General features: G+C 70.5%; 347 protein-coding genes, 2 tRNA genes and 8 pseudogenes (1 of these 357 only partly in view). 148 read left to right on the top strand and 209 right to left on the bottom strand.

Annotated elements, in window-relative coordinates:
- Positions 1-153: 153 nt before the first annotated feature.
- The 4 genes from SMIR_RS43140 (at position 154) to SMIR_RS43125 (ending at position 1,806) form a co-directional block, all read left to right on the top strand.
- Positions 154-444, top strand: a complete 291-nt coding sequence (locus SMIR_RS43140; protein ID WP_212728892.1) for a hypothetical protein — start codon at positions 154-156, stop codon at positions 442-444.
- 289 nt (positions 445-733) lie between these two features.
- Positions 734-964, top strand: a complete 231-nt coding sequence (locus tag SMIR_RS43135) for a hypothetical protein (RefSeq protein ID WP_212728891.1) — start codon at positions 734-736, stop codon at positions 962-964.
- 152 nt (positions 965-1,116) lie between these two features.
- Entirely contained in the window at positions 1,117-1,392 is a 276-nt protein-coding gene (locus SMIR_RS43130; protein WP_212728890.1) for a hypothetical protein, read from the top strand.
- Between the two features lie 81 nt (positions 1,393-1,473).
- On the top strand, positions 1,474-1,806 hold the full coding sequence (locus SMIR_RS43125; protein WP_212728889.1) for a hypothetical protein: 333 nt from the start codon (positions 1,474-1,476) through the stop codon (positions 1,804-1,806).
- Here the strand turns inward: SMIR_RS43125 and SMIR_RS43120 are convergent.
- Positions 1,753-2,757 (bottom strand): transcriptional regulator, encoded by a 1,005-nt coding sequence (locus SMIR_RS43120; protein WP_249938730.1) that lies wholly within the window; start codon positions 2,755-2,757, stop codon positions 1,753-1,755. The genes SMIR_RS43125 and SMIR_RS43120 overlap by 54 nt on opposite strands.
- Before the next feature lie 769 nt (positions 2,758-3,526).
- On the opposite strand from SMIR_RS43120, the gene SMIR_RS43115 reads away from it, so the two are divergent.
- The 4 genes from SMIR_RS43115 to SMIR_RS43100 all read left to right on the top strand — a co-directional run bounded on the left by SMIR_RS43115 (position 3,527) and on the right by SMIR_RS43100 (position 6,528).
- A complete protein-coding gene (locus SMIR_RS43115) occupies positions 3,527-3,745 on the top strand; it encodes a hypothetical protein (protein WP_249938729.1) in 219 nt (72 codons plus the stop codon).
- Between the two features lie 533 nt (positions 3,746-4,278).
- Entirely contained in the window at positions 4,279-4,752 is a 474-nt protein-coding gene (locus SMIR_RS43110; protein WP_212728888.1) for a hypothetical protein, read from the top strand.
- Between the two features lie 43 nt (positions 4,753-4,795).
- A complete protein-coding gene (locus tag SMIR_RS43105; RefSeq protein ID WP_249938728.1) occupies positions 4,796-6,019 on the top strand; it encodes a DUF4262 domain-containing protein in 1,224 nt (407 codons plus the stop codon).
- A gap of 56 nt (positions 6,020-6,075) precedes the next feature.
- Positions 6,076-6,528 (top strand): hypothetical protein, encoded by a 453-nt coding sequence (locus SMIR_RS43100; protein ID WP_212728887.1) that lies wholly within the window; start codon positions 6,076-6,078, stop codon positions 6,526-6,528.
- 220 nt (positions 6,529-6,748) lie between these two features.
- Here the strand turns inward: SMIR_RS43100 and SMIR_RS43095 are convergent, their stop codons facing one another.
- Positions 6,749-7,588, bottom strand: coding sequence for a hypothetical protein (locus SMIR_RS43095; RefSeq protein ID WP_212728886.1), 840 nt, complete (start codon positions 7,586-7,588; stop codon positions 6,749-6,751).
- 344 nt (positions 7,589-7,932) lie between these two features.
- On the opposite strand from SMIR_RS43095, the gene SMIR_RS43090 reads away from it, so the two are divergent.
- Positions 7,933-9,285 (top strand): helix-turn-helix domain-containing protein, encoded by a 1,353-nt coding sequence (locus tag SMIR_RS43090; RefSeq protein WP_249938727.1) that lies wholly within the window; start codon positions 7,933-7,935, stop codon positions 9,283-9,285.
- A 37-nt stretch (positions 9,286-9,322) separates the two neighbouring features.
- Here the strand turns inward: SMIR_RS43090 and SMIR_RS43085 are convergent, their stop codons facing one another.
- Positions 9,323-10,126 (bottom strand): GNAT family N-acetyltransferase, encoded by an 804-nt coding sequence (locus tag SMIR_RS43085; protein ID WP_212728885.1) that lies wholly within the window; start codon positions 10,124-10,126, stop codon positions 9,323-9,325.
- Between the two features lie 246 nt (positions 10,127-10,372).
- On the opposite strand from SMIR_RS43085, the gene SMIR_RS43080 reads away from it, so the two are divergent.
- Positions 10,373-11,392, top strand: coding sequence for a hypothetical protein (locus SMIR_RS43080; protein ID WP_212728884.1), 1,020 nt, complete (start codon positions 10,373-10,375; stop codon positions 11,390-11,392).
- 254 nt (positions 11,393-11,646) lie between these two features.
- Positions 11,647-11,972, top strand: a pseudogene (locus tag SMIR_RS43075) (dTDP-4-dehydrorhamnose reductase); the annotation flags it as partial.
- A 46-nt stretch (positions 11,973-12,018) separates the two neighbouring features.
- Here the strand turns inward: SMIR_RS43075 and SMIR_RS43070 are convergent.
- The 3 genes from SMIR_RS43070 to SMIR_RS43060 all read right to left on the bottom strand — a co-directional run bounded on the left by SMIR_RS43070 (position 12,019) and on the right by SMIR_RS43060 (position 13,358).
- Positions 12,019-12,093: transfer RNA gene (locus SMIR_RS43070), tRNA-Trp, on the bottom strand.
- A gap of 71 nt (positions 12,094-12,164) precedes the next feature.
- Entirely contained in the window at positions 12,165-12,599 is a 435-nt protein-coding gene (locus SMIR_RS43065; protein ID WP_212728951.1) for a hypothetical protein, read from the bottom strand.
- A gap of 39 nt (positions 12,600-12,638) precedes the next feature.
- Positions 12,639-13,358, bottom strand: coding sequence for a DUF1889 family protein (locus SMIR_RS43060; RefSeq protein WP_212728883.1), 720 nt, complete (start codon positions 13,356-13,358; stop codon positions 12,639-12,641).
- Positions 13,359-13,615: 257 nt separating this feature from the next.
- On the opposite strand from SMIR_RS43060, the gene SMIR_RS43055 reads away from it, so the two are divergent.
- The 4 genes from SMIR_RS43055 to SMIR_RS43040 all read left to right on the top strand — a co-directional run bounded on the left by SMIR_RS43055 (position 13,616) and on the right by SMIR_RS43040 (position 18,905).
- Positions 13,616-14,284 carry a hypothetical protein gene (locus SMIR_RS43055; RefSeq protein ID WP_200726538.1) on the top strand — a complete coding sequence of 223 codons (669 nt, stop codon included), beginning with the start codon at positions 13,616-13,618 and terminating at the stop codon, positions 14,282-14,284.
- The gene (locus tag SMIR_RS43050; RefSeq protein WP_212728882.1) at positions 14,281-16,350 is read left to right on the top strand and encodes a hypothetical protein; all 2,070 of its coding nucleotides are present in this window, start codon (positions 14,281-14,283) and stop codon (positions 16,348-16,350) included. The genes SMIR_RS43055 and SMIR_RS43050 overlap by 4 nt, the downstream gene beginning before the upstream one ends.
- An 85-nt stretch (positions 16,351-16,435) precedes the next feature.
- The gene (locus tag SMIR_RS43045; RefSeq protein WP_212728881.1) at positions 16,436-18,466 is read left to right on the top strand and encodes a hypothetical protein; all 2,031 of its coding nucleotides are present in this window, start codon (positions 16,436-16,438) and stop codon (positions 18,464-18,466) included.
- A gap of 52 nt (positions 18,467-18,518) precedes the next feature.
- Positions 18,519-18,905: a hypothetical protein gene (locus SMIR_RS43040; protein WP_212728880.1), complete on the top strand. Its 387-nt coding sequence runs from the start codon at positions 18,519-18,521 to the stop codon at positions 18,903-18,905.
- 33 nt (positions 18,906-18,938) lie between these two features.
- Here SMIR_RS43040 and SMIR_RS43035 read toward each other — a convergent pair whose 3' ends face one another.
- The 5 genes from SMIR_RS43035 to SMIR_RS43015 form a co-directional block, all read right to left on the bottom strand.
- A complete protein-coding gene (locus SMIR_RS43035) occupies positions 18,939-19,865 on the bottom strand; it encodes an immunity 49 family protein (protein ID WP_200726542.1) in 927 nt (308 codons plus the stop codon).
- Between the two features lie 106 nt (positions 19,866-19,971).
- A complete protein-coding gene (locus SMIR_RS43030) occupies positions 19,972-20,298 on the bottom strand; it encodes a WhiB family transcriptional regulator (protein WP_212728879.1) in 327 nt (108 codons plus the stop codon).
- A 157-nt stretch (positions 20,299-20,455) separates the two neighbouring features.
- On the bottom strand, positions 20,456-21,463 hold the full coding sequence (locus SMIR_RS43025) for a hypothetical protein (RefSeq protein ID WP_212728878.1): 1,008 nt from the start codon (positions 21,461-21,463) through the stop codon (positions 20,456-20,458).
- 267 nt (positions 21,464-21,730) lie between these two features.
- Positions 21,731-22,072 carry a hypothetical protein gene (locus tag SMIR_RS43020; RefSeq protein WP_212728877.1) on the bottom strand — a complete coding sequence of 114 codons (342 nt, stop codon included), beginning with the start codon at positions 22,070-22,072 and terminating at the stop codon, positions 21,731-21,733.
- A 67-nt stretch (positions 22,073-22,139) separates the two neighbouring features.
- Positions 22,140-22,916 carry a winged helix-turn-helix domain-containing protein gene (locus SMIR_RS43015; RefSeq protein ID WP_212728876.1) on the bottom strand — a complete coding sequence of 259 codons (777 nt, stop codon included), beginning with the start codon at positions 22,914-22,916 and terminating at the stop codon, positions 22,140-22,142.
- Positions 22,917-23,066: 150 nt separating this feature from the next.
- Between SMIR_RS43015 and lexA the strand changes: the two genes are divergently transcribed.
- From lexA to SMIR_RS43000, 3 genes are all read left to right on the top strand, one after another.
- Complete coding sequence (gene lexA, locus SMIR_RS43010) at positions 23,067-23,768, top strand: transcriptional repressor LexA (protein ID WP_212728875.1); 702 nt, start codon at positions 23,067-23,069, stop codon at positions 23,766-23,768.
- Between the two features lie 64 nt (positions 23,769-23,832).
- The gene (locus tag SMIR_RS43005) at positions 23,833-24,153 is read left to right on the top strand and encodes a hypothetical protein (protein ID WP_212728874.1); all 321 of its coding nucleotides are present in this window, start codon (positions 23,833-23,835) and stop codon (positions 24,151-24,153) included.
- Positions 24,154-24,185: 32 nt separating this feature from the next.
- Entirely contained in the window at positions 24,186-25,568 is a 1,383-nt protein-coding gene (locus SMIR_RS43000; RefSeq protein ID WP_212728873.1) for a hypothetical protein, read from the top strand.
- A gap of 255 nt (positions 25,569-25,823) precedes the next feature.
- Here SMIR_RS43000 and SMIR_RS42995 read toward each other — a convergent pair whose 3' ends face one another.
- The 4 genes from SMIR_RS42995 to SMIR_RS42980 all read right to left on the bottom strand — a co-directional run bounded on the left by SMIR_RS42995 (position 25,824) and on the right by SMIR_RS42980 (position 31,643).
- Positions 25,824-26,702 carry a M48 family metalloprotease gene (locus SMIR_RS42995; protein WP_212728872.1) on the bottom strand — a complete coding sequence of 293 codons (879 nt, stop codon included), beginning with the start codon at positions 26,700-26,702 and terminating at the stop codon, positions 25,824-25,826.
- A 57-nt stretch (positions 26,703-26,759) separates the two neighbouring features.
- Positions 26,760-28,628 carry an ATP-dependent helicase gene (locus tag SMIR_RS42990; protein WP_212728871.1) on the bottom strand — a complete coding sequence of 623 codons (1,869 nt, stop codon included), beginning with the start codon at positions 28,626-28,628 and terminating at the stop codon, positions 26,760-26,762.
- Positions 28,615-30,606, bottom strand: coding sequence for an ATP-dependent nuclease (locus tag SMIR_RS42985; RefSeq protein WP_212728870.1), 1,992 nt, complete (start codon positions 30,604-30,606; stop codon positions 28,615-28,617). Before SMIR_RS42985 ends, SMIR_RS42990 begins: the two co-directional genes overlap by 14 nt.
- 134 nt (positions 30,607-30,740) lie before the next feature.
- Entirely contained in the window at positions 30,741-31,643 is a 903-nt protein-coding gene (locus SMIR_RS42980) for a hypothetical protein (RefSeq protein WP_212728869.1), read from the bottom strand.
- Positions 31,644-31,788: 145 nt separating this feature from the next.
- Between SMIR_RS42980 and SMIR_RS42975 the strand changes: the two genes are divergently transcribed.
- The 3 genes from SMIR_RS42975 to SMIR_RS42965 all read left to right on the top strand — a co-directional run bounded on the left by SMIR_RS42975 (position 31,789) and on the right by SMIR_RS42965 (position 33,356).
- On the top strand, positions 31,789-32,238 hold the full coding sequence (locus tag SMIR_RS42975) for a hypothetical protein (RefSeq protein WP_212728868.1): 450 nt from the start codon (positions 31,789-31,791) through the stop codon (positions 32,236-32,238).
- Between the two features lie 492 nt (positions 32,239-32,730).
- Positions 32,731-32,994, top strand: coding sequence for a hypothetical protein (locus SMIR_RS42970; protein ID WP_212728867.1), 264 nt, complete (start codon positions 32,731-32,733; stop codon positions 32,992-32,994).
- Entirely contained in the window at positions 32,991-33,356 is a 366-nt protein-coding gene (locus tag SMIR_RS42965; RefSeq protein WP_060880727.1) for a hypothetical protein, read from the top strand. Before SMIR_RS42970 ends, SMIR_RS42965 begins: the two co-directional genes overlap by 4 nt.
- 93 nt (positions 33,357-33,449) lie before the next feature.
- Here the strand turns inward: SMIR_RS42965 and SMIR_RS42960 are convergent, their stop codons facing one another.
- From SMIR_RS42960 to SMIR_RS42940, 5 genes are all read right to left on the bottom strand, one after another.
- The gene (locus tag SMIR_RS42960) at positions 33,450-34,031 is read right to left on the bottom strand and encodes a hypothetical protein (RefSeq protein ID WP_212728866.1); all 582 of its coding nucleotides are present in this window, start codon (positions 34,029-34,031) and stop codon (positions 33,450-33,452) included.
- Between the two features lie 94 nt (positions 34,032-34,125).
- Positions 34,126-34,293, bottom strand: coding sequence for a hypothetical protein (locus SMIR_RS42955; protein WP_212728865.1), 168 nt, complete (start codon positions 34,291-34,293; stop codon positions 34,126-34,128).
- A 38-nt stretch (positions 34,294-34,331) separates the two neighbouring features.
- Complete coding sequence (locus SMIR_RS42950; RefSeq protein ID WP_212728864.1) at positions 34,332-34,634, bottom strand: hypothetical protein; 303 nt, start codon at positions 34,632-34,634, stop codon at positions 34,332-34,334.
- Positions 34,635-34,685: 51 nt separating this feature from the next.
- Positions 34,686-35,873, bottom strand: coding sequence for a hypothetical protein (locus SMIR_RS42945; RefSeq protein ID WP_249938726.1), 1,188 nt, complete (start codon positions 35,871-35,873; stop codon positions 34,686-34,688).
- Positions 35,874-35,896: 23 nt separating this feature from the next.
- Positions 35,897-39,775, bottom strand: coding sequence for an SNF2-related protein (locus SMIR_RS42940; protein WP_249938725.1), 3,879 nt, complete (start codon positions 39,773-39,775; stop codon positions 35,897-35,899).
- Between the two features lie 264 nt (positions 39,776-40,039).
- Here SMIR_RS42940 and SMIR_RS42935 point away from each other — a divergent pair, with 264 nt between their 5' ends.
- Both SMIR_RS42935 and SMIR_RS42930 read left to right on the top strand, forming a co-directional pair.
- A complete protein-coding gene (locus SMIR_RS42935) occupies positions 40,040-40,672 on the top strand; it encodes a hypothetical protein (RefSeq protein ID WP_212728862.1) in 633 nt (210 codons plus the stop codon).
- A gap of 62 nt (positions 40,673-40,734) precedes the next feature.
- A complete protein-coding gene (locus tag SMIR_RS42930; protein WP_212728861.1) occupies positions 40,735-41,124 on the top strand; it encodes a hypothetical protein in 390 nt (129 codons plus the stop codon).
- A gap of 60 nt (positions 41,125-41,184) precedes the next feature.
- Here SMIR_RS42930 and SMIR_RS42925 read toward each other — a convergent pair whose 3' ends face one another.
- The 17 genes from SMIR_RS42925 to tap all read right to left on the bottom strand — a co-directional run bounded on the left by SMIR_RS42925 (position 41,185) and on the right by tap (position 61,041).
- A complete protein-coding gene (locus SMIR_RS42925) occupies positions 41,185-41,328 on the bottom strand; it encodes a hypothetical protein (protein WP_249938724.1) in 144 nt (47 codons plus the stop codon).
- A 295-nt stretch (positions 41,329-41,623) separates the two neighbouring features.
- Complete coding sequence (locus tag SMIR_RS42920; protein WP_212728859.1) at positions 41,624-42,103, bottom strand: hypothetical protein; 480 nt, start codon at positions 42,101-42,103, stop codon at positions 41,624-41,626.
- Between the two features lie 35 nt (positions 42,104-42,138).
- Positions 42,139-44,214: a hypothetical protein gene (locus SMIR_RS42915; protein WP_212728858.1), complete on the bottom strand. Its 2,076-nt coding sequence runs from the start codon at positions 44,212-44,214 to the stop codon at positions 42,139-42,141.
- 317 nt (positions 44,215-44,531) lie between these two features.
- The gene (locus tag SMIR_RS42910) at positions 44,532-45,116 is read right to left on the bottom strand and encodes a hypothetical protein (protein WP_212728857.1); all 585 of its coding nucleotides are present in this window, start codon (positions 45,114-45,116) and stop codon (positions 44,532-44,534) included.
- A gap of 69 nt (positions 45,117-45,185) precedes the next feature.
- Positions 45,186-46,865: a DUF4209 domain-containing protein gene (locus tag SMIR_RS42905; RefSeq protein ID WP_212728856.1), complete on the bottom strand. Its 1,680-nt coding sequence runs from the start codon at positions 46,863-46,865 to the stop codon at positions 45,186-45,188.
- Positions 46,866-46,936: 71 nt separating this feature from the next.
- Positions 46,937-48,223, bottom strand: a complete 1,287-nt coding sequence (locus SMIR_RS42900; RefSeq protein WP_212728950.1) for a competence protein CoiA family protein — start codon at positions 48,221-48,223, stop codon at positions 46,937-46,939.
- Positions 48,224-48,599: 376 nt separating this feature from the next.
- The gene (locus SMIR_RS42895; protein WP_212728855.1) at positions 48,600-50,165 is read right to left on the bottom strand and encodes a GIY-YIG nuclease family protein; all 1,566 of its coding nucleotides are present in this window, start codon (positions 50,163-50,165) and stop codon (positions 48,600-48,602) included.
- Between the two features lie 275 nt (positions 50,166-50,440).
- Positions 50,441-50,866 carry a DUF3592 domain-containing protein gene (locus tag SMIR_RS42890; RefSeq protein ID WP_190148877.1) on the bottom strand — a complete coding sequence of 142 codons (426 nt, stop codon included), beginning with the start codon at positions 50,864-50,866 and terminating at the stop codon, positions 50,441-50,443.
- A 171-nt stretch (positions 50,867-51,037) separates the two neighbouring features.
- The gene (locus tag SMIR_RS42885) at positions 51,038-52,579 is read right to left on the bottom strand and encodes a serine/threonine-protein kinase (protein ID WP_249938723.1); all 1,542 of its coding nucleotides are present in this window, start codon (positions 52,577-52,579) and stop codon (positions 51,038-51,040) included.
- A gap of 138 nt (positions 52,580-52,717) precedes the next feature.
- Positions 52,718-53,179 (bottom strand): hypothetical protein, encoded by a 462-nt coding sequence (locus SMIR_RS42880; protein WP_190148879.1) that lies wholly within the window; start codon positions 53,177-53,179, stop codon positions 52,718-52,720.
- Between the two features lie 206 nt (positions 53,180-53,385).
- Positions 53,386-53,459 (bottom strand) — tRNA-Met (locus SMIR_RS42875).
- Positions 53,460-53,515: 56 nt separating this feature from the next.
- Positions 53,516-53,719, bottom strand: coding sequence for a cold-shock protein (locus SMIR_RS42870; protein WP_060880712.1), 204 nt, complete (start codon positions 53,717-53,719; stop codon positions 53,516-53,518).
- Positions 53,720-53,908: 189 nt separating this feature from the next.
- Positions 53,909-54,190 (bottom strand): HU family DNA-binding protein, encoded by a 282-nt coding sequence (locus SMIR_RS42865; protein WP_060880711.1) that lies wholly within the window; start codon positions 54,188-54,190, stop codon positions 53,909-53,911.
- 343 nt (positions 54,191-54,533) lie between these two features.
- Complete coding sequence (locus SMIR_RS42860; protein ID WP_200728074.1) at positions 54,534-55,184, bottom strand: DCL family protein; 651 nt, start codon at positions 55,182-55,184, stop codon at positions 54,534-54,536.
- Between the two features lie 268 nt (positions 55,185-55,452).
- A complete protein-coding gene (locus SMIR_RS42855; protein ID WP_212728854.1) occupies positions 55,453-57,852 on the bottom strand; it encodes a DEAD/DEAH box helicase in 2,400 nt (799 codons plus the stop codon).
- Positions 57,853-57,890: 38 nt separating this feature from the next.
- Entirely contained in the window at positions 57,891-58,466 is a 576-nt protein-coding gene (gene tpg, locus SMIR_RS42850) for a telomere-protecting terminal protein Tpg (RefSeq protein ID WP_212728853.1), read from the bottom strand.
- A 22-nt stretch (positions 58,467-58,488) separates the two neighbouring features.
- Complete coding sequence (tap, locus tag SMIR_RS42845; RefSeq protein WP_249938722.1) at positions 58,489-61,041, bottom strand: telomere-associated protein Tap; 2,553 nt, start codon at positions 61,039-61,041, stop codon at positions 58,489-58,491.
- Positions 61,042-61,306: 265 nt separating this feature from the next.
- Between tap and SMIR_RS42840 the strand changes: the two genes are divergently transcribed.
- From SMIR_RS42840 to SMIR_RS42795, 10 genes are all read left to right on the top strand, one after another.
- Positions 61,307-61,954, top strand: a complete 648-nt coding sequence (locus tag SMIR_RS42840) for a hypothetical protein (protein WP_234482769.1) — start codon at positions 61,307-61,309, stop codon at positions 61,952-61,954.
- A 73-nt stretch (positions 61,955-62,027) separates the two neighbouring features.
- Positions 62,028-62,417 carry a DUF6354 family protein gene (locus SMIR_RS42835; RefSeq protein WP_212728852.1) on the top strand — a complete coding sequence of 130 codons (390 nt, stop codon included), beginning with the start codon at positions 62,028-62,030 and terminating at the stop codon, positions 62,415-62,417.
- Positions 62,418-62,547: 130 nt separating this feature from the next.
- The gene (locus SMIR_RS42830; protein WP_212728851.1) at positions 62,548-63,189 is read left to right on the top strand and encodes a hypothetical protein; all 642 of its coding nucleotides are present in this window, start codon (positions 62,548-62,550) and stop codon (positions 63,187-63,189) included.
- Between the two features lie 91 nt (positions 63,190-63,280).
- Positions 63,281-63,862 carry a hypothetical protein gene (locus SMIR_RS42825; protein WP_234482768.1) on the top strand — a complete coding sequence of 194 codons (582 nt, stop codon included), beginning with the start codon at positions 63,281-63,283 and terminating at the stop codon, positions 63,860-63,862.
- A gap of 340 nt (positions 63,863-64,202) precedes the next feature.
- Entirely contained in the window at positions 64,203-64,700 is a 498-nt protein-coding gene (locus SMIR_RS42820) for a hypothetical protein (protein WP_212728850.1), read from the top strand.
- Between the two features lie 67 nt (positions 64,701-64,767).
- A complete protein-coding gene (locus SMIR_RS42815; protein ID WP_212728849.1) occupies positions 64,768-65,028 on the top strand; it encodes a hypothetical protein in 261 nt (86 codons plus the stop codon).
- Between the two features lie 83 nt (positions 65,029-65,111).
- Positions 65,112-65,564, top strand: coding sequence for a hypothetical protein (locus SMIR_RS42810; protein ID WP_212728848.1), 453 nt, complete (start codon positions 65,112-65,114; stop codon positions 65,562-65,564).
- A gap of 25 nt (positions 65,565-65,589) precedes the next feature.
- Complete coding sequence (locus tag SMIR_RS42805; RefSeq protein WP_212728847.1) at positions 65,590-66,012, top strand: hypothetical protein; 423 nt, start codon at positions 65,590-65,592, stop codon at positions 66,010-66,012.
- Positions 66,009-66,533, top strand: coding sequence for a hypothetical protein (locus tag SMIR_RS42800; RefSeq protein WP_212728846.1), 525 nt, complete (start codon positions 66,009-66,011; stop codon positions 66,531-66,533). The genes SMIR_RS42805 and SMIR_RS42800 overlap by 4 nt, the downstream gene beginning before the upstream one ends.
- On the top strand, positions 66,530-67,216 hold the full coding sequence (locus tag SMIR_RS42795; protein ID WP_249938721.1) for a hypothetical protein: 687 nt from the start codon (positions 66,530-66,532) through the stop codon (positions 67,214-67,216). Before SMIR_RS42800 ends, SMIR_RS42795 begins: the two co-directional genes overlap by 4 nt.
- 299 nt (positions 67,217-67,515) lie before the next feature.
- On the opposite strand, the gene SMIR_RS42790 is transcribed toward SMIR_RS42795, so the two are convergent.
- Positions 67,516-71,262, bottom strand: coding sequence for a hypothetical protein (locus tag SMIR_RS42790; RefSeq protein WP_212728845.1), 3,747 nt, complete (start codon positions 71,260-71,262; stop codon positions 67,516-67,518).
- 1,315 nt (positions 71,263-72,577) lie between these two features.
- Here SMIR_RS42790 and SMIR_RS42785 point away from each other — a divergent pair.
- The 3 genes from SMIR_RS42785 (at position 72,578) to SMIR_RS42775 (ending at position 75,737) form a co-directional block, all read left to right on the top strand.
- Positions 72,578-73,492 (top strand): AAA family ATPase, encoded by a 915-nt coding sequence (locus tag SMIR_RS42785; protein WP_200723470.1) that lies wholly within the window; start codon positions 72,578-72,580, stop codon positions 73,490-73,492.
- Between the two features lie 719 nt (positions 73,493-74,211).
- Positions 74,212-74,706, top strand: coding sequence for a hypothetical protein (locus SMIR_RS42780; RefSeq protein ID WP_200723471.1), 495 nt, complete (start codon positions 74,212-74,214; stop codon positions 74,704-74,706).
- 557 nt (positions 74,707-75,263) lie between these two features.
- Entirely contained in the window at positions 75,264-75,737 is a 474-nt protein-coding gene (locus SMIR_RS42775) for a hypothetical protein (protein ID WP_200723472.1), read from the top strand.
- A 1,247-nt stretch (positions 75,738-76,984) separates the two neighbouring features.
- On the opposite strand, the gene SMIR_RS42770 is transcribed toward SMIR_RS42775, so the two are convergent.
- The gene (locus SMIR_RS42770; protein WP_212728844.1) at positions 76,985-77,368 is read right to left on the bottom strand and encodes a hypothetical protein; all 384 of its coding nucleotides are present in this window, start codon (positions 77,366-77,368) and stop codon (positions 76,985-76,987) included.
- Positions 77,369-77,869: 501 nt separating this feature from the next.
- Here SMIR_RS42770 and SMIR_RS42765 point away from each other — a divergent pair.
- From SMIR_RS42765 to SMIR_RS42745, 5 genes are all read left to right on the top strand, one after another.
- Positions 77,870-79,042 carry a hypothetical protein gene (locus SMIR_RS42765; protein WP_212728843.1) on the top strand — a complete coding sequence of 391 codons (1,173 nt, stop codon included), beginning with the start codon at positions 77,870-77,872 and terminating at the stop codon, positions 79,040-79,042.
- The gene (locus SMIR_RS42760; RefSeq protein WP_212728842.1) at positions 79,015-80,103 is read left to right on the top strand and encodes a bifunctional DNA primase/polymerase; all 1,089 of its coding nucleotides are present in this window, start codon (positions 79,015-79,017) and stop codon (positions 80,101-80,103) included. The genes SMIR_RS42765 and SMIR_RS42760 overlap by 28 nt, the downstream gene beginning before the upstream one ends.
- A complete protein-coding gene (locus tag SMIR_RS42755; protein ID WP_212728841.1) occupies positions 80,100-81,680 on the top strand; it encodes an AICE element replication initiation protein in 1,581 nt (526 codons plus the stop codon). The genes SMIR_RS42760 and SMIR_RS42755 overlap by 4 nt, the downstream gene beginning before the upstream one ends.
- A 574-nt stretch (positions 81,681-82,254) precedes the next feature.
- Positions 82,255-82,986, top strand: a complete 732-nt coding sequence (locus tag SMIR_RS42750; RefSeq protein WP_212728840.1) for a phosphotransferase family protein — start codon at positions 82,255-82,257, stop codon at positions 82,984-82,986.
- Between the two features lie 76 nt (positions 82,987-83,062).
- Entirely contained in the window at positions 83,063-83,899 is an 837-nt protein-coding gene (locus SMIR_RS42745; RefSeq protein ID WP_212728839.1) for an SDR family oxidoreductase, read from the top strand.
- Between the two features lie 136 nt (positions 83,900-84,035).
- Here the strand turns inward: SMIR_RS42745 and SMIR_RS42740 are convergent, their stop codons facing one another.
- On the bottom strand, positions 84,036-85,394 hold the full coding sequence (locus tag SMIR_RS42740) for a helix-turn-helix domain-containing protein (RefSeq protein ID WP_212728838.1): 1,359 nt from the start codon (positions 85,392-85,394) through the stop codon (positions 84,036-84,038).
- A gap of 240 nt (positions 85,395-85,634) precedes the next feature.
- On the opposite strand from SMIR_RS42740, the gene SMIR_RS42735 reads away from it, so the two are divergent.
- The 4 genes from SMIR_RS42735 to SMIR_RS42720 are packed head-to-tail and all read left to right on the top strand — an operon-like array spanning position 85,635 to position 89,833.
- Complete coding sequence (locus tag SMIR_RS42735) at positions 85,635-86,360, top strand: LbetaH domain-containing protein (RefSeq protein ID WP_212728837.1); 726 nt, start codon at positions 85,635-85,637, stop codon at positions 86,358-86,360.
- A 6-nt stretch (positions 86,361-86,366) separates the two neighbouring features.
- Positions 86,367-87,677, top strand: a complete 1,311-nt coding sequence (locus SMIR_RS42730) for a UDP-N-acetylglucosamine 1-carboxyvinyltransferase (RefSeq protein ID WP_212728836.1) — start codon at positions 86,367-86,369, stop codon at positions 87,675-87,677.
- The gene (locus tag SMIR_RS42725; protein WP_212728835.1) at positions 87,677-88,714 is read left to right on the top strand and encodes a serine hydrolase domain-containing protein; all 1,038 of its coding nucleotides are present in this window, start codon (positions 87,677-87,679) and stop codon (positions 88,712-88,714) included. The genes SMIR_RS42730 and SMIR_RS42725 overlap by 1 nt, the downstream gene beginning before the upstream one ends.
- A gap of 15 nt (positions 88,715-88,729) precedes the next feature.
- A complete protein-coding gene (locus SMIR_RS42720; protein ID WP_212728834.1) occupies positions 88,730-89,833 on the top strand; it encodes a UDP-N-acetylmuramate dehydrogenase in 1,104 nt (367 codons plus the stop codon).
- Between the two features lie 238 nt (positions 89,834-90,071).
- Here SMIR_RS42720 and SMIR_RS42715 read toward each other — a convergent pair whose 3' ends face one another.
- The 16 genes from SMIR_RS42715 to SMIR_RS42635 all read right to left on the bottom strand — a co-directional run bounded on the left by SMIR_RS42715 (position 90,072) and on the right by SMIR_RS42635 (position 109,594).
- Positions 90,072-91,166, bottom strand: a complete 1,095-nt coding sequence (locus SMIR_RS42715) for an NUDIX hydrolase (protein ID WP_212728833.1) — start codon at positions 91,164-91,166, stop codon at positions 90,072-90,074.
- Positions 91,167-91,225: 59 nt separating this feature from the next.
- Positions 91,226-91,984, bottom strand: a complete 759-nt coding sequence (locus tag SMIR_RS42710; protein WP_212728938.1) for a PIG-L deacetylase family protein — start codon at positions 91,982-91,984, stop codon at positions 91,226-91,228.
- Between the two features lie 40 nt (positions 91,985-92,024).
- The gene (gene fxlM / locus SMIR_RS42705) at positions 92,025-94,334 is read right to left on the bottom strand and encodes a methyltransferase, FxLD system (RefSeq protein WP_212728832.1); all 2,310 of its coding nucleotides are present in this window, start codon (positions 94,332-94,334) and stop codon (positions 92,025-92,027) included.
- Positions 94,335-94,368: 34 nt separating this feature from the next.
- On the bottom strand, positions 94,369-95,001 hold the full coding sequence (locus tag SMIR_RS42700; RefSeq protein ID WP_212728831.1) for a M15 family metallopeptidase: 633 nt from the start codon (positions 94,999-95,001) through the stop codon (positions 94,369-94,371).
- A gap of 20 nt (positions 95,002-95,021) precedes the next feature.
- Entirely contained in the window at positions 95,022-96,062 is a 1,041-nt protein-coding gene (locus tag SMIR_RS42695; protein WP_212728830.1) for a bifunctional GNAT family N-acetyltransferase/NUDIX hydrolase, read from the bottom strand.
- Positions 96,059-97,495 (bottom strand): phosphotransferase, encoded by a 1,437-nt coding sequence (locus tag SMIR_RS42690; protein WP_212728829.1) that lies wholly within the window; start codon positions 97,493-97,495, stop codon positions 96,059-96,061. The genes SMIR_RS42695 and SMIR_RS42690 overlap by 4 nt, the downstream gene beginning before the upstream one ends.
- A complete protein-coding gene (locus tag SMIR_RS42685) occupies positions 97,492-98,361 on the bottom strand; it encodes a class I SAM-dependent methyltransferase (protein WP_249938720.1) in 870 nt (289 codons plus the stop codon). The genes SMIR_RS42690 and SMIR_RS42685 overlap by 4 nt, the downstream gene beginning before the upstream one ends.
- The gene (locus SMIR_RS42680) at positions 98,358-99,533 is read right to left on the bottom strand and encodes a protein-L-isoaspartate O-methyltransferase family protein (protein WP_249938719.1); all 1,176 of its coding nucleotides are present in this window, start codon (positions 99,531-99,533) and stop codon (positions 98,358-98,360) included. The genes SMIR_RS42685 and SMIR_RS42680 overlap by 4 nt, the downstream gene beginning before the upstream one ends.
- A gap of 170 nt (positions 99,534-99,703) precedes the next feature.
- Complete coding sequence (locus SMIR_RS44220; protein ID WP_249938718.1) at positions 99,704-101,095, bottom strand: MFS transporter; 1,392 nt, start codon at positions 101,093-101,095, stop codon at positions 99,704-99,706.
- Entirely contained in the window at positions 101,079-102,113 is a 1,035-nt protein-coding gene (locus SMIR_RS42665) for a phosphotransferase enzyme family protein (RefSeq protein WP_024127160.1), read from the bottom strand. Before SMIR_RS42665 ends, SMIR_RS44220 begins: the two co-directional genes overlap by 17 nt.
- Complete coding sequence (locus tag SMIR_RS42660) at positions 102,110-102,556, bottom strand: HIT family protein (protein ID WP_181411833.1); 447 nt, start codon at positions 102,554-102,556, stop codon at positions 102,110-102,112. Before SMIR_RS42660 ends, SMIR_RS42665 begins: the two co-directional genes overlap by 4 nt.
- A gap of 81 nt (positions 102,557-102,637) precedes the next feature.
- A complete protein-coding gene (locus SMIR_RS42655; RefSeq protein ID WP_212728827.1) occupies positions 102,638-104,113 on the bottom strand; it encodes an NUDIX domain-containing protein in 1,476 nt (491 codons plus the stop codon).
- 107 nt (positions 104,114-104,220) lie between these two features.
- The gene (locus tag SMIR_RS42650) at positions 104,221-106,086 is read right to left on the bottom strand and encodes an ABC transporter ATP-binding protein (protein ID WP_044472955.1); all 1,866 of its coding nucleotides are present in this window, start codon (positions 106,084-106,086) and stop codon (positions 104,221-104,223) included.
- A gap of 541 nt (positions 106,087-106,627) precedes the next feature.
- Positions 106,628-107,764, bottom strand: a complete 1,137-nt coding sequence (locus tag SMIR_RS42645) for a YhaZ family DNA alkylation repair protein (protein WP_212728826.1) — start codon at positions 107,762-107,764, stop codon at positions 106,628-106,630.
- Between the two features lie 52 nt (positions 107,765-107,816).
- Positions 107,817-108,689 (bottom strand): TauD/TfdA dioxygenase family protein, encoded by an 873-nt coding sequence (locus SMIR_RS42640; RefSeq protein WP_006378998.1) that lies wholly within the window; start codon positions 108,687-108,689, stop codon positions 107,817-107,819.
- Positions 108,690-108,715: 26 nt separating this feature from the next.
- Complete coding sequence (locus SMIR_RS42635; protein ID WP_006379091.1) at positions 108,716-109,594, bottom strand: amino acid--tRNA ligase-related protein; 879 nt, start codon at positions 109,592-109,594, stop codon at positions 108,716-108,718.
- A gap of 515 nt (positions 109,595-110,109) precedes the next feature.
- On the opposite strand from SMIR_RS42635, the gene SMIR_RS42630 reads away from it, so the two are divergent.
- The 16 genes from SMIR_RS42630 (at position 110,110) to SMIR_RS42555 (ending at position 125,969) form a co-directional block, all read left to right on the top strand.
- Positions 110,110-110,388, top strand: a complete 279-nt coding sequence (locus SMIR_RS42630) for a hypothetical protein (RefSeq protein ID WP_212728825.1) — start codon at positions 110,110-110,112, stop codon at positions 110,386-110,388.
- 133 nt (positions 110,389-110,521) lie between these two features.
- Entirely contained in the window at positions 110,522-111,562 is a 1,041-nt protein-coding gene (locus SMIR_RS42625; RefSeq protein WP_006378956.1) for a fatty acid desaturase family protein, read from the top strand.
- A gap of 113 nt (positions 111,563-111,675) precedes the next feature.
- Positions 111,676-112,821, top strand: coding sequence for an inosamine-phosphate amidinotransferase 1 (locus SMIR_RS42620; RefSeq protein ID WP_212728824.1), 1,146 nt, complete (start codon positions 111,676-111,678; stop codon positions 112,819-112,821).
- Positions 112,822-112,882: 61 nt separating this feature from the next.
- Positions 112,883-114,205: a JmjC domain-containing protein gene (locus SMIR_RS42615; protein WP_212728823.1), complete on the top strand. Its 1,323-nt coding sequence runs from the start codon at positions 112,883-112,885 to the stop codon at positions 114,203-114,205.
- Positions 114,202-115,032, top strand: coding sequence for a DUF3865 domain-containing protein (locus tag SMIR_RS42610; RefSeq protein WP_006378897.1), 831 nt, complete (start codon positions 114,202-114,204; stop codon positions 115,030-115,032). The genes SMIR_RS42615 and SMIR_RS42610 overlap by 4 nt, the downstream gene beginning before the upstream one ends.
- Positions 115,032-115,157: a hypothetical protein gene (locus tag SMIR_RS44520; RefSeq protein ID WP_283959598.1), complete on the top strand. Its 126-nt coding sequence runs from the start codon at positions 115,032-115,034 to the stop codon at positions 115,155-115,157. The genes SMIR_RS42610 and SMIR_RS44520 overlap by 1 nt, the downstream gene beginning before the upstream one ends.
- Before the next feature lie 30 nt (positions 115,158-115,187).
- On the top strand, positions 115,188-116,657 hold the full coding sequence (locus SMIR_RS42600) for a site-specific integrase (protein WP_249938717.1): 1,470 nt from the start codon (positions 115,188-115,190) through the stop codon (positions 116,655-116,657).
- Positions 116,658-116,808: 151 nt separating this feature from the next.
- A complete protein-coding gene (locus SMIR_RS42595) occupies positions 116,809-117,843 on the top strand; it encodes a tyrosine-type recombinase/integrase (protein ID WP_422664549.1) in 1,035 nt (344 codons plus the stop codon).
- Positions 117,843-118,184, top strand: a complete 342-nt coding sequence (locus SMIR_RS42590; RefSeq protein WP_212728821.1) for a helix-turn-helix domain-containing protein — start codon at positions 117,843-117,845, stop codon at positions 118,182-118,184. The genes SMIR_RS42595 and SMIR_RS42590 overlap by 1 nt, the downstream gene beginning before the upstream one ends.
- A complete protein-coding gene (locus SMIR_RS42585) occupies positions 118,181-120,604 on the top strand; it encodes a site-specific integrase (RefSeq protein ID WP_212728820.1) in 2,424 nt (807 codons plus the stop codon). The genes SMIR_RS42590 and SMIR_RS42585 overlap by 4 nt, the downstream gene beginning before the upstream one ends.
- On the top strand, positions 120,601-121,236 hold the full coding sequence (locus tag SMIR_RS42580) for an HAD-IA family hydrolase (protein WP_212728819.1): 636 nt from the start codon (positions 120,601-120,603) through the stop codon (positions 121,234-121,236). Before SMIR_RS42585 ends, SMIR_RS42580 begins: the two co-directional genes overlap by 4 nt.
- A gap of 54 nt (positions 121,237-121,290) precedes the next feature.
- Complete coding sequence (locus tag SMIR_RS42575; protein ID WP_212728818.1) at positions 121,291-121,461, top strand: hypothetical protein; 171 nt, start codon at positions 121,291-121,293, stop codon at positions 121,459-121,461.
- Complete coding sequence (locus SMIR_RS42570) at positions 121,458-123,191, top strand: hypothetical protein (protein WP_212728817.1); 1,734 nt, start codon at positions 121,458-121,460, stop codon at positions 123,189-123,191. The genes SMIR_RS42575 and SMIR_RS42570 overlap by 4 nt, the downstream gene beginning before the upstream one ends.
- Complete coding sequence (locus tag SMIR_RS42565; RefSeq protein ID WP_212728816.1) at positions 123,188-125,329, top strand: integrase; 2,142 nt, start codon at positions 123,188-123,190, stop codon at positions 125,327-125,329. Before SMIR_RS42570 ends, SMIR_RS42565 begins: the two co-directional genes overlap by 4 nt.
- Complete coding sequence (locus SMIR_RS42560) at positions 125,326-125,733, top strand: hypothetical protein (protein WP_212728815.1); 408 nt, start codon at positions 125,326-125,328, stop codon at positions 125,731-125,733. The genes SMIR_RS42565 and SMIR_RS42560 overlap by 4 nt, the downstream gene beginning before the upstream one ends.
- 50 nt (positions 125,734-125,783) lie before the next feature.
- Positions 125,784-125,969 (top strand): hypothetical protein, encoded by a 186-nt coding sequence (locus tag SMIR_RS42555; RefSeq protein WP_212728814.1) that lies wholly within the window; start codon positions 125,784-125,786, stop codon positions 125,967-125,969.
- A gap of 9 nt (positions 125,970-125,978) precedes the next feature.
- Here SMIR_RS42555 and SMIR_RS42550 read toward each other — a convergent pair whose 3' ends face one another.
- The 6 genes from SMIR_RS42550 to SMIR_RS42525 all read right to left on the bottom strand — a co-directional run bounded on the left by SMIR_RS42550 (position 125,979) and on the right by SMIR_RS42525 (position 131,320).
- Positions 125,979-126,287 carry a sulfurtransferase TusA family protein gene (locus SMIR_RS42550; RefSeq protein ID WP_212728813.1) on the bottom strand — a complete coding sequence of 103 codons (309 nt, stop codon included), beginning with the start codon at positions 126,285-126,287 and terminating at the stop codon, positions 125,979-125,981.
- Entirely contained in the window at positions 126,284-127,546 is a 1,263-nt protein-coding gene (locus SMIR_RS42545) for an MFS transporter (RefSeq protein WP_212728812.1), read from the bottom strand. The genes SMIR_RS42550 and SMIR_RS42545 overlap by 4 nt, the downstream gene beginning before the upstream one ends.
- Positions 127,547-127,582: 36 nt before the next feature.
- On the bottom strand, positions 127,583-128,149 hold the full coding sequence (locus tag SMIR_RS42540) for a carboxymuconolactone decarboxylase family protein (protein WP_212728811.1): 567 nt from the start codon (positions 128,147-128,149) through the stop codon (positions 127,583-127,585).
- Between the two features lie 83 nt (positions 128,150-128,232).
- Entirely contained in the window at positions 128,233-129,417 is a 1,185-nt protein-coding gene (locus SMIR_RS42535; RefSeq protein WP_212728810.1) for a trans-sulfuration enzyme family protein, read from the bottom strand.
- A gap of 50 nt (positions 129,418-129,467) precedes the next feature.
- Positions 129,468-130,646 carry a cysteine desulfurase family protein gene (locus SMIR_RS42530; RefSeq protein ID WP_249938716.1) on the bottom strand — a complete coding sequence of 393 codons (1,179 nt, stop codon included), beginning with the start codon at positions 130,644-130,646 and terminating at the stop codon, positions 129,468-129,470.
- Positions 130,643-131,320 carry an ArsR/SmtB family transcription factor gene (locus tag SMIR_RS42525; RefSeq protein WP_212728809.1) on the bottom strand — a complete coding sequence of 226 codons (678 nt, stop codon included), beginning with the start codon at positions 131,318-131,320 and terminating at the stop codon, positions 130,643-130,645. Before SMIR_RS42525 ends, SMIR_RS42530 begins: the two co-directional genes overlap by 4 nt.
- 86 nt (positions 131,321-131,406) lie before the next feature.
- On the opposite strand from SMIR_RS42525, the gene SMIR_RS42520 reads away from it, so the two are divergent.
- Positions 131,407-132,786, top strand: a complete 1,380-nt coding sequence (locus SMIR_RS42520; RefSeq protein WP_212728808.1) for an MBL fold metallo-hydrolase — start codon at positions 131,407-131,409, stop codon at positions 132,784-132,786.
- Positions 132,783-134,063: an MFS transporter gene (locus SMIR_RS42515; RefSeq protein ID WP_212728807.1), complete on the top strand. Its 1,281-nt coding sequence runs from the start codon at positions 132,783-132,785 to the stop codon at positions 134,061-134,063. Before SMIR_RS42520 ends, SMIR_RS42515 begins: the two co-directional genes overlap by 4 nt.
- Before the next feature lie 22 nt (positions 134,064-134,085).
- Here SMIR_RS42515 and SMIR_RS42510 read toward each other — a convergent pair whose 3' ends face one another.
- On the bottom strand, positions 134,086-134,757 hold the full coding sequence (locus tag SMIR_RS42510; protein WP_212728806.1) for a class I SAM-dependent methyltransferase: 672 nt from the start codon (positions 134,755-134,757) through the stop codon (positions 134,086-134,088).
- The gene (locus SMIR_RS42505) at positions 134,754-135,452 is read right to left on the bottom strand and encodes a phosphatase PAP2 family protein (protein WP_212728805.1); all 699 of its coding nucleotides are present in this window, start codon (positions 135,450-135,452) and stop codon (positions 134,754-134,756) included. Before SMIR_RS42505 ends, SMIR_RS42510 begins: the two co-directional genes overlap by 4 nt.
- Before the next feature lie 199 nt (positions 135,453-135,651).
- Here SMIR_RS42505 and SMIR_RS42500 point away from each other — a divergent pair, with 199 nt between their 5' ends.
- A complete protein-coding gene (locus tag SMIR_RS42500) occupies positions 135,652-136,929 on the top strand; it encodes an APC family permease (RefSeq protein ID WP_212728804.1) in 1,278 nt (425 codons plus the stop codon).
- A 112-nt stretch (positions 136,930-137,041) separates the two neighbouring features.
- Positions 137,042-137,542: a DoxX family protein gene (locus SMIR_RS42495; RefSeq protein WP_212728803.1), complete on the top strand. Its 501-nt coding sequence runs from the start codon at positions 137,042-137,044 to the stop codon at positions 137,540-137,542.
- 14 nt (positions 137,543-137,556) lie between these two features.
- Here the strand turns inward: SMIR_RS42495 and SMIR_RS42490 are convergent, their stop codons facing one another.
- Entirely contained in the window at positions 137,557-137,865 is a 309-nt protein-coding gene (locus SMIR_RS42490; RefSeq protein ID WP_212728802.1) for an Rv3488 family transcriptional regulator, read from the bottom strand.
- Between the two features lie 267 nt (positions 137,866-138,132).
- Positions 138,133-139,410, bottom strand: a complete 1,278-nt coding sequence (locus SMIR_RS42485) for an FAD-dependent oxidoreductase (protein WP_212728801.1) — start codon at positions 139,408-139,410, stop codon at positions 138,133-138,135.
- Positions 139,411-139,630: 220 nt separating this feature from the next.
- Here SMIR_RS42485 and SMIR_RS42480 point away from each other — a divergent pair, with 220 nt between their 5' ends.
- Together SMIR_RS42480 and SMIR_RS42475 are read left to right on the top strand one after the other, a co-directional pair.
- The gene (locus SMIR_RS42480) at positions 139,631-140,365 is read left to right on the top strand and encodes a phosphatase PAP2 family protein (RefSeq protein WP_212728800.1); all 735 of its coding nucleotides are present in this window, start codon (positions 139,631-139,633) and stop codon (positions 140,363-140,365) included.
- 100 nt (positions 140,366-140,465) lie between these two features.
- A complete protein-coding gene (locus SMIR_RS42475; protein ID WP_212728935.1) occupies positions 140,466-141,065 on the top strand; it encodes a cadmium resistance transporter in 600 nt (199 codons plus the stop codon).
- Between the two features lie 117 nt (positions 141,066-141,182).
- On the opposite strand, the gene SMIR_RS42470 is transcribed toward SMIR_RS42475, so the two are convergent.
- Positions 141,183-141,818 (bottom strand): DUF305 domain-containing protein, encoded by a 636-nt coding sequence (locus tag SMIR_RS42470; RefSeq protein ID WP_212728799.1) that lies wholly within the window; start codon positions 141,816-141,818, stop codon positions 141,183-141,185.
- An 84-nt stretch (positions 141,819-141,902) separates the two neighbouring features.
- Positions 141,903-142,307 carry a DUF6153 family protein gene (locus SMIR_RS42465; RefSeq protein ID WP_249938715.1) on the bottom strand — a complete coding sequence of 135 codons (405 nt, stop codon included), beginning with the start codon at positions 142,305-142,307 and terminating at the stop codon, positions 141,903-141,905.
- A 94-nt stretch (positions 142,308-142,401) separates the two neighbouring features.
- Between SMIR_RS42465 and SMIR_RS42460 the strand changes: the two genes are divergently transcribed.
- The 3 genes from SMIR_RS42460 to SMIR_RS42450 all read left to right on the top strand — a co-directional run bounded on the left by SMIR_RS42460 (position 142,402) and on the right by SMIR_RS42450 (position 145,397).
- Positions 142,402-142,833, top strand: coding sequence for a hypothetical protein (locus SMIR_RS42460; protein ID WP_212728798.1), 432 nt, complete (start codon positions 142,402-142,404; stop codon positions 142,831-142,833).
- A 147-nt stretch (positions 142,834-142,980) separates the two neighbouring features.
- Positions 142,981-144,141, top strand: a complete 1,161-nt coding sequence (locus SMIR_RS42455; RefSeq protein ID WP_212728797.1) for a PLP-dependent cysteine synthase family protein — start codon at positions 142,981-142,983, stop codon at positions 144,139-144,141.
- Positions 144,138-145,397, top strand: coding sequence for an MFS transporter (locus tag SMIR_RS42450; RefSeq protein WP_212728796.1), 1,260 nt, complete (start codon positions 144,138-144,140; stop codon positions 145,395-145,397). The genes SMIR_RS42455 and SMIR_RS42450 overlap by 4 nt, the downstream gene beginning before the upstream one ends.
- Before the next feature lie 56 nt (positions 145,398-145,453).
- On the opposite strand, the gene SMIR_RS42445 is transcribed toward SMIR_RS42450, so the two are convergent.
- Both SMIR_RS42445 and SMIR_RS42440 read right to left on the bottom strand, forming a co-directional pair.
- Positions 145,454-146,455, bottom strand: a complete 1,002-nt coding sequence (locus SMIR_RS42445; protein ID WP_212728795.1) for a cation diffusion facilitator family transporter — start codon at positions 146,453-146,455, stop codon at positions 145,454-145,456.
- A gap of 135 nt (positions 146,456-146,590) precedes the next feature.
- Positions 146,591-147,700 (bottom strand): cation diffusion facilitator family transporter, encoded by a 1,110-nt coding sequence (locus SMIR_RS42440; protein ID WP_212728794.1) that lies wholly within the window; start codon positions 147,698-147,700, stop codon positions 146,591-146,593.
- 77 nt (positions 147,701-147,777) lie between these two features.
- Between SMIR_RS42440 and SMIR_RS42435 the strand changes: the two genes are divergently transcribed.
- The gene (locus SMIR_RS42435) at positions 147,778-148,134 is read left to right on the top strand and encodes an ArsR/SmtB family transcription factor (RefSeq protein ID WP_212728793.1); all 357 of its coding nucleotides are present in this window, start codon (positions 147,778-147,780) and stop codon (positions 148,132-148,134) included.
- A 131-nt stretch (positions 148,135-148,265) separates the two neighbouring features.
- On the opposite strand, the gene SMIR_RS42430 is transcribed toward SMIR_RS42435, so the two are convergent.
- On the bottom strand, positions 148,266-148,580 hold the full coding sequence (locus SMIR_RS42430) for a hypothetical protein (protein ID WP_212728792.1): 315 nt from the start codon (positions 148,578-148,580) through the stop codon (positions 148,266-148,268).
- Between the two features lie 93 nt (positions 148,581-148,673).
- Here SMIR_RS42430 and SMIR_RS42425 point away from each other — a divergent pair, with 93 nt between their 5' ends.
- The 3 genes from SMIR_RS42425 (at position 148,674) to SMIR_RS42415 (ending at position 150,592) form a co-directional block, all read left to right on the top strand.
- On the top strand, positions 148,674-149,009 hold the full coding sequence (locus SMIR_RS42425) for an ArsR/SmtB family transcription factor (protein WP_212728791.1): 336 nt from the start codon (positions 148,674-148,676) through the stop codon (positions 149,007-149,009).
- Position 149,010: 1 nt separating this feature from the next.
- Positions 149,011-149,730, top strand: a complete 720-nt coding sequence (locus SMIR_RS42420) for a cation efflux transmembrane domain-containing protein (RefSeq protein WP_212728790.1) — start codon at positions 149,011-149,013, stop codon at positions 149,728-149,730.
- A gap of 79 nt (positions 149,731-149,809) precedes the next feature.
- A complete protein-coding gene (locus SMIR_RS42415; RefSeq protein ID WP_212728789.1) occupies positions 149,810-150,592 on the top strand; it encodes a sulfite exporter TauE/SafE family protein in 783 nt (260 codons plus the stop codon).
- Positions 150,593-150,608: 16 nt separating this feature from the next.
- Here SMIR_RS42415 and SMIR_RS42410 read toward each other — a convergent pair whose 3' ends face one another.
- Both SMIR_RS42410 and SMIR_RS42405 read right to left on the bottom strand, forming a co-directional pair.
- A complete protein-coding gene (locus tag SMIR_RS42410) occupies positions 150,609-150,941 on the bottom strand; it encodes a YnfA family protein (RefSeq protein ID WP_212728788.1) in 333 nt (110 codons plus the stop codon).
- A 49-nt stretch (positions 150,942-150,990) separates the two neighbouring features.
- Positions 150,991-151,749: a MerR family transcriptional regulator gene (locus SMIR_RS42405; protein WP_212728933.1), complete on the bottom strand. Its 759-nt coding sequence runs from the start codon at positions 151,747-151,749 to the stop codon at positions 150,991-150,993.
- A gap of 439 nt (positions 151,750-152,188) precedes the next feature.
- On the opposite strand from SMIR_RS42405, the gene SMIR_RS42400 reads away from it, so the two are divergent.
- On the top strand, positions 152,189-152,626 hold the full coding sequence (locus tag SMIR_RS42400) for a GFA family protein (protein WP_212728787.1): 438 nt from the start codon (positions 152,189-152,191) through the stop codon (positions 152,624-152,626).
- Positions 152,627-152,979: 353 nt separating this feature from the next.
- Here SMIR_RS42400 and SMIR_RS42395 read toward each other — a convergent pair.
- The 3 genes and pseudogenes from SMIR_RS42395 to SMIR_RS42385 form a co-directional block, all read right to left on the bottom strand.
- Positions 152,980-153,671, bottom strand: a pseudogene (locus SMIR_RS42395) (cation efflux transmembrane domain-containing protein).
- The gene (locus tag SMIR_RS42390; protein WP_212728786.1) at positions 153,672-154,007 is read right to left on the bottom strand and encodes an ArsR/SmtB family transcription factor; all 336 of its coding nucleotides are present in this window, start codon (positions 154,005-154,007) and stop codon (positions 153,672-153,674) included.
- 45 nt (positions 154,008-154,052) lie between these two features.
- On the bottom strand, positions 154,053-154,466 hold the full coding sequence (locus SMIR_RS42385) for a heavy metal-responsive transcriptional regulator (RefSeq protein ID WP_212728785.1): 414 nt from the start codon (positions 154,464-154,466) through the stop codon (positions 154,053-154,055).
- Between the two features lie 77 nt (positions 154,467-154,543).
- Between SMIR_RS42385 and SMIR_RS42380 the strand changes: the two genes are divergently transcribed.
- Positions 154,544-155,251 carry a tRNA-dependent cyclodipeptide synthase gene (locus SMIR_RS42380; protein WP_249938714.1) on the top strand — a complete coding sequence of 236 codons (708 nt, stop codon included), beginning with the start codon at positions 154,544-154,546 and terminating at the stop codon, positions 155,249-155,251.
- Between the two features lie 20 nt (positions 155,252-155,271).
- Entirely contained in the window at positions 155,272-157,464 is a 2,193-nt protein-coding gene (locus SMIR_RS42375) for a heavy metal translocating P-type ATPase (protein ID WP_212728784.1), read from the top strand.
- Between the two features lie 71 nt (positions 157,465-157,535).
- Here the strand turns inward: SMIR_RS42375 and SMIR_RS42370 are convergent, their stop codons facing one another.
- The 4 genes from SMIR_RS42370 to SMIR_RS42355 all read right to left on the bottom strand — a co-directional run bounded on the left by SMIR_RS42370 (position 157,536) and on the right by SMIR_RS42355 (position 160,227).
- Positions 157,536-157,793 carry a heavy-metal-associated domain-containing protein gene (locus SMIR_RS42370; protein WP_249938713.1) on the bottom strand — a complete coding sequence of 86 codons (258 nt, stop codon included), beginning with the start codon at positions 157,791-157,793 and terminating at the stop codon, positions 157,536-157,538.
- Positions 157,790-158,881 (bottom strand): urease accessory protein UreH domain-containing protein, encoded by a 1,092-nt coding sequence (locus SMIR_RS42365; RefSeq protein WP_212728783.1) that lies wholly within the window; start codon positions 158,879-158,881, stop codon positions 157,790-157,792. The genes SMIR_RS42370 and SMIR_RS42365 overlap by 4 nt, the downstream gene beginning before the upstream one ends.
- Positions 158,882-158,990: 109 nt before the next feature.
- Positions 158,991-159,401, bottom strand: coding sequence for a hypothetical protein (locus SMIR_RS42360; protein ID WP_212728782.1), 411 nt, complete (start codon positions 159,399-159,401; stop codon positions 158,991-158,993).
- Positions 159,402-159,459: 58 nt separating this feature from the next.
- Positions 159,460-160,227, bottom strand: coding sequence for a cytochrome c biogenesis CcdA family protein (locus SMIR_RS42355; protein WP_249938739.1), 768 nt, complete (start codon positions 160,225-160,227; stop codon positions 159,460-159,462).
- A gap of 118 nt (positions 160,228-160,345) precedes the next feature.
- Between SMIR_RS42355 and SMIR_RS42350 the strand changes: the two genes are divergently transcribed.
- The 12 genes from SMIR_RS42350 (at position 160,346) to SMIR_RS42295 (ending at position 168,674) form a co-directional block, all read left to right on the top strand.
- Positions 160,346-160,987, top strand: a complete 642-nt coding sequence (locus SMIR_RS42350; RefSeq protein ID WP_212728780.1) for a class I SAM-dependent methyltransferase — start codon at positions 160,346-160,348, stop codon at positions 160,985-160,987.
- Between the two features lie 49 nt (positions 160,988-161,036).
- Positions 161,037-161,408, top strand: a complete 372-nt coding sequence (locus tag SMIR_RS42345) for a BlaI/MecI/CopY family transcriptional regulator (protein WP_212728779.1) — start codon at positions 161,037-161,039, stop codon at positions 161,406-161,408.
- Complete coding sequence (locus tag SMIR_RS42340; protein ID WP_212728778.1) at positions 161,405-162,382, top strand: M56 family metallopeptidase; 978 nt, start codon at positions 161,405-161,407, stop codon at positions 162,380-162,382. Before SMIR_RS42345 ends, SMIR_RS42340 begins: the two co-directional genes overlap by 4 nt.
- A gap of 92 nt (positions 162,383-162,474) precedes the next feature.
- Positions 162,475-163,443, top strand: a complete 969-nt coding sequence (locus SMIR_RS42335) for a cytochrome c biogenesis CcdA family protein (protein ID WP_212728777.1) — start codon at positions 162,475-162,477, stop codon at positions 163,441-163,443.
- Positions 163,440-164,120, top strand: coding sequence for a peroxiredoxin family protein (locus SMIR_RS42330; protein ID WP_212728776.1), 681 nt, complete (start codon positions 163,440-163,442; stop codon positions 164,118-164,120). Before SMIR_RS42335 ends, SMIR_RS42330 begins: the two co-directional genes overlap by 4 nt.
- Positions 164,117-164,368, top strand: a complete 252-nt coding sequence (locus SMIR_RS42325; RefSeq protein ID WP_212728775.1) for a glutaredoxin family protein — start codon at positions 164,117-164,119, stop codon at positions 164,366-164,368. The genes SMIR_RS42330 and SMIR_RS42325 overlap by 4 nt, the downstream gene beginning before the upstream one ends.
- 13 nt (positions 164,369-164,381) lie before the next feature.
- Positions 164,382-164,594: a hypothetical protein gene (locus SMIR_RS42320; protein ID WP_212728774.1), complete on the top strand. Its 213-nt coding sequence runs from the start codon at positions 164,382-164,384 to the stop codon at positions 164,592-164,594.
- Entirely contained in the window at positions 164,591-164,812 is a 222-nt protein-coding gene (locus tag SMIR_RS42315) for a hypothetical protein (RefSeq protein WP_212728773.1), read from the top strand. Before SMIR_RS42320 ends, SMIR_RS42315 begins: the two co-directional genes overlap by 4 nt.
- Complete coding sequence (locus tag SMIR_RS42310) at positions 164,809-166,746, top strand: copper resistance CopC/CopD family protein (protein ID WP_212728772.1); 1,938 nt, start codon at positions 164,809-164,811, stop codon at positions 166,744-166,746. Before SMIR_RS42315 ends, SMIR_RS42310 begins: the two co-directional genes overlap by 4 nt.
- Positions 166,747-166,799: 53 nt before the next feature.
- A complete protein-coding gene (locus SMIR_RS42305; protein WP_212728771.1) occupies positions 166,800-167,228 on the top strand; it encodes a hypothetical protein in 429 nt (142 codons plus the stop codon).
- Positions 167,229-167,328: 100 nt separating this feature from the next.
- Positions 167,329-167,985, top strand: a complete 657-nt coding sequence (locus SMIR_RS42300) for a thioredoxin-like domain-containing protein (protein WP_212728770.1) — start codon at positions 167,329-167,331, stop codon at positions 167,983-167,985.
- Complete coding sequence (locus SMIR_RS42295) at positions 167,982-168,674, top strand: DUF305 domain-containing protein (RefSeq protein ID WP_212728769.1); 693 nt, start codon at positions 167,982-167,984, stop codon at positions 168,672-168,674. Before SMIR_RS42300 ends, SMIR_RS42295 begins: the two co-directional genes overlap by 4 nt.
- Positions 168,675-168,738: 64 nt before the next feature.
- Here SMIR_RS42295 and SMIR_RS42290 read toward each other — a convergent pair whose 3' ends face one another.
- Positions 168,739-169,008 carry a hypothetical protein gene (locus tag SMIR_RS42290; protein WP_212728768.1) on the bottom strand — a complete coding sequence of 90 codons (270 nt, stop codon included), beginning with the start codon at positions 169,006-169,008 and terminating at the stop codon, positions 168,739-168,741.
- A gap of 830 nt (positions 169,009-169,838) precedes the next feature.
- Here SMIR_RS42290 and SMIR_RS42285 point away from each other — a divergent pair.
- The 5 genes from SMIR_RS42285 (at position 169,839) to SMIR_RS42265 (ending at position 174,238) form a co-directional block, all read left to right on the top strand.
- Positions 169,839-170,126 (top strand): GFA family protein, encoded by a 288-nt coding sequence (locus SMIR_RS42285; RefSeq protein WP_024127151.1) that lies wholly within the window; start codon positions 169,839-169,841, stop codon positions 170,124-170,126.
- A 129-nt stretch (positions 170,127-170,255) separates the two neighbouring features.
- Positions 170,256-171,122 carry a dimethylarginine dimethylaminohydrolase family protein gene (locus tag SMIR_RS42280; RefSeq protein ID WP_212728767.1) on the top strand — a complete coding sequence of 289 codons (867 nt, stop codon included), beginning with the start codon at positions 170,256-170,258 and terminating at the stop codon, positions 171,120-171,122.
- Positions 171,123-171,196: 74 nt separating this feature from the next.
- Positions 171,197-172,471 (top strand): cation:proton antiporter, encoded by a 1,275-nt coding sequence (locus tag SMIR_RS42275; protein WP_024127150.1) that lies wholly within the window; start codon positions 171,197-171,199, stop codon positions 172,469-172,471.
- Entirely contained in the window at positions 172,468-173,040 is a 573-nt protein-coding gene (locus SMIR_RS42270; RefSeq protein ID WP_006378663.1) for a nitroreductase family protein, read from the top strand. Before SMIR_RS42275 ends, SMIR_RS42270 begins: the two co-directional genes overlap by 4 nt.
- Positions 173,041-173,275: 235 nt before the next feature.
- Positions 173,276-174,238 carry an SAM-dependent methyltransferase gene (locus tag SMIR_RS42265; RefSeq protein WP_249938712.1) on the top strand — a complete coding sequence of 321 codons (963 nt, stop codon included), beginning with the start codon at positions 173,276-173,278 and terminating at the stop codon, positions 174,236-174,238.
- An 82-nt stretch (positions 174,239-174,320) separates the two neighbouring features.
- On the opposite strand, the gene SMIR_RS42260 is transcribed toward SMIR_RS42265, so the two are convergent.
- The 24 genes from SMIR_RS42260 to SMIR_RS42145 form a co-directional block, all read right to left on the bottom strand.
- Positions 174,321-175,625, bottom strand: coding sequence for an NsdA family TPR-like regulatory protein (locus tag SMIR_RS42260; RefSeq protein ID WP_024127148.1), 1,305 nt, complete (start codon positions 175,623-175,625; stop codon positions 174,321-174,323).
- 145 nt (positions 175,626-175,770) lie between these two features.
- Complete coding sequence (locus SMIR_RS42255; protein ID WP_024127147.1) at positions 175,771-176,337, bottom strand: DUF6302 family protein; 567 nt, start codon at positions 176,335-176,337, stop codon at positions 175,771-175,773.
- A gap of 32 nt (positions 176,338-176,369) precedes the next feature.
- A complete protein-coding gene (locus tag SMIR_RS42250) occupies positions 176,370-177,266 on the bottom strand; it encodes an exonuclease/endonuclease/phosphatase family protein (protein ID WP_212728765.1) in 897 nt (298 codons plus the stop codon).
- 26 nt (positions 177,267-177,292) lie between these two features.
- Positions 177,293-178,186, bottom strand: coding sequence for an endonuclease/exonuclease/phosphatase family protein (locus tag SMIR_RS42245; protein ID WP_212728764.1), 894 nt, complete (start codon positions 178,184-178,186; stop codon positions 177,293-177,295).
- A 54-nt stretch (positions 178,187-178,240) separates the two neighbouring features.
- A complete protein-coding gene (locus tag SMIR_RS42240; RefSeq protein WP_212728763.1) occupies positions 178,241-179,077 on the bottom strand; it encodes an endonuclease/exonuclease/phosphatase family protein in 837 nt (278 codons plus the stop codon).
- On the bottom strand, positions 179,074-180,003 hold the full coding sequence (locus SMIR_RS42235) for an endonuclease/exonuclease/phosphatase family protein (RefSeq protein ID WP_103546306.1): 930 nt from the start codon (positions 180,001-180,003) through the stop codon (positions 179,074-179,076). The genes SMIR_RS42240 and SMIR_RS42235 overlap by 4 nt, the downstream gene beginning before the upstream one ends.
- Complete coding sequence (locus SMIR_RS42230; protein ID WP_212728762.1) at positions 180,000-180,617, bottom strand: DUF6624 domain-containing protein; 618 nt, start codon at positions 180,615-180,617, stop codon at positions 180,000-180,002. Before SMIR_RS42230 ends, SMIR_RS42235 begins: the two co-directional genes overlap by 4 nt.
- 328 nt (positions 180,618-180,945) lie before the next feature.
- Positions 180,946-181,470: a hypothetical protein gene (locus SMIR_RS42225; RefSeq protein WP_249938711.1), complete on the bottom strand. Its 525-nt coding sequence runs from the start codon at positions 181,468-181,470 to the stop codon at positions 180,946-180,948.
- 152 nt (positions 181,471-181,622) lie between these two features.
- A complete protein-coding gene (locus SMIR_RS42220; RefSeq protein WP_024127140.1) occupies positions 181,623-182,078 on the bottom strand; it encodes a hypothetical protein in 456 nt (151 codons plus the stop codon).
- 95 nt (positions 182,079-182,173) lie between these two features.
- Complete coding sequence (locus SMIR_RS42215) at positions 182,174-182,812, bottom strand: hypothetical protein (protein WP_212728760.1); 639 nt, start codon at positions 182,810-182,812, stop codon at positions 182,174-182,176.
- Positions 182,809-183,300 carry a LuxR C-terminal-related transcriptional regulator gene (locus SMIR_RS42210; RefSeq protein WP_190148949.1) on the bottom strand — a complete coding sequence of 164 codons (492 nt, stop codon included), beginning with the start codon at positions 183,298-183,300 and terminating at the stop codon, positions 182,809-182,811. The genes SMIR_RS42215 and SMIR_RS42210 overlap by 4 nt, the downstream gene beginning before the upstream one ends.
- 105 nt (positions 183,301-183,405) lie before the next feature.
- Positions 183,406-184,641 carry a cytochrome P450 family protein gene (locus SMIR_RS42205; protein WP_212728759.1) on the bottom strand — a complete coding sequence of 412 codons (1,236 nt, stop codon included), beginning with the start codon at positions 184,639-184,641 and terminating at the stop codon, positions 183,406-183,408.
- Entirely contained in the window at positions 184,638-185,888 is a 1,251-nt protein-coding gene (locus tag SMIR_RS42200) for a cytochrome P450 family protein (protein WP_212728758.1), read from the bottom strand. Before SMIR_RS42200 ends, SMIR_RS42205 begins: the two co-directional genes overlap by 4 nt.
- Entirely contained in the window at positions 185,885-186,484 is a 600-nt protein-coding gene (locus tag SMIR_RS42195) for a GTP-binding protein (RefSeq protein WP_212728757.1), read from the bottom strand. The genes SMIR_RS42200 and SMIR_RS42195 overlap by 4 nt, the downstream gene beginning before the upstream one ends.
- Positions 186,465-186,791 carry a DUF742 domain-containing protein gene (locus SMIR_RS42190; protein ID WP_212728929.1) on the bottom strand — a complete coding sequence of 109 codons (327 nt, stop codon included), beginning with the start codon at positions 186,789-186,791 and terminating at the stop codon, positions 186,465-186,467. The genes SMIR_RS42195 and SMIR_RS42190 overlap by 20 nt, the downstream gene beginning before the upstream one ends.
- 26 nt (positions 186,792-186,817) lie before the next feature.
- Complete coding sequence (locus SMIR_RS42185; protein WP_249938710.1) at positions 186,818-187,255, bottom strand: roadblock/LC7 domain-containing protein; 438 nt, start codon at positions 187,253-187,255, stop codon at positions 186,818-186,820.
- Positions 187,248-188,582 (bottom strand): histidine kinase, encoded by a 1,335-nt coding sequence (locus SMIR_RS42180; RefSeq protein WP_212728756.1) that lies wholly within the window; start codon positions 188,580-188,582, stop codon positions 187,248-187,250. Before SMIR_RS42180 ends, SMIR_RS42185 begins: the two co-directional genes overlap by 8 nt.
- The gene (locus SMIR_RS42175; protein WP_212728755.1) at positions 188,564-189,058 is read right to left on the bottom strand and encodes a hypothetical protein; all 495 of its coding nucleotides are present in this window, start codon (positions 189,056-189,058) and stop codon (positions 188,564-188,566) included. Before SMIR_RS42175 ends, SMIR_RS42180 begins: the two co-directional genes overlap by 19 nt.
- A complete protein-coding gene (locus SMIR_RS42170) occupies positions 189,055-190,878 on the bottom strand; it encodes a glycoside hydrolase family 15 protein (RefSeq protein ID WP_212728754.1) in 1,824 nt (607 codons plus the stop codon). The genes SMIR_RS42175 and SMIR_RS42170 overlap by 4 nt, the downstream gene beginning before the upstream one ends.
- 171 nt (positions 190,879-191,049) lie before the next feature.
- On the bottom strand, positions 191,050-191,688 hold the full coding sequence (locus SMIR_RS42165; RefSeq protein ID WP_212728753.1) for a hypothetical protein: 639 nt from the start codon (positions 191,686-191,688) through the stop codon (positions 191,050-191,052).
- Positions 191,685-191,876: a DUF5999 family protein gene (locus SMIR_RS42160; RefSeq protein WP_006378574.1), complete on the bottom strand. Its 192-nt coding sequence runs from the start codon at positions 191,874-191,876 to the stop codon at positions 191,685-191,687. The genes SMIR_RS42165 and SMIR_RS42160 overlap by 4 nt, the downstream gene beginning before the upstream one ends.
- Positions 191,877-191,984: 108 nt before the next feature.
- On the bottom strand, positions 191,985-192,305 hold the full coding sequence (locus SMIR_RS42155; protein WP_212728752.1) for a hypothetical protein: 321 nt from the start codon (positions 192,303-192,305) through the stop codon (positions 191,985-191,987).
- A gap of 206 nt (positions 192,306-192,511) precedes the next feature.
- A complete protein-coding gene (locus SMIR_RS42150) occupies positions 192,512-192,811 on the bottom strand; it encodes a helix-turn-helix domain-containing protein (RefSeq protein ID WP_006378966.1) in 300 nt (99 codons plus the stop codon).
- A gap of 285 nt (positions 192,812-193,096) precedes the next feature.
- Positions 193,097-193,450, bottom strand: a complete 354-nt coding sequence (locus SMIR_RS42145; protein WP_229878022.1) for a hypothetical protein — start codon at positions 193,448-193,450, stop codon at positions 193,097-193,099.
- Positions 193,451-194,024: 574 nt separating this feature from the next.
- Between SMIR_RS42145 and SMIR_RS42140 the strand changes: the two genes are divergently transcribed.
- Both SMIR_RS42140 and SMIR_RS42135 read left to right on the top strand, forming a co-directional pair.
- Positions 194,025-194,477, top strand: a complete 453-nt coding sequence (locus tag SMIR_RS42140; RefSeq protein WP_190148959.1) for an ATP-binding protein — start codon at positions 194,025-194,027, stop codon at positions 194,475-194,477.
- On the top strand, positions 194,477-195,481 hold the full coding sequence (locus SMIR_RS42135; RefSeq protein WP_006379101.1) for an aldo/keto reductase: 1,005 nt from the start codon (positions 194,477-194,479) through the stop codon (positions 195,479-195,481). The genes SMIR_RS42140 and SMIR_RS42135 overlap by 1 nt, the downstream gene beginning before the upstream one ends.
- Before the next feature lie 46 nt (positions 195,482-195,527).
- Here the strand turns inward: SMIR_RS42135 and SMIR_RS42130 are convergent, their stop codons facing one another.
- The 5 genes from SMIR_RS42130 to SMIR_RS42110 form a co-directional block, all read right to left on the bottom strand.
- Entirely contained in the window at positions 195,528-196,265 is a 738-nt protein-coding gene (locus SMIR_RS42130) for a 2'-5' RNA ligase family protein (protein ID WP_006379247.1), read from the bottom strand.
- 16 nt (positions 196,266-196,281) lie between these two features.
- Positions 196,282-197,631, bottom strand: coding sequence for an NsdA family TPR-like regulatory protein (locus tag SMIR_RS42125; RefSeq protein WP_006378694.1), 1,350 nt, complete (start codon positions 197,629-197,631; stop codon positions 196,282-196,284).
- 85 nt (positions 197,632-197,716) lie between these two features.
- Entirely contained in the window at positions 197,717-198,181 is a 465-nt protein-coding gene (locus SMIR_RS42120; RefSeq protein ID WP_006378560.1) for a PPC domain-containing DNA-binding protein, read from the bottom strand.
- A gap of 27 nt (positions 198,182-198,208) precedes the next feature.
- Positions 198,209-199,213, bottom strand: coding sequence for an asparaginase (locus tag SMIR_RS42115; RefSeq protein ID WP_212728751.1), 1,005 nt, complete (start codon positions 199,211-199,213; stop codon positions 198,209-198,211).
- Between the two features lie 55 nt (positions 199,214-199,268).
- On the bottom strand, positions 199,269-200,765 hold the full coding sequence (locus SMIR_RS42110) for a transcriptional regulator, XRE family protein (protein WP_212728750.1): 1,497 nt from the start codon (positions 200,763-200,765) through the stop codon (positions 199,269-199,271).
- Positions 200,766-200,963: 198 nt separating this feature from the next.
- Here SMIR_RS42110 and SMIR_RS42105 point away from each other — a divergent pair, with 198 nt between their 5' ends.
- Together SMIR_RS42105 and SMIR_RS42100 are read left to right on the top strand one after the other, a co-directional pair.
- Entirely contained in the window at positions 200,964-201,869 is a 906-nt protein-coding gene (locus SMIR_RS42105; protein WP_006379119.1) for a helix-turn-helix domain-containing protein, read from the top strand.
- On the top strand, positions 201,869-202,105 hold the full coding sequence (locus SMIR_RS42100; protein WP_006379209.1) for a DUF397 domain-containing protein: 237 nt from the start codon (positions 201,869-201,871) through the stop codon (positions 202,103-202,105). Before SMIR_RS42105 ends, SMIR_RS42100 begins: the two co-directional genes overlap by 1 nt.
- Before the next feature lie 258 nt (positions 202,106-202,363).
- Here the strand turns inward: SMIR_RS42100 and SMIR_RS42095 are convergent, their stop codons facing one another.
- The 10 genes from SMIR_RS42095 to SMIR_RS42050 form a co-directional block, all read right to left on the bottom strand.
- A complete protein-coding gene (locus SMIR_RS42095) occupies positions 202,364-203,026 on the bottom strand; it encodes a GNAT family N-acetyltransferase (protein ID WP_024127122.1) in 663 nt (220 codons plus the stop codon).
- Positions 203,027-203,224: 198 nt separating this feature from the next.
- A complete protein-coding gene (gene trpA / locus SMIR_RS42090) occupies positions 203,225-203,728 on the bottom strand; it encodes a tryptophan synthase subunit alpha (protein WP_212728749.1) in 504 nt (167 codons plus the stop codon).
- Positions 203,729-204,230: 502 nt separating this feature from the next.
- The gene (locus SMIR_RS42085) at positions 204,231-205,163 is read right to left on the bottom strand and encodes a helix-turn-helix domain-containing protein (protein ID WP_212728748.1); all 933 of its coding nucleotides are present in this window, start codon (positions 205,161-205,163) and stop codon (positions 204,231-204,233) included.
- 508 nt (positions 205,164-205,671) lie between these two features.
- Complete coding sequence (locus tag SMIR_RS44215; RefSeq protein ID WP_249938708.1) at positions 205,672-205,824, bottom strand: winged helix-turn-helix domain-containing protein; 153 nt, start codon at positions 205,822-205,824, stop codon at positions 205,672-205,674.
- Positions 205,825-206,417: 593 nt separating this feature from the next.
- Positions 206,418-209,249, bottom strand: coding sequence for a Pls/PosA family non-ribosomal peptide synthetase (locus SMIR_RS42075; protein WP_212728747.1), 2,832 nt, complete (start codon positions 209,247-209,249; stop codon positions 206,418-206,420).
- Positions 209,246-209,647, bottom strand: coding sequence for a hypothetical protein (locus SMIR_RS42070; protein WP_212728746.1), 402 nt, complete (start codon positions 209,645-209,647; stop codon positions 209,246-209,248). Before SMIR_RS42070 ends, SMIR_RS42075 begins: the two co-directional genes overlap by 4 nt.
- 767 nt (positions 209,648-210,414) lie before the next feature.
- Complete coding sequence (locus tag SMIR_RS42065) at positions 210,415-211,035, bottom strand: histidine phosphatase family protein (RefSeq protein ID WP_212728745.1); 621 nt, start codon at positions 211,033-211,035, stop codon at positions 210,415-210,417.
- 17 nt (positions 211,036-211,052) lie between these two features.
- The gene (locus tag SMIR_RS42060) at positions 211,053-212,288 is read right to left on the bottom strand and encodes a DUF418 domain-containing protein (RefSeq protein ID WP_212728744.1); all 1,236 of its coding nucleotides are present in this window, start codon (positions 212,286-212,288) and stop codon (positions 211,053-211,055) included.
- A gap of 465 nt (positions 212,289-212,753) precedes the next feature.
- A complete protein-coding gene (locus tag SMIR_RS42055; RefSeq protein WP_212728743.1) occupies positions 212,754-213,023 on the bottom strand; it encodes a hypothetical protein in 270 nt (89 codons plus the stop codon).
- A gap of 80 nt (positions 213,024-213,103) precedes the next feature.
- The gene (locus SMIR_RS42050; RefSeq protein WP_212728742.1) at positions 213,104-213,703 is read right to left on the bottom strand and encodes a hypothetical protein; all 600 of its coding nucleotides are present in this window, start codon (positions 213,701-213,703) and stop codon (positions 213,104-213,106) included.
- 207 nt (positions 213,704-213,910) lie between these two features.
- Between SMIR_RS42050 and SMIR_RS42045 the strand changes: the two genes are divergently transcribed.
- Positions 213,911-214,561 (top strand): hypothetical protein, encoded by a 651-nt coding sequence (locus SMIR_RS42045; RefSeq protein WP_212728741.1) that lies wholly within the window; start codon positions 213,911-213,913, stop codon positions 214,559-214,561.
- A 55-nt stretch (positions 214,562-214,616) separates the two neighbouring features.
- Positions 214,617-215,333 (top strand): DUF1775 domain-containing protein, encoded by a 717-nt coding sequence (locus SMIR_RS42040; protein ID WP_212728740.1) that lies wholly within the window; start codon positions 214,617-214,619, stop codon positions 215,331-215,333.
- A 97-nt stretch (positions 215,334-215,430) separates the two neighbouring features.
- On the opposite strand, the gene SMIR_RS42035 is transcribed toward SMIR_RS42040, so the two are convergent.
- Positions 215,431-215,748, bottom strand: a complete 318-nt coding sequence (locus SMIR_RS42035; RefSeq protein ID WP_212728739.1) for a M48 family metalloprotease — start codon at positions 215,746-215,748, stop codon at positions 215,431-215,433.
- 50 nt (positions 215,749-215,798) lie between these two features.
- On the opposite strand from SMIR_RS42035, the gene SMIR_RS42030 reads away from it, so the two are divergent.
- A complete protein-coding gene (locus tag SMIR_RS42030) occupies positions 215,799-215,939 on the top strand; it encodes a hypothetical protein (protein ID WP_212728738.1) in 141 nt (46 codons plus the stop codon).
- A 19-nt stretch (positions 215,940-215,958) separates the two neighbouring features.
- On the opposite strand, the gene SMIR_RS42025 is transcribed toward SMIR_RS42030, so the two are convergent.
- Positions 215,959-216,318, bottom strand: coding sequence for an ArsR/SmtB family transcription factor (locus tag SMIR_RS42025; protein WP_212728737.1), 360 nt, complete (start codon positions 216,316-216,318; stop codon positions 215,959-215,961).
- A gap of 140 nt (positions 216,319-216,458) precedes the next feature.
- Here SMIR_RS42025 and SMIR_RS42020 point away from each other — a divergent pair, with 140 nt between their 5' ends.
- Complete coding sequence (locus tag SMIR_RS42020) at positions 216,459-217,805, top strand: MFS transporter (protein ID WP_212728736.1); 1,347 nt, start codon at positions 216,459-216,461, stop codon at positions 217,803-217,805.
- Between the two features lie 3 nt (positions 217,806-217,808).
- Here the strand turns inward: SMIR_RS42020 and SMIR_RS42015 are convergent, their stop codons facing one another.
- The gene (locus SMIR_RS42015; protein ID WP_212728735.1) at positions 217,809-218,216 is read right to left on the bottom strand and encodes a (2Fe-2S) ferredoxin domain-containing protein; all 408 of its coding nucleotides are present in this window, start codon (positions 218,214-218,216) and stop codon (positions 217,809-217,811) included.
- Entirely contained in the window at positions 218,213-220,201 is a 1,989-nt protein-coding gene (locus SMIR_RS42010) for a heavy metal translocating P-type ATPase (protein ID WP_212728734.1), read from the bottom strand. The genes SMIR_RS42015 and SMIR_RS42010 overlap by 4 nt, the downstream gene beginning before the upstream one ends.
- Positions 220,202-220,329: 128 nt before the next feature.
- On the opposite strand from SMIR_RS42010, the gene SMIR_RS42005 reads away from it, so the two are divergent.
- Entirely contained in the window at positions 220,330-220,713 is a 384-nt protein-coding gene (locus tag SMIR_RS42005) for an ArsR/SmtB family transcription factor (protein WP_212728733.1), read from the top strand.
- Between the two features lie 37 nt (positions 220,714-220,750).
- On the opposite strand, the gene SMIR_RS42000 is transcribed toward SMIR_RS42005, so the two are convergent.
- The 11 genes from SMIR_RS42000 to SMIR_RS41950 all read right to left on the bottom strand — a co-directional run bounded on the left by SMIR_RS42000 (position 220,751) and on the right by SMIR_RS41950 (position 231,491).
- Positions 220,751-222,010, bottom strand: a complete 1,260-nt coding sequence (locus tag SMIR_RS42000; RefSeq protein ID WP_212728732.1) for an MDR family MFS transporter — start codon at positions 222,008-222,010, stop codon at positions 220,751-220,753.
- Positions 222,007-223,137, bottom strand: coding sequence for a PLP-dependent cysteine synthase family protein (locus SMIR_RS41995; RefSeq protein ID WP_212728731.1), 1,131 nt, complete (start codon positions 223,135-223,137; stop codon positions 222,007-222,009). The genes SMIR_RS42000 and SMIR_RS41995 overlap by 4 nt, the downstream gene beginning before the upstream one ends.
- Positions 223,138-223,261: 124 nt before the next feature.
- On the bottom strand, positions 223,262-223,732 hold the full coding sequence (locus tag SMIR_RS41990; RefSeq protein ID WP_212728730.1) for a hypothetical protein: 471 nt from the start codon (positions 223,730-223,732) through the stop codon (positions 223,262-223,264).
- 99 nt (positions 223,733-223,831) lie between these two features.
- Entirely contained in the window at positions 223,832-225,007 is a 1,176-nt protein-coding gene (locus SMIR_RS41985) for an FAD-dependent oxidoreductase (protein ID WP_212728729.1), read from the bottom strand.
- Positions 225,008-225,104: 97 nt separating this feature from the next.
- Positions 225,105-225,722 (bottom strand): hypothetical protein, encoded by a 618-nt coding sequence (locus tag SMIR_RS41980; RefSeq protein WP_212728728.1) that lies wholly within the window; start codon positions 225,720-225,722, stop codon positions 225,105-225,107.
- Positions 225,723-225,794: 72 nt separating this feature from the next.
- Complete coding sequence (locus SMIR_RS41975; RefSeq protein ID WP_422664545.1) at positions 225,795-226,535, bottom strand: TIGR03943 family putative permease subunit; 741 nt, start codon at positions 226,533-226,535, stop codon at positions 225,795-225,797.
- Between the two features lie 17 nt (positions 226,536-226,552).
- A complete protein-coding gene (locus tag SMIR_RS41970; RefSeq protein WP_212728927.1) occupies positions 226,553-227,512 on the bottom strand; it encodes a permease in 960 nt (319 codons plus the stop codon).
- A 366-nt stretch (positions 227,513-227,878) separates the two neighbouring features.
- Positions 227,879-228,922: a YncE family protein gene (locus SMIR_RS41965; protein ID WP_249938707.1), complete on the bottom strand. Its 1,044-nt coding sequence runs from the start codon at positions 228,920-228,922 to the stop codon at positions 227,879-227,881.
- On the bottom strand, positions 228,919-229,710 hold the full coding sequence (locus SMIR_RS41960) for an ABC transporter permease (RefSeq protein ID WP_212728726.1): 792 nt from the start codon (positions 229,708-229,710) through the stop codon (positions 228,919-228,921). Before SMIR_RS41960 ends, SMIR_RS41965 begins: the two co-directional genes overlap by 4 nt.
- Positions 229,707-230,390, bottom strand: coding sequence for an ABC transporter ATP-binding protein (locus tag SMIR_RS41955; protein ID WP_212728725.1), 684 nt, complete (start codon positions 230,388-230,390; stop codon positions 229,707-229,709). The genes SMIR_RS41960 and SMIR_RS41955 overlap by 4 nt, the downstream gene beginning before the upstream one ends.
- A gap of 96 nt (positions 230,391-230,486) precedes the next feature.
- Positions 230,487-231,491 carry a DUF1259 domain-containing protein gene (locus tag SMIR_RS41950; protein WP_249938706.1) on the bottom strand — a complete coding sequence of 335 codons (1,005 nt, stop codon included), beginning with the start codon at positions 231,489-231,491 and terminating at the stop codon, positions 230,487-230,489.
- A gap of 279 nt (positions 231,492-231,770) precedes the next feature.
- Here SMIR_RS41950 and SMIR_RS41945 point away from each other — a divergent pair, with 279 nt between their 5' ends.
- From SMIR_RS41945 to SMIR_RS41920, 6 genes are all read left to right on the top strand, one after another.
- A complete protein-coding gene (locus tag SMIR_RS41945) occupies positions 231,771-232,499 on the top strand; it encodes a response regulator transcription factor (protein ID WP_212728724.1) in 729 nt (242 codons plus the stop codon).
- Positions 232,496-233,569, top strand: coding sequence for a sensor histidine kinase (locus SMIR_RS44515; RefSeq protein ID WP_212728723.1), 1,074 nt, complete (start codon positions 232,496-232,498; stop codon positions 233,567-233,569). Before SMIR_RS41945 ends, SMIR_RS44515 begins: the two co-directional genes overlap by 4 nt.
- 96 nt (positions 233,570-233,665) lie before the next feature.
- On the top strand, positions 233,666-234,244 hold the full coding sequence (locus SMIR_RS41935; protein WP_349636937.1) for a Chromate resistance protein ChrB: 579 nt from the start codon (positions 233,666-233,668) through the stop codon (positions 234,242-234,244).
- A complete protein-coding gene (locus tag SMIR_RS41930) occupies positions 234,241-234,672 on the top strand; it encodes a chromate resistance protein ChrB domain-containing protein (RefSeq protein WP_212728722.1) in 432 nt (143 codons plus the stop codon). Before SMIR_RS41935 ends, SMIR_RS41930 begins: the two co-directional genes overlap by 4 nt.
- The gene (gene chrA, locus SMIR_RS41925) at positions 234,669-235,928 is read left to right on the top strand and encodes a chromate efflux transporter (RefSeq protein WP_212728721.1); all 1,260 of its coding nucleotides are present in this window, start codon (positions 234,669-234,671) and stop codon (positions 235,926-235,928) included. The genes SMIR_RS41930 and chrA overlap by 4 nt, the downstream gene beginning before the upstream one ends.
- 22 nt (positions 235,929-235,950) lie before the next feature.
- Positions 235,951-236,322 (top strand): hypothetical protein, encoded by a 372-nt coding sequence (locus SMIR_RS41920; protein ID WP_212728720.1) that lies wholly within the window; start codon positions 235,951-235,953, stop codon positions 236,320-236,322.
- Positions 236,323-236,625: 303 nt separating this feature from the next.
- Here the strand turns inward: SMIR_RS41920 and SMIR_RS41915 are convergent, their stop codons facing one another.
- Positions 236,626-238,095 (bottom strand): UvrD-helicase domain-containing protein, encoded by a 1,470-nt coding sequence (locus tag SMIR_RS41915; RefSeq protein ID WP_212728719.1) that lies wholly within the window; start codon positions 238,093-238,095, stop codon positions 236,626-236,628.
- A gap of 93 nt (positions 238,096-238,188) precedes the next feature.
- Between SMIR_RS41915 and SMIR_RS41910 the strand changes: the two genes are divergently transcribed.
- Positions 238,189-238,431 (top strand): hypothetical protein, encoded by a 243-nt coding sequence (locus tag SMIR_RS41910; protein WP_212728718.1) that lies wholly within the window; start codon positions 238,189-238,191, stop codon positions 238,429-238,431.
- A gap of 218 nt (positions 238,432-238,649) precedes the next feature.
- On the opposite strand, the gene SMIR_RS44200 is transcribed toward SMIR_RS41910, so the two are convergent.
- The gene (locus SMIR_RS44200) at positions 238,650-239,534 is read right to left on the bottom strand and encodes a DUF6083 domain-containing protein (protein ID WP_249938705.1); all 885 of its coding nucleotides are present in this window, start codon (positions 239,532-239,534) and stop codon (positions 238,650-238,652) included.
- A 161-nt stretch (positions 239,535-239,695) separates the two neighbouring features.
- Positions 239,696-239,959, bottom strand: a complete 264-nt coding sequence (locus SMIR_RS41900; RefSeq protein ID WP_212728716.1) for a helix-turn-helix transcriptional regulator — start codon at positions 239,957-239,959, stop codon at positions 239,696-239,698.
- A gap of 1,029 nt (positions 239,960-240,988) precedes the next feature.
- On the opposite strand from SMIR_RS41900, the gene SMIR_RS44195 reads away from it, so the two are divergent.
- The gene (locus SMIR_RS44195; RefSeq protein ID WP_249938704.1) at positions 240,989-241,147 is read left to right on the top strand and encodes a hypothetical protein; all 159 of its coding nucleotides are present in this window, start codon (positions 240,989-240,991) and stop codon (positions 241,145-241,147) included.
- 99 nt (positions 241,148-241,246) lie between these two features.
- Here SMIR_RS44195 and SMIR_RS41890 read toward each other — a convergent pair.
- From SMIR_RS41890 to SMIR_RS41840, 11 genes and pseudogenes are all read right to left on the bottom strand, one after another.
- Positions 241,247-241,644: pseudogene (locus SMIR_RS41890) on the bottom strand (transposase); the annotation flags it as partial.
- Between the two features lie 230 nt (positions 241,645-241,874).
- Positions 241,875-242,303 carry a hypothetical protein gene (locus tag SMIR_RS41885; RefSeq protein WP_212728714.1) on the bottom strand — a complete coding sequence of 143 codons (429 nt, stop codon included), beginning with the start codon at positions 242,301-242,303 and terminating at the stop codon, positions 241,875-241,877.
- Positions 242,303-244,831, bottom strand: a complete 2,529-nt coding sequence (locus SMIR_RS41880; protein ID WP_212728713.1) for a hypothetical protein — start codon at positions 244,829-244,831, stop codon at positions 242,303-242,305. The genes SMIR_RS41885 and SMIR_RS41880 overlap by 1 nt, the downstream gene beginning before the upstream one ends.
- A complete protein-coding gene (locus tag SMIR_RS41875; RefSeq protein WP_212728712.1) occupies positions 244,828-246,789 on the bottom strand; it encodes a hypothetical protein in 1,962 nt (653 codons plus the stop codon). The genes SMIR_RS41880 and SMIR_RS41875 overlap by 4 nt, the downstream gene beginning before the upstream one ends.
- A complete protein-coding gene (locus SMIR_RS41870; RefSeq protein ID WP_212728711.1) occupies positions 246,789-248,246 on the bottom strand; it encodes a site-specific integrase in 1,458 nt (485 codons plus the stop codon). The genes SMIR_RS41875 and SMIR_RS41870 overlap by 1 nt, the downstream gene beginning before the upstream one ends.
- Before the next feature lie 81 nt (positions 248,247-248,327).
- Complete coding sequence (locus tag SMIR_RS41865; protein WP_212728710.1) at positions 248,328-248,720, bottom strand: tryptophan synthase subunit alpha; 393 nt, start codon at positions 248,718-248,720, stop codon at positions 248,328-248,330.
- Between the two features lie 238 nt (positions 248,721-248,958).
- Positions 248,959-249,318 (bottom strand): SH3 domain-containing protein, encoded by a 360-nt coding sequence (locus SMIR_RS44190; RefSeq protein WP_024127120.1) that lies wholly within the window; start codon positions 249,316-249,318, stop codon positions 248,959-248,961.
- Between the two features lie 298 nt (positions 249,319-249,616).
- Entirely contained in the window at positions 249,617-250,336 is a 720-nt protein-coding gene (locus SMIR_RS41855; RefSeq protein ID WP_200725445.1) for a prepilin peptidase, read from the bottom strand.
- Positions 250,337-250,489: 153 nt separating this feature from the next.
- The gene (locus SMIR_RS41850) at positions 250,490-250,972 is read right to left on the bottom strand and encodes a hypothetical protein (protein ID WP_249938703.1); all 483 of its coding nucleotides are present in this window, start codon (positions 250,970-250,972) and stop codon (positions 250,490-250,492) included.
- Positions 250,973-251,141: 169 nt separating this feature from the next.
- Positions 251,142-252,950 carry a hypothetical protein gene (locus SMIR_RS41845; RefSeq protein WP_212728709.1) on the bottom strand — a complete coding sequence of 603 codons (1,809 nt, stop codon included), beginning with the start codon at positions 252,948-252,950 and terminating at the stop codon, positions 251,142-251,144.
- 3 nt (positions 252,951-252,953) lie between these two features.
- Positions 252,954-253,439 carry a hypothetical protein gene (locus SMIR_RS41840; RefSeq protein ID WP_181411827.1) on the bottom strand — a complete coding sequence of 162 codons (486 nt, stop codon included), beginning with the start codon at positions 253,437-253,439 and terminating at the stop codon, positions 252,954-252,956.
- 245 nt (positions 253,440-253,684) lie between these two features.
- Here SMIR_RS41840 and SMIR_RS41835 point away from each other — a divergent pair, with 245 nt between their 5' ends.
- Together SMIR_RS41835 and SMIR_RS41830 are read left to right on the top strand one after the other, a co-directional pair.
- A complete protein-coding gene (locus SMIR_RS41835) occupies positions 253,685-255,199 on the top strand; it encodes a hypothetical protein (RefSeq protein WP_212728708.1) in 1,515 nt (504 codons plus the stop codon).
- Positions 255,200-255,352: 153 nt separating this feature from the next.
- The gene (locus SMIR_RS41830; RefSeq protein ID WP_212728707.1) at positions 255,353-256,477 is read left to right on the top strand and encodes a hypothetical protein; all 1,125 of its coding nucleotides are present in this window, start codon (positions 255,353-255,355) and stop codon (positions 256,475-256,477) included.
- 120 nt (positions 256,478-256,597) lie between these two features.
- Here SMIR_RS41830 and SMIR_RS41825 read toward each other — a convergent pair whose 3' ends face one another.
- Entirely contained in the window at positions 256,598-257,560 is a 963-nt protein-coding gene (locus tag SMIR_RS41825; RefSeq protein ID WP_212728706.1) for an ATP-dependent DNA ligase, read from the bottom strand.
- 90 nt (positions 257,561-257,650) lie between these two features.
- Complete coding sequence (locus tag SMIR_RS41820) at positions 257,651-257,959, bottom strand: hypothetical protein (RefSeq protein WP_212728705.1); 309 nt, start codon at positions 257,957-257,959, stop codon at positions 257,651-257,653.
- A 260-nt stretch (positions 257,960-258,219) separates the two neighbouring features.
- Here SMIR_RS41820 and SMIR_RS41815 point away from each other — a divergent pair, with 260 nt between their 5' ends.
- Both SMIR_RS41815 and SMIR_RS41810 read left to right on the top strand, forming a co-directional pair.
- Positions 258,220-261,666 carry a DNA polymerase III subunit alpha gene (locus SMIR_RS41815; protein WP_212728704.1) on the top strand — a complete coding sequence of 1,149 codons (3,447 nt, stop codon included), beginning with the start codon at positions 258,220-258,222 and terminating at the stop codon, positions 261,664-261,666.
- Positions 261,663-262,667: a DNA polymerase Y family protein gene (locus SMIR_RS41810; protein WP_212728703.1), complete on the top strand. Its 1,005-nt coding sequence runs from the start codon at positions 261,663-261,665 to the stop codon at positions 262,665-262,667. Before SMIR_RS41815 ends, SMIR_RS41810 begins: the two co-directional genes overlap by 4 nt.
- A 46-nt stretch (positions 262,668-262,713) precedes the next feature.
- On the opposite strand, the gene SMIR_RS41805 is transcribed toward SMIR_RS41810, so the two are convergent.
- The 17 genes from SMIR_RS41805 to SMIR_RS41725 form a co-directional block, all read right to left on the bottom strand.
- Positions 262,714-264,000, bottom strand: a complete 1,287-nt coding sequence (locus tag SMIR_RS41805) for a hypothetical protein (protein WP_212728949.1) — start codon at positions 263,998-264,000, stop codon at positions 262,714-262,716.
- Positions 264,001-264,111: 111 nt separating this feature from the next.
- Positions 264,112-265,752, bottom strand: a complete 1,641-nt coding sequence (locus tag SMIR_RS41800; RefSeq protein ID WP_212728702.1) for a DUF2637 domain-containing protein — start codon at positions 265,750-265,752, stop codon at positions 264,112-264,114.
- A gap of 190 nt (positions 265,753-265,942) precedes the next feature.
- Positions 265,943-269,785, bottom strand: a complete 3,843-nt coding sequence (locus SMIR_RS41795; RefSeq protein WP_249938702.1) for a LysM peptidoglycan-binding domain-containing protein — start codon at positions 269,783-269,785, stop codon at positions 265,943-265,945.
- Positions 269,786-269,790: 5 nt separating this feature from the next.
- A complete protein-coding gene (locus tag SMIR_RS41790; protein WP_024127104.1) occupies positions 269,791-270,228 on the bottom strand; it encodes a hypothetical protein in 438 nt (145 codons plus the stop codon).
- Positions 270,229-270,240: 12 nt separating this feature from the next.
- The gene (locus SMIR_RS41785) at positions 270,241-270,678 is read right to left on the bottom strand and encodes a TadE/TadG family type IV pilus assembly protein (protein WP_190148972.1); all 438 of its coding nucleotides are present in this window, start codon (positions 270,676-270,678) and stop codon (positions 270,241-270,243) included.
- Complete coding sequence (locus tag SMIR_RS41780) at positions 270,675-271,097, bottom strand: TadE family protein (protein ID WP_212728701.1); 423 nt, start codon at positions 271,095-271,097, stop codon at positions 270,675-270,677. Before SMIR_RS41780 ends, SMIR_RS41785 begins: the two co-directional genes overlap by 4 nt.
- Positions 271,094-271,291, bottom strand: coding sequence for a hypothetical protein (locus SMIR_RS41775; RefSeq protein ID WP_200725435.1), 198 nt, complete (start codon positions 271,289-271,291; stop codon positions 271,094-271,096). Before SMIR_RS41775 ends, SMIR_RS41780 begins: the two co-directional genes overlap by 4 nt.
- A gap of 27 nt (positions 271,292-271,318) precedes the next feature.
- On the bottom strand, positions 271,319-272,218 hold the full coding sequence (locus tag SMIR_RS41770; protein ID WP_024127100.1) for a type II secretion system F family protein: 900 nt from the start codon (positions 272,216-272,218) through the stop codon (positions 271,319-271,321).
- On the bottom strand, positions 272,215-273,144 hold the full coding sequence (locus tag SMIR_RS41765) for a type II secretion system F family protein (RefSeq protein WP_190148974.1): 930 nt from the start codon (positions 273,142-273,144) through the stop codon (positions 272,215-272,217). The genes SMIR_RS41770 and SMIR_RS41765 overlap by 4 nt, the downstream gene beginning before the upstream one ends.
- Positions 273,141-274,706, bottom strand: a complete 1,566-nt coding sequence (locus SMIR_RS41760; protein WP_190148975.1) for a TadA family conjugal transfer-associated ATPase — start codon at positions 274,704-274,706, stop codon at positions 273,141-273,143. Before SMIR_RS41760 ends, SMIR_RS41765 begins: the two co-directional genes overlap by 4 nt.
- Complete coding sequence (locus SMIR_RS41755; protein ID WP_190148976.1) at positions 274,703-275,524, bottom strand: CpaE/TadZ family protein; 822 nt, start codon at positions 275,522-275,524, stop codon at positions 274,703-274,705. Before SMIR_RS41755 ends, SMIR_RS41760 begins: the two co-directional genes overlap by 4 nt.
- A complete protein-coding gene (locus tag SMIR_RS41750; protein ID WP_024127096.1) occupies positions 275,524-276,210 on the bottom strand; it encodes a flagella basal body P-ring formation protein FlgA in 687 nt (228 codons plus the stop codon). Before SMIR_RS41750 ends, SMIR_RS41755 begins: the two co-directional genes overlap by 1 nt.
- 19 nt (positions 276,211-276,229) lie before the next feature.
- Positions 276,230-277,186, bottom strand: a complete 957-nt coding sequence (locus SMIR_RS41745) for an ATP-binding protein (protein WP_212728700.1) — start codon at positions 277,184-277,186, stop codon at positions 276,230-276,232.
- Positions 277,141-277,716, bottom strand: a complete 576-nt coding sequence (locus tag SMIR_RS41740) for a hypothetical protein (protein ID WP_212728699.1) — start codon at positions 277,714-277,716, stop codon at positions 277,141-277,143. The genes SMIR_RS41745 and SMIR_RS41740 overlap by 46 nt, the downstream gene beginning before the upstream one ends.
- 521 nt (positions 277,717-278,237) lie before the next feature.
- Positions 278,238-278,768 (bottom strand): hypothetical protein, encoded by a 531-nt coding sequence (locus SMIR_RS41735; RefSeq protein ID WP_024127093.1) that lies wholly within the window; start codon positions 278,766-278,768, stop codon positions 278,238-278,240.
- Positions 278,769-279,078: 310 nt separating this feature from the next.
- Positions 279,079-280,050: an MBL fold metallo-hydrolase gene (locus tag SMIR_RS41730; RefSeq protein WP_212728698.1), complete on the bottom strand. Its 972-nt coding sequence runs from the start codon at positions 280,048-280,050 to the stop codon at positions 279,079-279,081.
- Between the two features lie 69 nt (positions 280,051-280,119).
- On the bottom strand, positions 280,120-280,992 hold the full coding sequence (locus SMIR_RS41725) for an MmyB family transcriptional regulator (RefSeq protein WP_212728697.1): 873 nt from the start codon (positions 280,990-280,992) through the stop codon (positions 280,120-280,122).
- Between the two features lie 251 nt (positions 280,993-281,243).
- Here SMIR_RS41725 and SMIR_RS44185 point away from each other — a divergent pair.
- The 4 genes and pseudogenes from SMIR_RS44185 to SMIR_RS41710 form a co-directional block, all read left to right on the top strand.
- Positions 281,244-281,324 (top strand): annotated as a pseudogene (locus SMIR_RS44185) (helix-turn-helix domain-containing protein); the annotation flags it as partial.
- A gap of 306 nt (positions 281,325-281,630) precedes the next feature.
- Complete coding sequence (locus SMIR_RS44180; RefSeq protein WP_249938742.1) at positions 281,631-281,960, top strand: hypothetical protein; 330 nt, start codon at positions 281,631-281,633, stop codon at positions 281,958-281,960.
- Positions 281,961-282,004: 44 nt separating this feature from the next.
- The gene (locus SMIR_RS41715) at positions 282,005-282,709 is read left to right on the top strand and encodes a beta-ketoacyl-ACP reductase (RefSeq protein WP_212728696.1); all 705 of its coding nucleotides are present in this window, start codon (positions 282,005-282,007) and stop codon (positions 282,707-282,709) included.
- 282 nt (positions 282,710-282,991) lie between these two features.
- The gene (locus SMIR_RS41710; protein WP_212728695.1) at positions 282,992-284,236 is read left to right on the top strand and encodes a helix-turn-helix domain-containing protein; all 1,245 of its coding nucleotides are present in this window, start codon (positions 282,992-282,994) and stop codon (positions 284,234-284,236) included.
- Positions 284,237-284,343: 107 nt separating this feature from the next.
- Here SMIR_RS41710 and SMIR_RS41705 read toward each other — a convergent pair whose 3' ends face one another.
- The 15 genes from SMIR_RS41705 to SMIR_RS45125 form a co-directional block, all read right to left on the bottom strand.
- Positions 284,344-284,715: a hypothetical protein gene (locus SMIR_RS41705; RefSeq protein ID WP_249938701.1), complete on the bottom strand. Its 372-nt coding sequence runs from the start codon at positions 284,713-284,715 to the stop codon at positions 284,344-284,346.
- Positions 284,708-285,700 carry a hypothetical protein gene (locus tag SMIR_RS44175; protein WP_249938700.1) on the bottom strand — a complete coding sequence of 331 codons (993 nt, stop codon included), beginning with the start codon at positions 285,698-285,700 and terminating at the stop codon, positions 284,708-284,710. Before SMIR_RS44175 ends, SMIR_RS41705 begins: the two co-directional genes overlap by 8 nt.
- On the bottom strand, positions 285,697-286,410 hold the full coding sequence (locus SMIR_RS41700; protein ID WP_212728694.1) for an HNH endonuclease family protein: 714 nt from the start codon (positions 286,408-286,410) through the stop codon (positions 285,697-285,699). Before SMIR_RS41700 ends, SMIR_RS44175 begins: the two co-directional genes overlap by 4 nt.
- A 101-nt stretch (positions 286,411-286,511) precedes the next feature.
- Positions 286,512-287,489 carry a hypothetical protein gene (locus SMIR_RS41695; RefSeq protein ID WP_249938699.1) on the bottom strand — a complete coding sequence of 326 codons (978 nt, stop codon included), beginning with the start codon at positions 287,487-287,489 and terminating at the stop codon, positions 286,512-286,514.
- Between the two features lie 127 nt (positions 287,490-287,616).
- Positions 287,617-287,973, bottom strand: coding sequence for a hypothetical protein (locus SMIR_RS41690; RefSeq protein ID WP_212728693.1), 357 nt, complete (start codon positions 287,971-287,973; stop codon positions 287,617-287,619).
- 25 nt (positions 287,974-287,998) lie between these two features.
- Positions 287,999-288,397, bottom strand: coding sequence for a hypothetical protein (locus SMIR_RS41685; protein ID WP_212728692.1), 399 nt, complete (start codon positions 288,395-288,397; stop codon positions 287,999-288,001).
- Positions 288,398-288,515: 118 nt separating this feature from the next.
- Positions 288,516-288,905, bottom strand: a complete 390-nt coding sequence (locus tag SMIR_RS41680; RefSeq protein WP_212728691.1) for a hypothetical protein — start codon at positions 288,903-288,905, stop codon at positions 288,516-288,518.
- A 42-nt stretch (positions 288,906-288,947) separates the two neighbouring features.
- Positions 288,948-289,577 (bottom strand): TetR/AcrR family transcriptional regulator, encoded by a 630-nt coding sequence (locus SMIR_RS41675; RefSeq protein ID WP_212728690.1) that lies wholly within the window; start codon positions 289,575-289,577, stop codon positions 288,948-288,950.
- 128 nt (positions 289,578-289,705) lie between these two features.
- On the bottom strand, positions 289,706-290,110 hold the full coding sequence (locus tag SMIR_RS41670; RefSeq protein WP_212728689.1) for a hypothetical protein: 405 nt from the start codon (positions 290,108-290,110) through the stop codon (positions 289,706-289,708).
- 73 nt (positions 290,111-290,183) lie between these two features.
- On the bottom strand, positions 290,184-290,645 hold the full coding sequence (locus SMIR_RS41665; protein ID WP_212728688.1) for a hypothetical protein: 462 nt from the start codon (positions 290,643-290,645) through the stop codon (positions 290,184-290,186).
- A gap of 101 nt (positions 290,646-290,746) precedes the next feature.
- Positions 290,747-292,510: a hypothetical protein gene (locus SMIR_RS41660; protein WP_212728687.1), complete on the bottom strand. Its 1,764-nt coding sequence runs from the start codon at positions 292,508-292,510 to the stop codon at positions 290,747-290,749.
- A 181-nt stretch (positions 292,511-292,691) separates the two neighbouring features.
- Entirely contained in the window at positions 292,692-294,746 is a 2,055-nt protein-coding gene (gene ligA / locus SMIR_RS41655; protein WP_212728686.1) for an NAD-dependent DNA ligase LigA, read from the bottom strand.
- Between the two features lie 357 nt (positions 294,747-295,103).
- Positions 295,104-295,760, bottom strand: a complete 657-nt coding sequence (locus SMIR_RS41650) for a beta/alpha barrel domain-containing protein (protein ID WP_212728685.1) — start codon at positions 295,758-295,760, stop codon at positions 295,104-295,106.
- 74 nt (positions 295,761-295,834) lie between these two features.
- Positions 295,835-296,278 (bottom strand): hypothetical protein, encoded by a 444-nt coding sequence (locus tag SMIR_RS41645; protein ID WP_249938698.1) that lies wholly within the window; start codon positions 296,276-296,278, stop codon positions 295,835-295,837.
- Positions 296,279-296,352: 74 nt separating this feature from the next.
- On the bottom strand, positions 296,353-296,811 hold the full coding sequence (locus SMIR_RS45125; protein ID WP_212728684.1) for an Lsr2 family DNA-binding protein: 459 nt from the start codon (positions 296,809-296,811) through the stop codon (positions 296,353-296,355).
- A 78-nt stretch (positions 296,812-296,889) separates the two neighbouring features.
- Here SMIR_RS45125 and SMIR_RS41635 point away from each other — a divergent pair, with 78 nt between their 5' ends.
- The 7 genes from SMIR_RS41635 (at position 296,890) to SMIR_RS41605 (ending at position 302,105) form a co-directional block, all read left to right on the top strand.
- Positions 296,890-297,108 (top strand): hypothetical protein, encoded by a 219-nt coding sequence (locus SMIR_RS41635; protein ID WP_212728683.1) that lies wholly within the window; start codon positions 296,890-296,892, stop codon positions 297,106-297,108.
- A gap of 170 nt (positions 297,109-297,278) precedes the next feature.
- A complete protein-coding gene (locus SMIR_RS41630) occupies positions 297,279-297,515 on the top strand; it encodes a DUF2933 domain-containing protein (RefSeq protein WP_212728682.1) in 237 nt (78 codons plus the stop codon).
- Positions 297,516-297,594: 79 nt separating this feature from the next.
- The gene (locus SMIR_RS41625; RefSeq protein ID WP_249938697.1) at positions 297,595-297,939 is read left to right on the top strand and encodes a hypothetical protein; all 345 of its coding nucleotides are present in this window, start codon (positions 297,595-297,597) and stop codon (positions 297,937-297,939) included.
- Positions 297,939-298,679 carry a methyltransferase family protein gene (locus SMIR_RS41620; protein WP_212728681.1) on the top strand — a complete coding sequence of 247 codons (741 nt, stop codon included), beginning with the start codon at positions 297,939-297,941 and terminating at the stop codon, positions 298,677-298,679. The genes SMIR_RS41625 and SMIR_RS41620 overlap by 1 nt, the downstream gene beginning before the upstream one ends.
- 350 nt (positions 298,680-299,029) lie before the next feature.
- Positions 299,030-299,362, top strand: coding sequence for a hypothetical protein (locus SMIR_RS41615; RefSeq protein ID WP_212728680.1), 333 nt, complete (start codon positions 299,030-299,032; stop codon positions 299,360-299,362).
- A 186-nt stretch (positions 299,363-299,548) separates the two neighbouring features.
- A complete protein-coding gene (locus tag SMIR_RS41610) occupies positions 299,549-300,469 on the top strand; it encodes an ABC transporter ATP-binding protein (protein ID WP_212728679.1) in 921 nt (306 codons plus the stop codon).
- Positions 300,459-302,105, top strand: a complete 1,647-nt coding sequence (locus SMIR_RS41605) for an efflux permease Rv1217c-related protein (protein WP_212728678.1) — start codon at positions 300,459-300,461, stop codon at positions 302,103-302,105. Before SMIR_RS41610 ends, SMIR_RS41605 begins: the two co-directional genes overlap by 11 nt.
- Before the next feature lie 794 nt (positions 302,106-302,899).
- Here SMIR_RS41605 and SMIR_RS41600 read toward each other — a convergent pair.
- The gene (locus SMIR_RS41600) at positions 302,900-303,193 is read right to left on the bottom strand and encodes a hypothetical protein (RefSeq protein ID WP_212728677.1); all 294 of its coding nucleotides are present in this window, start codon (positions 303,191-303,193) and stop codon (positions 302,900-302,902) included.
- Positions 303,194-303,438: 245 nt separating this feature from the next.
- Positions 303,439-303,804, bottom strand: a complete 366-nt coding sequence (locus SMIR_RS41595; protein ID WP_212728676.1) for a helix-turn-helix domain-containing protein — start codon at positions 303,802-303,804, stop codon at positions 303,439-303,441.
- A 687-nt stretch (positions 303,805-304,491) separates the two neighbouring features.
- Between SMIR_RS41595 and SMIR_RS41590 the strand changes: the two genes are divergently transcribed.
- Together SMIR_RS41590 and SMIR_RS41585 are read left to right on the top strand one after the other, a co-directional pair.
- Positions 304,492-304,863, top strand: a complete 372-nt coding sequence (locus tag SMIR_RS41590; protein WP_212728675.1) for a BlaI/MecI/CopY family transcriptional regulator — start codon at positions 304,492-304,494, stop codon at positions 304,861-304,863.
- Complete coding sequence (locus SMIR_RS41585) at positions 304,860-305,774, top strand: M56 family metallopeptidase (RefSeq protein ID WP_212728674.1); 915 nt, start codon at positions 304,860-304,862, stop codon at positions 305,772-305,774. Before SMIR_RS41590 ends, SMIR_RS41585 begins: the two co-directional genes overlap by 4 nt.
- A 254-nt stretch (positions 305,775-306,028) precedes the next feature.
- Here SMIR_RS41585 and SMIR_RS41580 read toward each other — a convergent pair whose 3' ends face one another.
- From SMIR_RS41580 to resB, 4 genes are all read right to left on the bottom strand, one after another.
- A complete protein-coding gene (locus tag SMIR_RS41580; protein WP_212728673.1) occupies positions 306,029-307,669 on the bottom strand; it encodes a multicopper oxidase family protein in 1,641 nt (546 codons plus the stop codon).
- 102 nt (positions 307,670-307,771) lie between these two features.
- Complete coding sequence (locus SMIR_RS41575; RefSeq protein ID WP_212728672.1) at positions 307,772-308,218, bottom strand: hypothetical protein; 447 nt, start codon at positions 308,216-308,218, stop codon at positions 307,772-307,774.
- A 60-nt stretch (positions 308,219-308,278) separates the two neighbouring features.
- Entirely contained in the window at positions 308,279-309,355 is a 1,077-nt protein-coding gene (ccsB, locus tag SMIR_RS41570; RefSeq protein ID WP_249938696.1) for a c-type cytochrome biogenesis protein CcsB, read from the bottom strand.
- Entirely contained in the window at positions 309,352-311,076 is a 1,725-nt protein-coding gene (resB, locus tag SMIR_RS41565) for a cytochrome c biogenesis protein ResB (RefSeq protein WP_249938695.1), read from the bottom strand. Before resB ends, ccsB begins: the two co-directional genes overlap by 4 nt.
- Here resB and SMIR_RS44170 point away from each other — a divergent pair.
- Positions 311,060-311,338 (top strand): annotated as a pseudogene (locus SMIR_RS44170) (helix-turn-helix domain-containing protein); the annotation flags it as partial. The gene resB and the pseudogene SMIR_RS44170 sit on opposite strands and share 17 nt — an antisense overlap.
- An 82-nt stretch (positions 311,339-311,420) precedes the next feature.
- On the opposite strand, the gene SMIR_RS44165 reads toward SMIR_RS44170, so the two are convergent.
- Positions 311,421-311,678: a hypothetical protein gene (locus tag SMIR_RS44165; protein ID WP_249938741.1), complete on the bottom strand. Its 258-nt coding sequence runs from the start codon at positions 311,676-311,678 to the stop codon at positions 311,421-311,423.
- Between the two features lie 38 nt (positions 311,679-311,716).
- The gene (locus SMIR_RS41555) at positions 311,717-312,748 is read right to left on the bottom strand and encodes a C40 family peptidase (RefSeq protein ID WP_212728671.1); all 1,032 of its coding nucleotides are present in this window, start codon (positions 312,746-312,748) and stop codon (positions 311,717-311,719) included.
- Between the two features lie 479 nt (positions 312,749-313,227).
- On the opposite strand from SMIR_RS41555, the gene SMIR_RS41550 reads away from it, so the two are divergent.
- On the top strand, positions 313,228-313,902 hold the full coding sequence (locus SMIR_RS41550) for a TlpA family protein disulfide reductase (RefSeq protein ID WP_212728670.1): 675 nt from the start codon (positions 313,228-313,230) through the stop codon (positions 313,900-313,902).
- Positions 313,899-314,675, top strand: coding sequence for a cytochrome c biogenesis CcdA family protein (locus SMIR_RS41545; protein ID WP_212728669.1), 777 nt, complete (start codon positions 313,899-313,901; stop codon positions 314,673-314,675). Before SMIR_RS41550 ends, SMIR_RS41545 begins: the two co-directional genes overlap by 4 nt.
- Positions 314,676-314,825: 150 nt before the next feature.
- Here SMIR_RS41545 and SMIR_RS41540 read toward each other — a convergent pair whose 3' ends face one another.
- Together SMIR_RS41540 and SMIR_RS41535 are read right to left on the bottom strand one after the other, a co-directional pair.
- Entirely contained in the window at positions 314,826-315,425 is a 600-nt protein-coding gene (locus SMIR_RS41540; protein ID WP_212728668.1) for a hypothetical protein, read from the bottom strand.
- A gap of 150 nt (positions 315,426-315,575) precedes the next feature.
- Positions 315,576-316,820 carry a L,D-transpeptidase gene (locus SMIR_RS41535; protein ID WP_212728667.1) on the bottom strand — a complete coding sequence of 415 codons (1,245 nt, stop codon included), beginning with the start codon at positions 316,818-316,820 and terminating at the stop codon, positions 315,576-315,578.
- A 276-nt stretch (positions 316,821-317,096) separates the two neighbouring features.
- Here SMIR_RS41535 and SMIR_RS41530 point away from each other — a divergent pair, with 276 nt between their 5' ends.
- The 7 genes from SMIR_RS41530 to SMIR_RS44155 all read left to right on the top strand — a co-directional run bounded on the left by SMIR_RS41530 (position 317,097) and on the right by SMIR_RS44155 (position 323,751).
- Entirely contained in the window at positions 317,097-317,627 is a 531-nt protein-coding gene (locus tag SMIR_RS41530) for a hypothetical protein (RefSeq protein WP_212728666.1), read from the top strand.
- Positions 317,624-319,210 carry an apolipoprotein N-acyltransferase gene (gene lnt / locus SMIR_RS41525; RefSeq protein ID WP_212728665.1) on the top strand — a complete coding sequence of 529 codons (1,587 nt, stop codon included), beginning with the start codon at positions 317,624-317,626 and terminating at the stop codon, positions 319,208-319,210. Before SMIR_RS41530 ends, lnt begins: the two co-directional genes overlap by 4 nt.
- Before the next feature lie 85 nt (positions 319,211-319,295).
- Positions 319,296-320,159 (top strand): prolipoprotein diacylglyceryl transferase, encoded by an 864-nt coding sequence (gene lgt / locus SMIR_RS41520; RefSeq protein WP_212728664.1) that lies wholly within the window; start codon positions 319,296-319,298, stop codon positions 320,157-320,159.
- Complete coding sequence (locus SMIR_RS41515) at positions 320,156-320,404, top strand: hypothetical protein (RefSeq protein WP_212728663.1); 249 nt, start codon at positions 320,156-320,158, stop codon at positions 320,402-320,404. The genes lgt and SMIR_RS41515 overlap by 4 nt, the downstream gene beginning before the upstream one ends.
- Before the next feature lie 91 nt (positions 320,405-320,495).
- Positions 320,496-321,950, top strand: a complete 1,455-nt coding sequence (locus tag SMIR_RS44160; RefSeq protein WP_249938694.1) for a M23 family metallopeptidase — start codon at positions 320,496-320,498, stop codon at positions 321,948-321,950.
- A 124-nt stretch (positions 321,951-322,074) separates the two neighbouring features.
- The gene (locus SMIR_RS41505; RefSeq protein ID WP_422664544.1) at positions 322,075-323,130 is read left to right on the top strand and encodes a cytochrome c oxidase assembly protein; all 1,056 of its coding nucleotides are present in this window, start codon (positions 322,075-322,077) and stop codon (positions 323,128-323,130) included.
- 204 nt (positions 323,131-323,334) lie between these two features.
- Positions 323,335-323,751, top strand: a complete 417-nt coding sequence (locus SMIR_RS44155) for a hypothetical protein (protein ID WP_249938693.1) — start codon at positions 323,335-323,337, stop codon at positions 323,749-323,751.
- 609 nt (positions 323,752-324,360) lie between these two features.
- On the opposite strand, the gene mgtA is transcribed toward SMIR_RS44155, so the two are convergent.
- From mgtA to SMIR_RS44745, 7 genes and pseudogenes are all read right to left on the bottom strand, one after another.
- On the bottom strand, positions 324,361-327,045 hold the full coding sequence (gene mgtA / locus SMIR_RS41495) for a magnesium-translocating P-type ATPase (protein ID WP_212728662.1): 2,685 nt from the start codon (positions 327,043-327,045) through the stop codon (positions 324,361-324,363).
- A gap of 344 nt (positions 327,046-327,389) precedes the next feature.
- A pseudogene (locus SMIR_RS41490) lies at positions 327,390-328,240 on the bottom strand (slipin family protein).
- Between the two features lie 182 nt (positions 328,241-328,422).
- On the bottom strand, positions 328,423-329,328 hold the full coding sequence (gene htpX, locus SMIR_RS41485; RefSeq protein WP_212728915.1) for a zinc metalloprotease HtpX: 906 nt from the start codon (positions 329,326-329,328) through the stop codon (positions 328,423-328,425).
- Between the two features lie 5 nt (positions 329,329-329,333).
- Positions 329,334-329,612, bottom strand: a complete 279-nt coding sequence (pspAA, locus tag SMIR_RS41480; protein ID WP_212728661.1) for a PspA-associated protein PspAA — start codon at positions 329,610-329,612, stop codon at positions 329,334-329,336.
- The gene (locus SMIR_RS41475; protein WP_212728660.1) at positions 329,609-330,385 is read right to left on the bottom strand and encodes a PspA/IM30 family protein; all 777 of its coding nucleotides are present in this window, start codon (positions 330,383-330,385) and stop codon (positions 329,609-329,611) included. Before SMIR_RS41475 ends, pspAA begins: the two co-directional genes overlap by 4 nt.
- Before the next feature lie 342 nt (positions 330,386-330,727).
- Entirely contained in the window at positions 330,728-331,300 is a 573-nt protein-coding gene (locus SMIR_RS41470) for a universal stress protein (RefSeq protein WP_349636936.1), read from the bottom strand.
- Positions 331,301-331,362: 62 nt separating this feature from the next.
- Positions 331,363-331,599, bottom strand: coding sequence for a universal stress protein (locus SMIR_RS44745; RefSeq protein ID WP_349636935.1), 237 nt, complete (start codon positions 331,597-331,599; stop codon positions 331,363-331,365).
- A 247-nt stretch (positions 331,600-331,846) separates the two neighbouring features.
- On the opposite strand from SMIR_RS44745, the gene SMIR_RS41465 reads away from it, so the two are divergent.
- Positions 331,847-332,827, top strand: coding sequence for an Acg family FMN-binding oxidoreductase (locus SMIR_RS41465; RefSeq protein ID WP_212728659.1), 981 nt, complete (start codon positions 331,847-331,849; stop codon positions 332,825-332,827).
- 173 nt (positions 332,828-333,000) lie between these two features.
- Here the strand turns inward: SMIR_RS41465 and SMIR_RS41460 are convergent, their stop codons facing one another.
- The 6 genes and pseudogenes from SMIR_RS41460 to SMIR_RS41435 form a co-directional block, all read right to left on the bottom strand.
- The gene (locus tag SMIR_RS41460) at positions 333,001-333,354 is read right to left on the bottom strand and encodes a hypothetical protein (RefSeq protein WP_212728658.1); all 354 of its coding nucleotides are present in this window, start codon (positions 333,352-333,354) and stop codon (positions 333,001-333,003) included.
- 6 nt (positions 333,355-333,360) lie between these two features.
- A pseudogene (locus SMIR_RS41455) lies at positions 333,361-334,046 on the bottom strand (methyltransferase family protein).
- Entirely contained in the window at positions 334,046-334,288 is a 243-nt protein-coding gene (locus SMIR_RS41450; protein ID WP_212728657.1) for a hypothetical protein, read from the bottom strand. Before SMIR_RS41450 ends, SMIR_RS41455 begins: the two are co-directional and overlap by 1 nt.
- Positions 334,289-334,301: 13 nt before the next feature.
- Complete coding sequence (locus SMIR_RS41445; RefSeq protein ID WP_212728948.1) at positions 334,302-334,523, bottom strand: hypothetical protein; 222 nt, start codon at positions 334,521-334,523, stop codon at positions 334,302-334,304.
- Complete coding sequence (locus tag SMIR_RS41440; protein ID WP_212728656.1) at positions 334,520-334,789, bottom strand: YgaP family membrane protein; 270 nt, start codon at positions 334,787-334,789, stop codon at positions 334,520-334,522. The genes SMIR_RS41445 and SMIR_RS41440 overlap by 4 nt, the downstream gene beginning before the upstream one ends.
- A 51-nt stretch (positions 334,790-334,840) precedes the next feature.
- Complete coding sequence (locus tag SMIR_RS41435) at positions 334,841-335,116, bottom strand: SHOCT domain-containing protein (protein WP_212728914.1); 276 nt, start codon at positions 335,114-335,116, stop codon at positions 334,841-334,843.
- 207 nt (positions 335,117-335,323) lie between these two features.
- Here SMIR_RS41435 and SMIR_RS41430 point away from each other — a divergent pair, with 207 nt between their 5' ends.
- From SMIR_RS41430 to SMIR_RS41400, 8 genes and pseudogenes are all read left to right on the top strand, one after another.
- A complete protein-coding gene (locus tag SMIR_RS41430; protein ID WP_212728655.1) occupies positions 335,324-338,260 on the top strand; it encodes a heavy metal translocating P-type ATPase in 2,937 nt (978 codons plus the stop codon).
- Positions 338,261-338,267: 7 nt separating this feature from the next.
- Positions 338,268-339,458, top strand: coding sequence for a glycosyltransferase (locus SMIR_RS41425; protein WP_249938692.1), 1,191 nt, complete (start codon positions 338,268-338,270; stop codon positions 339,456-339,458).
- The gene (locus tag SMIR_RS44150; RefSeq protein ID WP_249938691.1) at positions 339,428-339,715 is read left to right on the top strand and encodes a YHS domain-containing protein; all 288 of its coding nucleotides are present in this window, start codon (positions 339,428-339,430) and stop codon (positions 339,713-339,715) included. Before SMIR_RS41425 ends, SMIR_RS44150 begins: the two co-directional genes overlap by 31 nt.
- A 45-nt stretch (positions 339,716-339,760) precedes the next feature.
- A pseudogene (galT, locus tag SMIR_RS41420) lies at positions 339,761-340,831 on the top strand (galactose-1-phosphate uridylyltransferase); the annotation flags it as partial.
- A complete protein-coding gene (locus SMIR_RS41415; RefSeq protein WP_212728653.1) occupies positions 340,828-341,142 on the top strand; it encodes a metal-sensitive transcriptional regulator in 315 nt (104 codons plus the stop codon). The pseudogene galT and the gene SMIR_RS41415, both read left to right, overlap by 4 nt.
- Before the next feature lie 268 nt (positions 341,143-341,410).
- Positions 341,411-343,795: a phosphoketolase family protein gene (locus tag SMIR_RS41410; protein ID WP_212728652.1), complete on the top strand. Its 2,385-nt coding sequence runs from the start codon at positions 341,411-341,413 to the stop codon at positions 343,793-343,795.
- A gap of 686 nt (positions 343,796-344,481) precedes the next feature.
- Positions 344,482-345,453, top strand: a complete 972-nt coding sequence (locus tag SMIR_RS41405) for a cytochrome b N-terminal domain-containing protein (protein WP_249938690.1) — start codon at positions 344,482-344,484, stop codon at positions 345,451-345,453.
- Positions 345,454-345,831: 378 nt separating this feature from the next.
- Entirely contained in the window at positions 345,832-346,641 is an 810-nt protein-coding gene (locus SMIR_RS41400; RefSeq protein WP_212728651.1) for a C40 family peptidase, read from the top strand.
- Positions 346,642-347,101: 460 nt separating this feature from the next.
- Here SMIR_RS41400 and SMIR_RS41395 read toward each other — a convergent pair whose 3' ends face one another.
- On the bottom strand, positions 347,102-348,343 hold the full coding sequence (locus SMIR_RS41395; protein ID WP_249938735.1) for an RNA-guided endonuclease InsQ/TnpB family protein: 1,242 nt from the start codon (positions 348,341-348,343) through the stop codon (positions 347,102-347,104).
- Positions 348,344-348,447: 104 nt separating this feature from the next.
- Here SMIR_RS41395 and tnpA point away from each other — a divergent pair, with 104 nt between their 5' ends.
- Entirely contained in the window at positions 348,448-348,879 is a 432-nt protein-coding gene (gene tnpA / locus SMIR_RS41390) for an IS200/IS605 family transposase (RefSeq protein WP_212728649.1), read from the top strand.
- Between the two features lie 283 nt (positions 348,880-349,162).
- Here tnpA and SMIR_RS41385 read toward each other — a convergent pair whose 3' ends face one another.
- On the bottom strand, positions 349,163-350,386 hold the full coding sequence (locus SMIR_RS41385) for an aminotransferase class V-fold PLP-dependent enzyme (RefSeq protein WP_249938689.1): 1,224 nt from the start codon (positions 350,384-350,386) through the stop codon (positions 349,163-349,165).
- On the bottom strand, positions 350,383-351,025 hold the 3' portion of the coding sequence (locus tag SMIR_RS41380; protein ID WP_212728647.1) for an amino acid ABC transporter ATP-binding protein. It continues 194 nt past the right edge of the window; the window shows 643 of its 837 coding nt (coding positions 195-837); its start codon lies off the right edge, out of view; its stop codon occupies positions 350,383-350,385. Before SMIR_RS41380 ends, SMIR_RS41385 begins: the two co-directional genes overlap by 4 nt.

Below are 351,025 nucleotides of genomic sequence, written 5' to 3'. Positions count from 1 at the left end.
CAACGGCTACAAGACCGCCTAACCCCCCAGGACACGGCCGGGCGACCCCAACCCCCCACAGGCCCCCACGGAGCCCGGGCCCAGCCCCTCCCACACCGAGCGCCTTAGCTAGGGCGCGGCGGCCCAGGGCGAGATCAAGAGCGAGAAACCTACATGGACTTCAGCGAGGCAGTGCGGGCCCCGGATCCGCGGCTCCAGGGCATCAAGGTCGGTGACCAGGTCGCCCAGTACGAGACGTGCCAGGTCCACTGGGGCTACACGATGGTCACCGTGGCCAAGATCGGCCGGGAGCTGATCCACACTTCGGACGGCCGAAAGTTCAAGATCAAGGACGGCATGGAGAACTACCGCTCCACCGTCAGCTACACCCGCATCGTCCGGCTCAGGGAGACCGGGATGCCGGAGCGTGCACCCGGGGCAGCAGCGGGTGGCGGGCCCACCTGAGCAAGAAGCTGAACGGCTACTAGGCCCCCACCCCCACCCACCACCGGCGGCCCGCAACACCCCCACCCGGGGCCGCCCGGGAACCCCCAGGGGCCACCGGATCAGTACGCGGCCCTCATCCGGCCGACGCCCCAAGGCCGCCGGCCTACGCGCCGTAGAGCCCGCGAGAACACCTAGACCAGGGCAGGACGGCGCCCACCCCCACGACCGTCCGCGCCCACCCCCGGCCCGGCCCCGGCCCTCCACAGGGGTCCCGGGCCGGACCCAACACCAAGGAGCAGCACCTGAGATGGGCACAACCCTTGCCGCCCTGTCGGCGGAGCACATCGGAATGTTGGTCGAGGTCGACGATTCGGTCATGGCCGACTCTCAGACCGTGCTCTACACCGCCACCCGACGTGTGCGACTCCTCGACTTTGAGCAGCGCAACGGCGCCACACGCCTCCTTGACGGACTCGTTCCGCAATGGCCGACCTGGATCGAGTGGGCCGACTGGCGCAAGTTCCGCGTACTGAACTGACCCGGCTGGCCTTCACCCCCCAGGAGCACCACCGCCCTCTAACCAAGGCAAAACTGCCTGACCTACCGGGCCCGACATCGGCTCCCGCACCCCTTCTAGCCGGGGCTGGACCGGGCCACTCACAGCACCACAAGGACCGAGAGGCCGCAGGAATGACATTCGACGAATGGGCCGAGCGCCTGGACCGGGTCTACATGGACGGGGCTCAGCACGACTGGCGCGACGAGGACAAGAGAGCGTGGGATGAGGCCATCCGCGAGATGTCGGTCGATTTTCCCCACCTCGCGATCACGTGGATGGATCCGAAGTGTGGCTGCTGCACCTTGGAAGACCCGGCGTTGCTCGCCTTCGACGATCCTCGGGGGCCGGGCTGGTTCGAGCTGCTCTACCCGACCTTTCGCCCGACACACACCTACTACCTGGGCTGACGACGCCCAGCACGCCGGGCTCGGCTTCCGGCTCGGAGTCCATGCGGACGTGGTGTCCGCAAGCGAATGAGAGGAGAACAGGTGTTCCAGGACAGCAGCACAGTGAATCGTCAGGAGTTCATGGACTCGCTGCGCGAACAGTGGGAGGCGCAGCCGACTGAGCAGTACGAGTTCCTCGGGCTGACTGGCATGGACTACAACGACTGGTTGGAACACCGCCACGGGTGGCCGGTCGATGCGGCTGGCAACTGCCGCGTCCATTCGGAACTGGAGGAGTTCCCGGCAACAGAGTGCACGGTGTGCTCGACCCTGATCAAGCTGTACGAGGAAGGGGCGGTGGGGATTCGGTCGGCGGAGCGGTCAGAGGGCGACGCGCAGGGCGGTGCGGCGGGCGAAGGCGGTGAGGCCCGGTAGGTCCGGCCGGCGCGCGGCGACCTCGGCAGTCAGCGCGCGCACCGAGGGGCGGCGGGCCTCCAGCGGTGCGGCACGCTCCACGAGTTGTAGCTGGACGAATGCGGATGGCACGTCGTCAGCGGCCAGCAGGGCGCGGGCGGTGTCGGTCGCCGCGCGGGCTCGGCGCTCCGGCGTGGGCAGCACGGCTGGCTCCAGGCCCGCGGCGTACGCCAGGGCGCGGTCGATGTCGCCGAGCTTCTGGTGGATCCCGACCCGGTACAGCATGCACTGCGTCGGCGACAGCTCCCCGTCCGCTGGCACTCGCCCCCGGTCGTGGAGGAGGCGGGCCGCGGTCTGTTCGGCCAGGGACGCGAACTGCTCGGCAGCGGAGGGCATGCGGGCCTGGGCGGCGGTGTACGCGGCGGTCAGGGCCACCATGCCGGATGCGTCCAGGACGACCGCGGACGGTCGGGGGCCGGCGTTCAGCTCATCGTGTGCTTCCTGGAGCAGCTGCAGGGCGCTATCCGGGCGGCCCGTTCGGCGCAGCGGTGTCGCCGCCGCGCGCGCGGCGGCCGCGAGGAGGACCGGGTGGCCCGAGCGGCGGGCCGCCGTTCCGGCTCGGGCTGCGAAGGCGGCCGCCGTGTCTACGTCGCCTTCCTTGACTGCTAGTTGAGAGGCGAGCACCCATACCCCTGCCGCCCGGCTGGCGCCGACCGGGCCCGTTCGTTCGCTCTCGCTCGCGCGGGTCACCATCCCAGGGAGCACCTGGTGCAGCCGGTCGTACCTGCCTGTGGCGAACAACCTGCGCGCGGCCGGGAGTTCCCTGTCCGCCAGGCGCTGGCTGAGTCCGCTGGCGAGTGCCGGTGTCGTGTCGCCCGCCCATAGTGCCGCCGCGCAAAGCCCGGCGCTCAGTACCCTCCTGCGCTCCATCACCATGCCACCGTCCTCCTCGACCGCTGTTCCGGGCGTCATGCCGGGGTCTTCGGCCGTTCTTGCGACGGTACGGGCCTGGCCGGGTCTCGGGCAGGGCGCACATCTGCCGGCTCCGCGCGCCCCTTTCTGCTCTGGCGCTCCGGTGTCTGGGCGGGCGGATGTGGGCGCGGAGGCCCGGCGCGCCGCATGGGTAACGGGCACTCGCGCGGCGCGGCATAGGGACGGCGGCGACCGGACGGTCCCTGATGCTCTCCGGCACATGCCCGGGGGGCCGGGTCCCGAGGCGGACGGCCCCCCGCTCTCGTTCAGGTTGAGGCTGGCCGTGCCTTGCATGGGGGTCGAGAATCTCGACTGTTGCGTTTTACCGTTTCCATGTGTATTGTGGTTCTCGCGGGGGCGGGGGAACCGCAGAACCCGCCGACAAGCCACCCGACCAACAGGCCGCCGCCCGCGGCCTCGTCGAGGAAGTCGACCCGACCGGGGTCACCGGCTGCATCTCCCCGTGACAGCCCCAAGTCACCGCAGGACAGCCCTTCCCGCAGGGGCAGTCCGCGCCCACCCACTCCGACGATCCTGAGAGCTCGCGTTGTTCTATTTGATGAAATGCCCCTGTTGCGGCCGCCCGACCATGTTTCACGAGCTGGAACGCCACACCGCCCCGAGCCTCTTGATCGACCCCGAGACGGGCTTGCCGCCCGGCGCCTCTCCTGACGGCCACCGTGCGACCCCTTCACCAGCGGCCACAGCCAGAGCCCGCAAGCAGCCCCTGTGCCAGTCGTGTCTCGATGACATACGGGCCGGGCGAGCGGTGACCTTCTCCGTACGCCTGAAGGGCGAGCAGACCGCGATGGCTGTCGCCCACGAGATGCCCCTCCTCGACGACGAGGGCCGGGTGATGGCCGTCCGCTGTCCGTCCGCGGGGTGCGGAGCGGTTGTCGACCTGATCAACGGCCGGCTGGACGGCCACATCGTGCGCGGCCAGGAGTGCCGCATGTCGGGCGTGCGGGTGGTGGTCAGTGAGGAGTGAAGCGTGAGCTGAACAGCCTCAGTCGCTGACCTTCCAACCCTCTCGGGCTGTGCCCGAATCCCTGAATCGCTGTCCCGACGACTGCCCCGACTGCGCCGGGAACGACCACGCGTGAGACATCGGGGCGAATGCGGAGTTGATCTCGACATGAGTACCCCCGTCCCGGGAACCGGGGCAAAGAAGCGTCCCGCGAGGCGTCGCAAGGTCAAGAACGCTCGGACCGGCTCCGTGGGAAGCAAGATCCTGCCGGGTCGGTACAGCGACGAGGGCGAAAAAGGGCCCTGGTTCCGGCGTCTGGTTCGCCGCGCTGAGACGCGCGACTGGCGGCGTGAGACATCGCGGCTCTGACGGCCACCGTCAACCGGTCTTCGCCGTCGCCTCGCGCCGCCGGTCTCTGCAGGTGCGAGGGCGATGGCCGAACAGCCGAAGGCCCTCTGCTTCACCTCTGCCGCTCCCGAAACACGCGGCCCTGCCCCTCCCCCCTCCCCCTTCTATGTGCGCGCCCGTCGTGGCGCTCGAACCTAGGACGAAACGTGTCTGCTGATCTGCAGCTCCGCATCCATTCGGCACCCGCTGGCGAACTCGTTCCGCTTCTCGACCTCATGCGGGAGCACGGCCTCCGCGGCGAGTACGAGCGTGGTCCTGCCGAGGTCCTCACGCTAGGGCAGGTCTACCGCTCCCGGGACGCCGCGCTGGGCCTCTGCGAAGAGGTCGCCGCGCGACTGGAGGAGGACGCCCCGAGCGCCGTGTTCGAGCTGTGGCAGGACCCTCACTGGAGCACAGACGGGCACTACCACGCGCACGTCCCGCAGTTCGGACATTTCGAGGCTGGCTGCGACGTCGAGGGCGTTCCGCATGTCGGCGTGCACGACCTCATCCAACGGCTGAGCAACAGCCCGGGAGCGACGCTCGGCGACTGGATGGCGGGCGAGGGGGCCGGCCTTCTCGGCATCGCGGTGCTCGCCGTGGTGGGCGAGTACCGGGCGCAGCAGTCGTCCGACTCCTGATCCGGGCTCTTCCCCCCTTCCCCCCGTCGGGGCCGGTTGGCCGGTGACGCATGCGGCGGCGCTGCGCCGCCGCTCCGCGATCGCCCGGATCAACGACGCGCACAACGGCAAGCCACTCCCCGGCCTCCACCACCCACGAACCACTGGAGAACTGATCATGGCGGACATCCGCATGCGCTTCCTCGGGCACCCCTGGGAGCGAACCACCGTTTCTGCCGATTCCGGGATCCCTGAGGAGGTGTTCATCGCCCTCTTCCTCCGGGCGATGGAGACCGTCCCCGAACTGCGCGCCTTGCCCGGCGACCTGGAGACGTACACGGTGCGCTGGGACGGCGACGAGGCCTCGATCTACCACCCGGATGTGGAGCAGGTCGTCTTCCGTGCCCAGCCCGCGCCCGAGCGTTCCGTGCAGGGGGGTGCTCCGGTCGGGACGCGGCCGCCTGAGGTGTGGCGCGGGGAGCGCGGCCACGACTTCTATCCGGCTCCGGCGGTGCTGGCCGAGATCCCGGGTCTGTGGGCAACGGTCTTGGAGCCGCATGGGCACAGGGTGGTCGGCCTCCGGTACTTCTCCGCCTGGGGCGAGTGGTACGTCGTGGAGGTCGATGACGCGAGCGGTGAGGCTTACGGGTGGTCGTGCCTGGGCGGTGACCTGTCGCAGGGCCGGTGGGGTTTGATCGATCTTCCGGCTCTGGAGTCGTTCCATCAGGAGGACGACCGGTCCCAGTTGGTTGTTCGCGATCTGGATTTCACACCCGATGTCGCGGCCAGTGTTTTGCCGGAGGGCCGACCTTACGATTCCTGCGGGGACGCGGATTGCCGTGTGTGTCTGCCCGATTTCATGACGGAGTACGTTGCTCGACTGCGTGAGATTATCGCGGAGCACGGGTTCGCCGTCCAGGCGGTTCTTGCTGATGAGGGTTCTGCCGCCTATTGCTACACCGTCGGTCTGCACGAGTCTTTGGGGCATGAGTTCGTGATGGCCGGCCTGGACGTCAGGGCGATGCAGGGCGTGCTCCATTCCGTCGTCGAGCGGTTCGCCGGATCGTCTGGTCCGGTCGCCGGTGAGGTCCTGGACGGGCTTCTCGCGAACGGATTCCGGCTGCTCATGCGCCCCGTGGAGTCCTTGGAGCCCTTCGCGATGCTACGGGCGGTGTATGGCCGGGATACCGCTGTGCCGTACTGGCAGGCCGTGTGGCCCGATCGTGACGGCGTCTTCCCGACTGATGCTTCTTGCTCGCTTTCGCCCGGAACGCAACCGCTTCTCTAGCCGGTTTCGGGGTTCTCAAATTCTTGCGTTGTCGTTTAGTTTTAGGGGGTATTTTCATGCGTCAGCCCGAACCGCTGGATGCTATTGAGGAGCTGCGGCTCTTTCTGGATTTCGCTGTTCCGCTGTGCGGCAGTGATATCGCGTACAAGCTCAGGCAATGGGGCCATTCTCGCGAGCAGGCCAAGAACTGGCTACGTGGTGAAGCCGAGCGCGCTGGCGGCAGCTTGGGCGAGAACGGTGACGTGCTGCAGTTCAGCGACGGTCGTCCTCGGTCGGGACGCGCGCAGAACCGTGTGGTCCGGACGGCGAGTGAGCTTGCTCGCGGCGTGGCAGCGGCAGCGCTGCTTGCTCAGCTGGAGGGGAAGAGCGGGGTCGAGGCTTTCGGTGGCTTCTACGGTGTCGCTGCTGGGCCCGCTGAGGCGGACACGGCCCGAGTCCAGGATGGGGAGAACGGTGCAGTCGGTGGCGCCGCTCGTGGTAGCTGTCCTGTACGGCGGCCGGCTGCATGAACACGCCAGGGGAGTCCCGGTGCCGCGCCGTTGCGCGGTACTTCGTCCCGGCCGGTGAGTCGAGCCCGCAGAGAGCCGTATTGGAGCTCTCGGCTCACCCATTAGTCTCGCTGTGGCCCGTGCCGGAATGGAGTGTGCGGGACAGGCCCCGGTCCCCGTGACGGGACGCAGTACGGCCGGGGCCGTCACTCCCGGGGCGGTTCGTACAGTCGCCGACGGCTCAGTCCAGGCGGGAGAAGTCGAGATCCACCAGGATCTCCTTCAGGTCGACCTTCTCGTCGAGGCAGAAGCCCCGAAGCTCGTCCCACATCTCGGAGACACCCTCCAGAGCGCCACCGAGCAGGGACAGTTGTCCGCGGTCCTCGTCGTATTCCTCGTCGTGGAGGTAGACCATCTCCGCCTTCTGGAGCTCGCGTACGACGCTGAGCAGCGTCGTACGGTCCGCCGAGAAGCGCCGCAACACCAGTTCGAAGTCCGTGGTCTCCTCGTGGACCACGAGGGCGAGGACCTGTCGGGCCATCCGCGTGAGGCCGCCGACACGCCCCGCGAAGCGGTTGACCAGTTCGAGGACGTCCTGTTCGTCCGACGGATCCTGGTCGGCGTCCTCCCAGGCGAAGAAGCGGCGCATGGTGGTGGCGGGCCGCACCAGGAAGCCGTTGACCGTGTCCCGGAACTCGGCCTCGATGTCGTCGACCGTGTACCGGTACGTGCCCTCATGCTTCTGTTTGACCGCGCGCAGGTACTCGACGGTGTAGTTGTCCCGGGTGACGCTGCTGTCGATCAGGTCGTGGTGCACCCCGCACAGCAGCATCAGGTTGTCGAAGTCCCTCAGCTGTTCGACGTCCCGGCCGTCCCATGCCTCGTGCCGGGCGCTGCCGGGCTCAGCGCCGATGATGTGGGCGATCTTGCCGACCCAGGCGCCCTCATCCGTGACCAGCCGCGTTGGGCAGTGCGGGTCGCCCCAGGCGCACTCGTTGCCGGAGAACGCCCACAGCCGGCGCGCGACGCCGGACATCGGCTCCTTGCGGTTCTTCTCGGGGCCGCTCGTCCGCTTGGCCACAGCCCGCCCTTCCTTCGCCCTGACGACAACGCGCAGCGTAGTCGAGTGTGTTGGGGTGCGGCATGCGTGCTGGTTGTCCGGCTGCTACGGCGCAGGGTCGGGCGGGCGCGGGGGCGAGTTCGGCCTGTTCGGCGACGGCGCCGAGGCGGTCGGCGGGCACCGCGTATGTGGCCGCGTAGCCAGCGGCTGTGCTGGGCCTGACGCTGGGCGCTGGTGGCCGGCCGAGAGGTGAGGCGGGTCTGCTCTGGTGTGGGTGAACTTCGGTCGTTGTCGCCCGAGTCCGTGTCGTAGTCGGGATGATGTGGCACGTGCGGGGCCGCGGCGGCCGCGGGAGGGGGGCCAGGGTGAGCAGGTGGGGGAAGCAGCAGGACCGGCTGGTGGTGCGGGCCGTCGACGTGCTGTCGGGTGTGCTGAACGGCGCGGTGCCGGAGCCTGCTCGTCGTGTCGTCGCCTCCCGGGCACTGCTGGCCGTCGAGGAGTTGGTGTTCCCGATGCACGAGGAGCTGGTGCTGGAGGAGAACGCGGACGCGGCGGCGCGTGAGGCTACCGGTGAGCAGTGGGCACACGACGCTGCGGTGCGCGGGTGGGTGATCGAGACGTTGGCCGAGCACGCCACGTCCTACAACGAGCTCCATGAGGTGTGGGAAGACGATCTGGAGTACGTCGAACCCCGTGGTGACCATCCGGTGTGGGCGCTGCTGGAGCTGGCTCCCTTCGCGCGACGCCTGCGGCTGCTGCAAGAGGCGGCCGCGAAGACAGCCGTCGGCCTGGGCGGCGACGTCGGCGTCGGCGCGCACCAGATCGGGCACTGGGCGGCGGGCCGGTCCCGGCCCGGAGAACGTGAGCGGGAGGCGCTGGCAGAGGCGCTGGGTGTCCACCGGGCGTGGCTGCACGCTTCGCGCGACGAGCAGCCCGATGTGCAGCTGTACCGGTTCGCGTCCTGCCCGTGCGAGAAGCCGACCGCCATGACGCGGCTAGGGCTGGGCCGGGAGGAGCCGGACTGGTACGACAGCCCCGCCGAGCAGGCTGCCGCCGTGCACTGGTGTGGCGGCTGCCGGCAGGGCTGGGTGAAGGACGCGGCCGGCTGGCTGCTGCCGCTGCCTCCCGGGGAGGAGCCGAAACCGTCCCACAGGGACTTGGCCGGCCTCGGCCGACCGTTCAGCAGCAGCCCCTCGGTAACCTTCGATGAGCCGTGGCCGCGGGCTCTGTGGCAGCTCCCGGCAGGCCGGAAAGGCCGCGCCCGCACCGCCTACCAGGTCCCCGAACTGCTCACCCGGGAGCCGCAGACCCTGCCCGTACGGCCGACAGCCGCGCGCATCGTCGTGCCAGAACCGGTGTGGGGGGCCGGTTCAGCGGAGCGGCTCGCCGCGAACGCGTCGTGGTGCCGCACCTGCCGGGCCCTGGCCAACGCGCCTGAGGGGGCGGCCGGCGGACCGTGGGTTCTGCTGCACCGCAGCGAGCCGCGACGCGGGCTGAGCACCTGGACCTACCCCACCGAGAAAGACGCTCTGCATCACGGCGCCCATCTGGCCATGACGTACCTGCAGCTGGACGACGGTCCCCTCGACCCTGTGGCGCTGGACCTGTTCGTCGGCCAGGCTCACCCCCAGGTCATCGCCCGCTTCCTCGAACTGCACCCGGAGACCACCCAGTTCGAGGTCGCCGAACTCGTCCCCATGCGCGCCAGCGAGTTCTGAGCGCCGACGCGCTCCTTGGCCGCGCCGGGGCGAGCGGTCAGGAAGCTCCAGCCGTTGTCAGCCAGGCGATCCACGCGCCGTCCTGCGCCCTGCCCAGGTGAAGGTCTGGCGTGTGATCGGCCCTGCGGGCGCAGACTCGGCCGTAGGCGCCGTGACGGGCGGGGCACAGCCGGGCCAACTCCTCGGGGGTGAGCACCGCGAGGTCGTCGGGGAGGTCCTGGCCGGCCGCGGTCGCGCGTGCCTGGGCACCTCGTCGGCGTTCGACGGCGTCCCGGTGCTCGGCGAGCAGACGGACCCAGCGCAGATCGCTGTCGTCCTGGTCGCCCGCGGGGGTGTAGAGGCACTGGCGCGCACCGTGCTCGTCGATCTCGTCCACGACGATCATGCCGATCGACTCCAGCATGCGGCACGAGGCCAGGTTGGCCTTCTGGGTGACCGCAACCAGCGGGCCACCGCCCGGGACGGCGTCCGTCCACCAGCTGACGGCCGCGGCGACGGCCTCCCTGCCCAGCCCTTCGCCCCAGGCGGAGGGGAGCAGCTGGTAGGAGATTTCGGCGCGGCCCTCGCGCCTGTGGTCGGCGCCGATGGTCACCAGGCCGATCGGTTGCTGGTCGGCGACGCGGACGACGGTCCACGCGCCGGCCGTCGTCGGGTAGGCGGCCTGCCGGGCGGCGACGCGCTCCTGCGTGACCGGACCGCCGAGGTGCGCGCGGACCCGGTCGTCGGTCAGCAGCTTGTGCACGAGGAGTCCGTCTTCGTGGGTGACCGGCCGCAGGAAGAGATGGTCGGTGCGCAGCTCGGCGGGCCAGAGGCGGTCCAGGGCGGTGTCGACGGATTCCATGAATGTCACCTTGGCAGCCGGCGGCTCGGAGCGGGCCGGCTTCGTACGGAGACGCACGGGCGGGTGACGGGAGTGAGCGGCTCCGGGGCTGGCCCCTGCGGTGGAGTCGGCCCAGCACAAGGAGCCGTACGAATGCTCGTGCTTTCGGTTCCCGTTCGGTTACCGGCGGCGGCGTTGTCGGTGGCGGCTGGCAGTCTGCCCGGGACAGAGGCAGTGCCGTTTCGGAGCAGCAGGAGAGGTCGCACCGTGGACCAGTTCAGGGGCTGGAAGAGGTACCCGCGCATCATCGAGGGCGCTCTCGCGCGCGCCGGCTACGCGGATGCAGAATTCGCGGTCCGCCGGGGAGAGGTGCGGGGTACGGCGGAGGCCCGGTGGGCGTGGACCGGCGGGGCTGCGGAGCTGACCGCCGAGGAGTGGCCGGACGGGCTGGAGCTGGTGTGGAACTCGTCCGCGGGCTGGGCGTACCAGGAGCGAGACGGTGACAAGCTCGTCGCGTTACCGATCCCAGTACTGGCGGCGCCGGCGGCGATCACCGCGCTGCTGCCGGCCCTCATGGACGGGCGCCGCGACCAGCTTCCTGCGTCCGAGGACCGGTGGGAGCACGCTGCGATCCTCGCGAGGTGGGCGGAGTCTGCCGCAGTCCTCGGCGACGCCAAGTACGACGCGGCCTACCAGCGCGCCGAGGAGGAAGCCGCGACATTCGAACGGTGGCAGGCCGAGCTGGGTGACGTTCTGCCCGTCACGGCGCCGCTTCCCGTGGAGGCCGACGGCACCGCCGGGGCCGCCGCCCTCGGGTCCGGTGACGCCGGCACGCCAGACGCGGCGGAGCGGGCCCGGCGCGCGCACGTGGACGTCATCCTGCAGTGGGCCCTCACGGCACGCGACGACCGCAGCCACCACCCGGACCCGGAGGCGTTCGGGGCCCTGTGCGACTTCTTCACCCGCGCCGTGGTCTTCCCCGGGCTGATGGACCCCGACGACGGGCAGCGCCAAACCAGCGACCCCTCTCGCGCCCTGGCCCACCTGCTCATCCAACACCTTGAGCAGTACGGCATGGACCTGGATGACCTGCCCGAGCTGGTGGCGCCCGATACGTCCGTCGCGCCCGTCGGTGACGCACTGGCCGAATGCGTCGCCCAGGCACTGCGCTCCAGCCGCTGGTTCAGTGACGCTGCGTCCAACAGCGGGCAGGTGGTGTTCCACACCGTGTTCGGCGCCCACGGAACTCTCCAAGTTGCCGACGAGGCGGGCGGTGACGGCGTGTAGGTGTAAGAGGCGAGGGACACGACCGATGACCGTAACCGCCGCCGACTCAGTCAGTCCTCGAAGTAGGCCTCGTACCAGGCGTCGATCTCATCGGCGGCGAGGGCAGTGGCGAAGATGGCGGTCAGGACCCGCTGAGGCACGGACCGAGGATCGCTGGCGGCCAGTTGCTCCAGGTTCGGCATTGCGCAGGGCCGCAGCGTCGGCGTGGGCGGCGAGGATCACGCCGTGGATGGTCAGGTCGGTCTGCTCATCGATTCACCGACGACGTCCGCTGCCCGGTGCACGTCGCCGATCTGGCCGCCGCCCTGCTGGAGTTGGCCTCGTGCGACGCGGCCGGCATGCACCATCTCGGCGGGCCCGACGCGCTGAGCCGTCACGACCTCGGCATCCTTATCGCCAAGCGGGACGGCCTCGACGACGCCCGGTTGCCCACGGGCCTGCGGGCCGGCAGCACCCTTCCCGGCGCCCTCGACGTACGCCTCGACAGCGGGCGGCCCAGCGCAATCTGCGCACCACACTGCGCGGTGCTCGGCAGTTCCTGCAGCGCACTGGCGTGACGCCCCAGTTCGTCGGCTCATGAGCGAGCGGCCAGGTCCCATGAGGACCTGGACGCGCTGCCGTTCGCGCAGGGGCGGCAGGATTCGAACCTGCGGCGCACGGGTTTGGAATCCGCTGCTCTGGCCGAGCTGAGCTACGCCCCTTCGGTGGCTGGAGCCTGGCACGGCCGTAGTTCCCTCAGCCACCGAATTTCGGGCCGAGCACCGACGAAGGATCAGGTGCGGGGCGGGGAGGGCCTGCTGATCAGCATCGGTATGAAGATCGCCATGGTGTACCCCACGCCCGCGAAGAGCGTGATGCCGATGCGCAGCCCGATGCCTTCACCGGCCGCGCCGGCTCCCCAGACGATGCCCAGCCCGACGAGGAGGCACAGGATCCACCAGCCCATCAGCACGTTCCAGGCTCGCAGGTCCTTGCGGAACTCGCGCTCCTTGGCCGCCCGCGCATCGGGGGTGTCGCTCAGGATCCGGGAGTGCCAGGAGAGGTAGCCCATGCGCCGGTCGTGATCCATCTGCTCCCAGTCGGCCGGCCTCAGCGGGATCCGTATGCCGTGGCGCTCGAGGTAGGCGTGGCGCTGTTCGCTGCTCAGCTCGCGCCAGCCGGTGGGCGGCTGCCAGGCCATAAGGTCCCTGCTGGTCCTCAGCGTCATGGCGCGACACGGTACCGCGCCAGACCTCACCGCGTGCAGCTAAGACGCCTGGTCCTGCCATCGCTGAACGGCACCGGGGGAGAAGGGGTCGGTCGGAAGCGGTCGGAACGTGGATCCCTCAAGCACCTTGGTGGCGTACTGCCGTAGACGGTCTTCCTCTGCGCCGGTGAAGCCATGACCCAGCGCCCAGCCGCACAGCTTGTCGACGTCCCACCGGTAGCCCGCCTCGTGCAGTTTCAGCAGCGTGTGCAAGGCGAACGCCTTGTCGATGTGGCTGGCGAGGGCGTTGGCGTGGTTCACGTGCTGCCCCAGCTCGGTCATCGCCGCCTCGACCACCGGCTCCAGCAGCGGTTCGTCCGCCTCGGGGTGTACGGAGCCGTCGACCACGCTCACCGCACGGCGTGCGCGCAGCCACGCGGTCAGGAGGGGATCGGTGCCCCATGGAATGACGCAGATGGCTGTCGCCCGGCCCCGGAGGTCACTGGCGAGATCGCCCACGATCTCCCGGGTTGGCCATGGTGCCAGTACCGGGCCGCGGTCCCACCCCGACAGGGCGCCGCGCTTGGCGACGACGGCGTTCCGTACGTGCTGGGCCATCGGGTGTTGCTGGTAGTTCTGCAGCTGGGGGACCAAGACCAGCTTCTGGCCCGGTTGTTCCATGAGCCATTCGGCGCCGCGGATGCCTGCCTGGTCGGTCGTCCAGCCGGGTTCCTCGGGGGACCACGGCACGTAGGACAAAGGCGCACTGCTGGCGTTCACCACGATCGGGCTCCGTCCCTCGGTCTGTCTACGTACGAGCTTGGCACCGGCACGTCGGTGTCCCGTCAACCAGTGCCCTACGCCATGAAGCGCATACGACACCACAGGCGACACCGCGGGGTTCACTCCTCCGGCCGATCGAGATTTCCGGGCCGATCGCGCCACACGGGGGTAATTCGGTGATGTTCGCTTGTATGGTGAGTGACCGATGATCAGCAATCAGTGAGGGTCCTGGACGTTCGGGCAGGTCCAAGGGGGTGGTCGCGGTCAGTCCTTCACCGACCACAGGCCAGACGGCGGTACGAGTCCTGTTCATCCTGGATCGGCTGGGTGAACCTTGCGCCGACTGGCCGCAGGTACCCGACACAGCCGTTCGGGCGATCCAGTCCCAGCGCAAGCTGCAGAAGCTGGACTTCCTCGTACGGAACCCGGACTACCTCGCAAACCTGATCATCACCAGGTGGCAGGACGGCAGCCTGCCGGCGGAGCGGCTCCTCGACGCCCGCGCCGTCTTCGAAGAACGCGAGCCGGAACTGCACACCTACCGGATGCTCCGCAACGACCACGGAGCCTACGAAGCTCTCGACAACGCCCTGAGCGTGCTGCGCCACCTGGGACTCATCGCGGTACGGCGCGCAGGCCGAGTGTCCGACGAACGAGTCCGCCGCAGGGACTACTTCCTCCTCCAGGCCGGCGCGGACCAAGCCCAACGGCTCCGCGAGAGCGAAGAGGTCCTCGCCTGGTACGACCAGCAGACCGGCTACGTGGCGGCCGCGGTCGAGGGGATGACCGGAGCCCAGCTGAAGGAACAGCAATACGGGCAGCCCGAGTACGCCACCACACCCGTGCGCCGGATGATCGGCGGTATCTCCGAGCGGGTCCGCGAGCGCCTGGACGAGGCGCTGGCCCAGGAGGGACTGGCATGACCACAGCGAGCAGCGGCCCGGGCCCGGTCGAGGTGTGGCTGGAGGAGATCGCGAAGGCGACCGGCCGAGAGCTGGACGACGTCAAGGCGGTCCTCGCCGAGCACGGCGTGCGTCCGCAGACCGCCCTGCCCAGGCCGCACTCGCTGAGCGTCACCGAGGTGGAGTTCGAGGGCGTGCGCCCCGCTCCGGCCGGTGACCACGATGGCGGCGACGACCAGGAGGGCGAGCCCTTTCACTTCCACTGGAAGATGGGGCCCGGAGTGTGGTGCCTGGCTTCGTCGGGCAAGAACGAGGCCGGCAAGTCCAGCGTGCTGGAGATCATCCTGTGGTGCCTGCGCGGCCGCAGTGCCCTCCAGCGCGACGTCCAGAGCTGGCTGCACCGGGTACGCACCGAGTTCGTCCTCGACGACGAGACCCTCGTCGTCGAGATGACCGTCAGCAACAGCAAGCCGTCGGGGACCGTGGCCTCCAAGGACACCGGAGCGGTGCTCCTGACCTTCGACAACGCCGCCACCTTCGAAGAGCTGATGGACGCCTTCATGCTGGACCGGCTCGGTCTGGAGCCGCTGCGCACCCAGCAGAAGCGCCCCGAAGGAGTGGATGGACCGCCCCTGACCGGCGAACTGTCCTGGCCGGCGTACGCCAGTGCCCTCCACATCAACCGCTCCGGCCTGGGCCACCTCCTGGGTAACGAAGCCCGCAACGCCCTGCCGACCCGGCTCCTTGAGCTCTTTCTGGGAGCACCCTGGGCCGCCACGATGGTGTCCGCCTCGGTCGCGCATAAGATCGTCACGGCGCAGCTGTCCGCCGCCAGGGCCCGCGCGCAGGCCGAGGCAGACGAGCGCAAGAGCAAAATCGACGAACTCGATCGCAGCCTCCAACGAGCCCAGGAACGGCTGGACGCCCTTCCCGACCTCGGTCAGAGCGCCGCCGACCTGAACGGCGCGTACCAGGATCTCGCGGCGGCGACCGAAGCGGCCGGCGCCGCGCAGCGCGAGCTCGCCGAAGCCCGCTCGCAGCACGACGAACTCGAACATCAGCGCCAGAACCTGGCCGCTCTGGTCCACGCCGCGCACGAAGCCGCCCTCGCCAAGGCCTTCTTCCACACCCTGAAACCGACGGTGTGTCCCCGCTGCGACGCCCAGGTCACCCAGACCCAATGGGCCCGGGAAGACGAAGGCCACTGCTCCCTGTGTACCTCCGAACTGCACCCGTCCCCAACGCAGTACGACGGCACCTCAGCCGACGAAGACGGCCTCGACGACGTCGACGACGACGACGACGACGACGACGACGTCGACGACGACCAGGAACTGCGCCAGACACTCGCCCAGGTCCAACAGGCCGTTGAGACGGCGGCCACCGTGCTGGCCGACAAGCAGGCCAGGGCGACCGCAGTCACTGCCGCACTCGGCCAGACCCGGAACGCCCTTCAGGAGGCGCTGGCCCGCCCGGCCACGGGCGATCGCCGAGCAGCCGAGCTCGAGGTCGCCCGGCTGAAGGGCGCCCTCGATGAACGTCGAGGACGCTTCGACGACCTCGGCGACCCGGCAGGACTCGCGCCGCTCCAACGGGACCAAGACATCCTCAAGGCTGCCGAGAAGGCTGCGCACACCCGCCGCACCCAGGCCCTGAAGGAGGTCATCCGAGCCGTCCAGACCGACATCGTCACGATGGGCCGCCAGCTCGGGCTGGAGATGCTCGAAGACGTCGAACTGGGCACGAGCGCCACCCTGAAGGTGTGGAAGGGCGGCCAGCATCAGTCGTACGGATCGCTCACCGAGGGCGAGCAGCTCCGGTTGAAGATCGTCACCACCACCGCGCTCCTGCGGCACGGCATCCGTACTGGCGTCGGCAGGCACCCGGGACTGCTCATCATCGACTCGCCCGGCGCCGAAGAAGTCGACCGCGGAGACCTGGAGCTGATGCTGGAAGGGCTCGTCCAGCTCACCGAGACGGCACCACGGCTCCAGGTTGTCGTCGCAACCGCCCGCGGCCAGGAGGTGGCCTCGGTCATTCCGGAAGACCAGCTACGCCTCGCGCCGGCCGGGGAACGCCTGTGGTGACCACCCCGTTTCGGCGGGTGTTCCGGGTACAGGCCCGGCCCCTATGCTCCACAGACGGCCGAGCGCAGTGAGGAGATGGTGACCGGTGTCCCCTGGCGCTCCCGATCCGCTGCAACCGCTGGTGGACGCCCAGCGCGCCGGCGGACCCACGCCGTCCCTCGTCGACCTCGGGGGGCTCGGCCACCTCCTGCAGGACACCGCCACCTTGCTCAACCACGACGAACTGCCCACCCTCGTCGCCCTGATGTGCGCCGACCACACAGCTATCCAGGACGACCAGGCCCGTGCGTTCCTCCTCACTGCCGCCGAGGTCCCTCAGGACCCGCTCCGCCTGGAGGGTGTCATCACCTCCCTCCTCGGATGTCCCGAGGCTGTCCACGAACTCGGCGATGACTTGGCCGACATCTGGCTCGATGCCAGCCGCAGCCACACCGACCTCCTGGGCGGCATCGCCCTGGAAGGCACTGCCCGCGTCGTCTTGGCCGGCGCCGCCGCCGAATATGGCCTCCTGGACCGTCTGCGCCGCCTGAACCAGGAACTTGCACGGATCGACGACGACTACGCCCTGCGCACCGTCAGAGTCGCAGGAGCCGTCGCCGAGCATTTCGACTCGCCCGCCCCCGGCCTCCTCCTGAGTCAGCTGGTCGAACGCGACGATGTCTCCGAGGACGCCGCCTTCGAACTCGGCATGCTCGCCCTGCGCCAAGCCCTGCACACCAACGACGCTGACCGCGCCCGCCCACTCCTTCTTGAAGCCCGTCGACACCTCAGCGACGCCCACCAGGACGAAGAACGACCCGACGCGGCCGCCTTCGGCGCCGCCATCGACGCGATCCTCGCCTTCTCCGCCGGCGCTCCTCTCCCCGACGACGCCAGAAGCCAGCTCGACGAAGCCGTCCTGGAACTACGCCTCAACCTCCTGGGCCTGCCACCTGGGTGGCGCACTCCGCGGCTGGACACCCTCACCGCCTGGCAACACCTCCTCGATACCCTCACCCGCGCACAGCACGCGGACCGCCCCGGAGCCTGGCTCCACGCCGCCGCCGTGATCAGCGATCTCGTGGACGTCTACACCGCTCACCGGACGCTCGACCTGTTCGCCCCCTCCTCGACCCCGGCCAATCTCCAGCCGGGGCCTGTTGTACCAGCGGCCACGCACGGCCTTCATTCCCTCCTCGCTCCCCGAGTCGAGGCCACCCTCCTCGCGCACGAAGGCGGACTGGCCCTTCTGGACGAGTGGCTGGAAGAACTCGTCGAGGACCCTGGCCGCGACCAGGACCCGACCACCACGCTCGTTCGGGAACAGGCCGCCCGGCTCCGGCAGGCGCTGGACACCGGGGGTGGTGCCTCGTCCCCAAAACCTGACCGCCCGGCGGCACAACTCGCCGGGCTCGGGCTCTCCTCAGCAGATACCGAGCGCCTACAGAACCTTCTGGCAGACGTACCGGAACTGAGTGAGCGGATCGCAGCGATGCTCGCCTCCCGGCAAGCCGCCCTGCCGGTCGACGAAGTGCCCATCATCGCTACGGCGTTCCGCGACACCCACCGCCAACTGCAGGAGCAATGCCCGGACGGATACGTCGGGCAGTTCGCCGCTGACGTGGACCGCATGGTCCTGCACCTGCTCCGGTTCGTCGACCTGCGGCTGTCCGAGACACAGAAGTACGGGGGACAAGCGCGGGCCTACCTCCGCCAACTCAAGAAGGACGAGGACAAACCCCGCGAAGCCGAACTCGGCCGCGACCTCCGCGACTTCCTGCGCGGCCAGGGCCTGCGGGTGCGCATGGAGGAAACCAACATCGGGGGCGGCCGCGTCGACATCGCCTGGCAGCCGCACACCGAACTCATCACCCTGGAGCTCAAGCGGGACTGGACCGACTCTTCCTGGGACGCGTACGCCAAGACCTACGGGCCCCAGGCGATTTCGTACCAGGTCGCCGGCCCACCCGTGAACTTCCTCGTGGTCCTGGATCTCACCCCGAAGCCGCATGGTCTCGCGGCCATCCCGGCGTGTATCCAGGTCCGCACCCTGCCGGGCCCCGCCGGCGACCCTCGTCCGCGCACCCTGATCATGGTCCGAGTTCAGGGCAACAAACGAGACCCCAGCGACGTGTAGCCGGTCATCGCCTCCGGCGTGCCCAGACCACCACGGGAGCGCCGTCAGGTCCGTGGGTGAAAGCCCGGGCGGCGCCGCACGCGGCACAGTGGACAGCGAAGTACCGGGCGGGCGGTTCGCCCCGGGCGACAGCCAGGCACGTTCGGCACGCTCTGCGCTCGTCGAACTCCCCGGCGTATGGCCGCACGACCGGGACCTCGATTCCGTGGCCGCTGCACAAGAGCCGCATGCCGGCGGCCAGACCAGTGGGCGGCTCCTCGCCCGGCGCGAGGCCGTGCAGCTCACCGGTCCTCGGCGCGCGAACCACCACCGCAGGCGACCGAAGACCGGCGCCGTCCATGGTCACGCGTGGCGGCGACGCCTGAGCCGGCTGCGGGAGGCGCTGGTACACATGGCCCGCCAGTACGGGTACGTCGACGCGGACGTGGACCTGCTGTAACCCCCGAGGTCCGGCGACGACCGTTCTGCCGGGTCAGGAGCCGACAGGGGTAGGCGGCTTCAGCAGCGAGGTCGGAAGGTAGGCGGACCTGGTCCGCAGGTCCCAGCCATGCGCCTGCACGGCGAGTGCGGCCAAGGCGATCGCGCCAAAGGGAAGCAGACTCCCGGGCGCGGGATTCTCACCGACGCCGACACGGTGCTGCGCCAGTCGTTCGTCCAAGGCCCGCTCGAAGGCGCTCTGATCGTCGCGGAGCAGGACGCGCAGCAGGCGCTGGTCGGGACTCACGGCGTGGGCCGCGTCCAAGGCGAGGGCCGCGTCCAGTCGCTCGTCCGTCGATGGCTTGGTCAGCGTCACCTGTGGCCAGTCTCGGGGCAGGTGACCGCGGGCCGGGGTCAGGTAGCCGCACAGGGCGTCCATTTGCGCGAGGTCGGCCGAATCGGAGACGGAGTCCCGGCCGGCGTGGGGCAGGCTGTTGCGCAGTGCGGGCGCGAAGTCGTTGCGCAGGAGCAGACCGATCACCCGTTCCCAGTCCCGCACCAGACCGCTGGAGACGCAGATATCGAAGGCGTCGACCCATGTGCGGGCGGTGACCGTGTCGGTCGCGTCGTGCATCTCGTCATAGTCCAGCTCCTCGCTGGTCAGACGCGTCCCGGTCAAAGGCAAGGGGATCGCCCAGTCGCCGTGGGGAAAGCAGCCCCGGTCCAGCACGCCCAGGCGGCATTCAGCAGCGGTGACCAGGGCGAGGCGAGTGCGCTCGTCGTCGAGGTCGGGGTCCTGGATGGTGCGCGCTGCGACGTGGTCGAGCAGCTCGTGGCCGAGTTCCTCGAGCATCACGCGCATCGGAAAGCCACGCTGATAGACGTCCTCGAAACGCTCCTGGACACGGTCCGTCTTGTCGCCGAGGGCCTGGTCGAGGCGCTGCTGGTTCACGGGGTGGCGTGGCGCGTTGCTGATCTCCATCGGTGAATCCTGTCAGGCGCCACCGACAGCGCCGTTCTCGCGCTTTCCGTCCGGCGACCGCATTCCGGTGACGCGGGCTCCGAAGGCCTTGTGCGAGCGGGGGTGATCACCCCGTGGCGTTCCAGGGCTGCTGGTCGTCGGACCGGACGATGCGCTCATGTTCTGATCGGGCCGCTTCGAGCAGGCGGCGCCAGGAGGTGACCAGCGGCCGGCGTCGCAGGAGGGAGCGCCGTTCACGCTCGGTCATGCCTCCCCAGACGCCGTGCTCGATGCGTTTGTCGAGGGCATGGGCGAGGCACTCGGTGCGCACCGGGCAGCCGGTGCACAGAGCCTTGGCCCGGTTCTGGGCCGCGCCGTCGACGAAGAGTTCGTCCGGATCTGCGGTTCGGCAGATCGCGTGTTCGCCCCAGGTCTCCTGTTCATCCCCGACCATCTGGACGCCGTCCCCTCCCCGGTCCGGCCTGCCGTTCCCCCCGGCAGGCGCAGTCCGGAAACCGTACGGCAAGCACGCGGGTCGTGGGACCTCGCCCGGTTGCGGCAATCCCTTTGAGTGACGGCGGCCTTGACGAATCGCCGGCGCGGGGCTCGGCTCAACCGGTGCCCGAGCAACCGGGCATGGGCGGCAATGAGGCTTCGCCCGTCAGAGCGCTGGTGCGCTGCCGGATCGCCGCGAACATCTGCGCGCGATTCTCCTTGATCGGGTAGTCGATCCGGCCGTAACGCAGTTGGAGGGCGGCGGTGCGATCCGGGGACTTCAAGAGGACCAGCCCGAGGCTTTCTCCGGGCGTCAGGTCGCGGTGGCCGCACAGCTCCAGCGGCAGACCGTGGTGCGGGTCGGTCAGGGCCTGGACCAGCTCGGCGCGGCGCAGGCCGGTGTCGGAGTCGTGTTCGAGGTGCAGGATCCACCACTCCCCCAGCCTCGCCTCGTGCCCGGTGACGACCTGGGGGACGGCGACCGTGTGAAGGAGTCCGAGGCGGCGCAGCAGTCCGCTGGGCAGCCAAGCCGCGTCGCGCCATGTGGACTCGTAGGCGATCGGCTGTCGTTCGTCGTCCCACTGCTTCTCGTAGGGGGTCCAGGTGTCGCCGGCCAGCCAGCAGGCTTCTCCGCCGTTGCTCTGGATCTGCCGGGCGAGGGCTGCCTCGGCCTTCTGGAAGGCGCGGCGTGAGGGGCCGGTGAGCTGGATGCTGGTCGGCTGCCCGAGTCGGCGGAGCTCGATGCCGCGATCGGTGCGTGCGCAGATCCGGACGCCGTTGAGTCCGTAGATTTCGTCTCGTCCGGTGCGCATCGGTGCACGGGAGGGCAGCAGCCCGCCCATCAGGCTGTCGAGGCTTTCGTCGCTTTCCAGGTGGAGCTTGATGCTGTGCGGGGTGGGCTGCACGTAGCGGATGCCGAAGGGGTACTCGAAGAAGTGCCTCTGGGAGTTGAGGACCCAGTAGAACACCTCGGATTCGAGGAGCAGTTGTGCCTGCTGGGCCGGTGCCGGGATGAGGGGCGCGCCGGGCTGCAGGGCGGTAACGGCGTCACAGGCGGCTTGGCGGGGGGCGCCGGTGTAAAGGGCGTAGGTCCGGGCTCGACTGCTGGTCTGGGTGGCCGACATGGCTTCAGGCACCTTTCGCTCAGCTCCGTCGGCCCGCGGAGCGTGAGGAACAGGCACTGGTGTGCGGTGTTGCGGTCGGTGGGGTGCAGCTGATCGAAGCCGTGCTTCTTCGCCTACGCCTTGAACCAGCGGGCCGAGGTTCGCGTGAGGAGCAGCAGACCGATGCCGCACGGCGCGACTGTAGTCGTCGGGCCCGGCTCGATGGGGGCGCCACGCCGTTCGCCGGTGCGGGGTGCGGGGTGCGGGGTGCGGGGTGCGGGGTGCGGGTTACAGGGGGGACGCGGCCAGCTCGGCGAGTTGGCCGCGGGCGACGGCTTCTTGTCGGAGCGCGGTCCTGAGGTGCCACAACGAGATCGCCGGAAGGAGGCCGCCGAGCCGGGCCGCCGCCCTCAGTGCCTCAGCCGCCTGGGCCAGGAGCTCGGCGGCCGATCGCGCCTGCTCGGTACTCCGCCCCCCGCTCAGGCGTTCTACGATCTCGTCCAGCAGCTGTGCCAGCTCACCCGCTCCTGGGTCCTCCGGCACATCGGCTCCCCACCACCGGAGGGCAGCCTCCAAGGCCATGAGGCAGTCGGTGCGGTCGAGCGGCGGCGTGGTTCCTTCCCCGTGCATCACGATCCCCATCGTTCTCCGTCAGGGGCCCCATCGGGGCAGGAACCGCGAATCGGCTGCTCTCGGGTCAGACCCCGACGCGGGGTGAGAGGGGTTGCGAACCCGGTCGCGCTGCGGTCGGCATGGGCATGCCGCGGCGCAGGGCCTCGCGGGTGAGGGCGTCGAGCTGGGCACCAGCCGCGGTGTAGGCGTCGGCGGCGCGCGCGAGACGTTGCTCGGCGGCGGCCAGGTCTGCGGCGAGTTCTTCATCGGTTCGCGGTCGCGCGTGAAAGCCAGGCTGTGCTGAATGGTCCGTCTCACCCGGGTGGGGCGCGTCCTGCTGTGCGGAGCGGCGGATGAACACGCCCTTGCCCTTGACCGCGTAGACCAGGCCCTCGCGTTTGAGCACGCGCACCGCGTTCTGTGCGGTCGAGTTGGCGATCCCGAAGCGGTCTTGGAGTTCGCGCGCGGAGGGAAGCCGCCCGCCCGGTTCGAAGCTGCCGGACCGAATCTCCTCCCTGAGCAGGTCTGCCGTACGGACGTAGGGGGGTCTGGGGTCGTGTTCCTCGTCGATCACGTCGTTGGCGACGGGGGAGGACTCCGTCCGGGGCGCCGGCGGGAGGCCGGGGTGTGTGGTGCTGACGTAGCTGCCCCGCCCGAGCACGGAGTAGACGATGCCTTCCTGCTTCAAGACCCGCAGCGCGTTTTGCACCGTCGAGCTGGAGACTCCGAACCGCGCCTGAAGTACCCGCGCCGACGGCAGTCGGCTCCCGCGGGCGTACTCCCCGGTCTGGATCCCGGCGCGCAGCACCTCGGCCGCCTGGAGATAGGGCGGCCTCGAATCGTCTTCCAGCGGCAATGTCATGGGCGTAACCGTACGCAGCACCACTCTCCGCTCCGGGCTCTGGGCTGGCCCCCGCGGCCGCCTGGCCAGGGAAGACAGGTCGAATACCTGTGCCCTTTCCCGGAATCTCGGGTTACGGTTCGTACCTGTAAGAGCACGAAGGGGGACATCATGGAGGCCACAACGTCTCGGTACGTCGGGCGCCCTCCGGGCATCGTGACCCGGGAGGACGGACTGACCGACCGGCAGCACAGGATCGTCGACGCCATCCGGTCCAGCATCAGGGACCGCGGATACCCGCCGTCGATGCGGGAGCTGGGCCAGGCCGCCGGGCTCTCCAGCACCTCGTCCGTCGCGCATCAGATCGGCGCTCTGGTGAAGAAGGGCGTCCTGCGACAGGACCCGAAGCGTCCTCGCGCCTACGTCCCCACCACGACAGCCAGCCCCGAGGGCGGCCCCGCCGTGGAGACGGGCCCCGAAGGCGCGGTGTCCGACTCCTCGGTAGTCCACACCCCCCTCGTCGGCCGCATCGCCGCCGGCGTTCCCATCACCGCCGACGAGCAGGTCGAGGATGTGCTCGCGCTGCCGAGGCAACTCGTCGGCAGCGGGCAGGTGTTCGCGCTCACGGTCAGCGGCGAGTCGATGATCAAGGCGCACATCATGGACGGCGACACAGTCGCCGTCAGGGTGCAGCCGGACGCCGAGAACGGCGAGATCGTCGCCGCCATGATCGACGGCGAGGCGACGGTCAAGCGACTCAAGCGGGAGGGCCCGAGGGTGTGGCTCATGCCGGAGAACGACGCCTTCGAGCCCATCTGCGGCGACGCGGCGTCCATCCTCGGCAAGGTCGTGGCGGTCATGCGCAGCGTGTGAGCACGCCGGTCGGGGATTTCGGCAGACCGGAAGCGGTGACGTTCGTTTTGGGGTGGGGAAACGCATGAGCGAGGAAGCAACGCCGGACGTGACGTGGGAAGAGATCGCGGACAGCTGGCGGCTGGACGAACTTCTCGAAGGCCGCATGCGGCCCACCACGAGCGACGACGTGCTGACGCTGATGACGATCGGGGCGCTGCGCGGCCGGCGGCCGCCACTGAGTGCGGCCGCGCGGCGCAAGGCCCTCGACGCCATGATGGCGGCGGCTGACGGCGGCGCGGGAGCCGAAGAGGACCAAACGCCGCGGGATCCTGCCCGTATCGAGCAGACTCGTCAGGCCGCGCTGCGTGCCCTCGAAGAGGCCCAGCAGCAAGCCGAGGAGTGACCAACCCCAGGCGGCCACCGCAAGGCGCGGACATGAGTGCCTTCGAACCGAGCACCATCGTTGACCAGGGCATGAGCGTTCGGAACCTCCTCGACACGGCCTTCGCGCAACCGGCCGCCCCGGCTACGCGTGACAGCGGCCTCACCTTCACCGCCCTGACCTCGGGCGCCTGGAAGGAGTTCCTTCTCGGTCCCGGCGCTGGGCCCGGCAGATCGGGATCCTGGGACGAGCAGCTGGCGGTGCTATGGAAGCGAGTGGTCGCCGAGTGCGGAGAGGCACAACGACTCGCGAACGAGCACGCCATCGACTGGGAGCTGGCTCCTCACGAGTCCAAGGCAGTCCTCGCGCTGTGCGGGCCGGACGACGTCATCATCGACGTCGCCGCGGCCGCACTGGCGACCCAGCGGGAGCAGTGGGAGCTCGAGCGGCGCTTCGCCCAAATCCATCGCCGCCTGCCCTCGGACCTGTCCGGCCTGGTGCCCGCGGACGTCGGCGCGCTGCGGTCCGGTCTGCTGGACGAGCAGGATTTCCGCACCAGCACCTACACCGTGCAACAGGAGCGAGCCGTGCGGTGGCTGCGCGCCCTGACCGGCACCGCCGCCTACCTGGCCGCCGTGCACATGGTCCCCGCCCCGCTCGCCCTGGACGTGGTCACCACCGCCCCGCTGGACGAACCGACCCGGGACGCTCTGCGACTGCCGGCCCCCTGGTCCCTCATCACGCACGACGCCGTCCCCCTGCGCGCGGCCCAAGCCGACGACGACGAGCTCGCCGCGCTGATCGAGGACGGCGTGTGCGTGGGACTGGAGCCAGTCATCCTCGGCGGCCTGCTCGCCTCCCAGCCCGATGGCCGGCTGGACACGACGTCCGGGTTCCTGCTCATCTCCTCCCTCGACGCGACGGGGAAGCGATGCCAGGTGCTGCAGCCGACCGCGTACGGCGACCACGGCGGCGGCCGCGTGCTGTACGGGTATGCCGCGCAGTTGGCGTTCGCCCGATGGACGCAGCCGCCCGCTCTGCCGGACCCCGGTCCGCGCCCCACGTCGCGCAGCTCCTTGGGCAGGATCGCCACGAGCGAGGCCGGGCGGGCTGGCGGCTTCCATGGGGTCCGTGTCCTGGACTTCACCCCTCCGCCCGAGGGACCGCCCGAGCAGCGCACGGCGCCAACCGGCTCGCGGGGGCCGCTCGTCGTCGGCACGTGGCGGCGGGCGCACTGGAAGCCCGGAGTGCGGATCGGGATCCGCGACAGTGACGGGCGGCTCGTCGGGCCGGTCTACAAGGACGGTGCGGTCGAGGGCGTCACGTTCACTCGTGAGCGCCGGTTCTTCCTCCGCGCGCGGGTCCGCGCCGACCTCCCCCTCGCACCCGCCACCCCGGTCTACCGGATCCCGAACCCCGGCGCTGCGAGCCGGTGATCTCATGTGAAAGAGAGAGCCGGTCGCGCCAGACGGTCGCGAGAGCGGGTTGCCGCGGCCGGAGGGCGGCTGATCACGCCTGAACCGGCGGAGTACACCCCCGGACGCAGCGCACGGGGGGACGCGGCGTCCAGGGGGACTGCTCGACAAAGTACCGCGCCAACCGGCCGCTTATCGCACATATCGGGGAATCCCATCACGCGTCGGCGCGCAGCGCGGGTTCGTGGACGGGAAGCAGTGGGCGAGGAGGTCGGATCAACTGGCGGCCGGCGTGTGCAGTGGGTGCACGGCCTGCCCGCGTGCGTCGGGCAACGGGACGTGTTCGGCGCACAGGATCCGCAGGCGCAGTGGCGGGTGCGTGCGCAGGCCCCGCACCGTCACCCAGATCCGGGGCAGTACGGTGCGGGCGCGGTCACGTTCGAGGTCCTCGCGCCACATGTCGGCTACGGCGGTCCGGCCGCAGACGCGGGCGGCTGCGAGGTCGCAGGCGAGTTCGCCCCACCAGAAGAACAGGGTGTTCAGCGCCCAGGCGGCGGCTGCGGTCAGGGCGAAGGCGGGCAGGGGCAGCAGGCCCGCGGCCAGGCCAGCCACCGCGACGGCGGCGGACTCGGCGGCGATGCGCTTGCCGGTGTCGCGGCGCTGGAGGTGGGCGAGTTCGTGCTCCAGGACCGCGGGGAGGTGGTTGGTGTGTCGGGGGTGGAGCCACCGCATGCCGAGCCACACGTGGCCTCGGCGGCCGTGGCCGGTGGAGCGGGCGTCGGCCCAGCTGCCGGTCTCGCTGGAAGTGGCCAGGGTGACCTTCTTCAGTCCGCGCTCGGCAGTGGTGCGGCGTACGTGCTCGGTGGTCTGCCGCATCCGGGTGGCGATGTGGCGGTACGTGTCGCTGTCGGACGGGTCGGGCTTGCGGCTTGCGTGGGCCTGCCAGGTCAACGCCTGGGCTGACGGCCCCATGGCGATCGCCGACTTCTGCCGGGCGCGGCCCTGCACCGCCCACAGTCCGCCGGCCGCCGCCGCCACGCCGACGGCGATGCCGGCCGCCGGTCCGCGCAGCTGTGTCATGACGGCCTCGCTGATGATCGCCGTCGCCACCATGGCCTGCCCGGCGTGGCGTTGCAGCATCTCCCCCAGTGTCATGGTGATCACCGTAGTCGGATGCCGGAGCGTCGGACGGGGCCGGGGACGGCCGCCTGGTCAGGTCTGTTCGTCGGGGAAGAGCCGCCGCGCCATCTCGATCACGAAGGCTGAGGGCCCCAACGACATCCAGTATCCGTTCCTGGTCTCGTACCCGGGGCCGACGATCATGGTCACGGTCGACTCGGCACGGGTGAGGGCGACGTAGAAGGTGCGCCTCTGCTCCGCGAGCTCCGTCTCCGTGGGTTTCCGCCACTGCTTCCCGCTCGGGACATCACGCGGAATGATGCCCTGGAGGAGGCCCGGCAGGATCACGGTGTCGAACTCTCGGCCCTTGGCTGCGTGGTAGGTGGCGAGCAGTACCTTCCCGATGACTTCCTCGCCGCGCGCGAGGTCCTGCAGCAGAAAGTCCTTGGACCTGCACAGGTCGGCCATGCGGTCGAGGCTGCTCGTGTTGTCCTGGTCGGGGTGTCCCGCGGCTATCTCGTCAAGAGCCAAGCCGGCGCGCAGCTGCTCCAGCCAGGCGAGGGCAGGGGCTTCGGCTGGGTAGAGCTCCTCGGGGTCGAGGCACAGTTGCAGAGCCCTGGGCACGAAGAGCCGCGAGGGGGACGGGGCGAGCTGGGCCTCGGTACGCAGCGTGGTGAAGGCGCGGGCCAGGGAGGCAAGTGACGGCGCCTGCGTACGGCGCAGCATGTCGGCGCGATCGGCGCCGGATGCGGTGTGGATCTGGTAGTTGGTGACGGCGCGGCTGGCGCACCGCTGGACGAAGCGGGAAAGGCTGCCGGCGGGGAGCTTGTCGTCACCTTCGTGCCGGAAGTCCAGCTCGCGTCGGGTGAGCTCGCTGCGGACTTCGTCGAGCAGGCGACCGCGAGCGGGGTAGAGGATGGCGATCCGCTCGGGGCTGATGCCCTTGTTCTGCGCCTGTTCGACCAGGTCGCAGGTCACTCGGGCGTGGTCCGCGAGCCCTCCCTCGACCTGTTCGAGGTTGACGTCGCCTGGGGGTGCCCCTTCGCGGGCGAGGCGGCCTCGGGAAAGGCCGAGGGCGGCTTCGGCGGCGGTGATGATGTCCTGGCCGCTGCGGTAGTTGACCTCGAGTTCGAGATCGCGGAAGTCCGCTCGGCCTGCCAGCTCGGTCAGGTACTTGGCGTCGGCTCCGGTGAATCCGTAGACAGACTGGTCGGTGTCCCCGACGGCGAAGACGGTGATGCCGGCCAGGTCGCGCAGCGCGAGCACGAGTTCGTGGAGGACTCCGCCGAGGTCCTGGTACTCGTCGACGACGAGGTGGGGAAAGCGGGAGCGCAGGAGGTCGCGGACATGTGCGTGCTCCCTGACGATGTGCACGGCCCGGGTGACCATGGCCTCGAAGTCGATCTCGCCTCGGAGGATGAGCTGTTCCTCGTAGAGGCGTGCCGCCTGGACTTCCCGCGGGTCGAAGCTGTCCAGGTCCTCGTTGCAGGCCAGGGCCCGGCGAATCCGGGTGCTCTGGGGCATGCGGTGCTGGGCGAGGACCTCGCCGATGCCGGCCTGGTCGAAGCACCGCTGCAGAAGCGCTTCGGTGGCCGCCTTGTTGAGGACCTGTCCTGCTTGAGGTGCCGACTGCCCGGTCAGGTGTGCGAAGGCGCGGAGGATCTCGTTCAGGCAAAAGGCGTGCACGGTGGAGCAGGTGATCCGCCCTTCGGCGCGCACGCCGCTGCGCAGGACGCGGCGGCGGATCTCCTCGGCCGCCGCGTTGGTGTAGGTGATGCAGGCCACGCCGCGGAAGGCCGAGATCTGCGTCTGGAGCACGTAGGCGATCCGGGCGACGAGGGTGCGTGTCTTCCCGCTTCCGGGCCCGGCCCGCAGTACGACGTTGCCGTCGTGGAGAACGGCGGTCCGCTGCCTGGGGTGCAGACTGTCGAGCTCTGCGAGCAGGGTGTCACTGACCTGCATCGCTGCCCTGCCCGTTGGCCTGTGGCGCCGTGTGGCCGGTGAGTAGTGAGGTTCCGCGGGCCGCGCGGCTGATGCGTTCCATGGCCAGGAAGAGGTAGGACGCCGTGCCCAGGCGGCGCAGGGCGTGCTCGTCCAGGGGGACAAGGTCGTCCGTGATGTTGGCTTCGGACCGGATCCGGGCGTCCAGGTCGACCTGGGCGATGTGCGCGGCGAGGCGCTGGGCGAAGCGGCCCTTGCCGAGGTCGCCGATGCGCTTGAGCATCTTCTTCCGCAGCTCGGGGTCGATCGTCGTGTTCAGCTCGTTGGCGACCCCGCGGCTCACGTCGTCGATCGCGGTGGCGTTGCCGTTCAGCTCCTTGAAGGCTTGGATGATCTCCTCGCCGAACATGGAGCACAGGTCGGTCTCCAGGGTCTGGGCGCCGACGTAGACGCCGTGGTCCTGGAGTTCTGAGGCGAGGGGATCGCGGGTCGTTTGGTAGTCGGCCGCGCCGGTTTCCGGCAGGCGGGCAATCTGGTCGCGGAGCGCCTTGCCGCGGGCTTCGTCGGGGTGGAGGTTCGCGCCTCGCTTGAGGCCGGCTTCCCGTCGGCCGCGCTTGTCGCGGGCGGCGTCTCCGTCGGTGATGACCACGTGGGGGGTGTCGAGGCCCTTCGGGCCGAGGAGTGCCCGGTAGGGCTTGAAGTCGGTGCCGTGGACGCTGGCCACCACGGTGCCGTAGGCGTCGAGGTCGAAGCCGGCGGCTTCGGCCAGGGCGGGGAGGATGTACAGCTCGGCCAGTCCTTCGACCAGGACGACGGCGGAGGCGAAGAGGACCTCGGCGCGGCTGACGTCGAGGTAGCGCTCCAGGTCCGCGGCCTGCTCGCTGGTGACGGGGAGGGCGGACGTTGTGGCACCGGTAGTGCCGTTCTCCGTTGCGCGCAGCACGATGAAGGAGCGGACCGGGGCGACGGCGGCGATGTGCGGACTGTGGGTGGTGAGGACGAGCGACGGTCCGCTGCGCAGCAGGTACCCGAAGAGGTGCCGCTGGAGGGTGACGTGGAGGTGGGCTTCGGGCTCCTCCACGGCGACGAGGGTGGCGATGAATTCCTCGTCGTCTCGCTGCTGGCTGAGGGCTTCGAGCAGCAGGCCGAGGTAGATGACGTTGGCGCTGCCCAGGCTGGTGTCGGAGATGCTTCTGCGGCGTGCCGTGTCGAAGAAGAGGCGTACGGCGCGGATCAGTTCGTCCGGCTTGGAGGAGGCGAACCCCAGGGTGGGTTGGACCGCCAGGCGCGGCCCGAACATCGCGCCGAGCCGGTCCGTCAGGTGTCCTTCCAGCTTGGCGACGTTGTCGTCCTTGGTGAGCTGGTCGACTGCCGTGGCCATGGCCGAGGCGGTGGCTTCCAGGTTGACCGGGTCAAGGGGGAGCCGTTCGAGGAGGTCCCTCATAGGGCTGCGGCGCCAGTTGTGCAGGTCTGCCTCGGCGTCTCGCAGGGCCGGCAGGACGCGCAGGGCAACTTCGCGGCGGATGGCGCGCACGTCGTTGGTCTCGCGGTCGCCGGCGAAGACGACGACGTCGTAGTCCTTCGCGGTCAGCGGCCGGCCGGTCGGCTGCACGCGGGAGCCATCGGCCGTTGCCACCTCCGTCCGCGGGGCGAAGCGGTAGGTCAGCCGGGCTACGTAGGGGTCGAAGTCCACCGCGGCGCTGGACAGAATGCTCTTGGCGTCGGCGTCGTCGTCGAAGCCTCGGAGTTCGACCACGATGGTCACTTCGGCTCCGCCGGCCAGGCCCGCGGGGTGTCCTTCCCAGATGTCTTCCTCGCGCAGCATGCGCCGTGCGTCGGAGATGGACGGGTCGAGGACCAGGCGGATCGCTTCCAGCAGGTTCGACTTGCCGACGCCGTTCTCGCCGACGACTACGGCGTGGGCGGGGAAGTCGTCGATGACCAGGTGCCGGAAGTTGCGGAAGTTGCGTATCTCGATCCGCGAAATGTGCAGGCCCATTGATCCCCTTGGCGATCTGGTGCGATGTGGTGATTCATCATTCCAGGACCGTCCACGCCGGTGGGCCCTTTCTCAGCGTCCGGTGGTCTGCCGGCCCCGCCGGTGCGATCTCTGCGGCTGTGCCGGTCGAGTCGCTAGTCGGGCCCGGGGTCGGCGTGGATGTTCAGGTCGGCGAGCAGGGCGCGGCGTTCGCGTTCCTCTCGGTTCAGGAGTTCCGCGAGGATCAGCGGATCACGGCGGGAGGTGATCGCATCGCGTACGACGGAGGCGAGGACGTCGGGCGGCAGGGCCTCAGCCTGGGTGGTGGAGCTGCCGGTGAAGGAGCGGTTGTCGGTGGTTTTCGTGGGGGCGGTCGGCAGCCGGTGTTCCTCGATCTGCTGCTCGGTGACTGCCAGGCGCTCGAAGACGACTTCCGAACCGGGGGCGTCCACGGTGGCGAACGCCGCGACGTCCTCCGCGAGCGCGGAGAACAGGTGCACCCCGCTCGGATCCCAGTCCGATACGACGAACACCCTCACGGGCCGGGGATCGGCGGCCATGCGCAGCGCCGCGGTCCGTTTCGCCGGCAGGCCGCTGAACCCGCTGCCCGAGTACACAGGCACTCCGTACGGGTCGGCCACAGCGCGGAGCTGGTTGACCATCCCCGCTGTCTCCGACCACACCTCCAGCCGGATCGGCTGGCCTGTCTGCCGGTCCAGCCGGTAGCCGTCCGCAGCCTGCCGCAGCGCGGCATGGAAGTCGTCGGGGCCGGCGTAGAAGACGGGTTCCGCTTTCAATTCGGTGTCGTCGCGGAGCGCTTCCCAGGGGATTCGGCCCGACCGGCGGCCCATCCCGATCACCTCGATCAGCCGCTTGTAGGTACGGGACTCCTTGGCCAGTACCCCGTCGGAGATCAGCGAGTACCAGACCTGCCTGATCGTGAGGGGCAGGTGGTCCGTGTATCGGTTCAGGACCCGGTCCACGGCCGCGAGCAGTTCCAGCGAGGACGCCTGGGGCTTCCAGCACGGCTGGTATCCGCGTGAGCGCCGATTGGGCATGGTCACCTCCCGACGGCGAAAGGGACGCCATGGCGTCCCTTTCAACGATCGCCGCACAGAACGCAAGATGCCAGGCCCCTTCCTGCCCCTTCCCGAATGGGCGACATCCGGGGCGACCTGGTGTCGACTGCCTCGTTGACAGGCCATGACGGACTTCAAGGAGTGGATGGCGCAGGTCGCGGCTGTACCCGGCCCGAGCGAGGAGCGGCTGGCGCAGTTGCACGGCGTGGACGGGATCGACGGCCTCACCGAAGGAGAGGCCCAGGCGTGGCTTCTGCGGGTCATGGTCGACTACCGACGCGAGCCCATCGGCTGGCAGGCCCGCGTGATGGTGGGACGCGCCGGACCCGAGTGCACAGGCCCGGTCGTTGTCCCGGCCGGCAGCCGGTTCCCCCAGGCGGTCACGGCCGTGATGGACCAGGCGCAGGACCTCGCCAACATCACACGCAGGCCCGTACGGGTCATCCACGGCGTCGATGGCAAGCCGGACCGGTTCCTTCCCACCCTGGCGAAGTTCGCGCCCGACATGACCGGCTTCACCTCGCCAGTGTGGGCCGCGATCCCCGAACCCATGGAGGACCCAGTCCCGTCCTGAGAACCGGACGCCGCACCGGCTGTACCGGAACTTCGATCCCCGGCTCCCTACGTCGGCTGACGACGGCGCCCAGTGTGGCGGCCGCACCTTGGCCGCCCCGCTACCGTGTGCGGGCATGGATGGCAGCCTTCCCCATGTTGATCCCGCCTCGGACCATCGCCTCTGTGGGATCTGCCCCGCCCTTCGGTTCCCGCGTACGGTCTTCGTCGTCTTCGATCGGCCGTGTCGCGAGGCCCCCTTCGACCCGGCTGACGGACATCGGTACACCCTCGACGGGAGGCCGGCCTGCGTTCACCCGCACAAGCTCGGCCTGCCGCCTGACCACACCGCGGCGCCGCGCGAGTCTGCGCCCATCGACGCTGGCCGTATGCAGGCGCGTACCCGGTGGTGGCCTTGGGGGCGCGGCCGGTAGGGCGGCGCGGCGGTTGGCAGCAGTTTCCGTTCGCCCGTTCTGCTAGCCGCTGGTACCAGCACCTAGCTACAGTGGTGTGTATGGGAAAGCAGACGAATATCCGGCTGGACGACGCCGTCAAGGCGGCCGCCGAGGACCGGGCCAAGCGCCGCGGACTGAGCCTGCAGGGCTACGTTGCCGACTTGATCGAGGCCGATGTGAACCAGTCCCGTGCCGCCTTCATGGCCGGCGCCGCGACGTTCCTGGCCCAGTATGCGGACACGTTCGAGGCGGAGGTCGGCGAGGACCGCTACCCCGGCCTCCCGGAGGGGCTGATGGAGAGCGCGCCGAGGGACGCCGCGTGAATCTCCGCATCGATCTCGCCTGGATCTTGGCTGTGGCGCAGCAGATCCCGGGTGACCCCCAGGTCGTCGACTACGGCGTGCCAGTAGCAGCTGAAGCACGTCATCGCGCGGAGGTCCTGGACCACGAGGTCTATCCCGAGCCCCACCACAAAGCCGCCGCGCTGCTGTGTGAACTGGCGAGGAACCCCAGCCTTGAGGTACGCAACCTCTTGTTCGCGGCCACGGTGACGGCGGCCTACCTGTCGGCATGCGGCCTCCCGGTCAGCCCTGGGCTGGACACCGTGATTCCCTTGGCCCGCGCCGCCCGGGACGGGCTCCCGGTGCGAGAGGTCGCCGCTCAGATCAAGACCTGGACAAGCTGATCGGGCATGGCCGTGGGCGAGCGTCGCCCGGCCATCAACACGCGTTTGGTCATGGACCGGAGTTCTTGCGATCGACGCATCGCGCAAGATCGGTCACGCGCCAGGGGGCGCCTGGTCGGTCTGTGGTCTGCCGACGAAGTTCGTGACCAGCGCGCGGATCGGGGAGCGGAGCTCGGACCACTCCTCGGCGGATCGGTGCTCCGCCTCCATCAGTTCAAGCACCTTTTCGAAGGACAGCAAGGCCACACGGCCGCGGCGTCGGCCCAGCGCGGTCCGGGCCTCCTGCAACGGAAGCTGCCTGACATCCGCGCCCTCGGCGCGGCGGTGCAGCGCGGTGATCCGGGTCAGCACGTTGAGTTTGCCCAGGATGCGGACGAGTTCTTGATCCGCCCATCTGCCGAGCACGGCTCGTCTGCCCTTCCAGACCGCGAACCCGACGCCAGCGATCCACGTCGGCAGCATCACGATGCGGATGGCCGGGGTCTGGGCCTGCGGGATCAAACCGCTGGCCAGAAGCATTCCGTACGGCCCCTGTGCCAAGGCGATGACCATGCACCACTGCAGCAGACCTGTCGGATACCAACGTAGGCGTCCGTCGGCGAGGGTCACCATCGCACCGACCAACGCCAGACCGACCAGGAGCAGCCAGGCGGCCTCTGCACTCACAGCTGTCATGTCACGCACATGCGGACTGTAGGCCCCGGCTCCGACAGCGGTGGCTGCGAGCGTCCCGCTCGCCTTCACCCCTGTCGCGGCTGAGCAGGACGGTTCAGGCTTCCGGGACGTCGTCGTGCTTGGGGCTGTCTGTATCGGGGGCGAGATGGTCCACCAGCATGAGCAGCATCTGCACGGCGAGGGCGCCGAGGAGGATGGCGACCCATCCCATGGTCCATGGCGTGCTGCGGGTGTCGAGCACGGTGGGCGTGAGCACCACCATCGCGGCGATCATGCCGCATGGAAGGACCCACTGCCGCCTCATGGCCGGCCGCCCGGCACGGTGCCGTCGGTCTGGCGCCCGCCCTCGGTGTCGTTGTCCGGGTGGTGCGGATGGTTTCGCCACGGAGCGGCCAAGCTCATGAGCTTCTGGAGCAGGTGCTCGGCCGTGTCACGGTCCTGGGCGTGTACGGCCTCGGCGTAGGACTTCTCCAGATCGTGGGCGGCTGTCCAGTCGTCCTCATACGCCTGGCGCCCCTCGGGGTACTGCTCGCGGCGCCGGTCGTCGAGCCGGTCCACGACGAACTGGTAGGCGCGTACGCCGGTCTGCAGGTCCAAAAGCATGCGGCGGATCTTTCCTTCCGGAGTGGGTGACCTGGTCGGCTGTGGGTCGGTCTACCGGCTGAGCGGTCGTGCGGCGCGGGCGCGCCGCGCCGCGCGGAATGCTTCGGCGGGATCGTCGCAGGCTCCGGGGGCGGGACGCCACTCATCGGCTCGCCTGAGCGTGAAGGGGTGCCACCGACCGTCGAGACCGGGCCGGATCTGGACGCCTGCGGTCGAGTCGGTGATCGCTCCGTCGGCGATGTCGATGATGCCGAAGGCGAAGGCGCGGGAGGCGCGGAGGGCCTCTGCAGCCTGTTCCAGGGTGCTCGGCGGGACCGTGGCTGCGGCGAGGGTGGCATGGGCGCCGGCCGGGCCGCCGTGGCGGTAGCCGATCATCATCGCGCGCAGCGTGGTTTCGCTGAGGCCAGTGGCGTCGGCGGCGGCGGGTAGCCGGTCGATGCCGTGAGGGCTGGCGAGGATTCGAACTGTGTCGGCGAGGTCGTCGTGGGGTGGGTCCGGGATGGCTGTCAGGAGCGCTCGGGCGCGATCGGCGGCGTCCTGGGTCATCCAGGCCAGGTCTTGGGCGCGGGGCCCGGGGAGGGGCGGGTCGTCGAGGTCGGTGGTGACCGGGACGATGGGATCGAGGTCGAGGTCGGGCGGGGAGTGCGGTGGCCGGTGGGCTGCCAGGGAGTAGAGCTGGTCGGCGCGGACGGTTCCGTCGTCGTCTGCCGGGAGGGTGCCGGGGTCGGTTTCGGCGATGAGGTCACGGACGAGGACGGCGAGGCTGCGGGCGGACATGCCGCGGGCGCCGAGCAGGATGGAGGCCGTGACGGCGAGGCGGTCGGTGACGGCGTGGCCGAGGGCGCCGCTGTGGTCGCACACGCGGCCGGCGTGGCCGGTGGGGCAGGAGCAGGCGAAGGTGATCTCTTCGGCTGCCGGGACGATGGCGATGCCGCCGGCATGGCCGGGGTCGGCGATGGCCGCAGGGACCCGGTTGGCCAGGAGGTCGGCGACGGCTTGGGCGTTGCCGGCGAGGCGGCCGGCGAGGGTGTCCCACTGAGTGTCGGTCAGTTCGGGCAGGAACAGGACGGCTTGGTGGGTGGCCTTCTTCGCGGTGACGGCGGCGGCCAGGCGCCCGGGTTGCGCGTGGATCTGCGCGACGCCGCCGTTGCGGTGGAGGTTGAGGCCCTTGCCGTAGGAGCCGGAGCCGTTGGTCGCCAGGTGGAATGCCTGCTTCCAGGCGGCCACGAGGGGGGCCATGTTGCGGGTGTTGCCGGAGCCGGTCATCGGGCGGCCAGGGCCACGAGCGCGTTGAGTTCGGTGTCGTCGAGGTCGGCGAGGGCGCTCTCGCCGGAGGTGAGGACCGCCTCGGTCAGGGCGCGTTTGCGGGCGAGGAGTTCGTTGATGTGGTCTTCCACGGTGCCCTCGGTGATCAGGTGGTGGACCTGGACGGTGCGGTGCTGGCCGATGCGGTGGGCGCGGTCGGTCGCCTGGTCCTCGACGGCGGGGTTCCAGGGCCGGTCGTAGTGGACGACGTGCTCGGCCCGGGTGAGGGTGAGTCCGGTGCCGGCCGCCTTGACCGACAGCACGAAGACCGGGGCCGGGTCCGGGTCGTTCTGGAAGGCGTCGACGAGGTCCTGGCGGCGGGCCGGGGGCGTTCCGCCGTGGAGGAAACGCACCGAGCGGCCGCGGGCCCGGAGGTGGTGCTCAAGGATGCGGCCCATCTGCACGTATCCCGTGAAGATCAGAGACGCTTCGCCGCGCTCGGCCAGGGTGGGCATGAGGTCGTCCAGGGCCGCCAGCTTGCCCGAGCGGCAGGCGAGGCCCGCCGGGTCGGCGTCCTCCAGCGGCTCCTTGAGGTAGAGGCTGGGGGTGTTGCAGATCTGGCGCAGGGCCTGGAGCAGTTTGAGGACGAGGCCGCGGCGCTGGATTCCGGTGCTGGTGGCGATCTTGTCCATGGTGTCGCGGACGGATGCCTCGTACAGGCCGATCTGTTCTTCGGTGAGGGCGACGATGCGGTGGTGGTGCACTTTGCCGGGCAGTTCGGGGGCGATGCCGGGGTCCGTCTTGCGCCGTCGCAGCATGAACGGGCCGACGAGCCGGGCGAGTTGCGCGGCGGCCGGTGAGGCGGAGTCCTTCTCCACGGCGCCGTAGCGGGTGCGGAAGGCTTTGCGGGTGCCGAAGAGGGAGGGGTTGGTCCAGTCGAGGATGGCCCACAGCTCGGTGATGTTGTTCTCCACCGGGGTGCCGGTGACCGCGATCCGGCCGCGGGCGGGCACGGTGCGCAGTGCCTTGGCAGTGGCCGAGGTGGGGTTCTTGATGTGCTGGGCCTCGTCCGCGATGACCAGTCCCCACTCGGCGGCGGCGAGGGAGGTGGTGTCACGGCGGACGGTGCCGTAGGTGGTGATGACGACTGTGTTGGGGTCGAGGGCGTCACGGTCGAGGGTCCGGCCGGCGCCGTGGTAGCGCACGACCGTGGTGGAGGGCGCGAAGCGGGTGATCTCGCGCTCCCAGTTCGCGATCAGGGAGGCCGGGCAGACCACTAGCGTCGGGCCGGCGGCGCGGGTGGTCTCGATGCGGTTCAGGTGCAGGGCGATGGTCGTCAGGGTCTTGCCGAGGCCCATGTCGTCCGCGAGCAGCGTGCCGAAGCCCAGGTCGACCATGTTCGCGAGCCAGGTCAGGGCGCGCTGCTGGTAGTGGCGCAGCGTCGCTTTCAGGGCGGCCGGCGGGGGCACGGCCCGGGTCTCGTCGGGGGCGCCGCGCAGCGTGCCGACCAGGGTGGCCAGGGCGCCGGCGGGCCGGGCTTCGAGGGCTTCGCCATTGAGGGTGAGGGTGCCGGACAGGGCCGCGGTCAGCGCGTCGAGGGATGGCAGGGGCGCGAGGTCTCGGGCGCGGGCGCGGCGAGCGGTGTCGGCGTCGACCAGGAGCCAGCGGCCTCGCAGTTGGATCAGCGGCCACGCGGCGTCGGCCAGCGCGGTCATCTCCTGCTCGGTCAGCGGGTCACCGTCGAGGTTGATGTGCCAGCGGCAGTCCACCAGGCGTTCCAGTGCGAGGTATCCGCCACCCGTCGGGGACTCGTCCTCGTCGCCGGGGTCGTGGGTGCCGATGACGGCGGTGGCGGTGAGGGCGCCGAGGAGGGTGGGGGGCCACTGCACGGTGATGCCGGACTCGGCGAGCGGGGCGGTGGCGTGGTCGTGGAGGCGGGCCAGGTCTGGGGCGGTCAGGGAGATGCGGTGGGGGCGTTCCTGGGCGGCGAGGTGCGCCAGGGGCGGGTAGTGGCGGGCGGCCCGGCGCAGCGCGCGGCGTACAGCGGGCAGGGCGGCGGGGGTGAGCTCGGCCCGGGTGTGCTGAGCCCCGTCCCAGACAGTGATCGCTGCAACGGTGTCCTGCTGGTCGGGGGCGGCGAGGTGCAGGACGGCAGGTGCGGACGGGACGGTGCCCGCGGTGTCGGGTTCCTTGATGCGCAGCACCAGGCGCGGGGTGGGGTGGGGATCGACGGTGTCCTCGATCGCGTCCGCCCACCTCCACAACTCGGGTGTCGCCTCGGCGTCCTGGCCGGCGGGCCCGGTGTGGGGGCCGGATCCCAGGAGGGTGGGGGTGCCGGGGGTGCGGAGCATGGTGTCGGCGACGGCGTCGAGCAGGGGCCACACCGCGTGTTCGGGGGACGGGACGCGGATGGGGTTGGTACCGGCGAGGAGGCAGTGTCCTTCGGGGGCCATCAGCGCGGCGACGTCGGTGACGGCGGTGTGCAGGGCTTCGGTGATCGGGCCGATGCGCCAGCAGCCCTGGCCTTGGTCGGTCAGGGCGGGGTGGACGCGCTGCTGCGCCACGCACGTGAGGGCCAGGCGCAGAGGGTGGCGCCATCCGGTGACCGAGGCGTGCTCTCCCTGGCGGGGATCGAGGATCAGGGGGAGGGCGAGTCGGAGCGGGACGGCCATGCCGGTCACGGTGGCGCGGCGCGGCATGATGCCACCGGTCCCGGCCAGGACGAGGTCGCGGGTGACCGGCTGAAGGGGCGCCGGCAGTAGTTCGAGGTCGGGGAGCGGTACGCCGTCGGGCCGGAAGATCATCCAGGTGCTGTGGGCGGGGTGGCGGGCGGGCAGCAGGGTGAGCGCCACGCCGTCGGCCAGGGCCTGCTCGAGGACGTGGTGCGCGCGGAACAACTCGGCTGCGCTGGCGGGAACGGCGGGGGGTGGCTCCTGTGTACGGGCGAGGCCGAGCGGTGGAAGCAGCGCCGGGGCGTTGGACGGGGTGGGAGGCTCGGGCGCGGGAGCTGGGGGGACGTCGGCGGCCAGTGCTTGCTGAAGCATTTCCAGGAGGCTGCTGGCCGCGGCCGCGCGGGCGCTCTGTTTGCTCGTTCCCTCTCCCGTCGCGGCGAGTTTCTGCCCGCGGTGGACGGCGGTGACTGTGGCGGTGAAGGCGGAAGCGGCCCCCGTGACCCGGAAGTCGGGTGTCGTGGTGTGCCCGGCCTGGGCGAACTCGTGAAGGACCGAGATGGGGCTGCGGCCCGCAGCGGGTGCCGAGCCGGCGCGAGGTGCCGGGGCTGGCGGCGGGACGGCGGGGCTGGCAGATGCGCCCCATGCCTCTACGGCACGGTCGGCGAGCGGGTCGGGAAGGCCGGCGATCGCCGCGATGAGCGTGGTCATGGCCTGCTGCCGGGCGCCCTTGCGGGTGCGGGAGCACTGAATGCTGCCGCTGATCTGCTGGTCGTCGACCGTGAGCGTGGCCTGCGCGTGAAAGCCGTCCTGGCTCCCGGCGTCCTGGCCCTCGCGGACGGTCGCCGCCGCCAGCCGGAGCAGCTGAGCGTGCATGGAGATGATGCTCGGCGCCAGTTCCGGGCTGGCGGTGACCGTGGTGAGCGCTGCACGGCGAACCGCCGCCCAGACCTCCGAGCCGGGGGGCTCCAGGAGCAGCACCCGCAGGTCGGATACCTCCAGGCGGCCCTGAGTGAGCCGGCGCGCCGCTTCGGCGGCCGCCGCCGCGGCAACGGTTGGCGCGGCATCGCGCGCGATGCCGCGCTTCAGTGCTGCGCGGAAGGCGTCGGTACTCATCGAGGAGGTGCCGTCGGCACGGGGTGCGGTGCGTGAGGCGGGGATGCCGGGTCCGGACGTACGAGCGGCCAGCGCTGCGGGGCTGATGGGCTGCAGGCGGTCGATGGACAAAGAGCACTCCCCCAGTAACCGGACGCCGTCGAGACCGCCCCCATTGTCACCTGCGGGTGCGTCAGCTCGGTGCCATACACACGCCAGGCAGCCTCGTCCGTCACCGTCCGAGGAGGCGGTCAAGGCCAAACGTGTGTTGCGTATTCATATTTCAGGATGTACTTTGGTCGTATCGAGCCGGGCTCTCCGGCTTCTTTCCCTTCCTCCTCCACCGCATCAGCGCGGCCGTACTCGGCTACGGCTGCACGGAAAGGCGCGTTTGCCATGTCCAGGAAGCCCCGCGACTTCACGTTCTCCGCTCCCCTCGTTTCGGCGGACGATCCACACGCCAACACCATCGCCGCCGCCATCGTGGCGATCGAGGCCCAGTGCGGTGAACAGGAGGGGTGGAACCGTCCCTCCCGCCTCTTCACGCTGCGGCTGCTGCCCGGCGATCGGGTGGAGACGGCTCTGTATCCCGAGGCCATCTGGAACCCCGGCGGCGTCAACCCCGCTGATGCCTTGAGTGGGTTGAGCAGCTCGCTGCCGCCCGTCCCGGACCTTCTCCTGCCCGCCGACGCGGCTCAGGCGCCCGTCTGCGCGGTCGGGTTCATGTTTGAGGGCTGGATGCGCGACACGACCGTCCCGCTGCCCCCGGCGGTGGAGCGGCTCCGGCAGACGGGCATGCGGGTGAACCATCTGCTGCCCAACCGGCGGGAAGTCCGGCTCGTGCACGCCGTCGATCTCAACCAGCGCACCTTCCACGTGAAGCGTCAGCGGGGTGGAGAGGCGGACGTACGGGTCGCCGGTGGGCGGGACGACGCGGCGGGGCCGGAAGGAACCGTCTCCGTCGCACTGGCCCGCATCATGCACGCCATGCGCAACGGCGAACAGGTCATTCCCGGTCGGCCCGCCTGATCATCACCCGTCCCGGCCGCGGGACAACCCTCCCGGCGGCCGGGCCCCACCCAAGGAGTGCCATGCACCCGTTCCCCATGCTGTTCCGCTTCATCGCGAGCGGCGCCACGCCCGAGAACGCCTTCGCCCTCTACGCCGCCGCAGACCGAGAACTCCCGGTCGACCTGTTCTCGCCCCGCGCGGACCTGACGAAGGTGGACCGCGTCACCGTCGTACGCGAACGCGCCGCGCTGCACGCCGTCGCGGCGGGCTACTTCAACGCCTCCCACGACCCATCGTCGCCCTCCGACGGAGAACCCCTGAACGAAGACGATGCCGAGTGGCTGGCCGACCGCCTGATCGAGGATGACGCCCCGTGCGTCCGGCTGGGCGGCGCCGGAGCGCTGCTGCTCGATGCCGCCGGACCCGAGCCGAGCTGGCTCTTCTTCGGCTGGAGCACCCGGGCCGAGTGACCGGCCTTCGTGGCTCGGTGTCGTGGAGATCCACGGCACCGGGCCACCCTCGCGTTGTGGTCACTGCGAGTCGTCGTCGATGCCTTCCAGTGCAGGGGGCGCCTGCCATTTCAGGGTGTCCAACGGCCGCGGCAGGCGCTGGCCCGAGCCGGGCACGGGCGTCATCACGGCGGATGCCTCGTCGCTGAACAAGGCGACGGGCATGCCCGAAGTGTGAGCGGGCGCGGGTGCTGCCGTGCCTGATGTCTTCGTGGTGGTCATCTGCTCCCCCTGATGCGTCGCGGGCCCTACCCGCTCCAAGGCCGGCACATGGGCCGGCTGCGAAAGCGTACCCAGATTCGAATCTACGGTCCGAGAGGATTTCCCTGGGCCGTGCCTGCAGGTCAGGCTCTCTTCGCTGCTGATCGGCTGCAAGGCGGCACTCCGCCCTTCAGCGGCGCCGCGGGCACACGTTCGCTGTCTCGGCCTTCCGGATCCGCCGCGCCGGGGCCCGCTGCTCTCACCGCTCGCCCGCCGCCACGCGGACAGCGCCCGAGTACGGCAAGACCGGCCGCAGCTCGTACAACCGGCCTGTCCCGGCCCTGCCGGTGCCCGAGGCCGACCCGGCGCTCTTGCCGACGACGTGGGTCATCTCGTCCAGGAGCAGCACGGACGGCTTGAGTGGCGCCAAGACGACGTCCACGGCCGGCCCTCGATCACGGACCGCTCGCGCCAGTTGGTGGAGCTCTTCGTGGCCGCGATGGTCGGCCCGAAGCTGGTCCTCGTCCATGAACACGGTCATCCGGCCTTCCGTGGTGTCTGCGAACGGTCCGAACGTCTGCTCGGCGGCGGCTGGCCCGAGTTCGCGGCATTCGACGGTGTGCAGGGCGCGCCTCAGCACGGCCGCGAGCTGGCCAGCATCGGCGTCAGCCGGCAGCGGCGTCTTCCCGCGCCCCAGGGGGCCTATGAACATGGCCAGGTCGGGCAGTTGCTCACTCATCGTGGGGCTCTCCTTCTTGCAAGGGTCGACGGGGATCAGACCTGGTCGAGGTGGCGTTCGTACCAGGCGGTCAGGTGGGCGGGGTCCTGGGGCATCGTCTTGATCAGGCGGAGGAGTCCTTCGCGGACGGGGCGGACCTCCGTGCAGGCCAGGGCGGAAAGGTCGGTGGTGCGCAGGGCTGCGAAGCCGGCTACGTGGCGCTCTTCGACAGTGCGCGCGCCGGTGAGGCTGTCGGCTGCGGCGAGGTAGCGGGTGACGAACGGGTCGAGCGCTGCGCGGTGGGCGGCGAGGTGGCGGAGGTAGGTGGGGCTGTCGACCGCGGCGGTGTTGGCGGCTTCGCCGTGGTGGGGTGAGGGGAGCTCGAACCAGTCGCTGATGAGAGCGGTGAGGGTGGCCGGGTAGTCGCGCGGGGTGTCGGAGTGAGGATCGGTGCGCCAGTGGCCGTCGGTTGCTCCCTGGGTGAGGCCGACGCGGTCGTGGAGGCGGCCGAGGACGCTGGCGAGGGTGAAGAACCCCAGGACGTGATCGGCTCCGGCGATGACGGACCGGATCGTGGGCTCGACCGCGGCCGACACCGTACTGGGCAGCAGGAGGCGCTGCTTGCGGTGCTCGCGCTGGAAGGGCAGGCAGACCGCCGCCTCGATCGCGGTGTGTTCGGCCAGCAGGACGGCGGCGCTCTGCGAGGGGGCGGCCTCGCGTTCCCATTCCATGGTGTCGTCCTCGTCGGCGAGGTCGCTCAGGCCGAGTGCTTCCAGGCTGACGCGGTAGACGCCGGTGGTGCTGGCGGTCAGGGTCAGGGTGCCGTCGCGGTCGGGCAGCTGCTGCCTGTGCTGAAGCGTGCCGTCGGCCTCATTGGGGTTCCAGTCCAGACGACTGGTGGGGCGGGTCGCGGCGGCGAGCGCCCAGTCGAGCAGGTGGACGAGTTCTTCCTGGCCGGCGTTGACGAGGTCGGCGCGCGAGGTGTCGGAGGATCGGCTGGAGAAGTGCCTGCCGAGGCGCTGGAGTGCGTCCTCGGGGAGGTCGGTGACTTTCTCGGCGCCGGGCGGGAGGCAGGGGTCGGTGCCGTGGACGGTGCCTTGGGGATACGTGCGGCAGCTGCCTGCCCAGCCACCGGAGGCGTAGACGCTGGCGTGGGCGGGGTCGGCGAGGACGTGGGTGGCGACGTCGAGAACGTGCTCGGCGGCCTGGACAAGGACGGGGGCGGTGCTCAGGCCGGTGAGGTGGCACAGGGCGCGGGCGGCGCGGTGGTCGGCGGCGCTGGAGGGGGCGTGGGCGGGTTCGATCTCGGTGAGGAGGTCGAGCACAGCAGTGCGCGGGTCCATCGGGCCCGGGGCGGGGATCGGGCCGGCGGGCCACAGCGCCAGGGGCAGGGACCGAGAGGTCCACAACGGCAGGACGGTGGGGGTGGCCTCGCACGCCTCGATCAGGTGGAGGTCGCCGTGGTGGCGGGTGGTGAACAGGTGGACGTGACCGCTCCCGCGGGTGAGGGCGTCGACAAGCCGGATCCGGCGCAAGGTGGCGCAGAGGTGGTCGCAGGCGCCGGCGAGTTCGGCGTCCTCGGTGGCGGTGTGCTCGGCCTCGCCGGGGAGCTGGGGGATCCAGTGCGGCATGAGGCTGCTCTGGTCGGCGGTCCGGCGTCCGAGGGCAGCACGCCAGTCGCTCTCGCTGATTTCGGCGAGGAGCATCTTCGTTCCGGGCAAGGTCAGGATGATCCCGTCTCGCCGGCCGGCCCAGCGCAGTCCTGCGACGCCGGTCCCGCCCTGCCGGTAGGCGAGGGCGTCGATCCACCGATCTACCTGGGAGGGCGCGATCCTCACCACCAGTTCGTCGGTGCGGGGGGTGAGACTGCGGATGCCGAACGGGCCGCCGGTGAGTATGGGGCGGTGGCGGCCGTAGGCGGTGATGAGTGCCTGGAAGACCCGTGCCTCGCCTCGGGCCTGTCCGGGGGTGGGCGCCGAGATGAGGTGCTGGGCGTCCGTGAGCTCGGCTCGGGCGGTCTCCTCGGACTCACCCGTGGCCATCTGGCGCAGGGCGACCGGGTCAAGGACCGCGTCGGTCGTGCGAAGGCCCCACTGCTGTCGGGGCGTGTACGGGGTGAGGGTGTCAGGCACGTGCAACTCCCGCTGTGAGGTCCGCTGTCACCTGCTACAGGTGTGCGGACGACGCGCGGTGTGACAGTCGGAGCAAACGAGTTTCCAAGCTCGTTCGGACGCTGGGCGAAGGGTGCGTCGCACTGGGCGTTGAGCGAGTCCCATCGCAGGCTGCCGGCTTGCTTTCGTCTCACCGACGATTGCGTACGCCGTCCAGGGGGTTGTCGCCTCTCGCTCCTGACCGCGGAAGAGCCCGGGCAGGGTCGGCCAGAACGCCGACCCTGTGTAGTTCTCCGCGCCTCTCACGGACCGCTGCCCATGCCGCGCAGCTCCGGCTCTCAGCTGAAGATGTCGAGGACGTCCAGCCAGGAGCCGTCGTCGGCGGAGCGGGGCCGCATCGCGCGCGGCTCCGGGTAGGTGGCTGCTGCAGCTCGAGCACGGACGACCTCCGGCCCGCCGCACGCCTCGACCGCGAAGGCGCCGAAAACCTTGGCGAAGGCGGCGGGGTCGCGAAACTCCACGCCGAACGCCCGGCCGTCTTGGAGCGGAACCCACACCACCCAGTCGAACCGTATCCACTCCAGCACCGGCTGGTCGTCGGCAGTCGACCGCCCTTCGAGCCACAGTCGCGCCACGTGCAGCAGGTTCACCTGCTCCATCGCCAGCCGCTTGCGCCGCACACGCAGTTCGCGCGTCGTCAGCGTGATCCGCTGGTCCTTCTTCGGATACCAGACGACGCCGATCCCGAACGGCACCCACAGCAGGATCCCGATCATCGGCCAGACCAGAGCGTCGCCCCACGATCGGACCAGGCCCCCGTCCATCAGGTACAGGGCCCCGAAGACCACAACCCACTTCGCCGTCATCCGCCAGAACCCAGTGCCCTGCCGGTACAGGACCCGCCGCTTCCCCCTCATCGTCATGCCCGCACGCTATCCGCCTCACCGCGGAAGGCGGTGACGTCCCCCGTCGGGTTCAGACTTGCCGGACGCTCAGGGAGCGGGCGGGGCGAGGGTTCGATGCCCGTGGGCGTAGCTGAGCAGGTACAGCGCCGCCTGGAGGATGAGCGCGACGCGGTGCTTGGGCGGGGTGTCGATCAGGCCGTGGCAAACGTCGTTGCGCAGGTTCATCCCGCGGTCGGGGTCGACCAGGAGCAGCTCCAGGGCGCGGCTCCAGTCCGCGGGATACCCGGCGGCCGGCATGCTGCGGAGGAGTCCTCCCAGCTGGTCGACGGTCCCGGGGGACTCGCCCTTGGCCACGGACAAGATCGAGACTTGCCAGCGCAGGAGCTGTCTGAGGATCTGCTCCACCTGAGGCAGGGCGATGCATACCGCTGCGTCGAACTCCCCCAGCCAGAAGTACCGGAAGGCGTAGGCCAGCGTTCGGGCGCGCGCCTTTGGCAAGACGGCGTCATGGGCGAGGGCGCCGATCAGCTCGGCCTCGTCCGGATCGAAGCGCTCGTGGATGTGGTCGAGCTGATGGGCGGCGAGGTGCCCGAGGAAGTCCATCGCGAGGACCTGCAGTCCGACGAGGTGGTCGTCGGCGGCGGCGACGGGCGGAGCGACCTGGACGGGTCCGGCGGTGTTGATGCGCGTGCGCGGGATCCGGAGCAGACCGTCCAGGAGGCCCACGTCGTCGGGGTGCTCGCGCATCGCCGGATGGGCGTCTTGCGCGGTTCGCCACAGTGCGTCTCGCAGGCTTGGGGCGGCGTCGACGTGCGCCCGGGCCCCGGCGAAAAGTCCCGGCGGGGGGATGAGCGGGCGACGGATTCGAGTCCATCCCAGGGAGTCCGGATCGGTCTGTTGCAGGGCCATCTCGGCACGCACCCTCAGCTCGGGCAGACCTCGATCCCGCGCGATGGTCGCGGCCTGGGTCAGCAGGTTGTGGCGACGGAACCCCGTGTCGGCATCGGCGGCGTCGAGGAGGGCGCTGACGATCTCGGTGTCGATGCCGACTCGGCGGAACTCGGACGCTTCTGCCCGTATCAGCTTGAGGAATCCGACGCGGGCGTGCACATCGCCGGCGTACCGACGGGCGGCGCGTTCTGCGAAGTCGGTGATGTCGTAGCGCTGGACACGCAGCCCCTCCAGGAGATCGGCCATGATCGCCGTCTCGTCCTCGGGAGCGGCAAGGACTCGCTCGGCCAGGGCGACCGTGTCGTCGGTGACGCGCTTGCACAGGTCGGTCTGGTTATAGGTCCGGGCGAGGTCTCCGGCCCAGCGCAGACACTCGGTCGCACCCACCAGGCCGGGGAAGCGCTTGCGGGCGGCGAGCAAAAGCGGCACCGCGTCCAGGTACCCGGCGGCCGCGCCCCGGATGCGGTCGACCTTGCGACCGTGTCCTGCGACGAGCAGAAGGTGATGGAGGCGTCCCCGGACAAAGGAGTTGGTCACGGCCTCGGCGTACGCGCTCCAGGTCTCCATCTGGTCGGCGGCGACGTCGGACAGGCTCGCAGACGGCCGGCCGAGGACGATCCCGGTGAACGTCTGCGCCCTGCCAGTCCCGGCGGGTCGGAGACGCAGCGCGGCGAGTAGCGCATCGCGCTGCTGCTCGGCGGCCGCGTTCGTGCCGGTGTCCGCGGCCGCGAGGACGGCGGCGATGTCCTCGCAGGAAGCGGCGTTCGCCGCCGCTTCCGTGAGCACGTCGAGCACACACGGTTCTACTTGCGGCATGGGCGCCTCACTTCCTCCGTCGCCAGTATCGGTACGACTTCGGACCGGGCCCACTGCTTTTCCGGAGTTCGTCAACGCTCACGCCGTCGGCGCAGCATGCGGAGGGTGTCTACCCATCGGCGTTGCCGGGGCGCGCGGGGCGCGGGGGGCGCGGGGGGCGCGGGGGGCGCGGGGGGCGCGGGGGGCGCGGGGGGCAGCTGTGGGGGCGGGGGAATCGTGGGCGGGGCCACAGGTGGAGGTGGGAAGGCCGGCGCGAGGTTCGCGGACGAGGCGACGGACGGGGTCACGTTCCCGCGCGGGGGTGCCTCGGCATCGTGCTGGTCGGCCGGCTGCGGAAGTTGTGGGGCGGTGTGCTGATCTGTCTCAGCCTCGGTGGCGGGGGCTTCGGCCGTCGGGATCGGCGCGGCGGGCTGAGGAGTGGGCGGAGCGTGCCGCTCGGCGTACACCTCGCGGGCTCGCCGGTCGCGCCAGCGGTGCCGGCCCTCCTGGGCGGCATACAGCTCGTCCATGACCTTGTGCGCGTCGGCGGGGTGGAAGACCGCCCGGGTGCGGGTCAGCGAGGACAGGGCGATCGGGACCAGGCCCCAGCAGTCCGCGGTGGGGGCCGGACGGGGCTTGCTGATCCGCCAGTCGTCCCGGGGGTCCTTGTGGCGCGGCCATTTCGGCCAGGCCGTCCAGTCCTGTTCGGGGCGGGCGGGGTGCCGGAAGGCGTGGTAGCCGTAGGGCACCAGCACGAGCTTCCCGTCGAGCCAGTACACATGGCCGCCGGCGTCGAGGATGGCCAGCTGCTGCTCGGTGGGGGCGACACGCTGGTGCTCGACGTCCCGTCCGCTCAGGCGGACCTTGTGGCTGGGGAGTTGGCCGAATTGGCCAGGGTCGCGGCGCAGGAACCAGACGTGTGCGGCTCCGGCGTGGTGCTCGCGTACCGCGAGGATGCGTCGGCGGACTGCCTGAGGGCTGGGCAGCGTGCCGGGGCGTTCGATGACAACGGCGGTGTCGCCGCACTGTGCGATGACGACCGGCGGGAGTCCGATCGGGTCGTGAGGGTCGTCTCCGGGGGAGGCGAGGGTGCAGCCGGTGATGCCGGGCAGGGCGCGAATCTGGTGGCTCAGCTGGATGACGACCTGGTCGTCCGCGTCGATCTGCGCTTCCCGTTCTGCCAGTCGGCACGGACCTCCTTCCTGGTGGGAGAAGTGCGGCGTGACCTTCGCTTCGGGCCGGGCGCCCCTGAGGATCAGTGGATCCGCGCAGGCTCTGCACAGGTACCGGCCGCCCGCCAGGCCGATCGGTAGCCCCTCCACGCCCAGATCGACATAGATCGGCCGCTTGGTCTCGGTGTCCCACGCGCTTGCACCCATGCCGTGATCATGACGGGCGCTACGGGTGCCCGGCCAGACCTTCTCCCGCCACACGGGCGCCCGGTGCCTGAACGACCAGCACGACGGGAAACGGCTTGCCCCCGTGGCCCGCCTGACGGGAGCTTCGCCGACGAGAGACGTCATGCTGCGACCGGCCGGCGTGCTGCCCGCGCCGTGGCCGCGGCCGGCGTGGGGGCACCCGGCCGGCTGACCGACGAGGCGGCCGTCGTCGCCTTGACGTTCACCAAGGCGCTGGAGGCGCCGAGCAGGCCGCCGTGGCAGTTTTTGCCGTCCAGGGCGCGGCGTAGCCCATTCCCTCACCACTCCCCCATCGCCGCCGCCGAGGTCGGCTCGCTCCCCCGGCCCAGGTGTGCGGCTAGAACAGGGTCAACGGCTGAGGAGGGGTTGGTGCGGTCTGGTGTTCTCGGATCGCGTCCCGAAGCTCGGCGGCGGTGACGCGGGCGGCGTCGAACGTCTCGGTCCAGCCGTTGGGCAACTGGGCGGCGGTGAGGAAGACGCCGTGCCCGGCGGCGCGCAGGCGCCGCAGGATCGTCTGTTCGACGGACAGGGCGTCGTCGCCGGTGGGCACGTGGTGCTCGTAGTACAGGGTCCAACCGAGGCGGCGGTGCTGGCCGATGCGGTCGTTTCGCTGACGAGCGCCGGCGACGCCGATCTTGACGGCGCCGTGCTGTACGTGGGTGACGACGTAGACGCGGGCGGGCGCGGCACGGTCGAAGCCGAAGCGGGCGCAGTACTTGCATCCGCGGCCGCTGCGGATCTTGGACAGGGTGGGAGTCGAGGTGCGGCCGCAGGTGGTGCAGCGGCAGCGCCAGGGCGTCATGGACGTGGTGTAGGGCTCCAGGGGCTCGAGACCGGCCTCGCGCATGGAGGCGGCGGCGCGCTCGGGGTCTTCCCGTCGTGCGGCGGCGGAGCGGAGGTCGGCGCAGCGCCGGCATCCGCTCTGGCCGGCGAGGATGGATCCGAAGGTCGGTGAGGTGATGGTGCCGCAGCCGTGGCACAGGCACCGCCAGGGGTACTTGACCCCGCGGTACGGCTCCTGGGGTTCGAATCCGTGCTCGCGCATCTCGGCGACGGCCAGGTCCTCGTCGTGGCGCTGTGCTGCACCGTTGGCCCGGTCGGCGCACCGCTTGCAGCCAGGACGCCGGCTCCGGCCGGTCAGGGAACCCAGGCGCGGGGAGACGATGGACCCGCACGTGATGCAGCGGCTCTTCCACGCGAACTCCGTGCCGGGGTACGGCTCCAGCGGCTCCAGGCCCGCCGCCCGCATCACCGCGGCCGCGGTCTCGGCGTCGTGGCGCATCGACTCGTTGGCCTTGCGCCGGCCGCAGGGGTAGCAGCCGCCCTGCCCCTGACGGATGGAGCCCAGCGTGGGGGCCCCTGGCGCTCCGCACGCCCGACATCGGACCGGCCAGGGCGTGTCCACTCCCGGGTACGGGCCGAGGGGGTCCAGGCCCGCGGCCCGCATGTCGGCCGCCGCAACGTCGGGGTCGACCGGCGCGTTCGGTGCGCACCACCGGCAGGGCCCGGCACCGGAGTTGATCCGGACATAGGTGGGTGTGACCTCGCGTCCGCATGCGCGGTGACGGCACCGCCACTTCCGGTCGCTGCCGCCGGGGTACGGCTCGAGCGGCTCCAGCCCGGCCGCCCGCATCACCGCGGCTGCGGCCTCGGGTTCGATCCGGGCGTGTCCGGAGCAGTAGACGCAGCCGCGCTGTCCCTTGGTGATGTTGCTCAGGCGGGGGGTGACCTCCCGCCCGCACGCCGTATGGCGGCACCGCCACGGGGCGGAGCTGCCGCGGTAGGGCTCCAGCGGCTCCAGGCCGGCCGCGCGCATGATCTCTTCCGCCTGTCGCGGATCCTTCCGCGGTCGGCCGCTGCCTGCCAAGTCCAACTCCCCGCTCTCCAGGGTGAGCGGGGTCATGCCTCGCTGTTCGGCGCAGCATAGGGGTGGCCACTGACATCGACTCTGATCGTCGCCTTGCCGCTGGTGGGTTGCGGTGTCCGTCTTCCGCTGGGTGGCCCGGCGGCTTCATTCAGTTCGCGGCCGAGCAGCACGGTGACGGTCCGGGGTGCCGGGGACCTGTTGAGGGCCGCCGGTGGGCGGTGCGTTCGGCGCGGTCATCAGACAGGGGAAAGGTCCGGCACGACAGTGGGCCCGCCCGCCTGAACCACTGGGTGCGCAACATCTCACGGCGGTCAAAGAGTGCTCAGCAGGACGAGGAGAACCGTCAATGTGCCTGTTGTGAGCACCGTGCCTACCACGGTGAACACCATGTACAACGAAGTCGAGTCCCAGCCGCGGATCTCGAAGCGGCGGGGATCGTTCTCGTCGTAGAGGACGAAGACCGAGTTGCCGACGCCGTAGCCGTTGAGGACCTTGCCTCGGCCGAACGTGGAGGAGTACGTGCACTCGCTGCCGTCCCGGGTCGTCCAGGCTACGACCGGGTGGTGGTACTTGGCTCCGTCGTCGTCTCGCCTGGTGTCGTGGCGGACGACTCGCCCTACGGCGGTGATGCCCGTGCGGCGAAGCGCGCTGGCGCGGCGGAGTCCGTACACGCCGGCACAGAGAAAGCTCACGCCGATCACCAGCGGTATGAGCGTGAAGAGCCATTCGCGGTTCATGTCGTGTCCGACGCGTGCGTGGCGGCATCGGTTGCCCGAGGCACGAGTGCCGTTCGCCCCGGTGACCTGCGGACCCGTACGTATCGACGGTCGTGGCGCCGTATTCGGGCGGTAGGGGGGCGCTGGGAGGTGCACGCCGATGGCGGCACAGTCTGGCCGCCTCGTCGGGCGCTAGGGCATCCGGGGCTGGGCGGGGAGCGGTCCGGGGCGGTGTCGGTGCGTGACCTGGCCGGTGGGAGTCGGCCGAGCAACGCCGGAGGCGGAGCGGCCCGGGGTGAGCAGCGCCGTGAGCAGCGCCGTGGCCGGCCACAGCCCGACGCCGACAGCGGTGAGGGTGAGCCCCGGGAGGCCGGCGTGGTGGCCGGTGAGCAGGACGACGGCGGTGTGGAGGATGCCGGCGGTCGTGGCGAGATCGGCGTGCCAGGCACTCCGGTGAAGGCTGTGCTCGACCAGGCGGCGCACGCCGCTGGCGAAGGCGAGCAGGGCGGGGCCACCGAGGACTGCGATGGCCAGGGCGTTCGCCCACAGGCCGGGGGCGTTGACCAGGACGGCGAGCGCCATGCCGCCGGTCAGGAGCAGGGTGGTCAGCAGGCAGGCCGTGGTGATCCTCAGCTGCTCGGGGTGCGGCGACTGGGGCGGGTCGAGAAGGTAGAGGGCGGCGAGGAGCAGCCCAGCGAGAGTGCCGAGGCCGGCCGTCCAGGCGGTCGGCAGTGTGGTGGTGAGTGAGAGTTCGCCGGCGATGGCGGCGGCGGTGACGGCGCCCGCGACCACGGCGGGGAGCCGGGTGCCGGGTTCGCGGCCTTCGGCGGCCCGGTCGATGGTGGTGGCGACCCGCGTGGGCGGCTGCGGGTTCGGGACTGCGGTGGGTGCGTCGGCGAAGGCGGCCAGTGCGGTGTGCAGCTGGGTGAGGCGTGCGCGGGTGTCGGCCGCGGTCGGCCGGCGGTCGGGGTTCTTGTCGAGGAGCTCCAGGACCAGTTGCTCGAGCTCGCGGGGGACGCCGGGGCGCAGGGCGGACAGCGGGGCCGGCGCGTCGTTCAGGTGCTGGTTGAGGACCTGCCATCCCGTGCCGGTGAAGGGGACGCTGCCGGCGAGAAGTTCGTGGAGGAGGCAGCCGAGCGAGTAGAGGTCACTGGGCGCGCCCAGGGTGGTGTCTCCGCGGGCCTGCTCGGGCGACATGTAGGCGGGGGTTCCGATGGCGACGCCGGTCACGGTCAGGGTGTGATGGGTGGCTTCGGCCAGGCGCGCGATGCCGAAGTCGCACAGGTACGCGGTGTCCGACCGGTCGATGAGGATGTTGGACGGCTTGAGGTCGCGGTGGACGATGCCGGACTGATGGGCGGCCTCCAGGGCCTGGCTGATCTGGATCGCCCAGGTCAGGGCATCAGTCAGGGAGAGTGGACTGCCGGTCAGTGTGTTCAGCGGGCGGCCGTCGACAAGGTCCATGGCCAGAAAGAAGATGCGGCGGCCGTCGAGGTCGGCGGCGCCGTGGTCGTGGACGGCGACGACGTGCGGGTGGGACAGGCGCGCGGCCACGTGTGCCTCCCGGCGAAAGGCCGCCTCACCTACTGGGTCCCCCTCCCCCACCGGGATGATCTTGAGGGCGACGTCGTGAAGGTGGTGGATGTCCTCGGCTCGCCAGACCGTGCCCATGCCTCCGCTGCCGATGGCCTCCTTCAGCCTGTACCGGCCGGCGACCGTCGTGCCTCGCATCATTCCTCCAGCCCTGCATGCTCCTGCGCTGGGCCGGCCGGCCCAGCGCACCGCCGGTCGCGGGGCGCGCCCGGCGGTGCGGCGGAGCATACGCACACGACTTGCCGGAGGGCGGCGAGGCGTGTGTGAGGGTGCCGGCTGTCAGTCCTTGAGCTCGTACTTACAGGGCTCGGCCGACTTGCCGCCCTGGTTGTCAGCGACCTGCTTGCCGTCGACCTTGATCGTGCACGGGGCGGGCTTGAGCATTCTGTCCGGGCCCTCGACCGAGGCGGGTACCACCGACACCGTGACGCCGACCTTCAGCTCGGCCCCCTCCAGTTGGATGGACTCCGTCTTCGTCCAGGGCAACGTCACCTGCTCGAAGTGGTTGGTGTTCCCGATCCACATGACCTTGCCCGTGCCCGTGCCCCCCACCTCGAAGACCACCTGATGGGCAACGCCCTTCTTCCCCGACGACGAGCCCTTCGCGCCGCCGCTCGCCGAGACGCTCGGCGAGGCCTCGCCCGCCTTGGCCGGGCCGGTGTCCTTCTTCTCGCTGCCGCACCCGGTCAGCAGCACGGCCGCTGCGAGCAGGGTGGTGGTGAGCGTTGTTGTCTTGCGCATGTGCGTACTTCCCCGTTGCTGAACTGATCATTTCGGTGCCGTAGGAGACCGTAGATCATCGCGCCGCGCGGAAGGACACGGCCCGAGAGGCAGCGGGCAATGCCCATACCGGCCTGTTCCGGTCAGGGCCAGGGACAGCCGCTAGTGCTCCACGTGGTGTTCGCATACGACGAAGGGCCCGGCTGCATGCCGGGCCCTTCGGTCAGTAGCGGGGACAGGATTTGAACCTGCGACCTCTGGGTTATGAGCCCAGCGAGCTACCGAGCTGCTCCACCCCGCGTCGGTAAGGCCACTCTACACAGTGATCTTCGCGGGCGGGGCGGTGCCGTACGGCCGTCAGCTCCGGACGATGTTCTCGGCCTGGGGGCCCTTCTGCCCCTGGGTCACGTCGAACGTGACCGCGTCGCCCTCCGCCAGCTCGCGGTAGCCGCTGCCGGCGATGTTGGAGTAATGGGCGAAGACGTCCGGGCCGCCGCCCTCCTGGGCGATGAAACCGAAGCCCTTCTCCGAGTTGAACCACTTCACGGTGCCGCTGGCCATACTGCGTGTCCTTCGATCTTGCCGAGGAACCCCGGCTGGTCTGGAGTCGGAGCCCTCCGTAGACGGAGGGCACCCGGCGTCCGTTCTACCCCGTCGGCGCCACAACTATCCGGGCTCCGCGCAGTGATCGCGTGACGCAGTGCGTCCGTGAGTCAGTGCGCGGTCCTGGAGTGCCCACGGCGCGGGGGGCTACTTGCCCTTCGCGGCTTCCTTGAGCTTGGAGCCTGCCGAGACCTTCACGCTGTATCCGGCTGCGATCTCGAGCGGCTCGCCCGTCTGGGGATTGCGGGCCGTACGGGCAGCGCGGTGGGTGCGCTCGAAAGTCAGGAAGCCGGGGATGGTGACCTTCTCATCGCCCTTGGCGACGACGTCGCCGACGGTCTCTGCGAGGGCGGCCAGAACAGCGTCGGCGTCCTTGCGGGTCACCTCGGCGCGCTCGGCGAGGGCTGCGATCAGCTCACTGCGGTTCATGCGGTACTCCGTGACGTTCGGGTTGTCGCGACCGCTGCGCGGACGCGACGCTTCGTTCGCCATCCTTGCACCGAGGTCTGACAACGCTGTGCCCGGCACCAGCAGCGGAACGCTGCGGCGAAGCTGGCGGCCGGTAGGCGGTCGCGCCGCAGGAGCAGCCGTTGGAGTTCGCCCAGCACGCCGGACCCGGCAGGCCCCCACACCACGGACACAGCTCGCGCTCGACCAACCCGCCGCCGGCGCGCTCGTCCAGGTCCCCGTAGACCGCCCCTCCCTCACCCGACCGACTCCCGGCCGCAGCCGCACGTCGGAGCGGACGTGCGGCTGCGTTCGGGCACCCGAGTTACCTGCGAGGGCGGCGCTGGTTCTCCTTCGTCGACAACAGCCCGAGAACCGCACGGTCCTGGTGGTAGCTGAACCACTGCTCGGCCAGGTCGCGGTCCTTGAACCGCCCGAGTCCAGGCTCGGTGGAGGGCGTCAGTTCGATCGCCTCCCACCCGCCGACACGGTCGGCGAACTCCCCGGCGATGTCGTTGAAAGAGGGCCCGCCGAAGTAGCTCACGGCCGTGTCGGAACTCTCCAGCGTTGCTCCGGACAGGTCCGAGACGAGGGAGCCGGCCTGCTTGCGGGACTCGAAATACGTATTGATGGCCGACTTCACCTCGTCGCGCATCACGTTCAGGACCTGCTGACGGTAGGTCTTCGGCTTCAGACAGTCCTTGTACGAGAAGTCGATGCGGCTGCCGTCCACCCGGACCACCTCGAAGCAGGGGTACGGACCGCGCGGCGGAGGGGCGATCGCGAAGGCTTCGACACCAGGGCCGATCTTGTCCTCAGCCTCCCGGTGCATGTTCAGAAGGTCCAGCAGGAGAAGGTGGTCCTCCTGCTGATCCACGATGCTGCCCACCGAGTACCGGTACAGCACCTTCTGTACCGCCTCCTGCGCATCCCCCTTGGTCCGGTACTTGCGATGCCCGATCCAGAACTCGGCCATGAACCTGGCCCTTCCCTTCTTCGATGCGCCACCACCCGGCGACGCTACGCCGAAAGCATCCCCAAACTCCGCTGTAGTGCGGCCTTCGCGCACCCGTGATCAGCGTGGAGGGGATGGGAGAGCCTGCCCACCGATCACCGCACATTCACTCGTTCGGGTGATCGGGTAGGCGGCCCCGCACAGGTCGCAGGGTGCGAGTACGTCCCTGTCGTGCTGCGGGGGCCCTCTTCCGCCGGCGAAGCCCGCCCTTCGGCGGGGGCGGCGGCGTTCAGCCGCTGACCGCGGCCTCAGGTGTCTGTGGGTGGCGGGTGAGGCCCGCGGCGGTGACGGCCTGAACGTGTTCGGGCGGCAGGCTGTCCCAACGTCGGCGGAGGTTCTTGAGCCACTGGCCGACCTTGAACTCCTCGCCGTCGACGGTGACGGTGTCGCGCTGATGGATGAGGACGTGACCTTCGCGGTCCCGGAAGGCGGCGACGGCCGCCAGGCCCTGGTTCAGCTGCCGCTGCTGGCGGGCGGCTCGGCCGGTGGGCTGCGCCGGCTCATCGTCGGGTTCGATCAGGGTGATGCCCAGCTCGCTCACGAGCCGGAGCTGCTCGGGATGGAGTGTGCTGTATTCGGTGCTCTGCGCCGCGACCCATTCACCGAGGGGCTCGTCGTCGTCGGTGATGAAGTCGGCGGGGAGGTCGTCGAGCGTGATGCTGGCTTCGGCGTAGGTGCGGGCGGTGTAGTAGAGGCGCTGCCAGGTGATCGGCCACGGCGGGTTCCAGTACGGGTCGATCTCGGCGAGTGCGGTGTCGGTGGGGTCGGGTTCGAGTCCGTTGTCCGCGCGGGTGCGGGCGGCGGCTCGGCGGTTGGTGAGCCAGCGGCCGAAGGCGTAGTCGCCGATCATCTCGTCGCTGGGAACGGCGAGATGGCCGCGGCGGGCGGCCCAGCTGCGGGCGTGGAGGAGTCCGCGTTCGGCGGCCTGGGTCTGGAGGTTCCAGATCATGCCGAGGTGTTCCAGGGACTTGATCTGGGAGGGCTTGAGGGTGCCGGCCGCGTACGCCTTGCGTGCCCGGTTGATCCAGCGGCCCAGCGCGAAGCCGCCCGCATCGTCGTAGAGCCGGGGGACATCGAGGTGCCCGTGGGCCTGCTGGTAGACGGTGGCGGCTTCCAGACCGCGCCGGAAGGACGCTTCGCGGGGGTGCAGGACGCGCAGCCGAAAGGCCTGGGCGATGGTGTCGGCGGGGAAGGGCCGGTCGAAGACGACGTCGACGGGCACGCTCGCGTCGTCCTGCTCGTCCTCCGGCTGCGGGTAGGAGGGCTGTTGGGGGACGGCGAGACGGTCGGCGATGCGGTCGTCGTGTGCACGCAGCGCCTGGAGGACCCGCCAGAGCGGGCGGTACAGGTTGGAGCCCATGAGGTCGTCGGCGTCCTCGCCGGGGGCGACGTAGACGGGGACGATCAAGGTGGCCTTCTTGCCCTGGCCAGGCTTTTGTCGAAGGGCGCGGCCGACGGCCTGGACCGTGTCGACGATCGATTCCTTGGGATCGGCGAAGACCACGGTGTCGATGCTGGGGATGTTGACGCCCTCGCCGAGAAGGCGAGCGTTCGCGATCACCGTGCGGAGGGCCGGCGCGAGGAATGCGCCCGGGCGGCCGTCGAAGCGGTCCAGGAGCTCGCGTCGGTAGGCGGGGTCCTGGTTGCCGTCGAGCCCGGCCGCCCACAGTTCTCCCGGGTCGGGGCAGCCGGTTCCGGTCTCGTCCAGCGCGTAGAGGAGGGCGGCCGTCTCGCGGAGGGTGTCGGCGAAGGCGTGGGCGTCGGCCACACGGTGGTGGAAGCTCACGACGCGGCGCAGATCGAGCTCGGCCATGGCGCGCAGGACGGCGATCTGGAGGGCGGCCTGGCGCAGTTCGGCTTCGGTGGCCATGTCGGAGATCCCGAGCCGGGTGCGGATGGTCGCCTCGTTCACCTCCATGACGACGACCCGGTAGTCGGCCAGGAGGTCTTCGTCGATGGCCTCGGCGAGCGGGAGGCGAAAGCAGGTGTCGCCGTAGAGAGCCGGGTTGTCCATGGACGCGACGAGCGAGTCGTCCTCGTCGTCACCGGGCTCGCCGGCCGACCAGATCCTCGGGGTGGCGGTGAGATAGAGCCGCTTGTGCGCGGGGATCAGTTCGTCGTCGTGGACGGCGGCCCAGCGTTTTCCCAGGTCACCACTGGTGCGGTGGGCTTCGTCGACTGCCACCAGCGACCAGGCGGGGAGAGCGAAGTGGGTGTGGGCGTACTGGACGCGGTGCAGGGAGTGGTAGGTGGCGAAGACCGTCAGGCCGGGGTTCTGGTGGACGGTGGCGGCCAGGGCGGCCGGGTCGGTAGTGAACGCGACGGGCTCGCCCGCGGTGTTGGGGCGCTTGGAGCACAGGGCGAGCACGGGCCCGGTCATGCCGGCGGTGCGCCAGTCGTCGATGGTCTGGGCGAGGAGCTCCAGAGTGGGCAGCAGCACCAGCCGGGTGCCCTGGGGGGCGACACGGGCGGCGGTGCGCGCGGCGACGTACGTCTTGCCGGTGCCGCAGGCCATCACGACGGAGATCCGGGCGGTCAGGCGCAGCGCGGTGTGCGCGGCGTGGACGGCCTTGGACTGGTGCGGGCGCAGCCTGATCCTGGGCGGTGGGGCGGTGGTGGTCGCGGTCACGGGGTGGCCGGTCCTTTCAGCCGGGTGCGGGCGGCGGGTCAGATGCTGAACTTGATGTGGTCGATGCCGGTCAGTGCGACCGACTGAAGAGAGGTGGCCCGCGAGCCGCCGTCGGTGAAGTAGTCGTCCCGCAGCCCGTCGGCGACGATCTGGGCGAGGTCTTCCTCCGAGGCGCCGGCCTCTTTGGCTTCGAAGAGGGCTGCGGCGGTGGCGGCGTCCAGGCGGCGGGTGAGGCGGCGGTAGCGGGGGTCGTTGGTGGTGCCCTTGGGGGACTTGAACCCGAATTTCCCTCTTACGTCCACTTTGATGCCGCCGGTGGTGACGGCGGCCTGGAGCTTCTTCGCCTTGACGATCGGCTGCCAGAGCTGCTTGACCGTGGCCTCGATGAGGGCGGCGGTCTCGGGCTTCGCGGCCTTGATCTCGTCGTCGCGGTAGCGCTCGACGGTGCGCTGGGATTTGCCGATCTTCTCGGCGACCGCGCGGGCGGCCTCGGCGCGGCTGACGCCCTTCTCCTGCTTGAGCAGAAAGCGGATCCGCGCGCCGAGCGTCTTGGGGATCGGCTGGGAGTAGGCGGTCTCGGCGGCCTCTTCCAGGCGGTCTTCGATCAGTCCCACGGTCAGTCAGCTTCCCTACGGTTCAGGCCACGCGGACGAGCGAGGCGTCCTTGATTTCGTTGGCAATGTTCACTCCGTCGGCGAGCAGGTCCAGCGCCCAGCCGATGGTCTGGCTCCCCTGGTGCTTGACGGAGCCCGGGTTGACGCCGAGGCGGAAGCCGCCGCGGATCGGCTCGCCGTCGGGGCCGAGCAGGACCGGCAGCGGCGACAGGCCGTCGATCGCGTAGACGACGCAGTCGTTGTTGACGGCGAGCGGGTACCGCCCCGCGATGGTGAGGCTCTGCATCTTGCGGTGCATGTTGGTCCGCGCCTTCGACAGGATCATGGCGCGGATGTCGGGCCGCCACGTCAGACGCCTCAGGGCCGGCCACGGGTCGCCGAAGACGTGGTCGAGGCCGAGGTTGGGGCGCTGGCGCAGCTTGCCGATCCCGGACTTGGCGGTGGCCTTGATGGCGTTCGCCAGCGTCACCAGGAGCGGGTCGCCGTCCTTGTAGTGGGCCATCGCCGCGAGAAAGGCTTCGTCGTCGAGGTCCGTGGTGACGCCGAGGTCGGCCATCACGGTCAGGTAGGCGTCGCGGAGGGTGTCGTACCAGGGCTGGAGGTAGGGGCTGTGGGTCTCACGGACCCATGCCTCCATCGGGCGGACGTCGGCGCCGAGTTCGACGGCGTAGGCGACGGTGGGCGTGGCGTACCAGCCGGGTCCCTCGGGGCGCTCGCCGCTGGAGGTGAAGGGGCTGGGCAGGCGCGGGTCGGTCTCGATGTGGGAGAGGTCGAGGAACCAGGAGCCGGGCAGCTCGGGGTCGAAGGACGGGTTGCGGGGGTAGTGGATGGCCGGGCCGGTGCCGACGTGCAGACGCCGGCAGGCGGCGAGGAAGGCCACCTGCACGTCGAGGGCGGCGACGTGGGTGCGGGCCCGTTCGTCGTCGGTGATGAGTTCGGCGGGGCGGACCCAGATGCAGGCTTCCTCGTCGAGGGCCTCGCTGGCGGGCCGGGAGCCTTCCTCGGGGTAGTCAGCGACGACGACGGGGTGTTCGTCGGGGGCCTCGCACGGGGCGGGGTCGACGACGGTGTGAAGGGTGTGGGGCACCTTCGCCGAGACGTACTTGTTCTCCTTCTCGCTCCACTCTGCCTTGGTGGGCGGGCGCAGCGAGGTCATGAGCTGTTCGCCGGTGACCGCGAGGGTGCCGCGGGGGGTGATGACCAGGCGGGCGTAGGTGCCGAGCATCCTGGCGAGTTCACCGGCGGGCAGGTCGCCGGCCTTGCCCCAGGCGCGGGTCTCCAGCGCGCCCCAGGGCACGAGGGCGAGCTGGACGCAGTGGCGCTTTCCGTCGAGGCGCTTGAAGATCCTGGCCCAGGGGCCGAAGCCGGACTTGGTGAGTTCCCAGCCTGCCTTCGTGATGTTCTTGACGATCTTGTCGTCGGCCGGCAGGCGCAGGTCCTCCTGGTCCGCGAGGTTGGTGGGCAGGCCGAAGTGGGCCACGGCCCCTTCGGTGAGGATGATCAGCGGGTCCTGGTGGAACCCGTTGTCGTGGAGCTTGGCTGCCCCCAGGCGGATCTTCTTCTTGTCCAGCGCCCACGCGGCCAGAGCCTGGAGCGTCTTGGCCGGGCACGGCATGGTGCGGCCGTCGACAAGGTGGGCGGTCAGGGCGCCGTCGGTGATGTCGAGGACGGCCAGCGGACCGTCGGCGTGCTCGGGGGCCACCGCCTTCACGGCCGGCTTCTTCGCCGTCTTGCGGCGGGAGGCCGAACTGGTGGCGGCGCCCGGGCGGCGCGGCACGGCCGGCGGACGAACGGGAGACGCGGGAGCAACAGCCGGAAGCGCGACTGCCGGTGCGGCGGCCGGGGGTGCGGCGTCCGCCGAGGGGGCGGGAGCCGGTGTGAGGGCAGCGGGCACGGGGGCGGCCGTCTCGGCTGCGGTCGGCAGGACGGGCTCGGCCGGGGCAGTGGGCTGCGTGCCGCAGCGGGGCACGCCCATGGCGGCCATGGCCTGGAGGTAGATGTGGCGGGGCTGGCCTGCGACGAGGCATGACGTCGGCTTGCCGCAGCGGACACAGGGGCGGGTGACGTCCTCGGGCAGGTAAGTCCCGGAGCCGGGCGCGTCGTACTCGGGGTACTCGGCCTGCGCCGCCGTGTTGTCGAGGGCGGGGCTCTGGTCGGTGTCCGGCCAGGCGAGTTCGGGCGGGTCCTCGATGTCGTAGTCGAACAGGGGGGGCTGCTCCTCTTCCGCGGCGGCCGCCGGCTGCGGCGGAGGCGCGGCATCGGGCACGGGCACCGGCACGGGCACCGGAGCGGTGGCGCCGCTCGTTGCTGCGGCGCGAGCGAGCTCGTCGGCGAAGTAGGCGAGGAGCCGGGCGTAGAGCTGCCCCTTCTCCCCACGCGGCGTGCGGGGTGGATCCGATTCCCAGGTCCACACCGTCTCGCGGCGCACGCTGGTCGCCTTGCCCATCTGCGTCACGGTCCAGCCGAACTCCTCGCGGAGCCTGACGCGTGCGGCCGGGTCCGGCAGCGGCGGCACCGGGCCGTCGACCGGGATCCGTGCGAGCACCGCCGTTACCGGGTCGGTTGCCGGGTCCACTTCCACCTCCACCCTCAAAAACAGAATCTAACGCGAATCCAACGTACCCGCACCGACCGCCGATTTCAAGTTCTGTTTGCATTTCAATGTGCATTATGGTTGTTGCTTGTTCTGGTTTCAAGATGTAAGTTGATTGCTCGTTGAGAGGGGCCGCCGCTGGATGGCGGGCGCGCCCCCACACAGGGGCGGCACACACCGAGCCCACCCCCGTCCGAGCTGGGAGCCCCGTTCCTGTCGGGCATGACACCTGAGGAGTACGACAGCCATGGCCTTTCCCTCTCGGCACGTTCTGCCCCCTGAGCCCGGGGAGCCTGCCGCGCCCGGGTCGCGGATCACCGTGGAGGCCGGCGACATCCTGATGCGACGAGGTCTCAACGATCACGCCCGCTCGGCCCACGTGAACGTGATCGAGGCCGCCAAGGCTCTGGAGGACTTCCGCCTCGGTCGCAACGCCGCGCTGGAGCGCGCTGAGATCCTCGCCCGCCGGGCCGTCACGACCTTCCAGGAGCGCACCGGCGAGCACGACGAGGCCGCTTGGCAGGCCGTCGTGGTTTACATGGTGGAGCTGTGGGCGAGCCGCTACACCGCGGGCCGCCCGGCCGCCTTCGACCCGGCCCCGGCCCCGCCGTCCCTGTTCACCCCGGGGCACCCGCTGCGGCTGGAGACGGTCAGCCGCGATGCCCACGACCACGTCCTCGGCGCCGGCCGGTCGCTGGAGCGGGCGGCGCGCGGCGTGGACACGATCGACATCGCCCGCGCACAGCACGGCATGCACGAAGCCGCCCGGCTGCTTCATGACCAGCTCGACGGTCTGTCCATGCCGCTGTGGGTGCTCATCAGCCGGTTGTGCGCCGAGATCCACGCGGAGAACCTCCGCATTCTGAAGACGCCCGCCCCGGGCACCTCGGCCTGAACCTCTTCTCGTCGTCGCCGGGCGCATGCCCGCTGCCCGGCATCACCCCTTCGCCACCAGCCAGGAGTTCACCATGAGCATCACCACGCCCGTCTTGTCCGCCGTCGGCCCCGTCCGGGCCGGGCAGCTGTGGCAGGACATGGCCCCCGACATGGTCGATCGCGAGCGGATGCTGCGCGTGGTCGCCGTGGGCGCGACACACGCCGACTGCGTGGTCGAGCGCGACAACAGGCCGGGCGCGGCCGGCCGCAAGGCGCGTCCGCTGGCACTGAGGCGCTTCGCGACGAGCGCCTTCACCCTGATCGAGGACGTCGTCGACGACGCCGACCAGCTCGTCTACGCCCGTTTCCTGGCGGCGATCACGGGCGTGCAGGGCGGCAGTCCGTCGCCCGTGGAGTACGCGACCGCGGCGCTGCGCGTACACAAGGAGCTCACCGCCGAGGCAGCGAAGGGCCAGGACTGACCCGGCCCTCGGCACCCGCCTGTCCAGCCGCGCGGCGGCCGCCCGAGGGTGGCCGCCGGTCCCGCACCCCGCTAACCCACGGCCTGGTGGCCGATTCGTGTGATCGCTGATGGAAGGAAGCAGAGAAGAGATGGCGTTGTCGGCGAAGACCGGGGCCGCCCAGGCCCCGGACACCGCGTCCGGAGACGAGGTGTTGCAGTCCGGTGAGATCGTGGCCGTGGAAGGCTGGCCGGGCGAATGGGAGCTGATGGAGCCCGGGCCCGGTCCTGGTGTGTGGACCGTGGAGTCCGCGCGGCTCGAAAACCGGGTGAGCGCGCAGGCCGCGGTGAGCGCGCTGCAGCGCCTGGTTGACGCTCCCCACGTGCGGCGGGGCGACCTGGTGATGCAGTCCTACCCCGAGCAGGAGCGTGCCGCAGTGGTCGGCGCCGTGTTCCGGCTGGGCCAGTGGGTGGCGGTGAAGTCGTACACGCTGCCCGACGGCAGGGTCTGGCGCACGATGGACGCGGTCGACCGGCTGGAGGTGGTCACGCCGGAGCAGCTGACCGCGGCCGTCCGGCTGGTGGTCGCCCACGGCACGCACCGGGGCCGGATCGTGCAGGCGGTCGTGTCCTCGCGCGCCGGGCAGTTCCGCGTGGTGTGCCGGTGTGCGCCGGGGGCCGGCGAGATCTGCCGCGACGGCCGCAAGGTCACCTGGTGCCCCAGCCTGAACAGCGCCCGGGACCTGTGGGACTGGCACGTGTACGGCACTGCCCCTACTGAGAGCGCCTCGTAGTTGTCCGAATCCTGGTGACCGCCACAAAGATGGAGCCACCCTTTGGTCGGACACAGGACTCCTCGGCCTCACCGGGGCGAGAATGGCGGCCATGTCACTCTCCATGGCCCGCTGTGTGGAAGCGGTTGCCCGCCTGCTGGATGCCTGCGGGCCGCTGGAGCCGGTCCGGCTGTGCATGAGCGAGGCGGACGTGCAGGCGGAAGTGTGCGCGAGCGGGCCGGCCGCCTCGGCAAGCATGGCGCGGCTGGCAGCAGCGTGCGGCGAGGCGGCCGGCCTCTCGGCCCACCGTGACGGTGTGCTGACGGTGGACCTGGAGGAGGAGCTGGTCCTGGTGGCCGCCGTGGATGCACCGGTGCGCGGCGCCGTCCCAGGGGGACGGCTGACGTCGGCGGAGGCAGCGGCCGAACTGCTGCGGACACTGGTCCCGTGGACGGCCGCACTGGACCAGGAGCGGTTGCCGGGGGCGCAGTTGTGGGTGGAGGACGACGGCCGGGGTTTCACGGTCCGGCTGCTGGCGACAGCCGCGAGCAGTGACGACATGGAGGGGGTCGCCGCTGCCGCCGGCGCAGGGCTGGAGCGGATCCGGACCCGGCGCACCGACAGCGGACTGGACGGGCAGGGATGTCTCCCGTGCGGGCGGACCGTCCACCTCGGGGTCGTCCCCCTCTCCTGACCACCGGCGGCGGCTGATGTCCCCGTCCGGTGCGCGGTGCGCAGCGGACGGCGTCGGCTGAGGATCCGCTCCACCGGCTGGTCCGCGCTCTCCCGCGCGGGATGATCATTCCGGGGCTCCGGCCCATCGCCCGCGTGAGGCGTGAGGAGCGGCGGTCCGGCGTGGGCGGTGGCCTGCTTCCCCCGAGGGTGGGAGAGCTGCACGAACTTACGACTGTTGTTGCTTATTCGCGTTTCGATATGTAATCTTGTCCGTGTTGAGGGCGCTGCTTCCCCTCCAACGCACACCGCTTGGAGCTGCACTGCAGCTCCCCCATGCCCCCCCCTTCCGGAGAACTCCCATGTCCGAAGCCGAAGTCGTCCACACCGTCATAGCCCGGCTCGTCGCCGAGGCCGACGAGACCCAGACGCAGCTCATCCACGAACTCGCCCGCCAGGCCGGCTACCTGTGGCGCTGCGGGAACCCGGCCTGCCCCGCCTACAACGACCGGGGCCGGCGCTACTGCCAGGGCTGCGGCTGGGGCCACAAGGGCAAGCCAGTCGGCGACGTTCACCCCTCCATGTACACCGAAGGCCGGTGGACCCGGCTGCGCCGAGCGCTCCTCAAGCACTACGCCCTCGACGCTCCGATGCCCGACGCCGTGGTCTTCGACTACTGGGGCGGGCCCGGCTGGCGCGGCGCCGAGGTCACCGAGATGTACGGCGGCATGACCGAAGAGATCACCGACGGCTTCCGCGACCGGGCCCGCTTCGAGGACATCGCCGCCGCGCTCGACTCCCTCACCAAGTGGTCGGAGCCGAGCTATGGCGAACACATCCGCGTCGTCCTGACCCCTTGAACCCCGCCGCCCGCCGGGGTCCGGCGAGCAACCGCTGGGCCCTGGGGCCGCAGAGAGCGAACCCGCCGTGTCCACTCTGCTGATCGGCTGCTGGTCCAAGGACCGCGCCACCCTCAGCATCACCGCTTCCCACCAGGTCGCCGACGGGGACCAGGCCGCCATCGACGCCCTCACCCGGCCCGCGTTCGCCCAAGGCGCGAACTGGGCGTGCGAGTTCGACGTCGACGCACATCGTCGCGCCGTGCAGCGCGCGTACGAGGAGTTCGCCCGCGACGACGGCGCCTGGGTCGACGACACCGTCGAGCACTACGAGCCCGACGCCTACTGACCGTCCCACCACCGGGCGGCCTTGCACCCCGGGCCGCCCGGCCCCCTACCTCTCCCGCGCCTCCACATCCGAAGGGCTCCCGCATGCTCGACCACACCGAATTCGAATGGGTCCCCGCCGACGCCACACCGGTCCTGCTCTACCCCGGCTTCACCTCCGACGACGCGCTCGTCGAGCCCGGCGAGATCACCGCCGCCGTCTACAACGGCAGCGACGGCATCGCCCTCCACGGCACCCGCGACGAGGTGCTCGCCCTCCTCCTCCGGCTCGCCGACGCCGTCCGCAACGCTCCGCCCGTCCCGACCACGGAGGCGTGCATCGCAGCCTCGACCGACCCCTCCACCTGGGTGCCGGGACCACTCACCGAATCGCTGGCCCCGAGCACCAGGGCCTGGCCCCTGTGCGATTCCGAGACCCCCCAGCCCATCGCGGCCGACCCCCGCCTGGCCACCTGTTCCAACTGCGTCGACGCCTTCAACGAGCACGGGCCGCTGACCCCCCTCCGCCTCGTCCACTTCCTCCCCGACCAGCCCTGACCCACCCACCGCGAAGGCCGCTTCCGTGACCAACTCCAAGCCTGCGCGCCGACCGAAGCCCCTCCCCGAGATCGGCGCCACCTACGCCGAGCGCAGCGAGCTGTGGCGCCACCACATCCTCGGCGCACGCCAGGTTCATGTCTGGACCGTCACCAGCCGCATCGACGGCCGCGTCGCCTTCAACGGCCACACCGAGCCGACGTTCTCCGCCTACTGGATCGGCAAGCACCTGATGCGCTGCGAACCCGACGGCTCCCCCACCGACCCCACGTACGTGGAGCGCGAACGTGCCCGCCTCCAGGACATGGAGAGGCAGCACGCCGCCCTTCCCCCGCTCGACCAGGTCATCAACGAACTGATCGCCGAGAAGCTCCGGCCCTCCCGACCACACCCCGTTCCGGTGCCGGGCCCCGCAGGGGCCCGGCACCCCGACCTGAGGCACCCATGAACACTCCGCATGACGCAGCCGGCTCTCTCTACGAAGCCCTCCTCGCCGAAGCCCAGCAGTGGGCGTGCGACGACGCCGAGGACCAGAAGGTGCTCGACGCGATCGACTACGCGCCCACCCCGCACGACAAGCTCGCGCTGCTGCAGAACTCCAACCTCGTCCCCTCCCACCTGTCCTCGGCCATCGCCGACGCCCTCCTCGCACTCGACCCCGCCACCTACTCCCCCACGCCGACACCCCCGGGAACCCCCATGCCAGACCCCGAACTCCACCGCGTCCGCGACGCCTCGATCACCGTGGTCGACGCCTCCCCCAAGGACAACACCCCCAGCGACGTCTACGAGATCCAGGTCTTCGGCGTCAGCATCCTCATCCGCCGGCGCGCCCAGTGGGGCCCCGACACCGACGTCCCCTACATCCACATCGAGGACCAGCGCGACGAGGCTGGCCTGCTGCTCGTCAAGGTGAACAACAGCGGCGAACACGAGCACCGCCCCGGCGCCGAGGAGACCGCAGCATGACCCCCGACCGTGCCTACGCCACCGCCCGCCAGCTGATCGACCCCGACGCCGACTACACCGTCCACGTCCGCACCGAAACCGGCTGGACCCAGCCCGCCGACCCCGACCACCGGGAACTGCCCGGCCTGGACGTCCTCCTGGCCGCCCGCCGACTCCTGCGTGCCCAGCCCCCGGGCCGCGTCAGCAGTACCCATCCCGACACTCTGGACATGCACTCCGGCGACGGCCGGTTCTGGCTGCGCTTCGTCGCCACCCCCGCCGAGGAAAACCCGGGTCAGGCCGAGCCGACCACCAACGGCCGGGCGCCGGACGGGCTGTGGCGGCTGCTCGGCCTCTCCGGCTCTTCACTCGTGCCGGTCGCCCGCGGCGATCTCACGGACTCCGACCTGGTGACACTGGCCCGCGCCTGCCTCACCCTCAAACAGGCCCACCCGCTTCCCCAGCAGGGCGTGACGCCCGAAGTGGCGCTGCTGCTGGAGCGCCTCGCGACCAGCATGGACGCCCTCGACAACGGCCTTCCCGACGCCCCGGACATCGACGAAGTCTTCTGCCGCACAGAGCTGCTCATCCTCGCCGAGGCGGCACTCTCCCTGTACCGGACCCACGCAGACCCCGACAACCTCCTCGGCCGCCCCGAGGTTCTCCTCCTGGCTCACCTCGCCTACGACGACACCCCGCCCTGACCTACCTCCCCGCACCATGAGAGCCCGGTCCGCGCTGAGCAGCGCGGACCGGGCTCTCTGCCTCTCGGATCACCGATTGAAGGTCCCGGCCTGAGGCACTGACGAGCTTCTCCTGCCGCCCAGCCGCTTCGAGTCGGTCGCGTACCTGCGCCGCCCCGCCGCCGGCCGCTCCCCCGCCACTTGCGGCACACAACTCGTGTGCCGTCGCATGCCGTCACGCCGCACCGGCCTCGGCGGCCTCTTCGCCGCGCGGACCCGTACGTGCCCCTAGGGCCGGGGCATGCCCCGGCAGGGCCGGTTCAGTCCCGGCGTGGGATCCAGCCCGGGGCGGGGTCGCCCGGCGCGGTGAGGACGTGGGCGAGGTTGTCGGCGGTGGTGTACGGGACGCGGGGGTCGGTGACGAACGCGGCGGGCTCCACAGCGCGGGTCACCATCAACGGCAGCACCTGCCAAGGCTGTTCGGAAGCGGCCCGGCAGGCCCCCGCGGCTTGTCCGGGGAAGGCGGCGATGGTGGCCGTCTTGGCCAGGAGCTTGTCGCGGTAGCGGGTCGTGAAGCGCTGGATGTGCTGGAGGACGGCGTGCGGTGCCACGGCGGGTACCGGGTTCTTCGCCTCGATCACCCACAGCCTCCCGCGGTCCGGGTCGGCGATGAGCAGGTCGACTTCGCCGGTCAGGCCGGGGATGCCGAGAGAGGCGGCAGTCTTCTCCAGCAGGCGGAAGCGGTGGGGCAGACCTGCCCGCTGGGCGATCTCCTTGAGGTCGCTCTCCAGGAGCTCGTCGAGCTGCTGACGGTGGCGGAGCAGGGCCTTCCCGACAGGATCGGGGACATCGGGACGGGGCAGTCGTCCTTCGTCGATGTAGCCGGCGTAGAGCTCCTGGGCGGCGTGGACGAGCCAGGGAAGGACGAGCAGCCGGTCCCCGGCGGTGATCAGGGGGTGGGTCATGGGGCGGGTGCGCCGCTCGACCTCGGTGTAGGGATGCGCTCCGACGGAGGCCGCGTTGCCCGGGTGCAGGGTCAGCCGCTCGGTGGCGGCGATCAGCTCCTCGTCGGGCAGGTTCGACCAAGCGGCGGCTTCGCGTAGGAGGTCTTCAGCCGTGACGGCGGTGGTGCCTTGCGGGCCGGTGGTCCAGTCGACGGCGGTGGCCAGCACGGCGCCCAGGGCGGCCAGGCCGCAGTTCCAGTGCTGGCGCAGCAGCCGGTCGGCCTGGGCGAGGTGGCTGCGGGGTGGCAGCTCCGCCTGGGTGTACTCGGTCGCCGTGCGGATGCCCGGGCCGGCCAGGACGGTGGCGGCGTCGAGCGGCTCGGGATCGGCGGTCGCGGCCCGGGTGATGCGGTGCTGCTGGCGGGCGCTTTGGTAGGCGTGGGCGTCGAAGCCGAGGTGGGCGGCGAGTTCGGCGTCCGTGCCCTGGATGTCGGCCGAGTCGGGGTCGGGGGTGTCGGGGTCGGGGGTGTCGGTGAGGGTGAAGACGCCGGTGGGGTGGATCTGCAGGTGGAGGTCGTGCAGGCGGCGAGCGGCGGCGACTGCGGTGGTGCCGCAGTGTCGTACGAGCTCGGCCAGGGCGACGAGCTCGGCGACCGCGATCGTGTCGACGGGCTTTTCGCCGGCGGGCGGGGTGGCGATCGCCTGCTGGAGCAGGAGTTGCAGTGCGGAGGTCGCGTTGGCGCCGTCGCTCTGGCGCCGGCCTGCCTCCTCGATCCAGTTCTCCGCCCACGGCGCCGTCAGGTTCGCGGCGGCCTCGGCGTCGCCGCGCGTGCGGCTGGCCCAGGCGGCGTTCAGGTGGCGGGCCAACTCGTCGACCAGGTCGGGCCGGTGCGCGCGGATCTCCTCGGCGAGCATCTCCTCCAGCGCGTGGAGCAGTTGCTCGGCGGGACCGCCCCGGGCGTAAGCCTGCGGGCCGCTCCATGTGCCGGCCGGGATCCGGGCTCGGCGGACGGCCGCGGCCGCGGTGCTCAGGGCGCGGGCGTGCAGGTGGGGCGAGCGCGGCAGGGTGTAGGCGGGTGCGGTGGCGGGCCAGGAGTTGGTGGCGCCGCTCAGGCGCAGGACCGGGTGGGCTGTGTCCCATTCCGCCAGGTAGGTCTCCCGGTCGGTGCCGGGGCCGGCGCCGCGGGCCTGGCGGATCTGGTCGAGCAGGTGGTGCAGCACCTGGCCGACGATGTGGTGTCCCTGGCGGCCGTCGCCGGTGAACGCGGCCAGCAGCGGAGGGTCGATGTCCACGCCGATGCGGGCGCGGTCCGGATCTGCGCCGACGTGCAGCAGCAACCGCTCCCCCGCTTCCGGGTCGCCGTCGGGTTCAGTGTCCACGCCGGCGGTCGCCGGGGGCTGGTGGGGCTCGGCGGTTGCGGTCAGCTCGATGACGATGGGGGCGCCGTCGGGGAGCGTGGCGTGGTCGGCGACCGTGGGACAGGTGACCAGGGTGGTGCGCAGGGCGTCCGCGAGTCCGGTCATCGTGCCTGGGTCGAGGAACGTGTCCGGGCCGGGGCGGACGGTGGCGACGACCACGAGCGGTGGGAGCGTGGAGACGTGCGCGATCATCTGGCCCGTCGAGGTGGGGTAGACAAGGTCGGCGTGCTCGCCCACGGGGTCCGGGTCGGGCTTGTCCAGTCGGGCGAAGCGCCAGTGGAGGGCTTCGGGCAGTTCAGCGGCGGCCAGCACCTCGTCGGTGGCCGCCCACGCCGCGGCCCGTTCCCATGACACGTCGTGCACGGCCGGCGAGACGGCGGCGACCTCGTCGCGGTACGGGCCCGGCGGCAGCAGCGTCGTCTCGCGCCGCCACGCGGTCCACGCGTGCAGCACGTCGCGGTAGAAGACGCCGTGCACGCCCGGGTGTTCGGTGAGTTCCAGGATGAACAGGGCCAGTACGGCCAGGTCACCTTCTGCGTCGGCAAGGATCTCGGCGAGTTCCTCGGTGTGCAGGTAGACGGTGTCCTCGATGAGCTCCGGGCCCAGGAACCGCGGCCCGCCGTAGACGACCAGGCGGCCCCGCCCCGTCGCCAACTCGCCCAGGACGGAACGCGCTTCCTCGATCCGGGCCGACAGGGCGCCCTCGGCCAGCGCGCTGACGATCGCGATGTCGTAGCGGTCGGCGGGTGCGGACAGCACGCACACCCGGCCGGGACGGGCCGGGACTTCTTCCATGCCCAGCAACTGCGCGGTGCGGGAGACGACGAGGTCCTGCAACCGCTCCTCGGCGGCCTCCACCGCCGAGGCGGGAAGAGCGCCAAGCAGGCGGCCGGCGGACGGGGCGAGGGCATCGGTCGCGGCGCAGGCCGGCACCGCTACCCGCCGGCCGTGCGCGGTGACCGCGAGGACCGGCCCGAGCAGCGGCGCCTGCGGGTGGTAGCGCAGCGGAAGGCCCTCGATCGGTTCGGTCAGCCAATCCAGCGCCCGCGCGGCGTCCGCCGGCTGCCCGCACGCGGCGGTGACCGCGTCCAGGTCCGCGCCGGCCAGCAGACGGGCGGCGCCGACCTCGTCCTCGGTGAGAGCGCACACGACCTGCGGGTCCTCGTCCGGCGCGCCAGCCGGCCACGCCGGGGACACCGCGGTGAGGGTGTGGTCGCTCAGGCGCAGCGCGAGCTCGAGAACGTCGCTCAATCCGAACCCGACCGCTGCGCGCGCCGGTTCATCAACAGCCAGCGCGGTCAGCTGCAAGCTGCGCAGGACCAGGAGGGGGTGCGCGAGCTGCCCGGGATGGACCAGCAGCCGCTCCCCCGCCGACGTGGCGAACCGGACCCTGCCCCGTACGTCGCTGGGAACCCGGTCGGTCACCACGCCGCGCCCGGGCGCCGCGCGCCCGGCGGCCTCGACCAGCCCCGGCAAGTCCGCCGCGGCCGCCGCGGCCGCAGCAGCACCGGTACGCGCTGGAGTTCGCAGAGTGCGGGTCCACAGCAGCAGGAGGTGATCGTGAACGCGGGAACAGCCCGGAGACGCCAGCGCGGCCTGGAGGAGCACCGTGAGCGAATCGGTGGAGAAGGGGGCGAGCGCCCCGTCGATGGTCTTCCACTGCACCCGCCGCTGCTGAGCGGCGGTGAGCGGGCTGCGTGCCATGGTGCGTTCCGTCCGTACGTTCCCGGTTATGCGAGGGCTCAGCCTGACAGGCAACACGGCACCCTCGCGCCGGTTTCGGCAGGCTGATCCACAAGACGCGCTGGTTCGTGCACTTCAGCGTTCCAGCGGCCTTGACATGAACTTTCACATGTTCACTACCTAGGACACAGGGCGGGACACAGGGCGGGACACAGGGACACCTGCGAGACGGTCACGCTTGGCGGCCCGGCCGAGCGACTCCTCGCTATTGCCATGGTCGTCGACCGTGTGCGCGACTCCTCCCGCTCGGCCCGCCAGTCAAGGTCGCGCCGGCCACCCAGGGAAGCTGCTTCGTTGAGCGTCGGACGTACCCCACCCGCGTCATCGCTCGTCAACTCGCCGATGCGAGGTCGACGTGTCGGCAGTCGCGCTCGACCCCGCGCAACGCCCTACCGACAGGTGCAAGTCGGCAGACTGACCGCGCCCCGACCTCCGGCCCCCGGGCCAAGCGAGCCACCGCGCGAGGGATAGCCGATTCACCCGTTCGTGTCCTTCGTTGAGGCCATGAGCGCCGACGTGGTTCACCTGCTCCACGTCGGAACGGTCCGCCCTCGGAGGACGGATCCTCCCTCCCTCCGAGTCTTTGGCCGGTCGCGACGCAGCGCGCACATGGGTTGAATTTACCTATTGACACGAATAGTTGACATACGCCTGATGTCTTAAATTAACGCATTCGAGAGGAAGACTGAGGCGCAGATCGCCTACCGAGGCCTCACAAGATCAGCTCTTGCGCTCAGTAAAGGGATCTTAAAAACACGCTTTGACCTGCACTTTCACATGTTCACTACCTAGGACACAGGAAGGGACACAGCGCGGGACACAGGGACACGACCGGCTCTATCAGTCGACCGCTCCCCCGAATCTCGACCAGCGAGCGCAGTCCTGAATCCGGTCTGCAGACACTCCAGAGTCACACCCGGGCGACCCTAGACTCGCCCGACGGACTGCGTTCCAAGCCGTCACACCACCCCCCCTTGCACGCTTCTTTCTGCGTGCCAACCCCAGTGAGTCATCTCATCTCTGCTAGCGTGAGCCCGCCGTCCAGTGGACTGGATGGCACCCGGGCAGCAACCCAGCAAGCTCGGCGTCGCAGCGACCAGCCGTCGGGCACCAGCGATCGGGTCACGAGAAGCACGTAGGGCTTCACGTCACCCCATCAGGAAGCCCCACCACTACGGCACTCACCGCAATCTGAGGGTCGCCGAAGCGTCGACTGACTGGACTGTTCGGCCGACAAGTAGCAACTCGCCAAGAAGTAAGCAGGTACTCCACTCTCATGCCTGAGCAACTCGCTACGGAGCAGGCCCAGGGCTTGGTGCCCTCTCCTGCCCGCGAAGCCGATGCGGTTCCCGCGACGTTCCTTTCGGGGAACATCACGCCGCCTGCCCTGACAGTGCCTTCTCACGTCAGCACCGAAGTTCGGGAACTGATCTACAGCCTCCCGGAACCCTTGAGGACAGCCGTCCTTGCTGCCCTCAACACGCCTGACGGCGTGAAGATCACCATGGGCAACGCCAAGGGCGGCGTAATGAAGACGACGATGTCCGTCTACGTTGCCTTGATCCTGGCACTCACCGGCGAACCCGTTCTCCTCGTAGACGCCGACGACACCAACAAAACCTGCCTCAAGTGGCAGGCCGCAGCCGGAGACGACTGGCCGCCCCTCGTAACCGTCGTCGGGTACACGGGCCCCGCCATGGCCAAGCAGGTCACGGATCTCATGGCGCGAGGCTTCAAGCACCTGGTGATCGACGTTGGCCCCACGGACAAGGGGGTCCTGAAGACCGCCTGGATGCTGACTAAGCGAGGGATCGTTCCGACCCAGCAGCACGTCGGCGATGTGGTCCAGCTGACGACTACGTTCGACCTCCTCAAGGAGATGGGCGAGCGCATCGACCTCTTCGTCATGCTCGCTAAGTCGTTCCCCAAGCGCAGCAGCTTCACCAACGCTCGCGACTACATCCAGGGGCTGATCAACGGCGAGAGCGCCGACCACCCGGACGGCCTTCCCAGCGTGGATCTTCTGGAGGGCACCATTCCTCTCCTCGAAGGCATCGCTGACACCTGGGGCTCGATTCCAGACGACTTCGGCCACTTCGGGTCAGTACTCGCCGAGGCGCTCGGAGTTCCGGCTTCCGTGATCGCCGAGCGAGAAGCTGCCTGGCTCAAGGACGAGGTGGAGGCCCAGTAATGGCTGAAGCCAAAGGAGGGAGTCAGACTCCCGCTCGACGGCGGAAGGCACCGAAGGCCAGCGCTGCTTTCGGAAAGCTGAACCAGCTGTCAGCGTCTGGCGCCCTTTCCAAGATCAACAGCGATCCCCAGACGACGTCCGGTTCGGTACCTCCGGTGGACAGTGAGCCGGCCGGGCCCCTGCAGGACCAGCCGACCGCCGAGAGCACGCCGACCGAGCTCGCACCAGCGGCCGCACCCGAACAGACCGAGCCCTCGGATGCCGGCGCGTCTGCCAGTCCAACGGACGTACATGTGCCCGAGCCTCCGGTGGACAGTGAGCCAGCCGGGCCTGTGCAGGACCAGCCGACCGCCGAGAGCACGCCGACCGAGCTCGCACCAGCGGCCGCACCCGAACACGTTGGAGTCGCTCACGAGGAGTCCGCGGGCACACGCACGCCCGCCGAACGCGAACCCGCGCCCTCGATCAACAGGCTGCAGGCTGCGGAAAGCGCACGGCTCGACGCCCTGGACTCACCTGCGGCAACCACACCCATCCCTGCGCAGACGCCAGTTGAAAATCCGCCGCGACGTCTCCGGTCTGAAGAGCTCGCTGCCGCCGATCTGCCCGTCTACGGACAAGAGGCGCCAGGAGGACGCGAGTCGTCTGGGGGCGCAGTCACCCTTCGGAGAGCCGCTGGGCCTGCTTTCCCGGCCACCAGCGGATTCTCCGAGAGGCGAATGCTCGATGCTCTTCCGCCGCAGCTCGCCGAGAAGGTGCAGGGGCTGCCGGTCGCGTACATCGAGCTCGCGAGGAGTTACCGCCAGGCACAGGCGACACGAACCGGTACGAAGCCTGCGAAGCGCAACATCCGGCTACATGCCGACGTCGCAATCGCGGTGAATCGCCAGATGGTCAGCGACAAGCGAATGCTCGGGCTCAGAAACCTCAAGCCGAGCCAGTACCTGGACGCCTCCATCACTCTGGCACGCCACGTCTCGGTCACCGATCTCATCAAGGCCGCTGACGAGTTCCGAGACAGTCACCTGGGGGAGGAGAGCGGTGCAGCGTCCCCCAACCACTACAGCATCAGCCGGGAGAACGACGACTGGCTGAACGACATGATGGACGAGCTTCTTCTCGCAAACACCACTGGTCTGCATGGCCATATGGTCAACGTGATCGTCCAGTCGTTCCTTGAGCAGTTGAGGGCTGAGGCCCCGGCAACGGACTGATACAAGCTCAAGGCCGGCCTGGGCCCAGTCGTCCATGAGGGGCGAGCCGCCGTCGCGGCTCGCCCCTCTTCTTTCAGCAGCAATTCACATAAGCACAAGCAGGGACACGTGTCGGGACACGGCGCGGAACACAGGGACACGAGGATTCCCGATGTAGATGCCTTCGTGCCCGGGGATTGCCGTCCGCAGTCCCGCACGCTCGGGGAACCCGCCATCGGCCGAAGGCGCGTCAGCCCCCAAACTGCGCGACCCTCGTGCACCTTTGGGAATGCGGGACCCTCCCCTGCCAGCAGGCCAGCCCCCTCGGCGAGCCATGCCCCCCGTCGCAATATGCCGATCTACCTGCGCATATTCGCCAATCGGGAGGTCCTGGCGTGGATGGATACCGCCAGCACGTCAGCCTGGCGACACGCTGAAAACTATGGGTTTGCATCAGAGATGCGCGAGGGTCGTATGATTCGCAGCACAGCGCGATAGTCTCGTGCTCACCTGCCAGTTGCCAGCGGAGGGAGATCCAAGTGCCGCCACGTCGTTCACCCGTGCGCAGAAACGGGACGATGTCGCAGCGCACCGTGTCCGAATGGTCCGGAGTCGGCGCGGGAACTCTCAAGAACCTGGCTCGGATCGGCCTTCTACCTGACGCAAATCAGCTGCGCCCGCACGACGTTGTCCTTGCTCAGGTGGCTGCGGCCCTCGGCGCTACGCGGTCGACGAACCGGGATTCTCAACAGGGCGAACGCACTACGACAGCGTTCCAGCGCGACTGGGATGCCGTTCGGATAGTGATGGAACTGCTGGTCGCGGCTTCCGAGCCCGGCTCGGAAGACAAGATTCACCCGCGAACACGGCTCGTCGCCTTCCCCGAGTCAGTCGCCCTGGCGCACCAGGACTACCAACTGCTGCAGCTCAGCGAGGAGGCTCTCGCGAGCAAGCTGCCGTACCACGTCCTGCCCATCGGGACCTGGCACGAAGAGCTTCAGCAGCGCCTTGAGAACGAGTTCGAAGAAGGAGCCGCCAAGGCAGCCGCATAAAAAGAACGGCACCCACGTACCTGCCGCAAACAGGGTGGGTGCCGGACTGATAAGGCTAGGTAGCCTCTCTCGCCATCCTTGAGGTTACCAGCCCCCAGCCGAGTCGTCTCCACCCACCGGAGCCTCGGCTACACGTGTCTCCCTCGTCACGCTTGTGAAACTGGTAGCCCATGCCGTCTTGCCCCAGGCTGACGGCGCTCGCAAGGGGCCCTGCGTGCCCTGTCTTGCGGAAGCGCCCTCACGGCCTGCTCCCTCGCACTATCGCTGTGCGCACATCTCGCCCTCGCGCGGCTGAGCCGCTGCCCGGCTGGCTGTCCCTCTACCCAGCGCCTGGCTCTCTGCCACGCCATTTGGTGTGCGAGGGCCGGCGTCATATCTCGTCACGTCCCTACGCCGCCGTCCTCGATGTCAAGGCTGCTGGCCAGCGCTGATCGTGCGCTCATACGGGGCTAGGGGGGCGCAGAACCTGGTGTTCTGCGCCCCCCTAGCCCCGTCGAAGGGAGGTGATGCCCGCTCTATCTGAATATGTCGCGTCTGGCCCCTGTGCTTCCCCAAGCCGGCCGGACGGCGATGACGGTTTCCCTCATATCCCTCGACAGGAGCAGATCATAGCTGCCAGCCGTGGGGCTAGTTTCGTATTGCCAAAAACGGACTCTCAGGAGTCTTCTTCGAACTACGCCCAAACTTTGACAAAGAGGCCACGCTCTCTTCCCGGGCATCGGAACGCATCAGACCAGTGGTCGCCCTCACCCAGCGCGCCTAGGTCTGCCGATGCCTCAGCGTTGTCTGCGCCGTTGTTGTTGCTCCCGCGGATGCGGGAGCGTCTCTCTGACGCGCTTGAGGCTCTCGTAACGGACCGATCGCTTCGTCGGCGTCCGCTGGTTGAAGCCCTGGCGGCTGTTGTCCTGCTGGCGAAGTCGCCAGCAGGCGGGTCCCAACTTGAGCTTCGAGCAGGCCAGTTGGCCCGGTGGCTGGGCGTGTCTGAGTCTTGGGTCGATCACCGCGTGCTTCCTGGCCTTCGTGGTTCTGGTGCGGTGGCAACCAAGGTGGTGACCAAGACCGTCGACGGGACTCGACGGGTTGATGGACTGCGCTGGGAGTTGCTGCCGCTGACAGCTGCTCAGGCTCGTTGTCGCCCGGACCCTCTGGTGCTGGAGAAGCGTGAGTTGTCGGTCCTGTTGGCGTTGTGCGAGGCGTTGTTCGCGCCAGGGTGGGCGCCGGTGGGCAAGCGAGAGACGCCCGCGGGTCTACTTGGTGCTCGGCGAGGCCGGGGGGCTGCGGCGGAGCGGCTGGCCTTGCTGCGGTTGGTGCTGGCGGCCCGGCCGGATGGTCGGGTGCGGCTCGTCGGCGGGGCGGTCGCGGCTGACTACGACCGGGCGGATGCGACGGTTGCGCGACTGTTGGGGTGCTCGGTGGCAGAGGCGGCCCGGTTGGTGGACGGGCTGGTCCAGCAGGAGGCGTTGGAGGTGCGGGGCAGGGGTGTGCCCGGTGCCCGGATTCGGATGGTGGTGCCGGCGGTGGCGGCCGCGCACGGCCGGGGTACCGCAGCCGAGCTGCGGATCGTGCCCGATCCGGCCGAGGACCAGCGAGCGGACGAGGTCGCTCCAGAGGAGGAGCGATTCTGCGCGCACTGTGCTTCGGGATTGGGCGAGGCGAGGCCAGAGGAGCCGGGGGAGGGGTGGGTTCAGCAGGGGTTCTTCGACGTCGTGGACGGCGGCCTGGATGACGGGGGCGATGGTGCACTCAGGGATCAGGAGGGGGCCAAGGAACTCTGGACCGGACCGGAAAGCACTTCTGACCTGGGGGAACGCGAGGACCAGGAAGGGGCCAAGGCGTCGGAGGCAGAGGCTATTGGTGCGCTACTCCACGCCGACCACGCGCCGGTGGTTACTCATGGTGGTTCTGGTGCAGCTTCGTCTTGCTTTTCCGGCGAAGCCGCATTGGGGTTCCCGCCGTTGCCGGAGCGCGCGGACGGGCGCGAGATCGAGTCCGAGGCGCCCCAGATCGGCGCGGCCTACGAGCCGGGCGGCCGGGGTAGCCCGCTTCGCGGGGAACAGCAGCCAGATCGAGCGGGGGAAGGGCGGACGCGTCCTGAGCCGGTGGTCGCGAAGTCAGTGCCGTTGCGGTGGTCGATGCCGCGAGGACTGGAGCAGGTGCTGGACCCGGTGCGGCTGGAGTGGGCCCGTATCGGGCATGCCGGGGGGCGCACACGGGTGCGGGTGGCGCTAAAGGCCGAGTTGCGGCGGCTGGCCGGGATCGTGGGCTCGGAGCAGGCTCCGGTGGTGCTGGCCGAGCGGCTGGAGCGGCGGCTTGCTGCTCAGCACGGTGAGCGGGTGCGCGAGCCGGTCGGCTGGCTGTTGTCGCGGGGTCTGCCGCAGCGGGCGGAGTGCTACGCGACGGCGTGCGACGACCAGGTTCGGATGGACACCGGTCTGGTGTGCCCGAGCTGTGAGCTCCTGATCGGGGACCGGCGCGCGCTGCGGCACCAGGTCGTCCAGGCCATGGCCGCCGAGCTGCCCCGCCTGGCGCCGGCCGAGGCCCGGGCGGAGGTCGAACGGCGGCTGAGCCGGGAGGTCGCCCTGCGGGCCGCGCGGGACGCCGTACGGCGCGAGCGTGCCGTGGCGGAGCGGGCGCGCCGAGAGGTGGTCTGGGCGCAGCAGCGCGAGGAACTCGAGGTAGCGAAGGCGGAGTTGGCGGCACAGGCGTGTGAGGAGTGCGGGGTCCCGGAGGCCGCTGGCCTGTGCCCGGTGTGCTCGTACAGCCGCACGGTCCGTGCGGCTGTGGAGGAGGCGGCGCAGGTCGCGGCTGCCGTGAACGGGCCGGTGAAGGATCTGGGCGTGGTGGCGGGTCGGCTGGCCGCGGACCGGGTCCGGCTCGAGGGCGAAGTCGGCCGCGCGGCCGATCGGTTGAGGCGCGAGGGGATGCCGGAGGCTGCGGTGGCCTGGGAGGCGCGGAACCTGGCCGAGGAGCTGCTGCGGGCGGAGCGGGCCCGCGCGGTGGACGCTCTGCTGGACTCGGCGGAGGCCCAGGCTGAGGCCGAACGGGTCTTCGCCATCGAGCGGGCGCGGCGCAGCGGTGAGCTGCAGGCCCGGGCGGCGTCTGAGCAGGCGCGGCAGCGTTGCGCGGAGCTCCTTCTCGCCCAGCGGCTCGGCCAGGTCAGGGCCGCGGATCGGCCGTCGGCTTCCGAGGAGGTCGTCGGTTGGGGGCAGCGGATGGTCGAGTTGGCGGCGCGTCCGCTCGACGAGGAGATCCGCGTGCCGCAGCCGGCGGCGGGCGAGTGCCGGGAGGCGGTGAGCGCGGCGTGATCGGGGGAGTGGAGTTGGCCCTGCGGTGCGCTGAGCGGGGGTGGTGGGTGCATCCGCTGCTGCCGGGGTCGAAGCGTCCGGCGGGCAACTGCCGTCGGTGCCGGCCGCCGTCGACCGGGGCGCGCCCGCCGTGCGGCTTCCCCGATGCGGACGGGTGCGCGTGCCGTGACGCCGGGCGGTACTGCCACGGGGTGCGGGCGGCAACGCGGGAGCGGGAGCTGATCCACCGCTGGTGGCGCGGCCAAGACTTCGGCGTCGGCGTGGCCACTGGGCCGTCCGGCCTGGTGGTGCTCGACCTCGACGACCACGACCGTCCGCCGCCGGAGCAGGCGCTGTTGCTGCCGGGCGTCGACCTGACGCAGCACCCAGGCCCGGAGCTGGACCGGGTGCGGACCGGGGCGGACGTGCTGGAGCTGCTGTGCCGGGTGCGGCGGGCGGGCAGCTTGCTGGAGGCCCCGGCGACGCTGACCGTGCAGACCCCGTCCGGCGGGATCCACCTGTGGTACCGCGCCGGGGACACGAGCCGGTACGTGCAGGGCGCGGGCCGGCTCGGCTGGCAGGTCGACGTACGGGCCGGCTGGTCCACCGCGGTCGCGCCCGGCACCGTCACCACGGCCGGCCGCTACCGGATCGCCGGCCACCAGGACAGCCCCGTACGGCTGCCGCGGTGGGTCGCGCTGGAGCTGGACCGCGTCGGACTGCGCCACCGCGACCCGGCCGTCGGCCCGCCCCGCCGGGTCCGGCTTCCCCGCCCCACCCGCGAGCACGGTCCGGGGGACGCCACCGCGTACGCCGCCGCGGCGCTGCGCGGCGAACTCGAGGCGGTGGCATCGGCCCGCGCCGGCCGCAACGACCAGCTCAACCGCGCCGGGTTCCGGCTCGGGCAACTGGTCGGGGCCGGGCTGCTGGAGCACGACCAGGTCCACCAGGCGCTCACCGACGCCGCCGAGCAGGCCGGGATCGACCCCGGAGAGGCCAAAGCCCAGTCCACCCTCCGCCGCGCACTTCAGGCGGGCATCCGCTCGCCGCGCACCGTCCCGAGCCCGGGAGCACGGTCATGAACCACCCCCTCACCTCCCGCGCCGCGCTGCCCTCCCCGGCCCGGGAACCCCAGCCCGCCGAACCGGCCGGCGCGGGCGGCCCGGACGCAGCCCGGCCCGCCGAGCAGGAGCCGAAGCTGTCGCAGGCCGACATCCTGCTGCACCTGGGCATGGATCAGTACCAGCTGGTGTGCCACGACCAGACCGCGTACGCCGTCCCCGTCGACGGGCCGCCGATCGCCCGCCCGCTGCGCGCCAAGGGCGGCTTCGGCGGCACCGGTTCTCTGCGTCAACTCCTCAACCGGGCCTACGTCCTGCGCACCGGCCGCTCCCCGTCCCAGGGCTGCCTGACCGACGCGATCGCCTCCATGGACGCCCTCGCGCTGGACGCCGAGGAACAGCCGGTCTGCCTGCGGATCGCTACCGACCCGGCTGACGAACAGGCGACCTGGCTCGACCTGGGCCGCTCCGACGGGCTCAGCGTGTGCATCGAGCCGGGCACATGGTCGGTAACCACCCCGCCGATCGGCGAGGGTCCGTTGTGGCGGCGCACCCGGTTGACCGGTGAACTCCCGTTGCCTGAGCGAGATCCGGGCGGCTGGCAGGCCGGACTCGGGCTGCTGCGGGAGCTGTCCGCGCTGGCTGAGCCGTCCTGGCGGCTGGCGGTCGCGTGGCTGCTGGCCGGGCTGAGACCCGATATGCCACGCCCGATCGCGTACTTCAACGGGGAGCGCGGCACGGCCAAGACAACCAGCGCCCGGCAGCTGCTGCGCGTGCTCGACGGGATCCGCGCCGAGGTCCGCAACGTCCCCCGCAGCGAGGACGACGGCGCGGTTGCCGCGTCCGCCGGGTGGACCATGGGCCTGGACAACCTCGCCGGCATCCCGCAGTGGCTCTCGGACTTCCTGTGCCGGGCGGTCACCGGGGCCTCCGTCGCCAAGCGCGAGGTCTACACCGACGACGACGTCACCTCCTGGGCCTACCAACGCCCGGTCCTGCTGACCGGCATCGACGTCGGCGCCCTCCAGCCCGACCTCGCCGAACGCCTGCTGCCCTTCACCCTGGAAGCCATCGACCCCAAGGCCCGGCGCAGCGAGCACGACCTGTGGCGCCACTACCGCGCCGACCACGGCCGCATCCTCGGCGGCCTGCTCGACCTGGCGGCCGCAGTGTGGGCGAAGCTGCCCGACGCGGCCGACCAACTTGACCAGAAGCCGCGGATGGCCGACTGGGCCGAACTGCTGTGGGCCCTGGACCAGGTCACCGGATGGGACACCCTGAACACCTACACCGGCTCCCAGGACGCGGTCACCGACGACGTCATCGACGCCGACCCGGTCGCCACCGCCCTCACCCGCTGGTCCGCCACCGGCAGCACCGAGTGGCGCGCCACCACCGGCCAGATCGACGAGGTTCTGCGGCCGCCCGGGCCCATCCCGGACACCTGGCCCAAGACCACCGCCCTGCTCTCCGCCCGCCTCACCTCCCTCGCACCGGCGCTGCGACAACGCGGCATCGACATCCGCAAGTTGCCCCGCACCAGCGCCACCCGAGGCTTCCTCATCACCCTTCGTCCGGACTCCGGACCGCCGGCCTGACCTCAGGCTCCCGCCCGGCCGCGAACCAGCCACCAATCCCGTCACCGAACCCGCCGCCATCCGAGACGCGCGGGCCTTCAGCACGTCCCTGACACCCCCGGGAGACCGGCCCGCACAGACCGAAGCCACCCCGCGGGCTGTCAGCCGCCTACCCCGACGACCGACGAGGCGCCGGGGACGGCCTCGGCCGTGAAGAGATGACGCCGAGCTGACGCTGCCCATGACGCACCCGGCACCTGGTCCGCACCAGCCGCGACCTGGGACGTTCCCTCCGACCAGCAACCCCATGACGCTATGACGCTCTCCGACCCCATCTCTCTCAACGAAAGAGGGGGAGGAAGGAAGGAGAGACATGGCGCGCCCGAGCGTCATCAGCGTCCGCCGACCGGCCCCCGGACGGTAGAAGCACAGGTCAACACCATCGTGGGAGAGAACGGTGCAGCGTCATCCGGCTGCGTCACCGATGCGGCGCGCGTGTCACGTGCACGTCCGTTTGCCGCTGAACTTGACCAATGCCCTGCGAGTGCAGAGTCGGCTGAGTGCTCGGCGCACGAAGGGGGCCAGGATGAGGCCCATGGAGAACGAAGTGCCATTGTCCGGCGGACGTATCACCTTCGGCGTGGTCAGGGTCGGGCGCACCGTCCGGCGGCCAGCCACGGCATCGTCATCGTTCGTCGCCGAGCTGCTCTGTGACCTCCAGCGAGAGGGCTTCACCGGCGCTCCGCGCCACCTCGGGTTCGACACAGCCGGCCGCGAAATCCTCAGTTACCTCCCCGGCTGGGTGCCCGCCCGATTCCAGCGCTGGACCGACCCCCAAGTGGCCGCGGCCGGCACCCTCCTCCGCTCCTTCCACGACGCCACCCGCAGCAGTCGCCTGACCGGACGGCATCCCGTGGTCTGCCACCACGACCCGGGGCCGAACAACACGGTCTTCACCGACGACATCCCGACCGCCTTCATCGACTTCGACACCGCTGCCCCGGGCGATCCCCTCGAAGACCTCGGCTACATGGCGTGGACCTGGTGCATCTCCTCCAAACCCACCGCTCCGCCCGCCGCCGTCCAGGCCGCACAGGTACGCGTCCTCGCCGACGCGTACGGGCTCGACGCCACCTCCCGCTCCCGCCTCATCGATGCCGCGCTCGACCGCCAGGCCCGCAACGCCAGGTGGTGGCACAGCCACCTCGCAGGCCCGTTCCCGCACGTCGCCGACGACCACACGATCGCCAGGCGCATCCAGTGGTCCGAGCAAGAGCACGCCTACACATCGGCCAACCGCAAGACCTTCGACACAGCCCTGGGCTGACAAAGGCTGAACGTTAAGCACCCACTTCAGACGGATCCGCCACAGGACGCACCTTGCAGTCCTAGCGTGGGGAGGCGTGACGGTACTGATTGTGGGCGGCAGCGGGTTCCTGGGCGTTGAGCTGGCCCGCCAGGGCCATTCAGCGGGCTTGGAGACGGCCGCCACCTTCCACTCGCACCCTGGCAAGGGCGCCGGCGCGTGGCACCGCCTCGACCTGCGCAACTCGGCGAATCTCCAGGAGGTCCTGGATGCCGTCAGCCCAAGCGCGGTCATCAACGCGAGCAGCGGCGGAGCCGAGTGGGCGGTCACGGCCGAGGGCGGGATGCGCCTGGCCCAAGTTGCGTCGCAACGGGGCATCAAGTTGGTCCACGTCTCGAGTGACGCCGTTTTCTCCGGCCGCCGCGAGGACCTGTACGACGAGACGTGTCTGCCCGACCCGGTAACACCGTACGGGGCCGCGAAGGCGGCGGCCGAAACGGCCGTGCGGCTCCTGAGCGCGGGCGCCGTCGTCGCACGGACCTCCCTGATCATCGGCGATGGCCGGTCCGAGCACGAACGCCTGGTGCACGCTCTGGCCGCCGGCACACGGGACGGGGCCCTGTTCACCGACGATGTCAGATGCCCAGTCCACGTCCGCGACCTGGCCGCCGCCCTGTGGGAGCTCACCCTGTCCGATGCGGCCGGCGTCTTTCACCTCGCCGGCCCGGACGCCGTCACCCGCCACGAACTCGGCACCCTCATCGCGCAGCGGGATGGCCTTGACGCATCGCTGCTGCCGACCGGCCGTCGGGCTGACAGCGGCCTCCCTGGCGGACTTTGTGTCCGCCTCGAAAGCCGCGTCACCCAGAAGCGCCTGGCCATCCACCTTCGCGGAGCCCGGGAGTTTCTCCGGCGTCAAAACCCTGACCGCTGACTCGTACCGCGCAGGGCCAGCGGGCCGGAGCCGAACGTGATGGACGGTCGCTCCCTCCGGGCTGACCGGCGGATCGGGTTCGGTCTTCGGCCATCCGTAGTGGGTTAGGACCTTCGCACCTCGCCCACGGCACTTCTCAGGCCAGAACGCCGCTGCGCTCGGCAAGGCCGCGTAGCTCGGTCGATGTGGGCCCCGAGACCAGCAGGCCAGCGATCAGCGATTTCGTCGCTGGGCGGGCATGGGTCTCCTCGGGAGCGCATCGTTCCGCCGCCAGGAGGGTTCGGACGCAGTCGCTGCGGCGGCCGAGGCGGTCGTAGGTGACGGCGATGTCACCGAGGGCGCGAGAGCGACGCTCGACGCTGGGCAGCGCCTTCAGCGAGATCATGCGGGCAGCATCCAGCGCGGCCAGAGGATCCCCCGCATGGTTTTCGGCGCTGATCCGGTGAAGCTGCACGGTGAGGGGGCTGAAGCCCCCGCCGTGGTCACGAAGCATGGTGCGGCCGCCGAGTTCCGTGGCGATCGCGGCGGCCTCGTCCGTGAGCTCTCGCATCCCGTCCCGGTCGCCCCGCCTGGCCAGGGTGTACGACGCACTCTGGACGAGGAGCCCTCGTAGGGCCGTTCCCGCGCGTCCGGCGCTGCGCAGGTCCGGGTGGTCGGCGGCGGTCAGGGCGATCGACAGGGCTTCCTGATGCCATCCAGCTTTTCGAGCGAGCACGGCCAATTGCCGGGCAGACTCGGCAACAGCGAGGGGTGCGCCGCCTGCTTCGGCGAGCTGGCGGGCGCGGTCGGCGGCCAGCCAGCCGAGCTGCTGCTCGTCCAACTTGACGAGCATGCGGGTCGCCAGCAGGTAGCTCTTGGCCAGGAGCACGTAGTCCCCAGCCTCACGGGCGCTGGCGGTGAGCGCATGTCCGGAGCGGATGAGGCGTGGCAGGCGCACCGCGAGGCTGGCGTAACGGCAGGCGTCGAAGTCGGCGAGGGCACGGGTGAAGTCTGTCGCGAGTGTCTCGGCCAGCGGCATCACCGGGGCCTGCCCGAGGCCGAGCATGGCATCACGCAGACGGGCGACAAGCAGCTCTCCGAGCATGGCCTCGCTAGCCTGGGCTGTTCCGTTCCCAAGGAGTGGGGAGCCAGCGGCTGCCGCGGCCGTGGCAGCCAAGCCCGCAATCAACTTCCTTCGCCGCAACGGATCTTCACCGTCCTCCTGTCCTGGACTGCCCAGCCTATGGGTGGGCATCCAGGGGAAGGCCGCAGATGCTCCGATCGGCTGACCGTGTCGTATCTCCGGGCGAGGCGCGGGCGGAGCGAGGCCGAACGCCTGGCGCGGGAGTTCGAGGACGTCGGCGAATCGCCGCAGCACGTCGATGTCGGTCAGCGGTGAGATGCCCCGCTCGTATCGGGAGACCTGAGCCCCGGAGTACCCGGTCAGCTTGCCCAGCTCGGCGAGCGTGAGGTCCTTGGCCTGCCGGGTCTGGCGTATCAGTTCCCCGGGCCTCACACCGGCCCCAAGGGTCGCTCATGCTTCGCTGACCGCATCAGTACCTCGTTCCCGCCGATAGCCGAGGCTGCGCCGCTTCAACCGTAGTCCTAGGACAGTGCGGCCAACAGACCGTTTGCATGAGATGCAAACGGCTTTGCAGGCCAGGACAGCGCCCCTCCCGCTGGCTGCCCGTCCCCGACGACCTTCAAGAGCGAGCGGTCCGCAGCCACGGGCCGCCCCCAACTCCGGGAGGTTCTGATGCAGTCCGTGAATCCCGTCCCGCGCACGGCGCCGATCACCGATGTCCGCCTCACTCCCGCCTACTACGTACGGCCCGAGGGTCTCGGCCCGTACGTTGCCGCCCTGTTAGGCCGCTGCTCGAGCGTTTTCGACATCAAGGCCGCGATGGCCGACGACCTCGCCCACGGGGGTGAGCAGCTGCGCGATGGACAGGGTGTCGTCGAGGACGGCGCCGTGGTGCAGGGCGAGGTGATCGTCCAGGCCGGGGCCCGGATCGAGGCGGGCGCCCAGGTGATCGGTCCGGTCCTGATCTGCACCGGCGCCGTCGTGGCGGCCGGCGCGATGGTCCGCGACCACAGTGTGATCGGCCCCGGCTGCCGGATCGGGTTCGGCGCGGAGATCACCCGCAGCTTGCTGGCCGGGCACGTCTTCATGAAGCACCCCAGCTTCATCGGGGACTCCGTGATCGGCCGGAGGGTCAACGTCGGCTCGTTCTGCTCCACCACCGGACTGCGGTGCGACTGCGGCCCCGTCCCGGAGCCGGCGATCCAGGAAATTACCGTCAACCTCGACGGACGGCGCCTCCCCACCGGCCAGACGAAGTTCGGCGCCGTCATCGGCGACGAGGTCGCCCTACCGGCCGGGACCGTCCTGTCGCCGGGCACGCTGATCGGGCCGGGCACGGTGGTCTACCCCCGCGACCACATCGGCGGCTTCCTGCCCGCCGGCTCCCGGGTCCGGTGACCCGCGGTGACCACCGCCCCCGCCCACGACGCCAAGGACACCGCCCTCGTGCGGATCACCGGCGGGCACACACTGTCTGGCCGGATGCCGGTGCAGGGCAGCAAGAACATCGCCCTTCACCTCTACGCCGCCGCCCTCCTGGTCGACGTCCCCGTCGCCCTGACGGGCGCGCCGAACATCACTGACAGCGGCGTGTGCGCGCAGATCCTGCGCGGTACCGGAGCCCGCGCCGACTACGACGACGGCTGCTTCACGGTGTCTCCGGCGGGCGTCATCTGCCCGGTCATCCATCCTGAGCTCGGCCGCCGGGTCCGTACGACCGCGGTGCTTGCCGCGGCAGTGCTGGCCCGGACTGGGCAGGTCGCCTTCCCCTATCCCGGCGGCGACGCGTTCTGCCCGAGGCTCATCGACCGGCACCTCGCGGCCATGCAGGCCGCTGGCGCCGAGGTTGTCACAGACGACACCGGCATCCGCGCACGGTGCGGTGCCCGCGGGGTGCGGGCGTTCACCGTGGATGTGAGCACGCCGTACGGACCGAGCCTAGGAGCGACGGTGTCCGCGCTGCTGCTGGCCTCCCGCGCCCACGGCACCAGCCTGATCACCCACCCGTCCATCGAGCCGGAAGTCACCGAGACCGCCCGCTTCCTGGCCGAGAGGGGCGTCCTTGTCCACCTCGACGAGGAGGGCCTGCATGTGTCCGGCAGCGACTGGATCGCCGGCGGCACCTTCGCCGTGGCGGGCGACCGGATCGAGGCAGCCACCATGGTCATGGCCGCCGCAGCGACCGGTGGCAGCGTCCACCTCGACAACATCACCGTCACTGACTTCCCCGCCGGTCTCGCCCGGGCCCTCGCCGACGCCGGCATCATGATGACGAACGACCCGAGCGGCGGCATGCAGGCCCGGCTCTTCGGGGCGCTGCGCCCCGTCGAGACGGCGACCGGCCCGCACCCGGCCCTGCCAACCGACACCGCACCGCAGCTGGCCGCGATGCTCACCCAGGCTGGCGGCATCTCGGTGATCGACGAGCGGGTCTACCCCCGCCGCGACACCCACGTGCCGGGGCTACGCGGCTTCGGCGCTGACATCACGGCCGACGGGTCGACGATCCGCGTACGCGGGCCCGTGCGGCTGCGCGGAGCCGAGGCGCAGGCCGCGGACATCCGTGCGGTGACCGCCCTTCTGATCGCCGCACTCGCCGCCGACGGCACCTCTACGATCCGAGGGATGTTCCATCTCCGGCGCGGCTACGGCCACCTGCTGCCCAACTTGGCCACGCTGGGAGCCGAGATCACCACCATCCCCGGAGGCCGCTGATGCCCGTCCCGTTCACCGCCGATGACATCACCCGCCTCCGGGACACCTTCGACCAGGTCGTCGCCGACGGTGCGACCCCCGGCGGTGTCCTCGCGTACGGCACCACCGGCACCACTGCCCGGTTCCTCACGGCCGGCAAGATCGCCCCCGAGTGCGGTGAACGCGAACCCGAGCAGGACACGCTCTACGACATCGCCTCGCTGACCAAGGTCGTCGCCACCTGGCCCCTGATCGGCCAGGCCCTGGATGCCGGGCTGCTCGACCTCGACGCTGCGATCCGCGACTTCCTGCCCCCGATGAACAGCGAGAGCCCCAGCGGCGAGGCGACCGTCCGCCAGCTGATCTCCCACACCTCCGGGCTCCGTGCCTCCACCCGCCTCGACCACTACCGTGGCGCCGACCTGCCGCTGCACGAACTCCTGTGCCGTGAACCCCTGGAAGACGCCCCCGGCCAGCACCGCTACATCAACCGCGGCTACATCCTTCTCGGCCTGGCCCTCGCCCACATCCACGGCCGCCCCCTCGACGAGCTCGGCAAGTCCCTGTGGAAGACACTCCGCATGGACGCCACGGTGTACGGACCGCTCGCCCGCACCCCGCAGGTCGCCCCGACCGAGCAGCGCATCCCCGGCGCGCCACGGATCTGGGGCGCCCCGCACGACGACAATGCCGGCCTGCTCGGCGGCATCGCCGGCCACGCCGGGGTCTTCTCCACCCCCGCCGACCTCGCCCTCTACGCCCAACGGCTCCTGATCGCGCACGCGGACGGCGACGAACACGGCCTGGGCGATTGGCTGCACGCCAGCCTCATCCCCCAGACGCCGATCGAACCGGGCCTGGACCGCGGGCTGTCCTGGATCCTCGCCGCCGGCGGACGCGTCGCGTACCACCACGGATTCACCGGCACCAGCCTCTACCTCGCCCCGGAGACCGGCCGCTACCTCGTGATCTGCACCAACGCCATCTACGGCGGCAACGCCCGCACCAAGATCGCCCCGCTGCGGGAACTCACACTCAAGACAATCTCCGCCACCTGACACACGGAGGAACCCATGGGTGAGCTGCTGGCCGACCACACCACGCTTCGCCTGGGCGGACCCGCCCACCAGTTCCTCACCCACACCGACCCCGCCGCCTGGCCCGACGTCGCCCGTTCCGTGACGGGTGAAGGCACGGCGCCGTTCGTACTCGGCGGCGGCAGCAACACCCTGGCCGAAGACGCGGGATACCCCGGGACCGTGATCCGCATGGCCACCCGCGGTGCGACCGTACGCCCGCTCGGCGACGACCTCGTGGAGGTCGTCGCACAGGCGGGGGAACCGCTCTCCGCGCTCGTCGCGTTCGCCGTCGACCAGCGGCTCTCGGGGATCGAGTACCTAGGCGGCATACCCGGCACGACCGGTGCCGCCCCGGTGCAGAACACCGGTGCCTACGGACAGCAGATATCTGACACCCTCACCCGCGTCACCGCCTTCGATTGGCACCTCGAACGCATCGTCGAACTCCGAGCCGCGGAATGCGGCTTCGGCTACCGCGCCAGCGCCTTCAAGTCCCAGCCCGGACGGTGGACGATCCTCGACATCACGGTGTGTCTCACCCGCAGTTCATCTGCGGCCCCGGTCGCCTACCAGCACCTCGCCGACTCCTTGGCCGTAGGACTGGGGGCCCGGCCACCGCTCGCCGAGGCCGCCCAAGCCGTGATCACCGACCGGGAGCAGCGCGGTCTCGCCCTGCCGGATTCCGGCCCTGATGCCCGGCAGGCAGGGTCCGTCTTCCTCAACCCGGTCATCACTCCCGTCCAGGCCGCAGCCATACGCTGCGCCGACGGCCCGGTCCACCGCGACCAGAGCGGATCCCTGCGCGCAAGCGCCGGGTGGCTGCTGGAGCGGTGTGACTACCGTCCCGGGGGCCGTATCGGGCCGGGGGTGTACTGCTCCACCGCCCGAACCCTGACGCTGACCGCGCGAGAAAGTGCCACAGCAACTGCCTTCACCTCGGCTCTCCGGCAACTCGCCGCCGCCGTCTTCGAGGCGTACGGCATCCGACTTCGTCCGGAGCCTGTTCGGCCGGGCCCGAGTAGAGGATCGTCCGACGGCCCGGGCGGGCCCTCCCACCGAGGAGGCGCAGCGGGGACGGACGCCTTTGCGCCGGCGTGAGCCCGCCCGTACCGGCCCGACCTCAACCAAGGATCTCGGGCCGCCGCTCTCGAGCCCTCGCCGGTCAGGAAGTTCGGATGCCGTGCGGAGGTCTTGGATTCGTCCCCGTGCCTGTGAGGCCGGGCGTCACCACAGACGGAAGGCTTCCAGGAAAGCTGGCGCCCTGGGTAGCGGTCGAGGCGGCTGTTGAAGGGAGCCGGGTTCTTCGCCCAGTTGTCCCAAAAACGCGAAGCGGCGGCTACCAGGCAGCGGGGCCGGAGAGTTCGGTGACAGGTTGGCGGACGGCCCGGGGAACGCCGAGCTGCTGGCGGGCCCAGTGGACGACCGCGAGCTGGTCAACGGCCGTTGGCCCCCAGTCGAAGAGTTCCATAGCCTGTTCGGGGGTGGCCAGGATGCGGATGTAGGTATGGCCCGTGGCTGGATCGGGCTGCGCGGGGCCGACGTTGGTGAGTGCGGCGGCGTAGCGCAGGTATCCGCGCCGTACCGAGGGGTCGGTGACGTGTCCCAGGAGCAGCGGTCTACCAATCCGGGCGGTCGCCTCCTCTTCAGCTTCGCGACGCAGGGTGGCTACGGGGTCGCCCTGGTCCTGTTCCTCGGGTGTGCCGCCGGGCAGGATGGCGACTCCTGTGTGGGGTTCGAGAAGGACGAGGACGCGTCCGTCCGGCGCGAAGCACCAGGCCCACACCTGGGTGACTGCGAGGTCGTGCGGGGCTGGCCCCTGGTGCCAGGGATAGTGGTAGGTGGGGCGGGCGGTCTGCAGGACGGCTGCGCGGTCGAGGATGGTCGGGGCGAGCGGGAGGCCATTCTCAAGGATCACCGTTCCGCCAGCGTTGATCCGGGCGCGCAGCGCGGACAGGGCGCGGCGGGCGTCGGCCGGGGAGAGCAGATCGGGCAGTCGCGCGGGCTCGACGAACTCGATCCCGGTGATCTCACTCGGCGGCAACCGGATTTCGCCGATCCGGTCGTCCTCCCAGGTGCCGCCGTCGAAGACGTGCAGAATCTCGCCGGGGAACCGCATGGCGGCGGGTGCGTCGGTGCTGTCGGCGGCGATCCAGTCGACGGCCAGGCAGCGGTCGACGGTGGCGGTGACTCCGAGTTCCTCGACCAGTTCACGGGCTGCTGCGCGAGCGGGGGACTCGTTCTTGTCGACGGCGCCGCCGGACAGGAGACATGTGTCGCGATAGTCGACGTGCTGGACCAGGACCTGGCCGAAGGGGTTCGTGATGAGCACAGACGTGCCGACCCACAGGGCGGCCGCGGCGCGCATCGCGCCGTACGCCTCGTCGGTCATGGCGGTGCCGGGCAGCTCGCCGGGAACGGATGTGGTCGTCATGGCTCTCCGATCAGGAACGGGCCGGTCGGGCCCGGAAGGAGGTGGGTAGTTGGCCGCCGTCAGGCGGTGAGCAGGTGAGGGCCACCCCGGACGGGCCCGGTCGCGAGCCGGGTGAAGTACTCGGTCGCGATGATGTCGCGGCGGGTCTCCTCGGGCAGGCGGGCGAGGATGCCGGGCAGTGGCCGTTCGAGGGCAACCTCTCCCCGGTGTGCGAGGATCGCGGCCCACTTCTGCTCCAGCCAGGCACTGACGTCGACGGTGGTGGTGGCGTACGCGTCCGGCACCGCGAGCACGGCTTTGCCGACGGCCTCCAGAAGCGGCCCGAGCTCGCCGACACCGGACTCGGGGTGCGTGGCGCAGTACACGGCACGCGGTTGCCAGGGCTCCCCTGCTTCAGGGTGAAGGTGCGGGAGGCCCGCGTCCTGAGCGGCGAGGAGAGCGGCCTGGTGGGTGCGGCGGTGGTCCGGGTGACCGGTCAGCTGGCCCAGGGCGTCGTGCGTGACCACGATGTCGGGGCGGAACGAGCGGATCTGCTGAACCAGGGCGGCGACCACCTCGTCGAGCGGTGCGTCGACGAGGCGGGGACGGCCGGGAGCCGCCTGCGGGTTGCGGGCATCGCCGTATCCGAGCATGCGGGGCGGACCCGCGCCCAGCGCCCGCAAGGCGTCGGCGAGTTCGGGAGCCCGCGGGCTGTCGGGCGCCCACGTCATGGTGACGACGGCGGTGCGCGCGTGCGCGGCGGCGTGCTGGGCGAGGACACCACCGGCGAGGAGGCTCTCGTCGTCGGGGTGGCCGAACACGCCGAGCAGGGACGGCATCGTGGAGGACGCCGCCGTCTCGGGGACCAGCTCGTCGGAGTCAGGCACGCTGTCCCCCTGCGGCCGAAAGGCCCAGTGCGCCAGCGGGGGTCCGGGCCGGCCACTGGAAGACGAGCCGTGCGCTGGGCTTGTCGAGCACGTCGCCGGGCGGCAGCTGGTCGGCGGGCGTGCCGGCCGGGTGGATGGTCATCGGCGGATAGCCGCTCTCGCGCACCTCGCGGTCCCAAACGCGCACGCACTCCGCGAAGCGCTCCGCCACCTCTTCGGCCGCTGGGCCGTAGGCGTGGATGAAGAACTCGGTGAGACGGTCGGCTGGATCCGGGGCGTCCTGGACCTTGCGGTAGGTCAGGTAGGCGAGGGAGCCGTCTGAAACCATCGCCGCTGCGTCCTGCTGCGCCACCAGCGCGGAACCTTCCCGGGCGGTCAGGCGGCAGAACCCCGGCAGCGTCGTCGCGGCGTAGACCTGCAAGGTCTCGAAATTGAAGGTGCCCCGGACCACCAGGCCCGTGGTGAGCTCGCGCCGGAGCCCGCGCAGCGCCTCCTCAAGCCCCGCGGTGTCACCGGGCTCACCGTCTTCCCACCGCACGGTGACCTCGCCGTCGGCCAGGGGGAGGACGGGGGCCGTGCGGGCGGCGGCACCGCGGTCCCGCACGAACCCGCAGTACGTCCAGTGCTCGCAGTGCAGCACGTCGCCGCGCCGGACCAGGGTCAGGGAACGGGTGTAGCCGCCCATTTCCAGCGGCACCACCAACCGTGCGCCCTCACGGAGTTGCTCGCGCCAGGCCGGGGCGACGTCAGCCGCGTTGTGTGTGATCACCACCCCGTCGAACCCCTGGGCGGGGACCTGGCCCGGTGCGCCAAGACCACCGTCGCCCAGGACGGCGGTGACCCGGCCGCTGCCGGCCTCCGCGCACAGCCGCTGCGTGCGGTGCACCACGTACGGGTCGACGTCCACCGTGACCACCCGCCCGGCCGGCCCGACGACATGGGCGAGCAGCTCCGCGTTGTACCCGCCGGATCCGACCTCAAGCACGGCCGCCCCGGGCGTCAGCTGGAGCTGCTCGGCCATGTCGGCCTGGAGCCAGGCGGCGCTGACCGAGCTGGTCGCCCGGCCGTGCTCGTCCCGGCGGGTGACGACGGCCAGGTCGTCGTCGTAGACGGTCTTGAGGTCCGTCTCCGGTGCGAACCGGTGCCGGGGCACCGTGCGCAGCGCGTCTTGGACCACGGCGGAGGGTGCCCAGCCGCCCGCGATGACGGCGTCTGCCATGCGGTGGCGTAGCCGGACAGCTTCGGCCGGCTCTCCGGGCACCGGCGGGGGTTCGGCGGCGGTCGGGTAGGCGTTGACCGGCGGCAGGCCGGGGATGACACCGGGCCAGACGGCATCCAGTGCGTTCGCGGCCGGGGTGAACACCGGGCCGAGACATCCGAGACCGTGGGGGTCGTGCCATTCCCAGCGGGTGAACTTCTGCGGCTCCGCCGTGGTGAGGGTGCCGGTGAAGCCGGCGATCCGGATGACGGCGGTCACCCGCGGGACGCCCTGGGCGGCGTCGGTGAGGATGGACACCACGCTGGCGCCGGTGGCGTGCAGGCCGGTCTCCTCGGCGAGCTCGCGCACCCCGGCCCCGTCCAGCGGTTCCGCACCGTCGATCTTCCCGCCCGGAGCCTCCCACATGCCGCGTTTGGACCAGCCGAGCAGGACACGCCCGTGCTCGTCGGTCACGACAGCCAGCGCCCCAGCAACGGCGTAGCCGGTGGCCGGCACGGACCGCTCCACGGCGACCGTGTCCGCACACGGACCGCGCAGGACCAGCGCCGCCAGGTCGCCGGCGGCGATGCGCTGCACGCTCGTCCATCCGCAGGTGAGGGCGGTGATCTCCTCCTCGTCCAGTGCGATGCGCCGCTTTGCGGCCGGGGTGTGCGCGGCGAGCGGGGTAATGACCAGCATGGTGCCGCCCTCGCGCAGTCGGCGTCCGAGCGCGTGCAGGACCCGGGTGCGGTCGTTCAAGAAGGCCACCGAGAGGCGGAAGACCACCAGGTCATAGAGGTCGTTGCCCAGCGGGGCGGGGTCGTCGCGTTCGATGTCCAGGCACAGCCACCGCACTTCCGCGTCGGGGTGGTCCGTGCGGGCCTGCTCCAGGGCGCCCTCGGCGAAGTCCGCTCCGTCGACGGTGTACCCGAGCGAGGCAAGGTACACGGACATCTCGCCCGTCCCGCACCCAACGTCGAGCGCGCGGCCGCCCTCGGGCGCCGGCGCGTGCTCGACGATCAAGCCCTTCTCGTCGTCCCCGAGCCGCCGGAAGCCTCGCCCCTCGGTGTAGCGCTTGGACCAATCAGTCCGGGTGATTCCCACAGATCGCTCCTCGTTCGTGAAAGGGCAGGCGGTGTCAGGGCAGTTCGACGGGTCCGTACAGGGCGGCCGGCTGCTGGGTCTGCAGTGCCCAGTACCGGTCGCCGAACGACCAGTGCCACCATTCGGTTCGGTACGGGACCATGCCCGCGGCGGCAAGGGCACGGCTCAAAGTGGCCCGGTTCGTGCGGGCCGGGCCGCTGAGGCCGGGGGCGTCGGTGTAGCAGGCGCCGTCGGACTCCTCCGGTGAAGCGTTGACGCGCGTTCCCATGTCCAGCTCGCGGCCCTGGTGGTCGATCAGCGTCACGTCGACGGCCGCGCCGGCGGAGTGCGGCGCGATCTCCGGAGGCGACACGAAGCGGCTGGCGGCCGCCCGGAGCTCGGCCGCCTGCCAGTCCGGGTGGGCGCGCGCGAGCTCGTCGGAGTACTCCTCGAAGTACCGACGCTGCAGGGCCGGCGGCCGGAAGCCCTCGACGAACAGCAGCGACACACCGGTGGGAAGCAGCGACTGGGCGTGCAGCAGCCGGGCAAGAACGCCTTGCCGAACGTGGGCCCAGGCGCCCGCCGAGTCCCGTTTGCGGTCGTCGACCTTCAGGCCGTGCGCGCGGGCGTCGACGAGGACCTCGCCGCACTCCTGGACGGGGATCGCGGCGACTCTCCGGTCGGACATCAAGACAATGTTGCTGGCGGTCACGCGTTCCCCCAGGTGTCGACGTATGCGGCCACGCCGGTGCGGCGGGCCTCCTCCACGGCGCGCAGCCGCACGAAATCGCGGGCCGGCATCAACGCCTCCCACTCGGCCAGAGGCAGAACGCGGGCCTCGTCGTGCTCGCGCGCGTTGAGGGTGAGACCCCGGATCTGTGCATCGGTCAGGCGCCCGCCATCGAAGACGAGCTGCAGCGTGCTGTACGGACGCTGCGCCCGGGGCTGCCCGTACACGGTGGCCAGCAGCCGGGGCGGGCCCACGGCGGTCATGCCGGTCTCTTCCCGGCACTCGCGCACCACCGCGTCCCAGGGCCGCTCGCCCAGATCCATCGCGCCGCCGATCATGTGCCAGGGGTGCCCGGGGGAGTAGACGGAGTGCAGCTGGAGCGGCTGGTCGTCCTCGTCGGTGACGTAGAGGCATACGAACGCGGCCGCCCGGGGCAGTGCGTCGGCGTACTGCTGCGGCGGCACCCACGCCGAATCCGGCTGCGCACCAGGCGCGAGACCGGCGGGTGGGCGGTGGCGGGTCATCCGCATGAGCGCCGGGTTGCCGCTGAAGCCGAGCTCCCGGTACAGGGGCGCGGCCTCCGGGCTGGTGTGCAGCTCAAACAGCGTGACGTCCTCGACGTCGGCGAGGTGGTCGAGGAGAGAGGAGACGACGGCCCGGGCATAGCCGCAGCGCCGGTGCTCCGGGTGCGTGGCGACCAACTGCACGCGGGCGGCCCGGCCCCGGGGGTAGGCCGGCGCCGCCAGGACGGGGTGGATCAGGCCAAGGGCGCAGGCAGCCATCGTGCCGTCCTGGGCGTCGACGACGAAGGCCCGCGCATCTCCCTCGGGCGTCAGCCGTGGCGCCAGCTCGTCCGTGCACTGGCGGACCCAGTCCTCGGTGAACGGTGCGGACAGGATGTATGCGGAGCGCATCCGGGTGATGGCCTCGGCGTCACTAGGCGTTGCCGCGCGGACCGGCGATCGCCCGGCGGCGTCATGCGGCTCGGCCGCGGCAGTGGGTGCCGTGTCGGCGTTCACGTCGCATCTCCTGTCGGTGAGAGGGCTGCACGGTGCTCGGCGCGCAGCCGGGCCAGGGTCCGCCGGCCGCGTTCGACCAGCTCGGGATCGCGGTGGGCGACGCCGTACGCGATCCCGCTCACAGAATCGAGCGCTGCGTCGATGACGAGGCGGGCTTCCTCAGCGGCGGTCAGGGACCTGCCGTACCCGGCCAGAAACGCCTCGAACAAGTCGACGCGGCCAGCCCAGGCATCGGACAGGCGGACAAGGTCCCGTACGGCCGGTCCCGGCTCGCTGCGCTCGAAGTCGATCACCGCGACGAAGACATCAAGGGCGTCCGACTCGTCAGGGGTGAACAGGACGTTGCGGAGCTGGAGATCTCCGTGGGTCTCCACCCATTCCAGCGGTTGCAGGTCCTCGGCCTGCCGGACGAGCTCGCGGACGAACTCCTCATCACCCGGGAGCAGATGAGACCGTGCTCCGGCCAGGTGCCGGTCGGCCTTGGCGACGGCCGGGCCGCTGCCGACCGGAGCGGGCCGTGGGGGAGAGGACTGGTGGATGCGGCGGGCCAGCGAGCCGATCCGTTGGAAGACAGCCCTCTCCCGGTCCGGGGCCAGAACGGTGCCGTGCAGCGGGTGGCCCGGCACCGCGGTGAGGACCACCGCCCGCACGGTCTCGTCGGCGGCGACCAGCCGGGGCGCGGCCGCGCCCAGCTCCTGCGCCCACGTCCGTAGTCCTCGAACCTCCCTGGAGTGGAACCGCTCGCTCTGGTGCACCTTCACGTACCAGGTGCCGCCCTGGACGCCGTGGACCCGCCACACGCGGCTCTCCGCGCGCGCCCATGACGTATCCGTCCACTGCGTGATCCGGCCGACCGCCCGTTCCGCGAACTCCACCATCGCGGCGTCGGGGCGGGCGGTAGACGCCTGATCGGTCACGTCCGGCACGAGGCGCAACCGGTCGGCGCCGGGGTCGAAGGCGATGCTGTCGCCGGGCAGTTGGAAGTGCACGGCGAGGCGTGCGCCGGCGCTGTAGGCGTCCAGGCCCGCACGGCAGTACGCCACCATCTGGGCGGGCAGCGCGTAAAGGGATGCCCAGTCCATCGCGTCGCAGACGTCCGGCTCCGCGATCCCGGGCGCGCCTTTCCACCTCCGGACCTCGAAGAAGTGCCCGCTACGGCTGGCGCCTCCGGGGCTGCGGTGGTGCACGGTCACGGCGGCCCGCACGTCGGCCGGGTCGATGACGACACCGGTCTCCTCCCGCGCCTCGCGGATCAGGGCGGTGACGACGTCCTCGTGCGGACCGTCCAGATGACCCGACGGCAGGTGCCACAGGCCGGCGGCGTACACCTGCCCGGCCCGCCGCGACAGCAAGATCTGCGGCCCGTCGGCGGTCTCCCGGCGCAGGATCAGGTGGACGTCCACCGGCTCGGTGTGCCGCTGCCCGCCGCTCATCGCGCTCCCTCCGGACGTCGGGCGAGCAGAACCCTGAACGTCGTCTCCTCGACCAGAGACCCGTCCATCGCGTGCGCGTGGAGAAGTGCGAGGGCCTCGTCCTCGAACGCCTGATGCCGCTCTGCGAAGAGGCCAGCCCCGGCGAAGGACGTGGTGCGCAGGTAACCGAGTACCTCCCGCGGCGCCCAGGTGCGGGTCACGGGGAAGAGGTGTTCGGTGACCTCCTTGAACGCTGAGGCGGCAAGGTCCTCCTGGTACGAGCGGCGGGGCTCGGCGTAGGAACTGCGGGCGCCCGCCCGGCGCTCGTCGCCCAGGTAGAGCTGGATCAGCTCGCGCAGCGCACGGGTCCAGTCGGCGTCGTGGGTCCACAGGCTCCCGTCGCCCATGATCGCCACTGCGGCACCCGGTGTGGCGACCCGGTCTGCCATCTCCAGGACCGACGGACCGTCCATCCAGTGGTAGGACCGGCAGCAGGTGATCAGGTCCGGGCCGGAATCCGGTTCGCCGGGCAGCGTCGCGAGCGGCTCGTAGGCGTCGGCCGCCGCGTGGACCAGGGCGAGGGTGCAGTTGCCGAGCACAGGGGCGAGGGCTTGCCCGGCCTGGCGCAGCATCTGCGGGCTGACGTCGACCGCTTCGATGTGCGTCAGGCCGGCGCTGGCGGACAGGAGCGCGAAGGGCACCTGCCCGGTCCCGGTGCCCAGGTCGAGCAGCACCGGGGAAGGGCGGCCCCGCAGCGCGTCGGTGAGCAGGCGCACCGCCGCGTCCGGCAAGCCTGGACGGTGGCAGGCGTAGGTCGAGGCCGCGGCCTCGAACATTGCCTCCTGCTCCGATGGGAGGCCCGGAAAGGGACCGTCGGGGTAGGTCACGAAGTGGCTCCCTCATCGAGCGGGTGGGGGGCGGGTAGTTGCCAGGACAGGCGTCCGCACTCGGAGGCGGCCCACTGCCTACCGTCCGCATCGAAAAGGAGGCGGTAGCGGTCAGGGGAGCGTGCGGCCCGCCACCGGTCGGCGAGGTCCTGGATCTCTTTCCAGATGTCCCGCGGCCCGTTGACGGTGACGCTCCAGCGCCGGTGGCCCACCGCCTCCGCGCGCATCCAGGATCCGCAGCCGGGCGCGCCGATCACGACGTGCTCGGCGCCGAAGTCCCGGACCAGGCCACCGCCGAGGAGATGGTCGGCCGCCAGCCAGAAACCGCGATTGCTGTCCGGGGGCGGCGCCAGCATGCTCCGTTGAGTCCACGTGCCCGGCTCGGTGGCCATGCGCTGCCGGAACTCCTTCGTGAGCCAGATCCGCGCCACGCCGTGTCCCGCCCGGTGGGCGAACTCCACGGCCCGCAGCTCCGCCGTAATCTGCCCGTCGGCGGTGCGCTCGACAACGGCGAGGCCGGGCCACGACGGGGACGCACTGCTCACGTGCGCCAGCAGTTTGCCCCCGGGAGCGAGCTGTTCGACGAGGGCCGTGGGCACGCGCTCCACCGTGTACGACACGAAGATCCGTTCGAACTCCCGCCCCGCAACGCCCTGTTCTCCTGACCCGCACACCACCTCTGGACGGAACCCGAGATCGGCCAGCCGGGCCGCAGCCGCGTCAGTGAGGTGCCGATCCCGGTCGAGGGAGACCACCCCCTGGTCGCCGCAGACCTGGCAGGCCACCGCGGCGGTCACTCCCGCTCCCGTCCCGACGTCCAGCACCCGCAGACCCGGACGCAGATCCAGCTCCTCCAGCAGCGAGGCGGTCAGACCCATCACCGTCGACATTGACGTGATCGACGCCCCCGACCGCGTCCCGCGCGCCCGGCCCACCAACGGCTCGCCGTCGTGCTGAACGAGCACACTGGCCCCGCCGTACAGCAGCCCGAGCAGCTCGGGGCGGTCCTGCGGCGCCGACCAGTCCAGCAGGTCCCACCGCGGCGGCTCCTCGCTCGGCGCACTGCGCCGTACGTACGCCTGCGGCATCAGAACCTCGCGCGGCAGGGCGAGCAGCGCCTCACGTACCGGGCCGGCCGCCAGATCGCCGGCCTTCTCCAGGCGGGCGACCATCGCTGCCCGGGCTGCAGGAGCACCGCGATCGCCCCGGGTGCCGCGGCTGTCCGCCGACCCGGTGACTTCTGCCGTCTCCGTGTGGAAGGGGTCCGTAGTGGTAAGCGTCGCTGGAGCGTGCGCAGTTGGGTCAGCGGGCCGTCGCGTGGTGTCCCCGGTGTTCAGGTCCGTCATGTGGCGCCTCCGTCCAACGAGCTCTCACGGCGGATGTCTGCGGCGGCCGCCGCTCCAGGGGCCGGCACCTGAGGTGGAGGGCCGGGGCGCGGTAGTTCTTCGGCAGGCGCGGGTTCCTCCCGCTCGGGCGGGGCACCGGGCATCTGCCGCAGGCCGCGCAGCGGAGAGAGCGCCAGGACCAGGAGCGGCACAGTGAGCAGAAAGGCACCGACGACCAGGGCGGCCCGGACACCGGCCCACGTCCCCAGTGCGCCGGCGAGCAGCGCGCCGACCGGCCTGGCACCCGATGTCAACCAGGTGCTCACCGCCTGCATCCGTGCCTGCATGCGGGAGTTGGTGATGATCTGACGGATTGACCGCTGGGTGGTGCCCGCCGCACCCGCGCACGCCAACTGCACGAACAGCGCCGCACCGATCACGATCTGCCAGCCAAGGCCGGGAGAGGCGAGCAGCAGCGGAATCTGGGTCACCGGCGTGATCGCGAGCGCGGCCAGCATCATCGGCCCGGGCCCGATCCGTCGAGCAAGGGCAGGGGCGAGGAGCGCGCCGGCGGCCGCGCCCAGGGCGCCGAGCCCCAGCACGACACCGAACGCCGTGGTGCTCATCGCAAGGGTGCGCAGCAAGTACAGCGCCCACAGTGTGTTGAGCAGTGCGAGGGCGAAGGAAGTCGACGCGTTGACCAGCGTCAAGGTACGCAGCCGGTCGTCACTGCGTACATACCGCACGCCCTCGCCGATCTCCGCCCACAGCCGACGCTCCCCGGTACGTGCCCGGTCGGTCTTGGGCATGCGGATGCGCGCGGTGCACCAGGCACTGATGAGATAGGAGAGGATGTCTCCGAGCAGGGCTCGGGCCGGTCCGACCAAGGCGGTCAGCGCGGCGCCCAGGTTGCTGCCGCCGGTCGCGGAGAGGGCGAAGAGTGCGCCGACCCGGCTGTTGCTCCGCTGGATCAAGGACCGGTCGACCAGGCTCGGCAGGATGCTGATGGCCGCCGCGTCATGCACCACGCCCGCGGCGCCCTGCACCACGGCGACCGCCATGAGCTGGGGCAGGGTCAGTGCGTCGAGGGCTGCCGCCACCGGCACCGTGGCCAGTGCGGCCGCACTGACCAGATCCCCGATGATCATCTGGCGCTGCTTGGAATGGCGGTCAGCGAGCGCCCCGGCGTGCAGGGCGAGCACCGCGGGTGGCAGCAGTCCAAGGAACGCCAACCAGGCCACCTGAGAGGTGGTGGCGTGCAGCTCCAGGACGGCGATCACCGGGATCACCATCGAGCTGATCGAGCTGCCGGTCACGCTGGCGCTCTGCCCGATCAGGAACGTCCGGAAGTTGCGGTGCCGCCACAGCGACGTCTGGAGCCGAGCGGGAGAGTCAGCGGAGCTGGTCACGGAGCACCTCCTCCGCCTCGTCCAGGCGGGCGCACAGCACACCCAGGGCCTCGTGGCGGGCCCGCCCGTACGCCTCCAGCTGAGGGGTGACCGCGGTTGGGTCGTCGAGCGGCTCCGAGAGCGGGTACACCGAGCAGGCCAGGTAGCCGGCCGCCACCCGGGGCACCGTCATGAGGTCCTCGTCCGGCATGGCCGGGTTGGTCTCCCGGTAGGCGGCGACGGCCGTGGCCAGGCCCGTGGGCCAGTCCGGGGCGGTCAGGACCGTGCGCGGATCGAGCACGATGCGTCCCAGCTCCCACATTGGGCTGCGGTGCGTCGGCGGCCGGAAGTCGACGACCGCGGCGACCTTCTCGCCTCTCAGCATCAGGTTGAGGGAGGACAGGTCGCCATGGACGATCTGCGCTGCCAGGGTCAAGGGGAGTGCTTCGAGCATGGATGCCGTTGCGGGGAGTTCGTCCAGCCGTTGTTGGGCGGCGTCTCTCGACCACGCTCCGAACGCGGAACTCGGGGGTTGCTTCGCGTAGCTGTCGAGGAGCCGTTCCAGGCGCTGGCGGCCCCGCTCGATGTCACAGACCTCGTGGGACGGGGCGCGGCGCGGCGGCCCGTCCGGATGTCGCGCGAGCGTGCGGTGCAGTCGGCCCACGGTCGCGCCGACGGCGGCCCACTGCTCGCCGTGCAGGCCGCCTTCCGCTGTCTCGGCGCCCTCGGCGAACGCGGTGACGGCCACCGCCAGGCCGCCTTCGACGGCGATGAGGTCGCCGTCCAGGGTCCGGCGCATCGCCGGCACCGGGACCCCGCCGAGTGCGGCGAACTCGGCCAGCTCGAGGGCGCGCCCCTCGGCGCCCAGGTCAGCGTGCTCTGGGTAGGCCTTCACAAACCATCGGCGGCCGTCGCCGTCCTTGGCCACGTAGTTGCACGTGGCGGTCCCTGACGGCCCTTCGCGGACGTCGGTGGGGACGACGCGGTAGTGCAGCGCCAGGATTCCCGCCACGGCCGTGACGTCGAACTGCGCGTTCAATGCCCGGCCTCCGGCCTGCCGGGGCCGTTCATCAGCCGGCGCAGCGCCCGGGCGTCCGCCTGTAGTTGGGCCTCTTCCTGGCGCCCGAGGTCGAGCACGTCGAAGGGCAAGGGGCCGCCCGGCGCCGGGTCCGCACCCGCCTCCCGTCGCGGCACGACGTGATGGTGGGCATGCGGAATGGCGTTGCCGAGGAGCAGGTAGTTCATCTTCAACGGCTGGTAGTGCGCCTCAAGTGCGCGGCCCAGGGCGAGGGTGTCCCGCCAGAAGGCGGCGGCTTCGTCGTCCGAAAGTTCGGTGGGCTCGGCCACGTGGCGCGCGGTCACGATGGTGATGGAGTAGCCCCGGACTCGCCCGGAGCGCCAGAGATAGGACTGGGACACCTCGCCGCGGTGCAGCAGCAGCCCCCATCCGATGTCATCGGCCGTCCAGTCGTTGCCGCACATTGGGCAGTGGTGGCCGGCGCGGTGCGCGAGGAAGTGCTCAGGCCAGGAAGAGCTGGGTGTCGGTGGGAGCGTCACAGGGGCTCACCAGCCCGTCTGCGTGTACGGGCGGCCCGCGACGATGCCTTCGATCGCCAGGCGGGTGTACGGCACGACCTTTGCCGGAAGATCCTGCGGGCTGAACCACCGCCACGCCACGCACCGGTCGGGCTCCAGGAGTTGCGGGGTACCGGACCATGCCCGGGCCTGGAAGACGAGCGCGATCCGTGCCCGCGCCGTCGGCGAGTCGACGTGGTGGACCACATGCACGAGCTCGATGTCACCGGGATCGATGATCAGCCCGGCCTCCTCCTGAGCTTCGCGCACCAAACAGCTGATGGCGGCTTCCCTCTCGCAATGACCTGCCAAAAAGTGCCATTCGTCCGGCGCGAAGGCCGAGTCGGGATGGCGCAGTCCGAGGAGGATCCGGCCCTGCTCGTCCTGGAGGTGAAGGTGGACGCCGATGATGTGGAGTTCGGTCCCCTCCGGTGCCTCTTCGTGCAGTGGGCGGATGCGGTCCGGCGGGCTGCCGGCCGGGGGGTGCTCGGCCGCGTGGCGGCGGATCAGGTCGCCGAGACCGGGACTCATGGGTAGTCGGTCCAGCATGTCGGGGGTGAACCATTGCAGAAGGACGCCCTCTTGTAGGCCCGCCGTGTCGGGGTGTCCGCTCCAGCGGGCCGTGAAGACCTTGATCGGCACCGCGAGGCCGTCGACGCTCCTCGCCTCTTCGACTGCGTAGGGCGCCAAGCCCACCGGTGCAAGGCCGGGGGCCTCCTCGGCGAGCTCCCGCCGCAAGGTGTCCTCCAGGCCCCGGTCATCCCTTTCGCGCCCGCCTCCCAGGAGGTCGAAGACCCCGGGCGCCCAGATGCCCTCCCGCAGATCCCTGAGATGAAGCAGGTAGCGTCCGAAGCCGTCGTGGACCAGAGCCGACGCGTTGACTGGCTCCGGCTGCCCGTCGAGCCCATCGGCCTCGGCGTCCGACAGCTTGGCCCGCAGCGTTGGGGACCTGACGTCGGCGAACGCAAGCCACTGGGAACCCGAGACCTCTTCGTCCTGGAGCCTGAGCGGCGGCAGCTGCTCGGCGCTGACGTAGAAGGCGAAGCGGAAGTCGAAGTGCTGATGGCTCGGCTCGCCCTTTGCGGGATTGGCGTTGATCCCGTGCACGTCGATGTCGATCGGGCCGCCCAGGAACTGCGGGGTCAGACACAGGTCACCGGGCCGGATGCCCGTCTCCTCGGACACCTCCCGAAGAGCAGCGGCCATCAGGCTCCGGTCCGCCTCGGCGTGCCCGCCCGGGGTGAGCAGCAGCCCAGTGGCCTTGTGGACGATGTGCAGTACGCGCCGGTCTCGGTCGATGACGACCGCGCTGCAGGTGACGTGGCCGGGAAGAGTCGCCCGGCTGGACGGGTCGTCCGGCCCGTCCAGGACGGCAAACAGGCCGGCCAGGGACTCTCGCTCGTGCGGGTGCCGAGTCAGGTAGCTGTCGAGGGTCGCGCGGATGTGGGAGCGGGTGATCGGCACGTCAACACCTCGGAGAAGCATGGAAGGGCTGGTGGATGGGTCGAGGGTGGGCGGGTCAGCGGGGGCCGTGCGCCCGGGCGGAGCTGGTGAAGTGGTGTCGGGGCCCTTCACGCGCGGGTTCCGTGCTTCTCGCCGTCCGGCTCCGAGGTGACCTGGTAGGACAGCAACTGCTGGAACGGGCCGCCTTCTTGGGCGGCGAGGTCCTTGTAGGTGCCCTCCTGCACGACTCTGCCCTCGTCGAGGACAACGATCCGGTCGGCCACGGCGACGTTGGTGATGCGATGCGTGACCAGCAACACCACCCGGTCCTGGGCCAGGTCCCGCAGCCGCTGGAAGATTCTGTATTCGGCGCGAGGGTCGAGGTTGGCGGTCGGTTCGTCGAGGACCAGGAGCCCTGCCTCGCGGAAGAATGCCCGGGCGAGCGCGATGCGCTGCCACTGGCCGCCGCTCAGTTCCTCGCCGTTCAGCCACTCGCGGGCCAGGAGCGTGTCCAGGCCGGCGCCGAGCTTGTCGACGACCTCGTCCGCGTCGGAGGCCTCGCAGGCTTCGAGGACCGCCGCGTCACCGCGGGCCGTGGGCTGCCCCTGGGTGACATTCTCGCGGACCGTCAGCGGCCAGTGCGCGTAGTCCTGTGGCACCAGGGCCACCTGCTGCCACAGTGCCTGCGGGTCGGCGTCGTCGGTGGGGACGCCGTCCCACAGCACCTGTCCTCCAGTGGGCAGGTACAGGCCGCTGACCAGCTTCGACAGCGTTGATTTCCCCGATCCGTTGAAGCCGACCAGTGCTGTGACCTCGCCCCGGCGCAGCGTGAGCGAGACGTCGGACAACGCGTCCTGGTCCTTCCCGGCGTAGCGGTGCGAGACCGACTTGATCTTGATCTCGTTTGGTGGCGCTGGCCGGTGCTCGCCGCGGCGCATGGTGTAGCCGCCGGCCAAGTCGAGGAACCGGGTCCAGTCGTCCATGTAGAGGCCGGTACGCACGGCACGGGCCCCCACGGCGACCAGCCCGCGCACCGACTGGCCCACCGTCTGCAGAGCGAAGACGGCCGTGCCGGCGTGGCCGACGCTGATGCGGCCGGTGGCCAGCAGCCACACCACCGCCGCCCACACGACAGCCGATCCGAGGCCGCCGCACAGCGCGCCGAACAGCGACATGCGGGCGCCCTTGTCGGCCGCGGTCCGGTCTTCGCGGTTGATCCGGGCGACCGTCTGCCGGTACCGGCCGGACAGGAATTCGGCCATGGTGCCGGCGCGGATCTGGTCGGCTGCCTCGCGGGTGAAGATGTGCCAACGCAGCACCGACAGCATGCGGTTGTCGCCGTTGCTGCGCAGGTTCGCCAGGTAGCGGACCCGGGCGGCGCTGACCTGGGCAAGGGCCTGCGGCAGGCTGGCCACGACCAGAAGGGGAAGCAGCACCCAGCTCACGCCGGCCAGCACGATGGCCCCGGCGAGGAAGGAGGCCGCCGAGGCGATCAGGTCCTGGCCCTCGTTGACCAGGTCCCCGGTGACCTGTGCTCCGCGGTCGGCGGCTTCGCGGTCGCGGTTGAAGTCGGGGTCGTCGTAGGCGGAGAGCTCCACCTCGGCGCAGCCGGTGAGCAGCATCTGCTCGGCTTCGCGCGACATGAGCGGGCCCAGTCGGGAGGAGAGCCAGCTGACGGTGATGCCCAGCAGCGCCCGCACCCCGGTCGCAGCCGCCAGCAGGGCTACGGACGGCCATGCCTGGAGGAGCCGATGGTAGACGTCGCCACTGGTCAGCAGTGCGGTGAGGGTTCCGCTGATCGCGATGAGGCCCAGGGCCTGCATGACGCCGGCGACCGTCTGGCACAGCAGGAGACCGGTGGTGGCCTTCCGGTCGACGCGCCAGGCCAGTGCCAGCGAACGCCGCACCAGCTGGGGCAGGCGCCGGGCCATGTCGCGCATCCGGATGGAGCGGCCGGCCGCTTCACGGCTGCCGGTCAGGTCCACGTACCGCATCTCCGGGGCGGGGGAGGGCTGCTCCGCGCCGGCGCCCAGCGCGGCTTGCGGTGACGCGGTCGGCGGGGCGGGCGGAAGGGGGGTGGGGCGCGGCCCCGGGACGGTCTCGGCGGTTTCATCGGTCGACTCACTCATGCCACCCACCTCGTATCCAGACGTGCTGAGCAGCGGGTGTCGTCAACACGGCGCACCGTCACGGGGGTGGGCCGTCGTTCGATTCCGGAGGGCTGATGCACGAGGGTGGGGGCGGGATTCATGATGTCCTCCATCTGGGCGGGGAAGTGGCACTGGTGCTCTAAGAACGCGTCGGATCGGGCTCCGTCACGGCTCATTTCGTGAACACACGTTCTGATCGGGCTGTTGGGGCGGGCAGGGTGCGGCGGCGGGCCTTGAAATCTGTTCGACGCAGTCGGGTCACTCCTTCGGGGGATTGCCGTGCTGGCCGGGGATCCGGTGTGGGGCATGGCTGACCGGGCCGTGGCGAGGACGAGGCACGGCCCTGGTGGAGAGCGCTCAGATCAGGTAGAAGGACGGTCGCGGATCATGCCGCGACGACCGTGAACGGCGCGGCGGGAAAGCGGCGGCCGTTGACCTGGATCGCGACGGTGTACGGGCCGGGAGTGATCTTCGTTGTGGCCGTCGAACGCAGCTTGTGCGGCTTGGCCAGAAGGAGCGGCCGACCGGGCTGGACGGTGTTGCGGTTGAGGAAGTAGACCTTCTCGCGCGGCTTGCCGGTGGGGGTGGTGGAGGAAATCACGAACATGACATCCACCGGGACGGCCACGGTGGCGGTGAGGGCGGCGGAGAAGGTCAGCACGTCGCCGTCGGCCAACTCGGTACGTTCCAGGACGAGGGGTGTCAGCTCGAGAGGTGCGTCGTGCGGGTAGCCGAGGAAGGCGTAGGCGTCCGGCGAGCCCTTCTTGAGCCTGCTCCGCAGGGCCGTCCTGGCGATGAAGGCGAAGTGCTGGTCGGTGGCGCTGGCGGTGTCCTTCCACCGCCCGAGGGTGGCCAGGACGAGTTCGGGCTGCGTGCCGGCGAGGTCGTGGAGGTGGTTGGCGACGGAGGTACGGACGTAGGTGCTGGAATCGGCGTAGAGCCGGTCGAGCACAGGGAGCGCCGCATCGTCGGGCAGGGAGATGCGGGGCGCGCAGGGCAGGAGGGGGCGGGTGGCTTCACTCGCGAGCCGGCGGGTCCGGTGGTCCTCGTCGCGGGACCACGCGTCAACGGCCTTCATCGTCTCGTCGGGGAAGTCGTTGAGGAAGTCCCGCACGGCGACCTCTGCCGAGAAGTACCGGGTGAAGCGCGCGAGGGCGTCGAGGGCTTGGTCCAGGTACTCGCCGGTGCGCAGGTAGCGCGCGACGAAGTCGGAGTGCGGGGAGTAGGTGTGCCACCCGAAGTCGTTTGTGATGCCGGCGGCTTCGGGAGTCGGCGGCAGCGAGCGCAGCAGGACGTCGAGGGCTTCGGTGCCGGTGACCGGAAGGTGGGTGTGCAGTGCCTGGCTGGTCCGAGAAATCCGGTCTTTCAGCTCCAGTGCGGGTAGGTCGGACATCACGTCCTGTACGAAGGCGCCGGCGTCGAAGTCTGGGCACACGCCGTGCACTTGGTGTCCGATCTGGGTGATGCGCTCGAGGTTGAGGGCGGTTTCCTTCAGGGGCACCTTCACGGCCTTCGCGGTCATGGGCAAACACTAGGGCTGGCGACGAGCGCAGACAGCGTGTTCTCGCCGCCGGTCATCCCTCGGAGCCACGGGAAGCGGCATGCTGTCGAACGGCAGCGCGATACAGCAGGCGGGGGTGGCGGGAGCTGTCGCACGGGGATGCGGTGTGGAGGGTGGCGAGGTTGTCCCACACGACGAGGTCGCCCTGACTCCAGCGATGGCTGTAGAGGTACGGCGCTCTGGTCGTGTGCTCCAGCAGGTCGTCGATCAGGGCGCGGCTGTCCTGATCGGAGAGTCCGGTGACGCAGCGGATCACCATGGAGCCGAGCAGCAGTGAGCGGGCTCCGGTGACCGGATGGGTCAGGACGAGCGGGTGCTCGACCTCTGGCTGGCCGGCGAGGCTCCCGGCCGCGGCCGACGACTGCCCGCCGCTGGCCTGGCTCTGCAACGCGCCGAGCTGCTGGATGGAGTGCACCGCGCGCATCTTCTCGATCCGCTGCCGTGCCGCCGGGGGGAGGCCGGTGTAGGCGCGGGTCGCGTCGGCGAAGCGGGTCTCGCCGCCTTCCTCGGGGGTGATGACCGAGTACAGCAGCGTCACGGCGGTCAGCTGTGGCTTGAAGCTGTTGTCGGCGTGCCATTCCTCCTCATCGTCCCCGTCGTAGATGCCGACGTACTCGCCGTCCTCGACGATGTTGCTGATGACGGTCAGCCCGGGAAAGCCGCCGACGGCATAGCGGCGGTCGATGCTCGTGTCCACCGTTCCGAAGCAGGAGGCGACGGTCAGGAGATCGGCGTGGGTCAGGTGCTGGCGGGGCACGACCAGCAGCCTGTGCTGGTGCAGGGCTCGCGCCAGCTGGGGCGCGAGCCCTTCGGCTTCGGTCGCGAGGTTGCAGTCGACGACGGCGCCGAAGCCGCTGTCGTCGAGCGGGCGCAGCGACAAGGACATCGCGGCTCCTTTCGGAAGGGTGGCGGTCAGAACTGGGCCGACTGCTGGAAGACGCTGATGTCCTTGATGCCGGAGGCGGCCATACACAGCCGCTCGATGCCGATGCCGAGCCCGACGCTGTGGGCCGGCGCTTGCCCGGCGTCGATCGCCTTCCACGCCAGGGCCTGCTCGTCGTCGTACAGGTCCACCGCACGGGCCCGCTCGACGAACGCGGCCCGGTCGGGCTCGTCCTCGTAGCCGTGCACGACTTCGAGGCCGTCGATCAGGACCTCGAAACGGTTGAGGACGGCGGTCGTGCCCGGTGTGAGACGGGCGCACGGCTCGTCCCCGCCGATCGGGTACTCGGTCAGGAACAGTGCGGCACCCGTGCTCTGGGTCTCCAGTTCGCGCTCCACGAACCGGCCGAGCACCGTCTTGAACGGCACCTCGGTACCCATGTCCAGGTGGGCGGCCATCTGTGCGGGCAGATCGCCGAGGGGCTCGCGGCGCAGGTCGATGCCGAAGACGTCATGGATGTGGCCGGCGACAGAGACCCGCTCGGGGGTGTAACGGATGTGCGGGACGACCAGGCGCTCGGCCAGCGCGAACAGGAACTCGAAATTCTCGTCGGCGGCGTAGAGGTCGAGCATCTGGAACTCGGGCGCGTGCAGCTCGTCCGGCTTCTCGGGCCGGAAGCACTGACCGATTTCGAAGACCCGCCGGTGGTGCTCCATGTTCACGCGCAGCGCCGGGCCGATCATCGCCCGCAGGAAGCGGCCCCCGTCGAGATCGACCGGCACGCGACGTCCCGGGCCGAGGTCGGCTCTGCGCACCGTAGGGGTGACCACCTCGACGAACGTCTCTGAGCGCAGCGTGTCACGCAGGCTGAACAGCAGGTCGGACTTCATCACAACGGGGTTGAGCACGTGTGCTCCTCAAGGCCTCTGTTTTCAACGGCAAATGGAGGGAATCCGGTCGCCACGGCGTCCTCGTGCACGGCTCCTCGGCGGTCCCACAAGCTAGCCGCGGCGACGCGCGCAGCAGAAGCCCTTCTGCTGGCATCGCAGCGCCCGACGGCCCCGATCCGCCACTGTTCCAGGACGAGACTTCGGCGTTTCCGCAGCTCAGGTGGCATGGACGCGCAACGGTCACGCAACGGTCCCGTGCAACCGCCGCAACGCCCATAGCCGTTGCGGCTGCCTCCGGCGCAGCCCTAGCGTGACTGGCCAAGCGCCCAGCGCGACCACGTACCGCAACGCTCATCCAACGCTCATCCACGGATGGAGCGGACGTGCTCCGGCGCGACTTTCCACCGGCGGGCGCTCGCGCCCATGACGTCCGAGCCGACGGTTCAGCACCTCACCCGACCGCGGCCCGGCAGCTCCATCAGCCGATCACACGGACTCGCGGGGTCACCCGCGACCGAAGAGGGAGAACCTCCATGACCGCTACCGCCGCAATGACCCCGGACACCGGCCTGAAGGCCGGCATGCGCCCGGACGCCCCAGACCTGAAGGCCGGCATGCGTCCCGACGCCACCGACCTGAAGCTCGGCATGCGTCCCGACGCGGGCGCCCTCAAGCTCGGGATGCGTCCCGACGCCACCGGCCTCAAGACCGGCATGCGCCCCGACGCCCCGGAGCTGAAGCTCGGGATGCGTCCCGACGCCACCGACCTCAAGGCCGGCATGCGCCCGGACAGCGCCCTCACCGCCGCCTGATCCGCGGCTGAACCACCCTTCCGTCGTCCTCCGGCGCGCCCGCCAACAGTGCGCCCGCCAGTGCGCTGCCCAGCCGCGGGCGCGCCGGAGCACGGCACATTCCCACCCCGCACCACATCGACTGGAGGACCTGATGGGCAGCCCCGCCAGCAGGACCCGCAACGGCACCGGAGCCTCCGGCCCCGTGCGTAAGGCCCTCGGCCAGCAGCTCATCACCGACCTGGAGAAGCTCTGCGGACGCCCGACGATCGGTCTGTGGGATGTCGCCTGGGACCTTGTCGCGATCGCCGCCGCAGCGATCGCCGGGCATCTCGTCGGCCACGTCGTCGGCCCGCTGATCGCCGTCTGCTACATCGGCGTGCGCCAGCGCCACCTGTCCAACCTCGGGCACGAGTGCGTGCACTCCAAGCTCATGGCCACCCGCCGCGGCAACCGGGTCATCGGATACCTGCTGACCGGGCTACTCGGTGAGGGCTTCGCGCCGTACCGCAGCAGCCACTATGTGCACCACGCCAAGCTCGGCTCCGACGACGATCCGATGTTCCAGTCCTACCTCGCGGGCAACATCCGTGCCGCCGGCCGGGCGCCCAGCCGGCGCGCGTTCGTCCTGCGGGTCATCGTGCGCAACGCCATGTGGCGCCTGCCGAAGACCGCCGTGCTGACCCTGGTCACCCGCGCGCCGGGGGAGGCGTGGCGAGCGCTGGCCGCCCGTGCCCTGATCTGGGCGGCCGTCGTCGCCGCACTGTGGCCCGTGGGCGGCGTGCCGTACCTCCTGCTCTACTGGCTGCTCCCGCTCGTCTTGGTGCGGCCGGTCGTCACGTGGATCACTGATCTGGGCAACCACGCCGGGCTGATCGAGAACGACGACATCCTCCTGCAGACCCGCGGCTGGAGCTCGCACTGGCTCACCCGGCACCTGCTCGGCGGCCATCTCGACGACATGTACCACCCCGTCCACCACTGGTGTCCGCAGATCCCCTGGCGGCGCCTGCCCGAGGCCCGCGCCCTCACCTCGGAGCGTCTACAGCGGTGGGAGGAAGTGCCCTGGTGCTCCGGCTACTTCTTCCGCCGGCGCTCCACTCCCGACCAGCCGTGCGTGATCGAGGACATCATCGCCCGGCTCGCCACCGCCAGCGCCGCCTGCACCCCGCACCGGCACCCCTCGGCCGCATGACCGCACCCTGAACCCGCCCGCCGAACCCCCGTACGGCACCGCCCCTCCCAGCGCGCACCCGCGCGCCGGAGGCAGGGGCGCGCCGTCGCCCGCCGCCGAGGAGGCGGCCCGCCATGCCCCAGACCGCCCCTGCCCCGCCGGCCCTGAACAGCTTCGACGAGTTCACCCGACTTGAAGAAGTGGTCCTCGGCCGCGCTGATCACTACAACGCCCACCACACCGACACCTCGTGGCGGCTGTTCTTCTACGACAACGTCGCCCCCGCCCTCGACGGGCATGCCAGCCCGTCGGGGGAGGAACTCCTGCCGATCCCCCCGCAACTCCTTGACGAGCTCAACGAGGACATCGCCGGCCTGGCCGATGCCCTGACCGGATGCGGGGTGAACGTTCTGCGGCCCGCGGCCCCGGGCAAGGACGTCGACATCCGCTCCCCGCACTGGGACGCGAGGGCCACCCCGCCGCTCAACGTCCGCGACCAGAGCATCGTCCTGGGCAACACCATCGTGGAGACTGCGCCCCACGTCCGCGCCCGCATCTTCGAGAACGACCTGCTCAAGCCGGCCTTCTACCGCTACTACCAGGCCGGGGGTGCGAACTGGCTGAGCATGCCCCGGCCCGCCCTGACCCGTGACTCCCTCGACACCGGCTACTTCACCCGCCAGGGCTTGGACGTCGCCCGCGCCACCGAAGGCGAGATGGCCGGCACGATCGAGGGCCTGGGCCTGGAGATGGTCTTCGACGGCGCGCAGTGCATGCGCCTGGGCCGCGACGTCCTGGTCAACGTCGCCAACCTCAACCACGAACTCGCCCTGCGCTGGCTCCGGGACAACCTGCGCGACCTGCGATTCCACCGCCTGGACGCCATGGCGGACAACCACATCGACAGCGTTCTGGTCCCGCTGCGCCCCGGCCTGATGCTGCTGCGCTCACCGGAGTACCTGAAATTTCTCCCCGAGGCCATGCAGTCCTGGGACGTGATCTACGCCCCCGAGACCGACGACCGCAACTTCCCGGACTACAGCGACCTCGGCTTCGTCATCCCCATCGGCAGCCGGTACATGGACATCAACCTGCTGTCCGTCGACGAGAACACCGTCGTCGTCAACTCCCTCTACCCGGAGCTGATCGCCGTCCTGGAGCGCCGCGGCTTCACCGTGATCCCGGTCCGCCACCGCCACCGGCGCCTGTTCGGCGGCGGCTTCCACTGCTTCACGCTCGACACCGTCCGCCTCGGCGGCCCCGAGGACTACCTCACCTGATCCCGCCGCCCGGCCACCCGGGCCCCTTGCCCCGCGCCGCCCGAACATCAGGAGACCCTTGATGAACAGCACCTACCCCTGGCCCCCCGACCAGGCATTCTGGACCGGCACCTTCCCCGAGCACACCACCGGACGGACCACGCCCTACCTGTTCAAGGGCATCATCCCCGCGGCCGCAGCCGGACCGGACGACGTCCTGGCGGGATTCGAGGCCATCCGCCGGGCCCACGCCGCCAGCGCCGACATCAAGGCGCACGCGCGCGTCTACGTCGGCGAGGACCGCCGCGACGACCTCCTGGCCCAAGCACTGACCGCCCCCTCCTGGGACGAGGGCGTGGACGCCTTCGTGCCGTGGATGCAAGATGTCGCCGCCGCCGAGCGGTTCTCCCTGGTCATCAACAACCTGGAGACCATCAGCCCCGCCCTCGCCGCCGGCCTCGGCACCTTCCTCAAGAGCGTCATCGACGGGTGGGGCCTGCCCCTGGGCGGCGCCGAACAGGTCGCCTTCGCCGGCAACTACAGCGGGACCGCGTTCGGCATCCACGAGGGCTACGAGGACGCCTTCCTCGTCCACCTCGGCCCCAACGCCAAGAACTTCTACTGCTGGCCCGCCGAGCAGTACGAGAAGCTCACTGGCGGCAAAAAGGCCACCCTCGGCGACTACCAGGCGCTGCTGGAAGAGGCCGAGCACTTCCTCCTGGAGCCGGGCGACGCCCTGTTCCTGCCCCGCCGGGTCTTCCACGTCGGCACCCAGGACACCTTCTCCGTCTCGGTGGCCATGCCGCTCTACACCTACCCGTACGCGCAGATCCTGCAGAGCCGCATCATCCCGGACGTGCTCGCCGCGCTGGCCGGCGAGGGACCCGACGACCCGCTCAACGAGCCCTCCGCGATGGCGGACACGGCGGTTGGGCTCGACGCCGTCGCCGACCGGCTGTCCGGCGTCGGCCGCGAACTGCTGCTCCTCGCCGTCGACCGCGTCGGCGGCGAGGCCCGCCAGCACGCCGAGCAGCGGTGGGCCACGCTGCTCAGCAACGGCGGCTGGGAACTCGTCGAAGGTGACCTCGCCCGCCAGGAAGCCGCGGACGCCTTCGACCCCGAGCAGGTGACGCCCGGCGCCGAGATCACCCTGATCGCCCCCTACCAGGTGACCACCCTCGACAGCGGCGACGACACCCGGCAGGTCCTGCTGCGCGGCCATCAGACGGGCATCGCCCTCGATGACGCGGCCCTGGACCGGGACACCGTCGCCGCGCTCAACGACGGCGACACGATCGCTCTGCCTGACAACCCCGAACTCCTCGCGGCCGTCCGGGCCCTGGGAGCCACCGGCGGCCTGCAGCTGTCGCCCCGCCCCGCCGACACGGAGGACACCAAGAAATGACCCCCGACAACAGCCTCATCCAGGCGTACATCAAGGCCAACCCCGAGACGCAGAGCGCCGTCAACGGCACTCTGCTGGGCAAGTTCACCTCCGGCAACGCCCTGGTCACCGCGCACCTGACGCCGATGGTCGACTGGACGTACGGGAAGATCGCCGAGAAGGTCGGCGCGGCCGACCTCAACGAGCGCCAGGCCCGGATGTACATCGAAGAGCTGAGCGTCTTCGCCCGCTACAACGCGCAGTACCTCAAGGCGGCCGCCACCAGCGTGGAGGGGTTCTGCCCCGAACTCGCGCACGAGCTGCGCCGCAACCACCTGGAAGAGGGCGGCGAGCGCGGCAAGGTCCCCGCGCACTACGTCCTCTACACCAACGCGCTCCTGTCCGATCTCGGACTCCTCGTCAACGGCCACGTGCCCGCCCGCGAGACCGAGACGCTGGTCAACCTCCACCAGTGGATGGTCGGCTCGCACATGCCCAGCCACATCGCGGGCGCCTACTACGCGACCGAGGCCGTGGCGATCGCCGAGACCGAGATCCTGCGCGACATCACCAACCGCTACGGCGTGCTGACCGGTCAGGGCAGCGGCAGCGAGCTCAAGGCCCTGCACTACTACTACGAGCTCCACCTCGACGACGAACACGAGGCCGCCCAGGTCGGCGGGCTGAGCGTCGAGGCTGCCCACATCGAAGGTCTGGCGCGATTCATCAGAGAGAGTGAACTCTTCCACATCGACCTGCCCCAGGCCCTCGACGGCTTCCTCACGATCGCAGAGGGAATGACACACTGGTGGGCTCAACTCGCCCACCGTGCCTCGGAGATGAACTGATGAACGCCACCCCCGACATCGTCGCCGCAGCCCAGGAGCGCTCCGGCGGATGCCTGTGCGGACGGATCCGCTTCACCGTCAAGGGGCCGGCCGTCTACCCGCACCTGTGCTTCCCTGATGATTGAGTAAGTTCAAGGGGCTCGCAGGGGTGGCAGATGGACGAGTGGTGGCTGGTGTTCGTGCCGGATCCGGAGCGGTGGGGGCCGCTGCCGGAGGAGGGGGTGCTGGGGGTCCGCGACCTGCCAACCGCTCTGGACGCGGTGGGACTTCGCCCGGGCGATCCGGTCTTTGTACGGCCTGATTTCGTCGTGGACGCAGAATTGCTGCAGTTCGCTCTCTGGCCCGATTTTCGCGACCTGGAGAGAGAATCGCGTCGGAATTATGCGACGGATATTCGTCTGCTGTTGTCGTGGCTTTGGCGGCGGGGCGTTCACTGGCGGGCGGCGACCGACACGGACTTGCGGGCGTACAAGGAATTCCGCGTCGATTCGCCGTTGAATCCGCAGCGAGTCGGCGGTGCGAAGTGGAACCGGGAGGCAGCTGCGCTGACCCAGCTCTACAAATGGGCGAAGGTGAGTCCTCTCCCGTTGGACGTGGGGCGTCGCGCGGACCGTGAGGCAAGCGCGCGTAGCTCTCGGGTGTCGTGGCTGACGCCGCGGACCTGGGGTCTGTGGCAGGACCTGGGGCTGCGAGGACTTGGCCGCGACGGGGCACCGTTGCCCGGTTGGGACGGCCGAACCGAACTGCGGAACACCTCGTTCGTTGGGCTGGCGCTCAGCTCGGGCCTGCGGCGGCAGGAAGCTGGGGCGATGCTGACGTTCGAGGTACCGACCCGGCGCCTGCGGTCTGGACGTTACTGCCATGGCCAGGTGGCCAGCGCGCTGTCGCGGTCGAAGCGTGACCGCACGTACTACACCTCGGTCGAGTCGGTGCGCCAGCTCGGTGCCTACAGCGAGTCCGAGCGGACGTGGGCTATCCAGCGTGCCCAGCAGGAGGGCCGTTACGAGAAGCTGTCGCTGATGCGGCTGGTCACGAACGTGACGCACGGCCGGGCTCCGGTCGTGCACTGGGTGGACCGGGCCGGGGTGGCAGGCCGGCGGGAGTTGAGCCTGCTGGACTGGCGCGAGCGGCAGTGGCTGTTCGTCGAGGGGCCGCACGGTCCGGAGCCGGCGTGGCTGTGGTTGACCGAGCAGGGCATGCCGATGTTGCCGGACCGATGGAACACGGTGTTCTGGCAGGCCAATCAGCGGTGCGAGGAAACTCTGTTGACGCCGGAGGAGCGAGAGATCCCGCACCCGCTGAGGTCGGCTGCGGTACGGGGGAAGGCCCCGTACGCGAGCCCGCATGCCGCGCGGCACTCCATGGCGCTCTACACGCTGATCGTGCTGAACGAGCTCATGGACAAGAAGTACGGGCTGACCGCGGCGGACCGACGCGACTTCGCTCAGCTCTACGGCGACCCGTGGTGGCTGGTGAAGACCTTGTTGGGGCACCGGGACGTCGAAACGACGAAGGAGCACTACCTCAACCCTCAGGAATTGCATCAGACGGGCGAGAAACCGCAGGTCGCGAGGTCAGAGCGTGGCCTGACGCGGACTCCATCCTCCTGCAACTTGGCCGCCTGAACTGGGAGTTTGGAGATCAGATCCCGTCTGATGCAGGATTTGCCCTCTGAAGGGGAGGGTGAAAGTGGGTCTACAGCGACGTGCCGACCTGGCGGGGGCGGCTCACCTGGAGCTGGTCTCCGGGGTGGCCCAGTTGCGTCCACAGGACGCGATGATCGAGGCGATGGTGCGGGGCTGGCGGGCCCAACAGGCCGCTCGTGGGCTCCGCGAGGACACGGTCACCGCCCGGGAACGACTCGTACGCAGGTTCCTGGAGTACACCAACGAATACCCGTGGTCCTGGACGCCCGGCCACGTGGACGAGTGGTCACTGTGGCTGACCAGCGAGAAGCACCTCGCGCCGTCCACGATCCGCAGCTACCAGGGCAGTCTGCGCCTGTTCAGCGAGTTCCTGATCGACGGCCGTTACGGCTGGTCGGTGGCCTGCGAGGACGCCTTCGGCACTCACCCCGTGGCCATCTGCCACGAGTGGAACACCATCGCCCACCTCAACGACTACGAGGGGCGCCCCGAGGCGAGGCCGTTCACCCGCGAGGAGATCCAGCGCTTCCTCGACTACGCCGACGACCAGGTCGATCGAGCGGTACGGGCAAAGCGCAAGGGAGCCCTCGCCGCCTACCGCGATGCCACCCTCTTCAAGGTCATCTACGGGTGGGGTCTGCGCCGGACAGAGACGTCGAAGCTGGATGTAGTGGACTTCGGGCGGAACGCGAAGGCTCCGCCGTTCGGCCGGTACGGCACCCTCAACGTCCGCTACGGCAAAGCGAAGAAGGGGCAGCCACCGCGCCGTCGGAACGTGCTGTCGGTGATGGACTGGGCGGTGGACGCGGTCGCTGACTACGTAGAGAACGTACGGCCGCGGTTCGGCTGCGAGGACCACCCCGCCTTGTGGGTGACCGAGCGGGGCGGCCGCATCAAGCCGGCGGAGATCAACGCCCGGTTCGTCGCCTACCGCGACGCGCTGAAGCTCCCGAAGGCACTGACGGTCCACTCCGCTCGCCACTCCTACGTCACCCACCTCACGGAGGACGGGGTTGACCGGCGGTTTCTGCAACAGCAAGTCGGTCACGAGAATGACAGCTCCACCGCCATCTACACCCACGTCAGCGACGACTTCATGAACACCATGCTCCACAAGGCACTTGCTCCCGCGCTCGCCCCGATCCCCGCAGACAAGGACCGCTGATGGCCGCGAAGCTCGACTACCACTGGCACCTGCGCAAGATCATGGCTGACCGCGGGCTCTTCTCCACCACCGATCTCATCCCGCTACTGGACGAACGCGGCATCACCCTGTCGTCCAGCCAGGTCTACCGGCTCGTCGTCGAGCGCCCCGAACGACTCAGCCTGAAGATCTTCATGGCTCTGCTCGACATCCTCAACTGCACCATGGACGACCTCATCGAGCCCGTCGCCGCAGCAGGTGCCGGAGCAACTACCCAAACCAAGAAGGCCGTTGGCGCCGAGACAGGCGTCGGTGACCTGCGGCCCAAGCGGGCCCGCATCCGCGGTCTCGAGCGGCCGTGACCACACCCGGGCACCTCGATCGGGCCGTCAGCGACCCGATCGGGCTCATCGTGGATCTGATCGCGGCCATCGAACATCAGCTGGAGCCTGACAGGATCCGTGCCGTGGTCGCCAGCGTCGCGGGCGGCCGCTCGAAGTCACGCCGCCTCGCGGCACATCTCGCCGAGCATCCCCGCGTGCTGAACGACGGTCGCTCGCCGGCTCCCAGGGCCGTCGGCGACCTGCTCATCGCCCTGCGTGAGGCCGGGGCCCAGAGAGTCTCGCCGCCGTGTTGCGCCGAATGCGGCAGGCAGATGCGAACTCTCCAGCGCCGCGGCCAGGACTGGTACTGCTCGAACTGCGGGCCGCAGCCCGAGTCGTGTGCTGCCTGCGGAAACACCCGCCGGGTCGCTACACGCGACCGGGCCGGGCGTCCACGATGCGGCAAGTGCCCGGACACCGACGGACGCGACCCCGTCGCAGTGATCGGCGCCCTGATCGCTGAACTGGACCCGCAGGCCGGGCGGGAGACGATCGCCGACGCGGTCCGCCAATCGGCACCGCGTCCCTCCTACCAGCAGAAACTCGCCTGGGCCCTGGAATCAAACCCCGCTCTGCTGACCGGGGACGGCCACCTTGCACCGCACCGCGCGATCCTCCGACTGATCGACCTGCTGCACGAGGCCGGCATCGCCGGGATCGTCCGGCCGTCGTGCCCCGGCTGCCACAGAGTCGTACGCATCGACAAGCCTCTGGATGGACAGCGGGTCTGCCGCATGTGCATCTCCCGCTCCCGCATCGAGGAGTGCTCGGGATGCGGAGCCCGCCGAGAGCCCGCCACCCGCGACGACCAAGGTCGGCCAGTGTGTCCGAACTGCCTGGTCAGCGCCCCGGCGAACCTGGAGATCTGTATCAACTGCGGCCGACGAAAGGTCGTGAACACCCGCACGCCGGACGGCCCGCTCTGCCCGAGCTGCCCCTCCTTGGCCACCGCGACCTGCAGTATTTGCGGCAAGGAGAAGCCCTGCGGCACCTCCCGCGCCACGGGCCGGTCTTGGTGCCTGGACTGCCAGCGTCGCTCAGCGCCGTGCTCGGCCTGCGGCGGCGTCGCGGCGGTCGTCTCCGGCACTCTCGACCGCCCCCTTTGCGCGGACTGCACCGTCCCTGAGGTCTGGCACACCTGCCCCACCTGCAGCGATCCCGACTACCCGCACCCTGGCCAGTGCGCTCGCTGTCTCATCAACCGGCGCCTCAACGAGCTCCTGGGCCCTCCGTCCGATGCCCTCCACCCCGGTCTCGAAGCCCTGCGCAACGACATCGCCACCGCCGAGCACCCCATCACCGCCAGGCGGTGGCTGAACAAGTCGTCCGTGTCTCCGGTCCTGGCCGACCTCGCGACCGGCAGACGAGCCCTGACTCACGAGGCCCTCGACGAGTTGCCCGACAGCCCGCCCCTCGCCCACCTCCGCCAAGTCCTCGTCGGCGTCGGTGCACTGCCCGAGCGGGACGAGTACATGGTCCGCCTCGAACGCTTCCTCACCGGCCTCCTCGCATCACAGCAAGATCCCGAACAGCGCAAAGTCCTGCACCGGTACGCGATATGGCACCTGGTCCGTCGACTACGCCGACGCAGGAACGGCCGCCCCCTGACCCCGCAGCAGTTCATGTCCGCGCGTCAACGCACCCATGCGGCTGTCGCCTTCCTGACCTGGCTGAAAGCTCACGACCTCACCCTGGAGACCTTCCAGCAGGCCGACCTCGACCAGTGGCTCACCGACGACTCCGCCACCTACCGCCACACGGCCGGACACTTCATTCGCTGGGCTCGAACCAACAAGCTCACCACCGTCCACGTCCCCGCCGTCCGCTGGCACGGCCCCACCCAGCCACTCGATGACGAACACAGGTGGAACGTCGCACGCCGACTCCTGCACGACGACACCCTCAAAGCAGAAGACCGCCTCGCAGGACTCCTTCTCCTCCTCTATGCCCAAGGACCTTCAGCGATCAGCCGGTTGACCATCGAGGACGTCGAGGTCGGCGCCCAGGAAGTACGTCTCCACCTCGGCGAGGCTCCCGTCCAGTTGCCCGAGCCTGTCGCCGCACTGGCCCGCCTGGTTGCCGCGAACCGCAAGGGTCACGCCACCATCGGAGCCCTTACTCCGTCTCCATGGCTCTTCCCTGGTGGCCAGCCCGGACGGCCGATCAGCACCACACAGCTGACCCAGCGGCTGAACCAGCTCGGGATCCGGCCCAATCAGGCCCGCAGCACCGCGCTCTTCCAGCTCGCCACCGAGATCCCGGCCGGGATCCTCGCCCGCACGCTCGGCATCCACACCGATGTCGCTGTCGCCTGGCAACGTCTCTCAGCGGGCGACTGGGCCAGTTACGCAGCCGAAGTGAGCTCGCGGAACACCACCACCAAGGAGTCCTCACCATGACTGCTCGCCCCTACGACGCCGTGCTCTGTGACATCGACGGCGTGCTCCGACACTGGCCTGCTGCCGATGACATTGAAACCAGCCACGGGTTTCCCACAGGCACACTCGCGAAGGCGGCCTTCGCCCCGTCACGCCTGCACCCCGCAATCACCGGCGAGATCACCGACGAGCAGTGGCGCTCTGCAGTGGCCGCGGACCTCGCTGAAATCTGCGGATCGACCGAACGCGCCCATGCTGCGGTCGCCGACTGGTCCGATCTGGTGCCCCTCGTCGACCACGAGGTTGCGTCCCTCCTCTCCCAGGCCCGCACCGTCGCGACCGTCGCCCTGGTCTCCAACGCGACCACCCGGCTGGAGCGGGACCTTGCCCAGCAAGGACTCGACGACCTCGCCGACACCGTGGTGAACACCTCTCGCGTTGGCCTCATCAAGCCTGACCCCCGCGTCTACCTCCTGGCCGCCGAACGGGTTGGCACCCCGGTCCACCGCTGTCTGTTCATCGACGACACTGCCGCCAACGTCACAGCAGCCCGCGAAGTGGGGATGGCAGCCCTCCACTACCGACAGATTGAAGATCTCCGCAGTGTCCTGGCGCCCCTCCTCAGCACAGCACCAGACGCACAGCACACGTGACCCACAGGGGCATTCGGATAGTTCCAATACCCGACGTCACCATTAAACCCGGTCATGCACATGCAGCTGGAGTCGATCCTCGCCTTCGACACCGAGGACGAGCACGGTGAGACGGACCGGACGAAGGATCTGAACGGCCTGTTCGCCCAGCTGGCCCGGGAAACCTCCGGGATCCAGGACATCGAGCTGCTGGTCGACGCCCTGCCCATCGCGGCGGCATCGTGAGCGGGCGGGGACGCAAAGCCGTCCTGCCGCCGCCGGACTTCCAGGCAACCGAGCGGATAGCCGCCGACGGACTGCAGGCCACCGTGGTGAATAAGGAAGGCTTCGAGCGCGTCTTCGATTTCGCCGCGATCGCCGTGCCGCAGCCGATGCGCTGCTCCCTTGCGCGAGCGTTCGCCGCGCAGTCCATGGGGTGGAACAGCCACGCGAGCGGTGAGTCATATTGGCGATCCATCGAGGTCTTCGCCCGGTTCCTCAAGGACCAGGGCCAGCCGGCCGAGGACCTGGGCGACCTCACCTCCGCCACGCTCCGGCTCTGGCGCAACAACCACAAGGACACGCCCGGCGGGCGCGAGGCCCTGGGCAAGATGCGCACGCTGCTGAAACGCGAGCCGCGGCTGTCGCAGGGCCTGGCTGCGGAGGAACTGGCCCGCCCCGTTCCGAAGAAGGGCAAGCCGTCCAAGCAGTCCTACCGGCCGTCGGAGCGCGACCAGGTGCTGCTGGCCGCCGAACGGCAGTTCCGGGCCGCGCTGCTGCGGATCCGGGAGAACACCACGTGGCTCGCCCGCTACCGGGCGGGTGCACTGGACCCGGACAGCCGTGACTGGAGGATCGGGGCGGCCCTCGAGCACATCGCCGCCACGGGCGAACTGCCCGGATACCCGGACAAAAGCGGGAAGGTCTACACCCGAGCCGAAGGGCTGCTGCGCGGAAAGAACCGCGGGAAGACGACGGGCCGGCTGTTCCTGAGCCGGTCGGAACTGACGGCCCTGGCCGTGATGATGACGGACCGCTACGGCTGGAATCTGTCGGTCTTCGACCGTCTGCACGTGCCCGTCACGACCCCGTCCGCGGGAGAGACCGCCACGGTCACCTACGAGGTCCTGGTGGAGAAGCGCCGCTCGGGCGAGGGGCGCTGGTTCGACACGGAGAACTACACCGACTCCGGTGCGGACTCGCCGGGCCGGCTCATCACCCAGGCCCTGGAAGCCACGGAGCCCGGGCGAGCCTTGGCCGCCGCGCTGTCACCGGGACACGACCTGCTGATGGTCGCCCGCAACCGGCGTCGTACTGACGTGGACTCCAATCTGGACCGGCCCCGGAACGTCGGCCCGCTGTGCTTCGGGGTGTCCAAGGCCGATGCACGAGTATGGGCGAGCTCTCACAAGATCGGCTCGCCCTTCCAACGCGCCCGCAGGACCACCGTCACCACCACGGGCAAGCCGCTGCAGCACAAACGTGGCACCCACGAGAGCGTCTACGTCCTGCCCGACGAGAACGTCCAGCAAGCCGCCGTGGACGTGATTGCGGCTGGCGCCGAGGAAGCCCACGAACAGGCCCGCGACTACACCTTCAAGGGGCGCCTCTCCGACGCGGCCGACGCGACCCACCAGGAGACCGCGACCGCGGACTGCTCGGACGAGGAGACCAGTCCCTGGCCTGCCCCGAGCGGCGGCTGCGGTGCCGACTTCCTGCTCTGCCTGTCCTGCGAGAACTCCCGGGTCCACACCGGCCACCACCCGCGCCTCGCGCTCCTACGCCGCCAGTTGACTTCGCTCCACTCCAGCTGGCCCGAGAAGCTCTGGCGCAAGCGATGGGACGAACATCTCCAGCGACTCGATGACCTGCGGATAAAGGTCAATGAGAGTACCTGGGACGCCGCTCTGGCTCGGATCACCGACCGCGACCAAATGATCGTCGACCACCTGCTCAAGGGAGACCTCGCCCCGTGACGACAGCTCTGACCATCGAGGCCGATCCCTACATCCTTCCCCTCCCGGGGCTGGAGAGCCCGGTGGTCCTGGACCGGTGGATCAGCGCCGGCAACACCCACCCCAACTCCCGCTACAGCGAGGACGTCTGGTCGATGGGACCGCTGACCGACAATCCCGGGGACAGCATCCATAAGATCAATTTGAAGAGGTGCCCCGCCTCCCTGCGGAGCGAGTTCAGGCGCCTCATCTGGGTCCTGATCAACGGCGAGCTACGCCCCACCTACGTGCAGGAACGGGGCTTTCAGAACCGGGGACGCGACGGCGTGATCAGCATGCGCGACAACATCCTGCAGTGGTTGAAGTTCGCGCGCTGGCTCGACCGGCAAGGCGTGTCCCAGCTCAGCGACTGCACCGTGGAGGATTGGAAGGCGTACGCCGCCGTGCGCACCAGCGGCTGCACGCGCGATCATGCCCTGACGGTTCTGCGCTGGCTCTCGGACCTGTGGGCCTTCGACCAGTTGTCCGTCAGCCCCTGCGGTATTACGCAGCCGCCCTGGGAGAGCGAGGGCATCGACGACTACCTGCCGGCCGCGAAGGGGGAGGCGGGCGGGGAGAACAAAACGGAGCCACTGGACCCGACGGTGATCGGTCCCTTGCTGACGTGGTCGATCCGCCTGGTCGAGGACTTCTCCGACGACATCCTGGCCGCCTGGGCCGAGCGCCGCCGCCTGCACGCCCGTGTGAAGGCCACTCCGACCACCCGAGGGGGTCTGGCGGCCGTCAAGAACTATCTGCAGCCGCTGGTCGATTCCGGGGCTCTCCTGCCCGCCACCGTGAGTCGAAAGCACGGCATCACCCTGGCCCATCACTACGTTGCGGCGGTCACGGGAGCCAGCTGGAACCAGGTCCACGACTTCTCTACTCGGCGCGGGCTCCGTGCGCTCGCCGCCCGGCGGCCCGGCCCCAGCCCGATGCAGGTGCCGGTGATGGGCCGGATCGAGGGGCGGCCCTGGCGCGCGTTCATGGACTATGAGGAGACGCCGATCCTGGTGCGTCACCTGGCCACGGCCGCCGCCATCGTGATCTTGTATTTGACCGGGATGCGCTCCCAGGAGGCTCAATCGCTGCGGTCCGGCTGCTGCCCCGATCCGGAACCCCACGAGGACGGCTCCATGCCGCGGCATCTGATCCGAGCCCACCACTACAAGAACGTCCGCGACTCCGACGGCCACCACGTCTCCGCTGGTGAGGAGCGGGCCGTCCCCTGGGTCGCGATCACCCCGGTCGTCAACGCCATCCGGGTCCTGGAACGCATCGTCCCCAAGGGCGAGCTCCTGTTCAGCTCCACCCACCACGATGTCGTCTCCCAGCGCAAGCACCACGGTGCGCTGAAGCGCGCCAGCCTGGGCCGCCGCGTCGAGAATCTCGTGTCGTGGATCAACCAGGAGGCCACCGCCCAGGGCCTGCCCGCCCAGATGGTGCCGGAGGACCCGCACGGCAACCTTGGCTTGAGCCGTCTGCGCAGAACTTTGGCTTGGCATATCGCCCGCCGCCCCGGCGGTCTGGTCGCCCTCGCCATCCAGTACGGACACATGCGCACCGCCCTGGACGCCCGCACCTCCACCGGCTACGGCAACCGCAGTCGCCGGGGGTTCCACGGGGAGCTCGACGTCGAGACCGCTCTCGCCGCCGCGCAGACCGCAGCGCGGCTGCGCGACGCCGCGGCGGCCGGCGAGAAGATCTCCGGTCCCGCCGCTCGACGGGCTCTCATCGGAGCAACCTCGATCCCCAGCTTCGAGGGCGCCCTGACCACCCCGAAGGCCGCCGCCAAGTTCCTCGCGCGCGACGGCCTCGTACTCTTCGACAACCCGGACGCGTTCCTCATCTGCGCCTTCAAGCGCGACACCGCCCTGTGCGACCCGGATCCCGGGGCGACGGCGCCTAACCAGTTCGCCTGCCAGCTCGGCTGCGGCAACGCGGTCCGCACCGACAGTCACGCGCAGGCGGCACGCGAGCACTCTGATCGGCTGGATGCGAAGGCAGCCCTCGTGCCCCAGCCCTTGGGCGACCGGTTTCGCCGAACAGCAGGCCGCTTCCGTGCTCTCGCCGACGCCCACGACTCCGCCGCCCAGTCCGCCGAGGAGGCCATCGCATGAACCAGCAGCACGAGGACGAACGCTCGCGCATCCGCGCGGCCATGGACCGCCTCCTGGCCGGCCAGCCCACCTGCTCCAACGGCAGCCTCACAGTGGTCGCGCTCGCCGCCGAGGCCGGTGTCCACCGCATGGCACTGCAAAAGCGCCACGCCGACCTCAAGGAGGAGTTCTACGCGCGGGTGCGTACAGAAACGCACCAGACGCCGGAAGTCGAGAGGCGGCTTCGCAAAGAGGTTGTCCGCCTGAAGGAAGTTCTCAAGGAATCCCGGGCTGCCGAGGCCAACTCCCGGCATCGAGCGGAGCAAATGGCCCTCGCGGCAGCCGTCCTCATCCTCCGGCAACCCGGTGCCCAGGACCAACCTCCCCCCGACAACGTCATCCCGCTCCGCCCGTCTGGCGATTAAGGAGAGCATGCCGTCACGCGGCGACGCCGAGTTCCTTGCGGGTTTGGTGGATGAACTCGCGAACAGCTGGCTCGCGCCGCCAGGGGGACGGCCTGCGGCGGGACCGAATCCTGAACGAGGCGTTCGAGACCGGCGATCCGCTGAAGTTGATGCGCCTGTTCGGAATCACGGAGAAGACCGCCATGCATTCTGTGGGCAGCGCCCATCCCGAGCGCACGGCCAAGCTGCAGAGGTGAGGCCGGCGGTCAACTTTCGCGGTCGTCCGTATGCCAGGGAGCGCTGGCTCGGGTGGGACGGGCATCGGCGGCGATCCGCAGGGCGTACACAGGCCGTTCATCGCCGGGGACGGGGCCGAGGTAGTGGTGGCCGGTCATGTGGCACCAGGCGGGCAGGTCGAGTGGTGCGGCTGGGTCGGTGGCGATGACGTGGACGACGGTGCCCGGCTTGGCGCCGTCGATCTCTTTACGCAGGCGCAGCAGGAGGGTGACGCAGAGCAGGCCGGTGCCGTCGACGGTGATGTCGGACGCGGGGGTTTCAGGGTTCGTGGGGTTCATCGGCGGTAGGCGGTGGCGGCGATGGCGGGCAGGAGGGCGAGGGAGAGGGCTCCGCCGGTGAGGGCGAGGGCGGGGTAGCTGGTGGCGGCGACCATGATGCCCGAGGTGATGCCGCCGGTGGCGCCGGCGAGGGCGATGGAGACGTCGACCAGTCCTTGGGTCTTGGCGCGGGTGGCGAGCGGGACGGTGTCGGCGATGATCGCGGTGCCGGACACGAGGCCGAAGTTCCAGCCCAGTCCCAGCAGGGCGAGGGCGAGTGCGAGGAGGGCGACGGAGTCGCCGGGGGCTCCGGCGGCGAGGAGGCCGGCGGCCAGGAGGGTGATGCCGGAGGCGGCGGCGATCTTCATGTGGCCGTAGCGGTCGACGAGCCAGCCGGTCAGGGGCGAGGGCAGGTACATGGCACCGATGTGGATGCCGATGACGAGGCCGGAGGCGGCGGTGGAGTGGCCGTGGTCGTGCATGTGGACCGGCGTCATCGTCATGATCGCGACCATGACGAGCTGGGTGAGGATCATGACCAGCGCGCCGAGGACCACGCCTCCGCGGCCCTCGCTGGTGTCGGTGGCATCGGCGGAGGCCGGGTTGGCTGCGGCGTCGGCTTCCTTGGCCTGGGCGACGGTCCGAGCCAGGAGCAGTGGGTCGGGGCGCAGCCAGAGGGTGAGGACGAGTGCGGCCAGCGCGTAGGCGGCGCCGGATATGACGAAGAGGCCGGCGAGGTGGGGGATGCCGAGGTGTTCGGCGAGGGTGCCGGCGGGGGCGGCGAGGTTGGGTCCGGCGACGCCGCCGAAGGTGGTGGCGACCAGGACTGTGGAGACGGCGCGGGCGCGGTGGCCGGCCGGGGCGAGGTCCGCTCCGGCGTAGCGGGCCTGGAGGTTGGTGGCGGTGCCGGCGCCGTAGACGAACAGGGCGATGAACAGCAGGACCGGGTTGTCCAGGACGGCGGAGACGATGACGCCGGCCGAGCCGATGGCGCCGGTGAGGTAGCCGGTGGCGAGGCCGGGGCGGCGGCCGCGGGCTTGGGAGATGCGGCCGACGGTGATGGCGGCGAGCGCGGATCCGGCGGTGAACAGGGCGCTGGGCAGTCCGGCGAGGCTGGTGGAGCCGAGCATGTCCTGGGCGAGGAGGGCGCCGACGGTGACGCCTGCGGCGAGCCCGGCGCCGCTGAGGACCTGGGAGGCGACCAGGACACGCAGGATGCGGCGCTGCGCTTGGGCGGCGTCGGGTATGGAGGCGGGGACGGCGGGTGCGGTGCTGGTCATGTCTCTTCCTGCGTGCGGCGGTTGGCAGTGGGTGCGTCAGGAGGTTGTGGTCGCTGGCGGCGTCCACTGCTGGTCGTGCCACGCCGGGTCGATGGGCGTGTGGGTGAGGTGGTTGGTGTAGGTGGACAGGGTCTTCATCCCGACGCCCAGGACGATGTCCAAGATCTGGCGGTGGGTGTGTCCGGCGGCGAGGAAGCCGACGATGTCCTGCTCGTCGGCCCAGCCGCGCTTGTCGACGACGGCCTGGGTGAGGCGGCGTACGGCTTCCAGTGACGGGTCCTTCAACGTGGTGGCATCACGTAGGGCGTTAACGTCGTCCGGGGTGAGACCGGCGCGCAGGGCGAGGGTGGAGTGCGCGGCAACGCAGTGCGGGCAGGCGTTGGCGACGCTCGCGGTGAGCAGGACGACCTGCTGCGCGGGCTTCGTCAGGGAGGAAGCGGCGAACTGCTGGGCCAGGGCGGTGTAGCCGGCCAGGAGTTGCGGGGATTCGGCCATGACCGCGTTGAGGGTGGTGAGGAAACCCATGCGTTCGCGAGCCGCGGCGAGGTGCGGGAGGGCCTCGGCGGGTGCGGTGGCCTCGTCGTGGAGGGGGAAGCCGGTCACGGGATGGACGCCTTCGTGCAGAGGTCGTACGGGCCGCCCACCGGGCCCTCGTACAGGTCCGGTGGGCGGAAGGAAGAGGGCTGTCAGTCGGTGTCGAGGGCCTGGGCGAGGTCGGCGATCAGGTCGTCGGCGTCTTCGAGGCCGACGGACAGGCGGACCATGCTGTCGGCGATGCCGCGCTTGGCGCGCTCGGCCGGGTCCAGGCCGTGGTGGGTGGTGGTGATGGGCTGGGTGACCAGGGACTCGACCCCGCCGAGACTGGGCGCGATGGCGAACAGCCGCAGCCGGTCCACCACGGCGGCGGTCTGATCGGCATCCGCGTCCAGGACGGCGCTGAGCATGCCGCCCCCGCCGCGCATCTGCGCGTCCACGATGCGCTTCTGCTCGCCGGTGGCCAGCCCCGGGTAGTGGACGCGGGACACGCGCGGGTGCGTCTGCAGGAACACGGCGACCGCCTGTGCGGTGTCGTTCTGGGCGCGGACCCGGACAGGCAGGGAGCGGAGGGAGCGGGCGAGGAGGAAGGCGGTCTCGGGGGCGATGACCTGGCCGAGGTTCTTGCGCCAGCCCATCACGGGGGCGAGGTGTTCGGCGGGGCCGGTCAGGACGCCGGCGGTCAGGTCGGAGTGCCCGCCGAGGTACTTGGTCGCGGAGTGCACGACCAGGTCCGCGCCGTGCTGAAGGGGGTTCTGGTTGACGGGGGTGGCGAAGGTGTTGTCCACCACCGTCAGCGCCCCTGCAGCGCGGGCCTGGGCGGAGATGGCGGCGATGTCGAAGACGGTCAGGGTGGGGTTGGCCGGGGTCTCGAAGAACACGATCCGGGTCCGGCCGGTCAGCACCTCCGGCAGCCGGTCGACCTCGTCGGCGCGCAGGAACGTGGTGGTGATACCGACCTGCGGCAGGTTGTCGCCGAGGAGTTCGAACGTGCCGCCGTAGACCTCGCCGATACACACGATGTGGTCGCCGGTGCGGCAGTGCGCGAGGAACGTCGCGGCTTCGGCGGCCATGCCGGAGGAGAACGCCAGGGCCTGCTCGGCGCCTTCGAGGTCGGCGAGCTTGGCCTCGGTGGAGCGGATGGTGGGGTTGAGGCCGTATCGGGTGTAGAGGTTCCCGGACTTGCGGCCTTCGACGACGTCGAGGAGGTCGGCGGTGGTGTCGAACGCGAAGGTGGAGTGGTTGTAGAGCGGGGTGTGGATGGCCCCTTCGGCGTCGCGGCGTTCGCCGGCGTGGACACTGCGGGTGGACAGTCCGTGCGCGGTGTTCTCGGTCATGCCTCTCCTGCTGTTCGTCGGTTCCTCTGGCTTCGGGCCGGTCGGCCCGGTCACTGCGCGGCAGCCGCCTGGGTGAGGGCCGCTGCCGCCGTCTCGATGTCGCCGGCCGTGGTCCAGCGGCCCAGGGACAGCCGCAGCGCGCCGAGCGCGCGGTCCCGGTCGAGGGCCATGGCGGTGAGCACGGGGGAAGGGGTGTGGGTGCCGCTGTGGCAGGCCGACCCGGTCGAGGCCGCGATCTCGGGGGTGGCGGCGAGGAGCTGATGCCCGAGGACACCGTCGATGCTGACGTTCAGGGTGTTCGGCAGGCGGTTCTTCTCCGGGCCGTTGAGGTGCACACGGCCAGGCAGAGCGGCCGTCAGCCGTTGGTGGAGGTCGTCGCGCAGGGCCGCGATGCGGGCCGGGGCGCCGTCGGCGAGCTCGCCGGCCGCGAGTTGCGCGGCGGTGCCGAGCGCGACGGCCAGGGCGACGTTCTCCGTGCCCGCGCGCAGGCCGCGCTCTTGCCCGCCGCCGTAGACGACCGGCTCCAGCCGTACCCCGTCGCGTACGTACAGGGCGGCAGCGCCCTTCGGCGCGTACATCTTGTGCCCCACAACCGTCAGCAGGTCCACGCCCAGATCGCCGACACTGAGGGGCATCTTTCCCACCGCCTGGGCGGCGTCGCAGTGGAACAGCGCCCCGCGCTCGTGGGCGAGGGCAGCGAGATCCCTGATCGGCTGGAGAGCCCCGGTCTCGTTGTTCGCCGCCATCACCGACACCAGCACCGTGTCCTCGGCGAGCGCGGCGGCCAGCGCGGCCGGGGCGACGAGCCCCTCCCCATCGACGGGCAGCACGGTCACCCGGGCACCGTGCAGCCGCTCAAGGGCACGGAAGGTCTCCAGGACGGCGGGATGCTCGGTGGCCTGGGTGATCACATGCGGGTGGGGTCGGCCCGAGGCGAGGACCGCACCGCGCAGGGCGAGCAGGTCGGCCTCGGACCCGGAGCCGGTGAACACGATCTCGCCGGGCCCGGCGCCGATCAGACCGGCAACCTGAGCGCGGGCCTCCGCCAGCGCCCGGCGGGGGGCGTCGGCGTAGGGATGGCTGCTGGAGGGATTGCCGAAGAAGTCCGCCAGGTACGGCCACATCGCCGCGGTGACGCGCGGGTCGACCGGGGTGGTGGCGTTGTAGTCCAGGTAGACCGGCCCCCCGGCCAGTCCCGGATGCGGCGGGAGATCTCCACCCGGGGTCACGTCAGGTCCGAGGCGTCGACGGGCAGCTCCGACAGGCGCCACTCCAGCATGCCGTCGTTGAGACGGATCGCGCGGCGTCCACGGTCGGTCAGTAGCCGTACGGCGTCGTAGGCCAGGACGCAGTACTCACCGCGGCAGTAGACGACGATCTCGGTGTCCTCAGGCAGTTCGTTGATCCGCTCGGCCAGCTCCTGGACGGGGATGGACAGGGCGCCGGGGATATGTCCGGCGAGGTACTCCTCCACGGGACGTACATCCAGCACCACGACATCGCCGGACGCCACGCGGGCGCGCAGGTCCTCGTGGCTCATCTCGCCGGTGGTGTCCTCGCCGAGGTAGGCGTCGCGGGCGGCAGGCACGGCGGCCTGGTGCGCTTCGGCGACCTTGCGCAGCAGCGCGAACAACTGGGCGACGTCGTCGCCGGCGAGCCGGTAGTGGATGCGCACCCCCTCGCGGCGAGTCGCCACGAATCCGGCCTGCTTGAGGGTCTGCAGGTGTGCCGAGGCGGTGGTCAGGTTGAGGCCGGCCGCCTTCGCGAGGGCGTCGACGGTGCGCTCGCCCTGGGCGAGCAGGTCCAGCAGTTCCAGGCGCTTTCCGCTGGCCAGCGCCTTGCCGCTGGCCGCGAAGGCGTCGTAGAGGGCGGCCTTGGCGCCGCTTGTGGTGGCATCCCGCATTGCTTCCTCCAATAATCTATGGATTATTGTAACTGAAGGCTGGCAGCAATGGCTGCCGCCAGGTTGTTCCGTTGGAAGGACACAGGATGGGCTTCGCCGACGACCACCTCATACCGCTGGTCGACCAGGGGCTGGGCAACAGTGCCTACCTCGTCGATCTCGGCGACGGCCGCGCGCTCGCGGTGGACGCCAGCCGCGACCTGCGGGCCCTGAAGGCAGCGGCCGCCCGGCGCGGTCTCACCGTCGCCTTCGCCGCCGACACCCACCTGCACGCCGACTTCCTCTCCGGCGCCGTCCAGCTCGCCCACGACGACGGAGCCGAAATCCTCGCCTCCGCCGCCGGGCGCCGGGCCTTCGGCCACCGGGGCCTCGCCGACGGCGACGAGGTCGATCTCGGCGGCCTGACCCTGCGGGCCCTGGCCACCCCCGGCCACACCGACGAGCACCTCTCCTTCCTCCTCCACGACGGCGGCCGGGAACTGGGGGTGTTCACCGGCGGCTCGATGATCGTGAACTCCGCCGCCCGCACCGACCTCCTCGGCCCTGGCCGCACCGAGGAACTCGCCCGCGCCCAGTACCGCTCGCTGAAGCGCCTGATCACCCTGCCCGACGCCACCGCCGTCTGGCCCACCCACGGCGCCGGCTCCTTCTGCTCCGCCGTACGCGGAAACGAGCGCACCTCCACCATCGGCGGCCAGAAGCAGACCAACCCCCTGCTCGCCGCCGCGGACGAGGGCGCCTTCGTCAAGCAGCTGGTGGCCGGCCTGGGCAGCTACCCCGACTACTTCGACCGCCTCGGCGAAGCCAACCGGCGCGGCCCCACCGTCCTGAATGCCGCCCCGCTGCTGCCCGCGCTCGACGCCGGCCAGGTCAAGGCGCTGCTCGCCGACGGCGCGCAGATCGTCGACGTCCGCCCGGCAGCCGACTACGCCGCCAGCCACATACCCGGCTCCCTCTCCATCCCGCTGCGCGGCCAGTTCGCGACCTGGCTCGGCTGGCTCCTGCCGGACACCGACCCGGTCGTCTTCGTCACCGGCGACGGCCAGGACCTCGCGGACATCGTGTGGCAGTCGTACAAGATCGGCTACGAGCGCCTGGCCGGACGGCTCGCGGGCGGCATAGCGGCCTGGCTCGCCGACAGCAACCCGCAGACCACCACCGCCTTCCTCACCCCCGACCACGCCAAGGGCCGCCCCTACGTCGATATCCGCCAGGACGCGGAGTTCACCGCCGGACACGTCCCCGGCGCCCTGAACATCGAACTCGGCTCCCTCGCCGCAGCCGCCGTCGACGCCCCCGAGGGCGCGGTCGTGGCCTGCGCCCACGGCGAGCGCGGCATGACCGCGGCCAGCGTCCTGGAACGTGCCGGCCACACCGACATCGCCGTCCTCGACGGCGGAGCCATCGACTACGCCCAGGCCCACGGCCAGCAGCTCATCCAGGGAACCGGGGACACCACCTCGTGAGCACCACGCACCCCACCCCGACGACCGACGCCCACGGCCGGCCCGTACGGCTCGGCCTGCGCGAGAACCGCCTTCAGTTCACGCTGCTGGTCATCGTCAACATCTGCGTCGGCGGCCTGGTCGGCCTGGAACGCACCACCGTCCCGCTCATCGGCTCCGAGACCTTCGGCCTGACCAGCGACCTGGCCGTCTTCTCCTTCATCATCGCCTTCGGCCTCACCAAAGCCTTCACCAACCTCGCCGCCGGAGCGCTGACGGCCCGCTTCCGCCGCAAGCAACTGCTCGTGGCCGGCTGGCTGCTCGGCATCCCCGTCCCCTTCGCCCTGGCCTACGCGCCGTCCTGGGGCTGGATCGTCGCCGCGAACGTACTGCTGGGGTTGAACCAGGGCCTGACCTGGTCGATGACCGTCAACATGAAGATCGACCTCGTCGGCCCCTCCCGCCGCGGCCTGGCCACCGGGTTGAACGAGGCCGCCGGTTACACCGCGGTCGGCGTTACCGCCCTGCTCACCGGCTACCTCGCCACCAGCTACGGCCTGCGCCCGGTCCCCGAACTCATCGGCATCATCTTCGTCGTCGCGGGTCTTGCGCTGGCCCTGGTCGTCCGCGACACCGCCGCCCACGTCGCCCTGGAACTGGCGAACCACACCAAGCCGCTGCCCACCGGCGAGGACACCGGTCTCAAGGCCACCTTCGTCCGCACCTCATGGCGTCACCGTTCCCTGCGCGGCGCCAGCCAGGCCGGGCTGATCAACAACCTCAACGACGGACTGACCTGGGGCGTCTTCCCCCTGCTCTTCACCGACCACGGCCTGGGGCTCGCCGCTGTCGGACTCATCAAGGGTCTTTACCCGATCCTGTGGGGGCTCGGGCAGATCCCCACCGGGCACCTCGCCGACCGCATCGGCCGCAAACCCCTGATCGTCTACGGCATGCTCGTCCAGTCCGTAGGCTTCGTCCTCGCTCTCGTGCTCCTCGACCGGCCCCTGCTCGCGGGCATCATCTCCGCGGTCTTCCTCGGTTTCGGCACGGCCATGGTCTACCCGGCCCTCATCGCCTCCATCTCCGATCACGCCCACCCCGCCTGGCGAGCCAATGCCCTGGGGACGTACCGGTTCTGGCGCGACATCGGCTACGCCGCCGGCGCTCTCGTGGCCGGTGTGCTCGCTGACTGGCTCGGCCTGAACTCCACCGTCATCGCCGCGGCAGTCCTCACCGCCGCCTCGGGCCTGCTCGCCGCCCGCTGGATCACCGAGCACCGGCCCGACGCCCGCTGAACGAGCAGCCTGTCCCGGCCACCTACCGGGGCAGGCTCTGGGTGACCCGCCACAAGCGCCGGGGCAACTCACCCTCCTCGAAAGCGTGGGCCTCCCGCAGGTCCCAGCCGTCGGCGAGGGCGTCGACGAGGCCGCGGTCGAAGAAATGCACGGCGAAGCCACCGTGCTCGAAGATGCCGTCCCCGTGAGCGACACCGTTGCCGTAATGGGCGTCGCCGGTGTGGCGGACGGTGTAGAGGAAGGTGCCGCCCGGCCGCAGCACCCGGCGGACCTCACCGGCGAGGGCTTGGATCTCCTTGGTCGAGAGGGCCATGCACAGCAGCATGTGCGCGAACACCGCGTCGAGCGAGGCGTCCGGAAGCGGGAGGGGCTCGCGTACGTCGTGCTCCAGGGTGGTGACCTGCCCGCCGAGTCCCATGCTCTGGGCGGCGCTGCGGAGCTGGGTCAGGCCGGTGGGGCTGAAGTCGGCGGCCTGGACGGTGAAGCCCTGGCGGGCGAAGTGCAGGGCGTCGCGGCCGTGTCCGGCCCCGAGCTCCAGTACGTCCCTCGCCCCGGCGGCCCGGAACACCTCGGCGGCGTGGACGGCAGGGGCGGAGGGCTGTTCGCCGTACATGCCCGGATGGGCGGCGTACGTGTCCTGCCAGTGCTCGCGCTGGATTTCCGCCAGTGCGGGGTCCTGCTCGTGCCCCGTCATCGCTGGACCGCCGAGCGGACGGAGATGTGGGACCCGTTCGCGTGTGCCGCGTGGGCGGGGCCGCCGCGCTCCAGCGTGTCCAGGTGGCGCCGGGCGACGGGGAGTTGCATCACCCCGGAGACGAGGAGTGCGGCGCTGGTCGCGGCGAGCAGGCCGCCGATCACGTCGGGCAGGTAGTGCACACCCAGGTAGACGCGGGCGCCCGCCACGGTGGCGGCAAACGCCATGCCGACGAGGATCGCGGGCAGCCGCAGAGAGCTACCGACGAGCAGGACCAGGCTGACGGCGAGGGCGACAGCGATGGTGGTGTGTCCGCTGGGGAAGCTCTGCACGCTGTCCGGGGCGATGACCCACAGCCGCTGCGGGGGCCGCTTTTCGGAGACCGCGATCTTGACGGCGTAGCCGATGGCCATCGCCCCGCCGAGGGTGAACAGCACGCGCACCGCGTCCTGCCTGCGGCGCAGCAGCCACAGCACGGCCGGGAGGAGCAGGGCCGCGGCCACGCCGACGGCGGCCTGCGCGGCGAAAGTGGCCGCCTTGGCCAGAGTGGTCAGCGCCGGGTCACGCCAGGCGGCCACGTGCTCGTTGAGGGAGATGTCCGCGCTGGTCAGCGTTGCACTCCGGGCTGCCAGGCCCAGGACCACCAGGGCGGCCAGGAGGATCTGGCCGCCCACGATCCTGCTGCGAGACGTCACGTCGTGCCTTTCTGCCGGACGCGCGGAGTTCACCCCAACGCCATGTCGGGGAACGATATCGGAACTCGATGAGGGCTCAGGCACCCGGGACGAGCACGGGCCCGGCCTGCTCGCGCGCAGGCGCAGGTATCCTGTCCGATACCGATATCGGGGTTCGATATCATGCCGGGCAGGATCTGCGCACCGAGGAGCTGGGGCTATGAGCGAGCCGTCGACCGCCGTGGGGGCGCCGCAGGAGTTGCAGCGGCGGCTGGGGGTGTCCGACGCGGTGGTGATCGGCCTCGGCTCGATGATCGGTGCCGGGATCTTCGCCGCCCTCGCCCCGGCGGCGCACGCCGCCGGCTCCGGACTGCTGCTGGGTCTGGCCCTGGCCGCGGTCGTCGCCTACTGCAACGCGACGTCCTCCGCGCGCCTGGCCGCCCGCTACCCGGCGTCCGGCGGCACCTACGTCTACGGCCGTGAGCGCCTGGGTGACTTCTGGGGCTACCTCGCCGGGTGGGCCTTCGTCGTCGGCAAGACCGCTTCCTGCGCGGCGATGGCGCTGACGGTGGGCTCCTACGTCTGGCCCGGTCAGGCCCACGCGGTCGCCGTCGCGGCGGTGGTGGCGCTGACCGCGGTCAACTATGCCGGGGTGCAGAAGTCCGCCTGGCTCACCCGCGCGATCGTCGCGGTCGTCCTGGCGGTCCTGGCCGCCGTGGTCGTCGCCGCGCTCACCTCCGGCAACACGGATGCCGCCCGGCTGGACATCGGCTCGGACGCCACCTTCGGAGGGGTACTCCAGGCCGCGGGGCTGCTGTTCTTCGCGTTCGCCGGATACGCGCGCATCGCCACCCTCGGCGAGGAGGTCCGCGATCCAGGCCGCACCATCCCCCGGGCCATCCCGCTCGCGCTCGGCATCACCCTCATCGTCTACGCCGTCGTCGCCGTCACCGTCCTGACCGTGCTCGGCCCCGAGAACCTGGCAGACGCGACCGCACCGCTGTCGGACGCCGTGCGCGCTGCCGGGGTGGACTGGCTGGCGCCAGTCGTCCGCGCCGGCGCGGCGCTCGCCGCACTCGGCTCGCTCCTGGCCCTGATCCTGGGCATCTCCCGCACCACCCTGGCCATGGCCCGCGACCGGCACCTGCCCCACGTCCTGGCCGCCGTGCACCCGAAGTTCAAGGTGCCCCACCGCGCCGAACTCGTGGTCGGCGCCGTGGTGGCCGTACTCGCGGCGAGCACCGACGTGCGCGGGGCGATCGGCTTCTCGTCCTTCGGCGTGCTGGCCTACTACGCCATCGCCAACGCCTCCGCCTGGACCCTGACCCCGGCCGAGGGCCGCCCTGCACGGATCATCCCCGTCGTCGGGCTGGCCGGCTGCCTGGTCCTGGCCTTCGCCCTCCCCCTGGCCTCGGTGATCTCCGGCGCCGCCGTCCTGGCCGTCGGCGTCGCTGCCTATGGCATCCGCCGCACGCTCATCACGCGCCGGCAGTTGTAGGACCTCGCGACGCGCCCGCTGCCGGACAGCCACATATCCGGCTGGGCCGAGCTGCCTCGCGGGACGATATCGGCGTCCGATATATCTCCGTCAGCAAGAGGGGCACCACGACATGACGCAGCTCAGTACCTGGCCGACCCGGCTGACCTCGACCACCGCTCCCGCAGCGGTCATCCTGATCCGTCTCTACGTCGGCCTGGTGTTCCTCTGCGAGGGCATCTTGAAGTTCCTGCGCCCCGACGCACTCGGTACGGGCCGGTTCGACAAGGCGAACATCCCCCTCCCGGGGTTCTTCGGCCCGTTGGACGGCGTCTTCGAGATCGTGTGCGGGCTGCTGATCCTGGCCGGGCTGCTGACCCGGCTCGCCGTCGTACCGATGGTGATCGACATGCTCGGCGCCCTGCTGATCACCAAGCTGCCCATCCTGTGGGGCAACGCGCCGCTGTTCAAGGGCGAGTCGGGCTGGTGGGACTTCATCCACGAGTCCCGCACCGACCTCGCCCAGCTCTGCGGCAGTCTGTTCCTGCTGATCGTCGGCGCGGGCGTCTGTTCCGTGGACGCCCGGCTGCGCTGCGCTCCCGCCAGCCTGCCGGACGGTGTGGACCAGCGGTGACCGCAAGCGTGGCCTCAGCCGTCGGCGTCGCCAGTGAGGACCTCCCGGGCCAGCTCCTTGAGCGCCCGGCGGTCATCGGCCAACGCCTGTTTCCCTGCTTCGGTGGCCCAGTACACCCGCCGGGTGCGGCCATCGACCACCCGCTGCTCGGAGACCAGCAGCCCGTCGGCCTCCAGCCGGTGCAGCGTCGGATACATCGTGCCGGGGCTGATCTGGTAGCCGTGACTGGCCAGTTCCTGCGTCATCCAGGCGCCGTGGATCTCCTCTTCGGCCGCGTGATGCAGGATGTGCAGCCGCACCGCGCCTCGCTGGAACTCCCGCATCCCATCCACCTCCCTGCCCGCCGGGCAGTGACGAAACCGATATCGGTGGTCGAGTCTAAAGGGTCCGCTGTCCGCCGGCGGCGGCCGGGTGCGCCGGATTTTGGTGCCCAGCAGCTGGCACAAGCCGGCGGCGGGGGCCATACGGCAGGGCAGGATGACGCACCGATGTCCATACGCCCCTCATCGGCCGCACCACTTGCGGAGACGTCAAGCACAGCGCGGCCCGAGGCCCCCACCTACGTTCGCAGGGGCCCCAGCTGCGGCTGGTCAGCGTTCGGCCGACTGGCGTGCCAGGCGCCTGGTGATGCGGCGGGCAGCGAATTCGGTGCCTGCGACGAAACGCAGCATGGGGCCGAACATCGGCGCGGCCAGGGAGCCGGTGGCGTACAGGCCCGGCGCACTCGTCTCGAACGCGCCGGACAGCTGGGGGGCCTTGGCACCGGGCACGCGGGCCACCGCCTGGCGCAGGGGCGGAGTCAGGAAGTCGAGGGCGTCGACGTCGAGGCGGTAGCCGGTGGCGGCCAGGACATGGTCGACGGTGAGCTCCGCCGGGCCATCGCCCTCGCCAGCGAGACGCAACTGCACCTCGGCGCCATGCAGTTGTGCGTGTTCGATGTGCCGTGAAGTGTGCACGGGCACGGCTCCTTCGACGCGGTCACGCAGCCACCATCCTCCCGACGGGCCCAGCGCACGGCGGAAGAGCCACAGCCGGGCAGAGGCCGGCAGCCCCCGCACCGCACCGGGAGCACGGCACACCCCGGCCAGCGCCCAGCCCGCACCCAGCGGCGAGTAAGGGTGCGCCAGCCGCTGCAGTACCGGCCGCCGGAGCGCCGGAGTACCGCCCCACAGCACCCGGTGCGTGCGCACCACCACCTGTGCTTGTGCGCCGGCCTCGTGGAGCAGCGCGGCACTCTCCAGGGCGGACTGGCCGCCGCCGATGACCGCGACCCGCCGTCCGGCGTAGCGGGACAGGTCGGTGTGCTGGCTCGTGTGGGACACCACCGCCTCCGGGCCCGGACCGGCGGGCACCAGAGAACGCAGCCCGCCGGGGATGTGCGCGAACGCGCCGAGGCCGGTGGCGACCACCACGGCTGTGGCCTCCACTACCTCCCCGTCCTCCAGCCCGACGGTGAAACCGGCACCCGTGGACTGCACCGACATCACCCGTGCCGCGTCGACCGCGCCGACGTACCGGTCGGCGAACCACATGCCATACCGTACGAACACCTCGCACGGGATCGGGGTCAGCTCGGTCAGCTCCGACTCGCCCGTCGCCCGGCAGAAGTCCGCCAGCCCCCCGCCCGGCTGCGGTGCGGACAGATCGGTCGCGGCAGGAGTCGACTTCAAGAACATGCCGGTGGCCATCGCATGCCGCCAACTGCCCATGACCTCCCCGAAGACCCGCACGCGCACTCCTGCGGCGCGCAGATGCGCAGCCACCGACAACCCGTACGGCCCGGCACCGATCACCACCACCGGGCCACCCGGCCGGTCGGACGCGGCCCGGTCCCGGGCGCCATGTTGTGGTGAAAGCGACTGCGTCATACATCCCCCTGCTCATCGGCGCGGCACCCTCCCCAGGGCGCGCAACAACGCGGGAAGGCGCCCAGCCACAGGAGCCGATTCCCCCTGCACCAGTGTGAGGGCCAAGGAGGTATCGGCGCACGATATCGGCATACGTTGTCTGTGGGCGTCTTCACCACACGGCGACTGCCATAACCGGGCGCCACACGTGACCCGCTGGTTTCTTCGAGGAGGCCACCCGATGGCCGGCACCGACACTCCAACTCCCCGCGCAGCGAAGGCACCCGGCAGAAGTCGCGCAGCCCACTGGTGGGCCGAGCCGAACGGGAAGGCCGCACTGATCCTGACCGCCGCCGCGGCCACCGTCATCGCCCTGGTCGCCGCCGGCTGGCCGCCGCTGCTCCGCGCGGACCACCGACTGGCCTCGCGCCTGCACGTCCTGGCGCTGGAACACCCCGCGTGTACGCATGCCAACCGCATCCTGACCGACTGGATCTGGGACCCCTGGACCATGAGGGCCCTGCTCACCGTGGGGGTGATCGTCCTGTGGCGGCACGGCCGGCGGCTCCTCGCACTGTGGATCGCCGCGACCTCCGCCGTCGAATCCGGCATCCGGTCCGTACTGCGCTGGGCCGTCGGCCGCGACCGGCCGGTGTGGGAACACCCCGTCGACTCCGCCAGCTTCAACGCCATGCCCTCCGGCCACGCCATGACGGCCGCCGCCAGCTGCGTCCTGCTCCTCTGGCTCGCCCGGCGAGCCGGTCTCCGCGCCGGCCTGTGGTGCCTCGCCGTCGCCGTTGCAGCGGTCTCGGTCGCCGGGGTCTGCTTCACCCGCATGTTCCTCGGCGTGCACTGGCCCACCGACACCCTCGCCGGAGCCCTCCTCGGCGCCGCACTGGCCACCGCCTCCATCGCCACCTGGAACACCGCCGAGCACGGCCGTCAGCGTGTGGGGCCCGGTGGCGGACAGCGCTGAGCAACTTCTGCGTGAGGTAGGGCCGGGCCCTGGCGGCCGGGCCCGCTGAAGTAGGGTCGCGCCGGTTGCGTCGGTGCGAGGGTACGGGGTGGGACAGCCAGTGGATCTGGGGATCATCGGGCAGGCGGCCGGTCTGTTCGCGGTGACGAACATCGACGACATCCTGGTCCTCGCGCTGTTCTTCGCGCAGGGCGCCGGGCACAAGGGCTCCACCCGCAACATCGCGACGGGGCAGTGTCTTGGCTTCGCGGCCATCCTCGGTGTGGCGGTGGCCGCCGCGTTCGGCGCCACGTTCTTGCCCGAGTCGGCCATCCCCTACCTCGGTCTGCTGCCGCTGATCCTGGGCCTTAAGGCCGCCTGGCAGGCGTGGCAGAACCACCGCGACGGCGGGGACGAGGAGAGTGCGGCCAAGGAGGGCGGGCCCAAGATCCTGGAGGTCGCCGCGGTGACCTTCGCCAACGGCGGCGACAACATCGGCGTCTACGTCCCGGTGTTCGCCACCGCCGGCGTCGGCGGCATGAGCGTCTACGCCGTGGTGTTCCTGATCCTGCTCGCCGTGTGGATCTTCGCGGGCAAGTTCTTCGCCACCCGACCCGTCATCGCCAAGGCCCTGGCCCGCTGGGGCCACATCCTGCTCCCCGTCGTCCTCATCGGCATCGGCCTGCTCATCCTCATCGAAGGCGGCGCCTTCGGCTTGTAGGACGAGGACCGGCTCCCCGTTCGCCGCACCCGGCGAACGGGGAGCCGGTCCAGGCCGACCTGCTGAAGCGTCTCGGACGGGGCGACGTCTCTCAGGTGCCGTCCCCGTCCGGCTGGGTCAGCTCGTGCCGAGCATCTTGTTCATCTGGGTGATCTCCGCGCTCTGCGCGGTGATCACGTCGTCGGCGAGGGCCTTGGCCGGGCCGTAGACGCCGTTGCTCTTCTCCGTCTTCGCCATCTCGATCGCGCCCTGGTGGTGCCCGACCATCATGGTCAGGAACGCGGTGTCGAAGGCTTTGCCGGATGCGTCTTTCAGCTCGTCCATCTGCTGGGTGGTCATCATGCCGGGCATGGGCGAGGCGTTCCCGTGGTCCATGCCGTGGTCCATGCCGCCCATGGCGTCGGGGACCTTCTCGCCCCACGTCTTGAGCCAGCCGGACATGGTGGTGATCTCCGGGTCCTGCGCGTTCTTGATCTTCGTGGCCAGGGTCTTGACGTCGCTGTTGGCGGCCCGGGTGGCGGCCAGGTCGGCCATCGCGATGGCCTGGCGGTGGTGCTGGATCATCTGGGTGGCGAAGGCGACGTCGGCGGCGTTGTGCGCCCCGGTCGACGCCGAGGCGGAGGCGGGCGGGGTCGTCGTGCCGCTGCCGGAGGTGCCGGTGTCACTGCTGCCGCAGGCGGCGAGGACGAGGGCCACGGTGGCGGCGGCCGTCACGGCGGCGGCCCGGCGGAGGGTGGAACGGTGTGTGGTCATGGCGGTGCAACTCCTGTGGTGAAGCATCGGATGGGCATGCCGGAGCGCGGCGGTCGCCGTAAGGGCGGTGCCGGGCGGGCGCGCCTAAATGCGCAGGAGCTGCAGTTCGCTCAAGGAGGGCGGGGCCCGGCCGCCGTCGAAGGCGTGTCCGCGCTGGTGCTGCGGCACCCCGTGGGGCGCGGTCGGCTCGACGGCCACTTGTGTCAGGACAGGAAGGGCCGGGCCGTGGCTCGTGCCGGCGGCGACACAGAGCGCGTCGGCGTGATGGCCGTGGCCTCCGGCCGGACCATGGGCCTGATCGTGGCATCCACAGTCGTCAGCCGGGACGGCTGCTGGTGCGTGAGCGGGCATGGGCGCGGCAGCCGCGGGTGCCATGCTGGCGGACGCGAGACCGTGCATGCCCAGCAGGCCGACGAGTACGGCCAGCACCAGTAGCACCTTCACCCGCCAGGCGGGCTCCGGCGCCGAAGGGAAGCGGACACGGCTCACGCGCTCATCGTAGGCGGCGCTGGTAACCCCGGCCGGGTGGGCTGCCTCCACCCTTATCGGCACTTTACGTGACTGATCGCGTACCGTATGTGACATGTCGGTGTGGGTGTTGCCCCGGAGCGCACAGCGCGGACGGCCCCTGGCATCGGTGATCGCCGTGGTCCTGCTCGGGCTCGTTCACCTGCTCGGCTGCGCGCACGGCCCCCAGCTCACCGGGAGCGCCCGCGCGGACACCGTGCCGATCACCACCGCTGCCCACGCCCTGTCGGCAGCGAATGCCTCTGCGGAAGGCTCCCGGCTGCCGTCGCACCCGACGGTGGAGTGCTCCGGGGAGGACACCCCTGCCGTCGCGGCCCAGCGGGTCACTGCCCCGGCCGCTCCGATGGCCGTCTGCACCGCGCTGGCGCTCTCGCCGGTGGAAGCGTCACTGCTGGAGATGGTGATGGCCGCCCCGCCCCGGGCGGGGCCCGGCGAGGGTGGAGCTCCGGGCCGCAGGCGCGCTGCGCTCGGGGTGTGGCGGACCTAGACCAGGCGGCGCACCGCACTGGCCAACGGGGAGCCGTTCCGCTCCCGGAGTCGGCGTGGTGCCGTGCGATCTGAAGCGTCCGCCTGCCCGCTCAACCGATGCGGCCACGCCTCCTGGCAGGGGGCACGGCTGCGGGAGACCTGCGCCATGAACTCTTCGCTCCTGCCCGTACTTCCCCCTGCCCCGGCCCGGCTGCTGGCCGCCACATCCCTGCCCTCGCACACCCCGGCCGGTCTGGTCGGTGACACCCCTCTGCTGTGGGTCGGCGAGCCATTCGCTGCTTCGGGCCGCGGCTTCTGGGCGAAACTCGAAGGCCACAACCCCGGCGGGATCAAGGACCGCACCGCCCTGTACATGGTGGCCCGCGCCCGCGAGCGCGGGGACCTGCTGCCCGGGGCGCCCATCGTGGAGTCGACCTCCGGCACGCTCGGCCTGGGCCTGGCCCTGGCCGGGGTCACCTTCGGGCACCCGGTCACCGTGGTCACCGACCCGGGCATGGAGCCGATGATGACGGGCCTGCTCACCGCCTATGGAGCCGACGTGCAGACCGTGACACAGCCGCACCCCACCGGCGGCTGGCAGCAGGCCCGCCGCGAACGGGTCGGTGAACTCCTCGCCGCCCGCTCGGACGCCTGGTGCCCCGACCAGTACCACAACCCGGACAACGTGGCCGCCTACCGACCCCTGGCCCACGAACTCATCGCCCAGCTCGGCCGGATCGACGCCCTGGTTGTCAGCGTGGGAACGGGCGGCCACTCGGCCGGGATCGCCTCCGTGCTGCGCGGCTACTTCCCCGACCTGACGGTGGTGGGGGTCGACACGACCGGCTCGACGATCTTCGGGCAGCCCGCCGCGCCGCGCCTGATGCGGGGGCTGGGCAGCAGCATCTATCCCCGCAACGTCGACTACACGCTGTTCGACGAAGTCCACTGGGTCGCCGCCCCCGAGGCGGTGTGGGCGGCCCGCGCCCTGGCCAGGGCCCACTACGCCACCGGCGGCTGGAGCGTGGGGGCGGTCGCCCTCGCCGCCCGCTGGCTCGCCGGACAGCTGCCCGCCGAAGCGAGGATCGCGGCGGTCTTCCCCGACGGCCCCCAGCGCTACACCACGACCGTCTTCGACGACACGTACTGCCGCGAACACCACCTGCTCGGCCACCAGCCCCCAGACGCCCCCGAGGAGATCAGCTTCCCTGGCGAGCGCACCGTCACCCGCTGGACGCGGTGCACCACCGTCACCGACCCCCTCGCCGGCACCGCCGCGCTCGGCCCGGACGCTGCCGCCTGCACCCTGGCGGAGGCCGCCCGATGAAGACCCTGTGGGCCGCCACCGCCTCCTTCCCCCCGGTCGTACGGCTGCTGATGGCCAACCAGTTCGCCATCAACCTCGCCTTCTACATGCTCATGCCCTACCTCGCCGCCCACCTCACCGGCGACCTCGGCCTCGCCGCCTGGACGGTCGGTCTGGTCCTGGGCGTACGCAACCTCTCCCAGCAGGGCATGTTCCTCATCGGCGGCACCATCGCCGACCGCTACGGCTACAAAGCCCCCATCATCGCCGGATGCCTGCTGCGTACCGCCGGATTCGCCCTGCTGGGCTGGGTCGACAACGTCCCCGCGCTGATCATCGCCTCGGCGGCAACCGGCTTCGCCGGCGCCCTGTTCAACCCCGCGGTCCGCGCCTACCTCGCCGCCGAAGCCGGCGAACGCCGGGTCGACGCGTTCGCCACCTTCAACGTCTACTACCAGGCCGGCATGCTCCTCGGCCCGCTGGTCGGACTCGCCCTGCTGGCCGCCGACTTCCGCGCGGTGTGCACCGTGGCCGCCGCGATCTTTGCCGCGCTGACCATCTTGCAATGGCGGGCCCTGCCCGCGTCCGCCCGGCAGAACGGCGCTGCCGGGCGAGAGGAGGGCGGGGTGCTGGCCCAGTGGCGCACGGTCGTGGCCAACCGGCCGTTCCTGCTGTTCTCGCTGGCGATGATCGGCTCCTACGTCCTGACCTTCCAGGTCTACCTCGCGCTGCCCTTGGCCGCCGACGACGCGCTCGGCAGCAACGGCACCAAGGCCACCAGTGCCCTGTTCGTGGTCTCCGCGGCGGTGGCCGTGATGGGGCAACTGCGCCTGACCGGCTGGGCGAACCGCCGCTGGAGCCCTGATCAGGCCCTGGTGCGGGGCCTGGCCGCGATGGGGCTGGCCTTCGCGCCCCTGGCGCTCGTGCCCTCACAGGCGGGGAAGATGGTGGTGCTGGGGGCGCTCGTGGTGGCGGTGGTGCTGCTGGCGGCCGGCAGCGCGGTGGTCTACCCCTTCGAGATGGACACCGTCATCTCCCTGGCCGGGGGGCGGCTGGTCGCCACCCACTACGGCCTCTACAACACCGTCTCCGGCCTCGGTATCACCCTGGGGAACCTCGCCACCGGCGCGTTGTGGGACTTCGCCCACCGCCACCACGCCGGATGGCTCGTCTGGGCGGGGCTGGCCGCCACCGGCGCGCTGTGCGCGGCAGCCGTCCGTGCGCTGTCCCGCACCGGCCGACTCGCGGCGCCGGTTCCCCAGCCGCTTCCCGCCTGACACAGTCCGCTCGCCCCGGAGCCGGACCGCGGCCTCCGGGGCGAGCGGCCTTCGGATCAGTGCTCGTGGGGGCCGGGGCGGTGGCCGGGGCCGTGGGCGTCGTCGCAGTGCGCCCCGTCCGCGTCCGGTTCGGCGGAGTGCAGGGTGAGCAGCTGCTCGGGGGCGTGGTCGACCTGCAGCGTGGTGTGGGTGATGCCGGGGCCGGTGGCCAGGAGTTGTTCCAGGTCCCGGCGTACCGCGTGGCAGTCCTCGCCCGGTTCCACCAGGACGTGGGCGGACAGGGCGCTCTGGCCGGAGGTGATCGTCCAGATGTGCAGATCGTGGAGCTCGACCACCCCGTTCTGGGCGGCCAGGAGGTCGCCCAGGGCGTCGGGGTCGGTGCCGGTGGGGGCTGCCTCCAGGAAGATGCGGCCCGAGTCGCGGACCAGGCCGTAGCCGGCCTTGAGCATCAGGGCGACCACCAGCAGGGAGGCGATCGCGTCCGCGCGGGCGAAGCCGGTGAACAGCACCACGGCGCCGGCGATCGCGGTGGCGACGAACCCGAACAGGTCGGTCAGGATGTGCTGGTAGGCGCCCTGGACGTTCAGCGAGGTCCGGTTGGCCTTGGAAATCGCCCACGTCGCCACCAGATTGACCGCCACCCCGACCAGGGCCGTGGCCAGGACGAGGCCGCCGGTGACCTGCGGCGGGGAGATCAGCCGGTGGATCGCCTCGTAGGCCAGCCACACCGACAACAGCAGCAAGGTCAGCCCGTTGGCCTGCGCGGACAGGATCTCCACACGCTTGAGGCCGTAGGTGTAGGAGCCCTTGGCCGGGCGGGCGGCCAGCCGCATCGCGACCAGGGCCAGCACGATCGAGGCGACATCGGTGAGCATGTGCGCGGCGTCCGAGATCAACGCCAGCGAGTTGGCCACCACACCGACGACGACCTCGGCGCACATGAAGACGGCGATCATCACCAGGGCGAGGGTCAGCCACCGGCGGTCCGCGTCCGCGGCCACCCCGTGGGCGTGGCCGCCGTGCCCGCTGCCGTGGTCCTGATCGTGGGTGGTGCTCATGACGGTGGTCCTCCCCGGGGCCCGAAGCGGGCTCGCGTCCGGAAGTGAAGCGCAGATCGCGCGAAGATCCAAAGGCTGCAGTGATGACCGTTGTCGTTCCCGCCAACGCGCTCCGGCGCTTCCGGTCGCTGCTGGTCAGGAGTGGTGGTGGGCGAGGGCGGCGTGCGGGTCCTGATCGCCGGCGCGGGTGGGGTCGGCATGGATCAGCGCGGCGGTCAGCCGGGGGACGGCGTGCAGCAGCGCGTGCTCGGCCTCCACCGCGACCTGATGGGCGGAGCGCAGGCTGAGGGAGCCGTCGACGGTGATGGTGGCCTCGGCCCGCAGCTGGTGGCCGATCCACCGCATCCGCACCTCGCCGACCCGGCTCACCCCGGGCACCGACCGCAGGGCGGTCTCGGCGCTGTCGACGAGGGCGGGGTCGACCGCGTCCATCAGACGGCGGAAGACCTCCTTCGCCGCGTCCTTGAGCACCATGAGGATCGCGATGGTGATCAGGAGGCCGACGATTGGGTCCGCCAGCTGCCAGCCGAGGGCGACCCCGCCGGCGCCGAGCAGGACAGCGAGGGAGGTGAAGCCGTCGGTGCGGGCGTGCAGCCCGTCGGCGACCAGGGCAGCCGAGCCGATCTTGCGCCCGGTACGGATGCGGTAGCGGGCTACCCACTCGTTGCCGATGAAGCCGACGACCGCGGCGGCAGCGACCCACGGCAGGTGGGTGATCTCCTGCGGGTTCAGCAGCCGGTCGACGGCGGTGTACGCCGCCAGCGCGGAGGACGCGGTGATGGTGAGCAGGATCGCGATGCCCGCCAGATCCTCGGCCCGCCCGAAACCGTAGGTGAAGCGGCGGGTCGCCGCCCGCCGCCCGATGACGAAGGCGATGCCCAGCGGCACCGCGGTCAGCGCGTCGGCGCCGTTATGGATCGTGTCACCCAACAGCGCGACCGACCCGGACAGGGCGAACACCAAAGTCTGGAGCACGGTGGTGACACCGAGAACGCCCAGCGAGATCCACAGCGTGCGCATGCCCTCCGCCGACGACTCCATCGCCGAGTCGACCTTGTCCGCCGCCTCGTGAGAATGCGGAGCGAAGGCGTGGCCGACCTGGTGCCGCAGTCTCGACCAGCGGGAAACCCCATGCCCGTGGTCATGCCCGTGGCCGCCGTGTTCGTGACCGTGGCCATGCCCGTCGTGATCGTGGTGGTGCTCGGCGGAGGCGTGCGGCTCGTGGGTGGGGTCGTGGTCGCTCACGGGCTCAGAGCCTTCCGGGTCGGGGGCAAGGGGCGGGCTGGCTGGACACCCGCGATCCAGTCTCGCATTATGTGCGCATGAATGCACGCATGCACTTGTCAGGTACTCATCGTTCGCAAGAGCCAGACGACGGCGAACGACTCGACGTGGCGGTGGAAGTGCTCGGGCTACTCGCCGACCGCACCCGCCTGACCCTGCTGCGCCGGCTCGGCGAAGGCGAGGCGGATGTGACCACGCTGGCCGAAGCGTGCGGCGCGGCCCGCCCATCGGTCAGCCAACACCTGGCCCGGCTCCGCCTGGCCGGACTGGTCGCCACCCGCAAGGACGGCCGCCGAGTGATCTACGCCCTGCGCCACGGCCACCTGCGCAACCTGGTCGAGGAAGCCCTCAGCGTCGCCGATCACCAGCTCGGCGCGCTGCCGCCCCACGACTGACCTCCACCCGGTCGCCGCCCCGGGTCTCGCTACACCCCGTCCCCGGCAGAACCCGCCCCGCTTCGCCGGGCAAGCCCCACGCGGCCCCGCGGGCGCCTGCAACAGGGACGAGAAGCGGGTCAGCGGTCCGGCTAGTCCGTGCTCGCGGCAGCCAGCGCCTGCCGCAGCCGGCCGGGGTCCGGCAGGCCAGCCAGCCCCTTCGCGGTCCGGTACATCCGGCACGTCAGCCCGACGGGATGCGAGGGCTCGGCGAACGGGTCGCGGCCCTCGATGAGGAGGGTCGGGGAGCCGGCGAAGCCGACCTCCTCAGCCTGCGCTTGATCGCTGATCACGCGGGTGGCGAACGCGACCCCGTGCAGGCCGAGATCATCCAGCGTGTGACGCAGCTGTTCGGCGGCGGGCTTCTCGTGGGGACAGTCCGGTACGACCAGGAGTTCGATGTTCACTCCTCCAGGATCGCGCGGGCATTCGCCGTGCGGACCAGGCGAACCGTGAGTTCATGGGTTTCTGAATTCAGAGTTCTGTGTATTCTCCTGACTGTGCTGACTCTTGCTCCCGACATCGAGGTGCTGGCGCGGTTCGGCCGCGCGCTCGCCGACCCGATCCGCTGCCGGATCCTCCTCGCGCTGCGCGAGGCGCCGGCCTACCCCTCCGATCTAGCCGACATCCTCGGCGTCTCCCGGACCCGGCTGTCCAACCACCTGGCCTGCCTGCGCGACTGCGGGCTCGTCGTCACCGTGCCCGACGGCCGTCGTACCCGCTACGAACTCGCCGACGAACGCCTCGGCCACGCCCTGGACCACCTGCTCGCTGCGGTGGTCGCGGTCGAGTCAGACAAGACCTGCCCGGACGCGGCTACGAAGGACTGCTGCTGAGATGGCCGCGATATCCCTGGGCCCGTCCCCGGCCCGCCGCGACGCCCTGGCCAAGCGCATACGGCTGCTGGTCACCGCGACCATCACCTACAACGTGATCGAGGCGGTCGTCGCGATCACCGCCGGGACGATCGCCTCCTCGACCGCGCTGATCGGGTTCGGTCTGGACTCCGTCATCGAGGTGTCCTCCGCCGCGGCAGTCGCCTGGCAGTTCTCCGCCCGCGACCACGCCGTCCGCGAGGCCCGGGCGAAGACCACCCTGCGGATCATCGCCGTCTCCTTCTTCGCCCTCGCCGCCTACGTCGCCATCGACGCCGTACGGGCCCTGGTCGGCACCGGCGAGGCGGACCGCTCCATCCCCGGCATCGTCATAGCCGCCCTGTCTCTGGCGATCATGCCGTTCCTCTCCGCCGCCCAGCGCAAGGCCGGCCGTGAACTCGGCTCCGCCAGCGCGGTCGCCGACTCCAAGCAGACCCTGCTGTGCACCTACCTCTCCGCCGTCCTGCTGGTCGGTCTGATCCTCAACGCCACCCTCGGCTGGTCCTGGGCCGACCCCATCGCCGCCCTCGTCATCGCCGTCATCGCGGTGAAGGAAGGCCGCGACGCGTGGCAGGGCAAGGGCTGCTGCGCACCCCCCGCCCACACTCCGGCCCCCGTCGGGGCAACCGCGGCCGAGGCAGACGCGTGCGGCTGCAAGCCGGGCTGCACCTGCTGCTCGTGAACATCTCGTTGCCGGATCACGATCCCGCCACCCGCCCCGTCGATACTGACCGAGCGATCACGGAGCGGCGGGGGCAACGGTGGAGTGGACGATCTGGGCCGGGTTCGCGGCCGGCCTGCTCATCTCGACGGTGACCGCTCCGGTCGGCGTGTCCGGGGCGGTCTTCCTCCTGCCGGTTCAGCTCAGCGTCCTCGGCGTGCCGAGCCCGGCGGTCACACCGACGAACCTGCTGTTCAATGTGGTGGCCGGGCCAGGCGCGCTGTGGCGCTACCGCCGCGACGGCGCTCTGCGCGGCGGACTGGCCCGGCGCCTCGTCGCCTGGACGCTGCCCGGCGTCATCGCCGGAGCCGCCATCCGCGTCTTCGCCCTGCCCGGCCCCAACGTCTTCCGCATCCTGGTTGCCGCCTTCCTGCTGCCGCTCGGCACGTGGCTGTGCCTGCGCACCCTGCGCCCCGCCCGGCGGCGGCCGGACGCGGCCGAACCGTCGGCGCCCACGCTCGCCGCCCTCGCCCTGACGGTCGGGGTGGTCGGCGGGATCTACGGGATCGGGGGCGGTTCCCTGCTCGGGCCGATGCTCGCCGCGCGCGGCATGCCCATGGCCCGCATCGCACCGGCCACCCTCGCCGCAACCTTCACCACCTCCGTCGCCGGGGCTGCCGCGTACGCCGTGCTGGCCCTGGCGAGCCCCGGGCCCGTCGCGCCCGACTGGTGGCTGGGCTTGGCCTGCGGGCTGGGCGGGCTGATCGGCGGCTACCTCGGCGCCCGCTTCCAACCCCACCTTCCCGAGACCGCGCTACGGCTCCTGCTCGGCGCCCTCGCGGCGACCCTCGGCGCGCTGTACGCCGCCCAGACCCTGACCTGAGCCGCTCCGCAGCAGGTCAGTGGCCGCGCGGGGCGTACATGATGACCGCCATCCCGGCGAGGCAGACCAGGGCGCCGATGACGTCGAAGCGGTCGGGCTGGTAGCCGTCGGCCACCATGCCCCACGCGATCGACCCGGCCACGAAAACCCCGTACGCGGCGAGGATGCGCCCGAAGTTTTCGTCGCTCTGGAGGGTGGCCACCACCCCATATACGCCGAGCGCGATGACGCCGGCGCCGATCCAGATCCAGCCCTTGTGCTCGCGGATGCCCTGCCAGACCAGCCAAGCGCCCCCGATCTCGAACAGGGCGGCGACGGCGAACAGAGCGATGGAGCGGGCGACGAGCACGGGGCGAACTCTCCGGAGCAGGGGTAACGGGCAGGAACGGGATACGCGGTCAGGCGTCCGACCCGAACAGATCGGTGAGCAGGCCGACCCCGTCGGCCGGCGCGCGGACTTCCAGGTGCAGGCGCGGTCCGTCGAGATGGAGCTGAAAGTCGAAGAACGGGCAGCACTGCTGCTCGGCCGCCGCCAACTCCGCCACCCGCGCCGTCCGCTCGACCGGCAGCGTCAGCCGCAGACCCTCGGGTACCGCGGTCCGCACCGCGCCGTCGACCGCCTCGCGCCACTGCACGGTCCGCTCGTGCAGCCCGTCGCCGGTCAGGGAGCAGGCCACCAGCGCCGTGCGCCATCCCTCCGCCTCTGCGGCCTGGCGGCTGGGCGCGAGCATCACGTCCACCGGCCGCGTCCCCGGAGCGGCCGTGGCCGACGGGGCGAGGAAGTCGCACTCGGGATCACAGGGGCTCGCGCGATCGGGCAGAGCGTCCAGGTGCTCCAGCGCAGTGTGCATGAACGCGGCCAGCTCGGCCGCGCGAGATTCGGCCTCGGCCAGGCGGGCGGCGATCCGCGGCCGCAGGTCGGCCTTCACGTCCCGGCAGGCGCCGGCCTCCCACACCCCGAGCAGCTCGCCGATCTCCTCCAGCGGCAGCCCCGGATGCTTGGCCGCGCCGATGAACACCAGCCGCTCGACCGCGTCCTCGCCGTACACCCGGTAGCCGGCCGGGGTCCGATCGGCGGGCAGCAGCCCGGCGCCCTCGTAGAAACGCAGGGTGGTCGCCGGCACGCCGGAGCGCTCGGCGAGCTGGGAGATCCGCATCGTGCTCACACCTCGACGGCAGACCTTCGACCCAGGTCGAAGGTCAAGCCCGAACCCGCACGCTCGTCGACGCCAGAGCGGCGCACACGATCCGGTTCCGGCGTCACCGTGTCCGGGAATCTGCGAACCCACGCGCTTTTAGTAGCACAGCAGCCAAGATCGGGAGGGACGAGGTCGGTCACCGCAGTGGCGAGTGGCGCTTCGTCGGGTTCGGCACACCACCCCGAAGGTTCGGACAGGCGCTGTGCCCCTGGCACGACGCCGGATGGGCCGTCCGCGCCCTCGGACGGCCCTAAGTCGCGGTTTCGTGCCCGCCCCGTGACGCCTCCGTAATCGGCGCACGCGGCCGGGCCGGAGCCGATAACAGCGTCCTGGCGGTCGTGGAAGCGATGGCACACTGATCTGCCCAACTTGCCCATCACACCTGGGAGATCACCTGATGAACGCCACCCCAGCCGCCGGAGCCCAGCGAACCGAACCAGCCGAGGATCGCACCGGCGGCTGCCTCTGCGGTCGCATCCGCTTCACCGCCCAGGGCCCCGCAGTCTTCCCCCACACCTGTGAATGTGGACATTGCCAGAAGCTCGGCGGCACCCCCGTGATGTGGTGGGTGGGATTCGAGACGGTCACCTGGACCGGTGAGAGCGAGCCGCGCTGGTACGAGACCTTCGAAGGCGAGGCGAAGCGCGGCTTCTGCCCGACCTGCGGCAGCCGCGTCGCGGCGATCGACAGCGGCATCCCGGAGATCGGCATCAACGTCACCGCCCTTGACGACACGAGCGGCACTGACCTTGTGCCCATTCACGCATCCTTCCGCGACAACGCCGTGCACTGGCTGCCCCCGGTGCCGGAGACCAAGCACAGCGCGGCCGGTTGACCGCCTGTCCGCTGGTCGTTTCACCCGCATGGTCCCGGCCGGCGCCGGGCAGCCGACGACGCCGACCCTCTGCAGGACGACGGAGTGGTGCTCATGCGCGCCTTCTGGACGGAGCCCCCAGGCGCGGCAGCTCGTAATGAGCTCCCTCCACAAGGACCTGGCGCTGGCGCGGCGCTGATGCTGCTCGCCCTCATCTCGCACACGGGCCCCGAACCGGCGAACAACGCTGCGCTCCGGCACGCCAATGGCAGCACCGGTGGCCTAAACAACTCACCCCAGGGCAAGGGCGAGTTCAGCAGGCTGACGGCGAGCGGGCCGTGTGTCAACACGGCGACATCCGACTCGGTAGCGAGTTAGCCCGGGGCGCAACCGCACACGTCCGGTTCGGCTCCGGTGGGCGTGTGACCGACGGCGGGCGCGCAGCAGCCCTTGCCCTGCCAGGCGTCACGGCCTTCTTTGACAGCGATGGCGGCGATGACCAGGGCGGCGATCGGGTCGGCCCAGGTCCAGCCGAACAGCAGGTTGGCCAGCAGGCCGGCCAGGAGTACGGCGGAGAGATAGGTGCACAGCAGGGTCTGTTGGGAGTCGGCGACGGCGGAGGCGGAGCCGAGTTCGCGGCCGGCCTTGCGCTGGGCGGCGGACAGGAACGGCATGACCGCCAGGGAGAGGGCGGCGAGGATGATGCCGGGCACCGAGTGGTCGGCTTCGCCGGTGCCGGTCAGCGCGCGTACGGAGTCGGCGGTGACGTAGAGCGCGAGGGCGAAGAAGGAGACGGCGATGATCCGCAACGTTCGCTTTTCCCGGGCTTCCCGGACGGCGTGGTCGCGCGCGGAGAACTGCCGGGCGACGGCCGCGGCGGAGGAGACCTCGATGACGGAGTCGAGTCCGAAGCCGATCAGGGCGGTGGAGGAGGCGAGGGTGCCCGCGGTGAGGGCGACCACGGCCTCGACGACGTTGTAGGTGATCGTCGCGGCGACCAGCAGGCGTATGCGGCGGGCGAGTGCGTCGCGGCGGGCCGGGCCGGGGCGAGGGATATCGCGGTCATTCAGCAGCAGCCCTTCTCGTCGGCGTCCACGCAGGTGCGGTCCGCCGCCACGGCGACCATGGCGGTGCGGAGGTCGTCCAGGGCGTGTCCGAGGCGTTCGTCGGCCAGTTCGTAGCGGGTGCGCCGGCCGTCGGGGACGGTGACGACCAGGCCGCAGTCGCGCAGGCAGGCCAGGTGGTTCGACAGCCGGGTGCGGGAGATTTGCAGCTTGTCGGCGAGGTCGGCGGGGTATGCCGGGGCCTCGCGCAGGGCGAGCAGGACGCGGCAGCGGATGGGGTCGGCGAGGGCGCGTCCGAATCGCGCCAGCACCTCTATGTCGGTGGCAATGGTCAGCACACCACCACGATACATAGATTCCTGAATTCAGGTATCCATGGATCGTCAACTGCCGGCTGGGGTCGCGTTCTCGATGATCCGGCAGACCAGGGCCTTGTCCCCGCGGCCTGCGGCCTGATCAGCCTGGGCGCGGGCATATTGGAGGGTCGCACGCAGGGCTTCAAGGTCGGCGATGCGGCGGTCGATGTCGGCGAGGTGCTTGTCGAGGAGGTCGGTGACGAGACCGCAGGGCTGCTCGCCGCTGCGCTGGAGGTCAAGGATGTCCTTGATCTCCTTGAGGCTGAGGCCGAGGGCCTGGGCCTGGCGGATGAAGCCGAGGACGGGGACGGCGTCGTCGGTGTAGGTGCGGTAGCCGGCGGCGGTGCGCTCGGGCGGGTCGATGAGGCCGTTGGCCTCGTAGAGGCGTACGGCCTTGGGGCTGAGCCCGGAGGCGGCGGCGATGCGGCCGACGGTGAGCATGGTGGGGCTCCGTTCGTGGGGTGTGTCTCCAGTGTCGGCTTGACCTTGCCCTAAGGGCAAGGTTTTAACGTCCGGGCATGAGCACGGACCAAGGGGACGGCTGTCCGGCGATGACGGTGGAGCCGCTGAGCGCCGCGTGCGCGGCCGTCGTGGAGCGGGGCGAGCACGCCTGTTTCGGGATCAGCCCGTTCAACAGCTACTTCTCCACCGACCGGATCCGGGACCTGGCGGCGTGGGGGCTGGCCCGCTTTGAGCGAGTGGACTTCTTCGTACCGGACGCGCCCAGTGCCTTCACGTTCGAGGCGCTCGGGTACACGCCGGAGAAGGCCGCGTGGAAGGCGCGTCGGCAGGGGCAGTACACCCGCAACAAGATCGCTGCGGCGCTGGGTTCACTCGGCGTCACCCAGCGCGGGGCGCGCGTGCTGGGCTGGGCCGAGCTGGAGGGCAACGCCGCGTTCGGGCGGCTCCACGAACACGGGCTGCGGCGGTACACCGAGGACGTGGAGTTCCGGGATGCATGCCGGGAGGCGTCCGGCTGGGTGCTGGCCGGGAAGCTGCCCGCCGGGCAGCGGCCAGATGCGGAGCAGGTCGAGCGGGCAGTGCGGTACCTCCTGGCCGAGCTGCCGCTGTTCCTGGACACCCCCTCCATTGTCGACGCCGGGATATCGCTCTTCTGCTACCACCAGCCGCCCGACGTGCTGCGCCGCCTCTACTCCGGCGAGCTGAGCTGGCGCCCCGCCGCGGGACAGGGCTTCGCCGTTATCACCCCGGCCGGCCGAGTATGAACAGGGAAGGAACCTCCACGATGTCCACTACGACGGATACCGGCCCCATAGAGCTGGCCATCTCCGGGATGACCTGCGCCTCGTGTGTCGCCCGGGTCGAGCGGAGGCTGGGCAAGCTGCCCGGAGTGAGCGCCACGGTGAACCTGGCGACCGCCACCGCGTACGTCACCCGCGAGGACCCGGCGGTCGAGGTGGCGGAGCTGGTCTCCGCGGTCGAGGCCATCGGCTACGGCGCCGAGCCGGCGGGAAGCGGCGCGCCGGAGACAAAAGACGCCGGGCCTGGCGATGCCGAGCAGACACACGTCGCCGGACTGAGGCGCCGCCTGATCGGCTCGGCACTGCTCGGGCTGCCCGTGGTGGCCATATCGATGATCTCCGCGCTGCACTTCGCCGGATGGGGGTGGATCGCGCTCGCGCTGGCCACGCCGGTGGTGGCCTGGGGGGCGTGGCCGTTCCACCGGGCAGCGGTGCTCAATCTGCGACACGGCTCGGCGACCATGGACACTCTGGTGTCGCTGGGTGTGCTGGCCGCGTATCTGTGGAGCGCGGGCACCCTGGCCCTCGGCGGGGAGCACCTGTACCTGGAGGTCGCCGTCGTGCTGACGACGTTCCTGCTGGCCGGGAGGTTCTTCGAGGCGCGGGCCAAGCGGCGGGCCGGGGAGGCGATCCGGGCGCTGATGGACCTGGGCGCCAAGGACGTCGCCGTGCTGCGCGGCGGCACCGAAATACGCATCCCTGTCGAGGAGTTGGCGGCCGGGGACCTGTTCGTGGTGCGTCCCGGGGAGAAGATCGCCACGGACGGGGAGGTCGTCGACGGTGCCTCGGCGGTGGACGAGTCGCTGCTGACCGGCGAGAGCGTGCCGGTGGAGGTCGAGCCGGGCTCGCAGGTCACCGGCGCAACCGTCAACAGCCACGGACGGCTGGTCGTACGGGCGACGCGGATCGGCGCGGACACCAAGCTGGCGCAGATCGCCGCGCTGGTGGAGCGGGCGCAGACCGGCAAGTCGGAGGTGCAGCGGCTGGCGGACCGGATCTCGGCGGTGTTCGTGCCGGTCGTGATCGCGCTGGCGGCGGGCACGTTCGGGGTGTGGCTGCTGACCGGGGCCTCGGCGGCGACCGCCCTCACGGCCGCCATCGCCGTGGTGATCATCGCCTGCCCGTGTGCGCTGGGGCTGGCGACGCCCACCGCGCTGATGGTTGGTACCGGGCGCGGGGCGCAGCTCGGGCTGCTGATCCGCGGGCCGGAGGTGCTGGAGTCCACCCGGCGGATCGACACCGTCGTGCTGGACAAGACCGGAACCGTCACCGAGGGCCGCATGCGCCTGGTCGACGTCGTACCGGCGGACGGCGAGGACGAGGAGGATGTGCTGCGCCTGGCCGGCGGACTTGAGCACGCCAGCGAGCACCCGATCGCCGCGGCCATCGCGAGCGCTGCGCGCGAGCAGCTCGGCTCACTCCCTGACGTGACCGGCTTCGCCAGCACCCAGGGCCGGGGTGTCACCGGGCAGGTCGAGGGCCGTACGGTGCGCGCGGGGCGCGCCGCTTGGCTGGAGGAGCAGGGCCAGGCACTGCCCGAGGAGCTGGTCCGGGCCCGGAAGGAGGCCGAGGGCGAGGGCCGTACGGTCGTCTTCGCCGCCTGGGAGGGGAAGATGCGCGGTGCGCTGGTGGTCGCCGACACCGTCAAGGCGACCAGCGCCGAGGCGGTGGCCGACCTGAAGCGGCTCGGCCTGACACCGGTACTGCTGACCGGCGACAACACCGCTGCCGCCCGTGCGGTCGCGGCCGAGGTGGGCATCGAGAAGGTGATCGCCGAGGTCCATCCCGAGGACAAGGTCGCCGAGGTCGAACGCCTCCAGCACCTGGGCCGGGTGGTGGCGATGGTCGGCGACGGCGTCAACGACGCGGCCGCCCTCGCCCAGGCCGACCTGGGCCTAGCCATGGGCACCGGCACCGATGCGGCGATCGCCGCGTCCGATCTGACGCTGGTACGTGGGGATCTGCGGGCGGCGGCGGACGCCATCCGGCTGGCCCGGCGCACCCTCCGCACGATCAAGGCCAATCTGTTCTGGGCATTCGCCTACAACGTGGCCGCGTTGCCGCTGGCCGCGCTCGGGCTGCTCAACCCGATGATCGCCGGTGGGGCGATGGCATTCTCGTCGGTCTTCGTCGTCTCCAACAGCCTGCGGCTGCGGCGCTTCCAGCCGCTGCGGTGAACTGAGGGTCAGCCGAGGGGGTGGCCGCCATGTGGCGGCCACCCCCTCGCGGCGTGCTCGCGCTTCGGACTTCAGACGAGGACAGTGGCCTGGTAGCCCGCACGCTCGACCGCCGCGATCAGCGTCGACGGGTCCGTGGAGCCTTCGTCGGTGAGGTGGACGGTGGAGCGGCCCTTGCGTACATCGGTACGAGCGGACCGTACGCCCGGCACGTCTTCCAGCTCGTCGTCGACGAGCAGACCGCAGCTCGCGCAGTGCATCCCGTCGACCTTGAGGACGACATGGGGGCCGCTCTGCTCCGAACGGGCCATGCCCCGCAGCCATTTCATGCCGCGCCCTCCTTGAAGTCGATCGCGCCGCCCTGCATGCCCATGGCGCAGGAGAACAGCAGCTTGCCGGGCTTTCGGGTGCCCAGGTCGATGCGGGTGTCGCCGTCGCGTTTGGCGATCTCCTGGACGCCGAGCTCGGGGATGGTGAAGGCGCGGGCGCAGCCGCCGGAGTCCTTACCGCGCAGGATCAGGGTGGTGGGCGCCCCGGCCCGGGCGGTGAAGCCGGTGGGTTCGTAGAAGTCGGTGACGGTCAGGACGATGGTCTGCTTCCCGGCGGCGTCGATGGTGACCGGTCCTTGCAGGGCAGGCATGTTGGGCTTGGCGGACCTGCCCGGCTGCGGTTCCGCCGCGGCGGCGGGAGTGGTGGTGTCCACCGTCGTGTACCAGCCGCCGGCCTGGAGTCCGGAGACCGCCGTCCAGAGCGCGACGGCGAGCACCACCAGGCCGGTGACGATGCCGAGCCGCCCGGAGAACGCCTGCCCGGCCTGGCGGAAGACGTAGCCGAGGACAGCGAACAGCGGGGCCGTACCGAGGACGAACCCGGCCATCACCGCGGCCCCGGCTACCGCCGAGCCGGAGGTGATGGCGACCAGCTCGACGGAGAGCGTCACCCCGCAGGGGATGAGGACGGTGGCGAAGCCGAGCAGGGCGGGGGCGAGCTTGGCACCGGACTTGGACTTGCGCCGCACCAGTTGCCCGAAGGCGGCGGGCGGCCGGGGCACCAGCCGGGCCACCGCCTTGACCCCCATCAGGTCCAGGGCGAACAGCAGCATCACGAGCGCGGCAGCGATGAGCAGGACCGCCCGGGTGCGGGGGCTGGGCTGCAGTGCGGCGCCGAAGACGCCGAGCAGAGTGCCGAGGAGGGTGTGGGAGAGGAGCTTTCCGGCGAGGAAGGCGCCGACCGGGGCCAGGGGTTCGGTGGCCTGCTGCCGGGTGGTCGCGCCGCGTGCGCGTCGAGGGGTGTGCGGGGCGGTGCGGCGGCCGACTGCGCCGGCGAGCAGACCGCCTTGTACGGCGGCGCAGGAGGCGCCTCCGGCCAGCAGACCGGTGCCGGCGCTGGTGAGGAAGAGGGCGAGCGTCGAGGCCATGCGTGAGGTTCTCCGTCGGGAATCGGGAGGAGGGCACGCGCGCATGACGGCGTGCCGGGCTGATCGGGCATCCGGTTCCGCCGGTCGGCGACCGGCGGACGGGGTGCGATCAGGTCCGGCTCACGCACAGCCTGTCGAGATCGGGGCCCTCACGAGAGGCGGGGGACGGCGGCGCCCGCTCCACGCCGACCCGTCCGGCCACCTCGTCCGCGGCCGTCGAGGGAGTGCGCGCGGCAAGCGGCAACGGGACGCTCGCCGGACGCGCCGGACGGTGCTGGGCGGACGGCTGGCAGTCCATGACCATGTCGTCCATGGGGCACGAGGGCTCGGCCCTCTCTCCGGCGTCTGCTTGATCCGTCGCGTTCTGCGGCATCGTCGACGTCATGGGCATCGCGTCCATGGACCTGGTGTCCGTGGGGACGGCCATGGCGGGCTGCGCGAGGGCCGTGGTGCACAGGGCCAGAGCAAGAACGGCCAGCAGCCCGGCCCATCGCCGGGCCAAAAGCGGTTGAACGCGCATCCTGGCCATGGCACGGGATGCTAGCCCGCGCCGACGCCCCAGCCTGGGCATTCCGCGATCAGAACGCTGGCTGGTAGCCCGCGACCCAGTACCGCAGCAGCCCGGTGAAGTAGGCCCACAGGCCGCTGACCTGCAGAATTCCGACGATCACCAGCATCGCGCCACCGAACCGCATCACCGTGCGGGCGTTGCGGCGGGCGAACCCGAATGCGTGCAGCGCGCGGCGGAAGCCGAGGGCGGCGATGAGGAAGGGCAGGCCCAGGCCGACGCTGTAGACGAAGGCGAGCAGCGCGCCGCGTCCGGCGCTGCCGGTGGTGAAGGACAGGCTCATCACGGCGGCGAGGGTGGGGCCGATGCACGGGGTCCAGCCCAGCCCGAACATCACCCCGAGCAGCGGGGCCCCGGCGAGGCCGGCCCGCGGGTGGTAGCTGACGCGGAAGGTGCGTCCGGCGAGCGGGATGCGCTCGAAGGCGCCGAGGAAGAGCAGGCCGAGCAGGATCGTCAGGGTGCCGAGGATCCGGGTGATGAGGTCCTGGTGTTCCAGGAGCGTGTTGCCGGCATAGCCGAGCGCGGCCCCGTAGCTGGCGAAGAGGACGGAGAAGCCGAGGATGAACAGCGCCGTCCCGGCGACCATGCGGCCCCGGCTCTCCCGGCCCGCCTGGACGTCAGCCGCCGACATGCCCGTGGCGTACGAGAGGTAGCCGGGCACCAGCGGCAGGCAGCAGGGGGAGAAGAACGACACCGCGCCGGCCAGCAGGGCCAGCGGCGCGGCCAGCAGCAGCGGCCCGTCGGCGACGAGGTCGGGTATGGCGGCACTCAAGGACAGCCTCCAGAACGGGGCACGAAGGATCGGTGGCGCCGCGCTGGGCGCCCCCGCGACAATACTCCTAACCTGGTTAGGTGAAGTGGAGGGGCCTCCCTTCGCCGCGACCGAGGAGGACGTCATGGCCAAAGCCGCCGTGTCGCACCCGCTGTTCGCCCGGATCTACCCCCGCATCAACGCCTTCGCCGAGGCCCACGGCTCCGTCGAACACCGCCAGGAGATGCTGGCCGGTATCCACGGGCGGGTGATCGAGATCGGCGCGGGCCTGGGCTCGAACTTCGTCCACTACCCGGCGGAGGTGGAGCAGGTCGTTGCGGTCGAGCCGGAGGCGAGGCTGCGCGCGGTCGCCGAGCAGGCCGCCGCGAACGCCGCCGTACCGGTGGAGGTGCGAGCGGGCCGCGCCGAGGAGCTGCCGGCGGACGACGACAGCTTCGACGTGGCGGTGTTCTCGCTGGTGCTGTGCACCATCACGGACGTGCCGGCCGCACTCGCCGAGGCTCGGCGCGTTCTCAAGCCGGGCGGGGAGCTGCGCTTCTACGAGCATGTGCGCTCCGACAACCCGCGCTTCTTCCGGCTGCAGCGGATCGTCAACCCGCTGTGGCGCACCCTGGGTGGCGGCTGCAACGTCACCCGCGACACCGAACGGGCCATCCAGGCAGCCGGCTTCACCGTCAAGGAGGTCCGCCGCTTCGTCTTCCGGATCAACGGGCGGGCCAATCCCGGTTCCCCGTCGATCATCGGGACCGCCCGGCCGTCCACCTAGGCCGCTTAGGATGTCGACAGGGCAGGGGTTCGGTCCGGGAGGAGGACGTATGGCGCAGTTCGGTGAGCTGGAGGCCGCGATCATGGATGCGGTGTGGGATGCGGGCAGGCCGCTGCGTGTCCGCGAGGTCCTCGACCGCCTCGGCCGGGACCCGGAGCCCGCCTACAACACGGTGCACACGGTCACCGAGATCCTGTTCCGCAAGGGCTGGCTGTCGAAGGAGAAGGACGGCCGGGCCTACCGGTACGGGGCCACCAGAAGCCGCGAGGAGTACGTCGCCGGGCTGCTGGACGAGGCCCTGTCCGTGGCGGGGAACCGCACCGCGACGCTGGCCCGGTTCGTGCAGCAGATGCAGCCGGGCGAGGCCGAGGAGCTGCACCGGCTGCTCGGCCAGGCCGTGGCCAGGGAGGTGTCGGAGTGATCGTCGCCGCCGTCCTCTTCGCGTACGCCGTCCTGCTGTGCACCCTGGCACCCCGACTGCTGCGCGGGGCGGGCTGGGCCGAGCGGGCACCCCGGCTGGGCATCGTGGTCTGGCAGGTGCTGGGTGCCTCGGCGCTCACCGCCGCCGTCCTGGCCGGGCTCGCCCTGACCGTACCCACCGTGCGCGTCAGCGCCGACCTCGCCGCGGTGCTGCAGGCGTGCGTGATGGCGCTGACCGCGCAATACGCCTCACCGGGCGGAGCCGCCGCCGGGGCGGCCGGAGCCGCCCTGGCCCTGGCCGTGCTGGGCAGGGTGGCCTGGTGCGCGGGCTCGGCCCTCCTGCGCATCCGCCGTGAACGCCGGGAACACCGCGACGTTCTCGACATGGTCGGCCGCGCCGACCCCGTACGCGGGGTGGTCATCCTCGACCACGACGAGCCCGCCGCCTACTGCCTGCCCGGCCGCCACCGCCGCACCGTCATCACCACCGGCGCCCTGCACACCCTGGACGACGACCAGCTCACGGCCGTCCTCGCCCACGAGCACGCCCACCAGGCCGAGCGGCACGACGCCGTGCTGACCTGGGCGCAGACGCTCGCCCGCGCCTTCCCCCGGATCCCCCTGTTCCGTATCGCTGAGGCGGAGATCGCCCGGCTGGTGGAGATGCGCGCCGACGATGTGGCCGCCGGCCGCTCCGGACGGCTGACCACCGCCGCCGCGCTGCTCGCGGTCGCCGGCGGACACACTCCGGCCGTGGCCCTCGCGGCGGGCGGCTCCACCGCCGCCCGCCGGGTACGCCGCCTCATCGAGCCGCATCACCCGCTGAGCCGCCTCCGCGTCGCGGCGGGTTCGCTGACGGCTGCCGTGGCGCTCGCCGTGCCGCTGCTGGTCGTCGGCGGCCCTGCGGCGGCCGCGACGCAGCTGAACTACTGCCCGGACGGCACGCCCGCCGCCCAGGTCACCACCATGCGCTGACCAGCACCGCAAGCCTCTGTCTGGACACCACCACAGCCGTTGACCTAATCTCCTTAGGAGTTCAGGTTTCGGTGAGGAGAGGCGTCGTCCGCATGGGAGAGCTGCTGTTCGGCACCACGCTGCTGGCGTCGTTCCTCGGCGGAGTGGTGGCACTGCTCGCGCCCTGCTGTGTGTCGGTGATGCTGCCCGCGTACCTGGCGACCGGGTTCCGCCGCCGCACCGGGATCCTGGCCGCGACGCTGGTGTTCGCCGCCGGGGTGGCTACGGTGATCGTGCCGATCGGGCTCGGCGCCACGGCCCTCGTCTCGCTGATCTCCGGTCACCACCTGCTGGTGTTCTCGATCGGCGGTTCGGCGATGGCGGTCGGCGGGATCGCCCTGCTGGCCGGGTGGAAGCCGCAGCTGCCGATGATCGCGGGCCGGGCCCCGTCCGGGCACGGCTTCGGCTCGGTCTACGGGCTCGGCGTGTTCTCCGGCGCGGCCAGCTCCTGCTGCGCGCCGGTCCTCGCCGGGGTAGCGGTTCTCTCCGGTGCCGCCGCCTCCTTCCCCGCCGCGCTCGCCGTGTCACTGACGTACGTGGCCGGGATGGTCGCCCCGCTGTGCCTGCTCGCCCTGGTCTGGGACCGCCGCGACTGGAGTGCCGGCCGCCTGCTCCAGGGCCGGCAGGTCACCCTGCGCCTCGGCCGGCTGCGGCGGCGGATGCCGCTGGGCAGCGCCGCCTCCGGCATCCTGCTCATCGCGATGGGCGCGCTCACCCTCGTCCAGGCCGTGCGCGGCCCCGACATGGCCTCGGGCGGCTGGCGCGTGCGGGTCGCCGCTGATCTGCAGCACGCCGCGTCCGTGGTCACCAAGGCCCTGGGCTGGCTGCCCGGCTGGGCCCTGGCGCTCATCCTCGTCGCGCTCGCCGCCTTCCTGCTCCGGCAGGCGCGCGCCCACCTGACCGCTCCCGCCCGGCGTTTCCCCGGCGCCGCGGCGGGGGCTTCCCCCGCCGACTGCTGTGACGCACCGCAGCCGCCCGCCATGACCGTCCCCACCTCCGCCGGAGAGGACCGCCCCGCATGAGCACCACCAGCAAGAAGAGGCCACCGCTGCGGCGGCCCGACGCCGTGATTGCCGCCACGCAGCAAGCCAGGCGACGCCGCCTGACATGGATCATCCGTTCGGCGGTTGCCGCGATTGCGCTGGTCGTGCTGTACGTGGTCTTCTCCACCTCTCCGGCCAAGAACACCTCCAGCAGCGCGACGTCGTACGACGTCGGCAGCCCCGGCATCGGCAAGACCGCCCCCGCGTTCACGCTCGCCGCGTCCACCGGCAAGCAGGTCAGCCTGAGCGATTTCCGAGGCAAGAACGTGCTGCTGTACTTCCAGGAGGGCCTGACCTGCCAGCCCTGCTGGGACCAGATGGCGGCCCTGGAGAAGTCCGCCGCCGAGGTCAAGGCCGCCGGCATCGACCAGGTCGTATCCATCACCACCGACCCCGCCGACCTGATCACCCGCAAGACCCGCGACATGAGCCTCGCCACGCCGGTGCTGTCCGACCCGGGCCTGAAGGTCTCCAAGGAGTACGGGGCCAACCAGTACGGGATGATGGGCACCTCGCGCGACGGCCACAGCTTCCTGCTGGTCGGGCCGGACGGCACGATCCGCTGGCGCGCCGACTACGGCGGCGCCCCCGATTACACGATGTACGTCGCCGTCGACAAGCTCCTCGCCGACCTCAAGGGCGGGGTGAAGTCGTGATCGCGCTCACGCTCCTCACCCAAGCGGACTGTGCGTGGTGCGACCGCGCGAAGCAGCTCTTGGCCGAGGCCGATGCGGATGTCGAGGTCACCGAGGTGTCGCTGGACACCGACGAGGGCCGCGAACTGGCTGGCCGCCACCGGCTGCTGTTCGCCCCCGGCCTCCTCCACGACGACCGGCTCATCGCGTACGGGCGCCTCTCCGAGCGTGCCCTGCGCCGCGAACTGTCCCGCCTCTCCCATTTCTGAAGGAGCGTCCGCCATGGACCAGCTGCTGTACATACTTCCGGCCCTCGCGTGCCCCGTCGGCATGGGCCTGATGATGTGGTTCATGATGCGCCCCAAGCACGGCGCCCAGACCCAGCCCGGCACGGACGCCGACAGCCAGGAACTGCTGCGCTTGCGCAAGGAGATTGATGCCCTGCGCGCCGACCGCGCCCCGCAGGACGACCCGCGCCAGGACCACCCGTCATGACCGGCATCTGGCTCCCCCTCGCGGCCACCGTCCTCGCCGTCGCCCTGACCTGGTGGTGCTGCGTCCGCCCGATGGTCCGCAACCGCTCCTGCCACAGCGCGCCCGATCCCGGGCTGCAGGAGGAGCTGCGCGCCGCCCGCGAGGAGCTCCGGCGCCTGCGTGGCGAGACCACCCCGCCGCCCGACCCGACTGACAGACCGGAGACCCTTAACCGGTGACCGTCCTCGCACCAGCCCTCCGACGCCCCGCCGCCGCGCTCCTCGCCGTGGCCTCGCTCGTCCTGGCCGTCCTGCTGGGCACCGCCGGCCCGGCCTCCGCGCACGCCACGCTGCTGTTCACCAGCCCGGCCGCGGACGCCACGGTCCCGGACTCCCCGACCTCGCTGGTCCTCGTCTTCGACCAGCCCGTCGGCGTCGGCAGCTCCGCCCTACGCCTCACGCCCGCGGCCGGGCTCGGCAAGCCGACCCGCAGCCAGGGCGGACGGACCCTCACTCTCCCCGTGCGCGGCAAGCTCGCCGAGGGCGTCCACACCGTCGACTGGCAGGTCACCGCCCAGGACGGCGACATCATGACCGGCAGCTACCGCTTCGCCATCGGCCCGCGCTCTGTCGCCCTCACCTCCGGCCAGAGCACCGCCGCCAAGGACCCCGTCCCCACCACGATCCTGCGCTGGCTGCTGTTCACCGCCCTGGCCTTGCTTCTCGGCGAGGCCACGCTCAGCCGACTCGCCGCCCGCGTCCCCGATGCCCCGGCCCGGCGGCCGCGTTCCTGGGCCCTGCCCGCCGCCCTCGTCGGCTGCGCGGCCGCCCTCGGCCTGACCGCGCTGGTGATCGGCGACGGCTCCCTGCGGTCCGCGATCGACACCCGCCCCGGCGTGCTGTCGCTGATCGAGGTGGCCGGCTTCGCCTTGGCGGCCGTGGCCGTTGCCGTACGCCGGCGGCGGGCCTGGGCTGTCGTTCCGCTGGCCGCGGTGGTCGTCGCGGAGGCGCTGCGCGCGCACCCGCAGGCCGAACAGGCCGTCGCCGGACCGGTGCTGACCTTCGTCCACCTCGCGGCCGCCGCCCTGTGGACGGGCGCCCTGGTCCAGGTGCTGCGCACGATGCTGGCCTGGCGGGGCGAGCGCGCTGCCTCCCGCAAGCTGCTGCTCGCGTATGCCCGGCTCGCCGCGTGGCTGTTCGCGGCCGTCGTCACCACCGGCGTCATCGCCGCCCTGCTGCTGGTCCCGCTCGACGACGTCTTCACCACCGCCTACGGTCAGGTCCTCCTCGTCAAAACCGGCGTGGTCGCGCTGGTCGCCGCCCTCGCCTACACGGCACGGCGCCGCCTGCACCGTACGGCCGGCAGGCTCCCGTACCGCCCGGCGCGCCTCGAAGCATCCGTGCTGGCCGTGGTCCTGGCCCTGTCCGCCACCCTCACCATTCTGCGCGCGCCCGCGGACACCAACCGCCCCCTGTCCTTCGCACCCCCGACCACCGGCCGGGTCGTGTCCGCCGGCACCCGCGCCGGGGAGATCGGCATCAGCGCCCGCGCCAGCACCGGCCAGCTCATCGTCGAACTGACCGCACCCCAGGCCGGCGACACCTCGAAGCAGCCGTACGGCCTGTCCGCCACCCTCGCCGATCCGCGCGGCACCCGCCGAGCCCTCAAGCTCCGCGGCTGCGGCACCGGCTGCTTCTACACCCCGCTCACCTGGCGCAAGGGCACCAGCCACCTCACCCTGACCGCCTCCGCGGGCGAGGAATGGGCCGGTGGCCGCGCGGGCCTGGCCATCACCTGGCCCTCCCGCCCCGACGCCGCCCTGCTGCGCGAGACGGTCGCCGCGATGAAGAAGGCACCCCGCTTCACCCTGCACGAGCTGGTCACCAGCAACACCGCGCGCGGACTGGGCGACCTCAAGCAGCTCCCCATCAGCGGCAAGGCGTTCCTGGCCGCCGAGCCGTATGGCAGCGGCACCGCCCCGGTCACCACCCGGCTGCCCGACGAGAACGGCCACCGCCGCCTCGCCCTGGCCTACCCGGCCGAGCACACCCAGCTGGATCTCACCCTCGACGAGACCGGCCGGATCCTGCACGAGACGCTCACCGCGCCCAACCACCTGGTCACCCGCACCTTCGTCTACCCGGAGCCGGAGGAGGAGGGCCATGAGCACTGACCGCACGAACCGGGCCGAAAGTATGATCACAGGTAGCACTTAGCATCACCGTGATGAGCAGCCGGACGCAGCGCAGGCACCGCGGCGCGTGGTGGACCACGCCGGTCGCGGCGCTCTGCCCCGCCCTGGCCGTGCTGCTCGCGGCGCTCGTGATGTGCCTGGGCTACACGGCGCACAACGCCAGCGACCAGGCTGCCGCCCCCATGACCACGATGTCGGCCACGGCGGCCCAGACGACCCCCTCCGCGACACACCACATCAAGGCGATCGCGCACCAGGCCGACTGCCCGGCCGGTGACGTGTGCTGCGACCCGGTCGCCCACGGCGTACGAGCCGTGCTCGCCGCGCCCACCCAACCGCCGCCAGCGATCCTGCCCCTCATTCCGAGCCCGCCGAGGCCGGACACCCCCTCGTGGTCGGCCGACCCCCCGCCCACCCGAGGCGCCCCCGATCTCCACGTCCTGCAGGTGCAACGGACCTGACCGGCATGCCGCGCACATACGCGCGACGGACATCCACCCACGCACCCCTGCACCCACCGCCGCCCGACGACACCGCGCGGCGGGGACAAGGACGTACCCCATGGCCAGGACCAGCAAGAAGCAGACCGCCGCCGACCGCAAGGCGCGCATCGAGGCGATGCGCCGCGCCGAGAAGGCCCGCGAGCGCAGAAACCGCATCATCACCATCACCCTCAGCACGGCCATAGTCGCCGCACTGGTCGGCTGGGGCGTGTACGCCATCAACAACGCCAACGAGAAGCAGGACCAGAAGGCCGCCGCCGCGGCGAAGCCGATCAGCGGCGAGAAGACCTGGGACGCCAAGAAGCTCGGCCGCACCCACGTCCAGACCAAGGTCAACTACCCGATGAACCCGCCCGTCGGCGGCAACCACGCCCCGGTCTGGATGACCTGCAACGGCAACGTCTACACCAAGGCCATCCCGAACGAGAACGCCGTCCACTCCCTCGAACACGGCGCAGTCTGGGTCACCTACAACGACAAGGCCACCGCCGCCGACATCAAGACCCTCGCCGGCAAGGTCTCCAAGACCCCGTACACGCTGATGAGCCCGGACAAGACCGAGTCCGGAACCATCATGCTGACCGCCTGGGGCCACCAGCTCAGCGTGAACACGGCCTCCGACCCGCGAGTCGATCAGTTCCTCACCAAGTACGTCCAGGGCCCGCAGACCCCCGAACCGGGCGCCGCCTGCACCAACGGACTGACCGCATCATGACCCACACGACCACCCCCACACACGCCGAGACGGACCTCGGCGACGGACACGACCGCAAGCCCACCCCGGGCCGGTGGCTGGTGGCCGCCGCGGCGGCGCTGATCGCCCTCGTCCTGGGCCTGTGGCTCCTGGCCGCGACCAGCAGCGAGGACACCAAGCCGGTCAGCGAGCCCACCGCCGCCTCCGCCGATGCCGGCTTCGCCCGTGACATGGCCGTCCACCACCAACAGGCCGTGGAGATGGCCTACATCGTCCGCGACCGCACCACCAACGACGAGGTACGGCGCCTCGCCTACGACATTGCCCAGACCCAGGCCAACCAACGCGGCATGCTGCTCGGCTGGCTCGACCTGTGGAACCTGCCCGTGACCTCCCCCGACGGCTACATGACCTGGATGCAAGAAGGTCACATGGGCCACCAGATCAAGGACGGCTCCCTCATGCCGGGCATGGCCACCAACACCCAACTCGACCAACTCGGCAAACTCACGGGCAAGCAGGCAGAGATTCTCTACCTCCAGCTGATGTACGACCACCACATGGGCGGCATCGACATGGCCCGCGCCTGCACCCAGCAGTGCACGGTCCCCCAGGAGCGGAAGCTGGCCCAGGGCATGGTCGACGCCCAGCAGTCGGAGATGAAGGTCATGACCGACCTACTGCGCGCCCGTGGGTCAACACCGCGGTGACGCCCCGTCCAAGGCCCGACCGAGGCACTCAGGATGCCACGTGGTCAGCCGCCACGGCTGTGGTTCACCGCTGGCTCATGGTGATGTAGGTGCCGTGCCAGGTGTGGTAACAGACCTGGCCGGTGCTGGAGTTGACCGACAGCATGCCGCTGATCTTCCCGTCCCGCATGGTGTGCAGCGTGTAGTAGCCGGGGTAGGACTCCGGGTCACCAGCAGTCAGCGTGCTGCCACGAGCACGCAGCCACTGCTGAGCGATGCTCTGGGCCTGAGCGGACGATATGCGGGCTGCGGTCTCCGGCCTGCTGGAGGCGATCGCCGCCCGCGCGCCGCACACCGGCACCGGCGTCGGCCCGCTCCGGCCGGCCGAGCAGACGAGGGTGGGGACTGCTGTGGACCTGTGGCGGGGCGCGCTCGCGGCCGACCTGCCGGCGGGAGCGCTGGCCGGTGCGGGCGCCTTCGCGGACGTGGCGGTCGAGGAGGCGGTGTGGCTGGAGTTGATGCGGGCGAGCGCCGAGCACTCCCCGCCCCTGACCGATGCCGACCTCGTCGCCGAACGCGCCGCGGCCCACCCCGAGCTTCACCCGCACGCTCGATGGTCCCGGCCAGCATCCCGTCCTCGCCCGTCATCAGGGCGCCAACTCCCGGGCCGGGGTCCGCGGTGGGACCTGCGCGACCAGGATGACGGAGAACTCTGCGAGAACCGTGCGGTAGTCCGAAGACGGTCCAGGGGATGCTCAACCAGGGCGACTTCGGAAACGCGCTGGGCTACTTCCTCGAGTCATTCGGGCCGTCGACACCTGACGAGAAGATAGCGAACGGCCACATCCCAGGACTTTGAGAATTGCGCGCCACTTCGGAGAATCTGAGTGAGTGGAACACCGGGATATCAGCGAAGAACTGAGAGCCGCTCTGCATCGGGAACGTGCTCGGCGACGAGAACCTACACAGGTTCATCAATTTCATCGAAGCGGCCTACATCGCGCCGGTGAACGAGGCACAGTCGACCTGGCAGGAACTGCTCGTTCGAACTGTTGGGTGGCCGTCCCACTCCTTCGACGGCCGCCACCGCACGCGACCACACAGAGGAGGCACAAGACGTGAACACATGGACTTGACAGGGAAACGTGCAGCTGCCCGCACTGCCAGAAGCTCGGAGGCGGGCCGATGATGTGGTGGGCCGGCTTCGCTCCGGACGGTGTCACCTGGACCAACGGGGTCGAGCCGACCTGGTTCGAGACGTTCCCGGGCGAGGCCAAGCGCGGATTCTGCCCGGACTGCGGCAGCCGCCTCGCGGCGATCGACAGCGACGTCCCCGAGCTCGGCATCGTCGTCACGGCCCTGGACAACACCAGCGGAGCCGACCTCGTCCCCGTCAACCAGTCCTTCCGCGACAACAACGTGCGCTGGCTGCCCCAGGTCCCAGACACCCAGAAGAAGAGCCCCGTCGGCTGACACCCGCGAGACCTCCGGGGGCCGGCAGCCTGACCTGCCGGCCCCCGGACCCCGCCCCTCCTGGGCTCGTCTGCGCCGCGTCCGTCTCGCCGTTCGACCCGCCCAGCACCAGACCCAGGAGGGCTCATCGTGCTCATCCCGCACGCCACCAGCGAGTACGGCGCCCTGCGCCACGTCGCTCTGCGTTACGCCGGCGATGTCACCCCCGACCTCGACGGTCCCGACGTCCATCCCGTCCTGGCCCGCCAGAAGACCACCAGTTCCTGGAGGCCGTACGACCCGGCCACCGTCCGCGCCCAGCAGGACACCCTGATCGACCTGCTGCGCAGCCGCGGCACGGAGGTGACCCTCCTCGACGCGGCGCCGGGCTGCCCGGTCCAGCACTACCCCCGCGACATCGCCTTCGTCATCGACCACGTCCTGGTCATGGCACGCCTGAACTCGGTTCACCGCCTCCCGGAGGCTGACGCGCTCACCGCGCTCATGACCGAGGCCCCGCACGTCGTTCATCTCGACGAGGGCACCATCGAGGGCGGTGACGTTATCCTCCACACCGACACCGTCCTGGTCGGCCTCGGTGAGGAGACATCCCCCAAGGGCGTCACGGCGCTGCAACAGGCTCTGTCCCACCACGGCGTCGCCCGCGAAGTGCGCCCGGTCCGCTTCGCCGTCGACGGCATCGTCCACCTGGACGACCACTTCACCATCGTCGCCCCCGACACCGCCCTCATCCACCGCGCCGTCTTCCCGCCCGCCGAACTGCGCTGGTTCGAGCTGCACTTCGACCTCATCGACGTCCACGACGACGAAGCCCGTGCTGTGCAGGCCAACGTCCTGGCGCTCGCGCCGGGAACCGTGATCATCGCCGTCGGCAGCGACCGCATCGCCGCGCAGCTCGCTGGCCGCGGACTCGAGGTCCTGGCCGTCGACTACTCCGAGGTCACCCGCATCCCCGGCTCGCTTCGCTGCACCACTCTGCCGCTGACCCGCGCCTGATCCACTCCATCCCCCGCCCGGCGCCCGCCTGCCGTCCCGCCGCGCGGCCATCCGCCCCGACTCCCGGAGCTGCCGTGTCCGATTCGCTGCTGCCCGTGCTCCTCGCCGTCCCGGTCGTGGTCCTCGCCTGCCAGGTAGGCGGGAGCGCCGTACGGCTATTCGGCCAGCCGCCGGTCATCGGCGAAGTCCTGGCCGGGATCCTGCTCGGACCCTCGCTGCTCGGCTGGCTCGCCCCCAGCGTCCAGCACCATCTCTTGCCGCCCTCGGTCCTGCCCATCACCTCCGCCCTGGGCAACCTGGGCCTTTTAACGTTCCTCTTCCTGATCGGACTGGAACTCGACCTCCGTACCCTGGGCACCAGCCGAGGCGCGGTCGCCGCCGTCAGCCTCAGCGGCGTCCTGCTCCCCATGGCCCTCGGCGCCGGCCTGGCCGCGGCGCTCTACCCGCACTTCGCCCCCGACGGGGTCGGCCGGCTGCCGTTCACCCTGTTCGTCGCCGTCGCCGTGAGCATCACGGCCTTCCCGGTCCTCGCACGGATCCTCGCTGACAGAGGCATGGAGACCACGCCCCTGGGTGCCTTCGCCCTGGCCTGCGCCGCCACCGACGACGCTCTCGCCTGGTGCCTGCTCACCGCGGTCGTCGCCCTGTCCACCTCCGGCACCGCCCTGTCGGCCCTGACCACCCTCGCCCTGACCGCTGCCTTCGCCGCCGGCCTCACCGCCCTGCGCCCGGCACTGCGCGCCCTGCTCGAACGCGCCGGCCGCACTTCCGACGACCTCGTCCTGGTCCTGCTTTTCGCCGGACTGTGCCTCAGCGCCTACACCACCGACCAGATCGGCGTGCACCCCGCCTTCGGCGCCTTCCTGTTCGGCGCATGCGCGCCCCGGGGCCTCCGGGCCGTCGAGCGCAGCGCCGCCCGCATCCGCGCTGTCGTCCTTCCCCTCTTGCTGCCGCTGTTCTTCGTCGACACCGGCCTGCACACCGACCTCTCCACACTGCCGGCCGGACAGTGGGGCTGGGGAGCGGCGATCCTGGGCATCGCCGTCATCGGCAAATGGGGCGGCGCTGCCGGCGCAGCGCGGCTCACCGGCTTCGACTGGCGCTGGTCGGCCGCCGTCGGCACGCTCATGAACTGCCGCGGCCTGACCGAACTCGTCGTGCTCGGCATCGGCATCCAGATCGGCGTCATCAGCGAGCCCCTGTTCACCCTCCTGGTGGTCATGACCGTCATCACCACCGCAGCCACCGCCCCGATACTCAGGCGCGTTGCCGGCGACGACCCGAGGATGACCCCGTCGGCCCCGCACGCCGAATCCGAGCGTGACCCCGCCCGAGAGGCCACGGGATGACCCCGCCTCCGAACCCGGTTCTGGAAGCCGTCCTCAGTCGGCGCAGTACCCCCCGCTTGACCGAGCCCGCGCCCGGCCGCCACGACCTGGAGCGCCTCGTCCAGGCCGCGGCCACCGCACCCGACCACGGGCGACTCCACCCATGGCGGCTGATCGCGGTGACCGGCGACGAGCGGGCCCGACTCGGTGAGGTGCTCGGCGAAGCCGCCGCGCCGGAGCAGGCCCGGCGCGCCGCCGCGAAGCCTCTACGCGCCCCGCTGCTCCTGTCGATCGTGCACTGCCCTGTACCCGACCATCCGAAGGTTCCCGACTGGGAGCAGCTGGCCGCCACCACCGGCATGGTCACCATGCTGTCGCTGCTCCTGCACAGCCACGGCTGGGCATCGATCTGGCGCACCGGGTCCGCAATCCAGGCCCCCCAGGTCCGCAAGTACCTCGGCGTCGCCGATGGGGAGCAGCTGCTGGGCTGGCTGTACGTCGGCACCCGCTGTACGCCCGGCACTTCCGCTGAACGGCCTCCGCTCGACACCACGGTCAAGATCACCTGGCCCGACGATGCGAGCGGCTGAGCCTCCCGCCAGCACTCGGACACGCAGACCAGGCCCGACAGCTCCTGCGGGCGCCAGACCGAACCCTGCTGAGCACCACCGTGAAAGGCCGACCATGCACAACATCCACCAAATCGAGACACACGGGCGCCCCGTACGCGTGAGCGTGGACCCCGAACCCGAGCAGGAAGGACGTCCCGCCCTGTGGCCGAGCGTGGGGGAGTACCCCATCTACGACCCGTTCCTCTACACGACCATGACCACCGACGACGAACGCAACAAGCGCTTTCGCACGGCACTGTCCCACCTCGCCCCAAACAGGCGCATATTGGACATCGGGACTGGACAAGACCTTCTCTGGGCGCGCGAAGGAGTCCAGGCGGGCGCCCGGCACGCTGTGGCCATCGAGGTCATTGAGGACGCGTTCCACAAGGCGGCGGCAAACCTGTCGGCCTTCGACCCACAGGACCGGATCACGCTCCTGCACGGCCAGTCGACCAACCTCCAGTTCGCGCCCAGAGCCGATGTCTGCGTCGCGGAGATCATCGGCTCCCTGGCGGGCGCCGAAGGCGCGGCGGCCGTCCTGACCGATGCCCGGAGCCGCCTCTTGGCGCCCGGGGGACTCGTGGTGCCCCACCGCGCGGAGACCCTGGCCGCAGCAGCCTGCCTGTCCGATCTGCTTCCCGAGCAGCCGGTGGCGTTCGCCGAGGCATCCCTTCCGTACCTACGGAGCATCTTCGACTGGCACGGCACGCCCTTCGACGTGCGGCTCAGGGTCGAAAACCCCTCTATCGGGGCGCTGCTCTCCGAAGGCGTGCCCGTCGAGGTGCTCGACTTCAACGGCGATCTGCGGACGGAGCAGCGCAGGACAACGCGCTTGGTCATCACGCGGCCCGGCCGCGTGGACGGCGTGCTCACATGGCTCAATCTCTGGTGCCTGCCGGACGAAGAGCCACTGGATGCCCTGCACATGAAGACGAACTGGGCCACCATCTACCTGCCGCTCTTCGACAGCCCCAGGCCCGTCGCTCCTGGAGACGTCCTGGAACTCACTTTCGCGGCCGCTCTCAGCGACGACGGGGTTCATCCGGACTATCAACTCAGTGCCGCACTGCACACCCCGAAGGGAGAAGGCCACCACGGCTCCCTGGAATCCCCGCACCACGGCGGTCCCTTCAGGGCCCACTGGATTTACCGGAGCCTGTTCCCGACAAGCTGACAGACGCCCAGGGCAGGCGGGTTTCGCAGCCGGGTCAGAGCACGACGTGGCGGCCTCTGGCCTCGGATGCGTACAGCACAGGTCAGAAGCCGCGTAGCGGCTCGCCTGCCTTCAAGTGGTCGAGACGTTCGGAGAGCCGCCGGCTCATCAGGTGTTGGGACGCCTGGGAGGCGCGCTTCGAGGCAGTCGCGTGCTCAGCCGAGTCGCCGCGCAGCCGGGCCAGCTCGGCCTCGGTGATCAGGAGTTCAACCGTGTCCCGTGTCCGGTCCGACGGAAGGGCCGACGCCTCCTTCAGGGCCTGTACCCCCTGTTCGGCCAGCCCTGCCACGGCGAATGCCCATGCCGCCTGCCCCTCCAACTCGCGCAGGTCGAACCACTCCAGCCAGGTCGGGCCGGTGCTGCTCTGAGCGCGGGCGAAGAACTCGCGGGCACGCTTCACCGCAGCCACGACATGGTCTGTCTGCTCGTTCAGCGCCCATGCTCGCGCTTCGGTCACGCACGCGTAGGCCCTGACGAGGGGAGGCGTCCCCTCGGCCGCCAGGACAGCACTGCGGGCGTGCGCGAGGACGTCGGCCCGCCCGCCCTGGGTTGCAGCCAGTCGGGCTTGGTGGATGTGGACCCGGGTGATGCGGGCGCGGTCGCCGATCGCCTGGGCGAGCCGCATCGCCTGAAGGTCGTATCGCTGGGCCAGGCCGGGGAGCTGGTCGTCGTAGGCCATCGACGCCATCGCGAGTACCGCGTCCACCACGCTGCCGTACAGCCGGCGCCCGGTCCGCGCGGAGAAGCTCCCGTTCAACATCGGCGTGGCGTGCGTGTCCATCATCGACGCGAACACCCCGCGGAACTTGCCCCCGCCGTGCTGCGAGTCCAGCCTTCCGTACAACCTGGTCTGCTCGTCAAGCAGGTCGATGTCCGCCGCCGTGACCTTGTGCCGTCCCTGGCCACCGATAACGGCGTCCGCCGGCATCACGAGTGCCTCCCGCGACGCAGGACCGAACACGCTCGGAGAGAACGCGCTCTTGACCACGTTGCGCCTGCGCATGGCATCCAAGGCCCACAGCTTGGAGAGCATGCGCACGGCGTGGGGGACGTCCAAGTACTCCAACGACTGTGCCGCGACCAGGCCGGTGTCAGACGGCCAGCCCAAGCTCTCCGGCGTCACGACCCGGTTCAGCGCTGCCGACAGCACGTAACATGCGGCGGCTGCCAGGTCGTCGCCGGGCGTCGCGCCCTTGCACCACCGCGAGACGGTGCTCGTGACCACCGAATAGGGCAGACGGATCGCTTCGCACCGTGCGCCGATCCGGCGGGCGAAGCCGCTCATCGACCAGTCCAGCATCTCAAGGTGCTTGAGTAAGACCTCGTTGCGCTCCGATCTCGGACTCATCGTCGCGCCGCCCATCCCGGTGGGGACAGGAAGAGAACCGGAGCGTCGACGGCTGGGCCCCGTGCGCCCGGGTGCCTCGGCTTGCTGCGGCTTCGGCGGGCCTGTGGGCCGACGCTCTCCAGGACCAGCGTTGTCCGGCTGACGGTCATCGCTGGTCCTTCGAGATACGGCGGATGACGAGAGGTGAAGGAGTGCCGATCGCCGGCCAGGTGCCCCGGGTCGCCGACAGCAGCGGATCCTGCTGCCCGGTCCGCCCACCGATCGGGTCCGTCTCGCCCGTTGCGGGCTCGGGATGCTGGTCGTATATCGAGACGTGACGGAGAAAGGCGTGGATGGCGGACGGCGCGTACCCGAAGTACTTGCCGCGCTCTGCGTCGTCCCAGGGCTGTCGAGGGCCCCAGTCGACGGTGTGACAGGTGTCGAAGTAGACCGACAGGCCGAGCCGGATACGCGGAAAGCCAGGTCGACCCCGAAGGGCCGCCCAGACACGCACGGCGTCGGTCACGGTGCCCACGGACAGGTAGCCACCCCTGCGGGTGCCGCCGACGGGCACCGCGAGGAGCACGTCGCCGTCCACCTTCACACCGACCGCGCAGTCGAGGAGGTCCGGTTCGGCAAGGCGCTGCCGGAACCAGGTGTAGTCCTCGGCACACCCCTGGGGCGAGGGACGGCAGAGCGGCGCGGCAATGCGCGCGACCAGGGAGCGGGGCATGCGGAGCGTGTGCCTTCCGCCGTGGCCTTCGGTCATGCCGTGCGGCTGATCGGGTTGTTGAGGATGTTGGTGAGGGTGTCCCGGTCCAGGCGCACCACGACCGTGTGGTGGTCGGATAAGCCCTTCATATTGATGACCTCGACCTCGCGCACGGCAGGCAGGAGCTGCTTGCTGGCGTAGATCCGGTCGATGCGCGAGTCCGGCCCGTGCGTTTCGTAGGCGTCGACCGTCGGCGCGACTGCGGCGGTGTTGCCCGCGGTGGTGGCGAGGTGGCGGGCGACGTCCTGGAGGCCGGCGGTGCGCAGGGTGTCGTCCGGTCGGTCGTCCATCCGGCGCACGTTGTCCAGTCCGATGTAGGAGCGGTGCGCCCGGTGGGGCTTGTCGGGGATCTCCTCCAGGACGGGCAGGGCCGGATCCCCCGGGGTGCCGGGCACGGGGTAGCTGTTGTTGTCGCCGCCGAGCAGCGCCGGGTAGTGGACGCGCCGGCCGTCGACCTTGACCCATCTGTCGTTCCACTGGGTCAGCCGCTCGGCCTCCGACAGGCGCGTGGTGGTGGAGCCGTAGTTGAGGTGGTACGAGCCCACGATCAACGGGACCGCGCCAGGGGCTGTGCCAGCGAGCTGCAGGCTGCGCACGGTCGGCGGGAGCACCCACATGGGGCCGGTCTTCGGGAACTCGCCGACGGGGGTGAAGAGGTTGGTGTCGTGGTAGAGGGCGGTGCAGCACTCGGGGCCGATCAGTCCGGCCATGCCGAGCACGGCTTCGGCCGCGTCTGCGAGCGCGTTGCCGTCGTCCTGCGCGTTCCACACCTCCTGCCGCAGGAGCAGATGCAGGTCGAGCGACGCCAACTTGTCGTGCATCCGCTGCCACAGTGCGCGGTCGCCGCCGCCGTTGTTCTCGAAGTTGCAGATCGCCGCGTTGATGAGCATGGAGATTTCCCCCAGAGATAGAAGTGTCAGCGGGCAGGCGTGAGGACCTGGCGGAGGACGTTGAGGTCGAACCGCGCGACGAGCAGGGCGTGGTCGGACACCTCCCGCACCTCGTCGGTCGCCAGGACGTCGAAGCCGATGAGGGCCGGGGCGAGATCGGGGGTGCAGTACATGCGGTCGATGCGCTGAGCCGCCCCCTGGTCGGTGCGCTTCAGACTCGCCGTCGCCGCGAGCGCGCCGGGCCGGCCGAGGGTGGTGGCGGCGTGCAGGCCGAGATCGGTGAAGACCGGATCGCCGCCGGAGAGGATCTCATCCGGCCGGGTGTCCGAGACGCGGCAGCCGTCGCGCTCGATGGTGCGGTGCTGGTAGTGGACGCGGTCCGCGACTTTGTCCCAGTCCGGGAGCGCCACGGACTCCAGCGCCGTCTGGTGCGGGTAGCTGTTGGCGTCCATCCCGACGAGGGCGCTCCGGCCGTGGTCGGCGAGCGTGGTGAGCCGCCTCGCCTCGGTCGCGCGCATGTCCGGGTCGAAGTGGCACAGGTGGGCCGACGCCAGATCCAGTGACTTCGGACACCCCTTGAGGCGGACACGGGGATTGCAGATCGGCTTCCACGCCAGGTCGTGCTCGAACTCGCCGTCGACGAGGAACAGGGCGGGATCGACCATCACGCCGACGGGGTTGCGGCTGCGCCCCTCGCGTGGCGCGGCCATAAACGGCGTGAGGCCGCCGAGCCGGTTGGCCTCGGCGTACAGGTCGGCCTTCCCCCGGTCCCACGCGCCTGTCAGCTCCTGGCGCAGCACGATGTGCGGTTCGATGGCGGCGAGGATGTCGCGGGCCAGGTCGCGGTGGTCGTCGCCTCCGCTCGGGCCGCGGCCGTTGTGCTCGATGTTCCAACAGACGACGCGCAGTTCATCGGTCACGTGTTGGTTCTCCTTGCTGACGGTCTCGACGGTGGACGGGCGCGGCGGCGCGGTTCACCGGTCGGGGGTGAGAGCTGCATCCGCCTGGGGCAGTTCGAGCGTGACGATGAACGGCAGGTGGTCGCTCAGGCCCCGGGCTTCCTCGGTATCGGGGACCTCGCACCCGGTGAGGGCAGGAGCGAGGTCCGGCGCGAGGAGGATGTGATCCGAGCGGTGGTCCCACCGCTCGGCGTCGCTCCAGTAGCCGGCCGTGCGTGGCACCGGGATGCCGAGCGCCGCGACAGGATCGATGAAGCCTGCGTGCACGAGCTTGGCCATCGCCAGGCGGTCACTGCCGCCGTAGCTGCCGTCGGCCAGTTGCGACCGGTGGCGGGAGTGCAGTTCGGCCGGAATGACTCCCCAGTCCTCCAGCTCCTCGTCGACGACACCTTGGACGTTCAGGTCTCCGGCCAGGACGACGCGCCGGCCGGCGGCGCCGTACTCGGTCAGCCAGTCGGCTTCGCGGGAGCGGCTGCTGCCGCTGAAGGGCGCCAGGTGAGTGTTGAGTACGGTGAGTTCGCGGCCATCCACGGTGAGGTGGGCCCGCGAGACGACGTGGTGGAAGGTGCCTTCTGCGACATCGGGGTGGAACGCCGTGCACCGCACGCGGGGCCACCGGTAGAGCGTGACCAGGTGGCAGTTGTGGCTATTCGACGGGGCGAACTGCGCCTGCATTCCAAGAAGTTCGGCGAAGTCGAGCATGCGGGCGTAGCCGCCCTCGTCCCACCTCTTCGCCTCCTGCAGGCACAGGACGTCCAGGTTCTGCGCCCGCAGGAACTCCGCCTGGGCGCGCCAGCGTTCACCGCCGCCATTGAGCAGGTTGTACGTACCCAGCCGCACGGTGATGGTCATGCCGCACCGCCGGCAGCCGCCGGGTGGCGGCCGCGGACCGACGCGGCGTGCCGGTTGTCGTGCGGCTGATACATCGCTGCAGACCGGTGCAGGATGGTGCGCATCTGCGCGAAGTCGAACTCGGCACGCAGAGGCAGGTGGTCGGACAGCCGGCGCAATTCAGGGCTGTCGCAGACGGTGAAGCTGGTCAGGGCTGGGGCGAGTTCCGCGCTGAGGTATCCGCGGTCGATGCAGTACCTGGGGCCTTTCGGTCGGCCGGGGTGGTCGCGGTAGCCGGAGCTGGGGGCCAGAGCTTCGGGCTGATCGAGGTGCTCGGCGGCGTGGCGTGCCATCTCGACGTAGCCGGCCGCCAGCAGTTCACGGTCGGGGCGCACGTCTGTGTGCCGCCGGCCGGCGCAGTCGTAGGTGCGGTTGGCGACGAAGGCGTGGTCGGTGTAGTCGTCCCAGCGGATGTCCGTGCCGACGCGATAGCTGTTCCAGTCGCCGAAGATCATGGCCAGCCAGCCGGGTTTGGCGAGAGTGGTGCACCAGCGGGACTCGGTCAGGCGGTGCTCGGGCGACCAGTAGCAGGTGTGCATGCTGACGGCGCTGATCTGCCGGGGGCTGAGGGTGCCGTCAGCGTCGCGGAGGCGGACGGCGAGGTTCGCCGGCGCGTGCCAGGGTGCCCATGCCTGCGGGTATTCCTCCGTGCACACCAGCGGTCCATCGCGGCGGACGAAGATCGCGTTGTCGTTGGAGCTGCCGGGTCGCGGGACAGCGATATGGCCGTCCATGTCCAGGAGTTCCGACACCCGGGCGAGCTGGTCCGGTTGGACTTCCTGTTGGAAGAAGATGTCGGGGCGCTGCTCCTGGACCCAGCGGGCGCCCGCTTCGAGGTTGATGCCCTTCTCCAGATTCCAGTTCAGAACGGTGATCGATTCGTTCATGCCGCGCACCTCTCGGGCAAGGAGAAGGGGATCGGGTCCGCTGTAGCGGAGGTCGATAAGGAGCCGAGCGGCCCGTGGCGCTCGCGGAGGTGCCGGGCCTGCTCGGCGTAGGGGGGCAGGTCAGCGCCGGCCCTTCGGGTGTCGAGCTGCGCGAGGTCGGCGATCGGGTGCGGCTGGAGCTGCCCATCAGAGCGGTACCAGTGCTGGGTGGCGTACAGCTGGGGCTGTCTGGCGTTGACGAGGCAGCGGTCGTGCAGGTGGGCCAGCTGGGCACGAGTGGCGTCACCCGCTGTTACGGCCACTTGGAGCAGTCGCAGAAGCCTCTGCTGGAAAGCCGGGTCGTGGTCGCAGTGCACCGCAATTCTCACGGCCGCCTGGCAGGCGTCCTGGCCCACCGTCCGGTGTCCCGGCCACTGCCTGAGACTCTCCACGATCCGGTGCAGCGCCACAGCGTTGTCCTGCTGCGCCTTCTGGGTGGCCGCGAGGGCATCTGCTGCCATGCGGACGCGTTCCGGCCCGGGCGTGCGCCACTGCTCTCTGGTGATTTCCACGCGGCTCAGCAGTTCGGCAGCGAACGCGGCGTGACTCGGGCTCGACTCGTACGGCTCGCTCACGGTGTCACCGGCCTGGAGGGTCCTGCCGACCAACGGCCGCGCTTTGTGGAGCCAGTCTGCCCGTGGCGGCACTGAGCCCGCGCAAGCGGAGTCATGGTGGGGGATGAGGGGGTGTTGAAGCTGGCGAAGGGCCCTATGTCGCGGAACCCCGGGGGCGGCACGCGGACCGTGAGCAGAAGACGTGTCAGCTGCAGCGACACCCGTAGCCAGAGGTCACCGCTCAGGGAGAACCGGGTCTTCACGGCACCGCCCCCTCTGGAGTGGACGGCCCCGCCGTGCCGCCGCAGTGCCCGACCGCCTTTCGGCCTGTCCGGCAGGGTCACCTTGCTCATGAAGCGGGCTCCTTCTCCGCGGACACTGCGGGCAGTACGGGGATCTCCGTGGTGATGAAGGCGTCGAGACTGTCCGCGCGGCACGCATCTGCGGTCAGCAGGACGACCCGTCCGTCGGGCGGGCCCGCCGACCGGTGACGGTTCCACCCGCACTCGTCCACCAGATGACCGATGAGGCGCTCGCCGGCGGAATCGCGGTCGTGGCGAAGAGGGACCGTGCACGCCACCCGGGTGTAGTCACACAGGGCGGCGTAATGGCGGGCCCAGATCGTCAGGAGCCAGCCGATCCTGTAGCCGACGCCTGGGGCGGCAGCGGCGCAGGACAACGCCAGTGTCGGCTGAGCGGTGTCGGAGTCCGTCCACGGCGGCGCGGCCAGAGCGGTCCGATCGAGTTGGAGGCAGGCGACGAAGGCGTTGTCGTCGGTGTCTACAAGGACGGCCATCTCGCGCTCGTCGCGCAAGGAATCGAGTATCGGCCGGGCGCTCTCCGCGGGCAGCTCGCGCTCTCGGCGCCAAGTCATGACCTGGGCGCTGAGCACTTCGTATTCGGTACGTCCGTCCAGGTGACGGATCAGGTACGGAGGTGTGGTGGGGTGCACGGAGCTTCCGGCGGAATGAGGGCTTGGCGCAGGCCCGAGGAGGGTGCCGGGTGCACCTATGGAGGCGTTGTTGGTCACCGGCTGGCCCTGGGGCGCGGGGCGGCGCGGCGCGGGGTGCTGGTGAGGCCGGACGGAGCGGTGAGCGCGCCGTTGAGCAGCTCGGCGTGGGTGTAGCCGGCGCCGGGCGGGGTGTGCCAGTGCAGGTCGGTGCCGGCGGTGACTTGTGCGGCGGGGATCGTGAGGCGGGTGCCGGGCCGCAGAAGGCGTATCCCGTGACGGGCCCACGGCCCGGGGCGGACGGTGTCGGGGTCGAGGAGGATGTGCCAGCTGCCGCTGTAGGGGTCGGCGAGCACCGGCCCGTGCCCACCGGCGGCCTGTAGTAAGGCGATCAGCGGAGGTGCGAGGGTTGCCGGGAGCCGTACGGCGTCGAAGTGCTCGCCGCACCCCCAGGTACGTAGGCCGCCAGGCGGCGGTACCCACGGCGGCAAGGTGAGGGACGGGGATTCGTACGGGGAGGACGTCAAGCGCATCAATGTGTCCTTGTGGGATCGGGGCTGCAGGAGCGCAGCAGCGACAGCGCGTGGAGGTTCTCGGAGCGGGTTTGGGCGGACGAGGTGAAGCGCCGTCATAGCGCCTTCACCGCCGGGGGCCCGACTGCGTGCGGATCGTAGATCGCCTCTGTCAGCGCGGGTCTGGCGTGGGCGCGCAGCCGCAGACGGACGACGCGTTCACCGGTCGGACTCCGACTGGTCGGCGATCGGGTCTCCCACCCGAGGTCGCACAGGTACTTCAGTAACCACTGGGCTGCCTCATCGGCGGCTCCGGGCTGGCACGGAACATCGCACCAGATCCACATCAGCCGGCTGTTGGCCGCGTAATCGGCAAGCCACAGGGTCATCATCCGTCCGACCTGGCTCGACCCGGCCGTCACCGGGTCAAGGGAGACCAGAAGTCCCGGATCGCGGCCGTCGGCGCCCCAGTGCCGCATATCCGGATCTCTGTGCAGGACAAGAGCGCCGACGAGGATGCCGCCCTCGTAGAACCCAAGGGCGCCGGCTTCCCGGAGAAGGGCATTGGCGCGATCGGCGGAGACGGTTATGCCCTGTCCAGCGAGCAGGTGGGCGCGGTCTGTGGCCAGGGCCGCGGCTTCAGCGCGAGCGGCGTCGGTGTTGATCGGCAGCACCTCGTATACGGGCGCCGTGGGCCTACGGCCCGTCGGAGATTGTCGCCGGTCGCCGTCATGGAAGCTGCCCTGGGCGCTCATCGGGCGGGCTCCGCCGTAGCCGTTGCTTCGGTCTCGGGCTGAGTGTCCGAGGTGCCGAGAATGCCCCACGTGTGTGCCAGCCCGACCAGGTGGGTTGCGTTGCGGGCGTTCCCTTTGTCCACGGTGGCGTCGATTTCGGCGCGCACGTCGTCGGCCGGCACACCGATGGCATTCCCGATGTCGGCGTTGAGGGTGTGCTTGGCGATGGCCCGTATGACCGTCACTTCGTGCTTGGTGAACGCCGGAACCGTCCCGCTGCCGGCCGGTGGGGGAACCTCCCGGGCGGCGAGAAGGGTGTGGACGAGGACGGCGCGCGAAGATCCCGGGCAGCCCATCTTCTTGCGGGCCGCACCGAGGTGGCTGGCCACGCCATCCACGGACAGGCAGACCTGGCTGGCGATCGCCTTGTTGGACACGCCGTAGACGAGTCGCGCGGCGACGCGCCGCTGGTCAGCAGTGAGGGTCGTGGCGGGCAGGGCGGTGGTCATGTGGAGTCCTGGGTCGGCGATGTTGTGTGACGAACGCGGGGTGGTGGAGGTGCGCCGGCGGGGACGGCAAGCACTGTCTCCGCCGACGCGGTAGCGGCGCCGCTTCTACGCCGAGGCGTGCAGCACGACGGGCAGCGCGGTGACGTCGGTGCCGATGAAGGAGCGCTGCGGCTCGAGGTCCTCGACCTTGCAGGCCAGGGCGATCTGGGGGAACCGCTCGAACAGGGCCGGGAGCGCTACCTCGGCTTCGAGCTTGGCCAGCGGGGCACCCAGGCAGTAGTGGATGCCGTGGCCGAAGGCCATGTGGTCCTTGTCGTCCCGGTCGATGCGGAAGGCCTCGGGATCGTCGTGGACGCCCGGGTCGCGGCCGTGGGCGCCGAAGCCGATCAGGATGGCGTCGCCTTCCTCGATGATGACGCCCTCGCCGAGGTCGATGTCCTTGGTGGCGTAGCGCAGGGGCAGGTGCATGATCGGCGGGTGGAGGCGGAGGGCTTCCTCGATGACGTCGCGCCAGCGCCGGGGGTCGGCCAGAACGGTCGCCAGCTGGTCCGGGTGGTTGAGGAGCTCGCGTACGGCGGCGTTGATGAGGGCGACGGCGGTCTCGCTGCCCGCCCCGATCATCAGGATCAGGGTCGAGATCAGCTCGATGTGGCTGAGCCGGTCACCGTCTTCCTCATGGGCGGCCAGCAGCAGGCTGGTCATGTCCTCGCCGGGGGTGGCCCGTTTGACGTCGATGAGTGTCTGCATGGCCTGGTAGAGGTCGTGCTTGGTCGCTTCGGCCTGCTCCGCAGTGACGTCGGTGGCGAGGACGGAGTCGATGACGCGGAGCATCTCGGGGCGCTGATCGGCGGGAACTCCGAAGAGGTCGCAGATCAGGCGTGTGGGCACCCGGTAGGAGAAGTGGGTGCGCAGATCGACGGGCGCGGTCTGGTCCTGGTGGGCCAGGGTGTCGAGGAGGTCGGTGACGATGGCCTGGAGGACCGGGCGCATCGCTTCGACCCGCCCGGGGGTGAAGGCGCGGCTGACCAGTTGGCGCAGGCGTTTGTGGTCGTCGCCGTCGGAGGTGAACATCGAGACGACGTCGACCCAGGCGTAGAGCCACGGTATGGAACCCGGGGTGTGGGAGGGCCAGGACTTGCGGGCGTCCTTGGAGACATGGGGATGGGTGAGGAGCCGCTTGGCGACGTCTCCGCGGGTGACCGACCAGGCGGGGACATCTTCCGGCATGCGGACCCGGACGGCCGGGCCGGCCGCCCGAAGCTCGTCGGCCTGGGCGAACAGGCGGCGGCCGCCGCTGCTGTCGAGTGTCACGGTCGCGGTCCGGGCGGGGGTGCTGGTCACGAGGAACCTCCTGCGAGAGCGGCGGTGGGAAGACGGTCTTGCGACTTGGGCCGGAACCTGACGGGCATCGTCTGCGGGCACTGGTGGAAAGGGCCGTGCCGCAGGAGGGGTTCCGGGTCGGTGGAGATCAGCTCCATGTCCCAGAGCTGGTCCAGAACGGTCTCGACACCGGTCTGGACGATCGTGGTCGCCTGGGAGATCGCGGGGCAGCGGTGCGGGCCCGCCGACCAGGCGAGGTGGCTGCGGTTGTCGTACCCGAGGTCGTCGGGGAGCGCCGGGTCGGTGTTCGCTGCCGCGTGGGAGATGAGAACAGGGGTCCCTGCCTGCACGTACGCCCCGTGGAGGTAGGTGTCGTGGCGGGCGAAGTGGACGGAGAAGTTCGCCATCGGCGGGCGCTGCCACAGTGCCTTCTCCAGGGCGCGGCGCACGGTGAGAGTTCCGGCGGCGAGGTTGCCGGCGTAGTCGTCGTCGCGCAGGAGCAGGTGAAGGGTCCAGGCGGTGCACGCGGCGGCGGGGATGATGCCGGCGCCGACGGCGCAGAACAGCTGGTTGAGTGCTTCCTCGTCCGTCAGGGCGGCGGCGTGGTTGATCATCCAGGAGGTGAGGTCCTGGCCGGGCTGGGCGCGGCGAATCTGGATGAGCTCGTACAGGAGTCCTGCGAAGTCGGCTGCGCCCTGGGCCGCTTCGGGGCCGGCGCTGATGAGGTCCTGGCACGCGCGCACCATGCGGGTGGACTTCTCGGGCGGGCATCCCAGGAGTTCGGCGAACACCAGCATGGGGAGGATGTCGGCGAAGTCGCTCATGATGTCGGCCTGGCCGTCCCCGATGATCCGGGCGATCAGCGTCAGGGCGCTGCGTTGAGTGATCTCCCTGAGCCAGTGGGGGCTGATGCGGGCGATGCAGTCGTCCATCGCCCAGCGCAGGCGGGCGTGCTCCTGGTCGTCGGTGTAGAGGACCGAGGGACGCCAGGCCATCATGCCCAGCACGGGGCTGTCGCCCGGAACTTCGCCGTTGGCCAGGGCTGCCCAGCGGCGGGAGTCCTTGGAGTACGTGCGCGTGTCATTCAGGAGGGTGACGGCGGCGCGGTGCTGTGTGACGACCAGGGCGTGGACGGTGGGGGCGATCTCGGCCCAGCCGACGGGTCCCTGGCTGCGCAGTTGGTCGTAGGTGGCTTGAGGCTGGGCGGCGAAAGCGGCCCCGTGCAGCATGGGGCAGCCGCTCGCGGAGAGCGGGGGCGGCGATGTCATGAGGCGGGCTCCAGGCTGGGACGGGACAGCAGGTGGGAGACGAGTGCTATCAGCGGAGCCTTCGCCGAGCTCTTTTCCCGTACGTCGCACTCGACGAGGGGCGTGGACGGGTGGAGGTCCAGGGCCTTGCGCAGTTCGGCTTCGCTGTAGTGGGGGGAGGCCGCGAAGGTATTGACCGCGACCACGTAGGGCAGATCGGCTTCTTCCATGCGCCCCATGGCGTCCCAGGACTCGGTGATGCGCGCCGTGTCGACCAGGACGACGCCACCGAGGGCGCCCTGCATCAGCTCGTCGATCATGTAGTCGAACCGCGGCTGACCGGGGCCGCCGAACATGTAGAGCACGATGTCGTCGGTCAGGGTCAGGCGGCCGAAGTCGAGCGCGACCGTGGTGGTGTTCTTGTCCGACAACCCGCGCAGCGTGTCGACGATCTCGCCGGCTTTCGTCATCCGTTCCTCGGTTGACGTGGGCCTGATCTCGGAGACCGCACCGACGAACGTGGTCTTGCCGACGGCGAATGGGCCCAGCACGACGATCTTCACCGAGTGGCTGACACCGGGCGCCAGGTAGTTGCCCTCAGAGGTCGATGAGCGCATTGCGGATCCTCTCCAGCAGCTGTCTGTCGTGCTGCTGAGCGGCGGGTACGGGGTCACGGCTGACGAGGTGGCTGCTGTCGACGAGGGAGGAGACCAGCACCTTCGTCACAGCGGCCGGGAGTTGCAGGTCGGCGCTGACCTCGGCCAGCGACAGCACTCCGGGCAGGCAGTGCTGCATCAGCCGGCGGGAGTGTGCGTCCAGGCCGTGCAGCGGCTTGTCCGGGTCGGCGATCAGCAGAGTGGCCAGGTCCAGGGTGCGGCGGGTGGGCGCGGCCCTTCCCCCGGTCGGGGTGTAGGGCCGCACCATCCCGGCGCGCCGCCGGCCGCGGGGGGTCACGACGTTCCGTACGCTGTCCGCTCCCGGGCGGACAGCGCGGGAGCCAGGCCCTTGATGGCCTTGATCGTCGCCCCGGAGGCGACGGCCACTTCGGGCGCGGTCATCTCCGCGGTGACGGATACAGCCAGCGCGGTGTTGTGCCCGGCTCCGAAGACGAGGATGCAGCGGTTCGGCAGGTCGATGATGACCTTGCGGGGGGTGTCCTCGTCCTCGTTCGCTTCGGCGAGCTCGGCGATGGAGCGGCCGAGAGAGAAGATGCTCGAGGAACTGGCCCCAGCTCGGTCGGCCACATCGCGGTGGACGCCGTCCGAGTGGGCCAGCACCATGCCGTCGGAGCTGAAGAGGACGGCGTGCAGAACGCCCTTCTCCTCCGCGAGACGGTTGAGGACCCAGGACATGTCGTGGGTGTCGGCGGTGGGCTGCTGGTCAGGCACGGAACTGCTCTCCTTCGGTGGGGCTGGACTCGTGGTCGCGGATGGTCTCCGCCAGGTGGGCAAAGCCCTGCGTGAACGCCTCCGGGTCCTCGGCAGGCGCTGGCGCGCCGGTGGCTACGGGGGCTGTGGGACGGGGCGAGCGCCTGCGCCGCTGCGGCAGGACACTGCCGTCCGACGGCTCACCCTGTCGGTCGGCCTGGCCCCCTTCCGGGGGAGCCTCGGTCGGTGAGGCCGAGGCGTGGCCTGTGGCCCGAGTGGCCGCTGCTCGGCGCTCCGCCTGGGTCTCCTCTGCGGTCGGACCGTGTCCGAAGAGTTCCCGCGGGATGCGAAGGACGGCCCGCACGCCGCCGTACGGGGACGTACTGGTGACATCGGCGGCGAAGCCGTACTCGCCGGCGAGGCGGCCGATGACGGCGAACCCGAGCTGGCGCGTGTCCTCCAGAGCCGTCACGTCCAGCACGGTGTGCCGCGACAACTTCCGGGCGGCCTCCTCACGCTGATAGGCGTTCATGTTCAGGCCGCCGTCGTCGACGACGATGCAGAACCCCGTCTGGAACGCCTGCACCTCGACGAAGACCTTGCCGTCGGAGTACGCGGTGGCGTTGGACAGCAGCTCGGTGAGCGCCACCGTGACCGGCTCGACGACACGGCCTTCGAGCCAGGTCTCGCCGCTGCCGGGCTCGTAGGTGTAACTCACCCGCAGATAGGCGTTGATCCGGCCCCGCGCGGATTCGACGACCTCGCCGAAGGTGCAGTCCGCACGCTGCAGACCGGGCCACGAACCGGCCAGGATGCGCGTGCGCTGGAGCGTGTGCAGGGCCTGGGTGACCAGGTGGTCGAAGCCCATCAGGCTCTGGTGATACGTCGTGCCCTGGGGGTAGCGGTCCATCTCTTCGACGACGTTCATCTGGCAGCGGTGCAGGTGCGTCTGCGCCTCGTCGATGATGTCCCGCACTGAGGACCGCGCGGAGAGCCCGATCTGATCGCGGGTGACCGTGAGGGCCTCCTGGAGCAGCCCCATCACGGTCTGATGGCCGTGGTCGATGGGACTGCCGGCGAGACGCTCCTGGCTGAGTCCGGGCACCGGCACGCCACGGTGTCCGCGGGCGAGGGCGTCCACCAACGCGGGCATCCGCACCTCAGCGAAATGCTTCGATTCCGCCTCCATCGCGGCGGCGTATGCGAGCGCGGAATCCCGCTGGGCTTCCAGGGGTGTGACCCGGGCGGCCAGGGCCCGCTTTCTGCGGGCCTGCACTATGAGGCCCATCGATGTGGTGGCGAATCCGCCACCGAGCAGTGCGGTCGCGGTCACCAGCGAATCGAGCATGTGAGGTCCTCGCGCGAAGTGGGGGTCGACTGTGAACGAGCGGGGGCAAGGCTGAGGCGGCGTGCTTCGGGTTGTGGTCGAAGTGCTGTGAGCAGCGGTAGGGACGCATACAGCGGCAGGGGCGCGGAGTAGACGCGGCCCTCGTTGTTGCCGAGTCGGGCCCAGTGGAGATCCTCGGCCGGGCCGGAGCTCAGCGGGGGCACGGCCAGAACTCCGCTGTCGCGGTGGTCTACCGGCCAGGGCCAGCACATTCCGCGGCCGGAATGGGGCGGCAGGATCAGTACCCACTCGTTCCCGCGGGCCATCGAGGCGCCCACCGGGTGCGGGTTGATGTGACCCAGCAGGGAGAGAATCCGGCGTGCCGCCAGCTCGGGCATCGCCGCGGTGTCACAGTCGCGGCCGATCTCGACAGCGACCGGAGCGTCGGCGGTGATCGTGTCCGGGAAGAGGTCCGCGATCGCGGGCACCGTGTTCATGCGGCGATCACCGGCCTAGCCGTCCGCTCCAGCTCGCTCATCAGGACGGCACTCTCGATCAGGCCGATCATCGAGAAGGCCTGGGGGAAATTCCCCAGCTGGCGGCCGGACGCCACGTCGTACTCCTCGGCGAGCAGGCCGACGTCATTGCACAGCGCGAGCAGCTGCTCGAACAGGGCCCGCGCTTCCTCCAGCTGGCCGGTGAGCGCGAGGGCGTCGACCATCCAGAAGGAGCAGAGCAGGAAGCTCCCCTCGTCACCCGCAAGGCCGTCGACTCCCACTTGGTTGCCGTCGGTCGGATAGCGGTGGACCAGGCCATCGTCCGTCGAGAGCTCGCCGCGTACCGCGGCGACCGTGCCGATAACCCGCGGGTCGTCCGGCGGGAGGAACCCGGTGCGCGGGAGCAGCAGCAGGGCCGCGTCCAATTCGGTGGATCCATAGGACTGGGTGAACGTGTTCCGCTCGGAGTCGTAGCCCTTCTGGCACACCTCGGCGTGGATGGCGTCGCGGAGCTCGGCCAGCTCGGCCAGGTCAGCGTCGAGGACGCCAGCCTCCACCAGGCGCACCGTGCGGTCGACCGCGACCCAGGCCATGATCTTGGAGTGCACGAAGTGGCGTCGTCCGCCGCGCACTTCCCAGATGCCGTCATCCGGCTCCTGCCAGCGCCGCTTGAGGTAGTCGACGAGCCCGAGGTGCAGGGTCGCGGTGCGCTCGCACCGGGCGATGCCGTGCATATGGGCCAGATACAGCGTGTCGATGACCTCGCCGGGAACATCGAGCTGGAGTTGGTCGGCAGCGTCGTTGCCTACTCGAACCGGCGTGGAGCCCTCGTACCCGGGCAGCCAGGGCAACTCCCGCTCGGGCAGATTCCGCTCGCCCAGGATCGAGTACATGATCTGAATGTCGTCAGGGTTGCCGGCCACGGCCCGCCGGAGCCACTGCCGCCACGCCTCGGCCTCCTCGCGGTAGCCGGTACGCAGCAAGGCGGACAGGGTGATCGAAGCGTCGCGGAGCCAGGTGTAGCGGTAGTCCCAGTTGCGTACGCCGCCGATCGTCTCGGGGAGAGAGGTGGTCACGGCGGCGACGATCGCGCCGGTCGGCGCGTACGTCATGGCCTTCAGCGTGATCAAAGAGCGGACGACCGCATCACGGTACGGGCCGTCGTAGGTGCACCGCGCGACCCACTCCCGCCAGAACTCTTCGGTGGCCTCCAACGCAGCCCAGGTATCCGGGATTTCCGGTGTCGTGAGGTGGTGGGAGGAGTGCCAGCTGAGGGCAAAATTCACCGTATCGCCGGCGCTGACGGTGAAGTGGCTGACCAGGGCGTCTTCCTTTTGGACAGTCTCCACCGTGGCGTCCAGCCAGAGGGCGTCCGGCCCGTCGATGGCAACGGTGCGGCCCTGATGTTCGTAGATCCAGGGCCGGTGCTTTCCGTATCCGAAGCGCGGGCACCAGGCGGATGCGACTTCAACCGTGCCGCTGATCCCTTCAACGATCCGGATGAGCTGCGGGCTGTGGCCGTCACGGGGAGGCATGAGGTCAGTGACACGGATGCTGCCGGTCGGGGTGTCCCACTCGGATTCGAGGATGAGGGCGTCGCCGCGGTAGCCGCGTCGGTCCGCATTCGGGGCCTGGGCGCCGTCGGGGCGGGCGGGGCCGATCTGCCAGTAGCCGTGATCCCCGGTTCCCAGGAGGCGGGTGAAAACAGAGGAGGAGTCGAAGCGCGGCAAGCAGAGCCAGTCGATGCTGCCGTCCCGGCAGATCAGGGCGGCCGTCTGCATGTCTCCGATGAGTGCGTAGTCCTCGATACGCCCAGCCATGGAATATCCGTCTCGATAGGTGCGGGTGCTCCCGAGGTCTTGCGAGGCAAGGTGGGGAACAGGGGCGGGTACGGGAGGGGCTCGCTCAGCGCCACGACCCGCGCGAACGACAAACCTGAAGGCACGGAGGGCGGGGCCGGCTTCGAGCGGCCGCGGCCGGCAGCGCTGAGTTCATCGAGCCACAGCCTTCACTCGAAGGTCGTTCAGATCGACGGCGGTGCAGCCCTGGAGCGACAGCACTTGACGGCTCGCCAGCAGCCAGGGGAGTGCGGGGTCTTCGTAGGAGACCTTGACGACGTCCTTACCAGGGACCATGAGCAGTGTCCGCGGGTCGTAGAGGATGCCGGCGACACCCCAGGCCAGCGGCCGTTCGACCCAGGCGGCCACGTGTTCGCGCAGGTGCGGGCAGTGCTTGACCGCGATGAGCGCACACGGTGGGCAGACTGGGGCAGCGGTGGTCAGCTCCCCCTCAGCCACCGGCTGACCGACTTGCTTGAGAACGAAGAGCTGCCGCTCCGGATCCTGCTCCAGGGTGTCGGCGCCGCAGACTTGGCACAGCATCCGGCTCACCGCACGCCGTTGGCGAAGCACGTGGACCTTCGGGAACAGCGCTCGGCCCGATCCGGGGGCGATGGACTGCCTGACCCACAGCACCCCGTCCGCGTCGCGGTCGTAAGGCATCTCGCCCGCGAAGCCGATACCTCGCCCGCTCGGGTGACGCACCACGGCGGGAGTCCGGTGATTTTCCCCGCTCCACGCGGCGATGTACGGCACCGGAAGACCCCCTTGTTCGTGCTGGGTCCTGTTCATGCTGCGGCGCTCGTCAACCGGTGCGGAGCGACGATCTTGCCGTTGGGAAGGATCTCGCCGGTGTCTTCGAAGAGGAGGACACCGTTGCACAACCGGCTCCAGCCCTGTTCCGGGTGGGCCGCGACCACGACGGCGGCCTCGCGGTCCGCGGCCTCGGCGGAGGGACAGGTGGGCTTGTGCTGGCACATGGTGAGTCCTCGGAAGAATCGGCATTGGGGGAGGAGCGATTGGCTATCCGGCAGAGGGACCGGCTGCCGTGGGGGAGCACTCACCACGGCAGCCGGGAGGCAGCAGCACTACGGCCCTGCGCCTCGCTCCGGTCTTCCGGAGGCTGCGGTGACGGGGTGGCACCGGGTGCCTTCGGGATAGGACTCGGAGCCCGAGGGCGGGCGCTGGCGTACGGCGTTCACGGGGGTGTACTGCCGTGCGGCGGCGCGCGCCCCGCTCGTGGGGTGGTCGACTGCGGACTGCGCTATGAGGTGTTGTGCGGTTTCGGCCAGCAGGATCAGGTGCACCCGCGAGCCCATGTAGTCGGTCGGGGCGGCGCTGGCGAGGAGCGCGAGCCGACGCGGCCCGCCCGCTGCCAGCGCCGGCAGATGCTCACGGAATACGGCCACTATCTGGTCGACCTCGCCCTGGCAACGGGGAAGAGGTTGGGAGGGATCTCCCAGCACCTGGTCGATCAGGGGTACAACGATGGCGCCGCCGCTACGTAGGGGCCGCCCGAGGCGAAACAGCCGAGACGCAGGCCGTCGGCCGGTCGAGCTGGCTGCGCGAACGTCGCCACCGAACAGGGCGCCGAGAATCGGCGGGACGAGAGTGATCACGACAACCTCCCCGTGGGCCAAGCGCCAAGGCGACCGTTGCGGGAGGGGACCGCCAGGTAGTCGGCGTGCTTCCCCGTCACGCCGAAGTGGCGCAGCAGCGTCCTCAATGCGCCGAGTGGGATGGGGTACTCGGCGCGCTCCCACCGGCTGACAGCCGAGACCGACGCCCCCGCTACGCGGGCCGCGTCCTGCAGCGTGGTGCCCTTCGCCTCACGCAGACCGCGCAGGTACACGCCCAACACGATCCCGGCAGGTGCCTGGGGCACTTCGGTGGGCGGTGAGAGGAGGTCAAACATGATCGTCCTTGCGTGGTGTGGCCGAGCGGTTCAGGACTGGTCGCGTGGCACAGATGACCGGGTGTCGGTAGGCCCCGGCCGGGGCTGCCGGCTCGTTCTCTGTCCTCGGACGACGAGGACGGCCATGGCTCCGACGATCAGACTGATGATGATCAGTCCGGTGCTGGTCACCGCAGCCTCGGCGTGGATCCGGCGTAGGCGATCGTGACCAGCACGAGGGCGAAGGTGAGCGCGCGCAGGCATTGGTAGTTGGGGCACCAGGCCCGTCGGCGTGGCCGCCAAGGACTAGGCACGGCAGACTTCCCGGCGCTGCGGGACGGGCGTTCCGCGCGGCGCCCGCATGCGGTCCCTGGTACGGCTGAGCGCCTCGTGCAGCGCAGCCGCCGGGGTGGTGGACACAGCTACCGGCTCCGGCCGGGTCACCCACAGGCCCGTACAGCCGCGGCCGCCGTACCCGTCGCAGACCCACCGCCCGGTCCTGGTACCGGGCACGCAGTCGGAGTGGGCGGCCCCCCACCGGTGGAATGTGCCGGCCTCCACCGGCACCAGAAGGCTTTGGTGGCCGAGGCAGTACTTCAGCGGGCCAACCCCCGTGCCGTCGGCCACGAGGGCGTCGATTGCGGGCAGCCCCAGAGCCATTCCCACACGCACAGTGTCGTGGGCTCGCGGGAGCGCACCCGGCGGCGGTTCACCGATCGCGACATGCCACAGGTGGTGACTCCGTAAGTTCATGTGAACTGCTCTCCAGACGAGAAGACCGCTCGGGTGAATCGTGAGAGGGGGTTCTGGTGCCGTGCCGTAGCGGGGGAGGCCGGCGCGGCACCAGAACAGGGACAGGTCCCACGACTGTCAGGCGTGCGCGGAACCGATCTGGACGGCCCGGGAAGGAGCTGACCGCCCAGACAGCGGCCCGTGATCCGGTGGCTCCGGGACCGCGGTCGCTGGCGTCACTCCACGGTGACGGAACCGGCGGGACAGCGGTACGCCAAACCGCGGCCACTTGTGGGCCACTTCACCCGCGGCACGAGCACAAACCGAGGGTGTTTTGGTCTGCTTTATCCATCGTCATGGGTGCGGCGCAGCGACGGGCGGCGGGCGAAGTGACACAGAAGTGGCCGCGGTTTGGCGTACCGATGCCTGCCGTGTTCCGTCACGGTGGAGGTGGGTCGATTCCGGCCGCGCCGCAGGGCGTCTCGATCACGAGGAGACGAGGTTGCCTCCGACTACCGCCGAGCTGGTCCATGACCAGAGCCTCGGAAATCTGCTAGACCACTGCGATGTCGAGCTTGCAGGACTTCCGGCCCCGCAACGCACCGCACGCGTTGCGCTCACCAGCTTCCTGGACGATGTCGACGAGGGACAGCTCGATGACGCCAAGCTGGTCGCAAGTGAACTCATTGCCAACGCCGTCAAGCACGGCCGCGGCGCGGTCCTCATAAGGATCGAGGTCTACGAACTTGGCACGGCGCTGGGCGTCGTCGACCTGGGTCATGACACCGGCGTCCTCCCCTCACACCCGCGCAACTCGTCCGTGGAGCCGGACACCGCGGCCACATGCGGACGCGGATTGTTCATCGTCCAGAACCTCGCCAACACCTGGTCGGTCGAGGAAACCGCGAACGGAAAGATCGTCATCGCTGTGCTGACGCGGGAAGGATCTCGCTGATGACCGACTTGGACACCATGAGTCGTCATCTGGGACAGGGCCTCTTAGCTCATCCCCTGGGCGTCAACCTCGGCGCCGTCGGACTGGCGGGGAGCCCCACCCGCGGCGAGGACGATGGTCCCTTCCTCGACGGCCTGCGCCGCGCCGTGGAGCTCGGCGCCAACCTCTTCGACGCAGCGGACTCCTACGGAGCCGGGCGGGCCGAACGAATGCTGGGGCGCCTGCTGAGGGAGTATCCGGATCAGACTTTCCTGATCAGCAGCAAGGTCGGGAAGATCCGAGGCTCCGCGCCGCACGCCTACGCCGACCGGCACATCCACCACCAGCTGCAGCAGACACTGGAGAACCTCTACGCCGAGGAGCTGGACCTCTACACCCTGGACTCGTGGGACTTCGGCCCTCAAGACCGCTACCTGGGCACCGCAATCGATCAGATGCACACCCTGCGGGAAGTCGGCGCCATCAAGGCCATCGGAATGCGGGGGCCATACACGCCCGCCGAAGCGACTCCCGCCGAACGCGCCGCCTGCGCCGAGCGATTCCTCCACCTCTTCCGGCTCATCAGACCGAACGTCATCTGGACTCGATGCAACGCCCTGACGCCGACCATCACGCTGGAAGGCGAAGACCTCTTCGCCTTCACGGCACGCCACGGGGTCGGCGTGATCCTCGCGGCGCCGAAGGCCCTGGGTCTCCGGAACGCTCTCGCTCCGGCCGGCGCCGAGAAGGCACCCTGTGGGCTTGAGTCGCTGTACGCCAGATTCGGTGACACTCCGGGAACGCTGACCCGGCTCGCGTTGCTGTCTGGCGTTCAGCGCGCCGGCCACTGTGCCACGGTCGTCGGCTTCACCAGTGAGGCTCAGCTCGAAGAGAGCTTCGGGTCTCTTTCCGGACCCGTCCTCACGGCCGTCGAGCTGCGGCTGCTCGACGACGCGTACGCCCGAGTCCGCGCGCAGATGCACCCGAAGCCGAAGGAGAGGCTGGCGGCCGGCACCGGACTGTGATGGGCCAGCGCTGCCGGGCCGTTGCCGTCCATTGTGCGATCACCTTCTAGGCGAGCGTAGTCCGCGAGGTTGCGGAGGAGGGCAGGGGAACCGAGCGGATGGTCCTCCAGCGGTAGGTTCTGTCCTGGCGCCGCAGTTCCACGAGATCCACGGTCGTGAAGTGCAGCGGCACCGGCGGGAGAGACCGCAGAGGTTCGACGGCGTCGATGACCGCGGGCGCGGATCGCTCCTGGTTGCTGTAGGCGATACCCAGATGCGGGCGGAACGCCGTCGTCGGAGCGCCGCCGGGGACGCCGGCCTGCTTTCCCACAGCGTGAAGGGCGGCGTGGAGGCGGACCAGCGGTTTCCAGGGCGTGAGGCTGAAACGGACGGCGCCCCGTGAGCCGGCCAGAGGGTGAGCGAGGCCGTGGAAAGCGCTGACGGGCAGCTCCTGCGTCAAGTCGAGCAGGTGCTCCACCTGCGCGGTCGATACCTGGTCGACTGCGCCCACGCGCAGCAGGGTCACGTGCAGACCGTCGGCGGGGACAGGATCCATGCCCAGGTGCTGCAGAGCCCGTTGGCAGTGTTCCGTCCGCTGCAGCAACTGGCCGGGGTCCGGGAACGTGTGCATCCAGTAGTACTTGCGCTGCCGATCCGACCACCCGGGCCGGTCCCAGTGATCGGCCATGCGCTCGACCCGCTGGAACGCCCGCCAGTCGTGCTCGACGATCACTTCGGGATCGTCGAGGCTGGCAGGCGGCGCGCTGGGAAAGGCGCTGGGATCGGTGTCCAGCTCGGGCGACACGTAGCTCCTCGGAGGGTCAGGGTGCGATCTGCGACGCCCAGCCGACGGCGATCAGACCGACCTGCGGTTGTGACTGCCAAGTCCGCAGTTCCTCGGCATAGTCCCCTACCTCAGCTTCGTCGTGCCACCGCTCGGCGTTCTGGTAGAGCTCGACCGCCCTCTCCCAGACGGATTTGATTGGCCGACCGGTGCCTGATCTCAGGGCGCGGCGGCCCCGCGCCATGGCGTGCTCGATCTCGGGCGAGCCCTGCTTCAGCAGCGCGGATGCCACATCCAGTCCGACCAGGGCACGGCTCCACTCTGACTGTGAATGCTCGATCAGCTCTTCGATCTGGTCGGCGTGGGCCAGGACCTCCGCGGTGTCCCCGAGGGACAGCCGTGTGGTGATGGCGTTGGCGAGGGAGCGCGCCATGGAGTAGGGCTCGAAGCTGATGCACGAGGTGAGGCCGTCGGGGAGTGACGTCTGGCGGTCTGAGAGTTCGAGGGCGTGCCCGATGGCTGCTTCAGCTCCTGCGCGATCGCCGATGCGCGCGAGCGCCCGGGCACGGCCGTTGACCAGCAGTCTGATGGCCTGGGGGTGGCCCGGGGCGAGGGCGATACCCGCGGAAGCGGCGTCGTCAGCGTCCGCATAACGCTTCTGGTAGTAGAGGCCGAGCGAGCGGGTGCCGTTCGCCCACATCTCCATGGCCACCTCGCCGACCTCCCGGGCCAAGGTCTCCGCTTCCGAGCAGTAGGCGTCGACCACCTCGTAGCGGGCGCCGGCGTTGACGGCCATGTATCCGAGAAGTCCCGAGGCCTGTGATGCAAGCCGGAAGAGTTCCGTCCTCGTACGGGGCGGTTGGTGGCCGGCGAGGATGCCGTGCAGCGTCTCGCGGATGATCCTGGCTTCCCCTGCCAGATGCTGGGGCCCGAGCGTTTCGTACCGGGCCACGATGCTGGCGATCGTTCCCCTCACCATGCCGAGGACGGGGTCGTCGGCGTTGGAGCTGGTCAGCCTGTGAGTCTGGCTCACGATGGTCAGAGGGTCGTCGAATCCGGGGGGATCCGCGGGCGCGACAGGGGCGGTGCTGCGGTGCCCTGAGCTCCAGGAGCTGGCGTCGATGGGTTCGAAGAGCCGCTCGGGCGACATGTTGAACATGTGCTGAAGGACGAGGGCGGCATCACGGCGGGGGGTGCTTGAGATCGCACCCTTGCGCCCCATCCAGCGGGCGTAGGTACTGCGGGCAATGTCGGTGCGTGCGAGCCGCGGGTTGTTCTCCTTCTCGGCCGCTCGCGCCGCCGCTTTGGCGAAGCGGATGCAGAAGACCTCGTACGAGTCCCAGTGCCGTTCTTGCACCAGGAGGGCGAATCGTGTGGTGGTGTGCACCTGCCGTCCCCTTCAGGTGGGCTCCGGATGAATGCATGTGCTCCGCTGGCCAGGTCCTGGCGTACTGGCCGCGTCGGCCAGGGCGTCAGTCCGTCCGGCCGAACGTGAGCAGGGGCACGTCGTACAGGCCGGGGTCACGTGGGCGGGTTACCTCCGGGGCAGTCCACTCTTCGATGACGACCTCGGCAAGGAACTGCACTGTCCCGCCTTGCAGATGGCTGGTGCGTCCGTCGGCGGAGTCCGCCTTGAGCCCTGCCGAGATGTGGATGTGTGGGGCGACTCGCTCCTGGTCGGGGTCCCAGGCGAGCGTCCCGCTCCCAAGGACCTCCAGGGTCTCGACTTCGACCTCTTTCCACAGCGGGCGCTCTGGGTGCTCCAAGGGCTCGCAGGTCCCCACCAGCCGGGCATGACTGAAGCCGCCGATGAAGGTGAGGTGGCCCGCCCGGACGCCGGCCTCGCGACAGAAGCGGTCCAGGGACTCGTAGAAGTCCTCACCGTGCTCGAAGACGACGGCGAACGTCCGGCCGACGGTGATCTCGGTGGCGCGCATGATGATCCGATCGTGGGTCTCGGTGGGTCAGCGGTGCGCCGCGAAAGCGGCCTGGATCGTGGTCTGATCGGCGCCGGAGCGCAGCAGCGCCAGCAGAAGCAGCCGGGCCTTACGCGGCTCAAGCCGGCCGCCGTTGATCAGGCCACGGCCCAGGAGGTCGGTCTCGGAGCCCGGGCCGAAGTCGTAAGTGCCGGTAAGGACGCTCCCCGCCCCCGTCCTTGAGGTGAGGACGACCGGGAAGCGGGAGGCCAAGTTGCCCAGCCGCGGAGCCCACGTCCGGGGTACGTGGCCAGCGCCGAAGGCCGCGACGACCAGGCCGTCCAGGGAGCTCGCTGCGTCGAGGAAGGCGCCCTCACTTCCGAGCGTGGCTTCGATCACCTCGACGGAGGCGGGGCGGATCAGGGGCAGCTCGACGCGCGGCTGTCGCGGCAGGGCGAACTGGAACCGCGGCCGGCCTTCGATCAGGAATCCGACCGGGCCAGCCCCGGGCGAGGAGAAGGCCGACGGGCTGGTGCTGTGAATCTTCTGGACGTGGCGGGCGGCGTGCAGTTCGTCGGCGAAGGCGACGAGGACACCCATCTCGCGCGCTTCGGGGCTGACGGCGGTGCGCACCGCGGCGAGGACGTTGGCCGGACCGTCGGCCCCGGCCATCTGCGCGTGGCGCATGGCGCCGGTAACCACGACGGGCGCCGCCCCCTCGTACAGCAGGTCGAGAAGGTAGGCAACCTCCTCCAGGGTGTCGGTCCCTTGGGTGATCACAAATCCGGTCGTCCCTTCCGCGGCCTGCTTGTTGAGCAGCTCGGCGACAGCGGCGATGTCGTCGATCTCCAGCCACGCTCCGGGGATCTTTCGGAAGTCCCGCAGCTCCAGCTCGGCCTCCTCGGCGAGCTCCGGAACCGCGGCGACGAGGTCCTCGGCGGTCAACCGGGGCGCTACGCCGCCGTGTCCTGCTCCCGGGGCCGCCATCGCGATAGTGCCGCCAAGGGAGAGAACCAGAGCGGAGGGGAGCTGGGCCCTAGGGCTGGGGTCCATGAGGGCTACCTTTCGAAGAAGCGGATCAAGGAGTGCGGAAGCAGCGTCGGACTTCTCAGCGGTCCGGGGCAAGAGAGGCGAGGAAGGCGAACACCTCGTCGAGGGATTCCGCGGTCAGGTGCCGGCTGCGCGGGCGGACGATGCTCGCCGTGCCGCATTCGCGCATCTCACGGGACCGCTCGACCAGCCACACCCAGTCGATGTCCAGGTATCCGGCCATGGAGCGGAGCCGGACTTCCGGGTCGGGGCCCTGCATCACGCTGTGCTCCCGCGCTTCGCCGAGGGCCTCGCTGTACTCCCGCAGGGCTGGCCGCCGTGTGACGGTGTCGACAGCCCAGATCTCCTCGTCTGTCCGCGCCCAGTTGGCCACCACGGCTCGCTGCCCCGGGACCAAGGCGAAGCCGTCGACGTGGGAGTACTCAGGCTTGGACAGCACATCCACACGAACCCCGTGCAGTTCCATTAGCGCGATGGCCAGCAGCAGAAGGATCCGCTCGTACCTGCCGCTGCGGCTCACCTCGGTCTCGGGAATGCAGAAGGCGCGGGAGAGCGGGGCGGAGCCGGCATAGCGCGCCGAGATGGTCTGGAGGTAGTCAGTCTTGTGCCTGAGCCACAGCCACGCGGCGGCTTGCTCGCCCGTCTGCTCACGGGTCCAGAACGCCGGGGGTTCCGTCAGGCCCTCCAGCCGCCGCATGATGTGGCGGGCACAGTAGGTGGATCCGAGCCATTGGGCACCTGCCTTCGTGAGGTCAGGAACGGTCCTGCGACTGGGAGCCGATCGCGGGAGATCGAGGTACGTCTCCAGTACCTTCTGCTCCTGCTCAAGAGCGAAGTCGTCGGCCAGGAGTCCGTCGTCCAACTGCACGAGGGACCACACCAAGCCGTACGTGAGGTCATCCAGTAAGTGACCTTTCGGCAGGGCTAACGCGCCTTGCCCGGCCGATGCCGCTCTGTCACGGCGGGCGATCGCGGCGTCGACGACGAAGAGCTGCGGCGACTCCCGGTCGTCAACGCCGATGAGGAAGCCGCGACGGGCTGGTCGGAGGAATTCGTACAACGCTCCCGCGTCGCCAGCGTCGAGGTGGGCGAGGCAACCGTCACCAGTGGCGGCGCGGAAGGCGACAGCCGCTGTCGTGCCGTCCAGTGTCTGCCGACCGGCCAGTTCCCACCCGCCGACCGTTTCACCGGGCGCCATGAAGAACCGGCTCGTGGGCCACTGCTCTGCGACGAACACGGAGGCGCGCAGAGCCTCGCCCTCGGGCACAGAAGCGCTTGATGGGATGAGAGCCGGTGCTGGGCTGAACAGATCGGCTGCCGGGACCTTGAAGAGATGTTCGAGGATCAGAGCGGTGTCGGGCCAGGGCCGTCCATACCAGTCGCCCTTCGCCCACCGGTGGAAACTCTTCCGCGACACCGTGACACTGGCCAGCCTCGGTTTGCCCAGCTCCCCCGCCAGATCACGGGCTGCGCGCTCGAACTGAAGACAGAACGCGCTCCACTGGTCCCACCGGCGCTCCACGAGCATGACGTGGAACAAGCTGGGGTGGGGCATCAACACGGCCCTCCTCGAACAGCTACGGAGCGCGGCTCTCACGGTGGAGCGGACACATCCCACACGGCGCGACACCAACAACACAGATCGTGACCTCGGTCAGGATGCTCCTCCATCTGTGTCCTGCGCAACACAACCTAGAAATTTTCTTCATAGAATTGGTTGTCGCAAGCCGGACCGACCGCCACACTGGCCACCATGGCGGATGCGAACGAGGCCCCCTGGTCACTCACGCACAGCGAAGTGGGCAGTCGGCTGGAGGAGTTGAGAGAGCGCCGCGACCTGACGCAGGGCGCGACCGTCGAACTCCTCATGCGAGAACGCAGCATCAGGACCAACGTCTCCACGTTGAGCAAGATCGAGAACGGCAGGCAGAAGACACTGCCGAGCGACCTCGTAGAGGGCCTGCTCGACCTGTACGGGGCCGAACCCGAGACGCGACGGTATGTGCTCGGCTTGCTGAGCGTGGACACGACTCCAGCCGGTCGCCGACGTCGGCCGGCGCTTTGGCGACGCCACGCAGCGCTACTCGGACCGATGAAGTTCGAGGGGTACCTCCAACTGGAGCGGCGCGCGTCGCGGATCCGGAACTATCAACCGCACCTGACGCCGGGTCTTGTCCAAACTGATCTCTACGCACGACATGCCATCGCGAGCATGCGCCCCGAACTCAGTGCAGCGGATGTCCGCGGTCTCGTCGACGTCCGTATGGATCGGCAACAGCAGGTCTTCGGCGGGAGTCCGCTTCGCGAGTTCCAGGCATTGCTCGAACAGGGGGCGTTGCGTCGCAAGGTGGGCGACGAAGAGGTCCGGCACGGGCAGCTCGAGCGCCTCCTGCGTGTGTCGCAGGAGGAGAAGATTGAAATCCGCGTGCTGCCGGACAGTATCGGGAGCCACCCAGGCCTTGCTGGGCCGTTCGTTCTAATGGGGTTCGACGAGGCGTCCAGGGACGTTGTCTGGTGCGAGCTCGCGAAGAGGTCGGTCTACTTCGACCAACCCGATGACGTGGCCTACTACGACGAGGTATTCACCGATCTATGGAAGCGGGCTCTGAGCCCTGCTGACACGCGCGTCCTCATCGAGGAAATGATCAAGGAGAAGTAGTGAGCAAGAGCAAGCCCGCCCCCTCCGAGTTCGACCTGTCGGCCGTGGAGTGGGTGGTGTCCTCGCACAGCGGTGGCGGGGGCGACTGCGTCAGGGTCGGCACGCAGGACGGGTTCGTCCTGGTGGGCGATTCGAAGAACCCGGATCGCCTCCCGCACGTCTACACCCCCGGCGAGGCCAAGGCCTGGCTGCTGGGGGCGAAGGACGGTGAGTTCGACTTCCTGCTCGGCTTGTAGACCCCAACTTCCAGGCGATCACGCTACAAATCGGACGCTGAGAAGGTCGACGCAGAACTGTGGCGACAGCGGCGGGCTCGTTCCGGTCGGGCGACCCGCCGCTTTGGTGTGTTCGATAGCGATAGGGGTCGTCTTGTTGGTCGGGCCGCCCCCCAGCCCCCGGCGCCGACGGTCCTGAGGGAGAAAGGCCGTTCATGCTGCACGGCAGGACTGACTAACGGGAGCCCATGCGCGGCGAAATTTCAGGACTCGCGCAGTCTAGATAATGGCTGGCGCCTCGGCTGGCCGGCGAAGCGAATTCGTGAAGAGCCGCCGGGCCTCGGCAGCATTTGATCGCGCAGCCCCTGATAGGGCATTTCGCAGACTCCTGGAAATCACGGCTGAAGATTCGCTGGTGATGAGCCATCCGGCGAGAGAGGGTACTCGCTCGGCCTTCCGCTCTAGAGCGTACGTAGTGTGGCCGCCGAGGGTCGCCACACTACGGATGAGTCGAAAGTTCTGCTGCTGGTAGTACGCGGCGAGGGCTGCAGAGCTGCAGTCGCGGCGGACGTGGCTGATGCCTGCACGGGCTGCGTGGTCGACGGCCCAATCGGCAATGAGTGTGCCGAGTTTGCGGTGCCGTACAGCGGGGTCGGTGACGGTGCCGTTCAGATAGTAGGCAGTCTCGGCCGCTTCGTCGGCGGTCCAGGTCCAGGGTGCCGCGGTTCGGAGGACCGTAGTGCAGCCCAGGATCCGGTCGTCTTCGGTGAGGACCCACATCTCGCTCGGGTGCCTGGTGCAGTTGCCGGCCAGCTCGTGGACGTGTTTTCCCCAGCTGCGCCAGCTCGGGAGCTGCTTGTCCTTCATCCAGTCGGAGCGGGCCTGGATCATCAGGGCGAGGCGGGGTTGGTCTTCCGGCGTAGCCGGGCGCATTGCGAGCATGCGGTCCGCTCCTGTGTGTGCTCGTCCACGAGCGGGTCAACAAGTTGATGTGCTGGGCGGAACCTTAAAGGCCTACTTCCTGGTAGCTACAACTTTCCCGCCAGAGCACTTCGAAACGCTTGATGAACCATGCCGGTACGTGGAGGGATGCCCGGAAAGCGCTCTTAACAGGCAGGTCCCAACCCGGCTGAAGTCCGCTCAGGCCGCGGTAGGCACGGCTCGGCGCAGCCCGTCGGCGAGGCGCTGGGCGAGGACGGCGGCCTGGTGGGCGCCAGCCGGCCCAGGGGTGGCCTCGATGGCGCGGATGAATGCGGATCCGACAATGACCGCGTCGGCGTAGGAGCCGACGCAGGCCGCCTGCTCCGGGGTGGAGACGCCGATGCCGACGCCGACGGGGAGGTTGGTGAGGGTGCGCAGGCGGCCGACGAAGGTGCGCAGGCCGGGGTGAAGTGGGCCTTGGCCTCCGGTGACGCCGGCCGTCGCAGGGGCGTAGACCATGCCGCTGGCGGCGGCGCACACGCGGGCCAGGCGTTGATCGGTGGCGTTCGGGGCGACGACGAACACGGCGTCCAAGTGGTGTTCGTGGGCGGCGCTCAACCAGTCGGTGGCCTCTTCGACGGGCAGGTCGGGGATGATCACGCCGGTCCCGCCAGCGGCAGCGAGTCGCTGGGCGAAACGGGTCGCGTTATGAACAGCTCGCATGTCTCAGATCCCCTCCTGTCTCACCAACATCTAGGTGGGGCACCATCTTGATCGCCTACGGCCTGAGCGGGCGAGTGTCTCAGTGATAGCCGGGAACCGTTGCTCGTTCGTAACCTTCGTGCCCGGCCTGCCGACCAGAGCGGCGTGCCTGATCAAACCCACCTCGCCCGCCGTCTGCGCGCCATTGCCGGCACCCTGGAAGCCGAGACCAGGGAGACCGACGCTGCGTACGCAACATCCGGACGCCCTGTGCGTCATCAACAACCGGCACACCAAGCGCGGAGAGATGAACTACGCCGTCCCCGACCAGCTCCAGCGACGCGTCCGCCGCTACAACGCCGATCAACGACGTCGCCCACGGCGATATCGTCGCCCTCGCTCTCTATACCTGGCTCCGTGCAAAGGGCTACCCGCCCGACCTCAAGGAACGTCAGCCACATCAGGTCGCGGAAGCTGAGCGGGTCAGTACTCGATTCGGCGCTGGTAGGGGGCCCCGGCCGCGCTAGGTGTTCGCAACCGAGGTCAGCCAAGCGGCGGAGCATGCCACCTCACACTGATGGTCGTTCGACCGCAGCCCGTCGGTGTGCGACTGGCACGCGACGAAGCTGATTTCCCGTCCCCCGGGGCTCGTGCAGACGAGATGCTCCGCGACGATGCCGCACGCCTCGGCGGCCTGCGGACTCATCGTGGCGAGCATGGGGCTGCTGGTGGGGAACCGGTCACTGGGAGGCGCGGAGAACTCGTCCTTCGGCTCCACCTTGATGGAAATCCCACGCACGTCGCCGGCACGGGAATGCACTTCTGCCCAGACGGTGCCGCAGGAAGGGCTGAAGCGCAGATGCACTGAATACCCAGGCATCGAGGCAGTGCTTTCCGTACGGGCGTCACGGTCACACCCGGAGGGAGCGGAGTACCGCCCTTCGCAGGTTTCGCCTTTGCAGGCGGGGCGGGCGGAGCCGTCCGACGGCCGCGGGGGCGCGGCTGCCGTCTCCCCCGGGCTGTGGCTCGTGTTACGCAAGGGAACCTCACCAGTGATCACCCCCGCCACGGCCGCCGCGCACAGCACGAACATGCCCAAAGCTGCGACAAAGACACGGGGCCGCGGCAGAGTTTGGACCGCAGATGGTTCGCCCAGAGTCGGTGACGGCAGGAGGGACGGGCCCTCGGGCTGAGCGCGTACGCACTGCGCACGTGTCCACAGGTCAATCAACCCGGGCTCATCGGCTTGCACAAGCCGCGCAAGCGCCTCCACGGCAGAACGCGGCGGGAACATGCTGCCGTTGAGATAGCGGTGCCAGGCCGATTTGCTGTGCGCCGTGCGCCTGGCGAGCTCGGCCAGGCTCATCCCGGTCTCATCCTTCAAACACCGCAGCCGCTCCACCAGATTTCGGGTCAGGGGCTCGAGAGATTCAGGCAGCGGCCGCCAACTGGCCATTCCATTCCCATCCCTGATACGAAATCCAACTGGGACATCCCTGCAGGCATTGCCTGAGACATCCGCCTTCCTCCCCCTACCGGCTGGAATAAGCATTCCTATGGTCCGAGCCGGCAAAACGGGGTGCGGGAGTTCGTCTATTCACCCGAAAGGACCACCGGACATGATGTCGATCCTAAACGTGGCGCCCTTTCGCAGCCGCTCGCGCAGGTCGGGTGGCACGAGGCTGTTGTTGGGCGGATCGATGAGGCGACCGTCGGCGAGTTGGGCTGAGCGCTGTCAGCGGGTACACGACGCGGACGGCACAGCGCAGGGTGCCGACGGAACCCCCGCGCATCGTGGTCCAGAAGATCTGCCGTCGGGTCGTGTTCGATCTTGTCCTCGAAGACCATGCCCAGCACCGCGGGCCCTGCCCCGCAGCGCTGGGGAACCGGGACAGGCGGCGGGTCACCGATCCGCGCCGTCGGGGGAATCTGCTGGACGAGGCGGACGCCGATGCCGCGAATGTTCACGACCCGCGAGGGGCGCCGAGTTTGCTGCGCAGGGCGGCGATGTGGACGGCCAGGGTCCTGGTGGGGCCGAAACAGTTCGCCTCCCAGACGGTGTCCAGGATGCGTTGCCGGAGCAGTCTGGCTGCTCCCGGCTCTTCGGGGAGACGCACCAACAGGTCGAATTACGTGGGCGCCAGAGCGGCCGGCGCTCGGCGCAGGTGCGCCTTATGTCCATGAGATGGGCGTCGAGCGGGCCGATGCCGCGCTCGGTGCTGGTGAAGGTGATCCGCGGCTTGGGCACAGAGGCGAGGTCGAACTGAGGCTGGACGCAACCGAGGTCCAGGTCCGTCGATCCGCTGCCGGCCGCGAAGGCGGGCGTTCGTTTCGGGCAAGAAGAGGCAGAACACGAGTGCCCGAACCACACAGCAGACGGACGATTCCGGCGAAGGCCACTGGCGCCGACACGGCCCGCGTTCACGATCCCAATGGAGCGGGTGGCACCGGCTCGGGGATCTTCGCAGCGGTCAGTGAGTTGACCGACTGAGGACGCCGCACATCGCCGACACATGAGTGCCGAGAAAGGCCGCCTCCCTCCCAGCCGGACAACCGGACCGGTCAGGGAGGCGGCCATCTGCCGCTGACCACCCTTCAGAGCGCACATCACACGCACCCTTGGAATGCGCAGTCAGCAAGCCCACTTCGGGCTCAGGGCTTGCGGCGCACCCCAGTGACGGGGCCCGAAGCAAACCCGTTCGGGCTGCACTCACTCATTGGTGAGCCCAGTCTCCACGGCCGGGTTGCCGCCCCATCGCGCCCGGGACGGAACCTCTTCGCCCTTCATCAGGAAGGTGTCGGCGTCAAGTTGCGCTTGATCGCCCACGACCGTTCCGTAGTGGACGAACGCTCCGACGCCGAGTGTCACGCCCCGGCCGAGCGTGGCGTGGTCGGACTTGAAGGCGCCGTCTTCCTGGGAATGCGACTGGATGACGCTCGCGACGTTGAGGGTGCAGTCGTCTCCGATGGACACCAGGGTGCGTTCGATCAGCAAGCAGCCGTCGTCGAAGACCCGGCGTCCGACCTTCGCGCCGAGCAACCGCCAGACCATGGGCTTGAACGGGGTGCCGTTGAACGCCTCCATGTAGCGGTGCGATGTCAGTTTCCAGAAACGTTCATGTGACCAGAAGTCGGGGTCGTAGATCGAGCAGTACAGGGGCTTCAGAGGGCGGAAGCCGGCGACGGCCCGTTCGACCAGGGTGAAGAAGAGGATGGTGAACGCCATGCTGACCAGGCTCGCCAGCGGCAGCACCAGCGCGCCGCGGGCGTCGTAGAGGGCGACGGCGGCCATGGCGATGAGGGCGAGTACGACGAAGTGGAACCATCGCATCAGCAGGTGAAGGCTCGCGGTGAGCGCGTTGTGCCGGTTCTTGGCCGCCAGGCGTCGTCGCAGTTGGTCGCCGGTGGCCAGGTCGTCGAATTGGGTGTCGCGCATGACGGTGCGCGGGATCTCGAAGCTGGGCGAGCCCAGCAGTCCCACGCCTTCACGTACGGGCCCGTCGATGGGGACCATCACCTTGGTCGCGAGCAGGCAGTTGGCGCCCGTGCGGCCGCCCGGGGGGTAGGCGACGTTGTTTCCGAGGAAGTTGTCCGCCCCGATCGAGGTCCTGGACAACCGGAAGGACGTGCTGGAGAACTCGGCGTTGATGATCGACAGGCCGTCGGCCACCATCGTTCCGCTGCCGACCTTGCTCAGGTACGGGGTGTCGTGCTTGACCATCGTGCCGAAGTTCGACCCGGTCTGCTGGACGTTGCGGAGGTCGTAGCCCAGGCAGCGCAGGTAGTGCACGATCGCGGAGCTGTCCCCGAACAGCGTGGTGAAGAATCTGATGTTGGTCAGCCGCAGGATCGCTCGCTGGACGCTGTAGTGGAAGCCGTACAGCGGATAGATTCTGTCCGGCTTGATCGCCAGGCTGAGCAGGCGGGGCAGGGTGCTCACCAGGAGCAGACCTGCCAGCACGGCACCGATGAAGGCCACCAGGGAAGCCAGCAGGGCGGCGAGGACGAACATCGGGTCCGTGAGGGCCGATGACTCTGGGCTCAGCACTGCGTTCAGCTGCGGTACTACGGACAGCACGATGCTCACGCCGGCCACCGACATCGGCAGATACACCAGCAGCATGGCCGCAAGCTGCCCCAAGCTGTAGGTGGCCTGGCGCAGAGTGCCGCACGGAGCGGACGGGACAGTGCCGTAGTCGGTCGTCGTCGCCTCGGCGGGCGAGCCGTGCCAGGACTCGCCGACCGGGATGCTCTGGCCTGGCTGCAAGGACGAGGCGTGGCCGAGCCGGGCGCCGTCTCCCATCGCTGTGTCGATGTCGAGCACGGTGTGCTCGCTGACGATCACCTGTGCGCCGAGGGTGACGGAGCCCGTCTCGATCCAGCCGTTGTGCGCTCGGTAGCAGGACAGGTGGACGTCCTTGCGGACGAGCGTGCCGTCACCGATGGAGAGCAGGTCGGTGCAGACCGGAACGGTCCGGGAGAGGATGATGACGCCCTTCCCGATGTGTGCGCCGAGGGCTCTCAGATAGAGCCCGTAGAGCGGTGAACCGGCGAGCAGCCGCGCCGGGCTGGTGCGAATGAGCGCTTTCACGCACCAGAAGCGCAGGTAGGCGAGGCTCCACACCCGCACTCTGCGCCGGGTGAAGCGACCGACAAGTAGCCACTTGGCGACGACTGGAAGGGCACACAGTCCGCAGAAGACCGCCGCGCTGAACGACACCGCGCGCAGGTAGAGATCGACGGTCCTGGAGTCCTCCATGACCCACTCGTAGCCTTCGATGGCGACCAGGCCACCGACGGACGAGAAGACGAGGAAGAAGAAGAGCTGCGCCGCCCCGCACAGCACGTACGGCACAGTGCCGAGCGGCGGCTCCTCCGCGTCACCGGGCGATGCCTCGACGGGCTGAGCCCTGCTGGGCAACGGAGTTCCAGACGGTGCCTGGGTTTGGGCCGGGGACGGCTCGGTGACCGCGAACGCGGCCGCCAGAGTCTTGATCGTCGGGTACCAGTAGATGTCTTTCATCGACACCGTGGGCAGGTCGTCCTGCTTGCGCACGCGGGCGCAGAACTGCGCCATCACCAGCGAGTCGGCACCCAGATCGTCGAAGAAGTGGCTGTCGACCGACACCCGCTCCACCCGCAGAACGGCTGCCAGCACCTCGGCCAGCCGCACGTCCATGGCGTGTGACGCGCCGATCGCCGTCCCTACCTCGGCCGCGCCGGCCGCGTCGGGCGAAGGTGCGCTGACTGGAATCGCAGTCGCCAGACCCTGGATCGTCGGGTACCGGTAGATGTCTTTCATCGACACCGTGGGCAGGTCGTCCTGCTTGCGCACGCGGGCGCAGAACTGCGCCATCACCAGCGAGTCGGCACCCAGATCGTCGAAGAAGTGGCTGTCGACCGATACCCGCTCCAACCGCAGAACGGCTGCCAGCACCTCGGCCAGCCGGTACTCGGTACGGGCTACTCCCGTACCCGTGCCCGTCGCGTCCTCGGTCGTCGTTGTCGTGGCGGCGACGCTCTCGCCGCTGTGGGGGCTCACGACCGCCCCCCGAGGACCTGGAGGTCGGAACTGACCCGTGCGGCCGGCGTCCGGTGCCCGGGTACGGGCATGGCAGTGCCCTGCCGCCCGAAGAGTTCGTGGGCCGGTGCAGTGTCGGCGTTGCCGGGGCTGGAGCACTGGTCGGGGGACCGGGAGTTGCTGGACTCGATGATGGCGACGCCGAGGAGCAGATCGCCCCGCGCGCGGACCATGGCGAACGTGGGGAGGGCGGAGCGGTCCTTGGGACCGCTGGGGCGGAAGGCTTCGAGCCTGGCCCACGAGTCCCGGCCGGCCGGTGTGAGTGGGGCGGAGATCCGGACGGCCGGTGTGTCGCCTTCCGCCGCTGTGAGAGAGCGGCCGACGCCGCGCGGGGGCATGCCAAGGGAAGACTGGTGCATGATGATCTGCTTTCTGGTGCGGGAAGAACGCCGTGTGACAGCGACTCACCCGGGCTCGCGGCTCCGACGTGGAGGCAGGCGGGCAGGCAGGGGTGAGGGACCCCCTTGGGAGTCCGAAGGCGGTCTTCTAAATGCGCCAGAGGCACAGACGAGTCTGGAGAGCTGCGCTACCCGGTGGAGGTCGCGGATCGCGAACACAACCGACCGGCTGCAGCGGGGCGGGGACGTCTACGGCTGTCGTCGCCAAATCGACGGAGATCAGCGGTGGTGCACCCGTCCAGGGAGGGGAACTCGACTCGGCCACAAAGTGGTCGCCCGGCTGATGGGGCTCATGCGGCTCATGCGGCTCATGCTCACCGTGCGGCTCAACGCTGTGCTCAACAGCTACCGCGGGGTGGGGCACGTGATGAACGTGCATCGGCGAACCAGCCACCGTGTGGTGCGTGTGGTGCTCAACCGACAGTTCCTGGTGAAGCGCCTCATGAACGTGCAGGGGCGAACCGGCAACGGCACAGAAGAACAGTGCGAGCATCGCCATGATCAGCGCTCGCAACCGTGCGTACCGGTTCTCATACACGAGTTCAACGCTAGAGCGCGGTAGACCCGCCCGCCTCTTCCGTTGCGCCATATGAGGTGCGGAGCCACCACAGGCCACCACGCATAAGGGCGGCTCCTGCGGGGTTCGGGCCCGCTCAACCGCTGCCTCGAACCGCCTCCCTCACTCACCATGGTCCCTGGCTCGGTGCCGCCAGGTACTCGGGCCGCGCTCAATACCTCCGCCAACGCGGGGCCTGGCATGTGGACCGCTCGGCAGGCTCTCTGCTCCTGATGACTGCGGCGCTCCTGGGCTCGACGTTCCAGCCGCCGTCGTGCCACGCGAGGGGTACCGGGGTGGAGGTGTGCAAGAAGAGGTGCCAGAAGGCGGTCGCCGGTACGGACATCGCGTTGACGAGCAGGGCACGGACCGCAGCGGGTTCGGCGATGACCAGTATCCGAGCGCTGCCGGGCGTCAGGCTGTGCAGCCAGCGCTGCGTCCGTAGGCAGAGCTGCCGTACGGACTCGCCTCCGTGCGGCGCGGCGTCGGGGTCCGTGAGCCATGCGCTGAGGCCGTACGGGTCGGCGACGGCGACGTCGCCGACGGTGCGGCCGTGCCATGTGCCGTAGTCGATGTCACGCAGCGCGAGCTCGGGGACTGATTCCCGTCCGAGGGCGGCAGCGGTCTGCGCACAGCGGGTCGAGGGTGCGTGGAGGATCACCGTGTTCGGGCGCAGTGCCGCCGCGACGATATCCACGTCGCGCAGGCTGTACTCGTTCGGGGAGCCGTCGCCGAACACGGTTTCCCTACTGTGGTCTGCGGTGGTCGCGCACAGCGTCAGACGAACCGTCATGGAATCGTCCTCCTCGGTCAGGTGATCAGGCGAGCCGGTGTTGTGGCGGCGTGCATCAGGTACTCGAGCGGTCCGCGCCGGAATCCATACGTCCAGGCCAGTGCAAGCAGCGTGGTCACCGCGATGAAGCCCAAGAGCACCGGCAGAGCGGCAGAGTCGGGAAGGTGGTCGATACCCAGGGCCCAGATCGCCACGATGTGGCCGACGTAGGCGGTCAGGGCGATGGAGCCGACCGCCGCGATGGGGCTGGTCGGTCGGCGAACGAGCGCGGCCCGGGACGTGGCGATGAAGCAGAGGGCCAGGACGGCGAGGGCGACGCCGGTGTTGCCGACGATGGACCAGGTCGTCTGGCTGTGCGGCGCGGCCACCAGCAGCCAGTACGGAGTGAAGGCGGTGGGATCGCCCACGGTGTCGGACCACCAGGCGGACGCGGCCGAACCACCGTCCGTCGCCGCCGCCACGGCGGACTGGGCGCCCGGGACCAGGCGCAGGGCCAGCCAGGAGCCGCCGTAGCCGAGCACGGCCAGCGCGCCCCCCGTGACGGCGACTTTGCCGAGAACCCGGGGCCGGGTGAGGTCGAGCCTGGCCACGACCATGCCCGCCATGATGAAGGGGAACCAGGTCAGCACGGGGTACTCACCGGTCACGAACAGCTCGACGAACCCGTCGGAGCCTGTGATCCGCGCAAGCGGATCAAGGGCGATCACGGTGTCCGACCAGCTCCCGTCCTCTGTCGCGACCTGCAAGAGGTACAGAACCGGTGGCATCACCAGGGCGGTCGCCGCGGCGATGACCGCCAGGGTGCCCGCCGGAAGCCGGTTCAGCGGGAGTGCCAGGACGAAAAGCATCCCGTAGGCAGCGAGGATCACATCGACCGGGGTGTCGAGGGTTGTCAGAGCGAACCCCAGGCCGATCAGAACCGCTGAGCGAATGAGCACACGGCCCATGGCCTGCCGCCCCTCGCGGCCGGTCTTCGGTTCCGGCCTCCCAGTGAGGATGACGAGGGAAAATCCGGCGAGCAGAGCAAACAGGGTGGCGGGGCGGCCGCGAGCCACTTCCATCAGCCAGCCCTGAGCACCGCCTACCGTCGGCTCGGGACCCACATGGGCGGCATACATACCGAACACCGCCAGACCGCGAGCCACGTCAAGGCCGATCAGCCGCCCCGTGGAGGACGTCAGATAAGAGGAGAAGCGTGTTCCCGGCACGGGCGCCTCCTCAGACCGAACGACCACTCCTGCTCCCGGCGTCATACGCCCCACAGTCGCCGATACGTACAGGGACGACCATCCCTCATGTGTCCGGAACGCCCCCGCCACCTGGCCGGCTCATCCCCGCCCCCTGGCCGGAGCCACAGGCTGAGCGCACGCTTCCCGTCAACGTGGTACTAGCCCGTGATCGCAATCGCGAGGTCGAGCGCTCGACGGGGTATTCCACCCTGCGTCGGTTGTTCGATCCCGGCTCGTCGGTGAGCCGCAGATACCCGGCGAGGCTGACTTCGTTGTCCCCCTATGTGCGTACAGGCGAGATGGTCCCCAGTTCCCGCCCTCTCCGGTGGTTCCAGGCCGCAGCGCCCGGCCCCGCCGCGCACGCCCTGGCCACCGGGACCGGGCAATGGTGGGTCGACCGGGCGGTACACCCCCGCACCGTCGCCGTACGCCGCGCCGACCACCCGCTCGTAGAGGCCCGAGAAACACCGTCAGCCGGACAGACTCCGGCTATCCCGCCCCTTCGCGTTTCTCCTCCCGCGCCGCCTTGTCACGCCGTCCCGCCCACAGCTGGAACACCAGCAAGGTCATCGCGATCAGCCCGATGAGGAGTACGAGGATCATTTGGGTGGTGGTCAAGAAGTCGATGACTCCGCCGCCCTTTCCGGGCTGGACGTGGCGATCGGCTTCGTGGCTCCGGTCGGCTCGCAGGACGCTGCCGACGGTGGATGCGGGGAAGCCCTGGGCCGCCCGGCACATGGCAATCAGGTGTGCGGACACGATGGACACTCCGGTGTCGATGAAGGCACGCCGCAATCACGGGCGTGCGAGATGACGTGGTTCGGCGGAGTGCCGTGGAACTACGGCGCGCAGGGCTGTATGCGGTACAGCAGGAGCGTGAGAGCGCGTGGCTGCGGGAGCGCCATGGCGGGGAGATGCGGACGCGGCGGTTGCGGCAGGGGGGTGCCCGTCAGGCGCAGGACCAGGCCGATGACGTACGGCAGACGGTCCCACCAACGGTTGGCGGTGGCAGCGACGGCGTACGACAAGCGTGCGGGCAGGTCGGCAACGCTGCGAAAGAAGACGATGAGGGCGAGGGCCGCGAGGAAGTTCAACGTGGCCATGGCCAGTGGGTTGTGGTGCCAGGCGGATGGCAGCCTCAGATGGCCGTCCAGTGCCGCGGCGGGAATGTCGTCGCCCGTCAGCTCCAGCCAGGCGGGCAGCAGGGCTTGCACGGCGGCCAGGGCGAGGGTGCTCGTGCGAGATGCACCGGCCCGCAGGACCGGGTAGGCGCATACGGACAGCACCGCCGCCGCGAGGAGCAGGGCGGGCCAGGAGACGGTGGAGTCCGTCGTCGCGTGATGCAGTCCGGCCGCCAGGGCGACGCCGGCCAGGGCGTGACCGACCGCGCGGGCCGCGGTGCCGCCCGCGGTGCGGTCGAGTACGAGGATGGCCGACATGTCCGCCATCATGACGCATCGCTGAAGAATCCCGTTACGAATGCGGTGATTTCACCCTTGCCAGAGTGGCCTCTGGCGCGGTCGTGCAGCTTTGCGTCCCCTCCCTGGGTACACACCGCCGTGAACCAATGCGGAATTACGGGCGAGCCGTCTCTTTACGGAACCCGCCTCCAGGCCGGCTGGGCGATGCCTGATGATGGGCAGGTCATGACCAAGCTCCGTGCCACGCCGCTCCGTGCGCCCCTGCCCGTGCTCCGGGCCGCGGTGTTCGCCGCCGTGGGGACGGTGCTGGGGGTGAGCGCGCACCATCTGATCGCCGGGGTACCAACACCGTGGCGGCAGAGCGTCGGTGCGGCCGCGGTGCTCTTCTGCGTGGGTCTCGCCGGCACGCGGCGTCCGCGCACGCTGACCGCGGTGGTGGCGGCGAGCGCCGCCGGCCAGGCCGGGCTGCACCTGTGGCTGGCGACCGCGCACACACACCGTGCGGTGGCCGTGGCCATGCCCTCGGGCGCTCATCACGGGGTGGATGCCCATGGCGCGTGGCACGAGCGTCTACACGGTTCGATGGCGATGACCGCCGTCCACGCCGTCGCGGCGGTTCTCGTCGCCGTGCTGTTGCACCGCGCGGACGCGGTGTGCTGGTCGCTGGCCCGCGGTCTGACGGCCGCCGTCGACATGGTGCGGGCGCGCATCGCCACGGCCTGGGCGCTGATGAGCGACCGTCCGACGTCGGCGGACAGCGAATTGCCGACGTTCGCCCGGGAGTGGATGGAGCGACCACCGCCCAAGGAGGCGGTGCTCGCGGACGTGGTGGTACGGCGGGGTCCTCCGTGGGTGGAGCTGGCTCTCACCATCTGACCCCGCCGGGGTGGCGATCGCGCCACTCCGCGTTCCACCACGCCTGGAGACACGCATGTCCCCCATCAAGACCCACGGCACCGCACGGCGCCTGACCATCGCCACCACCACGGCCGTCACCGCGCTTCTCCTCACGGCCGGCCCCGCCGCCGCCCACGTGGAGGTCGAGTCGGAGAAGGCCCAGGCTCTCGCCGAGAACGTAGAGCTCTCCTTCGATGCCGAGTCGGAGTCCAACTCGGCCGGGATCACCGAGCTGCGTGTGGTCCTGCCCGAGGGCATCGCGCCCGCCGACGTGACGTACGGCGAAGGCCCCAAGGGCTGGAAGTTCACGGCGAACGACGACGGCTACACGGTCAAGGGCCCGGCCGTGAAGACCGGGGAGAACGCAAAGTACTCGGTCGTTGCGAAGCAGTTGCCGGACGCCGAGGAACTGGCGTTCAAGACGCTGCAGACCTACAGCGACGGTCACACCGACCGCTGGATCGAGCTCGGCGACGGCAGCGAGGAACCGGCGCCGGTGCTCAAGCTGAAGGCCGCCGCGGGTGGCTCGAAGGCGGCCGGCCCGTCCCCGAGCGAGACCGCGTCCGAGGCCCCGTCGGCGTCCGCTTCTCCGGCGGCCGAGGAGGCTTCTGCCTCACCCGCCGCCGAGGCGAAGAAGGACGATGACGGCGGGTTGTCGGCAGGTGCCTGGGTGGGTATCGGCGCGGCGGTCCTGGTCGCGCTGCTGGCGGTGGGCTACGCCGTACGACGCCGGTCGGGCGCACAGCGGTAGTGGATCGGCCCCTTCACTCCGCGGCCGCCGTCAGGGCGCGTCGCGGAGTGAAGGGGCCTTCGCCTTCACCGGACCTGCTGCTCAGTTGCCGGGTATGTCACCCGGCTCCCGGCAGGTGCGCGGTGTTGGCGAGCAGGACGGCCGGGGCCACGGCGATCACCAGGGGCAGCGTCAGCACGAAGGCTGTCGCGGTCAGGGTGAGGGCCCGTGTGAGCCTGTCGGGCTGCGCGGGGGGCGACGCGATCAGTCGGCGGATGCGTTCGGCGGCGTCGCGGCCGGTCATGGCGGGCATCCCCGGTGCGACGGCGGTGGATCCGGGCGCGCTGCACATCTCCAGCAGGGCCGAAGCCACGGTGCGCCGCCCGTGCTTGAGCGCCGCCTGGTCGTCGGCGGCCATCTCGGCGAGACGGCGCACCTGACCGGCGTACCGCCACGGGCCAACGCGACTGGCTCAAGGTCTCGCAGATGTACAGCGGCGTCTACCTGGTCGGCAACCGCTGGGTACTCTCGGCGAGCCCGCGCTCAGCCATGGAGGCGGCCCGCGACAAGCTTGGCGGAACGATCGAGGAAGCCGGCGCGTACGGCACCTCCCCCTCGGCGGCCTGAACCTCCTGGCGGTTCTCCCTCAGTCGTGCGGAGCCTTGCCGCTCACGCGGTGATCCGCGTGACTGAGGGCCTCCATGACGAGCCGGCGCAGGTGTCCGTCGCTCAGGCTGTAGTAAACGTGCCGCCCTTCACGGCGTGTCTCCACCAGCCCCGCGAGCCGCAGCTTCGCCAGATGCTGACTGACCGCTGTCCGCGACGCCTCGCAGTTCTCGGCCAGCGAGCCGACATCCGACTCCTCTTGGGCGAGCAGCCACAGCAGGTGCAGTCGGGTCGCGTCGGACAGCATCGAGAACACGCCGGTCGCCGCCGCGAGGCGCTCGCTGTCCGGGGCACGCAGATGCGTATCGGACGCAGGTGGCAGGGGTTCGCGAACAGGCATGACACACAGCGTAGAGGCCGAACGGAGCGATCGATGCGGTCGGCGGGTCAATTCCCGAGTCAATAGGTGCGCAGGTGCGCACATGTAGGTACAGTGGAGAGCCTCCGCGCCTCATCCTCGACCGGCCAAGGGACCGCCACGTGCTCTCCGTACTGCGCAACCGCGCCTACCGCCACCTCTTCACCGCCCAGGTCATCGCCCTGGTCGGCACGGGCCTGGCCACAGTGGCCCTCGGCTTGCTGGCGTACGACATCGCGGGCGCCGATGCCGGATCGGTCCTCGGCACCGCGCTGGCGATCAAGATGGTGGCCTACGTGGCGATCGCCCCGGCCATCGGCGCGATCGCCGACCGGCTGCCCCGCCGCGCACTCATGGTCGGCGCCGACCTCACCCGGGCCGGGGTGGCGCTGATGCTCCCGTTCGTGGACCAGGTCTGGCAGGTCTACGTCCTGATCTTCCTGCTCCAGGCGGCGTCGGCCGCGTTCACACCGACGTTCCAGGCCGTCATCCCCGATGTGCTGCCCGCCGAGCGCGACTACACCCAGGCGCTGTCGCTGTCCCGCCTCGCCTATGACCTGGAGAGCCTGTTCAGCCCGGCCCTGGCCGCCGCACTGCTCTCGCTGATCACGTACAACTGGCTGTTCTTGGGGACGGTGGTCGGCTTCCTCGCCTCGGCCGCCCTGGTGGTCTCCGCCGTACTGCCCAAGCCGGTCGCCACCACCACGCCACGAAGTGGCAGCGTGTACGCCAAAGCCACTGCGGGCACCCGCATCTTCTTCGCCACGCCGCAACTGCGCGCCCTGCTCGCCCTCAACCTCGCGGTGGCCGCCGCAAGCGCGATGGTCACGGTCAACAGCGTGGTCTACGTCCGCGACCACCTCGACCGCAGTGCCACCGACGTCTCCCTCGCACTCGGCGCGTACGGCGCGGGCTCGATGCTCGTCGCGCTGCTGCTGCCTCGGCTGCTCGACCGGGTCTCGGACCGTGTGGTGATGCTGAGCGGGGCGCTGCTGCTCACCGTGGTCTTCGCCGGGCTCGGCGCCATCACGACTGCCGGGAGCGGCGGTTGGCGGTGGGGCGCGCTGCTCGCCACCTGGGCCGCCTTCGGCGCCGCCTGCTCGATGGTGCTCACGCCGACCGGGCGGCTGATCCGCCGCGCGGCGCCGCCCGAGGAGCGTACGTCCGCGTTCGCCGCGCAGTTCTCCCTCTCCCACAGTTGCTGGCTGCTGACGTACCCGCTCGCCGGCTGGCTCGGCGCGGCAGCCGGACTCCAGTCGGCCGTGCTCGCACTGGGCATGATCGCCCTGTTCGCCGCCCTGCTCGCGGTGCGACTGTGGCCGTCACACGCCCCGACGACCGTCGAGCACGTACACGAGCACGGCGATCTCGGCGAAGGGCATCCGCACATCGTCGACGCTCATCGGGTTCCGGCCGGTTGGCGGCACAGCCACGACTATCTGCCCGACAGCCTGCACGCCCACCAGTAGAGGTCAGGCTTCGAGGGTTCGACGTACGCGCCGGGACGGGCCGAACGCGTACAGGTCGAGGATGTCGGGCGGGTCGGCGAGACCCGGTCCTCCGGCACGTATCCAGGCGGCGATGTCGGCCATCGCGTCGGGGTCGTTAACCAGGCCGAGCCAGACGGGTGCCCCGCCTGCGGCGCGTCCGGCCGGTGAGGGCTGGACGACGATGACGTTGGCCTGTTCGCAGGCATCCAGGCAGTTCACGGCCCGGACGCGCGCGACCCCGTCCAACTCCGTCTTCAGCGACGACAGCTGGGCAGCGTGATCGAGGCCGGGGACCTTCGGGGTACCGCAGCAGCAGCCCCGGCAGACGGTGACCATGCACTGCGGCGCACCGGCCGAGGGCGCGGCACCGCTTGTGCGGCGGCGGCTCATCGGGTGCCCTCCGACGCGGCCCGCTTCCAGGCGGCGTCACGCAGCAGACGCAGGCCGTTCAGGCCGACGATCACCGTGGAGCCCTCGTGGCCCAGAACGCCGAGCGGCAGGGGCAGGGTGCCGGCCAGGTCCCAGATGACGAGGCCGGTGATGAACACTCCGGCGATCACGAGGTTCTGGACGACCAGCTTCCGCGCGCGGCGGGAGAGGGCGATCACGGCGGGGACAGTGGCGAGTTCGTCGCGGACGATCACCGCGTCGGCGGTCTCCAGGGCGAGGTCGGAGCCCGCCCTGCCCATCGCGACGCCGGTGTGGGCGGCGGCCAGGGCGGGGGCGTCGTTGACGCCGTCCCCGACGATCAGGACCTTGCGGCCCGCGCCTTCCAGTTCCTTGATGGCGCTCACCTTGTGCTGCGGGAGGAGACCGGCCCGTGCGTCGTCGATTCCGACCTCGGCGGCCAGGCGTGCTGCGGCCCGACGGTTGTCGCCGGTCAGCAGCACGGGTGCGGTGCCGGTGAGTGCGGTGAGGGAAGCGACGGTGGCGGCGGCATCCGGGCGCAGGCGGTCGGCGATCCCCAGGACTCCGACCGGGACGCCGTCCGCCTCGACGAGGACCGCGGTACGCCCGCCGTCTTCCAGCTCGCCCGCCAGGACCAGCGCGCGTGCGGCGGTCGCATCGGGCTCTCCTTGGAGCAGTCGGGCAGGGGCCCCGACCGCGATCACGCGCCCGTCCACGGTAGCCGTCACTCCCACGCCCGGAGTGGAGTCGAAGTTCTCCGCCACGGTCAGCACCAAGTCGCGCTCACGAGCGGCGTCCACGATGGCTCGGGCCAGCGGGTGCTCGCTGGGGTGCTCGGCCGCCGCCGCGAGCGCCAACAACTCGCTCTCCCGACCGGATCCAGACAGCGGCCGGATGTCGGTGACCCGCGGAGTGCCCTCGGTCAGCGTCCCCGTCTTGTCGAGCGCGACCGCGTCGACCTGCCCGAGGCGCTCCATCACCACGGCGGACTTGACCAGCACACCGTGCCGCCCGGCGTTGGCGATCGCGGACAGCAGCGGCGGCATGGTGGCCAGCACCACCGCGCACGGCGAGGCCACGATCATGAAGGTCATGGCCCGCAGCAAGGAGCCGGTCAGCGCCGCACCGAGGGCGAGCGGGACGAGGAACACGGCGAGGGTCGCCGCCACCATTCCGAGCGAGTAGCGCTGTTCGACCTTCTCGATGAACAGCTGGGTGGGCGCCTTGGTCTCGGACGCCTCCTCCACCATGCGCACGATCCGGGCGATGACCGAGTCGGAGGCGTCGCGCTCGACGCGGACGCGCAGGGCTCCGGTGCCGTTGAGGGTGCCCGCGAACACCTCGTCCCCCGGCTCCTTCGTCACGGGCAGCGGCTCACCGGTGATGGTCGCCTGGTCCACGTCGCTCGCGCCGTCCAATACCCGGCCGTCGGCCCCGACGCGCTCGCCGGGGCGTACGAGGATCGTGTCGCCGACCGCCAGCTTCTCGACGGGCACGCTCACTTCTCCGCCTTCGGCGTCGAGGCGGGTGGCGGTGGCGGGTGCCAGGTCGAGCAGACCGCGTACCGAATCGGCGGTGCGGGCCGTGGCCAGCGCCTCCAGCGCGCCCGAGGTCGCGAAGATGACGATCAGCAGCGCCCCGTCCATCACCTGGCCGATCGAGGCCGCCCCGAGCGCGGCGACGATCATCAGCAGGTCGACGTCGAGGGTCTTGTCCTTGAGCGCCTTCAGGCCCTCCCAGCCGGGTTCCCATCCGCCGGTGGCGTACGACAGCGCGTACAGCGACCCCCAAACCCACGCCGGGGCGCCGGCCAACTGCAAGGGAAGCGCGAGCAGGAAGAGGACGGTGGCAGCCGCGGCCCAGCGCACCTCGGGCAGCGTGAAGACCCGGGTACGCCGCCGGGGCGCACCGTCTTCGGGCAGGGCCGGGCCGCGGTCGACCGATGGCGAAGTGAGGGTGGAGGTCATGAGAGGTGTGGTCTTTCACGAGGGACGCATGAGGGCGTACAGGCACACGAGGGTGCCCGCCATTGCCCTCCGACCATACAGGAACACATGAAGAGCCATTCATTTCTTCATGTCCGTAGGATGAGGCCATGGGCCATGGAGCTGACGCCAAGATCACCGCCACTGCGCGCGAGCGCCTGGAAACCGTGGGCGCCACCGATGTGGCAGCCACGCTCCAGGCCCTCGCGACCCCCTCCCGGCTGCGCATCCTGGCCAGGCTCCAGGAAGGCCCGTGCGCGGCGACCGAGCTCGCCGATGCCGTCGGCATGGAGCAGTCGGCCTGCTCCCACCAGCTGCGCCTGCTGCGCAACCTCGGCCTGGTCACCGGCGAGCGCCGGGGCCGCTCGGTCATCTACGCGCTGTACGACAACCACGTGGCCGAACTGCTCGAACAGGCCCTCTTCCACGTCGAGCACCTGCGTCTCGGCCTGCGTGACGCCCCGGCCGCCGCCACGGCCGAAGCCGCCCTGTAGCCGGCGAGCCGGATACAGGGCGTACGCCTCGCTCGCATCACCCCGGCACCGCGACCGGACGCGGCGCGAGATGTCCCGTACGGTGCAAGCGCGTCACGAGTCCCGCGCAGCCCAGCCCCGTGGCGGCGAGAGCCGCCCACGGCAGCCAGCGCACCCCGGTGTCGAAGAGCGCTCCGACCGCCAGGTTCCCCAACGAGATCGCGATGCCGGACGCGGTGCTGTACGCGCCGTAGTAGGTCGCGACGAGCCGGTCCCCGGACAGCCGGACCACGGTGTCCATCTCGAACGGGTAGAGCAGCGACCCGCCCCAGGCCAGCAGCGCCGCACACAGGACGAGGGTGAGCACTCCCGCCGCAAGGCCCGCCGCTCCGTCATAAGGCCCGGGCAGCAGCGGCAGGAAGGCGACCCCCATCACCACCAACCCGTACACGATGGCCCGCGGCCCGGACAGGTTCCGCTTCGCCCACGCGGTCAGCTTCAGCTGCCCCGACAGGGCGGCCAGCGCCGAGACGGCGAAGACCGCGCCCGTCACCAAGCCGGTCCGGTCACCGAAGAGTTCGCGGGCCCGGAGCGGCAGGGCGAGATAGACCTGGAACGCCAGGACGTACGAGCCGCTCATCGCGGCGGCGAAGAGGAGGAAGGGACGGTTGGCGGCGATGGCGCGCCAGTCGGAGGCCACCGCGCGCCAGGCGGGCTCGGCGCCCCGATCGGCCGGCGCGCGCGTGGGCAGGGCACGGGCCTGAAGCACGGCCAGAGCTCCGAAGATGAGCGCCGAGACGGCGCACACGGCGCTGAAGTCCCAGGTCAGCAGCGCGAGGCCGGCGAGCGGGCCGATGAGGACGCCCGCCTGATAGAAGACGTTGAACGCGGCGAAGGCTTCGACGCGACGTTCCTCTCCCGCGTCGGCGGCGAGGTAGGCGCGTACGGCCGGGTTGAACAGCGCGCCCGCCAGGCCGGTCAGAGCCGATGCCGCGATCAGCGCGGGCAGCGTGTCCGCGAACGCGAGCAGCCCGAAGGCGACCGTGCGCAGGGCGCAGCCGGTCAGGATCATCGGCTTGCAGCCGTAGCGGTCGGCGAGGGTGCCCCCGATGAGGAACATGCCCTGCTGGGAGAGGTTGCGGATACCGAGGACCAGGCCGACCGCCCAGGCCGCGAGGCCGAGGCCATGGGCGAGGTGGTCGGCGAGGTAGGGCATGAGCATGTAGAAGCCGAGGTTGATGGCGAACTGGTTGACCATCAACAACTGCGCCGGGCGGTCGAAGGAGGCCACCTGGACCCGCAGGCCCCCGCCCCTCATCGGACACCTGCCTCTGAACGGTCGGCGGCGGGAGTGCGGCCCAGCGGATCGCGGACCTTGTTGCACCGCGTCCAGCCGGTCACCACGCACTCGTCGGGCTCGGCGATCTCGTCCGGCTCCAGCGGCGGCTCCTGGCCGAGGAGTCCGTGTTCGTCGCACCAGGCGTCGTTGTAGACGGTCTCCAGGTAGCGGTGCGGGCCGTCAGGGAAGATTGCGGCGACCCGGGTCCCGTCGGAGAACGTACGGGCGACCCATCCGGCGACGAGGGCGACGGCACCGACGCTCCAGCCGCCGGACGCGTAGTGGCGGCGGGCCAGCTGACGGCAGGCCCAGACCGCTTCGGCCGGGGCCACCCAGTGAACCTCGGCGAAGGCCCCGTAGTCGACGTTGGCGGGATGGATGCTGGAGCCCAGGCCGCGCATCAGCCTGGGGCCGGCGGGCTGCCCGAAGATCGCCGAGCTGATCGCGTCGACGCCGATCAGGGTCAGGCCGGGGAAGGACTCACGGAGGACCGAGGCGGTGCCGGCGGAGTGTCCTCCTGTGCCGACCGCGGCCACCAGGACGTCGACGCGTCCGAGCTGGGCGATGAGTTCCGTGGCCAGGGGCCGGTAGGCCGCCACGTTGTCGGGGTTGTGGTACTGGTCCGGGCAGTAGGCGTCCGGGATGCCGGCCAGCAGCTCGGCGACGCGCTCGCGCCGGGACTGCTGCCAGCCGCCCTCGGGGTGCGGGGCGGCGACGTGTTCGACGTGCGCGCCGAGGGCGGTGAGCAGCCGGACCATGGACGGTTCCATGCCGGGGTCGGAGACGACGGTGACCGGATGGCCATACGTCAGTCCGGCCAGGGCGAGGCCCAGCCCGAGGGTACCGCTGGAGGACTCGACGATCGGCGCGCCGGGTGTGAGTTCTCCGCGGCGCCGGGCCTCACGGACCATGTGCAGACCCGGGCGGTCCTTGATGCCGCCGGGGTTGGCCCCCTCCAGCTTGGCGTAGAAGCCGCGGCCCAGCGGCGCGAAGGGTTCGTCAATCCACAGGACCGGGGTGTTGCCCACGAGCTGAGCGGGACGACGGGCGATCACGGGCAGAGGGGCATTCGCCTCGAGGGGAAGGTGGAGCAGGGAGAAGTTCATGTGCGTACGGCTCCTTCGCACCCCGCACGGAGGCAGGGGTGCGGTGCAGGCGGTTCGATGGACGCGCGGGCACGCCGCAGCCCCCGGGCGACAGGCCCGGTCGGGGCAGAGCATGCGGGCGCGCCTACTGCCGCCAGACGCAGTGGAGCGCGAGGGTGGAAGGGCCGTCCCGGGAGCGGGCAACGCCAGGTGGGCGATGCCAGGCAGCGGGCCCGGCGGAAGACCCCGGGGCCGCGGGCAGGATCGGCGAGAGCCCATCCTGCTCGGCTTCGGCGACCGTGTCGTCGACGGCGGCGCGGGGCCGGTCCGCCGCGTGATCGTGTCCGTCCCCCTTGTGATCGTGCCCGGGGTGGTCGTGCCCGGGGTGGTCATGCCCGAGGGACGGCGCGAGTGTTCCGTCGTCGGCATCCTCGTGGTGGTCGTGGTGGTCGTGGTGGGAAAAGACCTCGACGGCGGCACTCACATGCGGTCCAGTGAAAGACGCGCCGTGCCCGGTACCGGAGAGATGGGCGACGATCAGCATGACGAGGCCGAGCAGCAGGCCGACCCGGCCCGGACGCCCGGCGGCGCTCGCCCCGACCCGCACTCCGATCACCTACACAGCGTATTCGATCAACTACGCTACGTCGCATCGGTGACTTGCGGAGGACGCGGGGCAGCGCTCACACGGAGCGCCGCCCGCACCCCGCCGCCCTCAGAGGCGCGCCGCCAAAGCAGCCGCCAGCCGCGGTGCCGCGAACTGGGTGCCGCAGGTGAAGCGCATCAGCGGACCGAAGGTCGCCGCCGCCTGGATACCGGTGAAGTACAGACCGGGCACAGACGACTGCAGCCCTGCGTCGAGACGTGGGAACCCTCCCGTACGCGCCAGCTCGGCCCGCAGCTCAGGAGCGACGAAGTCCAGCGCGTCCAGGCTGACCCGGTAGCCGGTCGCGGTCAGGACGTGCCCGGTCTCCATCGTGTGGGTACGCCCGTCGCCGCCCCGGGTGGTGAGGGTGACGCCGTCGCCGTCCCGCCTCGCGCCGGTGATCCGCTCCCCCAACCTCATAGGGACGACCCCGTCGAGGCGGGGCTTGAGCCACCAGGAGCCGAACGGCCCCAGTACCCGCCGCACCAGCCGCAGCCGGGTGGCCTCGGGCAGGAAGCGGAAGGCCGCTGCCTGATGGACGACCGCGTACAGCGCCCAGGACCGGCCCAGCGGGGTGTCCGGCTGCCAGTGCGGCCCCGGCGTCGGCCCCGCTCCGAACACCAGATCCCTGGCCCGGGCCAGCAGCCGGACCCTGGCCCCGGCCTCGTGCAGCAGCGCCGCGCTTTCCTGCGCGGACTGCCCTGCGCCGACGACCAGAACGTCCCGCCCGGCGAACCCGGCGAGGCCGGCATGCTGGGAACTGTGCGAGACGAGCCCGTCGGGGACAAGACCGGTCAGCGGCTCCGGCACGTACGCGAAGCCGTCCATGCCGCTGGCCACCACCACAGCGGTGGCCCGCAACTCCTCGCCGGAGGCGAGCTTGAGGTGGAAGCCGTCGGCCTGCCGGTCGACGCCGAGGACCCGGACGTCCTCGACCTCGGGCACCAGCTGCTCGGCGAACCACCGCCCGTATCGTACGAACATCTCGACCGGCACCTGATCGTGCCCGGCCAACCGGGTCTCCCCCGCCTGCCGGCAGTAGTCGTCCAGCATGAACCCGGACTCCGGCGCCGACAGCATCGATGCGCTCGGCGGCGACTTCAGCAGCATGCCCGCGGGCATGTTCTCGGCCCAGCTCGCCATCGGCGAGCCGAAGACCCTGACGTGCAAGCCGCGCGCTGTGAGATGCGCGGCGGTGGACAGGCCGTACGGGCCCGCCCCGATCACGACGACGGTCGTGGACATGAATTCCCCCTGAGGCAGCCCCGTCGGGCCACCGATGACGTGTGAGCGTTGGTGCGTGCGTGAATGTGCGATGCCCGCGCGGCCGCGTACGGCCGTTTCAGGCAGCGGTGAACGGCACGCCGAGAGGGGGACCTCGGCGTACGACACAGTCCGCGAGCGTGAGTTCGCGTGGGGAGGCGCGGGCCGGGCCCGAGAGGGCTGGCGCGACCACGGGTGCGGCGACGGGGACTTCCGCTCCGACCCGCGGGAAGAGCAGGCTCCACAACCAGGCGCACAGCGAACGCAGTTCGGCCGCCGCCACCCGGAACAGCGCGAGACGGCCGTCCTGTGCCCCGTGCAGCAGGAACGCGAGCAGCCCCGTCATGACGACATGCGCGACCACCATGGGCCAGGCGGCAGACAACCGCTCGTACGCCGCCCCCGTGCTCGCCGTGAACCAGCCGACCCCGAGGACCTGAGCCCCGACGGTGAGTACCAACTGCCGCCCGACGCGGCTCGGTCGACCGGCTCCAGGAAAAGCCAGCACGAAGAAGAGCCCGGCGAGGACACCGCGAGCGGCCCAGGACGGCGAGACGTCGAACACGACGTGGTGTCCCACGACGGCGAGCACCGTGCTCGTCACCGAGAAGACGCCCGCGCGGGCAGCCGCCAACCGCACCGTGGACGGCACGCTGCCGGAACGGTGCAGGCCGGGCACAAGGGTCGAAGTCGCCATGACCCGCCCATCATGAGGGGTGGGGCGCCCCGCTGTCACTACCGCATGCGTTCGCCCGGCCGCCTCGCGTAACTACCGCTTCTCGTAAGGGCTCTCGGGCTTCTTGATGTGCTTGACGCTGCGGGCGTCGAGCGCTGGCGGCCACGCCGCGTCCGAACCGAGCTTGCCCCTGGGGTGCCAGGTACCGGTGACCGTCACCCAACTGTCGGCTGGCGGGGCGTCGGCGGCGCGGATCTCCACCTTGTCGGCGCGGGCGTCGGCCGCGCAGCAGGAGATGAGGAGCCGGGTCAGATACCAGGTGCCGTCGTCGTCCTTGGTGACGAACCCGATCATCCGGACCGTACGGCCCTTCAGCGTCTTGGCACTGTCATAGATGGCACGGGAGCTGAACTGGCTGAGGGTGAGGTCGACCGGTTCGCCCTTCGGGAGGGCGCTGAACTTGCCGATGCCCTGGGCGGCGTACTTCGCGGCCTCGCGATCGGCGCTGTACGAGCCGAGGGCGGGCGGCGGGAAGAGGAGGAGGACGGCGACCGGGACCATCAGGAGCCAGGCGACTCGCGGGCCACGGCTGTGATCGTGGCCGTGCTCATGCTCGTCGTCCCCGTGACCAGCATCGTGCTCGCGGCCACCGTCGTGCTCATACGCGTCCGGAGCCCACCACTTGATGAGGACGGCACCGGCGATCCCCACGACGAGCAGCAACACTCCAGAGACGATCAGGTAGGGCCGCAGCCCTGCCTGCACGTACCGCAGATACAGATCGCTGAACAGCGAGATCCGCAGAACCGCGACACCGCTCAGAACCAGCAACAACGCCGGACCGTATCGCCTCACAACAACCACCACCCAACAAGCACACTGCTCACCACCGCGACGACCCACGTGGCCGCCGAGAACCTGACCGCGAAGGCCCGCCCGAACGTCCCCGCCTGAAGCGCGATGAGCTTCAGGTCGACCATCGGCCCGACCACCATGAACGCGAGCCGCGCCATCGGCGAGAACCCGCTCAGCGAGGCCGCCACGAACGCGTCCGCCTCGGAGCACACGCACAGCACCACCGCGAGCACGGCCAGCAGCAGCACCGACAGCCAGCCCGACCCGGTGAACAGATCCAGCACCGACCGCGGCACGGCGATGTTGAACGTCGCCGCGGCCGCCGCGCCCAGGACCAGGAACCCGCCCGAATGCAGGAAGTCGTGCTGCAGCCCGGCCCGGAATTCGAGCAGCCGCCCCCATCCCGTCTTCGGTACCCCGGACCCCGTAAGCCGCTTCGGTGGCCGCAACCACTCCTCGCGCCCGAACCTGACCCACAACCAGCCCATGACGACGGCCGTGGCGAGCGAGGCGACGAGTCGGCCGAGCACCATCGCGGGCTGCCCGGGGAAGGCGATGGAGGTCGCGACCAGCACGACCGGATTGATCGCGGGCGCGGAGAGAAGAAACGCGAGCGCGGCAGCCGGCGCGACACCACGCCGCATCAGGCTGTCGGCCACCGGCACGGACGCACACTCGCACCCCGGCAGTACGACACCGGCGACGCCCGCAACAGGGACGGCGAGCGCCGGGTTGCGTGGCAGCACCTTGGTGAAGACCCGCTCGGGCACGAAGGCCCCGATCGCCGCCGACACCACCGTGCCCAGCAGCAGGAACGGAACGCCCTGCACCACCACGGCCGTGAACACCGTCCACCAAGCGGCCACGGCCGGGGTGTAGAGCTGGATCGCGATGATCGGCCCCACCATGGTGGCAGCGATACCGATCGTGATCAGCGCGACGCCGCCCACCACCATCCTCACGAGGACGCGCGCGACCAGCCACACCCCATCGGCCAGACTTCGCCGATCCTCCGCGTAACCCTGGTTCTCCACGCCCTCGTTTCCCCGCCTGCCGCCGACATCCCCAAGCGCACCCGCAACACACGGACCGCAGGCGGAGCCTAGAGATGCCGCCTGTGCCCCACAGCGGAGTCACCTGTGGATCCGCACGCGCCAGGCAGGCTTGACGCAGCGCCCTGTCATTCCCCCTTCGGCATGGGGGCATACGTCGGCCTCACCTCGGGCGAAAGTCCTCCACGTCAGGTGCGGCCCCGGCGACGACGCCCTGGCACACGGCTGGACACTACGCGCCAGGGCGCCTACCCCGCTCCGAATGCGCCGTCAGGGTACGGGCCGGTAAGTGAGGAGGGCCGGGTGGCCGCCGCTGCCGTGGGGCACCGGGTAGTAGCTGCGGTGGGTCGTGGGGTCGACGGCGACGACGTGGGCGCCGTCGGCGAGGTGGGCGCGGCCGGAGACCGTCAGGCGGTGGTCGTGGCTGTCCAGGACGGTGAGCCAGCCGGATTCCGCGGCGACGTAGAGGCGATGCGCGGCGGAGTCGTAGGCGAGGACGTCGGGGTCGGAGCCGACCGCGTCGGTACCGGTGATCCGACGGGTGGTGAGGTCCACGGTGAGCAGGCGGGCGTTGCCGTCGCAGGCGACGAAGGCGAGCCGGTCGTCGGGGGCGAGGGCCAGACCGTGGTCGTGGTCGCAGCCGGGCAGCGGGATCCGGCGCGTGATGACCAGCGTGACGGGGTCGATGACCGCGAGTTGGTTGCGGCTCTGGACGTCGACGAGGATCTGGCCGCCGCCCACGGGGTCGTAGGCGACGTTGCCCGCGTCGCCACCGAGGTCGACCGTGCCGCGCACGGTGCCGGTGGCGGCGTCGATGACGGTTTCCGAGCCGCCGGATTCGTTGGTGGTCCACACCGTGCCGCGTACGGGGTCGTAGGCGAGGCCGTCCGGGTACGCGCCGGTGGGCGTGCGGTGCAGGACGGCGCCGCTGTTCTCGTCCAGAGTGACCATCTCGTCGGCGCCCGTCGCGGTCGCGTACACGCGGTGCAGGGCGGGGACGACCAGGACGCCGTGCACGTCGGGCAGCCCGGTGATGGTGCGTACGACATGGCCGGTGTGCACGTCGACCTCGATGACTTCGCTCGCGCCGAGGTGGGCGATGAAGAGCAGGCCGCGGCCGGAGTCGAGGCTGGCGTAGTCGAAACGGGAGCTGTCGCCGGGCAGGGCCAGTTCACCGACGCGCTGCAGGGGGAGGGCGCGGCGGGGCGGCTCGGAGGTCCGGGTCAGCAGCACGCCGGCCACCACTCCGGCTGCGGCGAGGAGCAGGGCGGCGGCCAGGACGAGGAGGACCCGGCGTCGTGGGAGGGGGGTCATCGGCGGGCCTCCTGGGGTTCGGCAGTCAGCGGGCGGAGGCGGTGGGCGTCGTCGAACAGGGCGCGTTCGCCGAGGCGGGCGGCGGTCACGGCGGCAAGAGCGGCAGCGGCGAGCAGCATGTACATCACGACGATCTGGTAGCGGATGGCGGTGAGCGGGTCGACTCCGGCGAGGATGAGGCCGGTCATGGCGCCGGGCAGGCTGATGATGCCGACGGTCTTGGTGGAGTCGATCGCGGGGATCAGCGCGGTGCGCACGATGGTGCGCTGGTGCGGGGCGAACGCGTCCGCCGCCGCGAGGCCGAGGCTGAGACGGGCCTCGATGGCGGGCCGAGCGGTGCGGGCCTCGTCGCACAGCCGGGTCAGCGCCAGGGAGGTGGCCTGCATGGCGCCGGAGACGACCATGCCCCCGACGGGGATCACCACCCGGGCCTGGGTCGCGATCACGCCCAGGGCGAGGAGGGTGCCGAGGGTCGCGGCGGTGCCGACGGCGACCGCGGCGGTGGCCGTGGCCAGGGCCCGGGGCAGACCGGGGGCGCGACGGGCGCCGACCCGGCCGGCGATGAGCACCATGACCGCGAGCCAGCCGATGGCTCCGGCCAGTCCGGTGTGACGGAAGACCAGCAGCAGGATGGCGCCGACTGCGGCCAGCTGCAGCCCCGCACGGACGCCCGCGACGGCGATGTCGCGGGTCAGGTGTAGGCGTCCGCGCCAAGCGACGGCGGCAGCGAGAACGACCAGCGCGGCGGAGGCGGCCACGCCTGCCCAGGTGGGGACGGCGGGGTTCATGCGCCCTCCTTGAGGTAGCCGACGTGGTGTGCGTGGCCCTGTTCGACGAGTCGTCCGCTGTCGAGGACGAGGACCTGGTCGCTCACGCGGCGGGCCTGCGCGGTGTTGTGGCTGACCAGGACGACGGTCAGACCGTCGACAGCCAGCTCCCGTACGACCCGTTCGACGGTCGCGGCGCCGACCGCGTCGAGGGCGGAGGTGGGCTCGTCCAGTAGCAGTGCCTGCGGATTGACGGCGAGCGCCCGTGCCAGGCAAACGCGTTGGGCTTCACCGCCCGACAGGCCCACGGTCGCACGGTGGAGGTAGGCGGCGGACAGGTGGACGCGTTCAAGCAGTGCCGCTGCTCGGGGTTCGTCCAGATCGCGTCGGCCGACGCGCAGGTCGTCCAGGACGGTGTCGGTGAGCAGTACGGGCTGCTGGCCGACGAGGGTGACCTGGCGACGCAGCGTGAGGACGTCCCAGTCGGGGAGCAGGCGGCCCTGGAACGTCACGGTTCCGCTCACGGGTTCTTCCAGACGGTTGAGCAGCCGCAGCAGGGTGGTCTTGCCCGCACCGCTCGGCCCGACCAGCGCGGTGCAGGCCGAGGCGGGGATGCGGCAGGTCACCGCGTCCAGCAGGGTCGCGGCGCCCCGTCGCACCGTGACCTGCTCCAGGGCGAACGCGGGAGCGCTTGCGTCCACGACAGGGCCGGCCTCCCTCGTCACAGTAGTTTCAGTGCAACCATGGTTGCACTGAATGGTGGGTGGTGTCAGTAGTCGATGGGATCGGTGGGTGCGTCAGGTGGTGGGCGGGACGAGGTTGGTGGCGTCCAGGGCGGGGCGCAGGGCCTTGGCGAGGGTGACGCCGTCGGCGGTGGCCCAGAAGTGCATGTAGAACAGGCGGGGCTGGTCGTTGAGAGAGTGGTTGTGGAGCTCGACGATGTCGATGTTGCCCTTGCGCAGCGCCTGGATGACCTTCTGCACCTCGGGTGCGGTCATGACGAAGTCGCCGTTGATGGCGGCCTTGTTGTCACCCAGCGGCTGGAAGTTGATGCCGGTGGTGATACCGAAGGCGGGAGGCAGCACGTGCGTGCCGTCGGTGATGGTCTCGTTGCGGGCGATGGAGAACTTGTAGATGCCGCCGTCCGCGGTGCCCTTGCGGCCGAGCGCCTTGTCGATGCCGGCGGTGTCCAGGGCGATGGGCGGTTGGGTGGCCGGGGGCGGCGAGGCCGGCGGGATGGAAGTCGCGGCCAGCGCGGCCTTGACCCCCTGCGCGAGCTTCACCGGGTCGCCCATGGCGTGGATGTGCGTCCACCAGATCGCCGGGGACTGCTGGAGCAGGTGCTTGTGCAGCGCGGTCTGCTCGATCCCGGCGGCCTGCAGCGCGTCGGTGACCTTGGGCAGTTCGGTCTCGGTGACGACCAGGTCGCCCATGAGCATCGTCTCGTGACGGTACTTGGCGAAGGCCGCGTACCCGCCGAGCGACAGGCCCGGCTTCACGGTCACCCCCTGGGTGGTGACGGTGAGGTCCTTGCGGGGCAGCGGGACGCGGTAGACGGTGTTGCCCATCAGTGTGCCGGTGCGGCCGAGGGTGTCGGCGACCGGCTTCCAGTCCGCCTCCGTGGTCTGCACGGGCGGCTGCGGCCTGACGTGCCGGGCGGCCTGGGCCGCGACCACGTGCGTACCGCCAGCGGCGTTGTCTCTCGAATCACTGCCGCACCCTGCCAGCAGGCCGGAGCCCGCCGCCAGAAGGAGGGCGGCTGCTGTCCCTGCGACCGGCTTCATGCGCGAACGGGGTGACATGACTGCTCCTCGTCGGAATCGTTGTCAGGTGTCGAAGGTGCCCGTGGACATCAGCGAAGCCGCCCCCGATGAAGCTGACGTGAAGACACACCCCATCGCGCGAAGACACACCTCACGGAACGAAGCCGAGACCCACGGAACGAAGCCAAGGCCCACGGAGCGTGGCCAGGGCCCACCGAGCGGCGACACGACCCACCGCGCGCGGCTTCATCCCTCCTTCATCAGGGACAGTCACCGTGAGACGAAGCGGCGGCATGAACGGCGTACGAGGAAGGCGCGATGCGGATTCTGGTGGTCGAGGACGAGCCCAAGATGCGGGGTCTGCTGCGCCGGGCCCTGTCCGAGGAGGGGTACGCCGTCGATGCCGCCGGCGACGGGCCGCAGGCACTCGCTCTGACGGCCGTGGCCGCGTTCGACGCCATGGTGCTGGACGTGATGCTGCCCGGCCTGGACGGCTTCGGCGTCTGCGCCACGCTACGGCGGCAGGGGAACTGGCTGCCCGTGCTGATGCTGACCGCAAAGGACACGGTCGCCGACCGCGTGCACGGCCTGGACGGCGGAGCGGACGACTACCTCACCAAACCGTTCAGCCTGGAAGAACTGCTCGCCCGGCTGCGGGCCCTGATCCGCCGCGGCCCCGTCGAGCGACCCGCGGTCCTCACCGCCGGCGACCTGAGTCTGGACCCGGCCACCCGCACCGTACGACGCGGCACGGAGGAGATCACCCTGACCGCCAAGGAGTACGCGCTCCTGGAGGCCCTGATGCGCCGCCCCGGCACCGTCCTGACCCGCGCGATGCTGGTGGAGCACTGCTGGGACCTGGGCACCAGCCCCGGCTCCAACGTGGTCGACGCCCACATCAAGGCGCTTCGCGGCAAGATCGACCGCCCCTACGGCACCCAGGCCGTCGAGACCGTGCGCGGTGCCGGATACCGGCTGCGACGCGACGGCGGGCGTCCGAGCGGTGGCGCCGTCGGTGCTCGCGACACCGACTGCCGAACGCCATGAAGCGCATCCCACTGCGCATCCGCCTCACCGCGATCTTCGCCGCGGCGATGGCCCTGGTCCTGGCCGGAGCCGGCTATGTCACCCTCAGCCGCTTCCGTGAGGCGCAGACCGAGTACGGCACGGCCACCGGTGTGGCCCGCGAGGCCCAACAGGCAGCCCTCGACGACCTGGCGCGTGAGCTGGCGACCGCGCTGCCCATCGTTTTCGTACTGGCGACCGTCGGCGCCTACCTGCTGGCCGCAGCCGCGCTGCGGCCAGTGGAACGCATGCGCACCCAGGCCGCCGCCGTCACCGAGGACACCCCCGGCCGGCGCCTCGACGTGCCGCCCAGCCGCGACGAGATCGCCCGCCTCGCCGCCACGCTCAACGACATGCTGGCCCGGCTGCAGGCCGCCCTGGACCGCGAACGCCTCTTCGTGGCCGACGCCGGCCACGAACTGCGCACCCCGCTCAGCCTGTTGCGCACCGAGATCGAACTCGCCCTGCGCCACCCACGCGACGCCACCGAACTGCGCGCCGCACTCGTCTCCGCCCTTGAGGAGACCGTACGACTGGTCCAGCTCACCGAAGACCTGCTGCTCCTCGCCCGCACCGATCACCGGGACAGCTCCCCCGCCGCGGCCGGCACGACGGTAGGTGACCTGGAGCCCGTACTGCACCGGGTGGCCGATCGCCTGCGCAACGGCGCGGCCGACCGGCCGGTCGTCGTCGACTGCCCCACCGGCCTGACGGCCATGATCCCCGAGGACCGGCTGGAGCGCGCGGTGACGAACCTCCTCCGCAACGCCCAGCAGCACGCCATGGGCCCCATCGAGCTGACCGCTCACCCGCACGGCGGTCAGGTGCGCATCCAGGTCCGCGACCACGGCCCCGGCTTCCCGCCCGACTTCCTGCCGCACGCCTTCGACCGGTTCACCCAGGCCGACCGCGCCCGCGCCACCACCGGCACCGGTCTCGGCCTGGCCATCACCGCCGCCATCGCCCGCTCGTGCGGTGGTGACTACGGCGCCGCCAACCACCCCGAGGGAGGCGCAACCGTGTGGATCACACTCCCCTCCAAATTGTCGTAACCACGGTTACATGCAACCATGGTTACAACATACGACTGGGAGCCTCAGGAGCCCGAATGATCCGCGCACCGCATTCCGAGCGAGCCGGGGACCGTCATGCCCGCTGACCGGGCCGTACGCGATCCGGGCGAGTGGATGCTGTTGTCCTACCGGATGCCCCGGGAGCCCTCCACGCCCCGCATCGCCGTGTGGCGCAAGCTGAAGCGGCTGGGTGTCGCCCAGCTCTCCGACGGACTGGTCGCACTGCCCGCCGACGCCCGTACCCGCGAGCAGCTGGAGTGGATCGCGGACGAAGCGATCGAGGCGGGCGGCACCGCCTCGATCTGGCTCGCCCGGCCCGCGACGCTCACGCAGGAACGGGAACTGGCCACCGGCATGGCGGACGCCCGCGCCGCCGAATACCAGAGCGTCATCGACCAGGCCGCCCAAGCCACGGCGAGCGGCGCGAACACCACCACGGCCGTGCGGCGACTCCGCGCCGAGCTGCGCCGCATCGGCCGCCGCGACTTCTTCCCGCCACCCGAACGCGACCGGGCCCACGCCGCCGTACGCACCCTGGCCGACGAACCCGCCACGCCCGACGGGTCCGAGACCGATGAGCCGAGCCAGCCCCAGACCGACGGCGTCGGCGACGTACCGCTGGAGACCACACACCACCAGGAGGAAAAATCATGAAGTGGGCAACCCGCGCCGGAATCCACATCGACCGCGCTGCCTGTTCCTGGTTGATCCGCCGCCACGTCGACAAGGAGGCGGAGTTCGTCTTCGTCACCGACCCCGCCCAGGTCCCCGAGCACGCGACGCCGTTCGACATGCGCGGCGTGGACCTCGGCCACCACGGCGGGGACTGCTCCTTCGAGACGATCCTGCGCCGCTACGAACTCACCGACCCGGTGCTGTGGAAGCTTGCCGAGATCGTGCACGAGGCCGACCTCGACGACGAACGCTACGACGCCCCCGAAGCACCGGGGTTGGACGTCGCCCTGCGCGGCCTGTCCATGATCTGCGACGACGAACGCGTCCTCGAACTGACCGGCCCGCTCTTCGACGGCCTGTACGAATACCACCGCCGCGCCGGCCTCCTGGGACGGGAACCGTCATGAGCGCCGGTACACGTCCAGGCAGAGACAGCACCGGGGACGAAAGCAGCGTCCGCGGCAAGGCCCTCGGCACCACGACCGAACTCTCGGCCGCGCCGCAGGCCGGCTTCCCCGCGGTGCTGCGGTACTTCCTGCGGCTGGGCACACTCGGCTTCGGCGGACCCATCGCGGTCGTCGGCTACATGCAGCGCGACCTCGTCGAGCAGCGCGGCTGGCTGGCCAAACAGGACTTCCTGGACGGCGTCGCCCTGGGCCAGACCATGCCCGGCCCGCTGGCCGCCCAGGTCGCCATGTGGGTCGGCTACCTGCGCCGCGGAGCACTGGGCGCCGCCGCCACCGCGCTGGCCTTCATCGCCCCGTCGTTCGCGATGGTCGTCGCCGTCGCGGCGGTCTACTCGCACTACGCGGGCCTTCCCGTCGTACAGTCCCTCTTCTACGGCATCGCCCCCGCCGTGATGGCGATCATCACCATCGCCGCCTACAAACTCATCAAGATCACCGACGGCAAGGACTGGCGGGCCTGGACGATCAGCGCCACGGTGTTCACGGTCACCGCCGTCACCGGCAAGGAACCCGTCTACCTCATCGTCGCCGCCGGCCTCCTCCTGATCCTCTTCGACGCCCGCCCCACCAGTTGGCGTCGGCGCCGCCGCATACCGCCCGCCGACAGCACCGGCCTGAAGGCTCTGACCGTGCTGCCAGTGGCGGCCGCCGGCAGCCTGGGTGCCACGGCCTCAGGCGGGACCCTGGCCTCGCTGGGCTTGTTCTTCCTCAAGACCGGTGCCCTGGTCTTCGGCTCCGGCCTGGCGATCGTGCCGCTGCTGCGCGAAGGCGTGGTCGCCCAACACCACTGGCTCACCCAAGCCCAGTTCCTCGACGCCGTCGCCATAGGCCTGATAACCCCGGGCCCGGTCGTCATCACCGCCGCTTTCATCGGCTACCTGGTCGCCGGCCCTGTCGGTGCCCTCGTCGCCGCCGTGGCGATCTTCACGCCGATCTACCTCGGCGTTGTCGTCCCCGGCCGCTGGTTCACCCGCCATCGCGACAACCGCCAGATCAAGGCGTTCGTCACCGGTGCCACCGCGGCGGCGGCCGGCGCCCTGTCCGGCGCCGTGGTGGTTCTGACCCGGCAGGCCGTCACCAATCTCACGACCGCCGCCATCGCCCTGGTCACCCTCGCCCTGCTGTGGCGGTTCAAGAAGATCCCCGAACCCTACGTCGTGGTCGCTGCCGGAATGCTGGGCGTCCTCCTGCACTGACAACACCCCCACGGAGCAGCAGATGAACATCGCCCTGGCCGTCGGCGAGACCTTCACCCGCCCGCATATCCTGCTCACCGCCGCCGTCACCGCCGTCCTCGCGGGCGCCGCCGCGCTGTGGCGGCTGCCGCGCGGCGCGTGGAGCGACATCGCCGCACTCACGGTGCTCTCCGGCGCCTCGGTCTTCTTGTGGCGTGTCTCGGCGAACATGCCACAACTCAACGCGGACGGACTGTCCGGCTTCTCGGCCAACGACTGGCTCGCCCCCGTCCTGACCTACGTCTTCCTCGGCGTCTACGCCCAACTGCGCCCGCCCGCCGACCCACCGCGCTACGGGCAGGCCCGGGCCCTGGCCGTCCTCGCCTCCCTCGTCGTCAACGTCGTCACCATCTGACGCCCTCCGACCCCACACGAATCCTGATGGGCGTCAGCGGCCTACGCCAGGTCGAGGTCTCGAAGCCCGTCGAGGACACGCTGCACAAGCGCGACCTCCGGCGCCCCCGTCTCGACGGCTTGGCGAACTTCCTCATGAACCTCAGGGGGACACGCCGAACGATACTTTCAAGTGCCTCCGAGGCTTCCCGACTCGCCGTCCGCCGACTTCCGACTACACCCCGCACCAACCGGGCGCAACGCCAACCACTGCCCAGCATGAGGCCCTGGAACCGAGTTACGGGCCAGCCTGTGCCTCGGCTCGTCACGCGCCGTCGACGGCAGCTGGATGATTCTCGATCCATGCGAGCCCGCCGAGGTCCAGTTGGCGGCGGGCGCGTGTAACGGCGACGTAGGCGAGGCGCGCGTCCGTATCGCTCACGGGTTCCGGGATCGGGCGGCCGCTGTCGTCCTGCTGGTCACTGTCCGGCGGCGGGGGGAAGTCGTCGGCGATTCTAATTTCGGACCACTCCCGGCCTTTTGCTTTGTGGGCTGTGGAGACCGTGACCTCGGCCTTGTTTTCATCGGTCAGCGCGTCGACGGCGGCGATGATGGCTTCGGGTCCGTGGGTCTCGACAAGTTCCACGAACGGCCGGAGATCTCGGCCGGCGGGATCGTGCTCCGCATAGTCTTGCAATTCACCCCAGGAGGCGAAGAGGACCAGTTCGGGGTGGGAAGTGCGATGGCCGGCTTTGAGGTCCCGGGCAGCGAGCGCCAGCACGATGAGTGTCTGTCCACCGCGTGTCAGAGCCACCCGACGGCCCGCTTCCAACTGCCTCATGACTTCGGCCATGGCGCCGATGTTGGTGCGGCACAGCACTGCGTCCGGACAAGTGACCAGACCGACTTTCGTTGGAATCGTGTCGGTACCAGTCAGCCGGATCGGCGCGTCGGTGAAGGCGAGCCACCGGTTTGCCTGTTCAGCGAGGAGAGGGCCGAAGCGGAAGGAACGGGTCAAGGTGAGGTGGGTGGCGTCGAAGCCTGTCATCACGTCCCGGGCACCACGCCACCCGTAGATGGCTTGGGCTGAGTCGCCGACCATCACCAGCTGGGCGTGGCCGCGTTGAGCGGTGAAGACCTGCTCAAGGACGGGGTTGGTGTCCTGGGCTTCGTCGAGGAAGAGGAAATCGGCCTCGACCTTCGGTTCGGTAAGAGCCCACATCTTCAGGTAGTGGTCGTGCTCGAAGCGGACCACGCCTTCCTCGTGATTCTGCAGATCTGTCCAGGCCTTCTCAGCGAACGGCATGACTGCGTCGGCGAGTTGGGTCTGTTCTTCCGGTGTTCCGAGCCTGCGCAAGGCCGGTACGTGGCGGGGTGCCAGAGCCCTATCGGCGGACTGGCAGAAACGGGTCACCGTACGCAGCACGAGGTGGGACAGGGTCCTGTGGCTGATCTCGTGATCACCGATGCGGACGGGCGACCTGATACCGAGGGCCTGCCCGATCCGCCATGCGGGCTGACGAGGGCTGCTGAGACGGCGAGCGAAGCGGTGGCCGACGGCTGCATAGGCCGTAGAGTGCGCGGTCTTGCACAGCACGGAACGCGGGAAGCGGGCCGCGGCGTCGTTGGCGATGTCCCTGTTGAAAGCGAGGTAGCGGCCACGGCGTCGGGTACTCGAGGCAAGCAAGCACAGCGTGCTGGTCTTGCCGGTGCCGGCGCCGGCTTGCAGCACCAGGTGGCGACCGTCACGGAAGGCTTCGACGGCGTGAGCCTGTTCGTCGGTGGGCGTGTACAACACGGACTCCGTGGGGGAGATGAGTTAAGGGGTCGTGTGGGAGCTGTTCGGACTGCAGCGGACCGCGTCGCGCAAGGGAGGAGAGGACGCGAGGTGACAGCGGTCGAGCAGGACTCGGGCCACACAGACCAGCACGTCTTCAGGGACGTGGTGGACGAGGAGACCCTGGAGCTGTGCGGCCAGTTGCCGAGTACGGTCCCGCTCATCCCGTTCAAGGGCCGCTGCGACGGTCCGGCCGAGGAAGTCTCCGGGCTTCTGCCCCCGGGCTGCCGCGGCCTGGCCAATCGCCGAGCGCAAGGCGCAGGTGAGGGCAAGGCTGAGCAGAACCTGACCTGATGCGTCGGGGTAGTAAGTCGTCAGAACGTCGATGGGCAGTAGTCGATCGAGTTCGTGGCGAAGTGACCGCAGCACACGCCCCGACGACTTGGCCCGGCGCACGGTCATCAGGCGGGTGCGGTCTGCGTTCACCGCGAGCAGCATGGCTCGGCACGCTCGCTGAAGCTCTCCAGGGGTGGTCGGCCTGGTCAGGATGATCTCCACGGCGTGCTCCTGTCTCATCGTCGGCCTGCTCTCCGCGCGTCGCCACCCGGGCGTGGCCGACGAACATGGGTCGGAAGACGAGGATGCACGTGCGCGTGGTGGACGAGCGGGTCGAAGGGTTCCCAGTCCGTCAGTGCGAGGTCCGCTGCTGTCGGGGCAGCCGCGTGCTGAGGACAGCGCTGCGTGCGCCAGCGCAACTGCTCGGCGTACGGCAGGGAGGACAGGTCATACAGAGCCATTGCCTCAGAGGGCAGGGCCAGTTGACCTTGAGCAGCCGTTGCGGGGACCAATTTCCAGACGCCCGCCAAGCCGTCCAAAGCGAGCATCCTGTGGGTGCATCGGTCACGCTGCCGCGTCTGGGCCACACACTGGATCTCGCCCACGGGGCGTGCGGCGAGGTAGCGAACGTACAGGAGTTGTACAACGGGTCTGGCGGGTCGGCAGGAATCCTCCGGCTGTTGCGGCGAACGGTCTGTCGGCGTGCTCGGCGTGAAGACACCGGCGTCGGTCAGGCGGCGCGTGTTCACGGCCAGCATCCGACGCAGCCTGGTCAGCGCGGGGACGATGGCGGCGCCAGCATCACGAGCCGGGCAGACGACGGTGTGGGCCAGTCGGCACCACGCAGTGCCGTCCCCGGCGGGATGTGCGAGGCCGGAGCTGACGTGCCAGCGGTAGTCGGCGGGCACCTCGGCTACCGGGAGCTCCTGCGGATGCAGGCGGACGGGGCGGTCACGAACTCGGTGGTACCACTCGACGGGGTTTCCGCACTCACGGCAACGGTCGCGCTGCGCACAGCGCAGAAGCCGGGTGGGGCTGTCGGGCTCAACACGCAATGACCGTCGCTGGTGGGCCTGAACGGGGCTGCCGTCCCAGTGGCGGCGTGTAGATGAGGGGCGCATGCGCGCGAAGGTGCCAGGCAACACGCCGTACGGGCGACGTCCAGGCCGGTGGAGTCCGCCGAATGGCCCCATCCGAGGCGACATTCATTCGAATCTCCGCTCGAGCGTTCGCGCTGGGCTCGCCTGATCGGGTGGTTTGTTACATAGGCCCCGGCAGCCTGTCAGTCGCTCGCCCGCCGGGGTGGTTCGTGCCCGCGGCAGAGGGCTCCGAAGAGTTCGTCGAGCGGAGTGCTGAGCGCGTGAGCGAGGGCGTGCCACGTCTTAAGGGTGCCGATCGTGCGACCTTGCTCGATCTCGATGAGGGTCCTTCTGGCCAGGCCGCTCCGGGCGGCTAGCTCGTCGTATGTCCATCCCCGCGCCGCACGCAGCCGAGCGAGCTCCAGACGCAGAGCGTCGAAGTCCGGATCGGGCGGGAAGATCGTCACCCGACTATCCGACGGTGCAGACACCTGCCCTGTCAGTGCAGACCTCTGCCCTATTTCCGCCCGTCAGTAGCTCAGCAAAAGGCAGAGGTCTGCACTACCGTGTGCGCGATCCCAGCCCGACGGGGGCCGGCGCGGAACGACAGGAGGAACGCACGCGCCATGAGGCTCCGCTTCAACCACCCCAGAGTGCAGCGCAGCTGGACAGTTGAACTGCGACCGCAGCCTGGCGGCCCAGTCCTCGTGTGCCAGCAGTGCCCCCACACCGGCCGACCGCTCAACGGCCCCTCGGCCCGCGCCGAACTCCTGGCCCACCTGGCCCTCCATGCACGCCGGGCCCCACTGCCGACACACCTGCGGACATGCCAGTGCCACGAACGAGGCTGCTGCTGGCACCGCCGCCACCGGGGATGCCAGGGCCCCATCCGACTCCTGCTCGCGCGCGAACGCGGCGGACGCCTGTGGCGACTCACCGACGCATGCACCGCATGCTCCGCAGCCACCTCGGAGGCCACCGTGGTCCCCGACACAATCTTGACCGCCACGACGTCACCGACTGGGCACAGGAACACCCGCCGCAGATCACGCCGTCCCAAAGATCCTGACAGCCAAACCCGAGTACGCGAAATGCTGAGTTACCTCGCCAGCGCCCTCCCGGCTGACACCGGCGCCGCCGCCCGGCTGATCGCCCTTCAGTGCGCGCTGCGCATGAGCGACTCGGCTCAGGTGCTGTTGCCATTGGGGATACTGCGCAGCCTTCGCTTGGGGACAGCCAAGGACCCATGGCGGGAGCTCAAGGAGTCGCGATGGCTACGCACACTCCCAGTCGGCCCAGAGATCGGCAAACACGTGAAACGAGTCCAACTGCTCGATTCTGGCCTTCTGGGGCAGTGCCCAGCTCGCCCTGATCGACTGCGCGCCGCCGACTGGGCCCTACGCACTGCGTGCCGCTTCCGCATGGACGCGGCCCCTCTGCCCCGCCTCGCCACCCTGTGCCTCGCTGCTCGCACTGGCCCGGGAGATGATCAAGGAGTGGCCGAACCGGATCACCTGGCCAGGGAATGCGGGCTGACGGCCGCCGCCCTTCCCGCCCTCTTCCTCCAGCTGACAACTGCCGGCGTTGTCAGCCACTGGAATGCGGCCGCGATGACAGGAGACCTGCATTGGGTGCTGAAAGAAAGGGCCCGTTGACCAATGAGGTCTCAAGGAAGGGGCGCAGGGCAGCTCCTGAGACGGGTGAATCCTTATGCGAAATCGTTCCGGAACCGCCCTCCATCGCCCGAACAACGGCTAACACAACGAGCTGAGTTCCCGGAGGGTGATGAGGCAGCAGACGAGTTTCAGGAACACCTCGTACACGTCAGCTCGTCGTTCCCAGCGGATGCGCAGGCGTCAGAAGCCTTGGAACCAGGCGCAGGTGCGCTCGATCACCCAACGGTAGGTGCCCAGGCCGCTGCCGTGCGGGGGGCGATAGCCAGCACGATGCCGGGGGCCCGAACCTTCTCACGGCAGATGTCGTCGTCGTAGCCGCGGTCGGCGAACAGGGAGTCGCGCTGACCGCGGGGACGGCCGACCCGGCCGCGGAGCGGCGGGATGGCGTCGAGCAGCGGCAGCAGCTGGGGGACGTCGTTGCGATTGCCGCCTGTCAGCGAGACCGCCAGCGGGGTGCCGTACCCGTCGGTGATCACACGAAGGAGGAGGTACCCCCCTTGCCCGGAGCCCAGAGACTCAGCGGGGCTCAGGGGAACTCACGAAATGTCGCACAGACCGCCGACGTTGTCGTCTCCGCCATGCGCTGGGACTTGGTCTCGACCACTGGCTCGCTGGCGACAGGCCGTCCCACCCGGAGCGGTCCGTGCCCTGACAAGGCTCCTTCTGGGCAGCGGCCGCGCCAGGGTGCTGCGGCAAAGATGTCGTTTCAGCGGTGGGGCGAGCGGCTGTCGGCGGTGGTTCCTTCCTCCGCAGGAAGGACAGCGAGCCGGGTGCGGCCAAGCCGTTTCTTCAATACGAGGTTCTCGGCGTAGAGGTTGGCCGTGACGGTGGCGAGGGCATCGAGTTTCCCCTGGAGTTCGGCGGCGTGGGTGCGTGCTTCCCTCATCTGTTTGCGTAGCTCGGCGATGGTCTCGTCGCGCCGGACCTCGCCGGGCGTGCGCAGCACGGGGCGGGCGACCTGGGCGTCCCATTCGGCGAGGATTTCCTCGGCGCGGTGCACGGTCGCGTGGCTGACCTGGGCCTCTCTCGCGAGGTTCTCCTTGGTGAGGGCGCCGTCGGTGTGCAGGGGTTCACCGGCCAGCAGCCGGGCCATGGCTGCCCTGAGTTTCTCGGCGGACGCCGCGGATACCGGCATCAGGCGCTGCCTTCCTCTTCGAGTGCGCGGGTGATGCGCTTGACGTCGGCGAGGCGGATGAAGACCGCCTCGCGGTTCGGCGGCGACAGCCGTGGATTCTTGGACAGGGCGGTCAGGTCGTCTTCCTCTGCGACCCAGTACGGGGCGTGGGCGCGGGTAATGGTCGAGTTGCGGCAGCGGGCGGGTTGGCATGCGCCGAGCAGCGGGGCCAGGCCGCGCTGGCCTTCGGGGAGCTCGCCCTGACACTCGGCCTGCGGGGCGTCGAACATGCAGTGGTTGAGGGTGCCCAGGTGCAAGTTGGGGAACTCGTCGGCGAGCAGGGCTTCTTCGACCCGTTCGTCGGCGATCTGGGCCCGGAGCTGAGGGTCGTTGTCGATGGTGGCGATGACCCTGTCGAGGCCGGCGTGGAGTCGGGCGGCGCCAGGACCGACCGCGACGCGTTGGCCCTGGCGGCGGCCTCGGAGCAGGTCCACGAGTTTCCGTGCGGCGGCCTGCTGCAGCTCGGTGTCGAATTCCTTGGCCCAGCTCGCGTCCATCTGCGCGTACGCCTGGGTGGTGCGGTTGGCCACCGCGCGGCGGGCGGCATGCTTGAGCTGGATGCCGAGCGCGACCTCGGAGTCCGGCTCTCGTCCGGCGAGTTGCGCCATGGTCTTGCGGAACATGTGCGAGCGGACGTGAGAGGGCGGGATCTTGGCCAGTCCGTGCTGGTGGGCAACGTGGTTGATGCCGTTGATGAAAAAGTCGATCTCGGCCTCAGAGGCGATCCCGGGCTCGCCGTTGGCCGGCTTGCCGGTGAGCGGAGCCAGCCGCACGAACAGATGGGTGGGGTGCCGGGACAGCTGCTCGAGGACCGCGAGCGCCTCGGCGACCGGTTCGATGATCCACCAGTGCAGTTCCGGGCGGGCCGGGTCCATCTTGGTCTTGCGGGAGACGACAGCCGGGGAGCCGAAGTAGGTACGCACGGCGTCACGCTGAATCTCTTGAACCTCCGAGTCGCGCATCAGTGTCAAGGCGCTGACGAACACGTACACAGCTGCCCGGAGCATGTGCAGTTCGAAGGCCAGCTCTACGGCGCTGATCTGCGTACGCCACGGCGCAGACGTGCCATCCTCACGCTGGATGTGAGCGGCGTCCGGGCACTCAAGTTGGTAGGCGCGCCAGCCGATTCCTGCCTCCACGTCGACGGGAATCCCTCGCCCGTCGGCCACGGCCTGCAAGAGCAGGCGTGCGCGCGCGGCCCCCGTCCGCGTGCGCTGGTCAAGTCGCTTGGCGTAACGATGCCGGTGGGCCTCCGACGGAGTGTGTCCCCAGACCATGCGGGCGGCCATTGCCCAGATCGGCTCACCGGCTCTCCCGTGGTCGTCGGTGGCGTGCACCGGAACCAGCGTGGCCGGATTGGCGAGCCATCGCCGCACATCTTCGTCCAGTTGTTCCCGGGTGACGCCAGGACTGGTGCCCGGTGCGACGTAGCTCGGCGCGGTGGAGCCCTTGCCGCGGCCCACGCTCGCCTTGACGGTCGCCACGCGTCCTTCGCCGATCGCGGCCCAGACCATGGTCCGCCGTTTGCGGGTTCTGTCGCTCATGTTGTCCGCGAAGACGTTCATGGTCCTGCCGTCGGTGATCATTTTACTGAGGGCCGTCCACATCGGGGTGCCGGCTTTGGTGTTCACGTAGTCGACCTCGTGGACCGGCACCGCGTTGCCCGGCGTGCGCAGCCACTTCTCCAGCAGCGCGTCCGTGTCCTGCGGGCGCGTCGGGCGCGCCTTGGTTGAGCGGGGCAGATCTGAGGGCACTTCCATCTCCCGGGCGAATTGGTCGCGCCAGCGGAAGATGTCCGGAGCAAAGGTGTGGATGTAGGTCCAGGCTCCGCGCAGGAGCGGCCACCAGGTCTCGGGCGGGATGGACGGGGTGGCGAGTGTGTCCAGGCTGGGGGCGTCCTCGTCGTACGCTTTGGCTCCGATATTCGAGGCGGGCTCGTCGCCCCATGGGTCCTCGAAGGCGCTGATACCGGTGATGACCGCGGTGAGCTGGCGCAAGCGCCGGATCGCCGTCACATGGAAGGCGACGGTCTTCGCTCCTTCGACCTGAGACGCCTTGTGGGCTATCTCCGCATACCAGTCCTCCGGGTCCCACAGGCCGAGATCGGGCGGCAGTCCCTGCTCGTGGCCCCAGCGCATGACCTTTCTGATCTCCAGCATCGACGGGCGGATGGTGGCGACGGACAGGGGCACACCGGACAGGAAGATCAGGGATTCACGCAGGAGGGGATGGGAGGGGTTGAGCAGGGCGAAACAGTACTCCCGCAGCTGCAAATTGATCAGCGGATCGTTCTCCGGGAAGACGATCCGCCACTCTGACGGCCTCCGGTTGGCCGCGCGGCCGATACAGTCGGCCAGCCAACAGCGGGTGTCACCGAACCGCGGCACCACGATGTCGTCGAGAAGCTGATATCCACCGTGACTGAAGACCTTCTCATCGTCGCGGAAGGACTGCGAGGGCAAGGATTCAGTCGCGGGGCGGGCCGTCATCGGTCGAACTCCGTCCTCATCCCCAAGGGGAGATCAAGGCGTAGGCCGAGTTCGACGATTTCACGCCGGGCGGCGGGCACGAGGTCCGCGCACTCCTCGAAGACCTCCGACAAGGCCTCCGCCTGTCTGCCCCACAGGGCCCGCCAGTGCGGCGGGGCCAGCGCAATTCGCATCCGCTCGATGTGATCGGACAGCAGCAAAAGGCGGGGGAGTTGGGAGGTGAACACCACGGCGTTGCGGCACAGCATGCACATCGCGGGCGCGACATGGCAGACCTTGGTGTCCTTGCGATGCGGCGAGTCGTACGGGTTGCGGCAATTGACCAGGCCCATGTCCAACTTTCCCGCCCGCATGGCTTTGGCCTGCTCGATGTCCAGCCCGAGATCTTCAGCGACCTCGGGCTCCTCCACATGTTTCTCGGCCTCCTCGGTGACGAGCACCGGGCGCACGACATCGCTCATGCGCTCGAAGACCCACTTCTGGGCTCGGTTGATCGACCGGCCGGCCAGAATGTGCGCGGTCGTGCCGTGCGCGTAGTGCATGCGATAGACCTCTACATGGTGGTCGTCTCCCGCCAAGTCGCTCACCGTGCCACCGAGCGCGACCGCACGCAGGACCTTGGTCGTCTTGCGTAGCCGCCGGATTTCGAATGGCTTGGAGATCTCCAGAGGCTTCCCGGCGGCATCGCGCTGCTCGCTGATCCAGCCACCGAAGCGTCGTTCGCGATCCTTGAAATAGGCGATGTCCGCATCCAGGACACCCCTCAGGCGACGCTCCACGGCCAGGAACAACCAGGGTTCAGCGTCGGGGAAGACCTTCCGGGACAGCTCCGTGGATGCCAGGAGCCGCCGCAGCAGGCCCGGAACGTCCCAGGCGCCGTCCCCGGCGAACTCCGTTGCCGCCCCTTCCTCCGGATCGGGGCTGGGGTGCAGGTCTGCACGGACCCGGTGGGCACGGTTCTTGCGCTGGACCAGTCGGACACCGCCGTCGGTGAACTCGATGTCGGACAGCTGGAGAGCGTGGAGTTCTTCCGGGCTCGTATCGCTCATGCCCAGCATCAACAGCACTCGGAAGGCCTGGAGGTCCGTCTCGGCCGGAAACAGCAGGGCGCTCAACGCGGCGACGAGATAGCGGAATCCGCGCTTGAGGAGGGTGCCATCGGGCCCGGTGGGTAGCAGGGCCTTCACCGGCTCCGGCCAGCTCAGTACATTCTGACGGAACTGCGGCTTCAGCGCCTCCACGGTCAGCAGCCGCGGGTGCGTCGCCGCCCACACCAAATTCGCCGGCTCATGCCACCCGCCCTCGCGGGGATCGACCCCACGGGCCAGCAGTTCCCGGCCCCAGGCCAGGCGGGCCTCGAGCGCACGGACTGCGTTACGCGCCGCGTCTCGCAGCGCGATCCGCTCCGCGTTGGAGAATTCGTCCAGCGGCTCCCCCTTCCATGTGGGATAGGCGGGCGGGGCCTGGGAGCGCAGCCGCAGCGCCTCCGGCATGCTCGCGTCCCTCAACGAGCGCTGCTCGATCAGCGTCAGCAGGTAGTTCGTCTTCGCATATGGGGAGTTGGAACGCAGACCGTGATGCTGCCGGAGATCCTCCTCCCACGCGTGGATGACCTCGACCAGATCCACCCCGCATCCGTCGAGGCGGGCACCTGCCGGATCCATGCCGAGCGTAGGGAGGTGCTTGTCGACGAACCTGGCGAAGCCCCGCACCGCCCCAGCCATGTCGGCCCCACCATCGATCCTTGCCATTGCGCGGGCGTATCTGATCCACTCGTCGGCCAGCTGCGCCGCCAGGGCGCTGCACCGGTACTTCGCCGGATCCACCATGTGGCTGGCCTTCGCACCACGGCGCGTCCGGGTCAGCGTTCGGATCCCGATGTGGTCTGGCTCCTGGGTGGGCATCGGCTTGGGAGCTGTACTGCGGACCCGTGGCTTGCGCTCGCCGCGGCGGGGCATCAGGCTGCCCTCCGTCCAGCGATTGCCGTCGCATAGTCGGCGTAGGTGGCATCCTGGTTGTTCCACTCGGCGATCGCCTTCGCCACCAGCGCGTTGGTGTCACGCATGTACCGCAGGTAACGCAAGGTCGAGCTTGGATGGCGGTGGCCCAACAGGTCCTGCAGGATCAGCAGGGGGTTCCGCGAGATGTGGTCCGTCAGGTAGCCGGTGTGCCCGCCGGCCAGGTACTCCTCGGCTTCCTCCCGGAGAATCAGCTTGGTCAGCAGCCGCAACATATAGACGGCGAACGTGTGCCGGGTGTCGTGAATCCGCACCTGGCGCGGCATGACGAAGCCGACTTCATGTTCCTCGCTCAGCCGCAGAGCGCGCAGATGCGCCTCGTCGAATATCTGTTCCCAGCGCTGCCTGGTCGGCATCGTGCCACCGCGGCCGACGAACAGAGCCATCGGCTCAAGACCGTGATTCCCCTCGATGACGGCGCGGCGGCGCTTGTCCGCGTTCATGCTCTCGACCCGAAAGGTGCGACGTCGGCCATCGAGCTTCCCGCGCACCTTCATCCGCCGAAGGTCGATGTCCTCGACGATGAACAGCTCCTCGCGCCGCCTCCACAGCGCCTTCGCCGCAGCCCGCACCTGCGCCGCACGCTCGGTACGCCGGTACATGTCCAGCTCTCGCAGCGTCGGATCCTGGACCATCACCGTGCGGGGCAGGCCGTACTTCGCGATCGCCTGCAGCTGCACCTCAGCCGGGGAGCCGTCCCGGCGGGGCGGCCCGACCTCGATGTCCAACAAACAGCTGAACTCCTGCAGTCGCATCCCCGTCGTGATCGCCAGCTCCGGCGCCGCGCTGTTGCGCAGCGGGGAGCGCCCGCGATACGCGCGATCGACGCGCCCGTTGGGCAGGTAGCCGCGCAGGCCCACCTGCTTGAAGAAGTTCCACTGCCGCCAAGTCAGATGGCGTACGTCCAGCTGGGTCGTGGCACCCCAGGACAGCACGTCCCGGCCGTTGCGGCGACGGAAGTAAGGACGCTTGTCGATCAGCTTCTGGTCTTCGGCCCACCCATAGAAGCCATTGATCATGGCCCGGCGTCGCTTCCACGTCGCCGGCGCATCGGGCGACTCACGGTGCTCGGTGCAGTCCTCCCGGTAGGCCACGAGGTCTTCCTCGATCACCGATAACAGGTCGACCGGCGGGTCGAGCTCGTTCTCCAGGAACTCGGTCAAGTCGAGGGCGTCGTACGTGTAGTCCTGCAGTGACTTCGCCTTCAGCGTCTTCGCCATCTCCAGAAAGAACGAGACCAACGGCTCCGCCGGGCGCATCTGCGAGTCAAAAAAGAATGGAGTGCCCTCCTTCAACGCCCCCGGCCGCGACACGTACGCCAACGCGTCGAGATCGACGCCGGGAGGCGACTCGTAGAAGCGACGCACCTTGCTACGTGAGACAAAGAAGTAGTCCACCCCGTACCACCATGATCATGAGACATCCAGGCGGCAGGACCCTAACAGCCGCACCTGGGGCCTCATGTCACCGAGGAATCACTACTGAGACAGGCTCAGGACCTTGGCATAAGAGGACCCGAAGTGGTGGATGGGCTGCCAGTAGCTCATAACGACCAGCGCGGTGTTGGAGGCAGCAGCGAGCTCGCGCACGGTGGTGAACAGGTGCTCGGTGCGGAAGCCAGCCCGGAGGGCCTGTGCGGCGGCGTGCTGGATGACCGGGCCGTCCATGAGGGGGTCGGTGTACGGCAGGCCGATCTCGATCACGTCGACTGTCGTCGACAAGAGATGCAGGGCGTCGAGGCTCTGCCCGAGCGTGGGGTAGCCGGCGGGGAGGTAGGCGGCGAGTGCGGCCCGGCCTTGTCCGCGAGCGTTGGCCAGGGCCTGACCCAGGCGGGATGGCGGTGCGTCGAGTGACGAAGGGGTGGGGTTCATAGTGCCCGTCCTGGGGCTCGATCGGCTGGCCGACGGTGGTCAGCCCGGCCCGGGGCTGCGAAGCAGGCGATGGAGGCCCTGCGAGGTGGGAGCTGGGCTCCGCGTGCGGGTACGCCGACGGCGGCCCGGGATCACAGGGGGCCGGGCCGCCGTTGCGTCGTCCTGAGCCTTCACGAGGTGTCGGCTCAGGCGCTGGTGGGCCGGGAGAGCTCGATTCGTCTCCGTCGGCCGGTGAGGGTCAGTCCAGTTGCATGGGCACGTTGATGTACTGGGCGGCGACCCAGCCCTTCTGGCCCTTGTGAGCCCCGGACTTGACGGTGACGTAGCCCCAGGCGCCCGGCTTGTCGTTGCGGCCCTTGTTGCACTGCCAGTACACGTCGGTGCCCTTGGAGAGCTGGCCGGTGGCGGTGTATCCGGTGCCCGGGCCGGTGCGGAACTTCACCGTTGTGTACACGTCGGTGTTGATCTTGATCTGGTGGGTGCAGGCGCCGCTGCCGACCGTCGCGGCGCTGGCGGTCGAGGCGGTGGCGACGGCGCCGCCGAGGAGCAGCGCGCCGGTGGATGCCACGGTCGCGGCTCGGCGGGTGAGGGTGTTCATGTGCGGCTCTTCCTGGTGTCGTCGGCCAGAATTCGCTCGGCCGCCTGTGCAAGGCTTCTTCACCGCGGTGCTCAGGCGGCGCGATGAAGGCGAGCGAGAAGGGAATCCGGAACCCGACAGGTTCGTCTTCGTTCCGGATTCGATCTTCTTGCTGAGCAGGGGAGTTGACCAGGCTCGGTTTATTCCGTGAAACCGCATTCCGGAACGGTGGTGTCAGGTAGAGGCCGTTCCGGGAATCGATATGCAGGAAGAGCTATTACAGGAAGCGGTATTTCCGAGAGCCCCGCGGCGGCGACGGTCAGGCTGTGGTGACGGAGACGGCGAGGGCCCCGATGACCATGTAGGGGCCGAAGGAGACGTGCGTGCGGCGGGCGCGGCGGGCCGTCAGCCGTGCTACCTCCGACACCGCGCCGACGACGAATCCCGCGGCTGCTCCCCAGAACAGGGCCGTCCAGCTGCTCCAGCCCAGGAGAGCCCCGATGGCCGGTGCGAGCTTGACGTCGCCGAGTCCCATGGCGCCGGAGAACGCCATGAGGAGGAAGACGGCGGTGAGCACGCCGGCGGCGGCCGCCGCGCGGCCCAGGCTGCCGGTCTCGCCGGCCAGCGCGGCCGCGGTGAGCAGGATGAGAGTCCCGCCGCAGGCGGGGAGGGTGAGCACGTCGGGAAGCCGTTGCACGGCGAGGTCGATCAGCGCGAGGGCGACACCGCACGCGGCGACCCAGTACTGGGCGGCGGCGAACCAGCCGCTCGCTGCGCCCGCTGCGACCACGGCGAACGCGGCGGCGGCCACCGTCTCCGGCACGAGGGCGCGCGGTCCGATCGCCTGTGCGCACGCCGGACAGCGTCCGGAGACGGGCAGTACGGGCAGCCGGCGTCCCAGGACGGCGCTGCCGCAGTGCGGGCAGGCACTGCGGGCGGACGCGGGCGCCGGGACCGAGCGGGCGAAGACCGCAGGGCGGGCCGCAGCACCGGCCAGGGCTCCGACGACGGCGGTCAGGGCAACGCTGAGGGCGGACAAGAGAGACTCCTACGTACACAGCCCGGCCTCACCGTGACGGGCCGGTCTGCTTCGACCTTACGGCTCGCTGCGACGACTCCCTCCGGCCCGCCTCCGTGAGTCCCTACACCGCGCCCGGTGAGGCCGCCGGGCTGCAGAACCCGAAGCGCCGGCTCATGCTCCCCGTCCGCTGGCGTCGAGAGTCTCCGCCAGGTTGAGCGCGGCCAGGACCTGCGCCTGGCCCTCGGCCGGCTGCAAGGTGCCGGCCGCGGTCGCCTCGGCGATCCGGGCCGCGTGTTCCAGTGCTGTGGCCACACCGGTCGGCTCCCGGTAGGTGGTCAGCCACTCGAATCCCGCGCGGAGCGCGGCCGCGAGGTCGCCACCGTGGTCCTCGGGGGCGTTCGTAGTTAACGCTCGGAGCCACAGGTCGGCATGGGACTGCACGATCGCGGCGAAGGGCCGGTAGTCGGTGACGGTGCCACACCGGCCGCCGGCGCCCTCGGGGCCGCGCCGCCCGGTCCAGCTGTTGGCCAGCCAACGGTGACGGTGGCAGACCTCCAGCCGGTAGTCCATCGGCCGGTCCCGTGCCCGGGTGCGGCGTTCGATGACGACGGTCGACGGTGCGGTGCATGTCGTGAGCTGGCGCAGGACCGGCACAGCGGTACCCCCTCCTGGTCGCGGTGAGGGTCCGATCATGGTCATGGAAGGGGGTGCGCCGTCGTCCACGATTGGACGCTACGGCTGTGACCCGGATCTCACTTTGCGGGCGGTGTTCCGCAGCCGGCCGGTCCCGGTGCGGGGTGCGGCGGTCATTTTCGGAAATCGGTCAGCGCGCGCCGGCGGATCCCGGTACGACGCGAAGGCGGCCGGGCTCGGAGCCCGGACCTGTGGGTGGCGTGGGAAGCAGCTGGTAGGGCTGCCACAGTGCGGGGGTTTGCTGGCTGCGCTCCCAGTGCGGGGCGCCGGTCAGGGCGACGATCCGGTGCACGGGGACGTGCAGCGGCAGGTGTCGGCCGCCGGGGTTGAGTGCGATGCCGGCGCTGTCGACGGCTTCGAGCGTCCCGAACAGGGTGGCCCACGAGTGCTGTTCAGCGTCACGGCCGCACAGCACGTCCAGGCGCAGCGCGCTCCAGCGCAGCCAGGGCGCCATCTCCTCCAGCTCGGCCAGGGCCTGTGGGCTGTCGGGAATCCAGCAGCCGTACCCGTCGCGTAGGGCGCTCGCGATGCGGTAGGTGCGTTCCTCGCCCGCTCCGTCGCGCCACGGCCGGTCGGCCGCACGCCGGGCGCGGCGCTGCTCGAGGACCTCGTCCGTCGGGGTAGACGGCTCGCGGTCGCCGTCGCCGGGCAGGAATGGGAACGCCTGCCGCAGCAGTGCCTCGGCTGCGGCCTGGTCTGCCGCGCCGCCGGTGACTGGGCCGCCGGCGGTGAACCGCGGCTCGTAGTGGGAGGGCTGGGCTGCCTGTTCTCGTTCCAGCTTCGCCACCAGGTGCGCCGGGGCAGCAACGACCGCCGCGTAGGACGGTCCGGCGGTGTCGCCGCCGCTCCAGGACACGTAGTCGTCGACCTCGCGGTGCCCGTGGGGGACGACCGGGCCCAGTACGGGGGAGGCGGCCAGGTAGGCGACCGGGGTGTCGCGGGTGCCGGTGAGCGGCCAGTCGCGTACCAGCAGCAGTCGCGCGGACATGGCGGCGGACTCCGCCTCGAACTCTTCCTCAAGGCGGGTGCACGCGGCTGTCACGGCCTGCGGCCACCACAGGGCCAGCTCGGCGTCCGCCCACGCTGCCGGGTCTGCGTGCCGGTCGCTGGGGGTGCGCGGCGGCACGGGCAGCCGGGTGACGTCCCGCACTCGGGCGCCCTTCAGCTCGTCCGCGACGGCGGCGCGGGCCAGGTCGGCGGACTGCTCGGCGCCACGGCCTCGCGAGCGGGCCGCAAGCCACACCCCGCATACCAGGGTCCACACGTCCAGGCGCGGTTCTGGCTCGTACATCCGGGCCCGCCGGCGCGAGAGGTTGCCGACCGCCGCGCCGATCTGGTCCAGCTCCCGGCGCTGGTCGGTGTCGGCGCAGCGTCGCACCGCGTCCCGGGCGCCGTTGTATGCCTCGACCTCAGGGCACTGGGCGGCGTACTCCTCCAGGAAGCCGCGGAACTGGGCTGCCAGCTGCTGCCAGGCGTCGGCGAGCACGGCGGCATCGGCGGCCAAAGTGGAGTCGGTGCGGGCGGTGTCCAGCCAGCGCCGGAACTGCTCGTCGTCACCCGGTGCCCACCGGGCGGCGTGCCGCGCGTACCCGAGCCAGGTCTGCGGCTCCCGGTCGGTCCGGCAGCGGTCCAGCTGGTCTTGGCGCTGGGCGGCGAAAGCGGCCGCCCGCCACAGGGCATCGGGCGCCTTCGGCAGGACGATGTCGCACTTCTTGCAGATCTGCGCGAAGACCTCGACGAGCGGATGAGTGGAGGCCTCGGCGGCCGGCTTGGCGAACCGGCAAGCGTCGGAACTGAAGCGGCGCAGGTCGGGGTGGGGGACGTGGAACTTCCCGCTGCGGCCGCCGGTCAGGGCCACCCGGATCGCGGCCAGGGCCGGCAGCTCGGTCCCGAGGGCGGCGAGCCCGCGGCCGGAGATCTCAGGGAAGGCCCGCCGCACCGCTCAGGCCCCCGTCGCCGGGGCCATGACCGGGCGCGTGCCCAGAGCTCCGCAGGCGCACGGCGGTGACCCGCCGTCCAGGCGGGCGGGGAAGATCTGCGCCCACGCCAGCAGCGAGGCGGTCCACAGACCACTCAGCAGCTCGTGCACCTCCTCCTCCGACGGGGTCCTGCCGGTGTCGCAGCGCAACATGGCTCGGGCCAGGGCGTGGACGGCGATGTTCACCATCGACTCGCGTTCCGTGCAGCTCTGGCGGAGCGGGTTCTCGCCCGCCAGCGAGAGGCACCGGTACGCCTCCGCGAGCTCCTCGCGAGCCGTTTCGGTTTCGGCGGCGTCCATGGCAGGCAGGATGTCCGCGGCCAGGTCGCCGAGGAACACAGCGGTATGGGCGCCGGCCTCACCGCCGGTGTGCAGGGCGCGGGCGTCGAAGGCGAGCAGGGCCCGCCGCAGAAGGTCTTGGACAGCTTGCGGGGCGGGGGCGGTCGTCACGGGGAAAGCGTACGGGCTGCGCTGCGCCGGCCCGGGGCGTTCTCGGTTGCTCACCCTCCCGAGTGCCGTGACCTGTACGGGCTTTGCAGCCCGTCACGCCCTGATCCGCGGCGGCAACAGCACCTTCTCGGCCAATGCGGGTGGGAAACAGGGCAGGAAGAGCGGCTCTGGCGTGCTGCTTGCCCGGTCCGCTCCATGATCTGGCCTGGGCCAACTCGGCTCTGGGGACGGTGAGGAGCAGCGGTATGGGCGTGAGTGACAGCTATCTGTCCAGGGCGGAGGTCCAGCAGATTCTGGGCATCAACTCCTTCGGGCTGTGGCGCCTGGCACGCAAGTACGACGACTTCCCACAGCCGACCGAGCCGCCGTACAACCCGTTCGCGGGGTTCGGCGAGAAGAAGGAGCCCGAGGAGGTCTGGGACGGCACCCAGGTCTACCGATGGGCGGCGGACACCCCCGAGTTCACCCACCGCGGCGCCGTCCTGCTGCGCCCGCGGGAGCAGGACCTGCCGGCCGGCCGGTGGGCCGGATTCCAGGACACGGTGCGCGGGCCAGCGCTCGACTGGCACACCGCCGTGGGCACGATCCGCGTCGTGCACTGCGACGATCGAAGGGTCGCCACCGACGTCGCCTCCGCCCTTGCCGCCTCCGGCAACCCGGACAGTGTGGTGACCGTCTGCGCCCTGTACGGGGACATGAGTTTCCGCGGGCCGTCCCTGGTCGCCTCCGACACCGCGCACCCGGGCATCGAGTACGAAGCCGACTGGGGCGACGTCGCCGCACTCGCCGGGCAGGATCTGCCCTGGTGGCCTCACCTGCTGCGCCTGCCCCAGCTGATCCGTGAGTGGCAGCCCGGCGCTCCGGCGGCCGTCGTGGAGGTGCCGCCCAACGCCAACGAGAAGATCTTGCGCCGCGCAGCGCGCAATGACGCCTTCGACGTCACCTCACACCTGGCCGCGACGGACATGGCCAACGACATCCGTAACGAGCGCATCGACCACACCACGCACGACAACGAGATCTTCGGCAAGGAGGGATACGGCGAAACCCGCAATCCCGTTGCCATCGCCGCCGTACCCGACCGCAGCCACCACCCCCTGCCCGTCGGGGGCGAGCGCCAGATCCTCAAGGCCGGCTGGAGCAAGCTCGCCCTGAGCAATCACCCGGAAGCCGTCGCGGCCCTCGAAGTCGCCGTCGGCCGCGAGCCGGCCCTGCTGCCGTTCGGCGCGCTCGCCGAGGTGCCGGTGAGCACCGGCACCATCAGCGACCGGTGGACCCGTCGGCTCACCATGTGCGACCCGACCGCCGCCCACGTCGTCCTCGCCCAGGGCAAGAAGGCGGACGCGTTCTTCATCGACCCGCTCACCGACATGCCCGTCCTGCGTACCCCCGACGACGGAGGGAGGCCGGTGTGGCGCTTCTACGCCCCGCTGTCCCTTCCGGCCGGCGGCGCGGAACTCACCTCGGTCGTGCTGCACCACACGGTGTGGGTCCTGACGAGCGACGACCACGTCCACCCCGCCCCGTGCACACCCTCCGAGCACCTGTGGTGGGGCAACGGAGGGGGCGACCGTCCCAGCGAAGCCGCGATGGTCATCGACGCGCTCCTGGACGACCTCGGCGCCACCCTCAACCTCCGCGAGCACTGGAAGGCGCCCAAGGGCCTGACCGCACTCCTCAACGAGGACCACAGGCAGGGCAGCGAACTCACCCGCAGCACCCTGCTGCACGCCCGGATGACCCCGCCGCGTACCAACTGAAACACCCATACCGATGGGTGCGGCCGCGTGCAAGACCGCACCCATCCATCACCTCGGCACGGCCACACAGGCACTCTTTTCCCGCGTCACGTGACGAACAACCCGCCATGCAGTTGAACCGGCGAGAGATCCACCTCTTCGACACAGGCAGGCATGATGGGGAAAAGGGCGCAGCAGAAGCGGGCGGCCAAGCACGCGAAGCAGGCGAAGCAGCGCACGGCCGCAGCATCGCGGAACACCGCCGTCTTCAACGCGCTGGCGGCGCAGATGCCATGTCTGACCTCCATGGACGACTACGAGCCGATGAGCACGCCGTGGGGTGACTTCACCGACTCCTTCGCGACGGTCGCCGAGGCGCTCGCAGCGGCGGAAGAAGCCGGCGGTCTGCTGTCGTGCTTCGCGTTCGACGACTCCGGTGAGTACGAGCGGGGCTTGCGCCGGGGCGAGGACGGCTGGCGGTACGAGGTGACGCTGTACCCGCGGGGCTACCTACGGGAGCTGGTGAAGACGTCCTGGCTGAGCGCGGAGGACCGGGGCCAGGCCGTTGAGCAGCTGCGCCGGGCACTGTCCGAGTACGTGCCCGCAGGGCTGCGCCGCCCCGACCTTGAGGTCGTACAGCGGCCGTCGACCACCAGCGTGCCCCGCGTCGGCTGGACACAGAGTGTGCCCGTGGCCGGGCTGGAGACCTGGGAGGACGTACGGCTTGCGGAGAAGGGCCTGCCGCTGTTCGCCCTCCCACCGCTCGCTGATGGACCCGGCGGCGTCTGCGACCCTCTGCCGGCAGAGATCTTCACCCTGTTCCAGGCGCACGGTCTGGACGCGCACAGCTGCGCCGGCTGCGGTATGCCGGTCACCAACCGGCACCCGCACTGGCCGGACGTGTGGGTCAGCGTGGAGAACGAGTTCGGGCCGTCCTGCGAACGCTCGCTCCTGACCGGAATGGACTCGCCGCAGAGGGTGCCGCACGTCGTCGACGCGACCCAGGCACGGCCCGCCAGGCGGCTGACCGGCAAGGAACAGAAGGTCCAGTGCCGGCACTGCGCCGCGCATGTGACCGAGCAGCATCCCGACTGGCCCGGCGTGTGGACCGAGGCCGGCGGAGACAGTTCGCCGGTCTGCGCGGTGGTCGGCTCCGGATGCGGCGACGCGCAGTCGTACGACCTTGTCGACTGCGTCTATCCGCACATCCCGGCCGGCGGAGACAGCCCGGCCGCCGCAGCCATCGCCGCAGCCCAGCAGACGGGCTACTTCCACCAGCCCCGGCCCGTCCTGTTCTGACCCGCAGCGCGCCAGGGCCCCGAACGGGGCCTCGTGGAGTGAGGCACCGCCTATGCGCGGGCATGTCCCGGTGACGTGCCCGCGCCATCAGGCCGCGCAGGCTGGCGAAGCACCCGGAACCTAGACCTCCCCCGAGGTCATGTCGTCACGAATTCGCAGGAAGCGCACGGGGTGCCGGTACGTTCCCAGGTCCACAGCGGTATCGACGTCGATCTCGGCGACGAGGTCGGGTACGACGGTCTGGAAGATGAGCGGCTCGGAGGCGCCCCACCCGGCGGAGAAGCGACGGCCGTACCAGGGGTGCTCCTGCCCGGCGGGGCGCAGTGCGACGCCCAGTTCGGCTGACGCGGGCCGGGACAGCGGTGTGGAGCGGGCGATCAGCTGGAGCCGGCCGGCGGGGTCGAGACGGCCGAACAGGAGGCTCTTCGGAGCGTGAACGGTTCCGGTGACCGCTCCGATGATCCCCTCCGCCGTCGTGCGCGTCCGCAGCTTCTGCCACCCGCGCTCTCCGGGCCGGTACCGGGAGCCCGGATCCTTGATCATGACGCCCTCGACGCCCACCGTGCCCCAGGCCGGGTCCAGCCAGGACAACGCGGTCTCCCGGTCTGAGGTCTGCGGGCACAGGGCCCAGGGGGCGGCCAGTCGGCGCGAGGTGAAGAGGTCCTCGAGCGCGGCCCTGCGCCGGTGAAGGGGTTCGCCCAGGAGGACGGTTCCGGCGACTTCCAGGAGGTCGAAGACGATCAAGTGGGCGGGTTCCTGGCGGGCGGCGTGCTCCGCGGTGGCTCCCCGGCGGCGGGCTCGCCGCTGAAGGGCGGAGAAATCGAGCCCGTGCTCGCTCCACACCACCAGCTCCGCGTCCAGGACCGCCTCCACACCCAGGGCGGCCGCGGCCCGGACGATCTCCGGGAACGCTAGCCCGAGGTCCGCGCCACGCCGGGACTGGATGTAGGGCGTCGGGCGGGCGAAGACGAGGGCTCGGTAACCGTCCGCCTTCTGTTCGAACAGCGGCGGCCTTGATCCGGCGCGCGGCAGCGCGGTCACGGAGCGGGCCAGCATGGGCTCGACGGGCGGCGAGAGGTGCACCCTCCACTCCTACGCGATCCGCCCCACGCCCGCCCTTCGGCTGGCGGCCGGGACTCGGTGCCGATACGGCCGGATGCGCCTGCTGCTGGCTCAGGCGTGGCTGAGGATGACCAGCAGCGCGGTGCCCTCGGCGAGCACCTGGACGGTGAGCGCCGCCTGCCGCATCCGTACGGCCGGCGCGGCCAGCGCGACAAGCAGCGCCACCGTGCCGACGCCCGCACTCCCCTCGAACACCCAGCTGGGCAGGCCGGGGGTGCACTGCTCGCCGTAGGTCACGCACCGGGAGGCCTGCTCCGAGGCCAGCGTCAGGATCCCGGTCACCACAGCTGCCGGCACGAACAGGAGTGCGGCCAGGGCGGCCCACAGTCGTGTGCGCTCCCTCGGGGCCGGAGACTGCACAATGCGAGCGGAAGCGGGTGCGGAGGCGTTCATGCCCCCATCAAAGGTGGGCGGCCGGCGCCGCACAGCCGATCGGCTACTCAGATCTCGGGCGTCACGTACTCAGACATGCGGTCCTGCCCCCTCTGTACACCTCCCTCGCGACCCTGGATGGCCGAACAATGATGTCCGGAACTCGCATGTTCGAATTAATGTTCGATACAGTCGAGAGTGACTGGATCGGTTGGTACAGGTTTGGGGGTATCTGGGCGGAGGGTGTCATGCGAGGAGGCGTCCCACACCTACACGTCAGCAGTGGGTTTTCGGCCCGCTACGGCGCCTCGCACCCGCGCGACATCATCGCCCGAGCCGCCGAACGCGAGATCGGGACGGTGGCGTTGACCGACCGCGACATGGTCACCGGAACGGTGCGCTTCGCGAAGGCCGCCGCGGCCGCCGGAGTGAAGCCTGTATTCGGCGTCGATCTCGGCGTCGCCGCCCATGTCCCACCGGCCGAGGTACGCCACCGGTCCCCAGTACGCGGCGGCGCCCATGTCACCGAGGCCGCCTTCCGGGCCACGTTCCTGGCCCAGGATGCGAGCGGGTGGGCGCGGCTGTGCCGGATGGTGTCCTGCGCGCACGCCGAAGCCTTCCCCGCGGGCAAGCCGCCGACAGCGTCGTGGGAGATGCTCGCCCAGCACGCCGGCGATGGCCTGACGGTGTTGCTCGGTCCCGCATCGGAGCCCCTGCGGGCCCTCGCCGCCGGCCGCCCGGACGTCGCCGAACGACTCCTCGCCCCCTGGCGGCAGGTCGCCGGCGACGGACTGCGGCTGGAGATCGTGTGCTGGGGCCTGTCCGGCACCGGCCCGGGCTCTGTCCGCCTCGCCGCGCACACCCTGACGCTCGCCGACCGCCTTGCCATTCCGGCCGTTCTGACCAACGCCGTCCGCTACGCCGACCCCGCCCAGCACCGGATCGCGGACGTGCTGGACGCGGCCCGGCTGCTGCGGCCCATCGACCGGCGGCGCCTGGACTGCGGTGAACGCTGGCTCAAGGACGGGCCCGCGATGACCGAGATCGCCGAGCGGGTGGCGGCGGCCGCCGGGGCGGACCGACGCCGCGCCGAGCGGCTGATCGCCGATACCGCCCTGGTCGCGGACGCGTGCGACGTCGACCCGGCCCGGGATCTGGGGCTCGGGGTGCCGCACTTCCCCGAGCCCTCCGTGGTCGGCGCCGAGCCGGGGCCTGACGGGGCCATGCGGCTGCTGCGGCAGCGGTGCGAGAGCGGCATGGTCGCCCGCAGCCTCGACCGCGACCAGCGCTCGATGGACCAGCTCGACTACGAGCTCGGCATCATCGGCCGCCTGCACTTCGAGCCGTACTTCCTTGCCGTGGCCCAAGTCGTCGCCGATGTGCGGGACATGGGCATCCGGGTTGCAGCCCGCGGCTCCGGCGCCGGCTCCATGGTCAACCACTCGCTCTTCGTCGCCACCGCGAACCCGCTGGAACACGGGCTGCTCTTCGAACGCTTCCTCAGTGAGCGGCGGACGTCGCTGCCGGACATCGACGTCGACGTCGAGTCCGCGCGCCGCCTGGAGGTCTACGACCGGATCATCGACCGCTTCGGACGGCAGAGGGTCGCGGTCACGGGCATGCCCGAGACCTACCGAGCCCGGCACGCCCTCCGGGATGCCGGCCTCGCGCTCGGGCTGGCGCCGGACACCGTGGACCGGATCGCGAAGTCCTTCCCGCACATCCGCGCCTGCGACATCCGCTCGGCCCTCACCGAGCTCCCCGAGCTGCGGCAACTCGCTGCTGAGGCGGAGCAGTTCGGGCCGCTGTGGGAGCTCGCCGAAGGGCTGGACGCTCTGCCGCGCGGAATCGCCATGCACCCGTGCGGGGTGATCCTCTCCAACGTGAGCCTCCTGGACCGGCTGCCGGTGCAGCCCACGCCGGGCGGCGAGTACCCGATGCTCCAGGCGGACAAAGAGGACGTGGAGGACATGGGCCTGCTCAAGCTGGACGTCCTGGGGGTCCGGATGCAGTCCGCCATGGCTCACGCGGTGAAGGAGATCCGCCGCACGACCGGCCGGGCGATCGACCTCGACAACGCCGACCACGTCCCGCTCGACGACCGGTTCGCTTTCGCGCTCATCCAGAACTCCGACACGGTCGGGATGTTCCAGCTCGAGTCGCCCGGCCAGCAAGATCTGGTCGGCCGGCTCCAGCCCCGCGGCCCGCAGGACGTGATCGCGGACATCTCCCTGTTCCGCCCGGGTCCGGTCCAGGGCGGCATGCCCGCCCTCTTCATCGCCGCCCGCCACGGCGCCGCACCCGTCTACCCGCACCCCGACCTGGAACCGGTCCTGCGCGATACGTACGGGGTGACGATCTGGCACGAACAAATCATCGACATCCTGGCGGTCATGACCGGCTGCGACCGCGCGCTGGCCGAAGTAGCCCGCCGCGCCCTCAGCGACGAGCAGCGCCTGGCGAGGGTCGAGGCCTGGTTCCGGCAGCTCGCCGGGGCCCACGGCTACAGCCCGACCGTGCTGGACAACGTCTGGGAGATCGTCTCGTCGTTCGGGGCATACGGATTTTGCCGGGCCCACGCGGTGGCGTTCGCCGTACCGGCGCTGCAGTCCGCGTGGCTTAAGGCCCATCACCCCGCCGCGCTCTACGCCGGGCTGCTCGAGCACGACCCGGGCATGTGGCCGGCCCGGGTGATCGTCGCCGACGCCCGCCGCCATGACGTTCCCGTCCTGCCCGTCGACATCAACCGTTCACAGCCGCAGTACACGGTCGAGCAGACCGCATCCGGCTGGGGCGTGCGGATCTCCCTCGCCTCCGTGCACGGCATCTCGGACGACGAGGTCACGAGAATCGCCGAGGGCCAGCCCTTCACCTCCCTGCAGGACCTCTACGCCCGTGCTCACCCCAAGCTCCCGACGGTCGAGCGGCTCATCCGCATCGGCGCCCTCGACCCGCTCAAGGGGGAGTCGTCGCGGCGGGACCTGCTGCTGCAGGCGACCGAGCTCCACCGCCAGACCCGCAGCCGGCCGGGCGTCGGCCAGCTGCAGCTGGACACCCCGCTCGATGCCGCCGATCCGTCCGGGCTGCGGGAGATGACCGCCCGCGAGCGGCTGGAGGCGGAGCTCGGCGTCCTGAAGATCGACGTCTCCCGGCACCTGATGGAGGACCACCACCGGCTGCTGCGCGAGATCGGCGCCACCGACGCCAAGCACCTGCGCGCCATGCATCCCGGACAGCGCGTCCTTGTCGCCGGCGTCCGAGCATCCACCCAGACTCCGCCGATCGCGTCCGGGAGGCGCATCATCTTCGTCACCCTCGAAGACGGCTCCGGCCTCGTCGACCTCGCCTTCTTCGAGGACTCCCACGAACGGTGCGCGCACACGATCTTCCACCACGGCCTGCTCCTCGTCCGCGGCACCGTCGAAGCCCGCGGACCGAGGCGCACCGTCGTCGGCGAGATGGCCTGGGATCTTGACGAGCTCGCCGCCGCCCGCGCCACCCACGGGCCGCAAGCCGTCCTTGAGCTCCTGGGCCAGGCCCCCGCGCCCACCCCCGCACAGGCCAGCCCGTCGCGGACGATCCCCGTCGGCACCGCGGGCGCTCTCATGCACCCCTGGAGCGATCTTCAGCCCGCCGGAAGCCGATCAGCCGACCTCACCCGCTTCGGGCACAAGAGCCAAGGGAGCGCCGGATGACCCCTGCCAGGAACCCGCGGCCGCGCGCGATTCTGCGGATCCACTTCCATCCCGTGGAGCGCAACGACGAGCTGTACGGACACCTGCTCACCGTGCTGGACGGCATCAGCCCCCGCATCGAGCCGCTGCCCGCCGACTGGTCCGCATACGTCGACCTCACCGGCGCCCTCACCTTCTGGGACCGCGATGTCGAAGGCCTCATCGCCGTGCTCCGCCTGCGCCTGCTCGCGCTCCACGGCGTCCAGAGCTCGGCCGGCGCCGGTCCCACGCGCGGTATCGCGGCGATGGCCGCGGACGCCACCCCGCCCGGCGCCGCCACGGTGGTCGTCGACGACCCGTACGAGATCGCTGCGTTCCTCCGACCGAAGCCAGCCGCCGCCCTGCCCGGCATCGGCCCCAAGACGGCCCGCACCCTCGCCCGCTACGGCATCACCACCGTCGGCGACATCGCCGACACCCCGCTCACCACGCTCCAGCGAATCCTCGGCACCGGACCGGCCCGGCAAGCCCACGACTTCGCCCACGGCCGCGACGAGCGCCCCGTCGTCCCGGGCGCCGCCCCCAAGACCATGAGCGCCGGACACCGGTTCGACGGCGACGAGCTCGACCCTGACCGGCACCACCGCACGGTCCTCGGCCTGGTCCAGGAACTCGGCGCCCGGCTGCGCACGGCCGGCGAGATCACCCAGGCCCTCACACTCACCGTCACCTACGCCGACCGCACCCAGACCACCTGCACCCGCAGCCTCACCGAGCCGACTGCCCACACCCCCGCCCTGGCGGCCGCCGCCCGCGACCTCCTCGCCGGCCTCGGTCTCCAACGCGCCCGGGTCCGCGCGCTCGCCCTACGAGCGGAACGCCTTCGCCCCGCCGAGTACGCCGTCCACCAGCTCACGCTCGACGATCGCGACGAGAAACTTCTCCGCCTTGAGGCTGCCCTCGACAGGGCGCGCCGTCGCTACGGTCCCGGCATCGCAGGGGCCGCATCGACCTTCGGGTGACTCCGGCTCCGAGTCCCCACCTCAGGGCCGCAGACAAGGTCCGGTCTCAGCACCCGTACCGGTCGAGGACCTCACGGGTTGCCTGGTCCAGCGGCCCAAGCGGGTGGGTGCCGCCGTCCTCGGCCGGCCCCAGGCGCAGCGTCGTCTCTCCGCTGATGGGGGTGACGACGAGTACGCCGCCGTCCGCCGTGGCCTGGACTGCATCGTGCCGGTAGGGGGAGGCCGCGAGGCAGCCGTTCGCGTACTCCCGCTCGTAGCGTTCGTACGGGCCGGCGAAGTAGTAGCTCGCGACGGGCCCCTGCCCCTGCCACACGACGAGGGCGATCAGGCCCGCTGCGATGCCGGGCACCGCTGCGCCGAAGCCGGGCCCCTTGATCAGTTTCGGTCCGTACCGGATGACGAGCCCGATGCCCGTGCAGGCGATGAGGCCAGCTGCCATGAACAGCAACAGGGCGTGGGACAGCAGGTCGGCCTCCTTCCCGAAGGTCAGCGGCAACCCCGTGCATGCGAGCACCAGCCAGCCCAGTCCGGCCAGGGTCACACCCTGGTAGACGTTCAGCTTCGCCGGCCACTTCGCCCGGTCTGGCACCAGCTGCCGCTCGCGTCCCACCCAGCGCCCGGCGCCGCGCAGCCGCCCCGGCTGCGGTGGGACGCCTGCGGCCCGGTGCTCGACGAGGAGTGCAAGGACTGCGTCCCCGAAGGCAACGGCTCGGGTGTGCACCGCGAACCGGTCGCTCGACAACCGGGTGAACTCAGCCTCACGACCGGGCTGGATGCGCGTTCCGCTGCCCTGGGGGAAGGCACGGTTGATCGGGTGACCCGGGTCGGGGAAACCGGGAAGCGTGGGCGCCGACCGGCCCCCACCGCCGACCAGATCGGCCACTGCATGGCCCGTCCGCTCGGGGATGAAGGACTCGTACAGCCGGTCCACCTGCCGCTCGCCATGAAGGCTGGCCTGCAGGGCCTCGGCCTGCTCGAGGACCGCGGTGAGGAGAGGATCGGTCGGGGCGCTGCGCATCTTCTCCAGTGCGGCGTCCCGGGGAATGGCCCGCCACACTCCGCCGAGCCGGTCCACCGTCCGGGCCTTCCACGCATCGCGGAAGTACGGCCAGATGAGGGCGACCGGTAGCCGCCGGGGCGGACGCCGGTCGCTCAGGTGGGCACGCAGCAGCATGCCCGCGCTGCGGAGATAGTCGGTCTCGGCCGCATAGGAGATCGCGACGGCGGTCGTCCGCTCTGTGCTCGGAGCGTCGTCCACGCGCTGGGCGGCTGCTCGGGCGGCGTCACCCTGGGCGCTCAACTCGGCGATGGCCCGATGCCAGTGGCTGCTCACCGGCCGCCCCCTCTGTCCCCGGTCTGGTGTCGCCCTGAGGTTACCCGCACGGTCCGACACAGCAATCTCCCCGGCCAGGGCCACCGGCCGGGGAGGTCGTAACCGCAGGGGTCAGGCCGCCACTGCGTGACCGGAGTCAGCCTGCTGCTGGTGGCGGGACCAGTTCAGGTCGACGTGGGTGGCACCCTCGCGGACCAGGATGGGTCCGTGCGTCCTCTCCAGCCGGCGGTACTCGTTGCCGCCCGAGTTCGGGTTCTTGTAGCCGGCCCACTTGCCCAAGTCGGCTTGTGTCAAAGCCACACCCGCGGCCTGGTGGGCGACATAGATGCGCTCGGCCCGCTGGCGCTGGGACAGGTTCGGCGGCAGCACCGACAGGTCGATCTCGATACTCACCCGCTCTCGTGCATCCTCCTCTGCGTCCTCGTCCGGCGGGGTGTCGTGCTCCGGGTCCGGCTCGTCCTGGTCCAGGTCCGCATTCTCGTCGCCAGGCAGCAGCTCGTCCTCGTCAGCCTGCTTCGCGGGCTCGCCCACCTTGGAAGCCTCGACAGGGTCTGCCGCGCCCTCCCGCGACCCCGGCTCAGCCTCGCCCGGCTGGCCTTCGGGCGCACGCTTCGCGGCGAGGTCGCCGGATTCCGGCGCAGAACCCATGCCCTCGGGCTCCGGCTCCGGTTCGGTCATGGCCGCAGCTGCAGGCTCCGCCACCGGCTCCGGCTCCGGTTCGGGTGCCGCCGCTGCTGTAGGAGCTGCCGCCGGCTCGGGGGCCGGGCGCGGCTCAGGCACTGCGGCGGGCGCCGGGGCCGCGGTCGCCGGTGCCGCCGGTGCGGGTTCGTGCGGTACGGCACCGGGTTCGATGGCCGCGGCCGCCGGCGGTGCCGTCGCGGCCACCGCTGTGGGCGCAGGCTCCTCGGCCTTCTGGGCGGCAGGCTGCACGGGACCGGCGGTCAGGGCGTTCATGGGCGCCGTGGTGACGGCCGGGGGCGCGGCGGTCTCGGCCCGCTCCACGGTCACCTCTGCCGTGGCGGGCGCAGCCGCCGACGGGAGGGGGCGCTGGGAGCCGATCACGCGGACGTTGTCGACGGTCGCCAGGAGCTCGGCCCGCCACGCCTTCCACATCTTCACCGGCGCGCCGATCGGCCAGGGCAGCCACAGCAGCAGGCTGTAGTTGCGGTCGCGGTCGGCCTTGCGACGCTTCTGCCGTCCCATGATCACTTGCTCGATCTTGAAGAGCAGCATCTCGAGCAGCACCGCGTACACCAGCGGGGGGACCATCGCGAGGAAGGCGGAACCGGCGCCCGCCTCGGGGGCGTGGAGGAGGTTCATCGCCGCTGACGCGGAGACGAACCCGAGCAGCAGGATCCGCGTGATCGCGCTGGAGCGCAGGGTCAGAGCCTCGAAGAAGCGGATCAGGCTGAGGCTGAGGGCGCCGGCGTCCAGGAGCAGCGCGAACCCTGTCGCGGCGTCCCAGTCGCCGCCGTTGTGGGCGTGGGCGTACTCGCGCTGCGCCCCGAAGGAAAGCCAGGCGGCGATGCCGGCGAGGACGAACATCATCAGGCAGCCGACGCCGAGCGCGATCACGGCGAGGCGGCGCTGCCAGGCGTTGCGGCGCTGGAGGGCGAGCTGGGTGCGCTCCTCGGCGGTGGCGTTCTGCTCGGCGGCTCTGCGTCGGTTGCCGAACACCATGGCGACGGTGGCCGCGGCGCCGATTCCGGCCACGGCGAGGCCGGCGGGCAGCGCCCACTGGACGGTGGTCATCGCTGTCCTCCTTCCCTGGTGTGGCCCGCCGCGGTGGTGGGCCCGGCGGGCGGGACGGCGGCGTTCTGCCGGCGGCGGCTCATGTGCGCGGTCTCCTTCGTCGGACGGACGGCCGAAAGGGCCCCTCGCTCTCTACAGGTGTGATCGAGCGGTGCGGTGTGACACCGGAGGTCGGTGAATCTGAGACGCGTCATGAGGCCGCGGACCCCAAAGTGGGCTGGATCCTCTCGCCCTTGAGGAGCGTGCGCAGCAGGCCCACGGTCTCGGGCGAGGAGTCGACGCCTTCCTCGGCGTTGATTCGGGCCAACTGGGCGGCGGCGCGCTCCAGGCCCTCCCGGTCGCCCATCTCGTGGCAGATCGTGAAGAGGTCCCGGTAGAGCAGCTCGCTCTGGGAGTCGACGAGCATGCCCTTGGTGACGGCCTGGGCTGCCGCCCGGTAGTCGCGGATCTGGCGGCGGCGTTCAGCGAGTTCGTGGGCGACGTCGACGATCGCGCTGATCATCTCCTGGATGTCGGCTTCCGCCCAGCAGTACTTGGAGGGGTCGACATCCGCGAAGGGGCGGCCGCGTACGAGGGCCAGGGCGTGGGCGAGGGCGACGTCGGCGTCCTGCCCGTCGTGGTGCATGCCCTGCTGGTACAGCTCCTTGAAGCGGTCCCAGTCCGAGGTGACGGCGGGGCCGAGCCGGTAGACGCCTTCGGTGACCGCGGGAAGGTAGGCGCCCCGGGGGTCGTCGGCGGGAAGGTGGGGGTTGGGGCCGAGCCAGGAACGCAGCCGCGAGATCGCGGTGTTGCGGGTGCTGGAGGTCTTTCGCAGCCCGGGCCAGATCGCGTTGTCGAGGTCCTGGCGGCCCAGGCCCGGGTGCAGCACGAGCCAGGCGGCGATCTCCAGAAGGTGGTTGTGCCGGTTGCTGCCCACCCGGCCCTGCGCGCCGGCCAGTTTCACCGGGCCGAGGACCTGGACCTGGGGGCCTGCGGGCTCGGCCGGCGGGGTGGCCAGCGCGGCCAGGACGGTGGAGGTCGCGGCGCTGGGGCGGGGGATGATCCGTGCTTCGGTCGCTGTCGCGGCTGTCGTGGTCTCGCCGAGCGCGGCCGCGGTCAGGCCGGACTCGTCCTCGTCGTCGGCCAGGGCTGAGTCCGCTTCCTGCGGCTCCTCCTCGTCCCGGCCGTCGCCGAGCGCGGCGGCGGACAGTCCGGAGTCGGCTTCCTCCTCGTCGGGCGGCGCCGGGGAGTCGTCCTCCTGCTCGCCGAGTACTTCGTCGAGGACCTTTTCGAAGTCCTGCTCCGGCTCGGCGGTGTCCCACACCGCGGCACCCAGCGCGGACGCTTCCTCGGGGTCGCCGTCCTCAGCAGGCTCGCCGTCCTCCCAGTCGGTGGGCTCACCGGCGGCGTTGCTGTCGGTGTGCTCGTCGGGCTGGTCGTCGGGGGCGGGGGAGCCCGCGACTGCGGGGGACAGGGCGCTGCCGTCCTCCTCTTCCTCCCAGCTGTCGCCGTTTCCGCTCTGGGCGTCGTCGTCGATCAGGGCGGGGGAGAAGGCGGTGAAGGCCGGCAGAGCGGTCGCCAGGCCGCTGCCCTGCGTGGCGACCGTGGTGGTCATTGCAGGGGCGGCGGTGGTCTCCGGAGCGAGCGCGGAGTCCTCGCTGACCGGAACGGTGGGGCGGGGGCCGTTGGTGTCGGCCAATCCGGTGTGCCCCGTCCACGCCGGCGGGGGGACGTCGTCGGTGCGGCTGGAGGTGGCGATCAACTGGACGAGCCGGTCGTAGGAGTCGTCGTCCAGGTGCTGGAGCTTGACCGCGAGGTTCAGGTCGGGCAGTTCGACGGTGGTGCCGGGCTGGGCGGGCAGCGTCCAGGCGCCGGGCAGGTCGAGTTCGCCGCCCGCGGCGGTGACGACCGCGACCGAGGTGCGGGGCCGGGAGGCGAGGAGGTCCTCGAGCTCGGCGACGGCCGGGCCGGTGGGCGGGGCGGTGGCGATGAGGATGCGGGGGATCCAGGTGTCGCCGCCGTCCTCGCCGAGCCGGGCGGCCCGCAGGTGGTCGTGGCCGCCGTCGGTGAGGGCCTGGCGCTGGAAGGCGTCGTGCGCCTGGAGTTCGGTGGCGGCCGGGCCGAGGTCTGCGTGGTGCTCGATCTGGTCGGGGTAGAGGTGGTGCAGGTCGCTGCCGGCGCCGGCGAGGACGATCTGCGTGTCGGGCGCCAGCTTGGAGGAGGCGAGTTCAACGGCGAGGGCGAGCATGACCGCGCGGACGTCGGCCGGACTGCCGGCCAGGCGCAGCAGGCCGATGCTCTCCAGGTTGACCAGGACCGCGTCGCCGTCCTCGGTCTCGCCGAGGCTCACCAGGGCCGGGTAGGGCGCGGTGATGTCGGCGGCCTCGTCTTCGTCGAGGAGGTTCGCGCCCCGGGTGGGGCACGACCACACGGTCGGGTTGTCCTCGTGCTCGGAGAACGGTTCCAGCGGCGGGGTGGCGGCGGCCAGGTGGAGCTCGACTCCGCGCGCGGTGATGCGCATCGCTTCGACTTCCGGCAGGGGCCGGCCGGCTTGGCGGCAGTTGGCAGCCAGGGTGCGCAGGGCGCGGTCGGCGAGCTCGGTGCCGGTGATGTCGGACGCGACGCGGAGCTGCTTTTCGAAGTCCGCGGTGGCACCGGAGGGCATGGGGATGCGCCGCTTGGGGCGCCGGCGGCGCTGCTGGCGCGCGCGACGGGTCGCGATGACCGCGAGGACGGCCGCGGCCAGGATGCTTCCCGCCGCGGCGATCGTCTGCACGCTCTGGTCCCCGCTGTCGGAGCCGTCCGCGGTGTCGTGGGCCTGGGGTGCCTGGGTGGGCGTGCCGTGCTGTTCGCGATCCGGCGCGGGAGTGTGCACGGAGGGCTGCTGGGTGGGGGTCTCCGGCCGGGCGGTCGGCTGCTCACCGTCCTGGGCGTCCTTGTCCGTGCCCGGGCCGGGGGTCTGGGCAGTTCCGCCCTTCTCCCCGTTCTCGGCGCCCGGGCCCGGCTTGTCCTGGGCGGGCGGCTGCGTCTGGTCAGAGCCAGGTTGGTCTTCGGCCTTGCCCTGGTCCTTGCCCTGGTCGGTGGGCTGCTCGCGCGGCGGCTGGGCCTCGTGCGGCTTTGAGTCGCTTTGGTCGCTGCCGGCCGCGGCGGGGATCTGCAGTTTCCAGCCGGGGTAGATCTCGTCGGGGTCGCCGAGGGTGCGCCCATCGGCCTGCTTCACGCCCTTGTTCGCTTCGACGATCCGGGGATAGTCGTCGGCGTCGCCGAGCTCGTCCTCGGCGATGCCGGTCAGCGTTTCGCCGGCGCGGACGGTGTGGGTCTCGGCCGCGGCCTTGGAGCCGGCGGTCTGCGGACGGGCTCCGCCGTGATCGGCGGCGGGTGCGGCGTCGGCGGGAAGGCGCAGGGTCCAGCCGGGCTGCAGGACGGTGGTGTCGGCGGTGACGAGGGAGCCGTCTGCCTGGCGTACGCCTTCGTTGGCGTCGACGATCCGGTGCCACTCGATTCCGGCACCCAGGCGCTTCTCCGCGATGTCCCAGAGCGTGTCGCCGTCCTGGACGTGGTGGACGGGGCCGTCCCAGGCCGCGGAAGAAGAGGACGCAGCCTTGGTTGCGGTGGCCGTTGTGGAGTGGGCGTCGGCGGTGACGCTGGCCGTGGCCACGTTGGCGGGGGCGGCGCTGGCGGGAGTTGCCATCGCGGTGCCCGCCGGCAGCAGGACGAGGATGCCGCCGACGAGCACGCCAGCAAGCTGCTGGGATCCGCCCAGCAGGCGGATCCGGGGAGCCCGGACGTGGCGCAGCGCGGCGCCCGTCTCCAGGACGACCGAAGCCACGAAACTGAGCCAGCCGTACCAGCCGATGAGGGTGATGGCGCCCAGGAACAGCTGGCCGGAGTCGGGACTGGTGAGCGCGGCGGTGATCTCGTCGAAGCCGGGGACGTGGTCGGGCAGGACTCCGATGCCGAGCAGAACGGCGGGCACGCCCACCAGGAGCGCGACCAGGGCCACCAGGGCGACGAGCGCACGGACCAGGGTGGCGGCGGTACTGCGGTTTCTCATGATCGTCACCCCTTGTAGACGAGGTTGGCGCTGCCGTGGCCGGTGACGGACCCGCTGGCACCGGCGAGGAACACGGCGCTGTACGACTCGGTCACGGTCACCTCCAGGGATCCGCCGTCCTCGCTCACGCTCACCGTGCCGCTGACCCCTGCGTGGCTGAGGTAGGTCCGTGCCGCGGCGACGGCCGCGTTGCGGTCGACGGTGATGCCGTCGCCGGAGATCGCCTTGCTCGCATCGACGGCCTGGCCACCGGCTCGCGCTGCCTCGGCGGCAACGCCCTCGGCGTGGGTGAGCGCTCGCAGTTTGCCGGCGCCGTCGTAGACGAGCGCGGCCACGGCGAAGAGCGCCACGATGGTCACGAGGGCGAACACGCTCATCGCGCCCCGGTCATTGCGCAGGGCGCGACGGATCCGGTGGGTGAGGGCGAAGCGGGCGGGTGGCATGCGGTGGTCCTGTCAGCCGCGCTGGCGGTAGGAGTCGATTGACGAGGTAAAGCTGCTGGTCAGAGTCTTGGATCCGGGCAGTCCGGGCAATCCGATATCCGAGAGCCGCACCACGCAGGTCACCGTGGCGGTGGTCGAGGCGGGCTCACCGATCTGCGCGGAGAACCCGCCGGTAGAGACGGATATGGAGGTGGACGTGCACTGCAGTCCTTGCTGGTCCAGCACGCTGCGCGCCATTTGCGATCCGGCGGAGCTGGCGGCACCGCCGGTGCGTTCCAGTGAGGCTGCGCGCGCTGCGTTGCGAGCCGCGGTGTCGACGGCGTTGCCGGCGGACCCGATCCGGCCGAACGCGATGACCAGCAGCAGCACCAGAATGAGGACGGGAAACAGGATGACCGCTTCCAGCGACAGGGCGCCGCGGTCGTCGCGGAGTCTTTCGGCGATGCTCACCGGGCCTCCGTGATGCGCTCGGCGGCCGCGTCGGCATGCTGGTCGATCTTCAGCTTCAGGCCGGGGATCATCGTGTCGACGTAGCCGGTGACACGGATGGTCACCGTCGCTCCCTTGCTCCCGCTTACCGACGTGCCGGAGATGGTGCCGCCGGCCCTGGAGAGGAACTCCCGGGCCTCGGCAGTGCCGGTCCCTGCAGACGCTCCTCGTACGCGGGCGGACTCAACCCCCAGCTGTGCGGCGGACATCGCCACGTTGCGCGCGTGCCACCACAGGCCGACGTGCACGACCGTCAGGATGATCAGCAGTACGGCTGGGAAGACGATGAGCATCTCCAGGGACACGGCTCCGCGGTCCCGCGCGTCGCGCTCGGCGAGCGCGCGGGACCAACGGCGAAGAGCCCGGCGAAGTCGGATCACTTGATCTCTTTCGACTTCTCGTTGACCTTGGTGAGGATGACGCCGGCGGCGATCGCGGCGACGACGACGAGGCCCGCGACGATCATCATCGTCTCGATCGAGATTGAGCCTCGGTCGTCGCGGACGTTGCGCAGCCGCTCGATCCGGGCGCTGAAGAAGGTCTTCAGGAAGATGAGGTTGGGGTCGTTGCCCATCGTGGATTTCCTTGTCTCTTTAGGGAGTTAGCTGGCCATGATCCGCGCGATCGCGGGATAGCCGATGTATACGGTCATGATCAGGACGAGCATCGCGACAGGCATCACCATTTTTTCGGAGGCCATGTTGGCCTGGGCCTTCGCCGTGGTGACCAGGGCGCCGGAGAGCGACTTGGCCTGCGCGCCGAGGGTGTCGCCGACGGCCGCGCCTTCCTCACCGGCGATCGCGATGATGTCGGCCGGCGCTCCGAGTTCAGGGACGTCGAGTTCGAGCGAGAGCCGCTTGAGGCCCTCCCACGGGCTGATGCCTTCGAGCTCAGCGCGGGTGATGGTGTCCCGGATCTTCGCGAAGACCCAGCCTTCGCCGACGTCTGCGGCCCGTTTCAGGGCCTGGGTGGGGGCGGCGTCAGCGGCGCGTTCGAGCTGGACGAGCCGCAGGTATGCCTTGACGGCGTACCGGAAGTCGTCCTTGGCTTCCACGGCCTGCTGCTTGAGCTGCAGGTCCGGCAGGAGCCAGAAGACGATCGCGAGGCCGAGGCCCGCCATCGCCGGGATTGCCACGGGGAAGGGGTAGCCGGCCAGGTTGGCCAGGCCCACCGCCAGCACAGGCAGCAGCAGTCCGTACAGCGCGAGGCCGATCTTGCGCCCGAGGTGCGCGGCGGGGGACCGGCCGACGAGCTCCAGCTGCTGGCGGGGCAGGCGCAGGGTGCCTTCGCCGACGGTGCGCAGCAGGAAGGCACCGGCCTTCTCCATGAGGGAGTTGGGCTGGCTGTCTCGGTTGCGGTCGAGGTTCTCGAGCCGGGTGGCATCCATGCGGGACAGAACGTCGCCGAGGTCGGGCCGACCGGGCAGGATGCCGCGGGCGGCGATGACCAGGCCGAGGCCGGTGACGGCGCCGCCGACGATGGCATAGGGGGAGAAGATCACGGCGTCTCCTTGGCGATCTGGCCGCCGGAGCGGTCGGCCGGCGACAGGAACCGGGGCGCGGGTTCGAGGATCGCCATGCGTCGCATCCAGATCTTGACCAGGACGAAGGCGACGGCGACGAAGGCCAGGACGAGATGCCCGGCAAAGGTGTCGTAGGGCTCGACGTAGGCGCCGGAGAACGCGGTGACTCCGAAGATCGCCAGGCAGAAGATGGTCACCCAGCGGTCGTTGGTGCGGGGCTTTTGCCGGTCGGCCTCGACCTCACGCCGTGAGAGCACTTCATGCTGGAGGGCTTCGGCAAGTTCACGAAGAGCCTTGCTCAGCCCGCTGCCTCGGTCCTCGACGTGCAGGATCAGCAGAGCGGCGACCTCGTCGACCATTGCGTCGTTCAGCTCGTCGGCGAAGGCCCGGTAGGCGTCCTGGGGCACCCATCCGGCCTGCTGGCGTGAGACGAGGAGGCGGACCTCCTCCCGGATGGCGCCCGGGACGGTCTCCAGGCTGCGCTGGATAGTGGCCTCCAGACTGACGCCGACGGTGTGGATGTCGGACATGCGCCGCACCCATTCCTCGATCGCCTCCAGCTTGTCGATCTGCGACTTGCCGGAGCCGGAGGTGTTCAGCAGCCAGGGCAGGCCGATGACGACGGCGACGGTGACCAGGCCGCCCATCAGCCAGCCGGTGAACAGCCACACGCCGAGGCCCGCCACGGCAGAGCCGGCCAGGCGTGTCTGGCCCCGGGCCCACCAGGAGGTCGGCGTACGGGCGTCCTTGACGAAAACGGCCCGGATCTTGCGCTCAAGGCGGCTGCGGCGGCGCACCGTCGTCGACGGTGCCCAGCCGACGCCGCCGGCGACCGCCAGAGCGAGTCCGCCGACGGCGGCGAGACCGCCGAGCGCGGCGAGCAGGGAGTTGAGGGTGAGCGTCACAGCGGCATCACCGATTCCAGCGGCGCGCCCCAGCTGCCCCACGGTCGCTGCATGACGGTGCGGTCCAGCCCGGCCCGGACGAGGTCTTCCAGGTTGCTTTGGGAGATGTTCCCGTGGGGCACGGCCCTCGGCTCCCGGCGCCCGTCCTGCTCGCGGGGAGCGAAGACCATCTGGTGGGAGGGGCGACCGCCCTCGCCGATGCCGGTGATCTCCATGACGTGGCTGACGAATCGGTGCTTACGTCCCGGCTTGCCGCGCTGGTCGACGAGCTCGGTCTCGTCGACCAGCCGTACGTAGACGACGAAGTCGACGGCTTGGGCGATGAGCCGGTAGGCCAGCGCTTCGGTCATTCCGATGCCGGCCTCCAGACACAAGGTGGCCAGGCGCTCGATCGACAGCTGGGGGCTGCGGGCGTGCAGGGTGGCCATCGACCCGCCCTCGCCCTCGTTCATCGCGTGCAACATCGGCACGACCTCTTTGGAGCGGACCTCGCCGACGATCACGCGCCGCAGCGACATACGCAGGAGCTGCGGGAAGAGGTCGGACAGGGACAGCTCGCCCTGGAGCTTGCCGTCGGCCCCGCGCTCACCGTTGGACTCGCGCCCTTCGTAGGCGACGACCTCTGGACCCTCGGGGTCCTCGTGGAGATGGAGCTCGTACTCCGACTCCAGCGTGCCCACGCGCTCGGTGCTCGGGATTTCCCGGGCCATGGCGCGCAGCAGGGACGTTTTTCCCACGCCCTGGGAGCCGACCACGATGATGTTCTTGCGGCCCTTGACCGCGGCGGTCAGGAAGTGCGCGAGCGAGGCGTCGATCGTGCCCCAGCGCACCATGTCGTTCAGGCCCTGGCCGCGGGTGCGGTGGCGGCGGATGACGATGCTCGGCCGCGGCGTGACGTACGCAGACGCCGCCAGACGCGATCCGTCGGCCAGACGGAGGTTCAGGTTCGGCGTGGCCGGCGTCAGCGCCCGCTCGCCCTGACCCTGCATGCGCGCCAGGTGGTTGATGAGGTTGATCAGGTCGCGGTCGGTCTTCGCGATCGGGTCCCAGGTGCGTGTCGGACGGTCGGCGTAGTCGACGCGCACCTTGTCGCCGTAGATGATGATGTTCTCGACGTGCGGGTCGTCCAGGAGAGGCTGGAGACGGCCGGCGCGGAACAACTCGTCGAAGACCGCCTCGCGTACTGCACGCTCCTGCTGGGGCGTCAGATCCGATCCGCTGGCCGCGTACTTCGTCGCCCATTCCGAGACGACCTGCCTGATGATCGACTGTCCGCGCTGCCGGCGGTCCTGCTCGGTCATGGACGCGTCGGCACCGGCGGCCTCGCCGATCTTCATGCTGGCCTGTGAACGCAGCTCGGCGAGAACCTCGTGACCGACCGGGAGCGCGGCCGGGACCGCGGTGTCGGGAACCCGGACGAGGCCCTGAGGGAGGCCGGCCGGAGACGCCTGCGCGGGCACGGGCCGGAGAACCGGCGCGTCCTGCGTGGTGCTCTCCTGGAGCGCCTGGGCGAAGAGGGCGGTGTAGTCGTGGGCCGTGGTCTCCGGCCTGGTGTCGGTCATGATGCCCTCCCGGTGACCGCCTGCATTCCGGCCGGTTGCAGCTGCACGCGCCGCTTGGTCACCAGCTCATTGATCGTTTGGTGGGCTGTGCGCGCGGACCGCAGAAGGGTGCGCGGCATCTTCTTGTAGGCCCCGTGAGTGAAGACGTCGGCGCTGTCGGGGTCCCACGCGAGCATGCCGACCACCGGTGCCATCAAGTGCTGCTGTACCTGGCTCGAGTTGAAGGAACCCTCCTCGATCAGCAGCAGCCCGAGTGCGTCGGAGCCCGTGCCGTGGTGCGCGAGTTCCTCCCTCAGGACCCGCACGGCGGGCGCGGCAGCCGCGATCGAGGCCTGGGTGGTGCGGACGACCATGAGGACGGCGTCGGCGCGGTGCAGCAGCGGCGTCGGGTAGCGGGTGGTCGACAGCCGGGTCTCGGACTCGGTGAGGATGCGGCCCGCGTCGACGATCACGTCGTGGCCGGTCTGGTCCATCACGCCGAGCAGCCGGGAGATGGGTTCCCAAGTGCGGCTAAGTGATGCCGCCTGCGTGGGGTCCGTCAGTCCTGGCAGGAGCATCCGCTGGCCGGTGTTGTCGCGGTCCAGGCTGACGAAGTGCTGGGAGAACTCCCGCGCGAGGGTGCCCTGGCGGTCTGCGGCCGCCAGCCGGTGCAGTCCGGTGGCTGCGTTGCCTTCTCCGCCGAGGTAGCCGGCGCGGATCGTGCCGCCGGCGGGGTCGGCCTCGACCAGCAAGGAAGGCTTCGGTGAGGAGAGGGCGAGCGCGAGTGCCGAGCAGGTGACACCGCTTGACTTTCCCGACACCAGTGCGATGACCGCCATCAGCTCGTCGCCTTCAGCACGATGGCAACGTTGCCGCCGGCAGCCCAGGCAGCAAGCGACGTGCTGTTCACCTCGGCCGCGGCAACGTCGACTACCACGGCGCCGTTGGCGTCGGGCGCGCCGACGCGGGACACGACGGCAGGAAGACTGTCCGGGGTGGAACCTGCCTTGGTGGAGGAGGCTGAGGCGCTGCCGTCCTGAGGGGTGTGGACGATGGTGACCGCATCGCCGGTGCGCAGCGTCTGGATGGGCAACTGGCCCGGCTTGGCGAGGATGCCCACCACGGACTTGCCCTTGGTCACACTGGATTCGGCGCTCACGGAGTCCTCAGTGACCAGCGCACCGCTCGGCAGGTCGGCTGCGGCCGGCTTGCCGATGATGTCGGATGCGCGGGAAGCGGGCAGCGAGCGCAGCTGGGTGTCGTGGGATATCTCGGTGGCCACCAGATCCGACGCCTTGATGTTCTCGCCCGCCGCAATGGGGTGCCGGGTGGCAACGACAGAGACCTTGTCGCCGGCCTCGTTGACCATCCACACCGACACCAGGGCGCCCACAGCGGCCAGCGCCAGGCCGGCGCCGACGACCACCGGACGTCGTCGGCGGCGCGGGGCGTCGTTGGTAATCGGCAGCAGCACAGGCGCGGAGCCCGGCTCGGACGGTGCCGTCGGCTGCTTGGTTCGCGGCATTGTGATGGTCTTCCTTGCGCTAGTTGACAACCTGCAGCTCGCCGACGCGCGCTGTGGTGTTGGACGTACGGATCTCGTCGGGCAGCGTCCCGCTTGCACCGTTCGACGCCTGCCAGGTGACTTCCCAGGAGCTGGTCGCGGTGATGGTGAACTTCCCGCCCGACTGGCCGGCGGAGACCTTGGTGTAGCGGTAGCCGCAGTCCGGCGAGGTCTTGTCCCCGAAGGTCTTGGAGTACTTCGTGCCCGCGGTCGTGCAGGTGACCGAGCCGCCGTCTCCCATGGAGTAGGTGATCTTGGTGACACGGGCCGTGGCCGTCACCGACAACCCCGGAACCGCAGCCGTCGCGCTGTTGGGACCCCAGGTGGTGTCGCTCTTGTTATTCCACAGCCAGACGGGCATGCCGACGAGACCAGGGGCGTCAGGACCCGGCGAGCTGCCGATGTTCGCGCCCAGCAGCGTCATCTTGTCCCGGGCCTGACGCGCCAGCACCTCGGGGTCGGGGAGAACAGTGGCGGGCGGCGTGGTCAGCCAGACGATGCCGCCGACGTCGTTGACGATGCAGTCCCTCACGTAGAAGGCGCCGGGACCCGAGGTGTCCGCCCCGTTCATGTCGGTGTGCCCCGGACCGGACGGCGGTTGGGGATCCGCGAGCTCGTAGAAGCAGCGGTCGGCCGGGTTGTACCCGGGCATGCAGGGGATCTCGGTGTCGTCGGTGAGCTTGCACATCCCGTTTCCGCCCCCGCCTCCCTCGCCCCCGCCGCCTCCTCCGCCGGTGCCGCCGCCTCCGCCCCCACCGGGCTTACCGGGCGTTCCGACGTCGACGCACACGTCCACGTCGGAGCAGTGGCCGGCGCCCCCCGCATACGCGAGGCCGGCCGGTATCAGGGCGGTCAGGACCGCAACGAGGCCCAGCACGCGGGCAGAACGGATCAGCAGCCCTTCGTGCGGTCGGCTGTGATCTTCGTGACGAGCCATGTGTCGCCCTCCAGCGTGGCTTGGGACGTGACGGGGTACTTCAGACGCTGCTCCGCGAGCTTGAGCTCCTTGCCGGAGTCCTTGTAGACGGGCCTCCAGCTGGTCGCGTCGAAGCAGTCGGTGACCGTTGCGGTCTTGCCCTTGGTGTCGACGGCGGTGACCTGAGGCTTCATCTCAGGACGGCCGGTGAACTTGATGCCCATCGACTCGTTGCGCAGGACCGACTTCTTGAGGTCGGTGGCGGCATCGCCCCTGGCGTACTTGGCCAGTTCCTCGGTGTGCAGATCTCCGTCCGCGGCCATCTTGATCTGGACCTCGCGCATGTTCGTGTACGCGGCGAGGACCTTGTCCTTCGCTGCCTGATCCGGATCGTTGGACGGCGTCGAGGAAGCGGTGGCGGAGGGCGAGGAAGCCGTCTTCTTGGGTGTGTCGGAGCCACAGCCGGCCAGAGCGCCGGCTGCGACGGTGCACATGAGGACAGCACCTGCGAGTCGCAGGACATGGGTGCGGTGGTGGGTGGTCGAAGCCATCGACAGATCCCCTTCAGGAGTCGGGTGCGGGCGCTGGCGCGCGCTCAGGGCGGACAAAACGCGGCGAGGTGAGTCCTCTACCGCGCTTCGCCGGCTCTGGAGGTGCACGCCAGGCCAGGACCCGGCGAGCCTACGGCCACGGCACAGGGCCATTGCCTGGCTCCCAGCCGCGGCGGGGGCATCGTGCCGTCGGTGAGCCACCGGTGACGAGGTGCCAGCGGGTGAAGAGGGCCGCTTCGCACCGAAGCCTGGATGGTCGACTCGGTCATCCACCCGGTTCCCGACCGGAGGTCGGCCGGTCGTATCAGTGATGCGGACCCATGTGGCACGAGTCCAGTTCGTAGATGTCGCAACGCGATTTCCCCCTCGCGGTCACGGACGTCGCGTCTCCCACAACGTGATCAGTCCGAGCCTGATTCTGGCCAGAAAGATCAGGTGCCGCCAGGCCCGGTTTTTTCCGGTAGCCGCACTTCCGGTATATGCCTCTGGCGCGGGCATTTGAAAAGGCTGTGGCCAGGACTTCAGGGCTTGATCAGCAGGGCCGGTCCCGATGCGCGCAGGGCGTTCCGGGCGGCCTCCTGGTCGGCCCCGGTGATGGCGTTAAGTCGACGTTCCACGAAGGGTGTGGAGGGGTGGTCCTTGCCGTAGACGGACTGCAGCAGCGCCAGGAGGCCCGTCCCGGTCCTGACAGCGTCGGGCGCGTTGGTGACGGTGAGCCAGGACGCGGCGGCGTTGCGGGCCTGCCGGCGGATCTGGCCGTGGGTGGCATCCAAAACCTGCTGCCAGGCCGCGGCGGTGTGCACCGAGACCTCGGTGGCCATGGCGGGCTGCTCGGCAAGCTGGGCGCAGAAGGCGACGAGTTCGAGGGCGTGGAGGGTGTAGTTGTGCAGGGGGCCGTGGCTCTCGGCGAGTTCCTCGCTGATGGTCCGAGCGGCCGTCAGGGCCTCCTCGCGCCGGCCGGCGCGGAGGGTGTGGCGGAGGTCCTTGATGCGGGGGGCGAGAAATTCGGGAACGGCGACGGGGATCTGCAAGACGATGGGGGCGGGGCTCATGAACTCTCCCTGGTGCGGAGCGGCTTCGAGCGGATGCCGCCGCCGGGGGGCCGGCGGCGGCATCCGGAATCGAGTCCAGCAACAGAGTGCTGCTCGACCGCGCACGTCAACGGGCGTGGGAGGGCCCTCGGTGCCTGGGTGGGCGCTCCCCCGTGCGTGCACGGCGCGCCGACGTCGGTAGTTGACCCCCCTGGGGAGCGGGGGTCAAGCCCCTGTGCTGCGCAAGCGGTTCGTATTTCAATGATCGGAACGAAGTGGGCTGCGCTGTTTCACCAGCCGGAATGGGCGAGGTGCGCCGCTGGAGCAGAGGTCAGGGCGCGAGCGGGCCGACCGAGGAGCGGTCCCAGGCGATGCGTGCCGCGTGGTCCATCAGCTCCAGCAGGTCCGGCGCGGTGGTGTCCTGCTCGAGGTGGCGGTATTCCGTACTGAGGGTGATCGCGAGCCGCTCGGGAAGGCCGAGGCCGGGGTAGCGGTCTTCCTTGATCAGGATGCGGGCCGCCTCGATGGCGGTCCGGCCCTGGCCGTGCATCACGTACGCCTGGTCCGAGAGGTCGTCGAGGTAGGCGACGTAGGTCCGCAGGTCGTCGGGGGTCATCAGCGGTCCGTGGCCGGGGACGATCCATTCGGGGTCGAGGTCCAGGATCCGCAGGCAGGCGGCGGAGACACGATCCAGGGGGCCGGCCCAGTGGGAGGGATGGTCTCCCGCGAAGACGATGTCGCCGGCGAAGACCACGCGCTGCTCGGGCAGATGGACGATGAGGTCGCCGACGGTGTGGGCCGGGCCGACCTCGTGCAGCTCCGCGGGGATGTCGCCGACTGCGATGTCGTGGCGTCCGGTGAACGTCGCGGTCGGCGGGAGAACCTGTATACCCGCGAAGTCGAACTTGCCGAAGTGCTCCCGGAAATACCAGCCGAGGGGCTGACCGGGGTCCGTGTCGTGGGTGAGAGCCTGCAGCTGCTGCGGCTTCGGCTCCAGGCACTGGTGCTCAAGGGCGGCGTGCGTGGCGAAGACCTCGGCGCCGGGAAGCTGCTGAAGACCCCAGGTGTGGTCACCGTTGGCGTGGGTGACAGCGACCCGGTCCAGCGGGACACCGGGGCCCGCCGCCGTACGGGCCGCGGTGAGGAAGACGTCGGTCAGGGCGGGCGTGTAGGGCGTGTCGATGACGAGGGCCTGGCCCCCGGATACGACGAAGCCGCAGTTGGCCAGGCCCCAGGTCGCGTCGTGGCCGGGCTGCCAGGCGAAGACGCCGGGCGCGATCTGCTTCAGGTCAGTGGTAGCCATGGGCATGCATTGTGCGGGCCGCGGCCGCCCGGACGAAATCTCTCCGCCGAGGCGACCGCGGGCGCGGTGTCAGTGGTGGGGCACGAACGGCAGGAGGAAGAACCGGGCGCCCGGGCTGCCGAACGGCTGGGCGGCGCACATGGTGACGGTGCCCAGCTGGGACGGCGCGTGCCGCTCGCAGCACCGGGTCCGATGGTCCTCCGTGCCGCGCGGGGTCACGTAGCCGGCGTGCCGCATCGGCCGCGCGTCGCCGTCGGGATGTATGTACGCCAGGCTGTGGTCGCGGTAGATCGGCCCCGCCACCGGGTCGTCGTTGACCTCCTTGTCCAGCATCTGGAGGTCTTCGTTGTCAGGGTGAGCGGCGACCGCCGTGCGCAACTGGGCCGCCACTTGCGGCGCCCAGCGCGTGTCCCAGTCGACCAGGTGGTGCTCGCGCGCGTCCTCGCGCAGGAGCATCCACCGGATCAGGTTGCGTTCGGGCAGCGCCGGGGACTTCCCCTCGGGCTGCGGGAACATGAGTTTGAAGTCGTCGTTGGCGGCCAGCACGTTCCAGGCGACGTCATTGATGTAACAGGGCTGCCCCGAGACGCCGTTGACGGCCACCTGCCACGCCGGATCGACGTTCGTCCCCGCCATCGGGTCCATGGGGAACGGGGGCTCGTAGCCGATCGCGTAGACGTAGAGCGCGGTCCGTTCGCGCTCGTTCATGTTCAGCACCTTGGCGACGTTGTCGAGGAACTCGGCGGTCGGCTGAGGTGTGTTCCCGCGCTCGAACTCGGCGTAGGTCTTCTCCGTGACGAACAGCGCCTGGGCGACCTGGGCTTGGGACAGTCCGCGTGAGCGCCGGCCCCGTCCCGTGCGCTTGGGCCAGCCGAGCTCGACCGGGTCTATCTCTCCGCGCTTCCATTGCAGCAGCTGCTGCAACGCCTCCTTCTGATTCAACTTTGTACCCTTCCCCGTGATGCCATCCCCGTGCAGGCCGCGCGATATACCGGAAGCGCTCGCTCCTGAAATTCGCGGACCGGAAAATTCAGAGCCTGGTGAGCGGGATCTTGGCCGGGAAGAATCGACCACTGGATCGAATCCGCGTTGTGGGAGACGCGAAGGTCCTCCACAACCGCGAGGGGGAGTTCGCGTTGCTGCATCCCGTTGCCACCCCGCCGGACCGCACGGGCGGAGCCGTGGCACGCACCATGGCGGTGCTCAGAGCGCTGATCCGTCTCGGGCCGGGTGAACATCCCCTGGCGTCGGTAGCCGAGTCCGCGGACCTTCCCGCGCCGACCGCTCACCGGTATCTGCAAGCCTTGATGCGAGAGGGCGCCGTCGAACAGCGCGGGCCGCGTGCTCGCTACGCCCTGACTGACGCGCTGCACGGTCCCCCCTCTTCGACACCCGCCCAGCCCCTCCAGGCCGGCCCGCCCTCCCCTGCGGTGAGGGCCGAGATCGTCACACTACAGTCGAGAACAGGCCAGGTCGTATTTGTTTACCGACCACACCTGATCGGCACTCCGATGAGGATCTGCGCGGAACGGGCATACGGACCACACGCCGACGAGGTCCTCACGTCGCCTCAGATCACTTTGCGATCTCTTGAATCAGCGCCTCTGGAGTCCGACGCCGCCGGCCTGGCGATCCTCGCCTGCCTCGGCTCCATCGGCGACAACAAGATCGACACCGCGCCCGTCCGTGAGGAAGGTCACGCCATCGGCCCTTCCCCGCTGCCCGGCCGCACCATGATCGCCGCGCCCATCTGGTACGGCTCGGCCGTCGCCGGATCCGTGGCGCTGCTCGCCAAGGACGGGCCCATGCGGCGGGCCGCCACTCGCGCCCGGTACGTGGCCGCCGTGATGGACACCGCTGCGGCGATGAGCGGACAGCTGACGCGTTCCGGCGCCCGCCGGGCCAGTTGACCGACTACAGACCCCTACAAAGCACCACAGAAAGGCACCACCTCGTGTCCCGTTCAGTCCTGATCACCGGCGGCAGCCGCGGCATAGGCCTTGCCATCGCCCGTCACCTCGCCGAAGCCGGCGACCGCGTCGCCATCACCTACCGCTCGGGCGAGCCCCCCGAGGGACTGCTCGCCGTCCGCTGCGACATCACCGACACCGAGCAGGTCGACGCCGCGTTCAAGGAGGTCGAGGAGCAGCACGGCCCTGTCGAGGTCCTCGTCGCGAACGCCGGCATCACCAAGGACCAACTGCTGATGCGCATGAGCGAGGAGGACTTCGCCTCCGTCGTCGACACCAACCTCACCGGCGCCTTCCGTGTCACCAAGCGCGCCTCGCGCGGAATGCTCCGCGCGAAGAAGGGCCGCGTGGTGTTCATCTCCTCCGCCGTCGCCCTGCGCGGTGAGAGCGGCCAGGCCAACTACGCCGCCTCCAAGGCCGGCCTCGTCGGCTTCGCCCGCTCCATGGCCCGCGAACTCGGCTCCCGCGGCATCACCTTCAACGTGGTGGCCCCCGGCCTCACCGAGACGTCCATGAGCCAGGCGCTCAGCGACGAGCAACTCGAGAACCTCAAGACCCAGATCCCTCTCGGCCGCCTCGCCCGCCCCGAGGAGATCGCCGCGACCGTGGCCTTCCTCGCCTCCGAGCAGGCCGCCTACATCACCGGCGCCGTGGTGCCCGTCGACGGCGGCGCCGGCATGGGCCACTGACCTCTTTGACCGCCCGCAACCCTGGAGTCCGATGAGCGCATGATCTGACAGCGGGCAGTCCCCCGTGGGCTGCCCCGCGGCAGCAGGCCCCCGGTGTGTCCAGCACCTCGGCCCCGCCGCATCTCTGCCACCACCCGGCGAGTGTCCAGCCCGCCTGGTGAAGAACCCGGTCCGCAGACCGGGCAACACCGCCCCTGCCAGGGCGGATCACTTGGTTCCGGAAGAACCCGGCCCCACCGAAGAGGGGCTCACGCATGCCCGAAAGGAGGGCGTGCCCTGCCCATGATGCAGCATGCCCGCGCGCCGGTCCACGCCACCGCCGCCCCACCGCGCCCAACGCGCGGACAACACCGAATATCCCCGAACAACCGATTCAACCCGGTCTGTGAACATGCGGACCAGGAGATCGGCACGACCGCGTCCCGGCGTACCCGGCGCGGCGACTTCCTGCGCGCCGCCACCTGGGCCATCACCCAGCGCCTGCACCCCAAGGCCGGCGACACCACGCTGCGCGTTGCGCGTGACCTCGCTGCGCGCCTGAACGCCGACGGGCACGTCGCCTACTGCCGCGACACCATGTTCAAGCGCCTCGGCATCAGCCGCCGCACCCTGGAGCGGCACATCGCCGTCCTGCGCGAGCTCGGCCTCCTCGTCTGGGCGCTCCACGGAACCCGGGCCAACACCCGCCCCGCCGGAAGCGGCGAGTGGGCCGGCACCGCCACCATCTACGCCGCCGTCGTCCCGCGCGCCTGGGACGACGCCCTCGGCCACCGTGTGAGCGGCCACGGCTACCACGCACGGCACATCGGATTCACCGAACAGGGACGCCAGCTGGCCATCGCCGACGCCCGCCGCCGCACCCGCCCCTCCCACAGCCGTGACACCCCTTCCTGTAAGACCAACCACCCACGTCCTAAAGCTGAGATGGGAGGGAAGAAGAACAACACCAGCGCACCCCGCAGCGCGCGGCCGCGCTCCCGTCGCAGGCACGAGGTTCCAGAGCCCTACCGGGCCAACACGCAGCAGGCCGCGCACGCCGTCTCGGTCGCCGCCTGGATACGCCCCCGGGTGCCCTGGACCCAGGGCGAGGGCCTGCGCCGCCTCGCCTTCGCTTTGCGACCCTGGATCGCCACCGGCCTGTCCGCCGCCGACATCGCCGCCGACCTGTCGGTCTGGCGCGTGCCCCGGCGGCCGGCCTCCCCAGCCAGCGTGATCATGGCCCGCTGGAGCGAGTTCGCCGACCAGGACCAGCCAGCCCCCACGTGTGGACAGCGCGAGGAACCGGCCGACGCCGTCCCGCCCAACACGGCCTTCCTGGAGGCCATGGAGACGGTGCGCACCCGTCTGCACAGCCTCTACCCACCCGCCGAGCCGGAACCCGATCCGCCCGGCTTCGTCATCCGCGACAGGATCCTCGCCTCGCTCGCGGCGGCGGACCGGGCCCGCCACGCGCGCACCGCCGAGCAGTGCCTCACCTTCGCCGAGTGGGAGGCCGTCTACGACGCCCGGGAACGAGGCCCCTGGTGACCCCGCGCCGGCCCAGCCCCCGCACGAACGGAACGCACCAGGCCACGGCACCGACGGCGAACCCGACGGTGAAGCTCTCGGACCGGAACACGGCTCGCCTCTCCCGTTCAGGACGCCGCCGCCGGCGCGGCCTCGGGCTGGGTGTCCTCGGCGGCCGCCCCCTGCGCCTTGCTGCCGGCGCCGCGCCGGCGCGTACGGATGACCGCCCGCGCCGACCGGAACAGGGCACGGACCAGCCGCCACAGGCCGACCGCGCCGCAGCCGACTGCCGCTGCGCTGGTGCCCAGGCGCGCGACGGTCGCCAGCCATCCCGGCAGATGCAGGTAGCCCAGCGTCAGCGACGTGCCGATCAAGCTCAGGCTGAGCACCATGAGGACACTGCTGTGCCCGATCACCCCCCAGGTGCGCTTCAGTTCGGCGTAGGCGTCCGGATGGGCCTCCCGCCACAGGACAGGCCGGTCCAGCTCGTGCTCACTCATCGCGCTCTCCATTCGTCGCATGCTGCGTTCCTTCGTCGGCGCCGCCCAGGACCTCCCGGGCGTGGCGCAGTCCGTGCCCCAGCTCCTCCAGCTCCAGCCGCACCTCGTCCAGCAGTGCCCGGGGCAGCAGCTCTTCCGGCAGCGCCGGCCTGGCCGGCGACGCGGGCGCACGGTCGTCACGGATCGCCGACTCCACCGCTTCCTCCTGCCGCTCGACCTCGACGGCCTGGTCGACCAGGAGCGCGAGCGACTGCTCGTAGCCGAGGAGGAGTTCGCGGGCTTCCACATCGTCCGCCGCCAGCGGGACCAGCCCGGCCGCGTCCCACACCAGCCGCAGCAGCACCGCCGCCGCGCGCGTCAGCTCGTAGCGCTCGCTGCGCTCGGCGAGCATGCGCAGGCGCTGCTCGGCGGCCAGCAGCCGGAAGAAGACCGCGGCGTACGCCTCGCCCGTCTCCACCACGCGCACGCGGCGCCGGGTGAGGTGCCGGACGGCCGCCGGCAGTCCGGCAGCCGCGACCAGGCCGGCCACGCCGGCCACGAGCAGACCGGAGGCCGCCGGCAGTACGGACGTCGCGGGGCCCAGGGCGGCGAAGGCGGTCACGGTGAACAGCGCGGTCCGGCCGACCGGGAGGGGGCGAGGAAGCTCCAGCCCTCCCAGCGTCCAGATGTACAGGGGAGGGCGACGCCCCCAGACCGTCCGGCACACCCAGCGACCCACCGGGTGCTGCCCGGGATCGAAGACGCCTGCCTCACGCAGCACGCCCGCAGGGTGCGGCCCGAAGATGTCCCAGCGCAGCCACCCACTCCGGGTCCGCTCCCGTATCAGCAGCAGTGCCTGCATGGCGGACCGCTCGATGCCCGGGGCCGCGAGCCGGCCGGCCAGCTCGGCGCGCACGGCGTGATGCAGCCGGGCGGCTTCCCGGACAGCATGGGTCCACCGGTCCCGGTCCGCTCCGAAAGGCAGCGGCTGTGCGGCCGGCCTCATCGCCGGGCCGCCTCGGCCGGGCAGGATTCCAGCGCGGTGCGCAGGGCCGCCTTCTCCGCCGGCGTGACCGACAGGCGGTACTTGGTCTTCACACGGACCTGAGCGGTCGCGTACCAGCAGTGGGCCTCGGCCCGCGGGGGCATCCACACCGAGGCGTCCTTGGCACCCTTCGCGGCGTTCGTCGGACCGTCGGCAGCAACCAAATTCGCCGGGTCGTTCGCGTAGTTCAGCCTCTGCGCGGCGGTCAGCTCCCGGGCCCCCGAGCGCCACCCGAGGGCCAAGGGGACCACGTGGTCGATCTGCACGGCCATGGACGTACCGGGGCCGCGCTTGAAGGCGATCGTCCGGCCCGTGTACCCGTCGTGGAGAACGCCGGAGAGGACGGTGCAGCCGTCCTCGGCCCGAACGACGTCCTCCAGGTCGCGCGCCAGGACGTCCTGGCGCGTCGGACAGGAATTCCCCGACATCTCGACCGTGCCCGCATCGCTCCACGTCGGTCCGAAGGCGTCGCGGCTGTAGCCGTCGAGGGAGATCTGCGCCCGGACCGTCAGCTTGTTCAGCTGGGCCAGCACGGGCGCGCCTCCGGCCGCGGCCGGACCACGAGCGGGGGCGGCATCGGCGGTGGAGCCGGGGGCGGTGAGGGGTCCGCAGGCGGAGGCGGCGAGCGCGCCGGCGAGCACGAGGCCGGCGGCCAGGAGGCGAGGGGCCATGTAAGGGAGTCCTGTTCGGGTCGGAGAAGGCACCGTTCACCTGCTACAGGTGTGGCGGGGACCGCCGGTGTGACACTCCGCCCGAACTTTTATGGGCTCCTTCAGCCGAGCGTGCCCTCGAAGGTGACCTTGGAGCCGCCCGCGTCGACTGCCTCGACCGTCACCGGGCCGCCGACGGCCGCCTCCGGAACACGGAAGGAGACGGTCTGCGTTGCGGTGCGGTACGGGGCGATCGCAGCGTCGCGGTACCCGTACACCGGGCGGACGGTGGCGGCCAGGTGCAGGTCCTGGCCGGTCAGGATCCGCAGGGTGGTGCCCAGGCCGCGCATCGGGTCGGCGGATCGGTTGACCACGCTGAGCTCCAGGCTCCCCGTGCGCGAGGCGCCCTCGCCGCTCACCGTCACCTTGCCCACGCGCACCTGGCCGCTCCACTGCCCAAGCGGCGTGACCGACGGCCCGGCCGGCGCGCCCTGCGGCGCCTGGGTGTCCGGCGAGGCGGCGGTGCCCGGAAGGGCGCCTTCGAAGAAGAGCAGCTCCGGCTCGGCCAGGCCCTCCTCGGTCGCTTCCACGGTCACGGTGACCGGCAGGCCCTGGGCCTGATCGGGAAGCACCAGCTTCAGGTCCCGGTCGACGGACCCGTTGGGGCGGACCTGCTGCGGTTCGTCCTTGGAGGAGGACGTGCTGCTGCCGGCGGCTTCGGCAGCCGTGCGCCCGAGAGCTCCATACCGGGCGGTGACGGCGGTCCGCGGCGCGGTCGCGACCTGCGCCCGCTGGTTGGCCACGGTCACCCGCGCCGTGTACGCGCTCGAGCCGACCGGCACGCCGGGCACGGTTCCGGCCGGCAGCCGCTCGAAGCCCTGCAGCGTCACCGTCCATGCTCCGTCGCCGACCGGCAGCGCGGTTCCCGGCTTCACGATGCCGTGCGGCAGCACCGTGGAGGACGAAGGCCGGGCCGCTGGGGCGCTGTTCGTCGGCTTGCCGTCGGCCTTGGGATCGCTGTCGGAGCCAGCGCAGCCGGAGATCAGCAGTGCCCCGGCCACGAGCACGGTCGGAAGGGTGTGGCGCAGGCGCACGGACATGGTTCCCCCTGTGTCAGGTACCGGATCTCGGTCGAGGGGGATCATGCCAAAACGCGTCCGGCCGGGGCCGGACGCGTTGGTGAGGGGTGTCTGATTCGGGCCACCCGCAGTTTGTGCGGGCTGCGGGCTACAGCGTGATGGGGATGGGGACCAGGAAGTACTCGGTGTCGCCGACGCGGACACGCAGCGGGTGTCCGGGCGAGAGGTTGAGCAGCCGATGGTGCACGGTCGCCGGGGAGTTGCGCACGGACAGGGCGGGCTCCAGCGCGGCACGGACGGCGGCGCGGGAGGTGTCGGACAGCGGGTTGCGCTCGGCGATCTCCGCGCATTCGTCGAGCTGGGCGTCGGTCAGGTCGGGGCCGAAGCCCTTGCGGAGGGCTTCGACGGCGACGGCCGGGGCCAGAACTGCCCGGTTGTGGTCGCGGCATACGTGGCCGGGCGTGCCGTGGGGCTGGAAGTGACGGGCGGTGCCGATGGAGGTCATGGGGACTCCTGAGTGGTGGGCGGTGTCAGTGCTCGCGGATCGTCGCGGTCTCGGCGAGGGTCAGGACGTGCGCGGGGAGGGTCGGGCGGCCTTCGGTCATCGCCCGGTACATGCGGTGCACTCCGTCGATCAGCAGGCGAGCCGGGCCGCTGTCGAACTCCAGGGTGGCGATGATCACCGGCTGTTCGAGGTCGGTGCGCATGGCGTGCTCGGCGCTGAAGTGGGACTGGTCCGGGCCGAAGATCGGGCACCAGGAGGGGCCGTCGTAGTCCGGCCTGAGCAGGCTCAGGTGGTAGGCCGCCGACCAGTCGGCTACGGAGGTCTGCTCGGTGGGCCGGGGGTGCTCCTCCAGGAGGCGCATGGCCCGGTCGATGTCGAACACCCAGTTTCCGTACTTGAACATCTGGCGGGACGGGATGGTCACGGTTCCTCGCTGACGGGTCGGGGATCGGGGGATGGGAGGGGGCGGCCTGCAGTGGCTGACGGTCATGGGGGCCGGTCGTTCGCCGCCCCGGAGCGAGTCCGGGGCGGCGAGAGCCGTGTCAGCGCGGGCCGAGCGGGATGACCAGGACGCCGACGTGAGGCAGGTCCATCTCGGCCAGCAGCCGGGCGGCCCTGCCGCCGGGGCTGTTTGAATCGCTCGGGTCCAGTCGTGTGGCGCCCCGGTGGGGGCCGCGCGCGGGGGTGAGGTACACCGAGTTCTCCGGTGCGTTGCGCTCGAAGACGCTGACGGTGGCGTAGTCGAACCCTCCGAGGTTGGGGTACCGCTCGGCGACGGCCGCAGACATGGCGGTGACGAGTTCGGGGCTCGGCGAGGCGACCGAGAGGGGGAGGGGGGTGCGGCGCGGCCGGATGCGCAGAGCAAGGGCGCGGATCAGGACGCTGAGGACGCCGAGGCCGAAGCCGAGGGCGAGAGAGGCTGGCTGGATCAAGGTGGGCTCCCTGGGATTGCGGCTGGTGGCGGAGCGTGAGCTCTAGGCGTCGGCCGTGGTCACGGCGGCGTGGACGAGGCGGGCGAGCCCCCGGCGACGCTGGCGCTTGGTCAGCCCCTGGACGCTTCCGGCGTTCTCGTGTCCGGCGGCGGCGGTCAGGCCGGAAACGAGGGCGTGGACCAGTTCCTTGCCCTCGTCGTCGGGCGTGGTCGTCTGGGTGGTGGCCGCCGTCAGGGCACGGACGACGGGCCGGGTGGCCGCGAAGTACGCCTTGACGAAGCGGGGGTCCCGCTCGGCGGCGACGGCGGTCAGCACGCGCATGACCGGGAGGTGATCGCTCCAGCCGTCGAGTACTGCGTCGACGAGCCGGGCGGCGCCGGGCAGTCCGTCCGAGGACCAGGAACCGTCCTCGAAGGCGTCGAGCGCCGCGTTCGTCTCCGCGACCAGGAACCGGGACGCTTCGAGGACGACGCCCTCGACGTCGGGGAAGTACTGGTAAAACGTCGCGGGCGACGTGCCCACCGCCCGGGCGATGTCCAGCACCTTGATGTCGCGGTAGGACCGGGTGGCGAGGAGTTCGAGCGTCGCCTCCATCAGGCTCTGGCGGGTCCGAAGTCCGCGTTCGGTGGGTACGCGGCGGTCGGGGGTGCGGGTCACGACAGGGGTAGGCACAGTCGTCTCCTGAGCTGGAGGAAGGGAGGGGAGTGGTCCAGGTCTGGGGCGCCGGTGAACGCCGGACCCGACGTGCAATCACATTACACATTGGAACGTTAATACGCAACAGAATTGGTGTGGGTGTCTCAGTAGTCCCCGCCCTCGACCTGTGCTCGCGCGGCCTTGGCGGCCGCGTCCCCGGACTCGGCGCGGAAGGTGTCGATCCACCGGGTGAAGTCGGTCTCGTCGCTGTCCAGTTCGACAGCGGCAGCGGCGTGCTCGCCCGGAATGACACCGGCGACCAGCAGCGCGTCGGCTCGGTCGTACCGCAGACCGAAGACCGTGAACACCTCTCCCGTGCCGGGCGGCTCGACCTGCGCAGGGGGGCCGTCCGGGTCCAGGCCGACGCTGGCGAACATCTCCTCCACGGCGCCGGCCAGCTCCGCAGCCTCCGGCCGGTGCCCGGGACCGGTCTCACGCAGGGAGCACCACACGCGGAACAGGGACGCGACGGCCGAGCCGCTCGTGGTGGCGGGGTCGAAGTGCAACATGACGGTCTCTCCGAAGACTTGAGGGGGAGGGCGTGCCGGGTGATCGCCCGGCACGGTGCGACAGGGGGAGTTGTCACACGTCGGGCTGCGGCGCCTTCGGGGCTCGGGCGGACATGCGGTGCGTAAGGGCATGCGCGCCGGCGAACGCCGCCCCTGCGCCAAGGGCCAGGTAGTCCGCTGCGCGTCCGCGCAGGACGAGTGCGTCACCATGGCCGAGCAGCAACACGGTGCAGACGGCGAAGGCTCCGGTCACCAGGGCGGCGTCCAGAGCGGCCGCGGCAGCGCCCCATGCCCAGCGGGCGTGAGCCGGGGCGGCTTTGCGCTCGTCCCGCCTGCGCAGGGCGGCGCAGGCCCGGTTCCGGGCGAGCCGGCGCGTTTCGACGACAAGGACAGCGAGGGGCACGACGAACAGCCACATGACGGGCTGCTCCAGCAGGATGCCGCAGCCGGCGAGCAGCGCGACCAGGCCGTAGACGGTGTGCAGCGGCTGGCAGCGGCGGTGCTGGTGCGTACGGGGGCGGAGGTCTTCGGACATGGCTCTCCTCGGTTGAAGATGATCGGGAGTTCGGCTTTGTGAATGGGCCAAGGGGTGCTCTGGCCGGGCAGGCAGGGCCTGCCCGGCCAGAAGATGGACGACTACGCGTCTGCGGTGCGCTGGGACTTCGCCGAGGGGCGGACCCGGGCGCGGCGCAGCCGGTCGGACCACGGCGCGTCGGCGGGCCCCACGGGGTGCTCGGGGATGGTGATCTCGTAGTGCGGGCAGCTACCTTCCTTGGCCGTCTCCAGGGCGGCGTGCCGGTGGGGATTCGGGCACTGCTGGCGCTCGTGCTCGCCCCTCCAGTAGCGGACCGTCAGCGTGTGGCCGGACCCGCTCTCGCGGGGATGGCTGGGCCGCTGCTCCTGGAAACGCTCGCCCGCGTCCGGGTCGACCCACCAGTTCTCGACCTGGCCGGAGTCGTGGATGCCCCGCCGCCGTTCGGCCTCGCGCTTGCTGGGCTTGAGCTGGTGGACCTGGTGGGAGAGGACCCGCACCGTGGTCCGCTTGTGCTGGGTCAGCAGCTCCCACAGGGCGCGCACGTGGCGCGTCATCAGCTCCTGGCAGCCTTGGCGCGCCGAGCCGCTGCGGTACCGCTCGGGGTTGTCCGGGTCGCGCAGCCGGGCCTCCGGCTCCAGGGCCTCGCCGGGGCGCGCCATCAGGGTGTCGTACGGCGAGAACGGCAGCTTCAGCAGCGACTCGTCACACGTCAGCGGAGTGACCCATGTCCAGGGGACGTCATCGTGCGGGGGCTCCACCGGCTCCAGGTACCGGTCGGGCCGGAGAAGGAACCAGCCCTCTTCCGTCCGGGGCGACCACGGGCCCCATACGTAGCCGACGATGCGTCGGCCGTTGGGAAGGTCCAGGGGGGTGTCGAGGAACAGCATCCCGCGCGAGGCGGGGAGGTGGGCAGGATCGAACGGGGTCGTGGCCTTGTCCGCCCGCCGCACCACGCGGCGTAGTGCCATCTGGGCGAGGGAGTCGCCGATCTGGAAGAGGCGGGCGGAGCGCGCTCGGTCGGCTTCCTGTCGCAGCTGCAAGGCAACGGCCGCTTCCGGGCCGTCCGGGTGGCCGTAGGGCGCCAGTCGTTCAGCGTCCCGGCGGTACGCCTTCGCCTTCATCAGGGCGAAGTCGAGGCTTTGGGTGTGGGCATCCACGTACCGGCGGCGCCAGATGCGGATGCGGTGCTCGTCGGGGGTGCCCCAAGCGGCAGTGTCCGAGCCGGTGAGGGCCCCGCCCGGGACCGTGCCCGTCTCGGGGCGAAGCCCCAGTGCCCGGAACCGGCGGACTTCGCCATCGGCGTCGTTCACGACGCCGTCCGTGGTGTCCATGACCGGCCGGTGGTGCTTGTCGTCCGGGTCGAGGGCCCACTCCAGACCCGCGAGCTGTGCCATGGCCGCCCGTACGGTCTCCGGCTCCGTGGACCTGACGAAGTCGGCGAGGAGCCTTTGGACCGTGCTGGCGTACGCGTCGGCCGCCGCGAATCGCAGTACGCGCTTGAGGAACGCCCCGCCCGGGCCGTGCTGAGTACTGGACAGCGCCAGCAGCTCGTCGGCCACCCGCTGGTCGCCCAGCGCCGCGTTCGCCAGATGGTCGTACATCTGGCGGAAGACGGCCATCTCCTCATCCGCGCCGAGGATGCCGTCGATGGCGTCATGGACCCGCCCGAACTTCGCCGGGGAGGTCTCGCGGCCCTCCGGCGCCCGGAGCAGATGGTCCGCAGCAGCGTGGAGCTCGCGGTAGAGCCGCAGCTGGAGCTCAGTGAGGATGAGGAGATCGGCTCCACCGACAGGGGCCCGCTTGGCTGCCGCAGTGACGCCCGCCAGCAACTCGGAGTCGGATACGTCGGACAGATGGAAATTCATGTCATCCCTACCTGGACACAGGGGACTTGGGGGAAATTCGCGGGTGCTGTGCACCAGGCGATGAGATGACAATACATACTGAAAATGGAATACGCAACGTCGTGGATAGGGAGACGGGCCGCTCCTTCATGGCCGGTGGCGGGCGCGCAACCCTGCGCGCCCGCCACCTGGTCTCCTCCGGTCAGGCCAGGTAGTCGGCGACCATCTCGGCGAAGTCCTCCGGCGTGCGAACCTCGACGCCGAGTTCGGCCGCCTTGACCGCCTTCGAACTCGGCTTGCCACCGGCGGACGGCGCCGCGACCAGGATGGACGTCTTGGCGTTGACGCTGCTGCCCGCGCGCCCGCCGGCCTTCTCGATCAGGGAGTTCATCTCGGTCCTCGTGAAGGCCGCCAGCACCCCGGTCATCTTGCCGGTGACCACGACCACCTTGCCCGTCAGCGGCCCTTCACCCACTCCCGGCGAGGGCTCCTTCATGTTGACACCCGCGGCGATCAGCTTGTCGATGACCGGTGCAAGCGCGGCGACCTGCTCGACGATGACCGGGGCCTTCTCGGGACCGATGCCCTCGACGTCCTGCATCGCGGCTGCGTCGGCCTGACGGATGTCGTTCATTTCGCCGAAGTGCCGGGCGATGCGGCGGGACATGCTGCGCCCGGTGCCGAGGACGCCCAAGGCGCAGAAGACCCGGCTGAGGGGGAGTGCCTTGGCGGCCTCGATCTGCTGGGCGAGCTTGGCGGCCAGCTTGGCGCTTCCGGATGCTGCCGTGAGCTGCTCGGCGGTCAGGGTGAACAGATCGGCGACGTCGGCGACGTCACCGGACGCCACCAAGGCCGCCACGTACGCCGGGCCGAGGCCGTCGATGTCGAGCATGTCGCGTCCAGCGGCGTACTGGATCAGCGCCGGAAGCGCGCACGCGCTGCCCTGCGCGCAACGCCACCTCTCCTGCGCTTTGTTGATCTTTCCGCCGCAGTTGGGGCAGACCTCGGGCAGCGGTACCTCCAGCGCCCCCGCCGGCCGTAGCTGGACCACGGCCCCCTGCACGCGGGGGATGATGTCGCCGGCCTTGTAGACCGTCACGGTGTCTCCGATGTGGAGGTCCCGACGGCGGATGTCAGCGGGGTTGTGCAGCGTGGCCCGGGTGACGGTGGAGCCGTCGATCTCGACCGGGGTGAGGATCGCGGTCGGCGCGAGGACCCCGGTGCGGCCGACCTGCCACACGACGTCTTCCAGCACGGTCTGCCGCTCGACCGCCGCGAGCTTGACCGCGATGGCCCAATGAGGGAAGCGCGAGCCGAACCCGGCCGCCGCCTGCTCCGCCGCGTCGTTCATCTTGATCACCACGCCATCGATCCCGACGGGCAGCTCCGCACGCATGGCGGCGATCGCATCCACCCGCTCCTGTGCTGCGGCGAGATCCGCGACGACATGGAGCCCTGCCGCGGAGTCCGCGGTGGTCTGGATGCCAACTGCGGCCACGGCCGCGAGGGTTTCCGCATGCGTGGCCCCGGCGGGCAGGTACGCGACCGCGTCCAGCTCGACCGCGCCGTAGGCCCAGAACGTCATCCGGAGACGGTACGGCCGGTCCTTCGCCCTGAGCGTGCCAGCCGTGCCGTTGCGGGGGTTGGCGAAGACCTGCGCGTTGTGCGCGGCACGGACCTCGTTCGCCGTCTCGAACTGCGCCTGCGTAAAGGCGACCTCGCCGCGGACCTCGATGGTGACCGGCTCGGTCAGCTGCTCGGGGAGGCCGTCGATCTGGCCGATGACGTGGCTGATGTCCTCGCCGTGACTGCCGTCCCCGCGGGTGATGATCTGCACCAGACGGCCGCTGCGGTACCGGGCCGCCACGGCAGCGCCGTCGATCTTCGGCTCGACGGTGAACCCGCCCTTCGGCGCGCGGGTCAGCCGGCGCTCGACCGACACGCCCCATGCCACCAGGCCCTCGGCGTCAAAAACGTTGTCCAGGCTCAGGAGGCGGGTGGTGTGCGCGACGTCGCCGACGGGCGCGGCCCCGTCGGCGACGAGGCCGGTAGGCGAGTCCGGGGAGACCTCGGCCGGGTGCTCCTGCTCCCAGGCTTGTACGGACCGCCGAAGCTGGTCGTACGAGACGTCGTCCAGGACGCTGTCGCCGTCGCCGTAGTACGTCCGTGAGGCGTCACGCAGAAGCTGGAGCGCGGCCTCGTACTCGGTGCGGCTGGACGCGGCGGACAGCGCCTGAGCGGCGGGAAGAGTCGTCATGAGGGTGATCCTCTCGTAAGGGTCTGACAGTGGTCGGACGAAAGGGGGCGAGGCCCGGACAGGGGGTCGTCCGGGCCTCGCAGGCCCCGGCCGTCGAGGGGAGTGCACGGCCAGGGCGAGCCGCGCGAAGCGGCTCCTTCGGAACTGGCTTTGTGTTGGCGGCGATGCCCCGCCCTCACGACAACCAATATACACATAGAAATGAGAAGAAGCAACGGCGGGGTTGGTTCGCCCAAGCCCCCGACCGGGCCTTCCCGGTTCGGTCAGATCTGGCCGGCTCGTCGGGATGCCGGTAGCCGGCGGAACCCCAAGGGCAGGACACCGCGGGGCATTCCGAGGCCCGGCACCTGCGATTGCCTAGACCGTGTCGCCCTCATCCCGGGTTTCGACGCGGTGCAGCACGTGGGGGGCGATGAGGTCGGCGCCACCGTCCTCCCACCGCACAGCCTGGAAGGCGTAGGGGGTGCCGTCCGCCATGCCGAAGGCGTGCCCAAGTCGTTCGGTTCCCCTGGCGCGCATGACCAGGTGCGTTCCGTCCGCGTAGTAGGTGAGCGCCGGGTCGAACATGGTGGCCGGGCGGGTCGCGTCCGACGCCAGGGGGCGCGCCCGGATGACGATGTCCGCGACCTGGTCGGCGTCGATCCCGGGCATGTTCATGCGCCGGTCGGGCTCGACCTTCCAGGACAGGCCGGGGAACAGGCGGTTGACCTGATCCCGGACCCACTGCCATGCCTCGTTCGAGGCTTCCTCGGTGGCCTCGTTCGCCGAGGAGTGCCAGCCCTCGGCGCAGTCGGCGCCCTGTTCACCGAGGAGGGCCATCACCTCGGAGTGAGTGATCTCGTCCGGGAGGGGTGTCCCTGCCTGCAAGCGGTGGACGAGTCGGTGGAAGAGCTGGAAGGCCAAGGACTCGCCGTCCAGGTGGTGGGCGTAGACGATCCGAAGGACCGTTCCGTGTCCTTCGGAATCGGGGACCAGGGTGGCGATGGCGGGCGGCGGCGTCGTGTTGATGGCCATGGGGGCCTCCGTTTCGTGCGAAGGGCGGAGGGGCGGCGGTAGGCCGCAGGGGGCCGGCCGCCGCCCCTCCGGGGTCAGGAGGGGGGAACGGACTGCCACGGCCAGAACGGCGGGCGGGTCCTGGTGGGGTACAGCACAGGCCGGGCTTGCTGCTCGGCGGTCGCCCGCTCGGCGCGTTCCCGTACCGCTTCCTCCAGGAGCCGGGGGTCGTTCAGCGCGTCTCCGCAGGAGACGGTCACGTGCTGACCGAGCCTCCAGAGCTGGGCGCTCACGGCGCAGCATGCGGAGTTGAGGGGGTCGAGGTCGTTCAGCCACCAGCGGTACTCGGCGGGGTCGGTGCCGAAGAACCGCAGCGTGGCGGCGGCGGCCCGGGCCATGGTGCCGGTCCCGGCGGCGGCTTCGAGGAACAGATCGCCGGGCCGGCGGTCGGTGGAGAAGAGGATGTCGCCCATGTGGTCGGCGGCGACGGCCGGTGTGAAGAACTCGCCGGTCGACTGCCGCTCGCTGTAGCTGCGCATTCGAGTGATGAGCAGGCCGAGGATGTCGTCGGACTCGGCGCGGGGGGCCTTGCGGAAAATTGCTGAGCCGCAGGTCAGGGGCTCGTCGTAGTCGGTCCCGGGAACGCCCCTCGTCGGTTTTGGGAACGTGTGGGGCGTCTTTGCAGGTCAGGTGGGTCGCTCAGAGTGGCCCTTGTCGAGGACCGATTGTGTGCGCTCGGGTCTCCGCTGAGCTGAACTGTCCCATTCGACATCAGCCGCTGCGACGTCAGTGAGGATGGGCGGCGTGCCAGGTCCCAGATGTCGGCGCACAGGCGTCCCCGGTCGGGGACGGTGTGTCCGTGGGTTCGGGCCCAGGCCCGAACCTCTGTGACGGCCGCTGAGCCGTCTTCTCGTTCTGCTTCTTGTCGTAGTGAGTGCCGGCGTTCGACGCGGGGTGTCGGGGTGGTGGTGCTGCGGTAGGTGAGGAGTACGCGGTGCGGGTGGCGAAGCCTCGGCGCGCCAGAACTCGGCGGTGACGCCGGTGACGTGAAGTACCCGTACCACCTGGCCAACGGCAGGGTACCGGCCCACCCGGCCGGGCCGCGGCACGCCGCTTCAACCAGGTCGCGTGGCCCGCGTTCGCCGTGCTCGTGGCCACGGGAGTGTGGAACATCGTCGCCGAGCAGGACAAGAACACCGGCAGCTACCGCACCACGCTCATCGTCAAGCTCGCCGTCGTCGCGGTCGCCGGCGTCACCGCCTTCCTGCACGCCCGCGCCCGCCACGCCGCCGCCCTCGCCGTCTTCGGCGCCCTGACCGGCGTCAGCGCGCTGGGCGCGCTGTTGCTCGGCGTCCTGCTGGCGGGCTGACCCGTCGGACGGGGCCGGGTGGCCCCCGCCGAAAGGGACCACCGGCCCGCGCTACGACCGGTCGGCCCCTGCCTCGGGCCCGCGCACGAGAGCAGGCTGGGCAACATCCACCAGTACCCGGTGGAGGTATCCCAGGCCCCGGCGACGGGACCTGGGGAAGGGAGGTCGTCGTGAAGCGCGAACAGCTTCCGCTGTACGCCATCGCCGCCGCGATCGCACTCGTGGGGCTGGTGGCCCTCGGCGCGCCGCTCGGCACACTGCTGCTTCTGCTCATCGTGGCCGGCTGCCCGCTGATGATGTTCTTCATGATGCGCGACGGTCACGGCCACGGGGGCCATGGGGGCCACAGCGACAGCGGCACCGACCGGTCCGGCAACAACGCCGACCGCCTGCACAAGCATCTGTGACGGGCCGGCCGTACCGAGAGGCCGGCCATCCCCGCGACCCGCACGGCGGACAGCCGCCCGTGAGGTCCTCCGACTGAGCGTGATCAAGCATGATTCCGCGCCACCGCCCCGGCCCAAGCGGCCGCAGGATGCCGACCCGTGGGAGGACGGCATGTCCGGTGTGATCGCCACAGTGTCCGTCGTACTGATCGTGGCGGGCACGATCTACGACACGGTGCGCCTGCTGACTCCCGCTGAGCGCCGCTGCCCGCCGCTGGCCCGACTGCGAGGCCGACGGGCGGCCCTGGAAGCGGCCGAGTGCCGCTTGGCCGGCCTGCGGCTGCGCGGCCGGATCGACGCGGCCGACTACCGCCGCCGGATGACGGGTCTGGCCCACGGCCGCCGTACGGCCCCGGCGGACCCGAAACCCACGAGGAGGATGTGATGGCTGACGCCGCATACGGCCTGTGGCCGCTGGTCGTGCTCAACACGCTGCTGTTCATCGCCTTCGCCGTCAGCTTCTTCCACCCCAAGAGCAAGCGGGACTGGCGGGCGATGGGCGCCTACAGCGCGTTCCTGGTGGCGCTGTTCACCGAGATGTACGGCACCCCGCTGACGATCTACCTGCTGGGCAGCTGGCTCGGTTCCCGCTTCCCGCTGCTGAAGGACACCCACGCCGGCGGGCACCTGTGGAACGACCTGATCGGCTGGAAGTACGACCCGCACGTGAGCCCGTTCCACCTGGCCAGCTACGTGGCCATAGGCGCCGGGTTCTGGCTGATCGCCGCCGCCTGGAAGGTGCTGCACGACGCCGCCCAGCACGAGCGCCTGGCCACCACGGGACCGTACGCCCACGTGCGGCACCCGCAGTACGACGGCTTCCTGCTCATCATGATCGGGTTCCTGCTGCAGTGGCCCACCATCCCCACCCTGGTCATGTTCCCGGTGCTCGTATACGTGTACGCCCGCCTCGCCCGCGGCGAAGAACGCGAAGTGGCCAAGGAGTTCGGCGCCGACTGGGACGCCTACGCCGCCCACACCCCCGCCTTCTGGCCCCGCCGCCGGCATGGACGAGGCCCCGTCGCCCCACCAAGCGGCACCAACACCGCCGTCGGGCACCGGCCCGCGCGGCCGGCGGACGACGGACGTCCCCGCCGCTCCAGCGCCCCCGGGAGGCCCCGATGACCGCAATGCCCGCCGCTCTCCAGGCGCTGATCGCGGTCGGCGTCCTTGCCGGGATCGCGCTACTGCTTGTCGTACTGGCTGCGGCCGAACGCCGCCGCCCAACTCACGCGGACGGCAACGGAGGTGACAGGCATGAACGGCCCTCCCATCGCGCTGTGGGTCATGGTCGTGGTGGCCGGCCTCGCTGATCTGCTGGCCCTGCCCGCCGCGATCTGGTGGACCGAGCTGCGACGGCCGGACGGCCACCGCCCGGCCGAGCCCCCTGCCGCACCGAAGCCGGCGACACCGCAGCGCAACCGCCGCGGCCGGGGCCGGGCCCGGCCCCATCCACCGATTAGGAGGTGACCGACATGCGCACCCTCGCCCTGGCCCTGGTGGCCGTCCAGCTGCTGACCGTCGCGGCCTGCGCCGTCCACCTGGCACGCCACCCGCGCGATCCCGCGAGACTCCCGCGCACCCTGCACCGCACCGCCGCCGTCCTCCTCACCGCTTCCCTCCTTCCGCTGCCGGCCCTGCTGGCGACCGAGGCGTCCGTGGCGGCCTGGGCGCTGTGGGGTGGCGGGTACCTCACGGCCGCCGTGGTCTGGGCCGGCGCCGACACCCTCCGGGACACCCCCGCCGCCCGGACCGCTCCCGGCGCACCCGGCGCACCCGGCGCACCCGGCGCACCCGGCGCACGATAGCCGGGCTCGACGCCCGCACGGGAAGCGCGGCGAACGCGAGCCTGATCGCCCCGGGCCGGCCGACGGGCCGGGTGGCGGCTGCGGACCGGGAACCTCCATCCGCAGCCGGTGCCGTCCGGGCCCGACGGCCGGGCACCACCACGGGGACAGCGGTACAGCAGACAGAAGTACGGGACGGAGAACACGATGAGCGACGACGCCATCCGATCCGAGGCACTGTCCAAACGGTTCGGCGATGTCGAGGCGCTGGCCGACCTCGATCTGCAGGTGGCAAAGGGCGAGGTCCTGGGGTTCCTGGGACCGAACGGGGCGGGCAAGACCACCACGATCCGGCTGCTGCTGGGCATGCTGCGCCCCACCTCGGGCCGGGCCGAGATCTTCGGCCTGGACGTGCAGCGGGACACCGTGGCCGCTCACCGCCGGCTCGCCTTCGTGCCGGGCGAGGCCGCCCTGTGGCCGTCACTGACCGGCGCGGAGACCCTGCACCTGCTGGGGCGCGTACAGGGCCGGACCGACCCGGCCTACCGTCGGGAGCTGATCGAGCGGTTCGCCCTCGACCCGTCGAAGAAGGTGCGCAGCTACTCGAAGGGCAACCGGCAGAAACTCTGCCTCATCGCGGGCCTGATGAGCCGCGCCGACCTGCTGCTGCTGGACGAGCCCACCAGCGGCCTCGACCCGCTCATGGAACGCGAGTTCCGGACTTGCGTGAACCAGGCGAAGGCAGCGGGCCAGACGGTGTTCCTGTCCTCGCACATCCTCAGTGAGGTCGAGGCGCTGTGCGACCGGGTCGCCATCCTGCGCGCCGGGCGGCTCGTCGAGGTCGGCACGCTGGCCGAGATGCGCCATCTGTCGGCGCTGTCGGTCGAGGCGACGTTCACCTCGGCGCCCCCGGACCTGACGCGGGTGCCGGGCGTGAGCGGCGTCGAGGTCGAGGGCCACAAGGTGCGCCTGCAGGTGCACGGCTCGGTCGAGCCGCTGCTGGAACGGCTGACCGCGGTGGGCGTGACCCAGATCCTCAGCCGGGAACCCTCGCTGGAGGAGCTGTTCCTGGCCCAGTACGGCGCCGCATCCGGCGCCGCGGACAGGGAGATGGGCCATGTCGGCTGATGCGCTCGACCTGCGCCACCACCGGATCCCGGCCGTCCGCCGCGCCGGCCTGGTGCCGGTCTTGCGCACGGCCCGTTCATCCCTCCGGGGCGCGCTGATCTGGGGGGCGGTGTTCGGGTTCTTCTGGTGGGTGGGGATGAACGACTTCACCACCAACTATCCGACGCCCGCCGACCGGGCGCGGCTGGTCGAATCGACGACATCCAATCTCGGCATGCAGGCCCTGTTCGGTCCGGTGCACCACATCGACACGGCCCGCGGGTACGTGGCCTGGCACGGGATCGGCATCCTCGGCCTCATCGGCGCGTTCTGGGGGCTGCTGACCGCCACCCGCCTACTGCGCGGCGAGGAGGACGCCGGCCGCTGGGAACTCCTGCTCGCCGGGCAGACCACCCGCGCGCGGGCGGCGCTGGGAGCTCTCGGCGGCCTCGGCATCGCACTCGCCGTCCTGTGGGCGGTGACGGCGGCCACCGCCTTCGCGGTCGGCCGGACGGCCGATCCCGCGTTCTCGGCCGGCGCCAGCATGTTCCTGGCCCTCGCCACGGTCACGCCCGCCGCACTGTTCCTGGCCGTCGGCGCCCTGTGCGGCCAGCTGGCCAGCACCCGGCGCCAGGCGGCCTGGCTCGCCGCGGCCGTCTTCGGCGCCGCCTACGCCGTCCGGATCGTCGCCTACACCGGCAGCACGCTGCGCTGGACCCGCTGGGCCAGCCCCCTGGCGTGGGTCGACGATCTGCGGCCCCTCACCGATCCCCGCCCGCTGATGCTGCTGCCGATCCTCGCCATCATCGCCGCCCTGGTCGCCGCCACCGCCGTCCTGGCCGGCCGGCGCGACCTGGGGGCCGGCACCCTGCCCGCCCGTGACACCGCCCCCGCCCGCACGCGCCTGCTCGGCGGCCCGCTCGGTCTGGCCGTCCGCCTCGCCCGCCCGGGCGCTCTGGGGTGGATCGCCGGGCTCGCGCTCGGCGGGTTCATGTTCGGGATCGTCACCAAGACCGCTGCCGACGCGATGGCGGGCTCCTCCCAAGGAGTCCTGCAACGGCTCGGCGGGGCGAGCGGAGGCGCCGCCTACCTCGGCTCTACGTTCCTGTTCGTCACGCTCCTGGTGGCGATGGCCGCCGCGGCGCAGGTGGGTGCCACCCGCGAGGAGGAGGCCCAGGGCCACCTCGATCTGCTGCTGGCGCGGCCGGTGTCCCGGCTGCCCTGGCTGGCCGGCCGCTTCGCCGTGTCCGCCGCGGTGCTCGTCGCCGCCGGCGCGGCGGCCGGCCTGTTCACGTGGGTGGGCGCAACCGCCAGCGGTGCGGGCGTCGCCCTGCCGACACTGCTCGCCGCCGGCCTCAACGTCGCCCCCGCCGGCATCCTCGTGCTCGGCATCGGCACCCTGGTGCACGGGCTGGCACCCCGCCTCGCCTCCAGCGTCGCGTACGGCGTGGTGGCCTTCTCGTTCATCGTCGAACTCCTGGGTACGGGTCTGCCGGCCAGCCGCTGGCTGCTCGACCTGTCGGTGCTGCACCACATCGCCCGCGCCCCCGCCGCCGATCCTCGGTGGGACATGGCCGCCGTCCTCGTCGCCGTCGGGATCGCAGCCGCCGCCACCGGGGCTGCAGCGTTCACCCGCCGCGACCTCAAGGGTGCCTAACCCGGGCCCAACCCCCGGACAGAATCGGCCCGCTCGCACCCGGACCATGCAGCACACACCCCGCGGCCGCACGCCGGCGACGTCGCGTGACCGGTACGGGTGATGAGCACGACCCACTCGTCCACATCCACGGGCTGAGCGGGGAACCGCCGCGCTGACATCATGACGGTGCCGGGACCGGGCGAGAGGAGGCGCGGGCACCGCGACGCCAATGGGGGTGCTCACCTGCTCGAATTCGTACGCCACGGCCGTCAGGTGCGGGCGACGTAGCCCGACAGACGAAGGCGGCGGGCGTAGTCGACGAACTGAGCCCTGAACTGCACGCACTCATCCGACTACTCGAAGAGATTCCTTGAACACCCGCCTCGGGTAGTACACATCGAGTCCCGGCCCCACCGCCGCGTTTGAGCTCCCCGACGTCGAGTCCAGCCTTAGCGACGAACCCGGCTGCCAGGGTTAGCGTCGAGCGGCCACGATCGCTGCGGCGCGGGCCATGAAGCGGGTGCCGTCGGCGATCAGATTGCCCGGGTAGACGGTGCCTACTTCGGCCTCGACGACCATCGGGCCGCGCGCGGTGACGGTCGCGGTGACCGCGACATGGCGCGCATCGACGGCACCACCCGCCGCGGCCGCGCCGTGACCCGCGCCGGGTACGTCCTCGACGCCCCGGAAGCGTCACCGTGACCCGCCGGGGTCGCGTCACCGGCATCCGACACCGCGCGCGGGGACGCCGCGGGCCGAGGGCTGCCCGCCGCCGATCTCCTCCCCGTCGACGAGCATCCCCGTCCCGGCCCTCAGCAGCCCCCGTGCCGCCGGGGCGGCGCCGGGGCGTCGTCCGCTGCCTGGTCGTGGCCGGAATGCTTGTGCAGATCGGGGCGCTCATCGGGCGGACCTGCCCGGCCACCTCGGTCCCCGTGACCGGTGTGGTCGTCCTGACGGGCGTCGTGGCCCACGTGCCCCCCACCGCCGCCGCAGCCGCCCGTCCCCCCGCCGCCCCCGTGACCGCCGTGACGGTGACCGAGGTGCATGACCAGCATCGCGCCGATGAGGAGGATCCAGATCCAGTTGGAAGTGAGGAATCCGGTCATGGTGGGCTCCCTACGTTGTCCCCCGGACGGCCGCGCGGGTTCAGCGGGGGTGCCGCCGGACGAGGCGGGTGTATCGCAGGCGGCGTGTTCCCCGGAGACAAGGAACCGTAAAGCCCTCCAGAGCCTCTGGGAGCGCGCCGGTAGCGCGGATACCATCACGATCCCCCCGCCCGGTGGTGCATGCCCAGGGGCGATTGGGTCCCGCCAGGGGACCGTTCGACCCCTACGCGGCAGGGGTACCGCCGTCAGGCCCGGCGCGGCGGTACCCGCCGGGGCCGGCCGCGGTGACCCGCAGCCCTCAAGCCGGCCGTCCGATCCGCTGGCTGGGCCTGGGATCGGCGTGTCTGACCGCATACGGATCCCGCCCGGCACCTCCGCAGCGAGGGCAACGACCACGACCGCCACTCGGTGAGCTGCTCCTCAAGGATGCCGTACGACTTCTCGGCCTTCCGCTGCCACCACACGGCGGTGATGTACGCGACCGCCCAGTTGTACGCCGGCCGCGCGGCACCCGCGTGCGAGTGCAGGTGGCGGTTGGTCGTGGCGTTCGGGTCCAGCGCGACCTTGTGCGCGAGGACGGTGAAGCCCGGCCGCGGCTTGAACTTCTTCATCCGGCCGCCTCCGGGGGTGCGCGGACAGTTCGGGAAGCCGCTGGACCACTAATTGAGTTAGCACTAGGCTCCCCTTCGACACCTCGTTCACCAAGGGTCTCGGTTCGCGTGGCGCCCCGGCGTTCGCAGGAAGGCGGGCCGGGGCCCTCGGTGAGGTGCACGCGGTATGCACAACTGCGGATTCACGTGCGGGTCCTGTAGGAGTCAGGGCCCGCACTCCGCGCGCAGTGGCGTCGCGACTGCGGCCGACGCGATGGGCCCACGATGCAGCCGGAGCGCGGCCCCGAACGCAACACCCGCCGCGCACACCGGCATGGGCGCGGCGATGTCCGCGGCTCTGGTCATGATGGCCGTGTGACGGGCAGACCCGGCCGGCCGGCCCGTACACGTTCCCGCCTCGCGAGGCGGGAACGTGTCGGAACCGGCCGCATCACACACGCGGCGTCCGGTGCCAGGGCGGGGCGTGCCACTCGTCCAGCACGCAAACGCCGAAGGGTGCAGCTCGAACTACACCCAACGCCGAAGGACGACGCGACCGCGGGATCGCTGCCGCAGCCGTCCCGCAACCCCGACCTCCCCGCGCCGACGGCCAAGCGCCCGGCACCGCCGCATGCGGCCTTGAGCCACCGTTGGTCCGCCGCACTCTACGATTGACGTGAATCCACGGCGGAGAGGGAGAAGCTGCTCATGCGACGGCTCGGGGAGTTGGAGGCGGAGATCATGGACCGTCTCTGGAGATGGAGGCGCCCGGCAACCGTGCGGGACATAGTCGACGACATCAACCGGACGCGGCCCGTCGCGTACACGACGGTGATGACCGTGGCCAACATCCTCCAGGCCAAGGGCTGGCTGCTGCGTGAGCAGAAGGAGGGCCGCGCCTGGCTGTACGAGCCGGTGCGCACGCGGGAGGAGTACTCCGCCGCCCTCATGGAGGACGCGCTCAGTGCCAGTGAGGACCGGCCCGTGGCGCTCGGCCACTTCGTCGGCAGGATGTCGCCCGCCGAACTCGCCGCGCTGCGCAAGGCCCTGCGCGGCGCGGGAAGGCACGCGGACGCGTGACCGCGGCCGCCGCGCTCCTGGGCTACGCGAGTGCGATCGGTTTCCTCGCGCCCCCGCTGATGGTGCGCAGCGACTGGCCGCGCCGCTCACCGGCGCTCGCCGTCGCCACCTGGCACGCGCTGACCGTGTCGTTCACGATGGCCCTCGCCCTGGCCGCGTACCACCTCGCCGTCCCGGCCGAGCACCTCCACGCGGGGTTGACCGGCCTTCTGCACTCCTGCCGGCTGGCCGCCGGGCCGGGGAGTGCCCCCGATCCCGACACCGCGGACGGGCTCGCCGTCGCCCTGCCCGTCTTTGTGGTGCTGCTCCCGCTCGGTTCCTTCGTTTTCGAGGTGCTGCGGGCGCGGCGGGTCCGCAGCCGTCACCGGCGCGTCCTTGACATCGTGGGCCGCCGCTCGGCTGCGCTGCGCGCGACCGTGGTGGATCACGAACGGCCCGCCGCCTACTGCCTGCCCGGGTACCGCTCCCGCGTCGTCGTCAGCGACGGCGCTCTGCGCCTGCTCTCCGCCGGACAGCTGGCCGCCGTGCTGGAACACGAGCGGGCCCACATCGCGGGCCGGCACCACCTGGCCATGGCCGCCTCGGAGGCGTTCGCCCGGGCGTTTCGGTGGCTGCCGCTGGCCCGGCACGCCAGGGAGCAGACCTCGGTGCTGCTCGAGATGATCGCCGACGACCACGCGCTGCGCAGCCACCCGCGTGACGTGCTCGCCACCGCCCTGTACGAGATGGCCACGTCCGGAGTACCTCAAGGCGCATTCTCCGCCGGCGGCCCCGGCGCCCTCCTGCGGCTCCAGCGGGTCCTGGCGCCCGGGCGGCGGCCTCACCGGGCACTTTCGATGACGGTGGCCGCGACGGTCGCGGCCGTTCCGCTGCTGCCTCTGCTGATCGGCTGCGCCCCTGTCATCGGCTGACCTCGAGGCCGAGCCACGCGCTGCACGCCCCGCCTCCAGGAGGCGGGTTACGGCATGGTCCTGCACGCGCCCCGGACCGGGCAGAACGTGAAGTACGACCCGATCGACTCCATGCCGTTCCAGTTGCGTGCGGGTCTGAGGACCTGCCCGACACCGCGCCCGGAGCAGTGGCACGGCCCCATGCGCGGCCTGACGGGTCGCCGCCCATCCTCCGGCCCGGGACGGTCGTGAGTCGCCCCGGACCGAATCGGCGGTCAGGCCTGGTAGGCCACCAGCGCCATCATCCCCGCCTCACCGTGATAGGCGTTGTGGCAGTGCATCATCCACTGTCCGGGGTTGTCGGCGTCGAAGAAGACGGACACGGTCTTCTTCGGCAGCACGATGGTGGTGTCCTTGCGCGGGCCGGTGCTGCCGAGCTGGTAGGTGTGGCCGTGCAGGTGCATCGGGTGCCACATGGTGGTCTTGTTGACGAAGTCGAGGCGGACCCGCTGGCCCTGCTCGACGAGGATGGGGTTCGCGGTGGGGTTGTTCATGTCGAACTGCTTGCCGTTGATGCCCCAGTTGTACTTGTCCATGCCGCCGGTCAGCTCGATGCGGTGCACCCGGTCGGTCTTCCTCGACTCCAGGCGGACGTCGTCCGCCGCCTTCAGCTGGGAGGCGGTCATGATCATGCCGTCCAGTTCCTTCGGCCATACGGTCGGCTTCGGCGTGCTTCCCGAACCCGTGCGGACGAGCGCCATGCCGCTCGCGTTCTTGCCCTCGGCGACCGCCACCAGCGGGAAGACACCGTCCGCGAGGGTGACCAGGACGTCGTACCGCTCGCCCATGCCGACCAGCAGGGCGTCGACCTGCTGGTGCTGGACCGGGAAGCCGTCGGTGTGGGTGATGGTCAGGTTGTGGCCGCCGAGCGCCACCCGGTACGCGGTGTCGCCGCCGGCGTTGATGATGCGCAGGCGGATGCGCTTGCCCGCCTTGCTGGTGTAGACGGCCGGGTCCGTCGGCACCCGTCCGTTGACCAAGTGGTAGGGGTACTTCACGTCACCGGCGTCGCCGCCGAGCAGCTTGCTTTTGGAATCTGTGAGCATGAACTTCATCGACATGCCGCCGGAGGCGGACGGCGAGGCCGAACTCCCGCTCTTCATACTCATGTTGCTCATGTCCATCCCGCCCATGTCCCCCATGTCACTGGAGGAGCTGCTGGGACTGGGGCTGGAGCTGCCCATGTCCATGCCCCCCATGTCCATGCCCCCCATGCCCTGCTTGAGTTCGGCGTAGACCTCGTCGGGGGTGCCCGTGACGCCGTCGACCCAGTCGTCGAGGACGACGACCCACTCGTCGTCGTACGACAGCGGTTCCTTGGGGTCCTCGACGATCAGCGGGGCGTACAGGCCGCGGTCGAGCTGGACACCGACGTGGGGGTGGAAGAAGTAGGTGCCGGGGGCGTCGGTGATGAAGCGGTAGGTGAAGTTGCTGCCGGCCCGCACGGAGGTCTGGGTGGCGGGCGGGACGCCGTCCATGTCGCTGCGCAGGGCGATTCCGTGCCAGTGGATGGAGGTGGTGGTCTTGTCCGGCAGCTGGTTGGACAGTTCGGCGGCGAGGGTGTCGCCGACGGACAGCCGCAGTTCCTTGCCCGGCGTCTGGCCGCTGAAGGCCCAGCTGTTGGCCATGAGGCCGGCGCCGAGGTCGAGCATGGCGCGCGCGGCGGTCAGGTTCACGGTGCGCACCGTTCCCGTACTGGTGCGCTTCTTCTCGGCAGCGGCGACGGCCGCGCCGTTGGGGCTGACCAGGGCGGGCGAACCGCTGGAGCTGCCGGAGCCACTGCAGGCGGCGAGCGCGCCGGCGCCCGCAACGCCGAGTCCGGCCAGCAGGACCGAGCGGCGGTTGATGCTGTTCATGGTGGAAGTCCTCTTCTCGATATGCCGTTGATCGGGGGCGCTTGCGGACGGCTGCGCTCGCGTGTCCGTGGGGAGGCACGGCGGCAGCCAGCAGGGGGCGGCCTAGATCAACAGACGGGAGAGGACGGAGAGGTCGGGCGGCGCGCGGTTCGGCACGCCGGGAAGATCATGTCCCGCGAGCACCCCGTACGACGTGTCGCCCCTGTCGACGTGAGGCGTGGCGGGCGGCGGCGCGAGCTGGGTCGTGCCCGGGTCGCCGCTTGAGCAGTGCTGCATGGCGGGACCCGAGCATGCAGCGTCGCCACCCGTGGCCGGATCCTCGGCCCCGAGTGCCGTGCCGTGTCCTGCCGACGCCGCCGTCGGTGTCATCGCCGCGGACGTGTGGTCCATGCCGGGCATCGCACTCATGACAGGGGCGCGCACGGCCGTGGCGCTCGTGTCGTGGTGGACGAGTACGGCGAGGGCGGCAACCAGCGCCACGACGGCGGCCCACGTCCAGCGCGCTGCGCTGCCGTGGACTACGGTCCGCCGGTTCGTGGCTGTCGTCATGGCCTTCCGCATCTGCTTCGCCTGCCGGGACAGCCACTATACCCCCGAGGGGTACCGCGTCTACTTGACTCCAGCATACGAGTGCAATCCAGTGATGAAGATGTTCACGCCGTAGTAGTTGAAGACGAACGCGGCGAAGGCGACGAGGCCGAGGTACGCGGCACGGCGCCCCTTCCAGCCCGCCGTGGCGCGGGCGTGCAGATAGGCGGCGTAGGCGACCCAGGTGATGAAGGCCCAGGTCTCCTTGGGGTCCCAGCCCCAGTAGCGGCCCCATGCGGCCTCGGCCCACACGGCGCCCGCGATGACGGCGAAGGTCCACAGCGGGAAGACCAGGACGTTGAGCCGGTACGAGAGCTTGTCCAGGGAGGCGGCGGAGGGCAGACGGCTCCAGATGGTCGCCAGCCGCCCGCCGTCCCGGCCCGCTGCGACGGCCGCCTCCCACCGGTCGCGGCCGAGGAAGAGCAGGGTGACGACGGCCCCGGTGTGGAAGACCCCGCCGGAGACGATCGCGGCGGAGACGTGGATCCACAGCCAGTACGAGTGCAGCGCGGGCACGAGCTGGGCGTCGTCGACGTACAGGACCGTCACCGCGAGGCCCAGCGTCAGCAGGACGGAGAACAGGACGGGGACGGCCAGCCAGCGGACGTTTTTGCGGGTGGCGAGCACGGACAGGTAGGCGCCGGTGGCCATGAGGGCGAAGGCGGTGGAGAACTCGTACATGTTGCCCCACGGCGGGCGCGCCACGGCCAGGCCCCGGGTCACGACCGAGCCGAGGTGCAGCCCGAACGCCAGCACGGTGAGGGCGACGGAGATCCGGCCGAGCATGTCCGCGCGCGGGCTGTCCCCCGCCACGCCGGGGCCGTCGGGCGGTGCCTGCCGCCGGGTCCTTGTGGCGGCGGGCGCGAGCACGGCGGTGCCGCCCGATGCGGCGGCTCCGGTGGGCGTGGACGGCTCCTCGCCCGCCGGGGCGGGCCTGGCTGCGACCGCCGCCGACGCGCGGGCGATCTTGCCCGTGCTGCCGAAGGTCCACTCGGCACACGCGGCCAGAAACGCCAGCAGGTAGACGGCGATCGCCGAGTCCATGAGCCAGCTGGACAGCTGGGCCAGGGTCTGGTCCGCGAGAGGGTTGGTGTTCACAGTCGTTCCTCGGGGCGGGAGTCGGATGTGTCCTGGGGTGTTTCGAGGAGTCGCTCCGCCAGTTCGGCGGCGATCTCCTCGACCTCCTCGGCGAGGCGGTCGGAGGAGCCGCGCTCCAGTCCGGCCACCTCGACCTCGGCGCCGGCGCCGGCGTGCGGGCGGACCCGGACCCAGATGCGGCGGCGACGCACGAAGAGCGAGGCCATCAGCCCGGCGCCCATGACGACCGCGCTCCACAGCGCCGTGCCGTTGCTGGGATTGCGGGCGATCTGAAAGCTCGCCCACTGCTGGATGCCGTCGAAACTGAGCGAGCCCGTCCCGTTCGGCAGCTTCATCCGGTCGCCGGGGCGCAGTGCGCGGGCGTACGGAGTGCCGTCACTGTCCTTGAACTGGGTCGCCCGCTTGCTATTGAGCTGGTACACGTTCTGCGGGATCCCGCTGTTCAGCCCGAGGTCGCCGTGGTAGGCGGTCAGGACGAGGACCGGCCGGTCGGGGGCGGGGAAGGTGGACAGCCATCCGCCGTTCTTGGTGAGGAGCACCGTCGGCAGGAAGAAACCGGAGAAGCCGAGCTGGTCGGGCCTGCCCTTGGTGTCCACCGCGTCCGGGGCCTTGACCACGCCGACCGAGCGCAGGTTGCCGTCCTGGGGGAGGAAGGGAACCGGGCCCTTCCAGGCCACGTTGCCCTTGCCGTCGCGGACGGTGACGACCGGCGCGTACCCGTGGCCCACGAGGAAGACCTTGGTGCCGTTCACGTCGAGTGGCTTGTTGACCTCCACCCGGGCGTCCCGCGGGGTGCCGCCGTCGCCCTTGGTGTAGCTGAGGCGGGCGACGAAGGAGCTGGCGGTGCCGCGTTGGGGGCCGGTGCGCTGGTAGGTGGCGGAGAAGCCCTTGAGCCGGAATCCGAAGGGTTCGAGGTGGTCGCCGTCGGCCAGCGTGCCCGGGCTGAAGTCGTCGTACTGCGTGCGGGTGTTGGTGAAGCCGTCGCCCTCCAGGACGAGCTTCTGGCCGGTGGTGCCGAACAGGCTGCCCATGGCCAGGGCGATCAGCATTCCGAAGAGCGCGAGGTGGAAGAGCAGGTTTCCGGCCTCCCGCAGGTAGCCCTTCTCTGCGGCGACCCAGCCGTCCTCGCCCCACTCGGTGGTGACCCGGAAGCGACGGCGACGCAGGACGTCGACGGCGGTGAGCAGCGCCTCACCCGGATCGGTGTCGCGGGCGATCCAGCGCACATGCTGCGGCATCCTGGCCAGGACGCGGGGCGCGGCGGGCGGGCGGGCCCGCACGGCCCGTACGTAGTGCCAGCAGCGCGGCACGATGCACCCGGCCAGCGAGATGAACAGCAGCAGGTAGACGGCGGCGAACCAGGGCGAGGCGAAGACGTCGAAGAAGCCGAGCTTGTCCAGCAGCGAGGACAGACCCGGGTTGCGTCGGCGGAAGTCGGCGGCCTGCGCGGGCTGCCGCCCCTCCTGGGGCACCAGGGACCCGGGCACGGCCGCGAGGGCGAGCAGGAGCAGCAGCAGGAGAGCCGTCCGCATGGAGGTCAGCGTCCGCCACAGCCAGCGCAGCCAGCCGACCGGACCGAGCCGCGGCCCGCCGAGGAGCGTGTCGGGTTCGGCCGGCTTGCTGGCCAGTTCCAGCTCGTCGGGCGCGGTACCCAGGTCGGTGTCGCGGACTTCCTGGCGCGTGGCGGACCCGGGGGTACTACGAATGTCTTTAGCAGCCACGCGCCGAGTCTGGCACAGCGTCCGGCTCGCCTCGCGCGCGCCCCCCCGGGACGGAACCAGCCCCCGGCGCACGCGGTGTGATGCTGATCGAGAGGTACCCGAGCGGCCGGCTGGCGCGGGCTCGCAACGCGCCACGAGATGTGGTGATGCAGGCCCGGATGATCGAGCTGGGGTGGGTTGCGGGGTGTCGGCCATCGCGGACGAGCTGAGGTGCAGTCAGAAGACGGCGCGGCGCTGGTTGAAGCGCTTCCATCACGCCGGGCCGGACGGGCTGCAGGACCTGGGCGGGCAGGGCCGCAGGCGGCGGATCACCGAGGCCGACCAGTCCCGGATCATCGGCCTGGTCAAGAAGGGCCGCCCGAGAGGCCGGAGGTGCGGCTCAGCGGAGACCTGTGGGCGGCCGAAGAGTCGGGGCCGTCGGAGTGGACGCTGGACACGTTGGCTGCGGCCGCCCGGCCGTTGGGGATCGAGGTCGGCAGCTCCCAGGTACGCAGGAGCACGACGGCATGGCCGACGCCATTGAGGCGGATGCCGCCGACCCAGTCCCAGGAGGAGCCCCGCAGGGAGCGTTTCTCCGCAGCAATCGACAGCAGTTCTGGCAATCCAACAGATCCAGTGGGGCCCTACAAGTAGGCCTCAATCAAACCCGGACGCCAAACTCGAAGGGGCCGCCGATGGTGCTCATCGACTCGTACCGGACGACCGTGCCGGTGCGGGGGGCGTGCAGGATCTGCCCGTTGCCGGCATAGAGGCCGACATGATGCAGATCACCGAAGAAGAACACCAGGTCGCCGACCTGCAGATCGCTCTGTGAGTAGATGCGCGTACCGATGTTGGCCTGCTCCTGCGAGGTGCGCGGTATGGAGACACCGGCCTGCGCGTACGCCCACGAGGTGAGGCCCGAGCAGTCGTAAGAGCTGGGGCCGGAGGCGCCGTACACGTACGGCGTACCTATCTTGGTCTGCGCGGCCTGGAATGCGGCACCGGCCCGGCCGGAGGCCGGCTTCGCATCGCCGAGGGCGCTGCGCGCGCTGGCGCGACTGGCCCGTTCCTCCTTGGCGGCGAGCGCTGCCTTGTCCTGGGCGGTCAGGGTGTTGAGGAGCTTCTGCGCCTGGCCGAGCTTGGCCTGGACCTCTTTCTTCTTCTTGCCCAGCTCCGTGCGGGTGGCGGCGAGGTCCTTGAGCTTGTCGGAGGCGTCCTTGCGCTGCTGGGCGAGCGCACGCTGCTTCTCCTGGACCTTCTTCAGCTGCTCGACCTGCTGGGAGCTCAGCTGGTCGAGCGTGGACGCCTTGTCGAGGTAGTCGTCGGGGTTGGACGAGAGGAAGAGCTGTACGGAGGGGTCGATGCCACCGGTGCGGTACTGGGCGCTGGCCATCGAACCGAGGCCGTCGCGGAGCTTGTTGAGCTCGTCCTGGCCGCGCGCGACCTTGTCCTGAAGGCCGGAGATCTCCTTCTCCAGCTCCTTCTGCTTCTCCTTGGCCCCGTCATACTCTTCGGTGGCCTTCTCGGCCTCTTCGTAGAGCTTGTCGACCTTGGACTTGACCTGGTCCTTGCTCTCGCTCGGCGCGGCGTTGGCGGCGTTCGCGCTCAGGGCCACGGCGGCGGCCGCGGCGGTGGTGAGCACGGTCACGCGGGTGCGGCTCGGCTGCTTGGGTCGACGGTGGGACGCCACGAAGGCGAGCTCCTTCTTCCTCCAGCCGCCTGCCGATGAGCCGACGGGCGGTGCCCCTCCACCGTCACTCCCCATGAGTGATCACCGAGCAGAGGTTCGAGGCCAGACGCTACTAAGTTTCTTAGAGATAGTTCAAATCCCTCTTGGAAAAATCTCCGCCCCGGGGCACATTCTTTACGCGCAACTCACCCGCTGCAACAGCATGCTGACACTAAGTTGCGTAGCAGATTCCGCAATTCGACCATTCTGCATGTCTGTTGCGATCGGCGCGTGCGCGACTACCGGCACGAAAGGTAGTTCCGGCCAGGGCCACACCACCAGCGAGCCGACGGCCGAACCTGACCCGGGCGCGTCCGGACGGCATGCCCGCCCCCTCGCCGCCTCGGCACCCCCGGCAGGCCGGCGCATGCACCGACCTCTAAGCTGCTTAGTGACCTAATTGGTTCACTCCTCCCAACGGAAAGCGAAGGAGCACCGCCATGGCAGCGCCACCGCCATGCGCCGGACGGCGTTCCGCCCCGACGACGCGGAACACCCGCCAACCCGCACGATGTCCACGCACCTGGCGCGCCGCGGCCCTCGCCGCCGCCGCGGGCCTGGCCCTCGCGGCCTGCGGATCCAGCGGCGCGTCGAAGGCGTCGGGCTCCTCGGCCGCCTCCTCCAACCGGGGCCAGTCCGCCTTCGCCCAGTACCCCGCCGGCAAGCGGCCCGCCGGGCCACGCATCAGCGGCAAGCTGGTCGGCGGCGGAACGCTCGACCTGGCCGCCTGGCGCGGCGACGTCGTCGTGATCAACGTGTGGGGTTCGTGGTGCGCACCGTGCCGCGCCGAGGCACCCACCCTGGCGAAGGTCGCCGACGCGACACGGAAGCTCGGCGTGCGGTTCGTGGGCTTCGACACCCGGGACAACGACGCGGCGGCCCAGGCCTTCGAGCGGAACTACAAGATCACCTATCCCAGCTTCCGCGACCCCGACGGCCAGCTGGTGCTGCGCTTCAACGGCCGCGTCCCGGTTTCGGCGGTGCCCAGCACCGTCCTCATCGACCGGTCCGGACGCATCGCGGCCCGGATCATCGGCCCCACGTCCTACGAGACCCTCAACACCGTGGTCAGGGAGCTGGCCGCCGAGAAGCCGGGCACGGGAGCAACCGCATGAGCCTCGCTGCCGGAGTCGGCCAGACGGTGGCGGCCGGGCCGCTGCTGCTCGCCCTGCTGCTGGCGCTCGCCGCCGGAGCCCTTTCCTTCTTCTCCCCCTGCTGCCTGCCACTGGTGCCCGGCTACCTGTCCTACGTGGCCGGGATGACCGGCGCGAACGCCTCCGGCCCGGCCGACGGGCGGGGCTCGCGCTGGCGGGTCACGGTCGGCGGGCTGCTGTTCGTCACCGGGTTCGCAGTGGTGTTCACCAGCTACGGAGCCCTGTTCGGGGGCGCCGGTGCCACGCTGCTGGTGCACCAGCGCACACTGACCGTCGTGCTCGGCGCCTTCACCATCGTCCTCGGGCTGCTCTTCGCCGGGGTGCTGGAGCGGCTGCCGCTGTCCGGGCTCAGCTGGCGGCTGAAGTACCGCCCGCGCGCCGGGCTCCTGGGTGCGCCCGTACTGGGGGCGCTGTTCGCGATCGGCTGGACGCCGTGCATCGGCCCCACGCTCGCCGCCGTCCTGACGCTCGCCACCGACAGTGCGAGCGCCGGCCGCGGAGCCCTGCTGTCATTCACCTACAGCCTCGGCCTGGGCGTGCCGTTCCTGGTCGCGGCGTTCTCCTTCGACGGGGCCGTCCGGCGCTTCGCGTTCGCGCGGCGGCACGCCCGCGGCGTGATGCGCTTCGGCGGCGCGCTGCTGGTGGCCGTGGGCGTGATGGAGGTGACCGGCTGGTGGGGCGAGCTGATCGCGAGCATGCAGTCACTCATCACCGGCTTCCAACTGCCGCTGTGACGCCGGCCTGAGAACCGCCCATCCAGCCACAGACTCCAATCGACGAGCCGCGCGAGGAGATCCGGCTGCTGCGCGCCAGGCAGACGGCGCAGTTCTCGAAGTCGTCCAGAACCCGACGTCCGCACCACGCACAGCACGACCGGCACCCCCTCACATGCCAGGCATTCCGGACATGCTGCTGCTCGGACTGGAGCCGCTCCCGGACGAGGAGGTGACCGCCTTCTTGCCCGCGGGTGTGACGGCGGACCAGGTGCCGTCCTTGCCCTGGCCGTTCATCTCGCCCACCTTGGTGTCGCCCATGTAGCGGTACAGCGGCCAGCCGGCGAGGGTGATCTGCTTCATCCCGTCGTCGCGGGTGATGGTGCCGAGCTTGCCCTGCACACCCATCACCTTGGGGGTGCCCTGCGCCATGACCGGCATCCACGTCTGCGCACAGCTGCCGGTGCACATCGACATGGCCGCCTTGTCCTTGTCGTAGCGGTAGAGCGTCCAGCCCTTGGCGTCGGTGACGATCGTCCCCATACCGTCGGACGTCTGCTTGGCCATGAGCATGTCGGTACTGACCATGTCGCCACTGCCTGCGGAGGTCCCGGCGGTGGCTGTGGCGCCACCATCGGCCGGAACCGTGGTCTCGGCCGGCGCGGCGGCGCCAGTGTTGGCGGAATTGTCGGTCGACGCGCCACACGCGGCCAGCAGCAGCGCCGAGGCGACACCCGAGGCCATGGTGAGAGCGATACGGTGCCGGGACACGGAGTTCTCCCTTGTGATGCTTCCTGTACCTACTGACGCTCTTAGTACGTTGGCGGTCCGGCGGCCGTTCAGTCACAGGCGCCACACATGACGAAGCCTTTACCCGGGACGGGCAAAGGCTTCGCGGGGGAGCGGGACCGGCCGGGAGGGTCAGCTCAGGGCGCTGCCCTTCTTCCAGGTGTTCCAGTCGACGTTCCAGTCCCCGTACCCGTTGTTGACGGCCACGGTGTCCTTCGAGTTGACGACGGTGACCGGGTCGCCGAAGTTCACGCGCTGGAAGAACCACTTGGCGTCGGCGGTGCTCATCCCGATGCAGCCGTGACTGCCGTTGACCTTGCCGAACTTGCCCTCGTTCCAGGGCGCGGCATGGGTGTAGGTGCCCGAGGGGGTGAGCTGGACGTCCCACTTGACGGCGCCGAGGTCGTACGCCTCAGGGCCGAATATGCCGACCGTGCGGGAGTTCATCCGGATGGTCGGGACCTTGCTCAGCACGACCATGGTGCCGTTCCAGGTCTCGAAGTCCTTCTTCCCGGCAGAGACCGGGATGGTCCTGACGGCCTTGCTGTTCTCGCTCAGGGTCAGCGTCTTCTTGACCACGTCGACGGTGGTGGTCACGGACTTGCCGACGGTGAAGTCGACCTCGCGCTTCTGCGTACCGACCAGGCCGCCGTTCTTCACCCCGACCAGGTTCATCCCGAACCTCACCTCGGTGCCCGGCTTCCAGTACTCCTGGGGCCGGTAGTCGACGCGGTCCTTGCCGTCACGGTCCTTCATCCAGCTCCAGGAGCCCTCGACGGCCGGGGAGGCCGTGACACTGAGACCGCGCTCCACCGCCGCCTTGTCGCGGACGGGCTTGTTGAACACGACCGACACGGGCAGGGCGACACCCACGGTCGAGCCCTGACTGACGTTGTAGGTGCCGACGAAGATGTCCTTCTTGCTCACGGTCGTGAAGCTGCTGCTGCGCGAGACCTTGCTGCCGTCGGAAGCGGCGAGCTGCGCCTTGAGCGTGTAGGTGGTGCCGTACTCCGTGCCGCGCGTCGAGGTCCAGGTGCCGCCGTCGGCGGACACCTTGCCCTCCAGGGCCGTGCCGTCGCGGGTGGCGACCGCGACCGACGTCAGCTTCCCGCCGCGGGCAGTGACGACGAGCGGCTCGTCGGCTATGACTTCCTTGCCCATCACGACGGGGGAGACCGCAACGGCGGCCGACGGCGTCGAGGTCTCCTTGGACGCGGCCCCGCCTCCCCGCTTCGAGTCGCCCGACGCCGACGAAGCGCCCTGGCTGCACGCGGCCAGGATGAGCAGCCCCGCCACGGCGACGGCGGCATATCCCAGCCGCCTGCGCCGCAGCCGTGGACGTGCGGGCCCCGAGGTCCCGCGTCGGCTGTACTGCACGGCCGTCCTCCATTCGAAGCATCACTAAGGTATTTAACAGACGTTCGACACCCCTCCCCGGTTCCCGTTCGGAGGGTGCGACGCACGACAGATTCTGCTGACGCGACCGGTCTGCGCATGGGCAGTCCACGGGAACGTCTTGACACAAACGAGTCGCCCTTCTACGAAGAAGGTTCGCAGACTACGATGACGGTCGCGGCCGGTCGCGTTCCCCGTGTCCCCACTCTCCCCCGGTTCCGCCCGGCCGACGACCCCTTTTCCTGGAGGAGCAGCACCATGCGTACGTGGCCTCTCCGCCGGTGGCTCGCGGCCGCCGCGGTCACCGTCCTGGCGGCGCTCGTCATCGGCGTGCCCACCGGCGTGATCCCGACGCCCTTCTATGCCCGGATGACTCCGGTGCTGTGGTGGAACTACCCGGTGTGGGCGGTCAGTTCCGTGCTGGAGGGCTTGCTGGTCGCAACGTATGTACGCCCCCGCGCCGCGGCGCTTCCCGCGCAGGTCGGCAGCACTCTGATACCGCTCGGTGAAGCGGCCTGGAATCCCGCGTCCGGGGAGGTCCGCTCCCAGGAGGAACCCGCCAGCGACCGCCCCCGGACCGCCCGGGCCCTGCTCGGGGGGATCGGATCGGCGCTCGCCGTCGGCTGCCCGATCTGCAACAAGCTGGTGGTGCTGGCCATCGGTGTGAGCGGCGCGCTGTCGTACTGGGCGCCGGTGCAGCCGGTGCTGGCCGTGGCCTCCGTCGCCCTGCTCGGCTACGCGCTCGTGCGCCGCCTGCGCACGGCCGAGGTCTGCGCGCTGCTCTCGTGAAGCCCTGGATCTCCGCCGCCCTGCGCACGCTTGCCCCGGCCGCCAGCGGCGGTCTGCTGCTGTACGCGGCCTTCCCTCCCCTCGGCCTGTGGTTCCTCGCCCCGCTCGGCCCGGCGCTCCTCGCACTCGCGGCACGCGGGCGCTCCAAGCGGGCGGCCTTCGCGGCCGGCACCGTCTTCGGGCTGGTCTTCTTCGGGCCGCTGATCGTCTGGCTGGCCAACCTGGGCACGCTGCCCTGGCTCGCCCTCACCGTCGTACAGGCGCTGGTCCTGGGCCTGGCGGCGATCCCGCTGCCCAAGCTGCTGTCCCTGCCCGGCTGGCCGGTGTTCGCCGCCGCCTGGTGGGTGGCGGTGGAGGCGGTGCGCGGCCGGGCGCCGCTCGGCGGCTTCCCGTGGGGCCGGCTCGCCTTCAGCCAGGCCGATGCCCCGTACGCCGCCTGGGCCGCGCTCGGCGGAGCCCCGCTGCTCACCTTCGTCACGGCCCTGCTGGGCTCGCTGCTGCTGTATGCCGCGACGGCGCCTGCGGACCGGCGGCGCAAGGTGCTCGCCGCCGCCTGCGCCGGGGCCGCGACGCTGGTCGCTGTACCGCTGACCCTGCCCAGTGCCGGTCCCGTGAAGCGGACCGCTGTGGTGGCCGTCGTCCAGGGGAACGTGCCCCGCACCCGCTCCCTGGCCGAGCAGGCCCGCGTCCGGGGCGTGGCCGCGAACCACGCGCGCGAGACCGCCCGGCTGGCGGCGGCGGTACGCCGGGGTGGCGCCGAGCGCCCCGACGTGGTGCTGTGGCCGGAGAACGCCCTGGACAGCGACCCCACCCGCGACCCGGTGCTCGGCTCCCTGGTGGCGGATTCCGTACGAGCCCTGGACCGCCCGCTGCTCGTCGGCGCCATCCTGCGCGGCCCGCGTGACACCTCGTACAACGCCGGACAGCTGTGGCTGCCCGGACAGGGCCCGGTCGCCTTCTACGCCAAGCGGCAGCTCGTCCCCTTCGGGGAGTACATCCCGGCCCGGGGCCTGCTCGGCGGTCTCGGCTCGCTTCAGCTCATCCCGCGCGACTTCACCCCGGGCAGCTCGACGAAACCCCTCGTGGCGGGCCGGGTCCGCATCGGCGACGTGATCTGCTACGAGATCGCGTACGACGGACGGGTGCGCGACAGCGTGCGGGCGGGCGCCAATCTGCTGGTCGTCCAGACCAACAACGCCACCTACGAGCGCGCCTTCGAAGGCGGGGAGTCCGACCAGCAGCTGGCGATGGCCCGGATCCGGGCCATCGAGTTCGGGCGGGCAGTCGCCGTGTCGTCGACCAGCGGGGTCAGCGCCCTCGTCGCGCCGGACGGGCGGGTCACCGACCGGGCGGGCACCTGGCGCTCGGCCACCCTTAAGCGGCGGGTGCCACTCATGGAGGGCCGCACCGTCGCCGAGCGCGTCGGCACGTGGCCCGAGGCACTGCTGGCCGGGCCGGCGGTGGCGGGGCTAGCGGCCGGGCTGCTCCGCCGGAGGCGACCGTCCGCCGGCCCGTCCGCCGGTTTCCCCCTCTCCGAAGAGACTCCCCACAAGACTTCGCTACCCGCCGCCGCAGGCCGCTGACCTGCTGGCCCTGGACCACCCGCCTCTGCGACATCACAACGGAATGTTTACGAATCCGCTTAGCAGTATCTCCTATACTGCGGCCATGCAGCTCGCCTACCTGCCCAGCCCGTCGACCGGAGTCGTCCACCTGGGCCCCATCCCGCTGAGGGCCTACGCCTTCTGCATCATCATCGGCGTCTTCGTGGCGGTCTGGCTCGGCTCCCGGCGCTGGCAGGCGCGCGGCGGCGGCAGGCACACCATCGCCGACATCGCGATCTGGGCCGTGCCGTTCGGCATCGTCGGCGGCCGGCTGTATCACGTGATCACCAGCTACGAGCTGTACTTCGGCGAGGGCAGGAACTGGGTCAACGCGTTCAAGATCTGGGAAGGCGGCCTCGGCATCTGGGGTGCGATCGCCCTCGGCGCCGTCGGCGCCTGGATCGGCTGCCGCCGTCACGGCGTGCCGCTGCCCGCCTTCGCCGACGCGGTCGCTCCCGGCCTGGCACTGGCGCAGGCGATCGGCCGCTGGGGCAACTGGTTCAACCAGGAGCTGTACGGCAGGGCCACCACTCTCCCCTGGGGGCTGAAGATCGACTCCGCGCACCGCCCGGTCGGCAGCCCGGACGTGGCAACGTACCACCCGACATTCCTGTACGAGTCCCTGTGGAACATCGGCGTCGCGCTGCTGGTCCTGTGGGCCGACCGCCGCTTCAAACTGGGACACGGCCGAGCCTTCGCCCTGTACGCCGCCGCGTACACCGCCGGCCGCTTCTGGATCGAGTACCTGCGCATCGACGAGGCCCACCGCATCCTGGGGCTGCGCCTGAACGACTGGACCTCGGTCCTGGTGTTCACCGCCGCCGTCGCCTACCTCGTGGTCTCGACCCGTCAGCAGCCCGGCCGGGAAGAGCTGACCGACCCCGAGGCCCTGACCGTCCCCGAGCAGAAGAAAGCGAACGCGGCATGATGACGAAGGCCAAGAAGACCAACCAGACCAAGATCGGGCGCATGCACACCCGCTCCGTGCCATCCCGGATCTTCGGCTGGTCCCTGCTCGGGCTCAGCCTGGTGGTGGTCGTGCTCAACTGGATCGAGGAGTTCAGCAGTCTGGAGGCCCTCCCCGGCGGACACTCCGTCCTCTACCTCGCGGGCGGAATCGTGGGTGCCACGGTGGGGGCGTGGCGTGCCGGGGTGTTTGACGCGAAGTCGTAGCCGTTCGGGCTTGATCACTAAGCGGCGTAGTAGGTTACGACATCTGCGGCATGACCAATCCCCTCCCGCTGCCCAGCCGAAAGTAGAGCCGGTGACCGACGAGCAGTACCCCTTCGGGGGCGCGACCACCCATGCTCTGAACAACTGGCAGGGAGGCGGTGGCGAGTACGGACCCCAGAGCGTCCAACCCGGCGGCGTGGGTTACGACTCGTACGTCCCAGCCGATCAGTGGGGCGTTGCCCATGGCTACGGTGATCCGCTGTACGGAGCTCAGCCCGGCGACTGGGGATATGAGATACCGCCGGTTCATGGCGTGCATCCCGACACGCACCTGCCGCAAGCCGTCGGCGGCCACGCCACCGCCACCATCTGGGAAACGGAGACCGCCTGCCACGAAGCGGTCCTGGACATACCAAGTCCCGTTCCACCGGAGGCCCTCGGCCTCACGGACGCGAGCGACCAGTGGGGTACCGCCCACCCGGCAGCGACAGGGTGGAGCGAGCCGGCCGAGCTGCCCAACGGCGGTCATTACACGTGGAGTACCCCCACCGCTGCGTCCACGTCCGCCTGGGAAGCGGCTCCGCACGAGGAGCCCGGCTCGTTCCTCGACGCACCCGCCCACTCCGGCCCGGTCGATGCGCCCGCCCACCAGCCGCCGCCCGGCCCGGAGTACGAGCCGGCCCTCTCCGACGGAAACACTGAGAGCAGCGCGGAGTACACATCCCAGCCGGAGGGTTCCCGAAACGCCTCAGAAGAGACGGTGGCGACCATCCCCGCACCGCGTCGCTCCGATCGCCGCAACCGCCGGGCGTCGGCCCGGCGGTCCGCGTTCCTCACTGTCGCCGCTCCCTCAGTCGCCGTCCTGGGCATGGCGGGCTTCGCCGCCGCCTCCGTCGGCCTCGGCGACCGGGCCAGGGACACCACGCAAGCCGACGCCGACACAAGCCCGCTCACCGCATCGTCAGGCGTCGGCAACGAGTTCGACACGCAACTCGCCGAACTCCCGGGCGACGCCCGCGACTTCGCCAACCGGGCCAGCCGGGCCCAGGAGCGGGTCGACCTTCAGCAGCGGCGACTGGAGGAGCAGAAACTCAGGCACGAGGAAGCCGCGCGGAAGAAGGCGGAGGCGGCGCATCGAGAGGCGCTCCGCCCGAAGTACGCGCTCCCCGTCGCCCAGCGCGGGGTCGGCGAGCTGTTCGGGGCGGTCGGTTCGATGTGGTCGAACCGGCACACCGGACTCGACTTCCCGGTCCCCATGAACACGCCCGTGATGGCCGCGACGGACGGCACCGTCCAAGCGAAGTGGAACCAGTTCTACGGAAACATGGTCATCGTGACCGCCCCCGACGGCACGGAGACCTGGTACTGCCATCTCGCCTCCGCGAGGTTCCGCTCGGGTTCCGTCAAAGCGGGCGAGGTCATCGCCTACGCCGGCAGCAGCGGCAACTCGTCGGGCCCACACCTGCACCTCGAAGTGCACCCAGGCGGAGGCGCCGCGGTCGACCCGCTGGCGTGGCTCCGCAGCCACGGCCTCGACCCGACGTGAGGCCCGGAAGCCACACCCGGGGCGGAACGGGCCGTATGGGCGCGTCATCATGGAGCGCCGAAGATCCCGGCAGGGCCAAGTCCGGGCCGCACGTGAACGCGTGGGAAGGGCGGGCGAAAACGGGATGATGCCGCTCGCGGCCGGCGGTGGCCAACACGTCCTGACGCTGCCGGAACTGACCGGTGGCCGCTTCCTGGACACATGGCGGCCGGACCCGGCGGCTATCGTCGTAGCGGTGCTCCTCGGCGGGCTCTACCTGTGGGGCGTGGTCCGGCTGCACCGCCGCGGAGAACGCTGGCGGTTCGGACGGACGACCGCCTTCCTGGTGATCGGTCTGGGCACGATCGTGTTCGCGACGATGTCCGCCCTGGCCGTGTACAGCCGCCTCCTGTTCTGGCCGGCCGCGGTGCAGAACGTCCTCCTCGATCTGATCGCCCCGATCGGCCTGGCCCTCGGCGATCCGCTGTCCCTGGCCTTGCGGGCACTGCCGCCACACCTCTCCACCCGCGTGCGCCGTGCCATGACCGGACGGGTCGTACGCCTGCTGACCTATCCGCTGGTCAGCTCCCTGCTGGTGGTCGCCACCGAACTGGGCATCTACTTCACCCCGTACTTCGCCACGGCGCTGCGCGTCGGCGCGGTGCACGAGCTGATGTACCTGCACCTCCTCGTCTCGGGCTGCCTGTTCGTGCTGCCCATGCTGGCCGGGGAGGAACTGCTGCCGGCCTGGTGCACCCACCCGGTGCGCGCGGCACTGGTGTTCCTGGACGGCGTCTTCGACGCCATCCCCGGACTGGTGGTGATGACCAGCAGCACGCTTCTCGCCGGGCGGTGGTACGCCGCCCAGGGACGCGACTGGGGTCCGAACGTGCAGCGCGACCAGATGATCGGCGGCGGAGCGATGATCTCCATCGCAGAACTGGTGGGCCTACTGTTCCTCATCGCCATGCTCGCGGAGTGGGCGCGCAACGAGAAGGCCACCACGGCGGCGCTCGACCGGCGGCTGGACGCCGAACTGGAGCGCGTCCCCCCACCGATGGCCGACACGGCAGCAGAAACCGGCGCCGGTGACGCCGAAGCCGACCGGGTACGACCGTGGTGGGAGACCGACCCGGGCATCGTCGGGCAACGCTTCCGCGCCGCACGCCGCACACAGGACACGCCACCCAGGCGCCCGTAGGACCGCTGCCGACGACGGGCCTGGCCGGTCACCGGCAGCCACGGTCCCCTATGGCGTTTGATCCAGTGCACACGAGTCCGCTCAGCTGACGCGAGCGTCAACGGCACCTCCCCGCCCAGCTTTCCCTCCTCGCAGAATGCGCCACCAATGAACTCCACCTCTCACCGCCGTCACCGCAGACGCACCAGCACTCGCGTCCCGGGGTTGCTCACCGCCCGACCCCGGTTCCTGGTCACGGCGGTTGCTCTGATCATCGCGTGCATCACCGTGCCTCTGGTGGTACTGGGAAGGGGAAACGATGCGGCACCCGCCGGTTCAGGGGCCGGCAAGTCCTCCGACGACGGGGGCGATGAGGGCAAGGGGAAACAAGAGCCCAAGTGGGACGGCAAGACGAAGGTGATCGGGGACGGCTCGACCTCATACACCGGGCCGCAGCCAGGCCAGCTCAAGCCGACGCCCCTCAAGCCCGGTGAAAAGCCTCCTCAGTTCGTCGTCTTCTCCTGGGACGGCGGCTTGCAAGGGGATGACCATCTCTTCTCCCATTACCGGGAGTTGTCGAGCAGGTTTGTCTCCGCAGAGATCGTGTCCCCCGCAGGTCGTGTCGCTTTGCACCAGGGCTGACACCTCTGGTGTGTGTCGCGCTACGAAGCCCCGTCGTGTCCCTTTCCCAACTGCCGCCTGTGGCGGACATCACGTCTCGCCGGACTCGGCGGCAGAGGAGGACTCTACGGGCGGGAGGCATCTGAGCGGATGGACTCGGTGCTGCCCGCCGGCGCGGCCTGTCGTACGGGAAAGGGTGCGGCGGGTGTCGCAGCTGCTCTGCATCCAGGTGTGCGGTCCGTCGTCGCGGAGGCGGATACGGCCCGGACTTCCGCAGGTCCCGCGGGTGTGCTCGGAGGCGGTCTCAGCGGCGTCGGTGAGGGCATCTCTGAAATGGGCCAGGCACGTTCGTCGCTCCACTCGCTTCGGCGTTCAACGGAGTGGGGAGTTTTCAGTGAGCGCCGGACACGTTGTCGAGGAGTTGAAGCGCCTCGTCGGCCTGCTGCTCGAACACGAGACGCTCGATGGCGCGCTGGTCTACGACCTCCTAGGCATCGAGCACACCACCGGCACCACACCATGGCGCCGCACCGCAGAGCGCCCGCGAGGGAGCCCCCCCTCGCGGCCCGCGGCCACTGCACCCGGGCGACGAGCGGCCGTGGCGCCAATGCCGAGTGAGCGATGCTGCCTTCATACCCGCTGCCGTCGGCCGATTCCGGCCGGCCTGCGGTAGCGGGAACTCGCCGGCCGCTGGAGCCGGTCGGCGGTGCTGAAGCGGCCGGCGCGGCGGCGCAGGTGGCGGTGGCCGGCGGCTGGCTGGGGGCGGGCGGGGGCGCGGGCGGTGCGGTAGAAGAGCCGCTTGCCGATCTCGACCAGGCCGAGGTAGCCGACGACCATGGTGGCCAGCGCGGCGAAGAAAGCCGTCGGCAGGGGCTGGAAGCCGAGGGTGTGGGCCAGCGGGGTGGCCGGGAGGATGGCGCCCACGACGACGACGCAGGCGGTGGTCAGCGCCACCGGGACACTGGGGTGGCTGTGCCAGAACGGGATGCGGCGCGTGCGGATCGCGAAGATCACCAGGGTCTGGGTCGCGAGGGATTCCACGAACCAGCCGGAGCGGAACTGCGCCGGTCCGGAGTGGAAGGCCCACAGCATGACGGCGAACGTCGCGAAGTCGAAGAGCGAGCTGATCGGCCCGAAGTAGACCATGAAGCGGCGGATGAAGCCGATGTCCCAGTGGGCGGGGCGGCGGACCTGCTCCTCGTCGACCTCGTCGGTGGGGATGGCCAGTTGGCTGGTGTCGTAGAGCAGGTTGTTGAGCAGGATCTGCGACGGCAGCATCGGCAAGAAGCTCAGGAACAGCGAGGCGCCGGCGGCACTGAACATGTTGCCGAAGTTGCTGGACGTTCCCATGAGCACGTACTTGATGGTGTTGGCGAAGATCCGCCGTCCCTCGGCGACGCCGTCCGCGAGTACGTCGAGGTCCTTCTCCAGCAGGATGACGTCGGCGGCGTCCTTGGCCACGTCGGTGGCCGAGTCGACCGAGATGCCCACGTCGGCGGCGTGCAGGGCGAGCGCGTCGTTGACGCCGTCACCGAGGAAGCCGACGTCACCGCCGGTCTGCCGCTGGACGCGGACGATACGGGCCTTGTGTTCCGGGCTGACCCGGGCGAACACCGTGGTGCGGGCGATCGCGGCGGCGAGCTGCGCATCGTCCATGGTGTCGAGGTCGGCGCCGGTCAACGCGCCGACATCGCTGAGGCCCAGGTCGTGGCAGACCTTGGTGGCCACCGCCGGGTTGTCACCCGTGACGATCTTGACGGTGACACCGAGACCGGCGAGCCGGAGCAGCGCCTGGCCCGCGTCGTGCTTCGGCGGGTCCAAGAAGACCAGCAGCCCGGCCAGACGCAGATCCCGTTCGTCCGCGGGGGCCGGACCGGCCGTCCCGGGGGCGGGCCGGGTCGCCACCGCGACCACCCGGTTCCCGGCGGCGAACTCCGCCTCCAGCGCCCGGCGGGCGGCGTCGGGCACGTCCACACAGCGCTCCAGTACGGTCTCGGGCGCGCCCTTGGTGACCAGGGTGGTCGTGCCGGAGCCGCCGGCGACGACGACGGAGACCATCCGCCGTTCATGGTCGAAGGGCAGCAGACCGACCCGCGTCCAGCGGGTGGCGGCCGGGCGCTGGGAGGCGGCGGCGGGGGACTCCCACAGCGCGGCGTCCAATGGGTTACCGCCCACCACGTGGCTTTCGTCGAGTTCGTTCTCGGTGCATAGCAGTCCCCAGCGCAGCACGTCCTGCGGGGACTCGCCGCCGGTCGGAACTGCCCGCATGAAGTCGATCCGTCCCTGGGTCAGCGTGCCGGTCTTGTCGGTGAACAGCACATCGACGTCGCCCAGGTCCTCGATGCACACCAGCCGCTTGACCAGCACTTTCCGACGACTCATGCGCCGCGACCCGGCGGCCAGGCTGGTGGAGACCACCGCGGGCAGCAGTTGCGGGGTGATGCCGACCGCGATCGCCAGCGAGAACAGCAGCGCGTCGATGAGCGGCTTGTGCAGGGCGACGTTGATGACGAAGATCGACGTGGTCAGCGACCCGGCCACGTACACCAGGAACATCGAGAAGCGGCGCAGTCCTACCTGGAACTCGGTCTCCAGCTGATGGGTGCTCAGCCCGGCCGCGATCTTCCCGAACTCGGTGCCCGCCCCGGTGGACACCACCACGCCGCGGGCGCTGCCGGAGTGCACGACGGTGCCCATCAGCGCGCATCCGGACAGCTCCGCCAGCGCAGTACCGGCCGGGACCGGGGCGGTGTCCTTGCCGACCGGCAGCGACTCACCGGTCAGCACCGACTCGCTGCACTCCAGCCCGTTGACCTCCAGCAGCCGCAGATCGGCGGGGACGACATCGCCCAGCCGCAGCTCCACCACATCGCCGGGGACCAGGGCGGTAACCTCCACCTCCGCCGGACTGCCGTCGCGCAGTGTGACCGCCCAGTGGCGGATCTGGGCGTGCAGCGATTCGGCGGCCTTCTCCGCCCGGAACTCGTTGGCGAACCCCAGGCCGACGGAGAGCGCCACGATGACCCCGATGATCAGCGCGTCGCTGCGCTCACCGACGAAGTACGAGATCACGGCGGCGGTCAACAGCAGGCCCAGCAGTGGCGAGCGCAACTGATGCCACAACACCAGCAGCAGGCGGGCGCGGTGCGAGTGGACCGCGTTCGGCCCCCAGCGCTGCAGCCGCCGCCCGGCCTCTCGCGCGGACAGTCCCGCGCCGCTCACCTCCAGGCCGCGCAGAACCTCCCCGGCGGGCTGAGCGGCGGCAGCCGCGATACCGACCACGGCCGCCGACGGTGCCGGGGCCGCGGTCACCATGACCGGTCCCGGCGCGTGCGCTCGCCCGCCCGATCGGGGTGGACCGCGGAGCCGGCGCCGGAGCGGGGACCGCCGCCGGAGTCGGCGTCAGCGACACCATGAGCACATGAGCATCGGCGTCGGCATCGGGATTCGGCGGGAAGCATGAAGCCTCACATGTTGTACGGTCGTGCGCGCATGGCGGGATCGGGCTCCTGGGCAAGGGCTGAGGCAACTGTGCACACCCCGTCTCACTCTCCTTCACTCTCCACAGGAGCCGCCGGGTGTTACAGGGCCGTAAGGGTCCCGCTTGGCCTTCCGGCCTGGGCCCCCGCCTGCGGGGCGGTGCAGGCCGGACAGACCGATCACGCGGTCTCGTTGGCCTCGTCGGGTACGGCGCTGGGCGCCGCCTCGGAGATCGCGGCCATCGCCGACGGGGACGCGGCTGACGCTGTCTCCCTGGCGAGGAACGAGCCGAGCTCGCCGATGGTGCTCATGAGGGGAGCGGGGAAGACGACGGTGGTGTTCTTGTCCACACCGATCTCCACCAGGCTCTGCAGATTACGCAGTTGCAACGCCAGGGGGTGGGCCATCATCGTGTCCGAGGCGTCGCCGAGCGCCGCGGCGGCGAGCGACTCCCCTTCGGCGCTGATGATCTTCGCGCGCTTCTCCCGTTCCGCCTCGGCCTGGCGGGCCATCGCCCGCTTCATGCTCTCGGGCAGCTGGATGTCCTTCAACTCGACGAGGGTGACCTCGACGCCCCATTCGGCGGTCGTGACATCGAGGATCTCGCGGATGTCCACGTTGATCCGGTCGGTCTCCGACAGCGTCTCGTCCAGCGTGTGCTGGCCGACGACCTTGCGCAGCGTGGTCTGAGCGATCTGGTTGATCGCCGACTGGACGTTCTCGATCGCGATGACCGATTTCACCGCGTCGACAATTCTGAAGTAGGCGACGGCCGACACATCCACGCTGACGTTGTCGCGGGTGATGATGCCCTGGACTGGATGGGCATCGTGACAATCCGCAGCGACACATGATGGAGGACATCGGCGACGGGGATGATGATCCGCAGCCCGGGGGACCGCGCCCCGACCAGCCGGCCGAACCGGAACAGCACGCCCTTCTCGAACTGCTTGACGACCTTCACGGCCATGGCGAGTGCCACCAGAGCCAGGATGGCGACGATGACCAGGACGGTGATCAGAACTCCCATGTGCTGCTCCTCGGGATGAGGACCGCGCCGTTCCCGAGCGGGGTCTCGTGGATGCGTCAGCGCGCAGGGGCTGCGGGTTCCGCCGCCGGGCTTGGCGGGAACCCACTGGCGTCAGCTGCCTCCGGGTAGGTCGGGCTCGCGCGCGATGCGCCGCTCCGGGCCGCCGGTGCGGCTGTGGACGGTCACGCCGCCTTCCCCAGTTGAGCGGAGATCTCCGCGAGCGCCTCCAGGCGACGTTCCAGACGGGGATGGGTGGAGAAGAGGTTGGCCACCGCCGTGCCGGGCCCGAGAGCCGGGGTGAAGAAGAACGCGTTGAACGCCTGGGCTGTGCGCAGGTCCTCAGTAGGGATACGGGCGATGTCGCCGCTGACTTTGGTCAGCGCCGAGGCCAGGGCGGAGGGTTTTCCGGTGAGCATGGCGCCGGCGCGGTCGGCGGCCAGTTCGCGGTAGCGGGACAGCGCCCGGATGAGCAGGAAGCTGATCGCGTAGACCAGGGCGGAGACCGCCATCACGGCCATGAGCAGTACGGCGGTGTTCTGGTCGCGCTGATCGCGTCCGCCGAACAACTGCGAGTAGAAGGCGAAACGCACGATGAGGCCGGCGATCACGCCCAGGAACGAGGCAATGGTGATCACCGCGACATCACGGTGTGCGACGTGGGACAGCTCGTGGGCGAGCGCGCCTTCGAGTTCATCGGTTTCCAGGCGGCGCTGGAGCCCGGTGGTCACGCACACCACGGCGTGGTTGGCGTTGCGGCCGGTGGCGAACGCGTTGGGCAGATCCATGTGGGAGACGGCCACCCGTGGTTTGGGCATGTCCGCGGCGGCGCACAGCCGGTCGACGACCCCGTGCAACTGGGGCTCTTCCTCAGCCGTGACGAGGTGGCCGTGCATGGCGTACAGGGCGATCCGGTCGGAGAACCAGTACTGGGCTCCCAGCAGGGCACCGGCGATGGCGACCACCACGACGACGGACTTGAGCAGCGCGATCAGCACGGCGATGAACGCCACGTACAGCAGCCCGAGCAGGAACATCGTGAGCAGCATGCGGGCGGTCAGCTGCCGGTCGGGGGCGAAGCGGCTGCGCATCGTCATCACCCCGGGATCAGGCCCTCGTCGGAGAGCAGTTCCCGCACCTGCGTGAGGCTGCTTGTCTCGTCGGGCAACACGAGGTCGGACGGCGTGATCCTCCCGTCCGGCAGAGGTGTGCCGATGCTGCGCACCGCGTCGAGCAGGGTCGACAGGGCGGTGGTGAACGTCGCCTCGTCGCCTCCTTCGGCGGCCGTCTGCAGGGCGGAGTCCAGCTCGTTGAGCCGGTCGAGGTGCTCATCGGCGATCTCGTACTGGCCCTCCCCGAGAATCCGCATAATCATGACGTCGCCTCCTGGTCCGGCGGGCCCTTCGGGGGTTCCCCGCCCTCCACCGCCGCTGGGGCGGCGGACGCTGGGAGCTGGGCCTTCATCCGGGCCAGTTCCTTGTCCACATCGCTGCCCGCGGTGACGCGCTCGAGCTCGGCCTGGATGTCGTCACGGCCGGCCGGGAGGGTGGCGTCCTCCAGCGCGCCGGAGGCGAGCAGTTCATCCAGCGCACCCGCGCGGGCCTGCAGTTGTTCGGTCTTGTCCTGGGCGCGCTGCATGGCCAGGCCGACATCGCCCATCTCCTCGCCGATGCCGGTGACGGCCTCGGTGATATGGGTCTGGGCCTCGGCCGCGGTGTAGGTGGCCTTGATCGTTTCCTTGCGGGTACGGAAGGTGTCGACCTTCGCCTGCAGGCGCTGGGTGGACAGCGCGAGTTTCTCCTCCTGCTCCTGCAGCGAGGCGTGCTGCGTCTCCAGATCCGTGATCTGCGAGGCCACCGCGGTACGCCGGGTCAGGGCCTCGCGGGCGAGGTCCTCACGTCCGGTGGCGAGCGCCTGCTGAGCCTGTCCCTCCAGCTTGCCGCTGGATTGCTGCAGCTGGCTGATCTGCAGCTCGATGCGTTTGCGGCTGGTGGCCACATCGGCCACGCCGCGGCGTACCTTCTGCAGCATCTCCAGCTGCTGCTCGTAGGAGTAGTCCAGCACCTCGCGGGGGTCCTCGGCCTTGTCCAGGGCCTTGTTCGCTTTGATCCGGAACAGGGCGGCTATGCGGTGAGCGATGCTGCTCATAGCGGCTTCTCTCGACGGGGATGAGCGATCAGCCAGGCCACGCCATCTTCGGCGAATACCTCCAGGCTCCGGCGCCGTGGCCCGGGCCGCGAACTCGACCCTGGTGTATCGGGCCCTTCACGGCGGACGGTGTAGGCGCAGGCCGTCGGCTGGCGTGGCAACCATCCTTGCCCTGCGATACCCGGTGAGGGTAGAGACCAGCGGTCCGCACATGGGGGCCGGTCGGACCCTGTGATGGTCCACGTCCCGGGAGCGGGCGCGACTGAACCGCCCGCCACAGCCGTGCGCAGCCACCCGCTGGGCACTGCTTGCCAGGATGCGTCCGTCAAGGCACAAGCCGGGTCAGTCGTGAGCGATGACAGCGACCGGGCACAGAGCGTGGTGAATGGCGGCGTGGGCCACCGGACCGAGGCCCGGTGTCAGGGCAGGGCGGTCGCGCCGCCGGCCGACGACCAGGAGGGCGGATCCTGACGCCCCATGCGCCATGGCCCGGCTGGCGCTGTCGAATATGACTTCGTCGAGGACCCGCACCCTGGGAAACTTTTCCTGCCACGGGCGGAGCGTCCTGCGCAGTTCCTGGCCCGCCGCCCTCGCGACAGCTTCGGCGGCCTCGGAGCTCGTGGACCAGAACGCGGAGGCCGGGACCGGCAGGCTCATACAGTGGACGGCACGCAGCGCACTGCCGCGACGGGCAGCGGCACCAAACGCGAACTCCAGCACCTCCTCGCACGTCGGGCGCAGGCTCAGTCCCACGACCACGCCGGGATCCTCCGCACAGGCTGCCTGATCGTCCTGCTGCTCATCGGCGCGGACCAGGACGACGGGCCGATCGGCTCGTGCCACCACGTGCAGACCGATGTCGCCGAGGAAGAAGCCCTCGACCCGGCCGATGCCTCGCGAGCCCAGCACCAGCATCTCGGCGTCGTGCGCGGCGGTGAGCAGGGCGGTGGTGGCATCCTCCGCAACCAGGCTCGTGGTCAGGGCAAGGCCCGGTAGCGTGCGCGCAGTTCGCTGTCCGCAGCGTGGAGGAGGCGTTGCTCCCCTTCGCGGTGCGCGTCCGCTTCCCAGATGTCCTCCCGCGTGTCCCGCGTGGGCGTGCATGCATGGATCAGGCGTAGCGGGAGCCCGCGTAGCACGGCCTCGCGTGCCGCCCAGTGCGCAGCGGACAGACTCTCCGGGGAACCGTCGAGGCCCACGGTGACGACAGGTTCCATAGCCGGTACCTCCGTGTCACCCAGGGCTGGGCCCTGGCCGACCCCCCTGCCCGACCAGCATCCACCGTCCGGAATCCCTCCGCATTCCTGAGGGACACAAACGGCTGGCTGCCCCTTTCCCCCGCGCTGTCCAGGCCCGTGCCGCTGGCCCTCGGCTCTCTTCTCGCCCTGGCCCCGAGTGGAATAGTGGAGGGAGAGGCGGGCCGTCCTCGCGCGCAGGCCCGTCGGCTCCCGGAGGGAGGCCCCGGTGCTGTCGCAACGGCTCGACGCCAAGGCGGTGACGGCCCTGGTCAAGGACGCCACGGCCGCTCCGTCCATGCACAACGCGCAGCCGTGGCGGTTCCGCTTCTTCCACGGCTCCAGCACCTTCCACCTGCGCGCGGATCCCGGGCGGGCCATGCCGCACGCCGACCCGGCAGGCCGCGCCCTCCACCTCGGCTGCGGCGCCGCCCTGTTCAACCTGCGCGTCGCCGCCGCTCACGCGGGCTGGGAGCCGGCCACCGAGCTGCTGCCCGACCCTGCCGACCCGCAGCTGCTCGCAACGGTGCGGCTGACCGACCCGGCGCGCATCAGCGGCGCTCTCGCCGCCCTGTACCCCGCGATCCCTCGCCGGCACACCAGCCGCCATCCGTTCGCGGAGACCGACATACCCCCAGCTGTGCAGGACACCCTCCGCGACGCCGCCCGCCAGGAGGGAGCACGGCTGGCCTTCCCCGGCGCGTGGCATGTGCAGTCGCTGCTGGAGCTGGTCCACGATGCGGAGGGCCGCGATGCGGTGGACGCCGAACGCGCCGAGGAACTGGCCCGCTGGACCCGCATCGGCGCAGACACGGCGACCGACGGAATCCCCGAGTACGCCTTCGGGCCCCGCAAGCGGGACGGTAAGGCACCGGTGCGCGATTTCGCGGGCCGCAGCCCTGTGGCAGACCGTGGAACCGCCACCTTCGAGCACACGCCTCATCTGGTCCTGCTCGGCACGTCCGACGACGGGCCGGACGACTGGCTGCACGCAGGCCAGGCGATGGAGCGCGTCCTGCTCCTGGCCACCGTGAACGGGCTGTCCACCTCGCTGACCTCCCACGCCCTCGAATGGCCCGACCTGCGCTGGATCGTGCGCGACCCGCAGACCGCCATGGGACACGTGCAGATGGTGCTGCGCCTCGGATACGGCCCCGAAGCCCCCAAGACGCCACGCCGCCCTGTGGAAGACGTGCTTGACGTCGAGTGAACCGCGCACGCCACACCGCCGTCCCGCTGGCCCAGGCAGAGGACGCGATCTCTGTTGGCTGCAGCGGCTGCCACAGCTCATAGGGGTGAACCCCCTGTAGCTCGGCGGGTCAGGACAAGGAGTCCCCAGGGACATCACGCCCCGGAGATCCCTGTCCGGAATCTCCGGGCCCCTCAGCTTGTCGCCCGGCGGCGGTGGTTGGGCTTGCTTGGCCATGTCCGTCCCTCCTGGTGTGCCGTTCGCGTCGCGGGTGTGTCCCGGTAGGTGTCGCCTGCGGCGTAGACCAGGGCGGCGGCGATGAACAGCGCGCCCCACCCGGCCCAGGCCGCCACGGGTGCGGTGGCCGCGAGGAGTGCGGGCAGCGGCAGCACATAGGCGATCAGGAGACCGGCGGCGGTGCGGTGCAGGTAGCGCGGTAGCACAGCGGCTTCGGGCCGGGGGCGCCGGACCAGGACGGCGCAGGCGAGGGTGGCCAGGGTCTGGACGCCGAGCAAGGCCCAAGCGAGGGGGAGCACGGCGCTTGCCACCGGGGTTCACCTCCGCGCCGACGGGGTCGAGCGGGGCTTGCCGGACGTGCCGTTGCGGGGAGCGGAGGGCCGTCGGCGCCGGGGCCAGAAGGCGGGCGTTTGCTGGGCATAGGCGTCCCAGTCGGCGCCGAACTCCTTGGCGACCTCGCGTTCCTCGCTGCGGGCCAGGCGTGTGTACACCCACACCAGGACCGGGAACATGATCAGGGTGGGGATGGTCGGCCACTGCAGCAGGAACCCGATCATGACCAGCAGCAGGCCGTCGTACTGCGGGTGGCGCACCCGCGCGTACGGGCCGGTGGTGGCCAGCCGGTGGTGCTGGGCGGCCTCGTGCAGCACCCTCCACGCCACGGCGATCAGCCAGAACCCGGCACCGATCGCGACGTAGCTGGCCAGGTGGAAGGGGCTCAGGTGCGCATCGCCCTTCCACCCGATCAGATCGTTCCACAGATGCCCGCCGGCGTGCGTGGCGCGCAGGGCCGGGAACTGCGAACCGAGCCAGCTGCCCAGCAGGTAGATGGTCAGCGGGGTGCCGTACATCTGGTGAACAGCGCCACCAGGAACGCGGTGAAGCCGCCCATCGCCCGCCAGTCCCGCTTGTTCTTCGGGTGGAAGAAGCTGATCGCGAACAGGGCGAACAAGGCGGTGTTGAGGATCACCAGCGGCCACAGGCCATACGCGGCGTCGGCCATCATGTCCTCCCAGTGGCGGTCGGCCGCCGGCCTGCCAGCTCATCCATGGCGCGGCGGTAGGCGGCCGGGTCGATCTGCCGGGTCTCAAGGCGATAGGCCAGGCGGCGCTCAGCGGCGGCGATGGCCGCCCGCTGGCCCGCGAGGCGTGCCAGCGGCGGGCAGCGGCGGCAGAAGACGGCCAGGTGCCACGCCGCCCAGCAGGCCCATCCGGCCAGGAGCAGTGCGCCGATCAGCCAGGTCATCGCGGTCTCCCCGCTAGTGGTGCCCGTCGCCGTTGCCGCCGCTCATGCCCCGCATCATCAGGGCCATCATGATCAGGCAGGCGAACGCCACGAAGATCCAGCCGACGCCGACGACGCCGGTGGCGACCAGGACGACGGCGATGATGATCATCGGGATGCAGCAGGCGATCATCATCCAGCCATGGCCGCCCCGGCCGCCCCGCTGGGGGCCATTGGACGGGTCTGGCGTGCTCATCGTGGGCTCCGCAGGGACTTGGGGACGTGGCCGAGCTTGGCGTACAGCGGGCAGTGCCCGAGCGCACCGGTGACCAGCAAGTCGAGCCCGGCCGCGATGAGCAGCACTTCCAGGACGACGGCCAGCACCGAACCGGCACCGGCGAGCAGGACGAGACCGGCGATGATCCCGGCGAGTCCGACGACGATGCGGCCGACGCGCTCGGCGGGGGTGATGTTCACGGTGCGCCAGGCGGGCGTGGACAGCGAGGTGTGGTGGCTGGTCATGGGGATCCCTCCGTGACGAAATCGCGGTGTGCGGTGGTCATGGCACCTGTGTCATGCGCGCTTGGGTGGAGAGGGGGCCTCGTGCAGGGCGGCCAGGCGCTGCCGGTACTCGTCCTCGTCGATCTCGCCGCGGGCGAACCGCTCGGCAAGAAGCTGTTCGGGTATGCGCCCGGGCGGGGCATGCACGTCGGTGCGGCCCAGGGGGTTGCTCAGAGCCCGGTAGAGCAGGACGCCGACGCCGATGATCACAGCCCAGAACAGGACCATGCCGACCGACATCGTGAACCAGCCCCACCCGCTGACGTTGTGGTCGTACCAGAACATCATCGCGCTCACTTCCCCAGCTCGCATGCGGCGGGCCTGGTGCCCACCATGGGTCTTGACTCCACTTTCCCCCTGCCCAGGCCGCGGTCGCAGGGGCCACACGGCCCCGCCCGGGAGACGAGAGACCCCTACCTGGTGCGGGTAGCCGAGGGAAGGGTGGAAGCAGCACGCCCGGCAGGGAGCCCGCAGCAGGACACGGAGATGGTCGAGATGACCGGAGCGGACCTGATCGTCATCGCGGTGGTGCTGGTCCTGGCGGGGCTGCTGGCCTGGTGGTTCTTCGGGCCCAAACCGGCCGAGGAGGCCACTGCGGCCGGGGAGGTGCAAGCGGTGACGGTGACGGTTCGCGGCGGGTACGCGCCGAACCGGATCCGGGTGCGCGCCGGCCGCCCGCTGAGGCTGACGTTCGACCGGCAGGAGAGCGGCGACTGCTCTTCGAAGGTGGTCTTCCCCGACTTCGGGATCTCCGCCGACCTGCACCCCTTCACCCGGACCACGGTGGAGCTGACACCCCAGCGGCCCGGGTCCTTCGGCTTCACCTGCGGCATGAACATGATCCACGGCACCCTGCTTGTCGAACCCGACCAGTCGTCTCAGCCCGACGGGCGGCCCGCGCCCGCGGCCGGGCACGCACCATCGCCGGGCGAAGTCGGCGCAGCGGAGCCCGGGCCGGAGTTGGTGGCGGCGGTGGCCGACGACGGCGTACAGCGCGCCGAGGTCCTGGTCCGCTCCGGCTACCACCCGGCGTGCGTCCTGGCCACGCCCGGGCTGCTGCTGCGGCTGGCGTTCACGCGGGACGAGGACAACCCGTGCAGCGCCCGCCTCATCGCGCCCACCCTGGGCGTCGACGCCGCACTGCCGCCGTTCGCCACCACCGTCATCGACGTGCCCGACGCGCCGGTCGGGCGGCACGAGTTTCGCTGCGGCATGGGCATGCTGCACGGGCAGATCGTCGTGGGCCCGGAACCCGAAGCGGCCCCGCCGACGCCGGATGGCGCAGCTGTCGGCCTCGTAGCCCCGGACGCCGCACCTGCTGCGCCCGCGTCCCGTGCGACACCCGCGCCGCCCGTGGCCGCACCGGAGGGCGAGGATGCTGAGGCTGCCGAGCGACGGGCGGAGATCGCCGACTTGGCGCGGCGGGTCTGGGTTGGGGCGGTGCTCACGGCGCCGGTGCTGTTCGGGGTGATGGCCGAGGACTTCTTCCACCCCGGCTGGCTGCCCGGCATCCTGACCAACGCGTGGTTCTCACTGGCGCTGATCGCTCCCGTGATGCTCTACACGGGCTGGCCGATCCACCGCACCGGCTGGCTGGGCCTGGCCCACCGCAGCCCGGACATGAACTCGCTGATCACCCTGGGCACTGTCGCAGCCTTCGGCTACAGCCTGGTGATCACGCTCGCCCCGTCCCTGGCGCCGGTGAGCGTACGCGGCGTGTATTACGAGGAGGTCGGGTTCATCCTGACCCTGATCCTGCTCGGCCGGCTGATCGAGGTGCGGGCCAAGGCCGGCACAGGAGAGGCCATCCGCTCCCTGCTGGGCCTGCGGGCCCGTACCGCCCGGGTGCTGCGCGACGGCGTCGAGTCCGAACTGCCGATCGGCCAGGTCCTGCCCGGCGACGTGGTCCTGATCCGGCCCGGGGAGAAAGTCCCGGTCGACGGCGAGGTCGTCGCCGGACATTCGGCGGTCGACGAGTCGATGATCACCGGTGAGCCGGTCCCGGTCGAGAAGAGCACCGGTGATGAGGTGGTCGGCGCCACGGTGAACGGCACCGGGTCGCTGCGGATCAAGGCCACCCGGGTGGGCGCGGACAGTGTGCTGGCCCAGATCGTGGAGATGGTGCGGCGGGCCCAGGCGTCCCGGCCGGCCATCGCCCGCCTGGTCGACCAGGTCTCGGCGGTGTTCGTCCCCGTCGTGATCTTCATCGCGCTGGGTGCGTTCGCCCTGTGGTACGTCACCGGGCCGTCCCCGGTGTTCACCTACGCGTTGATCACCGCCGTGGCGGTGCTGATCATCGCCTGCCCGTGCGCGCTGGGCCTGGCCACCCCGCTGGCCATCGTGGTCGGCACCGGCAAGGGCGCCACCAACGGCATCCTGTTCCGCAACGCGGAGGCCATCGAGACCTCCCGGCAGATCGACACCGTCGTGCTGGACAAGACCGGCACCATCACCGCCGGGCACCCCGCCCTCACCGACGTGATCCCCCTGCCCGGCTATGACGGCGATGACCTGCTCGGCCTCGCCGCAGCCGCCGAGGCCGACTCCGAACACCCCCTCGCGGCGGCTATCGTCACTGGCGCCCGCGACCGCGGCGTACAGGTCCCCACCGCATCGGGGTTCGAGTCGGTCACCGGCCAGGGCGTGAGGGCCACCGTCGACGGTCACGAGGTGCTCATCGGCAACGCCCGTCTCCTTACCGGTGCCCGGGTGGCCACCAGCGGCCTGGCGGACCGTGCCGGATCCCTGGCCGCGGATGGCAAGACCGCCATGCTGGTGGCTCTCGACGGGCTGCCCGCCGGACTGCTCGGCGTCGCCGACCCGGTCAAGGAGGACTCCGTCGCCGGGGTGGCCGCCCTGCGCGAGCTCGGGCTGCATGTGGTCGTGATCACCGGGGATGCGCGTCGGACCGCGGAAGCCGTCGCCCGCCAGGTGGGCATCGAGCATGTCCTGGCGGAGGTACGCCCCGAGGACAAGGCCGCCGAGGTCGCCCGGCTCCAAGGCGAGGGCCGCAAGGTCGGCATGGTCGGTGACGGCATCAACGACGCCCCGGCGCTGGCCCAGGCGGATGTCGGTTTGGCGATCGGCACCGGCACCGACGTGGCCATCGAAGCCGCCGACGTCACCTTGATGTCTGGCTCTCTGGCCGGCATCCCCACCACCATCCGGCTCTCGCGGGCGACGATGCGCAACATCCGGCAGAACCTCGCGTTGGCGTTCGGCTACAACACCACCGGCATCCCGATCGCCGCCGGTCTGCTCTACCCGTTCTTCGGCATCGTGCTCTCCCCGGTGATCGCTGCCGCCGCGATGGCCGCCTCCTCCCTGTCGGTGGTCACCAACGCCAGCCGCCTGCGCCAGGCCCGCATCACCGGCCCGGCCCACACCGGGACATCGGCCGGCCACCGCACCAGCGAGCACGCGGAAGGGTGAGATATAGATGCTGCAGAGTGTCGACGTGGGCCGCAGGCACCTGGACGCCTACCGCTCGGTGGTGGGCGACGCGGTCATCGAGGAGCTGCGGGCACTGGCCGCGCCGCTTCAGGGGGTGCGCGTCCTGCACGTCAACGCCACCGCCTACGGCGGCGGCGTGGCGGAGATCCTGCGCTCCGAAGTGCCGCTGCTACGGGACCTGGGCATCGTGGCCGACTGGAAGACCATCACCCCCGACGAGGACTTCTTCACCGTCACCAAGGCCATCCACAACGCCCTGCAGGGCGACCCGCAGGGTGTGACTGAGGCCCAGTGGCGCTGCTACGACACCTGCTCGGCGCGGGTGGCCGACCAGCTGGAGGAGTCCTACGACGTCATCATCGTGCACGACCCGCAGCCACTCGCCCTGCCGCACCTGCACGGCCGAGCCGGCGCGGTGTGGGTGTGGCGCTGCCACATCGATTCCTCCCAACCCAACAAAGGCGTGTGGGCCCGGTTGCGGCCGCTGCTGGCCGACTTCGACGCGGCCGTCTTCATCCTCGGCGCGTTCGCCCCGCCTGACCTGCCCACGGCACGGGTGGAGATCATCCCGCAGGCGATCGACCCGCTCAGCCCCAAGAACATGCCCATCGACAGCGCCCTCGCCGTCAGCGTGCTGGACTGGATCGGCGTGGACACCGCCCGGCCGCTGCTGGTCCAGGTCTCCCGCTTCGACCCGTGGAAGGACCCGCTCGGCGTCATCGCCGCCTACAAGGCGGTCAAACGCGACGTTCCCGCGGTGCAGTTGGCGCTGGTCGGCTCGATGGCCCTGGACGACCCACAGGGCTGGCAGGTCTACCAGCAGATCAGTTCTGCCGCGGCCGACGACCCCGACATCTCGCTGTTCACCAACCTCACCGGGGTCGGCAACATCGAGGTCAACGCCTTCCAGCGGCACGCAGACGTCGTGATCCAAAAATCGGTGCGCGAGGGCTTCGGCCTCGTGGTCTCCGAAGCCACCTGGAAAGGCACCCCTGTCGTCGCCGGCCGGGCCGGCGGTATCCCCCTGCAACTGACCGACGGCGCCGGAGGCTCGTCGACACCCCCGAGCAGTGCGCGAAGGCCGTCCTCGGCCTGCTCGCCGACCCCGCCCAAGCCGATCGGCTCGCGGCCGCCGGCCGCGACCTGGTGCTCCGGCGCTTCCTGCTGCCCCGCCTGATCGGCGACGAACTGCGCCTGATCGCCAGCCTGCTGGGCCAGCAACCGGCCGCCCCGAGCGCACTGACCGCCGCAGCGGGCACCGCGGCCGAGGACCGCGACCCGGTCTGCGGGATGCACGTCGACGCGACCGCCGAGCACCACAGGGAGTACGACGGCCGCAGGTTCCGCTTCTGCTCCGCCTCCTGCGCCCGCCAGTTCGCTGCCGACCCGGCCCTGTTCCTGCGCGCCCTCACCCGCGCCCAGGCCGGCGGCTGAGAGCAGGGAGGCGGCCATGTCCGAGCTGCGCCGAGACCCCTACACCGGGCCTGGGTGGCCATCGCCCCCGAACGAGACGACCGGCCTCAGCACACCGGTGCCGCGCCCACCCCGACTCCGCGCGCGGAGGCCACCGATCCCGCCTGCCCGTTCTGCCCCGGCCACGAACGCGAGACGCCCGGCGAGCTGTGGCGCCAACCCGCCCCCACCGACGCCACCAGCAGCGACTGGGCGGTGCGCGTGGTGCCCCATCGCTACCCCGTCCTGGAAGGGGAACAGCGGCCCGCCGACCATCACACGACCGGTTTGCACACCGTGTGCGACGGGGTCGGCAGCCACGAGGTCGTCATCGAATCCCCCCACCATGACTGGGACCTCGCCGACGGCGACGAGAGGGCCGTCGCCGATGTCCTGCGCGCCTACCGCGCCCGCCACCTCGCCCTCCGTACGCGCCGCCCAGGGCTGGTCCTGCCCTTCCGCAACCACGGCCCCGCGGCCGGCACCTCGCTGCCGCACCCGCACTCCCAGATCGTGGCCACCCCGATAGTGCCCCTGCGGCTGCGCCAGCTCTTCGATGTCGCCCGCGGCTACTACGACGACCACGGCAGCTGCCTGTACACCGACGAGACCGCCGCCGAACTCGCCGACGGCGAGCGCATGGTGGCCGCCACCGAGCACATCGCGGCCCTGGCCCCGTATGCCGCCCGCGCCCCGTACGAGACATGGATTGTCCCCCGCTGCCATCAGGCGTCCTTCGCCGACGTCAGCGACGAGGTCCTAGCCGAGGCGGCCGCCCTCCTGCACCGCCTGCTCGCCGCCCTGCGTGACGTGCTCGGCGACGTCCCCTACAACTACGCACTGATCAGTGCCCCCAACGGCGAAGAGACCACCGCCTACTTCGCCTGGCACCTCCAGCTCACCCCGCGCCTGGCCGCCACGGCCGGCTTCGAACTCGGCAGCGGCATCGCCGTCAACCCCCTTACGCCCGAACACGCCGCCGCGCGCCTACGCCACGCCCTGGCCACCGACCACGACCCACAGCCATCACCGGCCCCGGCCGCACACCCAACCAGCGCAGCCCAGGCCGCCGCCACATCCCCAGGAGGCGAGCGGTGACCGACACCACCAGCGGCGCCCCCAACCCGCCGCACGGATACGCCGACCACAAGACGGACCACCTGTCCCGGCTGCACAAGGTCGAGGGCCAGGTCCGCGGCATTACCCGCATGGTCGCCGACGACCGGTACTGCGTCGACGTGCTCACGCAGATCGGCGCCGTCACCCACGCCCTGCAGGAGGTCGCCCTCGGTCTGCTCGACGACCACGTCCGGCACTGCGTGCGCGATGCGGTGCTGTCGGATCCGGCCGAGGGCGATGCGAAGCTCGACGAAGTCGCCCTCACTCTGCGCCGGGCACTGCGGCTGTGACGGATGCGGGGCCGAGTGCTCCCCGGACTCCCGCCGACAGGCACCCCCGCCACAGGGCGCTCTTTCACCGCGACCTCCGGCACCGCAGGCCAGGCCGCTACCTGACGGCTGGTTACGGGGGTCCTGCCGTGCCGCCCCGTGCCGTATCGCCAGTGGGCCGAACGGCTTGCGGTGGCGCTCCGCCCGGCCCGGCCCGTGGCTCGGCCGGCGTCCAGGTTGTTAGACCAGCGGGGGTACCTGCCCAGAATGTGATGTATCGGAGGACGCCATGCATGAGGCCCCACCGCAGCGGCCCGGCACTGCGACCGAGGAGGAGCTTGAGGCGCTTCACGCCCACTGGCGGGCGGCGAACTATCTGGCGGCCGGGCAGATCTACCTGATGGACAATCCCCTGCTGGCCGAGCCGCTGCGCCCGGAGCACGTCAAGCCCCGGCTGCTCGGCCACTGGGGCACCTCACCCGGGCTCAACCTGGTCTACACCCACATCAACCGGGTGATCAAGGCACGCGGCCTGGACGCGCTGTGCGTGTGGGGACCGGGCCACGGGGGACCGGCGGTGGTGGCCAACTCGTGGCTGGACGGGTCGTACACCGAAACCTACCCGGACGTCACACGCGACGCGGCGGGCATGGCCCGTCTCTTCCGCCAGTTCTCCTTCCCCGGCGGGATTCCCAGCCATGTCGCGCCCGAGACCCCCGGCTCCATCCACGAAGGCGGGGAACTGGGCTACTCCCTTGCCCACGCCTACGGGGCCGCCCTGGACAACCCCGGCCTGCTGGTGGCCTGCGTCATCGGTGACGGGGAGGCCGAGACCGGGCCGCTGGCCGCCGCCTGGCACTCCACCACGTTCCTGGACCCGGTCCACGACGGCGCGGTGCTGCCCATCCTCCACCTCAACGGCTACAAGATCGCCAACCCGACGGTCCTCGCCCGCCTGCCCGAGGCCCAACTGGACGACCTGCTGCGCGGCTTGGGGCACCACCCCCTCCATGTCACCGGTGACGACCCGCTCACGGTGCACCGCGCCATGGCCGAGGCACTGGATACCGCGCTCGATCACATCACCCTCATCCAGCACACGGCCCGCGCCGAAGGAGTCACCCAACGGCCGCGCTGGCCGATGATCGTACTGCGCACCCCCAAGGGCTGGACCGGGCCGCACGAGGTCGACGGCGTCCTGGTGGAGGGCACCTGGCGCGCCCACCAGGTCCCGCTCGACCAGGTCCGCACCAATCCCGACCACCTGCGCCTGCTGGAGGCATGGCTGCGCTCCTACCGGCCCGGAGAGCTGTTCGACGAAGACGGCCGCCCCCGCGAGCAGGTGCTCGCCCACATCCCCGACGGGGCCCGGCGGCTCGGCGCCACCCCGCACGCCAACGGCGGCCTGCTCCTGCGCGACCTGCCCATCCCGCCGCTCCAGGAGTACGCGGTGCCGGTTGAGGTTCCCGGCGGCAGCCTGCACGAACCCACCGCGCTCCTCGGCCACCTGCTCGAACAGGTGATGGTCGACACCGCCCACCGGCGCGACTTCCGCATCGTCGGCCCGGACGAGACCGCCTCCAACCGGCTGCAGGCCGTCTACGGCGCCACCGGCAAGGCATGGCAGTCCGAGATCCTGCCCACCGACGAGCATCTGACCCGCGGCGGCAGGGTGATGGAGATCCTGTCCGAACACACCTGCCAGGGCTGGCTGGAGGGCTACCTGCTCACAGGCCGGCACGGCCTGTTCTCCTGCTACGAGGCGTTCGTCCACATCGTCGACTCGATGGCGGGCCAGCACGTCAAATGGCTCAAGACCTCCCGCGCCCTGCCCTGGCGCGCCCCCATCGCCTCGCTGAACTACCTGCTGACCTCGCACGTGTGGCGCCAAGACCACAACGGCTTCTCCCACCAGGACCCCGGCTTCGTCGACCACGTCCTGAACAAGTCCCCTCAGGTGGTGCGGGTCTACCTGCCGCCGGACGCCAACACCCTGCTCGCCGTTGCCGACCACATGCTGCGCAGCCGCGACTACGTCAACGTCGTGGTCGCTGGCAAGCAGCCCTGCTTCGACTGGCTCACCCTGGACCAGGCCCAAGCGCACTGCGCGCGCGGCGCGGGCATCTGGGAGTGGGCGGGCACCGAGACCACCGGCCGGGAGCCCGACGTGGTGCTGGCCTGTGCCGGCGATGTGCCCACCCAGGAAGTACTCGCCGCCGCGTCGCTGCTGCGCGACCACCTGCCCGATCTCGCGGTCCGGGTGATCAACGTGGTGGACATGACGCGGCTGATGCCGGAGCGGGAGCACCCGCACGGCATGCCGGACGCGGAGTTCGACGCGCTGTTCACCCGCGACAAGCCGGTGATCTTCGCCTACCACGGCTACCCGTGGCTGATCCACCGCCTCGCCTACCGCCGCACCGTCCACCCCCACCTGCACGTCCGTGGCTACAAGGAGGAAGGCACCACCACCACGCCGTTTGACATGGTGGTCCGCAACGACCTCGACCGCTACCGGCTCGTGATGGACGTCATCGACCGCGTCCCCGGCCTCGCCGTTCGCGCCGCCGCCGTACGGCAGGCGATGGCCGACGTCCGCTTCCGCCACCACGGGTGGATCCGCGAACACGGCACCGACCTGCCCGAAGTCGCCGACTGGACCTGGCACCGCTGAAGTCTTGCGCGCGCAGACCGCCCCCGTCGCGCCGCACCCCGCCATCGCGTCTGACGAGGCGATCGCGCGGCACGCGGCCCCCCACTCACTCAAGACGCCACGGGAGGCCAGCATGGCCGAGCACCCTCCACCAACCCGCAGACAGGCCACACCGACCCGGCACGCTCCCCGGCCGCACCGGGCGGTAGCCCTGGTCGTGGCCGTCGTGGTCGGGCTGCCGGCCGTCGCGTTCTCCGGCACGGCCCGGGCGCATGAGCCGATGAGCCCCAAGGCGGCGGTGCTGGTCGAGCAGGCCATCGCCCTGATCGCCAACGACGCAAGCGATACACGCGTCACCGAACAGATCACCGACGCCCTGAGCGCGCCGCAGACCCAAGGCGTCGACCTGGGCAAGGTCCGCCGGGCCCGCGACCTGATCGACCGGCCAGAGCACAGCGCGGACACCACCCGGCAGGCCCGCGCGCTGCTGCTGGACGCGCTCGGCAACTGCGACCGCCATCGGGCTGTGGCTGGCCCGGCGCCTTCGCCCGCCGCACACCCTCCACGACCTCAAGCACCGCACCACCCTGCAACAGCCCGAGGAAGGCAGGGACCGATGAGCGCCGACCAGCCGCCACCGCCCGCCACCGCCCGCCACCGCGGCACCTTCGGCGCCCCGGCCCGGCAGACTCCGCCGCGCCGTCGACGTGATCGACGAGCGCATGGGCATCAAGGCGCTGGCCTACCCGGTCCCCGAGCACGCCAACAACCTCACCTGGAGCCTGGGCGGCCTGACCACCGTCTGCTTCGTGACCCTGCTCGTCAGCGGCATCTACCTCGCCCAGCTCTACAACCCTGTCCCCGAACTGGCCAACCAGTCGGTCCGAGACCTGGTCACCCACGTATGGCTCGGCAACTTCGCCCGCGCCCTGCACTACTGGACCGCCCAAGCGATGTTCGTCCTGGCCCTGCTGCACCTGCTGCGGGTGTTCTTCCACGCCTCCTACAAAAAGCCCCGCGAAGGCAACTGGATCGTCGGCACCGCCATGTTCCTGCTCACCTTCCTCGCCGTCTTCACCGGAACCGTCGACCAGGAAGGCTACGAAGCCCTCGCCCACAACCTCGACGTCGCCAAGGTCCTCGGAGGCGCGGGCTTCTGGTTCACCCCCAACCTCAGCAAACACGTCCCGATCGTGCTGCGCCTGTACACCGCACACGCCGTGTTCATCCCCGGCCTGATCCTGCTGCTGTTCGTCTGGCACGCCCTGCTCGTCAAACGCCACAAGATCTCCCCCCACCCCGACATCCCCGCACCCGAGACGGAAACCCCCGAACCGTTCACCGCCCGCCTGGAGCGCGTCGCCGCCTTCGGCCTCGTCCTGCTCGGCCTGCTGTCCCTCCTGGCCGTGCTGCTGCCCCCCGTACTCGGCCCCACCCCGGTCGCGGGCATCGAGATCACCCGCCCGCTGTGGATGTTCTGGTGGTTCTTCCCCATGGAACAGTGGTTCGGGATCGCCTCCATCGCCGTCGTCATCGCCGCCGTGTTCGGGCTGATCTTCCTCGTCCCCTTCCTCGACCGCAGCCCCAAACGCAGATGGCGCGGGCGCCCCCTCGCCACCGCAGCCGCCGTGGTACTGCTGCTCACCCTCGCCGTAGCCGCGCCTCTGTGGCCCGTATGACAGGCGCCGTGCGTTCCCCTCTTCGGCGCGGACGCGGTCGCAGGATGTGTACGGATGTGGACGCGTGCACGAGCTCCGCCGGACGCGGTCCACGCGCGAGACGCGAGCACCGCGGTAACCGTTCCGTGACCTGCGCCACATCCATGAGAGGCGTCTGAGAAGCGGGCTTGGCCACCCGTCCCACCAAATGGTAAGTGGAGGGCGATTCGGGCGTAATGACGAAAGACCGTGACCACGGGCCTGGCCGGCCGCGTCCATAATGTCCGTTACGGCGTCAATAAAGAGTGACACGCCCGGGATTCGGCCGCGGATTGAACAACTGTGGCGCACCACACGTTTCTTGAAGGTATGGAGGAGTCCCTGATACCAGTTGTTCTCATGTCCCACACCGCTCTTATACGCAGCCACCGGAAGCCCCGCCGCAGCGCGTCGACCATCGCGATGCGGGCCGGAGTTGCCGGCGGCGTCCTCAGCACCCTGGCAGTCGCCGGGGCGTCCGGCGCGGCGAACGCGGCCGAGCCGGTGACGCAGACCCTCGAACTGCCCACCCTGACGGCTGATCTGGCTGCCCAGGTCGCCCAGTCCGCGGATGCCACGCAGCAGGCCGCCGCGAACTACGAGCTGCAGGCCGAGCGGGACGCGGCCGCCGCGAAGGCCGCGAAGCAGGCCAAGGCGGACCTCGCGGAGGCGAAGAAGAAGGCGGAGGCCAAGAAGAAGGCCGAGGCCGCCCGTAAGGCCGCCGCCGAGCAGGCCGCCTCGCGCAGCGCCGAGCGGACCACCCTCGCCGCCTCCACGACGAGCAGCGCCTCGACGAGCTCGTCGACGGCCACCGGTTCGGCCGCGGCGGTCATCGCCTTCGCGAAGGCGCAGATCGGTGACTCCTACGTCCTGGGTGCCTCCGGCCCCAACTCCTGGGACTGCTCCAGCCTCCTCCAGGCCGCCTTCAAGCAGGCCGGCATCAGCCTGCCGCGCGTCTCGCAGGACCAGTCGACGGCGGGCACGCCGGTCTCGCTGAGCAACCTGCAGCCGGGCGACATCCTGTACTGGGGCAGCGCGGGCAGCGGCGCGTACCACGTGGCCCTCTATGTCGGCGACGGCAAGTTCGTCGGCGCGGAGAACCCCTCCACCGGCATCGTCGAGAAGCCGTTGTCCTGGAGCCCGCCGACCGGCGCGGTCCGCGTGCTCTGATGAGCCGTGGCGCCGAAGGGTCACTGCTCCCCGTCGGATTCCAGGGGTCGTTGCACCACGTGGTCGGTTGATCAGGCCGCGATCAGTTTGGACAGGCGCTCGGCTGGAGGTTCCCCGCCGAGCACTTCTCGCCGCTGCCGTACGCGGACACACTCGGCACCCGCGTCGGGTGACGATCGCCGCGGTGGTGACACGCCGCCGCCCGCACTCGCCCGCACCGGTGGATATCCCCGCCTGGACAGGGGGCTGGGCCCGTCCGTGCCCGGCCTGCACTTCACGGGTCTCCCCGCAGCCGCGGCCCTTGGGCCGGTGCTGCGGTTCGTGTGCTGGACGTGGTTCGCCTCGCCGCGCATCACGGATGCGGTGGCACAAGTACACAGCTCGCTCGCCCGGAGCTCCCGGCCACGCCATCTAATGAAGTGCTCTCCCCTCTTCGCAAGCTCAGGAGGGAGATTCCTACCTACCTTGCGGTGGTGGGCTTGACGCCGCGAGTGCGCCTTGCGACTGCCCTTCCGGCAGCCGGGATGAGCGCGTGGCCCATCCGGTACAGGTGCAAGATGTTCCGGGCTGCGTTGTGGTCGGCGTTGCCTTCCCATCCGCAGTCCGGGTTCTTGCATACGAACGTGGCCTGGTCCTCCCGGCTGCCGGGGGCGATTAACCCGCAGGCGGAGCAGCGCCGGGAGGTGTTCGGGGCGGGAACCTTGTGGAGGGTGCCGCCAAAGCGGGCGGTCTTGTACGTCAGCATCGTCACGGTGCGGCCCCATGCCTCCTGGCTGATGGCGCGGTTCAGACCGGACTTGGCGCGGACGTTCTTCCCCGGCTCCTCAACGGTTCCCCTGGCGGACTTGACCATGTTCGTGATGGTGAGTGCTTCCACCACAACCGTGCCGTACGTACGGGCGAGGCTGGTGGTGGTCTGGTGCTGCCAGTCAACGGCGCGGCGCGTGGCTCTTGCGCGGAGCTGCTTGATCTGGTCGTAGGTGGTGCGCAGCCGGTTCGCGTTGCGTTCGCGGGGCTTGCGGAAACTCTTGCGGTGTGCGGCGCGCTGCTCCAGGCGGAGCAGCTTTGCCTTCTCGTCCGGGTTCAGCAGCTTGTCCCGGTCGGCGGTGCCGTCCGGGAGTCGGGGCGCGCGCCCGTGGTCCTGGTGGTTGCTGTCGGACAGGGCGAGGGGCAGATTCACCCCGGCATCGATGCCGACCTCGAGGCCGGTGTGAGGCTCGGGCTTGAGTTCCAGGGTCTGGACGCGGAAGGCAATGTGCCAGCCGAGCGCGTCTTTGACGAGCCGGGCCCCGGTGATCCGGTTCTCCTTGTCCGCGGCCTTGCCGACGGGCAGGTCCCTGGTCCAGCGGAACCGGACGCGGCCGACCTTGGGAATGTTGGCCATGCCCCACCGGCGGTGCACCCGCTTGATCTGCAGATCGCGGCCCTGGGGGATGTCCACGGACATCACACTGCGGATGCGGGCCTTGAAGGTAGGTTCCTCGGCACGACCGTCCCAGCAGTTCTTCCACGCCTGCATGTACGTCTTGAGGACTGCTTGCGCGGCCTGAGCGGGAAGGACCGCGTACCAGTCGATCTCCTTACGGGCCTGACGCAACGTCTGGTCCATGCGGGAAAGCGACCTCTGACACTTCGGTGTCATCTGCCACAGATTGTGGAGCTGATTCCACATCGCCCGCGCCGCATGAGCCTGATCGTCCATGAGCCGGACCTGGGCAGGAGTCAGAGCCAGTCGGGCACGATGCCCGAACTGCCGCCTCTCCAGCCAGCGTTCACTCACGCCAATCACCCTACGGCAGTTGGCTTATGTCACCACGATGGAACCCCAACCCCGACGTACGCACCGGCCGTCATGTCGTCTACAACCTGCACGTCCATTTGGTATTCGTCACCAAGTACCGGCGCAAGGCATTCACCGACGCCATGCTGACCCGCACCGAGGAGATCATGCGCGAGGTCTGCGCCGACTTCGAGGCCGAGCTCAAGCAGTTCAACGGCGAGCAGGATCACGTGCACCTCCTGGTGCACTACCCGCCCAAGGTCCAGCTCTCCAAGCTGGTCAACTCCCTCAAGGGCGTGTCCTCCCGCAGGCTCCGCCAGGAGTACAGCGCACATGTCCGCCGCTACCTGTGGGGCGGTCACTTCTGGTCCGGCTCCTACTTCGCCGGAAGCTGCGGCGGGGCACCACTGACTGTCGTCAAGCAGTACATCGAAAACCAGCAGCGCCCCACCGGCTGAGGACAACACTGCGGACCCGTGCATACGGCGCGGGTCAGAGCAGTTCTGAGATGGCCTTCACCCCCTGAAGGGCGGAGCACTGGCCAAGATCAGGGGTAGATGCTCAGGACATTGGACTTTCGACAGCGGTTCGCCAACCGGGGCCGCGGCTTCGTACGGCACCCCGGCGCCGACGGCCGCGCGCGGCCGACCATCGCCAGCACCGCGGCGTGCTGGTCGCGACCCAGGGCCGGTTCCGCGCACGGTCCGGGCCTGCTTCTTGTGCACCTGGAGGCGGCGTTGATCAGGCGTGGGTGCGCACGGCCTGGACGAGGTCGGTGATCTCCTCGTCCGTGTTGTAGTAGTGGACCGATGCCCTGAGGACCTCACCGAGGCCGCGGTCGTCCATGTCCAGCCGGGTGGAGGGCGTCCGGGACACACTGATGTTGATCCCCTGCTCGGCCAGGGACGCCTTCAGTTGGTCCGCTCCGGCTCCGTCCACGGTGAACGTGGTGATGCCGCAACGCTGGACGCCGAGATCCCTGACCCGGACTCCGGGGATCTCGGCGAGCCGTCGCCGGAGTGTCTCCGCGAGCGCGGTGACGCGCGTCTGGATCCTGGGCAGCCCCCACTCGAGGGCGTAGTCGATGGCGGCGCCGAGGCCGAGCTGTGCGGCGTAGTTGGCCTCCCAGGTCTCGAACCGGCGTGCGTCGGGACGCATCTCGTACCGGTCGCGCGCCGTCCAGGTGGCGGCGTGCAGATCGAGAACGGGCGGGACAAGCTGGTCGAGTGCCGCCCGTCGCACGTAGAGCAGTCCTGTCCCGCGCGGACCGCGCAGATACTTGCGGCCGGTGGTGGAGAGCAGGTCACAGCCGATCTCCGCCACATCGACGGCGAGCTGGCCCGCCGACTGGCAGGCGTCGAGGAGATACAGCGCGCCCGTCTCCCGAGCGATCTTGCCGACTTCGGCCGCGGGGTTCACCAGGCCGCCGTTGGTGGGGACGTGGGTGAGCGAGATGACCCGTACCCGCTCGTCCATCGCCGTGCGCAGGGCGTCGACCGAGATCTGCCCGTGCTCGTCGTTGGGGATGACGTCGACTTTGACCCCGTACCGCTCGGCGACCTGCAGATACGCGATGAAGTTGCTGCCGTACTCGGCCATGCTGGTCAGCACGCGGTCCCCAGGTCGAAACGGTATGCCGTAGAAGGCCATGTCCCAGGCACGGGTGGCGTTGTCGACCAGGGCGATCTCGTCACGGTGGCAGCCGAGGAGCCGTGCCGCGGAGTCGTACACGGCCTCAATGCTCTCGGCTGCGTGAGCGGCTGCCTCGTAGCCGCCCATGTCCGCCTCCAGATGCAGGTGGCGTGTGACCGCTTCGACCACCTGACGAGGCATCAGTGCGGCGCCCGCGTTGTTGAAGTGCGTCACCTTCGCGCACCCCGGGGTGTCGGCACGGGCCCGGGCGATGTCCTTGGGCGAGTAGTCCCGGCCCGCTGCCGACTCCCGCACATTTCGTGTCGCCGTCAACTCGCACGCCCCCATCGCTTCGGGTTCTGCGGACCGTCCTCACCGGATCCGTCCGCCGGGCCGGGCCTGTCGTGGGTGACCAGGCGCAGGAACGACTTGGCGCGCGGATGGACCGGATGGTTCAGGAAGTCCTGCGGCGGCCCGGATTCGAGGACGACGCCGCCGTCCATGAAGACCACCCGGTCGGCCGCCTCCCGGGCGAACTCCACTTCGTGTGTGACGACGACCATGGTCATGCCGTCGCGGGCGAGTTCGCGCATCACTGCGAGGACCTCGGCGTGCAGCTCGGGGTCGAGTGCCGAGGTCGGCTCGTCGAAGAGGACGACCTCCGGCTCCATGGCCAGCGCCCGGGCGATGGCGACCCGCTGCTTCTGGCCGCCGGAGAGCCGTGCGGGGTACTCGGCGGCTTTGTCGGCGAGGCCGACCCGGTCGAGTAATTCCCTGCCCAGCGCCACGGCAGCGTCCTTGGGCATGCGCCGCACCGAGAGCGGTCCTTCGACGACATTGCCCAGAGTGGTCAGGTGAGGGAACAGGTTGAACTGTTGGAACACCATGGCCGTTCGGTGCCGGATCGTACGCACCTGCCGGGCGCGCTCCCGCCTGCGCACCGCCCCACCGCACCGCACTGAGCAGCCGCAG

This window comes from Streptomyces mirabilis (assembly GCF_018310535.1).
Taxonomy (GTDB): domain Bacteria; phylum Actinomycetota; class Actinomycetes; order Streptomycetales; family Streptomycetaceae; genus Streptomyces.
Note: the sequence above shows the minus strand (reverse complement) of the source record. Positions and strands in the feature narration are given on the sequence as shown.

Excerpts from the sequence above, each read along its gene's own strand:
- SMIR_RS41545 (WP_212728669.1), top strand. The coding sequence starts at position 313,899 with ATGAGCCTCGCTGCCGGAGTCGGCCAGACGGTGGCGGCCGGGCCGCTG.
- SMIR_RS41935 (WP_349636937.1), top strand. The coding sequence starts at position 233,666 with ATGCCCGCTGACCGGGCCGTACGCGATCCGGGCGAGTGGATGCTGTTG.
- SMIR_RS42975 (WP_212728868.1), top strand. The coding sequence starts at position 31,789 with ATGACGGACTTCAAGGAGTGGATGGCGCAGGTCGCGGCTGTACCCGGC.
- SMIR_RS42345 (WP_212728779.1), top strand. The coding sequence starts at position 161,037 with ATGGCGCAGTTCGGTGAGCTGGAGGCCGCGATCATGGATGCGGTGTGG.
- SMIR_RS44175 (WP_249938700.1), bottom strand. The coding sequence starts at position 285,700 with ATGAGGCCGGCCGCACAGCCGCTGCCTTTCGGAGCGGACCGGGACCGG.
- SMIR_RS42935 (WP_212728862.1), top strand. The coding sequence starts at position 40,040 with ATGTCCAGGAAGCCCCGCGACTTCACGTTCTCCGCTCCCCTCGTTTCG.
- SMIR_RS43085 (WP_212728885.1), bottom strand. The coding sequence starts at position 10,126 with ATGGAATCCGTCGACACCGCCCTGGACCGCCTCTGGCCCGCCGAGCTG.
- SMIR_RS44520 (WP_283959598.1), top strand. The coding sequence starts at position 115,032 with ATGAACGCCACCCCCGACATCGTCGCCGCAGCCCAGGAGCGCTCCGGC.
- SMIR_RS42550 (WP_212728813.1), bottom strand. The coding sequence starts at position 126,287 with ATGAACCCCACGAACCCTGAAACCCCCGCGTCCGACATCACCGTCGAC.
- SMIR_RS42470 (WP_212728799.1), bottom strand. The coding sequence starts at position 141,818 with ATGACCACACACCGTTCCACCCTCCGCCGGGCCGCCGCCGTGACGGCC.
- SMIR_RS42180 (WP_212728756.1), bottom strand. The coding sequence starts at position 188,582 with ATGCTCGATTCGCTGGTGACCGCGACCGCACTGCTCGGTGGCGGATTC.
- SMIR_RS43035 (WP_200726542.1), bottom strand. The coding sequence starts at position 19,865 with ATGGAGATCAGCAACGCGCCACGCCACCCCGTGAACCAGCAGCGCCTC.
- SMIR_RS42265 (WP_249938712.1), top strand. The coding sequence starts at position 173,276 with ATGACCACCGACGACGAACGCAACAAGCGCTTTCGCACGGCACTGTCC.
- SMIR_RS41995 (WP_212728731.1), bottom strand. The coding sequence starts at position 223,137 with ATGAACTTCTCCCTGCTCCACCTTCCCCTCGAGGCGAATGCCCCTCTG.
- SMIR_RS42050 (WP_212728742.1), bottom strand. The coding sequence starts at position 213,703 with ATGTCGGCCATCCTCGTACTCGACCGCACCGCGGGCGGCACCGCGGCC.
- SMIR_RS42825 (WP_234482768.1), top strand. The coding sequence starts at position 63,281 with ATGTCACTCTCCATGGCCCGCTGTGTGGAAGCGGTTGCCCGCCTGCTG.
- SMIR_RS42645 (WP_212728826.1), bottom strand. The coding sequence starts at position 107,764 with ATGACCGCGAAGGCCGTGAAGGTGCCCCTGAAGGAAACCGCCCTCAAC.
- SMIR_RS41580 (WP_212728673.1), bottom strand. The coding sequence starts at position 307,669 with ATGAACAGCATCAACCGCCGCTCGGTCCTGCTGGCCGGACTCGGCGTT.
- SMIR_RS41980 (WP_212728728.1), bottom strand. The coding sequence starts at position 225,722 with ATGGCGACTTCGACCCTTGTGCCCGGCCTGCACCGTTCCGGCAGCGTG.
- SMIR_RS42640 (WP_006378998.1), bottom strand. The coding sequence starts at position 108,689 with ATGTCCTTGTCGCTGCGCCCGCTCGACGACAGCGGCTTCGGCGCCGTC.
- SMIR_RS41505 (WP_422664544.1), top strand. The coding sequence starts at position 322,075 with ATGATGCCGCTCGCGGCCGGCGGTGGCCAACACGTCCTGACGCTGCCG.
- SMIR_RS41440 (WP_212728656.1), bottom strand. The coding sequence starts at position 334,789 with ATGACCAGCCACCACACCTCGCTGTCCACGCCCGCCTGGCGCACCGTG.
- SMIR_RS42735 (WP_212728837.1), top strand. The coding sequence starts at position 85,635 with ATGCAGTCCGTGAATCCCGTCCCGCGCACGGCGCCGATCACCGATGTC.
- SMIR_RS42045 (WP_212728741.1), top strand. The coding sequence starts at position 213,911 with ATGACCAAGCTCCGTGCCACGCCGCTCCGTGCGCCCCTGCCCGTGCTC.
- SMIR_RS42880 (WP_190148879.1), bottom strand. The coding sequence starts at position 53,179 with ATGCGCAAGACAACAACGCTCACCACCACCCTGCTCGCAGCGGCCGTG.
- SMIR_RS41610 (WP_212728679.1), top strand. The coding sequence starts at position 299,549 with ATGAGCGACGACGCCATCCGATCCGAGGCACTGTCCAAACGGTTCGGC.
- SMIR_RS42905 (WP_212728856.1), bottom strand. The coding sequence starts at position 46,865 with ATGCCGCAAGTAGAACCGTGTGTGCTCGACGTGCTCACGGAAGCGGCG.
- SMIR_RS41605 (WP_212728678.1), top strand. The coding sequence starts at position 300,459 with ATGTCGGCTGATGCGCTCGACCTGCGCCACCACCGGATCCCGGCCGTC.
- SMIR_RS41710 (WP_212728695.1), top strand. The coding sequence starts at position 282,992 with ATGATGCAGCATGCCCGCGCGCCGGTCCACGCCACCGCCGCCCCACCG.
- SMIR_RS41650 (WP_212728685.1), bottom strand. The coding sequence starts at position 295,760 with ATGGCCATCAACACGACGCCGCCGCCCGCCATCGCCACCCTGGTCCCC.
- SMIR_RS42710 (WP_212728938.1), bottom strand. The coding sequence starts at position 91,984 with ATGCCGTCCCTGCTCGGCGTGTTCGGCCACCCCGACGACGAGAGCCTC.
- SMIR_RS41665 (WP_212728688.1), bottom strand. The coding sequence starts at position 290,645 with ATGTCCGAAGACCTCCGCCCCCGTACGCACCAGCACCGCCGCTGCCAG.
- SMIR_RS41795 (WP_249938702.1), bottom strand. The coding sequence starts at position 269,785 with ATGAGAAACCGCAGTACCGCCGCCACCCTGGTCCGTGCGCTCGTCGCC.
- SMIR_RS41435 (WP_212728914.1), bottom strand. The coding sequence starts at position 335,116 with ATGATGTTCTGGTACGACCACAACGTCAGCGGGTGGGGCTGGTTCACG.
- SMIR_RS42840 (WP_234482769.1), top strand. The coding sequence starts at position 61,307 with ATGGCCTTTCCCTCTCGGCACGTTCTGCCCCCTGAGCCCGGGGAGCCT.
- SMIR_RS42420 (WP_212728790.1), top strand. The coding sequence starts at position 149,011 with ATGGCCGCGATATCCCTGGGCCCGTCCCCGGCCCGCCGCGACGCCCTG.
- pspAA (WP_212728661.1), bottom strand. The coding sequence starts at position 329,612 with ATGATTATGCGGATTCTCGGGGAGGGCCAGTACGAGATCGCCGATGAG.
- SMIR_RS42145 (WP_229878022.1), bottom strand. The coding sequence starts at position 193,450 with ATGGCTCTGGGGCTGCCCGCAATCGACGCCCTCGTGGCCGACGGCACG.
- SMIR_RS43050 (WP_212728882.1), top strand. The coding sequence starts at position 14,281 with ATGACCACAGCGAGCAGCGGCCCGGGCCCGGTCGAGGTGTGGCTGGAG.
- SMIR_RS41945 (WP_212728724.1), top strand. The coding sequence starts at position 231,771 with ATGCGGATTCTGGTGGTCGAGGACGAGCCCAAGATGCGGGGTCTGCTG.
- SMIR_RS42225 (WP_249938711.1), bottom strand. The coding sequence starts at position 181,470 with ATGACTTGGCGCCGAGAGCGCGAGCTGCCCGCGGAGAGCGCCCGGCCG.
- SMIR_RS42660 (WP_181411833.1), bottom strand. The coding sequence starts at position 102,556 with ATGTGCGGCAACGACTGGACGGCCGATGACATCGGATGGGGGCTGCTG.
- SMIR_RS42750 (WP_212728840.1), top strand. The coding sequence starts at position 82,255 with ATGGAGAACGAAGTGCCATTGTCCGGCGGACGTATCACCTTCGGCGTG.
- SMIR_RS42450 (WP_212728796.1), top strand. The coding sequence starts at position 144,138 with ATGAAGACCCTGTGGGCCGCCACCGCCTCCTTCCCCCCGGTCGTACGG.
- SMIR_RS42365 (WP_212728783.1), bottom strand. The coding sequence starts at position 158,881 with ATGGCCTCGACGCTCGCCCTCTTCCTCACCAGCGCCGGCACCGGTCTG.
- SMIR_RS41690 (WP_212728693.1), bottom strand. The coding sequence starts at position 287,973 with ATGACCTCCATCGGCACCGCCCGTCACTTCCAGCCCCACGGCACGCCC.
- SMIR_RS42175 (WP_212728755.1), bottom strand. The coding sequence starts at position 189,058 with ATGAACACGGTGCCCGCGATCGCGGACCTCTTCCCGGACACGATCACC.
- SMIR_RS42625 (WP_006378956.1), top strand. The coding sequence starts at position 110,522 with ATGGGCAGCCCCGCCAGCAGGACCCGCAACGGCACCGGAGCCTCCGGC.
- SMIR_RS42500 (WP_212728804.1), top strand. The coding sequence starts at position 135,652 with ATGAGCGAGCCGTCGACCGCCGTGGGGGCGCCGCAGGAGTTGCAGCGG.
- SMIR_RS42690 (WP_212728829.1), bottom strand. The coding sequence starts at position 97,495 with ATGAGCGGCGGGCAGCGGCACACCGAGCCGGTGGACGTCCACCTGATC.
- SMIR_RS42170 (WP_212728754.1), bottom strand. The coding sequence starts at position 190,878 with ATGGCTGGGCGTATCGAGGACTACGCACTCATCGGAGACATGCAGACG.
- SMIR_RS42650 (WP_044472955.1), bottom strand. The coding sequence starts at position 106,086 with ATGCGGTACGTGGACCTGACCGGCAGCCGTGAAGCGGCCGGCCGCTCC.
- SMIR_RS42895 (WP_212728855.1), bottom strand. The coding sequence starts at position 50,165 with ATGACCCCGCTCACCCTGGAGAGCGGGGAGTTGGACTTGGCAGGCAGC.
- SMIR_RS42830 (WP_212728851.1), top strand. The coding sequence starts at position 62,548 with ATGGCGTTGTCGGCGAAGACCGGGGCCGCCCAGGCCCCGGACACCGCG.
- SMIR_RS42445 (WP_212728795.1), bottom strand. The coding sequence starts at position 146,455 with ATGAGCACCACCCACGATCAGGACCACGGCAGCGGGCACGGCGGCCAC.
- SMIR_RS42790 (WP_212728845.1), bottom strand. The coding sequence starts at position 71,262 with ATGGCACGCAGCCCGCTCACCGCCGCTCAGCAGCGGCGGGTGCAGTGG.
- SMIR_RS42135 (WP_006379101.1), top strand. The coding sequence starts at position 194,477 with ATGACCGACTTGGACACCATGAGTCGTCATCTGGGACAGGGCCTCTTA.
- SMIR_RS41470 (WP_349636936.1), bottom strand. The coding sequence starts at position 331,300 with ATGCTGGTGCTGGGCTCGCGAGGCATCGGCCGGGTCGAGGGCTTCTTC.
- SMIR_RS42240 (WP_212728763.1), bottom strand. The coding sequence starts at position 179,077 with ATGACCATCACCGTGCGGCTGGGTACGTACAACCTGCTCAATGGCGGC.
- SMIR_RS42910 (WP_212728857.1), bottom strand. The coding sequence starts at position 45,116 with ATGACGATGAGGGGGAAGCGGCGGGTCCTGTACCGGCAGGGCACTGGG.
- SMIR_RS42215 (WP_212728760.1), bottom strand. The coding sequence starts at position 182,812 with ATGAGCGCCCAGGGCAGCTTCCATGACGGCGACCGGCGACAATCTCCG.
- SMIR_RS42860 (WP_200728074.1), bottom strand. The coding sequence starts at position 55,184 with ATGGCCGAGTTCTGGATCGGGCATCGCAAGTACCGGACCAAGGGGGAT.
- SMIR_RS41475 (WP_212728660.1), bottom strand. The coding sequence starts at position 330,385 with ATGAGCAGCATCGCTCACCGCATAGCCGCCCTGTTCCGGATCAAAGCG.
- SMIR_RS42885 (WP_249938723.1), bottom strand. The coding sequence starts at position 52,579 with ATGATGCGAGGCACGACGGTCGCCGGCCGGTACAGGCTGAAGGAGGCC.
- SMIR_RS41670 (WP_212728689.1), bottom strand. The coding sequence starts at position 290,110 with ATGTTGCACTTCGACCCCGCCACCACGAGCGGCTCGGCCGTCGCGTCC.
- SMIR_RS41750 (WP_024127096.1), bottom strand. The coding sequence starts at position 276,210 with ATGCCGCGAACCAAGCAGCCGACGGCACCGTCCGAGCCGGGCTCCGCG.
- SMIR_RS41745 (WP_212728700.1), bottom strand. The coding sequence starts at position 277,186 with ATGGCTCGTCACGAAGATCACAGCCGACCGCACGAAGGGCTGCTGATC.
- SMIR_RS42720 (WP_212728834.1), top strand. The coding sequence starts at position 88,730 with ATGGGTGAGCTGCTGGCCGACCACACCACGCTTCGCCTGGGCGGACCC.
- SMIR_RS42480 (WP_212728800.1), top strand. The coding sequence starts at position 139,631 with ATGGCCGGCACCGACACTCCAACTCCCCGCGCAGCGAAGGCACCCGGC.
- SMIR_RS42725 (WP_212728835.1), top strand. The coding sequence starts at position 87,677 with ATGCCCGTCCCGTTCACCGCCGATGACATCACCCGCCTCCGGGACACC.
- SMIR_RS42360 (WP_212728782.1), bottom strand. The coding sequence starts at position 159,401 with ATGCGCGTTCAACCGCTTTTGGCCCGGCGATGGGCCGGGCTGCTGGCC.
- SMIR_RS42095 (WP_024127122.1), bottom strand. The coding sequence starts at position 203,026 with ATGCTCGCAATGCGCCCGGCTACGCCGGAAGACCAACCCCGCCTCGCC.
- SMIR_RS42460 (WP_212728798.1), top strand. The coding sequence starts at position 142,402 with ATGTCGGTGTGGGTGTTGCCCCGGAGCGCACAGCGCGGACGGCCCCTG.
- SMIR_RS43000 (WP_212728873.1), top strand. The coding sequence starts at position 24,186 with ATGAGTGCCTTCGAACCGAGCACCATCGTTGACCAGGGCATGAGCGTT.
- SMIR_RS41575 (WP_212728672.1), bottom strand. The coding sequence starts at position 308,218 with ATGACGACAGCCACGAACCGGCGGACCGTAGTCCACGGCAGCGCAGCG.
- SMIR_RS41960 (WP_212728726.1), bottom strand. The coding sequence starts at position 229,710 with ATGAACCCCGCCGTCCCCACCTGGGCAGGCGTGGCCGCCTCCGCCGCG.
- SMIR_RS42260 (WP_024127148.1), bottom strand. The coding sequence starts at position 175,625 with ATGAGTCCGAGATCGGAGCGCAACGAGGTCTTACTCAAGCACCTTGAG.
- SMIR_RS41965 (WP_249938707.1), bottom strand. The coding sequence starts at position 228,922 with ATGACCCCCCTCCCACGACGCCGGGTCCTCCTCGTCCTGGCCGCCGCC.
- SMIR_RS42400 (WP_212728787.1), top strand. The coding sequence starts at position 152,189 with ATGAACGCCACCCCAGCCGCCGGAGCCCAGCGAACCGAACCAGCCGAG.
- SMIR_RS42520 (WP_212728808.1), top strand. The coding sequence starts at position 131,407 with ATGGGCTTCGCCGACGACCACCTCATACCGCTGGTCGACCAGGGGCTG.
- SMIR_RS42220 (WP_024127140.1), bottom strand. The coding sequence starts at position 182,078 with ATGCGCTTGACGTCCTCCCCGTACGAATCCCCGTCCCTCACCTTGCCG.
- SMIR_RS42900 (WP_212728950.1), bottom strand. The coding sequence starts at position 48,223 with ATGGGTGCAAGCGCGTGGGACACCGAGACCAAGCGGCCGATCTATGTC.
- SMIR_RS44190 (WP_024127120.1), bottom strand. The coding sequence starts at position 249,318 with ATGAACACCCTCACCCGCCGAGCCGCGACCGTGGCATCCACCGGCGCG.
- SMIR_RS41410 (WP_212728652.1), top strand. The coding sequence starts at position 341,411 with ATGCATGAGGCCCCACCGCAGCGGCCCGGCACTGCGACCGAGGAGGAG.
- SMIR_RS42040 (WP_212728740.1), top strand. The coding sequence starts at position 214,617 with ATGTCCCCCATCAAGACCCACGGCACCGCACGGCGCCTGACCATCGCC.
- SMIR_RS41930 (WP_212728722.1), top strand. The coding sequence starts at position 234,241 with ATGAAGTGGGCAACCCGCGCCGGAATCCACATCGACCGCGCTGCCTGT.
- SMIR_RS41815 (WP_212728704.1), top strand. The coding sequence starts at position 258,220 with ATGCGAGGAGGCGTCCCACACCTACACGTCAGCAGTGGGTTTTCGGCC.
- SMIR_RS42405 (WP_212728933.1), bottom strand. The coding sequence starts at position 151,749 with ATGCGGATCTCCCAGCTCGCCGAGCGCTCCGGCGTGCCGGCGACCACC.
- SMIR_RS42300 (WP_212728770.1), top strand. The coding sequence starts at position 167,329 with ATGGCCAGGACCAGCAAGAAGCAGACCGCCGCCGACCGCAAGGCGCGC.
- SMIR_RS42610 (WP_006378897.1), top strand. The coding sequence starts at position 114,202 with ATGACCCCCGACAACAGCCTCATCCAGGCGTACATCAAGGCCAACCCC.
- SMIR_RS42580 (WP_212728819.1), top strand. The coding sequence starts at position 120,601 with ATGACTGCTCGCCCCTACGACGCCGTGCTCTGTGACATCGACGGCGTG.
- SMIR_RS42335 (WP_212728777.1), top strand. The coding sequence starts at position 162,475 with ATGGGAGAGCTGCTGTTCGGCACCACGCTGCTGGCGTCGTTCCTCGGC.
- SMIR_RS41430 (WP_212728655.1), top strand. The coding sequence starts at position 335,324 with ATGACCGGAGCGGACCTGATCGTCATCGCGGTGGTGCTGGTCCTGGCG.
- SMIR_RS41600 (WP_212728677.1), bottom strand. The coding sequence starts at position 303,193 with ATGACCGGATTCCTCACTTCCAACTGGATCTGGATCCTCCTCATCGGC.
- SMIR_RS41830 (WP_212728707.1), top strand. The coding sequence starts at position 255,353 with ATGATGGGGAAAAGGGCGCAGCAGAAGCGGGCGGCCAAGCACGCGAAG.
- SMIR_RS44515 (WP_212728723.1), top strand. The coding sequence starts at position 232,496 with ATGAAGCGCATCCCACTGCGCATCCGCCTCACCGCGATCTTCGCCGCG.
- SMIR_RS42955 (WP_212728865.1), bottom strand. The coding sequence starts at position 34,293 with ATGGTGGTGCTCACGCCCACCGTGCTCGACACCCGCAGCACGCCATGG.
- SMIR_RS41875 (WP_212728712.1), bottom strand. The coding sequence starts at position 246,789 with ATGCCCCGCCGCGGCGAGCGCAAGCCACGGGTCCGCAGTACAGCTCCC.
- SMIR_RS42255 (WP_024127147.1), bottom strand. The coding sequence starts at position 176,337 with ATGCCCCGCTCCCTGGTCGCGCGCATTGCCGCGCCGCTCTGCCGTCCC.
- tnpA (WP_212728649.1), top strand. The coding sequence starts at position 348,448 with ATGTCACCACGATGGAACCCCAACCCCGACGTACGCACCGGCCGTCAT.
- SMIR_RS42600 (WP_249938717.1), top strand. The coding sequence starts at position 115,188 with ATGGACGAGTGGTGGCTGGTGTTCGTGCCGGATCCGGAGCGGTGGGGG.
- SMIR_RS42250 (WP_212728765.1), bottom strand. The coding sequence starts at position 177,266 with ATGCTCATCAACGCGGCGATCTGCAACTTCGAGAACAACGGCGGCGGC.
- SMIR_RS42945 (WP_249938726.1), bottom strand. The coding sequence starts at position 35,873 with ATGGCCCCCCTCGTGGCCGCCTGGAAGCAGGCATTCCACCTGGCGACC.
- SMIR_RS42590 (WP_212728821.1), top strand. The coding sequence starts at position 117,843 with ATGGCCGCGAAGCTCGACTACCACTGGCACCTGCGCAAGATCATGGCT.
- SMIR_RS43130 (WP_212728890.1), top strand. The coding sequence starts at position 1,117 with ATGACATTCGACGAATGGGCCGAGCGCCTGGACCGGGTCTACATGGAC.
- SMIR_RS43025 (WP_212728878.1), bottom strand. The coding sequence starts at position 21,463 with ATGTCGGCCACCCAGACCAGCAGTCGAGCCCGGACCTACGCCCTTTAC.
- SMIR_RS41735 (WP_024127093.1), bottom strand. The coding sequence starts at position 278,768 with ATGAGCCCCGCCCCCATCGTCTTGCAGATCCCCGTCGCCGTTCCCGAA.
- SMIR_RS42285 (WP_024127151.1), top strand. The coding sequence starts at position 169,839 with ATGATGTGGTGGGCCGGCTTCGCTCCGGACGGTGTCACCTGGACCAAC.
- SMIR_RS42190 (WP_212728929.1), bottom strand. The coding sequence starts at position 186,791 with ATGGTGCGGCCCTACACCCCGACCGGGGGAAGGGCCGCGCCCACCCGC.
- SMIR_RS42455 (WP_212728797.1), top strand. The coding sequence starts at position 142,981 with ATGAACTCTTCGCTCCTGCCCGTACTTCCCCCTGCCCCGGCCCGGCTG.
- SMIR_RS42120 (WP_006378560.1), bottom strand. The coding sequence starts at position 198,181 with ATGCGCGCCACCGAGATCACCGTCGGCCGGACGTTCGCCGTCGTCTTC.
- SMIR_RS43030 (WP_212728879.1), bottom strand. The coding sequence starts at position 20,298 with ATGGTCGGGGATGAACAGGAGACCTGGGGCGAACACGCGATCTGCCGA.
- SMIR_RS42680 (WP_249938719.1), bottom strand. The coding sequence starts at position 99,533 with ATGGTCGCCCGCCTGGAGAAGGCCGGCGATCTGGCGGCCGGCCCGGTA.
- SMIR_RS42995 (WP_212728872.1), bottom strand. The coding sequence starts at position 26,702 with ATGACACTGGGGGAGATGCTGCAACGCCACGCCGGGCAGGCCATGGTG.
- SMIR_RS41695 (WP_249938699.1), bottom strand. The coding sequence starts at position 287,489 with ATGTCCGTGCGCCTGCGCCACACCCTTCCGACCGTGCTCGTGGCCGGG.
- SMIR_RS42970 (WP_212728867.1), top strand. The coding sequence starts at position 32,731 with ATGGGAAAGCAGACGAATATCCGGCTGGACGACGCCGTCAAGGCGGCC.
- SMIR_RS42085 (WP_212728748.1), bottom strand. The coding sequence starts at position 205,163 with ATGGCCAGTTGGCGGCCGCTGCCTGAATCTCTCGAGCCCCTGACCCGA.
- SMIR_RS41660 (WP_212728687.1), bottom strand. The coding sequence starts at position 292,510 with ATGAATTTCCATCTGTCCGACGTATCCGACTCCGAGTTGCTGGCGGGC.
- SMIR_RS42555 (WP_212728814.1), top strand. The coding sequence starts at position 125,784 with ATGAACTCGCGAACAGCTGGCTCGCGCCGCCAGGGGGACGGCCTGCGG.
- SMIR_RS42575 (WP_212728818.1), top strand. The coding sequence starts at position 121,291 with ATGCACATGCAGCTGGAGTCGATCCTCGCCTTCGACACCGAGGACGAG.
- SMIR_RS42925 (WP_249938724.1), bottom strand. The coding sequence starts at position 41,328 with ATGCCCGTCGCCTTGTTCAGCGACGAGGCATCCGCCGTGATGACGCCC.
- SMIR_RS42780 (WP_200723471.1), top strand. The coding sequence starts at position 74,212 with ATGCTCGATGCTCTTCCGCCGCAGCTCGCCGAGAAGGTGCAGGGGCTG.
- mgtA (WP_212728662.1), bottom strand. The coding sequence starts at position 327,045 with ATGGTGACCGCGGCCCCGGCACCGTCGGCGGCCGTGGTCGGTATCGCG.
- SMIR_RS42490 (WP_212728802.1), bottom strand. The coding sequence starts at position 137,865 with ATGCGGGAGTTCCAGCGAGGCGCGGTGCGGCTGCACATCCTGCATCAC.
- SMIR_RS42150 (WP_006378966.1), bottom strand. The coding sequence starts at position 192,811 with ATGTTTGACCTCCTCTCACCGCCCACCGAAGTGCCCCAGGCACCTGCC.
- SMIR_RS42950 (WP_212728864.1), bottom strand. The coding sequence starts at position 34,634 with ATGCTTTTGGACCTGCAGACCGGCGTACGCGCCTACCAGTTCGTCGTG.
- SMIR_RS42010 (WP_212728734.1), bottom strand. The coding sequence starts at position 220,201 with ATGACCTCCACCCTCACTTCGCCATCGGTCGACCGCGGCCCGGCCCTG.
- SMIR_RS41595 (WP_212728676.1), bottom strand. The coding sequence starts at position 303,804 with ATGAAGAAGTTCAAGCCGCGGCCGGGCTTCACCGTCCTCGCGCACAAG.
- SMIR_RS41880 (WP_212728713.1), bottom strand. The coding sequence starts at position 244,831 with ATGACGGCCCGCCCCGCGACTGAATCCTTGCCCTCGCAGTCCTTCCGC.
- SMIR_RS42785 (WP_200723470.1), top strand. The coding sequence starts at position 72,578 with ATGCCTGAGCAACTCGCTACGGAGCAGGCCCAGGGCTTGGTGCCCTCT.
- SMIR_RS42330 (WP_212728776.1), top strand. The coding sequence starts at position 163,440 with ATGAGCACCACCAGCAAGAAGAGGCCACCGCTGCGGCGGCCCGACGCC.
- SMIR_RS41590 (WP_212728675.1), top strand. The coding sequence starts at position 304,492 with ATGCGACGGCTCGGGGAGTTGGAGGCGGAGATCATGGACCGTCTCTGG.
- SMIR_RS42000 (WP_212728732.1), bottom strand. The coding sequence starts at position 222,010 with ATGAGGGGCGGGGGCCTGCGGGTCCAGGTGGCCTCCTTCGACCGCCCG.
- SMIR_RS42510 (WP_212728806.1), bottom strand. The coding sequence starts at position 134,757 with ATGACGGGGCACGAGCAGGACCCCGCACTGGCGGAAATCCAGCGCGAG.
- SMIR_RS43120 (WP_249938730.1), bottom strand. The coding sequence starts at position 2,757 with ATGACGCCCGGAACAGCGGTCGAGGAGGACGGTGGCATGGTGATGGAG.
- SMIR_RS42615 (WP_212728823.1), top strand. The coding sequence starts at position 112,883 with ATGAACAGCACCTACCCCTGGCCCCCCGACCAGGCATTCTGGACCGGC.
- SMIR_RS42160 (WP_006378574.1), bottom strand. The coding sequence starts at position 191,876 with ATGTGCCAGCACAAGCCCACCTGTCCCTCCGCCGAGGCCGCGGACCGC.
- SMIR_RS41395 (WP_249938735.1), bottom strand. The coding sequence starts at position 348,343 with ATGGACGATCAGGCTCATGCGGCGCGGGCGATGTGGAATCAGCTCCAC.
- SMIR_RS42350 (WP_212728780.1), top strand. The coding sequence starts at position 160,346 with ATGGCCAAAGCCGCCGTGTCGCACCCGCTGTTCGCCCGGATCTACCCC.
- SMIR_RS42755 (WP_212728841.1), top strand. The coding sequence starts at position 80,100 with ATGAACCACCCCCTCACCTCCCGCGCCGCGCTGCCCTCCCCGGCCCGG.
- SMIR_RS41835 (WP_212728708.1), top strand. The coding sequence starts at position 253,685 with ATGGGCGTGAGTGACAGCTATCTGTCCAGGGCGGAGGTCCAGCAGATT.
- SMIR_RS42315 (WP_212728773.1), top strand. The coding sequence starts at position 164,591 with ATGACCGGCATCTGGCTCCCCCTCGCGGCCACCGTCCTCGCCGTCGCC.
- SMIR_RS41865 (WP_212728710.1), bottom strand. The coding sequence starts at position 248,720 with ATGAACCCCACCCCTTCGTCACTCGACGCACCGCCATCCCGCCTGGGT.
- SMIR_RS42195 (WP_212728757.1), bottom strand. The coding sequence starts at position 186,484 with ATGCGCTCATCGACCTCTGAGGGCAACTACCTGGCGCCCGGTGTCAGC.
- lexA (WP_212728875.1), top strand. The coding sequence starts at position 23,067 with ATGGAGGCCACAACGTCTCGGTACGTCGGGCGCCCTCCGGGCATCGTG.
- SMIR_RS42920 (WP_212728859.1), bottom strand. The coding sequence starts at position 42,103 with ATGAGTGAGCAACTGCCCGACCTGGCCATGTTCATAGGCCCCCTGGGG.
- SMIR_RS41755 (WP_190148976.1), bottom strand. The coding sequence starts at position 275,524 with ATGGCGGTCATCGCACTGGTGTCGGGAAAGTCAAGCGGTGTCACCTGC.
- SMIR_RS43140 (WP_212728892.1), top strand. The coding sequence starts at position 154 with ATGGACTTCAGCGAGGCAGTGCGGGCCCCGGATCCGCGGCTCCAGGGC.
- SMIR_RS41530 (WP_212728666.1), top strand. The coding sequence starts at position 317,097 with ATGCGTACGTGGCCTCTCCGCCGGTGGCTCGCGGCCGCCGCGGTCACC.
- htpX (WP_212728915.1), bottom strand. The coding sequence starts at position 329,328 with ATGCGCAGCCGCTTCGCCCCCGACCGGCAGCTGACCGCCCGCATGCTG.
- SMIR_RS42990 (WP_212728871.1), bottom strand. The coding sequence starts at position 28,628 with ATGCAGGTCAGTGACACCCTGCTCGCAGAGCTCGACAGTCTGCACCCC.
- SMIR_RS42200 (WP_212728758.1), bottom strand. The coding sequence starts at position 185,888 with ATGACATCGCCGCCCCCGCTCTCCGCGAGCGGCTGCCCCATGCTGCAC.
- SMIR_RS42105 (WP_006379119.1), top strand. The coding sequence starts at position 200,964 with ATGGCGGATGCGAACGAGGCCCCCTGGTCACTCACGCACAGCGAAGTG.
- SMIR_RS42870 (WP_060880712.1), bottom strand. The coding sequence starts at position 53,719 with ATGGCCAGCGGCACCGTGAAGTGGTTCAACTCGGAGAAGGGCTTCGGT.
- SMIR_RS42985 (WP_212728870.1), bottom strand. The coding sequence starts at position 30,606 with ATGGGCCTGCACATTTCGCGGATCGAGATACGCAACTTCCGCAACTTC.
- SMIR_RS42485 (WP_212728801.1), bottom strand. The coding sequence starts at position 139,410 with ATGACGCAGTCGCTTTCACCACAACATGGCGCCCGGGACCGGGCCGCG.
- SMIR_RS42700 (WP_212728831.1), bottom strand. The coding sequence starts at position 95,001 with ATGTCCGACCGGAGAGTCGCCGCGATCCCCGTCCAGGAGTGCGGCGAG.
- SMIR_RS43020 (WP_212728877.1), bottom strand. The coding sequence starts at position 22,072 with ATGCACGGGGAAGGAACCACGCCGCCGCTCGACCGCACCGACTGCCTC.
- SMIR_RS41790 (WP_024127104.1), bottom strand. The coding sequence starts at position 270,228 with ATGCCACCCGCCCGCTTCGCCCTCACCCACCGGATCCGTCGCGCCCTG.
- SMIR_RS42775 (WP_200723472.1), top strand. The coding sequence starts at position 75,264 with ATGTCGCAGCGCACCGTGTCCGAATGGTCCGGAGTCGGCGCGGGAACT.
- SMIR_RS43100 (WP_212728887.1), top strand. The coding sequence starts at position 6,076 with ATGCGTCAGCCCGAACCGCTGGATGCTATTGAGGAGCTGCGGCTCTTT.
- SMIR_RS41445 (WP_212728948.1), bottom strand. The coding sequence starts at position 334,523 with ATGAGCACGCCAGACCCGTCCAATGGCCCCCAGCGGGGCGGCCGGGGC.
- SMIR_RS42560 (WP_212728815.1), top strand. The coding sequence starts at position 125,326 with ATGAACCAGCAGCACGAGGACGAACGCTCGCGCATCCGCGCGGCCATG.
- SMIR_RS43065 (WP_212728951.1), bottom strand. The coding sequence starts at position 12,599 with ATGACGCTGAGGACCAGCAGGGACCTTATGGCCTGGCAGCCGCCCACC.
- SMIR_RS42595 (WP_422664549.1), top strand. The coding sequence starts at position 116,809 with ATGATCGAGGCGATGGTGCGGGGCTGGCGGGCCCAACAGGCCGCTCGT.
- SMIR_RS41800 (WP_212728702.1), bottom strand. The coding sequence starts at position 265,752 with ATGACCACCGTCCAGTGGGCGCTGCCCGCCGGCCTCGCCGTGGCCGGA.
- SMIR_RS41645 (WP_249938698.1), bottom strand. The coding sequence starts at position 296,278 with ATGCGCAGCTACAGCGAGCGGCAGTCGACCGGCGAGTTCTTCACACCG.
- SMIR_RS42835 (WP_212728852.1), top strand. The coding sequence starts at position 62,028 with ATGAGCATCACCACGCCCGTCTTGTCCGCCGTCGGCCCCGTCCGGGCC.
- SMIR_RS42235 (WP_103546306.1), bottom strand. The coding sequence starts at position 180,003 with ATGAACGAATCGATCACCGTTCTGAACTGGAATCTGGAGAAGGGCATC.
- chrA (WP_212728721.1), top strand. The coding sequence starts at position 234,669 with ATGAGCGCCGGTACACGTCCAGGCAGAGACAGCACCGGGGACGAAAGC.
- SMIR_RS43135 (WP_212728891.1), top strand. The coding sequence starts at position 734 with ATGGGCACAACCCTTGCCGCCCTGTCGGCGGAGCACATCGGAATGTTG.
- SMIR_RS42375 (WP_212728784.1), top strand. The coding sequence starts at position 155,272 with ATGTCCACTACGACGGATACCGGCCCCATAGAGCTGGCCATCTCCGGG.
- SMIR_RS41400 (WP_212728651.1), top strand. The coding sequence starts at position 345,832 with ATGTCCCACACCGCTCTTATACGCAGCCACCGGAAGCCCCGCCGCAGC.
- SMIR_RS42060 (WP_212728744.1), bottom strand. The coding sequence starts at position 212,288 with ATGACGCCGGGAGCAGGAGTGGTCGTTCGGTCTGAGGAGGCGCCCGTG.
- SMIR_RS41775 (WP_200725435.1), bottom strand. The coding sequence starts at position 271,291 with ATGGGCAACGACCCCAACCTCATCTTCCTGAAGACCTTCTTCAGCGCC.
- SMIR_RS42535 (WP_212728810.1), bottom strand. The coding sequence starts at position 129,417 with ATGACCGAGAACACCGCGCACGGACTGTCCACCCGCAGTGTCCACGCC.
- SMIR_RS42715 (WP_212728833.1), bottom strand. The coding sequence starts at position 91,166 with ATGACGACCACATCCGTTCCCGGCGAGCTGCCCGGCACCGCCATGACC.
- SMIR_RS43015 (WP_212728876.1), bottom strand. The coding sequence starts at position 22,916 with ATGACATTGCCGCTGGAAGACGATTCGAGGCCGCCCTATCTCCAGGCG.
- SMIR_RS42380 (WP_249938714.1), top strand. The coding sequence starts at position 154,544 with ATGAGCACGGACCAAGGGGACGGCTGTCCGGCGATGACGGTGGAGCCG.
- SMIR_RS42110 (WP_212728750.1), bottom strand. The coding sequence starts at position 200,765 with ATGCCCCACCCCAGCTTGTTCCACGTCATGCTCGTGGAGCGCCGGTGG.
- SMIR_RS41760 (WP_190148975.1), bottom strand. The coding sequence starts at position 274,706 with ATGACCGACACCAGGCCGGAGACCACGGCCCACGACTACACCGCCCTC.
- SMIR_RS42930 (WP_212728861.1), top strand. The coding sequence starts at position 40,735 with ATGCACCCGTTCCCCATGCTGTTCCGCTTCATCGCGAGCGGCGCCACG.
- SMIR_RS42270 (WP_006378663.1), top strand. The coding sequence starts at position 172,468 with ATGACCCCGCCTCCGAACCCGGTTCTGGAAGCCGTCCTCAGTCGGCGC.
- SMIR_RS44200 (WP_249938705.1), bottom strand. The coding sequence starts at position 239,534 with ATGCGCCCCTCATCTACACGCCGCCACTGGGACGGCAGCCCCGTTCAG.
- SMIR_RS42370 (WP_249938713.1), bottom strand. The coding sequence starts at position 157,793 with ATGAAATGGCTGCGGGGCATGGCCCGTTCGGAGCAGAGCGGCCCCCAT.
- SMIR_RS42210 (WP_190148949.1), bottom strand. The coding sequence starts at position 183,300 with ATGACCACCGCCCTGCCCGCCACGACCCTCACTGCTGACCAGCGGCGC.
- SMIR_RS42065 (WP_212728745.1), bottom strand. The coding sequence starts at position 211,035 with ATGACGGTTCGTCTGACGCTGTGCGCGACCACCGCAGACCACAGTAGG.
- SMIR_RS42800 (WP_212728846.1), top strand. The coding sequence starts at position 66,009 with ATGAACACTCCGCATGACGCAGCCGGCTCTCTCTACGAAGCCCTCCTC.
- SMIR_RS42810 (WP_212728848.1), top strand. The coding sequence starts at position 65,112 with ATGCTCGACCACACCGAATTCGAATGGGTCCCCGCCGACGCCACACCG.
- SMIR_RS42795 (WP_249938721.1), top strand. The coding sequence starts at position 66,530 with ATGACCCCCGACCGTGCCTACGCCACCGCCCGCCAGCTGATCGACCCC.
- SMIR_RS41810 (WP_212728703.1), top strand. The coding sequence starts at position 261,663 with ATGACCCCTGCCAGGAACCCGCGGCCGCGCGCGATTCTGCGGATCCAC.
- SMIR_RS42025 (WP_212728737.1), bottom strand. The coding sequence starts at position 216,318 with ATGCCTGTTCGCGAACCCCTGCCACCTGCGTCCGATACGCATCTGCGT.
- SMIR_RS42005 (WP_212728733.1), top strand. The coding sequence starts at position 220,330 with ATGGGCCATGGAGCTGACGCCAAGATCACCGCCACTGCGCGCGAGCGC.
- SMIR_RS41740 (WP_212728699.1), bottom strand. The coding sequence starts at position 277,716 with ATGGCTTCGACCACCCACCACCGCACCCATGTCCTGCGACTCGCAGGT.
- SMIR_RS41450 (WP_212728657.1), bottom strand. The coding sequence starts at position 334,288 with ATGACCTGGCTGATCGGCGCACTGCTCCTGGCCGGATGGGCCTGCTGG.
- SMIR_RS41920 (WP_212728720.1), top strand. The coding sequence starts at position 235,951 with ATGAACATCGCCCTGGCCGTCGGCGAGACCTTCACCCGCCCGCATATC.
- SMIR_RS42960 (WP_212728866.1), bottom strand. The coding sequence starts at position 34,031 with ATGACAGCTGTGAGTGCAGAGGCCGCCTGGCTGCTCCTGGTCGGTCTG.
- SMIR_RS42820 (WP_212728850.1), top strand. The coding sequence starts at position 64,203 with ATGTCCGAAGCCGAAGTCGTCCACACCGTCATAGCCCGGCTCGTCGCC.
- SMIR_RS42165 (WP_212728753.1), bottom strand. The coding sequence starts at position 191,688 with ATGAACAGGACCCAGCACGAACAAGGGGGTCTTCCGGTGCCGTACATC.
- SMIR_RS41730 (WP_212728698.1), bottom strand. The coding sequence starts at position 280,050 with ATGGCTACCACTGACCTGAAGCAGATCGCGCCCGGCGTCTTCGCCTGG.
- SMIR_RS41700 (WP_212728694.1), bottom strand. The coding sequence starts at position 286,410 with ATGGCCCCTCGCCTCCTGGCCGCCGGCCTCGTGCTCGCCGGCGCGCTC.
- SMIR_RS42435 (WP_212728793.1), top strand. The coding sequence starts at position 147,778 with ATGAATGCACGCATGCACTTGTCAGGTACTCATCGTTCGCAAGAGCCA.
- SMIR_RS41985 (WP_212728729.1), bottom strand. The coding sequence starts at position 225,007 with ATGTCCACGACCGTCGTCGTGATCGGGGCGGGCCCGTACGGCCTGTCC.
- SMIR_RS42305 (WP_212728771.1), top strand. The coding sequence starts at position 166,800 with ATGAGCAGCCGGACGCAGCGCAGGCACCGCGGCGCGTGGTGGACCACG.
- SMIR_RS42865 (WP_060880711.1), bottom strand. The coding sequence starts at position 54,190 with ATGAACCGCAGTGAGCTGATCGCAGCCCTCGCCGAGCGCGCCGAGGTG.
- SMIR_RS42525 (WP_212728809.1), bottom strand. The coding sequence starts at position 131,320 with ATGCGGGATGCCACCACAAGCGGCGCCAAGGCCGCCCTCTACGACGCC.
- SMIR_RS42620 (WP_212728824.1), top strand. The coding sequence starts at position 111,676 with ATGCCCCAGACCGCCCCTGCCCCGCCGGCCCTGAACAGCTTCGACGAG.
- SMIR_RS41615 (WP_212728680.1), top strand. The coding sequence starts at position 299,030 with ATGCGCACCCTCGCCCTGGCCCTGGTGGCCGTCCAGCTGCTGACCGTC.
- SMIR_RS42070 (WP_212728746.1), bottom strand. The coding sequence starts at position 209,647 with ATGCACCAGTCTTCCCTTGGCATGCCCCCGCGCGGCGTCGGCCGCTCT.
- SMIR_RS44745 (WP_349636935.1), bottom strand. The coding sequence starts at position 331,599 with ATGGAACCTGTCGTCACCGTGGGCCTCGACGGTTCCCCGGAGAGTCTG.
- ligA (WP_212728686.1), bottom strand. The coding sequence starts at position 294,746 with ATGACGACTCTTCCCGCCGCTCAGGCGCTGTCCGCCGCGTCCAGCCGC.
- SMIR_RS41970 (WP_212728927.1), bottom strand. The coding sequence starts at position 227,512 with ATGGTGGTGGGCGGCGTCGCGCTGATCACGATCGGTATCGCTGCCACC.
- lgt (WP_212728664.1), top strand. The coding sequence starts at position 319,296 with ATGCAGCTCGCCTACCTGCCCAGCCCGTCGACCGGAGTCGTCCACCTG.
- SMIR_RS41705 (WP_249938701.1), bottom strand. The coding sequence starts at position 284,715 with ATGAGTGAGCACGAGCTGGACCGGCCTGTCCTGTGGCGGGAGGCCCAT.
- SMIR_RS42890 (WP_190148877.1), bottom strand. The coding sequence starts at position 50,866 with ATGAACCGCGAATGGCTCTTCACGCTCATACCGCTGGTGATCGGCGTG.
- SMIR_RS41620 (WP_212728681.1), top strand. The coding sequence starts at position 297,939 with ATGGCTGACGCCGCATACGGCCTGTGGCCGCTGGTCGTGCTCAACACG.
- SMIR_RS42320 (WP_212728774.1), top strand. The coding sequence starts at position 164,382 with ATGGACCAGCTGCTGTACATACTTCCGGCCCTCGCGTGCCCCGTCGGC.
- SMIR_RS42630 (WP_212728825.1), top strand. The coding sequence starts at position 110,110 with ATGACCGCTACCGCCGCAATGACCCCGGACACCGGCCTGAAGGCCGGC.
- SMIR_RS41950 (WP_249938706.1), bottom strand. The coding sequence starts at position 231,491 with ATGTCACCCCGTTCGCGCATGAAGCCGGTCGCAGGGACAGCAGCCGCC.
- SMIR_RS41425 (WP_249938692.1), top strand. The coding sequence starts at position 338,268 with ATGCTGCAGAGTGTCGACGTGGGCCGCAGGCACCTGGACGCCTACCGC.
- trpA (WP_212728749.1), bottom strand. The coding sequence starts at position 203,728 with ATGCGAGCTGTTCATAACGCGACCCGTTTCGCCCAGCGACTCGCTGCC.
- SMIR_RS43005 (WP_212728874.1), top strand. The coding sequence starts at position 23,833 with ATGAGCGAGGAAGCAACGCCGGACGTGACGTGGGAAGAGATCGCGGAC.
- SMIR_RS42495 (WP_212728803.1), top strand. The coding sequence starts at position 137,042 with ATGACGCAGCTCAGTACCTGGCCGACCCGGCTGACCTCGACCACCGCT.
- SMIR_RS41515 (WP_212728663.1), top strand. The coding sequence starts at position 320,156 with ATGATGACGAAGGCCAAGAAGACCAACCAGACCAAGATCGGGCGCATG.
- SMIR_RS42015 (WP_212728735.1), bottom strand. The coding sequence starts at position 218,216 with ATGAGCCGCCGCCGCACAAGCGGTGCCGCGCCCTCGGCCGGTGCGCCG.
- SMIR_RS42115 (WP_212728751.1), bottom strand. The coding sequence starts at position 199,213 with ATGGACCCCAGCCCTAGGGCCCAGCTCCCCTCCGCTCTGGTTCTCTCC.
- SMIR_RS42545 (WP_212728812.1), bottom strand. The coding sequence starts at position 127,546 with ATGACCAGCACCGCACCCGCCGTCCCCGCCTCCATACCCGACGCCGCC.
- SMIR_RS42980 (WP_212728869.1), bottom strand. The coding sequence starts at position 31,643 with ATGCCCAATCGGCGCTCACGCGGATACCAGCCGTGCTGGAAGCCCCAG.
- SMIR_RS42765 (WP_212728843.1), top strand. The coding sequence starts at position 77,870 with ATGCCGCGAGGACTGGAGCAGGTGCTGGACCCGGTGCGGCTGGAGTGG.
- SMIR_RS42295 (WP_212728769.1), top strand. The coding sequence starts at position 167,982 with ATGACCCACACGACCACCCCCACACACGCCGAGACGGACCTCGGCGAC.
- SMIR_RS41550 (WP_212728670.1), top strand. The coding sequence starts at position 313,228 with ATGGCAGCGCCACCGCCATGCGCCGGACGGCGTTCCGCCCCGACGACG.
- SMIR_RS42030 (WP_212728738.1), top strand. The coding sequence starts at position 215,799 with ATGTACAGCGGCGTCTACCTGGTCGGCAACCGCTGGGTACTCTCGGCG.
- SMIR_RS42385 (WP_212728785.1), bottom strand. The coding sequence starts at position 154,466 with ATGCTCACCGTCGGCCGCATCGCCGCCGCCTCCGGGCTCAGCCCCAAG.
- SMIR_RS41885 (WP_212728714.1), bottom strand. The coding sequence starts at position 242,303 with ATGCCGGTATCCGCGGCGTCCGCCGAGAAACTCAGGGCAGCCATGGCC.